The organism is Streptomyces yunnanensis (genome assembly GCF_029011865.1).
GTDB lineage: Bacteria > Actinomycetota > Actinomycetes > Streptomycetales > Streptomycetaceae > Streptomyces > Streptomyces yunnanensis.
This window is the reverse complement of record NZ_CP095749.1, coordinates 6,679,945-7,141,317: the sequence shown is the minus strand read 5'-3', so window position 1 is coordinate 7,141,317 and position 461,373 is coordinate 6,679,945. Positions and strand designations below refer to the sequence as shown.

The 461,373-nt window shown below is 72.9% G+C and carries 396 protein-coding genes, 1 tRNA gene, 6 pseudogenes and 3 riboswitches (2 of these 406 cut by a window edge); of the genes and pseudogenes, 167 read left to right on the top strand and 236 right to left on the bottom strand.

The genetic code is table 11. The annotated features are described in order from the left end of the window. The 5 genes from MOV08_RS31145 to MOV08_RS31125 all read left to right on the top strand — a co-directional run. Positions 1-6, top strand: the 3' portion of a protein-coding gene (locus MOV08_RS31145; protein ID WP_275309701.1) for a TldD/PmbA family protein. The gene continues 1,572 nt to the left of window position 1, outside the view; only the last 6 of its 1,578 coding nucleotides appear in the window; its start codon lies beyond the left edge, outside the window; it ends in the stop codon at positions 4-6. Then, on the top strand, positions 3-1,430 hold the full coding sequence (locus MOV08_RS31140; protein WP_275309700.1) for a metallopeptidase TldD-related protein: 1,428 nt from the start codon (positions 3-5) through the stop codon (positions 1,428-1,430). Before MOV08_RS31145 ends, MOV08_RS31140 begins: the two co-directional genes overlap by 4 nt. 181 nt (positions 1,431-1,611) lie before the next feature. Next, a complete protein-coding gene (gene tyrS / locus MOV08_RS31135) occupies positions 1,612-3,015 on the top strand; it encodes a tyrosine--tRNA ligase (protein ID WP_275309699.1) in 1,404 nt (467 codons plus the stop codon). A gap of 195 nt (positions 3,016-3,210) precedes the next feature. Further along, positions 3,211-3,573 (top strand): DUF3099 domain-containing protein, encoded by a 363-nt coding sequence (locus MOV08_RS31130; RefSeq protein ID WP_039637624.1) that lies wholly within the window; start codon positions 3,211-3,213, stop codon positions 3,571-3,573. A gap of 250 nt (positions 3,574-3,823) precedes the next feature. Continuing rightward, entirely contained in the window at positions 3,824-4,063 is a 240-nt protein-coding gene (locus tag MOV08_RS31125) for a hypothetical protein (RefSeq protein WP_039637623.1), read from the top strand. Here the strand turns inward: MOV08_RS31125 and moaA are convergent. The 3 genes from moaA to MOV08_RS31110 form a co-directional block, all read right to left on the bottom strand. Next, the gene (gene moaA, locus MOV08_RS31120; RefSeq protein ID WP_039637622.1) at positions 4,046-5,035 is read right to left on the bottom strand and encodes a GTP 3',8-cyclase MoaA; all 990 of its coding nucleotides are present in this window, start codon (positions 5,033-5,035) and stop codon (positions 4,046-4,048) included. The genes MOV08_RS31125 and moaA overlap by 18 nt on opposite strands. A 179-nt stretch (positions 5,036-5,214) precedes the next feature. After that, the gene (locus MOV08_RS31115) at positions 5,215-6,837 is read right to left on the bottom strand and encodes a solute symporter family protein (protein ID WP_039637621.1); all 1,623 of its coding nucleotides are present in this window, start codon (positions 6,835-6,837) and stop codon (positions 5,215-5,217) included. Further along, on the bottom strand, positions 6,834-7,274 hold the full coding sequence (locus tag MOV08_RS31110) for a DUF485 domain-containing protein (RefSeq protein ID WP_039637620.1): 441 nt from the start codon (positions 7,272-7,274) through the stop codon (positions 6,834-6,836). Before MOV08_RS31110 ends, MOV08_RS31115 begins: the two co-directional genes overlap by 4 nt. Positions 7,275-7,460: 186 nt before the next feature. Here MOV08_RS31110 and MOV08_RS31105 point away from each other — a divergent pair, with 186 nt between their 5' ends. Both MOV08_RS31105 and MOV08_RS31100 read left to right on the top strand, forming a co-directional pair. Continuing rightward, positions 7,461-7,670 carry a hypothetical protein gene (locus MOV08_RS31105; RefSeq protein ID WP_275309698.1) on the top strand — a complete coding sequence of 70 codons (210 nt, stop codon included), beginning with the start codon at positions 7,461-7,463 and terminating at the stop codon, positions 7,668-7,670. A gap of 197 nt (positions 7,671-7,867) precedes the next feature. After that, on the top strand, positions 7,868-9,367 hold the full coding sequence (locus MOV08_RS31100; protein WP_275309697.1) for a S8 family serine peptidase: 1,500 nt from the start codon (positions 7,868-7,870) through the stop codon (positions 9,365-9,367). A 70-nt stretch (positions 9,368-9,437) separates the two neighbouring features. Here the strand turns inward: MOV08_RS31100 and MOV08_RS31095 are convergent, their stop codons facing one another. The 9 genes from MOV08_RS31095 to MOV08_RS31055 form a co-directional block, all read right to left on the bottom strand. After that, positions 9,438-11,036, bottom strand: a complete 1,599-nt coding sequence (locus MOV08_RS31095) for a TIGR03086 family metal-binding protein (protein ID WP_275309696.1) — start codon at positions 11,034-11,036, stop codon at positions 9,438-9,440. A gap of 33 nt (positions 11,037-11,069) precedes the next feature. Continuing rightward, complete coding sequence (locus tag MOV08_RS31090) at positions 11,070-11,807, bottom strand: lysoplasmalogenase (RefSeq protein ID WP_275309695.1); 738 nt, start codon at positions 11,805-11,807, stop codon at positions 11,070-11,072. Beyond that, a complete protein-coding gene (locus MOV08_RS31085) occupies positions 11,804-12,754 on the bottom strand; it encodes a sterol desaturase family protein (protein ID WP_275309694.1) in 951 nt (316 codons plus the stop codon). Before MOV08_RS31085 ends, MOV08_RS31090 begins: the two co-directional genes overlap by 4 nt. A 124-nt stretch (positions 12,755-12,878) precedes the next feature. Continuing rightward, positions 12,879-13,766, bottom strand: coding sequence for a hypothetical protein (locus tag MOV08_RS31080; RefSeq protein ID WP_275309693.1), 888 nt, complete (start codon positions 13,764-13,766; stop codon positions 12,879-12,881). Next, on the bottom strand, positions 13,763-14,200 hold the full coding sequence (locus MOV08_RS31075) for a hypothetical protein (RefSeq protein ID WP_275309692.1): 438 nt from the start codon (positions 14,198-14,200) through the stop codon (positions 13,763-13,765). Before MOV08_RS31075 ends, MOV08_RS31080 begins: the two co-directional genes overlap by 4 nt. A gap of 128 nt (positions 14,201-14,328) precedes the next feature. Further along, the gene (locus tag MOV08_RS31070; protein ID WP_275309691.1) at positions 14,329-15,591 is read right to left on the bottom strand and encodes an amidohydrolase family protein; all 1,263 of its coding nucleotides are present in this window, start codon (positions 15,589-15,591) and stop codon (positions 14,329-14,331) included. Next, positions 15,584-16,936 carry an amidohydrolase family protein gene (locus MOV08_RS31065; protein ID WP_275309690.1) on the bottom strand — a complete coding sequence of 451 codons (1,353 nt, stop codon included), beginning with the start codon at positions 16,934-16,936 and terminating at the stop codon, positions 15,584-15,586. The genes MOV08_RS31070 and MOV08_RS31065 overlap by 8 nt, the downstream gene beginning before the upstream one ends. 9 nt (positions 16,937-16,945) lie before the next feature. Next, positions 16,946-17,836, bottom strand: coding sequence for an SDR family NAD(P)-dependent oxidoreductase (locus MOV08_RS31060; protein WP_275309689.1), 891 nt, complete (start codon positions 17,834-17,836; stop codon positions 16,946-16,948). Next, complete coding sequence (locus tag MOV08_RS31055) at positions 17,836-18,633, bottom strand: acetoacetate decarboxylase family protein (protein ID WP_275309688.1); 798 nt, start codon at positions 18,631-18,633, stop codon at positions 17,836-17,838. Before MOV08_RS31055 ends, MOV08_RS31060 begins: the two co-directional genes overlap by 1 nt. 126 nt (positions 18,634-18,759) lie before the next feature. Between MOV08_RS31055 and MOV08_RS31050 the strand changes: the two genes are divergently transcribed. From MOV08_RS31050 to MOV08_RS31025, 6 genes are all read left to right on the top strand, one after another. Then, positions 18,760-19,392: a TetR/AcrR family transcriptional regulator gene (locus MOV08_RS31050; RefSeq protein ID WP_275309687.1), complete on the top strand. Its 633-nt coding sequence runs from the start codon at positions 18,760-18,762 to the stop codon at positions 19,390-19,392. A gap of 155 nt (positions 19,393-19,547) precedes the next feature. Next, complete coding sequence (locus MOV08_RS31045) at positions 19,548-20,591, top strand: DEDDh family exonuclease (RefSeq protein WP_275309686.1); 1,044 nt, start codon at positions 19,548-19,550, stop codon at positions 20,589-20,591. 63 nt (positions 20,592-20,654) lie between these two features. After that, the gene (locus tag MOV08_RS31040) at positions 20,655-20,888 is read left to right on the top strand and encodes a hypothetical protein (RefSeq protein ID WP_039637610.1); all 234 of its coding nucleotides are present in this window, start codon (positions 20,655-20,657) and stop codon (positions 20,886-20,888) included. 118 nt (positions 20,889-21,006) lie between these two features. Further along, a complete protein-coding gene (locus tag MOV08_RS31035; RefSeq protein ID WP_275309685.1) occupies positions 21,007-21,885 on the top strand; it encodes an SURF1 family cytochrome oxidase biogenesis protein in 879 nt (292 codons plus the stop codon). Positions 21,886-21,914: 29 nt separating this feature from the next. Beyond that, a complete protein-coding gene (locus MOV08_RS31030; protein WP_275309684.1) occupies positions 21,915-23,699 on the top strand; it encodes a glycoside hydrolase family 15 protein in 1,785 nt (594 codons plus the stop codon). A gap of 4 nt (positions 23,700-23,703) precedes the next feature. Further along, on the top strand, positions 23,704-24,459 hold the full coding sequence (locus tag MOV08_RS31025; protein ID WP_275309683.1) for an SDR family oxidoreductase: 756 nt from the start codon (positions 23,704-23,706) through the stop codon (positions 24,457-24,459). A gap of 278 nt (positions 24,460-24,737) precedes the next feature. Here the strand turns inward: MOV08_RS31025 and amaP are convergent, their stop codons facing one another. The 8 genes from amaP to abc-f form a co-directional block, all read right to left on the bottom strand. Then, on the bottom strand, positions 24,738-25,343 hold the full coding sequence (amaP, locus tag MOV08_RS31020) for an alkaline shock response membrane anchor protein AmaP (protein ID WP_039637606.1): 606 nt from the start codon (positions 25,341-25,343) through the stop codon (positions 24,738-24,740). 7 nt (positions 25,344-25,350) lie between these two features. Continuing rightward, a complete protein-coding gene (locus MOV08_RS31015; protein ID WP_275309682.1) occupies positions 25,351-26,016 on the bottom strand; it encodes a DUF6286 domain-containing protein in 666 nt (221 codons plus the stop codon). Next, a complete protein-coding gene (locus MOV08_RS31010) occupies positions 26,013-26,399 on the bottom strand; it encodes a hypothetical protein (protein WP_275309681.1) in 387 nt (128 codons plus the stop codon). The genes MOV08_RS31015 and MOV08_RS31010 overlap by 4 nt, the downstream gene beginning before the upstream one ends. A gap of 6 nt (positions 26,400-26,405) precedes the next feature. Next, complete coding sequence (locus tag MOV08_RS31005) at positions 26,406-26,603, bottom strand: hypothetical protein (RefSeq protein ID WP_067353047.1); 198 nt, start codon at positions 26,601-26,603, stop codon at positions 26,406-26,408. A 36-nt stretch (positions 26,604-26,639) separates the two neighbouring features. Further along, positions 26,640-27,101, bottom strand: a complete 462-nt coding sequence (locus MOV08_RS31000; RefSeq protein WP_039637602.1) for an Asp23/Gls24 family envelope stress response protein — start codon at positions 27,099-27,101, stop codon at positions 26,640-26,642. A gap of 290 nt (positions 27,102-27,391) precedes the next feature. Then, positions 27,392-28,171, bottom strand: coding sequence for an enoyl-CoA hydratase/isomerase family protein (locus MOV08_RS30995; protein ID WP_275309680.1), 780 nt, complete (start codon positions 28,169-28,171; stop codon positions 27,392-27,394). Positions 28,172-28,284: 113 nt separating this feature from the next. After that, the gene (locus tag MOV08_RS30990) at positions 28,285-28,506 is read right to left on the bottom strand and encodes a helix-turn-helix domain-containing protein (RefSeq protein ID WP_016573902.1); all 222 of its coding nucleotides are present in this window, start codon (positions 28,504-28,506) and stop codon (positions 28,285-28,287) included. Positions 28,507-28,856: 350 nt separating this feature from the next. Then, a complete protein-coding gene (gene abc-f / locus MOV08_RS30985) occupies positions 28,857-30,455 on the bottom strand; it encodes a ribosomal protection-like ABC-F family protein (RefSeq protein WP_039637600.1) in 1,599 nt (532 codons plus the stop codon). 220 nt (positions 30,456-30,675) lie between these two features. Between abc-f and MOV08_RS30980 the strand changes: the two genes are divergently transcribed. Next, complete coding sequence (locus MOV08_RS30980; protein ID WP_039637599.1) at positions 30,676-31,077, top strand: VOC family protein; 402 nt, start codon at positions 30,676-30,678, stop codon at positions 31,075-31,077. 34 nt (positions 31,078-31,111) lie between these two features. Here the strand turns inward: MOV08_RS30980 and MOV08_RS30975 are convergent, their stop codons facing one another. The 3 genes from MOV08_RS30975 to MOV08_RS30965 all read right to left on the bottom strand — a co-directional run bounded on the left by MOV08_RS30975 (position 31,112) and on the right by MOV08_RS30965 (position 34,629). After that, positions 31,112-32,563, bottom strand: coding sequence for a hypothetical protein (locus tag MOV08_RS30975; RefSeq protein ID WP_078875944.1), 1,452 nt, complete (start codon positions 32,561-32,563; stop codon positions 31,112-31,114). Positions 32,564-32,698: 135 nt separating this feature from the next. Continuing rightward, the gene (locus MOV08_RS30970; RefSeq protein ID WP_275309679.1) at positions 32,699-33,826 is read right to left on the bottom strand and encodes an alpha/beta hydrolase; all 1,128 of its coding nucleotides are present in this window, start codon (positions 33,824-33,826) and stop codon (positions 32,699-32,701) included. A gap of 134 nt (positions 33,827-33,960) precedes the next feature. Next, the gene (locus tag MOV08_RS30965; protein WP_039637596.1) at positions 33,961-34,629 is read right to left on the bottom strand and encodes a class II aldolase/adducin family protein; all 669 of its coding nucleotides are present in this window, start codon (positions 34,627-34,629) and stop codon (positions 33,961-33,963) included. A gap of 230 nt (positions 34,630-34,859) precedes the next feature. Here MOV08_RS30965 and MOV08_RS30960 point away from each other — a divergent pair, with 230 nt between their 5' ends. The 3 genes from MOV08_RS30960 (at position 34,860) to MOV08_RS30950 (ending at position 37,308) form a co-directional block, all read left to right on the top strand. Further along, positions 34,860-35,597, top strand: coding sequence for a GH25 family lysozyme (locus tag MOV08_RS30960; RefSeq protein ID WP_275309678.1), 738 nt, complete (start codon positions 34,860-34,862; stop codon positions 35,595-35,597). Positions 35,598-35,736: 139 nt separating this feature from the next. Continuing rightward, positions 35,737-37,038, top strand: a complete 1,302-nt coding sequence (locus MOV08_RS30955; protein WP_275309677.1) for an inorganic phosphate transporter — start codon at positions 35,737-35,739, stop codon at positions 37,036-37,038. A 30-nt stretch (positions 37,039-37,068) separates the two neighbouring features. Then, positions 37,069-37,308, top strand: a complete 240-nt coding sequence (locus tag MOV08_RS30950; RefSeq protein ID WP_039637594.1) for a hypothetical protein — start codon at positions 37,069-37,071, stop codon at positions 37,306-37,308. Between the two features lie 87 nt (positions 37,309-37,395). Here the strand turns inward: MOV08_RS30950 and MOV08_RS30945 are convergent, their stop codons facing one another. The 3 genes from MOV08_RS30945 to MOV08_RS30935 are packed head-to-tail and all read right to left on the bottom strand — an operon-like array spanning position 37,396 to position 41,899. Next, complete coding sequence (locus MOV08_RS30945) at positions 37,396-38,781, bottom strand: extracellular solute-binding protein (protein ID WP_275309676.1); 1,386 nt, start codon at positions 38,779-38,781, stop codon at positions 37,396-37,398. Further along, the gene (locus tag MOV08_RS30940) at positions 38,778-41,441 is read right to left on the bottom strand and encodes a caspase, EACC1-associated type (RefSeq protein WP_275309675.1); all 2,664 of its coding nucleotides are present in this window, start codon (positions 41,439-41,441) and stop codon (positions 38,778-38,780) included. The genes MOV08_RS30945 and MOV08_RS30940 overlap by 4 nt, the downstream gene beginning before the upstream one ends. Positions 41,442-41,446: 5 nt before the next feature. Then, positions 41,447-41,899 carry a hypothetical protein gene (locus MOV08_RS30935; protein ID WP_275309674.1) on the bottom strand — a complete coding sequence of 151 codons (453 nt, stop codon included), beginning with the start codon at positions 41,897-41,899 and terminating at the stop codon, positions 41,447-41,449. Positions 41,900-42,107: 208 nt separating this feature from the next. Next, positions 42,108-42,238: riboswitch (cobalamin riboswitch) on the top strand. Positions 42,239-42,368: 130 nt separating this feature from the next. On the opposite strand from MOV08_RS30935, the gene MOV08_RS30930 reads away from it, so the two are divergent. From MOV08_RS30930 to cobC, 8 genes are all read left to right on the top strand, one after another. Continuing rightward, positions 42,369-43,346 carry a cobalamin biosynthesis protein gene (locus MOV08_RS30930; protein ID WP_039637591.1) on the top strand — a complete coding sequence of 326 codons (978 nt, stop codon included), beginning with the start codon at positions 42,369-42,371 and terminating at the stop codon, positions 43,344-43,346. Next, positions 43,343-44,908, top strand: a complete 1,566-nt coding sequence (locus MOV08_RS30925; protein ID WP_275309673.1) for a cobyric acid synthase — start codon at positions 43,343-43,345, stop codon at positions 44,906-44,908. Before MOV08_RS30930 ends, MOV08_RS30925 begins: the two co-directional genes overlap by 4 nt. 55 nt (positions 44,909-44,963) lie before the next feature. Further along, positions 44,964-47,120, top strand: a complete 2,157-nt coding sequence (locus MOV08_RS30920; RefSeq protein WP_275309672.1) for a putative cobaltochelatase — start codon at positions 44,964-44,966, stop codon at positions 47,118-47,120. Then, complete coding sequence (gene cobO / locus MOV08_RS30915; RefSeq protein WP_039637589.1) at positions 47,120-47,719, top strand: cob(I)yrinic acid a,c-diamide adenosyltransferase; 600 nt, start codon at positions 47,120-47,122, stop codon at positions 47,717-47,719. Before MOV08_RS30920 ends, cobO begins: the two co-directional genes overlap by 1 nt. A 7-nt stretch (positions 47,720-47,726) precedes the next feature. Then, positions 47,727-49,121, top strand: a complete 1,395-nt coding sequence (locus tag MOV08_RS30910) for a cobyrinic acid a,c-diamide synthase CobB (RefSeq protein ID WP_275309671.1) — start codon at positions 47,727-47,729, stop codon at positions 49,119-49,121. Between the two features lie 88 nt (positions 49,122-49,209). Continuing rightward, complete coding sequence (locus MOV08_RS44215; RefSeq protein ID WP_420834227.1) at positions 49,210-49,857, top strand: cobalamin biosynthesis protein; 648 nt, start codon at positions 49,210-49,212, stop codon at positions 49,855-49,857. Next, entirely contained in the window at positions 49,854-50,747 is an 894-nt protein-coding gene (locus tag MOV08_RS30900) for a sirohydrochlorin chelatase (RefSeq protein WP_275309670.1), read from the top strand. Before MOV08_RS44215 ends, MOV08_RS30900 begins: the two co-directional genes overlap by 4 nt. Then, positions 50,744-51,841, top strand: a complete 1,098-nt coding sequence (gene cobC / locus MOV08_RS30895; RefSeq protein ID WP_275309669.1) for an Rv2231c family histidinol phosphate aminotransferase CobC — start codon at positions 50,744-50,746, stop codon at positions 51,839-51,841. The genes MOV08_RS30900 and cobC overlap by 4 nt, the downstream gene beginning before the upstream one ends. 122 nt (positions 51,842-51,963) lie before the next feature. On the opposite strand, the gene MOV08_RS30890 is transcribed toward cobC, so the two are convergent. Next, positions 51,964-52,950, bottom strand: coding sequence for an SCO1860 family LAETG-anchored protein (locus tag MOV08_RS30890; RefSeq protein WP_052286963.1), 987 nt, complete (start codon positions 52,948-52,950; stop codon positions 51,964-51,966). Positions 52,951-53,213: 263 nt separating this feature from the next. Beyond that, positions 53,214-54,305, bottom strand: a complete 1,092-nt coding sequence (locus MOV08_RS30885) for an amidohydrolase family protein (protein WP_275311938.1) — start codon at positions 54,303-54,305, stop codon at positions 53,214-53,216. 508 nt (positions 54,306-54,813) lie between these two features. Here MOV08_RS30885 and ectA point away from each other — a divergent pair. From ectA to MOV08_RS30870, 3 genes are all read left to right on the top strand, one after another. Then, positions 54,814-55,380 (top strand): diaminobutyrate acetyltransferase, encoded by a 567-nt coding sequence (gene ectA / locus MOV08_RS30880; RefSeq protein WP_203232598.1) that lies wholly within the window; start codon positions 54,814-54,816, stop codon positions 55,378-55,380. A 67-nt stretch (positions 55,381-55,447) separates the two neighbouring features. Further along, complete coding sequence (gene ectB / locus MOV08_RS30875) at positions 55,448-56,716, top strand: diaminobutyrate--2-oxoglutarate transaminase (protein ID WP_275309668.1); 1,269 nt, start codon at positions 55,448-55,450, stop codon at positions 56,714-56,716. A 55-nt stretch (positions 56,717-56,771) separates the two neighbouring features. After that, positions 56,772-57,206 (top strand): ectoine synthase, encoded by a 435-nt coding sequence (locus MOV08_RS30870; RefSeq protein ID WP_275309667.1) that lies wholly within the window; start codon positions 56,772-56,774, stop codon positions 57,204-57,206. Between the two features lie 74 nt (positions 57,207-57,280). On the opposite strand, the gene MOV08_RS30865 is transcribed toward MOV08_RS30870, so the two are convergent. After that, entirely contained in the window at positions 57,281-58,507 is a 1,227-nt protein-coding gene (locus MOV08_RS30865) for an IS110 family RNA-guided transposase (RefSeq protein WP_420834308.1), read from the bottom strand. Positions 58,508-58,983: 476 nt separating this feature from the next. Here MOV08_RS30865 and thpD point away from each other — a divergent pair, with 476 nt between their 5' ends. Further along, entirely contained in the window at positions 58,984-59,886 is a 903-nt protein-coding gene (gene thpD, locus MOV08_RS30860; RefSeq protein WP_275309665.1) for an ectoine hydroxylase, read from the top strand. A gap of 142 nt (positions 59,887-60,028) precedes the next feature. Here the strand turns inward: thpD and MOV08_RS30855 are convergent, their stop codons facing one another. From MOV08_RS30855 to MOV08_RS30845, 3 genes are all read right to left on the bottom strand, one after another. Then, positions 60,029-61,102, bottom strand: coding sequence for an alkene reductase (locus MOV08_RS30855; RefSeq protein WP_275309664.1), 1,074 nt, complete (start codon positions 61,100-61,102; stop codon positions 60,029-60,031). A 134-nt stretch (positions 61,103-61,236) separates the two neighbouring features. Further along, positions 61,237-62,310 carry an aminotransferase class V-fold PLP-dependent enzyme gene (locus MOV08_RS30850; RefSeq protein WP_275309663.1) on the bottom strand — a complete coding sequence of 358 codons (1,074 nt, stop codon included), beginning with the start codon at positions 62,308-62,310 and terminating at the stop codon, positions 61,237-61,239. A 79-nt stretch (positions 62,311-62,389) separates the two neighbouring features. Beyond that, complete coding sequence (locus MOV08_RS30845) at positions 62,390-63,091, bottom strand: DsbA family oxidoreductase (protein ID WP_275309662.1); 702 nt, start codon at positions 63,089-63,091, stop codon at positions 62,390-62,392. A gap of 175 nt (positions 63,092-63,266) precedes the next feature. Between MOV08_RS30845 and MOV08_RS30840 the strand changes: the two genes are divergently transcribed. Next, positions 63,267-63,956 (top strand): class I SAM-dependent methyltransferase, encoded by a 690-nt coding sequence (locus tag MOV08_RS30840; protein WP_275309661.1) that lies wholly within the window; start codon positions 63,267-63,269, stop codon positions 63,954-63,956. Here the strand turns inward: MOV08_RS30840 and MOV08_RS30835 are convergent. Both MOV08_RS30835 and MOV08_RS30830 read right to left on the bottom strand, forming a co-directional pair. Then, entirely contained in the window at positions 63,904-64,470 is a 567-nt protein-coding gene (locus MOV08_RS30835) for a GNAT family N-acetyltransferase (protein WP_275309660.1), read from the bottom strand. The two genes, MOV08_RS30840 and MOV08_RS30835, sit on opposite strands and share 53 nt — an antisense overlap. Further along, the gene (locus MOV08_RS30830; RefSeq protein ID WP_275309659.1) at positions 64,467-66,050 is read right to left on the bottom strand and encodes an aldehyde dehydrogenase (NADP(+)); all 1,584 of its coding nucleotides are present in this window, start codon (positions 66,048-66,050) and stop codon (positions 64,467-64,469) included. Before MOV08_RS30830 ends, MOV08_RS30835 begins: the two co-directional genes overlap by 4 nt. Positions 66,051-66,219: 169 nt before the next feature. Between MOV08_RS30830 and MOV08_RS30825 the strand changes: the two genes are divergently transcribed. The 3 genes and pseudogenes from MOV08_RS30825 to MOV08_RS30815 all read left to right on the top strand — a co-directional run. After that, on the top strand, positions 66,220-66,990 hold the full coding sequence (locus tag MOV08_RS30825) for an IclR family transcriptional regulator (RefSeq protein WP_039637576.1): 771 nt from the start codon (positions 66,220-66,222) through the stop codon (positions 66,988-66,990). A gap of 187 nt (positions 66,991-67,177) precedes the next feature. After that, positions 67,178-67,834 (top strand): hypothetical protein, encoded by a 657-nt coding sequence (locus MOV08_RS30820; RefSeq protein WP_275309658.1) that lies wholly within the window; start codon positions 67,178-67,180, stop codon positions 67,832-67,834. A gap of 65 nt (positions 67,835-67,899) precedes the next feature. Beyond that, positions 67,900-68,445, top strand: a pseudogene (locus tag MOV08_RS30815) (class F sortase); the annotation flags it as partial. Between the two features lie 65 nt (positions 68,446-68,510). Here MOV08_RS30815 and MOV08_RS30810 read toward each other — a convergent pair. Together MOV08_RS30810 and MOV08_RS30805 are read right to left on the bottom strand one after the other, a co-directional pair. Beyond that, entirely contained in the window at positions 68,511-69,773 is a 1,263-nt protein-coding gene (locus tag MOV08_RS30810) for a hypothetical protein (RefSeq protein ID WP_275309657.1), read from the bottom strand. Next, a complete protein-coding gene (locus MOV08_RS30805) occupies positions 69,773-70,753 on the bottom strand; it encodes a 5-dehydro-4-deoxyglucarate dehydratase (RefSeq protein WP_275309656.1) in 981 nt (326 codons plus the stop codon). The genes MOV08_RS30810 and MOV08_RS30805 overlap by 1 nt, the downstream gene beginning before the upstream one ends. Before the next feature lie 304 nt (positions 70,754-71,057). Between MOV08_RS30805 and MOV08_RS30800 the strand changes: the two genes are divergently transcribed. The 4 genes from MOV08_RS30800 (at position 71,058) to MOV08_RS30785 (ending at position 74,725) form a co-directional block, all read left to right on the top strand. Then, positions 71,058-71,867, top strand: a complete 810-nt coding sequence (locus MOV08_RS30800; protein ID WP_275309655.1) for an NAD-dependent epimerase/dehydratase family protein — start codon at positions 71,058-71,060, stop codon at positions 71,865-71,867. Positions 71,868-72,000: 133 nt separating this feature from the next. Beyond that, complete coding sequence (locus tag MOV08_RS30795; RefSeq protein ID WP_067352953.1) at positions 72,001-72,273, top strand: GlsB/YeaQ/YmgE family stress response membrane protein; 273 nt, start codon at positions 72,001-72,003, stop codon at positions 72,271-72,273. Between the two features lie 90 nt (positions 72,274-72,363). Beyond that, a complete protein-coding gene (locus tag MOV08_RS30790; protein ID WP_275309654.1) occupies positions 72,364-73,596 on the top strand; it encodes a TerD family protein in 1,233 nt (410 codons plus the stop codon). Positions 73,597-73,828: 232 nt separating this feature from the next. Then, the gene (locus tag MOV08_RS30785; protein WP_275309653.1) at positions 73,829-74,725 is read left to right on the top strand and encodes a class I SAM-dependent methyltransferase; all 897 of its coding nucleotides are present in this window, start codon (positions 73,829-73,831) and stop codon (positions 74,723-74,725) included. A gap of 61 nt (positions 74,726-74,786) precedes the next feature. Here MOV08_RS30785 and MOV08_RS30780 read toward each other — a convergent pair whose 3' ends face one another. Beyond that, positions 74,787-76,283 carry a hypothetical protein gene (locus tag MOV08_RS30780; protein WP_275309652.1) on the bottom strand — a complete coding sequence of 499 codons (1,497 nt, stop codon included), beginning with the start codon at positions 76,281-76,283 and terminating at the stop codon, positions 74,787-74,789. Between the two features lie 218 nt (positions 76,284-76,501). Between MOV08_RS30780 and MOV08_RS30775 the strand changes: the two genes are divergently transcribed. Beyond that, complete coding sequence (locus tag MOV08_RS30775; protein WP_275309651.1) at positions 76,502-78,340, top strand: endonuclease/exonuclease/phosphatase family protein; 1,839 nt, start codon at positions 76,502-76,504, stop codon at positions 78,338-78,340. A 139-nt stretch (positions 78,341-78,479) separates the two neighbouring features. Continuing rightward, positions 78,480-78,620, top strand: coding sequence for a hypothetical protein (locus tag MOV08_RS30770; protein ID WP_203232597.1), 141 nt, complete (start codon positions 78,480-78,482; stop codon positions 78,618-78,620). An 86-nt stretch (positions 78,621-78,706) separates the two neighbouring features. On the opposite strand, the gene MOV08_RS30765 is transcribed toward MOV08_RS30770, so the two are convergent. The 12 genes from MOV08_RS30765 to MOV08_RS30710 form a co-directional block, all read right to left on the bottom strand. After that, positions 78,707-79,525 carry an EI24 domain-containing protein gene (locus MOV08_RS30765; RefSeq protein ID WP_275309650.1) on the bottom strand — a complete coding sequence of 273 codons (819 nt, stop codon included), beginning with the start codon at positions 79,523-79,525 and terminating at the stop codon, positions 78,707-78,709. 108 nt (positions 79,526-79,633) lie between these two features. Beyond that, positions 79,634-80,623, bottom strand: coding sequence for a 2,3,4,5-tetrahydropyridine-2,6-dicarboxylate N-succinyltransferase (dapD, locus tag MOV08_RS30760; protein ID WP_275309649.1), 990 nt, complete (start codon positions 80,621-80,623; stop codon positions 79,634-79,636). Positions 80,624-80,766: 143 nt separating this feature from the next. Continuing rightward, positions 80,767-81,315, bottom strand: coding sequence for a TetR/AcrR family transcriptional regulator (locus MOV08_RS30755; RefSeq protein WP_275309648.1), 549 nt, complete (start codon positions 81,313-81,315; stop codon positions 80,767-80,769). Continuing rightward, entirely contained in the window at positions 81,315-81,635 is a 321-nt protein-coding gene (locus MOV08_RS30750) for a DMT family transporter (RefSeq protein WP_039637564.1), read from the bottom strand. Before MOV08_RS30750 ends, MOV08_RS30755 begins: the two co-directional genes overlap by 1 nt. A 139-nt stretch (positions 81,636-81,774) precedes the next feature. After that, the gene (locus tag MOV08_RS30745; protein ID WP_033270552.1) at positions 81,775-82,110 is read right to left on the bottom strand and encodes a metal-sulfur cluster assembly factor; all 336 of its coding nucleotides are present in this window, start codon (positions 82,108-82,110) and stop codon (positions 81,775-81,777) included. Beyond that, positions 82,107-82,565: a Fe-S cluster assembly sulfur transfer protein SufU gene (gene sufU / locus MOV08_RS30740; RefSeq protein ID WP_018536854.1), complete on the bottom strand. Its 459-nt coding sequence runs from the start codon at positions 82,563-82,565 to the stop codon at positions 82,107-82,109. Before sufU ends, MOV08_RS30745 begins: the two co-directional genes overlap by 4 nt. A gap of 47 nt (positions 82,566-82,612) precedes the next feature. Further along, complete coding sequence (locus MOV08_RS30735) at positions 82,613-83,869, bottom strand: cysteine desulfurase (protein ID WP_039637563.1); 1,257 nt, start codon at positions 83,867-83,869, stop codon at positions 82,613-82,615. Then, a complete protein-coding gene (gene sufC / locus MOV08_RS30730; RefSeq protein WP_275309647.1) occupies positions 83,866-84,630 on the bottom strand; it encodes a Fe-S cluster assembly ATPase SufC in 765 nt (254 codons plus the stop codon). The genes MOV08_RS30735 and sufC overlap by 4 nt, the downstream gene beginning before the upstream one ends. Positions 84,631-84,637: 7 nt before the next feature. Next, positions 84,638-84,955 carry a non-heme iron oxygenase ferredoxin subunit gene (locus MOV08_RS30725; RefSeq protein WP_073444996.1) on the bottom strand — a complete coding sequence of 106 codons (318 nt, stop codon included), beginning with the start codon at positions 84,953-84,955 and terminating at the stop codon, positions 84,638-84,640. Further along, on the bottom strand, positions 84,952-86,139 hold the full coding sequence (gene sufD / locus MOV08_RS30720; protein WP_275309646.1) for a Fe-S cluster assembly protein SufD: 1,188 nt from the start codon (positions 86,137-86,139) through the stop codon (positions 84,952-84,954). Before sufD ends, MOV08_RS30725 begins: the two co-directional genes overlap by 4 nt. A 60-nt stretch (positions 86,140-86,199) precedes the next feature. Further along, entirely contained in the window at positions 86,200-87,621 is a 1,422-nt protein-coding gene (gene sufB, locus MOV08_RS30715) for a Fe-S cluster assembly protein SufB (protein WP_039637559.1), read from the bottom strand. Then, complete coding sequence (locus MOV08_RS30710; protein ID WP_039637558.1) at positions 87,618-88,436, bottom strand: helix-turn-helix transcriptional regulator; 819 nt, start codon at positions 88,434-88,436, stop codon at positions 87,618-87,620. Before MOV08_RS30710 ends, sufB begins: the two co-directional genes overlap by 4 nt. A 223-nt stretch (positions 88,437-88,659) precedes the next feature. On the opposite strand from MOV08_RS30710, the gene MOV08_RS30705 reads away from it, so the two are divergent. From MOV08_RS30705 to MOV08_RS30695, 3 genes are all read left to right on the top strand, one after another. After that, a complete protein-coding gene (locus MOV08_RS30705; protein ID WP_275309645.1) occupies positions 88,660-89,622 on the top strand; it encodes an ABC transporter ATP-binding protein in 963 nt (320 codons plus the stop codon). Further along, positions 89,619-90,407: an ABC transporter permease gene (locus tag MOV08_RS30700; RefSeq protein ID WP_039637556.1), complete on the top strand. Its 789-nt coding sequence runs from the start codon at positions 89,619-89,621 to the stop codon at positions 90,405-90,407. Before MOV08_RS30705 ends, MOV08_RS30700 begins: the two co-directional genes overlap by 4 nt. Positions 90,408-90,491: 84 nt before the next feature. After that, on the top strand, positions 90,492-91,484 hold the full coding sequence (locus MOV08_RS30695) for a COX15/CtaA family protein (RefSeq protein ID WP_275309644.1): 993 nt from the start codon (positions 90,492-90,494) through the stop codon (positions 91,482-91,484). Between the two features lie 8 nt (positions 91,485-91,492). Here MOV08_RS30695 and MOV08_RS30690 read toward each other — a convergent pair whose 3' ends face one another. The 3 genes from MOV08_RS30690 to MOV08_RS30680 all read right to left on the bottom strand — a co-directional run bounded on the left by MOV08_RS30690 (position 91,493) and on the right by MOV08_RS30680 (position 94,094). After that, positions 91,493-92,542 carry an amidohydrolase gene (locus MOV08_RS30690; RefSeq protein WP_275309643.1) on the bottom strand — a complete coding sequence of 350 codons (1,050 nt, stop codon included), beginning with the start codon at positions 92,540-92,542 and terminating at the stop codon, positions 91,493-91,495. A 130-nt stretch (positions 92,543-92,672) separates the two neighbouring features. Continuing rightward, on the bottom strand, positions 92,673-93,059 hold the full coding sequence (locus MOV08_RS30685; protein WP_039637553.1) for a type 1 periplasmic-binding domain-containing protein: 387 nt from the start codon (positions 93,057-93,059) through the stop codon (positions 92,673-92,675). A gap of 84 nt (positions 93,060-93,143) precedes the next feature. Next, complete coding sequence (locus MOV08_RS30680; RefSeq protein ID WP_039641890.1) at positions 93,144-94,094, bottom strand: heme o synthase; 951 nt, start codon at positions 94,092-94,094, stop codon at positions 93,144-93,146. A 524-nt stretch (positions 94,095-94,618) separates the two neighbouring features. Between MOV08_RS30680 and tkt the strand changes: the two genes are divergently transcribed. Genes tkt through pgl form a run of 5 tightly spaced genes read left to right on the top strand, consistent with a single transcriptional unit; the run spans position 94,619 to position 101,232 of the window. Continuing rightward, positions 94,619-96,706, top strand: coding sequence for a transketolase (gene tkt, locus MOV08_RS30675; RefSeq protein ID WP_275309642.1), 2,088 nt, complete (start codon positions 94,619-94,621; stop codon positions 96,704-96,706). A gap of 35 nt (positions 96,707-96,741) precedes the next feature. Continuing rightward, positions 96,742-97,860, top strand: a complete 1,119-nt coding sequence (gene tal, locus MOV08_RS30670) for a transaldolase (RefSeq protein WP_275309641.1) — start codon at positions 96,742-96,744, stop codon at positions 97,858-97,860. 5 nt (positions 97,861-97,865) lie between these two features. Next, on the top strand, positions 97,866-99,398 hold the full coding sequence (gene zwf, locus MOV08_RS30665; RefSeq protein WP_275309640.1) for a glucose-6-phosphate dehydrogenase: 1,533 nt from the start codon (positions 97,866-97,868) through the stop codon (positions 99,396-99,398). Continuing rightward, complete coding sequence (gene opcA, locus MOV08_RS30660; RefSeq protein ID WP_275309639.1) at positions 99,395-100,429, top strand: glucose-6-phosphate dehydrogenase assembly protein OpcA; 1,035 nt, start codon at positions 99,395-99,397, stop codon at positions 100,427-100,429. Before zwf ends, opcA begins: the two co-directional genes overlap by 4 nt. Further along, complete coding sequence (gene pgl / locus MOV08_RS30655) at positions 100,426-101,232, top strand: 6-phosphogluconolactonase (RefSeq protein ID WP_039637548.1); 807 nt, start codon at positions 100,426-100,428, stop codon at positions 101,230-101,232. The genes opcA and pgl overlap by 4 nt, the downstream gene beginning before the upstream one ends. 89 nt (positions 101,233-101,321) lie before the next feature. Here pgl and pgi read toward each other — a convergent pair whose 3' ends face one another. From pgi to MOV08_RS30590, 13 genes are all read right to left on the bottom strand, one after another. Next, entirely contained in the window at positions 101,322-102,974 is a 1,653-nt protein-coding gene (gene pgi / locus MOV08_RS30650; protein WP_275309638.1) for a glucose-6-phosphate isomerase, read from the bottom strand. A gap of 94 nt (positions 102,975-103,068) precedes the next feature. Continuing rightward, positions 103,069-104,346 (bottom strand): MFS transporter, encoded by a 1,278-nt coding sequence (locus MOV08_RS30645; protein ID WP_275309637.1) that lies wholly within the window; start codon positions 104,344-104,346, stop codon positions 103,069-103,071. 224 nt (positions 104,347-104,570) lie between these two features. Continuing rightward, the gene (locus MOV08_RS30640; protein WP_016578660.1) at positions 104,571-104,906 is read right to left on the bottom strand and encodes an RNA polymerase-binding protein RbpA; all 336 of its coding nucleotides are present in this window, start codon (positions 104,904-104,906) and stop codon (positions 104,571-104,573) included. 152 nt (positions 104,907-105,058) lie between these two features. Next, entirely contained in the window at positions 105,059-105,295 is a 237-nt protein-coding gene (gene secG / locus MOV08_RS30635; RefSeq protein ID WP_039637546.1) for a preprotein translocase subunit SecG, read from the bottom strand. Between the two features lie 141 nt (positions 105,296-105,436). Next, entirely contained in the window at positions 105,437-106,213 is a 777-nt protein-coding gene (gene tpiA, locus MOV08_RS30630) for a triose-phosphate isomerase (RefSeq protein WP_039637545.1), read from the bottom strand. A gap of 6 nt (positions 106,214-106,219) precedes the next feature. Then, a complete protein-coding gene (locus tag MOV08_RS30625) occupies positions 106,220-107,431 on the bottom strand; it encodes a phosphoglycerate kinase (RefSeq protein WP_039637544.1) in 1,212 nt (403 codons plus the stop codon). Positions 107,432-107,558: 127 nt separating this feature from the next. Beyond that, positions 107,559-108,563, bottom strand: coding sequence for a type I glyceraldehyde-3-phosphate dehydrogenase (gene gap / locus MOV08_RS30620; RefSeq protein WP_039637543.1), 1,005 nt, complete (start codon positions 108,561-108,563; stop codon positions 107,559-107,561). Between the two features lie 253 nt (positions 108,564-108,816). Further along, entirely contained in the window at positions 108,817-109,806 is a 990-nt protein-coding gene (gene whiA, locus MOV08_RS30615; protein ID WP_039637542.1) for a DNA-binding protein WhiA, read from the bottom strand. Further along, complete coding sequence (locus MOV08_RS30610; RefSeq protein ID WP_039637541.1) at positions 109,797-110,855, bottom strand: gluconeogenesis factor YvcK family protein; 1,059 nt, start codon at positions 110,853-110,855, stop codon at positions 109,797-109,799. The genes whiA and MOV08_RS30610 overlap by 10 nt, the downstream gene beginning before the upstream one ends. Beyond that, a complete protein-coding gene (rapZ, locus tag MOV08_RS30605) occupies positions 110,852-111,805 on the bottom strand; it encodes an RNase adapter RapZ (RefSeq protein WP_286160284.1) in 954 nt (317 codons plus the stop codon). Before rapZ ends, MOV08_RS30610 begins: the two co-directional genes overlap by 4 nt. Further along, positions 111,802-113,922, bottom strand: a complete 2,121-nt coding sequence (gene uvrC, locus MOV08_RS30600; RefSeq protein ID WP_275309636.1) for an excinuclease ABC subunit UvrC — start codon at positions 113,920-113,922, stop codon at positions 111,802-111,804. Before uvrC ends, rapZ begins: the two co-directional genes overlap by 4 nt. A gap of 108 nt (positions 113,923-114,030) precedes the next feature. Further along, positions 114,031-114,921 (bottom strand): hypothetical protein, encoded by an 891-nt coding sequence (locus MOV08_RS30595; protein ID WP_039637538.1) that lies wholly within the window; start codon positions 114,919-114,921, stop codon positions 114,031-114,033. Between the two features lie 3 nt (positions 114,922-114,924). Beyond that, positions 114,925-115,515, bottom strand: coding sequence for a papain-like cysteine protease family protein (locus tag MOV08_RS30590; protein WP_039637537.1), 591 nt, complete (start codon positions 115,513-115,515; stop codon positions 114,925-114,927). Positions 115,516-115,752: 237 nt separating this feature from the next. On the opposite strand from MOV08_RS30590, the gene MOV08_RS30585 reads away from it, so the two are divergent. Continuing rightward, positions 115,753-116,712: a hypothetical protein gene (locus MOV08_RS30585; protein WP_039637536.1), complete on the top strand. Its 960-nt coding sequence runs from the start codon at positions 115,753-115,755 to the stop codon at positions 116,710-116,712. 13 nt (positions 116,713-116,725) lie between these two features. Here the strand turns inward: MOV08_RS30585 and MOV08_RS30580 are convergent, their stop codons facing one another. From MOV08_RS30580 to MOV08_RS30570, 3 genes are read right to left on the bottom strand one after another with little or no spacing between them, the layout of a single operon-like run. Continuing rightward, positions 116,726-117,139: a Rieske (2Fe-2S) protein gene (locus MOV08_RS30580; protein WP_275309635.1), complete on the bottom strand. Its 414-nt coding sequence runs from the start codon at positions 117,137-117,139 to the stop codon at positions 116,726-116,728. A 14-nt stretch (positions 117,140-117,153) separates the two neighbouring features. Next, on the bottom strand, positions 117,154-118,563 hold the full coding sequence (locus MOV08_RS30575) for a sugar porter family MFS transporter (RefSeq protein WP_275309634.1): 1,410 nt from the start codon (positions 118,561-118,563) through the stop codon (positions 117,154-117,156). A gap of 32 nt (positions 118,564-118,595) precedes the next feature. Beyond that, positions 118,596-119,603: a zinc-dependent alcohol dehydrogenase family protein gene (locus tag MOV08_RS30570; protein ID WP_039637534.1), complete on the bottom strand. Its 1,008-nt coding sequence runs from the start codon at positions 119,601-119,603 to the stop codon at positions 118,596-118,598. A 198-nt stretch (positions 119,604-119,801) separates the two neighbouring features. Here MOV08_RS30570 and MOV08_RS30565 point away from each other — a divergent pair, with 198 nt between their 5' ends. Then, positions 119,802-120,806: a LacI family DNA-binding transcriptional regulator gene (locus tag MOV08_RS30565; protein ID WP_275309633.1), complete on the top strand. Its 1,005-nt coding sequence runs from the start codon at positions 119,802-119,804 to the stop codon at positions 120,804-120,806. 115 nt (positions 120,807-120,921) lie between these two features. Beyond that, on the top strand, positions 120,922-121,947 hold the full coding sequence (locus tag MOV08_RS30560; RefSeq protein ID WP_275309632.1) for a carbohydrate kinase family protein: 1,026 nt from the start codon (positions 120,922-120,924) through the stop codon (positions 121,945-121,947). A gap of 87 nt (positions 121,948-122,034) precedes the next feature. On the opposite strand, the gene uvrA is transcribed toward MOV08_RS30560, so the two are convergent. Beyond that, positions 122,035-125,136: an excinuclease ABC subunit UvrA gene (gene uvrA / locus MOV08_RS30555; protein ID WP_275309631.1), complete on the bottom strand. Its 3,102-nt coding sequence runs from the start codon at positions 125,134-125,136 to the stop codon at positions 122,035-122,037. A 283-nt stretch (positions 125,137-125,419) separates the two neighbouring features. Continuing rightward, positions 125,420-126,157 carry a TetR/AcrR family transcriptional regulator gene (locus MOV08_RS30550; RefSeq protein WP_420834226.1) on the bottom strand — a complete coding sequence of 246 codons (738 nt, stop codon included), beginning with the start codon at positions 126,155-126,157 and terminating at the stop codon, positions 125,420-125,422. A gap of 63 nt (positions 126,158-126,220) precedes the next feature. On the opposite strand from MOV08_RS30550, the gene MOV08_RS30545 reads away from it, so the two are divergent. The 3 genes from MOV08_RS30545 to MOV08_RS30535 all read left to right on the top strand — a co-directional run bounded on the left by MOV08_RS30545 (position 126,221) and on the right by MOV08_RS30535 (position 129,361). After that, positions 126,221-127,780 (top strand): FAD-dependent monooxygenase, encoded by a 1,560-nt coding sequence (locus MOV08_RS30545; protein ID WP_275309630.1) that lies wholly within the window; start codon positions 126,221-126,223, stop codon positions 127,778-127,780. A gap of 176 nt (positions 127,781-127,956) precedes the next feature. Then, positions 127,957-128,694 carry a maleylpyruvate isomerase family mycothiol-dependent enzyme gene (locus tag MOV08_RS30540; RefSeq protein ID WP_275309629.1) on the top strand — a complete coding sequence of 246 codons (738 nt, stop codon included), beginning with the start codon at positions 127,957-127,959 and terminating at the stop codon, positions 128,692-128,694. 10 nt (positions 128,695-128,704) lie between these two features. Next, positions 128,705-129,361 (top strand): MBL fold metallo-hydrolase, encoded by a 657-nt coding sequence (locus MOV08_RS30535; protein ID WP_039637529.1) that lies wholly within the window; start codon positions 128,705-128,707, stop codon positions 129,359-129,361. Positions 129,362-129,420: 59 nt separating this feature from the next. On the opposite strand, the gene MOV08_RS30530 is transcribed toward MOV08_RS30535, so the two are convergent. The 3 genes from MOV08_RS30530 to uvrB all read right to left on the bottom strand — a co-directional run bounded on the left by MOV08_RS30530 (position 129,421) and on the right by uvrB (position 134,993). After that, positions 129,421-130,434, bottom strand: a complete 1,014-nt coding sequence (locus tag MOV08_RS30530; protein ID WP_275309628.1) for a TerC family protein — start codon at positions 130,432-130,434, stop codon at positions 129,421-129,423. 159 nt (positions 130,435-130,593) lie between these two features. Then, the gene (locus MOV08_RS30525) at positions 130,594-132,615 is read right to left on the bottom strand and encodes a TerD family protein (RefSeq protein ID WP_275309627.1); all 2,022 of its coding nucleotides are present in this window, start codon (positions 132,613-132,615) and stop codon (positions 130,594-130,596) included. A 215-nt stretch (positions 132,616-132,830) separates the two neighbouring features. Next, positions 132,831-134,993 (bottom strand): excinuclease ABC subunit UvrB, encoded by a 2,163-nt coding sequence (gene uvrB, locus MOV08_RS30520; RefSeq protein WP_275309626.1) that lies wholly within the window; start codon positions 134,991-134,993, stop codon positions 132,831-132,833. Positions 134,994-135,481: 488 nt separating this feature from the next. On the opposite strand from uvrB, the gene MOV08_RS30515 reads away from it, so the two are divergent. The 3 genes from MOV08_RS30515 (at position 135,482) to MOV08_RS30505 (ending at position 137,693) form a co-directional block, all read left to right on the top strand. Beyond that, a complete protein-coding gene (locus MOV08_RS30515) occupies positions 135,482-136,363 on the top strand; it encodes a glycerophosphodiester phosphodiesterase (protein WP_039637525.1) in 882 nt (293 codons plus the stop codon). Between the two features lie 88 nt (positions 136,364-136,451). Then, positions 136,452-137,051, top strand: a complete 600-nt coding sequence (locus MOV08_RS30510; RefSeq protein ID WP_039637524.1) for a methylated-DNA--[protein]-cysteine S-methyltransferase — start codon at positions 136,452-136,454, stop codon at positions 137,049-137,051. A 99-nt stretch (positions 137,052-137,150) separates the two neighbouring features. After that, complete coding sequence (locus MOV08_RS30505) at positions 137,151-137,693, top strand: DUF1697 domain-containing protein (RefSeq protein WP_275309625.1); 543 nt, start codon at positions 137,151-137,153, stop codon at positions 137,691-137,693. A gap of 34 nt (positions 137,694-137,727) precedes the next feature. Here MOV08_RS30505 and MOV08_RS30500 read toward each other — a convergent pair whose 3' ends face one another. The 5 genes from MOV08_RS30500 to MOV08_RS30480 form a co-directional block, all read right to left on the bottom strand. Further along, a complete protein-coding gene (locus MOV08_RS30500) occupies positions 137,728-138,189 on the bottom strand; it encodes a type II toxin-antitoxin system PemK/MazF family toxin (protein ID WP_189858078.1) in 462 nt (153 codons plus the stop codon). A 278-nt stretch (positions 138,190-138,467) separates the two neighbouring features. Beyond that, positions 138,468-139,109 (bottom strand): nucleoside/nucleotide kinase family protein, encoded by a 642-nt coding sequence (locus MOV08_RS30495; protein ID WP_275309624.1) that lies wholly within the window; start codon positions 139,107-139,109, stop codon positions 138,468-138,470. A 42-nt stretch (positions 139,110-139,151) separates the two neighbouring features. After that, complete coding sequence (locus tag MOV08_RS30490) at positions 139,152-139,598, bottom strand: hypothetical protein (RefSeq protein WP_275309623.1); 447 nt, start codon at positions 139,596-139,598, stop codon at positions 139,152-139,154. 105 nt (positions 139,599-139,703) lie between these two features. After that, positions 139,704-140,582, bottom strand: coding sequence for an IclR family transcriptional regulator domain-containing protein (locus MOV08_RS30485; RefSeq protein ID WP_039637519.1), 879 nt, complete (start codon positions 140,580-140,582; stop codon positions 139,704-139,706). 87 nt (positions 140,583-140,669) lie between these two features. Then, the gene (locus MOV08_RS30480) at positions 140,670-141,614 is read right to left on the bottom strand and encodes a quinone oxidoreductase family protein (RefSeq protein ID WP_275309622.1); all 945 of its coding nucleotides are present in this window, start codon (positions 141,612-141,614) and stop codon (positions 140,670-140,672) included. 723 nt (positions 141,615-142,337) lie between these two features. Here MOV08_RS30480 and MOV08_RS30475 point away from each other — a divergent pair. Together MOV08_RS30475 and MOV08_RS30470 are read left to right on the top strand one after the other, a co-directional pair. Next, positions 142,338-143,975, top strand: coding sequence for an NAD(P)/FAD-dependent oxidoreductase (locus MOV08_RS30475; protein WP_275309621.1), 1,638 nt, complete (start codon positions 142,338-142,340; stop codon positions 143,973-143,975). Between the two features lie 303 nt (positions 143,976-144,278). After that, the gene (locus MOV08_RS30470; protein ID WP_338057223.1) at positions 144,279-146,030 is read left to right on the top strand and encodes a CDP-glycerol glycerophosphotransferase family protein; all 1,752 of its coding nucleotides are present in this window, start codon (positions 144,279-144,281) and stop codon (positions 146,028-146,030) included. A gap of 57 nt (positions 146,031-146,087) precedes the next feature. Here the strand turns inward: MOV08_RS30470 and MOV08_RS30465 are convergent, their stop codons facing one another. Continuing rightward, on the bottom strand, positions 146,088-148,223 hold the full coding sequence (locus tag MOV08_RS30465; protein ID WP_275309620.1) for an NB-ARC domain-containing protein: 2,136 nt from the start codon (positions 148,221-148,223) through the stop codon (positions 146,088-146,090). 255 nt (positions 148,224-148,478) lie between these two features. On the opposite strand from MOV08_RS30465, the gene MOV08_RS30460 reads away from it, so the two are divergent. Continuing rightward, on the top strand, positions 148,479-149,555 hold the full coding sequence (locus MOV08_RS30460) for an RNA ligase (ATP) (RefSeq protein WP_275309619.1): 1,077 nt from the start codon (positions 148,479-148,481) through the stop codon (positions 149,553-149,555). A gap of 45 nt (positions 149,556-149,600) precedes the next feature. On the opposite strand, the gene MOV08_RS30455 is transcribed toward MOV08_RS30460, so the two are convergent. The 3 genes from MOV08_RS30455 to MOV08_RS30445 are packed head-to-tail and all read right to left on the bottom strand — an operon-like array spanning position 149,601 to position 156,027. Continuing rightward, entirely contained in the window at positions 149,601-151,562 is a 1,962-nt protein-coding gene (locus MOV08_RS30455) for a helicase-associated domain-containing protein (protein WP_275309618.1), read from the bottom strand. Continuing rightward, positions 151,559-153,112, bottom strand: a complete 1,554-nt coding sequence (locus tag MOV08_RS30450; protein ID WP_275309617.1) for an SWIM zinc finger family protein — start codon at positions 153,110-153,112, stop codon at positions 151,559-151,561. The genes MOV08_RS30455 and MOV08_RS30450 overlap by 4 nt, the downstream gene beginning before the upstream one ends. Beyond that, complete coding sequence (locus MOV08_RS30445) at positions 153,109-156,027, bottom strand: DEAD/DEAH box helicase (RefSeq protein WP_275309616.1); 2,919 nt, start codon at positions 156,025-156,027, stop codon at positions 153,109-153,111. The genes MOV08_RS30450 and MOV08_RS30445 overlap by 4 nt, the downstream gene beginning before the upstream one ends. 742 nt (positions 156,028-156,769) lie before the next feature. On the opposite strand from MOV08_RS30445, the gene MOV08_RS30440 reads away from it, so the two are divergent. Together MOV08_RS30440 and MOV08_RS30435 are read left to right on the top strand one after the other, a co-directional pair. Next, complete coding sequence (locus tag MOV08_RS30440; protein ID WP_275309615.1) at positions 156,770-158,326, top strand: UvrD-helicase domain-containing protein; 1,557 nt, start codon at positions 156,770-156,772, stop codon at positions 158,324-158,326. Positions 158,327-158,372: 46 nt separating this feature from the next. Further along, positions 158,373-158,678 (top strand): DUF6343 family protein, encoded by a 306-nt coding sequence (locus MOV08_RS30435; protein ID WP_052286958.1) that lies wholly within the window; start codon positions 158,373-158,375, stop codon positions 158,676-158,678. Between the two features lie 44 nt (positions 158,679-158,722). On the opposite strand, the gene MOV08_RS30430 is transcribed toward MOV08_RS30435, so the two are convergent. From MOV08_RS30430 to MOV08_RS30415, 4 genes are all read right to left on the bottom strand, one after another. Then, entirely contained in the window at positions 158,723-159,133 is a 411-nt protein-coding gene (locus MOV08_RS30430; RefSeq protein ID WP_275309614.1) for a tetratricopeptide repeat protein, read from the bottom strand. A 209-nt stretch (positions 159,134-159,342) separates the two neighbouring features. After that, positions 159,343-159,774 (bottom strand): cupin domain-containing protein, encoded by a 432-nt coding sequence (locus MOV08_RS30425; protein ID WP_275309613.1) that lies wholly within the window; start codon positions 159,772-159,774, stop codon positions 159,343-159,345. Positions 159,775-159,797: 23 nt separating this feature from the next. Beyond that, complete coding sequence (gene coaE, locus MOV08_RS30420; protein ID WP_275309612.1) at positions 159,798-160,388, bottom strand: dephospho-CoA kinase; 591 nt, start codon at positions 160,386-160,388, stop codon at positions 159,798-159,800. Between the two features lie 202 nt (positions 160,389-160,590). Beyond that, positions 160,591-161,544, bottom strand: coding sequence for a PAC2 family protein (locus MOV08_RS30415; protein ID WP_039637508.1), 954 nt, complete (start codon positions 161,542-161,544; stop codon positions 160,591-160,593). Positions 161,545-161,963: 419 nt separating this feature from the next. Between MOV08_RS30415 and MOV08_RS30410 the strand changes: the two are divergent. Next, positions 161,964-162,682, top strand: a pseudogene (locus tag MOV08_RS30410) (right-handed parallel beta-helix repeat-containing protein); the annotation flags it as partial. Positions 162,683-162,883: 201 nt separating this feature from the next. Here the strand turns inward: MOV08_RS30410 and rpsA are convergent. After that, the gene (gene rpsA / locus MOV08_RS30405; protein ID WP_016575406.1) at positions 162,884-164,395 is read right to left on the bottom strand and encodes a 30S ribosomal protein S1; all 1,512 of its coding nucleotides are present in this window, start codon (positions 164,393-164,395) and stop codon (positions 162,884-162,886) included. 372 nt (positions 164,396-164,767) lie between these two features. Here rpsA and MOV08_RS30400 point away from each other — a divergent pair, with 372 nt between their 5' ends. Together MOV08_RS30400 and hrpB are read left to right on the top strand one after the other, a co-directional pair. After that, positions 164,768-165,601 (top strand): class I SAM-dependent methyltransferase, encoded by an 834-nt coding sequence (locus tag MOV08_RS30400; RefSeq protein WP_039637506.1) that lies wholly within the window; start codon positions 164,768-164,770, stop codon positions 165,599-165,601. A 52-nt stretch (positions 165,602-165,653) separates the two neighbouring features. Next, positions 165,654-168,290, top strand: coding sequence for an ATP-dependent helicase HrpB (hrpB, locus tag MOV08_RS30395; protein WP_275309611.1), 2,637 nt, complete (start codon positions 165,654-165,656; stop codon positions 168,288-168,290). Positions 168,291-168,443: 153 nt separating this feature from the next. Here hrpB and pgfA read toward each other — a convergent pair whose 3' ends face one another. The 3 genes from pgfA to MOV08_RS30380 all read right to left on the bottom strand — a co-directional run bounded on the left by pgfA (position 168,444) and on the right by MOV08_RS30380 (position 171,704). Further along, positions 168,444-169,442: a cell envelope lipid trafficking protein PgfA gene (gene pgfA, locus MOV08_RS30390; protein ID WP_275311934.1), complete on the bottom strand. Its 999-nt coding sequence runs from the start codon at positions 169,440-169,442 to the stop codon at positions 168,444-168,446. A gap of 72 nt (positions 169,443-169,514) precedes the next feature. Beyond that, on the bottom strand, positions 169,515-169,649 hold the full coding sequence (locus MOV08_RS30385; RefSeq protein WP_107080348.1) for an SPW_0924 family protein: 135 nt from the start codon (positions 169,647-169,649) through the stop codon (positions 169,515-169,517). A 168-nt stretch (positions 169,650-169,817) separates the two neighbouring features. Further along, complete coding sequence (locus MOV08_RS30380; RefSeq protein ID WP_275309610.1) at positions 169,818-171,704, bottom strand: lytic transglycosylase domain-containing protein; 1,887 nt, start codon at positions 171,702-171,704, stop codon at positions 169,818-169,820. Positions 171,705-171,888: 184 nt separating this feature from the next. Between MOV08_RS30380 and MOV08_RS30375 the strand changes: the two genes are divergently transcribed. After that, positions 171,889-172,779: a DUF4184 family protein gene (locus tag MOV08_RS30375; RefSeq protein WP_275309609.1), complete on the top strand. Its 891-nt coding sequence runs from the start codon at positions 171,889-171,891 to the stop codon at positions 172,777-172,779. Between the two features lie 60 nt (positions 172,780-172,839). Here MOV08_RS30375 and polA read toward each other — a convergent pair whose 3' ends face one another. Beyond that, entirely contained in the window at positions 172,840-175,554 is a 2,715-nt protein-coding gene (gene polA / locus MOV08_RS30370; RefSeq protein WP_275309608.1) for a DNA polymerase I, read from the bottom strand. A 247-nt stretch (positions 175,555-175,801) separates the two neighbouring features. On the opposite strand from polA, the gene MOV08_RS30365 reads away from it, so the two are divergent. The 7 genes from MOV08_RS30365 (at position 175,802) to MOV08_RS30335 (ending at position 184,836) form a co-directional block, all read left to right on the top strand. After that, positions 175,802-178,087: an FdhF/YdeP family oxidoreductase gene (locus MOV08_RS30365; protein ID WP_275309607.1), complete on the top strand. Its 2,286-nt coding sequence runs from the start codon at positions 175,802-175,804 to the stop codon at positions 178,085-178,087. A gap of 150 nt (positions 178,088-178,237) precedes the next feature. Then, on the top strand, positions 178,238-178,711 hold the full coding sequence (locus tag MOV08_RS30360) for a PaaI family thioesterase (protein WP_039637501.1): 474 nt from the start codon (positions 178,238-178,240) through the stop codon (positions 178,709-178,711). A 475-nt stretch (positions 178,712-179,186) separates the two neighbouring features. Further along, the gene (locus MOV08_RS30355) at positions 179,187-180,407 is read left to right on the top strand and encodes a branched-chain amino acid ABC transporter substrate-binding protein (RefSeq protein ID WP_275311932.1); all 1,221 of its coding nucleotides are present in this window, start codon (positions 179,187-179,189) and stop codon (positions 180,405-180,407) included. 109 nt (positions 180,408-180,516) lie between these two features. Then, positions 180,517-181,446: a branched-chain amino acid ABC transporter permease gene (locus tag MOV08_RS30350; protein ID WP_039637499.1), complete on the top strand. Its 930-nt coding sequence runs from the start codon at positions 180,517-180,519 to the stop codon at positions 181,444-181,446. A gap of 5 nt (positions 181,447-181,451) precedes the next feature. Next, entirely contained in the window at positions 181,452-183,269 is a 1,818-nt protein-coding gene (locus MOV08_RS30345; RefSeq protein ID WP_275309606.1) for a branched-chain amino acid ABC transporter permease, read from the top strand. A 5-nt stretch (positions 183,270-183,274) separates the two neighbouring features. After that, positions 183,275-184,120: an ABC transporter ATP-binding protein gene (locus MOV08_RS30340; RefSeq protein WP_275309605.1), complete on the top strand. Its 846-nt coding sequence runs from the start codon at positions 183,275-183,277 to the stop codon at positions 184,118-184,120. Then, positions 184,117-184,836: an ABC transporter ATP-binding protein gene (locus MOV08_RS30335; RefSeq protein WP_275309604.1), complete on the top strand. Its 720-nt coding sequence runs from the start codon at positions 184,117-184,119 to the stop codon at positions 184,834-184,836. Before MOV08_RS30340 ends, MOV08_RS30335 begins: the two co-directional genes overlap by 4 nt. A gap of 120 nt (positions 184,837-184,956) precedes the next feature. On the opposite strand, the gene MOV08_RS30330 is transcribed toward MOV08_RS30335, so the two are convergent. Beyond that, positions 184,957-185,646, bottom strand: a complete 690-nt coding sequence (locus tag MOV08_RS30330; RefSeq protein WP_039637497.1) for an ANTAR domain-containing response regulator — start codon at positions 185,644-185,646, stop codon at positions 184,957-184,959. Positions 185,647-185,736: 90 nt separating this feature from the next. Here MOV08_RS30330 and MOV08_RS30325 point away from each other — a divergent pair. Next, a tRNA-Leu gene (locus tag MOV08_RS30325) sits at positions 185,737-185,821 on the top strand. A gap of 85 nt (positions 185,822-185,906) precedes the next feature. Beyond that, positions 185,907-186,695 (top strand): helix-turn-helix domain-containing protein, encoded by a 789-nt coding sequence (locus MOV08_RS30320; protein ID WP_275309603.1) that lies wholly within the window; start codon positions 185,907-185,909, stop codon positions 186,693-186,695. Between the two features lie 72 nt (positions 186,696-186,767). Here the strand turns inward: MOV08_RS30320 and pyk are convergent, their stop codons facing one another. Together pyk and MOV08_RS30310 are read right to left on the bottom strand one after the other, a co-directional pair. Continuing rightward, a complete protein-coding gene (gene pyk, locus MOV08_RS30315; protein ID WP_275309602.1) occupies positions 186,768-188,210 on the bottom strand; it encodes a pyruvate kinase in 1,443 nt (480 codons plus the stop codon). 145 nt (positions 188,211-188,355) lie between these two features. Beyond that, positions 188,356-189,054 (bottom strand): SIMPL domain-containing protein, encoded by a 699-nt coding sequence (locus MOV08_RS30310; RefSeq protein ID WP_275309601.1) that lies wholly within the window; start codon positions 189,052-189,054, stop codon positions 188,356-188,358. Between the two features lie 223 nt (positions 189,055-189,277). On the opposite strand from MOV08_RS30310, the gene MOV08_RS30305 reads away from it, so the two are divergent. Further along, the gene (locus MOV08_RS30305) at positions 189,278-191,089 is read left to right on the top strand and encodes a bifunctional metallophosphatase/5'-nucleotidase (protein WP_275309600.1); all 1,812 of its coding nucleotides are present in this window, start codon (positions 189,278-189,280) and stop codon (positions 191,087-191,089) included. A gap of 117 nt (positions 191,090-191,206) precedes the next feature. On the opposite strand, the gene MOV08_RS30300 is transcribed toward MOV08_RS30305, so the two are convergent. The 4 genes from MOV08_RS30300 to MOV08_RS30285 form a co-directional block, all read right to left on the bottom strand. Next, positions 191,207-192,643, bottom strand: coding sequence for a lysine N(6)-hydroxylase/L-ornithine N(5)-oxygenase family protein (locus MOV08_RS30300; RefSeq protein ID WP_275309599.1), 1,437 nt, complete (start codon positions 192,641-192,643; stop codon positions 191,207-191,209). Further along, a complete protein-coding gene (locus MOV08_RS30295; protein WP_275309598.1) occupies positions 192,640-194,052 on the bottom strand; it encodes a pyridoxal phosphate-dependent decarboxylase family protein in 1,413 nt (470 codons plus the stop codon). Before MOV08_RS30295 ends, MOV08_RS30300 begins: the two co-directional genes overlap by 4 nt. A gap of 250 nt (positions 194,053-194,302) precedes the next feature. After that, positions 194,303-196,879, bottom strand: coding sequence for an aminopeptidase N (pepN, locus tag MOV08_RS30290; RefSeq protein ID WP_275309597.1), 2,577 nt, complete (start codon positions 196,877-196,879; stop codon positions 194,303-194,305). Between the two features lie 112 nt (positions 196,880-196,991). Further along, complete coding sequence (locus tag MOV08_RS30285) at positions 196,992-197,867, bottom strand: helix-turn-helix domain-containing protein (RefSeq protein ID WP_039637486.1); 876 nt, start codon at positions 197,865-197,867, stop codon at positions 196,992-196,994. A 202-nt stretch (positions 197,868-198,069) separates the two neighbouring features. Here MOV08_RS30285 and MOV08_RS30280 point away from each other — a divergent pair, with 202 nt between their 5' ends. Beyond that, the gene (locus MOV08_RS30280) at positions 198,070-199,869 is read left to right on the top strand and encodes a beta-galactosidase (RefSeq protein WP_275309596.1); all 1,800 of its coding nucleotides are present in this window, start codon (positions 198,070-198,072) and stop codon (positions 199,867-199,869) included. Between the two features lie 54 nt (positions 199,870-199,923). Here MOV08_RS30280 and MOV08_RS30275 read toward each other — a convergent pair whose 3' ends face one another. From MOV08_RS30275 to MOV08_RS30260, 4 genes are all read right to left on the bottom strand, one after another. After that, positions 199,924-203,013 carry an endo-alpha-N-acetylgalactosaminidase family protein gene (locus MOV08_RS30275; protein ID WP_275309595.1) on the bottom strand — a complete coding sequence of 1,030 codons (3,090 nt, stop codon included), beginning with the start codon at positions 203,011-203,013 and terminating at the stop codon, positions 199,924-199,926. 120 nt (positions 203,014-203,133) lie between these two features. Further along, positions 203,134-204,282, bottom strand: a complete 1,149-nt coding sequence (locus tag MOV08_RS30270) for a sensor histidine kinase (RefSeq protein WP_275309594.1) — start codon at positions 204,280-204,282, stop codon at positions 203,134-203,136. 5 nt (positions 204,283-204,287) lie between these two features. Next, a complete protein-coding gene (locus tag MOV08_RS30265; protein ID WP_039637482.1) occupies positions 204,288-204,959 on the bottom strand; it encodes a response regulator in 672 nt (223 codons plus the stop codon). A 110-nt stretch (positions 204,960-205,069) separates the two neighbouring features. Next, positions 205,070-205,879 carry a S1 family peptidase gene (locus MOV08_RS30260; protein WP_039637480.1) on the bottom strand — a complete coding sequence of 270 codons (810 nt, stop codon included), beginning with the start codon at positions 205,877-205,879 and terminating at the stop codon, positions 205,070-205,072. A gap of 269 nt (positions 205,880-206,148) precedes the next feature. Between MOV08_RS30260 and MOV08_RS30255 the strand changes: the two genes are divergently transcribed. Continuing rightward, positions 206,149-207,063: a hypothetical protein gene (locus MOV08_RS30255; RefSeq protein ID WP_275309593.1), complete on the top strand. Its 915-nt coding sequence runs from the start codon at positions 206,149-206,151 to the stop codon at positions 207,061-207,063. 46 nt (positions 207,064-207,109) lie between these two features. Here the strand turns inward: MOV08_RS30255 and MOV08_RS30250 are convergent, their stop codons facing one another. Continuing rightward, positions 207,110-207,805, bottom strand: a complete 696-nt coding sequence (locus MOV08_RS30250) for an alpha/beta fold hydrolase (RefSeq protein WP_275309592.1) — start codon at positions 207,803-207,805, stop codon at positions 207,110-207,112. Between the two features lie 283 nt (positions 207,806-208,088). Between MOV08_RS30250 and MOV08_RS30245 the strand changes: the two genes are divergently transcribed. From MOV08_RS30245 to MOV08_RS30235, 3 genes are all read left to right on the top strand, one after another. Beyond that, positions 208,089-209,132 (top strand): LacI family DNA-binding transcriptional regulator, encoded by a 1,044-nt coding sequence (locus tag MOV08_RS30245; RefSeq protein ID WP_275309591.1) that lies wholly within the window; start codon positions 208,089-208,091, stop codon positions 209,130-209,132. Between the two features lie 246 nt (positions 209,133-209,378). Next, the gene (locus MOV08_RS30240; protein ID WP_039637473.1) at positions 209,379-209,876 is read left to right on the top strand and encodes a hypothetical protein; all 498 of its coding nucleotides are present in this window, start codon (positions 209,379-209,381) and stop codon (positions 209,874-209,876) included. Between the two features lie 65 nt (positions 209,877-209,941). Next, on the top strand, positions 209,942-210,418 hold the full coding sequence (locus MOV08_RS30235; protein WP_275309590.1) for a PPOX class F420-dependent oxidoreductase: 477 nt from the start codon (positions 209,942-209,944) through the stop codon (positions 210,416-210,418). Positions 210,419-210,445: 27 nt separating this feature from the next. Here the strand turns inward: MOV08_RS30235 and MOV08_RS30230 are convergent, their stop codons facing one another. Further along, the gene (locus tag MOV08_RS30230) at positions 210,446-211,168 is read right to left on the bottom strand and encodes an SDR family NAD(P)-dependent oxidoreductase (RefSeq protein ID WP_275309589.1); all 723 of its coding nucleotides are present in this window, start codon (positions 211,166-211,168) and stop codon (positions 210,446-210,448) included. Positions 211,169-211,269: 101 nt separating this feature from the next. Between MOV08_RS30230 and MOV08_RS30225 the strand changes: the two genes are divergently transcribed. Then, entirely contained in the window at positions 211,270-211,851 is a 582-nt protein-coding gene (locus tag MOV08_RS30225; protein WP_275309588.1) for a MarR family winged helix-turn-helix transcriptional regulator, read from the top strand. Here MOV08_RS30225 and MOV08_RS30220 read toward each other — a convergent pair. Beyond that, positions 211,829-212,620, bottom strand: coding sequence for an ArsR/SmtB family transcription factor (locus MOV08_RS30220; protein WP_275309587.1), 792 nt, complete (start codon positions 212,618-212,620; stop codon positions 211,829-211,831). The two genes, MOV08_RS30225 and MOV08_RS30220, sit on opposite strands and share 23 nt — an antisense overlap. Positions 212,621-212,687: 67 nt before the next feature. On the opposite strand from MOV08_RS30220, the gene MOV08_RS30215 reads away from it, so the two are divergent. Then, positions 212,688-213,254: a hypothetical protein gene (locus tag MOV08_RS30215; RefSeq protein WP_039637462.1), complete on the top strand. Its 567-nt coding sequence runs from the start codon at positions 212,688-212,690 to the stop codon at positions 213,252-213,254. Between the two features lie 157 nt (positions 213,255-213,411). On the opposite strand, the gene MOV08_RS30210 is transcribed toward MOV08_RS30215, so the two are convergent. The 3 genes from MOV08_RS30210 to MOV08_RS30200 all read right to left on the bottom strand — a co-directional run bounded on the left by MOV08_RS30210 (position 213,412) and on the right by MOV08_RS30200 (position 220,538). Further along, the gene (locus MOV08_RS30210) at positions 213,412-214,872 is read right to left on the bottom strand and encodes a glutamate synthase subunit beta (RefSeq protein WP_275309586.1); all 1,461 of its coding nucleotides are present in this window, start codon (positions 214,870-214,872) and stop codon (positions 213,412-213,414) included. Then, positions 214,865-219,493 carry a glutamate synthase large subunit gene (gene gltB, locus MOV08_RS30205; protein ID WP_275309585.1) on the bottom strand — a complete coding sequence of 1,543 codons (4,629 nt, stop codon included), beginning with the start codon at positions 219,491-219,493 and terminating at the stop codon, positions 214,865-214,867. Before gltB ends, MOV08_RS30210 begins: the two co-directional genes overlap by 8 nt. 313 nt (positions 219,494-219,806) lie before the next feature. Further along, on the bottom strand, positions 219,807-220,538 hold the full coding sequence (locus MOV08_RS30200; protein ID WP_039641862.1) for a VIT1/CCC1 transporter family protein: 732 nt from the start codon (positions 220,536-220,538) through the stop codon (positions 219,807-219,809). A gap of 394 nt (positions 220,539-220,932) precedes the next feature. Here MOV08_RS30200 and MOV08_RS30195 point away from each other — a divergent pair, with 394 nt between their 5' ends. Then, positions 220,933-222,222 carry an ADP-ribosylglycohydrolase family protein gene (locus tag MOV08_RS30195; RefSeq protein WP_275309584.1) on the top strand — a complete coding sequence of 430 codons (1,290 nt, stop codon included), beginning with the start codon at positions 220,933-220,935 and terminating at the stop codon, positions 222,220-222,222. A gap of 106 nt (positions 222,223-222,328) precedes the next feature. On the opposite strand, the gene lgt is transcribed toward MOV08_RS30195, so the two are convergent. The 11 genes from lgt to hisI form a co-directional block, all read right to left on the bottom strand. Further along, positions 222,329-223,321: a prolipoprotein diacylglyceryl transferase gene (gene lgt / locus MOV08_RS30190; RefSeq protein ID WP_275309583.1), complete on the bottom strand. Its 993-nt coding sequence runs from the start codon at positions 223,319-223,321 to the stop codon at positions 222,329-222,331. Between the two features lie 107 nt (positions 223,322-223,428). Next, positions 223,429-224,241, bottom strand: a complete 813-nt coding sequence (locus MOV08_RS30185; protein WP_039641860.1) for a DsbA family protein — start codon at positions 224,239-224,241, stop codon at positions 223,429-223,431. A 79-nt stretch (positions 224,242-224,320) separates the two neighbouring features. After that, complete coding sequence (gene trpA, locus MOV08_RS30180; protein WP_275309582.1) at positions 224,321-225,151, bottom strand: tryptophan synthase subunit alpha; 831 nt, start codon at positions 225,149-225,151, stop codon at positions 224,321-224,323. Further along, positions 225,151-226,413, bottom strand: coding sequence for a tryptophan synthase subunit beta (trpB, locus tag MOV08_RS30175; protein ID WP_039637453.1), 1,263 nt, complete (start codon positions 226,411-226,413; stop codon positions 225,151-225,153). The genes trpA and trpB overlap by 1 nt, the downstream gene beginning before the upstream one ends. A gap of 105 nt (positions 226,414-226,518) precedes the next feature. Then, on the bottom strand, positions 226,519-226,725 hold the full coding sequence (gene trpM, locus MOV08_RS30170) for a tryptophan biosynthesis modulator TrpM (protein WP_073445085.1): 207 nt from the start codon (positions 226,723-226,725) through the stop codon (positions 226,519-226,521). Between the two features lie 31 nt (positions 226,726-226,756). Beyond that, positions 226,757-227,566: an indole-3-glycerol phosphate synthase TrpC gene (gene trpC / locus MOV08_RS30165; RefSeq protein ID WP_039637451.1), complete on the bottom strand. Its 810-nt coding sequence runs from the start codon at positions 227,564-227,566 to the stop codon at positions 226,757-226,759. Positions 227,567-227,763: 197 nt separating this feature from the next. Continuing rightward, positions 227,764-228,204 carry a DUF2752 domain-containing protein gene (locus tag MOV08_RS30160; protein ID WP_275309581.1) on the bottom strand — a complete coding sequence of 147 codons (441 nt, stop codon included), beginning with the start codon at positions 228,202-228,204 and terminating at the stop codon, positions 227,764-227,766. 161 nt (positions 228,205-228,365) lie between these two features. After that, entirely contained in the window at positions 228,366-228,608 is a 243-nt protein-coding gene (locus tag MOV08_RS30155) for an HGxxPAAW family protein (RefSeq protein ID WP_039637450.1), read from the bottom strand. A gap of 85 nt (positions 228,609-228,693) precedes the next feature. After that, positions 228,694-229,341, bottom strand: coding sequence for a TIGR02234 family membrane protein (locus tag MOV08_RS30150; protein WP_275309580.1), 648 nt, complete (start codon positions 229,339-229,341; stop codon positions 228,694-228,696). 55 nt (positions 229,342-229,396) lie between these two features. Next, positions 229,397-230,932 carry an anthranilate synthase component I gene (locus MOV08_RS30145; protein WP_275309579.1) on the bottom strand — a complete coding sequence of 512 codons (1,536 nt, stop codon included), beginning with the start codon at positions 230,930-230,932 and terminating at the stop codon, positions 229,397-229,399. Between the two features lie 59 nt (positions 230,933-230,991). After that, the gene (gene hisI / locus MOV08_RS30140) at positions 230,992-231,387 is read right to left on the bottom strand and encodes a phosphoribosyl-AMP cyclohydrolase (RefSeq protein ID WP_275309578.1); all 396 of its coding nucleotides are present in this window, start codon (positions 231,385-231,387) and stop codon (positions 230,992-230,994) included. A 32-nt stretch (positions 231,388-231,419) separates the two neighbouring features. Here hisI and MOV08_RS30135 point away from each other — a divergent pair, with 32 nt between their 5' ends. Both MOV08_RS30135 and MOV08_RS30130 read left to right on the top strand, forming a co-directional pair. Beyond that, complete coding sequence (locus MOV08_RS30135) at positions 231,420-231,638, top strand: hypothetical protein (protein WP_039637441.1); 219 nt, start codon at positions 231,420-231,422, stop codon at positions 231,636-231,638. A 90-nt stretch (positions 231,639-231,728) separates the two neighbouring features. Further along, on the top strand, positions 231,729-232,361 hold the full coding sequence (locus tag MOV08_RS30130; RefSeq protein WP_039637439.1) for a TIGR03085 family metal-binding protein: 633 nt from the start codon (positions 231,729-231,731) through the stop codon (positions 232,359-232,361). A gap of 66 nt (positions 232,362-232,427) precedes the next feature. Here the strand turns inward: MOV08_RS30130 and MOV08_RS30125 are convergent, their stop codons facing one another. Further along, positions 232,428-233,327 (bottom strand): LysR family transcriptional regulator, encoded by a 900-nt coding sequence (locus MOV08_RS30125; RefSeq protein WP_275309577.1) that lies wholly within the window; start codon positions 233,325-233,327, stop codon positions 232,428-232,430. 95 nt (positions 233,328-233,422) lie between these two features. Between MOV08_RS30125 and MOV08_RS30120 the strand changes: the two genes are divergently transcribed. Genes MOV08_RS30120 through MOV08_RS30110 form a run of 3 tightly spaced genes read left to right on the top strand, consistent with a single transcriptional unit; the run spans position 233,423 to position 236,853 of the window. Next, entirely contained in the window at positions 233,423-234,163 is a 741-nt protein-coding gene (locus tag MOV08_RS30120; RefSeq protein ID WP_073445092.1) for a succinate dehydrogenase, read from the top strand. Positions 234,164-234,166: 3 nt separating this feature from the next. Beyond that, on the top strand, positions 234,167-236,113 hold the full coding sequence (locus MOV08_RS30115) for a fumarate reductase/succinate dehydrogenase flavoprotein subunit (RefSeq protein WP_275309576.1): 1,947 nt from the start codon (positions 234,167-234,169) through the stop codon (positions 236,111-236,113). Next, positions 236,110-236,853 carry a succinate dehydrogenase/fumarate reductase iron-sulfur subunit gene (locus MOV08_RS30110; RefSeq protein WP_039637432.1) on the top strand — a complete coding sequence of 248 codons (744 nt, stop codon included), beginning with the start codon at positions 236,110-236,112 and terminating at the stop codon, positions 236,851-236,853. The genes MOV08_RS30115 and MOV08_RS30110 overlap by 4 nt, the downstream gene beginning before the upstream one ends. A 100-nt stretch (positions 236,854-236,953) precedes the next feature. Here the strand turns inward: MOV08_RS30110 and hisF are convergent, their stop codons facing one another. From hisF to hisD, 8 genes are read right to left on the bottom strand one after another with little or no spacing between them, the layout of a single operon-like run. Next, on the bottom strand, positions 236,954-237,709 hold the full coding sequence (gene hisF, locus MOV08_RS30105; RefSeq protein ID WP_039637431.1) for an imidazole glycerol phosphate synthase subunit HisF: 756 nt from the start codon (positions 237,707-237,709) through the stop codon (positions 236,954-236,956). A gap of 5 nt (positions 237,710-237,714) precedes the next feature. Further along, complete coding sequence (locus tag MOV08_RS30100; RefSeq protein WP_039637429.1) at positions 237,715-238,125, bottom strand: Rid family hydrolase; 411 nt, start codon at positions 238,123-238,125, stop codon at positions 237,715-237,717. 42 nt (positions 238,126-238,167) lie between these two features. Further along, a complete protein-coding gene (gene priA / locus MOV08_RS30095) occupies positions 238,168-238,896 on the bottom strand; it encodes a bifunctional 1-(5-phosphoribosyl)-5-((5-phosphoribosylamino)methylideneamino)imidazole-4-carboxamide isomerase/phosphoribosylanthranilate isomerase PriA (protein ID WP_275309575.1) in 729 nt (242 codons plus the stop codon). Beyond that, positions 238,893-239,579 carry an imidazole glycerol phosphate synthase subunit HisH gene (gene hisH, locus MOV08_RS30090; RefSeq protein ID WP_275309574.1) on the bottom strand — a complete coding sequence of 229 codons (687 nt, stop codon included), beginning with the start codon at positions 239,577-239,579 and terminating at the stop codon, positions 238,893-238,895. Before hisH ends, priA begins: the two co-directional genes overlap by 4 nt. Beyond that, positions 239,570-239,734 carry a hypothetical protein gene (locus tag MOV08_RS30085; protein WP_039637423.1) on the bottom strand — a complete coding sequence of 55 codons (165 nt, stop codon included), beginning with the start codon at positions 239,732-239,734 and terminating at the stop codon, positions 239,570-239,572. Before MOV08_RS30085 ends, hisH begins: the two co-directional genes overlap by 10 nt. Next, positions 239,734-240,339: an imidazoleglycerol-phosphate dehydratase HisB gene (gene hisB / locus MOV08_RS30080; protein ID WP_039637421.1), complete on the bottom strand. Its 606-nt coding sequence runs from the start codon at positions 240,337-240,339 to the stop codon at positions 239,734-239,736. Before hisB ends, MOV08_RS30085 begins: the two co-directional genes overlap by 1 nt. After that, a complete protein-coding gene (locus MOV08_RS30075) occupies positions 240,336-241,460 on the bottom strand; it encodes a histidinol-phosphate transaminase (protein WP_107080478.1) in 1,125 nt (374 codons plus the stop codon). The genes hisB and MOV08_RS30075 overlap by 4 nt, the downstream gene beginning before the upstream one ends. A gap of 35 nt (positions 241,461-241,495) precedes the next feature. Continuing rightward, positions 241,496-242,821, bottom strand: a complete 1,326-nt coding sequence (gene hisD / locus MOV08_RS30070; RefSeq protein WP_039637417.1) for a histidinol dehydrogenase — start codon at positions 242,819-242,821, stop codon at positions 241,496-241,498. A 393-nt stretch (positions 242,822-243,214) separates the two neighbouring features. On the opposite strand from hisD, the gene MOV08_RS30065 reads away from it, so the two are divergent. The 4 genes from MOV08_RS30065 (at position 243,215) to MOV08_RS44410 (ending at position 246,483) form a co-directional block, all read left to right on the top strand. Beyond that, positions 243,215-244,816 carry an oxidoreductase gene (locus tag MOV08_RS30065; RefSeq protein WP_275309573.1) on the top strand — a complete coding sequence of 534 codons (1,602 nt, stop codon included), beginning with the start codon at positions 243,215-243,217 and terminating at the stop codon, positions 244,814-244,816. 104 nt (positions 244,817-244,920) lie between these two features. Then, the gene (locus MOV08_RS30060) at positions 244,921-245,658 is read left to right on the top strand and encodes an LON peptidase substrate-binding domain-containing protein (RefSeq protein ID WP_073445100.1); all 738 of its coding nucleotides are present in this window, start codon (positions 244,921-244,923) and stop codon (positions 245,656-245,658) included. A 66-nt stretch (positions 245,659-245,724) separates the two neighbouring features. Beyond that, positions 245,725-246,240, top strand: coding sequence for a Cys-tRNA(Pro) deacylase (gene ybaK / locus MOV08_RS30055; RefSeq protein WP_275309572.1), 516 nt, complete (start codon positions 245,725-245,727; stop codon positions 246,238-246,240). 168 nt (positions 246,241-246,408) lie between these two features. Next, positions 246,409-246,483 carry a hypothetical protein gene (locus tag MOV08_RS44410; protein ID WP_466868946.1) on the top strand — a complete coding sequence of 25 codons (75 nt, stop codon included), beginning with the start codon at positions 246,409-246,411 and terminating at the stop codon, positions 246,481-246,483. Between the two features lie 19 nt (positions 246,484-246,502). On the opposite strand, the gene MOV08_RS30050 is transcribed toward MOV08_RS44410, so the two are convergent. From MOV08_RS30050 to MOV08_RS30035, 4 genes are all read right to left on the bottom strand, one after another. Next, the gene (locus MOV08_RS30050; RefSeq protein ID WP_275309571.1) at positions 246,503-247,183 is read right to left on the bottom strand and encodes an ABC transporter permease; all 681 of its coding nucleotides are present in this window, start codon (positions 247,181-247,183) and stop codon (positions 246,503-246,505) included. Positions 247,184-247,260: 77 nt separating this feature from the next. After that, positions 247,261-248,079: an ABC transporter permease gene (locus MOV08_RS30045; protein ID WP_420834307.1), complete on the bottom strand. Its 819-nt coding sequence runs from the start codon at positions 248,077-248,079 to the stop codon at positions 247,261-247,263. Positions 248,080-248,191: 112 nt separating this feature from the next. Then, entirely contained in the window at positions 248,192-249,181 is a 990-nt protein-coding gene (locus tag MOV08_RS30040) for an ABC transporter ATP-binding protein (RefSeq protein WP_039637406.1), read from the bottom strand. 115 nt (positions 249,182-249,296) lie between these two features. Further along, positions 249,297-250,577 carry an NYN domain-containing protein gene (locus MOV08_RS30035; RefSeq protein ID WP_275309569.1) on the bottom strand — a complete coding sequence of 427 codons (1,281 nt, stop codon included), beginning with the start codon at positions 250,575-250,577 and terminating at the stop codon, positions 249,297-249,299. Positions 250,578-250,846: 269 nt separating this feature from the next. Here MOV08_RS30035 and MOV08_RS30030 point away from each other — a divergent pair, with 269 nt between their 5' ends. After that, positions 250,847-251,011, top strand: a complete 165-nt coding sequence (locus MOV08_RS30030; protein ID WP_180990146.1) for a hypothetical protein — start codon at positions 250,847-250,849, stop codon at positions 251,009-251,011. 139 nt (positions 251,012-251,150) lie between these two features. Here the strand turns inward: MOV08_RS30030 and dnaE are convergent, their stop codons facing one another. Then, positions 251,151-254,705 (bottom strand): DNA polymerase III subunit alpha, encoded by a 3,555-nt coding sequence (dnaE, locus tag MOV08_RS30025; RefSeq protein ID WP_275309568.1) that lies wholly within the window; start codon positions 254,703-254,705, stop codon positions 251,151-251,153. 287 nt (positions 254,706-254,992) lie between these two features. Here dnaE and MOV08_RS30020 point away from each other — a divergent pair, with 287 nt between their 5' ends. The 4 genes from MOV08_RS30020 (at position 254,993) to MOV08_RS30005 (ending at position 259,410) form a co-directional block, all read left to right on the top strand. Continuing rightward, positions 254,993-256,312 (top strand): DUF2252 domain-containing protein, encoded by a 1,320-nt coding sequence (locus MOV08_RS30020; protein ID WP_275309567.1) that lies wholly within the window; start codon positions 254,993-254,995, stop codon positions 256,310-256,312. A gap of 59 nt (positions 256,313-256,371) precedes the next feature. Beyond that, positions 256,372-257,028: a hypothetical protein gene (locus MOV08_RS30015; RefSeq protein WP_275309566.1), complete on the top strand. Its 657-nt coding sequence runs from the start codon at positions 256,372-256,374 to the stop codon at positions 257,026-257,028. Between the two features lie 283 nt (positions 257,029-257,311). Next, positions 257,312-258,160, top strand: coding sequence for a thioredoxin domain-containing protein (locus MOV08_RS30010; protein ID WP_039637399.1), 849 nt, complete (start codon positions 257,312-257,314; stop codon positions 258,158-258,160). 317 nt (positions 258,161-258,477) lie between these two features. Then, positions 258,478-259,410, top strand: a complete 933-nt coding sequence (locus MOV08_RS30005; protein WP_275309565.1) for a thioredoxin domain-containing protein — start codon at positions 258,478-258,480, stop codon at positions 259,408-259,410. A gap of 104 nt (positions 259,411-259,514) precedes the next feature. On the opposite strand, the gene MOV08_RS30000 is transcribed toward MOV08_RS30005, so the two are convergent. Continuing rightward, positions 259,515-260,138 (bottom strand): dienelactone hydrolase family protein, encoded by a 624-nt coding sequence (locus MOV08_RS30000; RefSeq protein WP_203232595.1) that lies wholly within the window; start codon positions 260,136-260,138, stop codon positions 259,515-259,517. A 95-nt stretch (positions 260,139-260,233) separates the two neighbouring features. On the opposite strand from MOV08_RS30000, the gene MOV08_RS29995 reads away from it, so the two are divergent. After that, on the top strand, positions 260,234-261,337 hold the full coding sequence (locus MOV08_RS29995) for a mechanosensitive ion channel family protein (RefSeq protein ID WP_078876276.1): 1,104 nt from the start codon (positions 260,234-260,236) through the stop codon (positions 261,335-261,337). Between the two features lie 34 nt (positions 261,338-261,371). Here MOV08_RS29995 and MOV08_RS29990 read toward each other — a convergent pair whose 3' ends face one another. From MOV08_RS29990 to MOV08_RS29975, 4 genes are all read right to left on the bottom strand, one after another. Further along, entirely contained in the window at positions 261,372-262,964 is a 1,593-nt protein-coding gene (locus MOV08_RS29990; RefSeq protein ID WP_039637393.1) for a Na+/H+ antiporter, read from the bottom strand. Positions 262,965-263,091: 127 nt separating this feature from the next. Then, a complete protein-coding gene (locus MOV08_RS29985; RefSeq protein ID WP_039637391.1) occupies positions 263,092-264,033 on the bottom strand; it encodes an RluA family pseudouridine synthase in 942 nt (313 codons plus the stop codon). Between the two features lie 97 nt (positions 264,034-264,130). Then, complete coding sequence (lspA, locus tag MOV08_RS29980) at positions 264,131-264,733, bottom strand: signal peptidase II (RefSeq protein WP_039637389.1); 603 nt, start codon at positions 264,731-264,733, stop codon at positions 264,131-264,133. Positions 264,734-264,860: 127 nt separating this feature from the next. Next, a complete protein-coding gene (locus MOV08_RS29975) occupies positions 264,861-265,694 on the bottom strand; it encodes a TraR/DksA family transcriptional regulator (RefSeq protein ID WP_078875936.1) in 834 nt (277 codons plus the stop codon). A gap of 652 nt (positions 265,695-266,346) precedes the next feature. Here MOV08_RS29975 and ileS point away from each other — a divergent pair. After that, positions 266,347-269,508, top strand: a complete 3,162-nt coding sequence (gene ileS / locus MOV08_RS29970; protein WP_275309564.1) for an isoleucine--tRNA ligase — start codon at positions 266,347-266,349, stop codon at positions 269,506-269,508. 236 nt (positions 269,509-269,744) lie between these two features. Here the strand turns inward: ileS and MOV08_RS29965 are convergent, their stop codons facing one another. From MOV08_RS29965 to rsmH, 16 genes are all read right to left on the bottom strand, one after another. Further along, positions 269,745-270,866, bottom strand: a complete 1,122-nt coding sequence (locus MOV08_RS29965) for a DivIVA domain-containing protein (RefSeq protein ID WP_039637385.1) — start codon at positions 270,864-270,866, stop codon at positions 269,745-269,747. Between the two features lie 49 nt (positions 270,867-270,915). Then, positions 270,916-271,209 (bottom strand): YggT family protein, encoded by a 294-nt coding sequence (locus MOV08_RS29960; RefSeq protein WP_039637383.1) that lies wholly within the window; start codon positions 271,207-271,209, stop codon positions 270,916-270,918. 66 nt (positions 271,210-271,275) lie between these two features. Next, positions 271,276-271,896 (bottom strand): cell division protein SepF, encoded by a 621-nt coding sequence (locus MOV08_RS29955; RefSeq protein WP_018536706.1) that lies wholly within the window; start codon positions 271,894-271,896, stop codon positions 271,276-271,278. A 123-nt stretch (positions 271,897-272,019) separates the two neighbouring features. Further along, complete coding sequence (locus tag MOV08_RS29950; RefSeq protein WP_275309563.1) at positions 272,020-272,787, bottom strand: YggS family pyridoxal phosphate-dependent enzyme; 768 nt, start codon at positions 272,785-272,787, stop codon at positions 272,020-272,022. Further along, positions 272,751-273,503, bottom strand: a complete 753-nt coding sequence (pgeF, locus tag MOV08_RS29945; RefSeq protein ID WP_275309562.1) for a peptidoglycan editing factor PgeF — start codon at positions 273,501-273,503, stop codon at positions 272,751-272,753. Before pgeF ends, MOV08_RS29950 begins: the two co-directional genes overlap by 37 nt. 14 nt (positions 273,504-273,517) lie before the next feature. Further along, a complete protein-coding gene (gene ftsZ / locus MOV08_RS29940; protein WP_039637378.1) occupies positions 273,518-274,759 on the bottom strand; it encodes a cell division protein FtsZ in 1,242 nt (413 codons plus the stop codon). A gap of 281 nt (positions 274,760-275,040) precedes the next feature. Continuing rightward, complete coding sequence (locus tag MOV08_RS29935; protein WP_275309561.1) at positions 275,041-275,856, bottom strand: cell division protein FtsQ/DivIB; 816 nt, start codon at positions 275,854-275,856, stop codon at positions 275,041-275,043. A 22-nt stretch (positions 275,857-275,878) separates the two neighbouring features. Beyond that, entirely contained in the window at positions 275,879-276,970 is a 1,092-nt protein-coding gene (murG, locus tag MOV08_RS29930; protein WP_235093086.1) for an undecaprenyldiphospho-muramoylpentapeptide beta-N-acetylglucosaminyltransferase, read from the bottom strand. A gap of 6 nt (positions 276,971-276,976) precedes the next feature. Continuing rightward, complete coding sequence (ftsW, locus tag MOV08_RS29925; RefSeq protein ID WP_039637372.1) at positions 276,977-278,329, bottom strand: putative lipid II flippase FtsW; 1,353 nt, start codon at positions 278,327-278,329, stop codon at positions 276,977-276,979. A gap of 58 nt (positions 278,330-278,387) precedes the next feature. Next, on the bottom strand, positions 278,388-279,899 hold the full coding sequence (gene murD, locus MOV08_RS29920; RefSeq protein ID WP_275309560.1) for a UDP-N-acetylmuramoyl-L-alanine--D-glutamate ligase: 1,512 nt from the start codon (positions 279,897-279,899) through the stop codon (positions 278,388-278,390). Then, the gene (mraY, locus tag MOV08_RS29915) at positions 279,896-280,960 is read right to left on the bottom strand and encodes a phospho-N-acetylmuramoyl-pentapeptide-transferase (protein ID WP_039641846.1); all 1,065 of its coding nucleotides are present in this window, start codon (positions 280,958-280,960) and stop codon (positions 279,896-279,898) included. The genes murD and mraY overlap by 4 nt, the downstream gene beginning before the upstream one ends. A gap of 5 nt (positions 280,961-280,965) precedes the next feature. After that, a complete protein-coding gene (locus MOV08_RS29910; protein WP_275309559.1) occupies positions 280,966-282,456 on the bottom strand; it encodes a UDP-N-acetylmuramoyl-tripeptide--D-alanyl-D-alanine ligase in 1,491 nt (496 codons plus the stop codon). A gap of 62 nt (positions 282,457-282,518) precedes the next feature. Further along, positions 282,519-284,285, bottom strand: a complete 1,767-nt coding sequence (locus tag MOV08_RS29905; RefSeq protein WP_039637367.1) for a UDP-N-acetylmuramoyl-L-alanyl-D-glutamate--2,6-diaminopimelate ligase — start codon at positions 284,283-284,285, stop codon at positions 282,519-282,521. 18 nt (positions 284,286-284,303) lie between these two features. Continuing rightward, positions 284,304-286,259 carry a peptidoglycan D,D-transpeptidase FtsI family protein gene (locus MOV08_RS29900; protein WP_275309558.1) on the bottom strand — a complete coding sequence of 652 codons (1,956 nt, stop codon included), beginning with the start codon at positions 286,257-286,259 and terminating at the stop codon, positions 284,304-284,306. Positions 286,260-286,373: 114 nt separating this feature from the next. After that, positions 286,374-287,042, bottom strand: a complete 669-nt coding sequence (gene ftsL, locus MOV08_RS29895) for a cell division protein FtsL (RefSeq protein ID WP_039637363.1) — start codon at positions 287,040-287,042, stop codon at positions 286,374-286,376. Next, on the bottom strand, positions 287,039-287,998 hold the full coding sequence (rsmH, locus tag MOV08_RS29890; RefSeq protein ID WP_275309557.1) for a 16S rRNA (cytosine(1402)-N(4))-methyltransferase RsmH: 960 nt from the start codon (positions 287,996-287,998) through the stop codon (positions 287,039-287,041). Before rsmH ends, ftsL begins: the two co-directional genes overlap by 4 nt. A gap of 411 nt (positions 287,999-288,409) precedes the next feature. Between rsmH and MOV08_RS29885 the strand changes: the two genes are divergently transcribed. The 4 genes from MOV08_RS29885 (at position 288,410) to MOV08_RS29870 (ending at position 294,053) form a co-directional block, all read left to right on the top strand. Continuing rightward, entirely contained in the window at positions 288,410-288,970 is a 561-nt protein-coding gene (locus MOV08_RS29885) for a beta-class carbonic anhydrase (protein ID WP_039637359.1), read from the top strand. A 252-nt stretch (positions 288,971-289,222) separates the two neighbouring features. Then, on the top strand, positions 289,223-290,248 hold the full coding sequence (locus MOV08_RS29880) for an AAA family ATPase (RefSeq protein WP_275309556.1): 1,026 nt from the start codon (positions 289,223-289,225) through the stop codon (positions 290,246-290,248). After that, positions 290,248-291,636: a DUF58 domain-containing protein gene (locus tag MOV08_RS29875; protein WP_275309555.1), complete on the top strand. Its 1,389-nt coding sequence runs from the start codon at positions 290,248-290,250 to the stop codon at positions 291,634-291,636. The genes MOV08_RS29880 and MOV08_RS29875 overlap by 1 nt, the downstream gene beginning before the upstream one ends. Then, a complete protein-coding gene (locus MOV08_RS29870) occupies positions 291,633-294,053 on the top strand; it encodes a transglutaminase TgpA family protein (protein ID WP_275309554.1) in 2,421 nt (806 codons plus the stop codon). The genes MOV08_RS29875 and MOV08_RS29870 overlap by 4 nt, the downstream gene beginning before the upstream one ends. Before the next feature lie 317 nt (positions 294,054-294,370). Here MOV08_RS29870 and MOV08_RS29865 read toward each other — a convergent pair whose 3' ends face one another. The 3 genes from MOV08_RS29865 to MOV08_RS29855 form a co-directional block, all read right to left on the bottom strand. Next, a complete protein-coding gene (locus MOV08_RS29865; protein WP_039637353.1) occupies positions 294,371-294,772 on the bottom strand; it encodes a DUF3040 domain-containing protein in 402 nt (133 codons plus the stop codon). 432 nt (positions 294,773-295,204) lie between these two features. After that, entirely contained in the window at positions 295,205-295,960 is a 756-nt protein-coding gene (locus MOV08_RS29860) for a methyltransferase (RefSeq protein ID WP_039637351.1), read from the bottom strand. A gap of 105 nt (positions 295,961-296,065) precedes the next feature. Then, complete coding sequence (locus MOV08_RS29855; RefSeq protein ID WP_039637349.1) at positions 296,066-296,581, bottom strand: SAV_6107 family HEPN domain-containing protein; 516 nt, start codon at positions 296,579-296,581, stop codon at positions 296,066-296,068. Positions 296,582-296,812: 231 nt separating this feature from the next. Here MOV08_RS29855 and MOV08_RS29850 point away from each other — a divergent pair. The 5 genes and pseudogenes from MOV08_RS29850 to MOV08_RS29830 all read left to right on the top strand — a co-directional run. Further along, positions 296,813-297,067 (top strand): annotated as a pseudogene (locus MOV08_RS29850) (ATP-binding cassette domain-containing protein); the annotation flags it as partial. 97 nt (positions 297,068-297,164) lie between these two features. After that, entirely contained in the window at positions 297,165-299,372 is a 2,208-nt protein-coding gene (locus MOV08_RS29845; RefSeq protein WP_275309552.1) for a YhgE/Pip domain-containing protein, read from the top strand. A 35-nt stretch (positions 299,373-299,407) separates the two neighbouring features. Next, positions 299,408-300,022 (top strand): TetR/AcrR family transcriptional regulator, encoded by a 615-nt coding sequence (locus tag MOV08_RS29840; protein ID WP_039637345.1) that lies wholly within the window; start codon positions 299,408-299,410, stop codon positions 300,020-300,022. A gap of 348 nt (positions 300,023-300,370) precedes the next feature. After that, on the top strand, positions 300,371-300,991 hold the full coding sequence (locus tag MOV08_RS29835) for a DUF4126 domain-containing protein (RefSeq protein WP_039637343.1): 621 nt from the start codon (positions 300,371-300,373) through the stop codon (positions 300,989-300,991). 66 nt (positions 300,992-301,057) lie between these two features. Then, complete coding sequence (locus MOV08_RS29830; RefSeq protein WP_275309551.1) at positions 301,058-302,584, top strand: phytoene desaturase family protein; 1,527 nt, start codon at positions 301,058-301,060, stop codon at positions 302,582-302,584. 70 nt (positions 302,585-302,654) lie between these two features. Here MOV08_RS29830 and MOV08_RS29825 read toward each other — a convergent pair whose 3' ends face one another. The 5 genes from MOV08_RS29825 to MOV08_RS29805 form a co-directional block, all read right to left on the bottom strand. Further along, positions 302,655-303,776 (bottom strand): hypothetical protein, encoded by a 1,122-nt coding sequence (locus MOV08_RS29825; RefSeq protein ID WP_275309550.1) that lies wholly within the window; start codon positions 303,774-303,776, stop codon positions 302,655-302,657. 36 nt (positions 303,777-303,812) lie between these two features. Continuing rightward, positions 303,813-304,730, bottom strand: a complete 918-nt coding sequence (gene metF, locus MOV08_RS29820; RefSeq protein WP_052286947.1) for a methylenetetrahydrofolate reductase [NAD(P)H] — start codon at positions 304,728-304,730, stop codon at positions 303,813-303,815. Between the two features lie 133 nt (positions 304,731-304,863). Further along, on the bottom strand, positions 304,864-305,514 hold the full coding sequence (gene thiE / locus MOV08_RS29815; RefSeq protein ID WP_275309549.1) for a thiamine phosphate synthase: 651 nt from the start codon (positions 305,512-305,514) through the stop codon (positions 304,864-304,866). A gap of 111 nt (positions 305,515-305,625) precedes the next feature. After that, the gene (locus MOV08_RS29810; protein WP_073445136.1) at positions 305,626-305,991 is read right to left on the bottom strand and encodes an Rv2175c family DNA-binding protein; all 366 of its coding nucleotides are present in this window, start codon (positions 305,989-305,991) and stop codon (positions 305,626-305,628) included. Between the two features lie 100 nt (positions 305,992-306,091). Next, positions 306,092-307,384 carry an NAD(P)/FAD-dependent oxidoreductase gene (locus MOV08_RS29805; protein ID WP_039637331.1) on the bottom strand — a complete coding sequence of 431 codons (1,293 nt, stop codon included), beginning with the start codon at positions 307,382-307,384 and terminating at the stop codon, positions 306,092-306,094. A gap of 176 nt (positions 307,385-307,560) precedes the next feature. Beyond that, a riboswitch (TPP riboswitch) is annotated at positions 307,561-307,672 on the top strand. Between MOV08_RS29805 and thiO the strand changes: the two genes are divergently transcribed. From thiO to MOV08_RS29790, 3 genes are all read left to right on the top strand, one after another. Next, a complete protein-coding gene (gene thiO / locus MOV08_RS29800) occupies positions 307,670-308,887 on the top strand; it encodes a glycine oxidase ThiO (protein WP_275309548.1) in 1,218 nt (405 codons plus the stop codon). (Overlaps the previous riboswitch by 3 nt.) Then, a complete protein-coding gene (gene thiS, locus MOV08_RS29795; protein ID WP_189858281.1) occupies positions 308,884-309,135 on the top strand; it encodes a sulfur carrier protein ThiS in 252 nt (83 codons plus the stop codon). The genes thiO and thiS overlap by 4 nt, the downstream gene beginning before the upstream one ends. 9 nt (positions 309,136-309,144) lie before the next feature. Beyond that, entirely contained in the window at positions 309,145-309,993 is an 849-nt protein-coding gene (locus MOV08_RS29790) for a thiazole synthase (RefSeq protein WP_073445139.1), read from the top strand. 12 nt (positions 309,994-310,005) lie between these two features. Here the strand turns inward: MOV08_RS29790 and MOV08_RS29785 are convergent, their stop codons facing one another. Further along, positions 310,006-310,434 (bottom strand): MerR family transcriptional regulator, encoded by a 429-nt coding sequence (locus tag MOV08_RS29785; RefSeq protein ID WP_174717905.1) that lies wholly within the window; start codon positions 310,432-310,434, stop codon positions 310,006-310,008. 187 nt (positions 310,435-310,621) lie between these two features. Between MOV08_RS29785 and pknB the strand changes: the two genes are divergently transcribed. Then, the gene (gene pknB / locus MOV08_RS29780; protein ID WP_275309547.1) at positions 310,622-312,598 is read left to right on the top strand and encodes a Stk1 family PASTA domain-containing Ser/Thr kinase; all 1,977 of its coding nucleotides are present in this window, start codon (positions 310,622-310,624) and stop codon (positions 312,596-312,598) included. Positions 312,599-312,656: 58 nt separating this feature from the next. After that, complete coding sequence (locus MOV08_RS29775) at positions 312,657-313,556, top strand: deoxyribonuclease IV (RefSeq protein ID WP_052286945.1); 900 nt, start codon at positions 312,657-312,659, stop codon at positions 313,554-313,556. Positions 313,557-313,586: 30 nt separating this feature from the next. Here MOV08_RS29775 and MOV08_RS29770 read toward each other — a convergent pair whose 3' ends face one another. Next, entirely contained in the window at positions 313,587-314,207 is a 621-nt protein-coding gene (locus tag MOV08_RS29770) for a sulfite oxidase-like oxidoreductase (protein WP_067352541.1), read from the bottom strand. A gap of 155 nt (positions 314,208-314,362) precedes the next feature. Between MOV08_RS29770 and bfr the strand changes: the two genes are divergently transcribed. After that, positions 314,363-314,839, top strand: coding sequence for a bacterioferritin (gene bfr, locus MOV08_RS29765; protein ID WP_275309546.1), 477 nt, complete (start codon positions 314,363-314,365; stop codon positions 314,837-314,839). Positions 314,840-314,879: 40 nt separating this feature from the next. Here the strand turns inward: bfr and MOV08_RS29760 are convergent, their stop codons facing one another. Then, positions 314,880-315,197 (bottom strand): (2Fe-2S)-binding protein, encoded by a 318-nt coding sequence (locus tag MOV08_RS29760; RefSeq protein ID WP_039637321.1) that lies wholly within the window; start codon positions 315,195-315,197, stop codon positions 314,880-314,882. A 155-nt stretch (positions 315,198-315,352) separates the two neighbouring features. Continuing rightward, entirely contained in the window at positions 315,353-316,702 is a 1,350-nt protein-coding gene (locus MOV08_RS29755; protein WP_039637319.1) for a class II 3-deoxy-7-phosphoheptulonate synthase, read from the bottom strand. A gap of 258 nt (positions 316,703-316,960) precedes the next feature. Here MOV08_RS29755 and MOV08_RS29750 point away from each other — a divergent pair, with 258 nt between their 5' ends. Continuing rightward, positions 316,961-319,036 (top strand): anthranilate synthase family protein, encoded by a 2,076-nt coding sequence (locus tag MOV08_RS29750; RefSeq protein WP_275309545.1) that lies wholly within the window; start codon positions 316,961-316,963, stop codon positions 319,034-319,036. Here MOV08_RS29750 and MOV08_RS29745 read toward each other — a convergent pair. The 5 genes from MOV08_RS29745 to MOV08_RS29725 form a co-directional block, all read right to left on the bottom strand. Then, positions 319,002-320,018, bottom strand: coding sequence for a 2-hydroxyacid dehydrogenase (locus MOV08_RS29745; RefSeq protein WP_039637315.1), 1,017 nt, complete (start codon positions 320,016-320,018; stop codon positions 319,002-319,004). The genes MOV08_RS29750 and MOV08_RS29745 overlap by 35 nt on opposite strands. A gap of 160 nt (positions 320,019-320,178) precedes the next feature. After that, the gene (locus MOV08_RS29740; RefSeq protein ID WP_275309544.1) at positions 320,179-321,207 is read right to left on the bottom strand and encodes a 6-phosphofructokinase; all 1,029 of its coding nucleotides are present in this window, start codon (positions 321,205-321,207) and stop codon (positions 320,179-320,181) included. Positions 321,208-321,398: 191 nt separating this feature from the next. Next, positions 321,399-322,043: a response regulator gene (locus MOV08_RS29735; protein ID WP_272596527.1), complete on the bottom strand. Its 645-nt coding sequence runs from the start codon at positions 322,041-322,043 to the stop codon at positions 321,399-321,401. 23 nt (positions 322,044-322,066) lie between these two features. Next, positions 322,067-323,278, bottom strand: coding sequence for a MacS family sensor histidine kinase (macS, locus tag MOV08_RS29730; RefSeq protein WP_039641832.1), 1,212 nt, complete (start codon positions 323,276-323,278; stop codon positions 322,067-322,069). Between the two features lie 145 nt (positions 323,279-323,423). Then, the gene (locus MOV08_RS29725) at positions 323,424-324,125 is read right to left on the bottom strand and encodes a lysophospholipid acyltransferase family protein (RefSeq protein WP_039637309.1); all 702 of its coding nucleotides are present in this window, start codon (positions 324,123-324,125) and stop codon (positions 323,424-323,426) included. Positions 324,126-324,492: 367 nt separating this feature from the next. On the opposite strand from MOV08_RS29725, the gene MOV08_RS29720 reads away from it, so the two are divergent. Both MOV08_RS29720 and MOV08_RS29715 read left to right on the top strand, forming a co-directional pair. Then, positions 324,493-325,290, top strand: coding sequence for an alpha/beta hydrolase (locus MOV08_RS29720; protein WP_039637308.1), 798 nt, complete (start codon positions 324,493-324,495; stop codon positions 325,288-325,290). Then, a complete protein-coding gene (locus MOV08_RS29715; protein WP_275309543.1) occupies positions 325,277-325,825 on the top strand; it encodes a hypothetical protein in 549 nt (182 codons plus the stop codon). Before MOV08_RS29720 ends, MOV08_RS29715 begins: the two co-directional genes overlap by 14 nt. Positions 325,826-325,900: 75 nt before the next feature. On the opposite strand, the gene MOV08_RS29710 is transcribed toward MOV08_RS29715, so the two are convergent. The 6 genes from MOV08_RS29710 to MOV08_RS29685 all read right to left on the bottom strand — a co-directional run bounded on the left by MOV08_RS29710 (position 325,901) and on the right by MOV08_RS29685 (position 331,139). Continuing rightward, positions 325,901-326,725: an endonuclease/exonuclease/phosphatase family protein gene (locus MOV08_RS29710; protein ID WP_239010166.1), complete on the bottom strand. Its 825-nt coding sequence runs from the start codon at positions 326,723-326,725 to the stop codon at positions 325,901-325,903. A 5-nt stretch (positions 326,726-326,730) separates the two neighbouring features. Beyond that, complete coding sequence (locus MOV08_RS29705) at positions 326,731-327,672, bottom strand: ROK family glucokinase (protein WP_275309542.1); 942 nt, start codon at positions 327,670-327,672, stop codon at positions 326,731-326,733. Positions 327,673-327,794: 122 nt separating this feature from the next. Then, on the bottom strand, positions 327,795-328,268 hold the full coding sequence (locus MOV08_RS29700; RefSeq protein WP_039637302.1) for a DUF5304 domain-containing protein: 474 nt from the start codon (positions 328,266-328,268) through the stop codon (positions 327,795-327,797). A 140-nt stretch (positions 328,269-328,408) separates the two neighbouring features. Then, positions 328,409-329,614, bottom strand: a complete 1,206-nt coding sequence (locus MOV08_RS29695; protein ID WP_039637300.1) for an ArsA family ATPase — start codon at positions 329,612-329,614, stop codon at positions 328,409-328,411. Positions 329,615-329,616: 2 nt separating this feature from the next. Continuing rightward, a complete protein-coding gene (locus MOV08_RS29690) occupies positions 329,617-330,105 on the bottom strand; it encodes an SRPBCC family protein (RefSeq protein ID WP_275309541.1) in 489 nt (162 codons plus the stop codon). A gap of 257 nt (positions 330,106-330,362) precedes the next feature. Further along, positions 330,363-331,139, bottom strand: coding sequence for a metallophosphoesterase family protein (locus MOV08_RS29685; RefSeq protein WP_039637297.1), 777 nt, complete (start codon positions 331,137-331,139; stop codon positions 330,363-330,365). A 273-nt stretch (positions 331,140-331,412) separates the two neighbouring features. Here MOV08_RS29685 and MOV08_RS29680 point away from each other — a divergent pair, with 273 nt between their 5' ends. Then, positions 331,413-333,209, top strand: coding sequence for an AMP-dependent synthetase/ligase (locus MOV08_RS29680; protein WP_275309540.1), 1,797 nt, complete (start codon positions 331,413-331,415; stop codon positions 333,207-333,209). A 102-nt stretch (positions 333,210-333,311) separates the two neighbouring features. Here MOV08_RS29680 and MOV08_RS29675 read toward each other — a convergent pair whose 3' ends face one another. Beyond that, entirely contained in the window at positions 333,312-334,454 is a 1,143-nt protein-coding gene (locus tag MOV08_RS29675; protein ID WP_275309539.1) for a glycosyltransferase family 4 protein, read from the bottom strand. Between the two features lie 204 nt (positions 334,455-334,658). On the opposite strand from MOV08_RS29675, the gene MOV08_RS29670 reads away from it, so the two are divergent. Further along, on the top strand, positions 334,659-335,963 hold the full coding sequence (locus MOV08_RS29670) for a glycosyltransferase 87 family protein (RefSeq protein WP_275309538.1): 1,305 nt from the start codon (positions 334,659-334,661) through the stop codon (positions 335,961-335,963). Here MOV08_RS29670 and MOV08_RS29665 read toward each other — a convergent pair. The 5 genes from MOV08_RS29665 to MOV08_RS29645 all read right to left on the bottom strand — a co-directional run bounded on the left by MOV08_RS29665 (position 335,920) and on the right by MOV08_RS29645 (position 341,620). After that, positions 335,920-337,314, bottom strand: a complete 1,395-nt coding sequence (locus MOV08_RS29665) for a hypothetical protein (RefSeq protein ID WP_275309537.1) — start codon at positions 337,312-337,314, stop codon at positions 335,920-335,922. The genes MOV08_RS29670 and MOV08_RS29665 overlap by 44 nt on opposite strands. Before the next feature lie 52 nt (positions 337,315-337,366). Then, the gene (locus tag MOV08_RS29660) at positions 337,367-338,422 is read right to left on the bottom strand and encodes a C40 family peptidase (protein WP_039637286.1); all 1,056 of its coding nucleotides are present in this window, start codon (positions 338,420-338,422) and stop codon (positions 337,367-337,369) included. 235 nt (positions 338,423-338,657) lie between these two features. Next, positions 338,658-339,683: a C40 family peptidase gene (locus tag MOV08_RS29655; RefSeq protein WP_039637284.1), complete on the bottom strand. Its 1,026-nt coding sequence runs from the start codon at positions 339,681-339,683 to the stop codon at positions 338,658-338,660. A gap of 305 nt (positions 339,684-339,988) precedes the next feature. After that, positions 339,989-341,305: an NYN domain-containing protein gene (locus tag MOV08_RS29650; protein ID WP_052286944.1), complete on the bottom strand. Its 1,317-nt coding sequence runs from the start codon at positions 341,303-341,305 to the stop codon at positions 339,989-339,991. A gap of 75 nt (positions 341,306-341,380) precedes the next feature. Then, positions 341,381-341,620: a hypothetical protein gene (locus tag MOV08_RS29645; protein ID WP_039637280.1), complete on the bottom strand. Its 240-nt coding sequence runs from the start codon at positions 341,618-341,620 to the stop codon at positions 341,381-341,383. Positions 341,621-341,813: 193 nt separating this feature from the next. Between MOV08_RS29645 and MOV08_RS29640 the strand changes: the two genes are divergently transcribed. Then, positions 341,814-342,545, top strand: a complete 732-nt coding sequence (locus MOV08_RS29640; RefSeq protein WP_239010165.1) for a rhomboid family intramembrane serine protease — start codon at positions 341,814-341,816, stop codon at positions 342,543-342,545. Further along, positions 342,542-342,823 carry an Lrp/AsnC family transcriptional regulator gene (locus MOV08_RS29635; RefSeq protein ID WP_039637278.1) on the top strand — a complete coding sequence of 94 codons (282 nt, stop codon included), beginning with the start codon at positions 342,542-342,544 and terminating at the stop codon, positions 342,821-342,823. The genes MOV08_RS29640 and MOV08_RS29635 overlap by 4 nt, the downstream gene beginning before the upstream one ends. Positions 342,824-343,256: 433 nt before the next feature. On the opposite strand, the gene MOV08_RS29630 is transcribed toward MOV08_RS29635, so the two are convergent. The 6 genes from MOV08_RS29630 to ctaE form a co-directional block, all read right to left on the bottom strand. Next, complete coding sequence (locus MOV08_RS29630; protein ID WP_275309536.1) at positions 343,257-344,711, bottom strand: aminotransferase class V-fold PLP-dependent enzyme; 1,455 nt, start codon at positions 344,709-344,711, stop codon at positions 343,257-343,259. A gap of 199 nt (positions 344,712-344,910) precedes the next feature. Then, positions 344,911-345,028, bottom strand: a riboswitch (SAM riboswitch). A gap of 84 nt (positions 345,029-345,112) precedes the next feature. Continuing rightward, complete coding sequence (gene trpD, locus MOV08_RS29625; protein ID WP_275309535.1) at positions 345,113-346,177, bottom strand: anthranilate phosphoribosyltransferase; 1,065 nt, start codon at positions 346,175-346,177, stop codon at positions 345,113-345,115. A 141-nt stretch (positions 346,178-346,318) separates the two neighbouring features. Then, positions 346,319-347,956 (bottom strand): cytochrome bc1 complex cytochrome b subunit, encoded by a 1,638-nt coding sequence (gene qcrB / locus MOV08_RS29620; protein WP_039637272.1) that lies wholly within the window; start codon positions 347,954-347,956, stop codon positions 346,319-346,321. Then, entirely contained in the window at positions 347,953-348,996 is a 1,044-nt protein-coding gene (gene qcrA, locus MOV08_RS29615) for a cytochrome bc1 complex Rieske iron-sulfur subunit (RefSeq protein ID WP_039637270.1), read from the bottom strand. The genes qcrB and qcrA overlap by 4 nt, the downstream gene beginning before the upstream one ends. Then, positions 348,993-349,802 carry a cytochrome bc1 complex diheme cytochrome c subunit gene (qcrC, locus tag MOV08_RS29610; protein ID WP_067352484.1) on the bottom strand — a complete coding sequence of 270 codons (810 nt, stop codon included), beginning with the start codon at positions 349,800-349,802 and terminating at the stop codon, positions 348,993-348,995. The genes qcrA and qcrC overlap by 4 nt, the downstream gene beginning before the upstream one ends. A 77-nt stretch (positions 349,803-349,879) precedes the next feature. Beyond that, complete coding sequence (gene ctaE / locus MOV08_RS29605; RefSeq protein WP_039637266.1) at positions 349,880-350,500, bottom strand: aa3-type cytochrome oxidase subunit III; 621 nt, start codon at positions 350,498-350,500, stop codon at positions 349,880-349,882. A gap of 283 nt (positions 350,501-350,783) precedes the next feature. On the opposite strand from ctaE, the gene MOV08_RS29600 reads away from it, so the two are divergent. Then, positions 350,784-351,206: a hypothetical protein gene (locus tag MOV08_RS29600; protein WP_039637264.1), complete on the top strand. Its 423-nt coding sequence runs from the start codon at positions 350,784-350,786 to the stop codon at positions 351,204-351,206. A gap of 31 nt (positions 351,207-351,237) precedes the next feature. Here the strand turns inward: MOV08_RS29600 and MOV08_RS29595 are convergent, their stop codons facing one another. From MOV08_RS29595 to ctaC, 4 genes are all read right to left on the bottom strand, one after another. Next, a complete protein-coding gene (locus MOV08_RS29595; RefSeq protein ID WP_239010164.1) occupies positions 351,238-352,515 on the bottom strand; it encodes a L,D-transpeptidase in 1,278 nt (425 codons plus the stop codon). A 130-nt stretch (positions 352,516-352,645) separates the two neighbouring features. Next, positions 352,646-353,044, bottom strand: a complete 399-nt coding sequence (locus MOV08_RS29590; protein ID WP_018536636.1) for a cytochrome c oxidase subunit 4 — start codon at positions 353,042-353,044, stop codon at positions 352,646-352,648. Next, the gene (gene ctaD, locus MOV08_RS29585; protein WP_039637260.1) at positions 353,041-354,771 is read right to left on the bottom strand and encodes an aa3-type cytochrome oxidase subunit I; all 1,731 of its coding nucleotides are present in this window, start codon (positions 354,769-354,771) and stop codon (positions 353,041-353,043) included. The genes MOV08_RS29590 and ctaD overlap by 4 nt, the downstream gene beginning before the upstream one ends. Then, on the bottom strand, positions 354,768-355,730 hold the full coding sequence (ctaC, locus tag MOV08_RS29580) for an aa3-type cytochrome oxidase subunit II (RefSeq protein WP_073447803.1): 963 nt from the start codon (positions 355,728-355,730) through the stop codon (positions 354,768-354,770). The genes ctaD and ctaC overlap by 4 nt, the downstream gene beginning before the upstream one ends. Before the next feature lie 294 nt (positions 355,731-356,024). Between ctaC and MOV08_RS29575 the strand changes: the two genes are divergently transcribed. After that, positions 356,025-357,446, top strand: a complete 1,422-nt coding sequence (locus MOV08_RS29575) for a cysteine desulfurase/sulfurtransferase TusA family protein (protein ID WP_275309534.1) — start codon at positions 356,025-356,027, stop codon at positions 357,444-357,446. 18 nt (positions 357,447-357,464) lie between these two features. On the opposite strand, the gene MOV08_RS29570 is transcribed toward MOV08_RS29575, so the two are convergent. Beyond that, positions 357,465-358,439: a carbohydrate kinase family protein gene (locus tag MOV08_RS29570; RefSeq protein ID WP_039637254.1), complete on the bottom strand. Its 975-nt coding sequence runs from the start codon at positions 358,437-358,439 to the stop codon at positions 357,465-357,467. A 314-nt stretch (positions 358,440-358,753) separates the two neighbouring features. On the opposite strand from MOV08_RS29570, the gene MOV08_RS29565 reads away from it, so the two are divergent. Continuing rightward, positions 358,754-360,256 carry a hypothetical protein gene (locus MOV08_RS29565; protein WP_275309533.1) on the top strand — a complete coding sequence of 501 codons (1,503 nt, stop codon included), beginning with the start codon at positions 358,754-358,756 and terminating at the stop codon, positions 360,254-360,256. Between the two features lie 94 nt (positions 360,257-360,350). Here MOV08_RS29565 and erpA read toward each other — a convergent pair whose 3' ends face one another. Then, a complete protein-coding gene (gene erpA, locus MOV08_RS29560; protein ID WP_039637250.1) occupies positions 360,351-360,704 on the bottom strand; it encodes an iron-sulfur cluster insertion protein ErpA in 354 nt (117 codons plus the stop codon). 337 nt (positions 360,705-361,041) lie between these two features. Here erpA and nadA point away from each other — a divergent pair, with 337 nt between their 5' ends. Both nadA and MOV08_RS29550 read left to right on the top strand, forming a co-directional pair. Next, a complete protein-coding gene (gene nadA, locus MOV08_RS29555) occupies positions 361,042-362,232 on the top strand; it encodes a quinolinate synthase NadA (RefSeq protein WP_275309532.1) in 1,191 nt (396 codons plus the stop codon). Between the two features lie 229 nt (positions 362,233-362,461). Next, positions 362,462-363,379: an MBL fold metallo-hydrolase gene (locus MOV08_RS29550; protein ID WP_275309531.1), complete on the top strand. Its 918-nt coding sequence runs from the start codon at positions 362,462-362,464 to the stop codon at positions 363,377-363,379. A 38-nt stretch (positions 363,380-363,417) separates the two neighbouring features. Here MOV08_RS29550 and MOV08_RS29545 read toward each other — a convergent pair whose 3' ends face one another. The 6 genes from MOV08_RS29545 to MOV08_RS29520 all read right to left on the bottom strand — a co-directional run bounded on the left by MOV08_RS29545 (position 363,418) and on the right by MOV08_RS29520 (position 371,545). After that, on the bottom strand, positions 363,418-364,614 hold the full coding sequence (locus MOV08_RS29545) for a carboxylate-amine ligase (protein WP_239010163.1): 1,197 nt from the start codon (positions 364,612-364,614) through the stop codon (positions 363,418-363,420). 265 nt (positions 364,615-364,879) lie between these two features. Next, entirely contained in the window at positions 364,880-368,053 is a 3,174-nt protein-coding gene (locus MOV08_RS29540) for an efflux RND transporter permease subunit (RefSeq protein ID WP_275309530.1), read from the bottom strand. A gap of 235 nt (positions 368,054-368,288) precedes the next feature. Beyond that, positions 368,289-368,975: a response regulator gene (locus MOV08_RS29535; protein ID WP_039637244.1), complete on the bottom strand. Its 687-nt coding sequence runs from the start codon at positions 368,973-368,975 to the stop codon at positions 368,289-368,291. 19 nt (positions 368,976-368,994) lie between these two features. After that, the gene (locus MOV08_RS29530) at positions 368,995-370,302 is read right to left on the bottom strand and encodes a sensor histidine kinase (RefSeq protein WP_275309529.1); all 1,308 of its coding nucleotides are present in this window, start codon (positions 370,300-370,302) and stop codon (positions 368,995-368,997) included. Between the two features lie 82 nt (positions 370,303-370,384). After that, entirely contained in the window at positions 370,385-370,663 is a 279-nt protein-coding gene (pspAA, locus tag MOV08_RS29525) for a PspA-associated protein PspAA (RefSeq protein WP_275309528.1), read from the bottom strand. A gap of 81 nt (positions 370,664-370,744) precedes the next feature. Next, positions 370,745-371,545: a PspA/IM30 family protein gene (locus tag MOV08_RS29520; RefSeq protein ID WP_078875933.1), complete on the bottom strand. Its 801-nt coding sequence runs from the start codon at positions 371,543-371,545 to the stop codon at positions 370,745-370,747. A 295-nt stretch (positions 371,546-371,840) separates the two neighbouring features. Here MOV08_RS29520 and MOV08_RS29515 point away from each other — a divergent pair, with 295 nt between their 5' ends. After that, the gene (locus MOV08_RS29515) at positions 371,841-372,437 is read left to right on the top strand and encodes a DUF3043 domain-containing protein (protein WP_067352448.1); all 597 of its coding nucleotides are present in this window, start codon (positions 371,841-371,843) and stop codon (positions 372,435-372,437) included. Positions 372,438-372,489: 52 nt separating this feature from the next. Here MOV08_RS29515 and MOV08_RS29510 read toward each other — a convergent pair whose 3' ends face one another. After that, positions 372,490-372,702, bottom strand: coding sequence for a hypothetical protein (locus tag MOV08_RS29510; protein WP_039637234.1), 213 nt, complete (start codon positions 372,700-372,702; stop codon positions 372,490-372,492). 261 nt (positions 372,703-372,963) lie between these two features. Between MOV08_RS29510 and MOV08_RS29505 the strand changes: the two genes are divergently transcribed. The 12 genes from MOV08_RS29505 (at position 372,964) to MOV08_RS29450 (ending at position 389,902) form a co-directional block, all read left to right on the top strand. After that, positions 372,964-374,205: a bifunctional adenosylcobinamide kinase/adenosylcobinamide-phosphate guanylyltransferase gene (locus MOV08_RS29505; RefSeq protein ID WP_275309527.1), complete on the top strand. Its 1,242-nt coding sequence runs from the start codon at positions 372,964-372,966 to the stop codon at positions 374,203-374,205. A gap of 62 nt (positions 374,206-374,267) precedes the next feature. Next, entirely contained in the window at positions 374,268-374,918 is a 651-nt protein-coding gene (locus tag MOV08_RS29500; RefSeq protein ID WP_275309526.1) for a class I SAM-dependent methyltransferase, read from the top strand. 104 nt (positions 374,919-375,022) lie between these two features. Further along, positions 375,023-376,069 carry a nicotinate-nucleotide--dimethylbenzimidazole phosphoribosyltransferase gene (cobT, locus tag MOV08_RS29495; protein ID WP_275309525.1) on the top strand — a complete coding sequence of 349 codons (1,047 nt, stop codon included), beginning with the start codon at positions 375,023-375,025 and terminating at the stop codon, positions 376,067-376,069. Positions 376,070-376,175: 106 nt separating this feature from the next. After that, a complete protein-coding gene (locus MOV08_RS29490) occupies positions 376,176-377,936 on the top strand; it encodes a phosphatidylglycerol lysyltransferase domain-containing protein (protein ID WP_275309524.1) in 1,761 nt (586 codons plus the stop codon). Next, positions 377,933-378,670: a hypothetical protein gene (locus MOV08_RS29485; RefSeq protein ID WP_275309523.1), complete on the top strand. Its 738-nt coding sequence runs from the start codon at positions 377,933-377,935 to the stop codon at positions 378,668-378,670. Before MOV08_RS29490 ends, MOV08_RS29485 begins: the two co-directional genes overlap by 4 nt. 50 nt (positions 378,671-378,720) lie before the next feature. Beyond that, entirely contained in the window at positions 378,721-379,530 is an 810-nt protein-coding gene (locus tag MOV08_RS29480) for an adenosylcobinamide-GDP ribazoletransferase (protein ID WP_275309522.1), read from the top strand. A gap of 190 nt (positions 379,531-379,720) precedes the next feature. Further along, positions 379,721-381,265, top strand: coding sequence for a leucyl aminopeptidase (locus MOV08_RS29475; RefSeq protein WP_039637224.1), 1,545 nt, complete (start codon positions 379,721-379,723; stop codon positions 381,263-381,265). A gap of 356 nt (positions 381,266-381,621) precedes the next feature. Then, positions 381,622-383,010, top strand: a complete 1,389-nt coding sequence (gene lpdA / locus MOV08_RS29470) for a dihydrolipoyl dehydrogenase (RefSeq protein ID WP_039637222.1) — start codon at positions 381,622-381,624, stop codon at positions 383,008-383,010. A 54-nt stretch (positions 383,011-383,064) separates the two neighbouring features. Next, positions 383,065-384,822 carry a 2-oxoglutarate dehydrogenase, E2 component, dihydrolipoamide succinyltransferase gene (sucB, locus tag MOV08_RS29465; RefSeq protein WP_275309521.1) on the top strand — a complete coding sequence of 586 codons (1,758 nt, stop codon included), beginning with the start codon at positions 383,065-383,067 and terminating at the stop codon, positions 384,820-384,822. A 193-nt stretch (positions 384,823-385,015) separates the two neighbouring features. After that, positions 385,016-385,639: a GntR family transcriptional regulator gene (locus MOV08_RS29460; RefSeq protein ID WP_039637219.1), complete on the top strand. Its 624-nt coding sequence runs from the start codon at positions 385,016-385,018 to the stop codon at positions 385,637-385,639. A gap of 340 nt (positions 385,640-385,979) precedes the next feature. Next, entirely contained in the window at positions 385,980-388,655 is a 2,676-nt protein-coding gene (gene aceE, locus MOV08_RS29455) for a pyruvate dehydrogenase (acetyl-transferring), homodimeric type (protein WP_275309520.1), read from the top strand. Between the two features lie 134 nt (positions 388,656-388,789). Next, a complete protein-coding gene (locus MOV08_RS29450) occupies positions 388,790-389,902 on the top strand; it encodes a helix-turn-helix transcriptional regulator (RefSeq protein ID WP_275309519.1) in 1,113 nt (370 codons plus the stop codon). On the opposite strand, the gene MOV08_RS29445 is transcribed toward MOV08_RS29450, so the two are convergent. Next, positions 389,863-390,825, bottom strand: coding sequence for an SDR family oxidoreductase (locus MOV08_RS29445; RefSeq protein WP_275311931.1), 963 nt, complete (start codon positions 390,823-390,825; stop codon positions 389,863-389,865). The genes MOV08_RS29450 and MOV08_RS29445 overlap by 40 nt on opposite strands. Positions 390,826-391,025: 200 nt before the next feature. Then, entirely contained in the window at positions 391,026-392,921 is a 1,896-nt protein-coding gene (locus tag MOV08_RS29440; protein WP_275309518.1) for a hypothetical protein, read from the bottom strand. A 320-nt stretch (positions 392,922-393,241) separates the two neighbouring features. On the opposite strand from MOV08_RS29440, the gene MOV08_RS29435 reads away from it, so the two are divergent. The 3 genes from MOV08_RS29435 (at position 393,242) to MOV08_RS29425 (ending at position 396,167) form a co-directional block, all read left to right on the top strand. Then, positions 393,242-393,760: a DUF4240 domain-containing protein gene (locus MOV08_RS29435; protein ID WP_039637208.1), complete on the top strand. Its 519-nt coding sequence runs from the start codon at positions 393,242-393,244 to the stop codon at positions 393,758-393,760. Positions 393,761-393,846: 86 nt separating this feature from the next. Further along, positions 393,847-394,737: a TIGR01777 family oxidoreductase gene (locus MOV08_RS29430; protein WP_275309517.1), complete on the top strand. Its 891-nt coding sequence runs from the start codon at positions 393,847-393,849 to the stop codon at positions 394,735-394,737. 173 nt (positions 394,738-394,910) lie between these two features. Continuing rightward, positions 394,911-396,167, top strand: coding sequence for an FAD-dependent oxidoreductase (locus MOV08_RS29425; RefSeq protein WP_039637204.1), 1,257 nt, complete (start codon positions 394,911-394,913; stop codon positions 396,165-396,167). A gap of 28 nt (positions 396,168-396,195) precedes the next feature. On the opposite strand, the gene MOV08_RS29420 is transcribed toward MOV08_RS29425, so the two are convergent. Continuing rightward, the gene (locus tag MOV08_RS29420) at positions 396,196-397,653 is read right to left on the bottom strand and encodes an NsdA family TPR-like regulatory protein (RefSeq protein WP_039637202.1); all 1,458 of its coding nucleotides are present in this window, start codon (positions 397,651-397,653) and stop codon (positions 396,196-396,198) included. A gap of 313 nt (positions 397,654-397,966) precedes the next feature. On the opposite strand from MOV08_RS29420, the gene lipB reads away from it, so the two are divergent. The 4 genes from lipB to MOV08_RS29400 all read left to right on the top strand — a co-directional run bounded on the left by lipB (position 397,967) and on the right by MOV08_RS29400 (position 401,044). Next, complete coding sequence (gene lipB / locus MOV08_RS29415) at positions 397,967-398,800, top strand: lipoyl(octanoyl) transferase LipB (RefSeq protein ID WP_052286941.1); 834 nt, start codon at positions 397,967-397,969, stop codon at positions 398,798-398,800. 140 nt (positions 398,801-398,940) lie between these two features. After that, positions 398,941-399,891, top strand: a complete 951-nt coding sequence (lipA, locus tag MOV08_RS29410) for a lipoyl synthase (protein ID WP_039637197.1) — start codon at positions 398,941-398,943, stop codon at positions 399,889-399,891. Between the two features lie 222 nt (positions 399,892-400,113). Continuing rightward, positions 400,114-400,329, top strand: a complete 216-nt coding sequence (locus MOV08_RS29405) for an SCO2195 family GlnR-regulated protein (RefSeq protein ID WP_039637195.1) — start codon at positions 400,114-400,116, stop codon at positions 400,327-400,329. A 10-nt stretch (positions 400,330-400,339) separates the two neighbouring features. Further along, complete coding sequence (locus MOV08_RS29400) at positions 400,340-401,044, top strand: DUF4191 domain-containing protein (RefSeq protein WP_039637193.1); 705 nt, start codon at positions 400,340-400,342, stop codon at positions 401,042-401,044. A 560-nt stretch (positions 401,045-401,604) separates the two neighbouring features. Here the strand turns inward: MOV08_RS29400 and MOV08_RS29395 are convergent. From MOV08_RS29395 to MOV08_RS29380, 4 genes are all read right to left on the bottom strand, one after another. Next, positions 401,605-402,309, bottom strand: coding sequence for a hypothetical protein (locus tag MOV08_RS29395; protein WP_159030906.1), 705 nt, complete (start codon positions 402,307-402,309; stop codon positions 401,605-401,607). A 99-nt stretch (positions 402,310-402,408) separates the two neighbouring features. Continuing rightward, positions 402,409-403,848 (bottom strand): IS701 family transposase, encoded by a 1,440-nt coding sequence (locus MOV08_RS29390; protein ID WP_275309516.1) that lies wholly within the window; start codon positions 403,846-403,848, stop codon positions 402,409-402,411. A gap of 61 nt (positions 403,849-403,909) precedes the next feature. Beyond that, on the bottom strand, positions 403,910-404,602 hold the full coding sequence (locus tag MOV08_RS29385) for a hypothetical protein (RefSeq protein WP_039637189.1): 693 nt from the start codon (positions 404,600-404,602) through the stop codon (positions 403,910-403,912). Between the two features lie 389 nt (positions 404,603-404,991). Beyond that, positions 404,992-405,459, bottom strand: coding sequence for an RDD family protein (locus MOV08_RS29380; protein WP_203232591.1), 468 nt, complete (start codon positions 405,457-405,459; stop codon positions 404,992-404,994). Between the two features lie 491 nt (positions 405,460-405,950). On the opposite strand from MOV08_RS29380, the gene glnA (MOV08_RS29375) reads away from it, so the two are divergent. Further along, positions 405,951-407,360, top strand: a complete 1,410-nt coding sequence (gene glnA / locus MOV08_RS29375; RefSeq protein WP_275309515.1) for a type I glutamate--ammonia ligase — start codon at positions 405,951-405,953, stop codon at positions 407,358-407,360. A 221-nt stretch (positions 407,361-407,581) separates the two neighbouring features. On the opposite strand, the gene MOV08_RS29370 is transcribed toward glnA (MOV08_RS29375), so the two are convergent. Genes MOV08_RS29370 through MOV08_RS29360 form a run of 3 tightly spaced genes read right to left on the bottom strand, consistent with a single transcriptional unit; the run spans position 407,582 to position 410,252 of the window. After that, positions 407,582-408,016 (bottom strand): NUDIX hydrolase, encoded by a 435-nt coding sequence (locus MOV08_RS29370; RefSeq protein WP_275309514.1) that lies wholly within the window; start codon positions 408,014-408,016, stop codon positions 407,582-407,584. After that, on the bottom strand, positions 408,013-409,266 hold the full coding sequence (locus MOV08_RS29365; RefSeq protein ID WP_275309513.1) for a DegT/DnrJ/EryC1/StrS family aminotransferase: 1,254 nt from the start codon (positions 409,264-409,266) through the stop codon (positions 408,013-408,015). Before MOV08_RS29365 ends, MOV08_RS29370 begins: the two co-directional genes overlap by 4 nt. After that, positions 409,263-410,252 carry a Gfo/Idh/MocA family protein gene (locus tag MOV08_RS29360; RefSeq protein WP_275309512.1) on the bottom strand — a complete coding sequence of 330 codons (990 nt, stop codon included), beginning with the start codon at positions 410,250-410,252 and terminating at the stop codon, positions 409,263-409,265. Before MOV08_RS29360 ends, MOV08_RS29365 begins: the two co-directional genes overlap by 4 nt. A gap of 937 nt (positions 410,253-411,189) precedes the next feature. Between MOV08_RS29360 and MOV08_RS29355 the strand changes: the two genes are divergently transcribed. Next, positions 411,190-411,525 (top strand): NsdA family TPR-like regulatory protein, encoded by a 336-nt coding sequence (locus MOV08_RS29355; protein ID WP_275309511.1) that lies wholly within the window; start codon positions 411,190-411,192, stop codon positions 411,523-411,525. 443 nt (positions 411,526-411,968) lie between these two features. Here the strand turns inward: MOV08_RS29355 and MOV08_RS29350 are convergent, their stop codons facing one another. The 3 genes from MOV08_RS29350 to MOV08_RS29340 form a co-directional block, all read right to left on the bottom strand. Then, a complete protein-coding gene (locus MOV08_RS29350) occupies positions 411,969-414,587 on the bottom strand; it encodes an MFS transporter (RefSeq protein ID WP_275309510.1) in 2,619 nt (872 codons plus the stop codon). A gap of 222 nt (positions 414,588-414,809) precedes the next feature. Beyond that, on the bottom strand, positions 414,810-415,082 hold the full coding sequence (locus MOV08_RS29345; protein WP_039637183.1) for a hypothetical protein: 273 nt from the start codon (positions 415,080-415,082) through the stop codon (positions 414,810-414,812). Positions 415,083-415,233: 151 nt separating this feature from the next. Continuing rightward, entirely contained in the window at positions 415,234-416,817 is a 1,584-nt protein-coding gene (locus MOV08_RS29340; RefSeq protein WP_275309509.1) for an AMP-binding protein, read from the bottom strand. 415 nt (positions 416,818-417,232) lie between these two features. On the opposite strand from MOV08_RS29340, the gene glnII reads away from it, so the two are divergent. The 3 genes from glnII (at position 417,233) to MOV08_RS29325 (ending at position 420,130) form a co-directional block, all read left to right on the top strand. Beyond that, the gene (gene glnII, locus MOV08_RS29335; protein WP_039637179.1) at positions 417,233-418,255 is read left to right on the top strand and encodes a glutamine synthetase; all 1,023 of its coding nucleotides are present in this window, start codon (positions 417,233-417,235) and stop codon (positions 418,253-418,255) included. Positions 418,256-418,495: 240 nt separating this feature from the next. Next, positions 418,496-419,239: a rhomboid-like protein gene (locus MOV08_RS29330; RefSeq protein ID WP_275309508.1), complete on the top strand. Its 744-nt coding sequence runs from the start codon at positions 418,496-418,498 to the stop codon at positions 419,237-419,239. Positions 419,240-419,485: 246 nt separating this feature from the next. Next, positions 419,486-420,130 (top strand): winged helix-turn-helix domain-containing protein, encoded by a 645-nt coding sequence (locus MOV08_RS29325; RefSeq protein WP_275309507.1) that lies wholly within the window; start codon positions 419,486-419,488, stop codon positions 420,128-420,130. Here MOV08_RS29325 and MOV08_RS29320 read toward each other — a convergent pair. Next, positions 420,106-421,011: a lysophospholipid acyltransferase family protein gene (locus MOV08_RS29320; RefSeq protein WP_275309506.1), complete on the bottom strand. Its 906-nt coding sequence runs from the start codon at positions 421,009-421,011 to the stop codon at positions 420,106-420,108. The genes MOV08_RS29325 and MOV08_RS29320 overlap by 25 nt on opposite strands. After that, complete coding sequence (locus MOV08_RS29315) at positions 421,008-421,775, bottom strand: GNAT family N-acetyltransferase (RefSeq protein WP_275309505.1); 768 nt, start codon at positions 421,773-421,775, stop codon at positions 421,008-421,010. Before MOV08_RS29315 ends, MOV08_RS29320 begins: the two co-directional genes overlap by 4 nt. A gap of 444 nt (positions 421,776-422,219) precedes the next feature. Between MOV08_RS29315 and MOV08_RS29310 the strand changes: the two genes are divergently transcribed. The 6 genes from MOV08_RS29310 (at position 422,220) to MOV08_RS29285 (ending at position 428,264) form a co-directional block, all read left to right on the top strand. After that, positions 422,220-422,465 carry a DUF397 domain-containing protein gene (locus MOV08_RS29310; RefSeq protein WP_039637173.1) on the top strand — a complete coding sequence of 82 codons (246 nt, stop codon included), beginning with the start codon at positions 422,220-422,222 and terminating at the stop codon, positions 422,463-422,465. A gap of 103 nt (positions 422,466-422,568) precedes the next feature. Next, on the top strand, positions 422,569-424,566 hold the full coding sequence (locus MOV08_RS29305; protein ID WP_275309504.1) for an RNA polymerase sigma factor: 1,998 nt from the start codon (positions 422,569-422,571) through the stop codon (positions 424,564-424,566). 136 nt (positions 424,567-424,702) lie between these two features. Continuing rightward, positions 424,703-425,656, top strand: a complete 954-nt coding sequence (locus MOV08_RS29300) for a metal-dependent hydrolase (protein ID WP_275309503.1) — start codon at positions 424,703-424,705, stop codon at positions 425,654-425,656. A 1-nt stretch (position 425,657) separates the two neighbouring features. After that, on the top strand, positions 425,658-426,902 hold the full coding sequence (locus MOV08_RS29295; protein WP_275309502.1) for a PDR/VanB family oxidoreductase: 1,245 nt from the start codon (positions 425,658-425,660) through the stop codon (positions 426,900-426,902). A 98-nt stretch (positions 426,903-427,000) separates the two neighbouring features. Then, a complete protein-coding gene (locus tag MOV08_RS29290) occupies positions 427,001-427,702 on the top strand; it encodes a TetR/AcrR family transcriptional regulator (RefSeq protein ID WP_275309501.1) in 702 nt (233 codons plus the stop codon). Positions 427,703-427,751: 49 nt separating this feature from the next. Next, a complete protein-coding gene (locus MOV08_RS29285; protein WP_275309500.1) occupies positions 427,752-428,264 on the top strand; it encodes a GNAT family N-acetyltransferase in 513 nt (170 codons plus the stop codon). Positions 428,265-428,454: 190 nt separating this feature from the next. Here the strand turns inward: MOV08_RS29285 and MOV08_RS29280 are convergent. Both MOV08_RS29280 and MOV08_RS29275 read right to left on the bottom strand, forming a co-directional pair. Continuing rightward, positions 428,455-428,931: pseudogene (locus MOV08_RS29280) on the bottom strand (pullulanase-type alpha-1,6-glucosidase); the annotation flags it as partial. 64 nt (positions 428,932-428,995) lie between these two features. Then, positions 428,996-430,219 carry an RNA-guided endonuclease InsQ/TnpB family protein gene (locus MOV08_RS29275; RefSeq protein WP_275309499.1) on the bottom strand — a complete coding sequence of 408 codons (1,224 nt, stop codon included), beginning with the start codon at positions 430,217-430,219 and terminating at the stop codon, positions 428,996-428,998. A gap of 25 nt (positions 430,220-430,244) precedes the next feature. Between MOV08_RS29275 and tnpA the strand changes: the two are divergent. Both tnpA and MOV08_RS29265 read left to right on the top strand, forming a co-directional pair. Next, positions 430,245-430,669: pseudogene (gene tnpA / locus MOV08_RS29270) on the top strand (IS200/IS605 family transposase). Between the two features lie 214 nt (positions 430,670-430,883). Then, the gene (locus MOV08_RS29265) at positions 430,884-431,756 is read left to right on the top strand and encodes an SAM-dependent methyltransferase (protein ID WP_275309497.1); all 873 of its coding nucleotides are present in this window, start codon (positions 430,884-430,886) and stop codon (positions 431,754-431,756) included. A 12-nt stretch (positions 431,757-431,768) separates the two neighbouring features. On the opposite strand, the gene MOV08_RS29260 is transcribed toward MOV08_RS29265, so the two are convergent. Further along, positions 431,769-432,221, bottom strand: coding sequence for an ATP-binding protein (locus tag MOV08_RS29260; RefSeq protein WP_275309496.1), 453 nt, complete (start codon positions 432,219-432,221; stop codon positions 431,769-431,771). 156 nt (positions 432,222-432,377) lie between these two features. Between MOV08_RS29260 and MOV08_RS29255 the strand changes: the two genes are divergently transcribed. After that, positions 432,378-433,223, top strand: coding sequence for a helix-turn-helix domain-containing protein (locus MOV08_RS29255; protein WP_275309495.1), 846 nt, complete (start codon positions 432,378-432,380; stop codon positions 433,221-433,223). Continuing rightward, positions 433,220-433,471, top strand: coding sequence for a DUF397 domain-containing protein (locus tag MOV08_RS29250; RefSeq protein WP_275309494.1), 252 nt, complete (start codon positions 433,220-433,222; stop codon positions 433,469-433,471). The genes MOV08_RS29255 and MOV08_RS29250 overlap by 4 nt, the downstream gene beginning before the upstream one ends. On the opposite strand, the pseudogene MOV08_RS29245 reads toward MOV08_RS29250, so the two are convergent. The 5 genes and pseudogenes from MOV08_RS29245 to MOV08_RS29225 form a co-directional block, all read right to left on the bottom strand. Continuing rightward, positions 433,443-434,485 (bottom strand): annotated as a pseudogene (locus MOV08_RS29245) (LacI family DNA-binding transcriptional regulator). The gene MOV08_RS29250 and the pseudogene MOV08_RS29245 overlap by 29 nt on opposite strands. Further along, entirely contained in the window at positions 434,482-436,146 is a 1,665-nt protein-coding gene (locus MOV08_RS29240; protein ID WP_275309493.1) for a glycoside hydrolase family 13 protein, read from the bottom strand. The pseudogene MOV08_RS29245 and the gene MOV08_RS29240 overlap by 4 nt, the downstream one beginning before the upstream one ends. A gap of 1 nt (position 436,147) precedes the next feature. Further along, a complete protein-coding gene (locus tag MOV08_RS29235) occupies positions 436,148-436,984 on the bottom strand; it encodes a sugar ABC transporter permease (RefSeq protein ID WP_073447852.1) in 837 nt (278 codons plus the stop codon). Between the two features lie 2 nt (positions 436,985-436,986). Further along, positions 436,987-437,922, bottom strand: a complete 936-nt coding sequence (locus MOV08_RS29230) for a carbohydrate ABC transporter permease (RefSeq protein WP_420834225.1) — start codon at positions 437,920-437,922, stop codon at positions 436,987-436,989. Further along, positions 437,919-439,193 (bottom strand): extracellular solute-binding protein, encoded by a 1,275-nt coding sequence (locus tag MOV08_RS29225; RefSeq protein WP_275309492.1) that lies wholly within the window; start codon positions 439,191-439,193, stop codon positions 437,919-437,921. Before MOV08_RS29225 ends, MOV08_RS29230 begins: the two co-directional genes overlap by 4 nt. A 222-nt stretch (positions 439,194-439,415) precedes the next feature. On the opposite strand from MOV08_RS29225, the gene MOV08_RS29220 reads away from it, so the two are divergent. The 3 genes from MOV08_RS29220 (at position 439,416) to MOV08_RS29210 (ending at position 443,116) form a co-directional block, all read left to right on the top strand. Then, on the top strand, positions 439,416-441,065 hold the full coding sequence (locus tag MOV08_RS29220; protein ID WP_275309491.1) for a glycoside hydrolase family 13 protein: 1,650 nt from the start codon (positions 439,416-439,418) through the stop codon (positions 441,063-441,065). 24 nt (positions 441,066-441,089) lie between these two features. Then, positions 441,090-442,163, top strand: coding sequence for a LacI family DNA-binding transcriptional regulator (locus MOV08_RS29215; protein WP_275309490.1), 1,074 nt, complete (start codon positions 441,090-441,092; stop codon positions 442,161-442,163). Positions 442,164-442,258: 95 nt separating this feature from the next. Next, positions 442,259-443,116, top strand: a complete 858-nt coding sequence (locus MOV08_RS29210; protein WP_275309489.1) for a phosphatase PAP2 family protein — start codon at positions 442,259-442,261, stop codon at positions 443,114-443,116. 97 nt (positions 443,117-443,213) lie between these two features. Here the strand turns inward: MOV08_RS29210 and MOV08_RS29205 are convergent, their stop codons facing one another. The 4 genes from MOV08_RS29205 to MOV08_RS29190 form a co-directional block, all read right to left on the bottom strand. After that, positions 443,214-446,237, bottom strand: coding sequence for a bifunctional [glutamine synthetase] adenylyltransferase/[glutamine synthetase]-adenylyl-L-tyrosine phosphorylase (locus MOV08_RS29205; RefSeq protein ID WP_275309488.1), 3,024 nt, complete (start codon positions 446,235-446,237; stop codon positions 443,214-443,216). Between the two features lie 52 nt (positions 446,238-446,289). Beyond that, positions 446,290-447,651 carry a type I glutamate--ammonia ligase gene (glnA, locus tag MOV08_RS29200; protein ID WP_039637122.1) on the bottom strand — a complete coding sequence of 454 codons (1,362 nt, stop codon included), beginning with the start codon at positions 447,649-447,651 and terminating at the stop codon, positions 446,290-446,292. Positions 447,652-447,962: 311 nt separating this feature from the next. Then, the gene (locus MOV08_RS29195) at positions 447,963-448,814 is read right to left on the bottom strand and encodes an alpha/beta fold hydrolase (protein WP_275309487.1); all 852 of its coding nucleotides are present in this window, start codon (positions 448,812-448,814) and stop codon (positions 447,963-447,965) included. After that, complete coding sequence (locus MOV08_RS29190; protein WP_275309486.1) at positions 448,811-449,554, bottom strand: DUF998 domain-containing protein; 744 nt, start codon at positions 449,552-449,554, stop codon at positions 448,811-448,813. The genes MOV08_RS29195 and MOV08_RS29190 overlap by 4 nt, the downstream gene beginning before the upstream one ends. 385 nt (positions 449,555-449,939) lie before the next feature. Here MOV08_RS29190 and MOV08_RS29185 point away from each other — a divergent pair, with 385 nt between their 5' ends. Then, positions 449,940-452,090, top strand: a complete 2,151-nt coding sequence (locus MOV08_RS29185) for a multicopper oxidase domain-containing protein (RefSeq protein ID WP_275309485.1) — start codon at positions 449,940-449,942, stop codon at positions 452,088-452,090. A gap of 176 nt (positions 452,091-452,266) precedes the next feature. After that, positions 452,267-454,021 (top strand): NAD+ synthase, encoded by a 1,755-nt coding sequence (locus tag MOV08_RS29180; RefSeq protein ID WP_275309484.1) that lies wholly within the window; start codon positions 452,267-452,269, stop codon positions 454,019-454,021. Positions 454,022-454,059: 38 nt separating this feature from the next. Here the strand turns inward: MOV08_RS29180 and MOV08_RS29175 are convergent, their stop codons facing one another. From MOV08_RS29175 to MOV08_RS29165, 3 genes are all read right to left on the bottom strand, one after another. After that, entirely contained in the window at positions 454,060-455,295 is a 1,236-nt protein-coding gene (locus MOV08_RS29175) for an MFS transporter (RefSeq protein WP_039637112.1), read from the bottom strand. A gap of 237 nt (positions 455,296-455,532) precedes the next feature. Then, positions 455,533-455,691, bottom strand: a complete 159-nt coding sequence (locus MOV08_RS29170) for a hypothetical protein (RefSeq protein ID WP_203232589.1) — start codon at positions 455,689-455,691, stop codon at positions 455,533-455,535. 11 nt (positions 455,692-455,702) lie between these two features. Beyond that, positions 455,703-456,137 (bottom strand): hypothetical protein, encoded by a 435-nt coding sequence (locus tag MOV08_RS29165; RefSeq protein WP_275309483.1) that lies wholly within the window; start codon positions 456,135-456,137, stop codon positions 455,703-455,705. A 189-nt stretch (positions 456,138-456,326) separates the two neighbouring features. Here MOV08_RS29165 and MOV08_RS29160 point away from each other — a divergent pair, with 189 nt between their 5' ends. Beyond that, positions 456,327-457,667, top strand: a complete 1,341-nt coding sequence (locus MOV08_RS29160; protein ID WP_039637110.1) for an NsdA family TPR-like regulatory protein — start codon at positions 456,327-456,329, stop codon at positions 457,665-457,667. A gap of 92 nt (positions 457,668-457,759) precedes the next feature. Here the strand turns inward: MOV08_RS29160 and MOV08_RS29155 are convergent, their stop codons facing one another. The 4 genes from MOV08_RS29155 to MOV08_RS29140 form a co-directional block, all read right to left on the bottom strand. After that, positions 457,760-458,968: an RNA-guided endonuclease InsQ/TnpB family protein gene (locus tag MOV08_RS29155; protein ID WP_275309482.1), complete on the bottom strand. Its 1,209-nt coding sequence runs from the start codon at positions 458,966-458,968 to the stop codon at positions 457,760-457,762. Positions 458,969-459,215: 247 nt separating this feature from the next. Further along, positions 459,216-460,136 carry an endonuclease/exonuclease/phosphatase family protein gene (locus tag MOV08_RS29150; protein WP_420834306.1) on the bottom strand — a complete coding sequence of 307 codons (921 nt, stop codon included), beginning with the start codon at positions 460,134-460,136 and terminating at the stop codon, positions 459,216-459,218. A gap of 339 nt (positions 460,137-460,475) precedes the next feature. Next, positions 460,476-461,219, bottom strand: a complete 744-nt coding sequence (locus tag MOV08_RS29145; protein WP_275309481.1) for a TetR/AcrR family transcriptional regulator — start codon at positions 461,217-461,219, stop codon at positions 460,476-460,478. Further along, positions 461,216-461,373, bottom strand: partial view of an MFS transporter gene (locus tag MOV08_RS29140; protein WP_275309480.1) — the 3' portion only. Its footprint extends 1,474 nt past the window's final position; 158 of the gene's 1,632 nt are visible here — the last part of the coding sequence; the start codon falls outside the window, past its right edge; it ends in the stop codon at positions 461,216-461,218. Before MOV08_RS29140 ends, MOV08_RS29145 begins: the two co-directional genes overlap by 4 nt.

The window sequence follows — 461,373 nt, the reverse complement described above, 5'->3', positions numbered from 1 at the left end:
CGATGAGTCCGCGCGGTTCGCGCAGCAACCGGCCGTACGAGATCGTCGAGCGGGCGCTGGAGCTGTCCCGCGCCGACGGCTGTGCGGTCATCGCCGAGGAGCGCTCCAGCGCCAATCTGCGCTGGGCGGGCAACGCCCTCACCACCAACGGCACCACCCGCGGCCGGACGGTCACGGTGGTGGCGACCGTGGACGGCGCCCAGGGCACCGCGTCGGGGGTGGTCTCGCGGTCGGCGGTGACCGCGCAGGACCTGGAGCCGCTGGTGCGGGCCGCGGAGGCGGCCGCCCGGGACGCCGGTCCGGCCGAGGACGCCCGGCCGCTGGTCACCGGCGGCCGGCCGGCGGCCGACTTCACCGACGCCCCGGCCGAGACCTCCTCGGAGGTCTTCGCCGCGTTCGCCCCGGCCCTCGGGGAGTCCTTCCGGCAGGCCGCCGGCGGCGGCCGTGAGCTGTACGGCTTCGCCCAGCACACGGTCGTCTCGTCGTACCTGGGCACCTCCACCGGGCTGCGGCTGCGGCACGACCAGCCGTCCGGGACGTTGGAGCTGAACGCCAAGTCACCGGACCGCACCCGGTCGGCCTGGGCCGGCCGGGCCACCCGGGACTTCGCCGACACCGACCCGCGGGAGCTGGACGCCGAGCTGGCCCGGCGGCTGGGCTGGGCCGCACGTCGGATCGAGCTGCCCGCCGGCCGCTACGACACGCTGCTGCCGCCCAGCACCGTCGCCGACCTGCTGATCTACCAGCAGTGGTCGGCCACCGCCCGGGACGCCGCCGAGGGCCGCACGGTCTTCTCCAAGGCCGGTGGCGAGGAGGGCGCCGGCCGGACCCGGATCGGCGATCGGCTCTCCGGGCTGCCGCTGACGCTGCGCAGCGATCCGGCGGCCCCCGGCCTGGAGTGCGCGCCGTTCGTCCTGGCGCACTCCTCCGGCGCGGACGCCTCGGTCTTCGACAACGGGCTGCCGCTGACCGCCACCGAATGGGTGCGCGAGGGGGTCCTGGACCGGCTGGTGGCCACCCGGCACGGTGCCGCGCTGACGGGGCTGCCGGTGGCCCCGGCCATCGACAACCTCCTGTTGGAGGGCGGCGGTTCGGGGACCCTCGACGAGATGGTGGCCGCGGCGGGCCACGACGGCCCGACGCTGCTGCTGACGTGCATGTGGTACATCCGCGAGGTCGATCCGGCGACGCTGCTGCTGACCGGGCTCACCCGGGACGGCGTCTACCTGGTCGAGAACGGCGAGGTCGTCGGTGAGGTCAACAACTTCCGGTTCAACGAGTCGCCGGTGGACCTGCTGGGCCGGGCGGTGGCGGCGGGCCGCACCGAGCGGACGCTGTCGCGGGAGTGGGGCGACTACTTCCCGCGGACCGCGATGCCGCCGCTGCGGGTGCCGGACTTCAACATGAGTTCGGTCAGCCGGGGCGTGTGAGGGTCCGCCGCCGCCCGGCCCCCGGGCGGCGGCGCGGCCGGGCCGGGGTCGGGGCGGTGCGCGGCGCCGCCCGCCCCGACCTGCGTCCGGGCGGGCGGATATCGCGGTGAGCGGCGCATCCCGGCCTAATAGACTGTCGCCCTGTCCTCCCCTCGGGGAACCACGATCGATCAGGGACGCCATGACACGCCTCGGCGAATCCGTCGCCCGCGCCAGCACGCTGCTCTCCGCCGACCTCTCCTCGGACGCCACCGTCCGGGAGCTGCTCCAGGAGACCGGTGAGCGGCGCTATCTCGACCTGACGGACCTGTCGTCCAAGGAGCAGGCCGAACTGATCGCGTCCCGGACGGTCGAGGTGCTGCCGGGCGTGGAGAAGCTGGCCGAGCGGATCGAGGAGCGCCGGGCGGCCGGCAAGGGTCTGCACGTCAAGCTGGGCATCGACCCGACGGCGACCGATGTGCACCTGGGGCACGCGGTGCCGCTGATCATCCTGAGCCGGTTCCAGCGCCTCGGCCACGACGTCACCCTCATCATCGGCGACTTCACCGCCAAGATCGGCGACCCGTCGGGCCGTACGGCCGAGCGCCCGCCGCTGACCGACGACGACATCGCGCACAACCTCGCCACCTACCGCGAGCAGGTGCGCCCGTTCTTCGACTTCGAGAAGGTCAGCTTCCGGCAGAACAGCGAGTGGCTGGCGCCGTACACCTTCCCGGAGCTGCTGGGGCTGCTCGCCCAGGTGCCGGCCTCGCAGCTGCTGCAGCGCGAGGACTTCCGCAACCGGCTGGCGGCCGGCTCGGGCCTGACCATGACCGAGCTGCTGTACCCGATCGCGCAGGGCCTGGACTCGGTGGCGCTGGAGTGCGACGTGGAGCTGGGCGGCTCCGACCAGCTGCTCAACCTCCAGATGGGCCGCAAGCTGATGGAGCTGCGCGGGCAGCGGCCGCAGCTGGTGGTGACCATGCCGCTGATCGAGGGCACGGACGGCACCGGCGCCAAGATGTCGAAGTCCAAGGGCAATTACGTCGGGCTGAGCTCGCCCGCCGACGATGTCTTCGGCAAGATCATGTCGGTGCCGGACCGGCTGATGGAGCCGTACCTCAAGGCATGGACGGAGTGGACGGACGAGGAGATCGCCCTGGCCCTGGGTCGGGTCGGTGACCGCTCGCTGCACCCGATGGACCTCAAGAAGGTCCTCGCGGGCGAGGTCGTGGCGGCGCTCTACGGGCTGGACGCGGCGATGGCGGCCCGGGCCGGTTTCGTGGCGCAGTTCTCCAAGAAGTCGTTCGGGGACGTGGAGTCCCTGCCGGTGGTGGACGCCGGCGAGCACGGCGCCCTGACGGTCGCGGCGGTGCTGACGACGGTGCTGGAGTTCACCCCGAGCGCCTCGGCGGCGCGGCGGTTGGCGAAGCAGAACGCGCTGCGGCTGGTGGTCGAGGGCGGGTCCGGTCAGTCGACGGTGGTGCTGGCCGAGGCCGACGCGGTGCGGCCGCTCTCCGAGGTCCTCGCGGAGAAGCTGTCCGACGCCGAGGGCGTGGCCTACCTGAAGGCCGGGCGCAAGCTCGCCCAGGTCGAGGGCCGCTAGGGCCTGGGAGCAGACGGGCGCGCGTCGGCCTTTCCGCAGGGGCGGGGAGGTCGACGCGCGCCTACGTCGTTCGGGGTACCGCCGCGTACGCCGACGGCACGACCCGGTCTCGTCGCGTGGAAAAGGGCGGCGTACCGTGGGATCTGACCGGAATGCGGGGAGAATCCGGCGGGACCGAGCAGGTGGTGGAACGTGATGCGGAAGCAGAGCGGCGGCGTCGAAACCTTCCGGATCACCGGGGCCCGTCAGGGGCTGACCGAGGACGTGCGGGGTCGCCAGCGGCGCTATGTGATCTCGATGGCGGTGCGGACCGTGGCCGTGGTGCTCACCGCCGTGCTCTGGAACGTCGAGCGGCCGATTGCCATTGCAACGCTCGTGATCGGCCTGGGGCTCCCGTACATCGCGGTGGTGATCGCCAACGCCGGTCGGGAGAACGTCCCTTCGCTGCCGTCGACGCTGGTCACGCCCACGCGTCCGGCGCTGACCGAGGGCCCCGCGGAATCCGTTGCGGAACGGCCCGCGGAGGGGCGTTCGCAGTCGCGGGACGAACGGGGCTGAGTGCCGCCGGGCGCGGCGGGCACAGCAAAGCTCAAGAAAAGCTCAGATCAATCATGCGGTTCGGCTGCGCCGCGCGCCATTCCCCATGACATACTGCGTACGCGCTCCGCATCCCCCGTCGGAGCGACGGACCGACGCCGGGCGGCTCCCCCCGTGGCTGCCCGGCGTCGTCATGTCCGCAGCGGGAGTTGGCGATGTCGCACGGAAGAGGGCGACGGGGCGCTCACGGGCCGGGACGTAGGGTTGAGGAGTGAACTCCCCGAACGATCCCGAGACTCTGACCGTCTGCTCCGCCAAGGGCTGCCACGCCGCCGCGGTGTGGGTGGTGGCCTGGAACAACCCCAAGTTGCACACTCCGGACCGGCGCAAGACCTGGCTGGCGTGCGACGAGCACCGGGAGCATCTGTCGCAGTTCCTCGCCGTGCGCGGGTTCCTCAAGGACGTGGTGACGTTGGAGGAGTGGGAGCGGCGGTCAGCCGCCGATGGCTGACATCGGGCGCTCCGGCTGGAGGAAGGCGGGGTCGTCGAGACCGGATCCCGCCTTTTTGCCCCACATGGCCAGCTTCCAGATGCGGGCTATCTCGGCGTCGGGGGCGCCGGAGCGCAGCGCGGCGCGCAGGTCCGTCTCCTCGGTGGCGAAGAGGCAGGTGCGGATCTGACCGTCGGCGGTGAGCCGGGTGCGGTCGCAGGCGCGGCAGAAGGGGCGGGTCACCGACCCGATCACGCCGACGCGGTGCGGACCGCCGTCGACGACCCAGCGCTCGGCGGGGGCGGAGCCGCGCTCGTCCTGGCCCTCGGGGGTGAGGGTGAAGCGGGTGCGCAGCGAGTCCAGGATGTCGCCGGCGGTGATCATTCCGTCGCGCTGCCAGCCGTGTTGCGCGTCGAGCGGCATCTGCTCGATGAACCGCAGCTCGTAGTCGTGGGCGACGGCCCAGGCCAGGAGGTCGGGGGCCTCGTCGTCGTTGAGGCCGGGCATCAGGACGGTGTTGACCTTGACCGGGGTGAGGCCGGCGGCGCGGGCGGCTTCGAGGCCGCGGAGGACGTCGGCGTGCCGCTTGCGGCGGGTCAGGGCGGTGAAGACGTCGGGCCGGAGGGTGTCGAGGGAGACGTTGACGCGGTCCAGGCCGGCGGCGCGCAGGGCGGCGGCGGTGCGCTCCAGGCCGATGCCGTTGGTGGTCAGCGACATCTGGGGGCGGGGGTCGAGGGCGGCGACCCGCTCGACGATGCCGACCAGGCCGGGGCGGAGCAGCGGCTCGCCGCCGGTGAAGCGGACCTCCTCGACGCCGAGGTCGCGGACGGCGACGGTGATCAGGCGGACTATCTCGTCGTCGGTCAGCAGGTCGGGCTTGGCGAGCCATTGCAGGCCCTCTTCGGGCATGCAGTAGGTGCACCGCAGATTGCACCGATCGGTCAGCGAGACCCGCAGGTCGGTGGCGACGCGGCCGTAGGTGTCGATGAGCACTGGGCCCCCTCCCCGAGAGTGTGGATCGGTCTGTCGATCAGTACGCCTTCGAGACTACGCGATGGGTCCGGCCGTGAGGAGGCGTGAGAAGCACGAGGTGGGCGGGGTGACCTCGTAGATCTCTACGAGGTCACCCCGCCCGTCGGCTGTAGGGACGGCTCAGTGCCCGTGGGGAGGGGTCAGTGGGCGCCGGTGCCGGTCAGGGAGCGGACTTCGAGTTCGGCGTACTTGGCGGCGTCCGGTTGTTCCTTGGAGAGCAGGGAGCCGAGCCAGCCGAGGAGGAAGCCCAGGGGGATGGAGATCAGGCCCGGGTTCTCCAGGGGGAACACCGCGAAGTGGGCGCCGGGGAACATCGAGGTCTCCTTGCCGGAGACGACGGGCGAGAAGAGGACGAGGAGGACGGAGGCGAACAGGCCGCCGTAGATGGACCAGAGGGCGCCCTGGGTGGTGAAGCGCTTCCAGAAGAGGCTGTAGAGGAGGGTCGGGAGGTTGGCGGAGGCGGCGACCGCGAAGGCGAGCGCCACCAGGCCGGCGACGTTCAGGCTGCGGGCGAAGACGCCGAGGACGATGGCGACCGCGCCGATGCCGACGGTCGCCCAGCGGGCCGCGCCGACCTCTTCCTTCTCGGTGGCCTGCCCCTTGCGGAGGACGTTGACGTAGATGTCGTGGGCGAAGGAGGAGGACGAGGCGAGGGTGAGGCCGGCGACCACGGCGAGGATGGTGGCGAAGGCGACGGCGGAGATGACGGCGAGCAGGACGGCGCCGCCGGTGGAGCCCGCGCCGCCGCCGATCTCCTGGGCCAGCAGCGGGGCCGCGGTGTTGCCGGCCTTGTTGTCGTGGGTGATGACGCCGGGCTTGAGGAGGGCCGCGGCGCCGAAGCCGAGGGCCAGGGTCATCAGGTAGAAGACGCCGATGATGCCGATCGCCCAGTTCACCGACTTCCGGGCGGCCTTGGCGGTGGGGACCGTGTAGAAGCGGATGAGGATGTGCGGCAGGCCCGCGGTGCCCAGGACGAGGGCGAGGCCCAGCGAGATGAAGTCGATCTTCGAGGTGGCGGTGGCGCCGTACTTGAGGCCGGGCTCCAGGAAGGCGGAGCCCTTGCCGCTGTTCTCGGCCGCGGCGCCGAGCAGCGCGGAGGGGTTGAAGTGGAACTTCCATGCCACCAGGAAGGTGATCAGCAAGGTGCCGGCGATCAGCAGGACGGCCTTGATCATCTGGACCCAGGTGGTGCCCTTCATGCCGCCGATGGTGACGTAGAGAATCATCACGATGCCGACGAGGACGACGACGAGGATCTTGCCGGTCTCGCTGGTGATGCCCAGGAGCAGGGTCACCAGGGCGCCGGCGCCGGCCATCTGCGCGAGCAGGTAGAAGATCGAGACGACGATGGTGGAGGTGCCGGCGGCGGTCCGGACGGGGCGTTGGCGCATCCGGTAGGCGAGCACGTCGCCCATGGTGAAGCGGCCGGAGTTGCGCAGCGGTTCGGCGACGAGGAGGAGCGCGACGAGCCAGGCGACGAGGAAGCCGATGGAGTAGAGGAAGCCGTCGTAGCCGAAGAGGGCGATGGCACCGGCGATGCCGAGGAAGGACGCGGCGGACATGTAGTCGCCGGAGATGGCCAGGCCGTTCTGGAATCCGCTGAACTGCCGTCCGCCGGCGTAGAAGTCGTCCGTGCCCTTGGTCTGCCGGCCGGCCCAGACGGTGAGGCCGAGGGTGGCGGCGACGAAGACGGCGAAGAGGGTGACGATCAGGGTGCGGTGCTCGCCGGCGGCACCCGCGGCGAGGTGCGGGGTGAGGTTCATGCGCCGGCCTCCTGTACGCCGGTCTGCTCGGGGCCGTCCCCCGGGGCGTCGGCCTGTGCCGCGCCGGCCTGCCGGGCGGCGGTCTGCGGGGCGGGGGTCGTTCCCTCCAGGCGGGCCTTGATGGCCTCGGCGCGGGGGTCGAGCCGGGCGGCGGCGTGCCGGGAGTACCACCAGGCGATCAGGAACGTGGTGACGAACTGGGCGATGCCGAGCAGGAGGGCGACGTTGAGGTGGCCCGCGACCCTGGTGGCCATGAAGTCGCCGGCGTAGCTCGACAGCAGCACATAGCCGAGGTACCAGAGGACGAAGGCGAGGGTGAGCGGGAAGGCGAACGAGCGGTGGGCGCGCCGGAGTTCGGCGAACTCCGGACTCGACTGCACCTGTGGGTAGTCGGGCGGGTCGTGCTGCCCCGGGTCGGCGTTGGGTGCGGTGATCACGGAGTCTCCTGACGCTCGATGAGCTGGTACGGGGCCGACGGTAAGGCCCGGATAAGTGACATGGATCACGCATCGTAGGGCGGCCGGGCGCGATGCGACAGACGATGGATGGTTGAATTCCCGAAGAAATCGGGGGAATGGGTGCACCGGCCGCCACCGCTCGGGCGACGCTTCGTTGAGCCGGTCATGACTCCGCCGCCCTCACCGGACCCGGCTCCGCACGCCCCCCGCCGGCGCCCGTACGGCAGCGTCCGACTGTCCGCGCCGGTCGCCGTCGCCCCGACGCGACCGCACCCCGGGGCGGGCGCCCGGCGCTGGTACGGCCCGCGGGTCCCGCTGCCGCCGCTGAGCATGGGCACCCTGCGGCGGCGCGACGGGGCGGGCCGCCGGGACTGAGGCCGGGTACCGCGCCCTGGCCGCGCGCCGACCGGCCGTCCGGCCGTCGCCTGACTGCCCGTCAATTTCCTGCTCCTGAGCGGTTTTCTCCGCGTTCCATTGTTGTGCGCCGGTGATCGCCGATAGCTTCACCTGTCGTGTAGCCGCCCGTGCGCGTCCCGCGCCCGGGCGGTCCGACGGATGAGGTGGAGTACCCCATGGCACGTCCCCTTGCACATCCCCGGAACAGACGCCTGCGGGCCCTGGCCGTACCGCTCGGGCTGGCGCTGACCGCAACGACCGGGTTCCTCGGCACCCTGCCGGACGCGGCCGGCGCCGCACCCCAGGACAGTGGCCCGCTGCTGTCGTACGTCGTGAACACCGCCCCCGGCCACGCCACGGTCGACAAGGTCGAGCAGGCGATAGTCCGGGCCGGCGGCAAGGTGATCACCGCCCACGAGCGGATAGGCGTGATCGTCGCCCACTCGGCCAACCCGCGGTTCGCCGCCACCCTCCGGACGGTGGCGGGCGTGCAGTCGGCGGGCGCGACCCGCACCGCGCCGCTCAAGCAGTCCGGCACGACCGACTTCGGCAAGCCGCAGCGGCTGACCGCGGCCCAACTCGCCGCGGCCGAGCGGACCGCCAAGGCCAAGGGCGAGGAGCCGCTGGAGCCGCTCCAGTGGGACATCCGCGCCATCAAGGCCGACCGGGCGGCCAAGGTGAACCCCGGCAGCCCCAAGGTGACCGTGGCGGTCATCGACACCGGCGTGGACGACACCCACCCGGACCTCAAACCGAACTTCTCGGCCCGGCAGTCCGCCAACTGCGTGGGCGGGGTGCCCGACACCTCCCCCGGGGCCTGGCGGCCCTACGACCCGGTCGGCGACGCCCACGGCACGCATGTGGCGGGCACCATCGCCGCGGCCCGCAACGGCATCGGGGTGACCGGCGTCGCGCCGGGCGTGAAGGTCTCCGCCATCAAGGTGAGCGAGCCCAAGACCAGCTTCTTCTATGCGGAGAGCGTGGTCTGCGCCTTCGTCTTCGCCGCCGACCACGGCGTCCAGGTCACCAACAACAGCTATTACGTCGACCCGTGGATGTTCAACTGCAAGGACGACGCCGACCAGGCGGCCATCATTGACGCGGTCGGCCGGGCGGCGAAGTACGCGCAGGACAAGGGCGTGGTGAACGTCGCCGCGGCGGGCAACGCCAACTCCGACCTCGGGGCCGACAAGCTCACCGACGCCAGCAGTCCCAACGACTCCACCCCGGTCAGCCGCGCCCTCAGCCCCAAGACCTGCTGGGACGTGCCGACCCAGCTGCCGGGGACGGTGACGGTCGCGGCGACCGGTTCGCACGGCCTGAAGTCCGGCTACTCCAACTACGGCCTCGGCCAGATCGACGTCGCGGCGCCGGGCGGCGACGCCAAGCAGGTGCCCGAACTGCCCGCCAAGAACGGCAACGTCCTCTCCACCATCCCCGGTGGTGACTGGGCCTTCTACGCCGGTACGTCCATGGCCTCGCCGCATGTCGCGGGCGTGGCGGCGCTCCTGAAGAGCACCCACCCGAAGGCGAGCCCGCAGGAGATCCAGTGGCTGCTCAAGGAGCAGGCCGACAACCCCGGCTGCCCGGCGGGTGACGCCACCTGCACCGGCACCCCGCAGGTCAACAGCCACTTCGGCTACGGGATCGTCAACGCGCTGAAGGCCGTGAAGTAGCCGCCGGCCCGGACCGCCGGTGCGGCGGCCCGGGCGGCACCGCGGGCCGGGCGGTCGACCGCCCGGCCCGTCACACCTCGCGGCCCAGAAAGGCGGCGAGCCGGTCCGCCGCGGCGGCGCCGGGCGGCGCGGGCCGCTCCGGGGCGAACGAGCCGCCCTCGGTGCGGGGCGCGGCCCCGTAGATCCGGCGCGCCGCCTCCAGGGTCTCCTCGGCGACCTCCGGTGCCAGTGCGGTCGGCGCACCGAGCGCCCGCGCCAAGTCCCCGCCGTGCGCGAGGAGTTCGACCACCACCTGCTGGACGAGGAGCGCGCCGGGCGCCTCGTAGGGGCCGAAGGTGCGCTCCGTCATCCCGCTGCTCCGGAAGGCGGCGAGCGCGGCCCGGGCGGACTCCTCGAAGGCGGCACGCGGGTCGTCGCCGAGGTGGTCGGCGGTGTGGTCGGTGCGCGGCGCCCCCTCGGCGATGGAGGTGACCATCAGGCTCTCCCACACCATGTGGTCGAGCAGTTCCCGGACGGTCCAGTCGGCGCACGGCGTGGGCCGCGCGAGGTCCGCCGGCCGCACCTGCGCGACCAGCGCGCCGACGGCGTGGACGACCCGCTGGTAGGCGTAGAGCACCCGCTCCGGGTCGGGGGCGCCGAACGCGGCGCGGTCCACCAGGACGGGGGTGCGGTGGGCGCGCAGCGCGGCGGCGGTCCAGGCGCCGGCGGTCTCCCAACGGGGCGGCGCGGGGCGGCCGGTGGCGGTGCACAGCAGTCGCCAGTAGCGCGCGACGAGGGGTTCGGCGACGGTCTCCAGCTGCTCCAGCAGACGGGTCCGGGTGACCGGGCCGTCCTCGGCGGGCGGGGCGTCCTCCGCGGGCGGGGCTTTCTGGGTGGGGAGCCAGGCGGCGACCAGCTCCGCGACGATCGGCTCGGCGGCCGGCGAGTCCGGCGCGATGCCGTCGGCGACGGCGGCCTCGGCGCGGGCGTGCATCAGGGCGGCGACCCGCTCGGCGGCCTCGATGTCGGCCGCCGTCTCGCCGGTGGGAGAGGAGTGGAGCGCTGGGGCAACGGTGCCGGGGGCCGTTCGGGCGCTGTAGACGGCCAGGCGGCGCAGGGCGGCGCGGAACTCCGGGTCGCGGACCAGCAACGCCAGTTCGTTCCAGGCGTGGAGCTGATCGGGGGTGGGGTCGTCGGGAAGGTCGGGGGTGGCGGCCAGCAGGCCGCTGCGGTAGGCGGGGGCGGGTACGCCGTCCAGCGCGTCGTCGATGACGTCGGCGACGATGCGGCGGCGTTCCTCGGCGGTCAGGCGGGCGAGTCGGGTCATCTGCGGCAGTTCCTCTGCTGCGGTGCCCCCCGCGGCCACCGCCCGGAGGACGGCGCGCTGCGCGCGCAGCGCGGCGATCTGCGCGTCCAGGGCGTCCGCGGAACGCGCCGCCGTGTCGGCGAGGGTGCGTTCGCGGTGCAGGACGGCGCGGATCGCCGCCGTCCCGACGCCCAGGTCGCGCAGGCTGCGCACGATCTCCAGGCGGGCCGGGGCGTCCGGTCCGTAGAGGCGGTAGCCCGCGGGGGTGCGGGCGGTGGGCGGCAGCAGGTCCTGGTCCGACCAGTTCCGTATGGTCTTGACGCAGACTCCGGTCAGACGCGACAGCGCGCCGATCGAGAGCAGTTCCGTGCCGTCCTCGTACATGCCCCCACCTTCGGGTCTCCCACGGGGGGAGACTCAAGGGGCACGGTACGCCGCCGTCGGGCGGGGCTCCGCCGACGCCGGTGCGTCCGGACCGGCCGCGGCCGCCAACACCCCGACGGCGAGGGCGTATTGGGCCGCCGTGTAGGTGAGCATGATCCAGAACTGTGGGGCGGGCAGCTGGGGCCACCGGGCGATGCCGCCGGCGATCAGGGAGTCGGAGAGCAGGAAGAGCAGCCCGCCGACGGCGACCAGGGGGCCGACCCGGAGCGCGCCGAACGCCATCGCGGTGAGCAGCAGGCTGTAGCCGGCCACGGGGATCCGCAGGGCGGCCGGCAGGTCGGGCCACAGCAGCAGCACGGTGGTGACCAGGGCCGCCGCGTACAGCGCGGCGGCCAGCGCGGTGCGCGACCGTCCGGGGCCGCCGTGCCGGGCGAAGAGCAGCAGGTAGCAGAGGTGTCCGGCGGCGAACGACCCCATGCCGACGCGGAACGCCCCCTCGCCGCCGATCTGGAGGAAGGTGTCGCCGCCGCAGCCGAACAGCAGCGCCCCGGCCAGCAGCGGCGGCCCGCCGCGGAGCAGGACGTGCCCGGCCAGCAGCGGCATCAGGGCCGGCTTGGTGACGTGGACGGCGGTGTCCGCCAGGGTCGCGGGGCCGCCGCCGGGCGCGGCGGCGGCGTGCGCCACGAGGGCGGCGAGGTGGCCGACGGCCAGGACGGCGAAGGCGACGAGCAGGGCCCGTGCGGCGCGCGGGCGGGGCGCGAGCGGGCTCACGCCGCGGTCTCCCCCACGGCCGGCCCGGCGGCGGTCCGGTCCGCGGCCGGGCGGCTGCCGGTGGGCGCGCCGGCCCGCTCCGCCGCAGCGGCGGCCGCGGCCTCGGCGGCCCGGAGCCGGGCCGGCTGCCAGCCGGGCCCGCGGAACACCCGCCCGGCGCGCTCGCCCCAGCTCTCCGCGGCCCGGATGTCGCGGGCGATGGCGGCGTACTCGTGGGTGGCGACCCGCAGCGGGTTGTGGGTCTTGATGTTCTTGGTGAGGCCGTAGACGGGCCGGTCGGTCTCGGGGACGAACGAGCCGAACATCCGGTCCCAGACGATCAGGATGCCGCCGAAGTTGCGGTCCAGGTAGCCGCCTTGGGAGGCATGGTGGACGCGGTGGTGCGAGGGCGTGTTGAACACGAACTCGACGGGGCGGGGCAGTGTGCCGATCCGCTCGGTGTGCACCCAGAACTGGTAGACGAGGTTGGCGCCGGAGGTGAAGGCGATCGCCGCCGGGTGCACGCCCAGCGCGACCATCGGCACGTAGAACGGCCAGACCGTCCAGGTCGTCCAGGGCTGCCGCAGCGCGGTGGTGAAGTTGAACTTCTCGCTGGAGTGGTGGACCACGTGGCAGGCCCACAGGACGCGGACGACGTGGTGGCCGCGGTGCGACCAGTAGTAGAAGAAGTCCTGGGCGAGCAGCATCAGGAGCACCGTCCACCACAGGACGGGGATGCGCAGCGGGGTCAGCTCGTAGACCGCGGCGTAGATCGCCACGATCGGTATCTTCCACAGCGCGTCGAAGACCAGGCTGCCCAGCCCCATGGTGATGCTGGTCGTCGCGTCCTTGGTCTCGTAGCCCTGCGCGTCCTCGTCGGGGTGCAGGCGGTAGCTCACCATCTCGACGACGGTGAGCAGGACGAAGGCGGGTACGGACCACAACACGACATCGGGCAGGTGCGGCATGCCCCGCACCATAAGTGCGCCGACGGGCGTACCGCTAGAGGTTGTTACTCAGAAGTATGTAAGACGCGGTGTCAGCATTCGGGCAGATGCCTACCGGCGGTAGCCCCGTGGGGTCGTGCGGCCTTCAGGACTGCGGCCCTTTCACGGCGCCGTCGGCCTGGATCTGGGCGGTGGGTGAGAGCTGGCGGTCTCCGCGCGTCCGGAGGGTGGCATCGGCTTCGGGCTCGGCGACCGCCCACGCGGCCGCCTGGACCGCGTAGCCCTCCACGGCGTCGGCCGAACACGACAGGGGGCTGTACCAGATCGTGTCCGGGTTGATCACGATGCGTTGCCGCAGCGCACTTCCCGTCTCGCATTCCCTGAGCGTCCCCTTCCGGAGCCAGGCGACGTCCACGGACACCACGGCCTGTACCGAGCGCGTATTGCGGACCCTGACCCCGAACTGTGCGGTGCCCCTGTGGTTCACGGCCTGCACACACGGGCTGATGTCCAGACCGCTGGATCCCGAGCCACGCCAGTCCCCGCAGTAGACATCCGTGTGCGGATACGTGCTGATGGGTGACGCCTGAAGTTGCGGGGAGCCGGACGTCGACGGCGGGGCGGGCCGTTTCCGCTCCGCGGAGGCGGACTGCCCGGACGGCTCGGCCGTCGAGGGCCGTTCCGTCGGCGTCGCCGTGCCGGACGGGCCCGCCGGCCGGCTCGACTGCGGCGTGGCCGAGCCGCCCCGCGCCGTTGCCATGGGGTCCGACCGCGCGGTGTCCGCCACGCCGGCCGGCCCGCCGAACCACTTCTGGCCCCCCAGGGCGAACGCCACCGCGGCCAGCAGCACCCCGCCCGCGACCAGCGGCACCGGCCGGAACAGTCGGGGGCGGGGCGGTCGCGGCGGCTCCGCGGGGAGGGTGACGAAGGTGTACTGCCGGTTGTCGGAGCGGTCGTTGACGTCCCCGCTGCCGGTGATGTTCTGCCGGCCGTCGCCCTGGGCCCGGTTGTGCTGGGCCCCCGGGGTCGTCATCCGGCATTCCCGGGGCCGGTGTGGACGTTGATGGTGCCGCTCTGGAGGATGTTCTGGGTGCCGCCCGCCTCGGCGGTGTTGTGCTGTACGAAGGTCTGCCGGGCCGCCGGGCCGCCGTCGGCGGGTACCAGGGCCACCAGTTCACGCAGCCGTTCCGCGGCGTCCGGCCGTTCGGCCAGCAGCGCGTGCAGTTCGCCCGCCCACTGCTCGGCCTGCCACCGGCGGACGAGCGCGCGTTCCGCGTCGTCGGCGCGGGCGAGGGCGGCCGCCGCGTTCTCCAGCCGGCGGTCCGCCTCCTGCGTACGGCCCTGGTCCCCGCGCCCGAGCAGTTCGGCGAAGCCCGTCCGCACCGAGTGCCACGCGTCCGTCGCCATCGCTCCGATCAGCGCCGTGCCGCCGGCCGCGGCAAGCTGGCCAAGGACTTCTGGGATCACCGAACGCCCCCTGGATTCAGTCGAGTTGGGTCATCTTCCCGGCAACAGGCGTTGCGGGAAGAGAAAATTACCCCCCTTCGACTTGTCGCGCCACATCACTGTGGGTGATCGCGGGCAGCGGCGGCCCGTCACCACACCCGCGCCGCGCCGCCCCGCGCGAACGCCGGGCTCGTCGCGTCCGGCGGGACCGTTTCCAGCGGTTCGGCGATCTCGGTGACCGTGGGGCCCACACGGGCCGCGACGGTGTCGAGGGCGGTGAGGTCGAAGCCGTAGACGCGGGCGGCGTTGCCGCCGGTCATGGCGGCGATCTCGGCCGGCGGGAGGCCGGCATAGGCGGCGCGCAGGGCGTGCCGGGAGTACGGGTGGGTGCCCTCGTCGTGGGGGTAGTCGCTGCCCCACATGATCTTGTCGAGGCCGATCCGGTCGCGCAGCGGGACCTCGTGCGGGCGCATGAAGCTGGCGCCGACGTAGCAGTTGGCGTGCCAGATCTCGGTGGGGGTGCGGTCCAGGGAGGCGGCCAGCCCGGCGCCGAAGCGGGATTCCGCTGTGGTGGCGCGGGAGGCGGAGGCGACCAGGCGGCCGTGGTAGTAGTCCAGCATGTCGAGGACGCCGGGGATCCAGCCGGAGCCCTGCTCGGTCAGCACCAGGGTCAGCCCCGGGTGGCGGGTGAAGACGCCGCCGAAGACGAGGTGCCACAGCGCCCGGTGGGAGAACCAGGTGGTCTCCACCATGAACACCGCGCGGGCGGCCGGTTCGTCGCCGAGCGGCGGGGAGGCCGAACCGCCGTGGTGGTTGACGGGCACGCCGAGTTCGGCGCAGACCGCCCACAGCGGGTCGTAGTACGGCGAGTGGAGTTCGGGCAGCCCGGAGCCGGGCGGGGTGCCGGGGAGCATGATGCCGCCGGTGAGGCCGGCCTCCTTGGTGCGGCGGACCTCGCGGACCGCCTCGTCGACGTCGTTGAGGAGGATCTGGGCGACGCCCGCGCGGCGGCCGGGGGCCTGGGCGCAGAAGTCCGCCAGCCACCGGTTGTGGGCGCGCAGGCCGGCCCAGCGCAGCGCGAAGTCGGCGGGGGTGGGCGGCGGCGCCATCAGGGACGCGCTGGGGAAGAACGGCGGGATGGTGTTGGGGAAGACGACCTCGGCGACGATGCCGTCGGCCTCCTGCTCGGCCAGTCGCCGGTCGGAGTTCCAGTTGCGGTCGGCGGTGTCGGCGAGCAGGTCCTCGTGCGGGTTGACGTAGCCGGCGGCCCAGGCGTCGAACGCCTCGTGGTGGCCGGAGGGGAGGTAGGAGCGGTAGTCGAGGAGGTCGGCACCGGCGTGGCAGTCGGCGGAGACGACGGTGTAGCGGGGCGCGTCGGTGGGCGCGCCGGGCACGGCGGTGTGCTCAGGCATGGGTCACCCCCACGTACGGGAAGTCCTGTCCGGTGAGCCAGTGGCGGCCGGTCTCGCGGGCGCGCCGCCAGGACGCCGCGACCGGTTCCTGGTCGGCAGGCTGGCCCAGTTCCGCCGGGGTGGGGCCGATGCGGCGGGCGTGCGGGGCGAGTCTGGCCGGGTCGAAGCCGAAGACCTCGGCGGCGGACGTGCCGAGGATGCGGCGGGTCTCGTCGATCGGGATGTCGTGGAAGGTGTTCGCCAGCCACTCCCGGGTGCGCGGCCAGGTGCCCTCCGGGTGCGGGAAGTCGCTGCCCCAGAGGATGTTGCCGACGCCGATCTCGTAGCGCTGGGCCAGTTCGCGGCGCTTGGTGTTGGTGGCGCAGACGAAGACGTTGCGGTCGAGGTACTCGTGCGGCGGGCGCTTCAGTCCGGCGAACGGGGAGAGCTTCTTGCCGCCGTGCGCGCCCAGGTAGAGCCGGTCCATGAACCACAGCAGGTTCGGCAGCCACCAGCAGCCGGACTCGGCGATGCCGAAGCGCAGTCCGGGGTGGCGTTCGAAGACCCCGGACCAGAGCAGGAACCACAGCGGACGGGCCGGCCACCAGGTCACCTCGCTGACGAAGATGCCGAGGTGGTCGCCGTACTCCTCGCGCGGGGCGGCGCCGGAGTGGGTGACCACCGGCATCCCGGCCTCGGCCGCGGCGGCCCACACCGGGTCGTAGCGCCGGTCGTGGTAGGGGGCGCCGGCGCCCCACATGGCGGGGACCATCAGGGCGCCCAGCCCGTCGTCGCGGGCCCGGCGCAGCTCGGCGACGACGGTGTCGACCTCGCCGGTGAGGGGCAACAGCGCGACGCCGCAGTGCCGTTCGGGGTCGGTGGCGCAGAACTCCGCGAGCCAGCGGTTGTGGGCCCGGGCGCCGGCCATGCCCAGTTCCGGGTCCTGGTCGCCGGACAGGCCGAGGCCGACGCCGAAGGGCGCGGCGGTCGAGCTGTCCACGGCGTCCGCGTCGGGGAAGACGACCTCGGCGGCCACCCCGTCGCCGTCGAGCTCCTTGGCCCGCTGCGCCGGGTCCCAGCCGCCGCGCAGCCCTTCCTCGTGGTCCTCGAACCACCGGGTGGCGAAGGTCTCGTTGCGGACGCCGAGCCGGGTCATGGCCGCGCGCCGGGCGTCCCGGCCGGCCAGGAAGTCGTCGAAGGCCCGGTGGAAGCGACGCTCCAGATAGGGGCGGTACTCCTCGGTGGGCAGTCCGGCGTGGCAGTCCGAGGAGATGATCAGGTAGGGGTCCTGGGACCCGGGGTCCGCAGGGCTGCCGCCCGGTGGGGCGGGGCGCGGTGCGGCGGGGTCCTGGTACGGGTCGCTCATGGCGGTCCCTCACTCGTCGTCGAGGATGAAGTGCTCCAGGTACGTGGGGGCGGTGCGGTCCAGCTGGGACCGCGCCCGCGCCCGGATCTGTGCGTCGGTGTGCGCGCTGGGCGGCAGCAGCCAGAAGCGGCCGGCCCGGATGCCGGCCACGACCTGCTCGGCGACGTCCTCGACGGGCGTGAACGCCACCTCCTGCCCGGCCTCCTTCATGGCCGCCTCCCACGCCACGAGGGTGCGGTAGGGCGCCCTGCGCGGGCGGGACTTGGCGTGCCGCGCGGGCCGGTTGCGGTGCGACTCCCACAGGCCGGTGCGCAGCATGTGCGGCCCGGGGAAGAGCACCGACGCCCCGACGGGGGCGCCCTCGGCCGCCAGGTGCGCGTACAGGGACTCGGTCAGGGTCACCACGGCGGCCTTGGTGACGGCGTAGACGGAGGCGGTGGGCAGCGGCGCGATCCCGCCGTCCGTGGAGGAGGTGTTGACGACGTGCCCGGGCTCCCCGGAGGCCAGCATCCGCGGCAGGAAGCACTGGACGCCGTGGAAGACGCCCCAGACGTTGACCTCGAACGCCCACCGCCAGTCGCTGGGGTCGTGCTCCCACATCCGCCCCTCGGCGCCGGAGCCCACCCCGGCGTTGTTGCAGAGCACGTGGACGGCGCCGAAGGTCTCGTACGCGGCGCCGGCCAGCGCCTCGACCTCCTCGCGGACGCCGACGTCCACGGTGCGCGCCATCAACTCCACGCCGTCCGCTGCGAGTTCGTCGGCGGCGGCGCGCAGCGGCCCCTCCTCGACGTCGGCGAGGACGACCTTCAGGCCCTCGGCGGCGAAGCGGCGGGCCATCGCCCGGCCGATGCCTCCCGCCGCGCCGGTGACCACCGCGACCTGCCCGGCCCGCAGCTCCATCAGACGCTCCCTTCCGGCGGGGCGTCCAGGACCTGCCGCGGGTCGTCGTAGCGCTGGTGGACGTAGGGCAGCAGGGCCTCGGCGGGGACCCGCCGGACGACCTTGCCGCTCTGGTCGGAGGTCTTCTCTCCCAGGGTGATCCCGACCAGGGCCTGCACCGGGAGGTCGGCGACGGGGTCGTACATCGACTCGCGCAGCACCACGTCGCCGGTGATCCGCTCCAGCGTGCGGACCTTCTCGGTGCGCCGGCAGTGCACCAGGACCGGGTCGCCGTCGAAGCCCGAACCGTCCACGGCGGGCAGGAACTTGAAGTAGAAGTCGGTCCGGGTCTCCGGTGCCGGCGGCGGCAGCTGGCCGCCGACCGCGCCGCGCACCTCCACGAAGGCGATGCCGTGCCGGGCGAGGGCGGCGCGGACGGTCAGGCCGTCGCGCTCCACGGTGACCTCGCCGAGCTTCTTGGGCTCGCCGAAGACCTCCCGGCCGCCGGTCAGCGCCCGCTCGTGGGTCATCGGCATGACCAGCGGATACCAGCCCTCGGTGCCGTCGTGGGCGGCCGCGACCGCGACCGAGCCGGCGCCCAGCGGATAGCCGGGGAGGTTGACGGTGCTGATGGTGGCCCGGACCAGCGGGCGTCCGGTGGGGGTGAGCGGAGGCGGGAGGACGGCCGCGACCGCGTCCGGGTCGGTCTCCCACAGGGCCACCACACCGGTGGACCAGATGTCGGGGAGCCGGGCGCCGGCGGCGCGGGTCGCGGCGATCTCCGCCTCGGTGCGGGCTCCGTAGCGAATGCGCGCCATGGCGTACCACCCTTCGTCGTCCGTGACGCGCGGGGGTTGTGCGAGGCGTCTGTAACACAGTTACACCGCCTCCGATGAAGGGTAAAGAGCCGTGCAGCGAACGGAGTTGGGCGATAGTGGGGTGCTATGACACGCAGTGCGCTGACCGGTGAAGAGGTCCTGGCGACGGCCGCCCGGCTGGTCCGGGCGCACGGCCCGGAGACCCTGACCATGCGCCGGCTCGCCACCGAACTCGGCACCGCCGTCACCTCCATCTACTGGCACGTCGGCAACCGCGAGTCCCTGCTGGACGCGCTGGTGGCCCGCACCCTCCAGGAGATGGGCGAGATCCGGCCGAGCGGCGGCACGCCCCGGGCGCGCGTCGTCTCGGTGGCCCGCGCGCTGCGCACGGCGCTCGGCGAGCGCCCGCACCTGATCGCGATGGTGCACGAACGCGGGCTGACCGAGCGGATGTTCCTCCCCGCGCAGCAGGCGCTGGTCCACGAGGTGCACGCGGCCGGGCTGCGCGGGGAGCGCGCCGCCGAGGCGGTGCGCGCCGTGCAGTTCCTGGTCGTCGGCTCGGTCCTGGTGGACCGCAACCGCGCCCGGTCGCCGGCCCAGCACCCCAGCGAGCGCGAGCTGTGGGACTCCCCCGCCGCCGGGCGGGACCCGGCACTGGCCCGCGCCCTGGCCGCACCGGCCGACGCCGAACGGCTCTTCCTGGTCTCCCTGGAGGCGCTGGTCTCGTCACTGCTGGGGCCGGACCGAAGGCCGGCGTGAGGGGCCTCGGCACGGACTCCGGGCGGCTCCCTCCGGCCGAGCCACGGCCGTACCGCGGCCGTACTGCGGCCGCAGTACGGACACGGTGGCGCGCGACGGCCCGGCCGGATGTGCCCCGGCGATGCGGTGGCTGTCGGTGCCGGCCCGTATCCTCAATGACCATGCTCGAAGACCGCAGCGCAGCCGCCCCCTCGATCGCGCCGAAGATCGGCCGGCAGCCGGGCCCGCAGACGCCGCCGGCCGACTGGCCGACCGGGTATCCCCAGGGATACGCGGTGGTCGACGTCGAGACCACCGGCCTGGCCCGCGACGACCGGATCATCTCCGCCGCCGTGTACCAACTCGACGCCCAGGGCGAGTTCCAGGACTCCTGGTACACCCTCGTCAACCCCCAGCGCGATCCCGGACCGGTCTGGATCCACGGTCTGACGAGCGAGGTGCTGGCGGACGCGCCGCTCTTCCCCGAGATCGTGCCGGAGCTGTCGGCGCGGCTGGCGGACCGGGTGCTGGTCGCGCACAACGCCATGTTCGACTGGTCGATGCTGGCCCGGGAGTACGCCCGCGCCGCCGCGGTCGCCCCGGTGCGCCAGCGGCTGTGCACCATCGCGCTGTCCAAGGAGCTGGGCCTGCCGCTGCCCAACCACAAGCTGGAGTCCCTGGCAGCGCACTTCGGCGTCATACAGGAGCGCGCCCACCACGCGCTGGACGACGCCCGGGTGCTGTCCGAGGCGTTCCGCCCCAGCCTGCGCCGGGCCGCGCAGACGAACGCCCGGCTGCCGCTGCTGACCTGCCAGCCGCTGACGGAGTGGTCGGACGCCCCCGCGCCCCGCTCGCACCCCACCGGCTCGTCCTACCGCCCGAGCACCTGGCGGCCGGCCCGCAAGCGCCCGGCCTGCCCGTACCCCAACCCGGGGCGCTACGAGCCCGGCGGCCGGCTCGTCCAGGGCATGCGGGTCGCCTTCTCGGGCGACACCTCCGTGGACCGCGAGCTGCTGGAGGATCGGGCGATCGAGGCCGGGCTGCACGTGGCGACGAGCGTGTCCCGGCTGACGAGCCTGCTGGTGACCAACGACCCGGAGGCCCGGACGTCCAAGACGATCAAGGCCACCACGTTCGGCACGGCCGTCGTCGACGAGGCGGCGTTCATGCAGCTGCTCCAGGACGTCCGGCCGGCAGCGTCGGCACCGTCGTCCGGGTGAAGCCCGACCAACACACCCGGCGCCACCTCGCCCCGGGTGGGCCCCGCCCGCAGTCTGTGGCGCATGGCACGTTGTGAGGTCTGCGGAAACGACTACGGGATGACGTTCGAGGTGCACGCGCAGGGCGCGGTGCACGTCTTCGACTGCTTCGCCTGCGCGATCCACCGCATGGCGCCGATCTGCGAGCACTGCCGGGTGCAGATCATCGGGCAGGGCGTGGAGGCCGAGGGCCAGTGGTACTGCGGGGCGCACTGCGCCCGCTCGGCGGGGCGGGTGGGCATCGTCGACCGGGTCTGACGCCGGTCCGGATCGCGGCGGCGCTGCGGTGTCCGGGTCCCCCGGCGGGGCCGGTGCCGGTCGCCGCCGGGGGGACCCGCGGGCGGGGCGCCCGGGGGCGCCAGGTACCGTCGCTGCCGTGTACCGCTTCCTGTTGACCCGGCAGTGGGTGATCCTCACCCTCGTGGGCCTCGTCCTGATCCCCGTCATGATCAAGCTGGGGTTCTGGCAGTACCACCGCCATCAGCACAAGGTCGCGCAGAACGCGCAGATCGAGCACAACGTGCACGCCACCCCGGTCCCGGTGACCGAGCTGGCGGCCGTCGGCCGGACGCTGCCGCACGGCGACATGTGGCGCCAGGTCACCGCCACCGGAAGCTACGACACCGCGCACGAGGTCGTGGTCCGCCAGCGCACCGCCGCCGACGAGCAGTCCATCGGCTACTACGTCCTGACGCCGCTGGTGCTGGGCAACGGCGACGCCGTGCTGGTCAACCGCGGCTGGATCGAGGCCGGCAACGACCTCACCAAGTTCCCGCGGGTGCCGGCCGCCCCCAAGGGCACCGTCACGGTCACCGGCCGGATGATGGCCGACGAGACCACCGCGGCCAGCGGCATCAAGGACACCAGGGGCCTGCCGCCCCGCCAGGTCATGCTGATCAACAGCACGGAGCAGGCGAAGCGGGTGGGCCGGCCGATGCTCGGCGGCTACATCGAGCAGACCGCGCCCAAGAGCGACACCCCCGAGCAGGTGCCCGAGCCGGACTACAGCTCCATCGGCCCGCACATGGCGTACGCGATCCAGTGGTGGCTGTTCGCCGCGGCGGTGCCGGTCGGCTGGGTCGTCCTGGTCCGCCGGGAGCGCCGCGACCGGCTGGCCGCCGCGGCCAAGGAGGCGGAGGGCGCCGGAGCGGCCGAGCCCGCGGACGCCGCGCCCGCCGACGCCGAGGCCGCCGAGGCCAAGGCCGAAGCCACCGACGCGGAGCCCGTAGCCCGGACGGCCGTCGCCCCCGACTAACGCACCCGCCGCGCGGGAAGGGCCGCGGAGTGCACTCACGCATCGAGGACTACGCACTCATCGGCGATCTGCAGACCGCCGCGCTCGTCGGCCGGGACGGCTCCATCGACTGGCTGTGCCTGCCGCGCTTCGACTCCCCCGCCTGCTTCGCCGCCCTCGTCGGCGACAAGCACAACGGCCACTGGACGCTCGCGCCCCGGTCCGGCGAGGCCCGCGCCGAGCGCAGCTACCGCGGGGACTCGTTGATCCTCGACACCGTGTGGGAGACCCCCGAGGGCAGCGTCCGGGTCACCGACTTCATGCCGCAGCGCGACCGCATGCCCGACGTCGTACGCGTCGTGGAGGGGCTGCGCGGCCGGGTGGAGATGCGCGGGGTGCTGCGGCTGCGGTTCGACTACGGGCTGGTGGTGCCGTGGGTGCGCGCCACCGAGGGCTCCCGGGTGGCGATCGCCGGCCCGGACTCGGTGTGGCTGCGCACCCCGTCCCAGGGCACCACCTACGGCAAGGACTTCAGCACCCGCTCGGACTTCACGCTCGCCGCCGGCGAGCGCACCGCGTTCGTGCTGACCTGGCACCCCTCGCACGAGCCCCGGCCCGTCCAGATCGACCCGTTCCAGGCGCTGGCGGACACCACCGAGGACTGGCACGCCTGGTCCGCGCGGTGCCGCTACGACGGCCCGTACCGCGCCGCGGTGATCCGCTCCCTGATCACCCTCAAGGCCCTCACCTACGCGCCCACCGGCGGGATCGTGGCGGCCCCCACCACCTCGCTGCCCGAGGAGCCCGGCGGGGTGCGCAACTGGGACTACCGCTACTGCTGGCTGCGCGACGCCAGCCTGACGCTGAACTCGCTGCTCGCCGCCGGGTACCACGACGAGGCCGGGGCCTGGCGGGACTGGCTGCTGCGCGCGGTGGCCGGCGCCCCCGAGGACCTCCAGATCATGTACGGGCTGGCCGGGGAGCGGCGGCTGCCGGAGTTCGAGGTGCCCTGGCTGTCCGGGTACGAGGGCTCGTTGCCGGTGCGGATCGGCAACGCCGCCGTCGACCAGCGGCAGCTCGACGTCTACGGCGAGGTGATCGACTCGTTCCACCTCGCGCACACCGCGGGGGTGCCCACCGAGCCGCACACCTGGAGCATCCAACGGACGCTGATGGACTACCTGGAGTCCACCTGGCGCGACCCCGACGACGGCATCTGGGAGATCCGCGGCCCCCAGCGGCACTTCGTGCACTCCAAGGTGATGGCCTGGGTCGCGGCCGACCGCGCGGTACGGGCGGTGGAGCAGTTCCCGCGGCTCGGCGGGAACACCGACCGCTGGCGGGCGATGCGCGAGGAGGTGCACCGGGAGGTCTGCGCCCGCGGCTACGACGCCGAGCGGGGCACCTTCACCCAGTCCTACGGCTCGCCCGAACTGGACGCCGCGACGCTGCTCATCCCGCGGGTCGGCTTCCTTCCGGGCGACGACCCGCGGGTGGTCTCCACCGTCGAAACGGTCCGCCGCGAGCTGTCGCACGACAGCCTGGTACGCCGTTACAGCACCGAGGGGCAGTCGGTGGACGGGCTGCCGGGCGGCGAGGGCACGTTCCTGGTCTGCTCGTTCTGGCTGGCGGACGCGCTGCTGCTGACCGGGTGCCGGCGGGAGGCCCGGGAGCTGTTCGAGCGGCTGCTGGCGCTGCGGAACGACGTGGGGCTGCTGGCGGAGGAGTACGACCCGGTCGCCGGGCGCCAGTTGGGCAACTTCCCGCAGGCGTTCAGCCACATCGGACTGGTGGGGACCGCCTTCGCGTTGCGCGGCGGGCCGGGGGCAGACTAGGGCCATGGATCTTGGACTCACCGACCGGACGTATCTCGTCACCGGCGCCACCCGGGGCCTGGGCTTCGCCACCGCCCGCGAACTGGTCGCCGACGGCGCCAATGTGGTGCTCACCGGGCGCTCCGAGGAGGCCGCGGCAAAGGCCGCCGCCTCCCTGGGCGAGCGGGCCCTGGGGCTCGCCGCCGACAACTCCGACCCGCAGGCCCCGGCCCGCCTGGTGGCGGCCGCCCGGGAGCGCTTCGGCCGCTTCGACGGCGTCCTGATCAGCGTGGGCGGCCCGCCGCCCGGCACCGCCGCCGACAACACCGACGAGCAGTGGCAGACCGCCTTCGAGACGGTCTTCCTCGGCGCGGTGCGGTTCGCCCGGACCGCCGCCGCCGAGCTGGGCGAGGGCGGCGTCATCGGCTTCGTCCTCTCCGGCTCCGTCTACGAGCCGATCGGCGGGCTCACCATCTCCAACGGCCTCCGCCCGGGCCTCGCCGGCTTCGCCAAGTCCCTGGCCGACGAGGTGGGGCCGCGCGGCATCCGCGTCGTCGGCGTCCTCCCCGGCCGGATCGCCACCGACCGGATGACCCAGCTCGACGCGCTCTCCGGCGACCCCGAGGGCTCCCGCGCCCGCAACTCCACCACCATCCCGCTCCGCCGCTACGGCGACCCCGCGGAATTCGGCCGCACCGCCGCCTTCCTGCTGTCCCCCGCCGCGTCCTACGTGACCGGCGTGATGGTCCCGGTGGACGGCGGCGCCCGACGCGGCTTCTGAGAGCCGGGCGGACCGGGCGGCTTCCGGGGCCGTAGGTCGGATCCGCAAAGTCCCGCCTGCCGGGCGGTGTTCGGCCCGCCCTACGGACGAACGAGGGGACTTTGCGGACCCGACCTAGGGCGCTTCTGACGGATCTCCGTGGAAGAAGGAGCGGCGCCTGGTGCGTGCGATCGCAAGGCGCCGGGATGTCTTCATAGCGGAGCTATGGGGACATCCCGGCAACGCAGCGAGCGGGCGTGCCAGGCGCCGCGACGCCGCGGAGATCCGTCAGAAGCGCCCTAGCTGACCCGCTCCGCCCGATGGCGCACCGCGCGCAGACGGACCTCCGTCGGCAGCGCGTCCAGGCCGGTCGCGGTGCGGGCGTGCGCCACCGCCCCGTCGGCCAACCGCAGCACCACGGTCCCGGGGTCGGCGTGCGGGGCGAGCACCAGCAGGGCGCGCACCTGCGGTGCCGTCGGGCGGCCGGTCAGCACGACGGCCGCCCGGTCCACGCCGTCCACCGCCACCGCCTCGGCCGCCAGGACCGCCTCCAGCGCCGGCCCGCGCACCGTCGCGCCCTCCCCGTCGCCGCTGTCGACCAGCACCGTGCCGAGCCGGCGCAGCCGGAGCTGCGCCAGCAGCCACCACAGCAGCAACAGCACCAGCACGGCCAGTCCGGCGACGACCGTCGGCCACCACCAGCCCCGGTCCGTGAACCGGGTGCGGTCCGCCGCGGGGAGCAGCACGCCGTCCGGGCGCGTCCAGGGCCAGCCGGACGGCAGGTCGAGGTGCCGGCGGGCGGGCAGGTCGAGGCCGCCCATCAGGACCGACCCGCCGGTGCCGAGCAGGAGAAGGCCGACCAGCCCGAGCAGCACCCGGTTGACGGTCGCGCGGGCGGTGCGCACGGCGCGCTCACCTCCTCTTCGGGCGCCGGACGTCGACGGTCAGCCGCAGCCGACGCACCAGCCCCAGCTCCCGCAGGCCGTCGCCCAGCACCGTGCCGAGGTCGCCGCGGACCACGTCGAGCGCGCGGAAGTGCGCCACGGCCCGCGCCCGGGCCCGCCGCCGGCCGACGGTCATCCGTACGGACTGCACACCGGAGACCTCCATGGCCCGGTCGCGCAGCACCAGCACGGCGGCCGACCGGTCGAGCCCGGCCCGGACGCCGGGGGCGGTGCGCCGCATCGGCAGCACCGCGCGCAGCCCCGGGGTGACGGCGAGCACCAGCAGCCAGATCCCCAGGGCCGTCGCGGTCGCCGCGGCGCCCAGCACCCAGGGGTCGTCGAGGTGCCGGACGGCCAGTTCGTGGGCCAGCCACCGGCGCCAGGCCATCGCGGTGCGGCCGGCCCGCACCGCGGCCACGTCGTAGAGCAGCAGGCCCGCGGCGCCCAGCAGGACCAGCGCGACCAGTCCGGCGGGCACCCGGCGGGCCGACCAGAAACGCCCGGCGGGTGCACCGGAGTCCGGGCCGGGTTCCGCGGCGTCCGGCTGCTGCGACGGCAACCCGCCGGCGGCGCCGGGCCGCTCGCCCGTCCCCGCGCCGGCCCCGGCCTCCTCCGCGCTCCCCGGCCCGCTCATCGCACCCGCTCCCGGTCCGTCAGCAGCGGTGAGTTCAGCCGCTCGACCTGAACCGCCACCTCGGCGACCGTCATGCCCGCCAACGCCCTTACGCGTTCGGTCACATGACGGCGCACCAGGCCGCACCGGGCGCCGATGGGGGCGGGGTAGGACAGCTCCACGGCGATCCGCAGCCGGGCCTCGCCGAACGGCGGGTGGACGTCGCGGTGGGCCACCGTCACCGTCGCGTGGGCGTCGCCGGGGGCGCCGGGGGCCGCCTCGCGCAGCGCCTCGCGGGCCGCCCGCGCGGCGATCTTGGCGACCACCCGGTCGGCGACCCTGGTGGCGCCGCGCTCACCGGCCGGTACGTCGGCCCCGGCGGAGGGCGGGGACACCGTCGCCATCCGGGGTCACCGCCGCCGGTCGTCGCGGTCGCCGGTGCGGGTGCGGAAGAAGTCCCCGACCTCCAGGTCCCCCTCCAGAAACCTGCCGGCCACGAACCCGACGGCGCCCAGCGCCGCCACCAGGATGAAGGCCCCGAACCCGCCGAAGTACCCGGCGAAGCCCAGCGCCATCCCGGCCACGAGGCCGATCACGGCCATGCTCATCGTGCGCTCCTTCGCTACCGCTCCGGTCGGGCCCGGTCACTGGAGCCGCGGCCCCGCCTCCCCGGTCCCGTCGTCCCCGTCGTCCTCGTCGGGCAGCTTCACGTCGCTCACCGCGATGTTGACCTCGACGACCTCCAGGCCCGTCATCCGCTCCACGGCGGAGATCACGTTCTCCCGGACGGCCCGGGCCACCTCCGCGATGGCCACCCCGTAATCGACCACGATCTCCAGGTCCAGCGCGGTCTGCACCTCGCCGACCTCGGCCTTCACCCCGCGGGCCGAGCGCCCGCCGCCGGGCACCCGGTCGCGCACCGCGCCGAGCGTGCGGGCGAACCCGCTGCCCAGCGCGTGGACGCCGAGCACATCGCGGGCGGCGAGTCCGGCGATCTTCTCCACGACGCCGTCGGCGATGGTGGTGCGGCCGCGCGTGCCGGGGTCACCACCGCCCCGCTTCACCGGCGGCTTCGTGGCGTCCGCGCCCTGCTGGCTCTCGGTCATCGCCGTGCGTCCCTTCTGCGCCGCATCCCGGACGTGCCACCTGACGGGTCACGGCCGCGCCTCGCTATGCGCACCTCGCGCCACGCCCGCGGGGCGCTGCGACCACCAGGAGATATGCACCTTTCACCCTGTTCGTTCCCTGCCCACAGTAGGGGCGGACGACGGGGTGCGCTCCGGGGACGCGGCAGCGGAGTGCCGTGTCCTGCCGCCGGCGCCGGAGTCGGCGGCGGTGCTGGTCACCGCGGTGGCGAGCGACTGACGGCCGGTGACCGCGGGGCGGGTGCGGGTGATCAGTCCCCGACGCCGGCCAGATCCCGCAGCCGCCGCGCCTGGGCGGCACGCTCGGCACGGCGCTGCTCCTCGTAGGTGCGGTCCATGGCACCGGCCAGCAGGGCCTTGGTCTCGATGACGGCGTCCCGGGGCGCGGCGGTGAGCGCGGCGGCCAGGTCGGCCACCGCGGCGTCGAGTTCGGCGCCGGGCACGACGAGGTTGGCCAGGCCGATCCGCTCGGCCTCCGCGGCATGCACGAAGCGCCCGGTGGCGCAGATCTCCAGCGCCCGGGCGTAGCCGACCAAGCCGACCAGGGGATGCGTGCCGGTCAGGTCCGGGACCAGGCCCAGGCTGGTCTCGCGCATCGCGAACTGGGCGTCCTCGGCGGCGACCCGCAGGTCGCAGGCGAGGGCGAGCTGGAAGCCCGCACCGATGGCATGGCCCTGGACGGCGGCGATGGACACCAGGTCGTTCCGCCGCCACCAGGTGAACGCTTCCTGGTACTCGGCGATCGTGGCGTCCAGCGCCTCGTCCGTACCGCGTGCCAGATCGAGGAACGACGGCTCGCCGTCGAACCCTTCGGGCGTGAACGCCTGCCGGTCCAGCCCCGCGGAGAACGACTTGCCCTCACCGCGGAGCACCACGATCCGTACGTTTCCCGGCAGCAGCGAACCCGCCTCGGCCAGCGCCCGCCACAGGGCAGGGCTCTGCGCATTGCGCTTGGCCGCGTTGGCGAGGGTCACCGTGGCGATCGCGTCGTCCACGGTGAGCCGCACACCGTGCTTGTCGAGCAGAGTCATGAGGGCGCCTCCGAGTCAGCCACCGCACCTGCGTGCGTAAGTGACTGAACGGTAACCTCCCGGCCGACTCCTCGGACGGCCGGGGGGCACCACTGCACCCGGAGTCGCGGCCGTCAGACTGAGGCGGCCTTCTTGCCCCTCGTGGCTCCGCCGCGGCCGCGCAGGACCACGCCGGATTCGCTGAGCATCCGGTGCACGAATCCGTAGGAGCGGCCGGTTTCCTCGGCCAGCGCCCGGATGCTCGCTCCGGAGTCGTACTTCTTCTTCAGGTCTGCCGCGAGCTTCTCGCGCGCGGCGCCGGTCACCCGGCTGCCCTTCTTCAGAGTCTCGGCCACCCGTGCCTCCTCGTGGGAAGTGCGCTCTGGACTCTCATGATCACCCCTCCTCGGCTTCCTGGCCACCCATTCCGCGAGGTCCGTAGGACATCCTTTGCCGTCCCCCGGGCGCCCGGCACGGTCGGAATTCGTTCTTCCGCGCGCCCCGCCGCGCCCACGCGCGCCCCGATACGCGAGAAATGCCAGGTCAGGTGGCATGCCGCAGAAAAGGCGACGGCCGGGCCCACAGGGCCCGGCCGCAAGCCGCAGGCTCGCCGGTGTACGAGCCGTTCTCACTCAGATGATGGATCACCCATGGGCCGAATGATCCAGCGAGCGTGATCCATCCGGCGGCACCGGTACGGCGGTGATCAGGCCAGTGCGACCAGGTCCGCGTAGTCCTGGCCCCACAGGTCCTCCACGCCGTCCGGCAGCAGGATGATCCGCTCCGGCGACAGCGCGTCCACCGCGCCCTCGTCGTGCGTCACCAGGACCACCGCGCCCGTGAAGGTGCGCAGCGCACCGAGGATCTCCTCGCGGCTGGCCGGGTCGAGGTTGTTGGTGGGCTCGTCGAGCAGCAGGACGTTGGCGGAGGAGACGACCAGCGTCGCCAGCGCCAGGCGGGTCTTCTCGCCGCCGGAGAGCACGCCGGCGGGCTTGTCGACGTCGTCGCCGGAGAACAGGAAGGAACCCAGCACCTTGCGGACCTCGACGAGGTCCATGTCGGGCGCGGCGGAGCGCATGTTCTCCAGGACCGTGCGGTCCGGGTCCAGGGTCTCGTGCTCCTGGGCGTAGTAGCCGAGCTTGAGGCCGTGGCCGGGGCGGACCTCGCCGGTGTCGGGCGTCTCCACGCCCGCCAGCATCCGCAGCAGGGTGGTCTTGCCGGCGCCGTTGAGGCCCAGGATGACGACCCGGGAGCCCTTGTCGATGGCCAGGTCGACGTCGGTGAAGATCTCCAGGGAACCGTACGACTTGGACAGGCCCTCGGCGGTCAGCGGGGTCTTGCCGCACGGCGCCGGGTCCGGGAAGCGCAGCTTGGCGACCTTGTCGGAGGCGCGCACCGCCTCCAGGCCGGCGAGCAGCTTGTCGGCGCGCTTGGCCATGTTCTGCGCGGCGACGGTCTTGGTGGCCTTGGCCCGCATCTTGTCGGCCTGGGAGTTGAGCGCCGCGGCCTTCTTCTCGGCGTTGGCGCGCTCGCGCTTGCGGCGCTTCTCGTCGGCCTCGCGCTGCTGCTGGTAGAGCTTCCAGCCCATGTTGTAGACGTCGATCTGCGAGCGGTTGGCGTCGAGGTAGAACACCTTGTTCACGACGGTCTCGACCAGGTCGACGTCGTGCGAGATGACGATGAAGCCGCCGCGGTAGGTCTTGAGGTAGTCGCGCAGCCACGCGATGGAGTCGGCGTCGAGGTGGTTGGTCGGCTCGTCGAGCAGCAGGATGTCGGAGTCCGAGAAGAGGATCCGGGCCAGCTCGACGCGGCGCCGCTGTCCGCCGGAGAGGGTGTGCAGGGGCTGGCCGAGGATGCGGTCGGGCAGGCCCAGGCTGGCGGCGATGGTGGCGGCCTCGGCCTCGGCGGCGTACCCGCCCTTGGTGAGGAACTCGGTCTCCAGCCGCTCGTACTTCTTCATGGCCTTCTCGCGGGTGGCGCCCTTGCCGTTCGCCATCCGGTCCTCGTTCTCCCGCATCTTGCGCAGGACGGCGTCCAGGCCGCGGGCGGAGAGGATGCGGTCGCGGGCCAGGACGTCCAGGTCGCCGGTGCGCGGGTCCTGCGGGAGGTAGCCGACCTCGCCGGAGCGGGTGACCGTGCCGCTGGCCGGCATGCCCTGGCCGGCCAGCACCTTGGTGAGGGTGGTCTTGCCGGCGCCGTTGCGGCCGACCAGGCCGATGCGGTCGCCGCGGGCGATGCGGAAGGAGGCGGACTCGATGAGGATGCGGGCGCCGGCGCGCAGCTCAAGGCCGGAAGCGGTGATCACGGAAAAACTCCAGGGCAGGAAGACGGCGGGTTGGACGGACGGTCCGAGAGCGGTCTACGCCGTCTAATGAACCCAAAGGAGAACTGCCATGCAGGCAGTCTAACGGGCCGGTGCAAGTCGTTTTCCGGCGTTGTCGGTCCCCGCTGCGAGACTGTGAGCCAGGACACAGGAGTCCGGGCGGTGGGGTGCCGTCCGGCGCGCGAGAGGCACGGTGATCAGCATGGCAGGCACGCCGACGATGTTCCCCACTCTGCTCTACCGGGACGTCCCGGGCGCCCTCGGACAGTTGACGGAGGCGTTCGGATTCGCCGTCGCCGTGCGGTACGACGGCGCGGACGGACAGGTGCTGCACGCCGAACTCGCCTACGGCGACGGGGTGGTGATGGTCGGTTCGAAGGGCCGCGGCAGCCCGTTCGACGAGGCGATGAAGGGCGCCGGACCGAGCGGCGTCTACGTCGTCGTCGAGGATCCCGACGCGCACTGCGAGCGGGCCCGGCGGGCCGGGGTGGAGATCCTGGTGCCGCCCACGGACCAGGACTACGGCGCGCGGGACTACCTCGCCCGGGACGCCGAGGGCAATGTCTGGAGCTTCGGCACCTACCGGCCGGGCGGGGCGGGGTGAGAGCCCGCCCCGCCCGGCCGGAGTGCCCGGGCCGTCACGCGCCGCCGGTGTGGACCTGGAAGGCCGCCCGGCGGACGGCCTTGGCGAGCGCCGGGTCGGGGTGGGCGGCGGCCAGCGCCACCAGCACCTGGACGGTGCGCGGGTGGCCGACGGCGCGGACCTCCTCCAGCAGTCGCGGCACCGAGCCCTGGACGGCCGAGTCCAGGTGCCGGACGAGCAGTTGGGTCTCGCCGTGGTCGGCCACGGCCGCCGCGGTGTCCACCCACAGCCAGGTCGACTCCTCGCGGGTGAGGACGTCGGGCGCGGTCTCCGGGTCGCCGCCCTCGTGCTCGAAGAGCCACAGCAGGGCGTAGGGGCGCAGGCCCGGCTCCTCCGCGGCGGTGCGCACGGCCGGTTCCGCGGGGGCGCCGACCGCGCGCAGCGCCTCGAAGGCCAGCCCGCGCAGCAGCGCGTCCTCGCCGCGGGCGACGGCGAGCAGTTCCTCGACGGCGGCGCCGACGGAGCGGGCGGCGAGCCAGGCACGGTATTCGGCGCGGGCCGGGCCCGGGGTCAGCCGGGCGCAGCCGCGCAGCATCGCCTCCGCGGACTGCTCGATGTTGCCGGCCGGGCTCTGCGCGGCGACGCAGATCTGCTCCAGCTTGACCCACACCGACCAGTTGCCGAGCGGCGTCAGCTGCGCCTCCTGGCCGTGCCGGCCGGCTTCTTCGGCGCCCTGGTGGGCCGCCCCGCCGGCGCCCGCCGGCGGCATCAGCGCGCCGACCGCGCGCAGGGCGTCCAGCGCCCAGCGCAGCAGGTCGGCGAGCGGCGCCCCCGCGGCGTCGCTCGCCGTTCCCGCGGCGTCGGCGCCGTCCGGGGCCGGGTCCGCGCCGTAGGGGACCTCGCAGCGTTCGGTGCGCAGTTCGGCGACGCGCTGGTCGAGCATGTCGAGCAGCACCGGCAGGCGTACCGGCCCGGCGGACAGGTGCAGCAGGGACAGCAGCTGCGGGACGGCCTCGACGACCTCGGCGACGGCGGCCGGGCCGGCCGCCGCCGGGGCCGGCAGGGCCAGCGACCAGGCGTCGAAGAGCGCGACCCAGCCGCGCAGCGCGGCGGTGTCGTCGCGGTCCCAGGCGCGCAGCCGCCAGCCGGGGCGGGCGAGGCCGTCGTGGAGTTCGACGAGTCCGGCGAGCCGGGCCCGGTCCCAGTCGGTTCGGACCTGGTGGGGCGTCAGGCCCAGGGCCTCGGCGGCGCCGTCCGCGGCGGCCTGCGGGAGCGATCCGTCGGGGCCGGCGCGGAGGCTGCCCGCGCGGTCGGCCCAGCGCGCGAGCCGGGCCGCGCCGGCCAGTGCGGCACGGGCCTGGCGGGCCAGTTCCGCGGGCGACGGGGTGCCCTCGGGTGGCCGGGGCGCCGGGCGGGTGGCCCGGGTGCTCACCGCCCGGCGGGCGGCCGCAATCGGTTGGCGGGGGACGAGTCGGAGCCGGGAGTCGCGCGGTGTACGGGACGTCACAAGAGCAGTCTTGCCGCTGACGGCCCGAAAACCCAATCGGAACCCGGCTTGCGGCTCTTCCGGTGCGCGTCACCCCGCCGCCCCATCCCCGACAGGGGGAGTTGTCCGCCCGTCCACCTCCGCCGGGCGGCGCCGTCACATGAGGGGCGTGAGGAAGCGGCGCAGGGTCTCCTCGTAGCGGTCCGGGGCGGCGTTCCACATCGCGGCGTGCGGGGCGTGCGGGACGGGCTGAAGGGTGATCAGCTCCGGGCGGCGGGCCGCGAAGCGCCGGGAGGCGTCCCAGGGGGCGAGGAGGTCCTCGGGGCCGTGGAAGAGGAGGACGGGCACGTCGAGCTCTTCGGGGTCGACGGCGTCGGCCGGGCGGTCGACGGGCAGTCCGGTGTGGCCCTCGGCGGCGCGGACGGCCAGCGGGAGCAGGGCCCGCGGGATGCGCCGGGCGGCGGCCAGCGCGCGGACGGTGGCGTCCCGGTCCAGGACCGGGGAGTCCAGGACGAGGCCGGAGACGCGGTGGCCCAGGGCGGAGTTGACGGCGGCGCGCAGCGCCATGGTGGCGCCGGCGGACCAGCCGTACAGGACGACCCTGCGGGCGCCGTAGCGGACGGCGTAGCGGATCGCGGCGTCCAGGTCGCGCCACTCGGTTTCGCCGAGGTGGTGGATGCCGTCGGCGGTGCGCGGGGCGCCGGGGTCGTTGCGGTAGGAGAGGACGAGGACGGGGAAGCGGTGGTGGTGCAGGAACGGCAGCACCACCATGGGGTGTTCGCGGGTGGTGCCGATGCCGTGGACGGCGATGACCCAGGTGTCGCGGGCGCCCGGCACGAACCATGCGGGCAGCGCGCCCAGTTCGCCGGGGATGTCGACGTCGGCACAGGTGATGCCGAGGGTGTCGTGGGGGTTGCCGATGTGCACCTGCGGGGTCAGCCGCATCCGGGCGCCGGGCCGCAGAGTGCCGTGGGTGACCCGCTCCAGGCGGCGTACGACGGCGTCGGCGGGGTGCGGGCCGCCGTGGACGACGGGGCCGACCACCGCATGGCAGCCGGCGCCGGAGAGGCCGTAGGTGCCGGGCCTGAGGGACACCAGGCTGCGGGTGAGGGCGATGCGGTCGCCGGCGGCGGAGTGGACGGTGAGCCGGGAGTCGCCCGGGAAGGGGTGGCCGGGCGACGGTTTCAGGGCAACGTCGCCGGCGTACCGCCCGGCCGCCACGGCGGCCGCCCCGGCACCGATCACTGTGGTGGCGGTCACCGCCGCCACGGTTCCCCGTCGCACCCCTCCAGTGTGCGCAGCGCCGCCGGTCCCGGCCACCGGGCGCCCGGGGCCGGGCGCCGGACCAGCGGTGTCGTGCCGGTCACGGGGCCGGGCGGGGGCTGCCCCGGGTCCTGTGCGACGCGCTCGGCGGAGCGTTACGCGGGGGCGTGACCGTGCTGGCCGTAGCCGCGCAGCCGCTCCCCCGCGGCGTCCAGTTGGGCGGGCGACAGCAGGCTGGGGGTGTGGCCGGGCACGGAGACGGCGGTGAGCCAGACCCGGCACATCCACTCCAGTTGGGCGGTGCGGTCCAGTGCCTGGGCGAGGTGGTCGCCGTAGGCGATGGTGCCGTGGTTCTGCAGGAGTGCGGCGGTGCGGTCGCGGAGCGCGTCGAGCATGTGGGCGGCGAGTTCGTCGCTGCCGTAGAGCGCGTAGGGGGCGACGCGCACGGGTCCGCCGAGCGCGGCGGCCATGTAGTGGATGGGCGGGAGTTCGGGGACGAGGGTGGAGACGGCGGTGGCGTGCGGGGCGTGGGTGTGCACGATCGCGGTCGCCGGGGTGTGCCGGTAGACGGCCAGGTGGAGCGGAAGTTCGCTGGTCGGGCGCAGCCGGCCGATGATCGGGCGGCCTTCGAGGTCCACCCCGGTGATGTCGGAGGGGCCGAGCCGGTCGTAGGGGACACCGCTGGGGGTGACCAGGATCAGGTCCCTGACGCGGACCGAGACGTTGCCCGAGGTGCCGACGACGAGCCCGTCCGCGGCGGTCCGGCGAGCGGTGGCGACGAGCTCACTCCAGGCGTCGGCGAGGTGGTCGGGGTGGTCCTTCATGGGTCCTCCGGTGCGACGCTGCGGGACGTGCGGAAACGCACGAGGGTGATCCACTACACCGTACGGGCGGGCCGGGGCACTGTACGCCATGGCACCATCCACCTGGTATCCGCCATATGGGGATACCTCTTCCTCTCAGCCGAATTGGCCGGAGATCGACCACCTTGCGTCGATCATCCATTAACGTCGAGCGCACTGCACCCCTCACATGTCCTCACCCAGGGGGATCCGTGACTTGTGACCGCACCACCCCCCGGGCCAGGTGGGCGACCGCGATAGCGGTGGCCTCGCTGGCCGGCACCGCACTCGCCGAACATCCCGCCCGGGCCGCCGCGGACGGCCGGCCGCTGGGCCACGACGTCTCCTCGCACCAGAAGCACGTCGACTGGCGGGCGGCCCGGGCGAAGGGCGCGCGGTTCGTGTACGCCAAGGCCACCGAGTCGGACGGCTACCGCAATCCGTACTTCTCGGCGCAGTACGACGGCTCCCGGGCGGCCGGGTTGCTGCGCGGCGCCTACCACTTCGCGGTGCCCAGCGCGTCGTCGGGCACCGCGCAGGCCCGGTACTTCCTCCGGCACGGCGGCCACTGGAAGGCCGACGGCTGGACCCTGCCGCCCGCCCTCGACATCGAGCACAACCCGCACGACGCCCGGCAGCCGTGCTTCGGGCTGGGCCGGGCGGCGATGGTCCGTTGGATACGGGCGTTCAGCGACGAGGTGCGGCGCACCACGGGCCGGCGGCCGGTGATCTACACCACAACCCGGTGGTGGAATCGCTGCACGGGCGGCAACCGGGCCTTCGGCGCGACCCATCCGCTCTGGCTGGCGGACTACTCGGACGCGGTGCGGCCGCCCGCCGGCTGGTCGTACCCGACCCTCCGGCAGTACGCCTCCCACGGGCCGCTGCCGGGCGATCAGGACCGCTGGAACGGGACCCTGGCCCAGCTCAAGAAGTTTGCCGACGGGTGAGACGGAAGTGGCAGCTGAGGCGCCTCCGCGTGAACACTGCGGGGGTGTCACCGCGGCGCCCGGCCCAGTTCACTTTCCGTTCACCCGTCGTCCGTACGGTCCCGACGACACTGACCTTCCAAACGGATTGCCTGGGTGAATGGAACACATCACGCTTCTCATCGGGATCGTGATCGTCACGGCCTTGGTGTTCGACTTTACGAACGGCTTCCACGACACGGCCAACGCTATGGCCACCACCATCTCCACCGGGGCCCTGCGACCCAAGACCGCGGTGGCGATGTCGGCGGGACTCAATCTCGTCGGGGCGTTCCTCTCCGTCGAGGTGGCCAAGACCATCTCCGGCGGCATCATCGACGAGAGCTCCGGCATCAGACCTGAAGTGATCTTCGCCGGTCTGGTCGGCGCCATCATCTGGAACCTCCTGACCTGGCTCGCCGGTCTCCCCTCCAGTTCGTCCCACGCCCTCTTCGGCGGTCTGATCGGCGCGACGCTGGTCTCCGTCGGCACCCACGGGGTGCACGGCCAGGCCGTGGTGATGAAGGTCCTGATCCCGGCGGTGGCCGCTCCGTTCGTCGCGGGGCTCGCCTCGATGGCGGCGACCCGGCTCACCTACCGGCTGACCCGCACCCGCGCCGAGGCCGACACCGCCAAGGGCTACCGCGCCGGGCAGATCGCCTCGGCGGCCCTAGTCTCGCTGGCCCACGGCACCAACGACGCGCAGAAGACGATGGGTGTGATCACCCTCGCGCTGATCACCGGCGGGGTCGTCGCCCCGCACTCCGACCCGCCGATGTGGGTCATCGCCTCCGCGGGCCTGGCCATCGCGCTCGGCACCTACCTGGGCGGCTGGCGGATCATCCGCACCATGGGCAAGGGCATCACCGACATCCAGCCGCCGCAGGGCTTCGCCGCCCAGACCGGCGCCGCGGCCACCATCCTGGCCTCCTCCCACCTCGGCTTCGCGCTCTCCACCACCCAGGTCTGCTCCGGCGCCGTGATGGGCTCCGGGCTGGGCCGCAAGGGCGGCGTGGTGCGCTGGTCCACGGCCGGGCGGATGGTCGTGGCCTGGGGGCTGACCCTGCCGGCCGCCGGCCTGGTCTCCGCGGGTGCCGCCTTCCTCGCCGACCAGGGCACCTGGGGCGTGACGGCGGTCGCCGTGCTGGCCCTGGCGATCGGCGGCGGCATCTGGGCGGCCTCCCGGCGCAAGCCGGTGGACCACACCAACGTCAACGACGGTCCGGCGGCGGAGCCGGCCGGTGTCGTCACCACGGCGCTGCAGACCGTCGCCCCGCCCCCGGCGGGCCCGGTCGTCACGGCGGCCACCGCTCCGGCGGCCACCGAGGCAGTCGTCACTCCCACCCACCCGGACCCTGTCGTCACTCCCACCCACCCGGACCCGGCGCAATCCCCCGCCCGGCCCGCGGCGGCCACCTCCTGACGCCGACCCCCCTGACCTAAGGACTACGCAATGCACATCGACTGGGCAGCTCTCGGCCAGGTCTTCGGCGTCAGCCTCGTGGTGACGGTGGGGCTCGTGGGCCTGTTCACCGTCGGGATCGTGGGGGTCTCCCGCAAGCCCGCAACGGAGGGCGCGCCGGCGGCCACGCCCACCGCACCGGCCGCCGGGGCGCGCGCCGGGGCACTGGCGGCCTTCGCGCTCTGCGCGGCCGCCGTGGCGTACGGGATCTACCTGATCGTCGCCGCCTGAGACCGACGCCGGCGGATCCGGTAACGGACGGGGCGTCCGAGAAGGCACGGCAGCAGCCGCGGCCCTCGGGCGCCCCGTTCGCATGCGTCACTCCCGGCCGCTGAGCGCCTGGTCGGCCTCCTTGGCGAGCTCGTCGGCGATGGCGGTGCCGCCCTGGCTGTCGAGGTACTCCGAGACCCGGATCTGCACGACCTTGCTGAAGGTCTGGTAGTGGGCGCTGCGCGGTCGCGGCTCGGCGGCGAGCAGGGCCCCTTTGAGCACCTGCGTGTAGGGCGGCGGCCCGTCGGGCGGGGCGGACGGCGCGCCGCCCGCGCCGTGCTCGCCGCGCTGGGCGTCGCCCGGCGGCAGCGGGCAGTGCGGCGCCCCGCCGGCCGTACGGTAGGCCGAGCTGCGGGTCGCCGCGAAGCCCCGTTCCAGCAGGCAGCGTTCGCTCTCCGGGTCGGTCAGCGCCTCGATCAGGGCCCGGGCGCCGGACGGGTGGGTGCTGTCGGCGGCGATCGCGAGGTTCTGCCCGCCCAGCACCGACATCCGCCTGCCGTCGGGCCGGGCGGGCAGCTGGGCGACGTCGAACTGGACGAGCGGGGTCAGCTTCTCGGCGATCGAGGCGTACTCCACCGGCCAGTTGCGCATGAACAGCGCGCGGCCGTCGGCGAACCAGCGGCGGCTCTCGGTCTCGTCCATCGCGGTGGTCTCGTGCGGCATGATCGTGTCGAGCCGGCCCTTGAGCTCGGCGACGCCCATCTGGAGCGCGCCGATCTGCTCGCCCTTGCTGAAGCTGGTGGCGTCCGGGTTGCCGCCGTTGGCCCAGGCGGCCTCCAGGGTGTTCACGGTCAGCCCCTCGTAGGGGCGCAACTGGGCGACCATGCCGTAGAGGGTGGGTGGCGGTTCCTTGCCGGCGGCCTTGGCGGCCCGCGCGGCCTCGCGGTTGTAGGCGTTGGTCACCTCGACGGCGACGTTCTTCAACTCGCCCCAGTTGGAGGGGGGTTCGGCGGAGTGGTGGTACTTCTTCAGGATGTCCTTGCGGTAGTAGAGGAGCCCGGCGTCGGTGTTGAAGGGGACCGCCCAGATCTTTCCGTCGTCGCCGGTGGCGGTCTTGACCACGCTGGGCAGGAAGTCGCCGTCCAGGCCGCCGTCCCAGGGGCGGATGACGTGCGCGGCGGCGAACTCCGCGGTCCAGGCCACGTCGATGTTGAGCACGTCGTAGCCGCTGTTGCCGGACTGTCCGGCGGCCAGCAGCTGGCTGCGCTGGGCGTCGGCGGTGTCGGGGAGTTTGACGATCCGCACGGTGCGGCCGGTGCGGCGCTCCCAGGCGTGGATGAGGTCCTGGCGGACGCCGGAGCTGCTGAGGTCGCTGCCGGTGGCCAGGACGATCGGGCCCTGTTCGGGGGCGGGTCGTCCGGACGTGCAGCCGCCGACCGCGGCGGTCAGGAGCAGCGCGAGGGCGGCGGCCGGCAGCGCGGCCCGGGCCCTCACCGCCGCACCGTCCCCGCGGTGCCGACCGAGGCCACCAGCCCGGCCAGCAGGTCGGGCGCGGCCGGGCCGCCGGGCACGCACTGCCCGGAGGAGGCGCGGGCCAGCCCCTGGAAGACGAAGGTGTCGCAGCCCACCCGGCCCATCACCACGGTCAGCACCGGCACCTCGGGGGCCTCCTTCAGCAGGGTGGTGAGCTTCTGTTCCACGCCCGCGGCCCGCCGGGGGCCGCCGTCGTCCTCGTCGATGAGCAGCACGATGGCGCTGTTGCCCTCGCCCGGTTTCTTCATCTCGGTCACCGCGGTGGTCAGCACCTCCTCCATCGCGGCGCCGTGGTCGACCAGTTCGCCCTTGGCGATCCGGTCCAGGGCGGCCCGGCCGGGCGCGGGGTCGGTGCTGCCGAGCGGGACGGCCCGGCGGACCGCCGCCGGGGCGCCGGGGTGCGCGGGGTCGGGGAAGGTCCACAGGCCGTAGGTGTGGTGGGCGCCGACCATCTCCAGGGCGCGGGCGGCGGCGCCGACCACGATCGGGAGTTTGCCGCCGTCGGCCATCGAGGTGGAGGTGTCCATCAGGATCAGCAGCCGGCTGGCGCGTTGTGCCCGGTTGTAGTCGGTCAGCACCTGGGCGACCTGGTCGGGGCCGGCGGTGAAGCGGGTGACGGGGGCGGTGGGGTCGGTGTCGGCACGGGGGTTGAGGAGCGGGGACGCGGGGTCGGGGCGGGGCGCCGAGCCGTCCTTCTCGGGGAGGCCGCGGTAGCCCTGCGCGGTGAGCGACCGCTGGCCGCCGGCCGGGTCGCGCAGCCAGTCGGCGAACCGGGCGACGGCGGCCCGGCGGGGTGCGGCGTCGGCGGTGCCGGCCCAGTCCACGCGGATCAGCGGGTGGTCCAGCGCCGGGACGTTCTTGGGGTAGTAGGCGTAGTAGCGGTCGCCGAGGGGCGGCGGGGCGTCGAGGGCGGGGCAGCCGCCGAGGGCGTGGCCGAGGTTGAAGTCGGCGAGGGACTTCTCGGAGACCAGGGGGGCGGAGTGCGGGCTCCGGCCGTTGCCGGGCCGGTCCGGGGCCTGGTCCGGGCCGCCGTCCTGGCGCAGCGAGCACAGGAGTTCGGGGCTGCCGGCGTACTGGCTGCCGGGGGCGACCAGGCGGCGTTCGGCGTTCTGGGCGCGGGTGGGGTCGGGGGCGCCGGACGGCCCGATGGGGGCGCCGTCGCCGGCGAGGTAGAGGCCGAGGGTGTGCAGCAGCCCGGTGCCGGAGAGGACCGGGCTGGGGCGCAGCAGCCGCAGGTTCTGGTGGTCGCTGTCGGTGCTGGTCAGCAGGTCCTTCCAGGGTGCGTCGACCCGTTCGACGCCGTCGAGTTGGGTGCCGGCGGGGATGCCGACGACCAGGGGGCTGTAGGCGACCGGGCCGGTGTCGTGCAGGGCGGCCGGGGAGCCGGTGGACGGCATGCCGCGGCGGGCCTCCTCGTAGTCGGCGGTGGATTCGGGGATCCACAGGTCCGGCTGCGGGCCGGGCCGGTAGAGGGGGTCGGGGGCGGTGGACCTGGCGGGGGCCCCGGGGGCGCCCCCGTGCGCCTCGCCCTGCCAGCGGTCGGCGGCGGCGAAGCCCTGGTCGACCTGGTCCTTGGCGGCGGAGTAGACGGTGATCTGGGCCCGCCGGCAGCCGTCGGGGAGGTCCCCCTCGCCGTCCAGCGGGCGGGTGTTGAGCGGGGACATCTCGTAGTCGAACGCGGCCCGGCGCAGGGCGGGCTCGGCCTCGGGCGCGGTGAGCAGCCGCAGCTCCAGGGCGGGCGGGCAGGGTGCGGGCGGGGTCAGCACGCGGGCCGCGACCAGGCCCGCGGCGACCAGCGCGCACACCGCGGCGAGGGCGACGAGGAGCTTGGCGCGGCGCCGCAGGTGTTGGTTGGACCAGCGGCGCAGCCGGACCTTCAGCGGGGTGGCCGGCCGGTTCTCGGGGGTGGCGAAGGAGAGGACGACGTCGTCGAGGGTGTTCTGTTTGGCGGCGCGCGGCTCCCACGCCTCGCCCATCGGGGTCCGTTCGTCGGCGAGTTCGTCGCGCAGGGCGCCGGCGAGGTCGTCGAAGGTGACGAACGGCCGGTCGGCGCGGCCCTGTTCGAGGATCCGCACCACGGCGCGGGTGAAGGCGGTGCCGCCGGCCCCTTCCTCGCCGCTGAAGATCCGGCGGTTGGGCTGGGCGGCCATCAGCAGCGAGACGGGCTTGCGCAGGGCGTGGAAGGCGCTGTCGGCGTTGCCGGAGTAGCAGCACTCCAGGACGATCACGACGCGGTCGGCGCGGGCGTTGTCGAGGCAGGAGAGCACGGTGTCCTGCCAGGAGACGGTGGTGTGGCTCTGGCGGGTGTCCGAGGCGCCCACCATCAGCTGGAGGTCGGCGCCGTCGTTGCCGACCCAGCCGTGGCCGGAGAAGTACACCAGCAGCAGGCCGCGCGCCTCGTCGGCGGCGGTGCGCAGGGCGGTGCTGAGGTCCTCGGGCCGGTGCGGCCGGCAGACCACCACCTCGTCGGCGGTGAACAGGTCGGTGCCGGGGCGGGTCAGGGCGTGGCGGAGCGCCTCGGCGTTGTCCTCGACGGCGGGCAGGCGGGTCAGCGTCTCGTAGTCGTGGACGCAGATCAGCAGGGCGCGGTTGACCTTGCCCCGGGCGTCGTACTCGGACATCCGGGTCAGTCCTCGCCGGTGCTGCCGTCCTCGTCCGCACGGCTTCCGGTGCGGGGGCGCGCGGACCCCGGGCCGGCCGGCTGCTGCGGGCCCTCGCCGAGGTCGTGCACCTGCGGGCCGGCGCCGACCGCGACCGAGGGCTCCTCGCCCTCCTCGCGGGCCTCCCGGCGGCGGCGCAGCCACTCGCGTAAGGCGATGCCCAGTCCCTTGGTGATCTCGGCGGCGACCGCCCCGACGACGACCAGGATCAGGTCGTCGACGCCGACCGCCATCGCGCCGTCGGCGGCGTCGCGGCCGGGGCCCTCCTCGGGGCGGGGCCGGCGCTGCCAGTCGTGCTGGTGCCGCGTCAGCCAGGGCTCGCGCTCCAGCCATGCGGTGAGGTCGTCGATGTCCTGGCTCGGATTGTTGGTACCCGTGACCCTGATGCGGATCTCGTGGCGGTCGGCGCTCTCCGGCATCCCCCGGTCCCCCTCCCGGCGGGCCCCTTCGCCCACCGTGCACCAGATAGTGGCGCGGGAGGCGTGCCAGGGGCAACCGTCCGTGAGCCGGCGGCCACCCTGTGGCTTTGGCCACAGGTCCGGCGGTGGGGCTGCTGCGCAGGTCAAGGGTGAGTTGACGGGCCTTCGCGGGGCGTGGTGGACTGCCGGGGCCAATCGGCGACAGCAGAGGAAGTCCGGTGCGAATCCGGCGCGGTCCCGCCACTGTCACCGGGGAGCGCTCCTCCGACGAGGGCCACGGCCCGTACTCCGTACGGGCGGGAAGGCCGGGGGCGGCGCCGATCCGGGAGCCAGGAGACTCTGGTCGCCGTCACGTCGAGCCAGGGCGCGGACCCTGAGTGAGGACATACCGCCATGCCCGGCTGCCCGTCGAGAGCTCCCCTGCCCGCTGCCGCCGGGTCCCTCCGAGGGCGGACGGCGGCCTGATCCGATGCGCGGCGAACACGCGGGATATGCGTGCGGCGCGGTCCTCGGCTACCTCGGCGACCTGATCGCGGCGGATCCGCGGCGCGGCCATCCGGTGGCCGCGTTCGGCCGGGCCGCGGGCGCCGTCGAACGCCGGCTGTGGCGCGACCACCGCGGCCACGGGACGGCGCACACCCTGGTCTGCGCGGGCGGCGCGGCCGTCGGCGCCGCACTGCTGGAGCGCGCCCTGCGGGACCGTCCGGGCGCCCGGACCGCGCTGACCGCGGCGGCCGTGTGGGCCGTGCTGGGCGGCACCTCGCTCGGCCGGGAGGCGCGGGCCGTGGGCGGTGCGCTGGCCGTCGGTGACCTGGACGTGGCGCGGGAACGGCTGCCGCATCTGTGCGGGCGCGATCCGCAGTCCCTGGACGGGCCGCAGATGGCCCGTGCGGTGGTGGAGTCGGTCGCCGAGAACACCTCGGACGCGGTGGTGGGCGCCCTGGTGTGGGGCGCCCTCGGCGGCGTGCCCGGCCTGGTGGCGTTCCGGGCGGTGAACACCCTGGACGCGATGGTGGGTCACAAGTCGCCGCGCTACCGGCGGTTCGGCTGGGCGGCGGCCCGTCTCGACGATGTCGCCGGCTGGCCCGGCGCCCGGCTGACCGCGGCGCTGGCGGTCCTGGCGGGCCCGGACCGGCGCGGTGCGCTGCGGGCCTGGCGGGCGGACGGCGGGGCCCATCCGAGCCCCAACGCGGGCCCGGTGGAGGCGTCGTTCGCGGGGGCGCTGGGCGTCCGCCTGGGCGGCACCCTGGCGTACGGCGGGCGGGTGGAGCACCGGCCGGTGCTCAACGGCGGCGCACGGCCGCCCCAGGTGCCCGACATCGAGCGGGCGGTGCGCCTGTCCCGGCGGGTGGGCCTGCTGGCGCTGGGCGTCACGGTGGCGGGCCGGCTGGCGGCGGGCACGGTACGGCGCAGGAGCCTGCGCGGGAACGGGAGGAGAACCCGGTGAACGGGCGGAGGAGGGCGGCCGGCGGGGCCGTGGGCGGCGGGCTGCTGGTGGCCGGGACGACGTCCGACGCCGGCAAGAGCGTGGTGACCGCCGGCATCTGCCGTTGGCTGGTCCGGCAGGGCGTCTCGGTGGCGCCCTTCAAGGCGCAGAACATGTCGCTGAACTCGTTCGTGACCCGGGAGGGCGCGGAGATCGGCCGGGCGCAGGCGATGCAGGCGGCCGCGGCCCGGGTCGAGCCGACCGCGCTGATGAACCCGGTGCTGCTCAAGCCGGGCAGCGACCGCAGCAGCCAGGTGGTGCTGCTGGGGAAGCCGGTGGGCGAGCTGAGCGCGCGCGGCTACCACTCCGGCCGGCAGGAGCAGTTGCTGGGCACGGTGACGGACTGTCTGGCGGAGCTGCGGCGCACCCACGACGCGGTGATCTGCGAGGGCGCCGGCAGCCCCGCCGAGATCAACCTGCGGCGGACCGACATCGTCAACATGGGCATCGCCCGGGCGGCACGGATCCCGGTGGTGGTGGTCGGCGACATCGACCGGGGCGGGGTCTTCGCGTCGTTCTTCGGCACCACCGCGCTGCTGTCGGAGGAGGACCAGGCGCTGGTCGCCGGCTATCTCGTCAACAAGTTCCGCGGCGATGTGACGCTGCTGGAGCCGGGGCTGGAGATGCTGCGCGGGCTCACCGGGCGGGCCACGTACGGCGTCCTGCCGTACGCGCACGGGCTCGGCATCGACGAGGAGGACGGACTGAGGGTGTCGCTGCGCGGCGCGGTCCGCGAGTCGGTGGTGGCGCCGCCGGCCGGCGAGGACATCCTCCGGGTCGCGGTGTGCGCGGTGCCGCTGATGTCCAACTTCACCGACGTGGACGCGCTGGCGGCCGAACCGGGCGTGGTGGTGCGGTTCGTGGACCGGCCCGAGGAGTTGGCCGACGCGGACCTGGTGGTGCTGCCGGGGACCCGCGGCACGGTCCGCGCGCTGGCCTGGTTGCGGGAGCGCGGGCTGGCGGACGCGGTGGTCCGGCGGGCCGCGGAGGGCCGCCCGGTGCTGGGCGTCTGCGGCGGTTTCCAGATGCTCGGCGAGCGCATCGAGGACGAGGTCGAGTCGCGGGCGGGCACGGTGGACGGGCTGGGGCTGCTGCCGGTCCGGGTGCGGTTCGCCCGCGAGAAGTGCCTCGCGAGGCCGGTGGGCCAGGCACTTGGCGAGCGGGTGGAGGGATACGAGATCCACCACGGCGTCGCCGAAGTGGCCGGGGGCGACGAGGCGTTCATCTCTGATGACCAAGGAAACAGCTTGGACGGGTGCCGGGTGGGGTCCGTGTGGGGCACGCACTGGCACGGCTCCCTGGAGAGCGACGGGTTCCGGCGGGCGTTCCTGCGGGAGGTGGCCCGGGCGGCCGGCCGCCGGTTCGTGCCGGCCCCGGACACCCGCTTCGGCGCGCTGCGCGAGGAGCAGCTGGACCGGCTGGGCGATCTGATCGAGGAGCACGCGGACACCAAGGCGCTGCTGCGGCTGATCGAGGAGGGGGTGCCGGAGGGGCTGCCGTTCGTTCCTCCGGGGGCGCCGTGAGCACGATCCAGGGGACACGACAGGAGCCGGCCGGCGACGTGGAGGACGACAAGGCATGACAACGACGCAGAACCCGACCCGGCAGTACCCGTTCACGGCGGTCGTCGGCATGGACGACATGCGCCTGGGACTCCTGCTGAACGCGATCTCGCCGGCGATCGGCGGGGTGCTCGTCCGGGGTGAGAAGGGCACCGCGAAGTCGACGATGGTGCGCGGGCTGGCGGAGCTGATGCCGGCCGTGGACGTGGTCGCCGGCTGCCGCTTCGCGTGTGCGCCGAGCGCGCCGGACCCCGCCTGCCCGGACGGTCCGCACGCCGCGGCCGACGCCGAGCAGCGGCCGACGCGGATGGTCGAGCTGCCGGTGGGCGCGTCCGAGGACCGACTGGTCGGCGCGCTGGACATCGAACGGGCCCTGTCCGAGGGCGTGAAGGCGTTCGAGCCGGGCCTGCTGGCCGATGCGCACCGCGGTGTCCTCTACGTGGACGAGGTCAACCTCCTCCACGACCACCTGGTGGACCTCCTGCTGGACGCCGCCGCCATGGGCGCCTCCTACGTGGAGCGGGAGGGCGTCTCCGTGCGGCATGCCGCCCGGTTCCTGCTCGTGGGGACGATGAACCCCGAGGAGGGCGAGCTGCGGCCGCAGTTGCTGGACCGGTTCGGGCTGACCGTGGAGGTCGCGGCGTCCCGGGACCCGGAGCAACGGGTGGCGGTGGTCCGCCGCCGGCTGGCCTACGACGACGACCCGGCGGGCTTCGCGGCGCGCTGGGCGGACGAGGAGCGTCAGCTGCGGGAACGGATCGCGCGGGCCCGTGAGTTGCTGCCGTCGGTGTCGCTCGGCGACACGGCGCTGCGGCAGATCGCGGCGACCTGCGCGGCGTTCGAGGTGGACGGGATGCGGGCGGACATCGTGATGGCCCGCACGGCGACCGCGCTGGCGGCCTGGGACGGGCGGACCGAGGTGCTCCCGGAGGACGTCCGTCAGGCGGCGCTGCTGGCGCTGCCGCACCGGCGGAGGCGGGCCCCGTTCGACGCGCCGGGGCTCGACGAGGACAAGCTCGATCAGGTGCTGGAGGAGTCCGGCGGGCAGGACCCGGACGGCGACGACGATCCGGAGCCGGAGGGCCCGGACGGCGGCCCGGGCGGCGGGCCCGACGGCGGTCCCGGCGGGCTGCCGCCGCAGGACGGCGGGCCCCGGGAGCAGCCGGCGGACGCGCCGGCCCCCGAGCTGCCGCGGCAGCCCGAACCGGAGCGTCCGGCGCGTGCGGAGGGCCCGGAGCGGGAGCCGGCGGGCGAGCCGGCGGCCTCCGGGCCGGGCCGGGAGCAGGCCGCGGTGGGCGCCACCGAGCCGTTCCGGACCCGGCGGCTGGACGTGCCGGGGCTGGGCGAGGGCGCGGACGGCCGACGGTCCCGGGCGCGCACCGCGCACGGCCGGACGACCGGGGCGCGCCGGCCCCAAGGGGCCCTGGGCAAGCTGCACCTGGCGGCGACCGTGCAGGCCGCGGCGCCGCACCAGTGGGCCCGCGGGCGGCGCGGCCCGGGGCTGGTGGTGCGCCGGGACGACCTGCGGGAGGCGGTGCGCGAGGGGCGCGAGGGCAACCTCGTGCTGTTCGTGGTGGACGCGTCCGGGTCGATGGCGGCGCGGAAGCGGATGGGCGCCGTCAAGGGGGCGGTGCTGTCGCTGCTGCTCGACGCGTACCAGCGGCGGGACAAGATCGGGATGATCACCTTCCGGGGTTCCGGTGCCGAGTTGGCGCTGCCGCCGACGTCGTCGGTCGAGGCGGGCGCGGCGCGGCTGGCGCAGCTGCCGACCGGCGGCCGGACGCCGCTGTCGGAGGGGCTGCTGCGGGCCCATGAGGTGCTGCGGGTGGAGCGGATGCGGGATCCGTCGCGCCGGCCGCTGCTGGTGGTGGTCACCGACGGCCGGGCGACCGGCGGCCCGGACCCGCTGGGGCGGGCGCACCGGGCGGCGGGGCTGCTGGCCGGCGGGGGCGTCGCGTCGGTGGTGGTGGACTGCGAGGCGGGGCCGGTGCGGCTGGGGCTGGCCGGGGAGCTGGCCCGGGAGCTCGGCGGCACCGCCGTCACCCTCGACGAGCTGCGCGCGGACAGCGTCTCCGCGCTCGTAAGGACCGTGCAGGGCAGGCCCGTCCGCGGCGGCAGCAGTGCCGGCCGGGGCCGGGATCACGATCACGTCAACAGGGAGAAGGCCGCGTAATGCCGCAGGGACAGCCGTCCGTCGTACCGGACGACGGGCTCACCACCCGCCAGCGCCGCAACCGCCCGCTGGTCCTGGTCCACACGGGCAAGGGCAAGGGCAAGTCCACCGCCGCCTTCGGGCTGGCGCTGCGGGCCTGGAACCAGGGCTGGCCGGTCGGGGTGTTCCAGTTCGTGAAGTCGGCGAAGTGGAAGGTCGGCGAGGAGCGGGCGCTGAAGGTGCTGGGCGCCACCGGGGAGGGCGGCACCGTCGACTGGCACAAGATGGGCGAGGGCTGGTCCTGGGTGCAGCGCGACTCCCAGTTCAGCAACGAGGAGGCGGCCCGGGAGGGTTGGGAGCAGGTCAAGCGGGACCTGGCGGCCGAGACCTACCGGCTGCTGGTGCTGGACGAGTTCGCCTACCCGATGAAGTGGGGCTGGGTGGACGTCGACGAGGTGGTGGCGGTGCTGCGCGAGCGGCCCGGTGCGCAGCACGTCGTCATCACCGGGCGGGACGCGCCCGAGGCGCTGCTGGACCTCGCGGACCTGGTGACGGACATGACGAAGGTCAAGCACCCGATGGACGCGGGCCAGAAGGGCCAGCGGGGCATCGAATGGTGAGCTCGTCATGAGCGGCGGCGCCGTGCCCCGGCTGGTGATCGCCGCGCCGTCCTCGGGCGCCGGGAAGACGACCGTGGCCACCGGCCTGATGGCGGCGTTCGCCGAGGCGGGCCTTGCGGTGTCGCCGCACAAGGTGGGGCCGGACTACATCGATCCGGGGTACCACTCGCTGGCCACCGGCCGGCCCGGCCGCAACCTGGACGCCTATCTGTGCGGCCCGCAACAGATCGCGCCGCTGTTCCTGCACGGGGCGGCGGGCGCGGACCTGGCGCTGGTCGAGGGCGTGATGGGGCTGTTCGACGGGGCGTCGGGGAGGGGCGAGCTGTCCTCGACCGCGCAGGTGGCGAAGGTGCTGCGGGCGCCGGTGGTGCTCGTGGTGGACGCCTCCTCGCAGTCCCGGTCGGTGGCGGCGCTGGTGCACGGCTTCGCGTCGTGGGACCCGGAGGTGCGGCTGGCCGGGGTGATCCTCAACAAGGTCGGTTCGGACCGGCACGAGGAGCTGCTGCGGGACGCCATGGGCTCCTCCGGGGTGCCGGTGCTCGGGGCGCTGCGCCGTACCGAGCAGGCCCGTACGCCGTCCCGGCACCTGGGTCTGGTGCCGGTCGCCGAGCGGCGCGCCGAGGCCCTGGACTCGGTGCGGGCGCTGGCCGCGCGGGTGCGCGAGGGCTGCGATCTGGAGGCGCTGCTGGCGCTGGCGCGCTCGGTGCCGGAGCTGCCGGACCGGCCGTGGGACCCGGCCCGGGCGGTGCCGGCGCCCGCCGTGGACACCGGCCGGCCGGTGGTCGCGGTGGCCGGCGGCCCCGCGTTCACGTTCTCGTACGCCGAGCACGCCGAACTGCTGACCGCGGCGGGCGCCGAGGTGGTGCCGTTCGACCCGCTGCGGGACGAGCAACTGCCGTCCGGCACCCGGGGGTTGGTGATCGGCGGCGGCTTCCCGGAGATGTACGCGCCGGAGCTGTCGGCGAACGCGCCGCTGCGGGCGGCGGTGGCCGCGCTGGCGGCGTCCGGGGCGCCGGTCGCCGCGGAGTGCGCCGGGTTGCTCTATCTCTCCCGCTCGCTCGACGGGAAGCCGATGTGCGGGGTGCTGCCCGCCGACGGCCGGATGACCGAGCGGCTGACCCTCGGCTACCGGGAGGCGGTGGCGCTGACCGACAACGCGCTGGCGGCGGCCGGGACCCGGGTGCGGGGCCACGAGTTCCACCGGACGGTGCTGGAGCCGGGCGCGGGGGCGTCCCCGGCGTGGGGCGTGACGCACCCCCGGCGCGGCGTGGAGGGCTTCGTCTCCGGCGGGGTGCACGCCTCGTATCTGCATGTGCACTGGGCGGCGGAACCGGCCCTGGCCGGGCGGCTGGTGACGTCCGCGGCCCGGGTCGCGGCGCCGGCCGCGGACGGCGCCCGGTGAGCGCCGAGGTCGCCGAGGTCGCCGGGGCGACCGGCGCCCTGGTCGGGCGGCGCGCCCCGGTGACGCTCGGGCGGGGAGCCGTCGCGGCATGAGCGGCGCGGCCGCGGTCCCGCGGCGGCCGGGCGGCGTGCTGGTCGCGGGGGTGGGGGCCCGGCGCGGGGTGCCGGCGGCGGAGGTGCTGGAGCTGATCGGGGCGGCGCTGGCGGCGGTGGGCCGGGCGCCGGCCGCGCTGGCCGGGCTGGCCACCGTCGACGCCAGGGCGGCCGAGCCGGGGCTGGTGGCCGCGGCGCGGGAACTCGGGGTTCCGCTGTGGTCGTTCCCGGCGGTGGAGTTGGCGGCGGTGCCGGTCCCGGCGCCGTCCGCCGCGGTCCGGGCCGTGGCCGGTACGCCGAGCGTCGCCGAGGCGGCCGCGCTGCTGGCCGCGGGGCCCGGGGCCCGGCTGGTCGTCGGCAAGCGGGTGTCGGCGCCGGCGGGCCGGCCGGCCGCGGCGACCTGCGCCCTGGCGGCCCCCGCCGCCCCGAACACCCGGGACATTCCCGCCATTACCTCCGGTACGGCGGGCGCGGCCGACATACCCACGGCGGGTCCCGCTATCGTCGTCGTCCCCTCCCCCGACGCACCGGCTCCACCGGAGCGGCTGACGCCGCGCTCCCCGTCCGGCGAGGCCCGGTGGGCGGCGGAGGGCGGCGGCCACCGCCCCGACAGCGAAGCCCCTGGCACCAAGGAGACGTTGTGACCACCCGTCCCGCACTGCTCATCGCCGGTCACGGCACCCGTCACGAAGGGGCGGCCGGCGCCCTGCGCACGCTGGTGCGCACGCTCGCCGAGCGGCACCCCGAAGTGCCGGTCGCCGGCGGCTTCTTCGGCGCCACGGCGTCGCCGCTGCCGCTGTCCGGCGCGGTCGACGAGTTGGCCGCGCGGGGCGCGACCCGGCTGATCGTGGTGCCGCTGCTGATGGCGCCCACCGGGCCGATACGGGATTCGCTGCCGGAGGCGGTGGCGCGGGCGGTCGCGGCGCACCCCGGTCTCGGCTCGGTGTGCCTGCCCGAGCTGGGGCCGCACCCCCGGCTGCTGGAGGTGCTGGAGCGGCGGCTGGACGAGGCGCTGGGCGGCGGCGCGCGGCGGCCCGCGGACCGGGCCCGCACCACGGTGCTGCTGGTGGGCCGGGGCGCGGCCGATCCCTACGCCAATGCCGAAGTGGTCCGGGCCGCCCGACTGTTGTGGGAGGGCCGCGGCTTCGCGGGCGTGGAGACCGCGTTCGTCACCCTGGCGGCGCCGGACGTGCCGGCCGGGCTGGACCGGTGCCGGGTGCTGGCCGCGGCGGCGCCGGGCGCCTCGGGTCCGGGGCGGATCGTGGTCCTGCCGTTCTTCTTCTTCGCCGGTGACCTGCTGGAGCGGCTGCGGATGCAGACCGAGGGCTGGGCGGCGGCGCATCCGTGGGCCGAGGTGCTGGCCGCGGAGCCGATCGGCGCGGCGCCGGAACTGGCCGCGGTGATCATGGAGCGCTACCGGGCGACGGTGGCGGACGAGGCGGCGGGGCACGGCCGGGCGGCGGCGGGGGACGCCCGGCCGACGACCGGCCCGCTGCCGGGCGCCGCGCTGAGCGCCACGGGGGGCCAGGCGTGACCGGACCGGCCCTGTCGACAGCGCACAGCGGGCCCGACTCCGGGGAGGTGGATCTGCGGCACCACGGCGACGCCGAGGTGCGCGGCACGGATCCGGCGGATCTGACGGACCTGGCGGTCAATGTCCGCGCGGGCACGCCCCCGGCCTGGCTGAAGGATCGGATCGCCGCGTCGCTGGACGGGCTGGCCGCGTACCCGGACGGCCGGGCGGCCCGCCGGGCGGTCGCCGCGCGGCACGGGCTGCCGGTGCGGCGGGTGCTGCTGACGGCCGGCGCCGCCGAGGCGTTCGTGCTGGTGGCGCGGGCGCTGCGGGCCCGCCGGCCGGTGGTGGTGCATCCGCAGTTCACCGAGCCGGAGGCGGCGCTGCGGGACGCCGGGTACGAGGTCGGGCGGGTGCTGCTGGCGGAGCGGGACGGCTTCCGGCTGGATCCGGCGGCGGTGCCGGACGACGCGGACCTGGTCGTCGTCGGCAATCCGACCAATCCCACCTCGGTGCTGCATCCGGCGGGCGCGGTGGCCGCCCTGGCGCGGCCCGGCCGCACCCTGGTGGTGGACGAGGCGTTCATGGACGCGGTGCCCGGGGAGCGGGAGTCCCTGGCGGGACGGGTGGGCCAGCTGCCGGGGCTGGTGGTGCTGCGCAGTCTCACCAAGACCTGGGGGCTGGCCGGTCTGCGGGTCGGCTATGTGCTGGCCGACGAGGGGACCGTGGCGGCGCTGGAGCGGGCCCAGCCGCTGTGGCCGGTCTCCAGTCCGGCGCTGGCCGCCGCCGAGGCGTGTTGTGCGCCGGCGGCGCTGGCCGAGGCGGCCGCGGCGGCCGAGGAGATCGCCGCGGACCGGGCCCATCTGCTGGCCCGGCTGGCCGGGTTCCCCGCGGTGGCGGTGGCCGGTCCGGCGGCGGGGCCGTTCGTGCTGGTGCGGCTGCCCGGGGCAACGGCGGTCCGGGCCGGGCTGCGGGCCCGCGGGTTCGCGGTGCGCCGCGGCGACACCTTCCCCGGACTGGGCCCGGACTGGCTCCGGTTGGCCGTCCGGGACCGGGCGACCACCGACCGCTTCGTGGCCGCTCTGGCTGACGTGCTCGGCGACCCGGCCCGGTAGAGCGGGCGGGGTGCGCCGCGCGGGCCCACGCGGCGCACCCGTCCCCACCAGCGCCCGGCGCCCCCCACGGCACCGATGCGCTGGGGATGCCTCCCCCCGCCGTGCGGCGAGGGGAGGGTCCGTCAGCCGCGCCCGTCCGGCGCGGCGCTCCGGCGGCGGGTGTAGACCATCGCCCCGGCGCCGCCGGCGACCAGCAGGACCGCGCCGCCGACGAGGTACGGGGTGGCGGCGCTGCCGCCGGTCTCGGCGAGGTTCTCGGTGGCCGGGCGGGCGCCGCCCCCGGGGTGCGCCTGGGTGCCGGTGCCCGGCTCGTGGGGCTGACCGGGGTGCGCCGGGGTGCCGGGCTTGTCCGGGGTGCCGTGCGGGGTGGTGCAGGTGGCCTGGGCCAGCGTGACCTGGCCGTGGACCTCCGCGACGTTGAGCTTCAACGGGTTGACGGAGACCCGGAGTTGGAGCGCGGTGGCGGCGGCGCTCGCCGAGGTGGTGCTCTTCTGCGACAGGTCGAGCCGGACGTCGCCGACACCGGGCACATCGACCTCGGCGGTCCCGCCGGCACGGAGCGCGACCCGCTTGCCCAGCACCACGACGTCACCCAGCACCTGGGACTCGGCCCGCGGATGTTGTCCGGCGGTGCAGACGGCGCGGGCGGTGACCTGCTGGACCTCGGCCAGCGGCAGCGCCGGCAGGCCGGGGAGCTGGACCTTGGCGCGGACGAGATTGGCGTGGCCCTCGGTGGTCCGCCCGTCGGCGGTGGCCCGGGCGGTGGCGACGTCGGCCCGCAGCAGGCTGACCGGCCGGCCGCCGTCGATGCCGTCCAGCCGGACGGTGAGCGCGGTCTTGTCGGCCGAGGCCGGGGCGTGGACCTCGTCGAGGACGGCCCGGACGGGGACGTTCAGGCTCTTGTCGAGCAGGTTGACGTCCAGGGCGGTGCGCAGCACCACCGCCCCCGAGGTGCCGTGGCCACGGGCGTCGTCGCCGGTGGCGTACGCGGCGGGCGCGGCGGCGAGGGCGACGGCGGGACCGGCCGTGAGGACGGCGGCGGCCAGTGCGGCGCCGAGCCGCCCAGTGGTGCCGGTGGAGCCGGCGAATCTGGTGGAACGGGTGGACACGTGTGTGGAACCCCCACATGAGAGATGGCGCCGCCGACCGCGCCAATGGGGGACATCACGCGGGCCGACGGCATCGACTCGCACATCGTGTACGCACGGAGGGTGAATGGTTGGCCACGCGAGGTTAGTTCACCCCAAAGGGTGGTTTTCGCGCTTTCATTCGATTTCCCCCGACCCCTCTGCCCCGGCGGACCTCCTCCGCCACAGCCGTACCGGGCCGCGGGGGCCCGGCACGGCCCGCCGGGCGGGGCGTCGAAGGTCGCTCAGCCCACGACCCGGCCGCGCAGCACCACCAGGCGCGGCGCCGCCAGCACCCGGACGTCGGCCCGCGGGTCGGCCTCGTAGACGACCAGGTCCGCGGAGGCGCCCTCGGTGAGCCCGGGGCGGCCGAGCCAGTCCCGGGCGCCCCAGGTGGTCGCCGAGAGGGCGGCCTCGACGGGCAGCCCCGCCTTCATCAGCTCGGCGACCTCGTCGGCGACCAGGCCGTGCGGCAGCGAGCCGCCGGCGTCGGTGCCGGCGAAGATCGGGACGCCGGCGTCGTAGGCGGCCCGCACGGTGTCGTAGCGCCGGGCGTGCAGCCGGCGCATGTGGTCCGCCCAGCGCGGGAACTTCGTCTCGCCGCCGGCCGCGAGCTGCGGGAAGGTCGCGATGTTGACCAGTGTGGGGACGATCGCGACCTGGCGCTCGGCGAAGAGCGGGATGGTGTCCTCGGTCAGGCCGGTGGCGTGCTCGATGCAGTCGATGCCGGCCTCGACCAGCGGGGCGAGGGACTCCTCGGCGAAGCAGTGGGCGGTGACCCGGGCGCCGAGCCGGTGCGCCTCGGCGATGGCGGCGGCCACCTCGCCGGGCGGCCAGCAGGCGGCCAGGTCGCCGGTGGAGCGGTCGATCCAGTCGCCGACGAGCTTGACCCAGCCGTCGCCGCGCCGGGCCTCCTGGGCGACGTAGGCGACCAGGTCGGCCGGCTCGATCTCGTGGGCGTAGTTGCGGATGTAGCGCCGGGTGCGGGCGATGTGCCGGCCGGCGCGGATGATCCGCGGCAGGTCGGGGCGGTCGTCGATCCAGCGGGTGTCCGAGGGCGAGCCGGCGTCCCGGACCAGGAGGGTGCCGGCGTCCCGGTCGGTGAGCGCCTGCTTCTCGCTGGTGGCGTCGTCCACCGGTCCGTGCGCGTCCAGTCCGACGTGGCAGTGGGCGTCGACCAGGCCCGGCAGCACCCAGCCGGTCACGGTCCTGGCATCGCGTGCCAGGGCCGGCCGCTCGAAGGTGACCCGGCCGTCGATGACCCACAGCTCGTCGCGGACGTCGTCCGGCCCGACGAGGACCCTCCCCTTGAGGTGCAGCACCGCACCTTCGCTCATGGACGTCATGCACGCACTGTATGCGGGGGCCCGAGCCGGCGGCCACGGTGTGCGAAGGGCCCGCGCCGGCCATACTCCGGGCGGTTTTCGCAAAAACCCGCAGCGCGCCCGGGACGCATCGAAGCGCGGGGCTTCCCGCGTCTCGTCGGAAGCGTTTGGCGGAACTTCTCGCACGCCTTTTGAGGAAGCGCCCAGGATGCCTTCTACCGGCGAATTCCCTATTCCTCAGGAGAGCAGCTCCCCGTATTCTTATGCCCGCTTTCCTCAAGCTCAAACGCCAAGATTTCGCTAGTACCGAGTCTCATAATTCAGGCACTTCGCGGGAGCGTTACGAAGCTGTGACTGACTACACAGCGTGTCCGTTTCGCCCCGAACTATCGGACCAAACCGTGACACTTTGCAACCGGTTCGCGCGCTCGTGCACCCCCGCGTGATAACACAGATCAGGTTCTCACGTAACCCCTGCCCGCGATGCAATTTGCTTTTCGCCTCGGTAAATTTAATTTCCATGACCGCCGCACAAGCAGACCATGCCGGTGCCCGAAGCGAAATCAGAGCAATACCGGAGGGCTTCAAGCTCGACACCCCCCGGGTGGAGGACGGGGCCGCGATCTGGCGCATCGCCCGCGACTCGAAGACGCTGGACCTGAACTCCTCCTACAGCTACCTCCTGTGGTGCCGCGACTTCGCCGCCACCTCCGCCGTCGCCCGCGACGCGACGGGCGAGCCGGCCGCGTTCATCACCGGCTATCTGCGCCCGGACCGCCCGGACACCCTCGTCGTCTGGCAGGTCGCCGTCGACGCGGCGCACCGCGGGCGGGGCCTGGCCGCCGCCCTGCTGGACGGGCTGACCACCCGTGCCGTCGACGAACTGGGGGTCCGCCGCGTGGAGACCACGATCTCGCCCGGCAACACCGCCTCCAACCGGCTGTTCGCCTCCTTCGCCGAGCGGCACTCGGTGCCGATCGAGCGCGAGATGCTCTTCGACGCGGCGCTCTTCCCCGAGCAGGGCCACGAGGCGGAGGTCCTGCACCTCATAGGCCCGTTCGAGGCGCCGCCCGGCAGCAGACGCTGACCCTGGCCGCGCGCACGGCGCCACCCCCGGACCTCTCCCTCCCGCACTCATCTCCCAGGAGCATGCTGTGACCCTCACCCAGCCTGATCTGAGCGTCTTCGAAACCGTCGAGTCGGAGGTGCGCAGCTACTGCCGTGGCTGGCCCACCATCTTCGACCGCGCCCAGGGCAGCCGCCTGACCGACGAGGACGGCCACACCTACCTGGACTTCTTCGCCGGTGCCGGTTCGCTCAACTACGGGCACAACAACGCGGTCCTCAAACGCGCCCTGCTCGACTACATCGAGCGGGACGGCATCACCCACGGCCTGGACATGTCCACCACGGCCAAGCGGGCCTTCCTGGAGTCGTTCCAGAACATCATCCTGCGGCCGCGCGACCTGCCCTACAAGGTCATGTTCCCGGGCCCGACGGGCGCCAACTCCGTCGAGGCCGCGCTCAAGCTGGCCCGGAAGGTCAAGGGCCGCGAGTCGATCGTGTCCTTCACCAACGCCTTCCACGGCATGTCGCTGGGCGCCCTCGCGGTCACCGGCAACTCCATGAAGCGGGCCGGCGCCGGCATCCCGCTGGTGCACGGCACCCCGATGCCGTTCGACAACTACCTCGACGGCCAGACGCCGGACTTCCTGTGGTTCGAGCGGCTGCTGGAGGACCAGGGCTCGGGCCTGAACAAGCCCGCGGCCGTGATCGTGGAGACCGTGCAGGGCGAGGGCGGGATCAACGTCGCCCGCACCGAGTGGCTGCGCGCCCTGGCCGCCCTGTGCCAGCGCCAGGACATGCTGCTGATCGTCGACGACATCCAGATGGGCTGCGGCCGTACGGGTGCCTTCTTCTCCTTCGAGGAGGCGGGCATCGTGCCGGACATCGTCACCGTCTCCAAGTCCATCAGCGGCTACGGACTGCCGATGGCGCTCACCCTGTTCAGGCCGGAGCTGGACATCTGGGAGCCCGGCGAGCACAACGGCACCTTCCGCGGCAACAACCCGGCGTTCGTCACCGCGGCCGCCGCCCTGGACACGTACTGGGCCGACGGCCAGATGGAGAAGCAGACGCTGGCCCGCGGTGAGATCGTCGAGGCGCACCTGAAGGCCATCGCCGAGGAGCACCCGGGCGCCTTCGCCGAGTACCGCGGCCGCGGTCTGGTGTGGGGCCTGGAGTGCACCGACAAGAGCCTCGCCAACAAGATCGCGGGGCGCGCCTTCGAGCTGGGTCTGCTGATCGAGACCTCCGGCCCGCAGAGCGAGGTCGTCAAACTGCTGCCCGCGCTGACGACCACCCCCGAGGAACTGGACGAGGGCCTGCGGATCCTCGCCCGCGCGGTCCGCGACTGCGCCTGACCGCAGCCCTGCGCCCACATCCCCCGCCGAACCACAGAAAGGCATCCGACGCACCATGATCGTCCGCTCGTTCCAGGAGATCGAAGGCACCGACCGCCACGTCAAGGCCAAGTCCGGCACGTGGGAGAGCAAGCGCATCGTGCTCGCCAAGGAGCGGGTCGGCTTCTCGCTCCATGAGACGGTCCTCTACGCCGGCACCGAGACGTCCATGTGGTACGCCAACCACATCGAGGCCGTGGTCTGCGTCGAGGGCGTCGCCGAGCTGACCAACGACGAGACCGGCGAGAAGCACCTCATCACGCCCGGCGTGATGTACCTGCTCGACGGGCACGAGAAGCACACCATGCGGATCAAGGAGGACTTCCGCTGCCTGTGCGTCTTCAACCCGCCGGTCACCGGTCGCGAGGACCACGACGAGAACGGCGTCTACCCTCCCCCAGAGCCGAATGCCTGGGGGGACCCCCAGCTCACCGAGCCCGAGGCGGGCTGAGCGGCACCGCACCGCCGCGGGCCGCCGCGCTGCCATGAGATTCCGTACGAGAGACATCGCACGGGGCCAAGTAGTCAAGCCGCTTCCGCGAGGAGGGAGGGAAACGCGACGTGTTCGTCGAACTGTTCGCCTGTACGGATGCAGTGGTAGAGCTGGCCGATCATGCGGTTGAACAAGTGCCGTTGGGCCTGCGCGTGCCAGTCTCCCTTCTCGCGGCGGCGCCCGTAGTGGGCCTTGGCTCCGGGCGAGGCTGTGATCGCGGAGAACGCCCACAGGTAGCCGGCGTGGTTGAGGCGGTCGTTCTTGACCATGCGGCGGCCCACGTGGTGCTTCTTGCCCGAGGCCCGGGTGATGGGTGCCGAGCCTGCGTATGCCTTCAGGCCGCGGGCGTCTGCGAAGCGGTCGCGGTCGTCCCCGATCTCGGCCAGGATCCGGGCGCCGAGCTGGATGCCGAGCCCGGGGAAGCTCAGGATCACCTCGGCGTCCGGGTGCTCAGGGAACGCCTCCTGCACCGCCTTGGCCAGGTCGTCGGCGGCGGTGCAGGCGGCTTCCAGCTGGCCCAGCAGGGCAAGCATCTGCTTGCCCAGAGCGTCTTCGACCGGTGGGGGCTGGTGGGCGTAGTCGCCGCGGAGGACGTCGCGCAGGCGCTGGGCCTCGGCCTCGATGCCGCGTTGGCGGCCGGCGCGCTTGAGCGCCGAGCGGAGCTGGGCGGCCGAGAGCCGGGCCGCCCGGCTGGGGGTCGGAGCGAGCCGCAGCAGTTCACGGGCCTCGGGCCGGCACAGGCCGTTCTGCCATCCGGCGAAGGCGTCCAAGGAGGCGGGGTAGAACTCCCGCAGCAGCGACCGGAGTTGGTTGGCGATCTGCTGGCGATTCCACGTCGCGTCCTGCTGAGCGCGGGCCAGGACGGCAATCGCGCGGGCCAGGTCGCTGTCCTGGGGCAGCGGCCGGTGCATGGGCATGTCGGTGCGCAGGATGTTCGCCAGGACCAGGGCGTCGCCCGGGTCGGACTTCTTACGGCTCACGCCGTGACGGTCGCGATAGCGGGCGGCGGCCATCGGGTTGATCGCGAACACCTGCCGCTGGCCCTGCCGCAGGACGGCGACGAGCAGGCCGCGGGAGGTCTCGATCGCCACCGGGATCGGGTCGTGCTCGGTGTCGCCGTACTCGGCGAGCAGGTCGAGCAGGATCCGGTAGCCGGCCGCGTCGTCGCTGATGCGACGCTTGGCCAGCAGGTGCCCGGTGTCGTCGACCAAGGCGACGTCGTGGTGTTTTTCGGCCCAGTCGATGCCACAGAAGATCAAGGTGTTCCTCCCCTTGGTGCAGGTGTCTGCGCTGGTCACGAGCGCATGCGGGCCACGCGGCTCCCTAATTCCAGACCTCGATCGGGTCGACATCGCACTAGCCGTTCGTGGCACCAGCGCACCGCACGGGCCTCGGTCTTGCCCAGGGCTCAGCGGCCCGGGACTGGCGAGAGGTCACCGTGCAGCGGGCTCGCACCACGGAGTTCAACGAACCGCCGCCACGACCGGTGGTGGTCGCCGGACAGGCGCCGAGTGTTGCCGCTCTCTCGTGAGGCATCCAACTGCCAGGAGAGGAAAAGGCATCCACCAGGCACCATCCGACGACCACGACCGGTGCAGGAACGCGCGCCGCTCTCTCTAAAGGCGTCAATCGCCCGGAATGCGGTAGACGTCGCGTTCCACCTTCGAACAGTCCGGCAGACGCATCCCGTCCCGCCGGAACCACTCCAAGAGAATTAGGAGAGGAAGGCACCACCATGACCACCGCACCCGAGCGCACCGCCGACCTGTACCCGACCCGTGGGACCTCCGAGGTCATCACCCCGCGGAAGGACCCGGTGGTGTGGTCGCGGCCCGGAGTCGAGGGGCCCTTCGCCGCTGCCGAGCTGAGCGACTTCGACCGTGACGGCTTCTTCGCGCTGCCGGAGCTGCTCACCGCGGACGAGGTCGCGGTGTACCGCGCCGAGCTGGACCGGCTGGTGGGCGACCCGGCGATGCGCGCCGACCCGCGCTCGATCGTCGAGCCGACGTCGCAGGCCGTCCGCTCGGTCTTCGAAGTCCACCGGATCAGCGAGGTGTTCGCGGAACTGGTCGCCGACCCCCGGGTGGTCGGCCGGGCCCGGCAGATCCTCGGCTCGGACGTCTACGTCCACCAGTCGCGGATCAACGTCAAGCCCGGGTTCGGTGCCTCCGGCTTCTACTGGCACTCGGACTTCGAGACCTGGCACGCCGAGGACGGGCTGCCGCACATGCGCACGGTGTCGGTCTCGATCGCGCTGACCGAGAACTACGACACCAACGGCGGCCTGATGATCATGCCCGGGTCGCACCGGTACTTCGTCGGGTGCGAGGGCGCCACCCCGAAGGACAACTACAAGAAGTCGCTCCAGATGCAGGACGCGGGGACGCCGTCGGACGAGGCGCTGACGACGATGGCGGACCGGCACGGCATCCGCCTGTTCACCGGCCGGGCCGGCTCGGCGACCTGGTTCGACTGCAACGCCATGCACGGCTCCGGCGACAACATCACGCCGTACCCGCGCAGCAACGTCTTCATCGTCTTCAACAGCGTGGAGAACCCCGCGGTGGAGCCGTTCGCGGCGCCGGTCCGGCGCCCGGAGTACATCGGGGCGCGCGCCCCGTTCGTCCCGGTCAAATAGGGGACGGCCGGTGCTCCGGCACCGGGCGGGGAAGCGGGGAGGCCCCGCGCGCGGCCGCCGCACGGCACCACTGGGGTGCGGTGTGGCGGCCGCCGCTTCGCGGGGCCTCGACCACGTCGCGACGGCCGTGACCGACGCTCCGTCAGTTCTCGTCGTCCAGCGCGGGGTAGTCCAGGTAGCCGCGGTCGTCGCCGCCGTAGAAGCCGGCTCGGTCCGGGGTGTTGAACGGGCCGCCGGCGGCCAGCCGGCGGGGCAGGTCGGGGTTGGCGATGAACAGCGCGCCGTACGCGAGCAGATCGGCCTCGCCGCGCTCGACGAGCGGGAGCTCCTCGGGGCCGGTGGGCCGGCCTTCGGTGGCCGGGTTGAGCAGGAACGGGCCGTCGAACCGCTTCCGCAGCCGGGCCAGCAGCCCCAGGTCGGTCACGTCGCAGGTGTGCAGATAGGCCAGACCCAGCGGGGCGACGGCCTCGATCAGCGCGGTGTAGGTGGCCTCGGGCGCGGGCTCGTCGATGTCGTTGAACGGGTTGCCGGGCGAGAGCCGCAGACCGGTGCGGTGCGCGCCGACCGCGCCGGCGACCGCCTTGACCACCTCGATGGCGAACCGGGCGCGGGCCTCGTCGGAGCCGCCCCACGCGTCGGTGCGCCGGTTGGCGTTGGGAGCCAGGAACTGGTGGACCAGGTAGCCGTTGGCGCCGTGGATCTCCACGCCGTCGAAGCCGGCCTCGATGGCGTTGCGGGCCGCGGCGGCGAAACCGTCGACGGTCGCGCGGATCTCCTCGTCGGTCAGCTCCCGCGGGGTGACGAAGTCCGTCGGGCCGTTCTGGGTGAAGCCCTGGCCCGCCGCCTTCACCGCGGACGGGCCGACCGGCTCCAGCCCGTCGGGCAGCAGCACCGGGTGGCCGATCCGGCCGCCGTGCCACAGCTGGGCGAAGATCCGGCCGCCGGCGGCGTGGACGGAGTCGGTGACCCGGCGCCAGCCGGCGACCTGGTCCGCGGTGTGCAGCCCCGGGGTGAGCGGGTAGCCGCGGCCGACCACCTCGGTCTGGGTGGCCTCGGTGATGATCAGGCCGGCCGAGGCCCGCTGGGTGTAGTACTCGACCATGGACGGGGTGGGGACACCCTCGGCGGTGGCGCGGTTGCGGGTCATCGGCGCCATGACGATGCGGTTGGCGAGCGGTATACCGGCGAGTTCTATGGGGTCGAACGCAGTGGTCACTGACGGCCTTTCAGCGGTTTGTCATGGTTCGTCAACTCGGCTGTCGAGCTGACCCATTGGCCATTACCTCAAGCGGTCGACCCCCGCCCCGTATTCCCCTGGGGCCGTATTCCCCCGGGGCCCCGAACCGCCCGTCAAGGAACCAGCAGGGACAGCGCCCGGCTCACGTCCTCGGTCGAGTTGTAGAGGTGGAACGCCGCCCGGAGCAGCCCGCCGCGGACCGAGACCCGCACCCCGGCCCGGGCCAGCCGCGGTTCGGCGTCCGCCAGCCCCGGGGTGGAGACGATCGCGGACCCGGGCGCGGCCCGCGGGGTGAAGCCGGCGGCCTCCAGCCCGGCCCGGTACTGCTGCGCCAGCGCGACGTTGTGGGCGTGGACGGTGTCCACGCCGAGCTCCGCGAGCAGCCCGAGGGAGTGCTCGGCGGCCACGTAGGAGTAGTGGGCGTGCGGCTCGTCGTAGCGGCGGGCGGTCGCCGCCGGCCGGTCGACCGGACCGTAGTTGGACTCCCCCGGGTCCTCCCCGGCGACCCACCCCGCGTGCGCCGGCACCGGCCACCCCGGGCCGCCCGGCTCCCCCCGCTCCCCGCCGAAGACCATGAACGTCGTCCCGCGCGGGCACAGCAGCCACTTGAACGCCCCGCACGCCACGTAGTCGAAGTCCGCGAGCCGCAGCGGCAGCCAGCCCGCCGCCTGTGTGATGTCGACATACGTCAGCGCCCCGTGCGCCCGGGCGGCGTCCCGGACGGCGGCCAGGTCGGCGATCCGGCCGTCCAGCGCGTGCACCGCGCTCACCGCGACCAGTGCCGTCCCGGGCCGCACCGCGTCGGCGAGCGCCTCCCACGGCACCGCCCGCACCGTGCACCCGGCGCGCGCCGCCAGCGGGTTCACCAGGGAGCTGAAGTCCCCCTCGGCGACCAGCACTTCGCTGCCGGCCGGCAGCGAGCCCGCGACGAACGCCGACTGCACCGCGACCGAACTGCCCAGCGCCACCCGCTCCTCGGGCACCCCCATCAGCCGGGCGAAGGCGCCGCGCACCCGGGCGCCCGTCCCGAGGTAGTCGCGCCCCATCGTCCCGTGTGACGCCGACTCCGCCACGGCGGCGGCCAGCGCGGCGGCGCTCCGCGCGGGCAGCAGCCCGCAGGACGCCGAGTTCAGATAGACCGTCTCGGGCGCGAACTCGTCGCCGCCCAGTGCCATGTGTCGCTGCATGGCCCCACTCTGCTCGGTGACCGCCCCGGCGTCCACGGGAATGCCCGGGCCACGACGCCGGGGCGGACCGGCCGGTGGGTCAGACCGCGCAGCTCCCGTCGCCGCAGCTGTCAGCGTCGTCGTCGGCGGCGGCCGGCACCTGGACGGCGGAGTCGGCGTGCGCCCGCTCCAGGGCCTGGCGGAAGACGTCGGCGGGCTGGGCGCCGGAGACGCCGTAGCGGCGGTCGATGACGAAGAAGGGGACGCCGGTGGCGCCCAGCTCGGCGGCGGCGCGCTCGTCGGCACGGACCTCGTCGGCGTAGGCGTCCGGGTCGGCGAGGACCCGCGCGGCCTCGGTCTCGGGCACGCCGGCCCCGACCGCGATCCCGGTCAGCACCGCGGGGTCCGCGAGCTGCCGGGCCTCGGCGAAGTTGGCGTGGTAGAGGGCGGTGAGCAGCGCGCCCTGGACGCCGTGCGCCTTGGCCAGGTGGAGCAGCCGGTGCAGGTCGAAGGTGTTGCCGTGGATGCGGTCGGAGCGGTAGCCCAGCCCCTCGCCGGCCGCCGCCTCGGCCACCCGGGCCTCCATCGCCTCGGCCTGTTCCCGGCTCACGCCGTACTTCGTCGCGAGCATGTCCAGGACCGGGACGTCGGTGGCCGGCGGGGCGGCCGGGTCCAGTTCGAAGGAACGGTGGACGACCTCGACGTCCGCCCGCTGGGCGAAGGCCGCCAGACCGGCCTCGAACCGGGCCTTGCCGATGTAGCACCAGGGGCAGGCGATGTCCGACCAGATTTCGACGCGCATGGGGATGACTCTCGATGACTTTCCTCGGGGGGACCGGCCCGCGGCCGATCAGGGGTACGAAGGGGTGCAACGGTGCCGGCGGGGGGCTTATTCCGGAAAGCCCCCGGGCGTCCCGAACGGGTCGGCCGCCGCGCGATGCGCCGGATGCGCGTCGGCCGGGCGGTACCGTCCCGCTATGGGCACGCCACCACCGCACGCGACCGACGGGTTCTGGGAGTCGACCGGGGCCACCAAGACGTTCACGCATCCGCTCGACGCCGAGCTGCTGGCGGAGTTCGTACCGCGGACCGCACGGGTGCTGGACTACGGCTGCGGGTACGGGCGGCTCACCGCCGAACTGGTCGGGTCGGGGTACCGGTCGGTGCGCGGGGTGGACCGGTCCGCGGCGCTGATCGCGCGGGGGCGGCGGGAGCATCCGGGGCTGGCCCTGATGCGCTGGGCCGGGTTCCCGCTGCCGTTCACGGACCGCAGCTTCGACGCGGCGCTGCTGTTCGCGGTGCTGACCTGTGTGCCGGACGACGCCGGCCAGCGGGCGATCGTCGGGGAGTTGGGGCGGCTGGTGCGGCCCGGTGGGGTGCTCTACGTGAGCGATGTGCCGCTGCAGGACGACGCGTTCCACCGCGGGCAGTACGAGCGGTTCGCGGCGCGGTACGGGACGTACGGGGTGTTCGAGACGGAGGACGGCGGGGTGTTCCGGCACCATCCGCCGGAGTGGCTGCGGGGGCTGCTGCGGGAGGCGGGTTTCGCGGTGCTGCGGGAGCGCCGCACGGTGGTGCCGACGCTGGACGGCCGTACCGCCGAGCGGCTGCAGATCATGGCCCGGCGGGAGCCGGCCGGTGCTCCGGCGGAGTCAGGCACAGGGTGAGTGCCAGGTGGGTGGCGTCGGGGGCGGGGCGGCGGTCCGGGTCGGGGCGCCAGCCGAGCCGGGTGTAGAAGCTGCGGGCGCGGTGGTTGTGCCAGAGGACGTCGAGGACGGCCCGGGAGTGGCCGGCGGCGCGCCAGGCGTGCAGACAGGCGGCGTGCAGGGCACGGCCCACGCCGGTGCCCCAGTGGGCCGGATCGACGTGCAGCTGGTGCAGCGCGACGGTGGTCGCGGGGTCGGTGCGAGGGGAGTGTTCCCGATGGGGGCGGTAGGAGGCGGCGCCGAGGACGGTGTCGCGGTGGACGGCGCAGAGGGTGGGGGCCTCGTCGCGGTGCAGCACCCGGGCCCAGGCGTCCCGCCAGCGGGCGTGCTCGGCGGGCGCGTCGAACGGCGCGTCCGGCACCCGGCCGCGGAGGTAGGCGGCGCGGGCGGCGGTGTGCAGTGCGGCGATCTGCTCCAGGTCGGCGGGGGTGGCGGGGCGGACCTGCGGGGCGGGGTGCGGTGCGGCGGGGTTCACGGGCCGGTCCCCTCCCCTGCCGGCGGGCCACCGGCACGGTGCCCGCGCGGCTCCTCGGCCCGGCCGTCGACCCGGCGCGGCAGCTCCAGCGGGTTGGCGTCGCGCAGCTCGGGCGGGAGGAGGGCCGGCGGGGTGTCCTGGTAGGCGACCGGGCGCAGCCAGCGTTCGACGGCGGTGGCGCCGACGGAGGTGGCGGTGGAGGTGGTGGCCGGGTAGGGGCCGCCGTGGTGCTGGGCGGGGGCGACCGCGACGCCGGTGGGCCAGCCGTTGACCACGACCCGGCCGGCGAGCGGGGTGACCGCGGCGAGCAGCCGGGCGCCGCGGCCGGCGGGGTCGGTGCCGGCGCTCTCGGCGGCGGAGAGCTGGAGGGTGGCGGAGAGGGTGCCGGGGACGCGGGCGAGGAGCGCGGCGGCCTCGTCCTCGTCGGCGCAGCGGGCGAGGACGGTGACCGGGCCGAAGCACTCCTCCAGCAGGAGGTCGTGCGGGCCGGGGGCGGCGAGGCGGGCCGCGTCGACGGTGAGCACGGCGGCGCCGACGGTGTGCCCGCCATCCTCCGCCGAGGGCAGCAACGGGGCCTGGACGCCCGGGAGTTGGGCCCGTTCGCGGATGCCGGCCAGGAACGCGTCGCGCATCCGGTGGTCGAGCATGACGCCCGGCCCGGTGGCGGCGGCGGTGAGCGCGGCCAGCAGCCGGTCGCCGTGCGGGCCGTCGGGCACCAGGACGAGCCCCGGCTTGACGCAGAACTGCCCGGTGCCCAGCGTCATGGAGCCGGCCAGCCCGGTACCGATCTCGTCGGCGCGTTCAGCGGCCGCGGCCTCGGTGACCACCACGGGGTTGAGACTGCCCAGTTCGCCGTGGAAGGGGATCGGGTGGGGGCGGGCCGCGGCGGCGTCGTAGAGGGCGCGTCCGCCGCGGATCGAGCCGGTGAAGCCGGCCGCCGTGACCAGCGGGTGGCGGACCAGGTCGAGCCCGGCCCGGAAGCCGTGCACCAGGACCACGGTGTCCGCGGGCAGTCCGGTCTCGGTGGCGGCGCGGCGCAGCAGGGCGGCGCACCGCTCGGAGGTGGCCGGGTGGTCGGGGTGGGCCTTGACGACGACCGGGCAGCCGGCCGCGAGGGCGCTGGCGGTGTCGCCGCCGGGCACGGAGAAGGCGAGCGGGAAGTTGCTGGCGGCGTAGACGGCGACCACGCCCAGCGGGATCTTGTAGCGGCGCAGGTCGGGGCGGGGCGGGGCGAGGCCGGGGTCGGCGTGGTCGATCCGGACGTCGAGGAAGGCGCCCTCGTCGACCAGGTCCGCGAAGGACCGCAACTGGTAGGCGGTGCGGGCGAGTTCACCGGTCAGGCGGGGGATGCCGAGGGCGGTCTCGGCGTCGGCGTCCGCGACGACCGGGCCGGCGTCGGCTTCCAGGAGGTCGGCGGCGCGGCGCAGTAGGGCGGCCCGCCGGCCGCGGTCGGCGAGCGGGCCCCGGGCGGTGTGCGCGGCGCGGACCGCGGCGTCCACCGCGTCGGCTGTGGCCTCCACCGCAACCCGCTCCCGACGCTTCCCGGTTCGGGGGTCCACGCTCCAGACTGGTGCTGCCACCGGCGCTGCCTCTGCTGCTGTCACCGCGCGTCCCTCCCGGGCGAAGTCAGTGCTGCGCGAACCCTTGCTGCGCACGGGACAGCGCTGACGGCGTTCTATATGCTGAACGATGTCCCAGATGGTGAATATCTGGGACTCTATGACTGTCCGAACAGAGGGGTCAAGGGCGATGTCGGCTGCCGAGACCGGTGGAGCGCAGGTCAAGTCCGCTGTGCGGACGGTGGAGTTGCTCGAGTACTTCGCGGGCCGCCCCGGCATGCACAGCCTCGCCTCCGTCCAGGAAGCCGTCGGATATCCCAAGTCCAGCCTCTACATGCTGCTGCGCACCCTGGTCGACCTCGGCTGGGTGGAGACCGACGCCACCGGCACCCGCTACGGCATCGGCGTGCGCGCCCTGCTGGTCGGCACCTCGTACATCGACGGCGACGAGGTGGTGGCCGCCGCGCGGCCGACCCTGGACCGGCTCTCCGACGACACCACCGAGACCATCCACCTCGCCCGGCTCGACGGCGTCAACGTCGTCTACCTCGCCACCCGCCAGTCGCAGCACTACCTGCGCCCGTTCACCCGGGTCGGCCGCCGGCTGCCCGCGCACTCCACGTCGCTGGGCAAGGCACTGCTCGCCACCTGCACCGACGACCAGGTGCGGGCGATGCTGCCGGCCACCCTGCCCGCGCTGACCGAGCACACGATCACCGACCGCGAGCAGCTGATCGAGGAGCTGCACGCGGTGCGCGAGCAGGGGTTCGCGGTCGACCGCGAGGAGAACACCGTCGGCCTGCGCTGCTTCGGCGTGGCGATCCCCTACCGCACCCCGGCCCGGGACGCGATCAGCTGCTCGGTGCCGGTGGCCCGGCTGACCCCCGCCCACGAGCAGACGATCAAGGACGCGCTGTTCGACGCCCGGGACCGGCTGACGCTGGCCACCCGGCGCCTCTGAGACCCGGCGGCCGGGGCGGTCGCGGCCACCGGACGGCGCAACCGGCCGGTCCCGCTCACCCGTTCACCGTAGGCCAGCAGGACCGGCCGGCCGTCGCGGGCTTATCTCGTGGGTGGAGGCGCGGAACTCCGCCGATTCCCCCAGTGGCACACCTGTGTCACGTCCGCGCTTCGCGGAGGTTGTTCCCATGGGTTCCACCCGACTGCTCACCGGTGCCGTGTTGTCCGCCGCCACGCTGGGTCTGGCCGCCACCGCGGCGTACGCCGGCGACTTCGGCACCATCGAGGTCTCTCCGGGGACGGCCGCGGCCGGCTCCACGGTCTCCCTGTCCACCACGGGGTGCGGGGCCAGCCGCTCGGCGAGCGTGGACGCCACCGCCCTGGGCGGGGGCACGGTCGCCTTCGCCCCGGGCACCGCCAAGGGCTCCCTGGTGGGGAAGGTGATGGTCAAACCCGGTACCAAGCCCGGCAACTACGGGATCGGCGGCAAGTGCGCCGACGGCAAGGAGCTGACCGGCACGGTCCGGGTCGGCGAGCAGGGCGCGTCCGCCGGCCCGAGCATGAGCCCCGGTATGAGCGCGAGTCCGAGCATGAGCATGAGCCCCGGCATGGGGCACGGCAGCGCGGCCCCGAGCATGCCGGCCAAGGAGCACCCCAGCATGCCCGCGAAGGGCGGCGCCGGCCCCACCACGCCGCCCAAGGGCAAGATGAAGACCGGCGAGGGCTCCACGAGCGAGGACGGCATCAACACCACCGAGATCGCGGCCGGCGCCGGTGTGGTGGTGGCAGCGGCGGCCTGCGCGGTCTGGCTGGTGCGCCGCCGCCGGCCCGGCGGCCGGTACTGATCCGGGCCCCGCTCCACGCGCGGCGGGCCGGCCGGCGCCGGGTCTGGGCTCGGCCGGCCGGTGCGGTGGCGGCCGCCGTCACCGCCGCCGCGTGCGGCACCGGCGTCTGGCTGATCGTCAACGGCAGCCGGGACACCGCGCCGCCCCAACCGTCCGTCGCGCAGGGGTTCACCGCCCGACCGCCGGGCGGCGAGGCGGCCACCGAGCGGGCCGCGTCACCGCTGCCGGCCGCCGAGCCGCTCCGGGTGGCGGTGCCGTCCCTGGGCATCGACGCGCCGCTGACCCGGCTGGGGCTGGCCGCGGACGGCAGCCTCGCCCCGCCGCCGGAGAGCGACCGGAACCTGGCGGGCTGGTACGCGGACGGCACCCCGCCCGGCGCCACCGGCACCGCCCTGGTCGCCGGCCACGTGGACACCCGCGCGGGCCCCGCGGTCTTCTACCGCCTGGGCGCCCTGAAGAAGGGGCACACCGTGCGGATCCTGCGCGCCGACGGGCGGGTCGCGGTGTTCACCGTCGATGCGGTGGAGGTCTACGACGGCCGGCACTTCCCCGACGAGAAGGTCTACGGCGAGGCCCACCGCCCCGAGCTCCGCCTGATCACCTGCGGCGGCGGCTTCAGCCGGACCCGGCAGGAGTACCTGGGCAACGTCGTGGTCTTCGCGCACCTGACGGACAGTCAGGCACGGGGCGCGGGCTCCGCGCCGCTGCCCTGGGCCCGTCCGCCGGCCGACCGGTTCAGCGCCCGCAGCGCGCCCCGTACCGCCACCAGGTCCGCCGGTCCCGCCAACCCCGCGTGGTAGAGCCGCAGTTCGTCCGCGCCGAGCGAGGCGGCGTGCGCGGCGTCGGCGGCGAGGCGGTCGGGGCGGCCGCCCAGCCCGGCGACCACGGTGAGATTGGCGGCCACGGTCGCGCCCGCGGGGCGCTCCGCGAACGGGCGCAGCGCCTCGGCCCGCGCCTCGGCGTCCCCGGTGCAGGGCACCACCACCCCGTCCGCGCAGGCCAGGGCCGCCGCCGGGGCCACGCCCGGGTTGGCCCCGCAGCGGTGCGGGGCGGGATCGGCGTGCAGCAGCACCCGGAAGCCGTCCACCGACGCCCGGGCCGCGGCGGCCCGCACGGCGCCCACCACCGCGCGCCGCAGCTCGTCCGCCGCCCGGTCCCGCCAGGCGCGCACCGCGCCCGCCGGCCCCGGGCCCAGCAGTTCCTCGACGGCGGCCCACTCCCCCGCCCGGCCGCCGGCGTCCGGGAGCGCCGCCCCGGCCCACACCGGCTCCAGCGCCCGCCGCACCCGTGCCCGCAACTCGCTTTCGTCCAAGCCCAGTTCGGCGTAGCCGGCGAGGCACACCGGGCAGCAGCACAGCGACATCAGGTACTCCGCGACGCCGCCCAGGCCGACCCCGCCGATCTTGTCGTGGCCGTGCAGGTGCGCCAGCCCGTACCAGCCGCAGGACTCCAGCTCCACGCCCCGGGCGCCGGGCCGGACGGCGGCCTCGGCGGCCAGCCGGACGAGGTGGTCGCGCACCTCGGGGCGGGCGATGCAGGGCGCCCACGGATAGCGGTCGCCGTAGACGTTGCGGACGACCAAGGCGGGATGGTCCGCGCCCAGGCGGGAGTTGTGGGCCAGCACGACCCAGCTGTGCACCTCCAGGCCGGCCGCGGTCAGCGCCCGCGCCGCGGTGCCGAAGGGGTCCGGGTCCGCGATCCAGTCCTGGGGGTACGGGCGCAGCCGGCGGCCCGCCCAGCGGTCCGGGTCGGGCGGGTAGAGGACCGCGGAGTGCCGGGCGGTGACGATGCGGTGGTGGGGGTGGCGCGGGGTGAGGGCGCGGGTGGAGTGGTAGGCGGCGGCCAGTGTGACCTGCGCGAGGCCCAGTTCGGCGAGGCGGGCGGGGGCGTCCGGGTCGCCGACCACGTCCCAGGGGTAGAGGAAGGCGGCGGTGCGCATCAGGCGCCGCTCCCGGGGGCGGCCGCGGCCAGCGCCAGGCCGTGGTCGAGCAGGTGCGACAGGCGCTCGACGTGCGCCGGCGCGGGGTCGCTGAGCGGTGGCCGCGCCCCGCCGACGGCCGGCCCGCCGCGCAGCCCCACGCCGGCCTTGACCAGCGCGACGGCGTAGCCGCTGCCCTCGTTGCGGAGCTCCACCAGCGGCCGGTAGAAGCCGTCCAGCAGCCGGGTGGCGGTGGCGTCGTCGCCGTCGGCCATCGCCCGGTGGAAGGCGAGCGCGATCTCGGGGGCGAAGGCGAACACGGCCGAGGAGTAGAGGTGGACGCCCAGCCCCCGGTAGGCGGCGCCGGTGAGTTCGGCGGTGGGCAGGCCGTTGAAGTAGAGGAACGGCCGGCCGGGGGCGTCGGTGCGGACCGTGCTGATGATGCGCTGGAGCAGTTCCAGGTCGCCCAGGCCGTCCTTGAGGCCGATGACGCCGGGGGTGCGGGCCAGGGCGGCGACGGTGTCCGGCGTGAAGACGGCGTTGTCGCGCTGGTAGACGATGACCGGGAGCGGGGTGGCGGCGGCGAGTTCGGTGTAGTGGCGGAGCAGGCCGGGCTGGTCGGCCCGGACGAGGTACGGCGGCATGGCCAGCAGCCCGTCGGCGCCGGCGGTGTGCGCGAGGCCGGCGAAGTGGGCGGCGAGCGCGGTGCCGTAGCCGGTGCCGGCGAGGACCGGGACCCGTCCTGCGGCCTCCGCGACGGCCGCGGCGACGCAGGCGGCGTACTCCCCGGGGGTCAGGGCGTGGAACTCGCCGGTGCCGCAACAGGCGAAGACGGCGCCCGCGCCGGCGTCGATGCCGCCGCGCAGATGCGCCCGGAAGGCGTCCAGGTCCAGTGCGCCGTCCGGCGCGTACGCGGTCACGGGGAAGAACAGCGGTCCGTCGAGGCGGTCGGCGAGCTGGTGGTGCCGCCCGGCGGTGGCCGACGGAGGATGTGCGGTCACGGGCTCTCCCTGACGTGCGCGGACGCGTTCTCGCAGACGTTTCCGGTCGATGATGCTTCCGATTGATTACGTTCCTGATCGGTGTCTACATTTCTGAACATCGTGGGTCGACGTAACGGTATTCCGGCCGCCCGGGCGGGTCAAGGGTCCCAATCCCGTGCCGCACAAGCCGATTTGACCGCCCGATCAAGTGTCTTGACCGGCCCGGAGGTGCTCCCTAGCGTGTCCCTCCATCCACCTCGTCCATCCATATGAACCTGGTCCGTGCATACGGCCGCACCGACCAGTCGGAGGAGTTCCGCCCATGACCGCACCCCGCACCGTCCTGCTCACCGGCGCCGCCGGCGGCGTCGGCACCCTGATGCGCGCGCTGCTGCCGCCGTACGGCTACCGGCTGCGGCTGTTCGACCAGCGGCCGATCGAGGGCGAACCGGACGCCGTCACCGCGGAGTTGGCCGACACCGAGGCGCTGCGCGCGGCGGTCCACGGGGTCGACGCGATCGTCCACCTCGCCGGCATCTCCCTGGAGTCGTCGTTCGAGAAGATCCTGCGGGCCAACATCGAGGGCACCTACCGGCTCTACGAGGCGGCCCGCGAGGCGGGCGTGCGCCGGGTGGTCTTCGCCTCCTCCAACCACGCCGTCGGCTTCACCCCGCGCCCGCCGGACGGTTCCGCGGCCATCCCGGTCGACACCCCGCACCGCCCGGACACCTTCTACGGCCTCTCCAAGGGCTTCGGCGAGGACCTCGCCGCCCTCTACTGGGACCGGCACGGCATCGAGACCGTCTCCCTGCGCATCGGCTCGTGCTTCCCGGAGCCGACCACCGTGCGGATGCTCTCCCTCTGGCTGAGCCCGGCGGACTGCGCCCGACTGCTGCACGCCGCGCTCACCGCCGAACACGTCGGCCACACCATCGCCTACGCCTCCTCCGCCAACACCCGGCTGTGGTGGGACCTGACGACCGCCCGCGCACTGGGCTACGACCCGCAGGACGACTCCGAGCCGTACGCCGCGCAACTCCTCGCCGCACAAGGGGAGCTCGACCCGGACGACCCCGAACACGCCCACCTCGGCGGATCTTTCTGCACAAACCCTCCCATGTGGCAGCACTGACCGCGATTCCGGATGATCCACCACCCTACGGAACCTCGTCCCCGCCCCCCGGCGTCCTTGAGGGCACGACGCCTGCCGGCACCCCGCGTTCCGGCAGGCGCAAGCACACCACGCGAGAACGAGGTAACACACCATGGGCATCGTCAGCTGGCTCGTCCTGGGCCTGATCGCGGGCGTGATCGCCAAGGTCCTGCTGCCGGGGCGGGACCCGGGCGGCCTCGTCGGCACCACCCTGATCGGCATCGCCGGCTCCTTCATCGGCGGCTGGCTCTCCACCCGCATCCTGCACCGCCCGATACCCAAGGACTTCTACGACCCGGCCATGTGGATCGCCGCGGTGGCCGGCGCCCTGGTCCTGCTGATCGCCTACCGGCTGCTCTTCGGCAACTCCCGGGCCCGACGCTGACCGGCGGGGACGGCCGCCCCGGACGGTTCCGGGACGGCCCCCGCAGGGAACCGCGTACGCCCGCTGACCGTTAGGGCTGGCATGACCGCAATGACTCCTGGCTCGAACCTCCCGCTCACCGCCGCGCGGGTGGCGGTGACCGTCACCGCCCCCGTGCGGCTGGACGTGTCGGGCCTGCTGCTGACGGCCGGCGGCAAGGTGCGCTCCGACGACGACTTCGTGTTCTACAACCAGCCCGCGGGGCCCGGGGTGAGCCATCGCTCGGCGCCGGACGGCGACACCATCACGGTGGACACCGCCGCGGTGCCCGCGGACATCGACAAGGTCGTGGTCACCGCGAGCCTGGACGCGCCCGGCGCGACCTTCGCCGGCACCGAGCCGACCGGCACGGTCCGCGACGCCGACGGCGGCGGCGTGCTGGCCGCCTTCACCCCGCCGCAGCTGGGCACGGAGACCGCGCTGGTCGTGGTGGAGATCTACCGCCGCGGCGGCGGCTGGAAGGTCCGCGCGGTCGGCCAGGGGTATGCGGACGGCCTCGCCGGCATCGCCACCGACTTCGGCGTGAGCGTGGAGGAGCCGGCCGCCCCGCCCGCGGCCCAGGCGCCGCCGGCCCCCCAGACCCCGCCGGCGCCCCCGGCGCCCGTCCCGCCGGAGCAGTGGGCACCGCCCGTCGGCGCCCCCGCCCCGGTCGCCCCGCCGCCGCAGGCCCCCGGCGAGCCCGCCGCGCCGGTCCCGCCGGCCGCCGGCAAGGTCAACCTCGACAAGGGCCGGGTCAGCCTCCGGAAGAACCAGACCGTCTCCCTGGTCAAGGGCGGCCGCCCGCTGCTCAGCTCGGTCCGGATGGGCCTGGGCTGGGAGCCCGCCCGCCGCGGCCGGAGCATCGACCTGGACGCCTCGGTGATCGCCTACGGCCCGGACCGCGGCAAGATCGACGCCTGCTACTTCGGCAAGCTCAGGATCCTCGACGCGGCGATCCAGCACTCCGGCGACAACCTCACCGGCGACGGCGCCGGCGACGACGAGGTGATCACCGTCCACCTCGGCGGGATCCCCCCGGAGGTCACCGGCCTGGTCTTCGTCGTCAACTCCTTCTCCGGCCAGAAGTTCTCCGAGGTCACCAAGGCGTACTGCCGGCTGACCGACGCGCAGACCGGCGAGGAGCTGGTCCGCTTCGACCTGACCGGCGCCGAGCCGCACACCGGCGTGATGATGGCCAAGCTGATCCGGCAGTACTCCGGCGAGTGGGAGATGACCGCGCTGGGCGACTTCGTCGACGCCCGTACGGTGCGCGGCATGGTCAAGCCCGCGGCCGCCGCGCTGTAGCCCGCGCCCGTGGTGGGTGCGGGGCCGCCCCGTCCCGCACCCGCCCCACCGGCCGGCCCCGGTCGGTCGGCACCGCCGCCGGCGGGTGTGCCGCCCTGGTGCGGGAGCGGTCGAGGACCGAGAATTGTGTCGTCGACACCGTCGCGCCCGCCTTCCCCCCACCCTCCGCACACACCCGGGATCCCGTCCCCCTCGGCCCCCCTCCCCCACGGCTTACGACGAGGAGCGTCCGATGACCCAGCAGCCGCCCCCGGCCGGCGGACCCGACCGGCCCGGGCACCCGGACCACCCGGACGGCGCAGCCCGCCCGGACCTCCCCGAGCGGGTCGCCGCCACCTACGGCGAGGAGGACCTCAGCACCGTCCCCGCGTTCGCCGGCGGCTTCATCAACTTCGGCTACTGGGCCTGGCTGCCCGAGCTCGCGGACCGCCCGCTGACCGAGGAGGACCGGGTCCGCAGCGAGCAGGACCTCTACCGGCTGGTGCTGGACACCTTCGACCGGCCGCGCGGCCGCACCGCCCTGGAGGTCGGCTGCGGACGCGGGCTGGGCTGTGCGCTGGCCCTGCGGGAGTTCGACTTCGGGTCGCTGATCGGCCTGGACGCCCACCCGGACCAGATCGCCCGCGCCCTGGAGGCCAACGCCGAACTGCTCCGCGAGGACGCCGGCCCCCGCCGGCTGGAGTTCGTGCTCGGCCCGGCCCAGCGGATGCCGCTGCCGGACGCCTGCGCCGACTTCGTCTACTCCGTCGAGGCCGCCCAGCACTTCCGCGACCTGGCCGGCTTCGCACGGGAGGCGGTGCGGGTGCTCCGCCCGGCCGGCCAGTTCGCGCTGACCACGTTCTTCGCCCGGGTCCCGGAGGCGGTCCGGGTGCTGCCCGAGCTGCTGCCCCCGTACGCCGACGGGCTGGACGTCCCGCACCTGGTGGACGACGTGGCCGCCACGTTCGACGCGGCCGGGCTGCGGGACGTCGCGGTGACCCCGATCGGCGACGGCGTCTGGGAGCCCTACGACCGCTACATGGAGCAGCGGCCGGAGCTGCGCGACAAGTGGCCCCGGCAGTACCTGACGGCGTATCAGACGGGGCTGCTGGACTACTACTTGATCACTGCGGCGGCGCCGGGCGACTGAGCTCCGGCGCAACCACCGGCCGCACCGGAGCGACTGACGCCGCGCCCCGGCCGGCCCCGCGTCAGTCGGCCTGCCGCGACCGCGCCTTGAAGGCGGCCTTGCGTGCCTCCTTGGCGGCCTTCTTGTCCGGGTGGAGCTGCCCCATGACCTCCAGCACCTCCGCGGTGGCCGGGTGGTCCACCCGCCAGACCTCGTCGAAGAACCCGCTGTGCTGCTCGGTCAGGCCCTGCACCAGCTCGCGGAGTTCGGCCGTCGCCGCGTCGTCGGTGTCGCCCAGCTGGGCCGCGATGGTGTCCACCGTCAGCCAGAAGACCATGTCCTGGGACGGCTCGGGGATGTCGGGCAGCCCGCGCTCGGCGAGCCAGACCCGGGCCAGTCCGCCCAGGTACCGGTCGTCGAGCACCTCGCGCAGCGCCGGCTCGGCCTCGGGGGCGACCAGCGAGAGGGTCTGCTGGGCGGCGAGCCGGCGCAGCGGGCCGTACTCGTCGTCGCCGCGGGCCGCCGCGAGCAGGTCCCGGGCGGCGTCCAGCGGGGTGCGGGCGGCCAGCCACTGCTCGGACTCCGCCTGGGCCAGTACCTCGGGGTAGTCGGGCAGCGCGGCCAGCAGGGCGTCTGCGTTCTTGTCGGCGAGGTCGCCGACGGCGGGGGCGTCCACGCCGGCGTCCAGCATCCGGGCGCGGACCGCCCAGACGCCGAGCGGGGTGAGCCGGACCATGCCGTACCGGGCGACGTCCTCGTCCGCCAGCGGCTCGGCGGCCCGGACCGTGTCGCCGTCCTCGTCCAGTTCCTCGATGAGCGCCTCGTCGACCGGCCGGTAGGCGACCAGTCCGATCGGCTCCAGCACCCGGAACTGGTCGTCGAGCCGCATCATCGCCGCGGAGACCTCTTCGAGGATCTCGTCGGTGGGCTCGTCCATGTCGTCCGGGACGATCATGGAGGCGGCCAGCGCGGGCAGCGGGACGTCCTGGCCCGGGACCTCGTTCAGGGCGCTGAGGAGGTAGAGGTTGCCGAGGATGCCGTCCAGCAGTTCGGCCTCCTCCTCCGGGTTCCAGTCCAGGGCGTCCAGGTCCAGTTCGCCGCCGTCGGCGAGCTGTTCGGCGATGTCGGAGAGGTCCGGGGCGACCGCGTCGGCGAGCACCGTCTCCATGCCGCCGAGCCAGATGTCCAGGACGTCCTGGGGGCTGCCGGAGGTGAGCAGGGCCAGCTCCTCGCCGGGGGTGGCGGTGCCGACCGCGGCGTCGTCGGGGAGGTCCACCGCGGCGGCGTCGTCGAGCTCGTCGTCCTCGGTGATCTCGACCAGTCCGGTGTCGACCGCCAGCTGCCACGCCTCGGCGGTGTAGGCCGGGCCCTCCTCGTCGCCGGCCAGGCCCAGGTGCTCGGTGGCGGCGACCAGCGACTTGTCGACCAGCTCGCCGCCGACGCCGACCGGGACGCCGGTCCCGGCCCAGCGCGCGAGCCTGGCGGCCCGGGCCAGCAGCGGGGCGCTCAGCGCGTCGCGGGCCAGCTCCGCTTCGGGGTGCAGCCGCACCGGCGGCATGGTGGGGCGGTCTGCGGGCATCGGGCTCAGCTCCTCGGACGGACGTCGGCTTGTGCGCCGCCCAAGCGTAGACGGAATTCTCCCCATCTCGGGCGGTTCACCCTCCCGTACGCTCCCGTCCACCGGGAGAACCTTGACAACTCCCTTGCGCACACAAGAGATTGACGCGCGTAGCGCGAGCGCCGGTCCCGCTCCGCCGCTTCTTCCACCCCCCTACCCCCCTTTCTCCGGAGGCTTGGATGCCATCCCGTCGTACGCTCCGCAGGCCGGTCGCCCTCAGTGCGGTGGCCGCCTGTGCCGCCCTCGCCGGCGGACTGCTCAGCGTGCAGTCCGCTTCGGCGGCCGGCACCCGGATCCACGACATACAAGGCAGGACCCGGATATCCCCGCTGGTCGGGAAGCAGGTCGGCGACGTGCCCGGCATCGTGACCGCGGTCCGGGCGTTCGGCTCGTCCCGCGGCTTCTGGGTACAGGACCCGCACCCGGACAACGATCCGGCGACCAGCGAGGCGGTCTTCGTCTTCACCGGCAAGGAGACGCCCGCGGTCGCGGTCGGCGACGCGCTCACCTTCGGCGGCACGGTCAGCGAGTACTACCCGGGCGGCAAGGACGCCGGTGGCCAGTCCGTCACCGAGATCACCGACGCCACCTGGACGGTCGGCGCCGGCAAGCAGCCGCTGCCGACCCCGGTCAAGCTCGACGCGTCCACGATTCCCGCGGCCTACGCGCCCCGAGCGGGCGGCAGGAGCATCGAATCGCTCACCCTGCGGCCCACCAAGTACGCCCTGGACCGCCTGGAGTCGCTGGAGGGCATGCGGGTCGCGCTCTCCGACGCCCGGGTCGTCGGCCCCACCAACACCCACCACGAGCTGTGGGCGACCGCCACCCCCGACCACCACCGCACCGCCCGCGGCGGCACCCTCTACGGCTCCTACGCCGACCCCAACGGCGGCCGGATCAAGGTCCAGTCGCTGATCCCCTTCTCCCAACGGCCGTTCCCGGTGGCCGACGTCGGCGACCGGCTGACCGGCACCACCGCCGGCCCGCTGGACTACGACAACTTCGGCGGCTACACCGTCCAGGCCACCGAACTGGGCACGCTCGCCGCCCACACCCCGGCGCCGGAGGTCACCCGCAAGCAGACGGCCGACGAGCTGGCGGTGGCCACGTACAACGTCGAGAACCTCGCGCCGGACAACCCGCAGTCCAAGTTCGACCGGCTGGCGAAGGGGCTGGTGCACAACCTCGCAGCGCCGGACGTCGTCGCCCTGGAGGAGGTCCAGGACGACAGCGGCGCCAAGGACGACGGGACGGTCACCGCGGGCGTCACCCTCAAGAAGCTCACCGACGCCGTCAAGGCGGCCGGCGGCCCGGCGTACGAGTGGCGGTCCATCGACCCGCAGAACGACCAGGACGGCGGCCAGCCGGGCGGCAACATCCGGGTGGCGTTCCTCTTCAACCCGCAGCGGGTGGCGTTCACGGACGTCAAGGGCGGCGACGCGACCACGCCGGTCAAGGTCGTCGACGACCACGGCCGGGCCGGGCTGTCGGCGTCGCCGGGCCGGATCGCGCCGGCCGACGCGGCGTGGAAGTCCAGCCGCAAGCCGCTGGTCGGCGAGTTCGCGCTGCGCGGCAAGCCCGACCGCCGGGTCTTCGTGATCGCCAACCACTTCAACTCCAAGGGCGGCGACCAGGGCCTGGACAGCCGCTTCCAACCGCCGGCCCGGACCTCGGAGACCCAGCGCACCGCCCAGGCGAAGCTGGTCAACGGCTTCGTCAAGGGGCTTCTGGCCAAGGACCCGAAGGCCGACGTGGTGGTGGCCGGTGACCTCAACGACTACCAGTTCTCACCGGCGTTGAAGACCCTCACCGGCGGCGGCGTGCTCACCGACCAGGTCACCAGGCTGCCGGTCGCCGAGCGCTACAGCTACGTCTACCAGGGCAACTCGCAGGTGCTGGACCACCTGCTCACCAGCCAGGCGCTGACCCGGACCGACTACGACATCGTGCACATCAACGCCGAGTACGCGGACCAGACCAGCGACCACGACCCGCAGGTGCTGCGGATCAAGCCCTGACGCCCGACACCCCTGCCCCTCGCCTCACCCGGGGTGACCGTCCCGTCACTCCACCGGCCCACCTCCGGGGGCCGATCGCTCCCGGGGGTGCGGTACTGGGCTGGTAAGCACCATTTTCGGCGAGACAAAGGGAGTCATGATGCCGAAGTCGCAGAACCGTAAGTCGGGCAAGCAGGACCGGGCCGCCGAGCGGCGCTCCGACCAGCACCGGCCGCGGTCGGAGGAGTCCGCAGCAGAGCGCACCCAGGACCTGAAGCCGCGGTCGCGCAAGGCTGACTGACACGGGTAGGGCAGTACGCCCGAGCGGCCGCCGCACTCACCGGTGCGGCGGCCGCTTCCGTCGTTCCGGGCGCCCGTGGGGCGCGGTCACCGGGCTGCGGGCACCGCCCGTCCCTCGGGCTCGTCCCCGTCCGCGACCGCCGGCCCGGCGTCCGGCCCCGCGCCCGGCCCGGCGGGCACCAGGTCCCGCACCAGCAGGGTGGCCCCGGCCACCGCGCCCGGCATCAGCAGCACCGCCACGAACGGGATCAGGAACAGCAGCACCAGCGGCGTCCCGAAGCCGACCGCCAGGCCCGGCCGGCCGCGCAGCAGCCGCAGCCGCTCGCGCACCGGCACCTCCCGGCGCTGCATCGCCACCGTGGTCAGCTCCACGGCGAGGAAGAAGCCGGAGACGCAGAAGCCGACGGCCGGAACGACGGTCTGCCCGACGACCGGCAGGAAGCCCAGGAGGAAGAACAGCACCCCGAACCCGGCGGCCCGCAGCAGCACCGGGATCATCTCCCGCACCGCGATGCCGATCTCCCGCCACAGCGGGCGGTCCGGGCCGGGCGGGCAGTGGCCCTCGCTGCGCTCGACCTGCTCCGACAGCGACTCGTAGAAGGGGTCGCCGATCAGCAGGGTGACGACGGTGAACGTCAGCACCGACAGCATCAGCCCGCCGGCCAGCAGCAGCGCCACGAACAGCCCCCGCAGCAGCCCCTGCCACGGGGAGCCCCAGCCGTCGGCGAACGGGGTCGCCCAGGCGGCGAGGTCGCCGGACCACAGGGCCAGCCCGATGAGCGCCCCCGCGTACAGCACCAGTGCGACCAGTGCGGGAATCAGCCCGAACCCCCACCACCGGCCGTGCTGCGCCGTCCAGCGCATGCCCCGCCCCAGATACCGCATCCCTGCTACCAGATCACGCATGGCCCCACCCTATGGTCGTGTCCGCAACGTCCCGCTGCCGTCCGGCGCCCGGCATGCGCGCGCCCCGGGCCGGTGGGCCCGGGGCGGCAACTGCGCAGGCGTGCCCGGTCAGTTGTGGCTGTGCAGGATCTCGTTCAGACCGCCCCAGACCGCCTTGTTCGGGCGGGCCTCGACGGTGCCGGTGGTGGAGTTCCGGCGGAAGAGGATGTTGTCGGCACCGGACAGCTCCAGCGCCTTGACGATCTGGCCGTCGGGCAGCGTGACCCGGGTGCCCGCGGTCACGTACAGGCCGGCCTCGACCACGCACTCGTCGCCCAGCGCGATGCCGATGCCGGACTCGGCGCCGAGCAGGCAGCGCTCGCCGATCGAGATGATCTGCTTGCCGCCGCCGGAGAGGGTGCCCATCGTGGAGGCGCCGCCGCCGATGTCGGTGCCGTCGCCGATCACCACGCCGGCGCTGATCCGGCCCTCGATCATGGAGGTGCCCAGCGTGCCGGCGTTGAAGTTGACGAAGCCCTCGTGCATGACGGTGGTGCCGGCCGCGAGGTGGGCGCCCAGCCGCACCCGGTCGGCGTCGGCGATCCGGACGCCGGCGGGCGCCACGTAGTCGGTCATCCGCGGGAACTTGTCGACGCTGGTGACCTGGAGGTGCAGACCCTCGGCGCGGGCGTTCAGCCGGGCCGTCTCCAGCTGGTCGACGGGCACCGGGCCGAGCGAGGTCCAGGCGACGTTGGCCAGCAGGCCGAAGACGCCCTCCAGGCTCTGGCCGTGCGGCTTGACCAGGCGGTGGCTGAGCAGGTGCAGGCGCAGGTAGGCGTCGTGCGCGTCCAGCGGCTTGTCGTCCAGGGAGGCGATGACCGTGCGGACGGCGACGACCTCCACGCCGCGGACCGGGTCGGGGCCGATCGCCTTGCGGACGGCGTCGCCCAGCAGCTCGGCGGCGCGGTCGTCCGCCAGCTGCTCGGTGCCGGCCGGGCCGGGCGCGTCGACCAGCTGGGGCGCGGGGAACCAGGTGTCGAGAACGGTGCCGTCGGAGGCGACGGTGGCGAGCCCGGCGGCGACGGCGCCGGTCGTACGAAGAGTTGCAGCATCGGTCATGCTGGAAACCTAACCGGAGCCGGCCCGCGGAGGCGAACCGGTCTCAGCGGTCGGTCCCGGCCCGTACGGTCGCACGATCCCGGGGGCCCGCCGGCACCGCCCCTCTCGTACGGTCGCACCAGTCACCCGGCCGTCGCCGCCGGTCAGCGGGAGGCGCCCAGCACCCCCGCCAACCCCTCGCGCACCACGCCCGGTTGGAAGGGTCGGTCGGTGAGCAGGTGCTGGAGCAGCAGCCCGTCGGTGAAGGCCACCACCGCCCGGGCGGTGGCCCGGTCGCCGATCCGCCGGGCCAGCAGCGTCTCCATCTCGTCCAGGCACTCGGCGGCGATCGGCCGCACCGCCTCGTGCCGCAGCGCGGCCAGATACAGGTCGTACTCCAGCTCCACCCGCGAACGGTCCCCGGCGAGGGTCTCGCCGACCAGTCGGGCCACCTCGTCGGCGAGCGGCACCGCGAGGTCGATGCCGTCCACCCAGCGTGCGAAGTCCGCCAGCCACCGGCCGTTGGACTGTCGCAGCGCGGCGACCAGCAGGTCGTCGAGGGTCGCGAAGTGGTACGTCGTGGAGCCCAGCGGGACGTCCGCGGCGGCGGCCACCGCGCGGTGGCTGAGCCCGGCGATGCCCCGCTCCCGGACCACCGCGAGCGCCGCGTCGATGATCCGCTGCCGCCGGTCCGGGTCGTAGCGCCGGGCCATCAGTGCGCACCGTCGAGGTTGAGCACCACCACGCCGGCGATCACCAGCAGCACCCCGAGGACCTTGAGCGCGCTGGTGCTCTCGCCCAGGAAGACCATGCCGATCGCGGCGATCACCGCGGTGCCGGCCCCGGACCAGATCGCGTACGCGGTCCCGACGCTCATCGACTTCAGCGTCTGGGCCAGCAGCGCGAAGGCCACGACATAGCCGACCGCGGTGCCGAGCGAGGGCCACAGCCTGCTGAAGCCGTGGCTGTACTTCATCGAGGTGGTCGCGAGGATCTCGGAGAGGATCGCGCCGGCGAGCGTCACATAGGCCATGCGTACGAGCGTACACAGCGTTGCGTACGGCCGTACACAACGAGCGCCGGCCCGCCCGGAACGACGGAACGGCCGTGCCCGCCGGAGAACCGGTGGACACGGCCGTCGAAGACCGTGCGGCAGCGCCGCGGAGCGAAGCTCAGACGTTGAACCCCAGCGCACGCAGCTGTTCGCGACCGTCGTCGGTGATCTTGTCCGGGCCCCACGGCGGCATCCAGACCCAGTTGATCTTCAGCTCGTTGACGATGCCGTCCGTGGCCGACTTCGCCTGGTCCTCGATGACGTCGGTCAGCGGGCAGGCCGCCGAGGTCAGCGTCATGTCGATGGTCGCGATGTTGGCGTCGTCGATGTGGATGCCGTAGATCAGCCCGAGGTTGACGACGTCGATGCCCAGCTCCGGGTCGACGACGTCGTACAGCGCCTCGCGGACCTCTTCCTCCGAGGCCGGCTTGGTGGTGGTCGGGGTGTCGGTCATGCGGTCTTCGCCTCCTGGGAAAGGGCCTTGGCCGTGGCGTCCTTCCAGGCCATCCAGCTGAGCAGGGCGCACTTCACGCGCGCCGGGTACTTGGAGACGCCGGCGAACGCCACCGCGTCCTCCAGCACCTCCTCCATCGCGTCGTCCGGTTCCACCTGGCCCTTGGACTGCATCAGTTCCAGGAAGGTCTCCTGGATCCGCTGCGCCTCGCCGAGCTCCTTGCCGACCAGGAGGTCGTTGAGCACCGACGCGCTGGCCTGGCTGATGGAGCAGCCCTGGCCCTCGTAGGACACATCCTCGATCGTCGTGCCGTCGTACTTCACGCGCAGGGTGATCTCGTCGCCGCACGTGGGGTTGACGTGGTGCACCTCGGCGTCGCCGTCCCGAAGACCGCGCCCATGGGGGTGCTTGTAGTGGTCCAGGATGACGTCCTGGTACATGGAATCCAGCTTCACGACTCAGTCAGTCCTCGTCCTCATCCGCTGTGCTCGTGCGGTGTCCGTCAACCGAAGAAGTTGCGGACGTGCTCCAGGCCGTCGACCAGGGCGTCGACCTCCGCCGGGGTGGAGTACAGATAGAACGACGCCCGCGTGGTCGCGGGAATTCCGTAGCGCAGGCAGACCGGGCGCGCGCAGTGGTGTCCCACCCGGACCGCGATGCCCTGCTCGTCCAGCACCTGGCCCACGTCGTGCGGGTGGATGTCACCCAGCGTGAAGGAGATCGTCGCCCCGCGGTCCTCGGCCGTGCTCGGGCCGATGATCTTCAGGTCGGGGACCTCCAGCAGCCGCTTGACGGCGTACTCGGTGATCGCGTGCTCATGCGCGGCGATCTTGTCCATGCCGATCGCGGTCAGGTAGTCCACCGCGGCGCCGAGGCCGACGGCCTGGGCGATCGGGGGCGTACCCGCCTCGAACTTGTGCGGCGCCGGGGCGTAGGTGGAGGAGTGCATCGAGACGGTCTCGATCATCTCGCCGCCGCCGAGGAACGGCGGGAGGTCCTCCAGCAGCTCCTGGCGGCCCCACAGCACGCCGATTCCGGTCGGGCCGCACATCTTGTGGCCGGTGAAGGCCACGAAGTCCGCCTGCAGCGCCTGCACGTCCAGCGGCATGTGCGGCGCGGCCTGCGAGGCGTCTATGCAGACCAGCGCGCCGACTTCCTGGGCGCGACGGATGATCGTCTCGACCGGGTTGTACGTGCCCAGGAGGTTGGACACCAGGGTGAAGGAGACCACCTTGGTGCGCTCGGTGATGACCTCGTCGATGTTGGAGAGGTCCAGCCGGCCGTCGTCGGTCAGCCCGAACCACTTCAGCTTCGCGCCGGTGCGCTGCGAGAGCAGCTGCCACGGCACGATGTTGGAGTGGTGCTCCATCTCCGTGATGACGATCTCGGTCTCGCGGTCCACCCGGTAGGGCTCGTCGGCCCAACCCAGCATGTTGGCCACGAGGTTGAGCGACTCCGAGGCGTTCTTGGTGAAGATCACCTCGTCGCGGCTGGGCGCGTTGATGAAGGCGGCGACCTTGTCGCGGGCGCCTTCGTACAGCGCCGTGGCCTCCTCGGCGAGCACATGCACGCCGCGGTGGACGTTGGCGTTGTGGCGTTCGTAGTAGGCGCTCAGGGCGTCCAGCACCTGGCGCGGCTTCTGCGAGGTCGCCGCGTTGTCCAGGTACACGATCTTCTTCCCGTCGTGGACCTGACGGTCCAGAAGGGGGAAGTCCTTGCGGATCGCCTCTGTGTCGAGGAGGCCCGGCAGCTGTGTCACGCGGTCGTACCACCCTTCACGTATGCCTCGTAGCCCTCGGCCTCCAGCTTGTCCGCCAGCTCCGGGCCGCCGGACTCGGCGATCCGGCCGTTGGCGAAGACGTGGACGTGGTCGGGCTTGATGTAGCGCAGGATGCGCGTGTAGTGGGTGATCAGCAGAGTGCCGACCTGACCCGTCTCGCGGACGCGGTTGACGCCCTCGGAGACGATCCGCAGCGCGTCGACGTCCAGACCGGAGTCGGTCTCGTCGAGGATCGCGATCTTCGGCTGGAGCAGCTCCAGCTGGAGGATCTCGTGGCGCTTCTTCTCACCGCCGGAGAAGCCCTCGTTGACGTTGCGCTCGGCGAAGGCGGGGTCCATGTGCAGGCGCTCCATGGCTTCCTTGACCTCCTTGACCCACAGCCGCAGCTTGGGGGCCTCGCCGCGGATGGCGGTGGCGGAGGTGCGCAGGAAGTTGGAGACCGAGACGCCGGGGACCTCGACCGGGTACTGCATGGCGAGGAAGACGCCGGCCCGGGCGCGCTCGTCGACGGACATCGCAAGGACGTCCTCGCCGTCGAGGGTGACGATGCCGCCGGTGATCGTGTACTTCGGGTGTCCCGCGAGGGAGTAGGCGAGGGTCGACTTGCCGGAGCCGTTGGGGCCCATGATGGCGTGCGTCTCGCCCTGCTTCACGGTCAGGTCGACGCCCTTCAGGATCTCCCGCTGGCCGTTCTCGGCCTCGACGGAGACGTGCAGGTCGTGGATCTCAAGCGTTGCCATGGGTGACTCAGGACTCCTGGGTGATGGAGACGAGCACGTCGTCCCCTTCGATCTTTACGGGGTAAACGGGGACGGGGCGCGTCGCGGGGAGGCCGGACGGCTTGCCGGTGCGCAGGTCGAAGCTGGAGCCGTGCAGCCAGCACTCGATCGCGCAGTCCTCGACCTCGCCCTCGGAGAGGGAGACGTTGGCGTGCGAGCAGATGTCGTTGATCGCGAACACCTCGCCCTCGGTACGGACCAGCGAGATCGGCGTGCCGGCGATCTCCACCCTCTTGGGGGTGTCCTCCTCCAGCTCGCTCAGCGCGGCCGCGCGTACGTAGCTCATGCCGCGGATGCTTCCAGCTCGGCTTCGATCTTGTTCATCAGACGCTCCTCGACGTCCGGGAGACCGATCTGCTGGACCAGCTCGGCGAAGAAGCCGCGGACGACCAGACGGCGCGCCTCGTCGGCGGGGATGCCGCGGGCCATCAGGTAGAACAGCTGCTCGTCGTCGAACCGGCCGGTCGCCGAGGCGTGGCCGGCGCCGACGATCTCGCCGGTCTCGATCTCCAGGTTGGGCACCGAGTCGACCCGCGCGCCGTCGGTCAGGACGAGGTTGCGGTTGAGCTCGTAGGTGTCCGTGCCGGTGGCCGCCGCCTGGATCAGGACGTCGCCGATCCAGACCGCGTGCGCGTCCTGGCCCTGCAGCGCGCCCTTGTACGTCACGTGCGAGCGGCAGTTCGGGGTGTCGTGGTCCACGAACAGGCGGTGCTCCTGGTGCTGGCCCTGCTCGGTGAAGTACAGGCCGTAGAGCTCGGCCTCGGCGCCGGGGCCCGCGTAGTCGATCCGCGGGTGCAGGCGGACGAGGTCGCCGCCGAAGGTGACGACCACGGACTTGAAGGTGGCGTCCCGGCCGACCAGGGCGTTGTGCTGGCCGCAGTGGACGGCGGTGTCGTCCCAGTCCTGGACCGAGACCACGGTCAGCTTGGCGCCGTCGCCGAGGACGTAGTCGACGTTGGCGGCGAGCACGCCGTCACCGGTGTGGTCGATGACCACGACGGCCTCGGCGAACGCGCCCAGCTCGACGACCTGGTGGCCGAAGGCGGTGCCGCCCTCGCCGTGCACCCGGATCCGGATCGGCTCGGTGAGCTGCGTCTCCTTGGGGACGGTGACCACCGACGCCTTCTCGAACGCGCTGTACGCCTGGGCGGCGACCCGGTCCACCGGCTTGCCGGCCTTGCCGACCCGCGGGTCGGCGCGGTCGACGAGCTCGTGGGTGACGCCCTCGGGCGCGGTGATGTCGACCTTCAGGTCGGGGCCGCCGGCGGTGGCGGTGCCGTCGTGCAGCCCGCGCAGCCGCGCCAGCGGCGTGAACCGCCACTCCTCCTCGCGGCCGTGCGGAACGGGGAAGTCCGCCACGTCGTAGGACGGCGGGGCGCTCATCCGGGTGGCGACGGTGGACTCCGCGGCCACCGCGATGGAGCCGGAGGTCGTGGAACCCGCCGGGATGGTCGTCTGAGCCTCAGCCATGGCTGTCGTCTAGCTCGCTTTCTGCGTTCTGTCGGGAGTCGTTCGCTGCGTGGGCCGGGGTCAGCCGACCGCGCCTTCCATCTGCAGCTCGATCAGCCGGTTGAGCTCCAGCGCGTACTCCATCGGCAGCTCACGGGCGATCGGCTCGACGAAGCCGCGGACGATCATCGCCATGGCCTCCTGCTCGCTCAGGCCGCGGCTCATCAGGTAGAAGAGCTGGTCCTCGCTCACCTTGGAGACGGTCGCCTCGTGGCCCATCGACACGTCGTCCTCGCGGACGTCGACGTAGGGGTAGGTGTCGGAGCGGGAGATGGTGTCGACCAGCAGCGCGTCGCACAGCACGTTGGACTTGGAGCCCGCGGCGCCCTCGCCGATCTCGACCAGGCCGCGGTAGGAGGTCCGGCCGCCGCCCCGCGCCACCGACTTGGAGACGATGTTGGAGGAGGTGTTCGGCGCCATGTGGACCATCTTGGAGCCGGCGTCCTGGTGCTGGCCCTCGCCCGCGAAGGCGATCGAGAGCGTCTCGCCCTTGGCGTGCTCACCCATGAGGTAGACCGCGGGGTACTTCATGGTGACCTTGGAGCCGAGGTTGCCGTCCACCCACTCCATCGTCGCGCCCTCGTAGGCGACGGCGCGCTTGGTCACCAGGTTGTAGACGTTGTTCGACCAGTTCTGGATCGTCGTGTAGCGGCAGCGGCCGCCCTTCTTCACGATGATCTCGACGACCGCGGAGTGCAGCGAGTCGGACTTGTAGATCGGCGCGGTGCAGCCCTCGACGTAGTGGACGTAGGCGTCCTCGTCGACGATGATCAGCGTCCGCTCGAACTGGCCCATGTTCTCGGTGTTGATCCGGAAGTAGGCCTGGAGCGGGATGTCGACCTGCACGCCCTTGGGGACGTAGATGAACGAGCCGCCGGACCACACCGCGGTGTTCAGCGACGCGAACTTGTTGTCACCGACCGGGATGACCGTGCCGAAGTACTCCTGGAACAGCTCCGGGTGCTCCTTGAGCGCCGTGTCGGTGTCCAGGAAGATGACGCCCTGCTTCTCCAGGTCCTCGCGGATCTGGTGGTAGACCACCTCGGACTCGTACTGCGCGGCGACACCGGCGACCAGGCGCTGCTTCTCCGCCTCCGGGATGCCCAGCTTGTCGTAGGTGTTCTTGATGTCCTCGGGCAGCTCCTCCCAGGAGGCGGCCTGCTGCTCGGTGGAGCGGACGAAGTACTTGATGTTGTCGAAGTCGATGCCCGACAGGTCCGAGCCCCAGGTCGGCATGGGCTTCTTGTCGAACAGCTTCAGGCCCTTGAGACGCAGCTTGAGCATCCATTCCGGCTCGCTCTTCTTCGCCGAGATGTCGCGGACGACCGCCTCGGAGAGGCCGCGCTTGGCGGCGGCACCGGCGACGTCGGAGTCGGCCCAGCCGTATTCGTAGTTGCCCAGACCCTCGAGCTCAGGGTGAGCAGTCTCCGTGGGGAGCGTCATGCGGGGTTCCTCCCGGCCGTGCTAGCGGATGCTGTGGTGGTCTGTGTGGGGCGCTCACCGGTGCGGTGAGCTGCTTTGCCGGCACCGGCCTTCGGGATGAAGGTCGTGCACACCCCGTCGCCGTGGGCGATGGTGGCAAGGCGCTGTACATGGGTCCCGAGCAATCGGGAGAAGACCTCGGTCTCCGCCTCGCACAGCTGCGGGTACTGCTCGGCGACGTGGACGACCGGGCAGTGGTGCTGGCAGAGCTGCTCACCGAGCTGGGGATTGGGCGCACTGCGCGCCGTAGCAGCGTACCCGTCCGCGGTCAACGCCTTCGCAAGGGCCTGGGTGCGGGCCTCGGGCTCGGCGCCCTCGACCGCCTCGCGGTACCCCTCGGCCTGCGCGGCGAGCCGGGCGCGGGCGAACGCGGCGACCGCCGCCTCGCCCTCGGCGCCGCCGCCCGCGCTCTGCGCGATCCAGCGCAGCGCGTCGGCGGCGAGCCCGTCGTACGCCTGGTAGAAGGTGCCCCGTCCGCAGTCGGTGAGGGCGAACGCCTTGGCCGGACGGCCGCGGCCGCGGCCGCCGTAGACCCGCTTCTCGCGGGGCTCCACGACGCCCTCGGCGACCAGCGCGTCCAGGTGCCGGCGGACGGCGGCCTGGGTCAGCTCCAGGCGGAGCGCCAGCTCGGCCGCGGTGGACGGGCCGTGGTCGAGGATGGAGCGGGCGACGCGGTTGCGGGTGCCGTGCTGGTCGTCGTGCGCAGGGGCGGTCGGAACCGGGCCGGCGGTCTGCCGGGCCGCGGGCCTCTTCCGATCCTCGCTCACGTTTTTCACAACACCATTGTTGCGTAATTCGCCAAATCGATTCAACCCCGTACGGGATCACGGACCGGTGGCCTCCGTCACTAAGGGTTACCTAATTTCGGGGCTCCCGGTCACGCTCCGGAACCGCCGCCGGCCACCCAGGAGGCCCGCCGGCGGACCCGCACGGAACGGCTCCCGGACAGCTTCCGGCCCCCGCTCCCGGCGCCCCCGCCCGCTCCGTAGACTGCCCGGCATGCCCAGCACCTCCCCAGGGGACGCCCCCCGCTCGCCCGGCCGCGAGCCTGCCGTCGAGGTCGTCGGCCTGGTCAAGCGGTACGGGTCCAAGACCGCCGTGGACGGGCTCGACCTCACCGTCGCACGCGGCACCGTGACCGCCGTCCTCGGCCCCAACGGCGCCGGGAAGACCACCACCGTCGAGACCTGCGAAGGCTATCGGCGCCCGGACGCCGGTCGGGTCCGCGTCCTGGGACTGGACCCGGTCGCCGACGCCGCGGCGCTGCGCCCCCGGATCGGCGTGATGCTCCAGTCGGGCGGGGTCTACGCCGGAGCCCGGGCCGAGGAGATGCTGCGGCACACCGCCACCCTCCACGCCCACCCCCTCGACGTGGTCGCGCTGATGGAACGGCTGGGCCTGGGCAGCTGCGGACGGACGCCCTACCGGCGGCTGTCCGGCGGCCAGCAGCAGCGGCTCGCCCTGGCGATGGCCGTGGTCGGCCGCCCCGAGCTGGTGTTCCTGGACGAGCCGACCGCCGGCCTCGACCCGCAGGCCCGCCGCGCCACCTGGGACCTCGTCCGGGAGCTGCGCGCCGACGGCGTCAGCGTGGTGCTGACCACCCACTTCATGGACGAGGCCGAGCAGCTCGCCGACGACGTCGCGATCATCGACGGCGGCAAGGTCGTCACCCAGGGCAGCCCGGAGGAGCTGTGCAAGGGCGGCGCCGAGAACAGCCTGCGCTTCACCGGCCGGCCCGGTCTGGACGTCGCCTCGCTCCTCAAGGCACTGCCGGCCGACAGCGCCGCCGCCGAGCTGACCGCCGGCATCTACCGCGTCCAGGGCCGGATCGACCCGCAGCTGCTGGCCACCGTGACCTCCTGGTGCGCGCAGAACGGCGTGCTGCCCGACGCGATAGCCGTCGAGCGCCACACCCTGGAGGACGTCTTTCTCGAGCTCACCGGTAAGGAGCTGCGCGCATGACCACCGCGAGCGGTACGTTCGCCCCCCGGCCCGGCGCGGCCCCGCTGCCCAGGATGATCCGCGCGCAGGCCGCCCTGGAGACCAGGATGCTGCTGCGCAACGGCGAGCAGCTGCTGCTGACCGTCATCATCCCGACGCTGCTGCTGGTGCTGTTCTCCGCCGTCCGCATCATCGACACCGGCGCCGGCAGGTCGGTGGACTTCCTCACGCCGGGCGTGCTGGGGCTGGCCGTGATGTCCACGGCGTTCACCGGCCAGGCCATCGCCACCGGATTCGAGCGGCGCTACGGCGTCCTCAAGCGGCTGGCCGCCTCGCCGCTGCCGCGCTGGGGGCTGATGACCGCGAAGACCTGCGCGGTGCTGGTCACCGAGGTCCTCCAGGTCGTCCTGCTGACCGTGGTCGCCCTGGCGCTGGGCTGGTCCCCGCAGGGCGCCGCGTCCCTCTCCGGCGTGGCCTCCGTGGTCCTGCTGCTCCTGTTGGGCACCGCCGCGTTCTCCGGCCTGGGCCTGCTGATGGCCGGCACCCTCAAGGCCGAGGCCACCCTGGCCGCCGCCAACCTGGTCTTCCTGCTGCTGCTCGTCGGCGGCGGGGTGATCGTCCCGCTGGCGAAGTTCCCGGCCGCGGCCCAGCAGGTGCTCCAGTTCCTGCCGATCTCCGCGCTCTCGGACGGCCTGCGGGAGGTGCTCCAGCACGGGGCCGGGGTGCCCTGGGCGGACCTCGGGATCCTGGCGGCCTGGGCCGTCCTGGGGCTGGGCGCGGCGGCGAAGTTCTTCCGCTGGGAGTGACCCCGCCGCCCGCCGGACCGGCCCGAACGCCGCAGACCCGACCCTCGTGAAAACGCGCACAAGCCGCCGCCTACGATGACTCCCGTGCCGAACACGCTGAATCCCTTTGAGCTGATCGCCCGCCGCTGGCAGCCCTCCGCGCGCTTCGTCGAGCGGGCGGCGCTCGCCACCGTCGTGATGGCCGTGGTCATCGTCGTGACCGGTGGTGCGGTCCGGCTGACCGAGTCCGGGCTGGGCTGCTCGACGTGGCCCCAGTGCACGCCGGACAGCCTCACCCCGACCGCCGAGATGGGCATCCACGGCCTCATCGAGTTCGGCAACCGCCTGCTGACCTACGTCCTGTGCGCCTTCATCGGGCTGTTCATCGTGGCGGCACGGGCCCGCGCACCGCGCCGCCACTCGCTCACCCGGCTCGGCTGGGCGCAGTTCTGGATCGTGATGGGCAACGCGGTCTGGGGCGGCATCGTCGTGCTCACCGGCCTGAACCCGTACCTCGTCGCCGCGCACTTCCTGCTCACCAGCGCCCTGTTGACGGTCTGCGTGCTGTCCTGGCAGCGCGCCAAGGAGGGCGACGGGGAGCCGCGCGACCTGGTCTCCCCCGCGGTCCGGCAGCTCTCCTGGGTGCTGGTGGTCGCGGTGGCCGCGCTGACGGTGATCGGCACCGTCGTCACCGGCACCGGTCCGCACGCGGGCGACGCCCACAAGGTCCACCGGATCCCGCTGGACTGGCAGGAGGTGACCCAGCTCCACGTCGACTTCGTGTACATCGTCGTCGGGCTGACCGTCGCCCTCTTCTTCACCCTGCGCGCGGTCAAGGCGCCGCCGGCCCCGCGCCGCGCCGCCCTGGCCCTGTTCGCCGCCCTCGCCTTCCAGGGCGTCGTCGGCTACGTCCAGTACTTCCTGAGCCTGCCGACGCTGGTCGTCGGACTGCACATGTTCGGCTCGACGCTGGTCTGGATCGCGGTGTTGCGGGTCTTCCTCACCCTGCGCGACCGCGGCCCGGTGCCCGCCGCGCCGGACGCACCCGTCGACGACGAGGCCGCAGAGGCCCGACCGGCCGCCACGACCGCCGCTTAGGGCACGACCTAGGTCGCAGAGGACAGTCCGTAGACCCGGCGGGCGGTGCCGGAGCCGACCATCTCGGCGATCCGCCGCCCGTCCGCCGGGGCGCACAGCCCCTCGGCGGTCCACTCCCCCACGACGCGATCCACGGCCCGCCGGAAGAGGCGGGCCGCGGTGACGTAGAGCTCGGGCAGCCCGCGCGCCCCCGAGGAGAACAGCAGCTTGCCGAACGGCGCCTGGCCCAGCGTCTCCTCGGGACACGGGCCGACGTCCGTGTAGACGTGGGCGTGCACGGCGGCCAGTTGCGCGGCCCGCCGGTGGTGCGGGGCCTGGGGCAGCAGAACGAGATCGGAGCCGGAGCCGAGCCCGGCGGTGGCCCGCAGGAAGTCCGCCAACGGCTGCGGATCTGCGCAGTGCAGCTGCACCGGGAGCCCGGTCGCCACCGCGCTCCACAACAGGTGCCGGAGAAGCGCGGGCTCCGCCAGCGGCTCCCCCGGGCGACGATCGCGCAGCCAGCGGTCCGCGGCGCGCCGCACCGCGCCCCCATCGGGCGCCCGCCCCTCGCAGTACGTGCCCCCGCAGGCGAAGGCGGTCGCGTGCTGGGCGGCGGAGTAGAGGGCCTCGGCGGTGTAGCCGAGGAAGGCGTCGACGCTGCCGGAGGTGTCGGCGACCTGTTCGGCGAGCGGTTCGAGCCGGACGACCTCGTGGGCGCGGGCATCGGCGGCGTCGGCGAGTTCGGCGGCGGACGTCAGACCGCCGGGGGCACCGGATTCCACCAGGAACGTCTCGATGCCGGCGCCGCGGAGCAACATCCGGCCCGCGCGGAAGGCGCCCACCTCGCGCCGCCGGGCCAGATAGCGCACCGGCGCGCAGTGCGGCTCCAGGCCGAGCAGGGGCGGGCACCAGCGGCGTATCGCGAGACCGGTGCGGGTGTCGAAGTGGCTGGTGCCCGCGGGGGCCGGGCCCCGGGCCCCGGCCGCGGCGCCCAGTTGGGCCTCGAAGGAACCGAGGCCCAGTTCACCGTGGACGGCGCCGTGACTGTGCTGGTCGATGAGCGGGGGGAGTGTGTCCATCCGCCCCTCCTCGCCGTCGGCCCGCCGGGCGTGGCCGGTCCACCGCGCCTGGTGAGCTTAACGGGCGAGCGGGTGGTGAGGTAGCGGGCGATGCGCCCCGGCGCACGGCACCGGGGCGGGCGCGTGGGGCTCAGGCGTTGGCCGGGCCGCCCAGCTGGAGGCCGGCCATCCGCGACCACTCGTAGCGGCCGGTGCGGACCTTGGCGGCCAACTCGCCGTCGAAGTCGTCCTGGAGGGCGATGCCGGCCTGCTCGGCGGCCTTCTTGGCGGCGAGGTAGCTGTCCGCGACCAGATTGCCCCACTCGCCGTTGGCGCCGACCAGGGCGATCCGGGTGCGGCCGCGGCCGATGTGGGCGAGCTGGCCCTCGGCGCTGCCGCCGTGGCTGCTCGCGAAGGAACGCATCTGCCGGGCGAGCCGGGCCGCCTGCTTGTCGGCCCGCTTCTCCGCCGGCGTCGCGGCGGCCGCGCCGCCCGCCGCCTGCTCGTCAGCCTGCTGGGTGTCTGCCATGGTCAGCATGTTACCCACCGGTACCGCCTTTGTGGGGGTGATCCGCCACACCTCCCGCCGACACCGAAGGGGGACGGGAGGCGACGGCAGCTCCTAGCGGAGGAAGGGGTCCACCGCGACGGCGACGAACAGCAGCGACACATAGGTGATGGACCAGTGGAACAGCCGCATCTCCTTGAGCTTGGCCCCGGTGAGGCCGGCCTTGGCGCGGACCTGGAGGGCGTGCGCCTCCCACAGCCAGAACGCGCCGCAGGCGACCGCGACCCCGGTGTAGAACCAGCCGGTGTAGCCCAGCGGCTGGAGCAGCAGCGAGACCCCGACCATCACCCAGCTGTAGAGGACGATCTGTCGGGCGACGACCTTGTTGCCCGCCACCGCCGGCAGCATCGGCACGCCGACCCGCTTGTAGTCCTCCGTGACCTTCATCGACAGCGGCCAGTAATGCGGCGGCGTCCAGAAGAAGATGACGAGGAAGAGGATGAAGGAGGCCCAGGAGACGGTGTTGGTCACCGAGGACCAGCCGATGAAGACGGGCATGCAGCCCGCGATGCCGCCCCAGACGATGTTCTGCGTCGTCCGCCGCTTGAGGATCATCGTGTAGACGACGACGTAGAAGAGCAGCGCCCCGAGGGAGAGCATCGCCGACAGCGGGTTGACGAGGTACCAGAACCACGCCGTGGAACCGACCGCGAGGACGGTGGCGAAGACCAGGCACTCGCGCGGCGAGACCATGCCGGTCACCAGCGGGCGCTGGGAGGTGCGGTCCATCATCGCGTCGATGTCGCGGTCGAGGTACATGTTGTACGCCGCGGCACCGCCGGCGGACAGGTAGCCGCCGATGCAGGTGGCCAGCACCAGCCACAGGTCCGGCACTCCGCCGGCCGCCAGGAACATCACCGGCACCGTCGTCATCAACAACAGTTCGATGACCCGCGGCTTGGTCAGCGCGATGAACGCCTTGACGCGGGCCCCGAACGGCCGGTTACCGGGACTCCCGGGGACCTGAGAGAGCCCCCCCGCAGGACGGGTTTCGACGGCCGTCACGCACACCCCTGGAAGTAACGTCTGCGGCCTGAGCCGCGGAGATAAGGCCAGCAAGCTCCGCCGGCGGTGAACACCCGGTAAAGGCTTGCGCTTACCACGCCACTTTAGACGTTGGCCATACGGCGACTCTCGCGGGGGTGGGGTCGTGTTGGGCGCCCGGCCGCGGGCCGGCGGCGGCGACATTCCAGGCGGGCCCGGCGGCGGATTGTCCGGAGCTTTCCCGGCCCGTTCACCCGGCGTTCGGGAGGCGGAGGCGCCCGGGGCCCGGCAGTCTGGTGCGTAGGGCGCGAACCGACGCCAGGAATGCCCCGAGCGCCGCTTTAGTTGCCCTAAGCGATAGATGATCCCGCGACGGCGACACCGCCCACCGAGTGAGCGCCAGGACCGCCGACTGAGCACCGACTGAGCGCCGAAATCGCCGACTGAGCGTCGAAAAGGCGGGCGCATTCGCGGGGGTAGGCTCGACACCGCCTGGGCGGACATGCCGTCCGCGTTCGACATGTGGAGAGGAGCCCTGACTCAGGGTGAGCACCAAGCCGACCACCACAGATTTCGAGTGGACCGAACTGGACCAGCGGGCTGTGGATACCGTCCGAGTCCTGGCCATGGATTCCGTGCAGAAGGTCGGTAACGGCCATCCGGGTACGGCCATGAGCCTGGCGCCCGCCGCCTACGTTCTGTTCCAGAAGCTGATGCGGCACGACCCCGCCGATGCGGACTGGACCGGCCGGGACCGGTTCGTCCTCTCCGCGGGCCACTCCAGCCTGACCCTCTACATCCAGCTCTACCTCGCCGGTTTCGGCCTGGAGCTGGACGACTTGAAGAGCTTCCGCACCTGGGGCTCGAAGACCCCCGGTCACCCGGAGTACGGCCACACCACCGGCGTGGAGACCACCACCGGCCCGCTGGGCCAGGGTGTCGCCAACGCCGTGGGCATGGCGATGGCGGCCCGCTACGAGCGCGGCCTGTTCGACCCCGAGGCCGCGGCGGGCACCTCCCCGTTCGACCACATGGTGTACGTCATCGCCGGTGACGGCTGCCTCCAGGAGGGCATCGCCGCCGAGGCGTCCTCCATGGCCGGCCACCAGAAGCTCGGCAACCTCGTGATGCTGTGGGACGACAACCACATCTCCATCGAGGGCGACACCGAGACCGCCGTCTCCGAGGACACCTGCGCGCGCTACGAGGCGTACGGCTGGCACGTCCAGCGCGTCGCGCAGCTGCCCAACGGCGACCTGGACCCGGCCGGTCTGGCCGCGGCCCTGGAGGCCGCCAAGGCCGAGACCGAGCGCCCGTCGTTCATCGCGGCCCGCTCGATCATCGCCTGGCCGGCCCCGAACGCCCAGAACACCGAGGCCGCGCACGGCTCGGCGCTGGGCGAGGAGGAGATCGCCGCCACCAAGCGCGTCATGGGCTTCGACCCGGAGCAGACGTTCGAGGTGGCCGACGAGGTGCTGGCGCACACCCGTGGCGCCCTGGACCGCGGCCGCGAGGCCCGCGCCGAGTGGGAGAAGTCGTTCGCCGCCTGGCGCACCGCCAACCCCGAGCGCGCCGCCGAGTTCGACCGGATCGCCGCGGGCGAGCTGCCCGCGGGCTGGGCGGACCACGTCCCGTCGTTCGAGACCGGCAAGTCCGTCGCCACCCGTGCCGCGTCCGGCAAGGTGCTGCAGGCACTGGGCGCGGTCATCCCCGAGCTGTGGGGCGGCTCCGCCGACCTCGCCGGGTCGAACAACACGACGATCGACAAGACCTCGTCGTTCCTGCCGAAGGGCAACCCGCTGCCGGGCGCCGACCCGTACGGCCGCACCCTCCACTTCGGCATCCGCGAGCACTCCATGGCCGCGGAGATGAACGGCATCGCGCTGCACGGCAACACCCGCATCTACGGCGGCACCTTCCTGGTGTTCTCCGACTACATGCGCAACGCCGTCCGGCTGTCCGCGCTGATGCACCTGCCGGTGACGTACGTGTGGACGCACGACTCCATCGGCCTGGGCGAGGACGGTCCGACCCACCAGCCGGTCGAGCACCTGGCCACGCTGCGCGCCATCCCGGGCCTGAACATCGTGCGCCCGGCCGACGCCAACGAGACCGCCCTCGCCTGGCGCGAGATCATGCGCCGCTGGACGAAGGAGTTCGGCGTGGGCGCCCCGCACGGTCTGGCGCTGACCCGTCAGGGCGTGCCGACGTACGAGGCCGACGAGAACACCGCCAAGGGTGGTTACGTCCGCTTCGAGGCCGAGGGCGGCGAGCCGCAGGTCGTGCTGATCGCCACCGGTTCCGAGCTGCAGCTGGCCGTCGAGGCCCGCGAGCGGCTCCAGGCCGAGGGCGTGCCGACCCGCGTGGTGTCGATGCCGTCGGTGGAGTGGTTCGAGGAGCAGGACCAGGCGTACAAGGACAGCGTGCTGCCGCCGTCCGTGAAGGCCCGGGTCGCCGTGGAGGCGGGCATCGGGCTGACCTGGCACCGCTACGTCGGCGACGCCGGCCGGATCGTCTCGCTGGAACACTTCGGCGCCTCGGCCGACGGCAAGCTGCTGTACCGCGAGTTCGGCTTCACCCCCGAAGCGGTGGCCGCCGCCGCCCGCGAATCGCTGGCCGACGCCGCGCGCTGACGCCCGTATACGACAAGTAGGAGATGCTTAAACCCATGACAGACGCACTCAAGCGCCTCTCCGACGAAGGCGTGGCGATCTGGCTGGACGACCTGTCGCGCAAGCGCATCACGTCCGGCAACCTGGCCGAGCTGATCGACCAGCAGCACGTCGTCGGCGTCACCACCAACCCCTCGATCTTCCAGAAGGCGATCTCCTCGGGCGACGGCTACAGCCAGCAGCTGGCCGACCTGGCGGCCCGCAAGGTCACCGTGGACGAGGCGATCCGCATGATCACCACGGCCGATGTCCGGGACGCCGCCGACGTGCTGCGCCCGGTCTTCGACGCCACCGGTGGCCAGGACGGCCGGGTCTCCATCGAGGTCGACCCGCGGCTGGCGCACCACACCGTGGCGACCATCGCCGAGGCCAAGCAGCTCGCGTGGCTGGTGGACCGCCCGAACACGCTGATCAAGATCCCGGCCACCAAGGCGGGTCTGCCGGCGATCACCGAGGTGATCGGCCTGGGCATCAGCGTCAACGTCACGCTGATCTTCTCGCTGGAGCGCTACCGCGAGGTGATGGACGCCTACCTCGCCGGTCTGGAGAAGGCCAAGGCCGCGGGCCTGGACCTGTCCAAGATCCGTTCGGTGGCGTCGTTCTTCGTGTCCCGCGTGGACTCCGAGATCGACAAGCGCCTGGAGAAGATCGGCACCGACGAGGCCAAGGCCCTCAAGGGCAAGGCCGCCCTCGCCAACGCCCGCCTGGCCTACCAGGCGTTCGAGGAGGTCTTCTCCTCCGCGCGCTGGGCCGCCCTCGACAAGGCGGGCGCCCACAAGCAGCGTCCGCTGTGGGCCTCGACCGGCGTGAAGGACCCCGCGTACAAGGACACCCTGTACGTGGACGAACTGGTCGCCCCGGGCACGGTCAACACCATGCCGGAGGCCACCCTGGAGGCCACCGCCGCCCGCGGTCAGATCACGGGCGACACGGTGCGCGGCACCTACGCCGCCGCCCAGGCCGACCTCGACGCGCTCGGCGCGCTCGGGATCTCGTACGACGACGTCGTGCAGCTCCTGGAGGACGAGGGCGTGGAGAAGTTCGAGGCGTCCTGGAACGACCTGCTCAAGTCGACCGAGGCGGAGCTGGCGCGCCTCGCTCCCTCGGAGGGCTGATCCCCTTGACCGCTGTTCATGGAGCGAACCCGCTCCGTGACGCCGCGGACCGACGGCTCCCGCGCATCGCGGGGCCGTCGGGCCTGGTCATCTTCGGCGTCACGGGTGATTTGTCACGCAAAAAGCTGATGCCCGCGGTCTACGACCTCGCGAACCGGGGTCTGCTGCCGCCGGGCTTCTCGCTGATCGGCTTCGCCCGTCGCGAGTGGGAGGACGAGGACTTCGCGCAGGTGGTGTACGAGGCTGTCAAGCAGCACTCGCGCACCCCGTTCCGCGAGGAGGTCTGGCAGCAGCTGGTCCAGGGCTGCCGCTTCGTCCAGGGCAACTTCGACGACGACGAGGCGTTCGAGACCCTCAAGGACACCATCAACGAGCTCGACAAGGCCCAGGGCACCGGCGGCAACTACGCCTTCTACCTCTCGGTGCCGCCGAAGTTCTTCCCCAAGGTCGTCCAGCAGCTCAAGAAGCACGGGCTGGCCGAGCAGAAGGAAGGCTCCTGGCGCCGCGCGGTCATCGAGAAGCCGTTCGGCCACGACCTGAAGAGCGCCCAGGAGCTCAACCAGATCGTCCACGAGGTCTTCCCGCCCAACGAGGTCTTCCGGATCGACCACTACCTGGGCAAGGAGACGGTCCAGAACATCCTGGCGCTGCGGTTCGCCAACACCATGTTCGAGCCGCTGTGGAACCGCTCCTACGTCGACCACGTGCAGATCACGATGGCCGAGGACATCGGCATCGGCGGCCGGGCCGGCTACTACGACGGCATCGGCGCGGCCCGCGACGTCATCCAGAACCACCTCCTCCAGCTGCTCGCGCTGACCGCCATGGAGGAGCCCGCCTCCTTCGAGGCGGACGCGCTGGTGGCGGAGAAGACCAAGGTGCTGGGCGCGGTCCGGCTGCCCAAGGACCTGGGCAAGGAGACCGTCCGGGCGCAGTACGCCGAGGGCTGGCAGGGTGGCGAGAAGGTCGTCGGCTACCTCCAGGAAGACGGCATCGACGCCAAGTCGAAGACCGACACCTACGCCGCGATCAAGCTGGGGATCGACAACCGCCGCTGGGCGGGCGTCCCGTTCTACCTGCGGACCGGCAAGCGCCTGGGCCGTCGGGTGACCGAGATCGCGGTGGTCTTCCAGCGCGCTCCGCACTCCCCCTTCGACCACACCGCCACCGAGGAGCTGGGGCAGAACGCCCTGGTCATCCGCGTCCAGCCGGACGAGGGCGTGACCGTGCGGTTCGGTTCCAAGGTCCCCGGCACCTCCATGGAGGTGCGCGACGTGTCGATGGACTTCGCGTACGGCGAGTCCTTCACGGAGTCCAGCCCCGAGGCGTACGAGCGGCTGATCCTCGATGTGCTGCTCGGCGACGCCAACCTCTTCCCGCGGCTGGAGGAGGTCGAGCTGTCCTGGAAGATCCTCGACCCGATCGAGGAGTTCTGGGACAGGCACGGCAAGCCCGCGCAGTACCCGGCGGGCACCTGGGGCCCCATCGAGGCGGACGAAATGCTCGCACGAGACGGACGGAGCTGGCGTCGGCCATGAAGATCGATCTGACGGAAACCACGGCCAGCGCGATCAACAAGGCACTGGTCCAGGGCCGCCGCGCCATCGGCACCCCGGCCATCGGCATGGTGCTCACCCTCGTCATCGTCACCGACGAGGAGAACGCCTACGACGCCCTCAGGGCGGCCAACGACGCGTCCCGCGAGCACCCCTCGCGCACCCTCGTCGTCATCAAGCGGGTCAGCCGGACGCCGCGCAACCGCGCCAAGGCCCGGCTCGACGCCGAGGTGCGGGTGGGCACGGACGCCGGCACCGGCGAGACGGTGCTGCTGCGGCTGTACGGCGAGGCGATCGACCACGCCCAGTCCGTGGTGCTGCCGCTGCTGCTGCCGGACGCCCCGGTCGTGGTCTGGTGGGCGGTCAACGCCCCGCTGAACCCGGCCAAGGACCCGCTCGGCGCGCTGGCCCAGCGCCGCGTCACCGACGCCTACGCCGCCGAGCAGCCCATCGCGGAGCTGACCGGCCGCGCCGACACCTACACCCCCGGCGACACCGACCTGTCCTGGACCCGGATCACCCCCTGGCGCTCGATGCTGGCGGCGGCGCTCGACCAGTCGCCGTGCAAGGTGACCTCGGCCGTGGTCGAGGGCGAGGAGTTCAACCCCAGCTGCGAGCTGCTCGGCATGTGGCTCGCCGGCCGGTTGGACGTGCCGGTGACCCGCACCGTCTCGCCCGGCCCCGGGCTCACCGAGGTGCGCCTGGAGACCACCGCCGGAACGATCGTCCTGGGCCGCCCGGACGCCTCGTTGGCCACGCTCGCCATGCCCGGCCAACCGGACCGGGCGGTGGCGCTCAAGCGCCGGGAGACCTCCGAGCTGCTCGCCGAGGAGCTGCGCCGGCTCGACCCGGACGACATCTACGCCGCCGCGCTGAAGTACGGCGTGGACCGGCTCCAGCTGCCGGGCGCCGGGACGCCCGCCGCCGACGGGCAGCCCGCGGCGGAGGCCGGGGACGCGCCCGCCAAGCCGGTGGCGAAGAAGGCCCCGGCCAAGAAGGCAGCCGCCAAGTGAGCACACCCCAGGTCGTCGTCCACCGCGACAAGGAGCTGATGGCGAAGGCCGCCGCGGCCCGGCTGATCACCAAGATCGTCGATGCCCAGTCGGCCCGCGGCTCCGCCTCCGTCGTGCTGACCGGCGGGCGCAACGGCAACGGGCTGCTCGCGGCCCTGGCCGAGGCGCCCGCCCGGGACGCGATCGACTGGTCCCGGCTGGACCTGTGGTGGGGCGACGAAAGGTTCCTGCCCGACGGCGACCCGGAGCGCAACTACACCCAGGCCCGCGAGGTGCTGCTGGACAGCGTCCCGCTGGACCCGGACCGGGTGCACCCGATGGCGCCCTCGGACGGCCCGTTCGGCCATGACGCGGACGCCGCCGCCGAGGCGTACGCGGCCGAACTCACCGCCGTCGCGGGCCCGGAACACTATCAATCAGCGGCCACCGCCGCGGGCGGCGCGGTGCCGTCCTTCGACGTCCTGCTGCTGGGCGTCGGCCCGGACACCCATGTCGCCTCGCTCTTCCCCGAGCTCCCCGCCGTCTACGAGCAGGAGCGGACGGTGGTCGGGGTGCACGGTGCCCCCAAGCCGCCGCCCACCCGGATCTCGCTGACCCTGCCCGCGATCCGCGCGGCACGGGAGGTCTGGCTGCTCGCGGCCGGCGAGGACAAGGCCAACGCCGCGGCCATCGCGCTCTCCGGCGCCGGCGAGGTGCAGGCCCCGGCGGCCGGCGCCCGCGGTCGCAGCCGGACGCTGTGGCTGCTGGACGAGGCCGCCGCAACCCAGTTGCCGCGCGACCTCTACCCCCCGGCGTCCTCCTGAGCCGGACGGCGCGCCGGACCCACCGGCGCGCCGCGCACACGCCGACGGCCCCACCCCTGCGCGGGGGGTGGGGCCGTCGGCGTCCTGTCTCAACGTCCGTGCAGCTCGCGGTACTTGGCGACCAGCCCGGCCGTGGAGGCGTCCAGGCCCGGCACGTCCGCGCCCTGGGTCAGCGCCGGCTCGACGCGCTTGGCGAGCACCTTGCCCAGCTCGACGCCCCACTGGTCGAAGGAGTTGATGTTCCACACCGCGCCCTGGACGAACACCTTGTGCTCGTAGAGCGCGATCAACTGGCCCAGCACGGACGGGCTGAGCTCCGACGCCAGGATCGTGGTGGTGGGGTGGTTGCCCTGGAAGGTGCGGTGCGGCACCAGTTCCTCGGCCACGCCCTCGGCGCGCACCTCGTCCGCCGTCTTGCCGAACGCCAGCGCCTGGCCCTGCGCGAAGAGATTGGCCATCAGCAGGTCGTGCTGGGCGACCAGATGCGGCTGGAGGTCCTCGACCGGCCGGGCGAAGCCCAGCAGATCGGCCGGGATCATCTTGGTGCCCTGGTGGAGCAACTGGTAGTAGGCGTGCTGGCCGTTGGTGCCGGGGGTGCCCCAGACGACCGGGCCGGTCTGCCAGCCGACCGGGCGGCCCGCGCGGTCCACGGACTTGCCGTTGGACTCCATGTCCAGCTGCTGGAGGTAGGCGGTGAACTTGGAGAGGTAGTGGCTGTAGGGCAGCACGGCGTGCGACTGGGCGTCCCAGAAGTTGCCGTACCAGATGCCCAGCAGGCCCAGCAGCAGCGGGGCGTTCTCCTCCGGCGGGGCGGTCCGGAAGTGCTCGTCGACCAGGTGGAAGCCGGCCAGCATCTCGCGGAACCGCTCCGGACCGATCGCGATCATCAGCGACAGACCGATGGCGGAGTCGTAGGAGTAGCGGCCGCCGACCCAGTCCCAGAACTCGAACATGTTGTCCGTGTCGATGCCGAACTCGGAGACCTTCTCGGAGTTGGTCGACAGCGCCACGAAGTGCTTGGTGACGGCCTCCTGGCCGGCCCCGAGGCCGCTCAGCAGCCAGTCGCGGGCGGAGGTGGCGTTGGTGATCGTCTCGATGGTGGTGAAGGTCTTCGAGGCGACGATGAACAGCGTCTCGGCCGGGTCCAGATCGCGGACCGCCTCGTGCAGGTCGGCGCCGTCCACGTTGGAGACGAAGCGGAACTGCATGTCCCGGTGGGTGTAGGCGCGCAGCGCCTCGTACGCCATCGCCGGGCCCAGGTCCGAGCCGCCGATACCGATGTTGACGACCGTCTTGATCCGCCGGCCGGTGTGGCCCTTCCAGGCGCCCGAGCGGACCCGGTCGGCGAAGGTGCCCATCCTCGTCAGGACGTGCTGCACGGCGGGGACGACGTTCTCCCCGTCGGTGGCGATGACCGCCGAGCCCGGTGCGCGCAGCGCGGTGTGCAGCACCGAGCGGTGCTCGGTGATGTTGATCTTCTCGCCGCGGAACATCGCGTCCCGCAGCCCGGCCACGTCGGTCGCGGCGGCGAGTTCGCGGAGCAGCCGCAGGGTCTCGTCGGTGACCAGGTGCTTGGAGTAGTCCAGGTGCAGATCGCCGACCTGGAGGGTGAAGCGCCCGGCGCGGCCGGGGTCCTTGGCGAACAGCTCGCGCAGATGCACCTCCCCCATCTGCTCGCGGTGCTTGCTCAACGCGGTCCACTCAGGCATCTGGTCGAGCCTGCTGCGGCCTTCTGCGTTCATTCGGACATCAGCCTTCTTCATCTCGTTAGCGGCCCCGCCACCCTCCAACCTAATTGATCAGAGCGCGATGGGGGCACCGCCCGCTCGGGCGAAGTCAAGAGTGGGGGAGAGGTATCTTTCCGCTGTGGGACGGGGTGCCCTCGCCGCCCCGAACAACCGGTATCAGCACCACCGCACCCGCCCCCAGCAGCACGGCCGCCACCAGCGCCGGGGAGTTGGGCCCCCAGGCCACCGCCGCGGCACCGCCCAGCAGCGCGCCCGCCGGTGTGCCCGCGATCGAGACCGTGCGGAAGGCGGAACTGATCCGGCCCAGCATCGCCTCGGGGGCGCGCTGCTGCACCAGCGTGGTCTCCAGGACGTTCCACACCGTGCCGGCGCAGCCGAACAGGGCCAGCGCCAGGGCCGCGGGCCACAGTGCCCGCACCGTGCCGAACACCACCAGCACCGCGGTCTGTACCAAGCCGACGACCAGCAGGGTGCGGAACCGGCCGCCGACCGCGGCGACAACGTGGCCGACCAGCAGCCCGCCGAGGACCGTGCCGGCGCCGTACCCCGTCGTCACCGCGACATAGCCGAAGTCCCCGGCACCCAGCCAGTCCTTGACGACCACGACCAGCTCCGCGATCAGCGCGCCCATGCCGACGTTGGCCAGCGCCACCGACAGGCAGAGCCCCCGCAGCGCCCGGTCGCCCCACAACGCCCGTATGCCCTCGGCGATTTCCCTCCGCAGGGTGCGCCCGGAGGCGGCCGGCGGCCGGGGCGGTGAGCCGGTGCGCAGCGAGGCCACCAGGGCCGCGGCGATCAGGTACGTCGCCGCGTCGACCGCGAAGGGCAGCGCCGCGCCCACCCCGATGAGCAGCGGCGCCACCGGTCCCCCGACGAACCGGCCGGCGACCTCCTGGCCGGTCATCAGACGGGCGTTGGCGGAGGTCAGCGACTCCCTGGGCACCACCGCGGGCAGCAGGGCCGTGGCGGCGTTGTCGAAGAGCGTCTGGAGGGTGGTGAGCGCGAAGGCCAGCGCCAGCAGCAGCCCGATGCGGGCCGCACCGGCCGCCAAGGCCAGCGCGAAGCCGCCCATCAGCAGCCCGCGCAGGACATCGACCGCCCACATCGCGCGCCGCTGGTCCACCCGGTCGGCGATCGCACCGCCGAGCAGCCCGAAGAGCAGCCACGGCGCGAAGCCGAAGGCGGCGACCAGCGCGATCAGCAGCGGATCGGACGTCAACGCGTGGGCGAGCAGCGGCAGGGCGGTACCCCGCAGCGCATCGCCGAAGCGGGACACGGCCGCGGCGCTCCGCAGCCGCCCGAACCCGCCGCGCCGGACGCACGCACCAACACCCGCCGCGCCGCCCGCTTCCGCCGCCCGCGCCATGGCCCGCCCCCCCGTACCACACTTCCCCGGGACCCCCGAGCGGGATCCGCCGCTCCTCCCGACCGTAGGGGCGGCCACTGACAACGGGCCTGGGGCAACGTCCCTATCCCACTCCTCAGATACGAGCGGCCCCGGGCACGCGAACGGCCCGGCGGAGGGGGCGCGATGTCCCCTCCGGCCGGGCCGGTCGTCGTGAGCGGTGTGCGCGGTGCGCCGCGGTTCCGTCAGATCTCGCCGCGGAGCTTGGCGAGCGCCTCGGCCAGGATCGCCTCGCCGTCGGCGTCGCTGCGGCGCTCCCGGACGTAGGCGAGGTGCGTCTTGTACGGCTCGGTGCGCGGCGGGTCCGGCGGGCTGTCCCGGTCCTTGCCGGCCGGAAAACCACAGCGGGGGCAGTCCCAGGTGTCCGGCACCTGGGCATCGCCGGCGAAGCTGGGCTGCGTCTCGTGCCCGTTGGAGCACCAGAAGGAGATGCGGATGCGCGGCGCGGACTCGCCGCGCTCGGCCTCCCCCATCGGCCCCGCCCCGACCCGACTTCCTCGGATCGCGTTGCCACTTGCCACGGTCGTAACTCCCTGCGTAATGGTGCCGCGTGCCTCTCACAGCGACTGCGCTGCGGGCGCCCCAGTCTACGTAAGGCCCAACGCGCGTCCAGTGACACGAGTTACCGTCCCGGGACGCTGCCTTCATGATAGGCCGCGCCCCCGACGCCGTGTCAGCTGCCGAGCTTGACCAGGATGCCGAGCACCACGATGCAGGCGAACCACAGCAGACCGATCACGATGGTGATGCGGTCGAGGTTGCGCTCGGCGACGGAGGAGCCGCCGACCGAGGACTGCATGCCGCCGCCGAACATGTCGGACAGACCGCCGCCCTTCCCCTTGTGCATGAGCACCAGCATCATCAGCAGCACGCTGAAGACGATGAGGGCGATCGAGAAACCGATGACCACGGCTGGACCAACTCTCTGAGGACTTTCGGACGGAACGGGCCGACCGGCCGACGGGGCCGGACGGTGCGGGGCCGGGCGGTGCGCACGACACCGGGCCCGGCCCCGACAGGGTACGACGGGCCGGGCCCGTCGTCATAGCTGCTACTGATCGCGGAAGCGGACGATCTTCACGAATTCGTCCGCGTCCAGGGCCGCGCCGCCGACCAGGGCGCCGTCGACGTCCGGCTGCGCCATGATCGCCGCGACGTTGCCGGACTTCACCGAGCCGCCGTACTGGATGCGGACCTTGTCGGCCAGCTCCTGGCTGTAGAGCTCGGCGAGGCGGCCGCGGATGGCACCGCAGACCTCCTGCGCGTCCTCGGGCGTGGCGACCTCGCCGGTGCCGATGGCCCACACCGGCTCGTAGGCGATCACGATCGTCTCGGCCTGCTCGGCCGGGACGTCCTTCAGGCCGCCGTCGACCTGGGCGAGGGTGTGCGCGACCTGGTTGCCGGCCTTGCGGACGTCCAGGCCCTCGCCGACGCACAGGATCGGGGTCAGGCCGTGCTGGAACGCGGCCTTGACCTTGGCGTTGCAGATCTCCTCGTCCTCGCCGTGGTACTGGCGGCGCTCGCTGTGGCCGACGGCCACGTAGGCGCACTTGAGCTTGGCCAGCATCGCGCCGGAGATCTCGCCGGTGTAGGCGCCGGAGTCGTGCGCCGACAGGTCCTGGGCGCCGTACTTGATCTTGAGCTTGTCGCCGTCGACGAGGGTCTGCACCGAGCGCAGGTCGGTGAAGGGCGGCAGGACCGCGACCTCCACCTGGTCGAAGTCCTTGTCGTTGAGGGCGAAGGCGAGCTTCTGGACGTGTGCGATGGCCTCAAGGTGGTTGAGGTTCATCTTCCAGTTGCCCGCCATCAGCGGGGTGCGGTCACTCACGGTTGTTCAGTCCTCCAGAGCGGCGAGGCCGGGGAGCGTCTTGCCCTCGAGGTACTCGAGGCTGGCGCCGCCGCCGGTCGAAATGTGGCCGAAAGCATTCTCGTCGAAGCCGAGCAGGCGCACCGCGGCGGCCGAGTCACCACCGCCGACGACGGTGAAGGCGTCCGAGTCCAGCAGCCCCTGGGCGACGGCCTTGGTGCCGTTCGCGTAGTCGGGGTGCTCGAAGACGCCCATCGGGCCGTTCCAGAACACGGTGCCCGCGTCGGCGAGCTTCGCGGCGTAGAGCTCGCGGGTCTTCGGGCCGATGTCCAGGCCCTCCTTGTCGGCCGGGATGGCGTCCGCGGCGACGAGCTCGGGGTTGGCCGGGGCCTTGGTCTTCAGGTCCGGGAAGTCGGCCGACACCAGGACGTCGACGGGGAGCACGAACTCCACGCCGCGCTTCTCGGCCTCCGCCAGGTATTCCAGGCAGACCGGGATCTGGTCCTTCTGCAGCAGCGAGATGCCGACCTCGTGGCCCTTGGCCGCCAGGAAGGTGTACGCCATGCCGCCGCCGATCAGGATGCGGTCGGCCTTCTTGAGCAGGTTGTCGATGACGCCGAGCTTGTCGGAGACCTTGGCGCCGCCGAGCACCACCACGTAGGGGCGCCGGACTTCGTCGGTGAGCTTCTTCAACACGCCGACCTCGGTGGCGATCAGGTCGCCGGCGGCGTGCGGCAGCCGCTTGGGCAGGTCGAAGACCGAGGCGTGCTTGCGGTGCACGGCACCGAAGCCGTCGCCGACGTAGAGGTCGGCGAGCTCGGCGAGCTGGTCGGCGAAGGCGCCGCGCTCGGCGTCGTCCTTGCTGGTCTCGCCCGGGTTGAAGCGGAGGTTCTCCAGGACGGCCACCTCGCCGTCGGCCAGACCCGCGACCACGGACGCGGCGGACTCACCGACCGTGTCGGTGGCGAACGCCACGCCCTTGCCCAGGATTTCGCCGAGCCGCTCGGCCGCGGGGGCCAGCGAGAAGGCGGGGTCCGGGGCGCCCTTGGGACGGCCCAGGTGGGAGGCGACGATCACCTTGGCGCCCAGTGCGCTGAGCTTGGCGATCGTCGGGGCGACGGCGCGGATCCGGCCGTCGTCGGTGATGGTGGTGCCCTCCAGGGGAACGTTGAGGTCGGCGCGGACGAAAACCCGCTTACCCGCAACGCCTTCCGTGGCGAGATCGTCGATCGTCTTCATGTGAAGTGACTCCGTTGTAGTCCGTCAAGGGACTCTATCCGTCATGGGACGGGGCCCGTACGACGCGTTCCCGCGCCCTACGAGCCCCGTCTTCACGTTCCGGTGCCGTGCCCGTTGTCGGGCAGGCTCAGAGCTGGCCGCCGACGAACACGGTGAGGTCCACCAGGCGGTTGGAGTAGCCCCACTCGTTGTCGTACCAGCCGACGACCTTGACCTGCTTGCCCTGGACCATCGTGAGCTGCGAGTCGAAGGTGCAGGAGGCCGGCCAGTTCACGATGTCCGAGGAGACGATCGGGTCCTCGGTGTACTCCAGGACGCCCTTGAGCTGACCCTCGGCGGCCTTCTGGAAGGCGGCGTTGATCTCTTCCTTGGTGGTCTCGCGGTCGAGCTCCAGGACGAGGTCGGTGACCGAGCCGGTGGGAACCGGGACGCGCATGGCGATGCCGTCCAGCTTGCCCTTGAGCTGCGGGAGGACCAGGGCGGTGGCCTTGGCGGCGCCCGTCGAGGTCGGGATGATGTTCTCCGCGGCGGCCCGGGCGCGGCGCAGGTCCTTGTGCGGGAAGTCCAGGATGCGCTGGTCGTTGGTGTACGCGTGGACCGTGGTCATCATGCCCTTGACGATGCCGAAGTGCTCGTCGAGGACCTTCGCCATCGGCGCCACACAGTTGGTGGTGCAGGAGGCGTTGGAGATGACGTGGTGGTTGGCCGCGTCGTACTTGTCCTGGTTGACGCCCATCACGATGGTGATGTCCTCGCCCTTGGCGGGCGCGGAGATGATGACCTTCTTGGCGCCGGCGGCGAGGTGCTTGGCGGCGTCCTCGCGCTTGGTGAAGATGCCGGTCGACTCGATCACGATGTCGGCGCCCAGCTCCCCCCAGGGGAGGTTGGCCGGGTCGCGCTCGGCCATCGTCTTGAAGGTCTGGTTGCCGACCGTGATGGAGTCGTCGGTGTGGCTGACGTCCTGCTTGAGGCGACCCAGGATGGTGTCGTACTTCAGCAGGTGGACCAGGGTGGCGTTGTCGGTCAGGTCGTTGACACCGACGATCTCGATGTCCGCACCCTGCTCCAGGAGCGCGCGGAAGTAGTTGCGACCAATGCGGCCGAATCCGTTGATGCCTACGCGGATCGTCACGAACCGATCTCCTCGTTGGTACGCCGGTTTTGGATACCGGCGAGCTGTATGGGCTGTCCCCGACCGCCTACGACCCTACCCCCTGGAAGAGACGTACGTGACATTGACATCGGCGCCCAAAGATGCTCAAGTGAGCGGCTTCGAGCCCCTCTGACGCCCACCCCTGCGCGTCGCCGCACGGCGCCCGCATGCACGCGCCCCCGACACCCTGTGTGGGTGCCGGGGGCGCGTGCGTGCGGAGGGCCGCCGTGGTTCAGCCGACCATGCCGTCCGCGAGTTCCTCGGTGAGGTTGGACTCGGTGCCGGGGATGCCCAGGTCCTGGGCCCGCTTGTCGGCCATCGCCAGCAGACGGCGGATCCGGCCCGCGACCGCGTCCTTGGTCAGCGGCGGGTCGGCGAGCGCGCCGAGCTCCTCCAGGGACGCCTGCTTGTGCTCCATGCGCAGCCGACCGGCGGCGGCGAGGTGCTCGGGGACCTCCTCGCCGAGGATCTCCAGGGCGCGCTGGACCCGGGCGCCGGCGGCGACCGCGGCCCGCGCCGAGCGGCGGAGGTTGGCGTCGTCGAAGTTGGCGAGGCGGTTGGCGGTGGCCCGGACCTCGCGGCGCATCCGCCGCTCCTCCCAGGCGAGCACCGACTCGTGGGCGCCGAGCCGCGTCAGCAGCGCACCGATCGCGTCACCGTCACGGACGACCACGCGATCGACGCTGCGCACCTCGCGGGCCTTGGCGCCGATGCCGAGCCGGCGGGCCGCGCCGACCAGGGCGAGGGCGGCCTCGGGGCCGGGGCAGGTGACCTCCAGGGAGGACGAGCGGCCGGGCTCGGTCAGCGAGCCGTGGGCCAGGAAGGCGCCGCGCCAGGCGGCCTCGGCGTCACAGGTCGCGCCGGAGACCACCTGCGGTGGCAGGCCGCGGATCGGGCGCCCGCGGCCATCCACCAGGCCGGTCTGCCGGGCCAGCTGGTCGCCGCCGGCCACCACCCGGACGACGTAGCGGCTGCCGCGCCGCAGTCCGCCGGGGGCCATCACCACCAGGTCGGAGGAGTGCCCGAAGATCTCCAGGATGTCCTTGCGGAGCCGGCGGGCGGCGATGCCCGTGTCGAGCTCCGCCTCGATCACAATGCGGCCGCTGACCAGGTGCAGACCACCCGCGAACCGCAGGATCGACGAGACCTCCGACTTCCGGCAGCAGGTCCGGGTGACGGGGAGCCGGGAGATCTCATCCTTCACCGCAGCCGTCATCGCCATGGGCCGATCCTTCCATGCATCCGAAAAATACGGTCGTACGCGGCTGCCAGCAGTTCCGGATCGTGCCGGTCGGGGGCTCCCCCGGCGGACCGGGCGTCGTCTCCGCGTGCGGCGATCGCGGCCAGCTCGACCTCGCTGCCCACCAGTTGCTTGGCGGCAACCGTCAGACTGTCGATGTCGGGCACCGCGGCCTCGTCGGCCAGCACCACGTCGAAGGCGAGTTTAGGGGCGTGTCGGGCCAAAACCTCCAAATGACGCTGCGGGGAGAACCCCTCGGTTTCGCCCGGCTGGGGCGCGAGGTTGAGCGAGAGCACCTTCCGGGCCTGGGTCTGCTCCAGGGCCTCGCGCAACTCGGGCACGAGCAGGTGCGGGATGACGGAGGAGAACCACGAACCGGGACCCAACACCACCCAGTCGGCGTCGCGGACCGCGGCGACCGCCTCCGGGACGGCCGGCGGATCCTCGGGGACGACGTGGACGGACTGCACCTCGCCGGGGGTGAGGGCGACCGTGGCCTGGCCACGGACCGTGCTGATCTCGTCCGGGTGATCCTTGTCCAGCCCCTTGACCTGGGCCTGGAGTTCCAGCGGCACCGCCGACATGGGCAGCACCCGGCCGTGCGCGCCGAGCAGCTTGCCGACCAGGTCGAGGGCCTGGACGTGGTCGCCGAGCTGCTCCCACAGCGCGACGATCAGCAGATTGCCCACCGCGTGGTCGTGCAGCTCGCCCTCGCTCTGGAAACGGTGCTGGATCACCCGGGCCCAGGTCTGGCCCCAGTCGTCGTCGCCGCACAGCGCGGCCAGGGCCTTGCGCAGGTCGCCGGGGGGCAGCACGCCCAGCTCGTCGCGGAGCCGGCCGCTGGAGCCGCCGTCGTCGGCGACGGTGACCACGGCGGTCAGGTCACGGGTGATCCGGCGCAGCGCGGCGAGCGAGGCGGACAGGCCCATGCCGCCGCCGAGCGCCACCACCTTGGGGGTGGCGCCCTTCGTCGCGCGGCCACTGGGGACGAAGCGGCGGACCCGGCGCAGCCGCGGTGTACGGGAGGTCACTCGCGCCCCATGTCCCGGTGCACGACGACCGTTTCGACGCCCTCGGAGACCAGTCGGCGGGCCAGCTTCTCGGACATCGCGACGCTACGGTGCTTGCCGCCGGTGCAGCCGACCGCGATCGTCACATAGCGCTTGCCCTCGCGGCGGTAGCCGGCCGCGACCAGCCGCAGCAGCTCGGTGTAGCCGTCCAGGAACTCCTTGGAACCGGGCTGGTTGAAGACGTAGTTGGAGACCTCGTCGTTCAGGCCCGTGAAGGGGCGCAGCTCGGGGACCCAGTGCGGGTTGGGGATGAAGCGGCAGTCGATGACCATGTCGGCGTCGACCGGCAGGCCGTACTTGAAGCCGAAGGACATGACCGTGGCGCGCAGCTCGGGGACCTCCTCCCCGGCGAACTGGGCGTCGAGCTTGGCGCGGAGTTCGTGGACGTTGAGGCTGGAGGTGTCGATGACCAGGTCGGCGTCGCCGCGCAGCTCGCGCAGCAGGTCGCGCTCGGCGGCGATGCCGTCGACGATCCGGCCGTCGCCCTGGAGGGGGTGCGGGCGGCGGACCGACTCGAAGCGGCGCACCAGGGCCTCGTCGGAGGACTCCAGGAAGACGATGCGGCGCTTGACGTTCTGCGCGTCGAGGGTGGCCAGCGACTCCTTGAGGTTGGCGAAGAAGCGGCGGCCGCGGACGTCGACGACCACGGCGATCTTGGCGACGTTGCCCTGCGAGCGGGCGCCCAGCTCGACCATCGGCGGGATCAGCTCGGGCGGGATGTTGTCGACGACGAACCAGCCGAGGTCCTCCAGGCACTTCGCGGCCGTGCTGCGGCCGGCGCCGGACATGCCGGAGATGATCACCAGCTCGGGGATCGCGGCGCTCTCGCCCTGGTCGGCTTCGCGCATCGTGCCCGTACTCACCTGTGCACCGTCTCTCTCGGGTTCCTGCGTGTCGTGCGGTGTGCTCATCGGTCCTGCCCCCGTTCTGCTGACAACGCGGCCGGTGGGGCCCCGTCATCCTCAATGATCTCTCCTGTGGCGGTGTTCACCGCAGGGGCGGACGGAGCCGCGGTGGCCAGTGCCGCGGCGACCGTCTCGGCGGTCTTCCGGCCGACGCCCGGGACCTGGCAGATCTCCTCCACCGTGGCGGCCCGCAGCTTCTTCAGCGAGCCGAAGTGCTTCAGGAGCGCCTGGCGGCGGGTCTCGCCGAGCCCGGGGACGGCGTCGAGCGGGGAGGACTTCAGCCGCTTGCCGCGCTTGCTGCGCTGGTAGGTGATCGCGAAGCGGTGCGCCTCGTCGCGGACTCGCTGGAGGAGGTAGAGCCCCTCGCTGCTGCGCGGCAGCACCACCGGGTCGTCCTCGCCGGGCAGCCAGACCTCCTCCAGGCGCTTGGCCAGGCCGCAGACCGCGACGTCGTCGATGCCCAGTTCGTCCATGGCCCGGCGGGCCGCCGCCACCTGCGGGGCGCCGCCGTCGACGACCACCAGCTGGGGCGGGTAGGCGAAGCGCTTGGGGCGGCCGTCCTCGTCGGTGAGGCGGTCGGTGGGGTCGGTGGGGTCCGTGGCGTCGATGTCGGAGTCCACCGCGGGGTCCGCGACGGCGGTCGGCCCGGTCGCGTCCGCCACCCCGGCGGCCCCCGCTCCGTCGACGCCCTCGGTGGGCTCCTCGGTCCACTCCCCCGACTTCTGCTTCTCGTGGAGGTAGCGCCTGAAGCGGCGGCCGATGACCTCGTGCATGGCGCGGACATCGTCCTGCCCGGCGAATCCCTTGATCTGGAAACGGCGGTATTCGCTCTTCCGGGCGAGGCCGTCCTCGAACACCACCATCGAGGCGACGACGTCCTCCCCCTGGAGGTGCGAGATGTCGAAGCACTCGATGCGCAGCGGGACGGTGTCCAGGTCGAGGGCCTGGGCGATCTCCTCCAGGGCGCGGGAGCGGGTGGTCAGGTCCGAGGCGCGCCTGGTCTTGTGCAGCGCGAGCGCCTGCTGGGCGTTGCGCTCGACCGTGGCCATCAGGTCCTTCTTGTCGCCGCGCTGGGGGATGCGCAGCGAGACCTGGGAGCCGCGGCGCTGGGTGAGCCACTGGGCGACCGGCTCCACCGGCTCGGGCAGCGCCGGGACCAGCACCTCCTTGGGGACCGCGTCGCCCTGCTCCTCGCCGTAGAGCTGCTGGAGGGCGTGCTCGACCAGATCGCCGGTGGTGACCGCCTCGACCTTGTCGGTGACCCAGCCGCGCTGGCCGCGCACCCGGCCGCCGCGGACGTGGAAGATCTGGACGGCGGCTTCGAGTTCGTCCTCGGCGAGGGCGATCAGGTCGGCGTCGGTGGCGTCGGCGAGGACCACCGCGCTCTTCTCCATGGCGCGCCTGAGCGCGCCTATGTCGTCCCGCAGACGGGCGGCGCGCTCGTACTCCATCTCCTCGGCGGCCTCCTGCATCCCGCGCTCCAGGCGGCGGAGGTGGGCGCCGGTGCGGCCGGCCATGAAGTCGCAGAACTCCTCGGCGAGTTCGCGGTGCTCCTCGGGGGAGACCCGGCCGACGCAGGGGGCGGAGCACTTGCCGATGTAGCCGAGCAGGCAGGGGCGGCCGATCTGGGCGGAGCGCTTGAAGACGCCGGCGGAGCAGGTCCGCACGGGGAAGACCCGCAGCAGCAGGTCGACGGTCTCGCGGATGGCCCAGGCGTGGGCGTAGGGGCCGAAGTAGCGCACGCCCTTCTTCTTGGCGCCGCGCATCACCTGGACGCGGGGGAACTCCTCGCCCAGGGTCACCGCGAGGTACGGATAGCTCTTGTCGTCGCGGTACTTGACGTTGAACCGCGGGTCGAACTCCTTGATCCAGCTGTATTCGAGCTGGAGCGCCTCGACCTCGGTGGAGACCACGGTCCACTCCACCGAGGCGGCGGTGGTCACCATCGTGCGGGTGCGCGGGTGGAGACCGGCCAGGTCCTGGAAGTAGTTGGCCAGGCGCTGGCGCAGGCTCTTGGCCTTGCCTACGTAGATGACCCGGCCGTGCTCGTCGCGGAATTTATAGACCCCCGGCGAGTCGGGGATCTGTCCCGGCTTGGGTCGGTAGCTACTGGGGTCTGCCATGCCCTCCACCCTACTGACCGCCACCGACAATCAGGGCCGAGGCGGCGGAGCCCGCCCCTCCGAAACCCGGTGAAGGGGCGGAAGGACGGGCTCCGGTGGGGCGTCCGGTCAGCGGGTGCGGCGCCGGCGCAGCGCCGCCCTGGTCGACAGGCCCAGGGCGAGCACGGCGGCGGCCCCCGCGACGGTCGAGGCGGCGGCCACCGGGAAGGTGTCGTCGGCCGTGGTGTCCGCGGTGTCCACCGGACCGGCCGCGTCCGCGGCGAGCGGGTGCGGGGCACGGCCGGTGTCGGGGCCGGCCGGTGCGGCGCCGGGCCCAAAGCCGCCGGCCTCGCCGCGCTTGTCGTACGCGGAGCCCGGGAGCTTGTCGCCGTAGTCGCGGGCGACCCGCTTCTGGTAGGCGGCGACGGTGGTGCCGTGCGCGCCCACGGCCTTGCGGGCCGCGTCGTCCAGCGGCTCCACGCGGTCGCCGCGCTGGACGTACCAGGCGTCGATCTGCGGCTCGTGGAAAACCGTTCCGCCGCCCTGACCGGCGCCGGCCGCGGCGTAGCGGGTCTCGTCGTCGCCGGTGGCGATGTTGACGACCTTCCAGGACGCGCCGCGGTGCGCGGTCCACACCGACGCCGTGCGGCCGTCGCCGGCGACGGCCTTGGTGGCCATGAACTCCAGCCGGGCGACGGGCGCGTCGGCCTTGCCGCGGACGAAGTCGGGCGAGAGGACGTAGACCGGGACGGTGGCGCCCTCGACGTGCGGGGCGGTCCGGGCCGGGGCGGCGAGTCCGGCGCCGCCCTTGCCGCCCTTGGCCGGGGCGGCGGCGAAGAAGCGGGCCAGGGTGTCCAGGGTCGCCGGGTCGGCGGCCGCGTCGTGGGCGGCGGACACGCTGGTGCGGGCCGGGGCGGGCGGGGCCGGCACGGCGGCCAGGGCGGCGTGCGGGGCGAGGGCCAGGAAGGCGGCGGCGAGGGTGCCCGTGGCGGCGGCGCGGACGACGATGCGCTTCGTCATGCCTCAGGCTCCTATCTGGTAGAGGGAGTGGGTCCAGGAGAAGGAGCTTCCGTTCACGTAGTTGTCGAAGTCGCCCCAGTTGTAACGGTTGTTGGTGGCCCAGGGGTCGCCCCAGTACACCCAGTTGCGGGACGTGTCGAAACCGTAGATGACGTGCATGTGGCCGCCACCGGACGACCACTGGATGCGGGTCTCGATGGGCCGATTGGCGTTGATCTCGTTCTGGACGGTGCTGTAGCGGAGCCAACCGGTCACATATGAGCCAGGATTGATGCCCATCCAGTCAAGTGCGTTCTGCACATTGCCCAGCGTGGCCTGGTTGTTGGGGCAGGTGGAGCCCTGTTGGCGGTTGAACGCGGCGTTGCAGAACTGGTTCTGGCTGTAGTTCCGGCCGTACCAGGTCGCGATGGTGTTGCCCGAGCCGGCCCAGCACCAGTTGGTCTTCTCCTGGGCCTGCATCGTGATGTTCAGGCGGTTGGCCGACTGCGGGGCGGCGTTGGCGGCGCCGGGCAGCCCGGCCAGCGCCACGACGGTCAGCGCCGCGGCCGACAGCCATCTGCGGCGCCCGCGCGGGGCGAACAGAGAGTGGAGCATGGCGTTCCTCCCGTGAGGGGTGAGGGGGAGAGGAGCGCATCCGGATGCTGTTGAGGAGCATCAGGTGTTGTCGCAGGCAGGTCAACACGCTTCAATGCGAGGTGACATGGGGGTGTGGACGAGCGGGCCCGGATGTGAACGGCCGGTGCCCGGCGTCCTGCAGTGAACGAGCAGGGAGAGCGCGCGCCGTGCGTTCCGGTTGTGAACATTCACCGCGCGCGCCGGAGGATTGAGGCAATGGCACAGAACACTCCCGATACCGCGCAGAACCCTCATGTTTCGGCCGAGCTGGCCCAACTGCTGCGGACCGGCCCCTTCCATCTCGCCCTGCGCAGCGCGCTCACCGCCCGCGGGCTGGCCCTCACCCGCGTCCAGCACAAGCTCGCCCAGCGCGGCATCACCATCGGCGTCACCAGCCTGAGCTACTGGCAACAGGGCGCCCGGCGCCCCCAGCGCCCCGAGTCGCTGCGCGCGGTCCGCGCCCTGGAGGACGTCCTCGGCCTGCCCGACCGGTCGCTGCACCGACTCCTGGTGCCCGAGGGCGGCGCCCGCCCGGAGACCGAGCGGCCACCGGGCCGCTCGTACCGCTCCCTGGTGGCCCCGGCCGACTGCCTGCAACAGCTGTTCGCCGAGCTGGAGACCCCCGCGGACGGCGGGGTGCACACCGTCGGCCACCACGAGCGGGTACGGATCGGGGCCCGGCGCGAGCTGAGCGAACGCGAGTCGCTGCAGGTGGTGCGCGCCCACCGGGACGGGGTGGACCGCTATGTCGCCATCCACCGGGGCGACCCGGGCTGCGACCCGTCCCGGGTGCGGGTGCGGGCCACCGAGAACTGCCGGCTGGGGCGGGTGCGCGGGGACGCGGCGAACGGCGTGATCGTCGCCGAGCTGCTCTTCGACACCCGGCTGCGGGCCGGCGACACCCACGTCTTCGGCTACGCCTTCGAGGACGGCAGCGGCGGCCCCAGCGCCGAGTACGTGCGCGGCTTCAGCTTCGCCGGCGGCCAGTACGTCCTCCAGGTGCGGTTCGACGACGCGGCGCTGCCGGTGCGCTGCTACCGCTTCACCCAGGCGTCGGCCGGCGCCCCGCGCGCCGGCCGGCAGGAGCTGACGCTGAGCGGCCGGCACCACGCGGTGCACGTGGTCGAGCAGGGGGTGCGGCCCGGAATCCTGGGGATCGCCTGGGACTGGGGGTGAACGGGGCGGCGGCTCAGCCCGCGACCAGCTTGCCGCCCTCGACCTTGACCGGGACCTCCTCCAGGGGGCTGGACGCCGGGCCCTGGGCGACCTTGCCGGTGGCCACCTCGAAGTGGCTGCCGTGCAGGGGGCAGACGGCCTGCCCCTTCTCGATCTTGTTCAGCGTCCCGCCCATGTGCGTGCACACGGCGCTGAAGCACTTGAACTCGCCCTTGGCGGGCTGCGAGACCAGCAGCCGCTGCGCGGCGTAGAGCTTGGCGCCGCCGACCGGCACCTCCGCGGCCGGGCCCAGCTCGACCGGCGCGTCCGAGGACGGCCGGGCGCCCGACCCCTGCTCCCCCGCGGCGCAGGCGGCGGCTCCGAAGCACGCGATGCCGGCGAGCGCGGCCCCGCGCAGCACGGTCCGGCGGTCCGGGGACGCACTCATGGGGAACCTCCTGGTCAGTGGGCGACGTCGGCCCCCGACGATACCGGGGCGGTCCGCTCGGCCGGACGGCGGTCCTGCCCGCCCCGGAGCAGCTCCGCCCCGATCTCCTCCAGGCTGCGGCCCTTGGTCTCCGGCAGCAGCCGCTGGACGAAGAGATACGCCAGCAGCGTCGTCCCGGCGAAGAAGAGGAAGTTGACCCCGGCGCCCCAGGCGTGCAGCAGTGAGGGGAAGACCAGCGCCACGATCATGTTGAACAGCCAGTTGGACAGCACGCACAGGCTGACCGCGGCGGCCCGGATCCGCATCGGGAACAGCTCCGGCAGCATCACCCACTGCACCGGTCCCCAGGAGACCGCGAACGAGGCGATGTAGAGGGCGATGCCCAGCAGCGTCAGGGTGGAGAGCAGCGCGCCGTAGCCGAGCCCGGAGAGGTTGGTGGCGGCCAGCACCACCATGGCCGCGCACATGCCCAGCGCCCCGATCCGCAGCAGCGGCTTGCGCCCCCTGCGGTCGATCAGCCGCATCGCCGGCAGCGTCATCAGCATGTTGAGCAGGCCGATGCCGACGTTGGCGAGGATGGCGCCGCCGGACCCGAACCCGATGTCGGTGAGCAGGGTCGGTGCGTAGTAGATGATCGTGTTGATGCCGACGAAGTTCTGGAAGAACACCAGCAGCATCCCGACCGTGAACACCCGCCGCAGCTGCGGCGACAGCAGCCGCCGCAGGCTCAGCGGCTCGCCGGCCTCCCGTTCGGCGCGCTCGGTCCGCTCGATCTCGGCCAGCTCCTCGCCCGCCGCCGCGGCGTCCCCGCGCAGCCGCGTCAGCACCTCGCGGGCCTGTCCGCCCCGGCCCCTGCCCACCAGCCAGCGCGGACTCTCCGGCTGGGTGAGGATGCCCAGCGCCAGCACCGCGGCCGGGACCACGCCCAGGCCGATCATCCAGCGCCAGGCCCCGGAGTCGGCGAGCAGGTAGTCGGTGACGTAGGCGACGAAGATGCCGACCGTCACCAGCAGCTGCATCAGCGAGGTGAGCCCGCCGCGCAGGTGCTTGGGCGCGAGCTCGGTGAGGTAGAGCGGGACGACGACGGAGGCGATGCCCACGCCGACCCCGATCACGAAGCGGAACGCGATCAGCGCGGCGGCCCCGGTGGCGCAGGCCGCGCCGAGGGTGCCGAGGATGAAGACCCCGGAGGCGACCAGGATCAGCCGGCGGCGCCCCCAGGAGTCGGACAGCCGCCCCGCGAGGCCGGCGCCGAGCATCGCCCCTACGAGGAGACCGGAGACGACCAGGCCCTCCAGGAGCGGGGTGAGCGCGATATCGCGCTTGAGGAAGAGCATGGCGCCGGAGATGACGCCGGTGTCGTAGCCCCAGAGGATGCCCCCGAGGGCACCGAAGACCCAGATCAGCGCGTTCTTGAGGGACACGGGCAGAGCCTTGACGGATGCGGGCACGGCGCTCAGCCCTTCTGCGGGGCGATGTGGATCTTGCGGCCGGTGCCGGCCCGGAAGCGGGCCACCGCCTCCTCGAAGTCGTCCAGCCCGTAGACGTCGGAGACCAGCGGGTCCAGATCGAGGCCGGCGGCCAGCAGGTCGACGGCCGGCTGGAAGCTGTTGTGCACCGCCATCGAGCCGATGATGTCGATCTCCTGGCTGTAGACGCGGTACGGCGAGAAGGACGCGCCGCGGGCCGGGTCGGCGACGCCGAACTGGAGGAAGGTGCCACCGCGGCGCACCCGGCCCAGGCCGTCCTCGATGGCCGCGATCACCCCGGTCGCGTCGATCACCACCTCGAAACCGGGGGCCCGGTCGAGGGCGTCGGCGCCGGTCACCGCCGCGTCCACGCCGAAGGACCGGGCGAACGCCAGCCGTTCCTCGTTGAGGTCCACGACGGAGACCGAGGCGGCGCCCGCGGTCCGCACCAACGCGGCCATCATCAGGCCCATGGTGCCCGCCCCGTAGATCAGGTAGTGCTCGCCGGGGCGGCGCGGCAGCCGGTTCAGGCCGTGCACGGCGCAGGACAGCGGCTCGACGAGTCCGGCGGCGGCCTCCGAGAGGTGGGCCGGCAGGACGTGGCAGCAACGGGCCGGAACGGCGACCAGTTCGGCGAAGCCGCCGGCCCGGGTGACGCCGATCGCGGTGTAGTCCTCGCAGAGGTTGCCGCGGCCGATCCGGCAGTAGTGGCAGGCGCCGCACGGCATGTTGGGGTCGACCGCGACCCGCTCGCCGACCGCCCGGTCCCGCACCGCCGAGCCCACCGCGACGATCTCGCCGGCCAGCTCGTGGCCGGGGACCAGCGGGTAGCCGACCACCGGCAGCTCGCCGCCGAGGACGTGCATGTCGGTGCCGCACAGGCCGCAGGAGGTGACGCGGACGACCACCTCGTCGGGCTCCGGGCGGGGATCGGGCAGTTCGGTGACAGCGGCGGTGCCCCGGGGGCCCGGTGCGGTGACCACGAGAGCGCGCATCGGCGCCTCCTCACGACGTCGTGCGGATTGCGATGGCGGGGACACTACAGAAGATCCGCCATCGCGTAAACGCTTACGCAAGCGTTTACGTTTGGCCTTCGGCAGACGTACTGTGATGGACTGCGGCGAACGGGCACGGAGGCCGACCGCCGGGAGCCGGCGCACCGAGCACCGGGGCGGCGGGGAGGAAAGAGCCGGATGACGACGATGGTGGATGTGGCACGGCGCGCGGGCGTCTCGGTCGCCACGGTCTCGCACGTGGTGAACGACACCCGGCCGGTGCGTCCGGACACCCGGGCCGCGGTGCTGGCCGCCATCGAGGAGCTCGGCTACACCCACAACACCCTCGCCCGTTCACTGGTCACCTCCCGCACCCGCTCCATCGGCCTGGCGGTCTCGGCGATCAGCAACCCGTACTTCACCGAGATCCTCCAGGGCGTGGAGGCCGGCGCGCTGGAGGCCGGATACAGCCTGCTGATCGCCGATCCGCACGACGATCCGCGGCACGAGCGCAAGGTCGTCCAGCTGCTGCACGAGCGGCGGGTGGACGGCATGATCGTCGCGCCGTCCGCGGCGCCGGCCGAGATGGTCGACTATGTGACGAAGCGTCAGGTGCCTACGGTCTTCCTCGACCGGCTGGTCGGCGACGGCTTCGACCAGGTCTGCGCGGAGAGCGCCGGTCCGGTCCGCCGACTCGTCGAGCACCTGGCCGACGCGGGCCACACCCGGATCGGCCTGGTGGCGGGGCTGCCCGGGCTCAGCACCACCACCGAGCGGGTCCAGGGCTACCGCGAGGGGCTGCGCGCCCGCGGACTGCCGTTCGCGCCCGAGCTGTTGGCCGGCGGCAACTCCGAGGCGGAGGGCGCGCAGGACGCCACCCGGCACCTGCTCGCCGCGCCGGAGCCGCCCACCGCGATCATCACCGCCAACAACGCGATGACCATCGGCGCCCTCCAGGCGCTGCGCGGCCTGGGCCTGGAGGTGCCCCGGGACATCGCCCTGGCCTGCTTCGACGACTTCTCCTGGGCGGACCTCTTCACCCCGCGGCTGACCGCGATCGCCCAGCCCAGCAAGGAACTCGGGACGGCGGCGGTCCGGCTGCTGCTGGAGCGGCTGGACGACCCGCACCGGCCGCCGCGCACCGTCCGACTGCCCTGCACCTTCGTGCACCGCACCTCGTGCGGCTGCCCCGAGACCGCTTAGCGGCCGTCCGGTGGGCCGGGCACACCGCCCCGCCGGACGGCCCCAGGGCCCGGACGGGCCCCCGCCCGCCACGCCCCGGCCGGCCCCGGCCGCCGCAGGAAAGGACCCGCACCCCGTGATCGTCGTCGCCGGCGAGGCCCTGATCGACCTCGTCCCCAGTCAACAGCCCTCCCCGGACGGGACGTTGCCGGCGCTGCTGCCGCGGCGCGGCGGCGGGCCGTACAACACCGCGCTGGCGCTGGGGCGGCTGGGCTCGCCCGCCGCGTTCTGCTCCCGGGTCTCCACCGACACCTTCGGGGCGTCGCTGCTGCGCGGTCTGCGCGACGGCGGGGTGGACACCTCGTTGGTGCAACGCGGCCCGGAGCCGACCACCCTGGCGGTCGCGGACATCAGCCCGGACGGTTCGGCCGGCTACGGCTTCTACGTGGAGGGCACCGCCGACCGGCTCTTCACCCTGCCGCCGGCGCTGCCCGGGGCGGTGCGGGCCCTCTCCCTGGGCACCTGTTCGCTGGTACTGGAGCCGGGCGCCGGGGCGTACGAGGCGCTGCTGCGCCGGGAGGCCCGGCGCGGGGTGTTCACCGCGCTCGACCCCAACATCCGCCCGGGCCTGATCCCCGATCCGGACGCCTATCGGGCGCGCTTCCGCTCCTGGCTGTCGGACGTGGCGCTGCTGAAGCTGTCCGACGAGGACGCGCTGTGGCTGGCCGGGGCCGGTCCGGGGGCAGGTGCGGACGCGGGCGCGCCGGGGGCGCCCGGGGCCGATCGGGCGGCGGTCCGCGCGGCGGCCCGGGAGTGGCTGGCCGTCGGGCCCGCGGCGATCGTGCTCACCCACGGCGGCGACGGGTTGACGGTGCTGACCCGGGCCGGCGGCGAGGTGGCGGTACCCGGCGAGCGGATCACCGTCGTCGACACCATCGGCGCGGGCGACACCGTCAACGCGGCGCTGCTGCACCGGCTGGACGTCCATGGCGCGCTGTCGTACGCGGCGGTCGAGGCGCTCGGCGACGGCGACTGGGAGGACATCCTGCGCTTCGCCGCCCGGGCGGCCGCCGTCACCTGCTCCCGGGCGGGCGCCGAGCCGCCGTTCGCCGCGGAGCTGACGGAGCTGACGGAGCGAGGGGCCGACGGGCCCGTCGCCTGACGGGCCGCGGGCAGCACGGCGGGGGCGGAGCCCCGGGAAGAGGCTCCGCCCCCGCTGTGCCGCGTGCGGCGGTGTTGCGGTGCGGCGTCAGGAGGCCCGGCGGGCCCGCGTCGCCGTCTTCTTGGCCGCGGTCTTCTTCGCCGGGGCCTTCTCGGCCGCGGTCGAGGCGGCGTCCTTCTTGGCCGCGGTCTTCTTCGCCGTCGCCTTCTTGGCCGTCGCCTTCTTGGCCGCGGTCGAGGCGGTCACCGTCGTCTTCCCGGCGGAAGCGGCGGCCACGGCCTTCTTCGCCGCGGTCTTCCGGGCGGCCGGCTTCCGGGGCCCGCCGTCGACCAGCGCCGCGTCGCTGACCCGGTCGCCGAGGATGTCCCGCAGGAACTTGCCGGTGTGGCTGGCCGGGATCGACGCGACCTGCTCCGGGGTGCCCTCGGCGACGACCATGCCGCCGCCGCTGCCGCCCTCGGGGCCCATGTCGATGACCCAGTCCGCGGTCTTGATCACATCGAGGTTGTGCTCGATGACGATCACCGTGTTGCCCTTGTCGACCAGGCCGGAGAGCACCTTGATGAGCTTGCTGATGTCCTCGAAGTGCAGACCCGTGGTGGGCTCGTCGAGGACGTAGACGGTGCTGCCGGTGGAGCGCTTCTGGAGTTCGCTGGCCAGCTTGACGCGCTGCGCCTCACCGCCGGAGAGGGTCGGCGCGGACTGGCCGAGCCGGACGTAGCCGAGACCGACCTCGTTGAGCGTCCTGAGGTGGCGGGCGATGGTCGGCACCGCCTCGAAGAAGCTCAACGCCTCCTCGATCGGCATGTCCAGCACCTCGGCGATGGACTTGCCCTTGTAGTGCACCTCCAGCGTCTCGCGGTTGTAGCGCGCGCCGTGGCAGACCTCGCACGGGACGTACACGTCCGGGAGGAAGTTCATCTCGATCTTGATGGTGCCGTCGCCGGAGCAGTTCTCGCAGCGGCCGCCCTTGACGTTGAAGGAGAAGCGGCCCGGCAGATAGCCGCGGACCTTGGCCTCCATCGTCTCCGCGAAGAGCTTGCGGACGTGGTCGAAGACGCCGGTGTAGGTGGCCGGGTTGGAGCGCGGGGTCCGGCCGATCGGCGACTGGTCGACGTGCACCACCTTGTCGACGAGGTCGTCGCCGGCGACCCGGGTGTGCCGGCCGGGGACCGACTTGGCGCCGTTCAGCTCGCGCGCGAGGTGGGTGTAGAGGATGTCGTTGACCAGCGTCGACTTGCCGGAGCCGGAGACGCCGGTGACGGCGGAGAGCACCCCGAGCGGGAAGGAGACGTCGATGTCGCGGAGGTTGTTCTCCTTCGCGCCGTGGACGGTCAGCCGGCGGGACGGGTCGGTGGGACGGCGGACGTCCGGGGTCGCGATGGCCTTCTTCCCGGAGAGGTACTGGCCGGTGATCGAGTCCTTGTTGGCCAGCAGCTGCTTCATGGGGCCGCTGTGGACGACCTTGCCGCCGTGCTCACCGGCGCCCGGGCCGATGTCGACCACCCAGTCCGCGACCTTGATGGTGTCCTCGTCGTGCTCCACCACGATCAGGGTGTTGCCCATGTCGCGCAGCCGCACCAGGGTCTCGATCAGCCGGTGGTTGTCGCGCTGGTGCAGGCCGATCGACGGCTCGTCCAGGACGTAGAGCACGCCCACCAGGCCGGAGCCGATCTGGGTGGCGAGGCGGATGCGCTGGGCCTCGCCGCCGGAGAGGGTGCCGGCCGCGCGGTTCAGCGAGAGGTAGTCCAGGCCGACGTCGACCAGGAACTTCAGCCGCTCGTTGACCTCCTTGAGGACCCGCTCGGCGATGGTCTTCTCGCGGGAGTTGAGCGTCATCGAGCGCAGGAAGTCGGCGCAGTCGCTGATCGACATGGCCGCGACCTCGGCGATCGACTTCTCCTGGACCGTCACGGCGAGCACGATCGGCTTGAGCCGGGTGCCCTCGCAGGTCGGGCAGGGCACCTCGCGCATATAGCCCTCGAAGCGCTCCCGGCTGCTGTCGCTCTCCGCCTCGCTGTGCCGCCGCTTGACGAACGGCACCGCGCCCTCGAAGGCGGTGGTGTAGGCCCGTTGGCGGCCGTAGCGGTTGCGGTAGCGGACCTCGATCTGGGTCTTGTGGCCGTGGAGCAGGGCCTTCTTGGCGCGCTGCGGCAGGCCGGCCCAGGGGATGTCCGTGCGGAAGCCCAGGGCGTCGGCGAGCGCGCCGACCAGGCGGCCGAAGTAGTCCTTGGTGTGGCCGCCGGACCAGGGGTGGATGGCGCCCTCGTCGAGGGACCGCTCCTCGTCCGGGATGATCAGCTCGGGGTCGACCTCCATGCGGGTGCCGATGCCGGTGCAGTCCGGGCAGGCGCCGAAGGGCGAGTTGAAGGAGAAGGAGCGGGGCTCCAGCTCCTCGAAGGAGAGGTCGTCGTAGGCGCAGTAGAGGTGCTCGGAGTACATCCGCTCGCGCTGCGGGTCGTCGGCGTCGAGGTCGACGAAGTCGAGGATGACCATGCCGCCGGAGAGCCCGAGGGCGGTCTCGACGGAGTCGGTCAGCCGGCGTTTGGCGCTCTCCTTGACCGTGAGGCGGTCGATGACCACCTCGATGGTGTGCTTCTCCTGCTTCTTCAGCTTCGGCGGATCGGTGAGCTGGACGGTCTCCCCGTCGACCCGGGCGCGGCTGTAGCCCTTGGTCTGGAGGTCGGAGAAGAGGTCGACGAACTCGCCCTTGCGCTCGCGCACCAGCGGCGAGAGCACCTGGAAGCGGCTGCCCTCGGGGAGCTCCAGGACCTTGTCGACGATGGCCTGGGGCGACTGCCGGGCGATCGGCCGCGCGCACTGCGGGCAGTGCGGCTTGCCGATCCGGGCGAAGAGCAGCCGGAGGTAGTCGTAGACCTCGGTGATCGTGCCGACCGTCGAGCGCGGGTTGCGCGAGGTCGACTTCTGGTCGATCGAGACCGCGGGGGACAGCCCCTCGATGAAGTCCACATCGGGCTTGTCCATCTGCCCGAGGAACTGCCGGGCGTACGAGGAGAGCGACTCGACATAGCGCCGCTGCCCCTCGGCGAAGATCGTGTCGAAGGCGAGCGAGGACTTGCCCGACCCGGAGAGCCCCGTGAAGACGATGAGGGAGTCGCGGGGGAGGTCGAGCGAGACGTTGCGGAGGTTGTGCTCGCGAGCGCCACGGACGATGAGACGGTCGGCCACGCCGGTCGGCACCTTTCTTGGAGAGGGGCGGAAGCCACGGGCTGCGTCCACCGCGCGGTGAGCGAGCAGAGGCGGCGGAGCGGAGCGGGCCCCGGACCAAGGGTATGGGGGCCGCCGCGGCACTGTCTTTGGGATGCCACACACGAGCCTATAGCACGCGCATTCGATTTACGGGCCTCGCAAGCCCTCTTCACCCAAACGTGTGGCGGCCCCGCAACCTTCCCACCGCGATGACCAGCCGTTACGCCGTTCAGCGGCCGGCACCCCCGGGGTGCGCCCGCGATCAACCCCGCCCGAGCCCCCCGTCGGGCAGCGCCCGCTCCAGCACGTCGAACGTGTGCCGGATCACTGCTTCGTGGTCAACGGCCACCTCGTCCGCGGGGTCACCCTCCAGTTGCCGGACGACGGCCTCCGCGAAGAACGTCCGCCAGCCCGCGATGATCAGCGCCGCGGCCAACCGGGCGTCCCGACCGGGTCGCGCGAGGTCGCCGCCGGCCGCCTCGGCGAGTGCCCCGGCCAGCGCGGCCTCGACCTCCTGCACCGCCTCCCGCGCCCGCGCCCGCAGCGATGGCGCCTCCAGCACGGTCCGGTAGAAGTGCTCGAACCCCTCCCCCGGGCCGCCCAGCGGGTGCCGCTGCGCCAGCAGCTCCAGCGCCAGCCGGCGCAGCGCGGCCAGCGGCGTCTCGTCCGCGCCGCGCCCCCGCACCGCGCCGACGACCAGCTCGACGGCCTCGGGGACCCGGTCGAGGAAGAGGTCCTCCTTGCGCGGGAAGTAGTTGAAGACCGTCATCGTGGACACCCCGGCGGCATGGGCGATCTCGGCGACGGCGACGTTGTCGAAGCCGCGCTCGATGAAGAGCAGCGTGGCCTCGCCGGAGATCCGCTGTCGGGTGAGCAGCTTCTTGCGCTCGCGCAGGCCCAGCTGCCCGTCGTCGTCCGCACTCCCGGCCGCCGGCCGCACCACCGGCCGCGCCGCGGGCCGCCCCGGCTCCCGCTCCCCCGTCGACTTCTTCTCCGCCACCGTCTCTCCTTCCGAAAGGAAAATTGTAGCGAGAATAAATTTTTAGTCACTACACTCTTGCTCATGAAGCGCGACGCAGACGTAGTAGTGGCAGGGGGCGGCCCGGTGGGGCTGATGCTCGCCTGCGAATTGGCACTGGCGGACGTCTCGGTCGTCGTCCTGGAGCGACTGACCGAGGTGGACACCACGATCAAGGCGGGGGCGATCAACACCCCCAGCGCGGAAGCCTTCTACCGGCGCGGGCTGCTGCCGCCCCTGGTGGAGGTGCAGAAGGCCACCATGGCGCGGTTCGGCTCGTTCGTCCGGCAGCGGCAGGCGGCCGGCGCCGCCGCACCGGGGCCGGCACCGAAGTTCGCCGGGCACTTCGCGGGCATCATGCTCCGCGGGGACCTCCTCGACGAGTCGGACGCGGACTTCGGCACCAGCGGCCCGGCCGGCGAGGTCGGCCTGATACCCCAGGAGGCCCTGGAGCGGATCCTCGGCGAACGCGCCGCCGAACTGGGCGTCACCGTGCGCCGCGGAGTGACCCTCACCGGCCTCGACACCGACGACACCGACGGCGGCGCCGTCCACGTCCACACCTCGGAGGGGTCGCTGCGCGCCGGCTGGCTGGTGGGCTGCGACGGCGGTCGCAGCACGGTGCGCCGGCTCGCCGACTTCCCCTTCCCCGGGACCGACCCCTCGATCACCGGCCACCAGGCCATCGTGGAGCTGACCGGCGCCGACGCCCTGGGGGCCGGCTGGAACTGGACCGACACCGGGACGTATGTGCACGGGCCGATGCCCGGCCGGATCCTGACCGTGGAGTTCGACGGCCCGCCCAAGGACCGCGAAGCCCCGATCACCGCCGAGGAGTTGCAGACCTCGCTGCGCCGGGTCTCGGGCGTCCCGGACGTGACGGTCACCAAGGTGATCTCGGCGACCCGGTTCACCGACAACGCCCGACAGGCGTCCACCTACCGCCGCGGCCGGGTGCTGCTGGCCGGTGACGCGGCCCATGTGCACTCGCCGTTCGGCGGCCAGGGCCTCAACCTCGGCATCGGCGACGCGATGAACCTCGGCTGGAAGCTGGCCGCCACGGTGCACGGCCGGGCTCCTGAGGGGCTGCTCGACACCTACACCGCCGAGCGGCACCCCATCGGCGCGTGGGTGCTGGACTGGACCCGGGCCCAAGTGGCGCTGATGCGGCCGGAGTCGCACGCCGGGGCGCTGCGCCAGGTGATCGCCGAGCTGTCCGGGACGCCCGACGCCACCACCTTCTTCGTCAAGAAGATCTCCGGCGTCTGGCAGCGCTACGACCTGCCCGGTACGCACCCGCTGACCGGCCGCAGCGCCCCCGACCTGGAGCTGTCCGACGGCCGCCGGCTCGCCGACCATCTGCACGGCGGCCAGGGCCTGTTGCTCGACCTCGCCGATGACCCGGCGCTGCGCGAACGCGCGGCCGGCCACCGCGACCGGGTGCGGATCGTGACCGCGGGCTGCCCGGACCGGCCCGACCTGGCCGGCCTCCTGGTGCGCCCGGACGGCTGCACCGCGTGGGCGGCCGACGCGCCCGGCGGCCACGAGGAGTTGGACGCGGCGCTGGGCCGGTGGTTCGGGGCGCCCGCCCCGGTGCCGGCATAGGTCGGGTCCGCTGTGCGGGCACGCCCCGGCCGGCGTACAGGCGTGGGAAGGGCGGTATCCCGTCCGCCCCTTCCACGCCCGCGCGCACCACTCGTGCCACCGGTCACCACCTCATTGCCACCCGGAAGGTTTGCGTCTGTCTCCCGGACCCGCCCGAGCGGCGCTAGCGTCGAACCATGACCATCCCTGATTTCGCGCGCGACGTGGCCGCCGTCCACGACTCCACCGACCGTCTGCTGGTCTCCCTGGGCAAGCTCGACGACGCCGCGGTCGGCGAGCCGTCGCTGCTCCCCGGGTGGACCCGGGGCCACGTCCTGGCCCATCTGGCCCGCAACGCCGACGCCCTGGTCAACCTCCTGAACTGGGCGCGGACCGGCGTCCCCACACCGATGTACGCCAGCGCCGCGGCGCGCGACGAGGACATCGAGCGGGGCGCCGACCGTCCGCTGAAGGCCCACCTGGAGGACCTCGGGGAGAGCGCGGCCCGCTTCGAGGCCGCGGCGCGGGCCCTGCCGGAGAACCGCCGGGCGTACGAGGTCGAGATGCGCAACGGCGTCGTCGAGCGGGCCGATCGGCTGGCGCTGCGCCGGCTGGCCGAGGTGGAACTGCACCACGTCGACCTGGGCGTCGGCTACACCGTCGAGCAGCTGCCGGACGACTTCGTGGACAGCGAGTTGGAGTTCCTCACCGGGATCAAGTTCGCCCGCCACCCGGGGCTGACGGCACTGGAGCTGCATGCCGACGACGGCCGCCGGTGGCGCACCGGAGGCCGCGGTTCCGCCGACGGGGCGTCAGCCGGTCCTGTGGTGGTGAGCGGCTCGGCGCGGGACCTGGTCGGCTGGCTGACCGGGCGCGCCGACGGCGGCCTGCTGGACACCCACGGCGCGCCGCTGCCGGTCATCCCCCCGCTCTAGAGTTGGTGCCATGACCTACAGCGGAGCAGTGAAGGTCGGCGGACCGGCCGACGTGCACGAGCTGACCGACCTGATGATCTCGAAGGTCGCGGTCGGTCCCACGAACAACAACGCGTACGTACTGCGGTGCCGGGCCACCGACGAGCAGCTGCTGATCGACGCGGCCGCCGAGCCGCACACGCTGCTCACCCTGATCGGTGACAGCGGTCTGGCGTCCGTGGTCACCACGCACCAGCACGGCGACCACTGGGGCGCGTTGCGCGAGGTCGTCGACGCCACCGGCGCGCGGACGTACGCCGGGCGGTTCGACGCCGAGGGCATCCCCGTCCCCACGGACGTGCTGGTCGAGGACGGCGACACGTTGACCGTCGGCCGTGTCCGGCTGACCGCACGTCATCTGGTCGGGCACACTCCGGGCAGCATCGCGCTGGTCTACGACGACCCGCACGGCCATCCGCACGTCTTCACCGGGGACTGTCTCTTCCCCGGCGGGGTCGGCAACACCTGGGGCGATGCCGAGCGGTTCGGCACGCTGCTCGACGGCGTGCAGCGCAAGCTCTTCGACGCGTTGCCGGACGAGACCTGGATCTATCCGGGCCACGGCTCCGACACCACGCTCGGCGCCGAGCGGCCGCACCTCGCCGAGTGGCGGGAGCGCGGCTGGTAGCGGCCGAACGCCCGGTTCCGGGCCCGGCGGGCGGATCGTCGCCCGCCGGGCCCGTGCCGTTACCGGCGGGCGTCCGACCGGTCCGCGTCCGCCGACACCGCGGGCTCCCCGGTCTCCGGCCCGGCCGCCGCCGCGCGCCGCGAGGCCCGCAGGCTGGTCACCGTCGTGATGGCCAGCACCGCGCAGATCATGCCCAGCGAGACCGGAATGCTGATCTCCGGGACGGCCACCCCCGACTCGTGCAGGGCGTGCAGCACCAGCTTGACGCCGATGAACCCGAGGATCACCGACAGGCCGTAGGAGAGGTGCACCAGCTTCTTCAGCAGCCCGCCGATCAGGAAGTACAACTGCCGCAGGCCCATCAGGGCGAAGGCGTTGGCGGTGAAGACGATGTACGGGTCCTGGGTCAGGCCGAAGATCGCCGGGATGGAGTCCAGGGCGAAGAGGACGTCGGTGGTGCCGATCGCCAGCATGACGATCAGCATCGGCGTCATCAGCCGCCGGCCGTTCTCCACGATGAACAGCTTGGTGCCGTGGTACCGGTCGGTGGACGGGAAGCGGCGCTCGACCGCCTTCAGGAAGCGGTTCTCCTCGAACTCCTCGTCCTCCTGGCCGGCCCGCGCCTCCTGGATCAGCTTCCAGGCGGTCCAGATGAGGAACGCGCCGAAGAGGTAGAACACCCAGGAGAAGTTGGCGATGATCGCCGCGCCGGCGCCGATGAACCCGGCGCGCAGCACCAGCGCGATCAGCACCCCGACCATCAGCACCCGCTGCTGGTAGACGGCCGGCACCGCGAACTTGCTCATGATCAGGACGAAGACGAAGAGGTTGTCGACGCTCAGCGACTTCTCGGTGATGAAGCCCGCGAAGAACTCGCCGGCCGGCGCACTCCCGCCGAACACCAGCAGGCCGAGCCCGAACAGCACGGCGAGTCCCATCCAGACACCGGTCCAGATACCGGCTTCCTTGAGGGACACCTCATGGGGTTTGCGTCCGCCGATGAAGAAGTCGACGGCGATCAGGGCGCACAGACCGAGGATGGTCAGCACCCACAGGTTCAGGGAAACGTCCACTGCTCCTCCGGCAGGGTCATACGGCACACACAGCGTCGTCGCTGCCGGGGGACTCCGACGCCCCTCCGTACAAGAAATGGTAAAGGAGGTTCATGAAATGGCAAAGGAAAGGATAAAGCCGCTGGTGAGGGGCTTGACCTTGAACTGATGACGGCGGTGTCAGCCGGTCTGCGGGTCCGCGGCGCGGCGGGCCTCGGCGACGCGGTCCAGCACCCGGCGGATCACCTCGCTGCGCCGGGGCGCGAGCGGCGGCTCGTACGTCCAGGCGTGGCCGACCCACGGATCGGCGAGATGGGTGTCCGGGACCGGTGTGAGCCGCAGCAGGGCGCGCCAGAGCGGATCCAGGACCGGGCCGTACTCCCGTGCCCGGCTCCGGTCGGCGACCATCATCAGGTGGACCCCGACCGCGGGGCCCTCGTCGGCCAGATAGCGCAGCTGGTTCAGCGCGCGGTCGTCGAAGCCGTGCGGGAAGTCATGGACGATCAGCAGCTGCTCGGCCGGGTCCAGCTCCGGCGGCAGGGCCTCCGTCGCGCGGTGGCGCACCGCCATCTGGAGGAGGTCGACCCGCCGGGTCAGCGCCGCCAGCACCGCGGCCACGCCCCGGGCACCGGCGGCCGGAGGCTCGGGCAGCGCGCCGCTCTCCCGCAGCGGGGCCAGCGCCGGCCCGGCCGAGCCGGCGGGGTCGAGGACCTGGACGGCATACCCGCCCGGCGGGTGGGCGGCCAGCAGCCGGGCTGCGACCGCGACGGCGGTCTCCAGGGCGAGCCGCCCCAGCGCGGCCTCGTCGGGCGCCGCGTCGGTCAGCGCGCTGCCCAGCTCCCGGCGGCCGAACTCCCGCTCGGGGTCCCGCCCGGCACGGGGATACGGCCCGGGACCGCTGTCGATCCACAGTCCGCGCTCCAGGGGGAGCCGGACGAGCAGCGGAATGCGCAGCTCCGGGGCCTCGGGGAGGTGCAGATCGCCCAGTCGGACCGCCATCGGGGGCTGCCGCGGCACCTCGTAGGCGTGCCACACCGGGTTGTCCCAACGGGCGAGCGCGGGCGGCAGTGCGGGCTCCACCACCTCCGACTCGGCGGCGAGCTGGGCCAGGTCGCGGTCGAGGACGGCGCGGGCCCGGCCGACCAGGTCGGCGTGCCGGTCCCGGGCGGTGACGCGGGCGGCCTCGGTGGCGCCGCCCAGGCGGGCGCGGGGGTCGGCGAGCGCCTCGTCGAGCTCCCGCTCCAGACGGGAGGCGGCGAAGCCGGCGGCGCTGCGGTACGCCGCGACCGACCGGGCCAGGTCCTCGAACATGCCCCGGACCTGGTTGTAGAGCCGCTCCTCCATGCTCCAGCCGTTGGCGTCACCGGCGACCGGGGCGGCCGGGCCGTCCGGGCCGCCGGCTGCCGCGGGCGGGGCCGGAGCGGGCGGGGCCACGGGGGCGACCGTGGAAGCGGCGGGGCGTCGGGGGTGGCGGTAGTCGAGGCGGGCACCGGCCGGCGGGGCACCCAGGCCGACCGCCGGGGCGTCGGGGGCACCGGCGAGGGACTCGGTCTCCGGCGCGAAGGCGGTGGGCCCGAGGGTCGGGCGCTCGGGGCGGACCGCCGGCACCGGGTCGGGCGCGGCCGGCGGGTCGGGGGCCGCCACCGGGGCGCGTCCTGTGCCGGTCGCCTCCTCGATCCGCGCGGCCAGCTCCGCGGCCCCCGGCAGTCCCTGGTCGCGCAGCAGCTCCGCCAGCCCGCCGGCGTACCCCTGGCCCACGGCACGGATCCGCCAGGCGCCCTGTCGTCGGTACAGCTCCACGGCGACCAGCGCGGATTCGGGGCCCAGGCCGGTGACGGTGTACCCGGCGAGGGGGATGCCGTCGGGGGTCGTCACGGCGACCGACGGCGCGGCGGCGGCGCCGAAGCCGCGCGGTGCGCCGGGCCCGCCCGGCAGCGCCAGCAGCACGCTCACCCGGTGCACCGCGCCGGGCAGCACACCGAGATCGACGGCGATGCGCTGGACGGCGGCCGGCGCCGAGGGCACCTCGACGCCCGCGCGGCGGGGCGCGCCCGGATGGGCCACTGCCTCGGCGCCCGACAACCGGCCCTGTTCGTCGCCGAGCGTGACCCCGGCCAGGACGGGCCCGTCGGCCGCGATCCGGATCTCCACACGGGTGCGGTCCAGCGGGTGGTTCTGCCCCCGGACCAGCTCCGCCGTCATCGTTCTCCCCTTGCATGTCGTACGGGTCGTACGGGTCGCTTCTCGCCGTCCGCGTCCCGCCGGTCCGACGGCCCTGTCCCCGACCCTATGCAGGGGGCCGGGCCCGAGCGCGCCGGGCCCGGCCATCGTGGCGGATCTGCACCACATCCGGGCAGGTCCGCGGCCCGCCCGGTGCCCCGGGGCGGGCCGCGGTCGCCTCGCCGGTGCTCCCGCCGCTACTTCAGTCCGGCCTCCCTCATCTGCCGCAGCTCCTTCTTCAGCTCGCTGACCTCGTCCCGGAGCCGGGCCGCGACCTCGAACTGCAGCTCCGCGGCGGCGGCCCGCATCCGCTCGGTCAGCTCCTCGATCGTGTCGGCGAGTTCGGCGGCGGGCCGGTCCGTCAGGACCTCGCCGCCCTTGCCGGCCTTGCCCTTGGCGGCCTTGCCCTTGGCGGCCTTGCCCGCCTTCCCGGCCTTCCCGCCGAGCGCCGGGACCGGCGCCTTGCCCTTGCCGTCCTTGTCGCCGGGCTTGCGGTAGCCGCTGCCCAGCAGCTCCTGGGTGTCGATCTCCTCGCGGGCGAGGGTGGCGACGATGTCGCCGATCTTCTTCCGGAGCGGCTGCGGGTCGATGCCGTTCTCCTTGTTGTACGCCAGCTGCTTCTCCCGGCGGCGGTTGGTCTCGTCGATGGCCTTCTCCATCGCCGGGGTGATCTTGTCGGCGTACATATGGACCTGGCCGGAGACGTTACGGGCCGCCCGGCCGATGGTCTGGATCAGCGAGGTGCCGGAGCGCAGGAAGCCCTCCTTGTCGGCGTCCAGGATCGCCACCAGGGAGACCTCCGGCAGGTCCAGGCCCTCCCGGAGGAGGTTGATGCCGACCAGCACGTCGAACTCGCCGGACCGCAGCTCGCGCAGCAGCTCCACCCGCCGCAGGGTGTCCACGTCGCTGTGCAGGTAGCGGACCTGGATGCCGAGCTCCAGGAAGTAGTCGGTGAGGTCCTCCGCCATCTTCTTGGTGAGGGTGGTGACCAGGACGCGCTCGTCCTTCTCGGTGCGCTTGCGGATCTCGTGCACCAGGTCGTCGATCTGCCCGTCGGTGGGCTTGACCACCACCTCCGGGTCGACCAGGCCGGTCGGCCGGATGATCTGCTCCACGAAGCCGTCGCTGCGGGACAGCTCGTACGGGCCGGGCGTCGCGGAGAGGTAGACCGTCTGACCGACCCGGCCCAGGAACTCCTCCCACTTCAGCGGCCGGTTGTCCAGCGCGGACGGGAGCCGGAAGCCGTGGTCGACGAGGGTCCGCTTGCGGGAGGCGTCGCCCTCGTACATGGCGCCGATCTGCGGGACGGTGACGTGCGACTCGTCGATGACCAGGAGGAAGTCCTCCGGGAAGTAGTCCAGGAGGGTGTTGGGCGCCGAGCCCGGCTCGCGGTCGTCCAGGTGCATCGAGTAGTTCTCGATGCCCGAGCAGGAGCCGATCTGCCGCATCATCTCGATGTCGTACGTGGTGCGCATGCGCAGCCGCTGGGCCTCCAGCAGCTTGCCCTGCTTCTCCAGGGTGGCGAGCCGGTCGGCCAGCTCGGCCTCGATCCCGGCGACGGCCTTCTCCATGCGCTCGGGGCCGGCGATGTAGTGGCTGGCGGGGAAGACGTACAACTGCTGGTCCTCGCTGATCACCTCGCCGGTGAGCGGGTGCAGGGTGGACAGCGCCTCGATCTCGTCGCCGAACATCTCGATCCGGACGGCCAGCTCCTCGTAGACCGGGAAGATCTCGATGGTGTCGCCGCGGACCCGGAAGGTGCCCCGGGTGAACGCCAGGTCGTTGCGGGTGTACTGAATGTCGACGAAGCGGCGCAGCAGCTGGTCGCGGTCGATCTCGTCGCCGACCCTGAGGGGGACCATCCGGTCGACGTACTCCTGGGGTGTGCCCAGACCGTAGATGCAGGACACCGAGGCGACGACGACCACGTCCCGCCGGGTGAGGAGCGAGTTCGTCGCGGAATGGCGCAGCCGTTCGACTTCCTCGTTGATGGAGGAGTCCTTCTCGATGTACGTATCGGACTGCGGGACGTACGCCTCGGGCTGGTAGTAGTCGTAGTAGGAGACGAAATACTCGACGGCGTTGTTCGGCAGCAGTTCGCGGAACTCGTTGGCGAGCTGCGCCGCGAGGGTCTTGTTGGGCGCCATCACCAGCGTCGGGCGCTGCAGCTTCTCGATCATCCACGCGGTGGTCGCCGACTTGCCGGTACCGGTCGCGCCCAGCAGGACGACGTCCTTCTCACCACCGCGGATGCGCCGGTCCAGCTCGGCGATGGCCGCCGGCTGGTCGCCGCTGGGCTGGTAGGAGCTGACGACCTCGAAGGGCGCCACGGTGCGTTCGATCTTTGAAACGGGCCGCATGGGATCCACCGTACGACCCGCCACTGACAATCGGTGCCGCATCGGATCTGACCTGCGGTTTCCCGAGGGCCTGCGGAGCGACGGGGCGAGCGGACCGGCCCGCGGCCGGACGGTGGGGGGCGCCGCCCGACACGATCATGACAGCCGGGGAGGCGGCCGAGGACCGGTGTCGCCGCGGCCGGCCACGGGGTATGCCCTGGACTCGGCCGGCAAAAACGGTCATATGCGCGACGGGTGACTCACCGTCGGCCGAGATGCGCGGATGCCGCGGCTCCGGCAAGTTGGACGACGTCGGGACGTATGTCTGCTGCACGGCCATTTCGGGCACCCTGCAACTGCGACGCTCCGCACGGAATACCAGCCATTCGTTCAGCGTCCGTCCACCGCACGTCCCCCTCCCCCTCCGGCCCGGCTGCGAGCCTCCGACCGTCCGCCCCGTTCACCTCACTTCACGTCAGCTCACTTCCACGACGTCACGAGGAGTCCGTATGCGTATTCGCCCCGTCGTCGCCGTCGCCGGCGCGCTCATGGGTCTGTCCGCGTTCGCCCTGCCTGCCACGGGCGCCCAGGCCGCGGCCCATGGGCACCCCCCTGTGGTGGTCGGCCATCGTGGTGCCGCGGCGTACGCGCCCGAGAACACGCTCGCCTCGGTCGACACGGCCAGCCGGCTCGGCATCGCCTGGGTCGAGAACGACGTCCAGCGCACCAAGGACGGCGAGCTGGTCGTCCTGCACGACACCTCGCTGGCGAGGACGACCAACGTCAAGAAGGTCTTCCCGGACCGCTCCTCGTGGAACGTCGGCGACTTCACGCTCCGTGAGATCGAGAAGCTGGACGCGGGCAGCTGGTTCGGCGCGAAGTTCAAGGGCGAGCGGGTGCCGACCCTGGAGGAGTACCTGGAAGAGGTCGAGGACAACGGCCAGAGTCTGCTGATGGAGCTGAAGAACCCCGAGCTCTACCCGGGGATCGAGCGGCAGGCGCTGCGGGAGCTGCGCCACGACGGCTGGCTCGACCAGGAGCACCTCAAGCGCCGCCTGATCGTCCAGAGCTTCAACGCCGACGCGATCAAGAAGGTCCACCGCCTGAACCCGGCGATCAAGACGGGCTTCCTGGGCAGCCCCTCGGTGGCCGACCTGCCCAAGTACGCCGCCTACTGCGACCAGATCAATCCGCCCCACACCGCCGTCACCCGTAAGTACGTCAAGGCGGTGCACGCGCTCCAGGGCCCGCACCACCGGCGGCTGGAGCTCTACACCTGGACCGTCGACGACGCCAAGGCCGCGGTCAGCACCGCCGACCTCGGCGTCGAGGGGCTCATCAGCAACAAGCCCGACGTGGTGCGCAAGGCGCTCGGCGGCACCGACTCCTGACCGTCCCGGCGCGGCGGGGTGCGGGTCCGGCGGTGGCCGTCGGACCGTTCCCCGCCGCGTTGTCAGTGGCCGGTCCTAGTCTGGGCACGTGACGAACACAGAGCACGGTCCAGCGCCGGCCGCGGCGCCGGACGCCGCCCCGGAGGCGGCCGTCCCGGCCCGCCGCGACTGGGCCTGGACGCACCTTCGGACCCCGATCGGCCCGCTGCTGCTCGCGGCGACCCGGGAGGGCCTGGTCCAGGTGGTCTTCCATGCCGACGAGCGGAAGGCCCGGCGGGCACTGGCCCGCCTGGAGTACGCCTTCGGCGGGCCGCCGCTCCCGGAGATACCGCATCTGGCGACGGCCGCCGCCGAGCTCGCCCGCTACTTCTCCGGCGAGCTGCGCACCTTCACGGTCCCGCTGGACTGGTCGCTGTCCGGGGGCTTCAACGCCCGGGTGCTGCACGCGCTGGCCGACGGCGTGGCGTACGGCAGCGTGGTCGGCTATCAGGACCTCGCCGACCGGGTCGGGGAGCCGGGCGCGGCCCGGGCGGTGGGCGCGGCGATGGGCTCCAACCCGCTCCCCGTGGTCGTTCCCTGCCACCGGGTCGTCGCCAGCGACGGCGGGATCGGCGGCTTCGGCGGCGGCCTGGAGACCAAGCGGCTGCTGCTGGCCCTGGAGGGCGTGCTGCCCGCTCCGTTGTTCTGAGCGCCGACCCGGCCGCCGTCCGCCCGGATCCGTCCCGTATCCCGTCCGTGCCACCGGAATCCGTCCCGCCGGCCGGCACCGTTCCACGAAGGGCCGCGCATGTCCCGTCAGATCGCCCTGCTCCGCGGTATCAACGTCGGAGGCCACAACTCCTTCCCCAAGGCCCGCCAGCTGGAGCTGGCCCGTTCCCTGGGGCTGGCGGACGTCACCGTCCTGCTGCAGACGGGCAACATCGTCTTCGCCGATCCGGGGACGCCGCCGGAGGAGACCGCCCGGCGGTTCGAGGAGCGGATCGCGGCCGAGCTGGGCCTGACGGTGCCGGTGCTCGTGCGGACCCGCGACGAGCTGGCCGCCACGGTCGCCGGGAATCCGTTCCCGTCGGCCGTGCCGGAGCGCAAGACCCTGCACGTGACGTTCCTGTCGGCGGCGCCGACCGACACCGACCGGCTGGACGCGCTCGACCGGGCCGCCTACGCGCCGGATCAGTTCCGGTTGATCGGCCGCGAGCTGTTCCTGTGGTGCCCGGGCGGCAGCGGGCGCTCCAGGCTCGCCGAGGCGGTCGGCCGCGCCCGGCTCGGGGTGACGGCCACCGCGCGCAACTGGAACACCGTCACCAAGCTGCTGGCGCTGGCCGACGCCTGACCGCCCGGCCGACGCGCCCCGACCCGCGCGGGCCTCAGCGCCAGCCGTGGAGTTCCCGCAGCCGGTTGGCGACGAGGTTGAAGCGGCCCCGGTCGAGCGCGCACGCCTCCCGCCGCATGCCGTCCGGGTGGACCCGCAGCACCCGGTCCACGGCGACCCAGGAGTCGCGCCCCGCGCGGTCCCAGGGGCCGGCGCCGATCGCCACCCAGTCCCGGTCCTCGTTGTGCCGCTTGCTCGACAGCTGCACGGCCAGCAGCGTGCCCGCCGCCTCCCGGGCCACGACCAGGACCGGTCGGTCCTTGCCGCGCCCGTCGTTCTCCTCGAACGGGACCCAGGTCCAGACGATCTCGCCGGGGTCCGGGTCGCCGTCCGGGTCGGGTGCGTAGGCCATCGCCACGGCGCCGACGGCGCGCGGCGGGACCTCGACGGTGGCGGTGGGCCCCTGGCTGCCGGGCAACGGCGCGTGCTCGTCTGCTGCGTTGAACGAAGTGGTCATCCCCCGCACGCTACCGGCCGTGCCGAACGCGCTGATCGGCGGGCCGCGTTCGGCCGTCCGCGGTCGACTGTCAGTGGTCGGCCGTACGGTTTTTTCAGCGGGGCGGTCGCCGGGATCGCCCGGGAGGGGGCGCGATGTACGGGACCAGGACGCATCCGGAGTTGCCTCAAGAGGGCTGCGGGGCGCAGGAGTCGAGCGGGGACCGTCCGCGCGGCACCGCGGTCGCGGCCCGTCCCGGGAGGTTCGCGCACCGGCCGTTCGCCCGGCGGCCCGACCGGTCAGCCGGGCGCTCCACTCCAGGCCGGCCGGCGGGGGTCGTCAGCCCGGACGACGACGTCCGCGGACTCCTCGGGGTGGACCTCGGCCTCGTAGCGGGCGAACGCCGGCAGTGTCCAGCGCTGGTCCTCCGGGGTGCGGCGGGCGAGCGCCGCCGGCGACAGCTTCAGGTGCGCCGAGAGGTCGAAGGGGAACCACTGCCCGAGCAGCAGCGGGCCGTGCAGCAACACCAAGCCGCCGGGCGGCAGTTCCACGTAGGCGCTGCGCGTCGCCCGGTCCGTCTCCGGGTCCCACAGGTCGGGGAGCACCCGCCCGGTGCCGCCCGGCTCCAGCGGCTGGAAGATCTCGCGCCACAGGGCCCGCCGGTCGAACCACTCGTCGTAGTAGGCGTCCGGGTCCTCACGGCCGTACTCCAAGCGCAGCGAGGCGGGTCGCAGGAAGCCGTGGGCGTCGGCCTTGTGCACCGCCCGCCCCCGGAGCCGCAGCGCCTCGGCGAGCCGCCCGGCGAGGTCGCCGGGGGCGGCTGCGGGAGCCCCGTCGACCGCCACCCGCAGCCAGGGGCTCCCGTCGTGCGCCGTCAGCGCGTCGATGCGCGCGGCGAGCGCGTCGGTGAGCCGTTCCCAGGTGATCGCTTCGAGCCGCACCCGGCCATTCTGCCCCGCCGGCGGACGGCGGGCCCCCCGGGGTCAGCGGGATTGCGGTCCGCCGGGCGGGGTGCCGCGGTGGTCGAAGACGACACCGGCCTGCACCACGGGGCCGGTCATCACACCGCCGCTGATCGTGTTGTGCACGTCCCGCACGACGCTCTGGGTGCCCTGGGGCGCCACCTCGTCGAGCAGTCGGCGCAGTTCGGCCGCCGCGGCCGGGTCCTCCGCGAGCAGCCGCCGCAGCCGGGCCTTCCAGACCACGGCCACCCCCTGGGGCACTTCCTCGTCGCCGTCCTCCCGGGCGCTGATGACGTCGGTGCGCGCCTGGTCCAGCTCGCGTTCGACCTCCGCCTCCTCCTCCGCGCCGCGGCGGCGGGCGAGCACGGCGGCCATCCGCCGGCGGACCGTGGCCCAGCCCTCGGTCGCCATCTGCTGCACCAGCATCGTCGCCCCGGCCGTGGCGAGCGCCACCAATTCCGCTTCCATCGGACCCCCTTGGATGTCGTGCGCGCCGTGTGCCGCGCGTGGTGCCACGGTAGAGAGGCGGACGGCCTCATGAACAGCCGCCCGGCCGTGCGCCGCGATCCGGGTTCAGCTGTGCGCCGGCCCGGCCGCTCCGTGGCGGCTGAGCACGGCCGCCGCCTCCTTCGTCGCCTCGATGACGCTGTCGGGGGCTTCCGGCATCACGGTCTTCTGCTTGAGCAGCAGCACCGCGCCCATGATGGCCCCGTCCCACATGATCGGTGCCGCGCAGGAGTTCCAGCCGGCCATGCACTCCTCGTAGCCGAGCGCGTGGCCGAGGTCGCGGACCTCCGCCAGGGAGGCGAGCAGCGCGTCGTTGTCCCGGTAGACGCCCGGGCCGGCCTGTTCGGGGACGGGCTCGGCCAGCACCCGCTGCTGGAGGACCTCGGGGAGGTAGGCGAGGATGGTGCGCCCGGAGGCACCGGTGCGCAGGGAGCGGGTCACGGACAGCACGTCGCGCGGTGTCATGCCCAGTTCGGCGAGGTCGGAGTCGCCGACGGCCATGTCGACGCACTGCCGCTGCGCGCCGGAGAACGGCGCCACCATGTAGAGGAAGACCAGCCCGTTGTCGCTTGCCTCGCGCAGTTCGGCGAGGACCGTCTGCGCGCCGTCGAGCCGGTGGTCGAGCGCGGTGAAGGCGAGCTGGGCGGCGGAGGTCCGCAGCCGGTAGAGGCCGCGGTCCACCCGCTCGAAGACCCGCTGGTAGATGCCGGACTGCAGGATGCGGTAGACGACGGAGTCGTCCAGGCCGGTGAACTCCGCGATCTCACCGGGCCCGTGGGCGGATCCGCCCAGCTCGGCGAAGGCGGTCTGGACGAGGAAGACCCGTTCGGCATGGCCGGATCCCGACGTCCGGGAGCCGGCGGCGGCCGCGCTCTTGGCTGCCTGGCCGGTGCGCTGCGCGGCCTCCGGAGCCGTGGACTGCGACGCTGCGGTGCGATGGCCCATCGTGTGCTCTCTCCCTTGGCAGTGATCAGCGCCCGAAGGCGCACGGCGTGTGCGGTGCTCGGTGCCCCGCCCCTGAGGGCACCGGCGTCAGCGGGTGACGTCGAGGGCGAGTTTCCCGGTCGGTGTGCGGGCGGCGAGGTCGTGGTGCGCTTGGACCGCGTCCCCGAGCGCGTAGGTGGTGCCGGTCAGTGTCGTGAGGGAGCCGTCGGCGACGGCGTCGAACAGCGCCCGCATGGAGGTCGGCAGCGCCGTCCGGTCGGCGTAGAGCTGGGGCAGCCAGAAGCCCGAGACGGTGAGGGAGCGCTCCATCAGTTCCCGGGTGGAGACGTTCGCCAGCTCGCCGCCGGCGAAGCCGTAGACGGCGAGCCGGCCGCGCGGTGCGACGGCGGCCAGGGTCCGGGCGAAGGTGGCGCCGCCGGTCATCTCCAGCGCCGTCTCGACCGGGCCGCCGGCCGCGTCCAGGATGCGCTCGGTGAGGTCCTCGGCGGTGGAGTCGACGACCGCGTGGGCGCCCAGGTCCAGGGCGAGTTGGCGCTTGGCCGCGGTGCCGGCGAGGCCGATGACCTTCGCGCCGGCGCGCGCCGCGAGCTGGACGGCCAGCGTGCCGACCCCGCCGGCCGCGGCCGGGACGACGACGCTCTCGCCCTCGACGAGGCGCAGCGCGGTGAAGAGCAGGTGCCAGGCGCTGTTGCCCTGGAGGGCCAGCGCGACCGCCTGCTCGTCGCTGACGGCGTCGGGGATGTCCCAGGTGACGCGGCGGTGCAGCAGGGCCCGTTCCGCGTATCCGCCGCCGCGGGTGAGCCCGACCACCCGCCGGCCGCCGTCGACGGTTCCGACGACCTCGTTGCCGGGTATGTAGGGAAGTTCGACCGGGGCGAGGTAGGTGTCCCCGCGGACGTGCACATCGGCGTAGTTGACACCGGCCAGGGTGACGTCGACGAGCGCGTGCCCGGCGCGGGGCGTCGGCTCCGGGGCGTCCTCCAGGCGGAGCACGTCCGGGCCGCCGAATTCTCGCATCACGATCGCGCGCACGACTCTCCCTCAGATTCTCCGGTGCGGTGCCCGCACAGGGTAGGCACGGCGGCGGCCGGCCCGCCGCATCCCGATCATTTCGCGCCAACCCTTCGGACTTTTCAGGACCGATGGACTTCCGGCCGCCCCCGATTCCCGGAGGTTTTCTCGCTCTGCGAGAAAACAGGGGAGCATTTTCAGCCCATTGCACCGTTTTGGTGTAGATCTACCCGGCGGTATACGGCGGGTGGCTCCCACACATCTCTCACTCGATTCCGGCTACCAGAAGTGATCGCCGCCGCCTACGATCCGGACGTGTGTCCGCCGTTGACGAGATCCGACGGCCGCGTTCCCCAGGGCGGAGCATGGCGCGCGAGGCAGCGGTGCCGGCCCGTCCCACCTGGTGCCCCGGGTGGGGAGTGGCGGAGGACGAGGCTCGGGCCTCGCCGGGGCGGGCACGGCCTGAGGGGGAATCATGATGGGGAAATCGGGGGGCGGCAGGCCGGCGTTCGCACCGGCCTGCCGGGACCCACAACGGGCTCTGCCTCTTCCGCCGGCACCTCTGCGCATGCTGCGGACCGCGTCTGCTTCCCTGCCGTCGCTGACCACACGGGTCACCGACGCCGCCGACGCCGTCATCGCCGCCGCGCGCCGCCACGCCCGGCCGTACGCCGCGCCGCCCTTTCTGGACGCGGCCCGGCCCCGCCAGGGGCTCGCGCGCCACCGCCGAGAAAGGGACCGCCCATGAACGCGTCGAGCAGTACGACCAGCGCCGGGCTCCAATTCACGCACCCGTACCTCGCCGTGGTGCTCGGCGGCGGATTCACCGGCATGCTCGCCGCCGCCGCGCTGTCCGAGTACGCCGATGTGGTCGTGGTCGAGCGGGAGCGGCTGCCGCGGACTCCCGTGCTGCCCACGGATCTTCCGCAGCCGCGGCACACCCACTTACTGGCGACGGACGGCGCCCGCGTCGTGGAGAGCCTGCTGCCCGGCACGATCGACGGTTGGCTGACCGCGGGCGCCCGTCTGCTCCCGATGCCGTCGGAGCCCACCGCTCCGCTGCTGCCCGGCCGGCCCGTCCGACGGGCCCGTACCCGGCAGGTGTTCGCCTGCTCCCGTGATCTGCTCGACCGGGTCCTGCGCGAGCAGGTGCCCGCCCTCCCCGGGGTGCGGGTCCTCGACGGCACGGACGCCGAGCGGCTGACCGGCACCGCCGAACACGTCACCGGCGTGTGGGTCCGGGACACCACCAGTGGCGAAACGTACCGCCTGGACGCCGATCTCGTGGTCGACGCCACCGGCCGCTCCTCCACCACCCCGGACCGGCTGTCGGCGCTGGGGCTGCCCACCGTCCCCGAGGACGTCCGGGACCCCGGCATCGTCTGCGCCACCCGCGTCTTCCGCGTCCCGGCCGGATACGAGAACTGCTCGGTGCTCACCGCCCGTTCGGGCCACCGTCGGGCCGACGGCGCGGCCGGCAGCGCCCCCGCACCCGCATCCCTGCTCCCGGCCGCCCGGACGGCGACGCTGGTCCCCATCGAGGACGGACGCTGGCTGGTCACCCTCACCGGCACCGGCACCGGCGACGAGCGCCCCTCCGAACGCGCCGACCGCTTCGTGCCGTTCGCCCGCGGGGTCCACACGGCCATCGCCGACCTCGTCACCGACGCCGAGCCACTGAGCGAGGTGCGGCTGACCCGCGACACCTCCAGCCGCCGCCACCGCTACGAGCAACTGGCGTACTGGCCCAGCGGGTTCCTCGCCCTCGGCGGCGCCGTGGCCTCGGTCAACCCGGACTACGGCCAGGGGCTGTCGCTCGCCGCCCATGGCGCCGCAGCGCTGCGCGCGGCGCTGCGGCGGTACGGCCTGGACGACCCCGCGCTGGCCCGCAGGGTGCAGCGCACCGTCGGCCGGCTCGTCGAGGCGCCGTGGGTGCTGGCCACCGGCGCCGAGCCGGTGCCGTCCCCCCGCCCCGGCGCGCCCCGGACGCCGCTGGCCACCCGCGTCGTACGCGGCGCCATGAGCGGACTGCGCACCCCGGCCGCCGGCCTGCCACCGGTCTGCCGCGCCTACGTCGACGTGGTCACCCCCACCGTCCCGGTCGCGCGTCTGCCGCGCCCGTTCACCCCGCAAGCGGCGTCCGCGGTGCGGTCGCCGGACCTCGACACCCCGGACAGCACGGACGCGCCGTCCGACCTGCCGTCCCTGTTCACCGCCCCCGCCGCGGCGCTCACCGTGCCACCGTCCCCGGCCGCGCCGGCCGGCCCCGGCCCCGACGCCGAGCGGGCTCCCCGCCGGCTGCCCCGGCCCCTCGGCTTCGGCCCGGCGTCGCTGCGGCTGCGTCGGCTCAACGGCGGCAGGCGGAAGCCCGACGGCGCCTGAGGCCCGGCCCTGACCCCGGCGCGGCGCCGGGGCTGAACTACCGTGGGCCCCGGACACGTCCGCTCACCGGTGGCCCGGCCGTCGGAGAGCGTCACCATCAAGGGGTTGCGGAATACGGTGATACGCGCTAATCGCAGTCTGGCCGCGAACCGCGAACCGCGAACCGCGAACCGCGAACCGCGAACCGCGAACCGCGAACCGCGAACCGCGAACCGCGAACCGGGGCCGGGGCCGGGGCCGGGCGGAAGCGGCGGCGCCGGTGGAGGGGCGTCCGGGGCTGCGGCTGACACCACCCACGGGCTGTTGCCGCCGCTGCGGGTGCCGGTGGGCGACGATCCCGAACGGTGGCGGACCTTCCCCGGCGAGCGGCTGGTCGTCGCCGTCGCCCGCACCGTCACCTCCACCGTCCGGGTCCTCGACGTCCTCCGCCCGGTGCTGCGCGACGACCCGCGGGTCCATCTGGTCTTCGCCTTCGATCCCACCTCCGCCTTCAACGACGGCGTCCACGCCCTGCTCCGCTCGGTCGGTGCCCGGGTGCTGCCGTGGCACCAGCTCCCCCGGACCGATCCCCACCTGATCATCACGGCGACCGAGAACGCCGACCTCACCACCGCGCCCCACACCTGCCCGGTACTGGTGCTGCCACACGGCGTCGGCTTCCACAAGGTCGTCCCCGACTCCCGCAGCGACCGGGACCGGCTGGCCGGCGTCGTCCCGGACGAGCTGCTGCGCAGTGGCCGCGCCCGGCTCGCGATCTCCCACCCGGACCAGGCGGCCCAGCTCGCCGCCGTCCACCCCGCGACTGCCGGTCGCACCCTGCTCGTCGGCGACCCCTGCTATGACGCGCTGCTCGACGGACGGGCCCTGCGCGGACAGTACCGCCGGGCGCTCGGCGTCGCGGACGGGCGCCGCCTGATCATGCTCAGCTCGACCTGGCGCGATCACTCGGTCCTGGGCCGGGACGCCGCCCTCCCGGCCCGTCTGCTCGCCGAACTCCCGTTGGACGACTACGCCGTGGCGCTGGTCACCCACCCCAACATCACCTCCGCCCACGGCCGTCAGGCCCTCCGGTCGCACCTCGACTCCGCGCACGACGCCGGACTGCTGACCATTCCACCGACCGCCGGCTGGCAGGCCACCCTGCTCGCCGCCGACCTGCTGATCGGCGACCACGGGTCGGTGACCTTCTACGGAGCGGCGCTCGGCACCCCCCTGCTGCTCGGCGCGTTCGGCGACGACGAGGCCGTTGCCGGAACCCCCATGGCGGAGCTGGGCCGGATCGCCCCGCGCCTGCGTCCCGACGCACCGCTGCGACCGCAGATCGAGCGGGCACTCGGCAGGGGCCGGGCGGCCGGCGACGACACCGCAGAGCGGCTGCGCAAGGTCGGCGAGAGCGCCTTCGCCGCCCCGGGTCGGGCCCTGGCACTCCTGCGGTCGGCCGTCTACGACCTGCTGGACCTCTCCGAACCGACCGGCCCGCCACCGCGCCGCGCACCAGAGCCACCGGTCCCGCAGGACCGCCCGGAACCGACCACCGCCTGCCACGTCCACACCTCCCTCACCGGGGACCCCGACGGGCCGGACGGCCCGCGGATATCCGTCGAACGCACCCCGGCCGCGGTGGCCGCCCACTCCTGCGGGGCGCGCGGCGATGCCCCCGAGGGTCCGTTCCGCCATCTGTCCTGTGCGGACGACGAGCGCGACCGGCAGTGGCCGGAGAGCGCATCCGTCCTGGTCCGCCGGGATCCGGCCGACACCGTCGTGGCCGCCGACCGGTGGATCGACGACACGCTCGCCCGCTACCCCGGCTGTCTGCTCGCCGCCGTCACCGTCGCCGGTCGCGGCTGTCGGGCCGGTCTGCGCGACGGCCGGACGGTGGAGGTGTCCGCCACCGGCCGGTTGGACGACGCCACCGTCCTGGCCTCCGCCGTCTACGCCTGCCTGCGCGCCGGACGGCCGCCGGAGGGCTTCGCCACCCTCGCGCTCGGCGACCGCACGGAGGACGCGGTGCTCCGCCTCACCCGACGGGCGAGCCGGCCGCGCCCCGGCGGCTGACGGATCCGCGTGCGGACGGGCGCTCCCCCGGTGCTCCGGCCCGCCGCGCCGTCCGCGTCATTCCTCCGTGCCGTCGGCGGTGGCGTCCGTCAGTCTGCGGCGCAGTTCCGCGGCGCGCGGGCCGCCGCCCGCCTCGTATATCTCCAGGGCCCGGGTCAGATGGCGCCGCCAACGCTCGTGATCACCGCGTTCCTCGGCCAGCTCCGCCAGCGTCTCGCACACCTGCGCCTCGTAGTGGACAGCGCCGCGCTCGCGCAGCATGGCGACGGCCTCCTCCAAGGCCGCCACGGCCTCCGCGATCTGACCCAGGTCGCGGCGTACGCCCCCGATGGCGGCCAGCGCGCGGGCGCCCATCCGCCGGTCGTCGAGGGCCATGAACCCGTCGTAGGCGTCCTGCAGGGTGGCTCGGGCCTCCTCGGTGCGGCCGACCGCGTGTTGGGCGCAGCCCATGAAGAAGCGGCCGATGGCGATGCCGCGCTCGTCGCCCGCGGCGCGGTAGTAGACCATCGCCTCCTCGTAGGTGGTCACGGCGCGGGCCGGGTCGCAGCGGTCCCAGTAGCGGCCGTGGAACTCCCGGACGGAGGCGCGCAGCAGGGTGTGGCCGGACGCGTCGGCCCGGGCGACGGCGGTCTCCAATTCCCGGCGGGCCCGGCGCAGTTCGTCGCGGTCCATCAGGGGGCGGGACAGCAGTGCGCGCAGGCGGGCCTCGGCTGCGGGGTTGCCGTCCTCGGCGGCGTGCCGGGCACCCAAGTCGCCGCTTCTGACCCAGTCGTTGAGGTATCTGCGGTTGAGGAAGAGCGCGGTCAGCGCCTCGGCGAGCTCCCACACCCGGCGGTGCCATCCGTGGTCGGCGGCGGCCTGCTGGGCGGACAGCAGCTCGCCGCGCCAGGCGTCCAGCCAGTCGAGCGCCTCGTCCCGGTGGGCGAAGGCGGTGGCTCGGTCGGCCTCGCCCAGCCGATCGGTGTAGGCGCCGATGCGCATCCGGCGGCCCATGACGGCGAGATCGGCCTGGGCGGCCCGGGTGAGCAGATGGTCGACGACGCGGGCCACGGCGGCGGTGCGCTCGGCCTCGTCGTCGTCCTGGGCGGCCCGTTCGCGGGCGTGCAGGCGCACCAGGTCGTGGAACTCGTAGCGCCCGTCGGCGGTCATCGTGATCAGGCTCGCGGTCTCCAGGACGTCGAGCTGCTCGGCGGTGTGGGCGACGGTCGTGCCGGCTGCCGCGGCGGCCGATCCGGCGTCCCAGTGGCGTCCGGGATGCAGGCCCAGCAGGCGGTAGAGCCGCGCGGCGGGTGCGGGCAGTGCCGCATAGGCCACTCCGAAGACGGTGGACACGGTGCGCTCCCCTCCCCGGCGCAGGGCGTCCAACCGGCGCCGGTCGTCGGCCAATTCCTCGGCCAGCGCGGCCACCGGCAAACGTGGATGCATCACCAATCGCGCGGCGGCGACCTGCAGGGCCACCGGCAGTCCGCCGCAGCTCGCGACGATCCGCCGGGCCGCGGCCTCGCCGCCCGCCGCGATGCGCTCCTCCCCGCACAGCCGGCGGAGGAGTTGCAGCCCGTGCTCCGGCGACAGCGGTTCCAACGGCATCAGGCGGGCGCCGTCGCCGAGCAGTTCCCCGAGCATCGACTGGCTGGTCGCGAGGACCACGCTGCCGGGGGCGCCCGGGAGCAGCGCCCGCACCTGCGCCGGCTCGGTGACGTCGTCGAGGACCATCAGCACCCGCTTGTCCGCCGTCAGGGTGCGCAGCAAGCCGGTCAACTCGCCCAGGCCGGCGGGCAGATAGCGGTCCTCGACGCCGAGTGCCCGCAGGCATCGGCTCACCCCGGCCGAGACGTCGCCGCCGGCCTGGGCCCGCAGCTCGGCGAAGTCCACGTAGAACTCGCCGCCGGGGAACCGGCCGCGCTCCTCGTGCGCCCATCTCCGTACGGTCGCGCTCTTGCCCACCCCGGGCAGGCCGCTGAGCACCGCCAGACCCCCGCCGGCGCCCACCCAGCCGTCGATCTCCGCCAGCACCGGCTCGCGGTCGACGAACTGCGGCGACCCGACCGGCACCTGCCGCGGCACCGGTTGCTCCGGCCGTGACATCTCGATCCGCACGCCGCCCTCGATCACCCCGGCCTGGATCACCGGGCCGTGCGCGGTGCCACTGAAGTCGTTCCGGACGCGCTCGGCGTCCGCGCCGTCGTTCCCCACGCCGGTCCCCCTCACCTCGGTCGACTCCGTACGGGAAAACGCTACTTGACGCCACTGACAACGCGGCGCGGCGGTGGTCGCGCGGACGCCGCCTTCGTCTCCCTCCCCCAGTTCCCCATCGCAACCGGTCGACAGCGGGAAAAATCGGTCGCCGGTCGACGGCGGCTCGATCACAGTGGATCCGGGACTCCGGCCTGGCGACGCCCGGCACGGAGCGCCTCGCCACGGAAACAGCAACGGGGAACGGGGGACGGCATGTCGACGCTGCGCGTCACGGTCGAGGAACTGACGGTCCATGAGCATCCCAACGCCGACGCGCTGGAGCTCGCGCAGGTGGGCCTGTACAGGGCGGTCGTCGCCAAGGGGGCCTACCGGACGGGCGACTTCGCGGTCTACATACCGGAGCAGGCGGTGCTCCCCGAGGGGCTGCTGGCCGAGTTGGGCCTGACGGGCAGGCTGGCCGGCGCCGCCGCCAACCGGGTCAAGGCGATCCGTCTGCGCGGCGAGCTGTCGCAGGGCATCGTGTGCCGCCCGCGGGCGCTGACCGGCGTCGATCTGGCCCGGGCGCACCGCGACGGCACGGACCTCGCGGCGGAGCTCGGGATCGTGAAGTGGGTCCCGCCGGTGCCGATTTCGATGAGCGGGGACGTCGAGCCGGCGCCGGATCTGCTGCCGTGGATCGACATCGAGAACCTGAAGCGGTATCCGACGGCGTTCCCCGAGGGCGAGCCGGTGGCGATCACCGAGAAGGTGCACGGCACCGCCTGCAGCCTGACCTACCACGCCGGCGACGACCGGATACAGGTGACGTCCAAGGGGCTGGGCGCGCAGCGGCTGGCGCTGGCCGAGGCCCCCGGGAACCTGTACTGGCGGGCGGTGCACGGGCACGGCCTCCCGAAGGTCGCCGCGGAACTGGCCGGGGAGCTGGGGGCGTCGCGGGTCGGCATCTTCGGCGAGGTGTACGGCGACGGCGTCCAGGACCTCGGCTACGGCACGGACGGCCGGCGGGGAGTTCCGGGGTACGCGGTCTTCGACATCGCGGTGGCCGACGGCGACGGGGTGCGGTGGCTGGATCCGCAGGAGTTGACGAGGGTCCTGGACGGGCGGCTTCCGGTGGTGCCGACGCTGTTCAGCGGCCCGTACGAGGCGCAGCGGGTGCGGGAGTTGGCCGAGGGCCGCGAGACGGTGTCCGGGCGGGCGGTGCACCTCCGGGAGGGGGTGGTGGTCCGTCCGCTGTCCGGCCGCCACAGCACGGAACTGGGCGGGCGGGCCATCGCCAAGATGGTCGGCGACGCCTATCTGACCCGCAAGGGCGGCACGGAGTACGAGTAGCCGGGCGACGCGCCGCCCGCACCGCCCGCGACGGCGCGGGACGGATCAGCTGCCTCCACTTGTGGCGCTCTCCTGGGACGCCGCCCGCTGCCCCAGGAGGCGCCGGGCGAGCGCGAGCGCGGCGTGCGGATCGCGGGCGGGGCCGGGCGCCGCGGTGCGGTGGACGGGGAGCCGTTCGACGGTGGCGGCGCCGGTGCCGGCCTCCAGCGCGGGGGCGTAGCCCGCGGCGCGCAGGGCGTCCAGGGTGGCGGCCGGCGGGCGGGCGCTGACCAGGACGGTCGGGGCGAGGGCACGCAGCTCCAACGCGCGCAGGGCGTGGTGGGCGGCGAGTTCGGCGATCAGGGACGCATCGTCGGAGCGGATGCAGCAGGCGGCGGGCACCACCCGCATCCGGCCGTGGGTGCGGGCGGTGTCCTGGACGAGGTAGCCCAGGGGCTGCGGCAGGGTGCCGGTGGCCGAGGCGGCGGTGAGGGCGTCGCGGAGGGTGTCGGCGGTGTGGCCGGAGTCCAGCGCGCGGCGGACCGAGCCGGGGGTGAAGCGCCAGGTCACGGCGTGGCCCTCGGACTCGCGGTCGGCGGCGGAGGTGAGCAGGTCGGCGAGCGCGGGGGCGGGCCGGCCGGGCACGACGGCGGTCAGGTCGGCCTGGAGGTGGGCCCGTTCGACGGGCGGCGGGAGCAGGTCGCGCAGCGGCTCGTCGAGGTCCGTCGGGTCGGCGAGCAGGGCCCGGCCGAGCGGGGTGAGGGTGCCGTGGGCGGTGAGCCCGAGGGAGGCCGCCTCGTGGAGGGTGTGGAGGGCGCGCTCCTCGGCCGTCGGCTGCTCGGTGACGGCGAGCGGACGGTGCCAGTCCGCCGTCCGGAGCAGGTGCCGCAGGGACACGAGGGCGGCCTCGTCCTCCGGCGAGTCGGGCAACGGCAGGGGCGGGCACGTCGGGCCGCCGGCGCCCGTGGGGACCTCGGCCAGGGCGGCGAGGAGGGCGTGCCGGAGCGCGGGGGCGTGCCGGTCGTGGCCACGGATCAGGGCGGTCGGGGTCTCGCCGAACGGGGTGTGGGTGGGGACGTCCCAGAGGGCGAGCCAGGCGGCCAGGACGGGCGCGAGGCGGGCGCCGGGCGGACGGCCGAGCCAGTCGTCGTAGGCGTGGGTGGGCAGCGCGGTGATCCCCGACGGGCTGCGGGTCAGCGCGATCAGGCCCGCGGCCAGGGCGAGATCGAGCAGGAGTCGGGTGTGCGGTTCGGTGGCGCCGGCCGCCTTGGCCAGGCGCTTGACCTCGCGGACGGTCAGCCCGCCTGATTTGCGGAGCGTGGCGGGCTCGGTGGCCAGGGAGGCGAGCAGCCGCTCCACGGTGGTGGCCAGGTGTGCCGCGGACGCCTGGGATTCGTCGTGCGCCGAGGTGCGCGGGGCGGGCACGGTCGGGGCGCCGGGACGCCGGTCGTGCGGCGACGCGCCCTCGGGGAGGGGCGCCGGGGCGTGCGGCGTGAACGGGCCGAGGTCGTGGGCGGCGAGGAGTTGCGGGACGCGCGGCGGCACGACGACGGCGCCGTCCTCGGTGGCGGCGGCGAGGCCGTCCGCGCAGAGGGCGTCCAGGGCGGCTTCGGCGACGCTCCGCCCGGCTCCGGGGGCGGTGGCGCCGAGCGCCGCGTAGATGTCCTCGGGGCGGACCGGTTCACTGGCCAGCTGCGGGAAGGACAGTCGGTGGGCCATCAGGGACTGGTAGTCGGCGCCCGGGGCGGGGGCGGCGGGCGCGGCGGCGTCCCGGGCGGCCCGCTGCTGGCTGATGCGGGCCGCGGTGGCGAGCACCTGCAGCCGGGGGTGATCCAGGTGCAGCACCACGTGGTGGAGGGTTTCGTAGGACCACAACGCGCCTGCCAGGCCGCGGAGTTCGGTGGGCGCGGGCCGGCGGGCGAGCGGCTCGGCGTGCCGGGTGAGGAGTGCGGCGAGCTGTTCGGGGGTGCGCTGCGCGAGGGAGCGGGTGAGTGCGTCGAGACCTTCCACGACCTTGAGGTTAGTCATCGTGCCAGCAGAGTGGTCAGGGCGCCCACGGGGTCCGGTGCCGCGGGGCCGGTGGGCCACCAGTCCTCGGCCCCGGGCTCGGACTCGTAGGGATACCAGCGGTGGTCGCGGCCGAAGCGCAGCTGGAGGCCGCGAACGGCGTCGGTGAGGTGGTTGTGGTGCGGGCGCAGCGCCGGCAGTCCGGCGGCCAGGAGGGCGCTGCGGGCCCGGTCGAAGTCGCCGGCCGGGGGATTCCAGGTGCGCTCCAGGAGGGCGAGTCCTTCGGGGCCGCCCTGTCGCCAGGCGGCGACGGAACGCGCGATGTCCGCGGGGGTGCGGCCGGTCGCCGCCGCGACCTCGCGGTACAGGGCGCGCGTGGTGGCGGTCAGACCGGCCGTGGGGTGGGCCGTCGCGGCCAGCCGGACGGCGTCCTCCCAGACGGGCAGCGTCGCGAACGGACCGGGGCCGGCCGGATCGCCGCCCCCGGTGGGCCCGGCTGCGGCCAGGAAGGCATGGGCGCGTGCCACGGCGTCGGCGGCGAGGAGTTCGAGGGTGGCGGCGTCGAACGGGAGATCGCCGGTGTCCGGGAGGGCCGGTGGTCGACCGGGCTCGGCCGGCAACGCAGCGGGCGGCGGAAGCGACGGCCGGGGCCGATCGGCGAGCGCCTCCCGGGCGAGGACACCGCGGGAGGCGGCCGCCGGTGACGCGGTCCGTCCACCGCTCTCGACGGCCGTTCCGGGCCGCACCGCACCGGGCGATGCGGTGCGGCCCGCCGCTCCGGATCCGGACGCACCGGCAACGCCGGGCCCGGGCACGGGCGCACGCCCGGTCGCCGAGGGGCCCCCTGGCTCCGCACCGGACGCGGACTCCGAGGATGCCCCTCCGCTCCCGGGTGCCATGGCGGCCAGGGCCGCGGCCCGCCCCCGGTCCTCCCGTGCCCCGTGACCGGCGTTGCGGCGCGCGAGCTCGTCGAGGAGCTCCCGCTCGCCCCGGCCACGGATCAGCAGCAGGACGAAGGGGTCGGCGTCCAGCAACCGGGCCACCTGGAAGCAGAGCGCTGCGGCGTGCTTGCAGGGCCGGCCGCTGTCCGGGCACGAGCAGCGGGGCGTCAACTCCCCCGCCCCAGGGAGGAGCGACACCTCCCCCTCGGCCAGCGCACGCGGCAACTCCTTTGCCAGCAGCGCGGTGAGCCGGTCGGGACGGGCTGCGACGCCGTCCAGGAGGGCATCCCACTCCTGCTCGGTCAGCGTCCTGACGCGGACCTCGGCGCTGTACGGGCGGGGGCGGCTGCCCCGTACGGTGGCGATCACCCGGCCCGGGGTGATGTTGATCGTGTCGACGTGCCCGTCGCGGGCGTAGGCCCGGCCCCGGCCCAGGCGGGCGGCATCGAGCGCACTGCTCTCCAGCGCCGTCAGCCAGGCCCGGCCCCACCAGGATTCCGTCTGCGACCCGTCGGGGCCGTCGGGGCCCGGCAGCGGCGGGAAGGTGCGCGAACGGTCGGCGCGGACCAGCCGGTCCGCCGCCGCGGCACGCCCCGGGGCCACGGCCCGGCGCAGGTGTCCGGGACTCATCCGGCCCTCCTCAGGGAGACGAGATCGGCGAGTTCGGCGTCGGTCAGCTCGGTGAGTGCGCCCTCGCCACCGGAGAGCACCGCGTCGGCGAGCGCCTTCTTCGCGGTGAGGAGCTGGGCGATGTTGTCCTCCACGGTGCCCTCGGTGATCAGCCGGTGGACCTGGACGGGTTGGGTCTGGCCGATGCGGTAGGCACGGTCGGTGGCCTGCTCCTCCACCGCGGGGTTCCACCAGCGGTCGTAGTGGATGACGTGTCCGGCGCGGGTGAGGTTCAGCCCCGTGCCGGCCGCCTTCAGGGACAGCAGGAAGACCGGGGTCCGGCCCGACTGGAAGCGCTCGACCATCCTCTCCCGTTCGGCCACCGGCGTTCCCCCGTGCAGGAGTTGGTGGGGGATGCCCCGGACCGCGAGATGGCGTTCGAGCAGCCGAGCCATCCCGACGTACTGCGTGAAGACCAGGGTGGCGCCGCCCTCCGCGAGGATGGTGGCCAGGAGTTCGTCGAGCAGTTCGAGCTTCCCGGAACGCGCGGCGAGTCCCGGAGCGGTCTCCTTGAGGTACTGCGCGGGGTGATTGCAGATCTGCTTGAGGGCGGTGAGCAGCTTCATCACCAGGCCGCGCCGCGCCATGCCCTCGGCGCTCTCGATCCGGGCCAGGGTCTCGCGCACCACGGCCTGATACAGGGCGGCCTGTTCGCGCCCCAGCGGGACCGGATGGTCCGTCTCGGTCTTGGGCGGGAGCTCGGGCACGATCCCGGGGTCGGACTTCTTGCGGCGCAGGATGAACGGCCGCACCAATCGGGCCAGTCGCTCCGCCGCGTGCGGGTCCTCGCCGCCCTCGACCTCCCGGGCGTGCAGCGCACGGAACGTCTTGAGCGGGCCGAGCAGCCCGGGGGTCGTCCAGTCCAGCAGCGCCCACAGCTCGGAGAGGTTGTTCTCGACGGGCGTGCCGGTGAGCGCGATCCGCGCCGGGGCCTTGATGCCGCGCAGCGCCCTGGCGGTCGAGGAACGCGGGTTCTTCACGTGCTGCGCCTCGTCGGCGACGACCCATGCCCAGCTACGGCCGCCCAGTTCGGTGGCGCTGCTGCGCATCGTGCCGTAGGTCGTGAGCACGAAGCCGCCGTCCACGCCGTCGAGGCTGCGGCCGGCGCCGTGGAAGCGGCGCACGGGCGTGCCGGGGGCGAAGCGCTCGATCTCGCGCTGCCAGTTGCCGAGCAGGGAGGCGGGGCAGACGACGAGGACGGGCGCGGAGGGCCGCCGGTGGAGGTGGAGTGCGATGACGGTGATGGTCTTGCCCAGGCCCATGTCGTCGGCCAGGCAACCGCCCAGCCCGATCGAGACCATGGTGTCGAGCCAGGCCATGCCGCGCAGTTGGTAGTCGCGCAGGGTCGCGCGGAGTCCGGGCGGCTGGGGCAGCGGACGCTCCTGGGTGGTGAGCCGGGAGCGCAGGGCGGCGAGCGCGCCCAGGGGCACCACCTCGACCGTCTCGCCGTCCACCTCCGCGGTGCCGTCGAGCGTCGCGACGAGCGCTCCGGCCGGGTCCAGATAGCCCAGTTCGCGTTTGCGTGCCTTGCGGACCAGCCCGGGGTCGACCAGGACCCACTGGTCGCGCAGCCGCACCATCGGGCGGTGCGCCTCGGCGAGGGCGTCCATCTCGGCCTCGCTGAGCGGCACGCCGTCCATGGCCAACTGCCATCGGAACTGAGCTAGTTGGCCGGCGTCGAAGAAGCCGAAACCGTCCGCCGCCGACCCCGGCGCGGGTCGCAGCACCGCTGTCGCCGTCAGGCCGCGGGTCAGCTCCCTGGGCCAGTGGACGGCCACCCCGGCGGCACCGAGGCGCCCCGCCGCCTCGGCCAGCAGGTCGTACAACTCGTCCTCGCTGAGCGGGAGCACGTCGGGGACGGGGCGCTCCAGAAGGCGGCCGAGCGGGGGCCAGACGCGGGTGGCGCGGCGTAGCGCGAGGAGCGTGTCGGCGCAGGACCGCGGGCCGAAGGGGTCGGGTGCCTCGCCTTCCCACAGCTGGCGGGCGTCGGCCACCAGGGTCGGGTCGGTGCGGCTGTGGACCTGGAGGACGGCCGCCGCGGCGCGGCGCTCCTCGGCGGCTCCGGACGTCGCCGCTCCCCCGGCCCCGCCCGGCACGCCCTCCTCCGCGGGCGTGTCCTCCGCCCTGCCGTCGAAGAGCTGGTGCGGGGCAAGGTCGAGGCGGAGCGAGAGCCCCACCCCGGCGTCGGTACCGGCCGCGACCTCGGCCGCCCACTCCCGGGCGGCGGGGAGGTACTGCGGCGCCGTCGCGGCGAACGGGGCAGCGGCCACCAGTGCCGCGGCCGGAGTGCGCGGCAGGGTGTCCACGACGGCATCGACGAACTGTCGCACCAGGGCGGCCGGATCGGGGAGTTGCAGTGGCCGGCTGTCGGGCAGCGGTGCGGCGTACGCCTCTCCCGGCATGGCGGCGGCGATGGCCCGCAGGTGCGCGACGTCGTCCGGGTCGAGCGGGCCGGCTCGCCAGGCGTCGGCGTCCTCTCCGGTCAGCCCCGGCAGCAGGCGGCCGCGGGCGGCGAGGTGCAGGGCGTGCAGGGTGGCCGCGCCCCAGCAGACCGCGGCGGGGTGGGCGTCGGGGGCGTGCCGGGCCCGGACCAGCACCGGAACGGCTTCGGGCAGGGGAAGCACCAGGGCCGGCACCGTACGGCTCCGTGCCCCGTTGCCGTGCCGCCGGGCGACGGTCAGCTGCGCGACCTCGCCCTGCGGCCCCGCCTCCTGGCCCTCGTCCCCCTCGGTCGTGCCGGCCACGGTGTCGGGCAGCGGCCCGCCGTCCGGCCGCCAGAAGGCGACCGCCCCGGCGCGCGGCGTCCGGGCGGGCAGGAAGATCGCGGCACACCCCGCCACGTCCGGTGCCGCCCCGTCTGCCGCACGCGCCGCCATGGGCGCTCCCTCGGCAGGGGTGATCGACGGCCGAGGCGCCCCTCTCGACGCCTCCTGCCACCTCGCCATGCCGTCCCCTGCCGTCGGATCCTTCGGCGCCGGTAACGGCGCCCACCGGGCCCCTCGTGCCCGCCTGCCTTCTGCTACGTCCCCGACCTGCGAGTCTACGGTCGTCGCCATGTCGTCCTCCCCCGTCGTTCTCCGGCGGCCGCGGCGATCACCGACGGCCGCGGCGCGTTCCTCGAAGGGCCGCCCCGCGCCTCCCTTGCTGGCTTCGCTTCCGCCCTCCCCTCCCCTCGTCTCTCTTGGTGCTCTTGCGGTTCCCTCGCGGTCTTCCCCGGCGCTTCCGCCGTCGCGGCTCTGCGTGATGTCGAGGAAAGCAGACGCCACTGACAATCCGCCGCGCCCAGCCTCCCGCGCAGCCCGCACGCAGCGCCGCGGCACACCCGTCACCCTCCGGCCACACCCGTCCGACCAGCACAAAGACGCGTCGATGGCACCCATCGGACGACACGCGGAAGCTCCACGACGAAGTTATCCACAGGCCGAAGGCGCCCCGCCCACCCCCGCGCCAAGTCGATTACATTCAGTGACGAAATTGCTCGCGGGGTGGCCACCCGCGACATCCGCCGGCTCACCGCCGCGCACGGCAAAGCACTGCTGCCCGCGGCTGCCCACCGCACACCACCACGGCCCACCACAACCACCGCAGCCCGTCGACCGAACCCGATGAGGAGTCCCCATGCACACCCCCACCCCCGAGCAGACCGCCGCGGCCGAAGCCTTTCCGACCGGCGCCCATCTCGTGATCCAGGCCGGCGCCGGCACCGGGAAGACGACGACCCTCGCGATGCTGGCGCACACCGCGCGCCGACAGCGCCGCACCGGCCGCTACCTCGCCTTCAACCGCGCCGTCGCCCGCCACGCCGCCCGTGCCTTCCCCACCGAGGTGACCTGCGGAACCGCCCACGCCCTCGCGTACACCGCGGTGGGCAGGCACTACCAGGCGCGCCTGAACGCCCCACGCCTGGCGGGCTGGCGCACCGGCGCCGCCCTCGGCATCGAGGAGGGCATGTGCTTACGCATCGGCCCGCGCAAGGTCAACAACAAAGCCCTCTCCTACACCGTCCTGCGCACCGTCACCCGCTTCTGCCAGTCCGCCGACAAGGAGATCGCCCACCATCACGTCCCCCCGCTGCGCGGAGCCGAGTCCGAGCCGCTGCACACCCAGCTCGCCGGCCTCGTCCTGCCCTACGCCCGCAGGGCCTGGGCCGATCTGCACCGTCCCGACCACGGCGTGGTCCGCTTCGAGCACGACCACTACCTCAAGATGTGGGCGCTGAGCGCCCCCGTCATCCCGGCCGACTTCCTCCTCCTGGACGAGGCACAGGACACCAACCCGGTCGTCGAACAGGTCCTCACCGCGCAGCGCGCCCACGCCCAGCTGGTCCTGGTCGGGGACTCCGCGCAGGCCATCTACGGCTGGCGCGGCGCCCGCGACGTGATGACCGGCTTCGACGGCACCCACCTGAGCCTCTCGCGATCCTTCCGCTTCGGCCCCACCCTGGCGTCCGAGGCCAACCGCTGGCTGGCGATCATCGACGCGCCCATCCGCCTCACCGGGTCGCCCCGCCAGGAGACCGAGTTGTGCCGGCTCGCCGCGCCCGACGCGATCCTGTGCCGGACGAATGTGGGCGCCATGGTCGAGGTGATACGGCAGTTGGACGCCCATCGGCGGGTCGCGCTCGCGGGCGGTGGTGAGCCCCTGAGCGCCTTGGCCCGTGCCGCACACGATCTCGCATCGGGCCGGCGCACCGCTCACCCCGAGCTGATGCTCTTCGAGAGCTGGTGCGAGCTGCGCGAGTACGCGGAGTTCGACCCGGCGGGACGCGACCTGCTGCCCCTGGTGGAGCTCATCGACGAACACGGCGCGGACACCGTGCTGGGTGCCCTGGACCGGCTCTCGCCCGAGGCGTCCGCCGAGGTGACGGTGTCCACGGCCCACCGCGCCAAGGGCCGCGAGTGGTCGAGCGTACGCATCGCCGACGACTTCACCTGCCCCGACGATGTCGACGAGCGCGACGAGGACGGCGCGCCGCTGCCCGGCCCGATCGACCTCGACGAGGCACGCCTGGCCTATGTCGCGGTGACCCGCGCCCGCTCGCGGCTCGACATCGGCGGGCTGTCCTGGATCAACACCCACCCGGCGGGCGATCCCCGCCCCGAAGGCGGCGCCCCGCCGGGGAAGGAAGGACGACGCCCGAGAGCGGCGGTCGGCAAGGGAGGACGCGACACATGACACGCGTATCGATCCGGAGGATGCTGGAGGGAGGAGATGGGGAGCGATGCGCTCGGGTGATGAGCCTCTTCACGCACGCAGCCCACTGAGAATTCGGTGCGGGCTGGCGCTGTGGGGACTTTTGTGGGCCGTCGCCGGCACCGTGGCCTTCGTGATGGCCGGCCGGCCGCAGTGGGCGGCCGCCTGCGCGGCACTCGCGGCGGTCGCCGCCGCGGACCTGGTCATGGTGATCCGACACATCCGCCAGGGGCCTCACTACCAGCCCGGCAGGAACATTCCGCCCTACGAGCCCGACCGGGGACGCAACGAGATACGTCGCGCCGCCGGCCGACGGCGCGACTCCAGGCCGTAGTCGCGACCGTCACCGGCGGTGGGTGGTGCGCTCATGGGCGGTGCTCACGGAGTTCCGTCGTCCGGGCCGCCCGCTCGGTCACCGTTGCCCCGGCCCGGCGCGAAGCGGGCCGCTTCGAGGAATTCCGGGCGCGGTTCGAGGGCCGCTGCCAGGCGGAAGTGACGCAGGGCCTCGTCGGGCCGGCTGCCGCGTTCCAGGGTGCGGGCGAGGGCGAAGTGCGCGAAGGCGTTGTCCGGCTCGCGTTCCAGCACGATCTGGAACTCCAGCTCCGCGGCACGGAGTTGGGCGGCGAGAAAGAAGGCGCGGGCGCGCAGCAGTCGGGCTGCGGTGTTCTCGGGGTGTGCGGTGATGACGGAATCGAGCAGCCGGATCGCGCCTCGTGGATCACGGGCGGCCAGCAGCTGCTCGGCGGCACGGTAGTCGATGACGTGCGTCGCGGGACTGCGCTCGGGCACGGACCGTCTCCTCTCCGGGTGTCGTCGGGCATGCCAGGGATGACCATGCTCCGTACCGCGATCTGTGCGGTGCAACAACCACGTCGTTAACACTCGGGGTTTGTTGCCGCATTCCCGGTCCGACGGTCTCGTCCCGTCGGGTACCCGGCCACCGGTGGCGCGTCCCGCACCGACGTCAGCCCCTCACGCTGACGCCGATGCACCCGCCGCTAGAGGCTGATGTGGTAGGTCTTGCGCAGCGTCTCGTGCACCGTCCACCGGGTGCGGTCGCCCTCGCGCAGGACGCAGGCGTCGCCCGGCCCCACCTCGAGTACCTGACCGCCCTCGACCTCGATGGTGGCGCGTCCGCTGACGACCACGAACAGCTCGTTGGCCTCGGTGTCCGTCACCACGCCCGGCGTGATCTGCCAGATGCCCCGGATCTGGCTGCCGTCCGGCGACTCCCACAGCACCTTGCCGGTCACCACCGGGTCGCCGGAGACGACCTGTTCGGGGTCGAGGGGCTCGGGCTCCAGGTCGGCGTCGGCGAGGCCGGGGACGTTCACCACGAAGGAGGCGGGAGCGGCATCGGCACCGCCGGCGGCAGGGCCGGACGCCGCTGCGGCGGGGGTCTCGGAATCGAGATCGGTAGCTGCTGTCATGGCGGTGAGGCTACCGCCCGGTCTCAGGCGCCCCGCAGGCGCTCCCACACCTCGCGGACCTGGGGCTCCAACGCCTCCAGCGGGCCGTCGTTGTCAATCACCAGGTCGGCGATGGCCAGGCGTTCCTCGCGGGTGGCCTGCGCCGCCATCCGCCGCCTCACCTCGTCCTCCGCCATACCGCGCAGCCGCACCAACCGGTCCAGCTGGGTCTGCGGTGTCGCGTCGACGACCACCACCAGGTCGTAGAGCGGCGCCAGACCGTTCTCGGTCAGGAGCGGCACGTCGTGGACGACCACGGCGTCCGGCCCGGCCGACGCCTCGAGTTCGGCCGACCGCGTGCCCACGAGCGGGTGCACGATCGCGTTGAGCGCCTTCAACTTCTCCTGGTCGGAGAAGACCAACGCGCCCAGCTTCGGCCGGTCCAGGGTGCCGTCAGCCGCGAGGACCTCCGCCCCGAACTCCTCGACCACGGCCGCGAGTCCAGGGGTCCCGGGCTCGACGACCTCGCGTGCGATCTTGTCCGCATCCACGATCACCGCGCCGTACGACGCCAGCAGCCGCGACACTTCACTCTTGCCGGCACCGATCCCGCCGGTCAGCCCCACCTTCACCATGGCCCCACGCTATACGCCTGCACCCGCGGCAGAACTCCCGGGCGGCACTCCACACCCGACCGACGCCGCACCACCCCCACCATCCGTACCGGCAAAGGCAAGACACGGCACAGCAGGGCAGGGCAGAGCAAGGCAGGGAAGAAGCCCGACAGAGAAGCCCGACAGCGGAAGTCGCCCGGCCCGGCCCTGCCCCGCACCCGCCTCAGATCGCGCCCCCGCCGCCTTCGGCCTCGCGCTCCGCCAGGAATCGTTCGAATTCCCGGCCGATCTCGTCGGCCGACGGGAGTTCCACCGGCTCGGCGACGAGATTGCCCCGGGTCTCCGCCCCGGCCACCGCGTCGTACTGGTGCTCAAGGCCGCTGACCAGGGCGACCAGTTCCTCGTCGCCCTCGGAGATCTGTCGCTCGATCTCCTCCTGCGTCCGCAGCGCCTCCGTGCGCAGCGCGTGCGCGGCGTTCGGCAGCACCAGTCCGGTGGCGGCGGTCACCGCCTCCAGTGCGGTCAGCGCGGCGTCCGGGTACGCGGACCGGGCGATGTAGTGCGGCACGTGCGCCGCCACGCCCAGGACGTCGTGCCCCGCCTCGGCCAGCCGGAACTCGACCAGGGACTCCGCGCTGCCGGGCACCTGGGCCTCGTCGAAGAAGCTGCTGTGCCCCGGCATCAGGTCCGTGCGGTTGCCGTGCGGGGTGAGCCCCACCGGCCGGGTGTGCGGCACACCCATCGGGATGCCGTGGAAGTTGACCGACAGCCGGACGCCGAGCCGCTCCACTATCAGGCGCACCGCCGCGGCGAACCGCTCCCACTCCACGTCCGGTTCGGGCCCGGACAGCAGCAGGAAGGGCGCCCCGGTGGCGTCCTGGACCAGGTGCAGTTCGATGCGCGGGGCCTCGTACGAGGTCCAGCGGTGCCGTTCGAAGGTGAGCAGCGGCCGGCGCGCACGGTAGTCGACCAGCCGGTCGTGGTCGAAGCGCGCCACGACCCGGTGCGGCAGGCCGTCCAACAGCCTCTCCACGATCTGGTCGCCGGTCTCGCCGGCATCGATGTAGCCGTCGAAGTGGTACAGCAGCACCAGACCGGCGGAGTCCCTGGCCGTGATCGCCTCGACCGCCGCGAGCCCGCTCGGCTCCCATTCGTACAAACCCTGGGGATCCAACACAGTGACCGCTCCTCCTCGTGTCCAAGGGCAAGAACGTCCCGGAGGGGCCCCGGCATTCCCGAGCCGGCATTCCCGCCCCCTTTCTCCGGAACTCCCTCCCGTCCGCCCCTCCCGTCCGCCCCTCCGAGATCACCCGGGCCCCCTCCCGCTCCGGCAGTCCCCCACCACCGCCAGCGCCCCGTCGTTCACGTCGATGAACCCCCGCGCCTCCCCACCCAGTTGCCACGCCACGCCTTCACTCCCGCCCCACCTCAGGCGCCCCTCCACGCCATCCCGCTCCACCCCGAACCCTTGACGCCCCTTGGTCCGTGCCTCTAGCTTCGCCACCGCTCCCGCGATGCGCATTCCCGCCCAACGTTCATATATGGACGGGCAGTTGAATACACACCGGGCCCCTCGCCGCCGCCACGCTCCTGCTCATGGCCGACTCCCTGGGCACCGCCCAGGGGACGCCCGCCCCGGCCGGCACCACTGCCTCCGCCTCCGTCTCCGCGACGCCCTCCCCCGCCCGCACCGTCGAGGTTTCGACCGCCGCACAGCTCAAGAGCGCGCTGGCCGCCGCCGCACCCGGCGACACCATCCGGCTCGCCGACGGCACCCACCACGGCAACTTCTCGGCCATCACGGCCGGCAGCGTCGCGGCCCGCATCACCCTGACCGGTTCGGTCAGGCCGTGCTCACCGACAGCGGCGGCTACGGCCTCCATCTGGACGGGGCGCCCTACTGGACCGTCCAGGACATCACCGTCGCCGGCGGCCAGAAGGGCATCGTGATGGACTCCGTGAACGGCGTGGTGATCGGCACGGTCACCGTCCACGGCCTGGCCATGGAGCGCGTGCACTTCCGCACGTCCGGCAAGGACGGGATCATCCGGAACTCCACCGTCCGTGACACCGGCAAGGACGGCCGGGGGATGGGCGAGGGCGTCTATGCGGGCAGCGCGGGCGGCACGGACGACAGGAGCGACAACGTCCAGGGCACGGTCTTCCGCGGCAACCGCTCCGATCTGGGCGGAGCCACCGGCGTGGGCCGCTACGGCTTCAGCGTCACCCACTACGACGCGGGCGACTGCCCGGTCGCCATCGCGGGTGACAACACGGTCAGCGGCGGCCGGGGCGTCGCCGACCCGGGAATCCCCGTCGGCTGGCGCGCCGCGCCCGCCCAGCGACGCGCCCGCCCAGCGACGCGCCCACCCCGCGGCCGATCCGACGCATTCCGATCCGCTCCGGCCCACCGGCACCGGCACCGGCCCACGCCATGACGAAGGCCCGCCCCCCGAAGGGAGCGGGCCTCACGTCTTCAGCTACCTCAACCGGCTAGCGCTGACGGGTGGAACCGTTCAGCTCTGGCCGCCGGCCAGCTTCTCGCGGAGCGCGGCAAGGGCCTCGTCCGACGCCAGGGCGCCGGAGTTGTCCGCCGACTCCGAGGAGTACGAGCCACCGGAGACGTTGCCGCCGCCGCCCTGGCCGCCGGCCGCCGGAGCGGCAGCACCCTCGGCCGCAGCCTGCTCGTCGGCCTCGCGGGACTTGATGACCTGGGCCTGGTGCTGCTCGAAGCGCTGCTGCGCCTCGGCGTACTGGTTCTCCCAGGCCTCGCGCTGCGTCTCGTAGCCCTCGAGCCAGTCGTTGGTCTCGGGGTCGAAGCCCTCGGGGTAGATGTAGTTGCCCTGGTCGTCGTAGGACGCGGCCATGCCGTACAGGGTCGGGTCGAACTCGACCGCCGACGGGTCGGCACCGAAGGACTCGTTGGCCTGCTTCAGCGAGAGGCTGATGCGACGACGCTCGAGGTCGATGTCGATGACCTTGACGAAGATCTCGTCGTTGACCTGGACGACCTGCTCCGGGATCTCCACGTGGCGCTCGGCCAGCTCGGAGATGTGGACCAGACCCTCGATGCCCTCGTCCACGCGGACGAACGCACCGAACGGCACCAGCTTCGTGACCTTGCCGGGCACGACCTGGCCGATCTGGTGGGTGCGGGCGAACTGCTGCCACGGGTCTTCCTGGGTCGCCTTGAGCGACAGGGAGACGCGCTCGCGGTCCATGTCGACGTCCAGGACCTCGACCGTGACCTCCTGGCCGACCTCGACAACCTCGGACGGGTGGTCGATGTGCTTCCAGGACAGCTCGGAGACGTGGACGAGACCGTCGACGCCACCCAGGTCCACGAAGGCACCGAAGTTGACGATGGAGGAGACGACGCCGGAGCGCACCTGACCCTTCTGGAGGGTGGTGAGGAAGGTCTGACGGACCTCGCTCTGGGTCTGCTCCAGCCAGGCGCGGCGGGACAGGACCACGTTGTTGCGGTTCTTGTCCAGCTCGATGATCTTGGCCTCGAGCTCCTTGCCCACGTAGGGCTGAAGGTCGCGGACACGGCGCATCTCGACCAGGGAGGCCGGGAGGAAGCCGCGGAGGCCGATGTCGAGGATGAGACCACCCTTGACGACCTCGATGACGGTACCGGTGACGATCCCGTCCTCTTCCTTGATCTTCTCGATGGTGCCCCAGGCACGCTCGTACTGGGCGCGCTTCTTCGAGAGGATCAGGCGGCCTTCCTTGTCCTCCTTCTGAAGGACAAGGGCCTCGATCTCGTCACCGACGGCGACGACCTCGTTGGGGTCGACGTCGTGCTTGATCGAGAGCTCACGGCTCGGGATGACGCCTTCGGTCTTGTAACCGATGTCGAGCAGGACCTCGTCCCGGTCGACCTTCACGATGACGCCGTCGACGATGTCGCCGTCGTTGAAGTACTTGATCGTCTCGTCGATCGCGGCGAGGAAAGCTTCCTCGTTACCGATGTCGTTGACCGCAACCTGCGGGGTGGTGGCGGTGGTCTCGGTGCTGCTCGTCATGTGGGAAAGGGCTCCGGTACGGACATTGAAGTCGTAGGTACTGCTACGCCGAGAGCCCGTATCGCCTCTGCATCAGACCGGACAGCGTCTAAGGCGCATCCTCCGGAAGCCCCGCAAAACCGGAGCATCCCGAAACGCCTCAAAACCGAGGGGACATTCATACAGATGCGAGCGCGGCCTGCTCCGTCCGAGGCGCGCAGGCCCGCAGCGCAACTTGTAGCATACGGGGGCAGCCGGACAGGGTCAATGCGCGAAAGGCGCACACCGGGGACAGAACGCTCCATAACCGGCGCACGCGATGTTCCGCGAGGTCGTACGGCCTCACAGTCCCCCGCTGCGACAAGCACAGCGAAGACTACGACGACGGGCGCGATGAGCCAATACGCAATGGACAACGAGCCGGAGGCGACTCGCCGTGACGCCTCGGACGCCGAGAGCAGCCGGGCCAGTCGCGGCTGGTGGGACCGCAATGCGGACGAGTACCAGAGGGAGCACGGCGCGTTCCTCGGGGACGACCGGTTCGTCTGGGGCCCGGAGGGGCTCGACGAGGCGGACGCCGCGCTCCTGGGGCCGGCCGCCGAACTGAAGGGACGGCGCGTCCTGGAAATCGGCGCCGGCGCGGCGCAGTGCTCCCGCTGGCTGGCGGCCCAGGGGGCGTTCCCGGTGGCCCTGGACCTCTCCCACCGACAGCTCCAGCACGCGCTGCGGATCGCCGGCGGGACGGCCGACGGCCCCGTCGACCTGGTGGAGGCGGACGCGGGCGCGCTGCCGTTCCGCGACGACTCCTTCGACCTGGCGTGTTCCGCCTACGGGGCGCTGCCGTTCGTCGCCGAGCCGGTGCAGGTGCTGCGCGAGGTGCGGCGGGTGCTACGGCCGGGCGGGCGGTTCGTCTTCTCGGTGACCCATCCGATCCGCTGGGCGTTCCCCGACGAGCCGGGGCCGGAGGGGCTGTCGGTGGCGGCGTCGTACTTCGACCGCACGCCGTACGTCGAGCAGGACGAGAGCGGGCGGGCGGTGTACGTGGAGCACCACCGGACGCTGGGCGACCGGGTGCGGGACGTGGTGGCGGCCGGCTTCCGGCTGGTGGACCTCGTCGAACCGGAGTGGCCGGAGTGGAACACCCAGGAGTGGGGCGGCTGGTCGCCGCTGCGGGGGCATCTGATCCCGGGGACGGCGATCTTCGTGTGTGCGGCGGACGGGGCGTGATGCTCCCGGGGCGGGCGGCCGGGGCGTAGCGGCCGGGCGGCAGACTGGAGCGGTGAGCCTCAGCCCTTCCCCGGCCGCCGGGACGCCCGGCGCCGCCCTCGCCCAGCTGCCCGTCCGCAGTGCGCTGCCCGCGCTGCGCGACGCTCTCGACACGACCGGTGCCGCGGTGCTGTGCGCGCCGCCGGGCACCGGCAAGACGACCCTGGTGCCGCTGGAGCTCGCCGGGCTGACCGGCGAGGGGCCGCGGCGGCGGGTGGTCGTCGCCGAGCCGCGCCGGATCGCGGCGCGCGCGGCGGCCCGGCGGATGGCGTGGCTGCTGGGCGAGCGGGTGGGCGACCGCGTCGGCTTCACCGTGCGCGGGGAGCGGCGGGCCGGGCCGCGTACGGCGGTGGAGGTGGTGACCACCGGGGTGCTGTTGCAGCGGCTGCAGCGCGATCCGGAGCTGGCCGGGGTGGACGTCGTGGTGCTGGACGAGTGCCACGAGCGGCATCTGGACGCCGACACCTGCGCGGCCTTCCTGTTGGACGTACGGGCGGCGCTGCGGCCGGAGCTGCGGCTGCTGGCGGCCTCCGCGACGACCGACGCGGAGGGGTGGGCTCGGCTTCTGGGCGGCGGGGAGCCGGCTCCGGTGGTGGCCGCGACGGGGGTCTCGCACCCGGTGGAGGTGGTGTGGGCGCCGCCGGAGCGGCCGGTCGCGCCGCCGCACGGGATGCGGGTGGATCCGGCGCTGCTGGCGCACGTCGCCGCCGTGGTGCGGCGGGCGCTGCGGGAACAGGCCGGTGACGTGCTGTGCTTCCTGCCCGGGGTCGGCGAGATCGCACGGGTGGCGGGGCAGTTGGCGGGGGTGGACGCCGAGGTGCTGCAGGTGCACGGGCGGGCGCCGGCCGAGGTGCAGGACGCGGTGTTGGCGGGCGGTGGGGGTACCTCCCGTTCGAGCGATGCCGAGAAGGGAGGAGGGGCCCGCCGGGTCGTCCTGGCGACCTCCGTGGCGGAGTCCAGCCTGACCGTGCCCGGGGTGCGGGTCGTGGTGGACAGCGGGCTGGCGCGGGTGCCGCGGATGGACCACGCGCGTGGGCTCAGCGCGCTGACGACCGTCCGTGCCTCTCGGGCGGCGGCGCGGCAGCGGGCCGGGCGGGCCGGCCGGCAGGAGCCCGGGGTGGTCTACCGCTGCTGGGCCGAGGGGGAGGACGGACGGCTGCCGCGCTTCCCGGATCCGGAGATCAAGGTCGCCGATCTGACCGCGTTCGCCCTTCAGACGGCCTGTTGGGGCGATCCGACGGCGAGCGGGCTGGCGCTGCTGGACGCACCGCCGGCCGGGGCGCTGGCCGCGGCCCGGGAGGTGCTGACGGCGATCGGCGCGGTGGACGCGGCGGGCCGGGCGACCGAGCGGGGCGTGCGGATGGCGCGGCTGGGACTGCACCCCCGACTGGCCCGCGCACTGCTGGACGGCGCGACCGAGGTCGGTGTGCGGCGCGCGGCGGAGGTGGTGGCGCTGCTGAGCGAGGAGCCGCCGCGGTCCTACGGGGACGATCTGGCGGCCGCGTGGCGCACCGCGCGCCGGGGCGGCGACGCCTACGCCGCGCGGTGGCGGCAGGAGACGCGGCGGCTGGCGGCGGCCGCCGGGGAGCCGGAGCGGGGCCCCGGGGAGCGGCGGGGGCCGGCGGCCGGGGGCGCCGCGTCCGAGGACGCGGTCGCCGGACTGCTCGCGGCGCTGGCCTTCCCGGAGCGGGTGGCCCGGGCGCGCGGGGCCGGCAGCTACCTGATGGCGTCCGGGACCGGGGCCGATCTGGCCGGGGCGGGGGCCGGGGGCCGGGCCGGGGACGGATCGCGGCTGCGGGACGCGGCCTGGCTGGCGGTCGCGGTGGCGGACCGGCCGGTCGCCGCGGCGTCCGCGCGGGTCCGGCTGGCGGCCGTGATCGACGAGGAGACCGCCCGCGCCGCGGCCGGGGCACTGTATTCCGCCGGGGAGGAGGTGCACTGGGCGGACGGCGAGGTGGTGGCCCGGCAGGTGACCCGGCTCGGCGCGATCGAGCTGTCGGCCCGTGCGCTGAGCGCACCGGATCCCGGGCTGCTGCGGGACGCGGTCGTCGAGGGCCTGCGGCGGGAGGGGCTCGGGCTGCTGCGGTGGACGGCCGGGGCGACCGCGGTGCGGCAGCGCATGGCGTTCCTGCACCGGGAGTTGGGCGCGCCGTGGCCGGAGGTGTCGGACGCGGCGCTGCTGGAGCGCGTCGAGGACTGGCTGGGGACCGAGCTGGGGCGGGCCCGGCGGCGGGCCGATCTGGCGCGGGTGGACGCGGGACAGGCGCTGACCCGGCTGCTGCCGTGGGCGACCGGTGAGGCGGTGCGCTTCGAGGAGCTGGCGCCGGAGCGGATCGAGGTGCCGAGTGGTTCCCGGGTGCGGGTGGACTACGGCGGCGAGCAGCCCGTACTGGCGGTCAAACTGCAGGAGTTGTTCGGGCTGCGGGAGTCGCCGCGGGTGGCGGGCGGGCGGGTGCCGGTGCTGGTGCACCTGCTCTCGCCGGCGGGGCGGCCGGCGGCGGTCACGGCGGACCTGGCCTCCTTCTGGCGGGACGGCTACCGGGCCGTCCGGGCGGAGCTGCGCGGTCGCTACCCCAAGCACCCCTGGCCGGAGGACCCTTCGACGGCCGAACCGACCCGGCACACCTCGGCGCGGCTGCGGCGGGGGTGAGAGCCCGCCGGGCGGGGCGGTCCCGCCGCGCGCCGGACGGGCCCGGGCGCCCGCTCCTACCCCGACGTCTGGGGCGTGCGGGTACGCCAACTCCCCTCGGCAGGACGGCGTTCGGAGCTTCTGCGGGCGGTTCGTCGGTGTCATGTCTCCACGCTACGGCCCGCCACTGACAACGCCCTCGACCGCAGGTTGCGCCGGGTCCTGTGGGCCGGGGCGCCGGCCGCGGGCCTCGAGGTGCAGGCTGGCGGCGAGGAGGAGGGCGCCGAGGGCCAGGAAGCCCCAGGGGAGGTAGCTGGTGAGGAGCAGGACGAGGGTGCGCTGGGACTTCACCAGGGCCAGGGTGGAGTCGACGTAGTCGGCGCGCATCTTCACATGGCCGGCGAATGCGGTGACCTTGCCGCCGCCGGGGAGCAGTTGGCCGCCGCGCAGCTCTTCCTTGTGGATCTCCTCGCCGTTGACGGGGGCGCCGGTGACCGGGTCGACCCAGAACATCCGCGTGGTGGAGTACCAGCGGGTGGTGCCCATCTTCTGGACGGCCTCCGGGGTGATGCCCTTGACCGGCATCTTCTTGGGCAGCGGGACCTTGGTCCAGGGGATGGTCTGCTCGAAGTAGTAGACCTCCAGGCCGTGGAAGGTCCGGGTCCCCTTGTAGTGGATGGGGGCCGAGGTGCGGGTCTGGGCGTCGAAGTAGGCGTAGTCGCGTTTCTCGGTGAGGAACGGCCACTTGTACTCGATGCCGGAGCGGCGCACGGGGTCGCCGTCGACCATCTCGCCGGCGGCGTGGACGGGTTCCTGGGAGTGCGCGTCGAAGACGTAGCGCTCGGGGATCTCGGAGACCATCTTGCCGTCGGGGCCAGCCACGAAGGAGAGGGCGTCCCAGACCACGACGTCGCGGCCGGTGGCCTGCTCGACCCGGTGGGCCTCGGCGACGTTGCCCTTGAGGGTCTGGACGATGGTGACCTCGGGGACCTGTCGGGCCTTCATGGTGCCGTAGTCGAGGAGGGTGGCGGGCCTGGCCTCCAGGACCATGGCCTGGTACTGGCTGGGTGGGATCTTCGCGAGGCGGGGGAAGGCGTACCAGCGCATCAGCGGGGACAGCGCGGTGAAGAAGGCGGCGAGGCCGAGCAGGACGAGGCTCGCGGTGCGGCGCATCCCTCTTCGCGGCTTCGACGCGTGCGCCCCGGTGCCGGGCGGGGTTCGGCGCATGGCGGTGGCGTCCCTCCCTCAGGGGTGTGCGGGGACGGTGGTCAACAGCGGCTCGGGGGACGTCCGGCCCTCGGGGGCGCCGATCGCGGTGACGGTGAAGATGAGGGCGAGCGCCGCGGCCAGGCCGATCGCGGCTGCTGTCAGGGCGCGCATGGCCGTCCTCCCGGAGAACTGAACTGATGCAGCGTCAGGGCGGGGGCACGGTAGCAACGGGCGGCCGAGATGAGAACACGTTTCACCGCCACCGCCGCCCCGCCCGGGTGTACGGGCGGGACGGCGGTGGCGGTACGGCCACGAGGGCCGGGGGCGTGGACCGGGCGGTCAGGAGGCGGCGGGCGGTGCCGTCACCGTGAGGGCGACCGTCAGCACGGTGCCGTCGGCGGTGGTCAGCCGGAGCCGGAAGGTGCCCGGGTGGGAGTCGGTGTAGAGCTTCGGGAGGGTGAGCTGGCCGTTGGCGTCGGTGGTGAGTCCGGTGAGCGTGCGGACCGGCTTGTCCTTGTCGGCGCCGGTGGCCTTGGGGTCCTTGAAGTAGGGGCCCCGGTCGTTCTCGACGGGCTTCTTCGGGTCGTCGGTGACCAGGGTGGCGGTGATCGGGACGCCGGCCGCTGCCTTGCCCTGGTAGGTCGCCTTGATCTGGACGGCGTCGTCGGCGTACGCACCGCCGGCCGCCGTGGTCAGCGCCTTGTCGGAGGTCCGGGCGAGGGCGTCGGCCTTCGGCGCGGGCTTGGCCGTGACCGTGCCGGCGAAGTCGACCGGGCGCACGTCGCGGACGGCGGCGGTGGCACGGACGGTGAACGGGCCGGCGGTGTCGCCGGCGTGCAGCGTCGGGGCGGTGGCCAGGCCGTCCTTGCCGGTGGTGACGGTGACCGTGGTGGCGCCGCCGGGGATGGGGGCACCCCCTGCTCGAACGAAGGTGAGACCGTGGGGGACGGTTCCGGTGCTGCCGGTGAGGGTGAAGCGGACGGTGGCGCCGGCCACCGGCTTGCCGTCGGCGTCCTTGGCGCGGACCCGCGGCGCGGTGGCGAAGTCGGTGCCCACGGTGGCCGTCAGGCGCGTGCCGTCCTTGTCGGCGACGGCCTCCAGGGCGGTGAGCGGGGCCGGCTTCGTGGGCGGCTTCGGCTTCGGCTTCGGGTCCGGGGTGGGCTTGGGGTCCGGCGTGGGCTTCGGCTTCGGGGACGGCGCGGGGGCCGTCGTGCCGCCGTCATGGCCAGGACCGGTGGAGCCGGGGGTTCCGGACGAACCGCCCGGTGTCGCCGGCTCGTCGGGCGTGTGCTGTCCGCCCTTGCCGCCGGGGGTCGGGGGTGTGCCCTTCGCCTCGCCGCGGCGCTGGTCGCCGGGGCCGCCGACGGTGTCGGAGGTGCCGCCGCGGTGGACGGGGAGCGGCCCCTTGCCGTCCGGTACCTCGAACGTGCCGTTCCGGTAGAACGTGTACCAGGACAGCACCAGGTTCAGGTACGCGGTGGAGTCGTTGTAGCCGAGCACGGCCCGGTCGAGGTCGGCCCGGTCGGACAGGTCGCGGCCGTCGGCGCAGAGGTAGCGGCCGGCGGCGAGGGTCGCGTCGAAGACGTTGTTGGGGTCCTTGATGCCGTCGCCGTTGCCGTCGGCGCCCCAGCCCGTGCCGTGGGGCCCGCCCTGGGACCAGGTGGAGGGGATGAACTGCATCGGGCCGACGGCGCGGTCGTGGGTGGTGTCGCCGTCGTAGCGACCGCCGTCGGTGTCGGGTATCAGGGCGAAGCCACGGCCGTTGAGCTGGGGGCCGAGGATCGGCCGGAGGGTGGTGCCCTGCGCGTCGACCGCGCCGCCGCGGGCGTGACCGGACTCCACCTCGCCGATCGCGGCGAGCAGTTGCCAGGGCAGCCGGCAGCTCGGGTCGGAGGCCCGGAGGTCCGCCTCGGCCTTCTTGTAGGCGGCCAGGACGGTGGCCGGGATGCCCGCCTGGGACGGGGCGTGCGTCCCGCTGCCGGTGTCGCCGGAGTGGCCGGAACCTTTCGGCGGGGCGGGGGTCTTGAGGGGCGGTCGGTCGGTGAAGTACGAAGAGCCGCCGTCGATGGGGGTGTCGGCGGGCGGTGCGGGGCTGCGGTCGGCGCGGGCCGCCGGATGGTCGGCGGCACCGGGCGCCTGAGAGGCGGTCAGCGCGGCCAGCGCCGCTGCCGCCACGGCCGTCGAGGCCGCTCCTCTTTGGAGCCGCCGCCGGAATGTGGCTGCCATACCTGGTGTCCCCTCCGTGTCGACCTACCGCGTGCACACCTGATCGCCGGTGCCTGGCCACTTGTGCGTGACGCCGTATCGCGCTCCCCAGCGCCTCAACTCCGGCGACACTACGACAACTCGGGCCGCGCAGCCACCACTCCCATCAGCCACATAATGATCCTAATCGATCAAGGAGGGGCAGATGCCGTTCACGCTGAGTCATGCCGCCGCCGTCCTGCCACTGATCCGTCGAACCGGTGCGGGCCGCGGCTCCTTGGTCGCCTCGGCGTTGGTCGCGGGGTCGTTCGCACCGGATGTGACGTACTACGCGGGCACGGTGGTTCCCGGCGGCATGGCATTCGGTGCGTTCACGCACTCCCTGCCCGGCGTGCTGACGGTGGACGTGCTGCTGACCGCGGGGCTGGTGGGCGGTTGGCTGCTGGTGCGCGAGCCGCTCCTGGCACTGCTGCCACGGGCCGGGCGGGAGCGGCTCGGGGCGTTCCTCCGGGGCCGACCCCGGACGCCGGCCCCGGTCCGCGAACGGGCGGCTTCGGCAGGCTGGTTCGTCGCCTCGGCGGTGCTCGGTTCGGTGTCCCATGTGGTCTGGGACGCCTTCACCCATCCCGGACGCTGGGGCACCCGCTTGCTGCCCGCGCTCAACACCGTGGTGGGCGACCGGCCGCTGGCCATGTACCTGCAGTACGCGACCTCGGCGCTGGCCCTGGTGGGCATCGGATGGTTCCTGTGGTCGGCGCTGCGGGTCGGGTCCGCGGCCGGGGCCGACGGCGCCGGCGCCGCTGCGCCCGAACTGCCCGTGCGGCTGCGGCTGTTGCTCACCGCCCCGGTGGTCCTGGCGGTGCTGCTCGGCGCCGCGTACCGCACGCTGCGGGCGTACGCCGTCCACGGGGCGGCGGTGGGGTGGTTCGACTACCTGCCGGACGCGCTCTTCGGGGCGGGCGCCGGTCTCGTGCCGGGGCTGCTCGTCAGCGCCGGGGCGATACGGCTGCTGGGGCGGCGGGCACGGCGGGGCGGGGCCGCGGCGGACGGCGGCGCGCCGGGCCGGCCGGCGGGCGCGGGGGCCGAGGCGGCCTGACGGGAGCAGACCCGCCGGGGTGCGTACGGCACGGACTCCGTACGCACCCCGGGGCGGCGGTCAGTGCGCCGCCGACTCCCAGTCCGCGCCGGCGCCGACCGAGACGTCGAGCGGGGCGCGGAGTTCGACGGCCGCGGCCATCTCCTTCCGGACCAGCTCCTCGACCTGGGCGCGCTCGCCGGGGGCGACCTCGACCACGATTTCGTCGTGGACCTGGAGCAGCATCCGGGAGGACAGCTCCGCCGCGCGCAGCGCCGCGTCGACCCGCAGCATCGCGATCTTGACGATGTCGGCGGCGGTGCCCTGGATGGGGGCGTTCAACGCCATCCGCTCGGCCATCTCGCGGCGCTGGCGGTTGTCGCTGTTGAGGTCGGGCAGATAGCGGCGACGGCCGAGGATCGTCTCGGTGTAGCCGGTGGCGCGGGCCTCCTCGACGACGCGCTGGAGGTAGTCGCGCACCCCGCCGAACCGCTCGAAGAAGTTGTCCATCAGCTTGCGGGCCTCGTCGGGCTGGATGCCCAGCTGCTGGGAGAGACCGAACGCGGACAGCCCGTAGGCCAGGCCGTACGACATCGCCTTGATCTTGCGGCGCATCTCCGGGTCGACCTCGGTCTTGGCGACCGAGAAGACCTGGGAGGCGACGGTGGTGTGCAGGTCCTCGCCGGAGGTGAACGCCTCGATCAGGCCCTCGTCCTCGGAGAGGTGCGCCATCACCCGCAGCTCGATCTGGCTGTAGTCGGCGGTCAGCAGCGACTCGAAGCCGTCGCCGACGACGAAGCCGCGGCGGATCGCCCGGCCCTCGTCCGTCCGCACGGGGATGTTCTGCAGATTGGGGTCGGTGGAGGACAGCCGGCCGGTGGCCGCGACGGTCTGGTTGAAGGTGGTGTGGATCCGGCCGTCGGCGGCGATGGTCTTGATCAGGCCCTCGACCGTGGTGCGCAGCTTGGCCTGCTCCCGGTGGCGGAGCATGATCACCGGGAGTTCGTTGTCGGTCTGGGAGGCCAGCCAGGCCAGGGCGTCGGCGTCGGTGGTGTAGCCGGTCTTGGTCTTCTTGGTCTTGGGCAGGCCCAGCTCGCCGAAGAGGACCTCCTGGAGCTGCTTGGGCGAGCCGAGGTTGAACTCGTGGCCGGCCGCGGCGTGCGCCTCCTTGACGGCCTGCTGCACGGCGCCGGCGAACTGCTGCTCCATGCGCTCCAGCCAGCCGCGGTCGGCGGCGATGCCGGCCCGCTCCATCCGGGCCAGCAGCTCACTGGTGGGCAGCTCCACGTCGCGCAGCAGATCGGCCGCGCCGACCTCGGCCAGCTTCGCGCCGAACGCCGTCCCGAGGTCGAGGACCGTGCGGGCCTGCCCCATCAGGGCCTCCGCCTCGGCCTCCTCGTCCGCGCCGAACGCCAGCTGGCCGTCCCCGGCCGCGGCCGGGGCGAGATCGCGGCCCAGGTACTCGACGGAGAGGGCGTCCAGGGCGAAGGAGCGGCGGCCGGGCTTGACCAGATAGGCGGCGAGGGCGGTGTCCATGCCGACGCCGTCGATGCGCCAGCCGTGCTCGCCGAAGACCCGCATCAGGCCCTTGGCGTTGTGCATCACCTTGGGCCGGGCCGGGTCGGCGATCCAGGCGGCGAAGGCCCGCTCGTCGGCTTCGTCCAGCTGCGACGGGTCGAACCAGGCGGCCGGGCCGTGCCCGGTGGCCAGCGCCACCTCGGCAACGCTGCCGCTGCCCAGTGTCCACACGTCGACGGTGGCCACGCCCAGCGGCCCGGTGCCGTGCTCGGCCAGCCACGGGGCCAGCTCACCGGTGCCCAGGACCGCGCCGTCCACCTCGACGCCGGCGGCCGGCTCGGCGCTCTCCGCGCTCTCGGCGGCGCCGGGGTCCACGGCCAGGAGGCGGTCCCGCAGGCCCTGGTTGCGGATCTCCAGGGCGTTCAGGAAGACCTTAAGGGCCTCGCGGTCGTAGGGCTGGCGGGTGAGCTCGGCGGGGCCGCAGGACAGCTCGACGTCGCGGACCATCTCCGTCAGGCGGCGGTTGAGCTTCACCGACTCCAGGTGGTCGCGGAGATTCTGCCCCGCCTTGCCCTTGACCTCGTCGGCCCGCGCCACCAGCTCGGCGAACGAACCGAACTGGTTGATCCACTTGGTGGCGGTCTTCTCGCCGACACCGGGGATGCCGGGGAGGTTGTCCGACGGGTCACCGCGCAGCGCGGCGAAGTCCGGGTACTGGGTGGGGGTCAGGCCGTACTTCTCGGCGACCTTCTCCGGGGTGAAGCGCGTCAGCTCGGAGACGCCCTTGGTGGGGTAGAGGACCGTGACGTCCTCGGAGACCAGCTGGAAGGAGTCGCGGTCGCCGGTGACGATCGCCACCTCGAAGCCCTCGGCGGTGGCCTGGGTGGCCAGGGTGGCGATGACGTCGTCGGCCTCGAAGCCGTCCACCGCGAAGCGCTTGACGTGCATCGCGTCCAGCAGCTCGCCGATCAGCTCGACCTGGCCCTTGAACTCGTCGGGCGTCTTGGAGCGGTTCGCCTTGTACTCGGGGAACTCCTCGGAGCGCCACGTCTTGCGGGAGACGTCGAACGCCACCGCGAAGTGGGTGGGCGCCTCGTCACGCAGGGTGTTCGCGAGCATCGACGCGAAGCCGTAGATCGCGTTGGTCGGTTGCCCGGTCGCGGTGGTGAAATTCTCCACGGGCAGGGCGAAGAACGCCCGGTATGCCATGGAATGCCCGTCCATCAGGAGCAGGCGACGACGGCCGCCCGCCGCCTCGGTGCCGGTCGCTTCGCTCATCTTCACTGCCTTTCCTGCCACGCCCCCGATCCTGCCACGCCCCACTGACAATCCCCGCCGCGCCGGGCGACACCGGACCGCCCGACCCACCGCGCCACACCCGCCGCGCCGCACCCGCCGCCGCGCACTCCCCTTACTGGCCCGCCCCGGTCCGTGACAGGATCTGAGACGCACCAATCAGATGCGCACGGCAACGATCCGCCCCACCCCCGGCGGCCCGCCCGGCACACGACCCCAGGGAGAGCGCATGGCAGGCAAGCCGCCCGCGTCGGACCCCGTCCAGGACGCGCCCGAGGTCGGCGCGCCCCAGCACTCCGCGGTCGGCATCCCGGCCATCACCCACGCGCTGAAGATCTCCCAGCAGCAGATGGGCGTCCGCCGCACCGCCCTCACCCTGCTGCGGGTCAACCAGAAGAACGGCTTCGACTGCCCCGGCTGCGCCTGGCCCGAGGACGACAAGCGGCACGCCGCCGAGTTCTGCGAGAACGGCGCCAAGGCCGTCGCCGAGGAAGCCACCCTGCGACGGGTCACCCCGGACTTCTTCGCCGCCCACTCCGTCGCCGACCTCGCCTCCCGCAGCGGCTACTGGCTCGGCCAACAGGGCCGCCTCACCCACCCCATGTACCTCCCCGAGGGCGCCGACCACTACGAACCCGTCACCTGGGACCGCGCCTTCGACCTCATCGCCGAGGACCTCACCGCCCTCGCCTCCCCCGACGAGGCCGTCTTCTACACCTCCGGCCGGACGAGCAACGAGGCCGCCTTCCTCTACCAGCTCTTCGCCCGCGAGTTCGGCACCAACAACCTCCCGGACTGCTCCAACATGTGCCACGAGTCCTCGGGCTCGGCGCTCACCGCCACCCTGGGCGTCGGCAAGGGCAGCGTCCTGTTGGAGGACCTCTACAAGGCCGACCTGATCATCGTCGCCGGCCAGAACCCGGGCACCAACCACCCGCGGATGCTCAGCGCCCTGGAGAAGGCCAAGGCCGGCGGCGCCAAGATCATCTCGATCAACCCGCTGCCCGAGGCCGGCCTGGAACGCTTCAAGAACCCCCAGACCCCGCGCGGCCTGGCCGGCGGCGGCACCGCCCTGACCGACCTCTTCCTCCAGGTGCGCATCGGCGGCGACCAGGCCCTCTTCCGCGCCCTCAACCGTCGCATCCTGCAGACCGAAGGCGCCCTCGACGAGGACTTCATCCGCGACCACACCCACGGCTTCGAGGAGTTCGCGGACCTGGTCCGCGCGGGCGACGACGCCGACGACACGCTGCGCGCCACCGGACTCACCCACGACGAGATCGAACGCGCCGCCGCCATGGTCCTCGCCTCCCGCCGCACCATCGTGTGCTGGGCGATGGGCCTGACCCAGCACAAGCACTCCGTCCCCACCATCCAGGAAGTCGTCAACTTCCTGCTGCTGCGCGGCAACATCGGCCGCCCCGGAGCCGGCGTCTGCCCCGTACGCGGCCACAGCAACGTCCAGGGCGACCGCACCATGGGCATCTTCGAACGGCCCGCACCGGCCTTCCTGGACGCCTTGGAGAAGGAGTTCGGCTTCACGCCGCCTCGCGAGCACGGCTACGACGTCGTCCGCGCCATCCGCGCCCTGCGCGACGGACAGGCCAAGGTCTTCTTCGCCATGGGCGGCAACTTCGTCTCCGCCACCCCCGACACCGACGTCACCGAAGCCGCCGTCCGACGCGCCCGCCTCACCGTGCACGTCTCCACCAAGCTCAACCGCTCCCACGCCGTCACCGGCGCCCGCGCCCTGATCCTGCCGACCCTGGGCCGCACCGAACGCGACCGCCAGGCGAGCGGCGACCAGTTCGTGACCGTCGAGGACTCCATGGGCATGGTGCACGCCTCCCGCGGCCGCCTGGAGCCCGCCGGCCCCCAACTGCTCTCCGAGCCCGCCATCGTCGCCCGCCTCGCCCACCGCGTCCTCGGCGACCGCAGCAACACCCCCTGGCAGGCGTTCGAGAAGGACTACGCCACCATCCGCGACCGGATCGCCCGCGTCGTCCCCGGCTTCGAGGACTTCAACGCCAAGGTCGCCCGCCCCGGAGGCTTCACCCTGCCGCACGCCCCCCGGGACAGCCGCAGCTTCCCCACCGCCACCGGGAAGGCCAACTTCACCGCCGCCCCCGTGGAACACCCCACCGCCCCCGAAGGGCGCCTGCTCCTCCAGACACTGCGCTCCCACGACCAGTACAACACCACCATCTACGGCCTCGACGACCGCTACCGCGGCATCAAGAACGGCCGCCGCGTCGTCCTCGTCCACCCCGACGACGCCCACCACCTGGGCTTCGCCGACGGCTCCTACGCCGACCTGGTCAGCGAATGGACCGACGGCAGCGAGCGGCGCGCCCCCGGCTTCCGGGTGGTGCACTACCCCACCGCCCGGGGCTGCGCCGCCGCCTACTACCCCGAGACCAACGTCCTGGTCCCGCTGGACCACACCGCCGACACCAGCAACACCCCCGCCTCGAAGTCCCTGGTCATCCGGCTGGAGGCCGCACGCGAAGGCTGACCGCCGGCCGCCCGGCGCGCGGCCGGCACCGGCGCTCGGGCACCCCGCGACGGGCGCCCGGGACGCGGCCTGATAGGAACAGGCACAGATCCACGACGATCAAGGGCACAGACACGGCCACGTTCAAGGGCGAGCGAAACGGAGCAGTCCATGGGTGAGCAGAGCACGACCACGTTCCCGCAGGAGATCCTCGATCAGTGGGCCGGCATCGGGGTCGACCTGCCCGCCCTGTTCTCCGCCGGGCACCTCGGCGAACGCATGAGCGTCCAGGTCACCGAGGCCGCCCCGGAGCGCGTCGTCGGCACCATGCCCGTCGAGGGCAACACCCAGCCCTACGGGCTGCTGCACGGCGGCGCCTCCGCCGTCCTGGCCGAGACCCTCGGCTCCGTCGGGGCCATGCTCCACGGCGGCCCCACCAAGGCGGCCGTCGGCGTCGACCTCAACTGCACCCACCACCGCGGCATCCGCTCCGGACTGGTCACCGGCGTCGCCACTCCCGTACACCGCGGCCGGTCCACCACCACCTACGAGATCGTCATCACCGACGAGCAGGACAAGCGGGTCTGCACCGCCCGTCTGACCTGTCTGCTGCGCGACGCCGACCCCGCCATGTACCGCGCCTGACGTCGCATATCAGCCACCCGGCCGGCGCCCCGCCGCCCGCCGCCACGGCCCCGCACCCGGACCCCCGGGAGCGGGGCCGTCCGCATTCCCGTAACGCTGCGTCACAGTCGCGCCCCGCGCCCGCCGCGCCGGACGCCCGCCACCTCCGCCAATCCGACGCCGGCCCCGCGCCGCGCCGACACACCGTCAAACCACCGCCAGAAGTGCGAGTTCGCCCTCCGCTCAGCGCCCGATCGCCCTGTAAGGACCATAACGGCAAAACGCTCATCGAAGGTCATAACAAGAGCGTCACAAGCTCGACGGCGTCAGTTCCGACCCGGCGGTCGGCACTCTAGAGTTCACCGCCAGTCACCGCACCGCCGGGCGCGCTGCGAGCACGGAACCTGTACCGCACCGTACGGCCCGGCGCGCGAACCGGCCAGGCGTGCAGCCGCGGCCGCGGCCAAGGAAAGGACTGATCGTGCGTCACCGTTCCTTGCTCCTCCTCACCACCGCACTCACCACCGGCGCCCTCACCCTCACCGCCTGCGGATCCCGCGGCGACAACAAGAACGCCGACGGCCACCACACCACCGTCGTCATCGGCGTCGACGCCCCGACCACCGGCGAACTCTCCGCCCTCGGCCTCGGCATCCGCAACTCCGCCCAACTCGCCGTCGACACCGCCAACAAAAACGGCGAAATCAAAGGCGTCACCTTCAAACTCGAACCCCTCGACGACAAGGCACTGCCCAACGTCGGCCAACAGAACGCCACCAAACTCGCCGGCGACAAAGACGTCCTCGGCATCGTCGGCCCGCTCAACTCCGGCGTCGCCCAATCCATGCAACAAGTCTCCCAACAAAACGGCCTCACCCTCATATCCCCCGCCAACACCACCCCCGACCTCACCCAGGGCAAGAACTGGAAAGAGAACAAACGCGCCAGGCAATTCCCCACGTACTTCCGCACCGCCACCACCGACGAAGTACAAGGCGCCTTCGACGGCCAATACGCCTGGGAGAAAATGAAGGCCAAGAGGGCCTACGTCATCGACGACCAGAAGACCTACGGCACCGGCCTCGCCTCCTCCTTCAAGGACCAGTTCACCAAACTCGGCGGCACCATCGTCGGCACCGAACACATCAGCCCCGACGACCGCGACTTCAAAGCCGTGGTCTCCAAGGTCCGCTCAGCCACCCCCGACATGGTCTTCTACGGCGGCGAATACCCCGCCTCCGGCCCACTCAGCCAACAACTCAAGGACGGCGGCGTCACCGCCCCCCTCATGGGCGGCGACGGCATGTACAGCGCCGACTACATCAAACTCAACAAAAAAGCCCAGGGCGACTACGCCTCCTCGGTCGGCAAACCCGTCGAACAGCTCGCCTCCGCCAAGAAGTTCATCGCCGACTACAAAGCCGCCGGCTTCAAAGAACCCTACGAGGCATACGGCGGCTCCACCTACGACGCCACCTGGGCCCTCATCCAAGCCGTCAAGAAAGTCGTCGCCGACAACAACGGCAAACTCCCCGACGACGCCCGCAAGAAAATCCCCACCGCCCTGAACACCGTCACCTTCGACGGCGTCACCGGCCACGTCGCCTTCGACAAATACGGCGACACCACCAACACCATGATCACCGCCTACCAGGTCGACAAGGGCGCCTGGGTCTCCCGCTTCAGCGCCGAATTCAAGAAATTCGACAAGAGCTGACCGCCCACCCCGGCGCCCCGGGCCGCGCCCCACCCCGGCGCGGCCCCCCGCACCACGGCACCACGGCACCACGGAAACGCCCACCTTCCCATCCCACGGAGGCCCCGCGGTGACCGAACTGCCGCAACAGCTGGCCAACGGACTCATCCTCGGCGCGATGTACGGCCTCATCGCGATCGGCTACACGATGGTCTACGGCATCGTCCAGCTCATCAACTTCGCCCACGGCGAGATCTTCATGGTCGGCGGATTCGGCGCCCTCACCGTCTACCTCGCCCTCCCCACCAACACCCCCCTCGCCCTCGCCCTCCCCACCATGCTCCTCGGCGGCATCGCGACATCCGTCCTCATCGCCATCGCCGCCGAACGCTTCGCCTACCGCCCGCTCCGCGGCGCCCCCCGCCTCGCCCCCCTCATCACCGCCATCGGCCTGTCCATCGCCCTCCAACAAGCCATCTGGAAGTGGTACCCCGACGGCAAACAGGCCCGCGTCTTCCCCCAGTTCAAAGGCCACGCCCTCGACATCCTCGGCGCCACCGTCCAACGCGGCGACCTCTTCGTCCTCATCGCCGCCCCCCTGTGCATGACCGCCCTCGGCCTCTACGTCACCCGCACCCGCAGCGGCCGCGCCATGCAAGCCACCGCGCAGGACCCCGACACCGCCCGCCTCATGGGCATCAACACCGACCGCATCATCGTCCTCGCCTTCGCCATCGGCGCCGCCTTCGCCGGCGTCGCCGCCGTCGCCTACGGCCTGCGCACCGGCGAAGTCCAATTCCGCATGGGCTTCATCATGGGCCTCAAAGCCTTCACCGCCGCCGTCCTCGGCGGCATCGGCAACATCTACGGCGCCATGCTCGGCGGCATCGTCCTCGGCATCGCCGAAGCCCTCGCCACCGCCTACATCGAACACATCCCCGGCATGCAGCAATTCGGCGGCGGCGCCTGGAAAGACGTCTGGGCCTTCGTCCTCCTCATCCTCGTACTCCTCCTGCGGCCCCAGGGGCTCCTGGGCGAACGCGTCGCGGATCGGGCGTGATACCGATGACCACAACCACCGCCCAGCCCAAGGGCCTCCTCCCCCTCCCCGCCCGCACCGCCCACCTCACCACCGCCACCGGCGCCCTCGCCACCGCCGCCACCACCGGCCTCGCCTGGACCTGGACCAGCGACTTCCCCGGCGACCTCACCTACTACGGCGCCCCCGCCGGCCTCCAACTCGTCACCCTCACCGGCGCCCTCCTCACCCTGCTCCTCGCCGCCTCCGCACACGGCCTCCCCGGACTGCGCTGGCTCACCCCCGCCGGCCGCACCGCCCCCACCCTCCTCGCCGCCCTCGGCACCTTCGCCACCACCGCCTTCACCCTCACCGCCATCGCCATCCAACTCGGCGGCCTGGTGAACCTCGAACCCGGCGGCTACCTCGCCGGCGCCACCGCCCTCCTCACCCTCATCGGCGCCCTCGGCCTACCCCCCGACCACCCCACCGACCCCACCCCCACCACCCCACGACAACGCCTCACCGCAGCCCTCATCGCCGGCCCCCCACGCCCCGCCACCCGCCAACTCCCCACCTGGGCCGAGCACCTGACCATCACCGCCGCCTTCGCCGCCGCACTCCTCGCCTTCACCTACGGCATCGACACCGACGACGGCGCCCCCTTCATCGGCTACCTCCTCCTCGTCGCCCTCGCCGTCCCCGCCCTCCACCGCGCCGGACTCCTCGCCCGCCTCACCGCCCTCACCCACCGACACCGCGGCACCGCCCTGGCCGCCGCCTTCCTCGCCGCCACGGCCTTCCCCTTCACCCAGGACACCGACCAATACACCCTCATCGGCGCCAACATCCTGATCTTCGCCACCGTCGCCCTGGGCCTCAACGTCGTCGTCGGCCTCGCCGGACTCCTCGACCTCGGCTACGTCGCCTTCCTCGGCGTCGGCGCCTACGCCGCAGCCCTCGTCTCCGGCTCCCCCGAATCCGCCCTCGGCCTCCACTTCCCCTTCTGGGCAGCCCTGCTCACCGGCGCCGCCGCCTCCCTCGCCTTCGGCGTCCTCATCGGCGCCCCCACCCTCCGCCTCCGCGGCGACTACCTCGCCATCGTCACCCTCGGCTTCGGCGAGATCTTCCGCATCGCCATGCTCAACCTCAACGGCACCACCGGCCCCGACATCACCAACGGCGCCATGGGCATCCCCAACATCCCCAACCTGGAAATCCTCGGCTTCAACTTCGGCGAACCCCACCACATCCTCGGCATCCCCATCGCCCCCTACGGCAACTACTACCTGCTGATGATCCTCGTCACCGCCCTCGTCGTCCTCGTCTTCCGCCGCGCCGCCGCCTCCCGCATCGGCCGCGCCTGGATCGCCATTCGCGAGGACGAAACCGCAGCCGTCGCCATGGGCATCAACAGCTTCCGCCTCCGCCTCCTCGCCTTCGCCCTCGGCGCCGCCCTCGCCGGACTCGCCGGAACCGTCCATGCACACGTAGTAACGACCGCCACCCCCGAACAATTCCAGTTCGCCGGCCCCCAACCCCCCAACTCCGCCTTCCTCCTCGCCGCCGTCATCCTCGGCGGCATGGGCACCCTCAGCGGACCCCTCGTCGGCGCCGCCCTCCTCTTCCTCATCCCCGCCAAACTCGACTTCCTCCAGGACTACCAACTCCTCCTCTTCGGCATCGCCCTCGTCCTCCTCATGCGCCTCCGCCCTGAAGGACTCATCCCCGACCGCCGCAAACGACTCGAATTCCACGACACCGACCGCCCCGACACCCCCGACCCCGGAAACCCCCCGACGGGACTCAACGGGAACCCCACCGACCCCACCGGCCCCCTCGGCACCGCCCAGGCAAAGGGGTGACCCCCATGACCACGCCCACACCCACCACCAACCCCACCCCGCCACCCGCCACCCACCCCCTCCTCCAAGCCACCGACGTCACCATGCGCTTCGGCGGCCTCACCGCAGTGCAAGGCGTCGACCTCACCGTCCACACCGGCGAAATCGTTGGCCTCATCGGCCCCAACGGCGCCGGCAAAACCACCTTCTTCAACTGCCTCACCGGCCTCTACACCCCCACCGAAGGCACCGTCGCCTACCGCGGCACCCGCCTCTCCCGCAAACCCCACCTCGTCACCCAGGCAGGCATCGCCCGCACCTTCCAGAACATCCGCCTCTTCGCCAACATGACCGTCCTGGAAAACGTCCTCGTAGGACGCCACACCCGCACCAAAGAAGGACTCTGGTCCGCCCTCCTCCGCACCCCCGCCTTCACCCGCGCCGAACACCACAGCACCCAACGCGCCCTCGAACTCCTCGACTTCACCGGCCTCGCCCTCAAACGCGACCACCTCGCCCGCAACCTCCCCTACGGCGAACAACGCAAGCTCGAAATCGCCCGCGCCCTCGCCAGCGAACCCGGACTCCTCCTCCTCGACGAACCCACCGCCGGCATGAACCCCCAAGAAACCCGCGCCACCCAGGACCTCGTCCACGCCATCCGCGACCACGGCACCGCCGTCCTCGTCATCGAGCACGACATGCGCTTCATCTTCAGCCTCTGCGACCGCGTCGCCGTCCTCGTCCAAGGCCGCAAACTCACCGAAGGCACCCCCCGCACCGTCCAGGCCGACGACCGCGTCATCGCCGCCTACCTCGGCACCACCGACGACAACACCACCCCGGGCGACCCCACCGGAGACACCCCATGACCACCCCCCTCCTCGAAGTCGAGGACCTCCACGTCGCCTACGGCAAGATCGAAGCCGTCAAAGGCATCTCCTTCACCGTCCACGCCGGCCAGGTCGTCACCCTCATCGGCACCAACGGCGCCGGAAAAACCACCACCCTGCGCACCCTCTCCGGCCTCCTCACCCCCCGCACCGGAAAAATCACCTTCGACGGACACCCCCTCGACGACGTCCCCGCCCACAAGATCGTCGAACGCGGCCTCGCCCACTCCCCCGAAGGCCGCCGCCTCTTCCCCCGCCTCACCATCGCCGAGAACCTCCAACTCGGCGCCTTCCTCCGCAAGGACACCCACGGCATCGCCGCCGACATCCAACGCGTCTACGACCTCTTCCCCGTCCTCGGCGAACGCCACCGCCAACCCTCCGGCACCCTCTCCGGCGGCGAACAACAAATGCTCGCCATGGGCCGCGCCCTGATGTCCCGCCCCAAACTCCTCATGCTCGACGAACCCTCCATGGGCCTCTCACCGATCATGATGCGGAAGATCATGGACACCATCCGCGCCCTTCGCGACCAGGGCACCACCATCCTCCTCGTCGAACAGAACGCCCACGCCGCGCTCTCCCTCGCCGACGAGGGCCACGTCATGGAGACCGGCCGCATCGCCCTCTCCGGCACCGGCGCCCACCTCCTCCACGACGCATCCGTCCGCAAGACCTACCTCGGCGAGGACTGACCCCACCCCCGCACGACGCCCACCCACCCCCACCCACAAGGACATCGACGAACCCACAAAAAAACGCCGACGGCGCCCACAGGCACCGCCGGCGATCAACCCCGGAACGGGACGTTGGACCTACTGGCCCTTCCCCTGCTCCTTCGCCTGCTCCTTCTGCTGGTCCTTCTGCTGCTGACGCTCCGCCGCGTCCTGGATGACCGCCTCGGCCACCTGGTGCATCGACAGCCGCCGGTCCATCGACGTCTTCTGGATCCACCGGAACGCGGCCGGCTCCGTCAACCCGTACTGGGTCTGCAGAACGCTCTTCGCCCGGTCCACCAGCTTCCGCGTCTCCAGCCGCTGGGTGAGGTCGACGACCTCCTTCTCCAACGCCCTCAGCTCGGTGAAGCGCGACACCGCCATCTCGATCGCGGGCACGACGTCGCTCTTGCTGAACGGCTTCACCAGGTATGCCATGGCGCCCGCGTCCCGGGCCCGCTCCACCAGCTCGCGCTGCGAGAAAGCGGTCAGCATCAGGACCGGCGCGATGCTCTCCTCGGCGATCTTCTCGGCCGCCGAGATGCCGTCCAGAATCGGCATCTTCACGTCCAGGATCACCAGATCGGGACGGTGCTCGCGGGCCAGCTCCACGGCTTTCTGGCCGTCCCCGGCCTCACCGACGACGGTGTAGCCCTCCTCCTCCAGCATCTCCTTGAGGTCGAGGCGGATGAGTGCCTCGTCCTCGGCGATCACGACGCGCGTGGTCAGCGGCGGGACATGCGACTGATCGCCATCGGCGACAGGCTGCTGGGGCTCGGCGGCGCTCAAGGGGACTCCTCGTTCCAGGCAGGTGGTGCCATTGCAGCCTACCTAGGGGCGGTCATCGTTACTTACACGGTATGGTGTCGTACGCAGCTGGCCCGGTTGGTGGAACTGGTGAGACACGCGGCGCTCAAACCGCCGTGCCCTTTGGGGCATGTGGGTTCGAATCCCACACCGGGCACTCCCTGATCAAACGGAGTTTCACCTTCGCGTGAAATTCGACAGGAATCCTCCCTTCCACGCGCTCCGTCACGCACAGTGACGGTATGCGATTTCACGACACAGACGTACGACAACAGGCGGTTGTCCGGCTCCGCGCGGGGGCGAAAAACGCAGACGTCGCCCGCGCCCTGGGCGTCCCTCTCGGAACCATCAGCTACTGGCGACATATGGATCGCGCCAAACGCGGAGAGTGTCCGGGTCGCCACGACCCCCAATGCCCGCGATGCGACGGCTGCGAGCTCGACGAAGCGGCCTACTCCTACCTCCTGGCGCTCTACCTCGGCGACGGCCACGTCATCCAGTACTCGGGGCACCGCGTGCCGAGCCTCATGATCACGTGCGACGACAACTGGCCCGGGCTCATGGACGACTGCGAGACCGCGATGCAGACGGTCTTCCCCGACAACTCGGTCTGCCGGGCGCGCAAGAAGGGCTGCCACAACGTGAAGGTCTACTCCAAGCACTTATGGTGCATGTTCCCTCAGCACGGCCCCGGCAAGAAGCACGAGCGGCCGATCACCCTCGAAGAGTGGCAGCAGGGAATCGTGGGCGCCCATCCCTGGGAGTTCATCCGGGGGCTCGTGCACTCCGACGGATGTCGGATCACCAACTGGACGACGCGGACGGTCGGCGGCGAGCGCAAGCGCTACGAGTACCCGCGGTACTTCTTCACGAACAAGTCCGCGGACATCCGCCGGCTCTACTCGGAAACGCTGGACAGAGTCGGCGTCGAGTGGAAAACCACCCGGCGCGGCAGTGAGACCTACAACATCTCCGTCGCCAAGCGCGCCTCCGTGGCGCTCATGGATCAACACATCGGGCCGAAGTACTGACAGGGACGGCAGTCAGGTACCTCGGCCCAGCTCTTCGTGGTGCGGTGTGTCGCCGTGTGTGGTGGCGCGGGGTTACCGCGGGGGGTGGATGTCGTCCTCGCCGATGTGGTGGACGCGGACGAGGTTGGTGGAGCCGGGGACCCCGGGCGGGGAGCCGGCGGTGATGATGACGACGTCGCCCTTCTTGCAGCGGCCGATCTTCAGGAGTTGCTCGTCTACCTGGGCGACCATCTCGTCGGTGGAGTCGACGGTGGGGCCGAGGAAGGTCTCCACGCCCCAGGTGAGGTTGAGTTGGGAGCGGGTGGCGGGGTCGGGGGTGAAGGCGAGGAGGGGGATGGGCGAGCGGTAGCGGGAGAGGCGGCGGACGGTGTCGCCGGACTGGGTGAAGGCGACGAGGAACTTGGCGCCGAGGAAGTCGCCCATTTCGGCGGCGGCTCGGGCGACGGCGCCGCCCTGGGTACGGGGCTTGCTGCGTTCGGTCAGCGGCGGGAGTCCCTTGGCGAGGATGTCCTCCTCGGCGGCCTCGACGATGCGGCTCATGGTGCGGACCGTCTCGGTGGGGAACTTGCCGACGCTGGTCTCGCCGGAGAGCATCACGGCGTCGGTGCCGTCGATGACCGCGTTGGCCACGTCGCTCGCCTCGGCCCTGGTGGGGCGGGAGTTGTCGATCATCGAGTCGAGCATCTGGGTGGCGACGATGACCGGTTTGGCGTTGCGCTTGGCGAGTTTGATGGCGCGCTTCTGGACGATCGGCACGGTTTCCAGGGGCATTTCGACGCCGAGGTCGCCGCGGGCGACCATGATGCCGTCGAAGGCGGCGACGATGTCGTCGATGTTCTCGACGGCCTGGGGCTTTTCGACCTTGGCGATGACGGGGAGGTGGCGGTCCTCCTCGCGCATGATGCGGTGGACGTCCTCGATGTCGCGACCGCTGCGGACGAAGGAGAGGGCGATCACGTCGGCGCCGTAGTGCAGGGCCCAGCGGAGGTCGTCCTGGTCCTTGGCGGAGAGGGCGGGGACGGAGACGGCGACGCCGGGGAGGTTGAGTCCCTTGTGGTCGGAGACCATGCCGCCTTCGATGACCTTGGTGTGGACGCGGGGTCCCTCGACGGCGGTGACTTCGAGGGTGACCTTGCCGTCGTCGACGAGGATGCGTTCGCCGGGGGTGACGTCGCCGGCGAGGCCGGGGTAGGTGGTGCCGCAGGTCTGTCGGTCGCCTTCGATGCCGTCTTCGACGGTGATGGTGAAGGTGTCGTCGCGTTCAAGGAGTACGGGGCCTTCGCGGAATCGGCCCAGGCGGATCTTCGGGCCTTGAAGGTCGGCGAGGATTCCGACACTGCGGCGGGATTCTTCGGATGCTTTGCGGACCCGGTCGAAGCGCGCTTCGTGGTCGGCGTAGGTGCCGTGGCTGAGGTTGAAGCGGGCGATGTCCATTCCGGCGTCGACGAGGGCTTTGATCTGCTCGTACGAGTCGGTGGCGGGTCCCAGTGTGCAGACGATCTTTGCTCGGCGCATGGTTCGACCCTATGACTTACCCGGCGGTAGGGAGCTGTGGAGACATGACTGCTCAACGACCGCTTGGTGAAAGGCTGTTGACAAGTTTTGGAATGGGCGCGAAGCCGCTCCGATGAGCGGAAATTCGGCTTCGCGGGGTGTCGTCTCACAGTGCGGGACGGGTCATGGTGAAGCGTGCGTTGACGCTGGCGTGGACGGTCTGGCGGCGGGGTTCGAGGTCGAGGGCGGGGGCGGATTCGAGGGTGCCGCCGCGGGCGCCGGCGGGGGCCGCGTAGCCGTAGCCCTGTTGGTGGGGCTGGCTCTCGGCGCCGACGTCGGCGATTTCGAGGACGGCGTCGAGGTGGGCGCCGAGGGCCTCGGCGTACTCGCGGGCGCGTTGGACGGCTTCGTGGACGGCTTGGGTGCGGGCGCTGCGGTGGGCGGGCGAGTCGGGGCGGAGGGCCCACCAGGGGCCGTCGACGCGGGTGAGTTCGAGGTCGGCCAGGCGGGTGGTGAGTTCGCCGAGGGCGGTGAAGTCGTTGAGGGTGGCGGTGAGGGTGACGCGTCCGTGGTAGGCGCGGATGCGTTCGTGGCGGCCTTTGTCGGTGAGTTCGGGGGTGAGGGTGAAGCTGCCGGTTTCGAGTTGTTCGACGGCGTCGGCGTAGCTCTTGATGAGGGTGAGGGCGTGTTCGTTGCGGCGGGTGAGGTCGGTGAGGGCGGCGGTGCGGTCGGTGCCACGGGCGCTGACGGTGACGGTGATGCGGGCGATTTCGGGATCGACTTCGAGGCGGGCTTCGCCGCGGACGGCGAGGCGGGGGGCGTCGGGGGTGCCGTAGGGGAGGGCGGGGGCGGTGGGGTCGGTCATGGGTGGCGGGTGTCCTTTCGGTGCCGGGGCCGGGGTGGTGGGGCCGGGGTTGCAGGGTTGCACAGGGGGCGGGGTGGGGGTGGTCATCGGATCGCCATCCGCGGGGGGTGTTGCGCGGGGGTCGGCTGGGCCAGAATCTACGCGCGTTGCCCGGGCCGGGTGTCCGGGGCGGTCGTGCGCGGTGTGCGCATGGACATCTGCCGTGTTCTTTCTGGGAGTTGGTATGACGTTCGACCGGAGGAAGTTCCTGGGTGGTTCCGTGGTGACGGGGGCGGCGGTGGTGCTCGCGGGGGCGGGTGCGCCGGCGGCGTCCGCGTCGGCGGTGCCGGTCCGGAAGGAGGGCGGTGCGGGCCGGGGGCGGTACGCGTTCACGGTGATGGGGACGACGGATCTGCACGGGAACGTCTTCAACTGGGATTACGCCACGAACGCCGAGTTCGACGACAAGGACCACAACGATGTGGGGCTGGCGAAGATTTCCACGCTGGTGAATGACGTCCGCCGGGCGAAGGGGCGGGAGAACACCCTGCTGATCGACGCGGGTGACACCATTCAGGGGACGCAGCTGGCGTATTACTACGCGAAGGTGGATCCGATCACCGGTCCGCATGGTCCGGTGCATCCGATGGCCCGGGCGATGAACGCGATGGGCTATGACGCGGCGGCGCTGGGGAATCACGAGTTCAATTACGGGATTCCGGTGCTGCGGAAGTTCGAGGAGAGCTGCCGTTTTCCGCTGCTGGGGGCGAATGCGGTGGATGCCAGGACGCTGCGGCCGGCGTTCCGGCCGTATGTGATCAAGCGTTTGCGGACGCCGCGGGGGCGGGATGTGCGGGTGGCGGTGCTGGGCCTGACGAATCCGGGGATCGCGATCTGGGACAAGGCGAACGTGCAGGGGAAGCTGGCGTTTCCGGGGCTTGAGGAGCAGGCCGCGAAGTGGGTGCCGAAGTTGCGGTCGATGGGTGCCGATGTGGTGATCGTGGCGGCGCATTCGGGAGCCAGCGGCTCGTCGTCGTACGGGGATCAGTTGCCGTATGTGGAGAACGCGGCGGCGTTGGTGGCGGAGCAGGTGCCGGGGATCGATGCGATTTTGGTGGGGCATGCGCATGTGGAGATCCCGGAGCGGCGGGTGGTGAACAAGGCGACCGGCCGGGAGGTGGTGTTGTCGGAGCCGTTGAAGTGGGGGCAGCGGTTGACGTGCTTCGACGTGGAGGTGGAGTGGCGTCGGGGCCGTTGGGCGGTGGCGTCGGTGGCGTCGAAGGTGCTGAATTCCAACGCGGTGGCGGAGGATCCGCGGATCACGGGGATGTTGCGGGCGGAGCACGCCAAGGTCGTGGCGTATGTGAACCGGGTGATCGGGAAGTCGAAGGCGGAGATGTCGGCGGCCGAGGCGCCGGTGAAGGACACGCCGATTCTGGATTTCATCGCGTTCGTGCAGGCGGATGCGGTGCGTAAGGCGCTTTCCGGGTCGGCGAACGCGTCGTTGCCGGTGTTGTCGCAGGCGTCGTGTTTTTCTCGGTCGGCGACGGTCCCGGTGGGGGATGTGTCGATCCGGTCGATGGCGGCGTTGTATCCGTTCGACAACACCTTGGAGGCACGGGTGTTGACGGGGAAGCAGTTGCGGGAGTACCTGGAGTTCTCGGCGCGGTATTACGTGCAGACGGCGCCGGGGGGTCCGGTGGATCCGTCGCGGATCACCAATGCGGACGGTACGCCGGATTACAACTACGACGCGGTGAGCGGGGTTTCGTACGAGATCGATATTGCGCAGCCGGTGGGTCGCCGGATCGGGAAGTTGACGTTCGGGGGGAAGCCGGTGGCGGATGCCGCGCGGTTCGTGCTGGCGGTGAACAACTACCGGGCGAGTGGGGGTGGTGGTTTTCCGCATGTGGCGTCGGCCGAGCAGGTGTGGTCGACGTCGGAGGAGATCCGGAACCTGATCATCGCGTGGGTGGAGGCGAGTGGGGTGATCGATCCGGCGGCGTTCGCTTCGGTGGAGTGGAAGCTGACGCGGGAGGGGGTGCCGGTGTTCTAGGGCCTGTCCGGCCCTGAGGCAGGGGACGGCCCTTGGGGCTGTGTCGTTGTGGTGCGGCGGCCCGCCCCTCTCCCCCGGTCCGGGTTGGTTCGGTCGGGGTGGGAGGGGCGGTGGCGTTCAGTGGCGCGGGACGAGCGTGGAGCCCTGGCGGGGGACGGTGCCGGTGCGGCGGGTCGGGGGGTGGGCGAGGCCGAAGGTGGTGAAGGCGGTGCGGGGTGGGAGGGGGTAGGTGGGCTTGGCGGTCAGGGAGTTGAGGATGGTGGCGCTGCGCCAGGCGGCGAGGCCGAGGTCGGGGGTGCCGACGCCGTGGGTGTGGCGTTCGGCGTTTTGGACGTAGAGGGAGCCGGTGATGGCGGGGTCGAGGACGAGGCGGTGGTGTTCGTCGACGCGGGGGCGTTCGGAGGCGTCGCGGCGGAGGTAGGGGTCGAGGGCGGCGAGGAGGGTGTCGAGGCGGCGTTCGCGGTAGCCGGTGGCGAGGACGACGGCGTCGGTGGTGAGGCGGGAGCGGCTGCCTTGTTGGGCGTGTTCGAGGTGGAGTTCGACTTTGGTGGTGCCGACGCGGCCGGCGGTGCGGACCTGGACGCCGGGGGTGAGGACGGCGTTGGGCCAGCCGCCGTCGAGGGTGCGGCGGTAGAGCTCGTCGTGGATGGCGGCGAGGGTGTCGTGGTCGATGCCCTTGTAGAGCTGCCATTGGGCGGGGAGGAGCTCGTCGCGGGCGCGTTCGGGGAGGGCGTGGAAGTAGCGGGTGTAGTCGGGGGTGAAGTGTTCCAGGCCGAGTTTGCTGTATTCCATGGGCGCGAAGGCGGGGGTGCGGGCGAGCCAGTGGAGGTTTTCGCGGCCGGTGGGGCGGGCGCGGAGTTGGTCGAGGAAGATTTCCGCGCCTGACTGGCCGGCGCCGATGACGGTGAGGTGGTCGGCGGCGAGGAGGCGTTCGCGGTGGTCGAGGTAGTCGGCGGAGTGGATGACGGGGACGGTGGGGGCCTCGGCGAGGGGGCGGAGGGGGACGGGGATGTGGGGTGCGGTGCCGATGCCGAGGACGAGGTTGCGGGCGTAGGTGCGGCCGAGGGCTTCGGCTTCGCCGTCGGCGTCGAGTTGGGTGAAGTCGATTTCGAAGAGGTTGCGTTCGTGGTTCCAGCGGACGGCGTCGATGTGGTGGCCGAAGTGGAGGGAGGGGAGGTTTTCGCTGACCCAGCGGCAGTAGGCGTCGTATTCGGCGCGGTGGATGTGGAAGCGCTCGGCGAAGTAGAAGGGGAAGAGGCGTTCGCGGGTTTTGAGGTAGTTGAGGAAGGTCCAGGGGCTGGTGGGGTCGGCGAGGGTGACGAGGTCGGCGAGGAAGGGGACTTGGAGGGTGGCGCCGTCGATGAGGAGGCCGGGGTGCCAGTGGAAGGCGGGGTGCTGGTCGTAGAAGGCGGTGCGGAGCTGGGTGAGGGGGTGGGCGAGGGCGGCGAGGGAGAGGTTGAAGGGGCCGATGCCGATGCCGGCGAGGTCGAGGGGTTGGTCGGGGCCGGGGGTGTCGGTGGCGGTGCCGGGCTCGGTGTGCGGAGGGGTGTTCATCGGGGGGTGTGGCCTTCCACGAGTTTGAGGAGGGTGGTGAGGTCTCCGGGTTGGGTGTGGGGGTTGAGGAGGGTGGCTTTGAGCCAGAGGCCGGTGGGGGTGGTGGCACGGCCGAGGACGGCGTGGCCTTCGGTGAGCAGGGTGCGGCGGATGGTGGCGAGGGTGGCGTCGTCGGCGCCGTGGGGGCGGAAGAGGACGGTGGTGAGGGTGGGGCGGGAGTGGAGTTCGTAGCCGGGGTGGGCGTCGATGAGGTCGGCGAGGGTCCGGGCGGCGGTGAGGGTGCGGTCGACGAGGTCGCCCAGGCCCTGGCGGCCGAGGGCCTTGAGGGTGACGGCGATCTTGAGGATGTCGGGGCGGCGGGTGGTGCGCAGGGAGCGGCCCAGGAGGTCGGGGAGGCCGGCTTCGGTGTCGTCGTCGGCGTTGAGGTAGTCGGCCTGGTGGGCGAGGGGGGTGAGGGTGGTCGGGGTGGGTACGGCGAGGAGGCCGGCGGCGACGGGTTGCCAGCCGAGTTTGTGCAGGTCGACGGTGACGGTGTGGGCGCGGTCGAGGCCGGTCAGGGCGGTGCGGTGGGTGTCGCTGAAGAGGAGCGGGCCGCCGTAGGAGGCGTCGACGTGGAAGCGGGCGCCGTGTTTGTCGGCGAGGTCGGCGAGGGCCGGGAGGGGGTCGAGGGCGCCGGCGTCGGTGGTGCCCGCGGTGGCGGTGAGGAGTACGTGACCGGTGCGGCCGGCGAGTTCGGCGAGGCAGGTGTGGACGGTGGCGGGGTCGAGGGTGCCGTCGGGGGTGGGGAGGGTGAGGGGCTCGGGGAGGCCGAGGAGCCAGGCGGCGCGGTGGATGCTGTGGTGGGCGTTGGCGCCGCAGACGATTCGTAGGGGGCCGGTGGTGTGCGGGGGGCGGGGGGCTTCGCGGGCGAGCAGGACGGCGAGCTGGTTGGACTCGGTGCCGCCGGTGGTGACCAGGGCGTCGGGCTGGTCGGCCGCGGGGTAGACGAGGCCGGCGAGGGCGCGGGCGGTGAGGACTTCGAGTTCGGAGGCGGCCGGGGCCTGGTCCCAGGAGTCCATGGAGGGGTTGAGGGCGCCGGCGGCGAGGTCGGCGGCGGTGGCCAGGGCCAGTGGGGGGCAGTGCAGGTGGGCGGCGCAGTGCGGGTCGGCGGGGTCGGCTGCGCCGGCGGCGAGGGTGTGGACGAGGGTGCGCAGTGCGGTGTGCGGGCCGGCGCCCTGTTCGGGGAGGAGGGGGAGGCAGGCGTCGCGGACGGCCCGGGCGACGGCGTCCGGGCCGCCGGGCGGGAGGGGGCCGGAGCGGTCCTGGGCGCCGGTGGTGAGGGCGTCGAGGACGGTGTCGAGGAAGGGGCGGAGTGCGCGGGGGCCGTCGGCGCCGCCTGCAAGGGCGGTGCCGGCAGGGGCGACTGACATCAAGGGGCTCTTCTTCAAAGGGAGTTGGGTGCATGGGCACCGGGTCTTAGGCCGCCCTAAGTTACTGTCCCGGTACGGCGGGTATCCACCCGTTGCGCCGGTATCACCCGTTCGTGGGATGGGTGTCCCGCAGATGTTCGGTTGCCTGCGGTCTTGCGCACCGTCGAGGAACGGGTGCCGGGCAGGTGACGCGGAGAGGGCGCGGGTGCCGTCGGCGGCCCCTGTGGGCCGACGACACCCGCGCTCCGCGCTAGCTCGCGTTGCCCGCCAGTACCTTCAACGCCCTTCGCAGGTCGTCCAGTTGGTCGTCGAGGGTGCGTCGCAGGGCCGGTGTCGGGTCGCCCTCGGCCAGGCAGCGCTCGCCGTGGCGGAGGGTGGCGTCCTCGACGAGGACGGCGGGGAAGGCGTACCGTCCGGCGGCCTTGGCGAGGGCGGGTCCGCGGCGGGCGGCGAGGGCGGGGACCTCGGCGAAGTAGCGGGCGACGTAGGGGCGGAGCAGGTCCTGCTGCTCGGGGGCCCAGAAGCCGGCGGCGGTGGCGGTGAAGAGGTAGTTGGAGAGTGCGGACTCCTCGTCGGTGGTGAACAGGGCTTCCCAGGCGGCCTGTTTGGCGTCCGGGTCGGGGAGTGCGGCGCGGCAGCGGGCGGCGCCCTCCTGGCCGGTGGCGCTCTGGTCGCGGGCGAGTTCGGCGGCGATGGCGGCGTCGAGTTCGTCGATGGGTGCGGCGCCGAGGGTGGCGAGCCGGCCGAGGATGCGCCAGCGCAGTTCGTGGTCGAGGTCGGGGCCGCCGGGGACGCTGCCGTCGTGGAGCCATTCCTGGAGGCTCTCGGGGCCGGTGGCGCTGTCGATGAAGGCGCGGACGGCGGTCAGCCGCAGTCCGGCTTCGGGGCCGTGGCCGGGGCCTTCGGTGCGGCGCAGGAGGTCGCGGCTGAGGGCGGTGAGGGTGGTCAGGGCGGTGTGTCGGGCGGTGCGGGGGTCGCCTGGTGCGTGCGGGGTCGAGGGGGTCGGGGAGGGGAGGTAGCGGTCGGCGATCTGGGTGCGGGCGAAGGAGAGGACGCCCTGGACGATGGCGAGGTCGGTCTCGTGCGGGAGGTGGGTGCGGGCGGCGTCCAGGTAGGCGGTGGGCGGCAGTTCGCCGTCGCGGACCAGGTCGCGGGCGGCGTTCCAGACGACGGCGCGGGTCAGCGGGTCGGGCAGTCCGGACAGGGCGCGGGCGGCGGTTTCCCAGGAGGCGGCGTCGAAGCGGACCTTGGCGTAGGTGAGGTCGCCGTCGTTGAGGACGACGAGGGCGGGGGCGGCCTGGGGAAAGGTGTGGCGGGTGGGGTGGCCGTCGGCCGGGATGTCCACGTCGAAGCGGTCGCGCAGGGCCAGCCGGTCGGGGTGGCCGGGGTCCGGGTCGTAGGCGCCGACGGCGATGCGGTGCGGGCGGTTGCCGGTGTGTGCGATGTCCAGGTGCCAGGTGCCGGGTTCCTCGGCGACGGCCGGGGTGAGGGTGTCGACGCCGGTGGTGCGCAGCCAGCGTTCGGCCCAGGCGTGGACGTCGCGGTCGGTGGAGCGGGCCAGGGAGTCGATGAAGTCGGCGAGGGTGGCGTTGCCGAAGCGGTGTCGGGCGAAGTGGTCGTTGATGCCGGCGAGGAAGTCCTTCTCCCCCATCCAGGCGACGAGTTGGCGCAGTGCCGAGGCGCCCTTGGCGTAGGAGATGCCGTCGAAGTTGAGGAGGGCGGAGGCGGTGTCGGGGACGTCCTGGGGGGCCGGGGCGACGGGGTGGGTGGAGGGGCGCTGGTCGGCGTCGTAGCCCCAGCCCTTGCGGGCGATGGCGAAGTCGGTCCAGGTGTCGGTGAAGCGGGTGGCTTCGGAGAGCACCTGGTAGCCCATGTACTCGGCGAAGGACTCGTTCAGCCAGATGTCGTCCCACCACTGGAGGGTGACGAGGTCGCCGAACCACATGTGGGCCATCTCGTGGGCGATGACCATGCCGCGGGTCTGGCGCTCGGTGTCGGTGACGGCGGAGCGGAAGACGAATTCGTCGCGGAAGGTGACCAGGCCGGGGTTCTCCATGGCGCCGGCGTTGAACTCGGGGACGAATGCCTGGTCGTAGGAGTCGAAGGGGTAGGGCTCCTGGAAGATCTGGTGGTAGCGGTCGTAGCAGCGGCGGGTGAGGTCGAGGATCTCCTCGGCGTCGGCGTCGAGGTGGGGGGCGAGGCTGGCCCGGCAGTGGATGCCGAAGGGGAGGCCGGCGTGTTCGGTGCGGACGGAGTGCCAGGGGCCGCCGGCGACGGCGACGAGGTAGGTGCTGATGCGCGGGGTGGTGGCGGTCCGCCAGGTGCCGTCGGGGAGTTGTTCGGTGCGGCCGTTGGCGAGCACGGTCCAGGTGGGCGGGGCGGTGACGGTCAGCGCGAAGGTGGCCTTGAGGTCGGGCTGGTCGAAGGCGCCGAAGACGCGTTGGACGTCGTCCATGAAGAGCTGGGTGTAGACGTAGCTCTCGCCGTCGGCGGGGTCGGTGAAGCGGTGCATGCCCTCGCCGGTGCGGGAGTAGCGCATGGTGGCGTCGAGGCGCAGTTCGTGGGGGCCGGGGGTCAGGCCGGTCAGCGGCAGGCGGTTGTCGTCGAGGGCGGTGGGGTCCAGGGGGTGGCCGTCGAGGGTGGCGGTGTGGAGTGCGGCGGGTCTGATCTCGACGAAGGTGTCGCCGGCCGTGCGGGCGGTGAAGTGGACGGTGGTGCGGGAGGCGAACTCCTCGTCGCCGTGGGTGAGGTCGAGGGCGATCTCGTAGTGGTCGACGTGGAGGAGTTGGGCGCGGGCTTCGGCTTCGGGGCGCTGGAGTACGGGCATGCCGTGCAGCTTCCCACGTCGGGGTTGGGGTGGTGCGGGGTATTTCGGCGGGCGGGGTCGGGTGCGCTCGGCGGCGCCGGGCGGGGTGTGCCGGGGGTGGCGGTCGGCGGCGTCATTCCACCGTCGGGGGGTGGGCGGGGTCGGGTATCTGGGTCGACCAGCCGCCGGGGACGCGGCGGTTCTGGCGCTCGCGGAAGCGGGCCGGGGCGAGGCCGACGCGGCGGGTGAACAGGCGGCTGAAGTAGGCGGGGTCGTCGTAGCCGACGCGGCGGGCGACGGCGGCGACGGGGAGTTCGGTGGCGACGAGGAGTTCCTTGGCGCGGCCCAGGCGGATGCCGAGGAGGTAGTCCTTGGGGCTGCAGCCGGCTCCGCGGCGCACCGCGGTGCGCAGTGCGGCGGGGGTCATGCCGTGGCGGGCGGCGTGTTCGGCGACCGAGAGCGAGAGGAAGGCGTCGCGGGCGAGGGCGGCCAGGACGGGTTCGCCGTCGGCGTCGGTGTCGGCGCGGGCGCGGCGCAGGGCGACGAGGAGTTCGTGGACGGCGGCGGCGGTCTCGACGTCCAGGAGGGGGTTGCCGCGGCGGGCGGCTCGGGCGATGCGGCCGATCGCGGTGCGGGCGGGGCCGGTGTCGGTGAGCGGGACGAGGGGTTGGTGCGGGTCGATGTAGCCGAGTTCGGTGTAGGTGGCGGCGGCGGGGCCGGTGAAGTCGACGAAGCTTTCGTCCCAGCCGGTGTCGGGGTCGGCGCCGTAGTGGTGGGGGACGTCGGGGAGGAGCCAGAGGAGGGCGGGGGCGGTGACGGTGCGGCGGTGGCCGTCGGGGGTGGTGAGCCAGCCGCGGCCGGCGCTGATGACGACGGCGACGTGGTGGTCGAGGGTGCGGGGTCCGACGGGGGGCAGGGTGCCGTGTTGCAGGCCGACGCCCAGGCAGACCAGGCCGAGCCGGTGGTGGAGCGGGCTGGGGGTGAAGTAGCGCATCCAGGTGTGGTACATGCCGGCGGGCCTCCCGTCGCCGTGCGCCGCCGCACCGTCCGTACGGCGGCGGTCCGCCACTGTGTCCGGACGGCCGACCGGCCTGCCGCGGTGTCGATCCGTCCAACGGGCATCGATCTTTGTCCATAGACCGGCGGGCCGCCAGGGATGAGGGTGTGGGCGATCGGGGGCCGGCGGGGCGTGACGATCGAGGAGGCGTGCGGTGCGGTTTGCCGTGGGGGAGCGGGACTTCGAGGTGGACGGGCGGCCGGTGCGGCTGCTGTCGGGGGCGTTGCACTACTTCCGGGTGCACGAGGCGCAGTGGGGGCACCGGCTGGCGATGTTGCGGGCGATGGGGCTGAACTGTGTGGAGACGTACGTGCCGTGGAACTGGCACGAGCCGCGGCCGGGCGAGATGCGGGACGTCGGGGCGCTGGGGCGGTTCCTGGACGCGGCGGGGGCGGCGGGGTTGTGGGCGATCGTGCGGCCGGGTCCGTACATCTGCGCGGAGTGGGAGAACGGGGGGTTGCCGGCGTGGTTGACGGGGGCGTTGGGGCGGCGGGTGCGGACCCGGGACGCGGCGTTCCTGCGGGCGGTGGACGGCTGGTGGGAGGTGCTGTTGCCGCAGGTGGTGGCGCGGCAGTGCGACCGGGGTGGGCCGGTGGTGCTGGTCCAGGTGGAGAACGAGTACGGGTCGTACGGGTCGGATGCCGCGTATCTGGCGCATCTGGCGGGGCGGCTCGGCGAGTTGGGGGTGACGGTGCCGCTGTGTACGTCGGACGGGGCGGAGGACCACATGCTGACCGGCGGGAGCGTGCCGGGGGTGTTGGCGACGGTCAATTTCGGGTCGGGGGCGCGGGCGGCGTTCGCGGCGTTGCGCCGGCATCGGACGCGGGGGCCGTTGATGTGCATGGAGTTCTGGTGCGGGTGGTTCGCGCACTGGGGGCGGGCGGGGGTGCCGCGGGCGGCGCGGGACGCGGCTGCGGCGCTGCGGGAGGTGTTGGAGTGCGGGGCGTCGGTGAATGTGTACATGGCGCACGGCGGGACGAGCTTCGGTGGTTGGGCGGGGGCGAACCGGGCGGGTGCGTTGCAGGACGGGGCGTTGTTGCCGACGGTGACGTCGTACGACTACGGGGCGCCGGTGGACGAGCGGGGGCGTCCGACGGAGAAGTTCTGGCGGATGCGGGAGGTGCTGGCCCCGTTCGCGGAGGGGCCGCTGCCGGCGGTGCCGGAGCCGGAGCCGGTGGTGGCGGGGCCGCTGGAGGTGACGCTGTCGGGGTGGCTGTCGGCGGATGCGGTGGTGGCGGCGTTGGGGGATCCGGAGGTGTGCGCGGGGGTGCCGCCGACGTTCGAGGAGTTGGGGGTCGATCGGGGGGTGGTGCGGTATCGGGTGGCGGTGCCGGGGCCGCGGCGGCCGTATCCGCTGCGGGTGGTGGGGTTGCGGGACCGGGCGGTGACGGTGGTGGACGGGGTGCGGGGGCCGGTGCTGGTGGAGGACTGCTCGCCCGATGGCGCCGACGACGGCGGCACGGTGCTGGCGGCGGTGCCGGGGCCTGCGGAGGTGGAGCTGTGGGTGGAGTCGCTGGGGCGGGTCAATTACGGGCCGCGGCTGGGTGAGGCGAAGGGCGTCACGGGCGGGGTGCTGCACGAGCGGCAGTATCTGCACGGGGTGCGGGCGCAGGGGTTGCGGCTGGCGGTGCTGGAGGGGGCGGCGGGGGCCGTGGCGGTGGCCGGCCTGGGGTTCGGTGCGCCGGCGGCGGGGGCGCGCGGGTTGCACCGGGGCACGGTGAGGGTGCCGGCGGGCGGGGTGGGGGATGCGGTGCTGGAGTTGGAGGGGTGGACGCGGGGGTTCGTGTGGGTGGGGGGCTTTCCAGTGGGGCGGTACTGGTCGGCGGGGCCGCAGCGGGGGTTGTTCGTGCCGGGCCCGGTGTTGCGGGAGGGGGTGAACGAGGTGTTGGTGCTGGAGTTGGAGGGGCCGGAGGGCGCCGACGGGGCCGCGCGGGCGCCGCGGCTGGTGCCGTGAGGCGGGCCGGGCGCCGGGGGCGCGTGCGCCTCCCGGTGCCCGGCCCGCCTCGGTTCACGCCTCGGTGACGTGGAAGGCGTCGAGGACGAACTCGGCGGTGCCGTCGCTGCCGGTCTTGCGCAGGCCGACCCAGGCGTCGCCGCTCTCGGGCGCGGTGAACTCGTAGTCGAGGGTGGTGGGTCGGGTGGCGACGGGCAGGGGCTGCCGGCGCAGTTCGCGGGCGGTGGGCTCGTCGACGGCGGTGATCCAGGCGTACTGGCCGGCCTTCTCGTTCTCGTAGCGGAAGGTGACGCGGTAGCGGCGGCCGGGGGTGAAGCGGACGGTGTGCGGGACGGTGCGGTAGACCAGGCCGGTGTTCTCACCGCGGGACTTCAGGGACTGGCCGCCGTCGATGACGTCGTCGATCGCCTTCCCGTTCCAGCCGCGTTGGGTGTAGGGGGCGTGGCGCTGGGCGAGGTGGGTGCGGGGGTCGGTGGAGCCGCCGGCGTCGCCCTTGACGAACGGGCCCCAGCCCTGGGGGACGTGTGCGAAGTCTTCGTGGACGAGGGTGGCGGGGGTGCCGGGCGTGGCGGGCGGGGCGGTGGGGCGGGGTGCGGCGACGACGCGGACGTTGTCGAAGCGGATCCGGGCCCGGCCGGGGGCGGCGGTGAGGCCGAGGGTGGCGGGGCCGCCGCCGTCGGGCACGGTGAAGCGGGTGGTCATGCGCTGGAAGCGGGTGCCGGTCTTGCGGTCGGCGGCGACGTGGTTGGTGGCGGTGGAGGTGTCGGTCCAGTTGGTGGCGGTGACGCCGTCGGCGGTGCGGACCGTCAGGCCGGCGCGGCGCCGCTCCCCCGCTGTGGCGCCGACCTCGACCTGGACGGAGGCGGCGTAGTCGCCGGGGGCGAGGCGGGCCAGGCGTTGGGCGACGGTGGCGGCGGCGCCGGGGCCGATGACGAGTTCGTAGTCGCCGCGGTCGTTGATCTCGACGGTGGCGGGGCCGGTGGTCTGCCAGGCGGCGAGGTCGCCGGCGTGGAAGCCGGGGTCGGTCAGGGGGGTGCCCTCGCCCCAGTGGGGGTCGGGTGGGGTGGGGGCCTCGGTGCGGTAGACGACGTAGGCGGTGCCGGGGCGGGCGGTGAGGGTGATCTGCCCGTCGGTGACGGGGATCCGGGTCCGGTCGGTGCGGCCCTGGTCGGTGAGCCGGTAGACGTGCACCGCGGGGGCGCCCGACCAGCCGCGGGGGAGCCGCCAACTGCTGCGTCCGCCGCGGGGGTTGTAGTGGTAGAGCTTGGTGGGGTCGGTGGCGCTGCGGGGTTCCCAGGGCAGCAGGTAGCTGCCGCCGTCGTAGACGAGGCGGCCGTCGGTGGTGATGCGGCGGGTGCCGTCGGTGTCGGTGACGGCGGTGCGGGTGGGGCCTTCGAAGGTGATCTCGTGGTCGGTCCAGGTGCGGATGGGGTACGCCTGGAGGTATTTGGCGGGCAGGGCGTCGTTCCAGACGATGGTGTGGAAGGCGTGCCAGTCGTTCTTGCCGGTCCAGCCCTCGAAGTTGCCCATGCGGGGGGCGCCGAGGAGGGTGGGCCACTTGTCGGCGAAGACGTCCTTCTGGTGGTTGCGGAGGAAGCGGACGAGGCGGGAGTTGATGCCGCGGGAGGTGTCGGGGCCGTAGTCGGTCTCGTTGGCCCAGTGCGACCACAGGGCGGAGCGTTCCAGGCCGTGGCCCCATTCGGTGGCGATCTGCCAGCCCTGGTCGCGCAGGTGGCGTTGGAGGCGGTCGGAGTTCCAGCCGGATTCGCGGAAGACGTCGAGGTAGACGGTGTTCAGGGCGGGGTCGGTCTCCTTGCGGAGCTGGGCGAAGCGGGCGGCGATGGTGCCTGCGGTCAGGTCGCGGCGGGCGTTGATCCGGTAGGACTGGTCGAGCCAGTCCCACTGCTTGTCGTTCTTGTCGACGAGCGTCTCGGAGAAGGCGTGCGCGACGGGGTAGGACTCGGTGGCGTTGACGTGGACGGCGAAGTCGCTGTGCCACTTCTTCCCGGCGCGGAGCAGGGTGTTGAGGTCGGCCAGGCCGCCGGCGCGCGCGTTGTAGTTGCCGCCGTAGTCGGGGTGGGCGGAGTCGTGGCCTTCGGACTGGTAGCCCTTGAGGAGGGTGAACTGGCGCAGGCCGTCGGTGGCCAGGGCGATCCGTTTGACGTTGTCGAGGGTGGCGAGGAACGGGTTGGTGGCCTGGCTGGCGAAGTTGAAGGGGATGTGCGGGACGACCCGCAGGTGCTGGGTGTCGGCGCCGAGCGGGACGACCATGATGTCGCGCAGGGCGATCGCGGCGTCCTGCCAGTCGGTGCGGCCGTCGCCGTTGCGGTCGCGGGTGAGGATGACGGTGGCGTACGGGAGGGGTTCGGTGGCGTCGGTGGGTTGGCCGGCGGCGCGGTGGGTCCATGGGCCGGGGGCGAGTTGGGCCTTGAGGTAGCCGTCGCCGCGCAGGGTCTGCCGCCAGAGTCGGCCGTTCTCCCAGCTGGTGGCGGCGGTGGGGGTGTCGTGGACGGTGTTGGTCTCGATGCCGGCGGCGAGCTGGTCGGTGGCGACGACGGCGTAGGCGCAGCCGGTGGGGGCGGGCTCGGCGGGGGTGTCGGGGGTGACGCGGACGAGGGTGTCGCCGCTGGTGGCCTTGTCGAGTTGGAGGCGGGCGGCGAGGAGGTGGGCGCCGGGCTGGTCGCTGCGGACGCTGAGCAGGGCGAGGCCGGGTATCTGGAGGGTGCCGACGCGCAGCGCGGGGGTGTCGTCGATGGCGGTCAGGCGCCAGGTGACCTGCCAGCCGTCGACGGTGATCTCGGCGGTGAGGGTGGTGCCGCCGTCGAGGGCGAGGGTGTAGGTGGCGCGGTCGGCGCGGGCCCGGTGGGTGACGCGGGGGGTGTGCGCGGTGCCGTCGATGAGGATCTGGGTGACGGGGGTCTCCTGGCCGTGCAGGACGGCGCCGGTGGCGCGGTCGGTGTAGGAGACGATGCGGGGGAAGGCGGGGTCGACGCGGACGTCCAGCGCGGCGGAGTGCAGGACCGTCTCGCCGGTGCGCGGGGCGGCGGTCGCGGTGCGGCTGCCGAGGGGGAGGGTGGTGGCGACGCCGGCGAGTGCGGTGGCGGCGACGAGTTGTCTGCGGCTGGGCCCTGGCTGTGCGGTCACGCGCGTCCTCCTCGGTGGCGGTGCGGCCTGTCGGCGGACAGCGTGCGGGGCGGGCGGGGCGCAGGCCCATGGACTAAGGCGCGGGAGGTGTTGGACAGATGTGCGGCGGCGGTCGCGCGGTCAGGTGTCGTCCGGGCCGGTCGTGGGGAGGACGGCGACGACCTCCCAGCCGCCTTCCGGTGCGGGGCCGGCGGTGAGGGTGCCGCCGAGGGCCTCGGCGCGTTCGGTGAGGCCGGCCAGGCCGAAGCCTCCGCCGCGGGCCTGCTCGGACAGGCGCGCGGCGGCGCCGCCGTCGTTGGCGATGCGCAGTTCGGTGCCGCGGGGGACGGTGTGCACGGTGATCCGGACGGCGGTGGCGTCGGCGGCGTGCTTGCGGACGTTGGTGAGGGCCTCGCGGACGATGCGGTGGACGGCGGCGGCCACCTCGGGGGGCAGGGTGCGGTCCAGGCCGGGTTCGAGGTCCAGGACGACCGGCGGTCCAGTGCGGGCGAACGCGTCGGCGAGGGTGCGGACCTCGGCGAGTCCGGCGACCGGTGCGGTGCGGGCCTCGCCCTCGCGCAGCACCCGCACCAGGCGGCGCATGGCGCCGAGCGCCTCGCCGCCGGAGGTTTCGATCCGGGCGAAGGCGGCGCCGGCCCGCGGCCCGTCGAGGGCGGTGAAGCGGGCCGCGCGGGCCTGCACGACGATGCCGGTGACGTGGTGGGCGACGACGTCGTGCAGTTCCCTGGCCAGTTCCAGGCGTTCGGCGTCCCGTACGGCGGCCAGGTCGCGCAGCCGGCCGGCGTCCTGCCAGCGCAGGATCAGCGAGTAGGCGGTGACGACGACGGTGAGGACGCCGTAGAGGACGGTGAAGACGCCCATCCGGATGTCGCGCATGGGAGCCAGGACGCAGGCCAGGCCGAGCAGGGGGCCGAGGACGGCGGCGGTGCGGCCGGGGGCCCCGCGGACCACGGCGGTGAGCAGGACGAGCAGGGCGATGCCCTCGCCCAGGCCCCAGACCCGCAGGGCGTGCTGGCCGGCGATCAGGACGGCGGAGGCGGCCAGGGACACCGCGACCGCGATCCGGGCCCGGGTGCTGAGCGGGATCCGGCGGTAGGGGACGGCGCACAGGCAGACCACGACGGCGGCCGCGACGACGACGGCGTGCGGGCGGGTGGGCTGTTGGGTGAGGACCACCGCCTCCACGCCGACGAGGAAGAGCAGGACCCCGGCGAGGGCGGTCTTGGCGGCGGCGGCCTTGTGGGGGTGGGTGCGGGCCCACCCGGACATCGGGCTCATCCGCCGGTGGCCAGCCCGGTTTCCCAGGCCCAGGCGGCGATCTCGACGCGGTTGCGGGCGGCCAGCTTGGCCTGCACGTTGGCGAGATGGGTCTTGACGGTGGAGAGCGAGACGAAGAGTTCGTCGGCGATCTCGGCGTTGGTGCGGCCGGTGGCCAGGGCGCGGACGACCTGTTCCTCGCGGTCGGTGAGCGGCTCGGAGGGGGCTTTGGCGGAGCGGCCGGCGGTGGGGGCCATGGTGCGCAGCAGCCGCAGGGTGATGGCGGGCGAGACCAGGGCGTCGCCGGCGGCCGCGGCGCGGACGCCCTCGACGAGCAGGGCGGGGCTGGCGTCCTTGAGGAGGAAGCCGCAGGCGCCGCCGTGCAGCGCGGCGTGCACGTACTCGTCGAGGTCGAAGGTGGTGACGATGACGATCCTGGGGCGGTCGTGGTGCTCGGGGTGGGTGGCGGCGCGCTCGGCGAGCCGGCGGGTGACCTCCAGGCCGTCCGGTTCGGGCATCCGGATGTCGAGCAGGAGCACGTCGGGCTGGAGCCGTTCGACGGCTTCCAGGGCGGCGGCGCCGTCGGTGACGTCGTCGAGGACCTCGATGTCGGGCTGGCTCTCCAGGATCATCCGGAAGCCCGTCCGGACCATCTCCTGGTCGTCGGCGATGACCACGCTGATCGGCATGGCTCCATCGGACCCGGGTCGACCGGGGCCCGCAAGCCGCGGCGGCGGATGGCGGAGGGGCCGGGGCCCGGTGGTGTGCCCGGGCCCCGGCCGTCGGTGGTGCGGGCGGGTCAGCTGCCGAGCCCGGCAGCGGCCTTCTTGATGTCGGCCGCGAAGGCGCTCACCTCGGTGTAGACGCCGGGCTTGCCGGGGCGGGCGCAGCCCTCGCCCCAGGAGACGATGCCGACCTGGAGCCACTGGCCGGCGTCGTCCTTGCGGAACATCGGGCCGCCGGAGTCGCCCTGGCAGGTGTCGACGCCGCCGGTGTCGAGCTTGCCGGCGCATATCTCGTCGCCGGGCGTGAGGGAGTCGCCGTATGCCTGCTGGCAGGTGGCGTCGTCGACGAACGGGACGGTGGCCTTGAGCAGGTAGCGCTGCTGGTCGCCGCCTTCCTTGTCGGCGCCCCAGCCGGCGATGGTGAAGTCGCCCTTGTTGTAGGTGTCGTTCTCGGCGATCTTCAGGGTGGGCTGGTCGATGGGCTTGGCGAGCTTGATGAGGGCCCAGTCCTTGCCCTTGCCGTTGTAGCCGGGGGCCTGGAGGACCTGGGTGGAGTTGACCTTGACGGCGGCCGAGTCCTCCAGGTCGACGACGCCGCCGGTGGCGGTGATGGAGGTGTCGTTGCCGCTGCCGTCGACGCAGTGCGCCGCGGTGAGCACGATGTCCTTGGTGTAGAGGGCGCCGCCGCAGCCCATCGACAGCCGGACCATGAAGGGGAATTCACCCTGGTCGGCGCGGGTGCCGCCGACGACGTGGGTGTGCACGGAGCCGCCGGGGGTGGGCGCGGGGGCGGCCTGCGCCGCGGCCGGCTGGAGGCTGACGGCGGCCAGGGCGATCGCGCCGGCGGCGGTGGTTCTCTTGAGGTGCTTCCGGGTGCTGCGCAACGGACTGTTCCTTTCGTGGGGGGTCGCGTAGCGCAATGACAGAGTCATGCCAACCCCAGCGCCGGGCATGGCCGTCGCAAAATGCGCACGGACGACGGCAGCACACCGCAAAGCCTTCGGGTATCCAGGCAATGAACCCGTAAAGCGCCCTGTGATTATGTGGAGTGGGGGATCAGAGTGACAAGGGTCAACATCCGGCCAACTCCCCTACCCCATACGCCCCGTACGCCCCGTACCGTCGGCCCGGGCGCCGGCCGTACAGTGTCCGGATGACCACCGGCGGCAGCGGGATCGCACACGGCTTCCCCCATCTCGACACGGTCCGCGCGGCCCTCACGGCGCTCTTCCGGCGCCTGTCCCACGACACCGTGAGCACCTTCCCCACCAGCGTCCTCCCGGTGGACGTCGCCTTCGACGACACCGAGGACGTGCACCTGGGCGCGCAGCGGATCGCCCGCGCCATGGTCCACCAGCTGCACCTGCCGGACGCCCGGATCGTGATCACCTTCCGCGAGATGGAGCACGCCGCGACCGTCGAACTGACCGCGGGGCCGGAGTACTTCGTCGAACTCAACGACCGCTTCCGGCGGCACCGCAAGGACATCGGCGCCGCCCTCGCCCACGAGGTGACCCACGTCTGGCTGCACCGGCTGGACCTGTCCTTCCCCGGCACCCGTGACAACGAGATCCTCACCGACACCGCCGCCGCCTACCTCGGCGCCGGCTGGCTACTGCTGGACGCCTACCGCGAGCACGGCCCGTTCTCACAGAAGTTGGGCTATCTGACGCCCGAGGAGTTCGGCTACGTGCTGGCCAAGCGCGCCGACTTCTTCGACGAGGACCCCGCACCGTGGTTCACCAGCCCGCAGGCGTACGACGCCTACACCGCCGGGCGGGCGCGGGCCCGGCAGGACGCCCGGCGGCCACCGCTCGCCGGCGCCGGCTGGGCCGCCCGGCTCCGCTACGCCAAGGACCGCCGCGCGGCCCAGGACCCGCGCCGCGCCGCCGGGCCCGCCGCCGGCCCCGGCGACGGCTACGCCTTCGAGCCCGCCGCCGGCACCGGTGCGCCGCTGCGGGTGTCCTTCCCCTGCCCGACCTGCTGGCAGCGGATCCGCGTCCCGGTCCGCGGCCACCTCCAGGCCCGCTGCGGCCTGTGCAAGACCCTGCTGGACTGCGATACCTGACGATGCGTCATGTCAGCACCCCGGGCCCGCCGGACGACCCACGGGGTCAGATCCAGCCCTCCAGCCCGGCCAGGAACCCCGGCAGGTCGTCCCGGTGGATGGTGTGCCCGGCACCGTCCACCGTGCGCACCTCGAAACCGCGGCCGGCGAGCTCCTTGCCCGTCTCCTCGGTGAAGAGGAACCCCTTCCCCGCGATCTGCACCAGCGACGGCACCACCGGCCGCTCCGGCGTCCGGTCCCGCAGATGGCCGCCGGACAGCGCCAGCGCCGTCCCGGTGTCCCAGTCCGCGAGGGTGGCCAGCTCGATGTCGACGTCGACGTCGTCCCAGCGCGGGTTGAAGTACCGCACCACGGTGGGATCGGCCTTCTTGAACGTCACGAACACCGCCGGGTCCACGGTCTGCCGCACGCCCGTCAGCGACCACGCCGGATCGCTGTAGATCACCCGCCGCGGCCGCAGCCGCTCGACCGCCAGGGACAGCGCCAGACCGCCCAACGAGTGCCCCAGGGCGACCTCGACGCCGACCGGCAGGGTGTCCACGAGGTCGTCGGCGAAGAGCTCGGGGCCGTAGTCGCCGCGCGGGCTGCGGCCGTGGCCGCGCAGATCGACGGCGATGACGCGGTAGCCCCGCTCGGCGAGGGCCGGGCCGACCCGGTGCCAGGTGCGGTGGTCGGACATGATCCCGTGGATCAGCACCGCGATCCGCTCACCGGCGCCCCACTCGTGGGTGTGCAGCTGCATCCGTGCCCCTCTTCCGCCGTTCCGCTCGTCTCCACCCGCGCCGGCGCGCCGCACGTCGGGCTCCAGCGGCTCTCCGGCACGGCCGCACGACCGAAGTTACACGTGTAAGTCGTCGGGAGCGCAGCCCGGCGGCGCGCAGCGCCGTCATCTGGGGGTGGAGGTCGGGCGACGAGAGAGCAGCCCGGCGCGCAGCGCCGTCATCTGGGGGTGGAGGTCGGGCGACGGGAGGGCAGCCCGGCGCGCGGTGCCGGCCGGCATCCGCTGTGCGAGGATGCCCCCCGGCATGACCGACCCAGCCGGCCCCGAGGCCACCCCAACACCCCCGACCAGTGCGGCCGTTGCCCGCCGCGCCGGGGTGTCGCGCGCGACCGTCTCGTACGTGCTCAACGGCCAGGCCGCCGGGCGCGTCGGGGCCCGTACCCAGGCCCGGGTGCGGGCCGCCGCCGAGGAGCTGGGGTACGTGCCGCACGCGGCGGCGCGCAGCCTGCGGGCCGGCCGGGGCCGGATCGTGCTGCTGGCCGCACCGGCCGACGCGGTGCCCGCGTTCGGCCCGCTGTTCGCCGACTTCCTCGCCGGGTTCCAGGCCGCGCTGCACCACCTGGGCTACACCGGTGTGCTGCACGGCGCGCCCGCCGCCTCCCCGCTGGCCGCCGCCCGCGACTGGGCCGAGCTGCGGCCCGCCGCCGTACTGGCGCTGCACGGACCGCCGTTGGACGCCGCCGCCGTCGAGCTGCTGAAGCGGTCCGGGACCGCGGCGGTGCTCACCACCGGCCCGCAGGCGCCGCCCGGCGCCCACGCCCTGCTGCTGGACCAGCGCGAGGCCGGCCTGCGGGCCGGTGCGCACCTCCTGGCCGCCGGCCGCCGCCGCATCGGGGTGGTGCTCCCGGCCGATCCCCGCCTGACCGCCTTCGCCGAGCCGCGGCTCGCCGGCGTACGGGACGCGGCCGCCGCGCACCCCGGCGCCGAGGTCCGCCCCCTGGTCCTGGCGCGCACCGAGGAGTCCGCAGCCCGGCTCGCCGCACGGTGGCCGGCGCTCGACCTGGACGCGGTGTTCGCCTACAACGACGAGTACGCGATGCTGCTGCTGCGCGCCCTCCAGGACGCCGGGCACGCCGTCGGCGCCTCCCGGGGGCGGATCGCGGTGGTCGGTGCGGACGACCTGCTGCTGGCCCGGCTGCTGCGCCCCCGGCTGACCACCGTCCGGGCCGAGACCGCCGCCCCGGACCGGATCGCCCACCTGGTCGACGCCCTCATCCGGGACCCGTCCGCCCCGCCGGCCGCCCACCGCCTGGGAACCTTCCACCTCGTGCCCCGCGACTCCGCATGACGCACCGTCACATGACATGAGTCGCACGGTGGTTGGGCCGTCGGTCCGACGACCGCGTGGTGCTCGCCCCGCCGGCCTCACCGCCAGTCCGGTCGAGGGCGTCCATGATCACAACGCTGATCGCCGGAGGTCCGCGGCCCGGAGCTTTGCGCCGTGGCCGGATCGAGCGCGCGGTGTGACGGGGGGGGCAGGAACCCATCGTGCCCCTGACACGTCCCATCCGCGACCGACCCGAGGAGGCACGTCATGCCGCACACCGTCCACCGCACCCGCCCGCGCACCCGTGCGACCGCCCTGGCCGTCTCCCTCGCCGCGGCCGGCGCCGTCGCGCTCTCCGGCTGCGGCCGGGCCACCCAGGCGGTGCACTCCTCTCCGCCGCAGCACACCCCGGACGCCTTCGACCAACGGGCCGCGCAGATCGTCCGGGACTGGCCGAAGGTCTCCCCCGTCCCCGGCCGCCAGGAGGCGTTGCTGCCGCTGGCCGGCGCCGAGCGCCCCAAGAGCCCAGACGCCAGGGAGTTCACGGTGACCGTCGGCCACAGCGCCTGCGACGCGGGCTACGGCGCCCGGGTGCGGGAGTCCAAGGAGCTGGTCGTGGTCTCGGGGTGGGGCAGGAAGAAGAACCCCAAGGGGATGTGCACCGAGCAGTTGGCCACGGACCGGGCGAAGATCCGGCTGGACGGCCCGTTGGCGGGCCGCACGGTGGTGGACGCGGCCACCGGCAAGCGCCTGCTGACGGGCTGACCACGACGACCGGACACCACTTCCCGCTCCGGGCCGATCGCAGGGACACACCTTAGGCTCGCGTCATGAGCCCTTCCATCGCCACCACCACCCGTGTCGACCTGTCCGAGCTACTGGAGTTCGTCCGCCCGCGGCACCGCGCGATCCTGCTCACCCGCCGTTCCGACGGCACCCCGCAGGGTTCGCCGCTGACCTGCGGGGTGGACGACTCCGGTCGGCTGGTGATGTCGACGTACCCAGAGCGGGCGAAGGTCCGCAACGTCCGCCGGATCCCGTCGGTCAGCGTGCTCGTGCTGTCCGACGAATGGACCGGGCCGTGGGTGCAGGTCGACGGCGAGGCCGAGGTGATCGACACCCCGGACTCCATCGAGCCGCTGGTCGAGTACTACCGGAACATCGCCGGTGAGCACCCGGACTGGGACGAGTACCGTGCCGCGATGCGCAAGCAGGGCAAGTCCCTGATCCGGGTGACGCCGCGGCGCTGGGGCCCGATCGCGACCGGCGGCTTCCCGGCCCGTCTGGTGGCCGGCGACGGCGCCTGACGGGCCGGTCGTCGCGCCGGCCCGGCGTCAACGGGTGGGGCAGGCGCCTCCGTTGACGTTCAGCACCTGACCGGTGACGTGCCGGGCCGCCGGCGACGCCAGGAAGGCGACCGCGCCGGTGATGTCGTCCAGGGCGCCGGGCCGGCCGGTGGCGGTGGCCGCGATCAGGTGCTCCCGGCGCGCGTCGGCGAGCTGGTCGCGGAAGAACTCGGTGCCCGCGATGTAGCCGGGCGAGACCACGTTGGCGGTGATCCCGCGCGGGCCGAGGGTCCGGGCCAGGTCGATGTTCCAGGAGGCGAGTCCGGCCTTGGCCGCGCCGTAGGAGCCGGAGCCCTGGTCGGCGGCGATGGACCCGATGTGGATCACCGCGCCGCCGGCCGCCAGCCGGTCGTCGACGGCCCGGGTGGTCAGCGCGGCGCTGAGCAGGTTGGCGTCGAGGTTGGCCCGGAAGTCCCGGGCGTAGGAGGCCAGGTCGGTGGCGCCGTCGGCGTCGAAGTCGGTCTGGCCGCCGGCGTTGTTGACCAGGACGTCGAGGCACTCGGGCAGTTCGGCGGCGAGCCGGTGGAGCGCCGCGGGGTCGGTGTGGTCGCAGACCGCGGCGGTCACCCCGGTGAGGGCGTCCGCGGTCTCCTTGAGCGGGCCGGGCCGCCGGCCGGTGATGACGACGCGGTCGCCGTGGGCCGCGAAGTGCTCGGCGAGGGCGCGTCCGATGCCGGTGCCGCCGCCGGTGATCAGGATGGTGCGTGCCATATGCTGTGCTCCGTCCGTAATTTTTAGGTCTAAATACATAGCTCGCAACCCTGCGTTCAGAGCTAAATTTAGACCTGAACATAACACTCCCAGGAGGTCCGGTGGCAAGCGAACCCCAGGCGCAGGACGGCGACGACCGCCCGGCACCCCCCGACTCCGCCTATCCCGTGGAGGAGATCACCGCCGCCTGGCAGCGCGAGCGCCCCGGCACGCCGGTCTCCTCCATCGGGATCGTCACGCCCATCTGGCGGCTGGCGAAGCTGCTTGGCGACGACCGGCGCCGGGTGCTCAACCGCGCCGGGGTGGACATCGCCACCCTCGACCTGCTCAGCGTGCTGCGCCGCAGCGGCCCCCCGTACACCCTGAGCACCCGGGAGTTGAGCCGGCGCTCCATGGTCACCGCCGGGGCGATCTCCCAGCGGGTGGCCCGCGCCGAACGCGAGGGCCTGGTCACCCGCCGGCCCGGGGAGGGCCGCCCGCGCAGCGTGCTGGTCGAACTGACCCCGACCGGCCACGACGTCGTCGAGTCCACCGTCGACCAAGTACTCGGCCGCGAAGCCGAGTTGCTCCAGGCGCTCTCCCCCGAACAGCAGGAGCAGTTGACCGAGCTGCTGCGGATCCTCCTCCTGGACGTCCAGCACCGCCTGGGCGACGACCGGATCACCCAGGTCGGCGAGGACTGACCTCCATGCGGTCGCGCGGCGGCGGGGTCGCCGGCGTGGGCGTGAGCACCTCGTCGGGCAGCCCCAGCCGCTCCCGGAAGGCGGCTCTGCCGACCTCGGTGACCGCGAGGATGCGGCTGGCCGGGGCCTTGATGATCCAGCGGTGCTCCAGCGCGTGCCGGTAGAGGGCGGCGCCGACCGCGCCGGACAGGTGCTGGCGGCGCGAGGTCCAGTCCAGGCAGGTGCGCACGTGCGCCCGGTGGGCCGGCGACTGGCCGGGGTGCGGGATGCCCAGGTCGGCCAGCCACGCGGCGCCGGCGGTGGTCAGCTCCAGCCCGTACTCCCGTACCAGCAGGCCGCGTTCGAGCATCGTCTCGGCCAGGGCCACCCCGAGCGCCCCGGCGATGTGGTCGTAGCAGGTGCGGGCGTGGTGCAGGGCCCGGCGGTGGTTGGCCTCGGCCAACGAGCGGATCCGCACCTGGCGGTAGGGGGCGAGCCCGGCGAGGTTCTCCAGGGTCTCCGCGGTGTCCGGCCCGGCCAGTCTGACGTAGCGCCGGCGCCCCTGTCGCTCCTCGGCCAACAGGCCGCCGGCGACCAGGAGGTTGAGGTGCTCGGTCGCGGTGGACGGCGCCACCCCGGCGTACTCGGCCAGCTCGCCGGCGGTCCAGGTGCCGCCGTCGAGCAGGGCGATGCAGATGGCGGCGCGGGTACGGTCCGCGAGCAGCGCCGCGAGGGCGGCCAGATCGGGAGTTTCCGCAGTGCTTTCGTGATCGGCGTCCCATCGAATCATGTGCAGAGCGTAATCACATATAACACTTCGGTGAGCGCCGAATCGTCCGGCTTCTATCCTCAGGAGTATGAAATCCGCGCTGGAGAAAAGCAGTTCGGTCGTGCCGGCGCTGCTGTCCACGGAGAACGACGACGGGACGTTCGTGCTGGTCGCGCTGCAGATCCGGTGGGACCTCGGGCCGGTGGTGAGCGTCTGGCTGCCCGCCCGGGGGCGCACCGCGCAGAACCTCGCAGTACGCCCCGACGTTGTCTTCAACCTGCCGCCCGAAGGGGCCGCCGCGCAGGAGGGGGCGGAGGGCGGCGCCGAGCCGGAGGCGCCCTGGACGGAGCCGTCCGAGCTGGTCCGGCCGCCCCGACTGGCGCACTGCCCGGTGCAGTTGGAGGCCCGCCGGGTCGGCGAGCGGACGATGACCGACGGCGCCTGGACCCAGATCGAGGCACAGGTGCTGCGGGTCCATGCGGACCCGCGCTGGGTGCTGCCGCTGGGCGACGGCAGCATCGACGTATCGGCCTGGCGGGCGCCGGTGCACGACTTCCGGCCGCCGGTCACTCCCCCGCCGGAGCCCGTCCCGGTGCCCGCCCGGGAGATGGCCCGGCAGTTGGGGCGGCGCTTCCCCACCCAGCGGGACCACTAGGGCGTGTCCGCCACGTCCCGCCGGCGCCGGAAAAGACAGCGCGGCGCCTGCCCTCCGGTCGGGGTGGAGGGGACAGGCGCCGCCGTACGGGGGCCGGGCTCTCACCCGGTCCCCGTGCCTCCGTACGACGCTGTACGGGACATCCGGTGACGGACGCTCACACCGCCAGGGCGCGGTCCGTCGGCTTGATCGGAGCCGGCAGGGCGCTGGCTCCGGTGAGGAAGCGGTCCACACCGCGGGCGGCGGAGCGGCCCTCGGCGATGGCCCACACGATCAGCGACTGGCCGCGACCGGCGTCACCGGCGACGAAGACACCGGGGACGTTGGTGGCGAAGTCCGCGTCGCGGGCGACGTTGCCGCGCGCGTCCAGCTCCAGTCCGAACTGCTCGACCAGGCCGTTCTGCTGGTCGGTGCCGGTGAAGCCCATCGCGAGGGTGACCAGCTGGGCCGGGATCCTCCGCTCGGTGCCGGGCTTCTGCTCCAGCTTGCCGTCCTTGAACTCCACCTCGGTCAGGTGCAGCCACTGGACGTTGCCGTCCTCGTCGCCCTCGAAGTGGGTGGTGGACACCGAGTAGACCCGCTCGCCACCCTCCTCGTGCGCGGAGGTGACCTTGTAGAGCATGGGGAAGGTCGGCCAGGGCTGGCCCGCGTTCCGCTCCTCGCCGGGCCTGGGCATGATCTCCAGCTGGGTCACCGACGCCGCGCCCTGGCGGTGCGCGGTGCCGACGCAGTCCGCGCCGGTGTCGCCGCCGCCGATGACGACCACGTGCTTGCCCTCGGCGCTGATCGGCGCGACCGTCAGGTCGCCCTCCTGCACCTTGTTGGCCAGCGGCAGGTACTCCATGGCGAAGTGGATGCCGTTCAGCTCACGGCCGGGCACCGGGAGGTCGCGGGAGGTGGTGGCGCCGGCCGCGACGACCACCGCGTCGTAGCGCTTGCGGAGCTTGGCCGCGTCGATGTCCCGGCCGATCTCCACCTCCGTGCGGAACTTGGTGCCCTCCGCGCGCATCTGCTCGATGCGGCGGTTGATGTGCCGCTTCTCCATCTTGAACTCGGGGATGCCGTAGCGCAGCAGACCGCCGATGCGGTCCGCGCGCTCGTACACGGCGACGGTGTGGCCGGCGCGGGTCAGCTGCTGGGCGGCGGCCAGGCCGGCCGGGCCGGAGCCGATGACCGCGACGGTCTTGCCGGAGAGCCGCTCCGGCGGCTGCGGGGTGACGTCACCGGCGTCCCACGCCTTGTCGATGATGGAGACCTCGACGTTCTTGATGGTGACCGGCTGCTGGTTGATGCCCAGCACGCAGGCCGCCTCGCAGGGCGCGGGGCACAGCCGACCGGTGAACTCCGGGAAGTTGTTGGTCGCGTGCAGCCGCTCGCTGGCCGCGGTCCAGTCCCCGCGGTAGGCGTAGTCGTTCCACTCCGGGATGAGGTTCCCGAGCGGACAGCCGTTGTGGCAGAACGGGATGCCGCAGTCCATGCAGCGCGACGCCTGCTTGGTGATGATCGGCAGCAGGGAGCCGGGCTGGTAGACCTCGCTCCAGTCCTTGACGCGCTCCTGGACGGGGCGGGTCCTGGCGATCTCGCGCTCGTGGTTCAGGAAGCCCTTGGGGTCAGCCATTGGTCGCCGCCTCCATCATCTTCTCGTGGGTCTCGGACTCGGAGAGCCCGGCTCGCTCGGCGGCGTCCTTGGCGGCGAGCACTGCCTGGTAGGTGGCCGGGACGACCTTGCGGAAGCGGGCGGCCGCCGCGTCCCAGTCGGCGAGGAGCTTCTCGGCGACGGTGGAGCCGGTCTCCTCCTGGTGGCGGCGCACGACATCGTGCAGCCACTGCCTGTCGGCGGCGTCGAGCGGGCGGACCGCGTCGGCCAGCTCCTTGTTGACGTTGTCCGGGTCGAGGTCGACGACGTAGGCGGTACCGCCGGACATGCCCGCCGCGAAGTTGCGGCCGGTCTCGCCCAGGACGACGGCGTGGCCGCCGGTCATGTACTCGCACCCGTGGTCGCCGACGCCCTCGGAGACCACCGTGGCACCGGAGTTGCGGACGCAGAACCGCTCGCCGACCCGGCCGCGCAGGTACAGCTCGCCGCCGGTGGCACCGTAGGCGAGGGTGTTGCCGGCGATGGTGGAGTACTCGGCGAGGTGGTCGGCCCCGCGGTCCGGGCGGACCACGATCCGGCCGCCGGACAGGCCCTTGCCGACGTAGTCGTTGGCGTCGCCCTCCAGACGGAGGGTGATGCCGCGGGGCAGGAACGCGCCGAACGACTGGCCGGCCGAGCCGGTGAAGGTGAGGTCGATGGTGTCGTCGGGCAGGCCCGCGCCACCGAACTTCTTGGTGACCTCGTGGCCGAGCATGGTGCCGGCGGTGCGGTTGATGTTGCGGATCGCGACCTGGGCGCGGACCGGCTGGGCGGCCTCGGCGGTGTCCGCGGACAGCGCGTCCGCGGCGAGCTTGATCAGCTCGTTGTCCAGCGCCTTCTCCAGGCCGTGGTCCTGGGTGGTGATCTGGTGGCGGACCGCGCCCTCGGCCAGGTCGGGGACGTGCAGCAGCGGGGCGAGGTCCAGGCCCTGGGCCTTCCAGTGGTCCACCGCCCGGGCGACGTCGAGGACCTCGGCGTGGCCGACGGCCTCGTCCAGGCTGCGGAAGCCCAGCTCGGCGAGGAGCTCGCGGACCTCCTCGGCGATGAACTCGAAGAAGTTGACGACGAACTCGGCCTTGCCGTTGAACCGCTCGCGCAACACCGGGTTCTGGGTGGCGATGCCGACCGGGCAGGTGTCCAGGTGGCAGACGCGCATCATGACGCAGCCGGAGACGACGAGCGGCGCGGTGGCGAAGCCGAACTCCTCGGCGCCCAGCAGCGCGGCGATGACGACGTCGCGGCCGGTCTTCAGCTGGCCGTCGGTCTGCACCACGATGCGGTCGCGCAGGCCGTTGAGCAGCAGGGTCTGCTGGGTCTCGGCCAGGCCGAGCTCCCAGGGGCCGCCGGCGTGCTTCAGCGAGGTCAGCGGGGAGGCGCCGGTGCCGCCGTCGTGGCCGGAGATGAGGACCACGTCGGCGTGCGCCTTGGAGACGCCCGCCGCGACCGTGCCGACGCCGACCTCGGAGACCAGCTTCACGTGGATGCGGGCGGCCGGGTTGGCGTTCTTCAGGTCGTGGATGAGCTGGGCGAGGTCCTCGATGGAGTAGATGTCGTGGTGCGGCGGCGGCGAGATCAGGCCGACGCCCGGGGTGGAGTGCCGGGTCTTGGCGACCCACGGGTAGACCTTGTGGCCGGGCAGCTGGCCGCCCTCGCCGGGCTTGGCGCCCTGGGCCATCTTGATCTGGATGTCGTCGGCGTTGACCAGGTACTCGGAGGTCACGCCGAAGCGGCCGGAGGCGACCTGCTTGATGCTGGAGCGGCGCGCCGGGTCGTACAGGCGCTCCGGGTCCTCGCCGCCCTCACCGGTGTTGGACTTGGCGCCGAGCTGGTTCATGGCGATCGCGAGGGTCTCGTGCGCCTCGCGGGAGATCGAGCCGTAGGACATCGCGCCGGTGGAGAACCGCTTGACGATCTCGGAGGCCGGCTCGACCTCGTCCAGGGGGATCGACGGGCGGTCCGCGGCGAAGGAGAACAGACCGCGCAGCGTCATCAGCCGCTCCGCCTGCTCATTCACCCGTTCGGTGTACTGCTTGAAGATGTCGTAACGGCGCGCCCGGGTGGAGTGCTGGAGCCGGAAGACGGTCTCCGGGTCGAAGAGGTGCGGCTCGCCCTCGCGGCGCCACTGGTACTCGCCGCCGATCTCCAGCGCGCGGTGGGTGGCGGCGATGCCGGACGCCGGGTACGCCTTGGCGTGCCGGGCCGCGACCTCCTTGGCGACGACGTCCAGGCCGGCGCCGCCGATCTTGGTGGCGGTGCCGTGGAAGTACTGCGCGACGAACGCGTCGTCCAGGCCGACGGCCTCGAAGACCTGCGCGCCGCGGTAGGAGGCGACGGTGGAGATGCCCATCTTGGACATCACCTTCAGGACGCCCTTGCCGAGCGCCTTGATCAGGTTCTTGATGGCGGTGTCGGCCTCCACGCCGGGCAGGAAGGTGCCGGCGCGGACGAGGTCCTCGACGGACTCCATCGCCAGGTACGGGTTGACCGCGGCGGCGCCGTAGCCGATCAGCAGCGCGACGTGGTGCACCTCGCGGACGTCGCCGGCCTCGACCAGCAGCCCGACCTGGGTGCGGGTCTGGGTGGCGATGAGGTGGTGGTGGACCGCGGCGGTCAGCAGCAGCGACGGGATCGGCGCGTGCTCGGCGTCCGAGTGCCGGTCGGAGAGCACGATCAGCCGGGCGCCGTCGGCGATGGCGGCGTCGGCCTCGGCGCAGATCTCCTCGATCCGGGCGGCCAGCGACTCGCCGCCGCCGGAGACCCGGTAGAGGCCGGCGAGGGTCACGGCCTTCATGCCGGGCATGTCGCCGTCGGCGTTGATGTGGACGAGCTTGGCCAGCTCGTCGTTGTCGATGACCGGGAACGGCAGGGTCACGCTGCGGCAGGAGGCCGCGGTGGGCTCCAGCAGGTTTCCCTGCGGGCCGAGGGAGGAGACCAGGGAGGTGACCAGCTCTTCCCGGATGGCGTCCAGCGGCGGGTTGGTGACCTGCGCGAAGAGCTGGGTGAAGTAGTCGAAGAGCAGCCGGGGGCGCTCGGAGAGCGCGGCGATCGGCGAGTCGGTGCCCATCGAGCCGATCGGCTCGGCGCCGGCCTTGGCCATCGGGGCGAGGATGACCCGGAGCTCTTCCTCGGTGTAGCCGAAGGTCTGCTGGCGGCGGGTGACCGAGGCGTGGGTGTGCACGATGTGCTCGCGCTCGGGCAGGTCGGCCAGGTCGATCAGGCCGGCGTCCAGCCACTCCTGGTAGGGGTGCTCGGCGGCCAGCTGGGCCTTGATCTCGTCGTCCTCGATGATGCGGTGCTCGGCGGTGTCGACGAGGAACATCTTGCCGGGCTGGAGGCGGCCCTTGCGGACGACCCTGGCCGGGTCGATGTCCAGGACGCCGACCTCGGAGGAGAGCACGACCAGGCCGTCGTCGGTGACCCAGTAGCGACCCGGGCGCAGACCGTTGCGGTCCAGGACCGCGCCGACCTGGGTGCCGTCGGTGAAGGTGACACAGGCCGGGCCGTCCCAGGGCTCCATCATCGTGGAGTGGTACTGGTAGAAGGCCCGCCGGGCCGGGTCCATGGCGGTGGCGTTCTCCCACGCCTCGGGGACCATCATCAGCACCGCGTGCGGCAGCGAGCGCCCACCGAGGTGGAGCAGTTCCAGGACCTCGTCGAAGGAGGCGGAGTCGGAGGCGTCCGGGGTGCAGACCGGGAAGAGCCGGTCGAGGTTCTCCGGGGCCCCGTCGCCGAACAGCGCGCTGGCCAGCTGGGACTCGCGGGCGCGCATCCAGTTGCGGTTGCCCTTGACCGTGTTGATCTCGCCGTTGTGGGCGACGAAGCGGTACGGGTGGGCCAGCGGCCAGCTCGGGAAGGTGTTGGTGGAGAACCGCGAGTGGACCAGCGCGACGGCGGTGGCGAACCGGCGGTCGGACAGGTCCGGGAAGAAGGGCTCCAGCTGGCCGGTGGTCAGCATGCCCTTGTAGACGATCGTGCGGGCGGACAGCGAGGGGAAGTACACCCCGGCCTCCCGCTCGGCGCGCTTGCGCAGCGCGAACGCCTTGCGGTCCAGCGCCAGCCCGGTGTCCCCGCCGTCGGCGACGCCGCGCCGGTCCGCGACGAACAGCTGGGAGAACGCCGGCATGGTGGCGCGGGCGCCGTTGCCCAGCAGCTGCGGGGCGACCGGGACGACCCGCCAGCCGAGGACCGTGAGGCCCTCCTCACCGGCAAGCGTCTCGATCCGTGAGACGGCGTCGGCCGCCTCGTGGGCATCGGAGGGCAGGAAGGCGATGCCGGCGGCGTAGGAGCCGGCCGCGGGGAGCTCGAAGGTGACCTCTTCGCGAAGGAACGCGTCCGGGATCTGGAGCAGGATGCCCGCGCCGTCGCCCGAGTCGGGCTCGGAGCCGGTGGCGCCGCGGTGCTCCAGGTTGGTCAGCACCGTCAGCGCCTGTTCGACCAGGGCGTGGCTGGCCTCACCGGTGAGGGTGGCCACAAAGCCGACGCCGCAGGCGTCGTGCTCGTTGCGCGGGTCGTACATCCCCTGCTGGGCGGGGCGCCCGTCCATGGGCGACCAAGCGGCGGCGGCGCTGCTGGTGGTCGCGGAGTGCGTGGACGCGAAGCGCATCGGCTCTCCCAACGTCGTCGTGGCATAGGCGTTGCCGAGGGACGACGTTGGCCCTCCGCGAAATTTCGTGCAGGTTACAGGATGGCTCGCTTCTCGAAAAGCGGAAGATGCCTTCCAACATTCGGACACCGCACCGGCGATGGGCCGGGATATCTGGGTATGCGGACGGCCGCTTCTTCTCGGACTGGGAGCCGCCCTCTGCGGCGGCGTTCGGCGGGCGACATTGCCCGCGACGCCAGGGCCTTATGCCCGGTCGTCAACAAACCGAAACCGCTCGGTAATGCGGCCATGATGCGGTCACCCGAATGGGACGTCAACCCATCACCGTTCCGAACAGCGCGCCGAGGCCGTACGTCACGCCCGCCGCGGCGCCGCCCAGAGCCAGTTGACGCAGCCCGCTGAACCACCACGAACGGGCCGTCACGCGCGCCACCACGGCGCCGCAGCCGAAGAGCCCGAGCAGCGCCAGCAGCACCGCAGGCCAGAGGGTACTGGCCCCCAACAGGTAAGGAAGGACAGGCAGAAGCGCGCCCAGAGCAAAGGAACCAAAGGAGGAGATGGCGGCAACGGTCGGAGAAGGAAGGTCCGACGGGTCGATTCCCAATTCCTCGCGCGCATGGATCTCCAGCGCCTGCTCGGGGTCGCGGGAGAGCTGTTCGGCCACCTTCCGGGCGAGCTCCGGCTCCACCCCGCGGGACTCGTAGAGGGCCGCCAGCTCCTCCTGCTCGTCCTTCGGGTGCTTGCGCAGTTCGGCCCGCTCGATGTCCAGCTCCGCGACCACCAGCTCACGCTGCGAAGCCACCGAGGTGTACTCCCCCGCGGCCATCGAGAAGGCGCCGGCCGCCAGCCCCGCCAGGCCGGTAATGACGATCGTCTGCTGCGACACCGCGCCGCCGGCCACTCCCGTCATCAGGGCGAGGTTGGACACCAGGCCGTCCATCGCGCCGAAGACCGCGGGGCGCAGCCAGCCACCGTTGACATCACGGTGGGTGTGGTTGTCGCGGTGCGCCACGTGGGTCGGCGCGGCCGTGTCCATGATCTCCATGACCGACATATCGAGACCTGCTCCCTGCTCTGCGAGGTGTGGGCCGATGGCGGCTCTTCCCCCTCCAACGCCTCGAAGTTATGCGCGAATTGCCCTCCTCCGCTAGCAAGGAAGGCCGAACTTACCCAGCTGACCTGCGGTTTTGTCGGAGCGAGGAGCTTGTGATCTGGCTCACGAGGGCTTCCGGCGGCCATCGGGCGCCGTCCGGCACGGTCGACCGGGTGACCCTGCCGCCCCGGACAGGAGAGCCGGACCGCCGCGGGGGACGGATACCGGGATGCCGGGCCGCGCGACGGCCGCAGCCGGCCCCTCCGGCCGGACCGCCCACACGCCCTCCCGCCCCCCGATCCCCGCAGCCCCCTCGCCCCCCTCGATCCCGTGAAAGGACTCCCCGATGACGGACGCCACCACCACCGCCACCGCGACGCAACCGGACCCGGAACCACCGGACCCGGCCCGGCTCCCGGCGCCGTACGACGACGCCCCGGCGGCCGGGCCGGCCGCCCCGCCGCCCGAGGTCCCCCAGTTGGAGGACCGGGCGGCCGGCGCGCTCGTCGGGGCCGCGGTCGGCGACGCCCTCGGCGGGCCGGTCGAGGGCCTGACGCCGGAACAGATCGTGGCCCGGCACGGCGGCCGGATCGAGGGCATCGTCGGGCCGTTCCACACGGACTGGCGCACCGCCCGGCCGCTCGCGCCGTACCACAAGGGCGACGGCCACATCACCGACGACACCCTGATGACCCATGCGCTGGTCCGCGTCTACGAGACGGTCCGCGACCACCTCGACGCCTACGACGTCGCCGACCACCTCGTCCCCGACCTGATCGGCACGCCCCGCTGGATCCCCGAACTGGAGGCCGAGGCGCTGCCGTTGCAGCGGATCTTCCTCGCCGAGAAGTGGATCGTGGCGCGGCTGCACTACGGGCACGCCGATCCGCGCGAGGCCGGCGTCGGAAACATCGTCAACTCCGGTGCGGCGATGTACATGACGCCGGTCGGCGTGGTCAACGCCGGCAATCCGGACCGGGCTTACGCCGAGGCACTGGACATCTCCGCCGCCCACCAGTCCTCCTACGGCCGGGAGGCGGCGGGGGTGTTCGCCGCCGCGGTGGCCGCCGCGTTCCTGCCGGACGCCACCGCGGCCTCGGTCGTCGGGCACGCGCTGCGGCTGGCGAAGGACGGCACCCGGGCGGCGATCGAGGCGGTCTGCGACGTCGCCGCGCCGCATACCGACTACGAGTCCGCGCTGGTCCCGCTGCGGGCCGCGGTCGCCCCGTTCGACACCGTCGGCCCCGACTACCGCGAACCGTCGCTGGGCGCCCGCCGGCCCTCCCGGCTGCACGCCGTCGAGGAGCTCCCCATCGCCCTGGGCATGCTGCTGGTCGCCGACGGCGACTACCGGGCCACCGCGCTCGGCGCGGTCAACTACGGGCGCGACTGCGCCGCCATCGCCACCATGGCCGGTGCGCTCGCCGGCGCCCTCCGCGGCGCGGCGGCGGTGCCCGCCGAGTGGAGCACCGAGGTCGCCCGGGCCAGCCGGCTCGACCTGCACGCCCCGGCCACCGCGCTGGCCGCCGTCACCCGCGAGGTGTTCGCCCGCGACCGGGCCCGGCAGCTACGCCACGAGCAGGCGTTCGGCGCCATCGCGGCGCGGACGGCGCCGAACGAGGCCAGCGGGCGCTGACGGCGCGCCGGCCGGCGTCCGCCGGCGGATACGGCGGAGCGCCGGGCGATCCCGCGGTGAACGGGTCCGCCCGGCGCTCCGGTCGGCTGGATGGCCTTCGCCGGCGTCAGGACTTCGCGCCGCCGGCGCTCCCGGCGGCCTTATCGATCTTCTCGGCCTTGTCTGACTTCTCCGACTTCTCGGCCTTGTCAGCCCCGCCAGCCTTGTCAGCCTTGTCCAGCTTGACGCCCTTGTCGGCTCCGGTGCCCTCGGCGCCGTTCTGGGCGCCCTCGCCGAGCTGCCACTCCGGCTCGACGATCTCCTCGCGGCCCGGGGCCTTCTTCGCCGAGACGATCATGTAGACGACCGCCAGGACGAAGACGATCAGCGCGGTCCAGACGTTCAGCCGCATGCCCAGGATGTGGTGCGCCTCGTCGACCCGCATGTACTCGATCCAGGCGCGGCCCGTGCAGTAGGCGGCGACGTAGAGCGCGAAGACCCGGCCGTGGCCGAGGCGGAAGCGCTTGTCCGCCCAGATCACCAGCGCCGCGACGCCCAGGCACCACAGGGACTCGTAGAGGAACGTCGGGTGGTAGGTGCCGCCGATGCGGCCGATGGCCGGGTCCGGGTCGATCTTCAGCGCCCACGGGAGGTCGGTGGGCTTGCCGTACAGCTCCTGGTTGAACCAGTTGCCCCAGCGGCCGATCGCCTGCCCGATGGCCAGGCCCGGCGCCAGCGCGTCGGCGTAGGCCGGCATCGGGATGCCCCGACGGCGGCAGCCGATCCAGGCACCGAGCGCGCCCAGCGCGACCGCGCCCCAGATGCCGAGGCCGCCCTGCCACACCTTGAAGGCGTCGAGCGGATGGCCGTTCTTGCCGAAGTACGGCTCGTACGTCGTGATGACGTGGTAGAGGCGCCCGCCGACCAGGCCGAAGGGCACCGCCCAGACGGCGATGTCGGCGACGGTGCCGGTGCGGCCACCGCGCTGCACCCAGCGCCGATTGCCGAGCCAGACGCCGACGAACACGCCGATGATGATGCAGAACGCGTAGCCGCGCAGCGGGATCGGGCCGAGGTGGACGACACCGACCGACGGGCTGGGAATGAATGCGAGGTCCATGGCAGGACCGACGCTACCGCGCCGGGCCGGGTTGACGACAACCCGGCCCGGCAACGGCTGCGTAACGACCCCGTCCGGACGGCGGCCCGTACCGGCCGCCCGGCGGGTCAGCCCTTCCCGGGCTGCTTGCCCTTGTTGGCTTCCAGGACCATCTTCTTGAGCTCGGCCGGGGTGACCCGGCCGCCCTGGACCTGGGCGAGGTCCTTGCCGTTGAGCAGGACGGTCGGGGTGCCGCGGAACCCGGCGCTGGTGAACGCCTCGTTGGACTTGCGGACGAAGGCGTCGTACCGGCCGCCGTTGACGCACTTGGTGAAGGCGGGCGACGCCAGGCCGCCGACCTTCCCGGCCAGCTGGATCAGGTACTTCTTGTCGCTGAAGCGGTCCTGCTGCTCGGGCGGCTGGTGGGAGTAGAGGACGTCGTGGTAGTCGCGGAACTTCCCGGCGTCCTGGGCGCACAGGGCGGCGTTGCCGGCGTTCAGCGAGCCGGAGCCGCCGGCGTTGCCGTCGATGAGGGTGGCGAGGTGGTACTCCACCTTGAGCTGGCCGGAGTCCTGGAGCTGGTGGATCACCGGGCGGAAGCCGGTCTCGAACTGCTGGCAGGCCGGGCAGCGGAAGTCCTCCCAGACCACGAGGGTGGAGTGCGCGCCGGGCGCGCCCACCGGGACGGCGGGCTTGTCGCCGTCGCTGGCCTTCTTGGGGAGGGCGAACGCGGTCTCGGCGGTGCTGCCGGACCCGCCGCCGGAGGACACCCACACGGCGACCCCGCCGGCCACCGCGAGCGCCGCCACCACCGCGCCGCCGACGACGGCCTGGCGGACCCGCCGGGCGCGCGACTTCTCCTTGATGCGCTGGGCCTGCAGCCGCTCGCGGGCGCTGCTCGTTCCGTCACGGTTCTGGCCGTCTTGGTTCTTCTGGTTCACGCCCGTGGACAACGAAGCGGAGGGGGGCAGTCGCACCCCTCCGCTCCGAGGTTCGCTCGATCGGACGATCCCGTCGGGGTCAGTCCCGGGTCGCGCCGCGCCGGCGCACGCCGTCGCCGAGTTGGCCGGCGAGGGCCCGCACCGCGGCGAGTCCGGCGTCAACGTCGCCGTCGGCCGCCAGCAGGCACTTGACGAACGCCGAGCCGACGATCACACCGTCGGCGAAGGCGGCCACCTCACGGGCCTGCTCGGCGTTGGAGACGCCGAGTCCGACGCAGACCGGCAGGTCGGTGGTGGCGCGGGTGCGGGCCACCAGGTCCGCCGCCTCGCGGCCGACGGACGCGCGGGTGCCGGTGACGCCCATCAGGGAGGCGGCGTAGACGAAGCCGCTGCCGGCCGCGGTGATCTTGGCGAGCCGCTCGTCCCGGCTGCTCGGCGCGACCACGAAGACGGTGGCCAGGCCGTGCTGCTCGGCGGCCTTCCGCCAGACCTCGGACTCCTCGACCGGGAGGTCCGGCAGGATGCAGCCGGCGCCGCCCGCCTCGGCGAGGTCGGCGGCGAACCGCTCGACGCCGTAGCGGTCGACGGGGTTCCAGTACGTCATGCAGAGCACCGGCGCCCCGGTGGCGGCGTGCACCTCGCGGACCGTGCGGAGCACGTCGGTGATCCGGATGCCGGCGCGCAGCGCGATGTCGTCGGCGGTCTGGATCACCGGGCCGTCCAGGACCGGGTCGCTGTGCGGCAGCCCGACCTCGACGATGTCGCAGCCGCCGTCCAGCATCTCGGTCATGGCCCGGATGCCGCCGTCGATGGTGGGGAAGCCGGCCGGGAGGTAGCCGACCAGCGCGGCCCGGTCCTCGGCGCGGGCCTGCGCCAGGACGGACGTCAGGAGTTCGATGTTGCCCGCCATCACTTGTCCCCCTCGCCGGTCTGGTCGTCGTTGCCGTAGAGCCCGAAGTAGCGGGCTGCGGTGTCCATGTCCTTGTCGCCGCGCCCGGAGAGGTTGACCAGCAGCAGGCCGTCGGGGCCCAGCTCCCGGCCGACCTCCAGGGCGCCGGCCAGCGCGTGGGCGCTCTCGATGGCCGGGATGATGCCCTCGGTGCGGGACAGCAGCCGCAGGGCCTGCATCGCCGCGTCGTCGGTCACCGCGCGGTACTCGGCGCGGCCGACGTCCTTGAGGTAGGCGTGCTCGGGGCCGATGCCGGGGTAGTCCAGGCCGGCCGAGATCGAGTACGGCTCGGTGATCTGGCCGTCCTCGTCCTGGAGGACGTAGGAGCGGGAGCCGTGCAGGATGCCGGGGGTGCCCTCGGTGAGGGTGGCGGCGTGCTCGCCGGTCTCGATGCCGTGGCCGCCGGGCTCGCAGCCGATCAGGCGGACGCCGGCGTCGGGCAGGAAGGCGTGGAACAGGCCGATGGCGTTGGAGCCGCCGCCGACGCAGGCCAGGGCGGCGTCCGGCAGCCGGCCGGTGCGCTCCAGGATCTGCCGGCGGGCCTCGACGCCGATGACCCGGTGGAAGTCGCGGACCAGGGCTGGGAAGGGGTGCGGGCCGGCGACCGTGCCGAAGAGGTAGTGGGTGCGGTCGACGTTGGCGACCCAGTCGCGGAACGCCTCGTTGATGGCGTCCTTGAGGGTGCGGCTGCCGGACTTCACGGCGATGACCTCGGCGCCGAGCATCCGCATCCGGGCCACGTTCAGGGCCTGCCGCTGGGTGTCGACCTCGCCCATGTAGATGGTGCATTCGAGGCCGAAGAGGGCGCAGGCGGTGGCGGTGGCGACGCCGTGCTGGCCGGCGCCGGTCTCGGCGATGACCCGGGTCTTGCCCATCCGCTTGGTGAGCAGCGCCTGACCCAGCACGTTGTTGATCTTGTGCGAGCCGGTGTGGTTGAGGTCCTCGCGCTTGAGGAACACCCGGGCCCCGCCGGCGTGTTCGGCGAACCGCGGCACCTCGGTGAGCGCACTGGGCCGGCCGGTGTAGTTGACCATCAGGTCGTCGAGCTCGGCGGCGAACGCGGGGTCCGCCTTGGCCTTCTCGTACTCGGCGGCGACCTCGTCCACCGCGGCGACCAGCGCCTCGGGGATGAACTTGCCGCCGAAGGCGCCGAAGTAGCCCTCGGCGCTGGGCACTTGACCTTCCGGATCAGGAAGGAAGAAACGGGAACTTTCGGAGGACATCTGGGCACTCCTCAACCAGGGCGTACCGCCCCGGAGGTCCGGTTTATCGGGATGAGGTGACGACTGCTGAGCGCAGTGACGCGCCGCCGCTACGGGGACGGCGCCTCAGCGCACGGTCCCCGGACGCCATCGCATCCCGTTGATCTGGCCCGGTTCGGAGCCGATGTGGTACCGGACCCGGCGTCCCCGGATCCGCCGGCCGGGTGCCCGGCAGCCGCGGTGCCACGAGGGCAGCGCGATCGGCGACCCCCCGCTCGAACGACGTCGCGAGCGGACGAGCTTGGCCACGGGGCGGCGGGGGGCGGCGGTCATCTCGGTCTGCCCTGTCCTGGGGTGGCCGGGGTCAGTCCCGGCCGTGCCGGATCGCCGGGTGGGAGCCGGCCGCGACCAGGTCGGCGACCGCGGTCCTGGGGTCCTTGCCGGTGACCAGCGACTCGCCCACCAGGACGGCGTCGGCGCCCTCGTTGGCGTAGGCGATCAGGTCGTGCGGGCCGCGCACACCGGACTCGGCGACCTTGACGATGTGGTCGGGGATCTCGGGGGCGACCCGGGCGAAGGTGCCCCGGTCGACCTCCAGGGTCTTGAGGTTGCGGGCGTTGACCCCGATGATCCGGGCGCCGGCGTCCACCGCGCGCTGCACCTCGTCCTCGTCGTGCACCTCGACCAGCGGCGTCAGCCCGATCGACTCGGCCCGCTCGATCAGCGAGACCAGCGCCTCCTGCTCCAGCGCCGCGACGATCAGCAGCGCGAGGTCGGCGCCGTAGGCCCGGGCCTCCCAGAGCTGGTAGGCGGTGACGATGAAGTCCTTGCGCAGGACCGGGATGTCCACCTTGGCGCGGACGGCTTCCAGGTCGGCCAGCGAGCCGCCGAACCGGCGCTGCTCGGTGAGGACGGAGATCACCGCGGCGCCGCCCGCCTCGTAGTCGGCGGCCAGGCCCGCGGGGTCGGCGATCGCGGCCAGCGCGCCCTTGGACGGGCTGGAGCGCTTCACCTCGCAGATCACCCGGACGCCCTCGCCCTTCAGCGCGGCGACGCCGTCCTTGGCCGGTCGCGCCTTGCGGGCCCGTTCCTTGAGCTCGTCGAGGCCGACGCGCGCCTGCCGCTCTGCGAGGTCGGCGCGGACTCCGTCGATGATCTCATCGAGCACGCTCACGCGAGCGGCCTCCTGTCTGGACGGTGGAGGTGGACAGCGGCCTGTGGGACTCAACCACTGCCCCGGCCGGTTCTCCGATGGTATCCGCCGCCGGGGTCAGGTCCCGCATCCGGTTGACCGCGGTCCCAGAACCTGGACATCTCCGGGATTCCCGGTGGTTCGCCCCCGGGGGCGGGCCGGGCCGCACGGCGCGCGCCTCACGGGCGCAGTCCGGCGCCGAAGGGGAGGTTGCGGACGACCGTGAAGGCCAGCAGCAGGGCGCCCAGCGCCCACCAGTGGGCCGGCCGGGGCCGCGGACCCGCGGTGGGCCGCCCGCGCGCCGCGCGGGCCAGCCAGACCAGCCAGAAGAGCGCGAACGCAGCGTAGCCGGCCACCGCGGGGGCGTTGGCGGCGAGCGCCGCGAGCAGGTCGCCGTGCGCGACGGCGTGCGCGCTGCGCAGCCCGCCGCAGGCCGGACAGAGCAGGCCGGTGAGGTGCCGCAGCGGGCAGACCGGGTAGTGGCCCGGTTCGCCTGGGTCGATCACGCCGACCCAGGTGAAGGCGGCGGCCACCGCCGCCAGGGTGCCGACCGGTGCCGCGAGCCGGCGCACCGGGCCGCGGGAGACGTCCGGTCGCAGCGGGACCACGGGATCGCTCACGGTGCCGATGGTGCTACCGGACGCGGGAAGGCGCAGCTTCTCGGCCGCCGTACGGGGCACGGGCCGTACGGGGGCACGGGCCGTACGGGGGCACGGGCCGTACGGGGGCACGGGCCGTACGCGGCGGGAAGCGGCGCCTTCGGGTTCCCGGCGAGCGGGGCTCAGCCCTCCTGCGGCTGGGCCTTGGCCGGGGCGATCTTGGCGGAGCGCTTGGGCTCCTGGCCCATACCGGCGGCGCGCATCAGGCCACCCACGACGGCACCGGCGGCGATCAGCACCATGCCCGCCCAGAAGCCGGCCACGTTGGCCATCACGATGAAGGCACCGGCCACACAGAAGCCGATGAACGCGATGATGACGCCGGTCCAGGCGGCGGGGGTGTGTCCGTGGCCACTGCTCGACATGGAGTGCTCCTCGTTGCTCTGTCGCGCCGGGGTCCGGGCGCGCGAATGTCGTCGTCCATTGTCACCGATGCCGGACGGAACCCTTTTACCGGGTGGGGTCCTCGCCGCGGTCCAGGGACTTCCAGATCTCCTCGGGGCGCTCCAGGTCCGGCGCCGCCGGGGCGCGCCGCGGGCCGCGGGCGCCGCCGGGGGTGCGCTCGTACCGGCCCGACATCGCGGGCCAGGAGCGGCCGAAGACCAGGGCCAGCGCCCCGGCCAGGAGTAGCAGCAGGCCGCCGGCGGCGGCCACCCAGGGCCAGACGGTGTGGGTGACGTGATGCACGTCGGCGCCGGCCAGGCCGACCGCGTCGGCGGCCTTCTCGCGCAGCGCCGAGGTGTCGGCGTTGCCGAGCGCGGCGGCGACGGTGACGCCCAGGCCGCTGAGGGCCAGCAGGGCGGCGACCACGATCCGGCCGACCCGGCGGACCGCGAAGACCGCGACCAGGGCGGCCAGGCCGACCACCGCCAGCGCGCCGGGCACCCCGGTCACGTCGGCGCCGGTCACGGTGCGCGGCAGTTCGCCCTGGGCCAGCACCGCGGTGCCCCGGGCCCAGATGCGGCCGGAGGCCAGCAGTGCCAGGCCGGCGCCGGCGGCGCCGAGCAGCAGCGCCAGGGCGAGGGAGCGCTTGGCGCTGCGCGCGGGCCGGGCCGGGGTCGGCTCGGTGTCGGTACGGGGCTGGGGTACGGCACTCACGCGTACCACTATCGCCTACCGGCCGGGGCGGGCCGGCGCGCGGGGGTGCGCGGGATCATTTCCCCAGGTGGTTGGCGGTGTGGACGGCGCGGAGGACGGCCGCGGCCTTGTTGCGGCACTCGGTGTCCTCGGCGACCGGGTCGGAGTCGGCGACGATGCCGGCGCCGGCCTGGACGTAGGCGGTGCCGTCGCGCAGCAGGGCGGTGCGGATGGCGATGGCGGTGTCGGAGTCGCCGGCGAAGTCCAGATAGCCCACGCAGCCGCCGTACAGGCCGCGCCGGGTCGGCTCCAGCTCCTCGATGATCTGCAGGGCGCGCGGCTTGGGGGCGCCGGAGAGGGTGCCGGCGGGGAAGCAGGCGGTGAGCACGTCGAAGGCGGTACGGCCCTCGGCGACCGTGCCGGTGACCGTCGAGACGATGTGCATGACGTGGCTGTAGCGCTCGACGGACATGAAGTCGACGACCTCGACGCTGCCCGGTTCGCAGACCCGGCCCAGGTCGTTGCGGCCCAGGTCCACCAGCATCAGGTGCTCGGCGCGCTCCTTGGGGTCGGCCATCAGCTCGTCGGCGAGCGCCTGGTCCTCCTGGACGGATGCGCCGCGCGGGCGGGTGCCGGCGATCGGGTGCACCATCGCCCGGCCGTTCTCGACCTTGACCAGCGCCTCGGGGCTGGAGCCGACCACGTCGAAGGGGCGGCCGTCCGCGCCCTCGAAGCGGAAGAGGTACATATAGGGGCTGGGGTTGGTGGCCCGCAGCACGCGGTAGACGTCCAACGCGCTTGCCGTGCAGGGGGTTTCGAACCGCTGGGAGGGCACCACCTGGAACGCCTCGCCGGCCCGGATGCGCTCCTTGACGTCCTCGACGGCGGCCATGAAGGAGTCGGCGCCCCACTTGCCGGTGTACGGGGGCACGGCGGACGGCGGGAGGGCTGCGGCGCTGGCGGGCGCGGGGCGGGCGAGGTCGTCGGCCATCGCGTCCAGTCGGGCCACCGCGTCCGCGTACGCCTCGTCGACGCCGGTCGCCAGGTCGTTGTGGTTGATCGCGTTGGCGATCAGCAGGACCGTGCCGCTCCAGTGGTCCAGCACGGCGAGGTCGGAGGTGAGCAGCATGGTGAGCTCGGGCAGGCCGAGGTCGTCGGTGGTGTGCTCGCCGACCTTCTCCAGGCGGCGCACGACGTCGTAGCCGAGGTAGCCGACCATGCCGCCGGTGAACGGGGGCAGCCCCTCGCCCTCGATGAGGTCATGGGGAGTGTGCAGGGTCTCGACGGTGGCGCGCAGCGCGGCGAGCGGGTCGCCGTCGGTGGGGACGCCGACCGGCGGGGTGCCGAGCCAGTGGGCCTGCCCGTCGCGGGCGGTGAGCGTCGCGGCACTGCGCACGCCGATGAACGAGTACCGCGACCACGTACGGCCGTTCTCGGCGGATTCGAGCAGGAAGGTGCCGGGGCGCTCGGCGGTGAGCTTGCGGTAGAGGCCGACCGGGGTGTCGCCGTCCGCCAGGAGGCGCCGGGTGACGGGGATGACCCGCCGGTCCTTGGCGAGCGTGCGGAAGGCGTCGAGGTCCGGTGCGGCGGTGCCGGTGGTTCCCGTGGTCATGGCAGCGGAGCTTACTGGGATGGGTGGGCGGGGGATTACTGGGACGGGTGGGTGGGGGACTACTGGGACGGGTGCGTCGCGCCGGCCAGCACGTCCTCGTCGAAGCAGGTGCGGGCCCCGGTGTGGCAGGCGGCGCCGACCTGGTCGACCTTGACCAGGACGGTGTCGGCGTCGCAGTCCAGGGCGACGGACTTGACGTACTGGGCGTGCCCGGAGGTGTCGCCCTTGACCCAGTACTCCTGGCGGCTGCGGGACCAGTAGGTGCAGCGGCCGGTGGTCAGGGTGCGGTGCAGCGCCTCGTCGTCCATCCAGCCGAGCATCAGCACCTCGCCGGTGTCGTACTGCTGGGCGATGGCCGGGAACAGGCCGTCGGCGCCGCGCTTGAGGCGGGCGGCGACGGCGGGGTCCAGGCCGGGGGTGGTGGGATCGGGGGTGGTGGCGCGGCTGCTGGTCATGGGTCCATTGTGCCGTGCGGCATCCTGCTGGAATGGAACAGCAGCCGCCCCCGGACGCAGGCACGGCTTCGCGCGTTCCCGGCTCCGGGGAGACCTCCGGCACCGGGCCGGGCGGTGCCGCGCGCCCCGCCGCGCCACGGCCGCCGGACCCGGACCGGGTGGCGAAGGTGGCGCTGCGGGTGATGGTGGCGGTGTTCGCGGCGGCGCTGGTGGCCGCGGTGGTGGTGGGGTTGCTGGTGCTGCGGGGGTGACGGTGTCCGCACGGCGCGGTGGGGCCCCGCCCGGTGGTGACGGGGGTGTGCGCCGTGGCAGGCCGGGCGGGGCAGTCGTAGGCTGGCCGTATGTCGACCCATGCGAAGCGTGAACGGCTCCTTCTGGCCGACTTGTTGGAGAGCGCGGGCCCCGAGGCGCCGACGCTGTGCGAGGGCTGGACGACGCGGGATCTGGCCGCGCACGTGGTGGTGCGCGAGCGGCGCGCCGACGCGTCCGCGGGGATCGTGGTCAAGCCGCTGGCGGCGCGGCTCGCGCGGGTGCAGGCCGAGTTCGCGGCGAAGCCGTACGAGGAGCTGCTCCAGCTCATCAGGACCGGTCCGCCGAAGATGTCCCCGTTCGCACTCAAGCAGGTCGACGAGGCGTCCAACACCGTGGAGTTCTACGTCCACGCCGAGGACGTGCGGCGGGCCCAGCCGGACTGGTCGCCGCGCGAGCTGGACCCGGTCTTCGCGGACGCGCTGTGGGTGCGGCTGGAGCGGGCGGCCCGGGTGCTGGGCCGGAAGGCGCCGGTGGGGGTGGTGCTGCGGCGGCCGGACGGGCAGACCGCGGTGGCGCACCGGGGCACCCCGGTGGTGACGGTCACCGGTGAGCCGGGCGAGCTGACGCTGTTCGCCTTCGGCCGGCTGGACGCGGCGAAGGTGGAGCTGGACGGGGACGAGGACGCGGTGGCGAAGCTGCGGGCGGCGCAGCTGGGGGTCTGATCTCGGGGTGCGCCGGCCCCTGACCTGGGGGTGTGCCCTGAGGCGCCCGCCGCGCGAGCGCGCCCCTCAGGGCGTGCCGTCCGTCAGGTGCGCGCGCAGGATGCGGTCCAGTTCGCGGGCGGCGCGCGGCGGTGAGACGTCGCCGCGGTGCGCGACCGAGACCACCCGGTGCATGCCGGGGGTGGCGAACGGGGTGACGCGCAGCCCGGAGCGCTCGGCGACCATGCTGGGCACGACGGCGATGCCGAGCCCGGCCCGGACGAAGCCGAGGACGGCGTCCATCTCGCCGCCCTCGACGGTGAAGGTCGGCTCGAAGCCGGCCGCGCGGCACGCGGCGGTGGTGAATTCCCGCAGGTCGTAGCCGCGGCGGAACATCGCCAGCGGACGGCCGCGGAGGTCCTCGACGCGGATCCGGGTGCGTCGGCCGGCCACCGGTGCCGGGCGGCCCGGCGCGGAGACCACCACCAGTTCCTCGCGCAGCAGCTCCGCGGTGGCCAGCGCCGGTGCCTGGCCGGGCAGCGGGGTGATGATCAGCGCCAGGTCCAGCTCGCCGTCGGCCAGGGCCCGGACGAGGTCCTGGGAGCCGTCCTCGCTGACGATCAGGTCGACGCCCGGGTAGGTGGCGTGGAAGGCGCTCAGCACGTCCGGGACGAGGCTGGCGCAGAGGCTGGGCGGGGCGCCGAGGCGGAGCCGGCCGCGCCGCAGCTGGGCGACCTCCTGGACCTCGCGGCGGGCGGTCTCGGTGTCGGCGAGGATCCGGCGGGCCAGCGGCAGCAGGGTCTCGCCGGCGTCGGTGAGGGTGATGTGGCCGCGGGCGCGGTGGAACAGCTCGGCGCCCAACTCCCGTTCCAGGGCGCGGATCTGCTGGGAGAGCGAGGGCTGGGCGACGTGTTCGCGTTCGGCGGCGCGGGTGAAGTGGCGGGTGTCGGCCACGGCCGTGAAGTAGCGGAGCTGCTGCAACTGCATAAGAGGAATATAAAGCAGCGATAGGGACAGCCTATGGAGATGAGCTGGACCATGTCTTGGACCGATCGGGTCGTTCGGCCCTAGCGTCCGGAGTCATGGCACTGGCAACGCGGACGGACCGACGGCCGTCGTCGCATCAGCGCAGGGGCGGTGGTCGGCCTCCGGGCGGGCGCACCCTGTGGGACAGCTCCGTCGGCAAGAAGACGGTCATGGCCGTCAGCGGCGTGATCATGCTGCTGTACCTGGTCGCCCATGTGATCGGCAACCTCAAGATCTTCTTCGGTCCCGGGGAGTTCAACCACTACGCGCACTGGCTGCGCACCGTCGGCGAACCCTTCATGCACTACGAGTGGACGCTGTGGCTGGTCCGCGTCGTGCTGGTCGTCGCCGTGGTCGCGCACGCCGTCTCCGCGTACCAGCTCAGCCGCCGCGACATCAGGGCGCGCCCCACCGGGTACGTCCACAAGAAGCCCCGGGCGAGCTACGCCACCCGCACCATGCGCTGGGGCGGGATCATCCTCGGCCTGTTCATCGTCTGGCACATCCTCGACCTGACCACCGGCACCGTGCACCCGGGCGGCTTCCAGCCGGGCCACCCGTACCAGAACGTCGTGGACACCTTCTCCACCTGGTACGGCAACGTCATCTACCTCGTCGCGATGCTCGCCCTGGGCCTGCACGTCCGGCACGGCTTCTGGAGCGCCGCGCAGACCCTCGGCGCCGGCAGCCGGAGCCGCGACCGCCTCCTGAAGACCGTGGCGAACCTGCTCGCGCTGGTGCTGACCGCGGGCTTCATCGCCGTCCCCGTCGGCGTCATGACCGGATTGGTGAGCTGACCCATGACCTACTCCGACTTCGCGACCGGGGAGCCGGTCGCCGACACCACCGCCCCGGCCGGCCCGATAGCCGAGCGCTGGGACACCCGGCGCTTCGAGGCCAAGCTGGTCAACCCGGCCAACCGCCGCAAGCACACCGTCATCGTCGTCGGGACCGGACTGGCCGGCGGCTCGGCCGGCGCCACCCTGGCCGAACAGGGCTACCACGTCGTCCAGTTCTGCTACCAGGACTCGCCGCGCCGGGCCCACTCCATCGCCGCGCAGGGCGGCATCAACGCGGCGAAGAACTACCGCAACGACGGCGACTCCGTCCACCGTCTCTTCTACGACACCGTCAAGGGCGGCGACTTCCGCGCCCGCGAGTCCAACGTGCACCGGCTCGCCCAGGTCTCCGTCGAGATCATCGACCAGTGCGTCGCCCAGGGCGTCCCCTTCGCCCGCGAGTACGGCGGCCTCCTCGACACCCGCTCCTTCGGCGGCGTCCAGGTCTCCCGCACCTTCTACGCCCGCGGCCAGACGGGACAGCAGCTGCTGCTCGGCGCCTACCAGGCGCTGTCGCGGCAGATCGCCGCCGGGAACGTCGAGATGCACCCGCGCACCGAGATGCTGGACCTGATCGTCGTGGACGGGCGGGCGCGCGGCATCGTGGCGCGGGACCTGATCACCGGGAAGATCTCCAGCTACTTCGCCGACGCGGTGGTGCTGGCCTCCGGCGGCTACGGCAACGTCTTCTACCTGTCGACGAACGCCATGAACTCCAACGCCACGGCGGTCTGGCGGGCGCACCGGCGCGGCGCGTACTTCGCCAACCCCTGCTTCACGCAGATCCACCCGACCTGCATCCCGCGCACCGGTGACCACCAGTCCAAGCTGACGCTGATGAGCGAGTCGCTGCGCAACGACGGCCGGATCTGGGTCCCGAAGGCGAAGGGCGACAGCCGCCCGGCGAACGAGATCCCCGAGGACGAGCGCGACTACTACCTGGAGCGGATCTACCCGTCGTTCGGCAACCTCGTGCCCCGCGACATCGCCTCCCGCGCCGCGAAGAACGTCTGCGACGAGGGCCGCGGCGTCGGCCCCGGCGGACAGGGCGTCTACCTCGACTTCGCCGACGCGATCGCGCGCATGGGCCGCAAGGCCGTCGAGGCCAAGTACGGCAACCTCTTCGACATGTACCAGCGGATCACCGACGAGGATCCGTACCGGGTGCCGATGCGCATCTACCCGGCCGTGCACTACACGATGGGCGGGCTGTGGGTCGACTACGACCTCCAGACCACCGTCCCGGGCCTGTTCGCGATCGGCGAGGCCAACTTCTCCGACCACGGCGCCAACCGGCTGGGCGCCAGCGCCCTGATGCAGGGCCTGGCCGACGGCTACTTCGTCCTGCCGTCCACCATCAACGACTACCTGGCGCGCAACCCGCACCAGGAGGCCGTCACCGCCGACCACCCGGTGGTGACGGAGGCGCTGACCGAGACCGAGGACCGGCTGAACCTGCTGCTCGCCGTCGACGGCGACCGCACCCCGGACTCCTTCCACCGCGAGATCGGCGAACTCATGTGGGAGTACTGCGGGATGGCCCGCACCGACGAGGGCCTGCGCAAGGCGCTGGACCGGATCCCGCAGATCCGCGAGGAGTTCTGGCGGCGCATCAAGGTGCCCGGCACCGGCGTGGAGTTCAACCAGTCGCTGGAGAAGGCCAACCGCATCGTCGACTACCTGGAGCTCGCCGAGCTGATGTGCCTCGACGCACTGCACCGCCGCGAGTCCTGCGGCGGCCACTTCCGGGAGGAGTCGCAGACCCCCGACGGCGAGGCGGCCCGCCGGGACGAGGAGTTCTCCTACGCCGCCGCCTGGGAGTTCACCGGCACCGGCGCGGCCCCCACCCTGCACAGGGAAGACCTGGTCTTCGAGTACGTCCACCCCACCCAGCGGAGCTACGCATGAAGCTCACCCTGCGCGTCTGGCGGCAGCAGAACGCCGACGCCGACGGCGCCATGTCCACGTACGAGGTGGACGGCGTCTCCCCCGACATGTCCTTCCTGGAGATGCTCGACACCCTCAACGAGGAGCTCATCCTCACCGGTGAGGACCCGGTCGCCTTCGACCACGACTGCCGGGAGGGCATCTGCGGGGCCTGCTCGCTCGTCATCAACGGCGACGCGCACGGCCCGGAGCGGACCACCACCTGCCAGCTCCACATGCGGTCCTTCGAGGACGGCGACACCATCGACGTCGAGCCGTGGCGGGCCGCGGCCTTCCCGGTCGTGAAGGACCTGGTCGTCGACCGCTCGGCGTTCGACCGGATCATCCAGGCCGGCGGCTACGTCACCGCGCCGACCGGGGCCGCCCCCGAGGCGCACGCCACGCCGGTGCCCAAGCCGGACGCCGACTTCGCCTTCGAGCACGCCGAGTGCATCGGCTGCGGCGCCTGCGTCGCGGCCTGCCCCAACGGCGCGGCGATGCTCTTCACGTCCGCGAAGGTCAACCACCTCAACGTGCTGCCGCAGGGCGCGCCGGAGCGCGCGTCCCGGGTGCTGGACATGGTGGCCCAGATGGACGAGGAGGGCTTCGGCGGCTGCACCCTGGCCGGCGAGTGCGCCACCGCCTGCCCCAAGGGCATCCCGCTGTTCAGCATCACGAAGATGAACCGGGAGTTCCTCCGGGCGGCGCGCAAGGGCCGCTGAGCGCACCGCCCGCCCACCGACCGCCGAGCACGCGACGGCCCCCTCCGCAGGACGCGGCGGGGGCCTCGTGCGGGCCGTGGGCGGGCACCGGGGGCGCCGGTCACCGCACCGGGTGGCCGGCCTCCCGCAGTGCGTCCTTGACCTGGCCGATGCGCAGGTCGCCGAAGTGGAAGACGGAGGCGGCCAGCACGGCGTCGGCGCCGGCCGCCACGGCGGGCGCGAAGTCGGCGAGCTTGCCGGCGCCGCCGGAGGCGATCACCGGCACGCTCACGTGCCTGCGGACCGCCTCGATCATCTCCACGTCGTAGCCGTCCTTGGTGCCGTCGGCGTCCATGGAGTTCAGCAGGATCTCCCCGGCGCCCAGCTCCGCGGCGCGGTGCGCCCACTCGACGGCGTCGATCCCGGCCGAGCGGCGCCCGCCGTGCGTGGTGACCTCGAACGTCCCGGCGGCGGTACGGCGGGCATCCACGGACAGCACCAGCACCTGGCTGCCGAAGCGCTCGGCGATCTCCTTGATCAGCTCCGGGCGGGCGATCGCCGCGGTGTTGACCCCGACCTTGTCGGCGCCGGCCCGCAGCAGCTTGTCGACGTCCTCCGCGGTGCGCACCCCACCGCCGACGGTCAGCGGGATGAAGACCTGCTCGGCGGTGCGGCGGACCACGTCGTAGGTCGTCTCGCGGTTGCCGGAGGAGGCGGTGATGTCGAGGAAGGTCAGCTCGTCGGCACCCTCCTCGCCGTAGACCTTCGCCATCTCGACCGGGTCCCCGGCGTCGCGCAGGTTCTGGAAGTTGACGCCCTTGACGACGCGGCCGTTGTCGACGTCCAGGCAGGGAATGACGCGGACCGCCAGGGTCATGTCGTTCAGCCCTCTCGCTCGGTTTCCGGGGACAGGGCCCGGAACGCTTCTAGTTCTACTTCCACCAGGACGCGGGAGTCGACGAAGCCGGAGACCACGACCACGGTCGTGGCGGGCGGCGCGGCTTCGAACAGCTCGCGGTGGGCGCGGGCGGCGGCGTCCGCGTCGCGCAGGTGGGTCAGGTACATCCGGGTGCGCAGCACCTCGGCGACGCCCACCCCGAAGGGTTTGAGCGCCGCCAACGCGTTCCCGAAGGCGACCTTGGTCTGGACGTAGGGGTCGCCCTCGCCCTGGAGGACGCCGCCGACCAGCGGCATGGTGCCGGAGACCAGGACCCGGTCGCCGGCCGCCACCGCACGCGCGAAGCCAATGGTCTCTTCCCAGGGACTGTCGGTCCGTACGCGCTCGATGCTCATCACGCCGCCTCCCATGTGGCCGGTTGCGGCACCCGCGGTCTACTACACGGCCGCCAGTGCCTCTTCGAGGGTGAACGCCTTCGCGTAGAGCGCCTTGCCGACGATGGAGCCCTCGACACCCTCCGGCACCAGCGCGGCGATCGCCCGCAGGTCGTCGAGGGAGGAGACGCCGCCGGAGGCGACGACCGGGCGGTCGGTGGCCGCGCAGACGTTCTTCAGCAGCTCCAGGTTGGGGCCCTGGAGCGTGCCGTCCTTGTTGATGTCGGTGACGACGTAGCGGGCGCAGCCCTCGGAGTCCAGGCGGGCCAGCGTCTCGTAGAGGTCGCCGCCGTCGCGGGTCCAGCCGCGGCCGCGCAGGGTCGTGCCGCGGACGTCCAGGCCCACCGCGATCTTGTCGCCGTGCTCGGCGATGATCTTGGCGACCCACTCGGGGTCCTCCAGCGCCGCGGTGCCGATGTTGACCCGGGTGCAGCCCGTGGCCAGCGCGGCGGCCAGCGAGTCGTCGTCGCGGATCCCGCCGGACAGCTCGACCTTGATGTCCATGGAGCGGGCGACCTGGGCGATCTGCGCCCGGTTGTCGCCGGTGCCGAAGGCGGCGTCCAGGTCGACCAGGTGCAGCCACTCGGCGCCGGCCGCCTGCCAGGCCAGCGCGGCCTGCAGCGGGTCGCCGTAGGAGGTCTCCGAGCCGGACTCGCCGTGCACCAGGCGGACGGCCTGGCCGTCGCGGACGTCGACGGCGGGCAGCAGTTCAAGCTTGTTCGCAGCGTTCACAGCGTTTCGATCCAGTTGGTGAGGAGTTGGGCACCGGCGTCGCCGGACTTCTCGGGGTGGAACTGGGTGGCCCACAGCGGACCGTTCTCGACCGCGGCCACGAACGGCTCGCCGTGCGTGGACCAGGTGACCTTGGGGGCGGCGAGGGCGGCGTTGCCGATCTCCAGCTCCCAGTCGTGGACCGCGTAGGAGTGCACGAAGTAGTAGCGCGCGTCGGCGGGCATCCCCGCGAACAGCCGCGAGCCCTCGGCGGGGCGGACGGTGTTCCAGCCCATGTGCGGGACGACCTCGGCCTTGAGCGGGCCGACCGTGCCGGGCCACTCGTCGAGGCCGTCGGTCTCCACGCCGTGCTCGATGCCGCGCCCGAAGAGGATCTGCATACCGACGCAGATGCCCATCACCGGACGGCCACCGGACAGTCGGCGGCCGACGACCCAGTCGCCACGGGCCTCCTTCAGCCCGCGCATGCACGCGGCGAACGCGCCGACGCCGGGCACCAGCAGCCCGTCGGCGTTCATCGCGGTGTCGTAGTCGCGGGTGATCTCCACGTCCGCGCCGACGTGTGCCAGGGCGCGCTCAGCGGACCGGACGTTGCCGAAGCCGTAGTCGAAGACGACGACCTTCTTGGCGGCCTTGCCCGCGGACCTCCGCCCGGGGGACTGCTGCGCGGCGCTCAATTCCATACCTCCAGTCGCAGCACACCGGCCGCCAGGCACATCGCCGACGCGATGGCCATCAGGATGATCACGCTCCTGGGGATCTTCTGCTTCCAGAAGGAGTACACCCCGCCGAGGAGGAAGAGACCCACGAGAATGAAGACGGTGGACAGGCCGTTCATCAGAGGGCGCCCTTCGTGGAGGGCAGAATGCCGGCCGCGCGCGCGTCGCGTTCGCTGGCGTAGCGCAGGGCCCGGGCGAGCGCCTTGAACTGGCACTCCACGATGTGGTGGGCGTTGCGGCCGTACGGGACGTGGACGTGCAGCGCGATCTGGGCCTGGGCGACGAACGACTCGAGTATGTGCCGGGTCATCGTGGTGTCGTAGGTGCCGATCATCGGCGCCATGTTCTCCGGCTCGGTGTGCACCAGGTAGGGGCGACCGGAGAGGTCGACGGTGACCTGGGCCAGCGACTCGTCCAGCGGGACGGTGCAGTTGCCGAAGCGGTAGATGCCGACCTTGTCGCCGAGCGCCTGCTTGAAGGCGGCGCCCAGCGCGAGGGCGGTGTCCTCGATGGTGTGGTGGGTGTCGATGTGCAGATCGCCGTCGGTCTTGACCTTGAGGTCGAAGAGGCCGTGCCGGCCGAGCTGGTCGAGCATGTGGTCGTAGAAGCCGACGCCGGTCGAGACGTCGACCTGGCCGGTGCCGTCGAGGTCGATCTCGACCAGCACCGTCGTCTCCTTGGTGGTGCGCTCCACGCGCCCCACGCGGGCGGTATCCCCGCTCATCGCTTGTTCTCCTTCAGGCTGCGTTCTTTGAGCACCGCGCGCACCGCGTCCAGGAACGCGTCGTTCTCGGCCGGGGTGCCGGCGGTGACCCGCAGCCAGCCCGGTACGCCGTTGTCGCGGACCAGCACGCCGTGGTCGAGGATCGCCTGCCAGACGGCGTGCGCGTCGTCGAAGAGGCCGAACTGGACGAAGTTGGCGTCCGACGCGACGACCTGGCAGCCGAGCGCGCGCAGTTCGGCGACCAGGCGGTCCCGCTCGCCCTTGAGCTGCGCGACGTACCCCAGGAGCGTATCGGTGTGCTCCAGGGCGGCGAGCGCGGTGGCCTGGGTGACGGACGAGAGGTGGTACGGCAGCCGGACCAGCTGGACGGCGTCGACCACGGCCGGGTCGGCGGCGAGGTAGCCCAGCCGGAGCCCGGCGGCGCCGAACGCCTTGGACATCGTCCGGGAGAGCACCAGGTTCGGCCGGCCCTCGATCAGCCGCAGCAGCGACGGGTGGTGGCTGAACTCGACGTACGCCTCGTCGACCACCACCAGCGCCCCCGCGGTGTCCGCCCGGGCGGCCTGTGCCGCCTCGTACAGCGCGAGGACGGTGTCGGCCTCGACGGCGGTGCCGGTGGGGTTGTTCGGCGAGCAGACGAAGACCACGTCGGGGCGGTGCTCGGCGATGGCCGCCCGGGCCGCCTCGACATCGACGGTGAAGTCGTCGTTGCGCGGGCCGGAGATCCAGCCGGTGCCGGTGCCGCGCGAGATCAGCGCGTGCATGGAGTACGACGGCTCGAAGCCGAGCGCGGTGCGGCCGGGGCCGCCGAAGGTCTGCAGCAGCTGCTGGATGACCTCGTTGGAGCCGTTGGCGGCCCACACCTGCTCGGTGGTGACCTCGTGGCCGGCGGTGCGGGTGAGGTAGGCGGCCAGCGCGGTGCGCAGCTCGATCGCGTCCCGGTCGGGGTAGCGGTTGAGGTGGCGGGCGGCCTCGGTCACCCGCTCGGCGATCCGCCGCACCAGCGGCTCGGGGAGCGGGTAGGGGTTCTCGTTGGTGTTGAGGCGCACCGGGACGTCCAGCTGCGGCGCGCCGTAGGGGGACTTGCCGCGCAGCTCGTCCCGGATGGGGAGCTCGTCCATACGGGACACCGGGGAGTTCTTGGTCACGTGCCTGCTCACTTGCTCTGGGGGACCGTCCAGTCGAACCTCGCCTTGATCGCCGCGCCGTGGGCCGGGAGGTCCTCGGCCTCGGCGAGGGTCACCACATGGTGGGCGACCTCGGCCAGCGCCTCCCGCGAGTAGTCCACGACGTGGATGCCGCGCAGGAACGACTGGACGGACAGGCCCGAGGAGTGGCAGGCGCAACCGCCGGTGGGCAGGACGTGGTTGGAGCCGGCGCAGTAGTCGCCGAGGGAGACCGGGGCGTGCGGGCCGACGAAGATCGCGCCGGCGTTGCGGACCCGGGCGGCGACCGCGGCGGCGTCGGCGGTCTGGATCTCCAGGTGCTCGGCGCCGTAGGCGTCCACCACCTTCAGGCCCTCGTCGAGGCCGTCCACCAGGACGATCGCGGACTGCCGGCCGGACAGCGCCGGCACGATGCGGTCCTCGACGTGCTTGGTGGCCTCGATCTGCGGGGCCAGCTCCTTCTCGGTGCGGTCGGCCAGCTCCTCGGAGTCGGTGACCAGGACCGCGGCGGCCATCGGGTCGTGCTCGGCCTGGCTGATCAGGTCGGCGGCGACGTGGACCGGGTCGGCGGTGCGGTCGGCGAGGACCGCGATCTCGGTGGGCCCGGCCTCGGAGTCGATGCCGATCCGGCCCTTGAGGAGGCGCTTGGCGGCGGCGACGTAGATGTTGCCGGGGCCGGTGACGAGGGCGACCGGGGCGCACTCGTCGGTGCCGTACGCGAACATCGCGACGGCCTGGGCGCCGCCCGCGGCGTAGACCTCGTCGACGCCGAGCAGGGCGCAGGCGGCCAGGATCGTGGGGTGCGGCAGCCCTGCGAAGTCGGCCTGCGGCGGGGAGGCGACGGCCAGCGAGCCGACGCCGGCCTCCTGGGCGGGGACGACGTTCATGACGACGGAGGAGGGGTAGACCGACCGGCCGCCGGGGACGTAGAGGCCGACCCGCTCGACCGGGACCCAGCGCTCGGTGACCGTGCCGCCGGGCACCACCTTGGTGGTGACGTCGGTGCGCCGCTGCTCGCGGTGGACGATCCGGGCGCGCCGGATGGACTCCTCCAGGGCGGCGCGGACCTTCGGGTCCAGCGTGTCGAGGGCCTCGGTGAGGGCCTCGGCCGGGACCCGGACCCGCTCGATCTCGACACCGTCGAACCGCCGCGCGTAGTCGATCAGCGCCGCGGTGCCGCGATGGCGTACGTCCTCGCAGATCGGCCGCACCTGCTCCAGGGCGGCTTCCACGTCGAACTCGGCACGGGGCAGCAGGTCGCGCAGGGCGGCACCCTCGGGGAGGGCGGCGCCACGCAGATCGATTCGGGAGATCACTCCCCCAGTGTCTCAGACCCGCCGATGCCCCCGAGCGCCCGTATCACTCAGTGATACGCAGTGACACGCGGGCCCGACCGCCTCGGGACCGGTCCGCGAAGTTGACCGGAGTTGGCCCTGACCACGCGTGTTCAACCGGTCACCGGGCGGGCAAGGGGTCGGTGCGGGCGTACCGGGAGGCTCCCGGGGCGGGCACCGGAGCGCCCGCCGGGACACGCCCGAACAGGTATCGCGACCGGATGCCGGCCGTCCGGGGCGCGGGCCCCGGCCGCCGGACGCCCCGGAGCGGGCGACCGCCGCACCGCAGCACCGCACGGCGACCACCGGACGACCAGCGATCGACCACCACAGGCGGCCTGCCGGCAGGCACCGCGAGAGCGAGGGGGAGCCACAGTGACCGGAGCCAGGGACGGCGACGCGCCCGCCGACCTGCGACTGACGTCCGCGGAGTGGAGCATGTGGCAGGCGTTCCGCAACGGCAGTACCTGCGACCTCAGCAGCGGCGAGCCGTCCCGGGACGACCCGCACGGGCAGCACCTGTGGGGCCCGGAGCGTCGGGTCCGGGCCAGGGTGGTGGCGCTGCTGCTGCTCGACGGGCCACCGGCGCAACCGGGCCGGGTGTCCGGGCTGAAGCTCACCGGTGCGTACATCACGGACACTCTCGACCTCGCGGGCGGCACGATCAAGCCATTCGTGGAGCTGCGGGACTGCCGCTTCGAGGCCGAGGTGCTGCTGCCGGAGAGCCGCTTCACCACCCTGCGGATGGTGAACTGTGCGATACCCCGGCTGGAGGCGGCCCGGCTGCACACTGAGGGCGATCTGCACCTGCCGCGCTGTGTGGTGCACTCCGGGATCCGGCTGACCGACGCGCACATCGGCACCGATCTGATGCTCAATCAGGTGGTGGTGCACAAGGACCGGCAGGGCCGCTCGATCATGGCGGACGGGATGACCGTCGCCCAGGACCTCCAGGCGGAGATGCTGGAGTCCTACGGCGAGCTGTCGCTGCGCGGCGCCACCGTCGGGGTGTCGCTGAGCCTGCGCGGCAGCCATCTGAGCAATCCGTTCGGCCGCCGGGCGCTGAACGCCCCCCAGCTGACCGTCGAGCGGACCCTCTACCTCACCGCCGCGGGCCTGGCCAACTCCCCGTTCTCCAGCGGCGCCACGCCCCCGTACGGGATCACCCACACCCCCGCCCGCGGCACCCGGATGCAGCGCTTCGAGTGCGAGGGCGGGGTGCGGCTGGACGACGGACGGTTCGGGGACGCGGTGGACCTGGAGCACGCCCGGTTCATCATGGAGTCCGACCAGGAGCTGTCGCTGCGCCGCATCCAGACGCCGGAGCTGCGGTTCCTCGGCGAGCGCCCGCAGCGCGGCCGGGTGATCCTCTCCGGCGCCCGGGTCGTCAACCTCGTCGACAAATCGGCGAGCTGGCCCGGGCTGGGCGGGCTGATGATGGCCGGCTTCTCCTACGAGACGCTGATCCCGCGCGGCCACTTCCCGCTGGCGCTGCGGCTCCAGTGGGTGGCCGCGGCGACCCCGGAGTACGCACCCGAACCGTACGAGATGCTGGCCGCCTCGCTGCGCGCGATGGGCGAGGACGCGGACGCCCGGGAGGTGCTGCTGGCCAAGCAGCGGCGGCGGCGCGAGACGCTGCCGCTGGCGGCGAAGACGTGGGGCTTCCTCCAGGACTGGACGGTGGCCTACGGCTACCGCCCGGGGCGGGCCACGGTGTGGATGGCGATCCTGTGGGCGATCGGCACCGCGTACTTCGCCTCGAACCCGCCGCCGCCCCTCAAGCACGACGAGGCGCCGCCGTGGAACCCCTACCTGTACTCCCTGGACCTGCTGCTGCCGGTCATAGACCTCTATCAGGGCGGCGCGTGGAAACCGGGCGGCGCCGCCCAGTGGGTGGCGGCGGTGATGATCATGGCCGGGTGGGTGTTGGCGACGACGGTCGCGACCGGCGCGTCCCGGTTGCTGCGGCGGCAGTAGAGCCGGTTTTGCGGGGGCGGGCGCGCCCGGCGGGACCCGGCGGACGAGCCCGAGCCGGGTGCGGGTGATGGCGCGCCCAGGCACAGGCTCTAGGCTTACGGGCTGTGTCCTCCCTGCGTCTGCCGCTGTTCCCGCTCAACTCGGTGCTGTTCCCGGGTCTGGTGCTGCCGCTGAACATCTTCGAGGCGCGCTACCGGGCGATGATGCGCGATCTGCTGGAGCGGCCCGAGGACGACCGCCGGTTCGCGGTGGTCGCCATCCGGGACGGCCGCGAGGTGGCGTTCACCGCGCCGGGGCTGCCGGACGCCACCGCGCCGACCGCCACCGGCCCGGCGGCGGGCTTCGGCGACGATCCGGTCCGGGCCTTCCACGCCGTCGGCTGCGTCGCGGACGCGGCCACCATCCAGGAGAAGTCGGGCGGCGGCTACGAGGTCCTGGCCACCGGCACCACCCGCTTCCAGCTGCTGTCGGTGGACGCCTCCGGGCCCTATCTGACCGGTGAGCTGGAGCCGCTGGAGGAGGACCACGGGGAGGGCGCGGGCGCGCTGGCCTCCGGCGTGGTGCGGGCCTTCCGCACCTATCAGAAGCGGCTGGCCTGGGCGAACGAGCGGACCCTCGCCAGCGGCCAGGACCTGCCCGCCGACCCGGCGGTGCTGTCGTACCTGGTCGCCGCCGCGGCGGTGCTGGGCGTGCCGGCCAAGCAGGAGCTGCTGGCGGCGCCGGACACCGCGGACCGGCTGCGGCAGGAGCTGAAACTGCTTCGCCAGGAGGCGACGGTGATCGGTAAGCTCCCGTCGCTGCCGGCCGTGGAGCTGACCCGGCAGCCGACCAGTCCCAACTGACACACCGGCTCGCGGGTCTCCGGCCCCGGGGCCGCCGGCTCCGCGGGCGAACGAGGCGAGGGCACCGTGGCGAAGAAGGCGAAGCAGGGGAAGAAGGCCGGCCCGCAGTCCGGCGGCACGCCGGCGACGGTGGCGCTGACCGCGGCCGGCGTCCCCTTCACGGTGCACGCCTACGAGCACGACCCGGCGGCGGCCTCGTACGGCGAGGAGGCCGCGGAGGCGCTCGGGGTCTCCCCCGACCAGGTGTTCAAGACGCTGCTGGCGGACGTCGACGGCACCCTCACGGTGGCCGTGGTGCCGGTCTCCGGCTCGCTGGACCTGAAGGCGCTGGCCGCCGCGGTGGGCGGCAAGCGGGCCACGATGGCCGATCCGGCGGCGGCCGAGCGCAGCACCGGCTATGTGCGGGGCGGGATCTCGCCGCTGGGACAGCGCAAGCGGCTGCGGACGGTGCTGGACGCCTCGGCGCAGGGCCGGCCGACGGTGTGCGTCTCGGCGGGCCGGCGCGGGCTGGAGGTCGAGCTCGCCCCCGACGACCTGGTCGCGCTGACGGGCGCCCGACTGGCACCGATCGCGCGGGGCTAGGGCCTGTCGTCAAACTCCCGTCGTTCGTCGCGAGGCAGGCGGGAGTTTGACGACAGGCCCTGAGCGCCCCGCCGGCGCCGCCGCGCGCCCCCGGTTGCCGCCGGCCGCACCGCACCGGGGCTTCCTGCCGCACCCCGCCCTCGGCTACGACCGGGGAGGAGGTACGCCATGTCGAAGCGGACCCGTAAGCGGAAGTGGCGCGTCCGGAAGGGGCGGGCCAACCACGGTCGCCGGCCGTCCTGAGGGGCGGCCGGCGGAACGGTCAGTCGGCCGTCGGCGGCTGCTGGTGGTGCCCGGACCAGTCCGGCACCATCAGCCCGTCCGGTTCCGGGTCGCGCGGCCCGAACAGCCCGCTCAGCGCGATCTGGGTGAGCATGCCGGCGATCGGCCAGGCCAGCAGGGCGCCCTTGGCCTGGAGCCGCAGCGGGCCGTCGAAGACGACCCCGGCGCCGACCTGCTTGGCGTGCGCGACCACGTCCGGGGTGGGGCCCAGCCACATGCCGGTGAGCCAGCCCAGCACGGCGGCCAGCAGCCCGCCCACGGCCAGCGACACCACCAGCGGAATGCCGCCGCGGCGCCGGAAGAGGAAGACCACGGCCGCGCTGAGCACGCCGAAGCCGAACGCGAGCAGGACGAAGGTGCCGTCGGCGCCGATCGCCTCCTCGCCCTCGGTGTTCTTGAGGTAGACGTTGCGGGTGTCCGCGATCAGCGGGACGCGCGGCGCCAGCCAGGCCCACAGCACGCCCAGCAGCACCCCGCTCACCGCGACCGCGAGCGCGATCAGCACGCCCTCCCGCAGCTCGCGGGCGAGTTCGGGGCCGGCTGCGGGGTCGGCGGCGGCAGCGGGCCCCTGGGCGGGGGCGTCCTGCTGCCGGTGCGGCTCGTCGGGCGGTTGGTTCTTGTGGGGCGGCTGGTTCTCGTGGGGCGTCTGCGCTGCGGTCACCCCGTCATCGTGCCAGGCCGACGCCGTGGTTCCGGCAGCAGGACACCCAAGGCCCCCATGAGGGTCGGCGGCCGCGCTCACCGGACCGCCGCCCGGCGGTACGCCCACGTCGCCAGGGCCAGCGAGAGCACCCCGACGGCCGCGCAGATGCCCAGGTCGCCGGCGACCGCCAACCAGTCGGGATGCGGGGCGAAGGTCCGTGCCAGCGCCTCCACCCCGTAGGTGGAGGGCAGCAGATCGCGGGCCCAGCCGATCGGCTCGGGCATCCGCCCGGCCGGCAGCACTCCCAGCAGCAGCGCCGCCGACATGCCCAACTGCCCGCCGAGGGTGGCGAGTTCCTGGCGCGGGGCGAGCAGCCCGAGGGCCGCGCCCAGCCCGGACAGCGCCGCACCGGCGAGCGGGACCACGGCGACCAGCACCCACAGGTGGGCCATCGGCAGCTGGAAGAGCAGGCAGCCGACGACCGCGGTGACCACCGTCCCCGGCACCGTGAAGGACGCGTACGCGGCGGCCGCGCCGAGCACCACGGCGGCCGGCGGCACCGGCAGCGTCGCGTAGTGGTCGAGGCCGCCGCCGGCCCGCAGCTGACCGAAGTACTGGGCCAGCAGGTTCAGCGCGACGAAGGCGACGACCAGCACCGCGGAGCCGGCGACCACCGACCAGGCCGGGTCGCCGCCGCTGACCACCCCGCGCAGCAGGACCATGATCCCGACGGACTGGAAGGTGGCCACGAACAGCAGCGGTATCCGGGCGACCCGGGCCCGGGAGAGCTGGGCGCGGTAGACGGCGCCCAGCGCGGGCAGCAGCCGGGCCCGGGGCGCGAGCGGGGCGACCTCGCCGACCCCGCCGCCATCCGGTTCGGCTCCGATCCCGGTCGCCGCCCGCGCGGACACCACACTCACGCCGTCACCCAGCTTTCCCCGACCCACCGTCGGTCCGTCGTACGGGCGAGCGGGCGCCCGCTGTGGCCAGTCCTCGTCCGGCCTCCAGCCGGGGGTACCGCCGCGCTCACGCTTTTACCAGCCCCTCCGCGCGCCCGCCCAGGGAGACATAGACGTCCTCCAGGCTCGGCGTGGCCAGGGTGAAGTCGTCCAGGGCCGCGAAGGCGGGCCCGGCGGTGACCGCGGTGACCGCGGTGCGGGCCCGGTCGGCGGGCAGCCGCAGGGTCCAGCGGCGGCCGGCGGTGCGGGCCTCGGCGGCGAGGGCGGCGACCTCGGGGACGTCGAGCGGGGGCCGGTCCCGCCAGACCAGCTCCAGCCGGACCTCCTCCCCCACCAGTTCCTTCAGCCGGCCCGGCGTGTCGCAGGCGATCACCCGGCCCTGGTCGATCACCGCGACCCGGTCGAGCACGCTCTCGGCCTCCAGGACGTTGTGGGTGACCAGGACGACGGCTGAGCCCCGCTCGGCGCGGCGGCGGTCCACCGCGGCCCACACGGCGCGCCGGGCGACCGGGTCCATGCCGGTGGTCGGCTCGTCGAGCACCAGCAGCGGGCGCTCGCCGATCAGCGCGGTGGCGAAACAGGCCAGCCGCCGCTGGCCGCCGGAGAGCTTCTTCAGCGCCCGGCCGGCGATCGGGCCCAGGCCCAGCTCGTCGAGGACCGCGTCGCGTTCGGCGCGGGCGGCGCCGGCGTCCAGGCCGCGCAGCCGGCCGGTGGTCTCCACGGCGAGGGAGACGGTCAGCTCGTCCAGCGCGGTCGACTCCTGGCCCAGGTAGCCCAGCAGCCGGGCGGCCCGTTCCGGGTGCCGCACCAGGTCGTGGCCGAGGACGACGATGCTGCCGGAGTCCGGCCTGAGCAGTCCGGTCAGCTGGCGGACCAGGGTGGACTTGCCGGCGCCGTTGGGGCCGAGCAGCCCGAAGATCTCGCCGCGCCGGACGTCCAGGCTGATGCCGTCGCTGGCGCGCACCGCGGGCGCCCGGTCCGCCCCGCGCCGCCCGCGCAGCGCGGGATAGGTCTTGACCAAGTCCCGCACGACGCACACCGGCGCGCCGTGCTCCACCTGTTTTGCGCCCGTCTTCACGAGTGACGAGAGTACGCGGCCCCGGGCGGCCGCCGGTCCCTGGGGCTCCGCGGGACGGGCGCGTACGGCCGGCGCGCCGCGTGCGGGCGGGCGGTCAGTCGCCGATCGGGGTGTGTTCGGCGGCGGTGCGGAGGTCGACCTCGCGCCAGAAGCCGGCCCGGATGGCGTAGCGGTCGTGCTCGTCGATCTGGTCGTCCTTGTGGGCGAGCAGGCCGAAGCGGGCGGCGTAGCGGAGCAGTTCCCCGTCGATGCGGTGCGGGATGCGGGGGTACTCCGTCGAGAGCTGCTGGAGGTGGACGGAGTCGGAGAGCCGCTCGGTCCAGCGGCGGGCGAAGACCTGGCCGACCTCGAAGGGGTCGCCGCCGACCGCGGTGATGTCCTCCTCGCGGTCGGCCCAGCGCTGCTCGGCGCTGGTGAGCTGGGCGAGGGTGGGCAGCGAGGCGGTCTCGGCCGGTTCGCCGAGCGGGCCGCCGCGCTCGATCCAGCCCTTGTCGGAGGACCAGCGGAGGGTGGCGGCGGGCTGGGTGCCGTTCGGGGCGGAGTTCGGGGCGGAGCCCTGGACGACGTGCGCGGGGCGGCCGAGGCCGGCGAGGTCCTTGGGGGTGGGGACGCCGCGGGAGCCGCCGGAGCCGGTCTCGCCGGAGGACGCCTCGCGGTCGCCGTCGGGCACCGGGCGGGTGGCGCCGTTGCCGCCGCCCGCGGGGTCCGGTCCGGAGCCGGACGCGGCGGCCGCCGCCGCGGCGACCGCGGTCTCCGGGAGCGGGGCGGAGAGGATCGCGGCGATCTCGGGGCGCGGGGCGGGCGGCGGGGCGCAGGGTCCGCCCAGTTCCTTGGCGCGGACCGCGCCGGTGATCCAGGCGCGGTCCAGCACCCGCCGCTCGTCGGCCTCGGCGACCAGGTCCTCGGACTGGTTGTAGTCGCCGTCGGCGGCCTGGACGGCCCAGAGGTGGACGGCGACGCCGTGCTCCTTGGCGGACATCAGGCCGGGCAGCAGATCGCCGTCGCCGGTGACCAGGACGATGTCGGAGCAGGCGCGGTTGCGGGCGAGTTCGGTCAGCTCGGCGTGCATGGCGGCGTCCACGCCCTTCTGCGCCCAGCGTCCGTCGCTGCGGGTCAGGGCACCCAGCCGGACGGTGACCCGGGGCATCACCCGCAGTCGGCGGTGTTCGGGCTGCGGGACGCGGTCGGGGGCGCCGTCGAACCAGTAGATCCGCAGCAGCGGCCGTTCGGTGTCGGCCTCGGCGCGCTGGCGCAGGCCCTGGATGAGGGCGGCGTGGTCGACGGTGATCCGGGAACGGGCGGGTTCTCCGGCGAGCAGGCTGGCGGCGGCACCGAGCAGATACCCGGCGTCGACCAGGACGACGCAGCGGTCCACGTTCCACCCTCTTCCCTGAGGTGCTGAAGTCCGGACGCCCCCCGGCTCCGCCCGTGGCACGAGTGCTCTTCGGCTTCCTTCGAGTCTGCCCGACCGAACGGGGGTTATCTGCACGAACTCGATCTTCGGCGTGGCGGATTCACGTTCGGCCAGTCGCACGTCGCGTAACTGCCGCCATCACTCAGGGTAATTGCCCGAAATGCAGTGATGTGTCTGCCGTGTAAGTCTGATTCCGGCCGATCCCAAGATCCCCCTCAGGAGGCACGATCATGGCCAAGAACAAGAAGGAACGGAAGCAGCCCAAGGAGAGTCAGAGCGAACGCGGCCAGCAGCAGTCCGAGAAGGCGACGCTCGACGCGATCTCGCACTCGCAGGCCCAGGGCAGCCCGGCGGACGTCGCGCGCAAGCACCAGCGCCGCTTCGGCCACAACTGACACATCCCGGTGAGGCCACCCGGCAGCACCCCAACTGCCCCGCACCACCGATGACTTGCCGAGGGGCGCGCCCGAACCGTGCGGGCGCGCCCCTCGTCGTACCGGGGGCCGGGGCGGCGGCGACGCCCCGGCCGGATGCTCAGCCGGCCAGGCAGGACGGGCCGAGCAGCACCTTCAGATCTCCGAACAACGACGGGTCGGCGGTGACCCGGTGGCGGTCCAGGCGGAGCACCGTGGTCTTCCGTACGCCCTGGAGCCGGATGCGGACCTCGGTCGAACCGCGGTGGCTGCTGAGCACCTCACCGAGCTTCTCGACCATCGGCGGGGTGACCTTCACCGCCGGGATGGTGATCGTCACCGGGGCGTTGGCGCCGGCCTCCGAGAGGTCGGGGACCATCATCTCCATGGCGACCAGCCGCGGCACGTCCTCCCGCTTGTCGAGCCGGCCCTTGACGAACACCACGGCGTCCTCGACGAGTTGGGTGGACACCAGCTGGTAGGTCGCCGGGAAGAACATGCAGTCGAGGGAGCCGGCGAGGTCCTCGACGGTGGCGATGGCCCAGGCGTTGCCCTGCTTGGTCATCTTGCGCTGCAGGCCCGAGATGATGCCGCCGATGGTGACGATCGAGCCGTCCGAGTAGTCGCCGCCGGTCAGCTGGGCGATGGCGGCGTCCGCCTTGTCGCTCAGCACGTGCTCCAGCCCGAAGAGCGGGTGGTCGGAGACGTAGAGGCCGAGCATCTCGCGCTCCTGGGCGAGCAGATAGGTCTTGTCCCACTCGTCCTCGGAGAATTCCACGTCCAGCCCGAAGCCCGGCCCGTCGTCGGTGGAGTCGTCGCCCATCCCGCCGAAGAGGTCGAACTGCCCCTCCGCCTCCTTGCGCTTGACCTGGACGACGTTGTCGATCATCGGCTCGTAGTGCGCCGTGAGGCCCTTGCGGGTGTGGCCCATCTCGTCGAAGGCGCCGGCCTTGATCAGCGATTCGGTGGTGCGCTTGTTGCAGACCACCGCGTCGACCTTGTCGAGGTAGTCGGGGAAGGAGGAGTACTTCCCCTTGGCCTTGCGGCAGCGGATGATCGATTCGACGACGTTCTGGCCGACGTTCCGGACGGCGGTGAGGCCGAAGAGGATGACGTCGTCGCCCTGGGCGGCGAAGTTGGCCTCGGACTCGTTGACGTTCGGCGGGAGCACCTTGATGCCCATCCGCCGGCACTCGTTCAGATAGACGGCGGACTTGTCCTTGTCGTCGCGCACGGAGGTCAGCAGCGCGGACATGTACTCGGCCGGGTAGTTGGCCTTGAGGTAGGCGGTCCAGTAGGTGACCAGGCCGTACGCGGAGGAGTGCGCCTTGTTGAAGGCGTAGCCGGCGAACGGGACCAGGACGTCCCACAGGGCCTGGATCGCGGCGTCGCTGTAGCCGTTCTTGCGGGCGCCCGCCTGGAAGATGGTGAAGTTCTTCGCCAGTTCCTCGGGCTTCTTCTTGCCCATCACGCGGCGCAGGATGTCGGCCTCGCCGAGGGAGTAGCCGGCGACGATCTGCGCGGCCTTCTGCACCTGCTCCTGGTACACGATGAGGCCGTAGGTCAGACCCAGCGTCTCCTTCAGAGGCTCTTCGAGCTCCGGGTGGATCGGCGTGATCTCCTGCCGGCCGTTCTTGCGCTCGGCGTAGTTGATGTGCGAGTTCATGCCCATCGGGCCCGGCCGGTACAGGGCCGAGACGGCGGAGATGTCCTCGAAGTTGTCGGGCTGCATCTGGCGCAGCAGCGAGCGCATCGGGCCGCCGTCGAACTGGAACACACCGAGCGTGTCACCGCGGCAGAGCAGTTCGTACGTCTTCGGGTCGTCGAGCGGGACCTCGAGGAGCTTCAGATTGATGCCCTTGTTGGCCTCCACCATCTTCACGGCGTCGTCCATGATGGTGAGGTTCCGCAGGCCCAGGAAGTCCATCTTGATCAGGCCGAGCGACTCGCACTGCGGGTAGTCCCACTGTGTGATGGTGACGCCGTCGGTGTGCCGCACCCAGATCGGGGCGTGATCGATGATCGGCTCGCTGGACATGATGACGCCAGCGGCGTGCACGCCCATCTGCCGGACCAGGCCCTCGACGCCCTTGGCGGTGTCGATGACCTTCTTGACGTCCGGCTCGTTCTCGTACATCCCCCGGATCTCGCCGGCTTCGTTGTAGCGCGGGTGCGAGGGGTTGGTGATGCCGTCGAGGTCGATGCCCTTGCCGAGGACGTCGGCGGGCATCGCCTTGGTGAGGCGGTCGCCCATGGCGTACGGGTAGCCGAGGACGCGGGCGGAGTCCTTGATGGCGTTCTTGGCCTTGATCTTGCCGTAGGTGCCGATCATGGCGACCTTGTCGGCGCCGTACTTCTCGGTGACGTACCTGATGACTTCGACGCGCCTACGCTCGTCGAAGTCGATGTCGACGTCGGGCATGGAGACGCGCTCGGGGTTGAGGAACCGCTCGAAGATCAGGCCGTGCTCGATCGGGTCGAGGTCGGTGATGCCCATGGCGTAGGCGACGATCGAACCGGCCGCGGAGCCACGGCCGGGGCCGACCGCGATGCCGTTGTTCTTCGCCCACATGATGAAGTCGGCGACCACCAGGAAGTAGCCCGGGAACCCCATCTGGATGATGACGTCCATCTCGTACTCGGCCTGCTTCTGCCGGTCCTCGGGGACGCCTCCGGGGAAGCGGCGCAGCATGCCGCGGCGCACTTCCTCCTTGAACCACGTGGTGTTGGTGTAGCCCTCTTCCGGGATGTCGAACCTCGGCATGAGGTCGCGCTTCTCGAACATGCCGGTGGTGTCGACCTGCTCGGCGACCAGGAGGGTGTTGCGGCAGCCCTCCTGCCAGGCGTCCGAGGAGTCGATGGCGTACATCTCCTCGGTGGACTTGAGGTAGTAGCCGGTGCCGTCGAAGCGGAAGCGGTCCGGGTCGGAGAGGTTCTTGCCGGTCTGGATGCACAGCAGCGCGTCGTGCGCGGTCGACTCGTGGGCGTAGGTGTAGTGCGAGTCGTTGGTGACCAGCGGGGGGATGCCGAGCTTCTTGCCGATCTCCAGCAGGCCGTCACGGACCCGGCGCTCGATCTCGATGCCGTGGTCCATCAGCTCCAGGAAGTACCGGTCCTTGCCGAAGATCTCCTGGTACTCGGCGGCCGACTTCAGGGCCTCGTCGAACTGGCCGAGGCGCAGCCGGGTCTGCAGCTCGCCGGAGGGGCACCCGGTGGAGGCGATCAGGCCCTCGCTCCACTGGGAGATCGTCTCCTTGTCCATGCGCGGCCACTTCTGCAGCCAGCCCTCGGCGTACGCGTCCGAGGAGAGCTTGAAGAGGTTGTGCAGCCCCGTGCTGTTCGCCGCCCAGATCGTCTTGTGGGTGTAACCACCGGAACCGGAGACGTCGTCGCGCTTCTGGTGCGGCTGACCCCACTGGATCTTGCGCTTGTTGCGCCGCGACTCCGGCGCGACGTACGCCTCGATGCCGATGATCGGGGTGACCCCGGCCTTCTGCGCGGAGTGGAAGAAGTCGTACGCGCCATGGAGGTTGCCGTGGTCGGACATGGCGATGTGCGTCATCCCCATGTCCTTGCACGCCTTGAACATGTCGGAGAGCCGCGCGGCACCGTCCAGCAGCGAGTACTGGGTGTGGACGTGCAGGTGCGTGAAGGGGGGCCTGGACGAGGGGGCCACGGCGCTGAACCTCCGGGAACGGCAGTTGTCGGGACTGGTCGGGCGGGATGGACGGGACGGGTCCGCCGGGAGCGGCGGAAGCCGTCCGCAGGGATGGGCGGAAGACATCGCGAGGGATGGGTGGGACGGTGTTGAAGTCTACGACCCGGCACTGACAGCGGGGGCCCGCAGCGGTGCGCACGGCGCCCCCGACGGGACGACCGGCGGCCGGGCACTCACGGGCCGCCCCGTGCGTTGTCCCGCTGATCTCCGATTCGCTTTCCCGGCACTGCAGGAGGCAGCCAGCGATGCCGATCCCACACGCCCCGACGCGGGACACCGCGCGGCCCGGCCAGGACACCGCCCGGCGCGACGGGGAGATCCTCGCCGCCCTCGACACCGCCCCCGAAGGCGCCCTGCGCCGGATGGCCGGCTCCCCCGCCGCGTTCTTCCGGGGCGCGGCGGCCCTGTTCCACCACGACCTGGCGGAGTCCGGCGCGGGCGCGCAGGGCACGCCGTATCTGGACGAACGGACCGCCCGGGTGTGGATCCACGGCGATCTGCACGCCGGGAGCTTCGGCGGGTATCTGGACGCCACGGGCCGTCTGGTGTTCGGCGTCACCGGATCGGGTGAGTCCTACGTCGGCCCGTTCACCTGGGACCTGAAGCGGTGCGCGGCCTCGGTGGCGCTGCTCGGTCACGCCCGGGGGCTGAGCGACGCCCGGATCACCGAGCTGGTGCGGGCCTTCGCCGCGGCCTATCGGGAGCACGTCCACGCGCTGGCCTCCGACGCGGACACCGCGCCGCCGTGCACCCTGGACACCGCCGACGGCCCGCTGCTCGCGGTGCTGCGCGCGGCCCGCGGCCGGACCCGGGCCGGGCTGCTGGCGTCGCGGACCGAGCGGTGCGACGGCGAGCGGCGCCTCGCGGTCGGGCCCGACGGCGTCGAGCTGGACGCGGCGGCCCGCTACACGATCCTGGCGGCGTTCGACGGCTATCTGGAGACGCTGCCGGAGAGCTCCCTGACCCGCCCGGAGGCGTACCGGATCAAGGACGTGGTGGGCCGGCGCGGCACCGGCACGGCCGACGCGGAGGCGTACGACCTGCTGCTGGAGGGCGGCAGCGACGTCCTGGAGAGCGATGTGGTGCTCACCATGCGGCGGGCGCGGACCCCGTCCCTCGCCCGGTACCGCCCCCTCCCCGACGTCGCCGAGCACGTCCGGCACGACGGACAGCTGGCGGTGCTGGCGCGGTGCGCCCTCCAGACGCACGCCGATCCCTGGCTGGGCTGGACCGCGCTGGACGGCGCGGGCCTGGTGGTCGGCGAGGTCTCGCCGTACACCACCGGGCTGGACTGGTCCGGCCTGGAGGACCCCGAGGAGTTCGCCGCGGCCGTCGTCGGGCTGGGCCGGGTCACCGCAGCGGCGCACGCCGCGGGGGACGGCAAGGCCCGGCATCCGCTGGTGCCGTTCCGGCCCGAGCGGGCCATCGACGCGGCCCTGGCGGCCGACGAGGACGGCTTCGGCCCGCTGCTGGCGGACTTCGCGCACTCCTGTGCGGCCCGCGCCCGCGCCGACCACGCGCTCTTCGTCGAGCTGCTCCGGGACGGTCGGTTCCCGGTCTCCTAGCCCATCCGGCCCGCCCCCTTAATGACCCTTTAGCCCGTCCCATGGCACACTCGCTGACGATGGACATCTCTGCGGCACACCTGCGGGCACTGCGCGCGGCGCTCTTCACGGCGCTGTGCGTGACGCTGTCCTCGGCGTCCCACGTGCTGCTCTCCCGTATGCCGCTGCCGCCGGTCACCGTCGCCGTGACCGGCGTCGCGGTGTTCGCGCTCGCCTACGCGCTGGCCGGCCGCGAGCGCGGCTACTGGCGGATCGCCGGGCTGCTGCTCCCCCTGGAGCTCGCCGCCGACGCGGTCTTCAGCCTCGGCCAGCACACCTGCTACGGCCCGGACGGGACCCCGGCCGCCCCGGTCCACGCGCTGAGCACGATGCTGCTCTGCGGCGGCGGACCGGTCGGCGGCCCGCTGGCCCAGCTCTCCCGCGAGGGCGGCGCCCCGGCCCAGGTCTGGCTGCTGCTGCTCGCCGCGCACCTGGCCGTCGGGCTGCTGGCGGCCGGCTGGCTGCGCCGCGGCGAGGCCGCGCTGGTGCGGCTGCTGGGCGCGGTGGCCGGCTTCGCCTCCCGTCCGCTGCTGATCGCGGCCGCGGTCCTGGGCCGGGTCCTGACGCCGCGCCGCCCGGTGCCCGCCCCCGTGCGGAGCGGTCCGGTCGCCCGGTCCGTTCCCCTGCTCGTGCACTCCGTGGTGCGCCGCGGGCCGCCCTGCGCGCTCGCCGCCTAGGGCTTGTCGTCAAACTCCCGCCGTTCGCCCGGAGGGCGGGCCTCGCGGCGTCTGGTGCGTGCGATCTCAAGGCGGAGGGTCATCCCGGTACCGGGCGTACCGGGATGAGCCCGACAACGCAGAGAGCGTGCGTGCCAGGCGTCGCGAGGCAGGCGGGAGTTTGACGACAGGCCCTAGGGCCTCCCGGGCCCGGCGGCCGGCGCACGCCCCCAGGGCGCAGACGCCTCCCGGTAGCACGCACCCCCGTCCCCACGGACCACGGAACCCACGGAGCAGAACAGTCATGAGCAACCGCAACAGTCAGGCCAACAAGCAGGCAGCCCGCGAGCGGCTGCGCGCCGAGCGCGAGCGGCAGGCCAAGAAGGAGCGCACCCGCCGGCAGCTGATCGTCGGCGGCTCGGTCGTCGCGGTGCTGGCGGTGGCCGGCGGCATCGGTCTGGCGGTCGCCAACTCCGGCGGTGGTGACAGCGGCGGCGGCTCGGGCGCCGACGTCTGGGCGAAGGCCGCCAAGGCCAAGCCGGTCCCGCCGGCGAACACCAGCGGCCCCAACGGCACCACCGTGGTCGTCGGCAAGTCCGACGCCAAGAACAGCCTGGAGCTCTTCGAGGACCCGCGGTGCCCCGGCTGCGCCGCCTTCGAGGAGACCGTCGGCTCCCAGATCGAGAAGGACGTCAGCGACGGCAAGTACAAGGCGACGTACCACCTGGGCACCTTCCTGGACGGCAACCTCCAGGGCACCGGTTCCAAGAACGCGCTGAGCGCGCTGGGCGCCGCGCTGAACGTCTCCCCGGACGCCTTCCTGAAGTACAAGTACGCGCTGTACTCCAAGGAGTTCCACCCGGAGGAGATGGGCCCGGACAAGTTCGCCGATGACAGCTACCTGATCAAGGTGGCCGACACCGTCCCCGCGCTGAAGGGCAACGCCGCCTTCCAGAAGGCCGTCAAGGGCGGCACGTACGACGCCTGGGCGATGGCGATGTCCAAGGAGTTCGACTCGCACAAGGACGTCCGCAGCACCCCGACGGTGCGGATGAACGGCACGGTCCTGGGCACCCAGTCCGCCCAGGGGCCGGTGGCGCCGTCCACGGTCGCGGACTTCAACGCGCAGGTGGAGAAGAACCTCAAGAAGTGACCCCCGGGTCCTGACGCCGGGTCACACCCCCGGCACCGGCATCGGCCGGCGTGCACCGCGCACGCCGGCCGATGCCAAATCTTGACCCGGTTTCCCGTCGTGCTCATGGCAGACTCCCGGCCATGCAGGGGAGGGGAGTCCACCCGGCGGTCCGGCCGGGGGGCCGACCGGGGGTGAGGGGGGTACCTCCGCTCGTCGGGCACCTGGCCGGCGGGCTGTTCGCGCACGGGGTACGCCGCCGCGGCCCGCCGTCCCGGCCGCCGTCTGACACCCGCATCGCCCCAGCCAGCGTCGCACCGAAGGATCGGACACCCCCCATGAGCAACCGCAACACCCAGGAGAACAAGCAGGCCGCCCGCGAGCGGATCCGCGCCCAGCGCGAGAAGGAGAAGAAGAAGGAGCGGCTGCGCCGCCAACTCATCGTGGCGGTCTCGGCCGTCGGCGTCCTTGCGGTCGCCGGCGGCATCGGCTTCGCCGTGATGAAGGCGAACCAGCCGACCGGCTGGGAGGCCGCCAAGGAGGCCAAGTTGGTCACCCCGGCGCACACCCAGGGCGACAAGGGCACCGAGATCCTGATCGGCGACAAGAACGCCAAGCAGACGCTGGAGGTGTTCGAGGACGTCCGCTGCCCGGCGTGCGCGGCCTTCGAGCAGAGCACCGGCGAGGAGTTGCTCAAGGACCTCCACGACGGCCGCTTCAAGGTCCGCTACACGATGTACTCGTTCATCGACGACATGCAGGGCGGCGAGGGCTCCAAGAACGCGCTGAGCGCGCTGGGCGCGGCGCTGAACGTCAGCCCGGAGGCGTTCTTGAGGTACAAGTCGGCGCTGTACTCCACCAAGTACCACCCCGACGAGCGCGAGGACCTCTACGCCAAGGACTCCGAGCTGCTCAAAGTGGCCGGCGACGTACCGGAGTTGAAGGGCAACAAGGCGTTCGAGAAGCAGGTCGAGGACGGCACCTACGACCGCTGGGCGATGGAGATGACCGCGCTGTTCGGGCGCAAGGGCGTACGCGGCACCCCCACCTTCATGCACGGCGACAAGAAGCTGACGATGGCGGAGATCCCGCAGCAGAAGATGACGCAGGAGCAGTACAACCAGCTCGCGCGGGCCAACTTCCGCAAGATGATCGACGCGGAGTTCGGCCCGGCGAAGGGCGGCGCCGCGGGCAAGGGCCAGGACGCCGGCAAGGACGGCGGCGGCCAGGGCATCGCCAAGGGCGAGAAGGACCCGACCGGCGGCAACTGACCGCGGCGGCAGGCCGATCGGGGCCCCTCGCGCCTAGATGACCTGGCGGCAGGGCCGGCGTTCCGGGCATACCGGAAGCCGGCCGCCCGGGGCCCGGCCGTCGTTCAGCCCCGCTCGGGCAGGTCGGCCAGGAACCCCAGCGCGACCTTCCAGGCGCTCTCCGCCGCCTCCTCGTCGTAGTCCGGCAGTTCGGGGTCGGTGAAGAGGTGGCCGGCGCCGGCGTAGCGGAACACCTCGACGTCGGCACCGGCCCGGCGCATCCGCAGGTACCAGGCGTTGAGCCAGTCGTGCGGCTCGTACGGGTCGGGGTCGGCGACGTGCAGCTGCACCGGCAGTTCGTCGGCGGCGGCGCCGTCGGCGATGTCGGAGGTGCCGTGCAGCAGGAGCAGCCCGCGGGCCTTCTCGTCGCCGAGGGCGAGGTTCTGCGCGACCGCGCCGCCGAAGGAGAACCCGGCGTAGACCAGCCCGCGGTCGGAGTACGGGGCGACGGCCGCGACGGCGCGCCGGAGCAGCTCCTCCTTGCCGAACTCGTCCTTGATCACGATGCCGTCGGCGACCGAGTCGGCGGTCCGCCCGCCGAACAGGTCCGGGACGATCACCTCATGGCCCGCGGCCCGCAACCGGTCCGCGCCGGCGTGCACCGCGGGGCGCAGCCCGCACACCGAATGAAACAGCACGATGGTGGAGGAACCGCTGGTCGCGGGCTCGACGGAGGCGGGCACAGACATCACTTCCCTGGGGTTGGATCGCTCTCCCCCCATCGTGCCAGCTACCGTCGTCGGGTCCGGCAGGAGCACACCGCACCGAGGAGGAGACCGTGTCCCTGGAGGCCGTGCTGCGCCCGATCACCGTCGTCGGCGGCTCGCTCGTGGTCGCGCTCGTCGTGGTCCGGCTGATCGACCGGACCCTGCTGCGGATCGACACCCGGCACCCGGAGACCCCGCTGTGGGGACTGCTGCGTCGCTGCCGGATACCGCTCCGACTGATGCTCGCCGCCGCCCTGTTGCTCGGCTCCTTCGGCCAGACCGGGATCCCGGTCGTGGTGCACCACGCGGTGGGCATCGGCCAGGCCCTGACGCTGGTGCTGATAGCGGCCACCGCCTGGCTGCTGGTGCGGGCCGCGGCGGCCATCGTGGAGTCGTCGTACGCCCGCTACGCGGCGGGTGCCCGGGACGCGGCACGGGTGCGGCGGGTGCGGACCCAGGTGACGCTGATCCAGCGGGTGGTCACCGCGGTGGTGATCGTCGTCGCGGCGGCCTCCATGCTGCTGACGTTCCCGCAGATGCGGGCGGTGGGCACGTCCATGCTGGCCTCGGCCGGCCTGCTGGGCATCGTCGCCGGTATCGCCGCCCAGTCCACCCTGGGCAACCTCTTCGCCGGGCTGCAGATCGCGTTCGGCGACATGGTGCGCATCGGGGACACCGTGGTCGTGGACGGCCAGTGGGGCACGGTCGAGGAGATCACCCTGACGTTCCTGAGCGTGCGGACCTGGGACGAGCGGCGGATCACCATGCCGGTGTCGTACTTCACCAGCAAGCCGTTTGAGAACTGGTCGCGCGGCGGCGCGCAGATGACCGGCGCGGTCTTCTTCCACCTCGACCACTCCGCCCCGGTGGAGAAGATGCGGCAGCGTCTGCACGAGCTGCTCCAGGAGTGCCCGGAGTGGGACGGCCGGTCCTGGAGCCTGGTGGTCACCGACACCACCCCGTCCACCATCGTGGTGCGCGCCCTGGTCACCGCCCGGGACGCGGACGCCGTGTGGACGGTGCGCTGCCAGATCCGCGAGCGGATGATCGAGTGGCTGCGGACCGAGCACGCCTACGCGCTGCCGCGGATCGCCACCGCGCCCGCGCCGTCCGCCGAGGAGAACCGGCGCGCGATGCCGCCCGGTCCGGCGGCCGGCCCGGACGGCGCCGGGGCCCACTGACCGGCCGCCCGTCCGGTGCACCACCCCGCCGCGCCTACGGGGTCGCCCGCAGGCTCCGCACGTCCAGGTGGCGCAGCACCCGGTCGACGATCTCCGGGTCGGTGCCCGGCTCGCTGCGGGCCGCCAGCACCTCGTGCCGGGCGGCCGAGAGCATCTCGTTCTGGATCCGCTGGACCTTCTTCAGCCGGGAGATGCGCTTCTCGAACAGCTCCCGCCGCTCCTCGTCGACGATGTCCGGCGCGATCCGGGCCCCGATGTCGTAGGCCCGGCGGGCCAGTTGGTCGGCGACCTCGTCGGAGACCTCCTCGACCTCCAGGATCTCCTTCAGCCGGTGCTTGGACGCCTTGATGACCCGCAGCGCCAGCTCCCGCTCCAGCTCGTCCGCGGCGTCGGTGTCGGCCCGCACTCGCAGCTTGCGCACCAGCCAGGGCAGCGTCAGCCCCTGGATGATCAGCGTGGACAGGACCACCGCGAAGGCGATGAACAGGATCTCGTCGCGGGCCGGGAAGGGCCCGCCGTCGATCCCGTAGGGGATGGCCAGGGCCAGCGCCACCGAAGCCACCCCGCGCATCCCGGACCACCACATGATGACCGTCTCGCGCCAGCTCATCGGGATGTCCTCGTCGTAGTCCCGGCGCTTGTGCATCCGCTTGGCGAGCCAGGCGGCGGGCAGCAGCCACACCAGCCGCACCGCGACGACCACCCCGACCACCGCGGCGCCGGCGCCCAGCAGCGAGCCCCAACGGCCGGCGGCGGCACCGAGGATGTTGTGCAGCTCCAGGCCGATCAGCCCGAACGCGACGCCGGTGACGAGGGTGTCGACCACCTCCCAGAAGGTGTAGCCGGCCAGCCGGCCCAGCACGTCGTCCGCGTCGACCGCGTACTCGGCCAGGAACAGCGCGCAGGTCAGCACCGCGAGCACGCCCGACCCCTTGAACTCCTCGGCCAGGACGTACGCCACGAACGGCACCAGCAGCGTCAGCCCGATCTGCAGCGTCGGGTCGCCGAGCCGCCCCATCAGCTGGTTCGTGACCCAGCCGAGCACCAGGCCGACCGCTATGGCGACGACGGCGGAGAGCACCAGCGAGCCCACCGCGCCGGGCACCGAGAAGCTCCCGCTGATCACCGCGGCCAGTGCGACGTGGTACAGCACGATCGCGGTGACGTCGTTGAACAGCCCCTCGCCCTCCAGGATGGAGACCATGCGGCGGGGCAGTCCGAGCTTGCCGGCCACCGCGGTGGCGGCGACCGGGTCCGGCGGGGCGACCAGCGCGCCCAGCACCACCGCGGCGGCCACCGGCATCCCCGGCACCACCGCCTGGGCGACCGCCGCGACCGCCGCCGTGGTGGCGAACACCAGCAGCACGGCGAGCAGGAAGATCGGCCGCAGGTTGGCGGTGAACTGCCGCCAGGAGGTGCGCTGGACGGCCGCGTAGAGCAGCGGCGGCAGCACGATCGGCAGGATGTACTCGGGCGGCACCTCGACGTTGGGCACGAACGGCAGCAGCGCCAGCACCGCGCCGGCGAGCGTCATCAGCACCGGCGAGGGCAGACCCAGCCGGTCGCCGACCGGAACCATCACCACCGCTCCGAACAGCAGGACGAACAGCAGGGCCAACTGATCCACGGTGGCTACGCTCCGGGGCGGTCGATTTCGATCACATTCCGCCCCAAGCCTGCCATGAAGTGATCAGATGCCCGCTTTTGCCGGCCGAGATGTCCGGAGTTACCCCGACTCGGGCGCGGTACCGACGTCAGTAGCTCTCTTCCCGGACGGTGTCCAGCGCACGCTGGAGGTCCGCCGGGTACGCGCTCTCGAACTCGACCCAGCGCCCGTCCGAGGGGTGCTCGAAGCCCAGCCGCACCGCGTGCAGCCACTGCCGGGCCACGCCCAGCCGCTTGGCGAGGGTGGGGTCCGCGCCGTAGGTCATGTCGCCCACGCAGGGGTGCCGGTGCGCGGACATGTGCACCCGGATCTGGTGCGTCCGGCCGGTCTCCAGCTTGATGTCCAGCAGGCTGGCCGCCCGGAACGCCTCGATCAGGTCGTAGTGGGTGACCGAGGGCTTGCCGTCGGCGATGACCGCCCACTTGTAGTCGTGGTGGGGGTGCCGCCCGATGGGGGCGTCGATGGTGCCGCTCATCGGGTCCGGGTGGCCCTGCACCAGCGCGTGGTAGCGCTTGTCCGGCACCCGCTCCTTGAACTGCCGCTTCAGCGAGGTGTACGCGCGCTCCGACTTGGCGACCACCATCAGCCCGGAGGTCCCGACGTCGAGGCGGTGCACGATGCCCTGCCGCTCGGCCGCCCCCGAAGTGGAGATCCGGTAGCCGGCCGCGGCCAGACCGCCGATGACGGTGGTGCCGCTCCAGCCGGGGCTGGGGTGCGCGGCGACCCCCACCGGCTTGACGATCACCACGATGTCGTCGTCGTCGTGCACGATCTCCATGCCCTCGACGGGCTCGGCCACGATCTCGACCGGCGCGGCGGCGGCCGGCATCTCGACCTCCAGCCAGGCGCCCCCGCGCACCCGCTCGGACTTCATCACCTCGGCGCCGTCGACCCGGACCTTGCCGGCCGACGCGAGCTCGGCCGCCTTCGTCCGGGAGAAGCCGAACATGCGGGCCAGCGCGGCGTCCACGCGCTCGCCCTCCAGGCCGTCCGGTACGGGCAGGGTGCGGATCTCGGGGAAGCTGCTCACCCCACGAGTATGGCAGTCCCGCGGTACTGCCCTGCCCGGCGAGGTCTCCGGGGCCGGGACACCGGCGCGGAAGCGGGCTGTGCAGCCGGGCGCGGAGTCAGTCCTTGTGGACCGTCCCGTCGGGGTCCAGGCCCCGGAAGGACAGCAGCACGATCAGCACGCCGCCGCAGACGATCGCGGAGTCGGCGAGGTTGAAGACCGCGAAGTGCGCGGGGGCGATGAAGTCCACCACCGCACCCCGGAAGACGCCCGGCGAGCGGAAGACCCGGTCGGTGAGGTTGCCGAACGCACCGCCCAGCAGCAGTCCCAGCGCGATCGCCCAGGGAAGGCTGTAGAGCTTGCGGGCGATCCGGGCGATCACCACGATCACCACCGCGGCGATCACCGTCAGCAGGACCGTCAGCGCCTCGCCGAAGCCGAAGGCCGCCCCGCGGTTGCGGATCACGCTGAACTGCAGCAGCGTCCCGATGACCTCGACCGGCGCGTGGTGCTCCAGCTTGGCGACCACCGCGAGCTTGCTGCCCAGGTCGAGCAGGTAGACGATCGCGGCCACCAGCAGCAGCGCGGCGATCCGCCGCTTGCCCCGCCCGGTGGGCCGCTCGCCCTCCGCCGGCCGTCCCCCTTCGGATCCCGTCGTGGGATCCGCCCCGGAACCCGGCTCGGATTCCGGCGTACCGGTGATGCGTTCCGCCTCTGCCACGTGTGCGTCCCTCAGCCCGTCGAGTCCTTCACCAGGCCCAGCCCGGCTGCCCACGAGAGTACGGCACACGCCTGCGCCGGCGGGCCGGACAGGTGCCGGCCCGCTACGCGCCACGGGCGCACACCGATCAGCGCCTTTCCTGCTTCTGCTTGCACTCCACGCAGAGCGTCGCGCGCGGGAACGCCTGCATCCGCGCCTTGCCGATCGGCTGCCCGCAGTTCTCGCACAGGCCGTACGTGCCGGCGTCCAGCCGGCCGAGCGCCCGCTCGGTCTGGTGCAGCATCTCGCGGGCGTTGGAGGCCAGCGCCAGCTCGTGCTCGCGGGTGATGTTCTTGGTGCCGGTGTCGGCCTCGTCGTCGCCCGCGCCGTCACCCGAGTCCCGCATCAGCCCGGCGATCGCGTCCTCCGCGGCGACGATCTCGGCCCGCAGCCGGCCCACCTCTTCCATCAGGGCGGACCGTGCCTCGGCCACCTCCGCCGGCGTCCAGGGATCCTCGCCGGGCCGCACCGCGAGTTCACCGGGTGTCGCGGCCGCACGGGCCGGGGGCACCGCGGAGTCCGCGCCGTGCGCGACCGACGCGTCCTGCGCCGTCTTCTTCGCCACCACCGTGTTGGCTCCCGTCTTCTCCGCCGCCGGCGCCTGCCCGGTCGCCCTCGCGGCCGCCACCTTCTTGGCGGTCGCCTTCTTCGCCGTGGTCTTCTTCGCCGTGGTCTTCTTGGCCGCCGCCTTCTTCGCCGCGGTCTTCTTGACGGCGGTCTTCTTGGCTGCGGTCTTGGCGGGCGCCGCCTTCTTGGCCGGTGCCTTCTTCACGGCCGCCTTCTCCGGGGCGGCCTTCTCGTGCTGCTCCGGCGCCGCCGGGTCCCCGATCGCCTCCTGGCGGACGGACCGCTGCACGACGCCCTCGTCAGCAGGCCCGCCGGACGTCGTGATCTTCTCCGCGGCGGTCTTTTTCGCCACCATGGCCGCGATCCCTTCACATATGTGATCTAGTTCGCGAATCGTGACGGGAACGATAAATCGCCTCACGGCACGCGGCAACGAGACGCACCGCCCGACCACCCCCGCCGCCGGGCCCGTACGTCCGGTCTGCCTCGGTTGTGCCCCGCTCCCCGCGCCGTAATCCGCCCGGAACGACCCGGTCCGGAGATGCTCGCCATTCGGGTCACCCGCCGGGCGGCGGCCCCCGCCCGGTCCCCCTCCCGGGGGTCGGCGGCCGGGAAATCCGGTCGGCCGCCCTCGGCGCGGCCCCGTACACTGTGGGGGCACCCCCTGCTCTGGGGGCACCTCCCGGCCGACGGCCGGGGGAGAAGCCGAGAGCTCGGGGCGCAGCGAAAGGCGTCGATGGGACGAGTAGCGTCATACGCAGCCTGCAGCGACCCGGGGACGGTGCGAGCCCGGGGGCGTGCATGACGTGAAGATCAGCCCGGAGCCGCCGGAAGAAAGCTCTGGACAGTGGGCAGGACCCACGGGCCGCCAGGGCGACTAGAACCGGCAGCGCGACCCCAATGAGGGGGCGGTGCGGCGCGCACCGCCAAGGAGGGTGGTACCGCGGGAGCACGTGCTCTCGTCCCTCCGGTCGGAGAACGCACCCAGGTGTCCGCCGGAGGAACCGATGAGTCCCACACCCCAGTACCGCCAGGTACCAGCCCAGGTAGACCTGCCCGCCCTGGAACACGCGGTGCTCGACTTCTGGCAGGAGCGGAAGGTCTTCGCCCGCACCCTGCAGCAGTCCGAGGGCCGCCCCGAGTGGGTCTTCTACGAGGGCCCCCCGACGGCCAACGGCATGCCCGGCGCGCACCACATCGAGGCCCGGGTCTTCAAGGACGTCTTCCCCCGGTTCCGCACGATGCAGGGCTACCACGTCGACCGCAAGGCCGGCTGGGACTGCCACGGCCTCCCGGTCGAGCTGGCCGTGGAGAAGGAGCTGGGCTTCAGCGGCAAGAAGGACATCGAGGCGTACGGCATCGCCGAGTTCAACGCCAAGTGCCGCGAGTCGGTGACCCGGCACACCGACGCCTTCGCCGAGCTCACGACCCGCATGGGCTACTGGACCGACCTGGACGACCCGTACCGCACGATGGACCCCGACTACATCGAGTCGGTGTGGTGGTCGCTGAAGGAGATCTTCACCAAGGGCCTGCTGGTCCAGGACCACCGCGTCGCCCCCTGGTGCCCGCGCTGCGGCACCGGCCTGTCGGACCACGAGCTCGCGCAGGGCTACGAGACGGTCGTGGACCCCTCGGTCTTCGTCCGCCTCCCGCTGACCTCCGGCCCGCTGGCCGGCCGCGCCGCCCTGCTGATCTGGACGACCACCCCCTGGACCCTGGTCTCCAACACCGCGGTCGCCGCCCACCCCGACGTCACCTACGTCGTCGCCACCGACGGCACCGAGCAGCTGGTCGTCGCCGAGCCGCTGCTGGAGAAGGCGCTGGGCGAGGGCTGGACGGCCACCGGCGAGTCCTTCACCGGCCGCGAGATGGAGCGCTGGTCCTACGAGCGCCCCTTCCGGCTGCTCGACCTCGACGGCGCCAACTTCGTCGTCAACGCCGAGTACGTCACCACCGACGACGGCACCGGCCTCGTCCACCAGGCCCCCGCCTTCGGCGAGGACGACCTGCGGACCTGCCGAGCGTACGGCCTCCCGGTGGTCAACCCGGTCCGCCCGGACGGCACCTTCGAGGAGCAGCTGCCGCTCGTCGGCGGCCAGTTCTTCAAGAAGGCCGACGAGGCGCTGGTCGCCGACCTGGACGCACGCGGCCTGCTCTTCCGCCACGTCGCGTACGAGCACAGCTACCCGCACTGCTGGCGCTGCCACACCGCGCTGCTCTACTACGCCCAGCCGTCCTGGTACATCCGCACCACCGCGGTCAAGGACGCCCTGCTGCGGGAGAACGAGAACACCAACTGGTTCCCGGACTCGGTCAAGCACGGCCGGTTCGGCGACTGGCTGAACAACAACATCGACTGGGCGCTGTCCCGCAACCGCTACTGGGGCACCCCGCTGCCCATCTGGCGCTGCGAGGAGGGCCACCTCACCTGCGTCGGCTCGCTCACCGAGCTGTCCGAGCTGACCGGCGCCGACCAGTCCGGCCTGGACCCGCACCGCCCGTTCATCGACGCGATCACCTTCGGCTGCACCCACGAGGGCTGCACGCTGACCGCGGTCCGCGTCCCGGAGGTCATCGACGCCTGGTACGACTCCGGCTCGATGCCGTTCGCGCAGTGGGGCTACCCGTACCGCAACAAGGAGCTCTTCGAGAAGCGGTACCCGGCGCAGTTCATCTCCGAGGCCATCGACCAGACCCGCGGCTGGTTCTACACGCTGATGGCCGTCGGCACGCTCGTCTTCGACAAGTCGTCCTACGAGAACGTGGTCTGCCTGGGCCACATCCTCGCCGAGGACGGCCGGAAGATGTCCAAGCACCTGGGCAACATCCTCCAGCCGATCCCGCTCATGGACCAGCACGGCGCCGACGCGGTCCGCTGGTTCATGGCGGCCGGCGGCTCCCCGTGGTCGGCCCGCCGGGTCGGTCACAACACCATCCAGGAAGTCGTCCGCAAGACCCTGCTGACGTACTGGAACACCGTCGCCTTCCAGGCGCTCTACGCCCGCACCTCCAACTGGGCGCCGTCCGCGGCCGATCCGGCCCCGGCCGACCGCCCGCTGCTGGACCGCTGGCTGCTCGGCGAGTTGCACACCCTCGTCGACGAGGTGACCGGTGCGCTGGAGAGCTACGACACCCAGCGCGCCGGCAAGCTGCTGTCCGCGTTCGTCGACGACCTCTCCAACTGGTACGTCCGCCGCTCGCGCCGCCGCTTCTGGCAGGGTGACGCCGCCGCGCTGCGCACCCTCCACGACGTCATCGAGACGGTCACCCGGCTGATGGCCCCGCTCGTCCCGTTCATCACCGAGCGGGTCTGGCAGGACCTGGTCGTCCCGGTCACCCCGGACGCCCCGGATTCGGTCCACCTCGCCACCTGGCCGGTGGCCGACCGCGCGCTGATCGACCCGGCGCTCTCCGCGCAGATGCAACTGGTGCGCCGGCTGGTCGAGCTGGGCCGCGCCACCCGCGCCGAGTCCGGGGTGAAGACCCGCCAGCCGCTGTCCCGCGCGCTGGTCGGCGCGCACGGCTTCGCGGACCTCTCCGAGGACCTGCGCGCCCAGATCGCCGAGGAGCTCAACGTCAGCTCGCTGGCCTCGCTCGCTGATTCCTCCGCTGGTGCAGCGGGTGGCGGCTCCCTGGTCGACACCACCGCCAAGGCCAACTTCCGGGCCCTGGGCAAGCGGTTCGGCAAGGGCGTCCAGGCGGTGGCCAAGGCCGTCGCCGCCGCGGACGCCGCCGCTCTCTCGCTCGCGCTGCGCGAGGGCACGGCGAGCGTCGAGGTGGACGGCGAGACCGTCGGCCTGAGCCCCGAAGAGGTCATCATCACCGAAACCCCGCGCGAGGGCTGGTCGGTGGCCTCGGACGCGGGCGCGACGGTCGCCCTCGACCTGGAGATCACCCCGGAGCTGCGCCGCGCCGGCCTGGCCCGCGACGCGATCCGGCTGATCCAGGAGGCCCGCAAGAACAGCGGCCTGGACGTCGCCGACCGGATCGCGCTGCGCTGGGCCGCCGCCGACGACGAGCTGCGGACGGCGCTGACCGACCACGCCGCGCTGATCGCCGACGAGGTGCTGGCCAGCGACTTCGCCGCCGGTGAACCGGACGGTTCCTACGGCCCGGCCTTCACGGACGAGGCACTGTCCCTGACCTTCCACCTCCGCAAGGCATAACGGAGCACGGAAGCACGACGGAGCACGACCAGGCCCCGGCGCACTCCGCGCCGGGGCCTGCGCTCTTGTCCGCCCCCCGCGTACCACCACCGCGCCCCTCACAGGGAACGACGGGACGGGGGACGCGACGACAGACGGGGTCAAAGCGGTACGAACAGGGCCGGGCCCCGAGGGAGTTCCCTCGGGGCCCGGCCCTGATTGCCGACTCTGCGCGCCGTACCGGCGTCAGCCGTCCGTCAGTTGTCGTCCTCGTCGATGAGGAAGCCGCGCATCGGCGACGGCGTCTGCTGCATCGGCGACGGACCCTGCGGCCGCACCGGCGCCATCGGCTGGGTCATCGCCGGCGACATCTGCTGCTGACCGCCGTAGGACGGACCACCGCTGGACGGGCTGCTCATGGAGTGGTTGCCGCCCATGGACGGGCCGCCACCCATGGTGTGGTTGCCGCCCATGGTGCCCGCACCGGCCGACGCCATCGACGGCGACGGCGGCAGCGAGGGGGCGGACGGGGTCCGCGGCGGGGCCAGCGACTCGTCGGACTGGTTCTCCAGCTGACGCAGCTGGCTCTCCAGGTACGACTTCAGACGCGTGCGGTACTCGCGCTCGAAGCCGCGCAGGTCCTCGACCTTGCGCTCCAGCGTCGCGCGGGCCGACTCCAGCGAGCCCATCGCCACGCGGTGCTTCTCCTGCGCGTCCCGCTCCAGCGCGTCGGCCTTGGCGCGGGCGTCCCGCTCCAGGCCCTCGGCACGGCTGCGCGCCTCGCCGACGATCTTGTTGGCCTCGGAACGGGCCTCCGCGATCGCCTGGTCCGCGGTCTGCTGTGCCAGCGACAGCACGCGCGCCGCACTGTCACCGCCGGGGCCGCCCTGCTGCGGCGGAGCCTGCTGCGGCAGTTGCTGCGCGGGGCCGCCGAGCGGACCGCCCAAGGGACCGCCCTGGCCCATCGGGCCGCCCTGGCCCATGGGACCGGGACCGTGCGGACCCTGCGGACCGTGGCCACTGGGACCGGGGGGCAGCTGCGGTGCACCACCGGGCAGTTGGGGCGGGCCACCCATCCCCTGCTGCTGCGGCGGAACCGGCTGCGGACCGGATATGGCGGCGGGCACCGGGGCCCCCGGCCGCTGCGGCTGGTCCTGCTGCTGGTCGGGACCCTTGCGCAGCCCCTGCTGCTGGTTCTGCGCGGCGGCCCGAGTGGCGGCGGCCAGCTTGGCGCGCAGGTCCTCGTTCTCCCGCAGCAGGCGGGTCAGTTCGGCCTCGACCTCGTCGAGGAAGGCATCGACCTCGTCCTCGTCATAGCCTTCTCGGAGGCGGACGGTCGTGAACTGCTTGTTCCGCACGTCCTCGGGGGTCAACGGCATCTCTACTTCACCTCAACGTAGTCGTCGGCAATCGGCAAGACCGTATCGTTCACACCAACAACACCGACCTCACGACGGTGATCAGGATGTAGACGATGATCATCAATACGAAGAAGGACAGGTCGAGCGCCACGCCCCCGAGACGCAGCGGCGGGATGACCCGCCGCAGAAGCTTGAGTGGCGGATCGGTGACAGTGTAGGTGGCCTCAAGAATCACCACCATTGCCTTGCCGGGTTGCCATGAGCGGGCGAACTGGAAGACATAGTCCATCACCAGGCGGAAGATCAGCAGGATGAGGAAGCAGTACAGCGCGATGTAGATCACTTGACCAGCGACACTCATCTCGCGCTTCCCTCTCCCCTTGTTCCTGTGCAGACCTTACGGCCCTGGTGTGCCCGGTGTTGCGTCTCAGCTCTGGTTGAAGAACCCGCCCTCTGCGATACGGGCCTTGTCCTCCGCCGTGACATCGACGTTAGCAGGCGACAACAGGAACACCTTCTGCGTCACCCGCTCAATGCTCCCGTGCAGTCCGAAGACCAGACCGGCCGCAAAGTCGACAAGTCGCTTCGCGTCCGTGTCGTCCATCTCCGTGAGATTCATGATCACCGGAGTGCCCTCACGGAAGTGTTCCCCGATGGTACGGGCTTCGTTGTAGGTCCGGGGGTGCAGTGTGGTGATGCGGTAAGGCTCCCGCTCGGACACAACTTTGGGCATGATCACCGGTGCGTTCTTCTCTAGGTTGGGACGTTCGGGTGTGATGGATGCCACGGGGGCGATACGCGCGGGTCGTCCGCTTTCCGCGGCGAGCGGGGCGGGTTCACGCGGCGCGGGAGGCGTCACGGCTCGGACCGGTTCTTCCCGTTCCGGGCGTGTTTCGGCCGGCACTTGGTGCTGCTGTCGCCGCCCTCGATCCGGCTCCGGGTCAAGCTCGGGCTCGAACTCGTCGTCGGGGTCGAACCCCCGGCCGTCGTACCCATCGTCCTCCACGAGGCCGAGGTAGACCGCCATCTTGCGCATCGCGCCGGCCATTCTCTGCGTCCTCCGCTCTGTGGTGGATCGGCTCCGTCACCGGGGGCCCTGGATCCACTCGGCCTGCCCGCTTCCTGCGGGAATGACCATATTTTGTGCTGTGGTCCGACTTGCTTGGCGACGTTACCCGAGCCGTGGTCGGACTCCGAGTACCGCGGTGCCGATGCGCACATGTGTCGCCCCGGCCGCCACCGCGTCCTCGAGGTCCGCACTCATACCTGCCGACACCATGGTGGCAGCAGGATGGGTCGCGCGCAGGTCGGATGAGATTTCCACGAGCCGCTCGAAAGCGGCGCGTTGACGTCCGGCATACGGCCCGGCCAGCGGCGCGACCGTCATCACGCCGTCCAGACGCAGCCCTTGAGAACCGGCGATCACCTCGGCGAGTTCCGCGACGCCCTCCGGCGCCACCCCGCCACGATCTCCTACCATCCGCCCGTTTTGCCCTGACTCGACGTCAAACGCCACCTGGATCAGGCAGCCCAGCTCCCGCCCGACACGGACCGCCTCCTTGGAGAGCGCGGTGACGAGCCGGGGCCGGTCGACGGACTGGACGACCCCGGCGTAACCGGCCACCGACCGCACCTTGTTGGTCTGCAATTGACCGACGAAGTGCCAAGTCAGCGGCAAATCGGCACATTCGGCCGCTTTGGGGGCCGCTTCCTGATCGCGGTTCTCCGCGACCTGGCGCACCCCCAACTCCGCGAGCAGTCGGACGTCGCTCGCGGGGTAGGTCTTGGTGACGACGATCAGCGTGACCTCGTCGCGTGACCGGCCGGCCTTGGCACAGGCGGTGGAGATACGATCCTCCACCCGCGCCATGTTGTCGGCCAGCTGCGTTCTGCGGTCCTCGGTCACGGCGCAGCCTCTCCGGGGGCGTCCCCGAGCCATACGTAACTCGCGAGCCGCCCGGTCGTGCGGTCGCGTCGGTACGAGTAGTGGTCCGCCGATTCGAGGGTGCAGATGTGGGATTCCCCACGCAACTGCACGCCGGCCGCGGCGAGTTGGGCTCGCACCCCCGCGGCCACGTCCACCGACGGGGTGCCCCAGGAGGTGGTCGCCCACGCCTGCGGCACCGCCGCGGCCACCTCGGCGCGCATCGCCTCGGGCACCTCGTAGCAGCGCCCGCAGACCGCGGGCCCGGTGTACCCGACGATCCGGGACGGCTCGGCGCCCCGCTCGACCATGGCCGCGACGACCGCCGGCACGACCCCGGCGACCAGGCCCGGCCGGCCGGCGTGCGCGGCGCCCGCGATCCCGGCGGCCGGGTCGGCGAGCAGGACCGGGGTGCAGTCGGCGGTCAGCACGGCCAGCGCCAGACCCCGGCGGGTCGTCACCACCGCGTCCACGCACGGGGGCTCGCCCTCCCCCCAGGGTCCGTCGACCACGGCGACATCCCGGCCGTGGACCTGGTTCATCCAGACCACCGCGGCCGGGTCCAGGCCCAGTTCCCGGGCCACCAGGTCGCGGTTGGCGCGGACGGCCGCGGGGTCGTCGCCCACCGCGCCGCCCAGGTTGAGCTGCTCATACGGAGCGGCGCTCACCCCGCCCCACCTGTCGGTGAAGGCGAAGTGCGCGCCGCTCACGTGGTGCTGTTGCCCTATCACGTCGGTGCTTTACGTCACTTCAGGAAGTCGGGGACGTCCAGCTCCTCGGCCGCGGAGTCCGAGTACGGACGGGCCGGGGGAACCGAGGGGCCGCCGGTCGGCGAGGTGGACACCTCGCCCAGCGACGGGGAGTCGGACGACGCCGGGGCCTCGTCCCGGATCTGCGGGACCGCGCCGAGACCGCCGAACGACGGTGCGGTGCGCGGCGGCTCGACCGGGGGCACGGTCGGACGGGCCGGCGCCGGGGCGGGCTCCTCGCGCTTCGGGGACGGCATCCCGGCCTGCTGGGAGTCGCGGCGGGCCGGCGGCTGACCGCCGTCGAAGCCCGCGGCGATGACGGTCACCCGGACCTCGTCGCCCAGCGCGTCGTCGATGACCGCACCGAAGATGATGTTGGCCTCGGGGTGCGCGGCCTCGCTGACCAGCTGCGCGGCCTCGTTGATCTCGAAGAGACCGAGGTCGGAGCCGCCGGAGATGGAGAGCAGCACACCGCGGGCGCCGTCGATCGACGCCTCCAGCAGCGGCGAGGAGATCGCCATCTCGGCCGCGGCCACCGCACGGTCGTCGCCGCGCGCCGAGCCGATGCCCATCAGCGCCGAGCCGGCCTCCGACATCACGGACTTGACGTCGGCGAAGTCGAGGTTGATCAGACCCGGGGTGGTGATCAGGTCGGTGATGCCCTGGACACCCGACAGCAGCACCTGGTCCGCGGACTTGAACGCGTCGAGCACGCTCACCTGGCGGTCCGAGATGGACAGCAGACGGTCGTTGGGGATCACGATGAGGGTGTCGACCTCTTCGCGAAGGCTCGCGATGCCGTCCTCGGCCTGGTTGGCGCGGCGGCGGCCCTCGAAGGTGAACGGCCGGGTGACCACACCGATCGTCAGGGCGCCCAGCGAGCGGGCGATGTTGGCGACGACCGGGGCACCGCCGGTGCCGGTGCCGCCGCCCTCGCCCGCGGTCACGAAGACCATGTCGGCCCCCTTGAGGACCTCCTCGATCTCCTCGCGGTGGTCCTCGGCCGCCTTGCGGCCCACGTCCGGGTTGGCGCCGGCGCCGAGTCCGCGCGTCATCTCGCGGCCGACGTCGAGCTTGACGTCGGCGTCGCTCATCAGCAACGCCTGCGCATCGGTGTTGATCGCGATGAACTCGACGCCCTTGAGCCCGACCTCGATCATCCGGTTGATGGCGTTCACGCCACCGCCGCCGATGCCGACGACCTTGATGACTGCGAGGTAGTTCTGCGGTGCTGCCACGTCGAAGGCCTCTCGCCTCGATTTACGTGTCGTCGCCGCACATTGCGTGTGGACGCCGACTGATGCCGAAGGGATGGTCCGCTCTGCCGACCCGAACCCTAACCCTGAAGTTTAGGGTTACTGTGCCTGTGTTCCTGGTTCCACGGTCCCTTTGGAACGAGACACTAAGTCGACAAGGCGCGCGCGTTCAACGAACACGCCGAACCTCCCGTTTTTCTTTTCACCCTATGTGATCACCCATAGTCGTAGCCATCCAGGGTGCTGGCCTGCGTCGCGGTACGTCAACTCCCGGACACCGCGGGGGCGCTGGGGACCGAGATGTCGAAGTGGCGCGCGTCACGCGCGGCCTTCATCAGGCCGGCCAGCACCTTCGCCTTTTCGGTGCCCTGCTCGCGGCTGCCCCACATCACCGTGCGGTCACCTGCGAGTTCGAGGGTGATGGAGTCGTAGGAACGCATCCGGACGGTGCGCACATCCTTGCGGACGGCGGCCGGGAGGTCCCGGGCGACGGTGACCGCGGCGCGCAGCAAACGGCCGGTTCCGAAGCGGTGCAGACTCGGGGAATCGGAAACGGTCATTTCCAGAAGCGGGACGCCCTTGGGGGCGCGACTCACCGTGGCGAATCGGACGCCCTCGCCGTCCACTTCCACAAACTTTCCGTTCGTTTTCAGCAGCAGTTCCGGCGTCCTTTCGGTCACTTCCAGACCGAGGGTGTGCGGCCAGGACCGGGTGACGTCAACGCTCTTGAGGCGCGGGAGCCGGGCGAGCAGCCGGCGCCGCACCGCTTCGGTGTCCACGGAGGCGAGCGGTGCGTTCATGGGGGCGGACGCGGCGGCGACCACCTCCTCCGGCGTGAGCACATCGGTGCCCGTGGCGTGCACCCCCTCCAGCCGGAGCCAGTCCGAGCCGTAGAGCACCCACGCGCCGAACCCGCCCAGCAGCACTGCCGCAACCGCGATGATGATCACACTGCGTCGGCGCGGACGGCGCACCCGCAGGCGCGGCAGCCGGAAGCGCCGGCCGCCGGACGGCGGCGAAGGGCGCGGGCCGGACGGCGACTTCTTCGCTCCGCGCCTGGCGGTGGTCGGTCCGGCCACGCTCTCCGCCTTCTCTCGTCCGCTACTTGCGGTGCTGCTCGATCGCCTCGTAGACCATGCCGACCAGCAACTCGTCGGCGTCCCGGCGGCCGAACTCGGAGGCCGAGCGGGACATCTCGTACAACCGGTGCGGATCGCCCAGCACCGGGAGCACGTTGTTCTGCACCCAGTCCGGGGTCAGCTGGGCGTCGTCGACCAGCAGGCCGCCGCCGGCGTTGACCAACGGCTGGGCGTTGAGCCGCTGCTCGCCGTTGCCGATGGGCAGCGGGACGAAGGCGGCCGGGAGCCCGACGGCGGACAACTCGGCGACGGTCATCGCGCCCGCGCGGCAGAGCATCATGTCGGCCGCGGCGTACGCGAGATCCATCCGGTCCAGGTACGGTACCGGGACGTAGGGGGGCATTCCCGGCATGTTGTCGACGTGCGGCAGTTCGTTCTTGGGCCCGACCGCGTGCAGCACCTGGATGCCGGAGCGCTGGAGCGCCGGCACGGCTGCCTGGACGACCTCGTTCAGCCGGCGGGCGCCCTGGGAACCGCCGGACACCAGCAGGGTCGGCAGGTTGGGGTCGAGTCCGAACGCGGCGCGCGCCTCGGGGCGGACCGCGGCACGGTCCAGGGTGGCGATGGACCGGCGCAGCGGAATGCCGACATAGCGGGCGCCACGCAGCTTGCTGTCCGGGGTGCTGACGGCGACGTACGTGGCGTACCGCGAGCCGATCTTGTTGGCCAGGCCGGGCCGGGCGTTGGCCTCGTGGACGACGATCGGCACCCCGAGCCGCTTGGCGGCCAGGTAGCCGGGCAGTGCCACATAGCCACCAAAGCCGACGACGCAGTCCGCCTTGGTGCGCTCCAGGATCTGCTCGGCGGCCTTGATCGTGCCGCGCAGCCGCCCGGGGACGGTGATCAGTTCGGGGGTGGGCTTACGGGGCAGCGGTACCGCCGGGATCAGGCCGAGCTCGTAACCGCGCTCGGGGACCAGGCGGGTCTCCAGCCCCTTCTCCGTGCCGAGTGCCGTGATCCCCACGGTCGGGTCCTGCCTCCGCAGGGCGTCCGCGAGGGCGAGCGCGGGCTCGATGTGGCCGGCGGTCCCCCCACCGGCGAGTACGACATGCACCGAAATTCACCGCTCTCCGGACGGACGCCTCTTAACGCGCCGTCTCATCGTCTTCCATCTCACCCCAGCCGGCTTCCTGCCGGAAACCGGCTTCCGCGCCAACCGAGCCGTCAACGCCGCCCGTGCGGCGGGCTCGTCACGCGCGAAGGCGATCAGCAGCCCGACGGCGAACATCGTCGGCAGCAGCGCGGAGCCCCCGTAGGAGAACAGCGGGAGCGGGACACCGGCGATCGGCAGGAGACCGAGCACCGCACCGATGTTGATCACGGCCTGGGCCATGATCCAGGTGGTCACACCGCCCGCTGCGTACCGTACGAAGGGGTCCTCCGTGCGTCCGGCCACGCGGATACCCGCATAGCCTAGAGCCGCGAAGAGGGCGAGCACCGACAGCGTCCCCGCCAGTCCCAGTTCCTCCCCGGTGATGGCGAAGATGAAGTCGGTGTGCGGTTCGGGGAGTTCTCCCCATTTTTCCATACTCGCCCCGAGGCCGGAACCGAAGAGTCCGCCGGAGGCCAGCGCATAGATGCCGTGCACGGCCTGCCAGCACTGGTCGCCGGGGCCCGGATCGGTCGCCCCGATGCAGGCGAGGCGGGACATCCGGTGGGCGCTGGTCTTGATCAGCAGCGCGCTGAGCACGGTCGCGGCGCCCAGTACCCCGGCGAACAGCCGGGTCGGGGCGCCGGCCAGCCACAGCAGGCCGAAGAGGATCGCGGTGAGGATGATCGTGGTGCCCATGTCGCCGCCGAGCATGATCAGCCCGAGCAGGAGAAATGTCACCGGCGTCAGCGGAACCAGCAGATGCTTCCACTGCGTCAGTAGCTTCTTGTCCTCTTTGCGGGCGAGCAGGTCGGCGGCCCACAGGACGAGCGCGAGCTTGCCGAACTCGCTCGGTTGCACCTGGAAGGGGCCGCCGAGGCTGATCCAGTTCTGGTTGCCGTTGACCGAGACCCCGATGCCCGGGATCTGCACCAGGCCGAGCAGGAACACCGAGCCGGCGAGCAGCGGGTAGGCCAGCGCCCGGTGCCGCCGCACCGGCATACGGGACGCGAGCAGCAGCAGCCCGCCGCCGATGGCGGCCGCCAGCAGTTGTTTGCGGAAGAAGTACGACGGCGCCAGGCCGGACTGCAGGGCCTTGATCTGGGAGGCCGAGTAGACCATCACCAGGCCGAGGACGGTGATCAGCAGCGGGGCGCCGAGGATGAGGTAGTAGGCCGTCAACGGGCGGTCCCAGGCCCGCTTGGCCCGGGTGAGGAACCCTTGCGGGCCGGCCGGACGCCGGCCCGCCCGCGGCGGGCGCACCTTCGCGGGGGTCCGGCGCGCCGGGCGCGGTGACGCCGGCTTCGCCGATCGGGCGGTCATCCTCGTCCCTCCACAGGTGCGCTCGCCGCCGGCGACGACGGCAGCGGGGAGAACCGGGCTAGTGACCCGCGGCGGCCAGTTCGCCCACCGCGTCGGCGAACGCCTCGCCCCGCTTGTTGTAATTGACGAACATGTCCATCGAGGCACAGGCCGGGGCCAGCAGCACGGTGTCGCCGGGCTCGGCCAGGCGGGCCGCCTCCCTGACCGCCTCGGACATCGCCCCAGTGTCGGTCCGGTCGAGGTCGACAACCGGGACATCGGGGGCGTGTCGCGTCAGCGCTTCGCGGATCAGCGCCCGGTCGGCGCCGATCAGGACCACCCCGCGCAGCCGCCCGGCGGCCGTGCGCACCAACTCATCGAAGGTGGCGCCCTTCGCCAGGCCGCCGGCGATCCACACGATGTGCTCGTACGCCGCCAACGACGCCTCGGCGGCGTGGGTGTTGGTGGCCTTGGAGTCGTCGATGTAGGAGACCCCGGCGACGTCCGCGATGTGCTGGATGCGGTGCGCGTCCGGGTGGAAGGACCGCAGTCCCTCGCGCACCGCGGCGGCCGGGACGCCGAAGGCGCGGGCCAGCGCCGCGGCGGCCAGCGCGTTGGCGATGTTGTGCGGAGCCGGCTTCCCGGAGGCGGGGGCGATGTCCGCGACCTCGGCGAGCTCCTGGGCCTGCCGCTGCCGGTTCTCCACGAAGGCGCGGTCGACGAGGATGTCGTCGACGATGCCCAGTTGGGACGGGCCGGGGGTGCCGAGAGTGAAGCCGATGGCCCGGCAGCCCTCCTCGACGTCGGCCTCGCGGACCAGGTCCTCGGTGGCGGGGTCGGCGACGTTGTAGACGCAGGCGACGGTGTTGCCCTCGTAGATCCGGCCCTTGTCGGCGGCGTACGCGGCCATGGAGCCGTGCCAGTCCAGGTGGTCCGGGGCGAGGTTGAGGACGGCCGCGGAGTGCGCCCGCACCGACGGGGCCCAGTGCAGCTGGTAGCTGGAGAGCTCGACGGCGAGGACGTCGTAGGACGTGCCCTCCGTCCGGCCCTCGCCCAGCACGACGTCCACCAGCGGGACGCCGATGTTGCCGACCGCGGCGGTGCGCAGACCGGCCGCGCCCAGGATCGAGGCCAGCATCCGCACGGTGGTGGTCTTGCCGTTGGTGCCGGTGACCGCCAGCCAGGGCGCGGCGTCCGAGCCGCGCAGCCGCCAGGCCAGCTCGACGTCGCCCCAGACCGGGACGCCGGCCTGCTCGGCGGCCAGGAAGAGCGGGCTGGAGGGCTTCCACCCGGGGGAGGTCACGACCACCTCGGTGCCCTCGGGGAGGGTCTCCCCGTCACCGAGCCGGACGGTGACGCCCGCCCGTCGCCCACCACCACCCTCCCTGGAGGCGCTTCGCGCCGCTGCCCATTGCTCCAGTTCGGCCGCCTGGGCCCGTTCGCGGGCGCCGTCGGTGCCGTTGACGACGGTGACGCGGGCGCCGAGGCCGGCCAGGGCGCGGGCGGCGGGGACGCCGCTCACGCCGAGGCCGGCCACGGTGATGTGCCGACCGGCGAAGTCGTGGAGGTCCTGCGGGTCGTACCCGGTCACTTCGCCGCCTGCCAGCCGCCGTAGAAGATGCCCAGACCGACGATCACGCACATGCCCTGGATGATCCAGAAGCGGACCACCACAAGGACTTCGGACCACCCCTTGAGTTCGAAGTGGTGTTGGAGTGGCGCCATCCGGAAGACCCGCTTGCCGGTCATCCGGAACGAGCCGACCTGGATGACCACGGACATGGTGATCAGGACGAACAGGCCGCCGAGGACGGCCAGCAGCATCTCCGTGCGGGAGCAGATCGCGAGGCCGGCGAGCGCGCCGCCCAGCGCCAGCGAGCCGGTGTCGCCCATGAAGATCTTGGCGGGCGAGGTGTTCCACCACAGGAAGCCGAAGCAGGCGCCCATCAGGGCGGAGGCGACCACCGCGAGATCGAGTGGATCGCGGACCTCGTAGCAGCCGGGTCCGGCGGTGATCTGGTTGGCGCAGGACTCCTGGTACTGCCAGATGCCGATGAAGGTGTAGGCGCCGAAGACCATCACCGAGGCACCGGTGGCCAGGCCGTCGAGGCCGTCGGTGAGGTTCACGCCGTTGGACATCGCCAGGATCATGAACAGCGCCCAGAGCACGAAGAGCACCGGGCCGATCTGCCAGCCGAAGTCCTGGGTGAAGGAGAGCCGGTCGGAGGCCGGGGTCGCGCCCCGCAGGTCGGCGAACTGGAGCGAGAGCACCGCGAAGGCGATGCCGACGATCAGCTGGCCGGCCATCTTCGCCTTGGCCCGCAGGCCCAGCGACCGCTGCTTGACGATCTTGATGTAGTCGTCGAGGAAGCCGACCAGGCCCATGCCCGCGAAGAGGAAGAGCACCAGGACACCCGAGAAGGTCGGGTGGCTGGAGGTGATCACCTTCGTCAGGGCGTAGGCGATGATCGTGGCCAGGATGAAGGAGATGCCGCCCATGGTGGGCGTGCCCTTCTTGCTGCCGTGGGTGCGGGGGCCGTCATCGCGGATGAACTGCCCGTAGCCCTTCTTGGCCAGGAGTTTGATCAGCAGCGGGGTACCGATCAGGGTCAGGAAGAGCCCGATCATCCCGGAGAAGAGGATCTGCTTCATGGAGTTCATCGGGACGCGGCTCCGCCCGTCGCAGCGGAACCGTCCTCGCCGTCCAGCAATGCCGCGGCCACCCGCTCCAGGCCCACCGACCTGGACGCCTTCACCAGCACGACGTCTCCCGGTCGCAGCTCCCTGCGCAACAGGTCGATCGCCGCCCGCGCGTCGGACACGTGCACCGACTCCTCACCCCACGAACCCTCGTTCTTGGCGCCCATGTCGAGCCAGGCCGCTTCCCTGCCGCCGACCGCCACGAGCTTGCTGACGTTGAGCCGGACGACCAGCCGCCCGACCGCGTCGTGTTCGGCGAGTGACTCCTCGCCCAGCTCGGCCATCTCACCGAGCACCGCCCACGTCCGGCCCCCCCGCGCCCTGCCGGCGGCGCCCATGGCGACCAGCGCACGCAGCGCCGCTCGCATGGACTCGGGGTTCGCGTTGTAGGCGTCGTTGACGACCGTCACGCCGTCCGCGCGCTCGGTGACCTCCATCCGCCAGCGGGAGAGCGTGCCGGCTTCGGAGAGCGCGGCGGCGATCTCGTCCACGGGCATGCCCAACTCATGGGCGACGGCGGCCGCGGCGAGCGCGTTCGACACGTGGTGCTCACCGTACAGCCGCATGGTCACATCGCTGCACCCGGAGGGTGTGTGAAGCGTGAAGGAGGGCTGTCCGAGGCCGTTGAGCCGGACATTCTCGGCACGGATCGCGGCGTCCGCGGACTCGCCGAAGAAGACCGTACGGGCCTTCGTGCGGGACGCCATGGCCCGGACGTACGGATCATCCGCGTTGAGCACCGCCACGCCGCCCGCCCGTCGCCCGCCACCGCCCTCCGCCGGAAGCCCTTCGGGCCCTTCCTCGTCGGCCACGGGCAGCGACTCGACCAGCTCGCCCTTGGCCTGGGCGATCTGCTCGCGCCCGCCGAACTCGCCGAGGTGCGCGGTGCCGACGTTGAGGACCACCCCGATCCGGGGCGGGGTCAGCCCGGCGAGGTAGCGGATGTGGCCGATGCCGCGGGCGCCCATCTCCAGTACGAGGTGCCGGGTGGTGTCCTCGGCGCGCAGCGCGGTGAGCGGCAGCCCGATCTCGTTGTTGAGGTTGCCTTCCGGCCACACCGTCGGACCGTGCCGCTGGAGGAGCTGGGCGATCAGGTCCTTGGTGCTGGTCTTGCCGGCCGAGCCGGTCAGACCGATGACGGTGGCGCCCGACTTGTTCACGACGGCCCGGGCGAGTGCGCCGAGAGCTGCGACGACGTCGTCGACGACGATCGCCGGGACACCGACCGGGCGGGCCGCGAGGACGGCCACCGCACCGGCTTCCACGGCGCCGACGGCGAAGTCGTGGCCGTCGACGCGCTCACCGGCGAACGCGACGAACAGGCCACCCGGGCGGACCGCCCGGGAGTCCGAGACGACCGGCCCGGTGACCTCGCGGTCCGGGTCCGGTATGTCGTGCTGCTGCCCGCCGACGATGCTCGCGATCTCGGCGAGGGACAGGGAGATCACAGGTCACCCCCGGGGCCGTGCAGGAGGTGCCAACAAGAGGATTGTGCGCGCATGGCGGTGTGTCATCCCTGGTGGTTCGGCTGCTGTGACTGCTGCGACTTCTGCGCTGCCATCGCGGATTCGATCGCGGCGCGCAGCACCTGGCGGTCGTCGAAGGGGCGTACCACTCCGGCGATGTCCTGTCCCTGTTCGTGGCCCTTGCCCGCGACGATCACGGTGTCCCCGGGTTCGGCGCGGGCGACGGCGGCGGCGACGGCGGCGGCCCGGTCCTCTTCGACCAGGACGGTGCCGCGCTCGTGGACGGGCACCTCGGCGGCGCCCGCGAGCATGGTGGCGAGGATCGCGAGCGGGTCCTCGGAGCGGGGGTTGTCGGAGGTCAGCACGGCGGTGTCGGCGAGCCGGGCGACCGCGGCGCCCATCGGCATCCGCTTGTGCGGGTCGCGGTCGCCGCCGCAGCCGAGTACGGCGTGCACCTTGCCGGTGGTGACCTTGCGCAGGGCCCGCAGAACCGATTCGACGGCGTCCGTCTTGTGCGCGTAGTCGACGACCGCCAGGTAGGGCTGGCCGACGTCCACCCGCTCCAGGCGGCCGGGGACGCCCGGGATCGCGGCGACGCCGTCGGCCGCGGTCTGCGGGTCGATGCCGGCGACGGCCAGCGCGGTGATCGCGGCCAGCGCGTTGGAGACGTTGAACGGGCCGGCGATCGGGCTGGCGGCGCGCAGCGTCACACCGCCGGGGCCGTGCACGGTGAAGGTCGAGCCGAGCGCGCCGATCTCGACGTCGGCGGCGCGCCAGTCGGCGTCCGGGTGACCCTCGGCGGAGAAGGTGGTGACCGGGACCTCGGACTCGCCGGCGGCCAGCCGGCGGCCGTACTCGTCGTCGAGGTTGACCACGCCGGCCTTGCTGCGCGCCCTGGTGAACAGCTGGGCCTTGGCCTGGAAGTAGTCCTCCATGCCGGAGTGGAACTCCATGTGCTCCGGGCTGAGGTTGTTGAAGACCGCGACGTCGAAGACGCAGCCGTCGACCCGGCCGAGCACCAGCGCGTGGCTGGAGACCTCCATGGCGACCGAGCGGACGCCGCGCTCGCGCATCACCGCGAACAGCGCCTGGAGGTCGGTGGCCTCGGGGGTGGTCCGCTCGGACTTCAGGCGCTCGTCGCCGATCCGGGACTCGACGGTGCCGATCAGGCCGGTCAGACCGCCCGCCCGTCGCCCGTCACCGCCGTCGGCCTCCTTGGCGGCCGCGGCCCGCAGCCCGCCCTCGATGAGGTACGCGGTGGTGGTCTTGCCGGAGGTGCCGGTGATACCGATCTGGAGGAGGTCCTCGCCCGGCGCCCCGTAGATCGAGACGGCCAGGGCGCCCATCCGCCCGCGCGGGTCGTCGACGGCCAGGACCGGCAGACCGGTCGCGGCGGCCCGCTCGGCGCCCGACGGGTCGGTCAGGATCGCGGCGGCGCCGAGGTCGGCGGCCTGGGCGACGAAGTCGGCGCCGTGCAGACGGGCGCCGGGCAGCGCGGCGTAGACGTCGCCGGGGCGGACCGCACGGGAGTCGTGGGTGATGCCGGTGACCATGACATGCGCGGCGTCGGGGACCGGGATCGCCAGCTGCTGGGCGAGGTCCGCCAGAGGGGTGGGACGGACCTTCTCAGGGCGCGGCGCACCCGGATATCTGCCGGGGCCGCCCTTCTCCGCGTGCTGGGGTTTCGGGGACTGATCAGCTTGTGACACGGCGGTGAGCGTACCGGGCAGAACGGGCCCGGGGCGAAGTGAGGGCTCCGCCGGGGTTCTGTCGCCGGGCAGCTGCGGGCCGTCGGGAGTGATCGTCGTCACGGCGGTGTTGCCTCGTTTTCATTCGCCTGGCTTGAACGTGACCGGCAGCCGCGGCGGCTGTGCGCCGGTCGGGGGGACCTGGAGCGTCTTGAGCGCGAACGCCATGACTTTCTGGAAGATCGGGCCGCAGACCTGGCCTCCGAAGTAGCTGCCGTGAGTGGGGTTCTGCACGGCGCAGTAGACGGTGATGCGGGGCTTGTCGGCGGGCGCGAAGCCGGCGAAGGAGGCGGTGTAGCCGTGGTAGCGGCCGGTCTTCGGGTCCACCCGGTTGGAGGTGCCGGTCTTGCCGCCGACCCGGTAGCCGTCGATCTTCGCCTTCGCCCCGGTGCCCTCGTCGTCGTCCACCACCGACTCCAGCATGGCGGAGAGGGTGGTGGCGGTCTTCGTGCTCACCACCCGGCTCTGGGCGGGCGCGGGAGCCGGGACGTACCGGCCGTCCGGCCCGGTGGCGCCGCGGACGAGGGTGGGGGCGATCCGTTCGCCGCCGTTGGCGATGGTGGAGTAGACGGAGGCGGCCTGGACGGCGTTGAGGGACAGGCCCTGGCCGAACGGGATGGTGTACTGCTGGGAGGTGTTCCACTTCTCCGGCTTGGCCAGGATGCCGTCGGTCTCGCCCGGGAAGTTGAGCCCGGTCGGCTGGCCGATGCCGAATTTCCGCAGGTAGGAGTAGAGGACCCGGTTGGCCTGCGGCTGGGTGGTGCCCAGTTGGCCGGTGGCCAGGATGGTGCCGATGTTGCTGGACTTGGCGAGCACGCCGTTGAGCGTCAGGTGCCAGGTGTCGTGGTCGACGTCGTCGGAGAAGAGCCGGTCGCCGCGGTGCAGCCGGTTGGGCACGGTGACCCGGGTGTACGGGCTCGCGGCGCCCTCCTCCAGGACGGCCGCCATCGACATCAGCTTGCTGGTGGAGCCCGGCTCGTAGGCGTCGGTGAGGGCGGGGTTGCCGAGCGTGTCGGGGCCGGCCTTGGACAGGTCGTTGGGGTCGAAGCCGGGGGCGTTGGCCAGCGCCAGGATCTGGCCGGTGCGGGTGTCCTGGACGACGACGTAGCCGCGGTCGGCGCGGGACTTCTCCACCTGGTCGCTGATGGCCTGCTGGGCCGCCCACTGGATGTCGCGGTCGATGGTCAGCTGGACGTCGGTGCCGGGGACGGCGGGGTGCTCCTGGGTGTCGGCGGTGGGCACCCGGCGGCCGCCGGACTGGGCGTAGACCAGCTTGCCGTCCGTGCCGGCCAGTTCCTTGTTGAGCTGGGCCTCCAGGCCGCCGGCGCCCTTGCCCGTGCCGTTGACGAAGCCGAGGAGGCCGGCGGCGAGGTCGCCGCCCGGGTAGACGCGCTTGCTGTGCTTGTCGGCGAAGATGCCGACCAGGACGTTGGGGCGGGGGGCGCTCTTGGGGGCGGCGGCCTTGGCGTCCAGCGTCTTGCGGAGGTCCTTGATCTTCTTCCACACCTGGGGGGTGCGCTGCCGGGCGAGCAGGACGTAGCGGGACGCGGGCTGGTCGAGCTTGGCGGCGAGGGTCTCCCGGGACTCGTCGAGAATCGGCGCGAGCAGCGCGGCGGCCTGCTGCGGGGCGTCCTTGATCTTGAGCTTGTCGGGCGCCAGGAGGCTGGGGTCGGCGGTGATGTCGTAGGCGTCCACGGTGGTGGCGAGGTCCACCCCGTTGCGGTCGGTGATCGCGCCGCGCTCGGCGGCCAGTTTGACCGGGACGTAGCGGTTCTCGTTGGCCTTGGCGGAGTAGGCCGCGGCGTCCACCGCCTGCACCTGCACGAGCCGCACGACGAACGCCAGCATCACCAGCGTCAGCGCCAGGGCGACCAGCCGCAGCCGGGGGCGCGGGCTGACCGGCCGCAGCGTGCCGCCGGCCGGCCGGGGGCGGCCCTGGACGGCGGGCCGGCGGGCGGCCGGCGACCGGGACGCACCGGAGCGGCCGGCGGGCCGGGCGGGGCGCGGTACGCGACGGGGGTCCCTGGGCTCGGTCATACCGCGGTCTCCGGGGCGGGCACGGGGGTGGCGGGCAGCCGCGCGGCGCCGTGCGCCCGGAGGGCCGGGACGGCGGGACCGCAGCAGCGGAGGGCGGGGGCGGGCATCACGCGGTCACCTGCCGGAGGCCGACGGGGAGGGCCCGGCCGCGAGGGCGGACGGGCGGCCGGCGGGGGACGGCTGGGCGGCGGCGTCGGGCAGGAGGACGGAGGCCGGGGCCACCGGGGTCGCCAGCGGGCCCGGCGACGGCGGGACGCCCGGGGTGCTGGGGGCGAGCGGGCCGATCGCGGGCCGCGCGGCCGGCGACGTCGGCGGGAGCACGGACGCCGGCGGGGTCTCCGGGGCCGACGGCCGCAGCATCATCGGGCCGAGCGATCCCGGTTCGGCGGACGCGGACAGCGAGGTGCTGGAGGACGAGACCGGGCCCGGCGCGCCGCGGACCGTGCCGTCCGGCATCAGGAACGCCGGGTTGCCGCCCGGGACCATGCCCAGTTTGCGGGCCCGCCGCGCCAGCCCGTCCGGGGCGGAGTAGGCGTCCACCTCCTGCTGGAGCGCCTGCTGCTCGTCCGTCAGCTCGCCGGTCTTCCGCTCCAGCCGGCTCAGCTCGAACGACCCTTGGTTGAGCGCCGAGTTGAGCAGCAGCAGGGTGATCAGCCCGGAGCCCAGGAGCACCACGACGAGCAGGACGAAGGGGGTGCGCGCGGCGGTGCCGCCGCGGGGGGCGGAGGGCAGCAGCGCGGCCAGGCGCTGCCTGCCGCGCGGACGACCCCCCTGCCCTGTCACGCGATGTCCTCGCGGATGCGCTCGGCGCCGCGCAGCCGGGCGGGGGCCGCGCGCCGGTTCTGGGCGACCTCCTCCTCGGTGGGCAGTTCGGCCCCGCGGGTCAGCAGCTTGAGCCGGGGCTGGTAGCGCTCGGGCACGACCGGGAGGCCGGGCGGCGCGGTGCTGCTGGCGCCGGCCGCGAAGACGTGCTTGACCAGCCGGTCCTCCAGCGAGTGGTAGGCGAGCACGGCGATCCGGCCGCCGACCGCGAGGGCCTTCACGGCGGCCGGGATGGCGCGTTCGACGCAGGCCAGCTCGCCGTTGACCTCGATGCGCAGGGCCTGGAAGGTGCGCTTGGCCGGATTGCCGCCGGTGCGCTTGGCGGCCTGCGGCAGCGCGTCACGGATCAGCTCGACCAGCCGGGCGCTGTTGCTGAACGGCTCCTTCTCCCGCTCCCGGACCACCGCCGCGACGATCCGCTTGGCCTGCTTCTCCTCCCCGTAGGCGCGCAGGATCCGGACCAGTTCCCCGGGCGGGTAGGTGTTGAGGACCTCGGCGGCGCTGATGCCGGTCGTCTGGTCCATCCGCATGTCGAGCGGGGCGTCCTGGGCGTAGGCGAAGCCGCGGTCGGCCTCGTCGAGCTGCATGGAGGAGACCCCGAGGTCGAACAGGACGGCCTGGACCTTGGGCAGACCGAGCCGGTCGAGGACCTCGGGGAGCTCGTCGTAGACCGCGTGCACCAGGGTGGCGCGGTCCCCGTAGGGGGCCAGCCGCTCCCCCGCGAGCCGGAGCGCGGCCGGGTCGCGGTCCAGGGCGACGAGCTGGGCCTCGGGGAACGTGGCGAGCAGCGCCTCGCTGTGCCCACCGAGGCCGAGGGTGCAGTCGACGACGACCGCGCCGGGCTCGGCGAGCGCGGGGGCGAGCATGTCCAGGCACCGCTGGAGCATGACGGGTACGTGGCGAGTGTTGCTGCTCATGCGCCTTCCGATGGTGGGCGGCAGGTGGGTCCCCGGCCGTTGGCTGGGGGATGCCGCACGTACCGCTTGGTCCCCGCCCGCTCTGAAGGGGAAGTGGCCCTCCGGCGACGGGGAAGTGACGTCGGATGACCGGTGGAGCGGGAGGAGGCCGAACCGTACGTACGGTCACGCACGCGAGGGATCCGGGATCCAAGGAGAGCGTCACGCCTCCCACTTCGCGCCACTTTAGTCCACCTGCCGTCCCGGTCAATCAACTGGTTCCGCGCGTCCCCCGCAGGGTGCGCCCGAAGGTTTCGTGCGGCTTTATCCGGGGACGTGCAACCCTGTGGATTACCTCACAAGGTGTGATGTTGCCCCCTACGCCTGTTGTGCGGAGGGGCTGAACAGGCCATGAACGATTACCGTGAATCCATGCCCATACCTGCGTCGCAGCCGCTGCCCCCCTCCTCCGACAGCACGCCCGCCGCGCCTGACGGCACGGTCACCGACCGCCTCGTCGAGGCGAACCGGCACTATGCCGCCGCCTTCACCGACCCGGGCATGGACGCCCGACCGGTCCTCAAGGTCGCCGTCGTGGCCTGCATGGACGCCCGGCTCGACCTGCACGCGGCGCTGGGCCTGGAGCTCGGCGACTGCCACACCATCCGCAACGCCGGCGGCGTGGTGACCGACGACATCATCCGCTCCCTGACGATCAGCCAGCGCGCGCTGGGCACCCGGTCCGTCGTCCTCATCCACCACACCGGCTGCGGCCTGCTCAGCCTGACCGAGGACTTCCGGCACGAGCTGGCGGCCGAGGTCGGCCAGCGGCCCACCTGGGCGGTCGAGGCGTTCAAGGACCTCGACCAGGACGTCCGGCAGTCCATGCAGCGGGTGCGCACCTCACCCTTCCTGCTGCACACCGACGACGTTCGCGGCTTTGTGTTCGACGTGACGACGGGGCTGCTGCGGGAGATCGACCCGCAGGGCTGACCTGCGACGGGACCTGCCGCGATCGGCGGCGGGCCCCGTCCGCCACCCCTCCCCCACGCCCGGTTCGCCGGGCTTGTCCGGTTGGCCGGGACGGAACGGTGTGAGTTATCCACAGGCCATGACGCGAGGCCGCGCGGGCGGCAAGAATGCGTAGGTGACATCGCCCCGGCCGAGGCCGGGCGGGATGCGCGCGGGGAGGGCCGGTCCATCCAGGGGGCGGCGGCCACCCGGTGACGGGCCGAGGAGGGCCGAGTGACGACGTATGACGAACGAGCGAGCCTTGCCGATCTGACCACCACCGCCGGGCGGGTGCACCGGTCGGTGGAGGGCGTGATCGAGGGCAAGCCGGAGGTCGTACGGCTCGCGCTGACCGTTCTGTTGGCCGAGGGGCACCTGCTCATCGAGGACGTGCCCGGCGTCGGCAAGACGATGCTCGCCAAGGCGCTGGCCCGGTCCATCGACTGCTCGGTGCGGCGCATCCAGTTCACCCCCGACCTGCTGCCGTCGGACATCACCGGCGTGAGCGTCTACGACCAGCAGCAGCAGGACTTCGAGTTCAAGCCCGGCGCGATCTTCGCCCAGATCGTGATCGGCGACGAGATCAACCGCGCCTCCCCCAAGACCCAGTCGGCGCTCCTGGAGTCCATGGAGGAGCGCCAGGTCACCATGGACGGGCAGACCTACGAGCTGCCCAGCCCCTTCATGGTCGTCGCGACGCAGAACCCGGTCGAGATGGAGGGCACCTACCCGCTCCCGGAGGCCCAGCGGGACCGCTTCATGGCCCGGGTCTCGATCGGCTATCCCAGCCCGGCCGCCGAGCTGCGGATGCTCGACGTGCACGGCGGTGCCTCCCCCCTGGATGTGCTGCGCCCGGTGGCGCACGCCCACGAGATCGTCAAACTGACCGAGGCGGTGCGCGCGGTGCACGTCGCCGAGGCGGTGCGCCGGTACACCGTCGATCTGGTGGCGGCCACCCGCAGCCATCCCGATCTGCGGCTCGGCGCCTCGCCGCGGGCGACGCTGCACCTGCTGCGCGCCGCCAAGGCCGCGGCGGCCATGGCCGGGCGGGAGTTCGCGCTGCCGGACGACGTCCAGTCGCTGGCGGTGGCGGTGCTCGCGCACCGTCTGCTGCCCACCGCCCAGGCCCAGTTGAACCGCCGCACGGCCGAGCAGGTGGTGCTGGAGATCGTGCAGCGCACCCCGGTCCCCGACCCGTCCGCCCCGCAGTGGCGGCAGGCTGCCCGCGGCCAGCAGCCGCCCGGCGCACGGGGGTTGTGATGTCCAGCGGGGGGAGCACCGGGACGCCCGAGCCGGGCGGGCTGCGCGGCGCCTTCCGGGGGCTGACGACCCGCGGCCGGTCGTTCCTGGCGGCCGGGGTGGCCGCCGCGGCCTGCGCGTATCTCCTGGGGCAGGCGGATCTGCTGCGGGTCGGGCTGCTGCTGGCGGCGCTGCCGCTGGTGTGCGTCCTGGTGCTGCACCGCACCCGCTACCGCGTCGCGGGCAGCCGCACCCTCACGCCGGCGCGGGTCTCGGCGGCGGCCGAGGCCCGGGTCCGACTCCGGGTGGAGAACGTCGCACGGCTGTCGACCGGCGTGCTGATGCTCCAGGACCGGGTCCCCTACGTCCTCGGGCCCCGGCCGCGCTTCGTCCTGGACCGCGTCGAGCCCGGCGGGCACCGCGAGGTGTCCTACCGCGTCCGCTCCGACCTGCGCGGCCGCTATGCGCTGGGGCCGCTGCAGCTGCGCCTGACCGACCCATTCGGCATGTGCGAGCTGACCCGCTCCTTCAGCTCGTTCGACACCCTCACGGTGGTGCCGCGCGTCGAGCCGCTGTCGCCGGTCCGGCTGGCCGGCGAGACCGCCGGGTACGGCGACGGACGGCACCGCTCGCTCGCCCTGGCCGGTGAGGACGACATCATCCCGCGCGGCTACCGCCACGGCGACGATCTGCGCCGGGTCCACTGGCGGTCCACCGCGCGCCACGGCGAGTTGATGGTCCGTCGCGAGGAGCAGCCGCAGAAGGCGCGCTGCACCGTCCTGCTCGACACCCGCACGGTCGCCCACGAGGGTTCCGGGCCCGATTCGGCCTTCGAATGGGCGGTGGCCGGCGCCGCCTCGGTGGCCCTGCACCTGCTGGAGCGGGGCTTCTCGGTGCGGTTGCTGACGGACACCGGCCACACGGTGCCCGGTCCGGAGGGCGGCGGCTTCGCGGGCGGCGAGTCCGCGGACGCCGCGGGCCTGCTGCTGGACACCCTCGCCGTCGTGGAGCACTCCGCGGAGGAGGGCCTCTCCGCGGCGTACGACGCGCTGCGCGGCGGCGCGGAAGGGCTGCTGATCGCCTTCTTCGGCGAACTGGACGAGGAGCAGGCCGCGCTGGCCGGCCGGATCCGCCGGCGCAGCGCCACCGCGGTCGCCTTCGTCCTGGACGGCGACGCCTGGTCCCGGGGGCCGGGCGGGATCCGTCCCTCCCACGGGGCACCGGTCGCCGAGCGGGTGCGGCTGCTGCGCGAGGCGGGCTGGACGGCGCTGCCGGTGGCGCCCGGTGACGCACTGGCGGATCTGTGGCGGGCGGCGGACCGGGCGGGGGCGGAACCGGGCCCGACGGCCGGCGCGGCGCCGGGGCGGGGCGGCCCCGGCGCCCCCGGACGAAGCGAGGCGGGCGCATGAACGGGCGGGGACGGCTGACGCTGGGCGCGATGGTGGCCACGCTGTGTGCCGGGGGCGCGATGCTGCCGCTGGTGGACCCGGTCACCTGGCTGTTCCAGGCGGCGCTGGCGCTGGCGCTGGTGACGGGGGTGGGGGCGCTGGCCCGACGACTTCCGCTGGCCCGGCCGCTGATCGTCGTCGCCCAGGCGCTGGCGGCCGTCCTGCTACTGACCGCGGTGTTCGCCCACGGCCAGGCGATAGCCGGGCTGCTGCCGGGGCCGGACGCCGTCGCCGCCCTCGCCGACCTGGTGCACAACGGCGTCCGGGACGTCGGCCGATACGCCATCCCGGCCCCGGTCACGCCCGGCATCCGGCTGCTGCTGATCTCCGGGGTGCTGCTGATCGGCCTCGTCGTGGACGCGCTGGCGGTCACCTACCGCAGCGCCGCGCCCGCCGGACTGCCGCTGCTCGCGCTGTATTCCGTGGCGGCGGGACTGTCCCCGGACGGCGCGGGCTGGTGGTGGTTCGTCGTGGCCGCCGCCGGCTATCTGCTGCTCCTGCTCGCCGAGGGCCGTGACCGGCTCTCCCAGTGGGGCCGGGTGTTCGGCAGTCCGGCCGCGGGCCGGCCCGACGGTGCCGGCGGCGCCCCGGTGCCGATCCGCCGCGGCCGCCGGATCGGCGCGCTGGCGCTGGGCATCGCGCTGCTGGTGCCCGCCGTACTGCCGTCGCTGGGCGGCGGGTTGCTCGGTCCGACCGCCGACAGCGCCGGGCCCGGCGGCGGGGGCGGCACCATCTCCGCGGTGAACCCCCTGGTCTCGCTCCAGGACAGCCTGAACCAACCGGAGGACCGCGAGGTCCTCAACTACCGCACCACCGCGGCCGACACCCGCGAGATGTATCTGCGGATCGTCGCCCTGGACCAGTTCGACGGCACGGCCTGGAAGCCGTCCGAGCGCACGGTCACCGACGTCCCCGCCGAGTTGCCCCGACCGCCCGGCCTCAGCTCCGACGTGCCCGTCACCCGGATCAACACCTCCCTGTCCACCGCCCGCTGGTACGCCCAGAACTGGCTGCCGCTCCCCTATCCGGCGGCCAGGGTGGACATCCCCGGCCGCTGGCGGTTCGAGCCCGAGGGCCGCACCCTGGTCGGCGACCGCGGGCAGAACACCCACGGCCTGCAGTACCAGGTCGAGAGCCTCCAGGTGCGGCCCACCGCGCACCAGCTGGCCACCGCCCCGGCCCCGCCCGCCGCGCTGCAGCGCGAGTACACCAAGGTCCCGGCCTCCCTCCCCGCGATCGTCCGCAGCACCGCCCGCAAGGTCACCCACGGTGCCCGCACGGCGTACGACAAGGCGGTCAAGCTCCAGGACTGGTTCGCCGTCGACGGCGGCTTCACCTACAACACCGAGGTCCGGGCGGGCAGCGGAACCGAGGCGATAGCCCGCTTCCTGGAGGAGAAGGAGGGCTTCTGCGTCCACTTCTCGTTCTCCATGGCGGCGATGGCCCGCACCCTCGGCATTCCGGCCCGGGTCGCGGTCGGCTTCACCCCCGGCACCGCGCAGCCCGACGGCACGACGTCGGTCGGCCTGAAGGACGCGCACGCCTGGCCCGAGCTGTACTTCCAGGGCGTCGGCTGGACCCGCTTCGAGCCGACCCCGAGCCGCGGCAGCGTCCCGGACTACGCCTATCCGGACCCCTCGCAGGCGACCGGTCCCGGCGCACCGGACCGCGCGACGGCGCCGTCCGCGGTGCCCTCGACCGGACCGTCCGCTGCCCCCTCCTGCGGCGCCGGCGACCGGCGGACGGGCGCCGGTCCGGACTGCGCGGTCGCGCCCGCGGACCCGACCTCCGGCCCGTCGGACGGCGGCCCCGCGCCCTGGGCGCTCGCCGCCGGGGTCCTCGCCGCGCTGCTGGTCCTGGCGCTGCCCGCGGTGCCACTGCTGTGGCGGAGCCGGGTCCGCGCCCGCCGGCTGGCCGGCGGCCCGGACGGCGACGCCGCGGCCCGCGCCCTCGCCGCCTGGCAGGAGCTCCTGGACACCGGCTGGGACTTCGGGATCTTCCCGGACGAGTCGCTGACGCCGCGCACGGCGGCGGCCCGGATCATTCGCGTCGGGGAACTGCAACCGGACGCCGCGGCCGCCGCCCGGCGGGTGGCCACGGCGGTCGAGGGGGTGCTGTACGCCCCACGGCCGGTCCCGGTGTCCGGGCTCGCCGCGGACGTCCGGCAGGTGCATGCCGGCCTGCGGGCCGGGGCGCCCCGCGCGCTGCGGCTACGGGCCCGGTGCGCGCCGCGCTCGGCGGCGCGGCTCCGCCGGTCCTGGGCTGCCCGGTGGGCGGCGCTGCGGCTGGGCTGCCGGAACAGCCGCCCGGCGGCCGCGACCCGACGCGCGGTGGCCGCGCTGCGGGCGGCGGGACGACGGCGCGGCGAGCGGGCGTAGTCCGGCACCCGCCGGGCGCGGCCCGCCCGTGCCCGGCGGTGGCACTCCTGTGTGAGAAGCCTTCCGCGCAGCACCGCACACGCGGAATCCCGCGCGGAATACGGCGCCCCCGGAAAACGGAAAAGGTGTGGCCCCCGATCGCTCGGGGGCCACACCACGGAAGTCGAAACGAATGCGCGGACCGGCTTCATAAACACGAACGGACCGGGGGGCCAAAAGCCCGGAGAGACGTCGGAAAACTGGCCGGATCCGAGAAATCGGCCGGGCCCGCGCCCGAGCGTTCGCCGTGCGGAGGAACCGGGCGTCGAGCCGGCCGGTCAGTGACCCTGCTGCTCGTCGCGCCGGCGCTGCCAGCGGTCCTCGATGCGGTTCATCATCGAACGGCGCGGCCTGGCCTGGCGGCGCGGCTGCGCCCCACCGGTGCCGGCGGCGCGCTCACCGGGCTTGGGGGCCTTGCGCCAGCCGGTGACGGCCAGCACCGCGCAGCCGAGCATGACGAGGAAGCCGATGACGCTGACCCACCAGATCTGCTGCGCAACCATGCCGGCCATGAGCAGGCCGATACCCACCAGGAAGCCCGCGACCGCTTGGTAGACCCGTCGCCGGGTGTACGTACGCAGCCCGCTTCCCTCAAGCGCTGTCGCGAACTTGGGATCTTCGGCGTACAGCGCTCGCTCCATTTGCTCGAGCATGCGCTGCTCGTGCTCCGAGAGCGGCACGGAGTCCTCCTACTCGTCGGTCGCGGGGGGCGACCGGGTGCGACCCTTTCAGGATAGGCAGGGAATCGCCCCCGTGAAACCCGCCCCTCTACGCCAATTCACCGTCCGCACCGCTGCGGCGGCTGGTGGTGATGCTGGCTGCATTCCCCACCCGCCAGTCCGTCATGCCGGAACGTCGTACCCCGATCATACGGGGCGAAGCGGCTGTTCGGGTGGCCTGTGCCCGACCACACGCGATGCCCGCGGGCGCCACCGGGTCCCGCGGACGGCGCTCGCGCGTGCCGCGGACGCTGCTCCTCGGTGCCGCACCGCCCGCCGTCCGCGACCCGACGGTGCGGGCGCCTCGGCGGGGAGCGGCGCGTGCCGTACGTACGGTGCGGAGCCGTGTGCGAACGGAACGACCGCGGAGCGGCCCTGCGGCCTCGTGAGCCGTCAGTCGCGCTCGGCGAGGACGTGCAGCTGGGTGGCGACCGAGTGGAACGCGGGCTGCTCCGCCGCGGCGACCTCCAGCTTCAGCAGCGCGTCCAGGGCGCCGGGCTCGGTGTCGACCAGGACGCCGGGCACCAGGTCGGCGAAGATCCGCACGCCGTGCACCGCGCCGACCTGGAGGCCGGTGCCGGTGACCAGCTCGGTGAGCTGCTCGGCGGTGAACCGGCGGGGCACCGGGTCGCCCTCGCCCCAGCGGCCGGCGGGGTCGGTGAGGGCCCGGCGGGCCTCGGTGAAGTGGCCCGCCAGGGCGCGGGCGAGGACCGCCCCGCCCAGGCCGGCGGCGAGCAGGCTGAGGGTGCCGGCGGGGCGGAGCGCGCCGACGGCGTTGCGCAGACCCTCGGCGGGGTCGTCGACGTACTCCAGCACGCCGTGGCAGAGCACCGCGTCGTAGCCACCGCGCTCGACGACCTGGAACAGCCCGTGGGCGTCGCCCTGGACCCCGCGGATCCGGTCGGCGACCCCGGCCTCGGCGGCCCGGCGCTCCAGCGCGAAGAGGGCGTTGGGGCTGGGGTCGACGACGGTGACGCGGTGACCGAGGCGGGCCACCGGGACGGCGAAGTTACCGCTGCCGCCGCCGGTGTCGAGGACGTCCAGGGCGTCGCGCCCGGCGGCCTTGACCCGGCGCTCCAGGGCGTCCTTGAGGACGTCCCAGACCACGGCGGTACGAAGGGAGGCGCGCGGGCGCAGCGGGTCAGACACGGTGGGTGGCTCCTCGGCGGGGCATGGACATCCAGTCGTTCACCACCCTATTCCGTATCGTGCCTGGTGCGGCGTCCGGCCCGCGCGCCGGGCGGGCGCGGGCGGTCAGCCGGCCCTGCCCCAACTGCCGCTGGGGTCCCCGGCCCGCTGCGGGGGCAGCACCGGCTGGAGTCGGAGCATCCGCTCGACCAGGCGGAGGAACATCCCGGCGTCCCGCAGCAGGTCGTCGGCGTCGCGCCGGGTGGCCGCGCCCGCTATGCCGGCCTCGGCCCGGGCCCGGCGGGCGGCGCCGGCCGCGAACAGGGCGCTCCACTCGGCGAGTTCGGGGGCGACCTCGGGCAGCACCTCCCAGGCGCTCCGGATGGTCTTCCGGCGGCGCGCGGTGGGCTCCGGTCGGCCGCGCACGGCGAGGACGGCGGCGGCGCCGCGCAGCGCGGCCAGGTGGGCGGTGGCGAAGCGTTCGTTGGCGGATTCCAGGGTCTCGGCCTCGTCGAGGCCGTGCCGGGCTTTGGTGAGCAGGTCGAGGGCGGCGGGCGGTGCGGACGCCCGGCGCAGGACGGGGTGGACATCGCTCGGGGGACCGTACGCAGCGGAGCTGCCCGCGGTGGGACGAGCTGCCATGACGAACCTCCTGTCGTCGCCCGCGGGTTGAGGACCGGCGGGCCGATGCGGACCGTATGCACCCATCGTGCGGCACACCACTGACAATCGGCCGTGACCTGCGGTTTTGCCGGAAAAACGGACATCGCGACCGGGATCCGGAACGGGTTTTCGCGGATTTCCGGAGAACCCCTTGCGGACAGCGGGAGGGCTCCCTACTTTGAACTGACCAGTCAGTGCAAGGAGGGGATCGTGGACGGCACCCCGCACGGCGCGGCGGTCACGGCCGCCGGATTCGGGGTCGAGGGCCCCCGCGGATGGGCGTTCCGGGACATCGACGTCACCGCGGAACCCGGCGCGCTGACCGCCGTCCAGGGCCCTTCGGGGTCCGGCCTGACCTGCCTGCTGCTGGCGCTCACCGGCCGGACGAAGCCCGCGGCCGGCACCGCCGAGGTCGGCGGACTGCCGCTGCCCCCGACGGACTGCGCGGCGTCAGCCGCTCCGGCGGACACCGCGGGCGTGGTGCCGGTGCGCACCGGACGCCCGGAACCGGACGCCATCGACGCCCCCGGGGACGGCGGGCACGACGAGGAGGGGGCGGCCGATGCGCTCGCCGAAGCTGGCCGCGCTTGAGCTGAAGCGGTTCGGCAGGGGGAAACTGCCGCGCGCCGCGCTGGCCGCGCTCCTGTTGCTGCCGCTCCTGTACGGCGCGCTCTACCTGTGGTCCTTCTGGGACCCCTACGGCCGGCTGGACAAGATCCCGGTCGCGCTGGTCGACGAGGACGCGGGCGCCGACGTCGGCGGGCGGCACCTCTCCGCGGGCGACAACATCGTCGCCGGGCTGCGCGACAGCCACACCTTCGACTGGCACCAGGTGGACGCCGCCGCGGCCGGCCGGGGCGTCGAGGACGGCACGTACTACCTCTCGCTGTCCATTCCGCGGGACTTCAGCCGCCGGATCGCCTCCAGCTCCGGGGGCCACCCCGAGACCGGTGCCCTGAAGGTGCGGACCAACGACGCCAACAACTACATCGTCGGGCAGATCTCCCGGACGGTCTTCTCCGAGGTGCGCGCGGCGGCCTCGGCCAAGGCGTCACGGACCTTCCTCGACAAGATCTTCGTCTCCTTCTCGGCCCTGCACGGGAAGACGGAGGAGGCCGCCGACGGCGCGGACCGCCTCAAGGACGGCATCGGGCAGGCCAAGGACGGCACCGGCAAACTGGCCGACGGCCTGGGCACCGCCAAGAACGGGAGCGCCCGGCTGGTCGGCGGCCTGGGCGACCTCGACGCCGGCGCCGGCCGGCTCAGCCGGGGCAGCACCGACCTCGCCCGGGGCGCCGGCACCGCCGCCGACGGATCGCGTCAACTGGCCGACGGGGCCGGGCAGGTGGCCGACGGGACCCAGCAGCTCGCCGACACCGTCAACGGGGTCGTCGACCAGGTGGGACCGTTCGTCCGGGCGCACGGCAAGGAGATCGGGGAGGCCGCGCAGCTGGTCGCGGACGGCGCCCAGGCGGTGCGCGACCACCTGGACAAGCTGCCCGCCGCGGCCTCCACGGGAGCCGAGCTCTCCCAGGGGATCGCCGACCACCTCGGCTCGTACTACCGGCTGCGCTGCGGCACCGGCGTCACCCTGGTGACCGACTGCGCCGAACTGAAGCGGATCACGGAGCAGGCGAACACCGCGGCGGACACCGCCGAAGAGGTCAGCGGCTACGTCCACGACCAGAAGAACCTCGACCAGCTCGGCCGGGACCTGGGCACCCTGCACTCCCTGGCCTCCGAACTGGCCGCGCACGGGCCGACCCTCGGCGCCGACATGGACGCCGCGGTCCGGAAGATCAACGACCTCAACGACGGCGCCCACAAGGTCTCCGCGGGCGCCCGCAAACTGGCCGCGGGCAACGCCCAGTTGGCGAGCGGCGCGGACCGGCTCAACGACGGGGCGCGGCAGCTGCACGACGGCACCGGCCGGGCCGCCTCCGGGATGACCGACCTGGACGCCGGCGTCGGCCGCCTCAAGGACGGCGCGCGGACGCTGGACGGCGGGATGTTCAAGCTGTCCGACGGTTCGGCGCAGCTGGCCGGCGGGCTGCACGACGGGGCGGGGCGGATCCCCGACTACGGCAGGAAGGACCGCGACGCGCGCACCCTGGTGATGTCCGACCCGGTGCAGCTGGCGTCCGGTTCCGCCCACAAGGCGCCCAACTACGGCACCGGGTTCGCCCCGTACTTCATCCCGCTGTCCCTGTGGGTCGGCGCGATGGTGGCGTACATGTTGATCCCGCCGCTCAACCGGAGGGCGCTGGCGATGGGTGCGGCCTCCTGGCGGGTGGCGCTGTCCGGATGGCTGCCGGTCTTCGGCATCGGGGGGCTGCAGACCGCGGCGCTGATGAGCGTGCTGCACTTCGCGCTCGGCCTCCAGATGGTCCGGGCCGCCGGCACGATCGGCTTCCTGGTGCTGGTCACGGCCTGTTTCACGGCGATCGTGCAGTGGTTGAACGCGAAGTTCGGGCCGGCCGGCCGGATCCTCGTCCTGGCGCTGCTGATGCTCCAGCTGACGTCGGCCGGCGGCACCTACCCGGTGCAGACCAGCCCCGGCTTCTTCGGCGCCATCCACCCCTTCCTGCCGATGAGTTACATCGTCGAGGGGCTGCGCCGGCTCATCACGGGCGGCGACCTGGCGCCCGTATGGCAGGGCAGCGCGGTACTGCTGGCCTTCACCCTCGGGGCGCTCGCGCTGACCTCCCTGGCGGCGCGCGGCCGTCAGGTGGTGCGGATGAAGGACCTCCACCCGGAGCTGAGCCTGTGAGCGCGCGCCCGGCGAAGACCGGCACAATCGCCCCTATGGACAGCTCCAACACACGCCGCGACGCCACCCGGCGCAAGCTCTTCGAGGCCGCGGTCACGCTCATCGCCGAACAGGGCTTCTCCTCCACCACGGTGGACGAGATCGCCGAACGGGCGGGGGTCGCGAAGGGCACGGTGTACTACAACTTCGCGAGCAAGAACGTCCTCTTCGAGGAGCTGCTGCGGCACGGCATCGAGTTGTTGGCGTCCTCCCTCCAGACGGCCGCCGACGAGGTCACCGACCGGGGCGGCACCCGGGTCGACGCCCTGGACGCGATGATCCGGGCGGGCCTGGACTTCATCGCCCGCTACCCGGCGCTCACCCAGCTCTACGTCGCCGAGCTGTGGCGCACCAACCGGGCCTGGCAGTCCACGCTCATGGTGGTGCGGGAGCGGGCCATCACGGTGGTGGAGAACGTGCTGCGGGAGGCGGTGGCCGGCGGCGAGCTGAGCGAAGAGATCGACATCCCGCTGACCGCCTCGGCGCTGTTCGGGATGGTCCTGGTGGCCGCCCTGGACTGGCAGTCGTACCAGCCGGACCGGTCGATCGACGACGTGCACGCGGCACTGTCGCGGCTCCTCCAGGGGCGGGTCACCGGGCGCCCCGCCTGAGCGGGCGCCCGGTCCCCCGCGCACATGAGCGCTGCCCTGGCACAGATCGTTCCCCCGACCGATCCGACCAGGGCAGCGCCGCCCCCGTCCTTCCCCCGTACTCCCCCGTGGAGTCCCCCGTCTTCCCCCGTGGGTTCCTCCGTCACGTCCGGGAGCCACACCGCTCCGCCGCCCCGTGTCGGCGGTGCGGCGCCGCTTCCCGTCCGTGGCCCCCACTCTTCCGTCCAGGCCGGTGCCGGCCCATCCGCGTACCTACTCATCTCGGTGTCTGAGTACGGATACTCAAAGCTGAGCACCGCGCCTCATGAGCCGGGCGGCGGGCCCCGCCGACCGCTTACGATCTGGCGCGTGTCCGTACTTCCCTTGGTCTTCACCAGCGGCTGGGCGAGCGGGATCAACGCCTACGCCGTCGTCCTGCTGCTCGGCCTGCTCGGCGCGACCGGCGTCTCCGACGAGGTCCCCGCCGCCCTGGAGCGGCCCGATGTCCTGATCGTCGCGGCGGTGCTCTTCGTCGCCGAGGCGGTCGCCGACAAGGTCCCCTACGTGGACTCCGTCTGGGACGCCGTGCACACCGTGATCCGGCCCGTCGCCGGCGGTGTGGTGGCGGCCCTGCTGGCCGGGCACGACGGGTCGCTGCCCCAACTGGCCGCCGGTGCGGTGGGCGGCTCCACGGCGCTGGTGAGCCATCTGGTCAAGGCGGGCACCCGGATCGCGGTCAACACCTCGCCGGAGCCGGCGAGCAACATCGTGCTGAGCCTGGCCGAGGACCTGGGCGTCGCGGGGATCATCGCGTTCGCGCTGTTCCACCCGTGGATCGCGGCGGGCATCGCGGCGGTGCTGCTGGTCGCGGGCATCACGGTGGTGATCTTCCTGTGGTCGCGGATCCGCCGGTACCTGCGGCGCCGGCGGGAGCGGCGCGCGGCGAAGCGGCCGGCCCCTGCGGACGGCGCCGCACCGCCGGTCGGCTGAGCCCGCCGCCGGCCGGGACACCGGCCGTCGACGCCGCTGTCAGTGCCGCCGGATACAGTCGCAGGCATGGCAGGGATTGCGGTGATCGGCGCCGGGATGGGCGCCATGGCGGCCGCCGCCCGGCTGGCCGTCGCGGGCCACCGGGTGGCGGTGTTCGAGCGCGGTGCGACGTACGGCGGCGCGGTGGGCCGCTTCGAGCGGGACGGCTTCGCCTTCGACACGGGGCCCGGCCTGCTGCATCTGCCGGCGGTGCACCGCGATCTGTTCCTCAAGACCGGCCGCGAGCCGCTGGAGAGCTGCGTCGAGCTGACCCAGGTCGACCCCGCGAGCCGGCACGTCTTCGCCGACGGCACCGCCGCGACGCTGCCGAACGCCTCGCGGGCCGGTGTCCTGGCCGCGCTGGACGAGGCCCTGGGCGCCGGCAGCGGCGAGCGCTGGAGCGATCTGATGGTCCGCGCCCGCGAGGCGTGGGACGCCACCCGCCGGCCGCTCCTGGAGGAGCCGCTGTGGGCCAACTGGCACGTGCTGGGGCGCGACCCGTATCCGGCGGTGCGCCGGCGCGGCCTGTTCGGGCTGGGCGGGGGCAAGGGCCCGACCACCGCCACCCTCGCCGAGGTCGCCCGGCGGGAGCTGGCCGATCCCCGGCTGATCGCCCTCCTGGAGAGCCACGCCCTGGCGTACGGCTTCGACCCGCGCACCGCCCCGGCGAGCGCCACCGTGCTGCCGTACATGGAGCAGACCTTCGGCAGCTGGTACGTCGCCGGCGGGATGCGGGCACTGGCCGACGCGCTGTACGCGCGCTGCCGGGCCCGCAAGGTCGAGTTCGCCTTCGACGCCGAGGTGACCCGGATCGTGGAGAAGGACGGCCGGGCCGCGGGCGTGGAGCTGGCCGACGGCCGGGGCGCCGAGGCGGAGTTCGTGGTCGCGGGCGTCGACCCGGTCCGGCTGGCGGACCTGTGCGCGGGCCGCGCGCCCTGGGGCGACGGCGACGTCCGCCCCGCTCCGGAGCCGGGCGACCGGGGCGTCGGCGCGCGGCTGACGGTCTGTCTGGCGCTGCGCGGCGCCCGCCCGGCGGACGCGGTGCACCGCACGGTGGTCCATGCCGCGGACCGCGCCGCGGAGCTGGCCGGCGTCTTCGGCGACGGGCCCGCCCCGCGGGACCCCTGCGCCCGGCCGACGGTGACGGTGCTGCGCCCCGACGACCCGGCGACGCGCCCCGACGACGCCCACGAGGCGGTGACGCTCACCGCCACCGTCGCCCCGCACGGCCCGGTCGACTGGCGGGATCCCGCGGTCCTGGAGCGGGCGGCGGACGAGCTGGTGGCGAGTGCCGAGGCGGCCGTACCGGGCCTGCGGGAGCGGGTGCTGTGGCGGGAGGTCCGCTCGCCGGCCGACGGTGGGCCGGTGCCCGGCCCGGCGCTGGCGGGCCGGGCAGGGCGCTTCCTGCGGCCCGGCAACCGCACCCGGATACCGGGGCTCTACGCCGTCGGCGGCTGGTCCCACCCCGGTGGCGGGCTGGCGCACGCCGGGATGTCCGGGGCGATCGTCGCGGGCCTGATCGTCAACGGCGACGACTGGCACGGCTCGGAGTGAGCCCGCGCCCGGCCCCGGGATGCCGGGGCCGGCGACGGGGCCGGGCCGCCACGCGACGGCCGCCCGCCGCTCAGTAGTGGTAGCGCTGCTCGTCGTACCCCGGCTGCGGGGGCGGGTAGGACGGGTGCTCCGCCGCGTGCCCGGTGTCCCGCTGCTGCGGCACCCAGGCACCGTCCAACGGGTTCTGCGGGGTCTCCGGAGTCTGCGGGTGGTAGTACTCCTGGCCGTACTGCTGCGCCGGCTGGCCGCCGAGGCCGTCGTACTGCCCCGCCTGGTACGGCGTCCCGCCGAACGCGTCGGGCTCCTCGTAGGGGTCGTAGTGCGCGGCGTACTGCTGGGTGCCGATGTACGGGTCCGAGTAGGGCGCCTGCCCGCCGTGGTAGGAGCCGTCGTCGTAGGCCGGGTAGGGGTCGGTGTACTCGCCCTGGCCGGGGGGCGCGCCGTAACCGCCGCCGTAGCCATGGGCGTTGGCGTCGCCCTCCGCAGTGACGTTTCCGAAGACGTCGTACGAGGCGGCGGCCAACGGGTCGGGGCGGGAGTCGCGGCTGTAGACGCCGTAGGCCCCGGTCTCGTCCGGCAGCGGCTGGGGGGCGTAGACGGTGGGGGCGTCCGCGAAGGCGGAGGCGGAGGCGAAGTCCGGTGCGGCGACGGGCGGTTCGCCGGGGCCGACCGGGTCCGGCAGCGGCTGATACGGGTCCGGGGCCCCGACGCCGTCGTAGGCACCGTCGTGGGCCCCGACGTAGGCGCCGTCGTGGGCGCCGTCGTGGGCGCCGTCGTGGGCGCCGTCGTGGGCGCCGTCGTGGGCGCCGGCCGTGGGCTGCGTGCCGCTTCCCGCGACGGCCTCGGGCGTCTCCTCCGTCAGCCCGGAGACCTGGAGGTTCGGCCCGGCCGCGGGACCGCGGGAGGAGCGCGCGCGGCGCCGGCGGTTCGGCTTGGGCCGCCCCCCGATCGTCCAGCCGTCCATGTAGCCGCGGCGGACGGAGAGCGTCACATAGGTCTGCCCCACCGCGAAGGCGATGCCCCCCAGCGCGATCACTATGACCGAGGGGAGGAGCACGCCGGTGACCACGCCGAGGAAGCCGCACAGCGCCAGCAACCGCCAGCGCAGCGGCGCCTTGTTCTGGAACAGCACCTCGCCGAGCAGCCACAGGGCGACCAGGCCGAACGCGATGTAGAGGATCGTCCAGCCCATATGCGCCCCTCTTCCGCCGGATCCCGGCCGCCGTGGTCAGGGCCGCTGGTGCAGCCCCAGGTTCTCGTAGATTTCCAGGGTCGCCGTGGAGTGGTTCAGGGTGATGAAGTGCAACCCGGGCACGTCCTCGGCCATCAAGCGCGCACACAGGTCCGTCGCGTACTCGATGCCAATGGAGCGTACCGCCGCCGGGTCGTCCTTGACCGCGAGGATGCGCTCGGCGAGCTCGGGCGGGAACGCGGCGTTGCTGAGCTGCGCAAACCGCTCGATCTGACGCACGTTGGTCACCGGCATGATCTCCGGAATGATCGGCGTCGAGCAACCCGCGGCGCGGACCCGGTCGCGCAGCCGGAAGTAGTCCTCCGGATAGAAGAACATCTGCGTGATCGCGAAGTCGGCGCCGGCGCGGCACTTGTCGACGAAGTGCCGGATGTCGGCGTCCCACTCCGTCGAGCGCGGGTGCATCTCGGGGAAGGCCGCCACGCCGACGCAGAAGTCGCCGGACTCCTTGATCAGCCGGACCAGGTCGGCGGCGTAGCTGATGCCCTCGGGGTGCTTGACCCACTCGCCCATGGGGTCGCCCGGCGGATCGCCGCGCAGCGCGAGCATGTTGCGGATCCCGGCGTCGGCGTACTGGCCGATGATGTTGCGCAGCTCGGCGGTGGAGTGGTTGACCGCGGTCAGGTGGGCGACGGGGGTGAGGGTGGTGTCGGTGGCGATGCGCTCGGTGGCACGGACCGTGCCGTCGCGGGAGGTGCCGCCGGCGCCGTAGGTCACCGACACGAAGGTCGGGGCGACGGCCTCGATGCGGCGGATGGCGTTCCACAGCGTCCGCTCGCCCTTCTCCGTCTTGGGCGCGGCGAACTCGAATGAATAGGATCGCTTGCCGGAAGCAAGCAGGTCGCGCACGGTACGTGCGCGATCAGTCCTGGTGGAAGCTGTACCTAGGGCCATACCCGCAGGTTAACCACAGCCCGGACGGACACCAACCGGCATCGGCGTAATGGCTGGTTGACGCGGTTCCTGTCCACTACGTGGACATCTCCCGTCCATTCCGGGGTCTCCCGGTGGGCGCCGGACGCCCTGGTCAGACGGGCCAGGACCGGATCCGCTTGGCCAGTTCCGTGGCCGCCGCGCCCGGGTCCTCGGCCTGGGTGATCGCGCGGACCACCACCACCCGGCGGGCGCCGGCCGCCAGCACCTCGTCGAGGTTGCCGGCGTCGATGCCGCCGATGGCGAACCAGGGGCGCTCGGGGTTCCGCGCGGCGGCGTACCGGACCAGGTCCAGCCCCGGGGCGTGCCGGCCGGGCTTGGTCGGCGTGGGCCAGCAGGGGCCGGTGCAGAAGTAGTCCACCCCGGGCTCGGTGAGCGCGGCGGCCACCTCGGCCTCGGCGTGGGTGGAGCGGCCGATCAGCGGCTCCGGACCGAGCAGGGCGCGGGCGGCCGGGACCGGCAGGTCCCCCTGGCCGAGGTGGAGCACCTCGGCGCCCGCGGCATGGGCGACGTCCGCGCGGTCGTTGACCGCGAGCAGCTTGCCGTGCCGCCGGCAGGCATCGGCGAAGACCTCCAGGTGGCGCAGCTCCTGGCCGGCCTCCATGCCCTTGTCGCGGAGCTGGACGATGTCCACGCCCGAGGCCAGCACCGCGTCCAGGAACTGCGGGAGATCGCCCTGGCGGATGCGCGCGTCGGTGCACAGGTAGAGCCGGGCGTCGGACAGGGCCTGTCGAGCGGTGGTCATCGGGCGGCTTCCCCCCTCGTCGGCGTCGTACGGACCGGCCGGAGCCGGTCCGTACGACGCGTGGATGCGGTTACGGATGCGTGGTGCGGTTACTGGGCGGACGCGGCTCCGTCAGACGGCCAGGGCCTGGGCCCGGCGCTTGACCTCCGTGCCGCGATTCTCGCGCAGCGCCTGCGCCGGGGTGCCGGGCAGGGTGTCATCGGCGGTGAAGAGCCACTCCAGCATCTCCTCGTCGGCGAAGCCGTCGTCGCGCAGGAGCGTCAGCGTGCCGGCGAGGCCCTTGACGACCTTGCCGTCCTGGATGAATTCGGCGGGCACCTGGAGCACGCGGTTCTCGCCGCGACGCACCGCGATCAGCTGGCCCTCCTTCACCAGCTGCCGCACGCGCGTCACCTCGACGCCGAGTTCCTCGGCGATGTCGGGGAGGGTCAGCCAGGCGGGGACGAGCCCATCGATGTTTACGTCAATCTCGGTCACAGGACAAGCCTGCCACCTCCCACTGACAGCCGGTAGCCGGGCATCGCCGTCAGGGGCCGCGTGCACACCGCCGGGTGAGCCGTACGGCCGCGGACCGCCCCTACCGCACCGCCGACTTGAGCGGAACGGCCGCGTCCGCCGCCCGCTCCCGGTCGAGCAGCGCGCCCTTCTCGATCAGCCGCCGCCCCTGGGCCAGGTCCCGCGGCCGCCCCACGGCCAGCAGCGCGACCAGCCGGCCCGCCGGTCGCCCGGCGCCGCCCTCGGCCGCCCCCGCCCGGTCCTGGCCCTCGCTCCGCAGCCAGATCACCGACCAGGCGGCGCCGGCCGGGTCGCCGCGCCAGACGAGTTCGTCGGCGTCCACGTGGTGGCCGGCGTACTGCACGAACCGCCCGAACTGCTCGGACCAGAAGTACGGCACCGGGTCGTAGACCACGCCCGCCGCCTCGCCGCCGGCGATGTTCTCGGCCACCGTGCGGGGCCCCTGGAGGGCGTTGTCCCAGTGGTGGACCAGCAGCCGGGTGCCGTAACGGGCCGACGGGAAGGAGGCGCAGTCGCCGACCGCGTAGACGTCGGGGACGGAGGTGCGCAGCCGCTCGTCGGCCAGGACCGAGCCGTCCTCGGGCGAGAGGGCGATGCCGGAGCCGGCCAGCCAGCCGGTGGCGGGCCGGGCGCCGACCCCGACGACCACGGCGTCGGCGGGCAGGGTGGTGCCGTCGGCCAGCGCCACCGCGCCGGGCGCGAGGGAGGCGACCCGGGCGCCGGTGCGCAGGTCCGCGCCGGCGTCCGTGTACCAGTCGGTCATGTACGCGGCGACCTCGGCGGGCAGCGCGCCGGCCAGCGGATGGTCGGCGGCTTCGACGACGGTGACCTCGCAGCCCGCCTCACGGGCCGCGGTGGCGAACTCCGCGCCGATCCAACCGGCGCCCACCACCACGATCCGGTGCTGGGCGGCGAGCACCGGGCGCAGCCGCTCGGCGTCGTCCAGGGTGCGCAGGAGGTGCACGTCGGGGAGCTCGTCGCCGCCCGGCAGCCGGATCGGTTCGGCACCGGTGGCGATGACCGCGTAGTCGTAGCGGATCGGGCCCTCGGCGGTCTCCACGACGCGCTCGGCCGGGCGCAGCGCGGTGACCGGGCAGCCGAGGCGCAGGTCGATGCCGAGGCCGGCGAAGTCGATGTCGAACGCCGAGCCCTCGGCCTTGCCGAGCAGCACCGCCTTGGACAGCGGGGGGCGGTCGTAGGGCTGGTGGGGCTCGTCGCCGAGGAGCGTGATCGCGCCGCGCCAGCCTTGCTCGCGCAGGGCCACGGCGGTCTGCACACCCGCCATCCCCGCGCCGGCGATCACCACGCGCGGCGTGCGGTCAGGGGCCTGGGGAGACTTGCTCTGCTCGCTCACCCACTCACTCTAGGACGGCGGACGACGCGGCCCGCAGCACCGCGCAAGGAGATCTCTGGCACAGCGTCATGAGCCGTGGCGCCAGGGCACCGTCCGGAACCGCCGGCAGGTGTACGGGGCCGCGCTGCCAGGGCGCTCCCTTACGGCGCGTCGCGGCCCGTATTAGGGTGGCGGCTGCACGCACTCGCGGGAGCCCGGACGACCGGGCTGAGAGGGAGGCTGGCCGGCCTCCGACCGTACGAACCTGATCCGGGTCATGCCGGCGAAGGGAGGGGCTGGACGCCCATGCATCCATTGCATCCATCCGCCACACCACCGCACCCCGACGTGCTGGTCGTCGGGGGCGGCATCATCGGGCTGGTCACCGCCTGGCGGGCGGCCGGCCGCGGGCTGCGGGTCGCGGTGGCGGACCCCGCGCCCGGCGGCGGCGCGGCGTACGTCGCAGCCGGCATGCTGGCCGCGGTCACCGAGCTGCACTACGGCGAGGAGACGCTGCTGGGGCTCAATCTGGCCTCGGCGCGCCGCTATCCGCGCTTCGCACAGGAGCTGGAGGAGGCGAGCGGGCAGCGGATCGGCTACCGGCGGTGCGGCACGCTGGCCGTCGCGCTGGACGCCGACGACCGCGCCCATCTGCGGGAACTGCACGCCCTCCAGGTCCGGTCCGGGCTGGACTCCCAGTGGCTGACCGGACGCGAGTGCCGCCGGCTGGAGCCGATGCTCGCCCCCGGGGTGCGCGGCGGCCTCCGGGTGGACGGTGACCACCAGGTCGATCCGCGTCGGTTGGCGGGCGCCCTGCTGGCCGCCTGCGAGCGGGCCGGGGTGGTCTTCCACCGCAGCTGGGCGGAGCGCCTGACGACCGCCGGCGGGCGCGCCTCGGGCGCCGAACTCGCCGACGGGACACGGCTGGCGGCCGGTCAGGTCGTGCTGGCCGGGGGCAGCCGCAGCGGCCGGCTGGCCGGGGTGCCGGAGGCCGTGCTGCCACCGGTGCGCCCCGTCAAGGGGCAGGTGCTGCGGCTGCGGCTGCCGGACCCGCCGCCGGGCGGCCGGCCGTTCCTCTCCCGCACCGTACGGGCCGTGGTCCGCGGCAACCCCCTCTACCTGGTGCCCCGGGAGAGCGGTGAACTGGTCCTCGGCGCCACCAGCGAGGAGCTGGGCTGGGACACCACGGTCACCGCGGGCGGCGTCTACGAGCTGCTGCGGGACGCCCACGAGCTGATCCCGGGCCTCACCGAGCTGCCGTTGACCGAGAGCCGCGCCGGGCTGCGCCCCGGCTCCCCGGACAACGCGCCGCTGCTCGGGCCGACCGAGCTGCCCGGCCTCCACCTGGCCACCGGCCACTTCCGCAACGGCGTCCTGCTGACGCCGGTCACCGGCGACGTGATGGCCGAGGTGCTGGCCACCGGGACCGTCCCGGAAGAGGCCCGCCCCTTCTCCCCCACGCGTTTCTCCCCCACCGCCCGGGGGGCCGAGCGCACCCGCGCCCCAGAGGAGCAGCCCGTATGAACGCCCCCGGTACCCCCGACGGCCCCGATGCCCCCGAGGGCCGCACGCTGTCCGTCTCCGTCAACGGGGAGGCCCGCCGGATCCCCGGCGGACTGACCCTCGACCGGCTGGTCGCCACGCTGTCCCAGGCCCCGGCCGGGGTGGCCGCCGCGGTCAACGAGACCGTGGTGCCGCGCAGCCAGTGGCCCACCACCGCGCTCGGCGACGGCGACCGCGTCGAGGTGCTGACCGCCGTCCAGGGAGGCTGATCCGCCGACATGACCGACATCGCAGTCGAACGGGGCGCCACCCCCGCGGCGCCCGGCCCGGACCCCGCCGCCGACCCGCTCACCATCGCCGGGACCTCCTTCCGGTCCCGGCTCATCATGGGCACCGGCGGCGCGCCCAGCCTCGACGTCCTGGAGCGCGCGCTGCTGGCCTCCGGCACGGAGCTGACGACGGTCGCCATGCGGCGGCTGGACCCGACCGTGCAGGGCTCGGTGCTGTCCGTCCTGGAGCGGAACGGCATCCGGGTGCTGCCGAACACCGCGGGCTGCTTCACCGCGGGCGAGGCGGTGCTCACCGCCCGGCTCGCCCGGGAGGCGCTCGGCACGGACTGGGTCAAGCTGGAGGTCGTCGCCGACGAGCGGACCCTGCTGCCCGACCCGGTGGAGCTGCTGGACGCCGCCGAGATCCTGGTGGACGACGGTTTCACGGTGCTCCCGTACACCAACGACGACCCCGTGCTGGCCCGGAAGCTGGAGGACGTGGGCTGCGCGGCGATCATGCCGCTCGGCTCGCCGATCGGCTCCGGCCTCGGGATCCGCAATCCGCACAACTTCCAGCTGATCACCGAGCGCGCGGGCGTGCCGGTCGTCCTCGACGCGGGCGCCGGCACCGCCTCGGACGCCGCGCTCGCGATGGAGCTGGGCTGCGCGGCGGTGATGCTGGCGTCGGCGGTGACCCGCGCGCAGGAGCCGGAGCTGATGGCCGCGGCGATGCGGCACGCGGTGGCGGCGGGCCGGCTGGCCCACCGTGCGGGCCGGATCCCGCGCCGCCACTTCGCGCTGGCGTCCTCGCCCACCGAGGGCGTCCCGGAGCTGGACCCGGAGCGGCCGGCGTTCTAGGGCCGACAGGCCCTAAGCCGCGGGGCGGCCGGCGGGCCCGGGGCGGTCCGCCGCCGCCCCGACCAGGTCGGCGAACTCCGGCGGGGCGGCGGTGATCACCTCGTCCAGCAGGCTCCGGGAGGCCAGCAGGGCCTCGATGGAGTCGGTGAGCCGTGCGCGCTCCCGGTGGAGCTCGCCGACCAGCTGCGGACAGGTCGGCACCAGGCGGCCGTCGTCGTCGCGCAGACAGGGCAGCACCTGCGCGATGGTCGCGGTGTTCAGCCCGGAGGTCAGCAGCGTGCGGATGCGGCGGACCTGGGCGATGTCGGCCTCCTCGTAGACGCGGTAGCCGGCCGCGGTCCGCTCGGGGCTGAGCAGCCCCTGCTCCTCGTAGTAGCGCAGCAGCCGCTCGGTGGTACCGGTCCGCCGGGCCAGCTCACCGATCATCAGCAGCGTCGTCATGAGGTCCCCCTTCTGGTGCGGTGTGCCGCGTGACGCACCCTTGGGGAGCGACCACGGCCGGGACCGGATTATTCCGTGCCCGGGGCGCGGGGCCGCCGGCCGCCCCGTGTCACGGTTCCGCTGCGGTAGCCCAGGAGAGTGGCCGGGGCGCCCGGCGTGTCGGCGCGGGCTCGTAGACTCGTCTGCCGTGGATACGACGCTGCAGGACCCGCTCGTGGGCCAGCTGCTCGACGGTCGCTATCGCGTCGAGGGGCGCATCGCCGCCGGGGGCATGGCCACCGTCTACCAGGCCATGGACACCCGGCTGGACCGTGTGCTGGCGCTGAAGGTGATGCACCCCGGCCTGGCCGTGGACGGGGCGTTCGTCGACCGCTTCATCCGGGAGGCCAAGTCCGTCGCCCGGCTCTCGCACCCCAACGTGGTCGGTGTCTTCGACCAGGGCACCGACGGCACCTACGTCTATCTGGCCATGGAGTACGTCGCCGGCTGCACGCTGCGCGACGTGCTGCGCGAGCGGGGCGCCCTGCAGCCGCGGGCCGCCCTGGACATCCTGGAGCCGATCCTGGCCGCGCTGGGGGCCGCGCACCGCGCCGGCCTGGTGCACCGCGACATGAAGCCGGAGAACGTCCTGATCGGCGACGACGGCCGGGTCAAGGTCGCCGACTTCGGCCTGGTGCGCGCCGTGGACACGCACACCACCGCCTCCACCGGCTCGATCCTGGGCACGGTCTCCTACCTCGCCCCCGAGCAGATGGAGCACGGCACCGCGGACGCCCGGGTCGACGTCTACGCCTGCGGTGTGGTGCTCTACGAGATGCTCACCGGCGGCAAGCCGCACACCGGCGGCTCCGCGGCGCAGATCCTCTACAGCCATCTGCACGACGACATCACCCCGCCCTCCGAGCTGGTGCCGGGCCTGGCGCCGGAGCTGGACGAGCTGGTCGCGGCGGCCACCGCCCGCTCCCCGCAGCAGCGCCCACAGGACGCGGTGGCGCTGCTCGCCCGGGCGCGCGCGGTCCGCGCGCGGCTGACCGACGCACAGCTGGACGTCGTCCCGCCGCAGGCCAGGGAGGCGTCCGCGGACGACGAGCGGACGGACGTGATCCCGCGCCCGACCGGCACCCAGCTCGCGCTGCCCGTCGAGGGCGAGGCGGAGCTGAACCGCACCAGCCGGCTGGAGATGCCGCCGGCGGGCGCCGCACCCGAGGACGGCCGGACCACCCGGCTGCGGCCGGCACCGCCGGCGCACAGCGCGCCCCCGGCCGGGGGGCGGCTCCGGCAGCCGCGGATCCTCACCCTCGTGGCGGCCGTGCTGCTGGTCCTGGGCATCGGCACCGGCGTCTGGTACATCAACGTCGGCCAGTTCACCCACGTCCCGGCGGTGCTGGACATGACGCAGGCCAAGGCCCAGAAGGCGCTGCACGACGAGGGGCTGCGGGTGAAGGTCGAGCGCGGCTTCAGCCCCAACGTCCAGCGCGACCACGTGATGGCGACGAAGCCGGAGACGGGCCAGCGGATCCGCGGCAACGGCACGGTCACCCTGGTCGTCTCCCGTGGCCCGGAGAAGGTCACCATCCCCGACCTGGCCGGCACCCCGCTCGCGGACGCCCGGCGCAAGCTGCGCGACCTGGGCCTGGTGCCGGGCACCGAGACCCGGGCGTTCAGCGACGAGGTCGCCAAGGGTTCGGTGATCCGTACGGACCCGGCACCGGGCAGCACCCGGCGGCCGGACACCGCGGTGGCGCTCACCGTCAGCCGGGGCGCGCCGGTGGACGTGCCGAACGTGGTCGGCAAGGGACGCCAGGACGCCGCGGCGGCGCTTCAGCAGGCCGGCTTCCGGGTGCAGTTCGCCGATCAGCCGGTCTTCGCGCCGCAGGACAAGGACACCGTGGCCCGGCAGTCGCCCGGCGCCGGCGGCACCCTGGGCAAGGGCGAGACGGTCACCCTGACGCTCTCCAAGGGCCCGGAGATGGTCGCCGTGCCGGACGTCGGCGGGATGAACACCGCGGACGCCACCAAGGCGCTGACCGACGCCGGCTTCAAGGTCTCGGTGGACCGGCCGTTCCTGTTCCCGCAGGACAGCGTCGCGTCCCAGTCGGTCGCGGCCGGCGACCAGGCGCCCAAGGGCAGCACGATCACGATCCGGCTCAAGGGCGCGCTGTAGGAACCGGGTGGCCCGGGTGCCCCGCGGACGGCCGCGGGGCACCTGGCACCCTGGGAGGGTGAGTACTCCCCTGTCCCCCGAGGGCGCCGCCCTGCGCGCCCGCGCACGCAATCCGGTCGGCGGCCATGTGCCGGTGGCCGGCGGCCTGGCCAAGGTGGGCCTGTCGTACGCCCGGCAGCTCGGCTGCGAGGTCGTCCAGGTCTTCGTCGCCAATCCGCGCGGCTGGGCGACGCCGCCCGGCAACCCCGAGCAGGACGCGGCGTTCCGCGAGCGCTGCGCCCAGGACGACATCCCGGCCTATGTGCACGCGCCGTACCTGATCAACTTCGGGTCGCACACCCCGGCGACGGTCGAGAAGTCCGTGGCGTCGCTGCGCCACTCGCTGCGCCGCGGCCGGGAGATCGGCGCGCTCGGGGTGGTCGTGCACACCGGCTCGGCGACCGGCGGACGCCCGCGGGAGACGGCACTGGCGCAGGTCAGGGAGCAGGTCCGGCCGCTGCTGGACGAGCTGACACGGGACGACGACCCCTGGCTGCTGCTGGAGCCCACGGCCGGCCAGGGCTCCTCGCTGTGCGCGCTGGCGGAGGACCTGGGCCCGTACTTCGACGCGTTGGACCGGCATCCGCGGCTCGGGGTCTGCCTGGACACCTGTCACGCGTTCGCGGCCGGGCACGACATGGCGGCGCCGGGCGGGACGAAGGCGCTGCTGGACGAGTTGGTGGAGGTCACCGGCGAGGGCCGGCTGAAGCTGATCCACGCCAATGACTCCAAGGACGTGGTCGGCGCGCACAAGGACCGGCACGCGAACATCGGCGCCGGCCACATCGGCGCGGAGCCGTTCGCCGCGCTGTTCGCGCATCCCGCGACAGACGGCGTGCCGTTGGTGATCGAGACCCCGGGCGGCGAGGAGGGCCACGCCGCGGACGTGGCGCGGCTGAAGGAACTGCGGCTGCCCTGAACCCGGCACGGGGCCGGGCGGGCCGGGCCCTCAGAGCTCCGGGCCCTCGCCCGGCTCCTCCTGGTAGGAGTAGCGCTGCTCGCGCCAGGGGTCGCCGAGGTTGTGGTAGCCGCGCTCCTCCCAGAAGCCGCGGCGGTCGGCCGTCATGTACTCGATGCCGCGGACCCACTTGGGGCCCTTCCAGGCGTAGAGGTGCGGCACGATCAGCCGGACCGGGAAGCCGTGTTCGGCGGTGAGCAGTTCGCCGGAGCGGTGGGTGGCGAACAGGCAGTCCTGCGCGCCGAAGTCGGTGAGCCGGAGGTTGGAGCTGAAGCCGTACTCGGCCCACACCATCACATGGGTGGCCTCGGGCGCGGGGGGCGCCAGTTCCAGGATCGTGCGGGTCAGCACCCCGCCCCATTCGGCGCCCAGCATGCTGAACTTGGTGACGCAGTGCATGTCGGCGACGACGGTGGTGTACGGAAGGGCCGTGAACTCCTCGTGGGTCCAGCAGTGCTTGGCACCGTCGGCGGTGGCGCCGAAGACCCGGAACTCCCAGCGCTCGGGCCGGAACTTCGGGACCGGTCCGTAGTGCGTCACCGGCCAGCCCCTCTGGAGCCGCTGTCCCGGAGGCAGCACAGGCTCCTCGTCGCGACTTTCCGGCTGGCCCATGCCCCCATGGTGTCAGACCGTACGGGGTGCCGATGACCAGGGCGGGATGGAATCGGGCAACTCGTACTAAGTGTGAACTTACTGGACGGCTCGCTCGGGGCGGTGCGAGGATGCGCGGCACCTGCCCAGAACTCGCGTGAAAGGGGCCCGCAGCCATGCAGGGCGACCCCGAGGTCATCGAATTCCTCAACGAGCAGCTGACCGCGGAGCTGACCGCGATCAACCAGTACTTCCTGCACGCGAAGATGCAGGAGAACTTCGGCTGGTACAAGCTCGCCAAGTACACCCGCTCCGAGTCCTTCGACGAGATGAAACACGCGGAGACGCTGACCGACCGCATCCTCTTCCTCGATGCGCTGCCGAACTACCAGCGGCTGTTCCACGTCCGGGTCGGCCAGACCGTCACCGAGATGTTCCAGGCCGACCGGCAGGTCGAGGTGGAGGCGATCGACCGGCTCAAGCGCGGCACCGAGATCATGCGCGCCAAGGGGGACGTCACCTCGGCCAACATCTTCGAGGACATCCTGGCGGACGAGGAGCACCACATCGACTACCTCGACACCCAGCTGGAGCTGGTCGAGAAGCTCGGGGAGGCGCTCTACCTCGCCCAGGTGATCGAGCAGCCCAGCTGACGGCCCGGCGCGATGCACATCGACGGGGCGCCCCAGGGGGCTACGCGGCCGCCCGGAGGCCCGCGGGCGCCGGTGCGGCCACCTCCGCGGCCAGCGGCCCGGAAGGCGCGGCCGGCACCTCGGGCGCCGGACTCCACGGCTCGGACTCCGACCGCAGCGCGTCGGGGGCGCCGCTGTCGATCAGCTCGCGACGGGGGCACGCACCGCGGCCCAGCAGCGCCTGGATGCGCCGGACGCAGCTGCCGCAGTCGGTACCGGCCTTGCACGCGGAGGCGACCTGACGGGGCGTACAGGCGCCCCGGTCCGCGTGCTCGCGGACCTGCTGCTCGGTGATGCCGAAGCAGGAGCAGACGTACACGCGGGTTCACCTCCGTAAGGGCGCCTCGGACGATCCCGGTGATCGACAGTGAGGTAACCCTTACCTTACCCGTGACGGCGGGCGCGCAACAATGCGCGGCAACGCAGTGGGGCGCGGATCACAGGATCCGCGCCCCACACGTTGTTCGGCAACCGTCACTGGTCGCGGTACATCTCCGCCACCAGGAAGGCCAGGTCCAGCGACTGGCTGCGGTTGAGCCGCGGGTCGCAGGCCGTCTCGTAGCGCTGGTGCAGGTCGTCGACGAAGATCTCGTCGCCGCCGCCCACGCACTCGGTGACGTCGTCACCGGTCAGCTCGACGTGGATGCCGCCCGGGTGCGTGCCGAGGGCCTTGTGGACCTCGAAGAAGCCCTTGACCTCGTCCAGCACGTCGTCGAAGCGACGGGTCTTGTGACCCGAGGCCGCCTCGAAGGTGTTGCCGTGCATCGGGTCGCAGATCCACACGACCTGCGCGCCGGAGGCGGTGACCTTCTCCACCAGGTCGGGCAGCTTCTCGCGGATCTTGTCCGCGCCCATCCTGGTGATGAAGGTCAGGCGGCCCGGCTCGCGGTCCGGGTCGAGCCGGTCGATCAGGGTGAGCGCGTCCTCCACGGTGGACGTGGGGCCGAGCTTGACGCCGATCGGGTTGCGGACCCGGGAGGCGAACTCGATGTGCGCGCCGTCCAGTTGACGGGTGCGCTCGCCGATCCAGACCATGTGGCCCGAGACGTCGTAGAGGTTCCCGGTGCGGGAGTCCACACGGGTCAGCGCCGACTCGTAGTCCAGGATCAGCGCCTCGTGCGAGGAGTAGAACTCCACGGTCCGGAACTCCTCCGGGTCCACCCCGCAGGCGTTCATGAAGTTCAGCGCCCGGTCGATCTCGCGCGCCAGCGCCTCGTACCGCTGGCCGGAGGGCGAGGACTTCACGAAGTCCTGGTTCCAGGCGTGCACCTGGCGCAGGTCGGCGTAGCCACCGGTGGTGAAGGCGCGGACGAGGTTCAGCGTCGCCGCGGAGGCGTGGTACATCCGCTTGAGCCGCTGCGGGTCCGGGATGCGGGCCGCCTCGGTGAACTCGAAGCCGTTGACGGAGTCGCCGCGGTAGGTCGGCAGGGTCACCCCGTCACGGGTCTCGGTCGGCTTGGAGCGCGGCTTGCTGTACTGGCCGGCGATCCGACCGACCTTGACCACCGGGACGGACCCGGCGTAGGTCAGCACGGCGCCCATCTGGAGGAGCGTCTTGAGCTTGTTGCGGATGTGCTCGGCGGAGACGGCGTCGAACGCCTCCGCGCAGTCGCCGCCCTGAAGCAGGAACGCCTCACCTCGGGCGACCGCGCCCAGGCGCTCGCGCAGCTGGTCGCACTCGCCCGCGAAGACGAGCGGCGGATAGGACTCAAGCTCCGCGATCACATCGCGCAGAGCCTCTTGGTCCGGCCAGTCAGGCTGCTGCGCCGCGGGCAGGTCTCGCCAGGTGTTGCCACCGGCGTGGGATTCAGCGTTCACGGTCACACCCCCACATTACGGGGTCCGGGAGCCGTGTCCGTCCGCCATCCGGACTGTGAGACGCCGCGTGGTCGACGATCCGGTAGGGTGCCGGCCATGCAGACGCGACCGACCGTGAACATGGACTGGTGGTGGACCGCCCAGCCGGCGGCCCACTGATTCGCGTACGCATCCCACAGACCGCGAAGGCCGCCCGAGGGGCGGCCTTCGGTGTTCCCACGGCCGTTCCCTCCGCACCGGAAGCTCTCCCGGAAGGAACCGCCCATGCACCTCGCGCCCCAGACCCCACCCGACGCCGCCGCGCTGGTCCAGCGGCTGCTCGACCCCGCCTGCCCGCCGTTCGCCCTGCTCCGCCGCCGCGCCCCCGGCCGGGACGGGGGCACCGTCGAGGTGCTGATCGGCGAGGTGACCGAGGTCGAGCGGCTGGCCGACATCCCGCTCGGCGAGGGCGTGCCGGACGCGCCGGTCACCGACGCGCTGGCCCTGGTCCCGTTCCGGCAGATCCGCGAGCGCGGCTTCCGGGCGCACGACGACGGCACCCCGCTGGCCGTGCTGCGCCCGGCCGAGTGCCACAAGCTGCCACTGGACGCGCTGCTGACGGCGCTCCCGGCGCACGACGTCCGGGTGGACGGCGGGGCCTTCGACGTCACCGACGCGGCCTACGCGGAGATCGTCGACCGGGTGGTGCGGGAGGAGATCGGCACCGGCGAGGGCGCCAACTTCGTCATCCGCCGGACCTTCGAAGGCACGATCACCGACTTCTCGGCGGCCGACGCGCTGGCGCTGTTCCGACGGCTGCTGGCCGGCGAGCGCGGGGCGTACTGGACCTTCGTGGTGCACCGGCCCGGCGTGCGCACGCTGGTCGGCGCCAGCCCGGAGGTGCACGTCCGGATGACAGGTGAGAGCCGCGAGCGCGAAGCGCTCTCGGTTGTGGGTGGTGGAGGGCGACGGGTGGGCGGCACCGTCGTGATGAACCCGATCAGCGGGACCTACCGCTACCCGACCGAGGGCCCCACCGCGGAGAGCCTGCTGGCGTTCCTCGGCGACCGCAAGGAGGTCGAGGAGCTGTCGATGGTGGTCGACGAGGAACTGAAGATGATGTGCACCGTCGGCGACCAGGGCGGGGTGGTCGTCGGGCCGCGGCTCAAGGAGATGGCGCACCTCGCGCACACCGAGTACGAGCTGCGCGGCCGCTCCACCCTGGACGTGCGGGAGGTCCTCAAGAAGACGATGTTCGCGGCGACGGTCACCGGGTCGCCGGTGCAGAACGCCTGCCGGGTGATCGAGCGGCACGAGCCGGTCGGCCCGGACGGCCGTGGGCGGGGCTACTACGCCGGCGCGCTGGCGCTGATCGGCCGGGACGCGACCGGGGCGCAGACGCTGGACTCCCCGATCCTGATCCGCACCGCGGACATCGACGGCGGGGACGCGCGGGGGCGGCTGCGGGTGCCGGTCGGCGCCACCCTGGTCCGCGCCTCCGACCCGGCCGGCGAGGTCGCCGAGACACACGCCAAGGCGGCCGGCGTGCTCACCGCGCTGGGGGTCCGGCCGGCGCCCGTACGGGCCGCGGCCGGGCCGGCGCCGCGGCTGGCCGACGACCCGCGGGTGCGGGCCGCGCTGGACGCCCGCCGGGCCGACCTGGCGCCGTTCTGGCTGCGGATGCAGACCACCGCCGGGGACGGCGCGCCGTCGACCGGGCTGCGCGGCCACGCCCTGGTGGTCGACGCCGAGGACACCTTCACCGCGATGCTGGCGCACCTGCTGCGCACCTCGGGGCTGACGGTGACGGTCCGCCGCTACGACGAGCCGGGGCTGCGCGCGGCGGCCCTGGCGCACCAGGGTCCGGTGGTGCTGGGCCCGGGGCCGGGCAACCCGTCCGACATCGCCGACCCCAAGATGCGGTTCCTGCGGTCCCTGACCTCCGACCTGGTGGCGGGTCACCGCCACGGGCCCACCCGTCGCCCGACCACCGCCCCTCATCGAGACCCTTCGGGTCACGGTCTTCTCGGGGTCTGCCTCGGCCACGAACTGCTCGCCGCGGAGCTGGGGTTGGAGATCGTCCGCAAGGAGGTCCCGTTCCAGGGCGCGCAGGAGCGGATCGACTTCTTCGGCCGGCCCGAGACGGTGGGCTTCTACAACACCTTCACGGCCCGCTGCGACGACCGGACGGCGGCCGAACTGGCCATGCACCGCATCGAGTTGAGCCGGGACGAGGCCAGCGGCGAGGTGCACGCGCTGCGCGGCCCGGGCTTCGCGGGGGTGCAGTTCCACCCCGAGTCGGTGCTGACCCTGGACGGCGCGGCGGTCACCGCACAGCTGCTGGCAGCTGTCCTCGTGTGACCAGCAGGTGTGCGCTGGTGCGGCCGGCCAGGTGGTCCTCCACGTTGGCCACGGTGGTCCGGATGATCTGGCCGACCGCTTCCTCGGTGAAGTACGCCTGGTGCGAGGTGACCAGCACGTTCGCGAAGGTCATCAGCCGGGCCAGGGTGTCGTCGCCGACCACGTCCAGGGACTTGTCGTAGAAGAACAACCCGGCCTCCTCCTCGTAGACGTCCAGGCCGACGCCGGTGAGCCGGCGGGCCTTGAGCGTCTCGACCAGGGCCGCGGTGTCGATCAGCCCGCCGCGGCTGGAGTTGACCAGGATCGCGTCGTCCTTCATGGCGGCCAGCGCGGCGGCGTCGACCAGGTGTCGGGTGTCCTCGGTCAGCGGGACGTGCAGGCTGATCAGGTCCGCCTCGGCGAACAGCCGCTCCCGGGGGACGTAGCGCATGCCCAGCGCCGCGCACTCCGGGTTCTCGACGAGGTCCCACCCCAGCAGCTGCATCCCGAAGCCGTGGGCGATCCGGGCGAAGGCGGTGCCGATCTTGCCGGTGCCGAGCACCCCGGCCGTCCGGCCGTGCAGATCGCGGCCCATCAGGCCGTCCAGCCGGAAGTCGAAGTTGCGGGTGCGGTTGGCGGCGGGCACCAGCCGCCGGTTCACCGCCAGCGCCAGCAGCCACGCGAACTCCGCGACCGCGTACGGGGAGTACGCGGAGACCCGGCCGATGGTCAGGGCCAGATCGGCCGCGGCCTCCAGGTCGATGTTGTTGAAGCCGGTGGAGCGCTGGGCGACCATCTTGGTGCCGCCGGCCGCGAGGGTCTGCAGCACCTCGGCGCTCAGGTCGTCGTTGACGCTGGTGGAGACGACCTCGTAGCCGTGCGCGATGGGGGCGGTGTCGCGGTCGAGGAAGACGTCCAGGCAACGCACCTGGTGGCGGCCCGCGAACGCCTGCTCCAGGAGCGGCCGCTCGTCCGCCTGCACGCCGAATGCGACGATCTCCACGTTCTCCTCCGGTTCTCCCCCGCCGGCGGCGGCGCCACGCGGAGGCAATGGGCCGGATATGTCGCGTCATGGCGAATATACGGCCCATCGCCCGGCGGTGCCGCCCGGGGCGCGGACGGCGGCGCTCGGCCGGCGGACGGCGGCCGGAGAACGGCGGAGGTCAGCCGAAGAAGACGCCGACCTCGGCGTAGAGCGCCGGATCGACGGTCTTCAGCTTGGCGGTCGCCTCCGACAGCGGTACCCGCACGATGTCGGTGCCGCGCAGCGCGACCATCGTGCCGTAGTCGGCCTCCCGCACCGCGTCGATGGCGTGCAGCCCGAAGCGGGTGGCCAGCCAGCGGTCGAAGGCGCTCGGGGTGCCGCCGCGCTGGGTGTGGCCGAGGACGGTGGTCCGGGCCTCCTTGCCGGTGCGCCCCTCGATCTCCTTGGCCAGCCACTCGCCGACGCCGGACAGCCGGACGTGCCCGAAGGAGTCGGTGCTGCCGTCCTTGAGCACCATCTCGCCGTCCTTGGGCATGGCGCCCTCGGCGACCACCACGATCGGCGCGTAGCTGGCCTTGAAGCGGGACTCGATCCAGCGGCAGACCTCGTCGACGTCGAAGCGCTGCTCCGGGATGAGGATGACGTTGGCGCCGCCGGCCAGGCCGGAGTGCAGCGCGATCCAGCCGGCGTGCCGGCCCATCACCTCGACGACCAGCACCCGCATGTGGGATTCGGCGGTGGTGTGCAGCCGGTCGATGGCCTCGGTGGCGACCCCGACCGCGGTGTCGAAGCCGAAGGTGTAGTCCGTGGCCGACAGGTCGTTGTCGATGGTCTTGGGCACGCCGACGCAGGGGACGCCGTGCTCCGTGAAGAGCCGGGAGGCGACGCCGAGGGTGTCCTCGCCGCCGATCGCGATCAGCGCCTCGACCTCGTGCTTGGCGAGCGTCTCCTTGATCCGGCGGACCCCGTCCTCCTCCTTGAAGGGGTTGGTCCGCGACGAGCCGAGGATGGTGCCGCCGCGGGGCAGGATGCCGCGCACCGCCGGGATGTCCAGCCGCATGCTGCGGCCCTCCAACGGTCCGCGCCAGCCGTCCCGGAACCCGACGAAGTCGTATCCGTACTCCTGGGTGCCCTTGCGGACGATGCCCCTGATCACCGCGTTCAGACCCGGGCAGTCGCCGCCGCCGGTCAGTACTCCGACCCGCATCGCTTCACCTTCATCCCGTCCGTGGCCGCCGTACGGCCGTCCGTGAGCGTAACGCCGGTCACGCTAATGGTGACCTGGGTCACTCCGGGATGGTGTGTGCGTCGATCCCCGCCAATTGCACGGGAGTTGACACAAGGTGTTCACCCTTACGAGCGCCGGCGCGCGGCCCGTGCAGGGGGACGGCGGGCGCCTCAGACGCCGTCGAGGCCGCGCTCTATCGCGTACCGCACCAGCTCGACGCGGTTGTGCAACTGGAGCTTGCCGAGGGTGTTCTGGACGTGGTTCTGCACCGTGCGGTGCGAGATGACCAGCCGCTCGGCGATCTGCTTGTACGAGAGCCCCTTGGCGACCAGGCGCAGCACCTCGGTCTCCCGCTCCGTCAGCCGGGGGGCGTCCGGTTCGTCGGCGGCCGCGGGGGACGGCTCCGTCGCCAGCCGGCGGTACTCGCCGAGGACCAGGCCGGCCAGGCCCGGGGTGAACACCGGGTCGCCGACGGCGGTGCGGCGGACCGCGTCCAACAGTTCCTCGGTGCTGGCCGACTTCAGCAGATAGCCGGTGGCGCCGGACTTCACCGCCTCCAGGACGTCGGCGTGCTCGCCGCTGGCGGAGAGCACCAGCACCCGCAGCGACGGATTGCCGCCGACCAGTTCCTTGCACACCCGGACACCGGGCAGCCCCGGCAGGTTGAGGTCCAGGACCAGCACGTCGGGCGCCGTCGCCTGGGCCCGGCGCACCGCCTGGAGGCCGTCCCCGGCCGTCGCCACCACGTCGAACCCGGCCTCCGCCAGGTCGCGGGCGACCGCGTCCCGCCACATCGGGTGGTCGTCGACCACCATGACCCGCAGGCCCGTCTCGTCACTCACGCGCGCGCTCTCCCCCGTCGTCCGCCCTCGGGCGCGATGCCCTTGGGAACCTTCAACTCCACTTCCGTGCCCTGGCCGGGGACCGAGAGCCACTCGGCGCTGCCGCCCAGCTCCCGCAGCCGGCCGCGGATCGACAGCGCCACCCCGAGGCGGCCCTCGCGCTCGGCCGCGGCGAGCCGGCCCTCGGGAATGCCGGGCCCCTCGTCGCGCACCGTGACGAGCACCGCGTCCGGTTCGTCCTCCACCAGGATCCACGCGCGGGCGTCGGCCCCCACGTGCACCCGTACATTGTCCAGCGCGGCACTGACAGCGGCGGCCAGCTCCACCGCGGCGGCGGCCGGCAGCTCGACCGGGGAGCCCGGGCCGGAGAGCGTCACCCCGGCCCCGGCGTCCGGGGCGAGCAGCACCATCAGGTCGCAGGGGCCGGCCGGCAGCGGGCCGGGGTCCGCTGGGCGGGCCGCGGCCGCGGCGTCCTGGGGGACGTCCAGCACCGTCCGCTGCCGGGGCACCAGCCCGCCGGCGACCAGGGTGCGCAGCGCCACCTCCTGCTCGCCCGCCATCCGGCCCAACTCGGCCGCCTCGCCGCCGAGCGCGGCGCCGCGCCGCTGCACCATGGCGAGCACCTGGAGCACGCCGTCGTGGATGTCGCGGGCCAGCCGCTCCCGCTCGCGGGTGGCGGCCTCGATCTGGAGGGCGTGGGCCAGGGTGCGCTCACTGGCCCGGGCCACCTCGACGACATAGCCGATGGCGACGCTGGCCACCCACACCAGCACCACGTTGTGGACGGTGTCCCGGGCCAGCTCCTGGCGCTCGACGAGGTTGACCGCCGCCACGATGCTGGAGGCCACCGCGGCCCACCGCCAGCCGCCCTTGATGGCGAAGCCCAGGACGGCCCCCGCCGTCCAGATGGACGGCAGCGTCGGGGCGCCGCCCATGATGCGCGCGTGGGTGTCGATCACGTACGTCAGCAGGATGCCGCCGACCGCGAAGCCGAGGTCGGCGAGCAGGAACTGCCGGGTGCAGCGCTCCGGGGACGTCGTACGGCGCCAGGTCAGCGCCGTCCAGAGGGTGAGCGCGGCCATGTAGGCGGCGGCGCCCAGCGGGTGCGCGTAGCGCGGATAGGCGACCGCGGACAGGCCCAGCACATAGACCAGGGTCAGGATGCGGTAGCCGGTGAGCGCCCGCCACAGCGGCAGCTCGACGGACATCCGCAGCGCCTTCCGGCCCCCGCCGGGTGCCGCGCCCCGGCCGCCCTTCACCTCGCCGCCCTTGGCCCGGACGTCCTCTATGTCGGCATCCTTCATGCGGGCTACCCCCACCCCTCACCGGGGCCGCACCGCCCCGGCCTTCGCCTTAAGCCTTCTTCTGCGCCTCCGCGGCCTTGGCCGCCTCGGCGATCTGCCGCTTGGCAGCGGTCGCGTAGATGTCGACGTACTCCTGGCCCGAGAGCTTCATGATCTCGTACATCACCTCGTCGGTGATCGAGCGCAGGATGTAGCGGTCGCCCTCCATGCCCTGGTAGCGGCTGAAGTCCAGCGGCTTGCCGATCCGGATGCCGGGCCGGACCATCTTCGGCAGGACCTTGCCGGGCGGCTGCACCTTCTCGGTGTCGATCATCGCCACCGGGATGACCGGCGCCCCGGTGGCCAGCGCCACCCGCGCCAGGCCGCCCGGCTTGCCGCGGTAGAGCCGCCCGTCCGGGGAGCGGGTGCCCTCCGGGTAGATGCCGAACAGCTCGCCGCGCTCCAGCACCTCGATCCCGCTCTTGATCGCCGCCTCGCCCGCGCCGCGCGCGCCCGAGCGGTCCACCGGGAGCTGCCCGACGCCCTTGAAGAACGCGGCGGTCAACTTCCCCTTGACCCCCGGGGAGGTGAAGTACTCGGCCTTGGCGATGAAGGTGACCTTGCGGTCCAGCACCGCGGGCAGGAAGAACGAGTCCGAGAAGGACAGGTGGTTGCTCGCGAGGATCGCCGGACCCTCGGCGGGAACGTTCTCGATGCCTTCCACCCAGGGACGGAACGCGAGCCTGAGCGGACCGCCGATGGAAAACTTCATTGCGCCGTAGATCAACCGACTGCCTCCTGTGTCTGACGCAATGACCTTAACCCCCGCGCGGCACGCCCGGGGGCCGCGGCGGTCCGTGAGAGCGCGCGCGGGCCCGCCGCGGGCCGCGCACGGGACCCGTCCACGAGACCGCGCGCGGGTCTCGTCCGCGGGCGTCCGCGCCCCCGCGCGGGTCCCCCGACCTGCCCCCGGTGCAGGCCCAGTCCCCCAAGCTCTCAACTCGTGCGAGCAGGGGAGGCCCCCATCACTGGAGCGGCGCTCGCCACGCCCCCTGGTAGGGCCACGGCCCTACCCCGCCGCGGTCACTCCGCGTACCCTTAAGTAACCCGCGAGTCCCCTCACCGATCGGAGTTCCCCGGTGCCGCTCCTCCCCGGAGCCGAGCCGTTCCGCCGCGACGGCGGAGAGGTCGGCGTCCTCGTCTGCCACGGCTTCACCGGCTCCCCGCAGTCCATCCGCCCCTGGGCCGAGTACCTCGCCGACCGGGGGCTGAGCGTCAGCGCGCCGCTGCTGCCCGGCCACGGCACACGGTGGGAGGACATGCAGCTCACCACCTGGCAGGACTGGTACGCCGAGGTCGACCGGGAGCTGCGCGCGCTGACCGAGCGCTGCACCAAGGTCTTCGTCTGCGGACTGTCCATGGGCGGCGCGCTGGCGCTGCGACTGGCCGCCCGGCACGGCGACGCGATCAGCGGCGTGGCCGTGGTCAACCCGGGCAACAGGGTCCACGACGCGGCGGCGCCGCTGCTGCCCGTCCTGCGCCACGTCGTCCGCACGACCAAGGGGATCGCGAGCGACATCGCCAAGCCCGGTGCGGTGGAGGTCGGTTACGACCGGGTGCCGCTGCACGCCGCGCACTCGCTGCGGCGGTTCTTCGCGCTGGTCGACTCCGAACTCCCGCGCGTCACCCAGCCGTTGCTGGTGCTGACCAGCCGCCAGGACCACGTCGTCCCGCCCGTCGACTCCGAGCGCATCCTCAGCCGGGTCTCCTCCGGCGACGTCCGGCACGAGGTGTTGGAGCACAGCTACCACGTCGCCACGCTCGACCACGACGCGGAGCGGATCTTCCAGGACACCTACTCCTTCATCACCCGACTCGCCCCCGAGGCCCGGCCGGACGAGGTCCAGGAGGGCACGGCGGCCAGTGGCGGAGCGTAGCCCCCGCGACCCCCGGGACCCACTCGACGAGGAGGCCGCGTGGGCCGAGATCGTCGCGGGTTACGGCGAGCGGCCGGAGTTCCCGGGCACCGGGGAGCGGCCGGAGCGCACCGCGCCGGCGGACGAGGACGCCCCGGACTCCCCCGCCCCGCGCCCCGCCGACGGCACGCCCGGCGGGGACTCCCCGTCGCGTCCCGGCAGCTTCGTGGTCTACGCCCCCGGCGTGGGCCCGCGCGACTGGACCCCCGAGAAGCCCTCCGACGACGACTTCGACGAGACCGACGAGGGCCACTTCACCCCGCCCGAGCCGCCGCCGCTGCCGCAGGCCGACACCACCACCAAGTTCGCCTGGATCGCGGTCCTCGGCGGCCCGCTGCTGCTGCTCGGCATGGTCGTCTTCCAACAGCCGCTCACCTGGTGGGCCGCGGTGCTGGGCATCGGCGGCTTCCTGGGCGGCCTGGCCACCCTCTTCGCCCGGATGGCCAACGACCGGGACGACGACGATGACATGCCGGGCGGCGGGGCAGTGGTCTAAAGCCTGTCCGACGGGTCAGGGCCGGGTCCGGCGGGAAGTCCGCCGGCCGGTCCTGGAGCCGGGGACCGGCCGGGGTCAGCCGCCGGCCGGCACCCGTAGCGCGGCCAGCACCGGCAGGTGGTCCGAGGCGGCCAGCAGGTCGGCCGTGCGCAGGCCCGGCAGACCGCGCGGCACGCCGCACCCCAGTACCTCGACGCCGTCGGTGGTGAACACCGCGTCGATCCGCTGCCGCGGCCGGTGCGGCGTGGAGGTGTGCTCCCCGCCCCACGGCTCGGCCGCCCAACCGTCCCTGAGCAGCCCCGCGATCCGCCGGAAGCTCCGCCCGTCCGGCCGGTCGTTGAGGTCGCCGCCGACCACCGTGTGCGGGACGCCCAGCCCGGCGACCCGCTCCAGCAGCAGCCCGGCCTGGCCGTACCGCTCCCGCGCATCGAGACTGAGGTGGCAGCTGACGGCCCCGAGCCGGGCCCCGGCGAAGCGGAGCACGGCGGTGGCCAGGCCGCGCTGGTGCAGGCCGGGGGTGCGGGGCAGCAGGACGTCCTCGGTGCGCTCCACGTGGGCGCGGAGGTGGGCGAGGATCATCGGCCCCGCGGTGCCGGCGCCGCCGGTGACGTACACCAGGCCGCTGGCCCGGGCGAGGCGCTCGGCGGCCTTGCGCCAGCGGAAGAAGCGCGGCGCCTCCTGGACCAGCACGAGATCGGGGGCGCAGGCCCGGATGACCCGGGCCAGCGCCGCCTGATCGTCGCGCATCGAGCGGATGTTGTAGCTGAGCACCCGGACGACCGCGGAACCGTCCGCCTCGGTGGCGGAGGCCGGGAGTCCGGCGACGGGGGCCGTCGCGCCGGTGCCGGGGGCGGGGTCCGTCCCGCCGGACGCGGTCCGTCCGGGGTGCTCGGCCGCCATCCGCGTCAGCCCTGGCGCGCCAGGTCGGCGGCGCCGACCAGTCCGGCCTTGCCGCCGAGTTGGGCGGCGAGCACCTGGGCGTGCGGCCGGTACTGGTTGCCGACCAGCCAGCGGCGGAAGGACTTGCGGATCGGTTCGAGGACCAGCTCGCCCTCGTCCGAGACCCCGCCGCCGACGATGAAGGCGGACGGGTCGAAGAGCGAGGCCAGGTCGGCGAGGCCGGCGCCGGCCCAACGGGCCAGTTCGCGGAACGAGTCGATGGCGACCGGGTCGCCCTGGCGGGCGGCGGCGCTGATGTGCTTGCCCTCGATGCCCTCGGGGGTGCCGTCGCCGAGCGCGAGCAGCGCCGTGGCGGCCTCCGGCGTGGCGAAGGCGCGCTGCCGGGCGTAGCGCAGCAGGGCCCGGCCGGAGGCGTACTGCTCCCAGCAGCCCTGGCTGCCGCAGCCGCACAGCAGGCCGTCGGGGACGACCCGGATGTGGCCGAACTCGGCGGCGACGCCGAACCGGCCGCGGCGCAGCTTGTTGCCGATGATGATGCCGCCGCCCAGGCCGGTGCCGAGGGTGATGCAGATGACGTCGCTGTGGCCCTGGCCGGCGCCGAAGCGGTACTCGCCCCAGGCCGCGGCGTTGGCGTCGTTCTCGACGACGACGGGGAGGCCGACGCGCTGCTCGACCTTGTCCTTGAGCGGCTCGTGGCGCCAGTCGATGTTCGGGGCGAACAGGACGGTGGCCCGCTTCTCGTCGACGTAGCCGGCGGCGCCGATGCCGACGGCCTCGACGTGGTGGCCGGCACCGACCGTGCGGATGGCGTCCGCGATGGCCTCGGTCAGCGCGTCGGTGGCCTGCGGGGTCGGAACCTTGCACGTCTCAAGGAGAGAACCCTCTTCGTCGACCACGCCGGCCGCGATCTTCGTGCCGCCGATGTCGACGCCGATGGTGAGTCCCATGTGTCCCTCAGTTTTCGCTCGAACCCCGCCGTGAACCACCGTACCGGAGGCAGGGGGAGCTTCCCCGCCGGTCAGGGCCGCTGAGGCGGGGGATCTCCCACCCGTCGGGGCGGTGGGCGGCGTCAGTCGAGGTCGATGCGCTCGGTGCCGGCGGGGCCGTCGTCGCGCGGATCGGCGGCCTGGCCCTCGGGGCGGTCGTCGGCGCTCTCGCCGCGGGTCCAGCGGCCTTCGCTGCCGGTCACCGCCGAGCGGTAGGCGGCGAGGAGTTCGGAGCCGGCCGCGGCGAGGTGGTCGAAGACGTCGGGGTTGCGCTCGATGACCGGCTCGACGGCGGCCTTGGCCTGCCGCAGCAGCCCGCCCACCGCGCTGCTGGCGGCCATTCCGCCGAGCGCGCCGGGCAGCTGGATGGCGGCGAGCTTGTCGGTCACCGCCTCGGCGAGCCGGCGGAACTCCTCGGCGGCGCTGCCCGGCTGGGGGCCGTACTCGTCCCGGCGGCGGGCCTGTTCCGCGGCGAGGTCCTCGGCGCAGGCCGTCTCCCAGGCGTCGGCTTCCGGCTCGGCGCGGTGGTCGGCGGGGCGCTCGGTGGCATCACTCATGACGGACTCCGTGGACTCCTGCAGGCGGTACGGACGGGACGGTGCCGTGGGGCACTGTCGTAAGGCACGTAGGGCGCCGTCGTGCGCGCGGCAGCACGGCGAGGGCGTGTTACGACGTTACCCGAACGGGGGTGCCGGATTCAGTCGCTCGGCGCGGTCCGCGGCCACAGTCCCGGGTCCGGGGTGAAGCGGATCTCCAGGGCGCCGTCGCGCAGCGCCGCGCCGGAGACGGTGCAGCGGCGCAGCGCCGAGGGCAGCGTCCGGATCCGGCGGAAGCGGCCGACGGTCACCACGATCTCGTCGCCGCGGCGCACCAGGCCGAGGCCGTCCCGCTCGGCGCCCGGCAGCGGCACCCGCCAGACGAGGATGCCCTCGGTCGCCAGCCGGTCCTCGACGGTCCAGGGGTCGGCGGCCGGCGGCGGAGGGTGCACGGCGCCGGTCGGCCCGTCGATCAACTCGTCGAGCTCCGCCACGCCCTGGGGGTCGCGGCCCAGGTGGGGCACCTCGTGGACGGGGACGTCGGGGAACTCCTCGCGCAGCGCCTTCAGGGCGGTCTGCTGGCTGCCGGAGAGGCCGGCGAGGAAGGGGTCGGCGGAGCCGGTGGGCAGCAGCCGGTTGACCAGGACGCCGTCGGTGCGGCGGCCGTGCAGCGCGAGGCCGGCACGGAGGGTGCGCAGGGTGGCGTTGGCGACCGGGCCGGCGTCGGTGACCAGCCGCACGGAGGTGCCGGGGGCGTCCACCACCCGCTGGACGGCGGCGAGTTCGCTCTCCCAGCGCTCGGCGGCCTCGTACAGCTTCTGGGCCGGCATGGGGACGCCGGCGAGCTGGGCGAGGACCGGGCGCAGCGCGCGGGCCGCCTGGCGTTCGGGCGGCAGCAGACGGCGGAGGTAGCGGCGGACCTGCGCGGGCAGCGCCAGCAGCCGGATCGTTTCGGCCGCCGGCGGCATGTCGACGACCAGCAGGTCCCAGGCGTCCGAGGCGTGCTCGGCGCGCAGTGCGTGCAGCAGCGCGAAGGGCTCGGAGCCGGGGAGCTCGGTGAGTTCGTCCTCGTCGAGCGGGGCCGCACCGAGCAGGTCGAGGGCGGCGCCGGCGCGCTCCTGGAAGGCGAGGAACTCCTGGCGGAACCGGTCGGCGGGGTCGATCCGGCGGGCGTACAGGCCGGGGGCCGAGGCTATCGGCGCGGGTTCGGCGACGCCGGGGCGGGTGCCGAGGACCGCCTCCGGGGCGCTGCTCTGGGTGGTGAGCAGAAGGGTCCGCGCGCCCTGTCGGGCACCGGCCACGGCGGTCGCGGCGGCGAGCGTGGTGCGGCCCGCGCCGCCGGGGCCGGTGACGAGGACGGTCCGCACGCTCAGTGCTTCTCGGCCTCGTCGGCGGCGGTCGCGGCATCGGACGCCGCGGAGCCGCTCTCGACCCGCTTCTTCAGTCCGGCCAGCGCCCGGTCGATGATGACCTTCTCGGCCTTGCGCTTGATCATCCCGAGCATCGGGATCTTGACGTCGACGGTGAGCTGGTAGGTGACCTCGGTGCGGGTGCCGCCCTCCAGGGCGGTGAGCCGGTAGGAGCCGTCGAGGACCCGCAGCATCTGCGACTTGACGAGCGACCAGCTGACCTCGTTCTCGCCGGTCCAGGCGTAGGCGAGGGTGTGGTCGTCCTTGATGGCGCCGGCGTCCAGTACCAGGCGCACCTTCTCCGCGCGGCCCCGGTCGTCGGTGGCCAGGATCTCGGCCTCCTTGACCTCCCCGGTCCACTCCGGGTAGCGGTCGAAGTCGGCGATCACTCCCATCACCTCGGCCGGTGCCGCCTCGATCGTGATGTTCGAGCTGGTGTGTTCGGCCATCGCCCTGACTCCTCCATGCCGATTGGTGCCGGTCCGTCGACTTTTCCCCGAGCTCCCGGCTCCGCCCCCGAGCTCCCGGCCGCTCCCCCCGGCTTCGACTGCGCGCGGGCAGGGGGCCGGTGAGCCGAGGGACCCCCAGTGAGCCGGGGAGACCCCGTTACGCGGTGTCTCTGCTGCTGAAGGCTACCGCGCGGCGGAACCCGGACCGACACCAGCGGGCCGGTCGCCGCGGGCCGGCCGCGCCGCCGCCGTCGGCCTCACCACTCCAGCACGTAGGGCCGGCCGGTCGCGTTGAAGTGCCCGACATTGACGCATTCCGTACCGCCGATCCGGACCCGGTGGACGAGCGGCTGGTGGACGTGACCGAACAGGGCGTAGCGCGGCCGGGTGGTGCGGATGGCGTGCAACAGGGCCGCGCTGCCGCGTTCGAAGCGGCGGGCGACGGTGTCGTAGCAGAGCTCGGGGACGTCCGGCGGGATGTGGCTGCACAGCACGTCCACGTCGCCGATCGCCTCGACCTTGGCGACGTACTCCTCGTCGCTGATCTCGTACGGCGTCCTCATCGGCGAGGTCAGGCCGCCGCCGACGAAGCCGAAGACCCGGCCGCCGATCTCCACCCGCTCCCCGTCGAGGACGGTGGTGCCGGGCCCTGCGTACTCGGACCACAGACGCGGTATGTCGACGTTGCCGTAGGTGGCGTAGGTGGGGGTGGGGAACGCGGCGAAGAGGTCGGCGTACTGGCGGCGGACCGCGGCCTCGATGACCGCCTCCCGGCCGGCGCCGCTGCGGTCCAGCTCGGCCCAGAGCCGGCGGCCGAGCTCCCGGGCCTCGTCGAAGCGGCGGGCGGTGCGCAGTTCGACCAGGGCGTCGGCGTTGGCGACGCCGAAGAGGTCGGGGAAGATCCCGCGCGAGTGGTCCGCGTAATCGAGGAAGAGGACCAGGTCGCCGAGGCAGACCAGGGCGTCGGCCCCGTCCCCGGCCGCCGCCAGGTCCCGGCTGTTCCCATGGATGTCACTGACCACATGCACGCGCATGGCGTCACCCTAGATCGCGCCGGGCGGCGGAGGGGAGGCGGAGGGCGGCCCCCTGGTTACTTTCGGGTCACCTCAGGGCTGGACTAGTCTGCGCGTGCAGCCCCCATGACGTGTCCCCAGCATGTGACGCATCGAACATCTGGCCGTAACCCCCTATCCCAAAAGCAATACCGATGGGTAACGTCCGGGCCGTCCAATCCCCCCGCATGATCATGGACCGCAGCCGGTGCGCACACAGCGTCGTGGTGCCGGCGCTTTCGAGGAGCAGCAGTCTTGCGCGAGTTCAGCCTTCCGGCCCTGTACGAGGTCCCCGCGGACGGCAATCTGACGGACCTGATCCGCCGCAACGCCACACAGTACCCGGATGTCGCGGTCCTGGGACGCAAGGTGGACGGCACCTGGCAGGACGTCACCGCCGCCACCTTCCTCGCCGAGGTCCGGGCCGCCGCCAAGGGGCTGATGGCCGCCGGGGTCCGGCCGGGCGACCGGGTCGGGCTGATGTCGCGCACCCGTTACGAGTGGACGCTGCTGGACTTCGCGATCTGGAGCGCCGGCGCCATCACCGTCCCCGTCTACGAGACCAGCTCCGCCGAGCAGATCCAGTGGATCCTCGGCGACTCCGGCGCGGTGGCCATCGTGGTGGAGACCCCCGACCACGAGGCGACGGTCGAGGCGGTCCGCGACCGACTGCCGGACCTGGCGCACATCTGGCAGATCGAGCGGGACGCCGTCGCCCGGCTGCGGGCGGCCGGTGAGGGCATCACCGACGAGGAGGTCGACGAGCGCAGCGGGCTGGCCGACGCGGACTCCCCCGCCACCATCGTCTACACCTCCGGCACCACCGGCCGTCCCAAGGGGTGCGTGCTCAGCCACCGCAGCTTCTTCGCCGAGTGCGGCAACGTCGTCGAGCGGCTGCGCCCGCTGTTCCGCACCGGCGACTCCTCGGTCCTGCTCTTCCTGCCCGTCGCGCACGTCTTCGGCCGGCTGGTGGAGGTCGCCTCGGTCATGGCGCCCATCAAGCTGGGCCACGCGCCGGACATCAAGAACCTCACCGACGACCTGGCCTCCTTCCGGCCGACGATGATCCTGGGCGTCCCCCGGGTCTTCGAGAAGGTCTACAACTCCGCGCGGGCCAAGGCGCAGGCCGACGGCAAGGGCAAGATCTTCGACAAGGCGGCGGAGACCGCGATCGCCTACAGCCGGGCGCTGGACACCCCCGGCGGCCCGTCCTTCGGGCTGAAGCTCAAGTACAAGGTCTTCGACCGCCTGGTCTACGGCAAGCTGCGGGCGGTGCTCGGCGGCCGGGCCGGCCACGCCATCTCCGGCGGCGCCCCGCTCGGCGAGCGGCTGGGCCACTTCTACCGCGGCATCGGCTTCACCGTTCTGGAGGGCTACGGCCTGACGGAGTCCTGCGCGGCCACCGCGTTCAACCCCTGGGACCGGCAGAAGATCGGCACGGTCGGGCAGCCGCTGCCCGGCTCGGTGGTCCGGATCGCCGACGACGGCGAGGTGCTGCTGCACGGCGAGCACCTCTTCAGCGAGTACTGGAACAACCCGACGGCCACCGCCGAGGCGCTGTCCGACGGCTGGTTCCACACCGGCGACCTCGGCACCCTCGACGAGGACGGCTACCTCGCCATCACCGGCCGCAAGAAGGAGATACTCGTCACCGCCGGCGGCAAGAACGTCGCGCCGGCCGTCATCGAGGACCGGATCCGCGCCCACGCGCTGATCGCCGAGTGCATGGTGGTCGGCGACGGCCGCCCGTTCATCGGCGCGCTGATCACCCTCGACGAGGAGTTCCTGCCCCGCTGGGCCGAGGAGCACGGCCACCCGGCCGACGTGACGCCCGCCCGGCTCGCCGAGGACCCCGAGCTGCTGGCCGCCGTGCAGCGCGCGGTCGACGACGGCAACGCGGCGGTCTCCAAGGCCGAGTCGGTCCGCAAGTTCCGCATCCTGCCGACCCAGTTCACCGAGGAGTCGGGGCACGTGACGCCGTCGCTGAAGCTGAAGCGGAACGTCGTCGCGAAGGACTTCGCGGAGGAGATCGAGGCGCTCTACCGCGGGTAGCCCGCGGGTACCTCCCGCACGGGGTTGCCCGGCCCCGCACCGTCGAATCCGCCGTCGTGGTCACGCACCACGGCGGCGGACGCGCGTGTGCGGGCCCTAGACCTAGAGCAGCTCCCGGAGCCGCTCGGCCAGCAGGTCCCAGCGCCACTTCTCCTCCACCCAGACGCGGCCCCGGGCACCCATGGTGCGGCGCAGCCCGGGGTCCCGGAGGAGGGTGACGAGGCGCTCGGCGACGGCCTCCGGGGAGCCGCCGGGGACCACCCAGCCGGTCTCGCCGTCCAGCACCGCGTCGGGCGCCCCGCCGGAGTCGCCCGCGACGACCGGGAGCCCGGTGGCGGACGCCTCCAGGTAGACGATGCCCAGGCCCTCGACGTCCAGCCCGCCGCGGCGGGTGCGGCAGGGCATCGCGAAGACGTCGCCCGCGCCGTAGTGGGCGGGCAGCTCCGCCCACGGGACGGCCCCGGTGAAGCGGACCGCGTCGGCCACGCCCTTCTCCAGGGCCAGCGCGTGCAGCTGCTCCTCGTAAGGGCCGCCGCCGACGATCAGCAGCACCGCGTCCGGCACCGCGGCGCGGATCGCGGGCATCGCCTCGATCAGGGTGTCCTGCCCCTTGCGCGGGACGAGCCGGGAGACGCAGACCACCACCGGCCGGTCGGCGAGCCCGAGCCGGGCCCGGACCTCGGCGCCGCCCGAGTCCGGGTGGAAGGTCTTCTCGTCGACGCCGGGCGGCAGCTGGACCATGCGGGCGGCGGCGGCCGGGGTGAGCGCGGCGGCGATCCGCGAGCGGGTGTACTCGCCGAGGTGGGTGAGGGTGTCGGTGCCCTCGCCGATCCGGCGCAACAGCTGCCGGGCGGCGGGCAGCTGGGCCCAGCCGGCCTCGTGGCCGTGGGTGGTCGCCACGATCCGGCGGGCGCCGGCCGCGCGGAGCGCCGGCGCCATCAGCCCCAGCGGCGCGGCGGCCCCGAACCACACCGAGGAGCAGCCGTGTTCGCGCAGCAGGGAGACCGCCCGCCGGGTCACCCGGGGCGTGGGCAGCAGCATCGTCGTGGCGTCCCGGACCACCCGGAAGGGCTGCTCGGCGTCGAAGGCCGCGGTGGCGGCCCGGCCCTCCTCGCTCCGCTTCCAGGTGGAGGCGTAGACGACGACCCGGTCGGGATCCAGCCGCAGCGCCATGCTGTGCAGGAATGCCTGGATTCCGCCGGGCCTGGGCGGGAAGTCGTTGGTGACGATGAGGGTCTTGTGCACGGTGGTCTCTCGGCGGTCGGCGGTCTCTCGGCGAGGGGCGTCTTGGGGCGGCGGGGCGCGCGGCGCCCCGGACGGTCCGGGGCCGACAGTACCGGGTGGGCGGCCGGACCCGGGTGGCGCGCCCCGCCACGCCCGCGCCCGGCCTGCCCGACCGTGCCCCGCCCGGCCCGGCATCATGCAGACAGGACGACCGACGGGGGAACGATGACCGGCACCGGCACCGGCAGCGGGACGGCGGCGGCCTGGACGGCCTGGGCGGCGACCCGGGCACTGCTCCTGCTGTGCGTCTTCCGGGTGCTGGTGCTGCCCGGGCCGGACGTCACCACCGACGTCTCGGAGATCTACCACGGCTGGTCCGAGGTCCTGCGGTCCGGCACCTTCCCGCTGGACGACGTCACCTGGCAGTACCCGCCGGCCGCCGCACTGCCGGTGCTCGCCCCCGGCCTGCTGCCCTTCCTGCCGTACACCACCGCGTTCACCGTGCTGGTGCTGGCCGTGGACGCGGCGGCGCTGGCGCTCTTCCTGCGCGTCGGACGCGCACCGGGGCACCGCCGGACCGGCGCCTGGGCGTGGATCGCCGGCGTCGCCCTGCTCGGCCCGACCGCCTACGCCCGCTACGACCTGATGGTCGCGGCGGTGGCCGCGGCGGCGCTGCTCGCGGCGGCCCGCCGGCCGCGCGCCGCGGGCGCGCTGATCGCCCTCGGCGCCCTGCTCAAGGTCTGGCCGGTGCTGCTGCTGACCGGGGCGCCGCTGCGCGGTCGCCGGGCCCGCGCCCTGTGGGGGAGCGCGGCGGGCTGGGCCGCCGGGCTGATGCTGGCCGCGGTCGTCGCGGCGCCGGGCGCGCTCTCCTTCCTCACCTTCCAGCGCGACCGCGGCACCGAGGTCGAGTCGCTGGGCGCGCTGGTCCTGCACCTCGCCCGGCACGCCGGCTGGCCCGGCGAGGTGCAACTCCACTACGGCTCGCTGGAGTTCCTCGGCCCCGGCGTCCCGCTGGTCAGCGCCCTCTCGCTGGCGCTCACCGGGGCCGCACTGGCCTGGCTGGTCCACTGGCGGCTGCGCGCCGGGCCGTTCGGGGAGCGCGCGGAGTACGGGGAGCGCGCGGAGCCCGCCCCCGCGACGCTGTGCGACGCCGCCTTCACCGCCGTCCTGCTCTTCACCACCACGAGCCGGGTGATCAGCCCGCAGTACCTGCTGTGGCTGGTCGGACTGGCCGCGGTCTGTCTGACCGTACGGGCGAGCCGGCAGGGCCCGCCGGCGGTGCTGGTGCTGCTGGCCGCCGGGGTGACCCAGCTGGAGTTCCCGGTCTCCTTCGCGGACGTGGTGGCGAGCGACGCCCGGGGCATCGCGCTGCTGGTGCTGCGCAACGGTCTGCTGGTGGCGGCGTGCCTGGCCGCGTGCCGCCGGCTGCGCGCCCACACCGGCCCCGGGCGGGCCGCGGTGCCAGGTCCCGTCGCCCGCCCCTCGCTCAGCTCAGCTCGCGGCGCACATACGCGCGCCACATCGCGGTGAACTCCGCCATCCCGACGCCGAGTTGCTCGCGCATCGCCTGCTCGACCAGGCCGCTGCGGCCAGTGCCACGGGCGCCGACGCCGCCCACCGCGGGGGTGGCCGAGGCGGCCGGTTTCGTCGGGGCGGCGGTCCGGGCCTCCAAAGGGGGCTTCGCCGGGCGGGCCGCCGCGGTGCGGAGCCCGCGCCGCCCGGTGTCCCGGTAGAAGGCGATCAGCCGGTCCTCGCCCCACTTCTCGGCGATCAGCCGGCAGGCCAACCAGCCGCCCTCGTACGCCTTGGCCAGCCGCTCCGCGCCGGCCCGGAAGCCGAAGTCCGCGTCGGCGGGCAGGCTCGCCGGCAGCCGCCCGGCCACGACCGCGCGGGAGAGCTCCGGCGCGGTGATGGTCGGCCTGCGGTGCACCTTCCGGTAGGCGACCCAGTCCGCGAACCCCTCGGAGAGCCACAGCGGGGTGGCGGGCGTGGTGAGCGCGCGGGTCGCGACATGGGTGGTCTCGTGGGTGAGGACGACCGTGCGGCCCAGCTCGTTGAGTTCCTCGTACGCGTCCGGGTTGACGATCACCCGGTCCGCGGGGGCCACCGACGACGCGCCCGCCTCCCCGGTGGTGACCGCCGCGATCCCGGCGTACCCGGACGGATCGTCACCGCCCATCAGCTGCGCCATCTTCTGGACCGAGTCCGGCGCCTCCACCACCACCTTCCGCGCCCACTCCCCCTTCCAGGCCGCGGAGACCGCGGGCACCGCCGCGTCCACCCGGTTCGCCAGGTCGCGCAGCCGCGCCGGGTCCGCGGCCCCGCCCAGGACCAGGCTGTACCGGCCGCGGACCACGCGGACCGGGCCCTGGTCCCACAGCTGCCGGGTGCCGCCCTTGCCGTCGGACGCGCCGTCGGAGTCGGAGCTGACCAACCACCGGCCGTCGCGCTCGGTGAGGGTGAGGTACTGGACGCTGGTGACCGGCGCGGTGTCGAAGCCCTTGAGGCGGTAGCGCAGCCGCACCTGCGCGGCCAGCCGCCGGCCGCCGCCCATCGGGAGCGGAAAGGCGCCGGTGGACATCAGGTCGTAGCGCCAGTCGGCGAGCGGGACGGCGGCGAGGTGGTCGAAGACCGCGCGCTGGCTGCCGCGGAAGGCGGTGGCCCGGGGATCGACGGAGGCCAGGAAGGCGGTGGCGTCGTGCCGACGGACGGCGTCGGCCCGCGCGTCGAGCATCCGCTGGGCACCGGGGTACTGGGCGGTGGGCGCCTCCGCGGGGGCGCAGCCGGTGAGCTGGGCGAGCAGCGCCAGCAGCGGCGCCGCGCAGCCGACCGCCCGTGCGGCCCGCCACGGCCGCCTGCGTCGCGCCCTCAGCTCCGCCATGCGGCCGATCGTAAGGGCGGCCCCGTCGGGGCAAAACCGGGAGGGGCCCTGCTCAGGGCCGGGTGACCGCCTCGATCGGCATCATGTCGACCGGGTCGTAGCGCACCCGGGCGCCCGGGTAGGGCGCGTGCACGACCTGTCCGTTGCCGACGTACATCCCGACGTGGCTGGCGTCCGAGCGGTAGATGACGAGGTCGCCGGGGCGGGCCTGGGACAGCGGCACCTGGGCCCCGGCGCCGCGCTGGGCCTGCGAGGTGCGCGGCAGCGAGATGCCGGCCTGGCCGTAGGCCCATTGGGTGAGGCCGGAGCAGTCGAACGACGAGGGGCCGGTGCTGCCCCAGGCGTAGGGGGCGCCCACCGCGGCGCGCACCGCGGCGACCGCCGCCTCGGCCCGGCCCGAGCCCGGCACGATCCCGGTGAGGTCCGGGATGTACTCGTCCCGGCCGTCGCTGCGGGAGGCCCGGTCGTACGCCGCCCGGGCCTGCGCGGGCAGGGCGTTGAGCAGCCGCCGCGCGGTGGCCAGCTTCCGCTGGACGTTCTTCTTGTGGCGGGCCACCTCGGTGCGGCTGGCCTCCAGCTCGGCCAGCTTCCGGGCCGCCTCGTGGCGCTGCTGCTCCAGTTCGCGGGTGGCGGCCTGGAGCCGGTGCAGTTCGTGGGCCTGGGTGCCGCTCAGCCGGTCCAGGGCGGCGGCCTTCTCCAGGTAGCTCTCGGGCCGCTCGGAGAGCATCAGTCGGACGGTGGGGTCGATCCCGCCGGACCGGTACTGGGCGGCGGCCAGCGCGCCGAGCCGGGCCCGCATTCCGTTGACCCGCGCCTGGGTGCGGGCGGTGCGGTCCTGGAGGGCCGAGACCTCGTCGCGCAGCTCCTTGGTGCGGGCGCTGGCGCCGTTGTACTGCTCGGTGGCCCGCTCGGCCTCCTCGTAGAGCTTGCCGACCTGGGCCGCGGCACCCTCCCGGCCGGTGGAGCCGCCACCGGCGCCGGAGGAGGGGTCGGCGCTGGCCGGTGCGGCCGACAGCGCGGCCGCCGCGGTCGCCAGGGCGGCGGACAGGACGGTGACCGAGGCGAGGGTGGTCGGGCCGCGCTGCGAGGAACGGCGATGGGACACCACGAGGGCCGCAACTCCTTCCGTGTGCAGCCCCTGCCGCCCGGGCGGGACGGTCGGTGATCCGGCAGCTGCGAGGGCAGACAGTAACCGCGCCGCGGCATGCCGGCCAAAGCCCGCTTTCCGTACGCAAAAAGCCGCTCCGCCGGTGACTTCGCAGGTCACCGGCGGAGCGGCAGGTCAGCGACCAAGGCCGCAATTCGCCCGATCGGGCGGCAAGTTGTGCGGGATGTGAGGCTTTTCAGACCCGCACGCCGAACTGGAACGGCATGTTGTTGATCGACTCGTAGCGCACCGCGGCGCCCGGCTTCGGGGCGTGCAGCACGGTGCCGTTGCCGGCGTAGAGGCCGATGTGGTGCAGGTCGCCGTAGAACAGCACCAGGTCGCCGGGCTTGAGGGCACTCTCCGAGCCGATGCGGGTGCCGGCGTTGGCCTGCTCCTGCGAGGTGCGCGGCAGCGACTGGCCGGCCTGCGCGTACGCCCAGGAGGTCAGCCCCGAGCAGTCGAAGGAGGACGGGCCGGTCGCGCCCCAGACGTAGGGCGAGCCTATCTTCGACTGGGCGGCGGCCAGGGCGGCCGCACCGCGCTGCGAGGCGGGCACGTCGTCGCCGAGGTTGACCCGGTCGTTGCTGCGGTTGGCGCGGTCGTCCGCGGCCTGCATGGCCGCCCGCTCCTTGGCGGTCAGCGTGTTGAGCAGCTCCTGCGCCTTGGCGAGCTTGCCCTTGATCTCGTCCTTCTTGTCGCCGAGCGACTTGCGGGCCTCGGAGAGGTCCTGGATCTTGCTCGCGGCCTCGGCGCGCTCCTGCGCGAGCTGGCGCTGCTTGTCCGCGATGGTCCTGAGCTGCTCGGCCTGCTTGCCGCTCAACTGGTCGAGGGTGGCGGCCTTTTCGAGGTAGGTGTCCGGGTCGCCGGAGAGGAACAGCTGGACCGAGGGGTCGATGCTGCCGCTGCGGTACTGGCCGGAGGCGATGGCGCCCAGCCCCTTGCGGAGCTGGTTCAGGTCGCCCTGGCCACGGGCGACCTTGTCCTGGAGGTCGTCGACCTCTTTCTGGAGCTTGTCCTGCTGCTCCTTGACGCCGTTGTACTTCTCGGTGGCCTGCTCCGCATCGCTGTAGAGCTTGTCGACCTCGGACTTGACGTCCTTCTTCGACTGGCTCGGGTCGGCGTGCGCCGCCTGCGACGAGAGGGCGACGGCAGCGGCGGCGGTCGCGGTGAGCACGGTCACACGAGTACGGCTCGGCTGCTTGGGTCGACGGTGGGACGCCACGGGGGCGAGCTCCTTCTTCCTCCAGCCGCCTACCGGGAGTGGGGGGAGCGAGTGCCCCGGCTCCGCGCGAACGCCGCGGACTCGGCGGTACCTTCACTGACCATCCCGGTTGGATGATCACCTGTATGAAGGTTCGAGGCCGACCTTAGTAACCGAGTTGTGATCGCTTCAAATCCTCCCGGGGAAAAACTGCACCGGGAACCCCATCTTTTACCAACATCACACTGCCCGTGAGCGCCAATTGACGCTGCGGTACCACGGGCGAGCGCCATTCCCCGGCACCATTCCGGGCAACATGGGATATGTCAGGTTCGCGCAAGTCGCTTGAGCAGCAAGGCCGATGCCACCGGCCGGGCGCCCGCCTTGGCGACCCCGTCGGCCACCTCCCGGTCCGAGGAGACCACCACCACCGGCCGGCCGGACGGCTCGGCCCGGACCAGCTGGCGGATCAACTCGTCGGCCGTCACGCCCGGTTTGCTGAACAGCACCCGCACCCCGCGCGGCGGCGCCAACAGCACCGGCGCGGCCAGCTCCGCCCCGTCGAAGACACAGGTCATCTCCGCGCCGGTCTGGGCCGCCAGCACCGCCAGCCCGCCCAGCAGCCGCAGCCGCTGCTTCTCCAGCGGCATGGTCGGATAGCCGGTCTTGGTGACGTTGTAGCCGTCCACCACCATGTGCGCCTGCGGCAGCGCCAGGAGCTGGTCCAGCAGCGCCGGGTCGGTCTCCGACAGCGCCCGGGTCGCGATGTCCTTGGGCGTCATCCGGCCCGGCGCGACCGCGTCGACGGTGTCCGCCGGACGGCCCGCGGCGGGCGGCAGCGCCAGTTCGCGACGCAGCCCCTGGGCCGCGTCCAGCACGGTGTCGAGCAGCAGCCGCAGCCGCATGTCCTCGACGCTGCGCCCCTCGCGGACGGACCGCCGGCCGGCCTCCAGCGCCGCCTCGACCTCCGCGACCCGGGCCTTGAGCCGGCGCAGTTCGCTGTCGGCCCCGGCCTTCTCCGCCGCCGCCCGCTCCCGGGCCTCGGCCAGCACCGCCTCGACCTTGCGGACCGCCGCCTCGCCGCGCTTGACGTCGCTGAGCGCACTGCGCAGCCGGCGCTGCAGCGACTCGTTCTCCTTGCGGGCCGCCTCCAGGTCGGCGCGGACCCGGTCCGCCTCCGCGCGGGCCTCCCCGCGCGCCTGTGCCAGCTCCTCGCGCAGCCGGGCCAGCTCCCGCTCGGCCTCCTCGCCGGCCCGTTCGGCGCGCGCCCGCTGCGCCTCCTCGCCGGCCGCCGCGACCAGCTTGATCCAGCCCTCGGGACGCAGCACGTACGCCGCGGCCGCGACGTCCAGCGGATCGGCGGCAGCGGGCGGGGTCCCCTGCTCCAGGGCCTCGGCGAGCTCCGGCTGGGCCTCCCGCAGCTTGCCCGCGATCCGCTGCCGGAAGACCGGGTCGCCCTCCAGCGCCGCGGCCATCGCGTTACCGGCGAACTTGGCCCGACGAGTCGGGGTGAAACGGGCGTACTGCCGCAAGGGGGGCGGCAGTTCGGCGACCGTCAGCGCCCCGAACCACTCCGCGGTGAGCGCCACGACGCGGTGCCGAACGCCCTCGGGCAGTGGCTGATCGAGCACCTCGTCGACCACTCCTCCGGGCGCGTCCGCACGCTCGGCCCCCGGATCCCCTTCTGGACGTTCCACCACGGCTGCATCGCTCCGATCTCAGGCGCTCGCGCCCGGGCGGTCCACCAGCTCGATCTGGTCGACCGCGTTGCACCAGCGGCAGCGCACGGACTCGATCGTCTCGCTGACGACCTCGCGCTCCTCCACCGACGGCTCCCCTGCCAGGTCGAGGTGGACGTACTCCACGACCTTGGACCGACGGGTCACGTCGAACCGGGTGAGGTTTCCGCACAACGTGCAACGCCACCGGGTTTCCGCCGTCGGCAAGGGAACAGCCATCGTGTCGTCCTCTTTCGTGCTCGTCGTGCTCGTGCTGCGGTGCGTTCACGCGGTGCGCCGTCGGACTGCGGAAATACGCAACGTACTGCCTGTAACCCTACGGCCTGACAGCGGGCCGGCGCGGGCCCGCCCGGAAGCCGGGACGCGGCGAGGCGCTCTGTCCCGTGTGCCCGCATTGCGCCATGATCACTTCATGACGGCGCCGGTCCACCCCGCCCGCTCGCTGCGCGCGGTGTTCTCACGGATGACGAACGTGCTGATCGGACTGTGCTGCGCACTCTTCGTGCTCGGCCCGGACTCCGGCCTGAACCGGACATACGGCACCGGTGACGCGCTGTTCCACGCCCAGAGCAGGTACTACGAGCACTGGGGCGTGATTCCGCTCGATCTGTGGAGCGGCGCACCGCGGGCCCTGCTCACCCCGCTCACCGCACTCTTCGTCCACGCGAGCTGGCTGCACCTGCTCGGCAACATGCTGTTTCTGTACGTTTTCGGCGGGATGACCGAGGCCCGGATGGGCCGGCTCCCGTTCACCGCCTTCTACCTGGCCGTCGGCTACCTGGCGCTGCTGGGCTACGCCGCCGCACACGCCTCCTCCGACCAGACGCTGGTCGGCGCCTCCGGCTCCATCTCCGGCGTCCTGGGCGCCTTCCTCTTCCTCTTCCCCCGGGCCCGGGTCACCAGCCTGTTCCCGTTCCTGTTCTTCCTGCCGCTGCGGTTCCCGGCCTGGCTGGTGCTGCTGTTCTGGTTCTGCCTCCAGTGGCAGGCCGCCCGCCACGACCCGGCCGGCCCCGGCGTCGCCTACCTCGCCCACGTCGTCGGCTTCGCCCTCGGCTTCCTCTACGCCTGGGCCCGCTACGGGCGGGATACTGTGGGGGCCACCAGGGACAACGGACCGTCGGCCGAGGGAGAGAGCCAGCCGTGATCACGTCGATCGTGCTCATCAAGACCAGCGTGGATCAGATCCCGGAGATCGCCGAACGGATCGCCGCGCTGAGCGGCGTCAGCGAGGTCTACTCCGTCACCGGCGCGTACGACCTCATCGCGATGGTGCGGGTCGCCAACCACGACGATCTGGCCGACGTCATCCCCGGCCGCATCAGCAAGGTGCCGGGCGTCGCCTCGACGGAGACGCACATTGCGTTCCGCACGTATTCGCAGCACGACCTGGAGGCTGCCTTCTCCATCGGCCTCGACGCGTAGCGCTGCGCTTGGCTGGCTTCCCACGTTTTTGTCTTTCCCGCCGTGGGGGTTCGCGTTTTTGCGCCTGCGGCGCCGGGGCCGCCTGACGGCGGGTTGTTGCGGTGTCCGCTGCGCGGAGTTGTTGTCCGCTGCGCGGGGCTGTTGGGTGCGGTGACGGGCCTGCGGGGGTGGTGTGCAGGACTGCTGCGCTTTACGTCCTGCACACCACCCCGCAGACCCGTCACCTCCCGTGAGTGGGTGGGAAAGACAGGTGCGTGGGTGCTGATGCCGGTGGTCCGCTGACGGTCACCACTCGACAACGCACCCGCAGGGGACCACTCACGGGAACGCCCACCCACCGTCTTCATGACCACCCACGGGAGGTGACGGGTCTGCGGGGCCGAACAGCCCCGCGCAGCGGATCGGCCCCGCGCAGCGGACCGGCGCCCCGCCGTCAGGCGGGCCCGCCGACGGCCGGCACGCAACGGCCTTCCTCGACGCGGTAGTTCCAGCGGGCGCCGTCCGTGACGAGTTCCCTGACCGCGCGGAGGAAGCGGTCGATGTGCTCGTCGGGGGTGCCGGCGCCGAAGGAGACGCGGATCGCGTTCAGGGACCGTTCGCCGGGCGCGGCCTCGGCGGCGTCGGCGGCGTCGGGGGCGCCGCACTCCCCCGGTTCCTGGGGCTCGCTGCCCAGCAGGGTCCGTACCAGCGGGTGGGCGCAGAAGAGGCCGTCGCGGACGCCGATGCCGTACTCCGCGGAGAGGGCGGCGGCGAAGTGCGAGCTGTTCCAGCCCTCGACGACGAAGGAGATGACGCCGACGCGCGGGGCGTCGTCGCCGAAGAGGGAGAGGATCCGGACCTCCGGGACGTCGGCCAGGCCCGTCTGGACCCGGGCGATCAGCTCCTGTTCGCGGGCGACCAGGCCGTCGAAGCCGGCCTCGGTGAGCGCCCGGCAGGCGGAGGCGATGGCGTAGGCGCCGATCACGTTGGGCGAACCGGCCTCGTGCCGGGCGGCGGTGGTGTGCCAGTCGACGTCCACTCCGCCGTCGGCCCGCCGGGCGACCTTCCGGCTGGCGCCGCCGCCGGCCAGGTACGGCTCGGCCTCCTGGAGCCAGTCGGCGCGGCCGGCCAACACCCCGGAGCCGAACGGCGCGTAGAGCTTGTGGCCGGAGAACGCGACCCAGTCGACGTCCAGCTCCGCGATGTCCACGGGGTGGTGCGGGGCGAGTTGGGCCGCGTCCAGCACGATCCGGGCGCCGTGGGCGTGTGCGGCGGCGGCCAGTTCCCGCACCGGCCACAGTTCGCCGGTGACGTTCGAGGCTCCGGTGACGCAGACCAGCGCCGGGCCGTAGGGCTCGCGGGCGGCCAGCGCCTTCTCCAGGGTGTCCACCGCCTGCCGCGGGGTGCGCGGGGCGTTGAGGTAGGTCACCGCCAGGTCGGCGCGGCGTTCCCAGGGCAGCAGCGAGGCGTGGTGCTCGGTCTCGAAGACGAACACCCGGGTGCCCTGCGGCAGGGTGGCGGCCAGCAGGTTCAGCGAGTCGGTGGTGGACCGGGTGAAGACGACCTGGTCGCCCTCCCGTCGCCCACCACCGCCCTTGTCGGACCGGGCTTCGCCCGGGCCCCCTTCGATGCGGCAGCCCAGGAAGTCGGCGACGGTCCTGCGGGCGTTCTCGAAGAGGTCGGTGGAGAGCTGGGAGAGGTAGCCGGCGCCGCGGTGGACGCTGCCGTAGTACGGGGCGTAGCCGGCGACGTCGTCCCAGACCCGCTGGAGCGCCGGCGCGCTGGCGGCGTAGTCCAGTGCGGCGTAGACGGCTTCGCCGCCGGTCACCAGCGGGACGAGGACATCCCGGCCCAGAACCGGCAGCGGGTCACAAACGGAGCGGTCGGCGGCAGCGGTGACGACAGACATGGCGAACTCCCGTGAGAGGTAAGCGAGTTCGCTGCGGCGCGGGGGCGTCGTACGGCACGCGGAGGGTGCGGAGGATCCGCCCGGCACGGCGTCGCAGCGTGAAAGGAAAAGGAGAAAGGCGCGGTAACGGGGCCGGCGGCCCTAACGCATTCGCTTCATCACGGAAGGACTCCCTCGGGGACCAGGATCCCTGGCGAGGGATCCGCGCTTGCCGCAGACCTCGTTGCCTGCGACCTGGTCATCACCCGGGGCACCCCGCCACGGAAGGAGGGTTGCCGGACAGCGGGCCGGGGCCTACATCGCTGTCACTCGTGACCTGGGCTGAATCATGCCACACGATCATCGGGGCGCAAGCCCCGGTCCGTATTGCGGACCGGGACCCGCGTCACATCCGAGGGGTGTCAGGCGTTGCTGGCCGCCACCCAGCGGTCCAGCGTCCGCCGGGCCGCGCCGGAGTCGATCGACTCGGCGGCCTTGCGCAGGCCGTCCCGGATCCGCTCGGTGAGCGGGGCGTCGGACGGCTCCAGCGCGGCCAGCGCGGCCGCCGCGTTCAGCAGCACCGCCTCCCGCACCGGCCCGGTCTCGCCGTCCAGCAGCCGCCGGGCCACCTCCGCGTTGTACGACGCGTCCCCGCCGCGCAGCGCCTCCACCGTCACCAGGTCGATGCCGACGTCCCGCGGGTCGAAGGACTCCTCGTGGACCGCGCCGTCCCGTACGACCCACACCCGGGAGGTGGCGGTGGTGGTCAGCTCGTCCAGTCCGTCGTCGCCGCGGAAGACCAGCGCCGAGGAGCCGCGCTCGGCCAGCACCCCGGCGAGGATCGGCGCGATCCGGGCGTCCGCGACGCCGGTCGCCTGGGCCCCGACCCGGGCCGGGTTGGTCAGCGGCCCCAGCACGTTGAAGGTCGTCCGGATGCCCAGCTGGCCGCGGGCGGCCGCCACGTGTCGCAGCGCGGGGTGGAACTTGGCCGCGAAGCAGAAGGTGATCCCGGCCTCCTCCGCGACCTCCACCACCCGCCGCGGCGACAGGTCCAGATTGATGCCCAGCTTCTCCAGGACGTCCGTGGCCCCGCTGGCCGAGGACGCGGCGCGGCTGCCGTGCTTGACGACCTTGGCGCCGGTGCCGGCGACCACGATGGCCGACATGGTGGAGATGTTGACCGTGTTCGCGCCGTCCCCGCCGGTGCCGACGATGTCGACGCTGGGGCCGGGCACCTCGATCAGGCTGGCGTGCGCGTACATCGCCCGGACCAGGCCGGAGATCTCGGCGACCGTCTCGCCCTTGGCGCGCAGCGCCACCGCGAAGCCGGCGATCTGCGCGTCGGTGGCCTCGCCACGCATGATCCGGTCCATGACCCAGGCGGTGTCGTCGGCGGTGAGGTCACGGGCGTCGAGGAGGGCGTTCAGCAGGGCCGGCCAGGAGCGGTCCGCCACGCTGCCGCCGCCTGCCGGGGTCACAACGTTCATGGTCCACGCTCCTGGATCGTCTCCTGCTTGTGCCGTTCACCCTATCGACCCCCGGGCACGCCGGAGGGCCCCGTCCTCTTCGTGGACGGGGCCCTCTGGGTGGCGTACTACGAGCGGAGCGCGTGACCGCGCCCGCGGGGATCAGTGGTGGCCGTGGCCGCTGGTGATCTCCTTGTACTCCTCGACGGTCGGCTTGGGAATGACGTTGTCCTCGCCGTAGTAGCCCTTGGAGAGCTTGGCGCGCAGCTTCTGCGAGCGCGTGAACTTGCGCCGGACACCGTTCTCGTCGACCTCGGGACCGAGTTCGAGCGGCTCGGGCTGCTCGTGCTGGGTGAGGACGTGCAGCTGCTCCTGGTCGAGCGGCTCGTGGACCTCGATGAACTCACCGTGCGGCAGGCGCTTGATGATGCCGGACTCGCGCCCGTGCAGCACCTTGTCCTTGTCGCGACGCTGGAGACCCAGGCAGATCCGCTTGGTGGCGATGAAGGCCAGCACCGGCCCGACGAAGAACGCGATCCGGACGAACCAGGTGATCGAGTTGATCGACAGGTGGAAGTGGGTGGCCCACAGGTCGTTGCCGCCACCGATCAGCATCACGAAGTACGCGACGAGCCAGGCCACACCGAAGCCGGTGCGGGTGGGCACGTTGCGCGGGCGGTCCAGGATGTGGTGCTCGCGCTTGTCGCCGCGGACCCAGGACTCGATGAACGGGTAGACCGCGATGGCGACCAGGACCAGCGGGAAGACCAGGATCGGGATCAGCACACCGAAGTTGATGGTGTGGCCCCAGAAGTTCCACTCCCAGCCCGGCATGACACGCACCAGGCCCTCGGCGAAGCCCATGTACCAGTCCGGCTGCGCACCGGTGGACACCTGGTCCGGCCGGTACGGGCCGATGGCCCACACGGGGTTGATGCTGGCGACCGCGGCGATCACCGAGATCACACCGAAGACCAGGAAGAAGAAGCCTCCGGCCTTGGCCATGTAGACCGGCAGCAGCGGCATGCCGACCACGTTGTTGTTGGTCTTGCCGGCACCCGGGAACTGCGTGTGCTTGTGGTAGAAGACCAGGATCAGGTGCGCCACCAGCAGGCCGAGCATGATGCCCGGCAGCAGCAGCACGTGGACCGTGAAGAACCGCGGGATGATGTCGTGCCCGGGGAACTCGCCGCCGAAGATGAACATCTGCAGGTACGAGCCGACCAGCGGCATCGCCAGGATGACGCCCTCGATGAAGCGGACACCGGTGCCGGACAGCAGGTCGTCGGGGAGCGAGTAACCGGTGAAGCCGGTGAACATGCCCAGGACGAACAGCAGGAATCCGAACAGCCAGTTGACCTCACGCGGCTTGCGGAACGCACCGGTGAAGAACACCCGCATCATGTGGACCATCATCGCGGCCAGGAAGACCAGCGCCGCCCAGTGGTGGATCTGCCGGATCAGCAGACCACCGCGCACGTCGAAGCTGATGTTCAGCGTCGACTCGAACGCCTGGGTCATCTTGATCCCGTGCATCGGCACGTAGGACCCGTGGTAGGTGACCTCGGCCATGCTCGGGTGGAAGAACAGCGTCAGGTAGACACCGGTCAGGATGATGATGATGAAGCTGTAGAGCGCGACCTCGCCCAGCATGAAGGACCAGTGGTCCGGGAAGATCTTGCGCATGTTGGCCTTGGCCAGGCTGTAGATGCCCAGCCGGCCGTCGGCCCAGTCGGCGATCCGCTCACCCCGTGGCGCCTGGCCACGGCGCTCAGTGGTCGCGGTTGTCTCGTTACTCATCCGCGCTCCCAGAAGCTCGGGCCGACGGGCTCCGCGAAGTCGCTTACGGCTTCGAGGAAGCCGTCCTTCACCGTGATGTGCAGCTGCGGCAGGGCGTGACCGGCCGGACCGAAGATGACCCGACCGCCGTCGGAAAGGTCGAAGGTCGACTGGTGGCACGGGCAGAGCACGTGGTGCGTCTGCTGCTCGTACAGGCTGATCGGGCAACCCACGTGGGTGCAGATCTTCGAGTACGCCACGATGCCCTCGTGCGACCAGGCGAGTTCCTGCTTGTCCTTGATGTTCTGCGGCTGGATCCGCACGAGCATCAGGGCGTCCTTCGCGATCTTGTTGGCGAAGTCCTCGTCGCTCTCCTCCAGGCCCTCGGGCTTGGCGAAGGTGAGGGAGCCGACCGCGATGTCCTCGGGACGCAGCGGGAGGTTCGTCGACTGGTTGACCAGGCGGATGCCCTTCTTCCAGCCGGTGGTCCGCAGCTTCTTCTCGGGCAGCGGGCCGAGGTCGCGCAGCAGCACGACGCCGGAGAGCGGCACCAGGGCCAGCGCACCGAACATCGTGTTGCGGATCAGCTTCCGCCGGCCGAACTGCGACTCCTTGGCGCCCTGGGCGAAGTCCGCCAGGACCTTGGCCTTGACGTCGGGCGTGGCCTCGATCGGGTGCCGCTCGTCGGCGACCTCCTCGTCCGACATCAGCGTGCGGGCCCAGTGGACCGCGCCCGCGCCGATGCAGAAGAGCGCCACGCCCAGCGTCAGACCGAGCGCGAAGTTCAGCCCGCTGACGTGACCGAGCGGGAAGATGTAGACGATCTTGTCGATCGGGATGGCCACGTACGACGCGATGAACGCGACGGTGGCGAGCATGGACACCAGGAAGAGCATGGCGACGGTGCGCTCGGAGCGCTTGGCGGCCCGCTCGTCGATGTCCTGAACGCGGTGCTCGTGGGCCGGCAGCCCGGGGTCGGCGAAGGGGTTGTCCGCCTTCCCCACCGCGCCCTCGTGAGCCACGTCCCGCTCACTGGGAAGGTTTTCTTCTGTCTCACTCATGACTTCTTGGCCTTCGTAGTCCGGGCTGCGACCCAGATGGCGACCGCGACACACGCACCCAGGCCGAAGATGTAGCCGAAGAGACCTTCGGTCACCGGGCCCAGACCACCGAGTTCCATACCGCCGGGGCTCGCGGTCTTGTCGCCGTTGACGGCGCCGAGGTACGCGACGATGTCCTTCTTGTTCTGCGGGCTCAGCGAGCCGTCACCGAAGGAGGGCATGTTCTGCGGGCCGGTCTGCATGGCCTCGTAGATGTGCTTGGGGTCCACGCCCTCGAGCGTCGGTGCGAACTTGCCGTTGGTGAGGGCGCCGCCCTTACCGGTGAAGTTGTGGCACTGGGCGCAGTTGGTGCGGAACAGCTCGCCACCCTTGGCGACGTCGGCACCCTCGGCGCTGTACTGCGACTTGTCGGGCACGGACGGGCCCGGGCCCAGCGACGCGACGTAGGCCGCGAGCTGGTCGATCTGGGCGTTGCTGTAGATGTTCCGCTTCCGCGGCACCTGGGCGCCGGGCTGCTGGGCCGGCATACGGCCGGTGCCCACCTGGAAGTCGACGGCGGCGGCGCCCACGCCGACCAGGCTCGGGCCGTCGGAGGTGCCCTGACCGCCGGTGCCGTGGCAGCTTGCGCAGCCTACGGCGAAGAGCTTCTTGCCCTCCTTGATGGCAAGAGACTGGGCGGTGTCATCGGCTTGAGCCTTGTCCGCCGGCGCGAACGCGGCGTACAGCCCCCCAGTGACCGCCAGCGCGAAGAGTAGGACGACGAGCGCCGCCAGCGGATGGCGCCGTCGTGCGGAGAGCTTTTTCACGGATTACCCCGGTGTCAGGATCTTCTGCGTCGATGCTTTGGATGTGTCTGTCCGATATGCGAGTCCGGTCGGACCTCTTACCGGATCAGGTAGATCGTGGCGAAGAGGCCGATCCAGACGACATCGACGAAGTGCCAGTAGTAGGACACGACGATGGCCGCGGTGGCCTGCGTGTGGGTGAACCTCTTGGCCGCGTACGTCCTGCCCAGGACCAACAGGAAGGCGATCAGACCGCCCGTCACGTGCAGTCCGTGGAAACCGGTGGTCAGGTAGAACACCGAGCCGTACGGGCCGGACGAGAGCGAGAGGCCCTCGTGCTTGACCAGCTCCGTGTACTCGAAGACCTGACCGCCGATGAAGATGGCACCCATGAAGAAGGTGACCGCGAACCACGCGCGCAGCTTCTTGACGTCGCCGCGCTCGGCTGCGAAAACGCCGAGCTGACACGTCAGGGAGCTGAGCACCAGGATCGTGGTGTTGGTCGCGGAGAACGGAAGATTCAGCGCATCGGCGGATTCCTTCCAATACGCCTCGCCCGTCACCGACCGGAGGGTGAAGTACATCGCGAAGAGGGCCGCGAAGAACATCAGCTCGGAACTCAGCCAGATGATGGTTCCGACGCTGGTGAGGTTCGGTCGATTGACCGACGGGTGCGCGTGCCCGGTTTCTACTGTCGTTGCTGTCGCCACGACCGACATTATGTCGGTCGCTTATCCCGCCCTCACTCCGGGGGGTGCCGTTCGGTGTGTCAAGGCCATATGGCCTGCTCGTTCGAGCGGTCGCGGCGGTCGCCCGAAGGGGGGAAGCGCGCGCCGGGGAACACCCCACGGCCCCTGGGAAAGCCGGTCCTGACGGGCCGTCGACCGCATCCGGGGGCCGTACGGCCTCTCCTGCCGAGGGCCCGTCCGGGAGTAGCATCGCGCAACGGTTTGATCGGGAACCGTGCCGCTATGAAGGTGCCGCGACACAGGTGGAGGAACGATGCAGGCGACTGCCACGGTGCTGGTCTACAGCGACAACGCCAACACCCGCGAGCAGGTCCGGCTGGCGGCGGGGCGGCGTCCGGCCCCCGACGCCCCGCGGATCGAGATCCTGGAGTGCGCCACCGCCCCGGCCGTCCTGGAGGCCCTGGGCCAGGGCGGTATCGACGTCTGCGTGCTGGACGGCGAGACCGCGCCGGCGGGCGGCATGGGTGTCTGCCGACAGATCAAGGACGAGGTCTTCCAGTGCCCGCCGGTGCTGCTGCTGATCGGGCGTCCGCAGGACGCCTGGCTGGCCACCTGGAGCCGCGCGGACGCCGCGGTGACCCATCCCCTCGACCCGGTGGCGTTCGCCGACGCACTGGCCGGGCTGCTGCGCCGACGGCGGCTCGCCCAGGTCACCCAGGACACCGTGCCGGCCTGAGCGAGGCCCTCAAGGGGGCGCTGAGCGCCCCTCAGACCTGCGGGCGCAGCCGGGCGTCGGCGGCGGGATTCTGCCCCCGCTCGGCCGCGCCTGTGGTCGTGGGGGCCGTGTTCTTGAGCGCGCTGCCGGCGCGCCATTCCTTCCAGGGCATGTTCCAGTCGCCGAAGCCGTTGTCGAACGGCGTCATGGTGGCGCCGCCGCTGTTGACGACCTTGACGATGTCGCCGACCCGCACGGTGTTGAAGAACCACTGGGCGTTGCCGGTGGACATGCCGGTGCAGCCGTGGCTGACGTTGGCGGCCCCCTGGGAGCCGACCGACCAGGGCGCGGCGTGCACGTACTCGCCGCTCCAGGTGACCCGGGTGGCCCAGTGGACCGGCAGGTCGTAGGCGTCGGAACTGCCGGAGGCGATGCCCACGGTGGAGCTGCGCATCCGGACGAAGCTCTCCTTGCCGAGCACGACCTTGACGCCGTTGCGGGTGGAGAAGCCGGGCTTTCCGGTGGTGACCGGGATGGTGTTGATGGCCTTGCCGTTGCGGAGCACGGTCATCTGGTGCGCGGCGGCGTCGGTGACGGCCTCCAGCCGGTCGCCGGTGGTGAGCCGGATCGGCTTGGCCGGGCCGCCGTAGAGCCCGCCGGCGATCTTCAGGCCGTCGAGGTTGCTGTGGACGGCGACGGTGGCGTGGGCGGGCCAGTACTCCTTGGGGCGGAAGTGCAGTTTCTTGCCGTCGACCCAGTGCCAGGAACCCTCCACGCGGGGCGAGGAGTCGACCTTCAGGGCGCTCTCGACGATGGCCCGGGCCTTGGGGTCGGTGACGGGCTTGCTGAGTTCGGCGGTGATCGGCTGGCCGACGCCGTACTGGCCGCTCTCCGGGCCGAACTTGACGGTCAGCCGGTCGTCCGCGTCCTTGGTGTTGACCACCAGGGTCTTGCGGCCCGGCGTGCCGTCCTCCTCCTCGGTGCTGACCTGCACCGTGTAGCGCGTGCCGGCGGCCAGCGGCGCGGTGGTGCGCCAGCGCCGGCCGTCGGCGCTGAGTTCGCCGTGGACGTAGCGGCCGGTCGCGTCGGTGGCGGTCACATCCGTGATCCGGGAATCGTCGCCGTTGAGGGAGACCTCAAGCGGCTTGTCGGGGTCCGCCTTGTGTCGGCCGTCCGCCGGGATGTTCGTCGATATCTGGTCGGACGCGTCGTAGGGATTGGCCGAGAGCGGTTCCGACGACGAGCCCCCGCACGCGGCGGTGCTCACCGCGAGGGGCACGAGCAGGAGGCCGCAGCTCAGCACCGTCCGGGTTCGAGGTCTGTGGCTCATGCCCCAAACGTACGAAGTATCCCGTTCGGCGGCGCGTTGGATGACTGCAAACGGGTCAGGCCCGGACACCTGTTGGGGTGTCCGGGCCCGTCCGTACGGCGTGTCCGCCGCGTTGCTCGCGTGAAGCGTGCTACTGGGTGCGGTTCTCGCCGTGGTAGTACTCGAAGACCCAGCCGAAGAGACCCACGAGGATCACCGGCAGGGAGAAGTACAGCAGCCAGAAACCGAAGACGACACCCAGGAAGGCGAGTGCGCCACCGATCGCCAGGGAGAGCGGCTGCCAGCTGTGCGGGCTGAAGAAGCCCAGCTCACCGGCGTCGTCCGCGACCTCGGCGTCCTCGTTGTCCTGCGCGCCCGCGTCGACCCGCCGGGCCGTGAAGGCCAGGTAGTAGCCGACCATGATGCACAGGCCGAAGGCCAGGAAGAGCGCCGTGGTACCGGCCGGCTCCTTCGACCACACGCCGTAGACGACCGCCATGGCGAGGATGAAGACGCTCAGCCAGATGAACATCTTGCCCTGGATCTTCACTTGCCCGCCTCCTTGCCGCCGGCCAGCGCCTTGTCACCCTCGTGACCGTTGTGCAGCGCGTCCAGCGCCGCGATCTCGGGGTGGTGCAGATCGAACGCCGGGGATTCGGAGCGAATGCGCGGCAGGGTGAGGAAGTTGTGCCGCGGCGGCGGGCAGGACGTCGCCCACTCCAGCGAACGGCCGTAGCCCCACGGGTCGTCCACGCCGACCTTCTTGCCGTACTTGGCGGTCTTCCAGACGTTGTAGAGGAACGGCAGGATCGACATGCCCAGCAGGAACGAGCTGATCGTGGAGATGGTGTTCAGCGTGGTGAAGCCGTCGGCGGCGAGGTAGTCCGCGTAGCGGCGGGGCATGCCCTCGGCGCCCAGCCAGTGCTGGACCAGGAACGTGCCGTGGAAGCCCACGAACAGCGTCCAGAAGGTGATCTTGCCGAGCCGCTCGTCGAGCATCTTGCCGGTGAACTTCGGCCACCAGAAGTGGAATCCGGCGAACATCGCGAAGACGACCGTGCCGAAGACCACGTAGTGGAAGTGGGCCACCACGAAGTACGAGTCGGAGATGTGGAAGTCCATCGGCGGCGACGCCAGGATGACGCCGGTCAGACCACCGAAGGTGAAGGTGATCAGGAAGCCGATCGCCCAGAGCATCGGCGTCTCGAAGGACAGCGAGCCCTTCCACATCGTGCCGATCCAGTTGAAGAACTTCACACCGGTCGGAACGGCGATCAGGAACGTCATGAAGGAGAAGAACGGCAACAGCACGCCGCCCGTCACATACATGTGGTGCGCCCACACCGTCACCGAAAGACCGGCAATGGAAACCGTCGCGGCGATCAGACCGATGTAACCGAACATCGGCTTCCGCGAGAAGACCGGAATGACCTCGGAAATGATGCCGAAGAACGGCAGGGCGATGATGTACACCTCTGGATGGCCGAAGAACCAGAAGAGGTGTTGCCAGAGCAATGCGCCGCCATTGGCGGCGTCGAAGACATGGGCACCGAATTTACGGTCCGCCTCCAGGGCGAACAGCGCGGCGGCCAGCACCGGGAAGGCGAGCAGGACCAGCACACCGGTCAGCAGCACGTTCCAGGTGAAGATCGGCATCCGGAACATCGTCATGCCCGGGGCGCGCATGCAGATGATGGTGGTGATGAAGTTGACCGAACCGAGGATCGTGCCGAAGCCGGAGAAGGCCAGACCCATGATCCACATGTCCGCGCCGACGCCCGGCGAACGCACCGCGTCCGAGAGCGGCGAGTAGGCGAACCAACCGAAGTCCGCCGCGCCCTGCGGGGTGAGGAAGCCGGCGACCGCGATCAGCGAGCCGAAGAGGTAGAGCCAGTAGGCGAACATGTTCAGCCGCGGGAACGCCACGTCGGGCGCGCCGATCTGCAGCGGCATGATCCAGTTCGCGAAACCGGCGAACAACGGCGTCGCGAACATCAGCAGCATGATCGTGCCGTGCATCGTGAACGCCTGGTTGAACTGCTCGTTCGACATGATCTGCGTACCCGGACGGGCCAGCTCGGCGCGCATGAGGAGCGCCATCAGGCCGCCGATGCAGAAGAACGCGAACGACGTGACCAGGTACATCGTGCCGATGGTCTTGTGGTCGGTGGTCGTGAGCCACTTGACGGCAGCGATACCGGGTTGCTTCTTGCGTACGGGTGGTGCTGCCGGAGCCGATTCGGCGGCGGCACCCTGAGGTTCGTTGAGGATGCTCACTGGTTCTTGGTCTCCGCATTCCTGGCGTGGTCAGTCTGCTTGATACCCGCCGGCAGGTATCCGGTCTGACCCTTCGCCGCCAGGTCCTTCAGGTGCTGCCGGTACTTGGCAGGCGAGACGACCTTGACGTTGAAGAGCATCCGGGAGTGGTCGACGCCGCAGAGCTCGGCGCACTTGCCCATGAAGGTGCCCTCCTTGTTGGGGGTCACCTCGAAGACGTTGGTGTGGCCCGGGATGACGTCCTGCTTCATCAGGAACGGCACCACCCAGAAGGAGTGGATGACATCCCGCGAGGTCAGCACGAACTGGACCGTCTCGCCCTTCGGCAGCCAGAGCGTCGGGCCCGGGTTGCCGGTCTGCGGGTTGCGCGTGGCCGGCGTGCCGTAGTCGTAGACGCCGTCCGCACCCTGGGGCGCGGACTTCTTCCACTTGTCCGGGATCGCGGCGAGCTCCGGAGAATTGATGTTCGTGGTCGCGGGGTTGCCGTCCACGTTCTCCAGGTAGTTGAACGCCCAGCTCCACTGGAAGCCCACGACGTTGATGACGTGGTCCGGCTTCTTGGACGTCTTGAGGAGCGCGCTCTCATCACGTGCGGTGAAGTAGAAGAGCACCGCGATGATGATGAACGGGACAATGGTGTACAACGCCTCGATCGGCATGTTGTACCGCGTCTGAGCGGGGACCTCCACCTTGGTCCTGCTACGACGGTGGAAGATCACGCTCCAGATGATCAGGCCCCAGACCAGCACGCCCGTTGCGAGGGCGGCGGCCCAGGAGCCCTGCCAAAGAGAGAGGATCCGCGGCGCCTCGTCGGTGACGGGCGTTGGCATGCCGAGGCGGGGGAAGTCCTTTGATGTGCAACCAGTCGCGGTCGCCAGGACCAGGCCCGCAGCAAGCACCTGCGGCAGCTTCCGCCGCATCGGGCGCCGCGACGAGCGGTCGGAGCCGTTGGGACTCACGTAGCGCCTTCCCGAGAGTCTCGCCCGAGCGGTCGGCTGCGGCCTTACTCGCTGGTCGGTCGCCGCCCTGCTTCGGGCAGGGGTTTGGATGTTTATGCGGACCAAACCCTACTGGACGCTATTTGGGGTCGCGCGGGGAGGGTGCCCAACGCGCCGCGTCGCACCCCTAAGGGGTGGCCGAGCCCTTCCGGGACGGGCCTGGCGGGCCCCGATCGCCCGTCTCCGCCGGGCATCTGACGGCCCGCCCGGCGACCCGTCCGGCGGCCCGGCGGCCGGTGCTCTACCGTCTCGTACGTGCCCTACTTCGACGCCGCCTCCGCCGCTCCGCTGCATCCCGTCGCCCGGGAGGCCCTGCTCGCCGCGTTGGACGAGGGGTGGGCCGACCCGGCGCGTCTGTACCGCGAGGGGCGGCGGGCCCGGTTGCTGCTGGACGCGGCGCGGGAGGCCGCCGCCGATGCGGTGGGGTGCCGTCCGGACGAGCTGACGTTCACCCCTTCGGGGACGCATGCGGTGCATTCGGGCATGTTCGGCGTCCTGGCCGCCCGCCGGCGGGTCGGTCGGCGGCTGGTGCACTCCGCCGTCGAGCACTCCTCGGTGCTGCACGCCGCCGAGGTGCACGCCGCGGCCGGCGGCACGGTGACGGAGGTTCCGGTGGACCGGACGGGCCGGGTGGCGCAGGCCGCGGTGGCCGACGCGCTCGGCGGTGGCACCGCGCTGGTCTGCCTGCAGTCCGCCAACCACGAGGTGGGCACCGAGCAGCCGGTGCAGGAGGTGGCCGCCCACTGTCGGGAGGCCGGGGTGCCGCTGCTGGTGGACGCGGCGCAGTCGGTGCCGTGGGGGCCGGTGCCCGGTGCCTGGTCCGTGCTGACGGCGAGCGCGCACAAGTGGGGCGGGCCGCCCGGGGTGGGGCTGCTGGTGGTCCGCAAGGGGACCCGGTTCGCGCCCCAGGGGCCGCTGGACGAACGGGAGTCGGGCCGCAGCCCGGGGTTCGGCAACCTTCCGGCGGTGGTGGCCGCGGCGGCGGCGCTGCGCGCCCTGCGGGCCGCCGCGCAGAGCGGGCCCGACGAGGCGGCGCGGCTGCGGGGGTTGGTGGAGCGGATCCGTGCCGGGGTGCCGGAGCTGGTGCCGGACGTGGAGGTGGTCGGCGATCCGGTGCGGCGGCTGCCGCACCTCGTCACCTTCTCCTGTCTCTATGTCGACGGGGAGGCGTTGCTGCACGAGCTGGATCGGGCCGGCTTCTCCGTCTCCTCCGGTTCGTCGTGTACGTCCAGCACGCTGACGCCGAGCCATGTGCTGCGCGCGATGGGCGTGCTGTCGGAGGGGAACGTCCGGGTCTCGCTGCCGTACGGCACGGAGGCGGCGGACGTGGAGCGGTTCCTGACGGTGCTGCCGGAGGCGGTGCGGTCGGTGCGGGAGCGGTTCGGGGTGCCGGCACAGGAGCCGGCGCGCGGGGCGGCCGGCACCGGGGAGCCGACCGCAGAGCCGGCCGCGTCCGGGCTGGTGGTGGACACGCTCGGCCGGCGCTGCCCCGTTCCGGTCATCGAGTTGGCGAAGGTGATCGGCGAGGTGCCCCTCGGCGCCACGGTGACGGTGCTCTCCGACGACGCGGCGGCGCGGCAGGACATCCCCGCCTGGTGCGCGATGCGGGAGCAGGAGTACGTGGGCGAGGAGCCCGCGGAGCGCGGCGCCGCGTACGTGGTGCGGCGCCGCGTCTGAGGCAGGGCCCGGCGGGGTTCAGAGCAGGTGCTGCTGGACCTCGGCGGCGGCCTCGTGGCCGTACGCCTTGGTGAAGCGGTCCATGAAGTGGCTGCGGTGCAGCTCGTACTCCTGGGTGCCGACGGTCTCGATGACCAGGGTGGCCAGCATGCAGCCGACCTGGGCGGCGCGCTCCAGGCCGACGCCCCAGGCCAGGCCGGACAGGAAGCCGGCCCGGAAGGCGTCGCCGACGCCGGTCGGGTCGGCCTTGACCTTCTCCTCGGGGACGCCGACCTCGATGTCCGGCTGGCCCACCCGCTCGATGCGGACGCCGTTGGAGCCGAGGGTGGTGACGCGGGTGCCGACCTTGGCGAGGATCTCCTCGGCGGTCCAGCCGGTCTTGGTCTCGATCAGCCCCGCCTCGTACTCGTTGTTGAAGAGGTAGGTGGCGCCCTCCATGAGGGTGCGGATGTTCTCGCCGTCCATCCGGGCGATCTGCTGCGAGAAGTCGGCGGCGAACGGGATCCCGCGGGTGCGGCACTCCTCGGTGTGCCGGATCATCGCCTCCGGGTCGTCCGCGCCGATCAGCACGAGGTCCAGGCCGCCGACCCGGTCGGCCACGGCCTGGAGCTCGATCAGCCGGGCCTCGCTCATGGCGCCGGTGTAGAAGGAGCCGATCTGGTTGTGGTCGGCGTCGGTGGTGCAGACGAAGCGGGCGGTGTGCAGGACCTCGGAGATGCGCACCGAGCGGGTGTCCACACCGTGCCGGTCGAGCCAGGCGCGGTACTCCTCGAAGTCGTTGCCGGCGGCGCCGACCAGGACCGGCCGGATGCCGAGCTGGCCCATGCCGAAGCAGATGTTGGGGGCGACCCCGCCGCGGCGGACGTCGAGCTGGTCGACCAGGAAGGAGAGGGAGACGGTATGCAGCTGATCGGCGACCAACTGGTCGGCGAAGCGGCCGGGGAAGGTCATCAGGTGATCGGTGGCGATGGAGCCGGAGACTGCGATACGCACGGCGGGTCTGCTCCTGCGGAGGGCGTGGGGTAGGCGGACGGAGGGCAACGCTACCGGGCGGGGGTCCCGGCATCTGCTCATTCCTGGACACTCGACACAGCGCGAAAACACCTCATAATAGGGCGTTTCGCTCGCCGGGCGGGTGTCGATCTCCCGCCGGGCACCCCGGGCTGTGAGGGCGATCACAGCCGGCGCGGGGCGGCGGGCAAGGGGGCCGGCCTGCGGGGAACCGCCCGCGCCCCCGCTCCGTCCCATCGACGTCCACCCTGCCGGGTGGCACGTCAGACGACCGGCGGAGCTGAAGGAGCGAAGCGGTGAGCACCGAGGACACCCCTCAGAACCAGGACACCCCCCAGTCCCCCCGCCCCACCCGGCGCGGGCGGCGCACCCCCCTGGTGATCGCGTCGGTGGCCGGCGCGGTGCTGGTGGCCGGGGGCGGGGCGGCGTACTGGGCCTCGTCCGCGTCCGGCGGCACCGGGCAGGCGGGCCCGACCAAGGGCGACCCCCCGCCGTTGGCACTGGACTCCGCGTCGATCGCGGTCGGCGAGCCGAGTCCGCACCAGGACCGGTACCACGTGGTGGGCACGCTGCCCGAGGGCCCGCGGTCGGCGCCCGTGTACCGGCCCGCGGGCGAAGTCGACCGGTCCGCCGTGGAACGGCTGGCGAAGGCGCTGGACGTGTCCGGAACCGTGCGGTCGGACGGCGCATGGTGGACGGTGGGCACGCCGGGGCCGGACGGCCGGGGCACCACGCTGCGGGTCGCCAGGACCGGCGCGGGGAACTGGGTCTTCAGCCGGTACGGCGGCGGGGACGGCACCAAGTGCCCGCTGATCGACGACCGGCCCGGCTGCCCCTCCTACCGCGGCGGCGCGGACGGCGGGGACGGCGGGAGCGGGAACGCCGGCAGCGGCCCGGCGTCCGAGGCGAAGGCCCGGCAGGCGGTCCGGCCGGTGCTGGCGGCGCTCGGCCAGCCGGACGCCCGGCTCGACGCGCACCAGACGTACGCCGCGGTGCGGGTGGTGACCGCCGATCCGGTGATCGGTGGGCTGCCGACGTACGGCTGGCAGAGCCGGCTCCAGGTCGGTTCGGACGGTCAACTGATAGGCGGCAGCGGCGAGTTGGCCAATCCGGTCAAGGGCGCGAGCTACCCCGTCCGGGACGCCCGCACGACCCTGAACGCGCTGGGCGGCGACGGTCGGACGATGCGACCGCTGGCCCACTGCCCGTCCGCGCCCACGTTCCAGCAGAAGGGCGACAAGGCACCCGGGGGCGGCGGGATCGCCCCGTGCGAGCCGGCGCCGACCGGCAGCCGGCCGGTGTCCGAGGTGACCGGCGCGGTCTTCGGACTCGCCACGCGGTACTCGCACGGCGGGCAGGTGCTGGTGCCGTCCTGGCTCTACACGGTGCGCGTACCGGGCGCCGCGGGCACGGCGGGCAGCACCTCGACGATCGCCGGGACCGCGGTGGACCCGAAGTTCCTGCGCGGCAGCCGGCCGCCCGCGCCGAAGCCGTCCACGCCCGGGACGACGGCGATGACGCTGTCCGGCTACGAGGTGGCCGACGGCGGCCGGAAGCTGACCGTCCACTTCTGGGGCGGGGTGTGCAGCACCTACGAGGTCGGCGCGCAGGAGTCGGACGACACGGTCCGGGTCTCGGTCACCGCCAAGGACGAGCACCCCGGACAGATCTGCGTGAAGATCGCCAAGGACTTCAGCAAGACGGTGACGCTGGAGAAGCCGCTGGACGGCCGGAAGGTCGTGGACGGCTCGTCCGGCAGGACCGTGGCGCCGCGCCAGGACGCCGCGCAAGGACAGTGAAGCCAGGACAGTCAGGACGGTGAAGACGCCGAAGGCGGCGCTCCCGGCCGGGAGCGCCGCCTTCGCCCGTCGTGACCCGTGGGTCTGGACCGGGTCAGCTGAAGGAGTCGCCGCAGGCGCAGGAGCCCGTGGCGTTCGGGTTGTCGATCGTGAAGCCCTGCTTCTCGATCGTGTCGACGAAGTCGATCGAGGCGCCGCCCAGGTAGGGAGCGCTCATCCGGTCGGTGACGACCTTGACGCCGTCGAACTCCTTGACGACATCGCCGTCGAGCGCGCGCTCGTCGAAGAAGAGCTGGTAACGCAGACCGGAGCAGCCGCCGGGCTGGACCGCCACCCGCAGCGCGAGGTCTTCCCGGCCTTCCTGCTCCAGCAGGCTCTTGACCTTCGACGCGGCCGCGTCGGACAGGATGATGCCGTCGCTGACGGTGGTCTCGTCCTGAACGCTCATCTACATCTCTCCCGGGTTGTACGGACCGCTTGCCATCGGTTGCGAACAGCTGTAACCGGCGGCGCCCCGGATTAATTCCGGCTGCCCGTGAGCTGTCCTTCTCTTTCTTCATGCTCGCACACCGGCCGCGGAACGCCGCCGGCCGTCGGCGCACACGGGCGCCCACGGGGCCGCGGGGCTGATGCGTCACATCGACACTATGGCCATCGTCAAAGTGACGTGAACCAGCTATGATAGATAGCGTCAAATAGACGAAAAGGCGGTGCCGCAGCGCATCCCGCCGTCCCCGCAGAGATCGTCCGCAAGGACATTCCGCAGAGAAGAGAGGGTGCGTGTCGTGACCACCGCCCAGCCCCTGGACGTCCAGCCGACCCCGCTGGCGCTGCTCCTCCTCGGCCGCGAGGCCGACCCGAAGAGCGAGCGCGGCGTGGAGTGCCCCGGTGACCTGCCGGCGCCCTCCGACCCGGACCTGGTCGAGCGCGCCCGCGCCGCCAAGGCCAAGCTGGGCGAGAAGGTCTTCGTCCTCGGGCACCACTACCAGCGCGACGAGGTCATCGAGTTCGCGGACGTCACCGGTGACTCCTTCAAGCTCGCGCGGGACGCCGCGGCCCGGCCGGACGCCGAGTACATCGTCTTCTGCGGTGTGCACTTCATGGCCGAGTCGGCCGACATCCTCACCGGCGACGACCAGCAGGTGATCCTCCCCGACCTGGCCGCAGGCTGCTCGATGGCCGACATGGCCACCGCCGAGCAGGTCGCCGAGTGCTGGGACGTGCTCACCGAGGCGGGCGTCGCCGATCAGGTGGTGCCGGTCTCGTACATGAACTCCTCGGCGGACATCAAGGCGTTCACCGGGCGGCACGGCGGCACGATCTGCACCTCCTCCAACGCCCAGCGGGCGCTGGAGTGGGCCTTCGAGCAGGTGGACCCCGCGACCGGCAAGGTGCTGTTCCTCCCCGACCAGCACCTGGGCCGGAACACCGCCGTGCGGGACCTGGGCATGTCCCTGGACGACTGCGTGGTCTACAACCCGCACAAGCCGAACGGCGGACTGACCGCCGAGGAGCTGCGGGCGGCGAAGATGATCCTGTGGCGCGGCCACTGCTCGGTGCACGGCCGCTTCAGCCTGGACTCGGTGAACGACGTGCGCGAGCGCATCCCGGGCGTGAACGTCCTGGTCCACCCCGAGTGCAAGCACGAGGTCGTGGCCGCGGCGGACCACGTCGGCTCGACCGAGTACATCATCAAGGCCCTGGAGGCCGCGCCGGCCGGCTCGAAGTGGGCCATCGGCACCGAGCTGAACCTCGTCCGCCGCCTGGCCAACCGCTTCGCGGCCGAGGACAAGGAGATCGTCTTCCTCGACAAGACGGTCTGCTTCTGCTCGACGATGAACCGCATCGACCTGCCGCACCTGGTGTGGGCGCTGGAGTCGCTGGCGGACGGCAAGGTCGTCAACCGCATCCAGGTCGACGAGGAGACCGAGCACTTCGCCAAGCTGGCGCTGGAGCGGATGCTGGCGCTGCCGTAGCGCGTCCGGGCGGGGCGGGCCCCTCCACGGGGCCGGCCCTGCCGGATGGCCGAGATTGTCATGGCTATGACATTCCGCTGCCGCCCGAACGGTCCGCCGTGAGAGACGCTGTGACCAGCAGGGACAAGACCCGGTACCCCTTCCGCTTTCCGGGCGCCCCGGGGGAACCTCGTGAGCGGGGGAACCAACAGGCCCGACAGGGCACAGGGGTCAAGGAGGCGGACGGACCGTGCACACCACAGAGGACGACCGATCGGCACTCTCGGGAGACGGCGGCGCGGGCGACTGGTACGTGGACGACCGCTGCACCAACTGCGATGTGGCGCGGCAGCTCGCACCGGAGCTGATCGGGGAGGTCGGCGGCCGGTCCGAGGTCGTCCGGCAGCCGCGCGGGGCGGCGGAGGAGCGGCGGATGCACGCGGTGGCGTTCGCCTGTCCGACGCGTTCGGTGCGGTGGACCGGGGGCCGGGTGGCGGCGGAGCTGGACCCGTTCCCGTTGCGGCTCGACGAGGCGGTGGACCTGTGCGGGCACAACTCGCCGCACACCGCGGGGGCCAACGCGTATCTGCTGCGGCGGCCGGGCGGGACGCAGATGATGATCGACACCCCGCGGTTCAGCGAGGGGCTGGCCGCGCGTTACGAGGCGGCCGGGGCGGTCACCGACGTGCTGCTCACGCACCGGGACCACGCCGCGCACGGCCGCCGCTACGCCGACCGGTTCGGGGCCCGGCTGTGGATCCACGAAGGGGACCTGGAGGCGGCGCCGGACGCCGACGAGGTGCTGCGGGGCACCGACCCCATGGAGATCGCCGAGGGCGTGGTGGTCCATCCGCTGCCCGGCCACACCCGGGGCAGCGTGCTCTACGTCGCGGACGAGCGGTACTGCTTCAGCGGCGACAGCTTCTACTGGTCGCGGACCACCGGCGACATCGAGGTGGCGGAGAGCGTCACGTGGTACTCCATCACCGAGCTGGCCGCCTCGCTGGACCGGGCGGTGGCGGGGCTGCGCTTCGCGTGGCTGCTGCCCGGGCACGGCGACCGTCGGCGGCTGCCGGAGGAGGAAATGGCGCGGCGGATGCGGGAGTTGGCCGACCGCACCCGGTCGCTGCGCCCGCAGCCGGTGGACTTCACCGCGCTGCGGTGGTGAGCGGGCGGGCCGTCACCACCGCGCCGGCACCGGGCCGTTCAGGGGCGGTCGGGCGCGGCGTCCGCCGCCAGGTCCAGGCTCAGCCGGTCGACGACGTCCCGTAGGTCGCCGCGCCGGCGGTAGGCGGCGCGCTGCCGCTCGGCGCCGCCGCCGCTGCGGTGCAGGCGCTGCCACATCTGCCGGACGAAGGGCAGCTCGCCGGCCTCCTCCAGGGCCGGCGCGGCCCGGCCGATGAGGTCGACGGCCAGTTCCGCGGCGGGCCGCAGGCGGCCGGTGGCGAGGTCCAGGCCGGAGCCGGAGACGCCGTCGCGGGCGGCGCGCCAGTGCGCGGCCCGCAGCAGCGCGTCGTGGATGTCGGGGGCCGGTCTGCCCCGGCGGACGTCGACCAGCAGGACGCTGGCCAGGGCGCGGGTCAGACCGGCCAGGAGCACGACGGTGTCCAGGTCCGCGTTGACGTCGGGGACGCGGACCTCCACCGTGGGCCAGCGTTCGGAGGGGCGGGCGTGCCAGTAGACCAGTTTCCGGTCGAGCAGCATGCCGGAGGCGACGAGCGTGTCCACCAGGGTGTCGTACGCCGCGGCGTCCTGGAACAGCGGTGTCGGGCCGGAGTGCGGCCATCGACCGAAATGGAGCGTGCGCCAGCCGGCGAATCCGCTCTCCCGGCCGTCCTGGAACGGCGAGTTGGCGGCGAGCGCCTGCAGTGTCGGCAGCCAGGGCCGTAAGTGGTTGCAGAGCTGTACGGCCTCCTCGCGGTCGGCCACTGCTACATGGACATGACAGGCGCACACGCCGGTGTTCCGGTCGCCGACGACAAGGGGGGCGTAGTAGTCCGCCATGTGCCGGTAGCGCGCGTTGTCGGCGATCTCCGGCGGGTCGGGGAACGGGATCACCGGCGTGCCGGACGCCACCACCAGGCAGTCGGCCTCGGCGGCGGCGGCCACCAGGACCGCGCGCAGCGCGCGGAGCTGCTGCCGGAGGTCGTCGAGGGTGCTGACGGGCGGGGTGCGGGTCTCCACCGTGGTGGTGAAGAGCTCGGCGCCGATGTACTCGCCGAAGGACTTGCGGGCGCGCGCGATGACGTCGGGCGCCCGCGCGACCGTGGCGCGCGTGGCGCGGTCGGCGAGGAAGAACTCCTCCTCGACACCGAGCGTCGGCAGGGGTCCGGAGGGAGGACGCCCGCGCCCTCCGTCGGGACGGGGCGTCGGGACTCTCTTGCCTTCCGGCTCTAACAGCACGATGCGACAACCTTCCGGCCTGGGCGGTCAACTCGCCGATACTGCGCGCCTGATGATAAGCGGGCCCACCGGTCGCACGGTGGTGCGCGACGGCGCCTCGGGGGCCGCAGCAGCGCCTTCCGGCCACCCCACCCGCCCCGGGTGCCACCGGCGGCTCCGGCGCCACCGGAGCGCGCGGGCGCCGGGTGTCCACAACGCGCGGATCCCCCGCGACCGCCGGGTGCGATCGCGGGGGATCCGTGGGTCCTACGGGACGGGCGGGGCGTCAGACCCCGGCCGGCTCCGGGGTGCGGTCGGCGTCCGCGGGAGCCGCGGTGCCGCCGCCCTTCCCGGCCCGCTTCGCCGCCTTCTTCTCCGCCCGGCGCTCCTTGCGGAGCTCGATGATCGCGTAGAGCGTCGGGACGAGGAGGAGGGTGAGCAGGGTGGAGGTGATCAGACCGCCGATCACGACCACGGCCAGCGGCTGGGAGATGAAGCCGCCGTCGCCGGTGATCGACAGCGCCATCGGCAGCAGCGCCATGATCGTGGCCAGGGCCGTCATCAGGATCGGGCGCAGACGGTGCCGGCCGCCCTCGACGACCGCCTCGACGACGCCGTAGCCCTGTGCCCGGTACTGGTTGATCAGGTCGATCAGGACGATGGCGTTGGTGACCACGATGCCGATCAGCATCAGCATGCCGATCATGGCGGGGACGCCCATCGGGGTGCCGGTGGCGACCAGCAGGCCGATCGCACCGGTCGCCGCGAACGGGATCGAGATCAGCAGGATCAGCGGCTGGACGATGGACCGGAAGGTGCCCACCAGCAGCAGGAAGACGATCGCGATGGCGGCCAGCATGGCCAGGCCGAGCTTGCCGAACGCGTCCGTCTGGTCCTGGGAGACGCCGCCGACGGTGGCGGTGGCGCCGGACGGCAGCTTCAGCGACTTGATCGCGCTCTGGAGCTTGGCGGAGACCGCACCGGTGTTGTCGCCGGTCGGCTTGGCCGTGATGGTCGCCGAGCGGGCGCCGTCGATCCGGGTCATCTGGACCGGGCCGGCCACGGTCTTGACGGTCGCCAGGTCGCCGAGCCGGGCCATCCCGGACGGGGTCGGCAGCGGCAGGTCCTTCAACTGGGCCTCGGTGGTGGCCGGGTGGGCCGACTTGATCACCACGTCGCGCTCGGTGTCGTCCAGCACGGCCTTGCCGCTGGGCGTGCCGTTGACCGCCTGGGCGACGGCCGCGCCGAGCGTGGCCTGGGTGTAACCGGCCGCGGCGGCCTTGTCGTTGGGCGTCACGGAGATCCGCGGCACGCTCTGCGCCAGGTCGCTCTGGACGTCGGTGACGTGGTCCAGGCCCGCGACGGCCGTGCGGACCTGCTCGCTGGCGCGCTTGAGGACGTCGGCGTCGCCGGCCTTGACGACCACGCTGAGGTTCTGGTTGCCGAAGCCGCCGCCGCCCGCGGAGACGGACGCCTCGCCGGCGGACGGGCCGAGCTTGGCCAGTTCGTCGCGGAGGTTCTCGGTGACCTTGTCGGAGTTCGCGGAGCTCTTGAGCTTGACCTGGTAGCTGGCCTGGTTGGCGCCGGAACCGCCGCCGAAGGCCGCCATCATCCCGGAGGAGCCGACGGTGACCTGGTAGTCCTCGACGTCCTTGTCGGCCGCCAGCACCTTCTCGACCCGCTTGGCCTGCGCGTCGGCGGCGGCCAGGCTGGTGCCCGGCTTCAGCTCCTGCTTGATGCTCAGGGTGTCCTGCTTGCCCTGGTCGAAGAAGGTGGTCTTCAGCAGCGGGGCCATCCCGAAGGTGGCGATGAGGATCACCACGGCGATCAGCAGGCTGATCGCGCGGCGGCGGGTGGCGAAGCGCAGCACCGGGACGTAGAGCCGCTGCAGCGCGCTGCGGGTCTCCTTCTCCTCGGCCGCGCGGCGCAGCTCCTCGGGGTCGGTGCCCTCCGGGATCTTCGGGGCGCGCAGGAACCAGTACGACAGCACCGGCACCACGGTCAGCGAGACCAGCAGCGAGGACAGCAGGGCGACCGTGACGGTGATCGAGAAGGAGCCGAAGAGGGCGCCGACCATGCCGCCGACCACACCGATCGGGAGGAAGACCGCGACCGTGGTCAGGGTCGAGGAGGTGATCGCGCCGGAGACCTCCTTGACGGCCTTGAGGATGGCCTCGCGGCGCTCCTCGCCGTAGCCCAGGTGCCGCTTGATGTTCTCCAGGACGACGATCGAGTCGTCCACGACCCGGCCGATCGCGATGGTCAGGCCGCCCAGGGTGAGCATGTTCAGGGAGAGGTCACCGGTCCACAGCACGATCAGGGTGATGACCACGGACAGCGGGATGGAGACCGCGGTGACCAGGGTCGAGCGCAGGCTCAGCAGGAAGACCAGGATCACGATCACGGCCATGGCCAGGCCGAGCAGTCCCTCGGTGGTCAGCGACTCGATGGACTTGGAGACCTGCGGGCCCTGGTCGGAGGCGACGGTGACGCTCGCGCCGGCGCCCAGGTCCTTGCGGATGGTGTCCAGCTTGCCCTTGACCGCGTCGGAGATGGCGACCGCGCTGCCGTCCTGGTTCATCGTCACGGTGACCGAGAGGCTGGGCTTGCCGTCGGTGCGGGTGATCGAGGTCGGGGTGGCCGAGGTCTCCTGGACGGTGGCGACGTCACCGAGCCGGACCGGCTTGCCGCCCTGGCCGCCGCCCATCGGGCCGGCCGCCGGGGTGACCATCAGGTCCTTGATCTGCGCCACCGAGGTGAAGCCGGCGCCGACCTGCACGGTCTTGCTGCGGCCGTCCTCGGAGAAGGCGCCGGCCGGCACCGACGTGCCGCCGGCCTGGAGCGCCTGGCCGAGCGCGGCGGAGTTCAGCCCCGCGGCGGCCAGCTTCGCCTCGTCCGGGGTGACCGCGACGATCCGGTCCTGCACGCCGCCGACGTTGACCTGGCCGACGCCGTCGATGTTCTTCAGGTCCGGGACGACGGTGCGGTTGAGCTGGTCGGCGAGGGTCTGCTGGTCCTTCGTCGTGGAGGAGACCGCGAGGACGACCGTGGGCAGGTCGTCCGTGCCGCCGGAGACCACCTGCGGGTCCACGTCCTTGGGCAGCTTGGCCCGGGCCCGGTTGACGGCCTGCTGGACGTCGGCGACCAGGGTCTTGGAGTCGTTGCCGAAGTCGAACTGCGCCATGATGACGCCGGAGCCCTCGCTCGACGTCGAGGTGACGCTCTTGATGCCGTTGACCGCCTGGATTCCGTTCTCCAGCGGCTCGACCACCTGCTTCTCGACGACATCGGGCGAGGCGCCCTGGTACGGGGCGATCACGGAGACCATCGGCAGGTCGATGGACGGCAGGAGCTGCTGCTTGAGCTGCGGGATCGCGATGGCGCCGAAGGCGATCGCGACGATCGACATCAGCGCTATCAGGCCCCGTTGTACGAGGCTGATGCGGGACAGCCAGGACATGGGTGGCGGTCTCTCTTCTGTTCAGAAAAGCGGGTATCGAGGACGGGGGAACGCCGGCGGAAGCCGGGTGTCCGGCCCGGTGTGAGGGCCGACACCGGCCCACATACACCCTCCGTCACGGCCGGCCCGGTTTTCCTCGCTCGCAAGTCGGTTTTCGGCCGCCGTCCGTACCGCGTCCGTAGTACGGACGGCTCCACCCGCCCTGCACCCCTGGGCGTACGGGCGCCTGCTCCGTTCAGTGCGCCCGCGGGCGCACCAGTCCCGACTCGTAGGCGATGACCACCAGTTGGGCCCGGTCGCGGGCGCCGAGCTTGGCCATCGCGCGGTTGACGTGCGTCTTGACGGTGAGCGGGCTGACGTCCAGCTGCTCGGCGATCTCGTCGTTGGACAGTCCGCCGGCCACCAGCACCAGCACCTCGCGCTCCCGGCCGGTGAGGGTGGCCAGCCGCTCGGCGTCCGCGCCGCCGGGCCGGTCGCCCGCCGCGCCCTCGCCCTGCGCGAGGAACTTGGCGATCAGGCCCTTGGTGGCGGCGGGCGAGAGCAGCGCCTCGCCGCCGGCCGCGATCCGGATCGCGTGCAGCAGCTCGTCCGGCTCGGCGCCCTTGCCCAGGAAGCCGCTGGCGCCGGCCCGCAGCGACTGCACGACGTAGTCGTCGACCTCGAAGGTGGTCAGGATGACCACCCTGACGCCGGTCAGCTCCGGGTCCTGGCTGATCAGGCGGGTGGCGGCCAGGCCGTCGGTGCCGGGCATCCGGATGTCCATCAGGACGACGTCGGGGCGCTCCTCGCGGGCCAGGGCGTACGCCTGCGCCCCGTCGGACGCCTCGCCCACCACCCGCATGTCCGGCTCCGAGTCGACCAGGATGCGGAACGCGCTGCGCAGCAGCGTCTGGTCGTCGGCCAGCAGCACCTTGATGGTCATGTCCCCGTCGCCCTCGCGCTCATGTCGTCTCACCGGTACGCGCGCCGCCCAGCGGCAGGATGACCCGCACCTGGAAGCCGCCGGCCGCCCGGGGGCCGGTGACGACCGTGCCGCGCAGCGCCTGGACCCGTTCGCGCATCCCGATCAGACCATGGCCGCCGACGGACCCCGCCACGGCCCCCTCCCCCGGCCCGTCCGCGGCCACCGCGGCGTCCGCTCCGGCGCCGCGGCCGTCGTCCTGGACGGTCACGGTCAGCGCACCGTCGGTCCGGACGATCCGCACGGTGGCGCGGGCACCGTCGCCGGCGTGCTTGCGGACGTTGGTCAGCGCCTCCTGGACCACCCGGTAGGCGGTCAGGTCCACCGAGGCGGGCAGGGCGGGCTGCGGCGCGGGCGGCAGGTCCAGGGCGACCGGCAGGCCGGCCCGGACGAACCCGTCGATCAGCTGGTCCAGGACGCCGAGGCCGGGCGCGGGCTCGGTGGGCGCCGTCGGGTCGTCGGACTGACGCAGCAGCCCGACCGTGGCGCGCAGCTCCTCCAGCGCCGACCGGGACGCCTCCCGGACGTGCGCCAGCGCCTGTTTGGCCTGGTCGGGCCGGTTGTCCATGACGTGCGAGGCGACCCCGGCCTGGACGTTGACCAGGGCGATGTGGTGCGCGACCACGTCGTGCAGCTCGCGGGCGATGCGCAGCCGCTCCTCGGCGACCCGGCGGCGGGCCTCCTCCTCGCGGGTGCGCTCGGCACGCTCGGCGCGCTCGCGGATGGCGTCCACGTAGGCCCGGCGGCTGCGGACCGCGTCGCCGGCCGCCGCGGCCATCCCGGTCCAGGCGAAGATCGCGAGGTTCTCCTGGGCGTACCAGGAGCGGTCCCCGAAGAACATCGCGGCGGCGGTCAGCACCAGGCAGGTGAGCACGCCGATGCGCCAGGTGGTGGGCCGATCGGTGCGGGAGGCCACGGTGAACAGGGCGATCACCGCCGCGACGGCGACCGGGGCGCGCGGGGCGTTGGACTGGGCGACCAGCTCGACGACGGTCAGCGCGCCGGTGGCGGCCAGCACCGTGCGGGGCAGCCGCCGGCGCAGCACCAGCGTGCCGCAGGCGAGGACGGCCAGCACCACGGTGACGGGCGAGAGCTCGCGGACGCCGAAGCGGGGCAGGTGCGCGCCGTGCGGGCCGTGCGGCCCGGCCACCGCGCCGCACAGGATCGCCACGAACACCACCGCCGCCACCGCCGTGTCGAACGTGAGCTGATGCGTCCGGTGCCACCGGCGGAGCCGGGCGACGCGGGTCGCGTCCTGGGCGGTGGCGGGCGACGGAGGGGCTGTCACAGCAGGCAACGGTAGCGCCCCGGTCCCACCGGGGGGCCGGGGCGCTGTCCGTAGTGCGCTGGGTGTGCGGTGTATCTGCTGGTCAGCCCGGGATCAGGCCGTCGTCGCTGAGCATCTCCCGAACCTCCTCCAGGCTCGCGTCCGGCGCGGGCAGGATCAGCTCGGAGGGCTCCAGGGCGTCGTCCGGCAACGGGGTGCCCAGACGACGGACGGAGTCCAGCAGGGCCCCCAGGGTGCGCCGGAATCCGGCCTCGTCACCGCTCTCCATCTCGGCGAGCAGTTCGTCGTCCAGCTTGTTGAGCTCGATGAAGTGGGCGTCATCCAGCTTCACCTGCCCCTCCCCCATGATCCGTACGATCACGACGGTCTCCCTTGTTGCGGTCGGGCGGGGTCACGGTGGCGACGGCGGACCGCTCCGCACGGGGCGGGCCGCCGCCGTCGGTCACTGCTTGTCGAGACGCGGGTGCTGCTGCTGCGGGGCCTGCTGGGCGGCGCCGCCCGGGCCGCCCTCGATGGCCTGCTGCTGGGCGGACGGTCCGCCCGCCAGCTCGGCCTTCATCCGCTGCAGCTCCAGCTCGACGTCGCTGCCGCCGGAGAGCCGGTCCAGCTCGGCGGTGATGTCGTCCTTGGCCATGCCGGTCGGGTCGTCCAGCGCGCCGGAGGCCATCAGCTCGTCGATGGCACCGGCCCGGGCCTGGAGCTGCGCGGTACGGTCCTCGGCCCGCTGGATCGCCAGACCGACGTCGCCCATCTCCTCGGAGATGCCGGAGAACGCCTCGCCGATCCGGGTCTGCGCCTGGGCGGCCGTGTACGTGGCCTTGATCGTCTCCTTCTTGGTGCGGAAGGCGTCGACCTTGGCCTGGAGCCGCTGCGCGGCGAGCGTGAGCTTCTCCTCCTCGCCCTGCAGCGTCTGGTGCTGCGTCTCCAGGTCGGTGACCTGCTGCTGCAGCGCGCTGCGCCGGGTCAGCGCCTCGCGGGCCAGGTCCTCGCGGCCGAGCGCCAGCGCCTTGCGGCCCTGGTCCTCCAGCTTCGCGGACTGGCCCTGGAGCTGGTTGAGCTGCAGCTCCAGGCGCTTGCGGGAGGTCGCCACGTCGGCGACGCCGCGGCGTACCTTCTGCAGCAGTTCGAGCTGCTTCTGGTACGAGTAGTCGAGGGTCTCGCGCGGGTCTTCGGCCCGGTCAAGGGCCTTGTTGGCCTTCGCGCGGAAGATCATCCCCATCCGCTTCATGACACCATCGCTCATGGGCCTCGCGCGCCCCCTTCTGACCGACTTGCATCGGGCTTAGGCTCCAGCACATCTACAGACCCCACAGTACGGGCCCTGGTTCCATTACCGCACTGTTCGGGCCCGGATGCGCTCCTCCTCCAGGACGATCAGGCCGTCCGGCTTCTCCAGCCCAGGGAGTAGGGCGACCCCCGGACGCCGCCGCACCGCCCGGTCTGTCCGCTTCTGCCCCCACGCACAGGCCGGTGCCGTTGCCGGATCGTTCCCCGTCGACCCATCGCTCATTCGCGGCGAGGACGTACTCTTGGGTGTTGTGTTCCGAAGCCGTTCGAAGGATGAGCAGGCCGCGACCGCCAAGGTGACCGCGTCCCAGCCCCAGCAGCCCCGCGACCCGCAGGCCCCCAAGGGCCGTCCGACGCCCAAGCGCAGCGACGCCCAGTCGCAGCGCCGCACGCGCGCTCAGACGCCGACCAACCGCAAGGACGCCGTGAAGGCGCAGCGGGAGGCCCGGCGTGCCGACATGGCCCGCCAGCGCGAGGCGCTGGCCAACGGCGACGAGCGCTATCTGCCGGTCCGCGACAAGGGCCCGGTGCGTCGTTTCGCCCGGGACTACGTCGACGCCCGGTGGTGCGTGGCGGAGTTCTTCCTGCCGGTCGCCGTGGTGATCCTGGTGCTGACCATGATCCGGGTGCCGCAGATCCAGAGCATCGCGCTGCTGCTGTGGCTGGTGATCATCGTCCTGATCGTGCTCGACTCGATCATGATCTGGTTCCGGCTGGGCAAGCTGCTCCAGCAGCGCTTCCCCAAGGAGAACCTCAAGGGCGCCCGCGCCTACGCCGTGATGCGCACGCTCCAGATGCGCCGGCTGCGGCTGCCCAAGCCGCAGGTCAAGCGCGGCCAGCGACCCTGAGCCCGGGCGGCTCGGGACGGTGGGGGCCGGCGGCGCCGGCCCCCACCGCGCCTCACTCCTCGTCGGCGTGCAGGCTCATCGGCCCGGGGTAGATCTCCGTGCTGTCCTCGAACAGCCTGACCTGGTCGATGCCGCCGTCGCGGAGGTCGCGCCACTGCTCCCCGATCCAGGACTCGGCGTCCCCCTGGGTCGTGAACTCCTCCGGTTCCACGGTGGGCACCGCCTCCGAACCGTCCGCCTTCTCGAACCGCCACGTCCACGCCATGTGCGCCTCCTGGAGTCCCACCGGGTCCGCCGGGTCCGCCGATCCCACCGCACACGCCGGGCACCGCGCGCCACACCGTGCCTGCGGATCGTGCTTCCCCGCTTGATCGGAAAGCCTATCGGCCGTGTCGAGGGGCGTTGCGGCGCTCTCGCCGGCCCGACGGCGACGCCGGACGGCGTCCGGTGCGCCGCGCAAGCCCAACGGCGGCGTCGGTGGGCGCCCCGCGCGCTCGTGCGCGCCGGACGCGAGAGACTTACCCGGGTGGACCTCACTCTCCTCGGCACCGGGGCCCCTCAGGGGCTGCCGCGCCCCGACTGCCCGTGTGCCGCCTGCGCGACCGCCGTCGGCGACGAGGCACGGGCGGCGACCGCCCTGCTCATCGACGGCGCGCTGCTGCTCGACCTGACCCCGGGCCCGGCGTTCGCCGCCGCCCGTGCGGGCCGCTCGCTCACCGGGGTGCGCCAGGTGCTGCTCTCCCACCCGCACGACGGGCCGGCGCTGGAGGTGCCGGCGGGGCTGCCGCAGCCGGGCCGGGTCGCCGACGGCCGGGAGCTGGCGCTGCTGGGCGGGCACCGGGTGCGGGCCGTCGCGGTGGACGTCCCCGGCACCGGCTACGAGGTCACCGGCGGCGACGGCGAGCGGCTGCTGTACCTGCCGCCGGGCGCGGCGCCGGCCGGGTGGGGCGAGGCCGGCCCCGGCAACGGCGGGCCCGCGGCGGTGGGCGGCCCGGGACCGTACGACCTGGTGCTGCTGGACGTGCTGGCGCGACCGGAGGCGCTGGCCCGGCTGCGGGCGAGCGGGGCGGTGGACGCGGCGACCGACGTGGTCGCGGTGCACCTGGACCACGCCGTGCCGCCCGGGCCCGAACTCCACCGCAGGCTGGCGGCGCTGGGCGCCCGCACGGTGCCGGACGGCACCTCCCTCGTGGTCGGCGAGTACCACGCGGTGCCCGACCTGCCGCGCCGGACGCTGGTGCTGGGCGGGGCGCGCAGCGGGAAGTCGGTGGAGGCCGAGCGCCGGCTGCTGGCCTTCCCCGAGGTGGTGTACGTGGCCACCAGCGGCAGCCGGGACGGGGACGAGGACTGGGCGCGGCGGGTGGCGCTGCACCGGGAGCGGCGCCCGGCCGGCTGGCGGACCGTCGAGACCTGTGACCTGCTGCCGCTGCTGGCGGAGCCGGCGACCGCGCCGCCGCTGCTCGTCGACTGCCTGGCGCTGTGGCTGACGGACGCCATGGACGAGGTCGGGGCGTGGGACGACGCGGCCTGGGAGGCGGGCGGGCGGCGGGCGCTGCGGGAGCGCTGCGAGGCGCTGGTGGCGGCCGTGCGGGAGACCCGCCGGCGGGTGGTGGCGGTGAGCAACGAGGTCGGTTCGGGGGTGGTCCCGGCGACCCCGGCGGGCCGCCGTTTCCGGGACGAACTCGGGCGGCTGAACGCCGCGTTCGGCGCGGAGTGCGAGCAGCTGCTGCTGGTGGTCGCGGGCCAGGCGCTTGCGCTGCGCGGCTGACAGCGGCCCGGTCCGGCCCGTGTCCGCTTGCCCGGGGGGCCGGCGGCGGGTGCGCTGGGACGGTGACCGAACTTTCCCGACATCACGGGTACCGCGCCCACCGCCGGCGTTCCCCCCTCCGGCCTGCCGCCCCCGGGCGCCCCGGTCCGGTCGGGCCGGGCCGGACCGGCGAGCTGAGCGACGCCGCCGAGGCGGCGGTCCGCGGCTATCTGGAGCGCCGCCCGGACGCCACCGTGGTCGTCCTCGGCGAGGGCCTGGGGACCGGCTTCCGGCGGCTGGACAACGGGCGGTTGACCTGGCTGTCGGTGCTGCCGCCCGAGGACGCGGCGGCCCGCAGGTTGCTGCTGCCCGACGGCCCCCGGCGGCGCACCGTCGGCTGCGCGGGATCGGGCGCCGACTGGCCGGACGTGGTGGGCGCGCCGGAGGGCGGGGTGGTGGTGGCGGTGCCCCGGACGCCCGCGGGGCTGCCGGCCGGTGCGGTGCGGGACCTGCTCGCCGTGTGCGCGGCGCGCTTCCCCGGCGGGGCGCTGGTCCTAGACGCGCTGCCCCGGTGGACGGCGGCGGTGGCCCGGTCGGCCCGCCACCACCCGGCCGTCGCCGCGGTGCGCGTCCTCCCCCTGGCGGCGGGCCGCAGGTCGCCCGGCCGGTGGCGGCGGTGGCTGCCGGGGACGGTGGTGTGCGAGGTGCGGTTCACCGCCGGTGGCGCCACCTGACGCGCCGCCACCGTCCCCGGCCCGCACCGGTGCTGGCGGGGCGGGCCGCCGCGGACGCCCCACGGACGCCCCGTCGGCCCGCCGTTGCCGGTAATCTGCGCCCAATGAGCGCCCTGAACCTCGATGACTTCGCCCAACTGATCGAGCGCCCCGACGCCGATGTGCGCCGCGCCGCCGAGGAACGGCGGGCCCGGACGGCCCTGCCGCCCGGCGCCCTGGGGCGGCTGGACGAGCTGGGCGAGTGGCTGGCCGCCGTCCAGCAGCAGGTGCCGGTGCGGCCCGTCGAGCGGCCCCGGGCGCTGCTGTTCGCCGGCGACCACGGCGTCGCGCAGCGGGGCGTATCGGCCCGGCCGGCCGGCGGCACCAAGGACCTGGTGCGGGCCGTCCTGGACGGGTCGAGCCCGGCGGCGGTGCTGGCACGCACCGCCGGCGTGCCGGTGCGGGTGGTGGACATGGCGGTGGACTGCGATCCGGCGGAGCTGCCGGAGGAGGTCACCCGGCACCGGGTGCGCCGCGGCTCGGGGCGGATCGACGTCGAGGACGCGCTGACCGCCGAGGAGGCCGAGGCGGCGTTCCGGGCCGGGATGGCGATCGCGGACGAGGAGGCGGACGCCGGCACCGACCTGGTCGTGCTGGGCGATCTGAGCGTGGGCGGCACCACCGCCGCCGGCACCCTGATCGCCGCGCTGTGCGGGACGGACGCCTCGGTCGTCACCGGGCGCGGCGGTCGGCCCATCGACGACCTGGCCTGGATGCGCAAGTGCGCGGCGATCCGGGACGCGCTGCGCCGGGCCCGGCCGGTGCTGGGCGACCAGCTGCAGCTGCTGGCGACCGTCGGCGGCGCCGACCTGACCGCGGCCACCGGCTTCCTGCTGCAGAGCGCGGTCCGCCGCACCCCGGTGATCCTGGACGGCGTGGTCTCCGCGGCCTGCGCGCTGGTGGCGCAGCGGGTGGCGTTCCGGGCGCCGGACTGGTGGGTGGCCGGGCAGGCCAGCGGCGAGCCGGCACAGGCCAAGGCGCTGGACCGGATCGCACTCAACCCTCTGCTCGATCACGGCGTCACAGCGGGCGAGGGGACCGGGGCGCTGCTGGCCCTGCCGTTGGTACGGGCGGCGGCCGCACTGGCCGCGGAGCTCCCGGTAGGCGACTGACACCCACCGGGCGCACCCGCGCGGCGCCCGCCCGCGACCGCACCGCGCCGGTCGGCGACGGCCCCCGTAAGATCGCGTATTGCACGATTTATCGGGAGACATCGCTTTGAGTCCGGAGGAAGACCACCCCCGCGGCCGGTGGGCGCGGCGCGGTGCCGCGTTCGGCATCTGGTACCTGCGCTTCGTCACCTTCGTCAACGTCCTCGGGGCGGTCTGGGTGTCGTTCGGCAACGACATCCGGCGCCACAACGCCGCGGACTTCTTCACCCCGTACCTGCTCACCGCGGGCTTCGCGTCGGGCGCCTTCTCGCTGTTCCTGGCGGTGACGCTGCGCCGGCGGAAGCGGGCGGCGTGGATCCTGAACGTGGTGCTGTCCGGCCTCTTCCTGCTGCTGGTGACCGTGGTGATGGTGCTCTTCCCGGAATTCCGGACGCACCCGCAGAACTGGGTGTCGCTGGCGCTGACGCTGCTGTTCACGGCGTCCCTGCTGGTCGGCCGGCGGGAGTTCTACGCCAAGGGCGACCGGGCCAACCCGAAGCTGGCGGCGCTGACCGCGGCCGGCGGGCTGTTGGTCACCTCGCTGCTGGCGGCGCTGCTGGTGACGGTCACCAACCAGGCCCCCGGTGCGGGCGCCGGCGCCTCGACGTTCGCCGAGCGCTGGCGGTACGGCCTGCTGCGGCTGGTGTCGCTGGCCGCCGACGACCGCGGCTTCCCCGGGATCTCCACGCCGAACTGGGTCAACGGCACCATCAACGTGCTCAGCGCGGCGCTGCTGGTGGCCGTGTTGTGGGCGGCGTTCCGGTCCGTGCGCACCATCGACCCGATCACCGCGGACGACGAGGAGAAGCTGCGCGGGCTGCTCGCGCGGCACGGCGACCGGGACTCGCTGGGGTACTTCGCGCTGCGCCGCGACAAGAGCGCGGTCTTCTCCCCCAGCGGGAAGGCCGCGGTGACGTACCGGGTGGTCGGCGGGGTGTCGCTGGCCTCCGCCGACCCGCTGGGCGACCCGGAGGCGTGGCCGGGGGCGATCGAGCGCTGGCTGGCCGAGGCCCGGGAGCACGGCTGGGCGCCGGCGGTGATGGGCGCGAGCGAGGAGGGCGGAACCGTCTACGCCCGGCACGGGCTGGACGCGCTGGAGCTGGGCGACGAGGCGATCGTGGAGACCGCGGAGTTCACCCTGGGCGGCCGGGCCATGCGCACCGTGCGGCAGGCGTACCACCGGATCCAGCGGGCCGGCCACACGGTCCGCATCCGGCGGCACGAGGACATCCCCGCCGAGGAGATGGCGCGGTTGGTGCGCCTGGCCGACGACTGGCGCGACGGGGACACCGAGCGGGGCTTCTCGATGGCGCTGGGCCGGCTCGGCGATCCGGCGGACGGGCGCTGCGTGATGCTCGAATGCACCGACGCCGAGGGCCGGTTGCGGGCGCTGCTGAGCTTCGCGCCGTGGGGGCGGAAGGGACTGTCGCTGGATCTGATGCGGCGGGACCGGGAGTCCGACAACGGGCTCATGGAGTTCATGGTGCTGGAGCTGATCCAGCGGGCGAACGAGGTGGAGATCACTCAGATCTCGCTCAACTTTGCGATGTTCCGTTCCGTCTTCGAACGGGGGTCGCGGCTCGGCGCGGGCCCGGTGCTGCGTTTGTGGCGCTCCTTGCTCGGCTTCTTCTCCCGGTGGTGGCAAATCGAATCGCTCTATCGCGCCAACGCGAAATACCGGCCCGTCTGGGAGCCCCGGTACATGCTCTTCGAGAAGAGCACCGACGTGCTGCGGATCGGTATCGCCGCGGCCCGCGCCGAGGGCTTCCTCGAAGCGCCCGGTCTGCCGAAGTGGCTGAACCGCAAGCATTTGGAGCACGGGAGATGAGCGAGCCCGGCGCGGGCCGGCGGGAGCTGTCCGTCCTGCGGCGCGCCGCGCGGGCCGAGTGGGGCCCGCTCCTGAGGACGGTGTGGCCGACGCTGGTGGCCCGCCGGCTGCGGGCGATCCCGCTGACCCTGACCGCGGTCGGCATGACGCTGGCCTTCCACTTCGTCCAGAACCAGTCCTGGGGCTACCGCGCCGTCCAGAACATCGGCTCGGTGCAGGCGTACGAGCACCTGTGGGTGGCGCTGCTGCGGACCCCGCTGTCGCTGTTCGTCCCGGCGCTGGACCTGCCGGTGTGGGGCGCGCTGGCGCAGATCCTGGTGGTCTTCGGGATCGCCGAGATCTGCCTCGGCCGCTGGCAGACGCTGACGGTCGCCTACGCGGCCACGCTCGCCGGCACGATGTACGCCCGGATCGGCCTGTGGCTCGGCCCGGACAGCCCGATCGGGCTGCCGGACTCCGACAAGTTCGTGGTCGACACCGGCCCGTCGGCGGCGGTGGTCGGCCTGGCGGTCGTCGTCTGCTGGCGCTACCGGGCCCGCTTCACCTGCGTCGTGGTGGTCGTCTCGATGTTCGTCGAGGTGGCGTTCATCAAGACCAACCTGGCGGGCAAGGAGCATGTCGCGGCGGTGCTGGTGGTACTGGCGCTGTGCGTGGCGTGGGACCGGTGGCGGCCGGTGAAGCCCTCCGACGTCCACTACGCCCAGTACACCCGCGGCCGGGACCGCCCCTGGTGAGCGGCGGAGGGCCCGTCCGCCGCGCCGCCGGCCCCGGGTACCCTGCCGCGGTGAACGACACCGCCCCCGTGCCGCCCTCGCCCGCCTCCCTCGTCGACGGGCTCCGCTTCGCGTTCGGCACGCTGACCGTGCTGCCGGTCCGGCTGACCCGCTGGGACCGGGCCGCGGCCCGCGGCGGAATGCTGTGCGCGCCGGTGGCCGGACTGGTGGTCGGCCTGTGCGCGGCGGCGCTGGGCGGGGTGCTGCTGGTGCTCGGCGGCGGGCCGCTGCTGGCCGCGATCGGCAGCGCCGTGGTGCCGGCGGTGCTCACCCGCGGCCTGCACCTGGACGGGCTCGCGGACACCGCCGACGGCCTGGGCAGCGGCAAGCCCGCCGAGGAGGCGCTGCGCATCATGAAGCGGTCCGACATCGGGCCGTTCGGCGTGATCACCCTGCTGTTCGCGCTGCTCGCCCAAGTGGCCGCGCTCTTCGGGCTGTACGCGGCGGGCTGGGCGAGCGGCGCGGCCGGGGCGGTGGTGGCGGCGGTCACCGCCCGCGGCGCGCTGACCCTGGCCTCCCGGGCGGGGGTGCCGGCGGCCCGCCCGGAGGGGCTGGGGGCCGCGGTCGCCGGGGCGGTTCCGGTGCCGGCCGCGGTGGGCTGCGCGGCGCTGGTGGCGGCCGGCTGCGCGGCGTTCGGCGCGGCGGCCGGCGGCCCGTACGGCGCGCTGCACGCGGCGGTGGCGGCGCTGCTCGGGCTGGCGGGCGGGGAAGTGCTGCTGCGGCACTGCCGGCGGCGGTTCGGCGGGGTGACCGGCGATGTCTTCGGCGCCCTCGCGGAGTCCGCCGGGCTCACCGCGCTGGTGCTGCTCGCACTCGGCTGAAAGCCCGCGCACCACCGTCAATCCCCTCGCGTTCACGGCGAGTTGGCGCATCCGTCGGGCGGCGGGCGACGTCCCGTCAGGTCCCGGTGCCGTAACCGGCCGGGCCAGGCGGCGCCACCGAGCGTAGGCTCGGCCGCAGCAGCGCTGACGCGCGAAACGGATTCCCCGGACGAACAGGACCTTCATCACCGTGACTGCACTGAGCCTCAGTACTTCTTCCGCCGCAACGGTGCGTGCGGATGCCGTCGTCGTCGGCGTGGCCAAGGGCGCCAAGGGCGTCGTGGTCGCCCCCGGCGCCGAGGCCGTGGACGACGCGTTCGGCGGCAAGCTCGCCGCCGTGCTGGAGACCCTCGGCGCGAGTGGTGTCGAGGGCGAGGTGACCAAGCTGCCCGCCGCCGACGGCATCAAGGCGCCGGTCGTGCTGGCGGTCGGCCTGGGCGACGCCCCGGCCAAGGGCGACTCCTACGACCACGAGGCGCTGCGCCGTGCGGCGGGCAGCGCCGCCCGGACGCTGGCCGGCGCCAAGAAGGCGGCCTTCGCGCTGCCGGTCGAGCACGCCGGGGCGGCCGCCGCGGTCGGCGAGGGCGCGCTGCTGGGCGCGTACAGCTTCACCGCGTTCCGCGGCAACGGCGGGAACGGCAAGGGCGCCAAGGGCCGCAAGGGCGACGCCAAGTCGGCGCCGCTGGGCGAGGCCACCGTCCTCGGCGGCAAGCCGCGGGACAAGGAGTTCAAGGCCGCCGCGGAGCGCGCCCAGGTGCTGGCCGCGGAGATCAACCGCGCCCGCGACCTGATCAACACGCCCTCCAACGCCCTGGACCCCAAGCAGTTCGCCGCCGAAGCGCAGGCCGCGGCCAAGGAGTTCGGCCTCACCTTCGAGGTGCTGGACGAGAAGGCGCTCAAGAAGGGCGGCTACGGCGGTCTGCTGGGCGTCGGCCAGGGCTCGGAGGCGCCGCCGCGGCTGGTGCGGATCGCGCACACGCACGCGGACGCGGAGCGCACGCTGGCGCTGGTCGGCAAGGGCATCACCTACGACTCGGGCGGCATCTCGCTCAAGCCGGCCGGCCACAACGAGACCATGAAGTGCGACATGAGCGGTGCCGCCGCGGTGTTCGCCGCGGTCGTGGCCGCCGCCCGGCTGGACCTCCCGGTGAACATCACCGGCTGGCTGGCGCTCGCCGAGAACATGCCGTCCGGCTCCGCCACCCGCCCCGGCGACGTGCTGACCATGTACAGCGGCAAGACCGTCGAGGTGCTCAACACCGACGCCGAGGGCCGCCTGGTGCTGGCCGACGCGCTGACCCGGGCCTCGGAGGAGGCGCCGGACGCGATCGTCGACGTGGCGACGCTCACCGGGGCGATGGTGCTGGCGCTGGGCCACCGCCACTTCGGGATCATGGCCAACGACGACGCCTTCCGCACCTCGATCCACGAGATCGCCGAGGAGGTCGGCGAGGACTCCTGGCCGATGCCGATGCCCGGCCACCTCCGCAAGGGCATGGACTCCCCGGTCGCCGACCTCGCCAACATGGGCGAGCGGATGGGCGGCGGCCTGGTCGCCGGCCTCTTCCTGAAGGAGTTCGTCGGCGAGGGCATCGCCTGGGCGCACCTGGACATCGCCGGCCCGGCCTTCCACGAGGGCGCGCCCTGGGGCTACACCCCCAAGGGCGGCACCGGCTCCTCGGTCCGCACCCTGCTGCGGCTGGCCGAGCGCACCGCCGAGGGCGACCTGGGCTGATCCGCCCGCCGGTCCGCCACGCCCGCACGGCCCCGGGGTACGCCCGGGGCCGTCGGTGCGCCGACCACGGCATGTTCGCCCTCGACGAAATCCTCCCACCCGTCGCCCACCGCCACCCTTCCCAGGTGGCGCTTTGCGCCGCTGCGCCTTCCGTACGCACGAGTAACCCCGGTGAAGCGGCGGATCGGCCGTCCCGAGCCCGGCCCCGCGTCCCGCCTTCGTGGAACAAGTGCGAAGATGGGTTCTCGGCAGGACAGGGCCCCCCTTACCCAGGGCCGAGTTAAAGCGGCCGAACAACAGCCGCGGTCCGGTCATCGACGACCGGCTCCGGCGCACCCATGCATGGAGGACGTGACGTGGCGAACGACGCCAGCACCGTTTTCGACCTAGTGATCCTCGGAGGCGGTAGCGGTGGTTACGCCGCTGCCCTGCGCGGGGCGCAGCTGGGCCTGGACGTCGCCCTGATCGAGAAGAACAAGCTCGGCGGCACCTGCCTGCACAACGGCTGCATCCCCACCAAGGCTCTGCTGCACGCCGGCGAGATCGCGGACCAGGCCCGTGAGGCCGAGCAGTTCGGTGTCAAGGCCACCTTCGAGGGCATCGACATCAACGCCGTCCACAAGTACAAGGACGACGTGATCTCGGGCCTCTACAAGGGCCTGCAGGGTCTGGTCGCCTCCCGCAAGGTGACCTACATCGAGGGCGAGGGCCGGCTGTCCTCCCCGACCTCCGTCGACGTGGGTGGCCGGCGCGTCCAGGGCCGCCACGTCCTGCTGGCGACCGGCTCCGTGCCGAAGTCCCTGCCGGGCCTGGAGATCGACGGCAACCGCATCATCTCCTCGGACCACGCGCTCACGCTCGACCGCGTCCCGAAGTCGGCGATCATCCTGGGCGGCGGCGTGATCGGCGTCGAGTTCGCCTCGGCGTGGAAGTCCTTCGGCACCGACGTCACCGTCATCGAGGGCCTCAAGCACCTCGTCCCGGTCGAGGACGAGAACAGCTCCAAGCTGCTGGAGCGGGCCTTCCGCAAGCGGGGCATCAAGTTCAACCTCGGCACCTTCTTCGACAAGGCCGAGTACACCGCCGACGGCGTCAAGGTCACCCTCGCCGACGGCAAGACCTTCGAGGCCGAGGTGCTGCTGGTCGCCATCGGCCGCGGCCCGGTCTCCGCCGGTCTGGGCTACGAGGAGCAGGGCGTCGCGATGGACCGCGGCTACGTCCTGGTCGACGAGTACATGCAGACCAACGTCCCGACCGTCTCGGCCGTCGGCGACCTCGTCCCGACCCTCCAGCTCGCGCACGTCGGCTTCGCCGAGGGCATGCTGGTGGCGGAGCGACTGGCCGGCCAGAAGGTCGTCCCGATCGACTACGACGGCGTCCCGCGCGTCACGTACTGCCACCCCGAGGTCGCGTCGGTGGGCATCACCGAGGCCAAGGCCAAGGAGCTGTACGGCGCGGACAAGGTCGTGGCCCTGAAGTACAACCTTGCGGGCAACGGCAAGAGCAAGATCCTCAAGACCGCGGGCGAGATCAAGCTCGTCCAGGTCAAGGACGGTGCCGTGGTCGGCGTCCACATGGTCGGTGACCGTATGGGCGAGCAGGTCGGCGAGGCCCAGCTGGTCTACAACTGGGAAGCCCTGCCGGCCGAGGTTGCGCAGCTCATCCACGCGCACCCGACGCAGAACGAGGCGCTCGGCGAGGCCCACCTGGCCCTCGCCGGCAAGCCCCTCCACTCCCACGACTGACCCCCAGTCCCGGGCGCGACCACATCCGTACTTGCGATAGGAGCAACTGAAACCATGGCGGTTTCCGTAACCCTGCCGGCGCTCGGCGAGAGCGTCACCGAGGGCACCGTCACCCGCTGGCTGAAGGCCGAGGGCGAGCGTATCGAGGCCGACGAGCCGCTGCTGGAGGTCTCGACCGACAAGGTCGACACCGAGATCCCGGCCCCGGCCTCCGGCATTCTGGCCTCCATCAAGGTGGCCGAGGACGAGACCGTGGAGGTCGGCGCCGAGCTGGCCATCATCGACGACGGCACCGGTGCTCCGGCGGCCGCGCCGGCGCCGGCCGCCGCCGAGGCCCCGGCCCCGGCCGCGCAGCCCGAGCCGGCTCCGGCCCCCGTGGCCGAGGCCCCCGCCGCCGCCCCCGCGGGTGGCGCCGAGGGCACTGATGTCCTCCTCCCGGCGCTCGGCGAGAGCGTCACCGAGGGCACCGTCACCCGTTGGCTGAAGGAGGTCGGCGAGGAGGTCTCCGAGGACGAGCCCCTGCTGGAGGTGTCCACCGACAAGGTCGACACCGAGATCCCCGCCCCGACCTCCGGCACCCTGCTGGAGATCCTGGTGGCCGAGGACGAGACCGCCGAGGTCGGCGCCAAGCTCGCGGTGATCGGCGCCAAGGGCGCGGCTCCGGCCGCCGCCCCCGCCCCGGCCGCCCCGGCCCCGGCAGCCGCTCCGGCTCCGGCGCCCGCTCCGGCCCCGGCTCCGGCGCCCACCCCGGCTCCGGCTCCGGCCGCCGCTGCCCCGGCCCCGGCTCCGGCCCCCGCGCCGGCTCCGGCCCCGGTCGCCCCCGTCACCCCCGCCCCGGCGGCCGGTGAGGCGGACGGCGCCTACGTCACCCCGCTGGTCCGCAAGCTCGCTGCGGAGAACGGCGTCAACCTCGCCACGGTCAAGGGCTCCGGTGTCGGTGGCCGGATCCGCAAGCAGGACGTCATCGCCGCCGCCGAGGCCCTCAAGGCCGCCGTGCCGGCCCCGGCCGCGCCGGCCCCCGGTGCAAGCACCGGCTCCACCGGAGCTGGCGCGCGCTTTGCTGCGGCCCCGGCGCTGGAGGTCTCGCCGCTGCGCGGTCAGACCGTCAAGATGCCGCGGATGCGCAAGGTCATCGGCGACAACATGATGAAGGCCCTGCACGGCCAGGCGCAGCTGACCTCCGTGGTCGAGGTGGACATCACCGCGATCATGCGGATGCGCAACAAGGCCAAGGACGCCTTCGCGCAGCGTGAGGGCGTCAAGCTCTCCCCGATGCCGTTCTTCGTCAAGGCCGCTGTCCAGGCGCTGAAGGCCCACCCGGTCGTCAACGCCCGGATCAACGAGGACGAGGGCACCATCACCTACTTCGACACCGAGAACGTCGGTATCGCGGTGGACGCGGAGAAGGGCCTGATGACCCCGGTCATCAAGGGTGCGGGCGACCTCAACATCGCCGGCATCGCCCGGAAGACCGCGGAGCTGGCGGGCAAGGTCCGCGCCAACAAGATCACCCCGGACGAGCTGTCCGGCGCGACCTTCACCATCAGCAACACCGGTTCGCGCGGCGCCCTGTTCGACACCGTGATCGTGCCCCCGAACCAGGTCGGCATCCTCGGCATCGGTGCCACCGTCAAGCGTCCGGTGGTCATCAACCACCCGGACCTCGGCGAGACCATCGCCGTCCGTGACATGACCTACCTGGCCCTGTCCTACGACCACCGTCTGGTGGACGGCGCCGACGCGGCCCGTTACCTGACCACGGTCAAGCAGATCCTGGAGGCCGCGGAGTTCGAGACCGAGATCGGTCTCTGAGCAGGTGCTCACCCGCTCCGTGTGATCGAGGATCACATCTGCTCCCGACTCCCTTCGGAGAAGCGGGAGTTGTGCACCGGGGCCGGCCCCGGCTCGTTCCGACGAGCCGGGGCCGGCCCTTTTGTGCGTCGGCGTCCCCGATAATGACCCCGGCACCACCCTCGCGGCCCCATCCGCTCTGAAGGAGCACGTCATGACCCCGCCCGTCGTCCATTCGCTGCGCGAGCAGATCCGCGAGCACATCCTTGAGGGGATCGTCAGCGGGCGCTGGCAGCCGGGCGAGCGGATCGTGGAGCGGCGGATCGCGGTGGAGCTGGAGGTCAGCCAGACGCCGGTCCGGGAGGCACTGCGGGAGCTGGAGTCGCTGCAGCTGATCGAGTCGGCGCCGAACAAGGGCGTCCGGGTGCGGAACCTCACCGCGGACGACCTCAAGGAGAGCTACCCGGTGCGGGCCGGGCTGGAGCAGGTCGCCGCCGAGCTGGCGGCCGGGCGGCTGGCGGAGGACACCGCGGCGCTGGAGCGCGAGGTGGCGGCCCTGCGGGAGGCCGACGCGGCGGGCGACGGCGAGGCGCAGGTGCGGCACACGGTGGCCTTCCACCGGGAGATCGTGCGGGCGGCCGGGAACGCCGTGCTGCTGCACACCTGGGAGGGGCTGGGCGTCGAGGTCTGGACGACGCTGTCGATCCGCTGGTTCAGCCCGGAGCCGCGCTCGCACGCGCAGGACCACCAGGAGCTGGTGGACGCGTTCCGGCGGCGCGACCCGCGGATCGGCGCGCTGCTCAAGGCGCACGTGCTGAGCTGCGCGCCACGGGTCTGAGGCACCGGGGGACGAATCCGGCGAAGCGGCCCTGCGGAGTGTTCCGCGGGGCCGCTTCGCCGTGTGGCGGCGACCCTCGCGGAACCGGCCGTTCCCAGGCATGCGGAATCTTTGATTCCGAGGTGTGTTGGGCGCGCTCCGGGGCGTAACGGAGGGAGACTCCGGAGCTGGCACGGGGTGCCCCGTATTGCGGCACCCCGTGCCGACCTGCGGTTATTCCTCCGATCCACGTTGATCGATCATCGATCAGAGCGTTATCGTCGAGGACTGGGGCGCGACACCCCTGCCTGCCGAATGCCTGCCGAACTCGCATTCCCACCCGTCCGGAAAGGGGCCACCCATGCCCGATCCCGTGCGCCTGCCGTACAGCCAGCTCGACCAGCTCCCGGACCGCGATCCCGAGGAGACGGCCGAATGGCGCGAGTCGCTGGACGCCGTCACCAAGGCAGCGGGCCCGCATCGCGCCGCGTACCTGATGCGCCGCGCCCTGGAGCACACCGCGCACACCGAAGGCACCGACCTGCCCTCGCTGGTGGAGACGGACTACGTCAACACCATCCCGACCTCCGCCGAGCCCGCGTTCCCGGGTGACGAGGCGATGGAGGCCCGGATCACCGCCTGGAACCGCTGGAACGCCGCCGCCATGGTGACCCGCGGCTCCAAGCTCGGCCTGGGCGGCCACATCGCCACCTTCGCCTCGGCCGCCTGGCTCTACGAGACCGGCTTCCAGCACTTCTTCCGCGGCAAGGAGGGCGACGGCAGCGGCGACCAGCTCTACATCCAGGGCCACGCCTCCCCCGGCGTCTACGCCCGCGCCTTCCTCGAAGGCCGGCTCACCGAGGAGCAGCTCGACCACTTCCGCCAGGAGGCCGGCGGCGAGGGCCTGCCCTCCTACCCGCACCCGCGGCGGCTGCCCTGGCTGTGGGAGTTCCCCACCGTCTCCATGGGCCTCGGCCCGCTCTCGGCGATCTACCAGGCGCGCTTCAACCGCTACCTGGAGCACCGCGGCATCAAGGACACCGGCAACTCGCACGTCTGGGCCTTCCTGGGCGACGGCGAGATGGACGAGCCGGAGTCGACCGCCGCACTGGCGCTGGCCGGCCGCGAGGGCCTGGACAACCTGACCTTCGTCATCAACTGCAACCTGCAGCGCCTGGACGGCCCGGTCCGCCCCAACTTCAAGATCGTGCAGGAGCTGGAGGCCCAGTTCCGTGCCGCCGGCTGGAACGTCGTCAAGGCCCTGTGGGGCCAGGCGTGGGACGAGATCTTCGCGCTCGACACCGACGGCGCGCTGATCCAGCGCCTCCGTGAGACCCCGGACGCGCAGTTCCAGACGTACGCCACCCGCGACGCCGCCTACCTGCGCGAGCACTTCTTCGGCGCGAGCGACACCCTCAAGGCGATCGGCGCGCGGCTCTCCGACGCCAAGCTGCTGGAGCTGTTCCAGACGTCCCGCGCCGGCCACGAGCCGCGCAAGGTGTACGCCGCGTACCGGGCCGCCGTCGAGCACAAGGGCGCGCCGACGGTCATCCTGGCGCAGACCGTCAAGGGCTACACCCTGGGCACGGGCTTCGAGTCCCGCAACGCCAACCACCAGATGAAGAAGCTGACGATGGCGGAGTTCCGCACCATGCGGGACCTGCTCGAACTCCCCATCCCGGACAGCGCCCTGGAGGGCGACCTGGTGCCGTACTGGCGCCCGGCCGAGGACTCCCCGGAGATGCAGTACCTGCGCACCCGGCGCGCCGCCCTGGACGGCCCGGCCCCGGCCCGCAAGGTCGTGGCCAAGCCGCTGCCGATGCCCGCGGACAAGGCGTTCGACGCGCTGAAGAAGGGCTCGGGCAGCCAGGAGATCGCCACCACCATGGCGTTCGTCCGGCTGGTCAAGGACCTGATGCGGGACAAGGAGACCGGCAAGCGCTGGGTCCCGATCGTCCCGGACGAGGCCCGCACCTTCGGCATGGAGTCGCTCTTCCCGACCGCCGGCCTCTACTCCCCCAAGGGCGCGACCTACGACCCGGTCGACCGGGACCAGCTGCTCTGGTACAAGGAGGCCAGGAACGGCCAGATCCTCAACGAGGGGATCACCGAGGCCGGTTCGCTGGCCGACTTCACCGCCGCCGCGACGTCGTACGCGACGCACGGCGAGCCGATGATCCCCTTCTACATCTTCTACTCGATGTTCGGCTGGCAGCGCACCGCCGACCAGTTCTGGGCGCTCGCCGACCAGCTGGGCCGCGGCTTCGTGATCGGCGCCACCGCCGGCCGCACGACGATGACCGGTGAGGGCCTCCAGCACGCCGACGGCCACTCGCACCTGATCGCCTCGACCAACCCGGCGGCGCTCTCGTACGACCCGGCGTTCGCCTACGAGGTCGCGGTGATCGTCAAGGAGGGTCTGCGCCGGATGTACGGCCCGGACGCGGAGGACGTCTTCTACTACCTGACGGTCTACAACGAGACCAAGGTGCAGCCGGCGATGCCGGAGGGCGTCGAGGAGGGCATCCTCAAGGGCCTCTACCGCTTCAAGGAGGCCACGTCCATCGAGGGCGCCGAGGTCCCGCGGCTCCAACTGCTGGCCTCCGGCACCGCGATCCACTGGGCCCTGGAGGCACAGGCGCTGCTGGCCGCCGACTGGGGCGTGGCGGCGGACGTGTGGTCCGCCCCGTCCTGGACGGAGCTCCGCCGCGACGCCCTGGAGTGCGACGCGGCCCGCCTGGAGGGCGAGGACCGGATCCCCTACGTCACCCGTGCACTGGCCGGCGCCCCCGGTCCGGTCGTCGCGGTGAGCGACTGGATGCGGGCGGTCCCGGACCAGATCGCCCCGTGGGTCGAGCAGGACTGGACGTCCATAGGGACGGACGGCTTCGGCCTGTCCGACACCCGCGAGGCGGCCCGCCGGTACTTCGGCGTCGACCCGCAGTCGGTGGTCGTCCAGGCGCTGGCGGCCCTCGCCCGGCGCGGCGACGTCAAGCCGGAGTCGGTCAAGGAGGCCCGGGAGCGCTACGGGCTGTGAGCCCCGTCCTCTGAAGGCCGCCCGCCCACACACTCCCGTGCGAAGACCACCCACCGCGCCCGGGGTCTTCGCACGGGACCCTTTCCGTTCCGCGTGTGCGGGGCGTTGTCAGTGCTGCCCCGCATGATGGATCCATGCGTGCCGCACGGCTGATCAGAATGGTGTTGCTGCTCCAGTCCCGGCCGTCGATGACGGCCGGGGAGCTGGCGCGGGAGCTGGAGGTCTCGGAGCGCACGGTCGCCCGGGACGTGCTGTCGCTCTCGGAGGCCGGGGTGCCCGTCTACGCGGACCGCGGCCGGTCCGGGGGCTACCGCCTGATAGGCGGCTACCGCACCCGGCTGACCGGGCTCGGCCGCAGCGAGGCGGAGGCGCTCTTCCTGTCCGGAGTGCCCTCCGCGCTGCGGGAGATGGGTCTGGCCGACGTCGGGTCCGCGGCCCGGCTGAAGGTCTCCGCCGCGCTGCTGCCGGAGCTTCGGGACGCCGCGTCGGGCGCCGCCCAGCGGTTCCACCTGGACGCGCCGCGCTGGTACCACGACCCCCAGACGCCCGAGCTGCTGCCGGTGATCGCCGACGCGGTGTGGGACGACCGGCGGCTGACGGCCCGTTATCTCCGGGCCGGCCGCGAGGTGGCCCGGGAGCTGGAGCCGTACGGCCTCGTGCTCAAGGCGGGCGTCTGGTATCTCGCGGCCCGGGCCGTGGCGGGGCCGCCCGAAGCGGTCCCCGCCACGCCCGCCGGCGCCGGCTTCCGGGTCTACCGCGTCGACCGGTTCACCGCGGCCGAGCCGGCCGAGCCGGCCGTGCCGGCCGTGCCGGTGGACGGTCCGCCGGACGGCCGGACGGCCGGGGACCCGGCGCGCACCGGGCGCTTCGTCCGCGACCCGGGGTTCGACCTGCCCGCGTTCTGGGCCGAGCGGGCCGAGCAGTTCCGGCACTCGCTGCTGCGCGAGGAGGCGGTGGTCCGACTCTCCCCGCACGGCGTCCGGCAGTTGCCCCACGTCACCGAGCCGGTCGCGGCCAAGGAGGCCGTCGAGCGGGCGACGGCCGAGGGCGAGCCCGATGAGCGGGGATGGCTGACGGTCACCCTCGCCGTGGAGTCCCAGGAGGTCGCCTACGCCCAACTGCTGGCGCTCGGCCCGGAGGTCGAGGCGCTGGCGCCCGCCGCGCTGCGGGAGCGGTTCGCGGCGGCCGCCCGCCGCGCCGCCGCGCTCTATTCCCCGGTGCCGGAGGAGGACGCCGGGACGCGGTAGTCCTCGGGACCGGCGTCCTTGCCGCCCCGCACCACCTCCGCGAAGTAGCGGAAGCAGTCCGGCTGCGAGCCGTCGGTGTCGGTGAAGCCGTACTCCCGCGCCAGTTGGCCGCTGGAGAGCGACCGGCCGGTGAAGCGCGCCTTCTCCGGGTCGGCGGCCAGCGCCCGCACCGCGCGGCCGATGAGGGCCGGGGATTCCGCGATGGCGAAGTGCGGCTCCTTGGCGATCGCGTCCCGCCAGGTCTCCTCGGTGACGCCGAAGTGGTCCAGCATCTCCTCGGACCGCAGGAAGCCCGGGGTGAGCGAGACGGCCGTACCGCCGTACTCCGCCAGCTCGCCGGCGAGCCCGAAGGCGATCCGGTGCGGGACGCTCTTGGTGATGTCGAAGCAGAGGCTGTCGCGGTAGACGCGGTTGAACTCCTCGGTGCCGTCGGTGACCTCGACGACCAGTCCGCCCGGCCGCCGGATCAGCAGCGGCAGCGCGAAGTGGTGGGTGATGATGTGGGTGTCGATGCCGAGCCGGAACATCCGCAGCCCGCCCGCCAGGTCCAGGTCCCACACCTTGGTGTCGAACTGGATCAGCCGGTCGCCGCCCCAGACGCTGTTGACCAGGACGTCCAGCCGCCCCTGCTCCCGGTCGATGCGCTCGACGAGCGCCCGGACCCGCGCCGGCTCCAGGTGGTCGGTCGGCACGGCGATCCCCGTGCCGCCGTTGCCCTCGGCTCCGGCCGCGGTCACCAGCTCCGCGGTCTCCTCGATGGTCTCCGAGAACCGGCCGACCTCGCTGACCGCGTCCCGGGTCGTGCGGCCGGTGACGTACACCACCGCGCCGGCCCGGCCCAGTTCCACGGCCATCGCCCGGCCGGCGCCCCGGGTCGCCCCGGCGACCAGCGCCACCCGCCCGGACAGATCGCCCGTGGGCATCCCCCGGTGCGCGGCACCGTTCCCCGAGCTCTCTGCCGCGGCCACCGACCGCCCCTCCGATGCCCGGCTCTCCGCCCTCTCATGCGCCGTCACGTCGTGCTCCTCGCCTCGTCCTGTGTGGTCGTACACGGCGACCCTGACAGGGAAAGCCGACATCTCCTGTCGGGTTTTCCGGGCCTCTCCGGGTCCTCCCGCCCGACCTACGGCAGCATCGCCGGCAGGCTCCGGCCGTCCCGCAGGTGCCCGGCGACCTGCGCCGTGGTGTTCCGGGCCGCCGGGACCGCCAGCACCGGCGCCTGGGCCGCGGCCCGGACCGCGCCGGACACGTCGACCTTGGCCAGCTCGCCGCTGCCCGCCGCGAGCAGGTACCACTTCCCGGACTTCGCCTGCCAGTGGACGTCGGCGAGCACATGCCGGCCGAACGGGCTGCACGCCGCGGTGCCGACGGCCCGGCCGGCGATCCGCCCCGGGTCGGCCGGTCCGGCGGCCGGCGGCTGGAACTGCACCATGGCCCGGCCCGAACCGCGCCAGGTGTCGGCACGGTTGCAGACCCAGGTCGCGGTGCCGCCGCCCTCCGGGAGCTCCTGCCGGGCGTAGGCCCAGTTGGTGACGGACCGTACCCCGGTGCCGCGCAGCGACCGCAGGGTGCAGGCGGTGTGCGCCCAACTGTGCAGCGCGGGCGCGCCGGTCGCCTCGCCGGGGCCGCCGCCGGCCGCGGCGGGCGGCACGGACGTCAGGTGCACCGGCGCCAGGTCGCCGAGGTCGGTCATCAGGAAGGAGCGGCGGTCGTCGATCCGCGGCGAGGAGCGGAATTCGGCCGCCGGCCAGTGCCCGCAGGGGGCGCCGTCCACGGGCGGGGTCGGGATGCGGTCGGTGACGCCGTCCGGGGCCAGGTGCAGTCCGTGCGACGGGGCGTCCGGCGCGAGCAGGTCCCGGACGGCGACCTCGGCGACCCAGGGCGCGATCAGATACCGCTGCCAGCCGTTGCCGCGGCCGATCACCAGCCCGCCGGCGGAGGCGAGGTCCGCGTTGTCGACCCGGGCGAAGTGCAGGGTGGGCGTGGCGTCCTGGGGCTCGGCGTAGCGCACCAGCCGCTCGCCGTCGTGGAACACCACCACCATGACGTTGTCGATCAGTCCGGCGTACAGCAGCCGGGGCGGGGCGGCGGGCGGCCGGGTGGAGGTGTCCGCCGCCGCGACGATCCGGGTGCCGGCGGGCGGCGCGGCCCACACCCCCAGCGCCCGCGCCAGCAGCTGCCGGTCGCCGGCCTGCCGGCCGCGCGCCGGCCAGGCGGTGAAGTCCACCCGGGCGGTCCGGGCCCACTGCTCGTTGGGCGTGCGCAGCAGCCGGCCGGGGTCGAGGGCCTGCTGGGCGGCGGTGGGGGTGGACCCGCCCGCGGGCCGGCCGCCGGGCAGCGCCATCGCGAGCGCCCCGACCACCAGCACCGCCGCGAGCACGCCGGTCGCCCGCACCCGCTGCCGGCGGCGCAGCAGATCCGTCGGCCGGGCCTGCACCGTGCAGGGGTCGAACTCGCCCGAGTTCAACAGCGCGCCGGCGCCGGCCCCGGTCCGCCGGTCCAGCTGCCCGGCCGCCCGCAGCACCATGTCGGGGTCCGGGACCCCGGCCCGCGCCAGGACCGCGCGCGCCGCGTCCGCCTCCAGTCCCTCCAGGTGCCACAGCCCCAGGGCGGCGCGGACCGCGGCCGGGACCGCCGACAGGGCCTGGTCCAGGGCGAGTTCATCGGCGCCGCCGGCACGCGGGAAGAGCCGCAGGCCCCACACGAACGGCACGGTCGGCAGCAGGACGGCCGGTCGCTGCCGATCCTCGTAGGCCAGCGCCAGCTCCAGGGTCCGTTGGCGGACCAGGTCGTAGCCGGAGCCGGCGTCCGAGCCGCGCTGGGCGGGCAGCGCACCGACCGGCCGGCGCGGCACGCGCCACGGCAGGGCCCGCTGCACCAGTCCGTGCGCGGTGAGGACCTTGCGGTGGCGGCCCATCGACGGGGGCAGGACGAGATAGGCCAGGCGGACCAGCCGTGGATAGTGCTCGACGAGGGCCGCCTCGGCACGTTCGACCTCGGCCCGGGTTCTTTCGTCCATGGGCATGGCGGGATGCGCCCTTCACGAAGTGGGGGGATACGGGGTGGGAGAAGCGCTGGGTGGGGCACTGGTGGGGCGGGAGGGACACTGCGCGGGGCAGTGCACAGGGCACTGCGCGGGGTGGGAGGGGCACTGCGTGGGCGGTGGGGGGAGGGGGGCTGCGCTGCCGTCGTTGCATGCCGCACAACGACGGAACCGCGACGCGGTCACCCGCCGGACCACCCTCCTGACGTCGCGGATCCCCGGCCCGGACGCCGCGCCGCCGCATCCGGTGCACTCCGCGTGCGGGCCGCGGCGGCAGGACGGATGCTGGAGCGGTGATGGACGAGACGGAGTTCTGGGAGCTGGTGGACGGCTCCCGCGCGGCCGCCGGCGGCGACCCCGAGGAGCAGGCCGACGCCCTGGTCGAGCGGCTGCTCGGGCTCGACCCGGACCGCGTCATCGACTTCGCCCGCCACTTCGAGGCCCGCTACAACCGGGCCTACACCTGGGACCTGTGGGCCGCCGCGGCACTGATGCTGGACGGCGCCAGCGACGACGCCTTCGACTACTTCCGCTGCTGGCTGATCGGCCAGGGCCGGCACGTCTTCGAGGGCGCGCTGCACGATCCGGACCAGTTGGCCGGCCTCGTCGGCGACTTCGACGAGGAGACCGACGGCGACGCCGAGGAGCTGGGCTACGCCGCCGACGAGGCGTACGAGCAGCTGACCGGCACCGTCATGCCCGACCTGGAACTGCCCCCGGCCCCGCCGGAGCCGCTCGGCACCTACCTCGACCTCGACGACGACGCGACCCTCGCCGAGCGCTTCCCCCTGCTGTGGGACCGCTTCCGCAGCTGACGTCCCCGCGCCGCCGCGGCGGACTCCCGCCCGGCTCGCCCCGACCCCTCCCCGGTGGCGCCCCCGATTGCGGGCAGGATGGCCCCATGCGGATCGCGATCACCGGCTCGACCGGACTCATCGGCACGGCGCTCGTCCGGAACCTGCGCGCGGACGGCCACGACGTCGTCCGGCTCGTCCGCCGCCGGCCGACGGCGGCGGACGAGGTGTCCTGGGACCCCAAGGGACGGCTGGACCCGGCCGCGCTGGCCGGCTGCGAGGCGGTCGTGCACCTCGCCGGGGCGGGCGTCGCCGACCACCGCTGGACCGCCGCCTACAAGCAGGAGCTCCACGACAGCCGGGTGCTGGGCACCCGGACCCTGGCCACCGCGCTGGCCGCGATGGACGTCCCGCCGCGGGTCCTCGTCTCCGGCAGCGCGATCGGCTACTACGGCGACACCGGCGACCGGCGCACCGACGAGAGCGGGCCGGCCGGTTCGGGCTTCCTGCCGGAGCTCTGCGTGGCGTGGGAGGACGCCGCGACGCCCGCCCAGGAGGCCGGCATCCGGACCGTCCTCGCCCGGACCGGTCTGGTCGTGGCACGCTCCGGCGGTGCCTGGGGGCGGCTCTTCCCGCTGTTCCGGCTGGGGTTGGGCGGTCGGCTCGGCGACGGCAGCCAGTACTGGAGCTTCATCTCCCTGCGGGACCACATCGCGGCGCTCCGCCATCTGCTGGCCACCGAGGAGCTGTCCGGGCCGGTCAACCTCACCGCGCCGGAGCCGGTCACCAACCGCGAGGCGACGGCGGTGATGGGCCGTGTGCTGCGCCGCCCCACGCTGTGCACGGTGCCGGCGCCGGTGCTGCGGATCGCCCTCGGGGAGTTCGCGGCGGACGTGCTGGGCAGTCAGCGGATCGTGCCGCGGCAACTGCTGGACTCCGGTTTCGCCTTCGCGGACCCGCGGATCGCGGACGCGGTGCGCGCCGCCCTGGCGTCGTAGGGCGCGGCGGGTCGAAACGTGGCGCGGGGGCCGCTCCGACGCGCCCCCGGGGCGCCCCTGTCGGCCGGGCCGCGGCGCCCTACGGTCCTCGGACACACCACTGGGCATCCCGGACCGCCGCACCGGGCATGAGAACCGTGCGCTGCCGCTGGGACCGACCTCGGGAGGGGCATGTGCTGCGCACCGCATCGGTCGTCGACGTCGTCATCGTGGGGGCCGGGCCGGCCGGTCTCGCCGCCGCTCGCCATCTGACCGCGGCGGGGCTCGCGGTCACCGTCCTGGAAGCCGCGCCGCGGGTCGGCGGCCGGTCCGTCACCGACGAGGTGGACGGCTTCCGCCTGGACCGCTGCGGCCGGCCGCTGGCGGTCTCCCCCGCCGCGCTGCGCCGGACACCGGGCCTGGGCGAGTTGACGCTCCGTCCGTTCGCGGCCGGACTGAGCCTCCACAACGGCCAGCGGACGCAGCGCATCAGTCCGCTGCGGTGCACGAGGGGCGCACTGTCCGCGGCGCGCGCCCTCACGCGCGCCGACCGCCGTACGGAGCGGATCGCCGACCTTCCGGTCAGCGAGGCCCTGGCCGGCCGCCCGGCGTTCCCACCGCGCACCCACGACACCTTCCTGCGGCCGCTGTTGGGCGCGCTGCTCTGCGACCCCCGGCTGGGCGGCTCCAGCCGGGGCGCCGCGCAGGTGCTGCGGACCTTCGCGGAGGGGCGGCTGACGCTGCCGACGGGCGGCGCCTTCGCCGTCCCGGAGCTGCTGGCGGCCGGCCTGCCGCCGGGCACGGTCCGGACGTCCGTGGAGGTCACGGCCGTCGACGCCAACGGCGTCGGCACCCGCGAACACGGCCGGACGGCGTGCCGGGCGGTGGTGGTGGCGACCGGTGCGCGGGACGCCGCCGCGCTGCTGCCGGGGCTGCGACTGCCCGCCTTCCACCCGGTCACGGTGCTGCACCACACCGCGGACGCCCCGACCGGCACCCGCGGCGGCCCCCACCGGGACACCACCCTGATCCTGCCGACCGACGGCCCGATCGGCTTCACCTACCTCGCCGGCGCGATCGACCCGTCCCGCACCCCGCCCGGCCGGTCGCTGGTCACCACCGTCGTGCTCGGCCCCGCCGCGGCACTGCCGTTGGACGTCCTCGACAAGACCGTCCGACCGCAGCTCGACCGGATCCACGGGGTGCGGGCCGAGGAATGGCGGCTGCTGACCGGCCATCACGACCCCTACGCGGTGCCCGCGATGGCCGCCCCGCACGACCCGCAGCGCACCGTACGGATGCTGGCCGGGCTCTATGTGTGCGGCGACCACCGCGACACCGGCACGCTCCAGGGCGCACTGCGCTCCGGCCACCGCGCCGCCCGCGCACTGCTCCAGGACTTCGGCCTGCCGGCCCGCCCGGAACCGGACGCCGTACGGGCCGCGGCGTAGGTCGGCCCCGCCGTGCGACGCCCGTCCGTCATCCCAGCGCGGCCACCCGCTCGCGGTAGCCGCGCACCGCCGCCGCGTCCCGGTACGGCTCCAGCCGCCGCTCGAAGTCCCGGACGTACTCGTGGGCCCGTACGGAGCGCATCTCGGATGCCTGGAGGGCCGCCTCGGCGGCGAGCGTGCACGCCTGCTCCAGCTCGCCCAGGCCGAGCCGGGCGGTCGCCAGCACCACCCGGCAGAACAGCCGGCTGCGGGCGAACCCGGCGGCGCGCAGCTGGAGGGAGCGCTCGGCGTGCTGGGAGGCCGCGCGGTACTGCTGGAGATCGCGGTGGCAGTGCGCGAGTTCGTCGGCGAGCTGTGCCTCGTCGAAGAAGCGCGCCCAGTACGGGGTGTCGTCCCCGGGGCGAGCGCTCTCCAGTGCCCGTTCGGCGCGGGCCAGCGCGGCGGTGCAGGCCCGGACCTCGCTCAGGACGCCGTGGCCGCGCGCCTCCGCGGCGTGCAGCAGCGCCTGCACGGTGGGCGGCGCACTGCTGCCGACGCCCTGCTGGGCGACCCGGGCCAGTTGGACGGCCTCCCGGCCGTGCCCCAGATAGACCGCCTGCCGACTCATCGTCACCAGGACGTAGGAGCCGTACGCGCGGTCGCCGGCGGCCTGGGACAGCCGCAGCGCCTGGACGAAGTACCGCTGCGCCAGCCCGTGCGCGGCGATGTCGTACGAGGTCCAGCCGGCCAGCCGGGTCAGGTCCGCGGCGGCCGCGAACAGCCGCCGGCCGACCGTCTCCCCGTAGGTGCCGCGGAGCATCGGCTCGGCCTCGTGCTCCAGGTAGCGCACCAGGGCCTGGCGGGCGTGGCCGCCGCCGTAGGCGTGGTCCAGGGCCCGGAACAGCTCGCCGACCGAACGCAGCGCCGCGATGTCGCCGGAGGTGACCCGACCGCCCTGGGTACGGTCCACCCGCTCGGTCTGGCGCTGCCGGGGCACCGACGGCCGGCCGCCCTGCACGGGCACCCGCTCCCCGGCCTCGCCGCCCGGCTCGCCGTGCGCGACGCGCTCGTCGGGGCGGCCGATCAGCCAGTCCCGGCTGGGCACCACCAGCCCGGCCGGGGTGAACGCGATCTTGCGGAGCTCGGCATGGCTGCCGGAGTCCTTGCGCCACAGGCCGCTGACGATGTCCACCGCCTCGGCGGGGGTCGAGGCGAATTCCAGCCCGGCGTACACCGGCGCGCAGGCGTCCAGGCCCAGGTCCTGGGCGGAGAGCCGGCGCCCCAGCCGGCGGGTGAAGACCTCCGCGATCAGCGCGGGGGTGGTGCCTCTGGGCTGTTGCCCGCGCAGCCAGCGGGTCACCGAGGTCTTGTCGTAGCGCAGGTCGAGGCCGTGCTCGATGCCGAGTTGATCAACCCGTCTGGCCAGCCCTGCGTTGGAGAAGCCCGCCTCGGCGATGAGTGCGGCGAGCTGTCGGTTGGGCGTGTGGTGCGGGGGTCGTTCCGTCATCAGCTTTACCGGTCTCCTGCCTTCCGGGCCGGGCCGCCGGGCTCGACTGACCCAGTCCGGCGTGCTCTTCGCCCTTGTGGAACGGCGTGAATGTAACGGCCTTCGGCGCCTTTCTCGCGGCCTGCGCCTCGCGTTCATCCGATCGTGTGAGCACGTCACGGGCACGTCGGGGGCCGCGCGGCGCGTCGACCCCGTGTGGGGGGCGCGCAGGGCGGCCGTACAGTGGCATGGGCGCGACGTGGCATCGGAAGTGCCTCGCGAGGGGCATGAGACGTCGCATGGAACTGCGACATGGGTTCGAAGAGGAGCTGCCGTGACTGCGATCTCTCGGGGGGAGACCCCCGCACCCGAGGGGCTGCGCTTTGTGCATCTGGGCTTCGGGACGGACGCCGTCGAGTACGAGTCGGCGTGGGCGGAGCAGCGTCGGGTCCACAGCGCCCGGTTCGCCGACGAGATCCCCGACACCTGCCTCCTCCTGGAGCACCAGGCCGTCTACACGGCGGGCCGCCGGACCTCCGACGACGAGCGGCCGCTGGACGGCACCCCGGTCGTCGACGTGGACCGCGGCGGGAAGATCACCTGGCACGGCCCCGGCCAGCTGGTGGGCTACCCGATCCAGAAGCTGCCGCGCCCGGTCGACGTGGTCGCACACGTCCGCCGCCTGGAGGACGCGCTGATCGGGGTCTGCGCCGAGTTCGGCGTCGAGGGCACCCGGGTCGAGGGCCGCAGCGGGGTGTGGGTCCTGGGGGACCCGCGGAGCGCGACCGAGGGCGCAGACCAGCGGCCCGCGCTGGGCGGCCTCCAGCTCGACTTCGACCCGCGGGCCGCGGACGAGCTGTTCGACCCGCGGCTGAGCGGCCCCGAGTACGCGCCGTCCAACGCCGGCCAGCGCGGTGAGGACCGCAAGCTCGCCGCGATCGGCATCCGCGTCGCCAAGGGCGTCACCATGCACGGCTTCGCACTCAACGTGAATCCGGACACCACCTCGTTCGACAAGATCGTGCCCTGCGGCATCCGGGACGCCGGGGTCGCCTCGCTCTCCGGCGAGCTGGGCCGCGAGGTCACCATCGCCGAGGTCCTGCCGGTCGTCGAGAAGCACCTGCGGGACGTGCTGGAGAGCGCCGTCCTGCTCCCCCGCGCGGTCTGAGGGCCGCCCGCGGCTGAGGCCGCGGGAATGCCGCCCTCCCGTCCGAGGTTGGCCCTGCACCACCCGCACGTGGAAATGCGTGCGAATTGACGGGCGTACCCTGGTGTACGCCGAAGAATCGAAGTTGTTAGGGAGCCGACGTGTCCGCAGTCGCACCCGACGGACGCAAGATGCTGCGCCTGGAGGTCCGCAACAGCCAGACCCCCATCGAGCGCAAGCCCGAGTGGATCAAGACCCGGGCGAAAATGGGTCCCGAGTACAACCACCTCCAGGGCCTGGTCAAGAGCGAGGGTCTGCACACGGTCTGCCAGGAGGCGGGGTGTCCCAACATCTTTGAATGCTGGGAGGACCGCGAGGCGACCTTCCTCATCGGTGGTGACCAGTGCACCCGCCGCTGCGACTTCTGCCAGATCGACACCGGCAAGCCGCAGGAGCTGGACCGCGACGAGCCGCGCCGGGTCGCCGAGTCCGTGCAGACCATGGGCCTGAAGTACGCCACGATCACCGGCGTCGCCCGCGACGACCTGGAGGACGGCGGCGCCTGGCTCTACGCCGAGACCGTCCGCCAGATCCACGCCTCGATGCCCGACACCGGTGTGGAACTGCTGATCCCCGACTTCAACGCGGTCCCCGAGCAGCTCGCCGAGGTCTTCTCCTCGCGCCCCGAGGTGCTGGCCCACAACGTCGAGACGGTCCCGCGGATCTTCAAGCGGATCCGCCCCGGCTTCCGCTACGAGCGGTCGCTGGAGGTCATCTCCAAGTCCCGCGAGGCCGGCCTGGTCACCAAGTCCAACCTCATCCTGGGCATGGGCGAGACCCGCGAGGAGATCAGCCAGGCGCTCCAGGACCTGCACGACGCGGGCTGCGAGCTGATCACGATCACCCAGTACCTGCGCCCCTCGGTCCGCCACCACCCCATCGAGCGCTGGGTCAAGCCCGCCGAGTTCGTGGAGCTCAAGGAGGAGGCCGAGGAGATCGGCTACGCCGGCGTCATGTCCGGCCCGCTGGTCCGCTCCTCCTACCGTGCCGGCCGCCTGTACCAGCAGGCGATCGAGCGGCGCGAGGTCGAGGCGTCCAGTCAGGCGGTTTGACGGCCCCGGCGCGCCGTTTTGTGAATCGTGGCACATGCTGAGAGACGCGGCCCCGCACTCCCCCTGACAGGGGGGCGTGGGGGCCGCGTCAACGTTTCATAGGTGTTTGACCGGCAGGTCATCCGTTGGTAACACCCTTCAGTGACGATGGATGTACGCACCGCTCAACACCTCCCCACGCATCCCCCTGATCGTTCCGTTCGTACGAGGGAGACCATCACCATGGAGGCCGCGCCGCTCCGCGCCACCCCCCGCCCCATCCCCTCCGTCACCGGTGCACTGCGTGCCATCGAGGCCGTGCTGCTGCGCAGCGGCCAGCGCACCGCCCGCCGCAATGCCTGGACGTCGGTCCTGGAGGACCGCCGCCGCGCCAGGGACCGGTACGACGCCGAGTACGTCCTGGAGGCCGCGGCCACCCGACGCCCGCACGCCACGTAAACTTCGCTGTATGGCGAGGAAGGCAAACGCAACCGGCGCTGGCGGCGCTGAGAACCCCGGGCGGCTCAAGCAGATCGCCCTGACCTACAAGATGACCCGTCGGGTCGATTCCAAGGTCGGTCTTGTCGTCGCTGGCACAGGAATCGTCGTCTTCGGCGTGCTCCTCGCCATCGGCTTCCTGATCGGCCACCCCGTCTACGCGGGCATCCTGGGCTTCGTCCTGGCATTCCTGGCGATGGCGATCATCTTCGGCCGGCGCGCCGAGCGGGCGGCCTTCGGGCAGATGGAGGGCCAGCCCGGTGCGGCGGCCGCCGTCCTGGAGAACGTCGGCCGCGGCTGGACGGTGACCCCCGCGGTCGCCATGAACCGCAGCCAGGACGTGGTGCACCGCGCCGTCGGCAAGGCCGGCATCGTCCTGGTCGGCGAGGGCAACCCGAACCGGCTGCGCGGCCTGCTGGCCGCCGAGAAGAAGCGCATGGCGCGCACCGTCGCCGACGCCCCGGTGCACGACGTCGTCGTCGGTGACGGCGAGGGCCAGGTCCCGCTCAAGAAGCTGCGGACCCACCTGCTGAAGCTCCCGCGCGTCCTCCCCGGCGCCCAGGTGACGGCCGTCAACGACCGCCTGCGCGCGCTCGGCGACCTGATGAGCAACATGCCGGTCCCGAAGGGCCCGATTCCCGGGCGTGGCATGCGAGGACGCTCGCCGCGAGGATGACTCCCGGCTTCCCCTCTCCCGTCATGAACAAGGGCGGGAGAGGGTAACGGGGCGCGGCAGGAAAGCCCTCCGCGCCCTTGAGCGCCTCCCCCATGACGCGCTCCCACCGGCCAGAGGCCCCCAGCGCCTCCAGTGCCCGAAGAGGCTCGTGGAACCGTACTCGTCATTCAGCCCGGGCCGGGCGACCCCGGCCGGTCCGGGCTTTCTCCAGAAACGTCTCAAGGATCGTCCAGGGCGCGAGTACGCCCCTCCGACGAGGAACCCGTCCCCCGTGGGGAAGGCCCTCCGAGGCCATCACGAGTTCCCCGCTGTGATCACAGATCACAGAGCACCGGCACCAGGCGGTCGTCCCCTCGGAACCAGTGCCCGATCGGGCATTCCAGTCCCTTCAGGCACGGCGGGGGCCCGGCAAGTTTCAACTCGGCGCCACATAACGCCACGGACAGGCGAGACGCCTATCCGTGGCCACATTCAGCGCGTGAGAGATGCGATGTACAGCCGAACCTGCGGGCCCGGAGTTTTGATCCACCGACGCTGGTAGCGCGACTTCACTCGGAACGCTAGGAATGGATGAAGTGGGTGAGGTCATCCCCCTGCCCGATGCTACGCGCCCAAGCCACCCCCTCAGGCCAGCTCCAGATTCCCTTTTTCTCGCTGAAATGCACTTTCATGTCCTCTTCGTCGCGATCAGCGGCAGCCGCGTCGATCACCACACCGCTCGACAGCGCATTCTCAACGACAACACCTTTCTTGATTTCAGCCTCTTCTCCGCTTGATTGGGCGATGAAAAGAATCACCTTCTCAACGGGCTTGAAAGTAGTCATCGCACCCGCCGCCAGGGGGTTCTCACAGTAGGGAGACGCCTCCATGGGGGCGCCGGCCACCGAGACCTCCCCGGCCAGACCCGTCCGGAGACTCTTCCCTGATTTATTGATTACAGCCATGTGCGTGGGGTCCTCGTACTTCAGCTCTTCCCCGGTCCCCTTTACCGAATCAACCAAAAACTGCTGCCCGCATCGGAGTTCGCGTGGACTGTACGAAGTCAGTGGTTCCTTATCGCGGCGAGGCTTGGCGACGTATACCCAGCACCGGGTATCCCACTTGATTGACGTTTTGGTTGCGTATTCACCGGTACCAAACCAGACGAGTGGCTTACTCTGCGGGTGATTGTCGCCTGCCGCCTTAAACCCGTAGAGCTTGGGCCATTTACCTCCGGAGCCAGCAGTACTGGCGTCAACAAACAAGGTCAGTTCATGCTCGGCCATGGCCACATCCCTCTCACGGTTTCCCGGCTCCGGCGCCACTGCCACGTCGAGATGGGGTAGCGTGGCGCCGGAGAGACGCAACTAGCGGTAGTTTGTTAATCAGGGTGGTAGAGGTTGATGGGTCTGCCTGTGGTGACCGCATCGATCAGTGCCTGTAGTTGGTTGGGGGGTGGTTCGTTGGACCATGCCTGCCACCAGCGCCGTAAGGTGATCGACGGAGTCAGCCAGCTGCGGACTGTGCGAATCGCCTTGGGCCAGCAGGGTGGTTGAGGCTGGTGGGAAGGGGGTGGCCCCCCTCTCTGTCCGCTCGTTGCGGCGGTCTGTTGCGTCGGTTGGAGACTCCGGTGGGGGTTCGGGTGGGTCTGGTTGGTCGAACCAGGCGTCCCAGCAGAAGGAGAACGCGCAGTTGACCAGGGTCTGGTGGCGGCGGATCGCGGTATCGGAGCGTACTTGGAAGTCGGCCCAGCCGAGTTCGTCCTTGACTTGTTTGTAGCTTTGCTCGATCCAGTTGCGGACGGCGTAGATGCGGACGACTTCGGCGAGGTCGGCCGGCGGGTAGGGGCTGTCAGCCGCCCGCGGGCCCTGTGGCCGGGGCAGGTCGGTGGCCAGGTACCAGGTGCCCTTGTCCGGCAGTGTGGCTGGGTCGGTGGTGGCCACTACCAGCCGTGTTGTTCCCTCCGGGCCCCACCATCCCAACGTGGCGTCGGCGGCCCACCAGGTAACGGTGTGTCCGTCGCGGAAAGTGCGGGTGACCGGGCTCCAGTCGCGGGGGTCGTCCGGACCGTTCCACGCCAGGCTCCGGGCAGCGTCGAGGGGGGTGTATGCCTGGTCGCCGTAGGCCCACACCCCGCGACGGCGTTTGAGGGCCATGACGAACGGCACCCCTGCTTGGCTCAGTTCGCCGCGGAAGGCGTCCACGTCGCCGTAGGCGCAGTCCGCGACCGCTGCGCGGAACGCGATGCCCGCGGCTTGCGCCTGGCCTGCCAGGGCAGCGGCGATCCGCCATTTTGTGCGGAAGGCGGGGTCGTTCTTGCCCTTGGGGAAGTGGTGGGCCGGGGTGTAGGGCACCGCGTGCAGTGGGTAGTACAGGCGCTCGTCGGCCCACAGGGTGGTCACGGTGACCACACCGTTGTCGGTCTTGCCGTACCGGCCCAGCCACTGGTGGCCCACGTGTGCGGTCGCTGTCCCGTCCTTGCGGTCGCCGGAGTCGTCGATGACCAGCACACCCTGTTCGTGCGGCGCGGTCGCGGGGTCATCCAGAAGAAGTTCCAGGCGCCGGTCGTTGACCCGTTCGCAGTCCCATGTCGACTCCGACAGGAAGAACTGCAGACGCTGCACGGCACGGTGCTGGGCCCCGACGACCGGCTCGGCGCCCGCTAAAGACGTCAGTGTCTTGTTCCGATCCCGCGGTGCGAGCAGGCCCGTCAAGTACTGCCGGAATCCTCTGCGTTGAGCCAGCGTGCCGAACAAGTCGTCGAAGCGAGCGGCATAGCCTTCCAGCGGACCCGGCGCTGGCGGGCACGGAACACGAGCGGTCATGACACCACACCCCCTACAAGGAGCAATAGCGCAGACACACTCCGCCGTCAACAAACTACCGCTAGGCGTGCATCAGCATTTTTTGCTGTTTTGCGGAAACCAAGTGTTTGGTGATCGGATCGTCTTGCATGATCTTCTCCGCCCACTTTGCGTCTTTCGCCCAGCCCCACGATTTCTGCGTACTGAACGTGACGCTCCTCTTTGTGGCGCCGGTCAGGTCGATCAACGCACCGGCCGAGAAGGCTCGCGTGATGACAGCACCTTCGTCGATTTCGGCCGTTGCAAAAATGAGCAACACCTTCTCGACCGGCGAGAAGGCGTTCGTTCCATCCGCGATCATCGTCGATGTGCAAAGGGGTCGGAAATCCTCGCTGATCGACGGCTTCTGCGCGATTCCCACTCTGAACTTCGTCTCGGGGACCCTGTTTGTCACGGTGATGGGTTTCGTGGGGTCCGGCTTCCCATCTACCTTGCCCAGACACTTTTTATTTTCGACGACGAAGGTCTCCCCCAACTGAATATCCTCGGGGTGGTACGTGCTGATCGGGCCCGTTTGGGCGTAGGGAGACGCGTACGCCTGGTACTCCGTATGCCAAGTGATATCGGTGTCCGTGGTGTAGGAGTTGTCCGCGAACCACACGACAGGCTCCGCATCGCCTGACGTCCTCACTGCCTTGAACCCGTAAAGGGTGTACTTGTCCATCTCCTTGATGGAATCCTTGTCGATCGTGACACGCACGGTGTATTCAGGCATGGTGAGTCCCTTCGGTCAGGCCGCGCGTCGGCCGTTCGCCGCAACTAAATCCCGTTGGAAGGCGAGGCGCACCTTGACTCCTGCCAAACGGGTGCGTCGCGCCGAACCGCCGGATCAGCCGGCAAACCGCTTCGGAAAGCAAGGCGACGCCACCCCGCGGGCAGGGCCCTATGCCCAAGGGCGGCGGCAAGATGCGCTGACCGCCGACGGCCTGTACGGCACGGCACAGACGACGACGCCCCGGGCCTTGGCCTCGGGGCGTCGTCGTCTGCGTCTGCGCCTGTGTCTCTTCGCCGCTATCACGGCGAGCGGCTCCGCGCGACGCGAGCGGCTCCGCGCGACCGCGACGGAGGTCAGATCCGCAGCACGGATCAGATCCACGCCACGGATCAGATCCGCACCTCGACCGCGCGGGCGAGCCGGTCGTGCAGCCCCCGGCCGTCGCGGTCCCAGACCACCGCCGGGATGACCAGCACCAGCAGCACCGTCCGCAGCACCACCCGCGGCAGGGTGATCCGGCCGCCGCCCTCGGCGACCACCCGCAGACCGAGCAGCCGCTTGCCGGGAGTGCAGCCGACCGTGCCGACGGTCAGCACGCTCATCACCGCGAAGACCAGCAGTGCCCAGTTGCTCGCCGACTGCGCCTTGCCGCCGCTGAGCAGCCCGTAGGCGATGAGCAGGCACAGCGCCCAGTCGATGAAGAGCGCGCCGAAGCGGCGGCCGACCCGCGCGATCGAGCCCGGGCCCTCCTCGGGCAGCCCGAGCCGCTGCCCGCGGTAGCCGAATTCGACGCCCATGTCCTCGGCTGCCGCACGGGGCCCGGAGATCCACGATCCGATTGCTTGCCTGTTGTCCACCCGTCCACGGTACTGCGACCGCATACGTTCCCCCGGCAGCGGGTTCCCGCACCGTCCCCCAGGGGCCGCCCCTCCCTCCCCTCTCCTGGAGAGAGTGCTGCGCAGCGCCCTTCCACCAGGCCCCGTCCACTCCACTCCCGCTACTGGGGCCCGTCCACGCCATCCCGGCGTAGCCTCGTCGCCGCACTGTCCCGCACCGTCCCGCACCGCCCCCCAGCCTCGTCGCCGCACTGTCCCGCACCGTCCCGCACCGCCCCCCAGCCTCGTCGCCGCACCGTCCCCAACCCTCGTCCGGCCGCTCCCCGGCCCCGGCCCGTGGGCGCACACTGGGGGTGAGGCCGACAGCGCGCCGGTTAACCTCGGCGAAACAAATGGGTCATGCTTGGGAAATCCCGCCTGCCTATGGTCGGGCAAGCGCGCCACCGCACATGGACGCGCTCCGAGTCGCAACCCCGCGTCCGCCGAGCGGTGACCGGGCTAGGAGGAGTTGGATGTTCCAGAACGCCGACGACGCGAAGAAGTTCATCGCGGATGAGGACGTGAAGTTCGTCGACGTCCGTTTCTGCGATCTGCCGGGCGTGATGCAGCACTTCACGATCCCCGCTGCGGCGTTCGACCCGGACGAGGAGCTGGCGTTCGACGGTTCGTCGATCCGCGGCTTCCAGGCGATCCACGAGTCGGACATGGCGCTGCGCCCGGACCTGTCGACGGCCCGCCTGGACCCGTTCCGCCAGGAGAAGCACCTCAACATCAACTTCTTCATCCACGACCCGATCACGGGCGAGCAGTACAGCCGCGACCCGCGCAACATCGCCAAGAAGGCCGAGGCGTACCTCGCCTCCACCGGCGTCGCGGACACCGCGTACTTCGGCCCCGAGGCGGAGTTCTACGTCTTCGACTCGGTCCGCTTCGAGACCTCCGCGAACCAGGGCTTCTACCACATCGACTCCGAGGCCGGCGCCTGGAACACCGGTGCCCGCGAGGACAACCGTGGCTACAAGGTCCGTTACAAGGGCGGCTACTTCCCGGCCCCGCCGGTCGACCACTTCGCCGACCTGCGCGCCGAGATCTCCCTGGAGCTGGAGAAGTCCGGCCTCCAGGTCGAGCGCCAGCACCACGAGGTCGGCACCGCCGGCCAGGCGGAGATCAACTACAAGTTCAACACCCTCCTCGCCGCCGCCGACGACCTGATGCTCTTCAAGTACATCGTGAAGAACGTCGCCTGGCGCAACGGCAAGACCGCCACCTTTATGCCCAAGCCGATCTTCGGTGACAACGGCTCCGGCATGCACGTCCACCAGTCGCTGTGGCAGGGCGGCCAGCCGCTCTTCTACGACGAGCAGGGCTACGCGGGCCTCTCGGACACCGCCCGCTACTACATCGGCGGCATCCTCAAGCACGCCCCGTCGCTGCTGGCGTTCACCAACCCCACCGTGAACTCCTACCACCGCCTGGTCCCGGGCTTCGAGGCCCCGGTCAACCTGGTCTACTCGCAGCGCAACCGCTCCGCCGCCATGCGCATCCCGATCACGGGCTCCAACCCGAAGGCCAAGCGCGTCGAGTTCCGCGCCCCGGACCCGTCGTCCAACCCCTACCTCGCCTTCTCGGCCCTCCTCCTGGCCGGCCTCGACGGCGTCAAGAACAAGATCGAGCCCGCCGAGCCGATCGACAAGGACCTCTACGAGCTCGCGCCGGAGGAGCACGCCGGCGTCCCGCAGGTCCCGACCTCCCTCCCTGCGGTCCTCAACGCCCTCGAAGACGACAACGAGTACCTGCAGCAGGGCGGCGTCTTCACCTCCGACCTGATCGAGACCTGGATCGACTACAAGCGCACCAACGAGATCGCCCCGATCCAGCTCCGCCCGCACCCGCACGAGTTCGAGCTGTACTTCGACATCTAAGAGTCGGCGCCCGGTGACCTGGGCGTAATTCTGGAAAACCAGCTGTGACCTGCGGAAACTCTTCTCGTGAGTTCTCGTAGGTCACAGCTTTTTTCCGCCCCCTTGTGCACCGCGTGTGCACCGTCTGGCCAGTTCTCTGACTTGATGTCAGAGACGATACGAGGGCCGCTACCCCATATCCGGGGTAGCGGCCCTCGTTGGCTTGGCCGGCCTCCTGTGGCTTACGCGCAGGCCAGAACCTCCCGTACGCCGTCCGTGACGCCCGGCAGGTCGCCGGAGGCGGCCCACTGGTACAGGTCGTGTTCGGTCAGGACGACCGGCTCGGTCTCGGAGACGGTGACAGCGAAGTTGAACTGGCGGGTGGTGGTGCCGCGGCTGTTCTCGTAGTCGAAGTGCCCGAGGTAGCGGTCCACGGAGTCGACGGTCAGGCCGGTCTCCTCCAGCGTCTCGCGGCGGGCCGCGTCCAGGATGCTCTCTCCGGCGTCCACATGACCGGAGGGGATCTCCCACAGGCCGCCCATGAAGTCGTCCGGCTTGCGGCGGACCAGGAGGATGCGGTCGGCGTCGGTGACGACGGCCGCGGCCACGAAGGTGGTGATGCCTTCGGCTTCGGCCTCCTCTGCCAAGGTTCGGGCGAGGTCGGAGGTCACGGTCACAGGAGCTCCTTGTGGTGTTCGCTGGCCTTCCTGGCAGCGCTGACGTACTGCTCGGCCAGCTTCAGATCCTGTTCACGGTGCCAGACGGGCAGCTTGATCGTGTGCGTGTGCGCCTTCTCAGCGACGGGGAAGTCACCCTCCCGGTATCGGCTGCGGATGTTCGGGTAGCCGGGGAAGAGGTGGGAGGGGTGCTGGTACAGCGGGAGCTGGTTCAGGGGGCGGGTGGAGCCGGGCCGGTCGAACTCGGTCGCGCCTTCCGCGACGAGGGCCGCGTAGAAGCGGTCGAGAGGCAGGCCGCCGAGCTGGTCGGGCCGGTAGGTAGCCGTCAACGCGTACCAGGATGGTTTCACTCCCTCGGGCATCGGGCTCACCTCCAGCCCGGGTACCTGCCCGAGCTCTCGAATCAGATAGGCGGCGATCTCCTCGCGGCCGGCGAGGTAGGCGTTCAGGCGGGAGAGCTGGTCGTGGGCGAGGGCGGCGGCCAGGGGGTGGATGCGGAACTTGAGTCCGGCCCCGGTGACCGCGTACCGCGCGAGCGGATGGCCTTCCGGGATCTCGTTCCTGGCCCGCTTGTTGGAGTGCGCGAACGTGAGAACGCGGTAGTAGGTGTCATCGTCGTCGGTGAGGACGAAGCCGCCCTCACCCCCGGACAGCGGCTTGGGGCCGTTGAGGGAGAAGGCACCGGCCAGGCCGAACGTGCCGACCTTCTGGCCGCCGTGACTGGCCCCGTGAGCGTGTGAGCCGTCCTCCAGCAGGGCCAGGTCACGGTCTCTGGCCAGCGTGGTGAGGTCGGTCATCTCGGCGGGCTTGCCCCACAGGTGCGTGACCATGATCGCGTGGGTGCGAGGGGTGATCAGCTCGGCCACCCGGCTGGGGTCGACGTTGCCGTCCGGGCGCGTCTCGCAGAGGACCGGGACCGCGCCGAGCTGGAACAGGGGTGACGCGGTGGCGTGGAAGGTCCAGGCGGGGACGATCACCTCGTTGCCGGGCCGGATGCGGGCGGCCCAGTAGCCGGCGTGCAGGGCGGCGGTGCCGGAGCTGGTGGTGATCGCGTGCCGCACGTCGAAGTAGTCTTGGAGGGCGTCTTCCAGGTCCGCGACGATCCCGGACCGGCCGGGGAGGGAGACGGCCGAATCCAACTGGGAGACAACCTTCATACGGGTGACGTCGTCGATCGGGGGCCAGGTGAAGTGGGGGCCTGCGTCCGTAACAGCCGGGGTGCCGCCGAGGAGGGCGAGCGGGCTTGTCACAGCGTCTCCTTCGGGTCGATGTAGCGGCCCGCAGTCTTGGACCGATAGCAGGACGCGATGAACGCGGCGTGGGAGAGGTGCTGGTCGGGACCGGAGACGTTGGGCCGTTCTCCGTCCAGGACCCGGCAGAAGTAGTCGATCTGTGCGGTGGCGACGCTGGGGGCGTGCGGTCGGGTCAGCTCCTCCACCACCGTTCCGTCCAGAGCGAGCCGCTGCACCGCTCCCTTCGTCAGCACCACCGAGCCAGCCGTACCCACGACCCGCATGAACTCCGTCTTCGGCGCCATCCACCGCGACAGGACCAGCGATCCGTACAAGCCGGAGTCGTAGCCGAGCTGGACGACGGCGGTGTCCTCCGCGTCGTAGCCGCCTTCGGGCAGGGCCGTGGTGGAGAACTCCGCGATGACCCTGTTGGGCAGGCCGAAGTACCACAGGAGCAGGTCGATCAGGTGGTAGCCCATGTCGAGGATGCAGCCGCCACCGGCCTGCTTGAGGTCCCCGCGCCAGCCGGCGCCGGGGTTGGGCGTGTGGAACGAGTAGTGTCCGCCAACGAGAAACGGGGTGCCGATCTGGTCCAGCATCCCGGCCACGCTGCTGTAGATCGGGTTGAACCGGCGTTGGAGCGTCACCATCAGTTCCACGCGGCCCTTGTGGCAGATCCCGGCCAGCTCGCGGGCCTCCTCGACAGAGGTGGCGAACGGCTTCTCCTTGAGGACGTGGACGCCCCGGGCGGCGCACTCCTCGGTCACCGCGCGCCCGGCGTGGTGCGGGACGGCGACGATCACGAAGTCCGGGGCGGTCTCGTCCAGTAGGTCACCGGCCCGGGTGAACCCGGGCACTCCGAGGGTGTCCGCTCGCTGGTGCAAGACATCCGGGTTGTTGTCGCACACCGCGACGAGTTCGGCCCGGCTGGAGCCGAGCAAGCCGGGCAGGTGATCCTCGGCGGCCTGGTGGCCAAGGCCGATGATCGCAGCACGTCGTTTCATGCGCGTTCTCCTTCCACTTCACAGAGGAACGTGTCGGGTGATGACGAGTACAGCGCCAACTCCAGCTCAGGCCCTAGGTGTTGGCTGTAGTCCCGGCGTTGTCCCGCCTGTACGCGCGGTAGCCTGGCCGTCGCCGTCGATGATGGGATTGCTCCCGTGGACGACCCGATCAGGCATCCCCTCGCCTACGCCCGCCTCTTACGCGGCTGGTCCCAGAGCGACCTCGTCGCGCGCCTGCACCGCGCTGCGGCGATGCGGCCCGAGGGTCTCCGCTCCGGCACCGACAAGGCGGCCGTCAGCAAGTGGGAGAACAGCCGCAAAACGCCGAACATCGAATCTCAGCTCCTGATCACGGACGCCTTCGACGTGCCGGTCTCCGACCTGGAGCGGTACCCCTGGCCCCACTGGCTCCCGGGCCGGGACGAACCGGCCCCGCTCGGGGCGGCGTACACCGTCCAAGCACTTCGAGAGGCACAGAGAGCCGCGATGAACCGCGAACGTCGAACCTTCCTGACCTACAGCGCACTCGCCCTGGCCGGGCTGGCCTCCCAGTGGGCCGAGCTGGAACCCGACCGACTGGCAACCGCGCTCGGCGGGCGCCGCGTTGATGACGAACTGGTGGACTGGCTGGAGGACACCAGCACCAAACTGACCGCCCTGCCGACCGAGCAGCGCCAGCACACCATCAAGCTGATGGACGCCCACCTCACGACTGTGACCGACCTTCTCGAAGGCGCCCGGTACAGCGAGGCCACCGGCCGGCGCCTACACCGCCTGGCGGCCTCCCTCTCCAGCACCTGTGGCTGGTACCGCTTCGACCAGGGTCAGCACTATGCGGCCGGCAAGCTTGGCTCAAGGGTTCCACGGCGGACCCGGGATGGCCGAGCCAGATCGACTGACCGACGCGGCCGACCCCGCGCCCGGCTGGTGCCGATGGATGAGCACTGCGGATCTGGCCGTGGACTCCGGCCAGTGTCTCCTCGACCTCGGCCGTACCGAAGAGGCCCGCGCCCGCATCGACGAGGGCCTGACCCTGCTTCCACGGGCTCGGGACAAGACGCGCGGGGTCTTCCGCACTTACGAGGCCCAAAGCCTGCTCCAGGCTCGCGAGGTCGAACAAGCCCTCGCCGTCAGCAACGAGTCGCTCGACCTCGCCACCCGTATCGGCGCCGACCGCTGCGTCACCCTGGTCCGCGAACTCGCCCCCGCTTTCAAGCCCTACCAGCAGGTCGACGGCGTACCCGAGTTCCTCGAACGACTCCGGGCCGCCTGAGCGACCATCCTGGATGGCGGTGGAGGGGCTGGAGCAACTGGGCTGACGGCTGGGGTTGTTGTGGTTGCGTCGCGGGCTCGGGGGCGTGTCGGCGGGCGCCGTGGGGTGCGGGTGCTGTGGTGACGCGTTTCGGTGTCGGGCCGGTGGAGTTCGTCTTGGACGGCGCGCAGTTTCTCGCGCCGATCGCGGGCGGCCTTGGGGGTGCGGCCCATGCGTCGGGCTTCGGCGTCGGGCGGCGAAGGGCCGGCGCTCGCGGAGCTGTTCGAGGGTGAGGCCGGCGAGATCGAGGTACCGGTCGCCCCTGCAGCTTCCAGCGGCTCATGGCTCCAGGGTGCCGCAAGCGACGATCCGGTGGCTCGTGTTTTCCGCCCGGATTGCACATGATCGGCCGGCGGCGTCCTTTCCTTTACGGGCAGGCGCCGCCGGCGGCCGTTCTCGTGGGGTCAGGGGGTGGCCCGCTGGTCGTAGGCGGGGAGGGGCGGTGCGGGGAATCCGGGGAACGCGGGGGCGGCGGACCTGATCAGGAGGGCGGCGGCCAGGCCGGCGAGCAGGGTGATGCCGATCGACCACCACAGGGTGGTGGCGTAGCCGCCCAGCGTTGCATCGGTGAGGTACTCCGCCAGCTGCGGCGGAACCCCTCGCGGGTTGAGGAGCCGGCCGCTCCGGGCCGCTTCGGCGAAGTTCGGCCCGAGGCCGGGCACCCGTTCCATGCGGGCGGCGATGGCCGAGGACAGCACGCTGCCGAACAGCGCCGCGCCGAGCACCCCGCCCACCTGGTTGGCCGCGCCGGCCACTGCCGCGCCCCCGCCCGCGTCCGGCGCGGCGAGGCCGGCCGTGGCGAGGGAGAGGAGCGGCGTCAGGGCCGTGCCGAGGCCCAGGCCGGCGAGGACCATGCCGGGCAGGACCAGGGCGGCGTACTGGCTGTCGGGCGTGAGGAAGGTCAGCAGCGCCAGGCCGAGCGCGGTGAGCAGCAGGCCCGGCACGATCAGGGTGCGCGGCGCGATGCGGTGCAGCAGGCGGGCGGAGACCTGGGTGGCGCCGATGACGACCGCGACGGCCGTGGGCAGGATCGCCAGGGCGGTGCCCATCGGGGAGTAGCCGCGGACGTTCTCCAGGTACGCCGTCAGGGTCGGGAGGAGGGTGAGCGTGCCGGCGCCGGTCAGGAACAAGGTGACAAAGGAGCCGACGCGGTCGCCGTCCCTGAGGGCGTACGGCGGCAGGAGCGGGGTGCCCGCCCTGGTCTGCCACCAGAAGAAGACGCTCAGCAGGGCGACGCCGAGCGCGAACAGCGCCAGCACCAGCAGGTCGGCCCAGCCGCGCGAGCCGGTCTGCTGGAAGCCGTAGACGAGGGCGGCGATCCCGCCGGAGCCGAGCAGCAGGCCCGGCGCGTCGAAGCGGGGGCCGGTGCGGAGGGGGCGGTCGTGGACCACGGTGGCCACACCGAGCACGGCGATCAGGGCGAGCGGGACGTCGATGAACAGGCACCAGCGCCAGCTCAGGAATTCCACCAGCCAGCCGCCGACGAGCAGGCTCGCCGTCGAGCCGCCGACGGCGATCGCGGCGTAGATCCCGAAGGCCCTGCCGCGGGCCTTCGGCTCGGGGAAGTTGGCGGCCACCAGGGCCAGTGCGGCCGGCGACAGCAGCGCGGCGAAGACGCCCTGCAGGGCGCGGGCCGAGAGCAGCATGCCGGAGGTGAAGGCCAGGCCGCCGACGACGCCGGCCACCGCGAAGCCGGCCAGGCCGATGATCAGCATCCGTTTGCGGCCCACCAGGTCGGCGAGGTGCCCGCCGAGCAGCAGCAGCCCGCCGAAGGCGAGGCCATAGCCGGCGAACAGCCCGTCCAGGTCGTCGGCGCGGAGGTGCAGATCGGCCATGATCGTCGGCGCCGCCATCCGCAGGGACGTCGCGTCGAGCAGCACGAAGAGCTGTACGAGGCCGACCACCACCAGACCCCACCAGCGCATGCGGTGCGGTGGCGGCGGGTCCTGGGCGGGGGGCGGGGAGGGCGGCACGGGCCACGCCTGGGGGGCCATGCCCGGGGGTGGTCCGAAACCCTGCGGGGGGACGGCGTGCGCCGGGGCCGTGGGTGCGTACACGGGCGGTGGGGGCACCGGTGCGGCGGCGGGGGCGGCGGCCGACTCGGGGGCGAAGTCCAGCAACTGCGCTGCATGCCGGCCGAGTTGGGCCAATACCGTGCCCGGCAGCCATTCCCCGTCCGGGCCCGCGCCCTGGTCGGTGTCCGCGTCCGCCGCCGTGCGGGCCGCGACCTGCTGGAGGGTGGGCCGCGCGGCCGGGTCCTTGTCGAGGCACGTGCGGACGAGATCGAGCAGCGACTCGGGGACGCCGGTCAGGTCCGGCTCCTCCTCGGCGATCCGGAAGAGGTGGGCGTTCAGCCCGGTCTCCGTGGCGCCGAAGAGCAGGCGGCCGGTGGCGGCGTAGACGAGGGCGGCGCCCAGGCAGAACACATCGCTGGCGGGGGTGAGTTCGAGGCCGCGCACCTGCTCGGGCGACATGAAGCCGGGGGAACCGATCAGCATGCCGGTGCGGGTGTGCAGGCTGTCCCCGGCGAGGCTGTCCATGGCCCGCGCGATACCGAAGTCGATCACGCGCGGCCCGTCCACCGTCACCAGGACGTTGGACGGTTTGAGGTCCCGGTGGATCAGGCCCGCCCCGTGCACCGCCTCCAGGGCGAGGGCGAGGCGGTTGGCCAGCACCCGCACGGAGTGCTCGGGCAGCGGTCCGAAGTCGCGCGCCACCACGGTGGTCAGGTCGGGTCCGGGGATGTACTGGGTCGCCACCCAGGGGACCGCGGCCTCGGTGTCGGCGTCGAGCACGGCCGCCGTCCAGGAGCCGCCCACCTTCCGGGCGGCCGCCACCTCGCGGGCGAAGCGGCGGCGGAACTCCGGGTGTTGTGCGTGCTCGGCCTGGACGACCTTCACCGCGACGGTCCGCCCGACCTCGGAACGGCCCAGATAGACCAGGCCCATGCCGCCGGCGCCCAGACGGGCGATCAGTCGGTACGGACCTATGTGCGTCGGGTCTGAGGAAATCAGCTGATCCACGGGGGAAAGGTAGTCCACGGCACGGGCCACGGCACCGGATTCCGCGCTTCCTCCGCATCCTTCCTACCGCGGAGTCTCGAACTCCGCATCGCTGCACGGGTGGAGACCGCCCCGCTGCCCCCTCGCCGCCGCCCGGGGGCGGCCGCGGGGCCGGGACCGACGTGCGCCGGCCCGGGGCGCGTGGCGTTCCGGGCCGGCCGTCGGGCAACCGGGTGGGCGGGGTCAGCAGTTGTCGTAGATCAGGGCGCGGACCAGGCGGCAGGTGGTGTCGGAGGGGCGGTGGACGCCGATGGCGAGGGCGGTGGTGCGGATCTTGGTGTTGGTGGCGTGCTCGGGGCGGTAGACGCCGGTGTCGAGCAGGGCTATGGCCAGGCGCATGGCCTTCAGGCGGCGGTTGTGGGATTCGTACCGCTCGCGGGGCCATCCGGCGGGGAGCGGTTTCTTGGGCAGCGGGTGGGCCGGGAGGGGTTTCGTCATGAGCGTGGCAGCAGCCATCCGGCGGACCTCCTGGAGCTTTGGTGAACCCTCACTTACTGGTTCCCATTTTACTGCCGGGCACTGACAAAAGCCCCTGGCCAGGGGGGATTTGCCGGTGTGCGGGCGGGGGGTTCGGGGCGCGGCCGGAGGGGGTGGTCCGACGCCCGGTTCAGGGGGTGGGAACGGGGCGGGCGCGAAGGAGCTTCTTGTCGGGCTTGCCGACGGGGGTGAGCGGGATGGTGTCGAGGAGGTGGACCGCGGCGGGGGCGTAGAGGGCGCCCTTGTGGGCGGTGATGAAGGTGCGCAGGGCGGTGAGGGAGACCTCGTCGGCGGCGTGGCCGGGGGCGGGGACGACGGCGAGGTGCACCTCCTCGGTTTCGTCGGGGGTGCGGACGCCGTAGGCGGCGGCGTGGGCGACGGCGGGGTGGGTGTGGAGGAGGTCTTCGAGCTCGGAGGGGTGGACGTGGCCGCCGACGACGATGATCACGTCCTTGAGGCGGTCGACGAGGTAGAGGCGGCCGTCGGTGTCCAGGTAGCCGACGTCACCGGTGTGCACCCAGCCGTCGCGGAGGACCTGGGCGGTGAGGTCGGGGCGCTTCCAGTAGCCGCGCATCGCGCCGGCGGAGTGGACGTGGACCTCGCCCGGCTCCCCCGGCGGCAGGTCGCGGCCCTCGGCGTCGCGGATGGCGAGGGTCACACCGGGCATCGGGCGGCCGACGGTCATCGGGGCGTCGATGCGGATGTCGGCGTGGTCGGCGGGGCCCGCCTCGGTGATCGCCATCGCCTCGGACTGGCCGTAGCACCCGTAGAGGACCGGCCCGAAGACCTCGGCCGCCCGGCGCATCCGGGGCGCGGAGGCGGTGCACCCCCCGTAGACGATGCGGGTGAGGGAACCGAGGTCGGTGGCGGGGAGGGTGGGGTCGTCCAGCAGGCGGTAGAGGAGCGGCGGCAGCAGCCAGAGCTGGGTGATGCGTTCGCGGGCGATGGTGGCCAGGACGGCGGTGGGGTCGAAGTCCCGGTGGAGGACGACGCTGCCGCCGGCCACGAGGGTGACGTCGGCCATGATGCCCGCCATGTGGGCCAGCGAGGTGCAGGCCAGGAGACGGGGCGGCTCGCCGCCGGCGCCGCCGGTGAGCTGGGCGAGCATCCCGGCGAACGGGCCGTGCGTCATCCGCACCCCCTTGGGGATGCCGGTCGTTCCGCCGGTGTGCCGGATGCACCAGTCGTCCTCGGGGCGGACCGCGCCGGGGACGGTCGGGGTGGCGGGGAGGGCGGCACCGGCGGCGAGCAGGTCGGGGCCGAGCGGGGCCGCGTCCCCGGGAGGCGGGCCGAAGGCCATGGCCTCGGGTCGGGAGCCGGTGCAGCCGTCCAGGAGGGCGCGCGCGGTGTCGTGCAGGTCGCGGTCGACCAGGAGGAGGACGGTCTCCGCGCTCTCGACCATCCGGGACAGGGTTTCGGCGGCCATCCCCTCGTAGAGCAGGACCACCCGCGCGCCGAGGAGGTTGGCGGCGTAACGGGCGGCGAGCGCCTCGGGGCGGTTGCGGCTGAGGACGGAGACGGTTCGGCCGCGATCGACGCCGTGGGTGCGTAGGACGGCGGCCATGCGGTGGACGGTGGCGTGCAGGGTGCCGGCCGTGACGTCCTGGCCGTCGGCCGTGGTGACGACGGGACGGTCGGGGTCGCGGGCGAGGACGGTGAGGAGGGTGTCGACGTAACTGGTGAAGGGCGGGGCGTCGGTGGGCGCGGCGGTCATGGTGGGCTCCTTCGGGAAGGCGGCACGCGGGGTGGCGGTCGGTTGTGACGTTAGGCGGGGTCGGTCATGCCTTCCACGACCAAATGCGCCATGTGGATATGCACTTGGGGTTATGAGGGGTGGCGGAAAACCGATACGGCCGCGGGGGGGGTGGCGCGGCCACCACGGGCGACGACGCCGCCGAACTGTCCGGCCGGATACGGCACTTGAGGTTCTGGGGTGGCTGCGGGAGCATGACCGAGCACCGCGGGCATGGAATGCCAGGCGTTTTGTGGCGAATAGCCGCAGAATCAGAGGATGTCCGACTGGGTAACCTGCGGTTCACATGCGGGCAACGGACGGGAAACGGCCTGTTGCGAGAGTGCTCCGGTACGCCCCGCACGCGTACCCGCACCGACCCGCATAAGAGGACCCCGTGACCATCAAGGCCGAGTACATCTGGATCGACGGCACCCAGCCGACCGCCAAGCTCCGCTCCAAGACCAAGATCCTGACGGACAGCGGTTCGCTGCCGCGGTGGGGCTTCGACGGGTCCAGCACCAACCAGGCCGAAGGCCACTCCTCCGACCTCGTGCTCGACCCGGTCTTCAGCTGCCCGGACCCGATCCGCGGCGGCGACCACCTGCTGGTGCTGTGCGAGGTGCTCAACACCGACCTGACCCCGCACTCCTCCAACACCCGGGCCCTGCTGCGCCCGGTGGCCGAGCAGTTCGCCGGCCAGGAGCCGATCTTCGGCATCGAGCAGGAGTACACCTTCCTCAAGGGCGACCGCCCGCTGGGCTTCCCCGAGGGCGGCGGCTACCCGGCTCCGCAGGGCGACTACTACTGCGGTGTGGGCGCCGACGCGATCTTCGGCCGGGAGATCGTCGAGCAGCACCTCGACCGCTGCCTGGCGGCCGGCCTCGGGCTGTCCGGCATCAACGCCGAGGTGATGCCGGGCCAGTGGGAGTTCCAGGTGGGCGCGCTGGCCCCGCTGGAGGTCTCCGACCACCTGTGGGTGGCACGCTGGCTGCTGCACCGCACGGCCGAGGAGTACGGCGTCACCGCCTCCCTGGACGCCAAGCCGGCCAAGGGCGACTGGAACGGCGCGGGCGCGCACACCAACTTCTCCACCCGCGCGATGCGCGAGGGCTACGACCCGATCATCACCGCCTGCGAGGCGCTGGGCGAGGGCGACAAGCCGCTGGAGCACGTCCGCCAGTACGGCACCGGCATCGAGGAGCGGCTGACCGGCGCCCACGAGACCGCGCCCTGGGACGCGTACTCCTACGGCGCCTCGGACCGCGGTGCCTCGGTGCGCATCCCGTGGCAGGTCGAGGTCGAGAAGAAGGGCTACATCGAGGACCGGCGGCCGAACGCCAACGTGGACCCCTACGTGGTGACCCGGCTGATCGTGGACACCTGCTGCACGGAGTTGGAGCGGCGCGCCCAGGCGTGACCGACCGCCCGCCGGAGCGGGGGGTGGAGCGGGGCCGGACCGGCGGGTCCGGCCCCTTCCGTATGTCCGGGCGGCACCCCGGCGGGCGGGCGCGGGCCGGGCGCCCGGGACCGGTCGTCGGTGACGGATGGCACGCTGGACCCGTGCGTGCGCTCCCCGACGGGGCGGGGGGGGCGGCAGGACCGGGAGCGGAGGGGGCGCGGGGTGCGGAGCGGAACGTGGAGCGGGGGACTGCCGTGGATGGCGCCGTTGTACGTGGGGGCGCTGCAGTGCGGGGCGTATGCCACCGCCCGGCTGCCGGTGCCACGGCGTGCGGAGCTGCTGCGGGCGCACTCCACCAACGTCGCCAATCTGCGCGCCGGCCGGTGGGGCACGCTGGCCACCAGCGCGGCCTTCGTGGAGGAGCCGCTGCCGGCGGCGTACGGGGTGGCGCTGCTGGCGGCGCTCGGGACGGCCGAGGCGCGGTGGGGCGCCGGGCGCGCGGCGGCGGTGTTCGCGGCCGGGCACGTCGGCGCGAGCCTGCTGGTCTACGCCGGCCTGCGCGGGCGCCGGTGGGCACGGCGGGCAGCCGCGCGGCCGGCGCCGGAGGCGGCCGGCGGGGCCGGCACCGCGCACGCCGTGGACGTCGGGGCGAGCTACGGCTTCTACGCCACCCTCGGCGCGCTGGCCGCCTCGGTGCCGCACCGTGGGGCGCGGGCGGCGGCGACCGGCGGGCTGCTGGCGCTGGGCGCGGTGCCGGTGGTCCGCCGCGGCCGGACGTTCACCGACGTCGGGCATCTGACGGCGCTGGCGCTCGGGGTGGCCATGGGAGCCGCGGGGATCCCCGTGCGGGGGCGAATTCCGGCCACCGGGCGGGACGTCACCGGACCGGTCCCGTCCGCAACTCCGGTGCGCGGGAGGGCAGTCGGGGCACGCCCGGCACCTGCGCGGCGGCCGGCGGGGCGGGGTTCCGGCGGGATCGCGTCACCACGGGCCGGGGTGTGAAAGACAGATCAGTGACCGTCTGGTTCAATAGCCCCATGGCCAGCCTTACAGACATCGCGACGGGTCGCAGCGACCTTGAGCCGTTCTGGCCGTCCCGGCAGGCGCACGCCTTCGACCGTCTGTGTTGCCGCGCGCACTGAGCGCGGGCCCGCACCTCCCTCTCCGACACCGCTGACCGGTGTCCCCAGCCCTGCCCGCGCGCATGACGTCCCCCGACGATCCCCTGCGCGAAAGAGCTGACGTTCGATGACCAATCTCCGTACCGTGCCTGCCGGTTCCGCCACGGCCACCGTTCCCCCGCCGCCCCACCCCCGCCATCGGCTGCGCGCCGTGGCGCCCGACGAGGCCCTGCCCTCCCCGGCCTCTGCCGGGAGATACCCCCAGCCCGGCACCGCCCCCGGCACGGTCGCCGCGCGCCACAGTGCGCAGCACGTCGCCGAGCTGCTGGCCTCGGGGGCGACCTGGCTCCCGGCGCCGCAGCACAGCCTGCCCGCCCTGCCCGGTCAGCCGCCGATGGTCGGCTATCTCGTGCTGGTCCCGGCCGAGCAGGCCCCCGTCGCGCCGCAGCCGCCCGCCGGGCCCGCCCCGGCGGCCCGGACCGGCGACGAGATCGTCCGGATCGACCCCGAGCAGCGGACCGCCCACGTCCGCGAACGGCAACTGGACCTGACCTACCTCGAATTCGAGCTGCTGGCCCATCTGGTCGCGCATCCGCACCGGGTGCACACCCGCGACCAGTTGGTGACCACGGTCTGGGGCTACGGGCACGTCGGCGACGGCCGCACCGTCGATGTACACGTCGCCCGGCTGCGCCGGAAGTTGGGCGCCGAGCACCGCGGGTCGATCGTGACCGTCCGGCGGGTCGGCTACAAGTACGTGCCGAGCGCCTGACCGGGCCGGCCGGCCGGGTGACCGGCCCGGTCTGCCGGCCGGACGCCGCCGGCACCCCCGCCCCCGGCTGTCCGGCCGCCGCCGAGCACCACCCGCTCGACGGCGCCGGCCAGCGCCCGGCGGTCCAGGCCCCGGCCCGCCGTGGGCAGCGCCGGGTGCACGGTGACCCGTACGGTCAGCCCGCGGGCGGTGATCACCCGGCGCAGCGAGGCGGCGAAGGTGTCGTCCCCGCAGAAGGCGGCCACCGTGGTGGGACACCCCTGTTGGGCGTAGTCGACGGTCACCGGGCGCACCGGGGCGCCGGCGTCCAGGGCGGCCTGGAAGGTGGCCCGGCGGAAGGCGCCCTGGTCGGCGGTGCACCAGGTGGTGGCCTGGGGGAAGACTGCCACCGAGCGGCCGGCGGCCAGCAGCGCCGACAACTCCCGCACGGTCTGCGGGAGTCGGCGGGGGCTGGTGCGGTCGATGAAGTGGGTGCCGGCGCGGCGGGCCAGGCCGCCGACCAGCGGCCAGTGGCCGACCTCGCGCTTGGCGAGCAGGGTCGCGGGTTCGACCGCGAGCAGCGCGACGATGTCGAGCCACGAGATGTGGTTGAGGGCGATCAGGGTGCCCGGGGCGCCGGCCGCACCGGGCACGGTCAGCGGGTCCGCCCCGGTCGCCGCGCCGCGGACCTCCAGTCCGACCGAGAGCGCCGCCAGCTGCGCCCGCGCGTACGCCCGGAGCCGAACGGGGTCCGCCAGCCGTGGACCGGCCGTCAGGGCGCGGCCCACCGCGCCGGCGAACGCGGTGGCGCGGCGGGCGGTGCCGGGGAGCGGGAGGGGCTCGGTGGTGTGCGCGGCGCAGCGCGGGGTGCACACCGCGCGGACGTCCCAGGGGCCGTTCACCGCTCCCCCAGGAAGAAGCGGCGGTAGCGGTCGCCGAGCTGCTCGATGTCCAGGACGGTGAAGAAGTCGGCGACCCCGAAGTCCGGGTCGTGGGCGGGGGCGCCGCAGATCCACGCGCCGATCCGGAGGTAGCCGCGCAGCAGCGGGGGCAGTTGGGCGAGGGCGGGGCGTTCGGGCAGCGGGGCGGTGGGCTCCCAGGGGCGGTGCGGGGTGACCAGGTACGCCGGCGGCGCGGCGTGCCGGGTGCGGGCCAGCGCCCAGGCGTGGGCGGCGGCGGTGCCCCCGTCGGCGAGCGGTACGGAGGCGCAGCCGGCGAGGTAGCGGTGGCCGGAGAGCAGGGTGTAGCGGGCCAGGGCGGCCCACATCTGGTTGATGACGGCACCGTTGCGGTGGTCGGGGTGGACGCAGGAGCGGCCGGCCTCGATGAGGGCGGGGCGCACCGGGTCCAGAGCGGTGAGGTCGAACTCGCCGTCGGAGTAGAGGCGTTGGCTGCGCCCCGGGGGCAGCAGCCGGTAGGTGCCGACGACGGCGCCGGTGGGGGTGTGGGTGACGACGAGGTGGTCGGCGAGGGCGTCGACCGCGTCGATGTCGTGGCCGGGGAGCGGGCTGTCGAGGGCGGCGCCCAGCTCGTCGCCGAAGACCTGGTGGCGCAGGCGCTGGGCGGCCCGGACCAGGTCGGGGGTGTCGGCGATCAGGGCGGTGTACTCGGGGGCGGGGGTGTCCGGGGCGGCCGAGCCGTGGGTCGTGGTGGGTGCCGTGCTCATCAGAGCCTCCGTAGGTGGTGCTGGGGACACCCCCGGTGGGGTGCGCGCCCCAATGACCTGGTGTTCTCCTACGCGGCAGACTGTTCCCGCGCCCGCCGGCCGCCCGCGTGAAGCGCAGGGAGCGTACGGGTAAGGGTCCGCAGAACACTGGTCGCCGCGGTGTGCGGGGCGACGCCGCGGGTGAAGGGGAAAATGCCTCGTCACGCGCCGGTTCCCGCGTCGTCGCCCTCATCGATGGCATCCCGCGAACGGGCACCACCGACGCGGCGTTTTTCGGCCAATCACCGGGAGGGGCGGGTGGGGAGCCCGCCCCGGCGGTGCCCGTCGCGCGCCGCCAACTCCCGTGCCGGGCACCGCGGCAGGCCCGGGTACCGCCGCTGGAAAGCTCCTCCGGGCGCCGCGTACGCTGACCGGCACAGCTCACGCGAGTAAGGGGAGCAGCACATGGGCACCGCAGCCGACAAGGAATGGCTCTACAGCCTCGACATCTCCGCCGCCGTCTGGCAGCGCCCGCCCGGCGACCCCGACGCGGAGGCGGTGGAGATCGCCTTCCTGGAGCGCGGCGCGGTGGCGATGCGCAACTCCACCGAACCGGACGTGGTCCTGCGCTACACCGAGGCGGAGTGGCGGGCGTTCGTCCTGGGCGCCCGGGACGGGGAGTTCGACCTGGACCGGCACCACCCGGCCTGAGGTCCGCCGGCGCCCGCCGGTCCCCCTCGCGCGGGGCGCGGTCACCCGTCCGAGGGGGGCCGGCGGTCGGTGACCATCACAGGATTCACTCGTTCCACGGAATGTGGAGCAGCAGCATGCGGTGACCCCGCGCCCGGACCGCGCCTCCGTCGGGCATGCCGACGAGGACGAGCCCATCGACGTCGAGCAGGCCGAGGCGGCCCTGGTCGAGCACTACCCCCGGCTGGCCCGGCTGGCCTATCTGGTGCTGCCGCCGGCCCCCACCCGCGGGCGGCGGGTGCTGGCCGCGCACGCCGTGGTGCAGCGGGCGCTGCCCCGGCGGCCCGGTCCGGGGCTCGCGCTGCCCGCGCAGCGCGGCGGGGACCCTGCCGTCGATCCCGGTTACGCGCTGATGCGGCTGCGGGTGCTGCGGGCTGCGCTGACCGCCGGGCGGCGGTGGTGGCGGCCGCCGGCGCCGCTCCCCCAGGTCTGGGGCCTGCGGCTGTTCCCGCGCTCCGGCGGCGCCGACGAACTCGCCCTGGACCAGGCCCTGTCGGCGCTCTCCGGCCCGGCCCGGGCGGCGTTCGTGCTGCGCGACCTGGAGCGGCTGACGGTCCAGGAGACCCGGCGGGTGCTGGAGGCGGCGGGGGTCGCCGACGCCCGGGAGGCGCTGGCCGAGGCGGACGGGGCCGTCCTGCCGGCCGGGAGCCGGGACCGGGCGCTGCTGGAGTCGGTGGAGTTCGACGCGTGCTCCTTGCAGGCCCGGCCGACGGACCTGATCCGGCGCCGCCAGAACGGCCGGGCGGCACTGGCGGCCGGGGTGGCGGTGCTGGTGTGCGGGGCGCTGCTGGGCCTGCCGGGCGAGGGCTGGGGGCCGTACGGCGCCGCGGCCCCGCCGTACGCCCGCAATGCCGCCGCCGAGGCGGCCCTGGATCCGGCCCGGCTGACGGTTTCCTCGGCGACGGCCTGGAAGTCCGCGGCCCGGCCGGACTTCTCGGCCTGGCCGGCCCGCGGCGACCGGACCGCCGACAAGGCGCTGCTCCGACGGGCGTTGGCGGTGTGGGCGCGGCCCGGCGCCCGGGTGCCGATCACCTCGACGCCCGGCACGCCCACCGGCCCCGCGGCCGGCCCGCCGCAGCTGCTCTTCGCGGGCGTGGTGGACCACGCGGTGGTGGTGCTCTTCCACGACGGGCTGCGGGTGGTGCGGTACGCCGAGGGCGTCGACGGCCGGCAGCGGGGCGACGGCGCCGGGGCGGGCCTGGACTTCGCCCGGGCGGACGGCGCGGCGGCGGACTCGTCCGGCGCCCTGGTGGTGGGCCGCACGCAGGGCAACGTCCGCTACCTGACGGCCCCTTGGGTGACGTCGGTGCACCTGGTGGACCTGCTGAAGCCGGACGCGGCGGGCCAGCCGGTCGCGGTCGGCGCCGACGGGCTGACCGCCCCGGTCCCGGCGCCGCGCGCCGACGGGACGTGCTCGGCCTGGCCCGCGCTCCGGGTCGGCGGGCAGTTGGACGGGCGGCCCGACGGGGTGCCGGGCGGGCGGAACGCCGGTGAGCTGCTGACCGACCTCGGGGAGCTGTCCCCCGCCCGGCTCACCTACGGCCCGCCGGACGCGCCGGGTGCGGTGTCCGGGCCGGAGGGCCGCGTCGCGTGGGCGCGGACCGCCTGCCAGCTGCCCGGGGTCCGTTCGCAGGGCGTGCGGACGGTGAACACCTGGCGGTTCGCGCAGCAGCCGCTCCCCGGGGGCGCGGGCGTCGCGGCCTGGCTGTGCACCCGGGCGGAGACCTGGCGCGGGGCCGGCAGCCGGGCGATGGCCCAGTTCCAGGCGCCGGCGCCGAACGGGCAGCCCTACTCGGCGGGTTCGGTGACCGCCCGCGCCGACGGCGGTACGGCCTGTGGCCCGCGGATGCCGCGGGTGCTGTCGGGCGTGCTGTGGAGGAGCACCGGCGGTCGGTGGTGGCTGTTGGCGGCGGGCAGCGAACAGATCACCTCGATCACGGCGAGCGGCGGGGTGCGGGGCCGGACGTCCGGCCGGCTGCTGGCGGTCCCCGCGTCGGCGGGTGCCCGGGCCGATCTGACGGGCGGGCTGGCGGGCGGCGGGACGGTGCGCGCGCTGCGGTGAGCGGTGGGCGGGGCCGCTCGCCCCGTGGGGTCCGGTGTGCCGGCGGGGCCGCTCGCCGGCCTCGGCGGGCGCGCTTTCCCGTCTTTTCGGCGTCCAGGGGGTATCGACATTCCTTACCCGTCAGTACATTGACGCCATGTCTAATACGGCCTCGTTGCGGCCCCGGTCGGTCGCGTCCGAGCACACCCCGCTGAAGGCCCGGAACGTGGCCTTCGACTGGGCGGACACCCCCTTGCACTGGATACCCGGCGATCCGTCCAGCACCCACACGATCAATGTGCTGCACCTGCTGCTGCCGGCCGGCGAGCGCTGGTTCGTCCACGTCTACAAGCAGGTGCTGCCGTACATCCGCGACCCCGAACTGCGCGCGGACGTCATCGGCTTCATCGGCCAGGAGGCCATGCACTCCCAGGCGCACGACGACGTCCTGCCGCACCTCAAGGAGCAGGGCCTGGACCCCACCCCGTACACCGCGCAGGTCGACTGGCTCTTCGAGAAGCTGCTCGGCGACCGGACCCTGCCGCCGGGGCGGGCCCGTGTCTGGTGGCTGAAGGAGCGGGTGGCGATGATCGCCGCGATCGAGCACTACACGGCCTTCCTGGGCGACTGGGTGCTCAACGCCCGCGCCCTGGACGACAGGGGCGCCGATCCGACCATGCTCGACCTGCTGCGCTGGCACGGCGCCGAGGAGGTCGAGCACCGGTCGGTGGCGTTCGACCTCTTCCTGCACCTGGACGGCGACTACCGGCGACGGGTGCGCACCTGGGCGACCGCCTTCACCGCGCTGGTGTTCCTGTGGCAGCGCGGCACCCGCTTCTTCATGGCGAACGACCCCACGCTGAGCAACGGCAAGGCCGCCCTGAAGGACTTCGTACGGGGCGGGCGGCAGGGCATGCTGCCGACCACCGGGGCGATAGCCCGCTCCATCCCCCAGTACCTGAGCCGCGCCTACCACCCCTCGCAGCACGGCAGCACCGAGCAGGCCCTGGCCTACCTCGACCGCTCGCCCGCCGCGACCCGCGGTGCAAGCACCGGCTCCACTGGAGCGGCTGCCGCCGCACAGTCCGATGCCGCCCCCGGAGGAGCCTGAAGTGTCCGCGCCTGTCCGTGTTTCCCCGTCCGTCGGCCGCCTCGACCCGTCCCGCAAGGGCCTGCCGCGCCTCGGTACCGTGCTGGTGGTCGCCGGCACCGCCCTGGTGGTCCGGCGGGCCCTGCGGCGGCGGATCCGACGGTCGCCGCTGTGGCCGCTGCCCGCGCTGGAGCAGCCGGTCTCCGGGAGGGGCCGGGAGGCGGCCCGGGCGACGTCCTGGAGCGCGCGCCGGGAGGCCGAGCCGTCCCCGGAGCAGGGGCGACCGTCCCCGCTGCGCCTGCGGGTGGCCGAACGGACCGAGGCCGCCGAGGGGGTGGTGACCCTCCGCCTGGAGGGCGACCGGCTCCCCGCCTGGGAACCGGGCGCGCACCTCGATCTCGTCCTGCCCTCGGGCGCCGTGCGGCAGTACTCGCTGTGCGGCGAACCGGCCGACGCCGTACGGGCGGACGGCGGGTCGTACACCGTCGCGGTCCGGCTGATCGAGGACGGCCGGGGCGGGTCGCGGGAGGTGCACGAGGCGCTCCGGGCCGGCACGACGGTGGAGGTGCACGGGCCCCGCAACCGCTTCCCCCTGGAGGACCACCACGCCTACCTCTTCATAGCGGGCGGCATCGGCATCACCCCGATCCTCCCGATGGTGCGGCAGGCCGAGGCGGAGGGGGTGCCCTGGCGGCTGCTGTACGCGGGGCGGTCGCGGGCGTCGATGCCGTTCCTGGCGGAGGTCGAGAAGCTGGCCGGGGGCGCCGCCGCGTCCGGTGGCGGACGGTCGACGGTGGTCGCGGAGGACGAGGAGGGCCGGCCCGACCTGGCCGCGGCGCTCGCCGACGCGCCCCCGCACACCGCCGTGTACTGCTGCGGCCCCGAGCCCCTGATGGACGCCGTGGCCACCCTGCTTCCCCACGGGCCGGCGGGCCTCACGCTGCACACGGAGCGCTTCGCCCCGGCGGCGTCCGAGGCGGGGGCCGGGCCCGGCGAGGACGTGGCGTTCGAGGTGGAGTTGCGGCGGACCGGCCGCAGCGTGACGGTCCCGGCCGGCACCAGTGTGCTGCGCGCGCTCCGCGAGGAGGCCCTGCCGGACCTGCCGTACTCCTGTGAGCAGGGCTTCTGCGGCACCTGCCAGCAGCGCGTGCTGGCCGGCGAGGTGGCGCACCGCGACGAACTCCTGACGGACGCGGAACGCGCGGACTCGCTGCTGATCTGCGTCTCCCGGGCGAAGCCGGGGTCGGGGCTGGTCCTGGACCTGTGAATCCGGCCGCGGGCGGGCGGACACCGGCCGCCCGCCCGCCGGAGGAGGGGGCGTTCGGGCGGTGGTGCCGGTGTGCGGCCGGTCGTTAGGGTGAGCCCATGACGACCGGGGCACGCCGCAGGATGGGGGTCGAGGAGCGACGGGAGCAGTTGATCGCCGTTGCGCTCGGCCTCTTCAGCCACCGCTCCCCCGAGGACGTCTCGATCGACGAGATCGCCGAGGCGGCCGGCATATCGCGGCCGCTGGTCTACCACTACTTCCCGGGCAAGCAGCAGCTCTACGAGGCGGCGCTGCGGCGCGCCGCGGACGAGCTCACGGCCCGGTTCGTGGAACCGCGCGAAGGCCCGCTGGGCGCCCGGCTGTTGCGCGTCATGGAGCGGTACTTCGCCTTCGTGGAGGAGCACGGGCCCGGCTTCTCGGCGCTGATGCGCGGCGGGCCGGCGATCGGCTCGACCCGGACGAGCGCGCTGATCGACGGCGTGCGGCAGGCCGCCTACACGCAGATCCTCAGCCATCTCGACGTGGACGCCCACGACCCCTCGCCACGGCTGGAGTTGGTGGTCCGCTCCTGGATCTCGCTCGCCGAGACCACGGCGCTGCTGTGGCTGGACGGCCGCCGGGTGCCGCGCGCGGAGCTGGAGCGGCAGTTGGTGCACGACTTCGCCGCGCTGGCGGCGGTCAGCGCCGCGTACGACCAGGAGATGGCGCAGGTGGTGCGCCGGATGCTGGCGGACGAGCCCGCCGACGGGATGTTCGCTGATCTGGTGGGGCGGTTGCTGGAGCTCCCGCAGCCCGTGTGACGCCGGGCCGCCGACCGGGCCGGGCCCGGGCTGCGGCACAATCCCGGGCATGGACGAGATCACGTACCGGCTGGCCGAGGCGGGGGACGACCCGGCCGTTCTGGTCGGCCTCTATGACGCGGCGGCCCGTTGGATGGTGGAGCACGGCATAGACCAGTGGAAGCCCGGCGGCAAGGACGAGGAGCACTTCCGGCGGCGGATCGCGCAGGGCGAGGTCTGGCTGGCGGAGGCCGCCGGCCGGGTCGTCGGCGGCTTCGAGCTGTGGTGGGAGGACGAGCCGGCCTGGGGGTCGCAGCCGCCGGTGGCGGGGTATGTGCACCGGCTGATGGTGGACCGCGCGTGCGCACCGGCGGGGACCGGGCGGGCGATGCTGGACCGGGCCGAGCGGCGGATCGCGGAGTCGGGGCGGACCTGGGCACGGCTGGACTGCATGACGAGCAATCCGCGGCTGCGGCCGTACTACGAGGGCGCGGGCTATGCGGTCGTGGGAGAGCAGTCGTCCAAGGACGGGGGCGGGGGGAGCCGGTACGGGGTGACGCTGCTGGAGAAGCGGGTGGGCTAGGGCCTGTCTTCAAACTCCCGCCTGCCTCGCGGCGTCTGGCACGCACGCTCTCTGCGTTGTCGGGCTCATCCCGGTACGCCCGGTACCGGGATGACCCTCCGCCTTGAGATCGCACGCACCAGACGCCGCGAGGCCCGCCCTCCGGGCGAACGACGGGGATTTGACGACGGGGATTTGACGACAGGCCCTAGCCCCAGTTGTAGCCGTCCCGGTCGGCCGTCCTCGCCACGCACTCCTGTTGGCGCTCGGAGTCTGCGGGCAGGGCGGACAGGTCGCAGTCGGGGCGTTGCTGGTCGGCGCGGCGTTCGGGGACGGAAGAGAAGTCGAAGGCCGGCAGCAGGTGGACGTGGGAGGTGCCGGCCGTGGCGAGGGCCGCCAGGTGCCGCATGCCTGCAGAGTCGGTGTCGGCGAAGGCGAGGTACTGGCCGGGGTGGTGGGAGGTGGGGTCCTCGATGGAGAAGTCTCGGATGTGCAGTTCCTGGATACGGGCCCGACGCAGCGGTACCGGCGCGGGTTTACGCAGCGTCGTCCAGCCCTTGGGGGCGAGCTTGAGGTCGGCGAGGTCGATGACGAGGTTGCGGGCGGAGTCGGCGGTCAGGACGGTAGCGTACGGGTCGGTGACCGCGTTGGTGACAGTCCGGCCGGCGCCCGGGGCCCAGACGGTGACCAGTTGACTTGCTCCTCGGGCTGAAGCCTGAGGATTCTGGCCTTCCCTCCCAAAGCCTGTGCCGCTAGGCGGCACTGGCTTTGGGAGGGAATCCGTGGCTTCCTGCTTCGTTGCGCTGTGCCAGAACGGATTCTGGTCTTATCGGCGCTCCACAGGCCGATTCCGCCAGTCCGGCGGCCTTTTTCACGTTGCGTGCGGAGTTGATGTCCCGGTCGAGGAGGGCCCCGCAGGCGGGGCAGGTCCATTCCCGGATGTGAAGGGGTTTGGGCCCCTCCACGTGGTCGCAGTGCGAGCAGGTCTGGCTGGTCGGCACGAACCGGCCGATCTTGATCAGCGTGCGTCCGTACCGGTCGGCCTTGTAGACGAGCATGGCCACGAACTGTGACCAGCCCGCATCGTGCACACTCTTGGCCAGCGGGGTGCGCGCCAGTGCGTTCACCGCCAGGTCTTCCACGCCGATGGCTTGGTTCTCGCGGATCAGCTTCGTGGAGAGCTGGTGGTGAAATTCACGGCGCGCGTCGGCGACTTGGGCATGCGCACGGGCGACCTTCAGGCGGGCCTTCTCCCGGTTCTTAGATCCCTTCTGTTTGCGGGACAGCTCCCGCTGGGCCTTCTTCAGCTTCTTCTCCGCGCGGCGCAGGAACCGCGGAGAGTCGATCTTCGTGCCGTCGTCGAGGATCGCGAAGTGCGTCAGCCCGAGGTCGATGCCGACACTCTGGTCACTGTCGGGCGTCCGGGCGGCGTCGGCAGCCGGGTCGGTGTCGATGACGAAGGATGCGAAGTACCTCCCGGCCGCGTCCTTGATCACGGTGACGGAGGTGGGGGTGGTGGGCAGGATGCGCGACCACTTCACCTTGACCGGCCCGATCTTCGGCAGACTGAGTCGTCCGCTGTCGGTGACCGACCAGCGGGCGTTGGCAGTGAACCGGATCGACTGCCGGGCATCCTTACGGGACTTGAACCTCGGCGCCCCCAGTTTGGGCCCCTTGCGCTCGCCCTTGAGGGAGGCGAAGAAGTTCTTGTAGGCCGTCTCGGCATCGCGCAGGGACTGCTGGAGCACGACCGCGGAGACCTCGCCCAGCCATGAGCGGGCCTCGGTCTGCTTGGCCTGGGTGATCAGGCGCGTGGACAACTCCCCGGCTTTCGGGAACGGACCTCCCACCGCTCTGGCGTCCTCGCGGGCGCGCACGGCGTCGTTGAACACGACGCGGGCGCACCCGAATGCCCTTGCCAACGCGCCGCGTTGGGCGTGATTCGGGTACAGGCGAAAGCTGTACCGAAGCTGCATGAGAGCCACCGTACGCACTTGGGTTGTGGGAGAGATGCAGGAGATCAGAACCGGTCGCCACTGTGCTTCGTGATGCATGCGCACGTGGTCTTCGTGACAAAGTTCCGGCACAACGTGTTCACGGACGATCACCTGGTGGGGATGGAGGAGATCACGCGGTCGGTCTGCGCGGACTTCGAGTGCGAGCCGGTGGAGTTCAACGGCAAGACCAACCATGTCCACCTGTTGGTGAACTTCCCACCCAAGGTCGCCGTCACCAAGCTCGTCAACTCTCTCAAGGGCGTCTCCTCACGCCGCCTGCGTCTGGCGTACCTCCCGGCCGGAGGGGGCCGCCTGGGCCCGGGGCTGCGGCGGGAGGGCGAGCGCGGTGGCGCCGGCCAGCAGGGCGAGGACGGCGGCGATCCGGCGGCGGGCGCGGTGCGCGGTGGAGGGCATGGCCCCTGGTTCTAGTCGCGGAGAACGCTTGCTGCAAGACCTTTCGCAAGAGATTGCAACGGTGTTACGTTCCCAGGCGAGCCGGTCCGGCCGACCGGAGGCCCACCACGCGGTGGGTCCTACGCGCCCGGCCGCCCGGACCGGCCGCCAGACGACGCCCGTTGGCGCATAGTCACCCATCGGGCAGGCAGGGCGAATTGCCCGGGCCGCGGCAGGGAATCCCCTCGTCATGATCAATGCCTCCGAGAACACCCACGGCAGCACCCCGCACCAGCACCACGACGCCGCGACCCGCGGCTATTACGACACCGGCGACGTCGACGCCTTCTACGACGCCGTGTGGGGCGGCGAGGACATCCACATCGGCATCTACGCCAAGGACGACGAGCCGATCGCGGACGCCTCGCACCGCACCGTCGAGCGCGCCGCCGACAAGGCCGCGGACCTGCTCGGCCCGCACGCCACCGTGCTCGACCTCGGCTCCGGATACGGCGGTTCGTCCCGCGCGCTGGCCGCCCGCTTCGGCTGCCACGTCGTCGCCCTCGACCTCAGCGAGGAGCACAACCGGCGCCACCGTGCGGCCAACGCCCGACGCGGGCTGGACGGCCTGATCGAGGTCACCACCGGCTCCCTCAACGACCTGCCCTACGAGGACGAGCGGTTCGACGTCGCCTGGTCCCTGGAGGTGCTGTGCCATGTGGCGGACCGGGAGGGCGCCCTGCGCGAGGCCGTACGCGTACTGAAACCGGGCGGCGCCCTGGTCTTCTCGGACATCATGGCGGCCGAGGAGGCCCCCGCCGAGGCGGTACGGCCCGCGTTCTCCCGCCTGGGCGTGGAGACCCCGGCGACACCGACCTTCTATCTGGAGCGGCTCTGCGAACTCGGCCTCGACGCCCTCGACTTCGAGGACCGCACCCCGGACATCGCCACCCACTACGCGCGCCTGGACGAGGAGGTCCACCGACGCGCGGCCGAGCTGCGGAACGTCATCAGCCCGGCCTACGTGGACGAGCTGCTGGCCAATCTCCCCCTGTGGGCGGACATCGCCGGTCGCGGCCTGCTGCGCTGGGGCGTCTTCCACGCACGCCGTCCAGCCGCCTGAGACGGCGGCGCCTCACCTCTCCGGCAGTTCGAGAGCAGCCCGGACGATCTTGCCGACTGGGGGCCGGTCGAGGACGGTCCAGCTGGTCGCGAGCGCGGCGACGACGATCAGCCCACGGCCGGTCTCGGAGTCGGGCGACGGCGGAACGAGCGCACCCGGGGCCGGTGGGCGCCGCTCCGTCCGGGTGTCGGCGACGTCGATCACCAGGGTGCCCGACCGCCCCGGGCCCGGCAGCTTCACCAGCCGCAGCTCGAAGTCCCGCCCAGGCACCCGCCCGTGGGTGGCCGCGTTCGCGGCGAGTTCGCCGACGATGGCGGCGGCGCTGTCCGAGACCTCGCCGCCGTACGGAAAGCCCCACACGTCGAGTTGCTGAACGGCGAGATAGCGCGCGAGGCGAGCACCCCGCCGGGTGGCACTGAAGCGCTGCGTGAACATGTGTGCGGGGGCTGCTACTTGGACTGACATGGGGGCAACGGTGCTGGTCAGCAGCCTCGTACGCCAGGAACTCAGGTCGTACTTCGGAACCTGTACGAGTGCAGTACGTGGACGGGTCGGGTAACGGGTCGTGACCATGGGTGACTTGCGGGGTCGTCAGCACCAATGACATCGGGAGTACCCGACATGGAAGACAGCAGCAGCACCGACGCCTACGACGGCGGCAAGCCCGAGCCCTCCGGCAGTCTGCGGACCTTCGGTGCCGTCTATCAAGGGTTCCGCGAGAACGCGGGACTCACCCAGGAGGCCCTGGCGCCGGTGCTCCGGTACTCGGCGCACTACATCGGCTCCGTCGAGCAGGGCCGACGCCTCCCCTCGAAGAAGTTCATCGACCGCTCGGAGGAGGTGCTGGGCGCGAACGGCGTGCTGCGCAAGGCGGCGAAGCGGCTGTCGAAGCAGCCGGGGCTGGCGCGGTGGTTCCGGGAGTGGGCGGAGCTGGAGAAGCAGGCGATCAATCTCTACACCTACGAATGCCGCCTGGTTCCTGGGCTTTTACAGTCGGAGCCGTACGCGCGGACGCTGTTCGAGAACCGCGTCCCGCTGCTGTCCGAGGAGGAGGTCGAGACGCAGGTGGCCGCCCGTCTGGAGCGGCAGAAACTGCTGCGGGACCGGCCGAACACGACCTTCAGCTTCGTCATCGACGAGCATGTCCTCAGGCGCCCGACCGGCGGGGCGGACACCGTCCGGGGAGCGATCGACCACGTCTTGGAGTGCATGACGCTCCGGAACGTGGAAGTGCAGGTGATGCCGCTGGAGCGGGGGGTCCACCCCGGGTTGGACGGACCGATGCGGTTGCTTGAGACGCCGGACAACCAGTGGTTCGGCTACTGCGAAGGCCAGGAAAGCAGCCAGTTCATCACCGACCCACAGACGATCAGCGTCCTCTACATGCGCTATGCGAAACTGCTTTCACAGGCTCTCACCCCCGAAGACTCCGGGAGCCTGCTGAAGCAGATCCGAGGAGCGCTATGAGCACCCCCGAACTGACCTGGTTCAAGAGCAGCTACAGCGGCAGCTCGGGCGACGACTGCGTAGAAGTCGCCCTCTCCTGGCGCAAGTCGAGCTACAGCAGCGGTAGCTCCGGCGACTGCATAGAAATCGCCGCCTGCCCCACCACCGTCCACATCCGGGACTCCAAGGACAAGGACGGGCCCCGGCTCGCGGTGCCGGCGGCCGGCTGGGCGGCGTTCGTCACGTACGCCGCCGCCCAGGGCCGGTAGAACCCCGTACGACCAGTTCCGGCTGGAAGACGAACTCCGTGCGCTGGACGGGGTTCCCCTGGATCTCCTCGATCAGCGCGCCCACCGCGGCGGTCGCCATCGCCTGCACCGGCTGCCGGATGGTGGTCAGCGGCGGGGCGGTGAAGGCGATCAGCGGGGAGTCGTCGAAGCCGACGACGGAGAGCTCGCCGGGGACGTCGATCCCCCGCTGCCGGGCCGCGCGCACCACGCCCAGCGCCATCAGGTCGCTGCCGCAGACGATGCCCGTACAGCCGTCGTCGAGCAGGGCGGCGGCCGCGGCGTGGCCGCCCTCGACGCTGAACAGGGTGTGCTGGACGAGTCGTTCGGCCTGCCCCTCCGCAGGCCGAACGACTCCGTAAGGGCCGCCGTGAAGCCCTCCGCCTTGTGGCGGGAGGGCACGTAGCGGGCCGGGCCGACGGCCAGCCCGATGCGCTCGTGGCCCAGTTCGACGAGGTGGCGCACGGCCATCCGGGCCGCGGCGTGGTCGTCGGGCGAGACACAGGGCGCGTCGACCCGGTCGTTGTAGCCGTTGATCAGGACGTAGGGCACGCCCCGGGAGGTCAGGCGGGTGTAGCGGGAGGGGTCGGCGGCGGTGTCGGCGTGCAGCCCGGACAGGAAGACGATGCCGGTGACGCCGCGCTCCTCCAACTGCTCGACGAGCTCGTCCTCGGTGGCTCCGCCCGGCATCTGGGTGCACAGGACCGGTGTGTAGCCCTGTCCCGCCAGGCACTGCTCGATGACCTGGGCGAAGGCCGGGAAGATCGGGTTGGTCAGCTCCGGGATGACCAGGCCGACCAGGCCGGCGCTGCGCCGCCGCAGCCGGACCGGGCGTTCGTAGCCGAGGACGTCGAGCGCGGCGAGCACCCGCTGACGGGTGCCCGCCGCCACGCCCGCCCGGCCGTTGAGGACACGGCTGGCGGTCGCCTCGCTGACCTCCGCCTGGGCGGCGATGTCGGAGAGGCGCGGGGTGGGCCGGGGTGCCGGACGGGTCACTCCGCCCACCAGATCGTGGTGTCCGCGGGAATCTCCCGCACCGGCGCGGCGGACGGCCCGGTCGGCGTGGGGCCGGTGAACGGAGCCCGGGAGGAGAGCAGTCGGCGGACGGGCGGCAGTGGCAGCCGCACGGCCTCCGCCGTGGTGTTCACCGTGCAGATCAGCCCGCCGGGGCGGCGGAAGGCCAGCACGCCCTCGGGGGCGGGCAGCCACTCGACCGCGTCCCCCGCGCCGAGGCCGGGGTGGGACCGGCGCACCGCCAGTGCGCTGCGGTACAGCTCCAGGGTGGAGTGCGGGTCGCCGGTCTGGGCCTGGACGGTGAGCGTCGCCCAGTCGTCGGGCTGGGGCAGCCAGGTGTCGCCGGCGCCGAAGCCGTACGGCGGTTCCGTGCCGCTCCACGGGAGCGGTACGCGGCAGCCGTCGCGGAGGCCGTCCTGGCCGCTGTCGCGGAAGAAGGACGGGTCCTGGCGGACCTCGTCGGGCAGCTCGGTGACCTCGGGCAGGCCGAGTTCCTCGCCTTGGTAGAGGTAGGCGGAGCCGGGCAGCGCCAGCATCAGCAGGGTGGCGGCGCGGGCCCGGTCCAGGCCGCCGCCGAGGCGGGTGCGGTGGCGCACGACGTCGTGGTTGGACAGGACCCAGGTGGCCGGTGCGCCGACGGCGCCCAGGGCGGAGAGGGAGGCGTCGACGGCGGCGCGCAGCGCGCCTGCGTCCCAATCGGTGTTCAGATAGTGGAAGTTGAAGCCCTGGTGGAGTTCGTCGGGGCGGACGTAGCGGGCGAGGCGTTCGAGGGTGGGCGCCCAGGCTTCGGCGACGCCGATCCGCTCCCCCGGGTACTCGTCGAGGATCGCCCGCCAGGAGCGGTAGACGGCGTGCACGCCGTCCTGGTCGAAGAAGGGCAGGATCTGACTGCCGATCAGCCGGGCCTGTTCGCCGTGGCCGATGTCGGGCAGCCCGGGGGCCTTGACCATGCCGTGGGCGACGTCCACCCGGAAGCCGTCCACGCCCAGGTCCAGCCAGAAGCGCAGGATGGAGCGGAACTCGTCCTGGACGGCCGGGTGGTCCCAGTTGAAGTCGGGCTGTTCGGGGGCGAAGAGGTGCAGGTACCACTCGCCGTCGGGGAGGCGGGTCCAGGCGGGGCCGCCGAAGACGGACTCCCAGTCGTTGGGCGGGAGTTCGCCGTTGTCCCCGCGGCCCTTGCGGAAGTGGAAGCGCTCGCGCAGGACCGAGCCGGGCCCCTCGGCGACCGCGCGGCGGAACCACGCGTGCTGGTCGGAGCAGTGGTTGGGGACGATGTCGATGATGAGGCGAAGACCCTGGTCGTGGGCCTCGCGGATCACCGCCTCGGCGTCCCCGAGGGTGCCGAAGAGGGGGTCGGTGGCGCGGTAGTCGGCGACGTCGTAGCCGGCGTCGGCCTGCGGGGAGGCGTAGAAGGGGCTCAGCCAGACGGCGTCCACGCCCAGGTCGCGCAGGTGGGCGAGGCGCCCGCGGATACCGGGCAGGTCGCCCATGCCGTCGCCGTTGCCGTCGGCGAAGCTGCGCGGATAGATCTGGTAGATCACGGCGTCCCGCCACCACTCGGTGGCCGCCGCGGTGGAGGTGTCGCCGGGTCCGGGGCGCCCGTACGGGGCGGTGTCGGAGGGGGCGTCGGGCTGTCGGGTCATGTCATCCCTTGGTGGTGCCGGCGGTCAGTCCGGCGACGAGGTGGCGCTGGGCGAAGGCGAAGACGAGCGCGGCCGGCACGGCGATGATCACGGCGGCGGCGGTCATCGAACCCCAGTCGTTGCTGTACTGGTTGACGAAGGTCTGGAGCCCGCCGGCGAGGGTGAGGTTGTCCTCGCCGGTCATGAAGGCGGAGGCGTAGGCGACCTCGGCCCAGGCCGTGACGAAGGTGTAGAAGCCGGTGACGGCCAGGCCGGGGCGGGCGAGCGGGAGGACCAGTCGCCAGAAGGTGCCGAAGGGGGTGAGGCCGTCCACCCGGCCCGCTTCGTCGATCTCCACCGGGATGGTGTCGAAGAAGCCCTTCATCATCCAGGCGCAGAACGGGACGGCGATGGTGAGGTAGGTGAGGACCAGGCCGAGCGGCTGGTTGAGCAGGCCGAGGGAGGCGAGCAGGTTGTACAGCGGCACGATCAGCACCGCGACCGGGAACATCTGGGTGATCAGCAGCAGCCACAGCAGCGGGCGCATGCCGGGGAAGCGGAAGCGGCTGACGGCGTAGCCGGTGGTGGCGGCGGTGAAGACCCCGATGACGGTGGTCAGGGCGACGACGACCACGGAGTTGCCGAACCAGGTGAGGAAGGAGGTGCCGGTCAGGACGTGGGTGTAGTTGTCGAGGGTGAAGTGGGTGACGAGGCTGGTGGTGAAGGCGTCGTTCTTGGGTTTGAAGGAGGTCACCAGCAGCCACAGCGGCGGGAAGACCGCGACGACGGCGGCGAGCACCAGGGCCAGGTGCAGTCCGACCGAGGCCGACCAGTGCCGTTCGGAGCGTGTGCGCGCCATGGTCACCACACCTCTCCCTGCTTGCGCAGCGCCCGGCGGTAGCCGACGGCGACGAGGGCGAGGACGGCGAGGATGACCATGCCCCAGGTCGCGGAGGCGGAGAAGTTGCGGGGGCTGTCCACGAAGGAGAGGCGGTAGGCGTAGGTCACCAGGATCTCGGTGGCGTCGCCGGGTCCGCCCCTGGTGAGCAGGAAGATCACCGGGAACATGTTGAACGTCCAGATGGTGGAGAGCAGGATCACGGTGCCGCTGACCGCGCGCAGACCGGGCACGGTGATGTGGCGGAAGCGCTGCCAGGCGCCGGCGCCGTCCATCTCGGCGGCCTCGTAGAGCTCGCCGGGGATGGACTGAAGCCCGCCGAGCAGCGCGACGAGCATGAACGGCACGCCCAGCCAGACGTTGACCGCGATGACCGAGAGCTTGGCCCAGGTCGGGTCGTTGAGCCAGGGCACGGCGTCGAGGCCGCCGCCGGACAGCAGCTTGTTGAGGATGCCGTTCTTCTCGTTGTAGAGCATCCGCCAGGTGAAGACGGAGACGAAGGCGGGGATGGCCCAGGGCAGGATCAGCGCCAGGCGGTAGAAGGTGCGGCCGCGCATCCGGCGGTTGAGCAGGTTGGCCAGTGCGAGGGCGGTGAGGAAGGTGAGGGAGACACAGCCGACGGTCCACACCACGGTCCAGCCGAGGCGGTCCCAGAAGACGCCGTCGGCCAGCACCGCCCGGTAGTTGTCCAGGCCGGTGAAGTGGTAGGTGGCGGGGAGGTGGTTCATGCCGATCGAGCGCTCGACATTGGCCTCGTTGGCGTCGGTCAGGGAGAGGTAGACGCCGCGGACGAGGGGTATCCCGATGATGACGCCGATGACGAGGACGACCGGGGCCACCATCGTCCAGGCGTACCAGTGGGTGCCGAACGCCCGGCGGATCCGGGCGGTGAGCGTCACGTGTAGTCCTTGAGCAGCTTCCGGTAGGCGTCCCCGACGGCCTTGGCGGCCTGCTCGGGCGTGGCGGCGCCGGTGAGCACCTTGTTCATCTGGACCTTGAGCGGTTCGAAGAGGGAGTTGCCCTGGGCGATCCAGGGGCGCTGCACGGCGCCGTCGACGGCGGGCTTGAAGAACGCGACCATCTCGTTCTGCTTGACCGCCGGGACGTCGTAGACGGACTTGCGGGTGGGCAGCAGGCTGAGCTTGTCGGTGGTCTCCTGCTGGACCTTCGCCGAGCTCATGTACTTCACGAAGGCGTAGGCGGCCTGGAGGTTCTTGCTGCCGGCGTAGACGGAGAGGTCCCAGCCGCCCTGCGGGGAGCCCTGGGCGGTGCTGCCGCCGGGGACGGGGGCGACGCCGAGGTTGCCCTTGTCCTGGAACGCCTTGCCGGCGCGGGCGCCCTCGATGTCCCAGGGGCCGTCGATCGCCATCGCGACGGTGCCGTCCTTGAGGGCCTTGAGCTGGTTCTCCTGGCCGTCGGTGGCGTCGGTGACGGCGGCCTTGGAGTCCACCAGTTGCTTGATGGTGCGCAGCGCGCGGACGCCGGCGGCGCTGTCGATGGTGACCTTCTTGTGGGCCGCGTCGACCATGTCGCCGCCCTCGCCGTAGAGGTAGGGCAGGAACCAGTAGGGGTCGTCGCCGCGCAGGTAGAGGGCGGTGGCGCCGGTCTTCTCCTTGATCTTCCGGGCGGCGGCGGCGAGTTCGGTGACGTTCTTGGGGACGGCGACGCCGGCGTCCTGAAGGAGCTGCTTGTTGTAGAAGAGCGCGAGGGTGTCGATGACCTGCGGCGCGGCATAGGTCTTGCCGCCGAACCTGGTCGAGCCGACGGCCTGCGGGAGGTAGTCGCCGGTGTTGTCCAGGGCCGGGGTGCCGTCGAGCGGGGCGAGGTAGCCGAGGTTGGCGAAGTCGGCGACCCAGGCGACCTCGGTGCGCATCACGTCGGGGGCACCGGCGCCGCCGCCCGCGGCGTTCTTGAACTTGGCGTTGGCATCGCCGAAGGGGACGTTCACATAGGAGACGTGGACTTTGGGGTGCTCCTTCTGGAAACCCTCCGCAAGCTTCCGGTACGTGGCTTTCTCGGCGTCGTTGGAGGTGTCCCAGAAGGTAACGGTTCCGGACAGTTCACCTCCGGCCGCGCCGCCGCCGTCACCCCCGCTCCCGCATCCCGTCGCCGCCAGTGCCAGGCCCGCTACCAGCGCGGTGGCGAGAGCGCCACGTATGCCACGCCGCATGTGAACTCCTTAGGGAAAGCCTCGGTTGGCGGTCTGGAACGTAACAGCGCCGAAAACAAACCGAAAGATGTTGCGAGACTTTTCTGCAAGAATTCTGGAAGGAGTTGCGGTGCGCTGGCCGGAACGGAACCCCCCGAGCCCCTGGCGCACCGTCACCCGCCGCCCCTTGGAGCGTTGACTTCGTGGAAGCACCTTCGCCTCATGACCTGACAGGGACGGCAGATGACCCAGGAGCTCACTTCCCCCAGCCCCGCCCCCCAGGCCGCCGGATCCGACCGAGGCCAGGGATGGTGGCGCGACGCCGTCATCTACCAGGTCTACGTCCGGTCCTTCGCCGACAGCGACGGAGACGGCGTCGGCGATCTGCGCGGGGCGCGCGACCGGCTCCCCTACCTCAAGGACCTGGGCGTGGACGCCGTCTGGCTCACCCCGTTCTACGCCTCGCCGCAGGCCGACGGCGGGTACGACGTCGCCGACTACCGCGCCGTCGACCCGCTCTTCGGCAGCCTCCAGGACGCCGACGACCTGATCGGCACCGCGCACGCGCTGGGCCTGCGGGTGATCGTGGACATCGTCCCCAACCACACCTCCGACCGCCACCCCTGGTTCCAGGACCCGGACCTGGCCCGACAGCGCTACGTCTTCCGGCCCGGCAAGGGTGAGCACGGCGAACTGCCGCCCAACGACTGGGAGTCGGTCTTCGGCGGCCCCGCCTGGACCCGCACCGACCGCGGCGACTGGTACCTGCACCTCTTCGCGCCCGAACAGCCCGACCTGGACTGGGAGCGGCCCGAGGTGCACGAGGAGTTCGCCGCCATCCTGCGCTTCTGGCTGGACCTGGGCGTGGACGGGTTCCGCGTGGACGTCGCCCACGGCATGGTCAAGGCAGCCGGACTGCCCGACATCGGCCACGGCGAACAGGCCCGACTGATCGGCAGCCAGATCCTGCCCTTCTTCGACCAGGACGGCGTGCACGCCATCCACCGCGCCTGGCGCCGGCTGCTGGACGCCTACGGCGAGGCCAACGACAAGGAGGTGATCGGGGTCGCCGAGGCATGGGCGCCCACCGCCGAGCGGCTGGCCCTCTACGTCCGCCCGGACGAGCTCCACCAGGCGTTCAACTTCCAGTTCCTGACCACCCCGTGGGAGGCCGAGGCGCTGCGCGGGGTCATCGACTCCTCGCTGACCGCCACCGTGGCCGTCGGCGCGCCCACCACCTGGGTGCTCTCCAACCACGACGTCGTCCGGCACACCACCCGCCTCGGCGGCGGCCTGGACCGGGCCCGCGCCGCCACCCTGCTGATGCTGGCGCTGCCCGGCTCGGCCTACCTCTACCAGGGCGAGGAACTCGGCCTGCCCGAGGTCACCGACCTGCCCGCCGAGGTGCGTCAGGACCCGGCGTTCTTCCGCGGCCGGCTCGGCGGCGACGGGCAGGCGGCCGACGGCTGTTCCGGCGCCAGCGGCCAGGACGGCTTCCGGGACGGCTGCCGGGTGCCGCTGCCCTGGTCCGGCGAGCTGCCGCCGTACGGCTTCGGGCCGGGCGGCAGTTGGCTGCCGCAGCCCGCTGACTGGGGCCGGCTGAGCGTCGCGGCACAGGCCGGCGACCCGTCCTCGACCCTGGAGCTCTACCGCGACGCGCTGGAGCTGCGCCGCCGTCTGCCGGGCCTGGGCGACGGGGAGATGACGTGGCAGCCCGCCCCCGAGGGCGTGTTGGCGTTCCGCCGGCCCGGGGTGCTGTGCACCGTCAACACCCGCGGTCAGGACACCGAGATCCCGCTGCCCGGGGAACTGCTGCTCGGCACCGCGCCGGTGGCGGTCGGCGACGGGTCGGCGGTGCTGCCCGGGGACAGCTGCAGCTGGTGGGCAATCTGACATGCGACCGGTACAGTCCACGTCATGACCGCCCGGCTGGCCGATATCGCAGCACAGGCGGGTGTCAGCGAGGCCACCGTCAGCCGGGTTCTCAACGGGAAGCCCGGCGTCTCCGCCACCACCCGCCAGTCCGTGCTTGCCGCCCTCGACGTACTGGGCTACGAGCGACCGGTCCGCCTGCGGCGGCGCAGTGCGGGGCTGGTCGGGCTGATCACCCCGGAGCTGGAGAACCCGATCTTCCCGGCCTTCGCCCAGGTGATCGGGCAGGCCCTGACCCGCCAGGGCTACACCCCGGTGCTGGCCACCCAGACCCCGGGCGGCTCCACCGAGGACGAGCTCACCGAGATGCTGGTGGACCGCGGGGTGGCCGGCATCATCTTCGTCTCCGGACTGCACGCCGACACCTCCGCCGACATGGGGCGCTACGAGCAGCTGCGCGGCCAGGGCGTGCCCTTCGTCCTCATCAACGGCTTCTCCGACAAGGTGCGGGCGCCGTTCGTCTCCCCCGACGACCGGGCCGCGGTGGAGCTGGCGGTGACCCATCTCACCGCGCTGGGGCACCGGCGGATCGGGCTGGCGGTCGGGCCGAAGCGGTTCGTGCCGGTCCAGCGCAAGATCGAGGGGTTCCTCCGCTGCGCCCAGGAGCGGCTCGGCATGGACGCGGCGGAGGCGGAGCCGTTCGTCCAGCACTCGCTCTACACCCTGGAGGGCGGCCAGGCCGCGGCCGCCGCGCTGATCGAGCGGGGCGCGACGGCGATCGTGTGCGCCAGCGACATGATGGCGCTGGGAGCGATCCGGGCCGCCCGGCAGCGCGGGCTGGACGTGCCGCGGGAGATGTCCGTGGTGGGCTTCGACGACTCGCCGCTGATCGCGTTCACCGACCCGCCGCTGACGACGATCCGGCAGCCCGTCCAGGCCATGGGGCAGGCGGCGGTCCGGGCGCTGCTGGAGGAGATCGGGGGCACCCCGGCGCCGCCCAGCGAGTTCGTCTTCCACCCCGAGCTGGTGGTGCGGGGTTCGACCGCGTCGGCGCCGAAGGCGGCGCCCGGCGCGGCGAAGGTGCCCCGGCCGCTGCGGGCCTCCCGGGTCGTCCCCTAGGGGATTGCCCGTCCTCCTGAAGGTCGATATGAGGTGTCCCTCACCCGACCGGAGGATGATCGGCCGCGAAACCCTTTCTGGCAGACTGTCTGCCTATGGGTGATGCGCATGTGAGGACATTGGACGACCTGCAGGCCGCCCCGCCAGCCAGCGGGGAGCACACGAAGCGTCCGGTCGACAGGGGGCGACTGGCCCGGCTGCGGACCCCGCGCTCACCCCGTCTCTGGTTCGAGATCCTGCTGATCGCGGTCAGCTACTGGACCTACTCCATGATCCGCAACGCGGTGCCCGAGCAGAAGGACAAGGCGCTGCGGAACGCCGACTGGATCTGGCAGGCCGAGCACGCCCTGGGCATCGCCGTCGAGCACACCGTCAACCACGCCGTGAACTCGGTGACCTGGTTGATCGTCTCGATGAACTACTACTACGCGACGCTGCACTTCATCGTGACGATCGGGGTGCTGATCTGGCTCTACCGCTGGCATCCCGGGCGGTACGCGGCGGCCCGGCTCGCGCTCTTCGCGACCACCGGCGTCGCCCTGGTCGGCTACTACTTCTACCCGCTCGCGCCGCCCCGGCTGATGCCGGACGGCGGCTTCGTCGACACCGTCATCGAGCACGGCACCTGGGGCTCCATGGCGTCCGGGAACCTCGCGTCGATGTCCAACCAGTACGCCGCGATGCCGTCGATGCACATCGGCTGGTCGCTGTGGTGCGGCATCACCATCGCGCTGCTGGCGAAGCCGGTGTGGGCCAAGGCGCTGGGGCTGCTCTACCCGGCCACGACGCTGACGGTGATCGTCTCCACCGCCAACCACTTCTGGCTGGACGCGCTGGGCGGGGTGCTGTGCCTGGCGTTCGGCTACGCGCTGGCCTGCGCGTGGTACGGGCGGCTGCCGCACCGGCTGGCGCGGTACGTGGGGGCGGCCGAGCTCGGCCCCCTCAAGGCGTGACCCTCCGCAAGGCGTGACCTCGCGCGGGGCGTGACCCCGTGTACGGTGCGGCGGCGGCCCCGGGCGGACCGTGGGCCGGCCCGGGGCGCCGGTGGGGTCAGGCCCCGTAGAACAGTTCCTCGACGACGGCCCGGGCCCGGCGGGTGATCCGCCGGTAGTCGTCGACCATCTCGCCGACGTGCCCCTCCTCGTAGCCGAGGTAGCGGCCGACCGCCGCCAGCTCCCGGCCGTCCGCCGGGAAGGTGTCGCCGGGCCGGCCGCGCACCAGCATCACCGCGTTGCGCACCCGCGCCGCCAGCACCCACGCCTCGTCCAGCGTCCGGGCCTCGTCGGTGCCGATCAGCCCGGCGGCGTGCGCGGCGGCCAGCGCGTCCCGGGTGCGGGTGGTGCGCAGTCCGGGCAGCTCCCAGCCGTGCCGCATCTGGAACAGCTGGACCGTCCACTCCACGTCGCTCAGCCCGCCGCGGCCCAGCTTGGCGTGGGTGGTCGGGTCCGCGCCGCGGGGCAGCCGCTCGGACTCCATCCGCGCCTTGAGCCGGCGGATCTCGCGGACCGCGTCCTCGCCCAGCCCCTCGGCCGGGTAGCGCAGCGGGTCGATCAGCTCGACGAACCGCTGCCCCAGCTCCGCGTCGCCGGCCACCGGCTCGGCGCGCAGCAGCGCCTGCGCCTCCCACACCAGCGACCAGCGCCGGTAGTACGCCGCGTACGAGGCGAGGGTGCGCACCAGCGGGCCCGACCGGCCCTCCGGGCGCAGGTCCGCGTCGATCGGCAGCGGCGGGTCGGAGGAGGGGAGCTGGAGCAGCCGGCGCATCTCGTTGGCGACCGCGTGGGCGGCCTTGGCGGCCTCCTGCTCGTCGGCGCCCTCGCGCGGCTCGTGGACGAACAGCACGTCGGCGTCCGAGCCGTAGCTCAGCTCGTGGCCGCCGAAGCGGCCCATGCCGATCACCGTGAACCGGGTGGGCAGGGTGTCGCCCCAGTGCTCGCGGACCGCGGCCCGCAGGGCGCCGGCCAGGGTCGCGGCGTTGACGTCGGAGACCGCCGAGCCGACCGCGTCGACGGCGTGGCCGTGGTCGGTCTCGGCGGGGCTGGACTCGGTGCCGTACGCGCCGATGATGTCCGCCGCCGCGGTCCGGAACAGCTCCCGGCGGCGCACCCCGCGGGCCACCGCCACCGCCGCCTCGGCGCCCTCCGCGCGGCCGACCGCGGCCAGCACCTCCTGCTCCAGGGCGGCCCGGCCGCGCGGCTGGAGCCCGTCGGCGGCGCCCAGCAGGGCCACCGCCTCGGGGGCGCGCAGCAGCAGGTCGGGGGCGAGCCGGCCGGCCGACAGCACCCGGGCGAGGTTCTCCGCCGCGGCGCCCTCGTCGCGCAGCAGCCGCAGGTACCAGGGGGTCTTGCCGAGCGCGTCGGAGACCTTGCGGAAGCCCAGCAGACCGGCGTCCGGGTCGGCGGAGTCCGCGAACCAGCCGAGCAGCACCGGCAGCAGCGTCCGCTGGATCGCCGCCTTGCGAGTCACCCCGGACGCCAGCGCCTCCAGGTGCCGCAGCGCGGCGACCGGGTCGGCGTAGCCGAGGGCCTCCAGGCGGTGCCCGGCGGCCTTCGCGGACAGCCGGGCCTCGCCCAGTTCGAGGTGGGCGACGGCGTCCAGCAGCGGCCGGTAGAAGAGCTTCTCGTGCAGTCGGCGCACCTCGCGGGCGTGCCACTTCCACTCCCGGCGCAGCGACTCGACCGGCTCGGTGCGCAGCCCCAACGACCGTGCCAGACGGCGGAGTTCGGACTCGTCCTCGGGCATCAGATGGGTGCGGCGCAGCCGGAACAGCTGGATCCGGTGCTCCAGGGTGCGCAGGAAGCGGTAGGCGGCGTCGAGCGCGGCGGCGTCCTGGCGGCCCACGTAGCCGCCGGCCGCGAGCGCCGCCAGGGCGTCCAGGGTGGTGGCGCTGCGCAGCGTGGCGTCGGTGCGGCCGTGCACCAACTGGAGGAGCTGGACGGCGAATTCGACGTCCCGCAGCCCGCCGGGGCCGAGCTTGAGCTCCCGGTCGACCTGGGCGGCGGGGATGTTCGCCACGACCCGGCGGCGCATCTGGCGGACGTCGGTGACGAAGTTCTCCCGCTCGGCGACGTCCCACACCATCGGCGACAGCGCATCGACGTACTCCTGGCCCAGCGCCAGGTCGCCGGCCATCGGGCGGGCCTTGAGCAGCGCCTGGAACTCCCAGGTCTTGGCCCACCGTTGGTAGTACGCGAGGTGGCTGGTCAGGGTGCGCACCAGCGGCCCGTTGCGGCCCTCGGGGCGCAGATTGGCGTCCACCGGCCAGATGGTGCCCTCGACGGTGCTGTCCGAGCACAGCCGCATCATCCGGGAGGCGAGCCGGGTCGCGGCCTGGAGCGCCTTGGCCTCCTCGGCGCCCTCCCGCGGCTCGGCGACGAAGATGACGTCCACGTCGGAGACGTAGTTCAGCTCCCGGCCGCCGCACTTGCCCATGCCGATGACCGCCAGCCGGCACTGCGCGGCGTCGCCGGGCTGTTCCTCATAGGCGATCTCCAGGGCGGCGCGGACGGTGGCGGTGGCCAGGTCGGCGAGCTCCGCCGCGGCCTCCGCGACGTCGGTGGTGCCGCACACGTCGCGGGCCGCGATGCCCAGCAGGCTGCGGCGGTAGGCGGCGCGCAGGGCGTCCGCCCGCGGCCGGTCGGCGCCCCGCTCGCCCCAGACGCCGTCGGCGAGCGCCTGCTCGAACTCCGGTGTGGTCGGGTGCAGATCGACCGACTCGTAGGTGACCAGCGACCGCCAGTCCCCCGGGTGCCGGACCAGGTGGTCGCCGAGCGCCTCGGACGCGCCGAGGACGCCCAGCAGCCGGTCGCGCAGCGGTTTGGCGGCGGCGACGGTGGCCAGCAGCTCCTGCCGCTCCGCCGGCGACAGCGCCTCCACCAGCCGCACCAGGCCGCGCAGCGCCAGGTCGGGGTCGGGGGTGGCGCCCAGCGCCTCCAGGAGCACCGAGTCGTCGCGTACGGGGGCGAGTTCGGGGGCGTCGAGCAGCGTGCCGGCCGCCGAAGGATCGGTGAAACCGTGCCTCAGCAGCCGGGTGAAGGTGCTGCTCCGCCGTCCCTGCGGAGCGGGTAGTGCCATGGGGCGGCCTCTCGGTGGCGGGTCGGCTCGGACACAGGGGCTGGTCCAGGCCCTACAGCACCGGCAGCATCTTCCGCAGCTCGAAGGCGGTGACCTCGGAGCGGTACTCCTCCCACTCCTGCTTCTTGTTGCGCAGGAAGAAGTCGAAGACGTGCTCGCCGAGGGTCTCGGCGACCAGTTCGCTGCGCTCCATCAGCTCGATGGCCTCGCCGAGGTTCTGCGGCAGCGGCTCGATGCCCATCGCCCGGCGCTCGGAGTCGGACAGCGCCCACACGTCGTCGTCGGCGCCGGCCGGGAGTTCGTAGCCCTGCTCGATGCCCTTCAGGCCGGCCGCGAGCAGGACGGCGTAGGCCAGGTAGGGGTTGGCGCCGGAGTCGACCGAGCGGACCTCGACGCGGGTGGAGCCCATCTTGCCGGGCTTGTACATCGGGACGCGGATGAGGGCGGAGCGATTGTTGTGGCCCCAGCAGATGTACGAGGGGGCCTCGCCGCCGGCGCCCGCGGTGCGGTTGGCGCCGCCCCAGATGCGCTTGTAGGAGTTGACCCACTGGTTGGTGACGGCGGAGATCTCGCCGGCGTGCTTGAGCAGGCCGGCGATGAAGGAGCGTCCCACCTTGGAGAGCTGGTACTCCGAGCCCGACTCGTGGAAGGCGTTGCGGTCGCCCTCGAAGAGGGAGAGGTGGGTGTGCATGCCCGAGCCCGGGAACTCGGAGAACGGCTTGGGCATGAAGGTGGCCTGCACGCCCTGTTCCAGCGCGACCTGCTTCATCACCAGCCGGAAGGTCATGATGTTGTCGGCGGTGGAGAGCGCGTCGGCGTAGCGCAGGTCGATCTCCTGCTGGCCGGGGGCGCCCTCGTGGTGGCTGAACTCCACCGAGATGCCCATCGACTCCAGCATGGTGATCGCCTGGCGGCGGAAGTCCATCCCGACGTTCTGCGGGGTGTGGTCGAAGTAGCCGGAGGAGTCGCCGGGGATCGGCCGGGAGCCGTCCACGGGCTTGTCCTTGAGCAGGAAGAACTCGATCTCGGGGTGGGTGTAGAAGGTGAAGCCGAGGTCGGAGGTCTTGGCCAGGATCCGCTTGAGGACGAACCGCGGGTCGGCGTACGAGGGCGAGCCGTCCGGCATCAGGATGTCGCAGAACATCCGGGCGGTGCCCGGGGCCTCGGCGCGCCACGGCAGGATCTGGAAGGTTCCCGGGTCCGGCTTGGCGATCATGTCGGACTCGTAGACCCGGGCGAAGCCCTCGATGGCCGAGCCGTCGAAGCCGATGCCCTCGTCGAACGCCTGCTCAAGCTCGGCCGGGGCCACCGCCACCGACTTCAGGAATCCCAGGACGTCGGTGAACCACAGCCGGACGAAGCGAATGTCGCGCTCTTCCAACGTCCGGAGCACAAACTCCTGCTGCTTGTCCATGGTTCACCAATCCTTGCAGGTCATTTGGCCTGTCCACGCGCGGGGATCATCGCGTTCCGGCCCACCAGTATCACGTCAGGGGGTTACCGTCACATTACGCACCCTTGGCCTGAATCAGAACCGTCGACCCGTGACCCCCTTCTCGCTTGCTTCGGGCATCCTTCCCGCCGCGAACAGGGTCAGCTCCCGGTGGCGGGGGAATCGAGCGCCTTGGCCCAGTCTTGGACGCTCCGTAAGGCCCCGTTGACCCGGTATTGAGCGGTCCGTAGGGCGGCGTTCGGCCATTTCGCACCTGCCGTCACGGACGGCCCTCAGCGCAGCTCCAGCACCGCCCGCGCGACCGCCTCCGGCGCGTCCGCCATGACGAGGTGGCCGGCCGGGGCGGCGACCGTGCAGCGCCCGCCCAGCTCGGCGGCGAGCGCCCGCTGCCGCGCCAGCCAGCGCAGCTGGCGCGGTGACTCGCTGCCGTCGTAGGCGGCCAGGACGGTCACCGGGACGGCCGGCAGCGGGCGGTGCCGGCGCAGCTCCGCCAGGTCCGCGGCCTGGTAGGGGTAGCCGGCGTTCTCCAGGGCGCAGGCCCGCAGCACCCGGCTGGTGCGGTAGCCGGCCCGCTCCCAGTCCCCGCCGCCGTGGCGGCCCACCGTCCCGGCGCGGGTGAGCAGGCGGCGCGCGGCGGGGCCGAGGAGGTGCGGCAGCCCGGCGGCGGAGAGCACACCGGCCGCCCCGCGCGCCCAGGCCGCGCGGACCGCGCGCGGCAGCCGGGGCCGAGGGTCCTCCTCGACGCTGCCGTCGACGAGGACCAGTCCGTCGCACCGGTCGGGGTGCAGCCGGGCGAACGCCTCGACGTGGAAGCCGGCCATCGAGTGGCCGACGACGGTGGCCGGCGCCCGGTGGCCGAGGGCGTCCAGGAGGCCGGCGATCCGGTCGGCCTCGTCGGCGAGGTCCGGCGGTGCCGCGGCCGGGGCGCTCAGGCCCAGGCCGGGGCGGTCGAAGCGGACGACGGTGCGGTGCGGGACGAGCAGCGCGGCGACCGCGTCCCAGTCGAACCACGCCATCCCGAGGCCGGCGCTGAGCACCACGACCGGGCCGCTGCCCTCGCTCAGCACGTGCAGCGGCAGCCCGCCGACACGCACTATCCGACCGGGGGCGTTGTGGGGGTTCATGAGGCTCCTCGGGGCAGGTCCTGGGGCACGGCGGGGGCGCCGCGGCGGGCGCCGCGGGCCAGGCAGCCGGCGAGCACGGCGAGGTAGAGGGCGACCAGCAGCACCTGGAGGCGCTGGCCGACACCGAGCGCCCAGGTGTCCCGGCCCGCGGTGAGGACGGCGACCTCCGCCAGCGTCCAGACGGTGGCGAGGAGTTCGGCCAGCACCAGGGGCGGGCCCAGGCGGGCGAGCGCGGGCCAGTGGCCGTAGCGGCGGGCCGCGACGGTCAGCAGGACCAGCGCGGCGAGCGCGCCGAGCATGGCGAGCGTGCTGCTGACGGCGTGCGCGGTGTGGGTGGCCGGGACCAGTCCGGCGGTCTCCCGGGCGGCGCAGACCGGGTCGCTGGTGGGGGCGCAGCTCAGCGGCAGCCGGGAGTCCAGCACGGTGGCGGCGCCGAAGAGGGCCAGGGCGCACAGGCCGGCCACCGTCCAGGGCCGGCGCCGGGCGGCGGCGAGCGCGGTGAGCGCGCCGGCCAGCACCAGCAGCCCGGCGACCAGGTCGGTGGCGCGGAACAGGCCGCCCAGCGGCTGATCGGCGGCGGCCAGTTCGCTCACATACGCCCGTACCGGGTCCAGGCCCGTGGTGCTCACCAGTTCCAGCACCCAGGCGGTGTAGGCGAGCGCGCCGAGCAGCAGCAGGACGGCGGCGGCCCGCCCGGCGATGCCGGTACGGGCGTCTGCGGTGGAGCTGATCGGACTCACGGACTTCCTGGTGTTCGGGTGATCCCAACGGCGCGTCCGAAATGCCGGATATGCCGGGGGTGCGGGAAGACCAAGAATAGGCAGACGGTCCACCGTACGCGGCGAGCGCGGCGCGATGGGCCACCTCCGGGGTCGGTACCCCGGGAACAAGGGTGCGTCCGTACGCCACCGGCCGTCGAGAGGTCCGCGATGGGTGAACACCGCAAGGCCGCCGCCCGGCGCGACCACCGGCTGCACGGACCGTGGCCGATACCCCCGGGCCGCGGTGCCCACGGCGCTTCGCCGCTGGCCGCAGGCTCGGTCCGCACGAGCTGACCCCGGCCTCCCCACGGCCCCGCGCCGCCCCGCTCCCCCGCCCCCGACATCGCCACGAGGTGCTGACCCCATGGATTCCTTTCATACGCACTCCCGCCGCGCCGTGCTCGGCGCCGGTATCGCGGTCGCCGGCAGCGGTCTGCTCGCCACCTCCGCCGGCGCGTCCCCCGGCCCGCACGACCGTCGGCACGACGACCCCATCGCGCCCGGCCGCTACGTCGACCCGCACGGCCCGGAGGTCGCCGACGTCGAGGACCGGCGCCACTCCTCCGGGCGGGTGCGCCGGATGCACCTCGAAGCCCGGGAGACCCGGATCGACATCGGCAGCCGGACCGTCCCCACCTGGGCGTACGGCGACCGACTGCCGGGCGACGTGCTCCGGCTCACCGCGGGCGACACCCTGTCGATGACCTTCCTCAACCGCCTGCCGCAGTCCACCACGCTGCACTGGCACGGACTGTGGGTGCGCAACGACATGGACGGCGTCCCCGACGTCACCCAGCGCGCGATCCGGCCCGGCGACTCCTTCCACTACCGCTTCCGGGTCACCCAGCCCGGCACCTACTGGATGCACCCGCACGTCGGCGTCCAACAGGACCGCGGGCTCTACGCGCCGCTGATCGTCGACGACCCGCGGGAGCCGCTGGAGTACGACCACGAGTGGATCGTCGTCCTGGACGACTGGCTGGACGGGGTGGACGGCAGCAACCCGGACGCGGTGCTGAACGAGCTGAACCACGGCCGGGGCTCCATGCACGGCGGCGACCACGACGGACACGACTCCGATCACGGCGGGCACGACTCCGACCACGGACGCGACACGGACGAGGGGCACGGACGCGACGCGGACGGGGGGCACGGGCACGACGCGCACGACGCGCCCCGGCACCCGAACGACCACGGCAAGGGGCACGACGGCCAGGGGCCCGGCCACGACGGCCACGGCGCGGGCCACGGCAGGACCAACGGCACCAGCAAGAGCACCAGCAAGAGCACCAACCACGCCACCAGCCATGCCAGCAGTCATGCCAGCAGCCACGGCGGCAGCCACGAGACCGGCAGGACCGAGCACCACGTCCACAACGGCGACATCGGCAACGACGAACGGGTTCCCCGGACCCTGCCGATCCTCAAGGACCTGGGCCTCGACGGGATCCTCCCCAAGGTGGACCCCACGGGCGCGGGCAACCTGGGCCTGCACCTCGTCGACAAGAACCTGCGCAACATCGGCCTGGGCGGCCTGCCCCTGCACGGCATGACGGCCGCCACGGCCACGGCCGCGGGCGCCGCGGGCGCCGCGGCGATGGCCCGGGCGAGCCGTAGCGCCCCCCGCGGCACCCTCCGCGCCGGCGGCCCCGGGCCCCGGCGCGGCCACAACGGGCCCTCCCGCCTGCTGCCGGCCAACGCCCGCAGCAGCGTGCTGGGCGGCATGCCGGGCAGCGTGGACTACCCCTACCACCTCATCAACGGCCGTACGAAGGCCGACCCGGAGACCTTCCGCTGCCGGCCCGGCGACCGGATCCGGATCCGCTTCATCAACGCCGGCGGCGACACCGCCTACCGGGTGGCGCTCGGCGGCCACCGGATGACGGTGACGCACACCGACGGCAACCCGGTGGAGCACTTCCGCGCCGACCAGTTGCTCATCGGCATGGCCGAGCGCTACGACGTCCTGGTCACCGCCGGGTCCGGGGTCTTCCCGCTGGTCGCCGTCGCCGACGGCAAGGGCCGGAACAAGACCGCGCTGGCCCTGCTGCGCACCGGGAGCGGCCGGGCGCCGGAACCCTCGGTCCACCCCCGGGAGTTGGAGGGGCCGCTGACGACCGCGGACCGGCTCCGGGCGGCCGAGCGCGTGCGGTCCCGGCCCCGGCGGCCGGACCGCGTCCTGTCCATGAAGCTCACCGGCACCATGGAGCGCTTCGACTGGGCGATCAACGGGCGGACGTACGACCCGTCGCAGCGCTATCCGATCCGGGAGGGCGAGCTGGTGCGGCTGGTGTTCCGCAACCGGACCAAGATGTGGCACCCGATGCACCTGCACGGGCACAGCTTCACGCTCCCCGGCGGCGGGCCGCGCAAGGACACCACGATCATGCGGCCCGGCCAGCGCCTGGCGGTCGAGTTCGAGGCCGACAACCCGGGGCTGTGGATGCTGCACTGCCACAACATCTACCACTCGGAGTCGGGGATGATGACGCTCCTCGGCTACCAACGGGGATGACCGCGCGGCCCGGTGGGCCCGGTGTACTCCACCGGGCCCACCGGGCCGTCGCCTGGCCACCACCGGGCCGCCGCACGCCGAGTGACGTCGAGTAACACCGTTACAGAACCCGCCGCGCGCGGCCTCGTAGCGCCGCACACCCCCCATTGCGTCAGAAAGACGATTAGACTGGCGGGGTGCCTCAGCTTCGTCTCGCCCTCAATCAGATCGATTCCTGCGTCGGCGACATCGCCCGGAACGCCGAGACGATCGTGCACTGGACCCGGCACGCCGCCGGCCAGGGCGCGCATCTCGTCGCGTTCCCCGAGATGGCACTGACCGGCTACCCCGTCGAGGACCTCGCGCTGCGCCCGTCGTTCGTCGAGGCCAGCCGCGCCGCGCTGCCGGCGCTGGCCGCCCGGCTGGCCGCGGAGGGACTGGGCGACGTCCCGGTCGTCGTCGGCTACCTCGACCGCTGCCCGCAGGCGCTGCCCCGCTACGGCCGGCCGGCCGGCGCCCCGCAGAACGCGGCGGCGGTGCTGCACCGCGGCGCGGTCGCCCTCACCTTCGCCAAGCACCACCTGCCCAACTACGGCGTCTTCGACGAGTTCCGCTACTTCGTCCCCGGGGACACCCTGCCGGTCGTCCGGGTCCACGGCATCGACGTGGCGCTGGCCATCTGCGAGGACCTGTGGCAGGAGGGCGGCCGGGTGCCCGCCGCGCGCAGCGCCGGCGCCGGGCTGCTGCTGTCCCTCAACGCCTCGCCGTACGAGCGGGACAAGGACGACACCCGGCTGGAGCTGGTCCGCAAGCGGGCCCAGGAGGCCGGCTGCACCACCGCCTACCTCGCGATGATCGGCGGGCAGGACGAGTTGGTCTTCGACGGCGACTCGATCGTCGTCGACCGGGACGGCGGGGTGATCGCCCGGGCCCCGCAGTTCGCCGAGGGGTGCGTGCTGGTCGACCTGGAGCTGCCCGCCGCCGCGCCGCAGCCGCCGTCCGGGGAGCTGGACGACGGGCTGCGGGTGGACCACGTCGTGCTCTGTGCCGAACCCCTGCCGCCCTACCCGCCGCAGACCCTCGGCGGACAGGCCGAACGCCTCGGCGACCTGGAGGAGATCTACACCGCGCTGGTGGTCGGGCTGCGCGCCTACGTCGCCAAGAACGGCTTCCGCAGCGTGGTGCTGGGACTGTCCGGCGGGATCGACTCCGCGCTGGTCGCCGCGCTGGCCTGCGACGCGGTCGGCGCCGCGCAGGTGCACGCGATCGCGATGCCCTCGCGCTACTCCTCGGAGCACTCGATCGGCGACGCCGCCGAACTGGCCCGCCGCACCGGACTGCACTTCCGCACGGTGCCGATCGGCCCGATGTTCGACGCGTACATGGAGGCGCTGGGGGTGACCGGGCTGGCCGAGGAGAACCTCCAGTCCCGGCTGCGCGGCACGACCCTGATGGCGCTGTCCAACCAGGAGGGGCACCTGGTGCTCGCGCCGGGCAACAAGTCCGAGCTGGCGTGCGGCTATTCGACGCTCTACGGCGACTCGGTCGGCGGCTACGGCCCGATCAAGGACGTCTACAAGACCGTCGTCTTCGAGCTGGCGCGCTGGCGCAACCGGGCCGCCGCCGAGCGCGGCCAGACCCCGCCGATCCCGGAGCACTCGATCAGCAAGCCGCCCAGCGCCGAGCTGCGGCCCGGCCAGGTCGACACCGACTCGCTGCCGGACTACGCGGTGCTGGACCGGATCCTGGAGCTGTACGTCGACCGCGACCGGGGCCGCGAGGAGATCGTGGCGCAGGGCTTCGAGGAGGCGCTGGTGACCCGGGTGCTGCGGATGGTGGACCACGCCGAGTACAAGCGCCGGCAGTACCCGCCGGGCACCAAGATCTCCGCGAAGGGCTTCGGCAAGGACCGGCGGCTGCCGATCACCAACCACTGGCGCGAGGGCGCCTGAGGCGGGCGCGGCGGACGGGCCGGCCCGCCGCAGGGGCGCTATCGGCCGACGGCGTCCGTCGCAGTCGCGGCCGCGGCCGCCGGCTCCGGCGCGGTCTCGCCGCCGCGGGCCACGATCCGTGCCGGGTCGGGTGCTCCGCGGTCCAGGAAGCCGGCCAGCAGCGCGACGACCAGGCCGGCGGCGGCGAGCACCGCGCCGGCCAGGGTGGGCGAGGTCCAGCCCCAGCCCGCCGAGAGGACCAGGCCGCCGATCCAGGCGCCGCCGGCGTTGGCGAGGTTGAACGCCGACTGGTTGGAGGCGGCGGCCAGCGTCGGCGCCTGCTGCGCCTTGTTCATCACCAGCATCTGCAGCGGGGTGGTGGTCAGGAAGCCGATGGCACCGATCAGGACGACGGTGACCAGCGCCGCCCACTTCACGGGGGCGGTGAAGTGGAAGACCACCAGGACCAGGGCGAGCGCGCCGAGGGAGCTGTAGAGGGTGGGGCGCAGGGCCCGGTCGGTGAGCGGGCCGGCGGCCAGTGCGCCGAGCGTCATGCCGATGCCGAAGAGGGCCAGGACCAGCGGGACCGAGCCGGCGGCGAAGCCGGTGACCTCGGTCATCATCGAGGCCAGGTAGCTGTAGACGGCGAAGACCCCGGCGAAGCCGAAGACGGTGGTGAGCAGGCCGAGCAGCACCTGGCGGTCGCCCAGGGCGCGCAGTTCGCCGCCCAGGCCGGTGTTCCGGTCGGCCGGCAGCGGCGGGATCAGCCGGGCCAGGGAGGCCATCGCGACCAGGCCGATGACGGCGACGACGAGGAAGGTGGCGCGCCAGCCGAGATGCTGGCCGAGCAGGGTGGCCGCGGGCACGCCGACGATGTTGGCGATGGTCAGGCCGAGGAACATGGTGGCCACCGCGCGGGCCTGACGCCCCTCGCGCACCAGCCGGGCGGCGACCACCGCGCCGACACCGAAGAACGCGCCGTGCGGGAGCCCGGCCAGCAGCCGGCCGGCGATCAGCAGGCCGAAGGTGGGGGCCAGGGCGGAGGCGAGGTTGCCGACCGTGAAGACCGCCATCAGCACGACCAGCCACCGCTTGCGGGGGACGCGGGAGCCGAGGGCGGTCAGGAGCGGGGCGCCGATGACGACGCCGAGGGCGTAGGCGGAGACGAGGTAGCCGGCGGTGGGCACGGAGGTGCCCAGATCGTTCGCGACGTCGGGCAGCAGGCCCATCATCACGAATTCGGTGGTGCCTATTCCGAATGCGGCGACTGCGAGAGCAAGCAGGGCCAGGGGCATAGTGCGGTGGTCCTCCGGCGAGGTGGGGTGCTGGTGGTGTGAGGGGCGGCCGGCCGCGTTGTCGGCACAGGGAAAGGGCCGGTGTGAGCACACCGGCCCTCGAAGCTCTCACGTTCAGCAGCGAGCTGCATCCTCGTATTCCCGGATGCGGTGCGTGGCGTGCACCACAGCGGTGGCCGGCAGAGCCATGGACGCTATGCCCGTCACCGCATGCGGGGCCGGGCAACCACTGCGGTATCAGCCATGGGCCTCGGTGTAGTGGCGGCGCAGCAGGACGTTGCAGTCACTCTCGGCGCTCCTGTCGCCCCGCCGGATCGCATCGGCACGCTGCCGGTAAAGGGTGAGGCACCGGTGGCAGTCGGCGACGGACTGGGGTACTTCCGGCCAGGTGGGCATCGAACCGTAGATCATTGGTGCTTGGCTCCGGGGTAGCGTGTGTGCTGCTGGATCGCTTCACGCAACTTGTCGGCCTCGCGGAACAGCTCCTCAAGGGAACGCCGCTGTGCTGCCCTTGCGCCGGATGCGTTGGCCGTCACCCGCGTCTCTGGTGACCATTCCACGTCGGCGTTCCGCTCCGCCTCGATCGCGTCGGGATGTGTCGTCCACTCCGCTCCCCCGCTCACCGGTGCAAGCCAGGCCATGGGTGCCGTGACCGGCACTCTCGTCACAGGGCCGAGCTCCCACTGTTCGATATCGGGGGCGAGGGCTCGAAGAACGCCGACACGGTCGTCGTGAGCGTGGTCGATGACCCGTTGGCCGAGCAAAGGGTGTTCCCAGTGCCCCAGTCCCAAAGGGCGGTTGGAGCCAGAAGCGGGCGCAGTGATTCTTGCCTTCGTCATCATGAACACCTTGAGTCGAGGGGGAACCAGCCTTTCGTCGTCCGTTGGGGAACCTGGGCGACGAAGGGCAGGTCCACTGGCCGCCGGAGAAGTCCTGACGACTGGTATTCACCCAACCCCCTCACGCGGCGCTGGGTAAGAGAGCAGAGTGAGGAGACGGTTGAACAGGTTGAACGCACTCAGGGGTGTGAGATGGCACGAAGGGAACGAACACCGAACACCGCGCTCGCGAGCCTGATGCGAGAGGGTCGGATCGAGAACGCACAGCTGGCACGTGCCGTGAACCGCCTCGGCAAAGAGAGCGGAGTGCCCCTTCACTACGACAAGTCCTCGGTGTCCCACTGGCTCAAGGGATCCATGCCGAAGTCGGAGGCGCGACCAGCCATCGTCGAGGCACTCTCCCAGCTCCTTCGCCGACCAGTGACGTCCTCCGACGCGGGTCTCGGCAACGCTGCCGAACCCAGCAGCTCTGCTGATGTGGTGTCTGGGCTGATCGACCTTGGGAAGGAGGACATGGATCCCTCGCGCCGAGCAGTGCTCAGCGCAGGTCTCTACTCGGCTCTGCTGATCGTGCCTCACTACGACGACCTGGCCGGCCGGTACCACGCGACCGCAGCCGGACGCACGGCCCGGATCGGAATGAGCGACGTGGCCACGGTCCGTGCCATGACCGAGAAGATCGCCGACATCCTTGACGATCTCGGCGGAGGCCACGCACGCCCCATGGCGGCGTCGTTCCTCGTCAATTCGGTGCAGAACTACCTGCGGGCAGACGGCACCGAAGAAACGCAGAAGGCGATGCGCTCCGCCGCTGCCGATCTCGTCTACCTCACAGGCTGGATGGCCATGTACGAGCGGCATCAACGGCTGGGGCAGCGCTATTACGTAAAGGCCCTCGAACTTGCCGGTGAAGGTGCGGACCACATCACGTACTGCCGCACTTTGCGGGGGATGGCACTTCAAGCCTCGCACCTCGGCTATGGGAACAAGGCTCTTGAGCTCGCCGATTCCGCTGCCGAGGCGGCGCCCGCCGCCGGCCCACGCCTGGTTGCCTTCCTACGAGGCCAGCAGGCTCACGGCGCGGCTATGGTCAACGACCGCAGGCAAGCATTCCGGCGATTGGAGGAAACGGAGAGGGCACTGTCGAGGGCGGACGGTCGAAACGATGCGGTGGGCGGCTACGACCGTGCGGCCTACGAATTCCACGTCGCGCATGTGTTGTGGGAACTCGGCGACCGCCCTGGATCGGTCAAGGCGCTACGCCGGTCCAACCGGTATCGGCCGGTGCAGGAACGGCAAGGCCGCGTGCACGCCAACGGGCTTCTTGCCACGCGTCTTCTGGGAATGCGGCACGTTGAGGAATCGTGCGAGGTATGGAGCCGCTTCCTGGACGACTACGCCGGGATCTCCAGCGCGCGCGGCGACGAGCACTTCGCGACGTTGCGCAACGGTCTGCGCCCGTACCAGAAACTGGCCGTCGTTCGCGAGCTCTCCGCACGCGTCCAGGACGTGGCGCGCCTGAAGGTCGCGTAGCAACACCCGGCCACTGGTGATCACGCGTACACGAGCAGAGCCAAGGGCGTGACTCCACCCGCCGCCGAAGCGGAGGGCTTCCTGCGTCGCCGCTAGGCAGCGGCGCAGAGGACCAGCCCGGCCCTGTGCCGAATGTTCACTGCGCCAACGTGGTCGGCGTGCGCGAGGAACCCGCAACTGACGCAGGCGAACTCGGCCTGGGTGGTGCGATTCTCCTTGGCGATGTGTCCGCAAGCGGGGCACGTACGCGAGGTGTTGCGGGCGTTCACCGCGATCACTCGGCGACCGGCGCTCTCAGCCTTGTTCGCCAGAATCGCGAGGAACAGTCCCCAACCCGCATCCAGGATGCTTCGGTTCAAGCCTGCCTTGGCGGCGGCCCCGTTCGGCAGGAAAACACCGGGCCGCCCAGGGTCGGGCTTGGGCGCGGGCGCCTTGCTCATGCCCGCCGTATTTAGCTTCTCGTGTCCGATCACGTCATACGCACGGACCAGCGCGAGGGCCGTCTTGTGGTGATGGTCCAGACGCTGACGCCGGACCTTGGCATGCAGCTTGGCAACCTTCCGGGCCGCCTCCCGGTGCTTCTTCGATCGCTTCCGGGCGTGCTTGGGAAAGGTATCCAGCACCCGCTGGGCATCGGCAAGCCGGTCAGCCATCGCGCCGAGGAAGCGCGGATTGACGACGTGCTCTCCCTCACTGGTGGTGAGGAAGTGCGTTACCCCCATGTCGATACCGGTGATCGCTCCTGTGGCTGGCAGGGGCTCGACGGGCACGTCGTCAAAGGCGAGAACGACGTACCAACGGCGACCTTCGCGTTTGACACTGATTGTCTTGACCCGGCCGCGTACGGCCCGGTGCTGGTGAACGCGAACATGCCCGACGCCTTGCAGGCGTACACGGGTCCGGGCGTCATGCGGGGTGGAGTCCCAACGGCAGCCGTCCCCGTCCTTGGGAAACTCCACCGTGTCGAAATGCCCCACGCCCTTGAACCTGGGGTACCCCGGGGCGTCGCCGGCCTTGGTCCTGCGGAAGAACCCAGCGAACGCTTTGTGCAGCCGGCGTAAGGTCGCCTGCTGGGACGAGAACGACCAACGCCCCTGACGTTCTGGGTCGAAGGCTCGGATCTCCTTGAGCTGAGCGGATTGCTGCCCGTAGCGGATCGAGGTCTTCGAGCTATGCCGCCAGGCGTCCCGCCGCTCCTGAAGCGCGGCATTATATATCGAGCAGTGATCCCGAAGCATTTCCCGGAGTGCCTGCTCTTGCCGGGCGGTCGGGCGAAGCAGGAATTTGTAAGTACGCCTCACGCGCAACCTCCTCCCCCTGCCCAGCAGTTGACTTGACCGTACCAAGAAATCCGTCGGACAACGCGCGTATGTCCATTAATCTTCACTCCTCTACGGGGCCGGCTCATCGCTTGTTTGTTCGTCGGCGGAACCTGGCGACCTCGTAGTGCCCCCTATATTCTGATATTCCGACGTGAAGACGGAACGTGAGAGGCCCGCGTCGGCGGGACGGCCGTCCCGCCGACGCGGGCCTCTCGCCCCACCGCGCTCAGATCTTCACGGTGGCCGCCACCGGCCGGTGGTCGCTGCCGGTGGCCGGCAGCACCCACGCCTTGACCGGGTCGATCCCCTTCACCAGGATCTGGTCGATCCGGGCCATCGGGAAGTCGGTCGGCCAGCTGAAGCCGAAGCCGTCGCCCGCCGCGCCCTGGGCGGAGCGCAGCTGCGAGGTCAGCGGGGCCAGCGAGCGGTCGTTCATGGTGCCGTTGAGGTCGCCCAGGAGCATGACCTGGCGGACCGGGTCGGCGGCGATCGCCTCGCCCAGCGCCCGGGCGCTGCCGTCCCGCTGGTTGGCGGTGAAGCCCTTGTCGACGTAGACCCGCACGGACGGCATATGGGCGACGTAGACCGCGACCTGCCGGCCGTCGGGGGCGGTGACCGTGGCGCGCAGTGCCCGGACCCAGCCGATCTTGATGTCCACCGGTCGGGCGTCGGCCAGCGGGCGCTTGCTCCACAGGCCGACGGTGCCCTGCACCGTGTGGTACGGGTACGCCTCGGCCAGGCCCTTGCGGTACACGGGCAGGGCGGTGCCGGTCAGCTCCTCCAGGGCGACCACGTCGGCGCCGGACGCCACGATGTCCCGGGCGGTGCCCGCCGGATCGGCGTTGCCCGCGTCGACGTTGTGGGTGAGCACGGTCAGATTGCCGCCGGTGCCGGACTTGTCGGTGATCTGCCCGCCGAAGAGGCTCACCCAGGCGACGGCCGGCAGCACCAGCGCCACCAGCGCGGTCGCCGAGCGGCGCAACAGGGCGCAGAGCAGCAGCAGCGGGACGCCCAGTCCCAGCCACGGCAGGAAGGTCTCCAGCAAACTCCCCAGGTTCCCCACGGTGTTGGGGATCTGGGCGTGCAGGACCATCGCCAGCCCGAGGAGGACCGCGAGCACCGCCAGGATGATGCCGCGCCGCCACATCCCTTCGCGGCGCCACCAGTTCCGCAGGCGTCCGGACCGGGAACCGGCCCGCTCGGACCCCTGACCCTGTCCCGGCTCCGTCATGTACGCCTGCGCCATACCGCTGTCCTCACTGCCTTGCCGCCCTGCTCCGGTGCGCCTCACCTGTGATCTTCGACCCTAGGCGATGGCTGTGAAACGCATTCTTAGATCGGCGTTCCGCCGGACCCGTCTTCGCGTTCCCGCAGGAGAAGACGGTGGGTTCGCCGCCCCGGGTTCCGATCGGGCCGTTCGTGACAGCGGCTGTGACACAACGGGCATGGTCCGGTCATACGGGGCCGGGCGCCGGTCGTCGGGCGCTCACTGGGCGCCCGGTGCGGTCCCCGTCGCGGGTCCGTCCGCGGGTCCGTCCGCGGGTCCGTCCGCGGGTCCGTCCGCGGGTCCGTCCGCCGGTCGCGTCGCCGGCCGGGGCCGGACGCCCTCCAGCACGGTGTCGACGATGTCCTCGGCGAGCCCCTCGGGGAGTTCCTTCCACTCGTGGAGGATGGCGCGGGCCAGCATCGGGCCGACGAAGAGGTCGGCGAGGGTCTCCAGGTCCTGGTCGGCGCGGATCTCACCGCTGGCCACCCCGCGCCGGAGCACTCCGAGCAGTGCCTCGTGCCGGGCCCGGACGACCGTCTGGTGGTACTCCGCCCACAGCTCGGGCTGGGCCTGGACGTGGCTGACGACGGTGCGCAGCACCGCCGAGCTGCGCTTGGCCAGGCCGCGGCGGCGCAGGAACTCCAGCAGCCGTACCAGGTCCTCGCGGACCGAGTCGCCGTCCAGCGGCGGAGGGGGCGTGTCCTGGGACCGCATCACGTCCAGCAGCAGCGCGCTCTTGCCGGGCCAGCGGCGGTAGAGCGTGGCCTTGCCCACCCCGGCCTCGCGGGCGATCCGCTCCATGGACAGCTCGGCTATCGGGACACCGTCCTCGATCAGGCGGAGCACCGCCTCGACGATGGCGGAATCGGCGGCGGCGCTGCGCGGGCGGCCCCGGCGCCGGGGGGCCGTCGCCCCCGCTCGCGCCCCGGCCGTCCGCCCGCGGTCTTCCGCCACCCGGCTCATCGTGTCGCGCCCGCCTTCTGTCCGTCCCGCGGCTCCGCCGCGTGCGGACCCGGGGCCATTTTGCCCGGCAGGAATGCCGCGACCACCACGGCCCCGATCACCGAGACGGCCGCCGAACCCAGCGCGGTGACGTGCATGGCGTGCAGGAAGGCGT

Bases quoted from the DNA above. Each gene is read 5' to 3' on its own strand.
- thiS (WP_189858281.1), top strand. From the start codon at position 308,884: ATGAACGCCCCCGGTACCCCCGACGGCCCCGATGCCCCCGAGGGCCGC.
- MOV08_RS29430 (WP_275309517.1), top strand. From the start codon at position 393,847: ATGCGGATCGCGATCACCGGCTCGACCGGACTCATCGGCACGGCGCTC.
- MOV08_RS31005 (WP_067353047.1), bottom strand. From the start codon at position 26,603: ATGAGCATGGCCGTGATCGGCCTCGTGGCCGGGATGGCGCTGGGCTTC.
- MOV08_RS29710 (WP_239010166.1), bottom strand. From the start codon at position 326,725: ATGGCGGCCGAGCACCCCGGACGGACCGCGTCCGGCGGGACGGACCCC.
- MOV08_RS29965 (WP_039637385.1), bottom strand. From the start codon at position 270,866: ATGCCGTTGACCCCCGAGGACGTGCGGAACAAGCAGTTCACGACCGTC.
- MOV08_RS30310 (WP_275309601.1), bottom strand. From the start codon at position 189,054: ATGACCGACCCCACCGCCCCCGCCCTCCCCTACGGCACCCCCGACGCC.
- MOV08_RS30770 (WP_203232597.1), top strand. From the start codon at position 78,480: ATGCCGAAGTCGCAGAACCGTAAGTCGGGCAAGCAGGACCGGGCCGCC.
- MOV08_RS30335 (WP_275309604.1), top strand. From the start codon at position 184,117: ATGACCACCCCCCTCCTCGAAGTCGAGGACCTCCACGTCGCCTACGGC.
- MOV08_RS29420 (WP_039637202.1), bottom strand. From the start codon at position 397,653: ATGACGGAACGACCCCCGCACCACACGCCCAACCGACAGCTCGCCGCA.
- MOV08_RS30580 (WP_275309635.1), bottom strand. From the start codon at position 117,139: ATGAGTGCGTCCCCGGACCGCCGGACCGTGCTGCGCGGGGCCGCGCTC.
- MOV08_RS30460 (WP_275309619.1), top strand. From the start codon at position 148,479: ATGTCGACGCTGCGCGTCACGGTCGAGGAACTGACGGTCCATGAGCAT.
- MOV08_RS29185 (WP_275309485.1), top strand. From the start codon at position 449,940: ATGGATTCCTTTCATACGCACTCCCGCCGCGCCGTGCTCGGCGCCGGT.
- hisF (WP_039637431.1), bottom strand. From the start codon at position 237,709: ATGACCCTGGCGGTCCGCGTCATTCCCTGCCTGGACGTCGACAACGGC.
- MOV08_RS29300 (WP_275309503.1), top strand. From the start codon at position 424,703: ATGTCTAATACGGCCTCGTTGCGGCCCCGGTCGGTCGCGTCCGAGCAC.
- MOV08_RS29600 (WP_039637264.1), top strand. From the start codon at position 350,784: ATGCAGGCGACTGCCACGGTGCTGGTCTACAGCGACAACGCCAACACC.
- MOV08_RS30570 (WP_039637534.1), bottom strand. From the start codon at position 119,603: ATGCGCGCTCTCGTGGTCACCGCACCGGGCCCCCGGGGCACCGCCGCT.
- MOV08_RS30100 (WP_039637429.1), bottom strand. From the start codon at position 238,125: ATGAGCATCGAGCGCGTACGGACCGACAGTCCCTGGGAAGAGACCATT.
- MOV08_RS30980 (WP_039637599.1), top strand. From the start codon at position 30,676: ATGGCAGGCACGCCGACGATGTTCCCCACTCTGCTCTACCGGGACGTC.
- MOV08_RS30775 (WP_275309651.1), top strand. From the start codon at position 76,502: ATGCCATCCCGTCGTACGCTCCGCAGGCCGGTCGCCCTCAGTGCGGTG.
- MOV08_RS31040 (WP_039637610.1), top strand. From the start codon at position 20,655: ATGGCACGTTGTGAGGTCTGCGGAAACGACTACGGGATGACGTTCGAG.
- MOV08_RS29785 (WP_174717905.1), bottom strand. From the start codon at position 310,434: ATGACGACGCTGCTGATGATCGGTGAGCTGGCCCGGCGGACCGGTACC.
- MOV08_RS29290 (WP_275309501.1), top strand. From the start codon at position 427,001: ATGACGACCGGGGCACGCCGCAGGATGGGGGTCGAGGAGCGACGGGAG.
- MOV08_RS30820 (WP_275309658.1), top strand. From the start codon at position 67,178: ATGGGTTCCACCCGACTGCTCACCGGTGCCGTGTTGTCCGCCGCCACG.
- MOV08_RS29875 (WP_275309555.1), top strand. From the start codon at position 290,248: ATGTCCAGCGGGGGGAGCACCGGGACGCCCGAGCCGGGCGGGCTGCGC.
- MOV08_RS30700 (WP_039637556.1), top strand. From the start codon at position 89,619: ATGACCACCGCGAGCGGTACGTTCGCCCCCCGGCCCGGCGCGGCCCCG.
- MOV08_RS29690 (WP_275309541.1), bottom strand. From the start codon at position 330,105: ATGGCCGAACACACCAGCTCGAACATCACGATCGAGGCGGCACCGGCC.
- MOV08_RS30800 (WP_275309655.1), top strand. From the start codon at position 71,058: ATGACCGCACCCCGCACCGTCCTGCTCACCGGCGCCGCCGGCGGCGTC.
- MOV08_RS30195 (WP_275309584.1), top strand. From the start codon at position 220,933: ATGACGGACGCCACCACCACCGCCACCGCGACGCAACCGGACCCGGAA.
- MOV08_RS29750 (WP_275309545.1), top strand. From the start codon at position 316,961: ATGCACCTCGCGCCCCAGACCCCACCCGACGCCGCCGCGCTGGTCCAG.
- MOV08_RS31025 (WP_275309683.1), top strand. From the start codon at position 23,704: ATGGATCTTGGACTCACCGACCGGACGTATCTCGTCACCGGCGCCACC.
- pgfA (WP_275311934.1), bottom strand. From the start codon at position 169,442: ATGCGCCGCACCGCGAGCCTCGTCCTGCTCGGCCTCGCCGCCTTCTTC.
- MOV08_RS29460 (WP_039637219.1), top strand. From the start codon at position 385,016: ATGACCCCGCCCGTCGTCCATTCGCTGCGCGAGCAGATCCGCGAGCAC.
- MOV08_RS30790 (WP_275309654.1), top strand. From the start codon at position 72,364: ATGACTCCTGGCTCGAACCTCCCGCTCACCGCCGCGCGGGTGGCGGTG.
- MOV08_RS29510 (WP_039637234.1), bottom strand. From the start codon at position 372,702: ATGGCGTGGACGTGGCGGTTCGAGAAGGCGGACGGTTCGGAGGCGGTG.
- pgi (WP_275309638.1), bottom strand. From the start codon at position 102,974: ATGAACGCAGAAGGCCGCAGCAGGCTCGACCAGATGCCTGAGTGGACC.
- MOV08_RS31095 (WP_275309696.1), bottom strand. From the start codon at position 11,036: ATGTACGAGGACGGCACGGAACTGCTCTCGATCGGCGCGCTGTCGCGT.
- MOV08_RS30910 (WP_275309671.1), top strand. From the start codon at position 47,727: ATGAGCGGCGGCGCCGTGCCCCGGCTGGTGATCGCCGCGCCGTCCTCG.
- MOV08_RS30200 (WP_039641862.1), bottom strand. From the start codon at position 220,538: ATGGAGATCATGGACACGGCCGCGCCGACCCACGTGGCGCACCGCGAC.
- MOV08_RS29260 (WP_275309496.1), bottom strand. From the start codon at position 432,221: ATGTCAGTCCAAGTAGCAGCCCCCGCACACATGTTCACGCAGCGCTTC.
- ftsW (WP_039637372.1), bottom strand. From the start codon at position 278,329: ATGACCGCCCGATCGGCGAAGCCGGCGTCACCGCGCCCGGCGCGCCGG.
- MOV08_RS30685 (WP_039637553.1), bottom strand. From the start codon at position 93,059: ATGCTGACCATGGCAGACACCCAGCAGGCTGACGAGCAGGCGGCGGGC.
- thpD (WP_275309665.1), top strand. From the start codon at position 58,984: ATGACCACCGCACCCGAGCGCACCGCCGACCTGTACCCGACCCGTGGG.
- MOV08_RS31140 (WP_275309700.1), top strand. From the start codon at position 3: ATGAGTCCGCGCGGTTCGCGCAGCAACCGGCCGTACGAGATCGTCGAG.
- MOV08_RS30645 (WP_275309637.1), bottom strand. From the start codon at position 104,346: ATGGCGCGGGCGGCGGAAGCGGGCGGCGCGGCGGGTGTTGGTGCGTGC.
- MOV08_RS30030 (WP_180990146.1), top strand. From the start codon at position 250,847: ATGGCCAAGAACAAGAAGGAACGGAAGCAGCCCAAGGAGAGTCAGAGC.
- MOV08_RS30210 (WP_275309586.1), bottom strand. From the start codon at position 214,872: ATGGCTGACCCCAAGGGCTTCCTGAACCACGAGCGCGAGATCGCCAGG.
- trpA (WP_275309582.1), bottom strand. From the start codon at position 225,151: ATGGCGGGCAACATCGAACTCCTGACGTCCGTCCTGGCGCAGGCCCGC.
- aceE (WP_275309520.1), top strand. From the start codon at position 385,980: ATGCCCGATCCCGTGCGCCTGCCGTACAGCCAGCTCGACCAGCTCCCG.
- MOV08_RS29870 (WP_275309554.1), top strand. From the start codon at position 291,633: ATGAACGGGCGGGGACGGCTGACGCTGGGCGCGATGGTGGCCACGCTG.
- MOV08_RS30965 (WP_039637596.1), bottom strand. From the start codon at position 34,629: ATGAAGGACCACCCCGACCACCTCGCCGACGCCTGGAGTGAGCTCGTC.
- MOV08_RS30825 (WP_039637576.1), top strand. From the start codon at position 66,220: ATGTCGGCTGCCGAGACCGGTGGAGCGCAGGTCAAGTCCGCTGTGCGG.
- uvrC (WP_275309636.1), bottom strand. From the start codon at position 113,922: ATGGCAGACCCCAGTAGCTACCGACCCAAGCCGGGACAGATCCCCGAC.
- pepN (WP_275309597.1), bottom strand. From the start codon at position 196,879: ATGCCCGTACTCCAGCGCCCCGAAGCCGAAGCCCGCGCCCAACTCCTC.
- MOV08_RS30515 (WP_039637525.1), top strand. From the start codon at position 135,482: ATGCGTATTCGCCCCGTCGTCGCCGTCGCCGGCGCGCTCATGGGTCTG.
- MOV08_RS30595 (WP_039637538.1), bottom strand. From the start codon at position 114,921: ATGACGAAGCGCATCGTCGTCCGCGCCGCCGCCACGGGCACCCTCGCC.
- MOV08_RS31065 (WP_275309690.1), bottom strand. From the start codon at position 16,936: ATGAGCGACCCGTACCAGGACCCCGCCGCACCGCGCCCCGCCCCACCG.
- ectA (WP_203232598.1), top strand. From the start codon at position 54,814: ATGACCGCCGCACAAGCAGACCATGCCGGTGCCCGAAGCGAAATCAGA.
- rpsA (WP_016575406.1), bottom strand. From the start codon at position 164,395: ATGACGAGCAGCACCGAGACCACCGCCACCACCCCGCAGGTTGCGGTC.
- ctaE (WP_039637266.1), bottom strand. From the start codon at position 350,500: ATGTCGGTCGTGGCGACAGCAACGACAGTAGAAACCGGGCACGCGCAC.
- MOV08_RS29640 (WP_239010165.1), top strand. From the start codon at position 341,814: ATGACGGCGCCGGTCCACCCCGCCCGCTCGCTGCGCGCGGTGTTCTCA.
- MOV08_RS29175 (WP_039637112.1), bottom strand. From the start codon at position 455,295: ATGCCCCTGGCCCTGCTTGCTCTCGCAGTCGCCGCATTCGGAATAGGC.
- MOV08_RS29950 (WP_275309563.1), bottom strand. From the start codon at position 272,787: ATGGCTCGGGGACGCCCCCGGAGAGGCTGCGCCGTGACCGAGGACCGC.
- MOV08_RS29885 (WP_039637359.1), top strand. From the start codon at position 288,410: ATGCCCATACCTGCGTCGCAGCCGCTGCCCCCCTCCTCCGACAGCACG.
- MOV08_RS29900 (WP_275309558.1), bottom strand. From the start codon at position 286,259: ATGACCGAGCCCAGGGACCCCCGTCGCGTACCGCGCCCCGCCCGGCCC.
- MOV08_RS31010 (WP_275309681.1), bottom strand. From the start codon at position 26,399: ATGGCGACGGTGTCCCCGCCCTCCGCCGGGGCCGACGTACCGGCCGGT.
- MOV08_RS30220 (WP_275309587.1), bottom strand. From the start codon at position 212,620: ATGATTCGATGGGACGCCGATCACGAAAGCACTGCGGAAACTCCCGAT.
- thiO (WP_275309548.1), top strand. From the start codon at position 307,670: ATGCATCCATTGCATCCATCCGCCACACCACCGCACCCCGACGTGCTG.
- MOV08_RS30750 (WP_039637564.1), bottom strand. From the start codon at position 81,635: ATGGCCTATGTGACGCTCGCCGGCGCGATCCTCTCCGAGATCCTCGCG.
- MOV08_RS30525 (WP_275309627.1), bottom strand. From the start codon at position 132,615: ATGACGGCGGAGCTGGTCCGGGGGCAGAACCACCCGCTGGACCGCACC.
- trpD (WP_275309535.1), bottom strand. From the start codon at position 346,177: ATGAACGTTGTGACCCCGGCAGGCGGCGGCAGCGTGGCGGACCGCTCC.
- MOV08_RS29225 (WP_275309492.1), bottom strand. From the start codon at position 439,193: ATGCGGCGTGGCATACGTGGCGCTCTCGCCACCGCGCTGGTAGCGGGC.
- MOV08_RS29830 (WP_275309551.1), top strand. From the start codon at position 301,058: ATGGCAGGGATTGCGGTGATCGGCGCCGGGATGGGCGCCATGGCGGCC.
- MOV08_RS29975 (WP_078875936.1), bottom strand. From the start codon at position 265,694: ATGGTGGCGAAAAAGACCGCCGCGGAGAAGATCACGACGTCCGGCGGG.
- MOV08_RS30725 (WP_073444996.1), bottom strand. From the start codon at position 84,955: ATGAGCTACGTACGCGCGGCCGCGCTGAGCGAGCTGGAGGAGGACACC.
- MOV08_RS29645 (WP_039637280.1), bottom strand. From the start codon at position 341,620: ATGGCTGTTCCCTTGCCGACGGCGGAAACCCGGTGGCGTTGCACGTTG.
- MOV08_RS29440 (WP_275309518.1), bottom strand. From the start codon at position 392,921: ATGGACGAAAGAACCCGGGCCGAGGTCGAACGTGCCGAGGCGGCCCTC.
- glnA (WP_275309515.1), top strand. From the start codon at position 405,951: ATGTTCCAGAACGCCGACGACGCGAAGAAGTTCATCGCGGATGAGGAC.
- MOV08_RS29520 (WP_078875933.1), bottom strand. From the start codon at position 371,545: ATGAGCGATGGTGTCATGAAGCGGATGGGGATGATCTTCCGCGCGAAG.
- MOV08_RS30345 (WP_275309606.1), top strand. From the start codon at position 181,452: ATGACCACAACCACCGCCCAGCCCAAGGGCCTCCTCCCCCTCCCCGCC.
- MOV08_RS30955 (WP_275309677.1), top strand. From the start codon at position 35,737: ATGGAACACATCACGCTTCTCATCGGGATCGTGATCGTCACGGCCTTG.
- MOV08_RS31130 (WP_039637624.1), top strand. From the start codon at position 3,211: ATGCGGAAGCAGAGCGGCGGCGTCGAAACCTTCCGGATCACCGGGGCC.
- polA (WP_275309608.1), bottom strand. From the start codon at position 175,554: ATGAGCGAAGCGACCGGCACCGAGGCGGCGGGCGGCCGTCGTCGCCTG.
- MOV08_RS31115 (WP_039637621.1), bottom strand. From the start codon at position 6,837: ATGAACCTCACCCCGCACCTCGCCGCGGGTGCCGCCGGCGAGCACCGC.
- MOV08_RS44215 (WP_420834227.1), top strand. From the start codon at position 49,210: ATGAGCGGCGCGGCCGCGGTCCCGCGGCGGCCGGGCGGCGTGCTGGTC.
- hisI (WP_275309578.1), bottom strand. From the start codon at position 231,387: ATGACCAGCAGCCGCGCCACCACCCCCGATCCCACCACCCCCGGCCTG.
- MOV08_RS30435 (WP_052286958.1), top strand. From the start codon at position 158,373: ATGCGCTCGGGTGATGAGCCTCTTCACGCACGCAGCCCACTGAGAATT.
- MOV08_RS29700 (WP_039637302.1), bottom strand. From the start codon at position 328,268: ATGAGTGATGCCACCGAGCGCCCCGCCGACCACCGCGCCGAGCCGGAA.
- MOV08_RS30445 (WP_275309616.1), bottom strand. From the start codon at position 156,027: ATGGCGGCGCGTGCGGCAGACGGGGCGGCACCGGACGTGGCGGGGTGT.
- MOV08_RS30300 (WP_275309599.1), bottom strand. From the start codon at position 192,643: ATGAACACCCCTCCGCACACCGAGCCCGGCACCGCCACCGACACCCCC.
- MOV08_RS29740 (WP_275309544.1), bottom strand. From the start codon at position 321,207: ATGCGGGTCGGAGTACTGACCGGCGGCGGCGACTGCCCGGGTCTGAAC.
- MOV08_RS30365 (WP_275309607.1), top strand. From the start codon at position 175,802: ATGGCAGGCAAGCCGCCCGCGTCGGACCCCGTCCAGGACGCGCCCGAG.
- MOV08_RS30265 (WP_039637482.1), bottom strand. From the start codon at position 204,959: ATGCCGATCAGCGTGGTCATCGCCGACGACCAGGAGATGGTCCGGACG.
- MOV08_RS29150 (WP_420834306.1), bottom strand. From the start codon at position 460,136: ATGTGGCGGCGCGGCATCATCCTGGCGGTGCTCGCGGTCCTCCTCGGG.
- MOV08_RS29630 (WP_275309536.1), bottom strand. From the start codon at position 344,711: ATGTCTGTCGTCACCGCTGCCGCCGACCGCTCCGTTTGTGACCCGCTG.
- MOV08_RS30870 (WP_275309667.1), top strand. From the start codon at position 56,772: ATGATCGTCCGCTCGTTCCAGGAGATCGAAGGCACCGACCGCCACGTC.
- MOV08_RS30490 (WP_275309623.1), bottom strand. From the start codon at position 139,598: ATGGAAGCGGAATTGGTGGCGCTCGCCACGGCCGGGGCGACGATGCTG.
- MOV08_RS30005 (WP_275309565.1), top strand. From the start codon at position 258,478: ATGAGCAACCGCAACACCCAGGAGAACAAGCAGGCCGCCCGCGAGCGG.
- MOV08_RS31070 (WP_275309691.1), bottom strand. From the start codon at position 15,591: ATGCCTGAGCACACCGCCGTGCCCGGCGCGCCCACCGACGCGCCCCGC.
- MOV08_RS29735 (WP_272596527.1), bottom strand. From the start codon at position 322,043: ATGGTGGTCGACGACCACCCGATGTGGCGGGACGCGGTCGCCCGCGAC.
- sucB (WP_275309521.1), top strand. From the start codon at position 383,065: ATGGCGGTTTCCGTAACCCTGCCGGCGCTCGGCGAGAGCGTCACCGAG.
- tyrS (WP_275309699.1), top strand. From the start codon at position 1,612: ATGACACGCCTCGGCGAATCCGTCGCCCGCGCCAGCACGCTGCTCTCC.
- MOV08_RS29265 (WP_275309497.1), top strand. From the start codon at position 430,884: ATGATCAATGCCTCCGAGAACACCCACGGCAGCACCCCGCACCAGCAC.
- MOV08_RS30755 (WP_275309648.1), bottom strand. From the start codon at position 81,315: ATGGCCCGGCGCTACGACCCGGACCGGCGGCAGCGGATCATCGACGCG.
- MOV08_RS30425 (WP_275309613.1), bottom strand. From the start codon at position 159,774: ATGACAGCAGCTACCGATCTCGATTCCGAGACCCCCGCCGCAGCGGCG.
- sufD (WP_275309646.1), bottom strand. From the start codon at position 86,139: ATGGCTGAGGCTCAGACGACCATCCCGGCGGGTTCCACGACCTCCGGC.
- MOV08_RS29215 (WP_275309490.1), top strand. From the start codon at position 441,090: ATGACCGCCCGGCTGGCCGATATCGCAGCACAGGCGGGTGTCAGCGAG.
- MOV08_RS30475 (WP_275309621.1), top strand. From the start codon at position 142,338: ATGAACGCGTCGAGCAGTACGACCAGCGCCGGGCTCCAATTCACGCAC.
- MOV08_RS30745 (WP_033270552.1), bottom strand. From the start codon at position 82,110: ATGACCGACACCCCGACCACCACCAAGCCGGCCTCGGAGGAAGAGGTC.
- MOV08_RS30115 (WP_275309576.1), top strand. From the start codon at position 234,167: ATGACCTACTCCGACTTCGCGACCGGGGAGCCGGTCGCCGACACCACC.
- MOV08_RS30590 (WP_039637537.1), bottom strand. From the start codon at position 115,515: ATGCTCCACTCTCTGTTCGCCCCGCGCGGGCGCCGCAGATGGCTGTCG.
- MOV08_RS30305 (WP_275309600.1), top strand. From the start codon at position 189,278: ATGACGTTCGACCGGAGGAAGTTCCTGGGTGGTTCCGTGGTGACGGGG.
- MOV08_RS29210 (WP_275309489.1), top strand. From the start codon at position 442,259: ATGGGTGATGCGCATGTGAGGACATTGGACGACCTGCAGGCCGCCCCG.
- MOV08_RS29205 (WP_275309488.1), bottom strand. From the start codon at position 446,237: ATGGCACTACCCGCTCCGCAGGGACGGCGGAGCAGCACCTTCACCCGG.
- MOV08_RS29955 (WP_018536706.1), bottom strand. From the start codon at position 271,896: ATGGCCGGCGCGATGCGCAAGATGGCGGTCTACCTCGGCCTCGTGGAG.
- MOV08_RS29395 (WP_159030906.1), bottom strand. From the start codon at position 402,309: ATGGCCGAGCATGAACTGACCTTGTTTGTTGACGCCAGTACTGCTGGC.
- MOV08_RS29165 (WP_275309483.1), bottom strand. From the start codon at position 456,137: ATGATGACGAAGGCAAGAATCACTGCGCCCGCTTCTGGCTCCAACCGC.
- MOV08_RS30545 (WP_275309630.1), top strand. From the start codon at position 126,221: ATGAAGCGCGACGCAGACGTAGTAGTGGCAGGGGGCGGCCCGGTGGGG.
- MOV08_RS31100 (WP_275309697.1), top strand. From the start codon at position 7,868: ATGGCACGTCCCCTTGCACATCCCCGGAACAGACGCCTGCGGGCCCTG.
- MOV08_RS31000 (WP_039637602.1), bottom strand. From the start codon at position 27,101: ATGACCGAGAGCCAGCAGGGCGCGGACGCCACGAAGCCGCCGGTGAAG.
- trpM (WP_073445085.1), bottom strand. From the start codon at position 226,725: ATGACCGCCGCCCCCCGCCGCCCCGTGGCCAAGCTCGTCCGCTCGCGA.
- uvrB (WP_275309626.1), bottom strand. From the start codon at position 134,993: ATGCGGCCCGTTTCAAAGATCGAACGCACCGTGGCGCCCTTCGAGGTC.
- qcrB (WP_039637272.1), bottom strand. From the start codon at position 347,956: ATGAGTAACGAGACAACCGCGACCACTGAGCGCCGTGGCCAGGCGCCA.
- MOV08_RS31055 (WP_275309688.1), bottom strand. From the start codon at position 18,633: ATGGCGCGCATTCGCTACGGAGCCCGCACCGAGGCGGAGATCGCCGCG.
- MOV08_RS31050 (WP_275309687.1), top strand. From the start codon at position 18,760: ATGACACGCAGTGCGCTGACCGGTGAAGAGGTCCTGGCGACGGCCGCC.
- MOV08_RS30255 (WP_275309593.1), top strand. From the start codon at position 206,149: ATGACCACCGGCGGCAGCGGGATCGCACACGGCTTCCCCCATCTCGAC.
- opcA (WP_275309639.1), top strand. From the start codon at position 99,395: ATGAAGATCGATCTGACGGAAACCACGGCCAGCGCGATCAACAAGGCA.
- MOV08_RS30340 (WP_275309605.1), top strand. From the start codon at position 183,275: ATGACCACGCCCACACCCACCACCAACCCCACCCCGCCACCCGCCACC.
- mraY (WP_039641846.1), bottom strand. From the start codon at position 280,960: ATGAAGCAGATCCTCTTCTCCGGGATGATCGGGCTCTTCCTGACCCTG.
- MOV08_RS31045 (WP_275309686.1), top strand. From the start codon at position 19,548: ATGACCATGCTCGAAGACCGCAGCGCAGCCGCCCCCTCGATCGCGCCG.
- bfr (WP_275309546.1), top strand. From the start codon at position 314,363: ATGCAGGGCGACCCCGAGGTCATCGAATTCCTCAACGAGCAGCTGACC.
- rsmH (WP_275309557.1), bottom strand. From the start codon at position 287,998: ATGAGCAGCAACACTCGCCACGTACCCGTCATGCTCCAGCGGTGCCTG.
- MOV08_RS29770 (WP_067352541.1), bottom strand. From the start codon at position 314,207: ATGGGCCAGCCGGAAAGTCGCGACGAGGAGCCTGTGCTGCCTCCGGGA.
- tal (WP_275309641.1), top strand. From the start codon at position 96,742: ATGACAGACGCACTCAAGCGCCTCTCCGACGAAGGCGTGGCGATCTGG.
- MOV08_RS29220 (WP_275309491.1), top strand. From the start codon at position 439,416: ATGACCCAGGAGCTCACTTCCCCCAGCCCCGCCCCCCAGGCCGCCGGA.
- MOV08_RS30920 (WP_275309672.1), top strand. From the start codon at position 44,964: ATGACAACGACGCAGAACCCGACCCGGCAGTACCCGTTCACGGCGGTC.
- coaE (WP_275309612.1), bottom strand. From the start codon at position 160,388: ATGGTGAAGGTGGGGCTGACCGGCGGGATCGGTGCCGGCAAGAGTGAA.
- MOV08_RS30840 (WP_275309661.1), top strand. From the start codon at position 63,267: ATGGGCACGCCACCACCGCACGCGACCGACGGGTTCTGGGAGTCGACC.
- MOV08_RS29595 (WP_239010164.1), bottom strand. From the start codon at position 352,515: ATGAGCCACAGACCTCGAACCCGGACGGTGCTGAGCTGCGGCCTCCTG.
- MOV08_RS30940 (WP_275309675.1), bottom strand. From the start codon at position 41,441: ATGTCCGAGTACGACGCCCGGGGCAAGGTCAACCGCGCCCTGCTGATC.
- MOV08_RS30795 (WP_067352953.1), top strand. From the start codon at position 72,001: ATGGGCATCGTCAGCTGGCTCGTCCTGGGCCTGATCGCGGGCGTGATC.
- qcrA (WP_039637270.1), bottom strand. From the start codon at position 348,996: ATGAGTGAGACAGAAGAAAACCTTCCCAGTGAGCGGGACGTGGCTCAC.
- erpA (WP_039637250.1), bottom strand. From the start codon at position 360,704: ATGAGCGTTCAGGACGAGACCACCGTCAGCGACGGCATCATCCTGTCC.
- MOV08_RS30540 (WP_275309629.1), top strand. From the start codon at position 127,957: ATGACCATCCCTGATTTCGCGCGCGACGTGGCCGCCGTCCACGACTCC.
- MOV08_RS30400 (WP_039637506.1), top strand. From the start codon at position 164,768: ATGAGCCAATACGCAATGGACAACGAGCCGGAGGCGACTCGCCGTGAC.
- glnA (WP_039637122.1), bottom strand. From the start codon at position 447,651: ATGGACAAGCAGCAGGAGTTTGTGCTCCGGACGTTGGAAGAGCGCGAC.
- MOV08_RS29235 (WP_073447852.1), bottom strand. From the start codon at position 436,984: ATGGCGCGCACACGCTCCGAACGGCACTGGTCGGCCTCGGTCGGACTG.
- MOV08_RS30000 (WP_203232595.1), bottom strand. From the start codon at position 260,138: ATGTCTGTGCCCGCCTCCGTCGAGCCCGCGACCAGCGGTTCCTCCACC.
- MOV08_RS29405 (WP_039637195.1), top strand. From the start codon at position 400,114: ATGGAGGCCGCGCCGCTCCGCGCCACCCCCCGCCCCATCCCCTCCGTC.
- MOV08_RS30690 (WP_275309643.1), bottom strand. From the start codon at position 92,542: ATGGACACACTCCCCCCGCTCATCGACCAGCACAGTCACGGCGCCGTC.
- MOV08_RS30215 (WP_039637462.1), top strand. From the start codon at position 212,688: ATGAAATCCGCGCTGGAGAAAAGCAGTTCGGTCGTGCCGGCGCTGCTG.
- MOV08_RS31105 (WP_275309698.1), top strand. From the start codon at position 7,461: ATGACTCCGCCGCCCTCACCGGACCCGGCTCCGCACGCCCCCCGCCGG.
- MOV08_RS29310 (WP_039637173.1), top strand. From the start codon at position 422,220: ATGGGCACCGCAGCCGACAAGGAATGGCTCTACAGCCTCGACATCTCC.
- MOV08_RS30270 (WP_275309594.1), bottom strand. From the start codon at position 204,282: ATGTCCGGGTGGGCCCGCACCCACCCCCACAAGGCCGCCGCCGCCAAG.
- MOV08_RS30935 (WP_275309674.1), bottom strand. From the start codon at position 41,899: ATGCCGGAGAGCGCCGACCGCCACGAGATCCGCATCAGGGTCACGGGT.
- MOV08_RS29315 (WP_275309505.1), bottom strand. From the start codon at position 421,775: ATGAGCACGGCACCCACCACGACCCACGGCTCGGCCGCCCCGGACACC.
- MOV08_RS30020 (WP_275309567.1), top strand. From the start codon at position 254,993: ATGCCGATCCCACACGCCCCGACGCGGGACACCGCGCGGCCCGGCCAG.
- MOV08_RS30375 (WP_275309609.1), top strand. From the start codon at position 171,889: ATGCCGTTCACGCTGAGTCATGCCGCCGCCGTCCTGCCACTGATCCGT.
- MOV08_RS29385 (WP_039637189.1), bottom strand. From the start codon at position 404,602: ATGCCTGAATACACCGTGCGTGTCACGATCGACAAGGATTCCATCAAG.
- MOV08_RS30705 (WP_275309645.1), top strand. From the start codon at position 88,660: ATGCCCAGCACCTCCCCAGGGGACGCCCCCCGCTCGCCCGGCCGCGAG.
- MOV08_RS29535 (WP_039637244.1), bottom strand. From the start codon at position 368,975: ATGACCATCAAGGTGCTGCTGGCCGACGACCAGACGCTGCTGCGCAGC.
- rapZ (WP_286160284.1), bottom strand. From the start codon at position 111,805: ATGAGCACACCGCACGACACGCAGGAACCCGAGAGAGACGGTGCACAG.
- MOV08_RS30885 (WP_275311938.1), bottom strand. From the start codon at position 54,305: ATGAGCGAAGGTGCGGTGCTGCACCTCAAGGGGAGGGTCCTCGTCGGG.
- MOV08_RS30785 (WP_275309653.1), top strand. From the start codon at position 73,829: ATGACCCAGCAGCCGCCCCCGGCCGGCGGACCCGACCGGCCCGGGCAC.
- MOV08_RS29450 (WP_275309519.1), top strand. From the start codon at position 388,790: ATGCGTGCCGCACGGCTGATCAGAATGGTGTTGCTGCTCCAGTCCCGG.
- MOV08_RS30455 (WP_275309618.1), bottom strand. From the start codon at position 151,562: ATGACTAACCTCAAGGTCGTGGAAGGTCTCGACGCACTCACCCGCTCC.
- MOV08_RS30360 (WP_039637501.1), top strand. From the start codon at position 178,238: ATGGGTGAGCAGAGCACGACCACGTTCCCGCAGGAGATCCTCGATCAG.
- MOV08_RS31015 (WP_275309682.1), bottom strand. From the start codon at position 26,016: ATGAGCGGGCCGGGGAGCGCGGAGGAGGCCGGGGCCGGCGCGGGGACG.
- macS (WP_039641832.1), bottom strand. From the start codon at position 323,278: ATGTCCGTCGAGCTGCCGCTGTGGCGGGCGCTCACCGGCTACCGCATC.
- MOV08_RS29705 (WP_275309542.1), bottom strand. From the start codon at position 327,672: ATGGGACTCACCATCGGCGTCGACATCGGCGGCACGAAGATCGCGGCC.
- MOV08_RS30085 (WP_039637423.1), bottom strand. From the start codon at position 239,734: ATGAACGGCCTGTCCACCGTCTTCATTCTCGTGGGTCTCTTCCTCCTC.
- MOV08_RS30565 (WP_275309633.1), top strand. From the start codon at position 119,802: ATGACGACGATGGTGGATGTGGCACGGCGCGCGGGCGTCTCGGTCGCC.
- MOV08_RS30295 (WP_275309598.1), bottom strand. From the start codon at position 194,052: ATGTCAGTCGCCCCTGCCGGCACCGCCCTTGCAGGCGGCGCCGACGGC.
- sufC (WP_275309647.1), bottom strand. From the start codon at position 84,630: ATGGCAACGCTTGAGATCCACGACCTGCACGTCTCCGTCGAGGCCGAG.
- lgt (WP_275309583.1), bottom strand. From the start codon at position 223,321: ATGGACCTCGCATTCATTCCCAGCCCGTCGGTCGGTGTCGTCCACCTC.
- MOV08_RS30075 (WP_107080478.1), bottom strand. From the start codon at position 241,460: ATGGACGAGCTCCCCATCCGGGACGAGCTGCGCGGCAAGTCCCCCTAC.
- MOV08_RS29435 (WP_039637208.1), top strand. From the start codon at position 393,242: ATGGACGAGACGGAGTTCTGGGAGCTGGTGGACGGCTCCCGCGCGGCC.
- MOV08_RS29790 (WP_073445139.1), top strand. From the start codon at position 309,145: ATGACCGACATCGCAGTCGAACGGGGCGCCACCCCCGCGGCGCCCGGC.
- MOV08_RS30850 (WP_275309663.1), bottom strand. From the start codon at position 62,310: ATGCAGCGACACATGGCACTGGGCGGCGACGAGTTCGCGCCCGAGACG.
- MOV08_RS29255 (WP_275309495.1), top strand. From the start codon at position 432,378: ATGGAAGACAGCAGCAGCACCGACGCCTACGACGGCGGCAAGCCCGAG.
- MOV08_RS30485 (WP_039637519.1), bottom strand. From the start codon at position 140,582: ATGGGCCATCGCACCGCAGCGTCGCAGTCCACGGCTCCGGAGGCCGCG.
- MOV08_RS30120 (WP_073445092.1), top strand. From the start codon at position 233,423: ATGGCACTGGCAACGCGGACGGACCGACGGCCGTCGTCGCATCAGCGC.
- MOV08_RS30125 (WP_275309577.1), bottom strand. From the start codon at position 233,327: ATGCAGTTGCAGCAGCTCCGCTACTTCACGGCCGTGGCCGACACCCGC.
- MOV08_RS30145 (WP_275309579.1), bottom strand. From the start codon at position 230,932: ATGACCACGGGAACCACCGGCACCGCCGCACCGGACCTCGACGCCTTC.
- MOV08_RS30230 (WP_275309589.1), bottom strand. From the start codon at position 211,168: ATGGCACGCACCATCCTGATCACCGGCGGCGGCACCGGCATCGGACGC.
- MOV08_RS29540 (WP_275309530.1), bottom strand. From the start codon at position 368,053: ATGTCCTGGCTGTCCCGCATCAGCCTCGTACAACGGGGCCTGATAGCG.
- pyk (WP_275309602.1), bottom strand. From the start codon at position 188,210: ATGCGCCGAGCAAAGATCGTCTGCACACTGGGACCCGCCACCGACTCG.
- MOV08_RS29275 (WP_275309499.1), bottom strand. From the start codon at position 430,219: ATGCAGCTTCGGTACAGCTTTCGCCTGTACCCGAATCACGCCCAACGC.
- MOV08_RS29840 (WP_039637345.1), top strand. From the start codon at position 299,408: ATGGACAGCTCCAACACACGCCGCGACGCCACCCGGCGCAAGCTCTTC.
- MOV08_RS29345 (WP_039637183.1), bottom strand. From the start codon at position 415,082: ATGGCTGCTGCCACGCTCATGACGAAACCCCTCCCGGCCCACCCGCTG.
- MOV08_RS30765 (WP_275309650.1), bottom strand. From the start codon at position 79,525: ATGCGTGATCTGGTAGCAGGGATGCGGTATCTGGGGCGGGGCATGCGC.
- MOV08_RS29240 (WP_275309493.1), bottom strand. From the start codon at position 436,146: ATGACCCGACAGCCCGACGCCCCCTCCGACACCGCCCCGTACGGGCGC.
- MOV08_RS29445 (WP_275311931.1), bottom strand. From the start codon at position 390,825: ATGCCCACGGGCGATCTGTCCGGGCGGGTGGCGCTGGTCGCCGGGGCG.
- trpB (WP_039637453.1), bottom strand. From the start codon at position 226,413: ATGTCCTCCGAAAGTTCCCGTTTCTTCCTTCCTGATCCGGAAGGTCAA.
- MOV08_RS30845 (WP_275309662.1), bottom strand. From the start codon at position 63,091: ATGCGCGTCGAAATCTGGTCGGACATCGCCTGCCCCTGGTGCTACATC.
- MOV08_RS29340 (WP_275309509.1), bottom strand. From the start codon at position 416,817: ATGACCGCCGCGCCCACCGACGCCCCGCCCTTCACCAGTTACGTCGAC.
- MOV08_RS29845 (WP_275309552.1), top strand. From the start codon at position 297,165: ATGCGCTCGCCGAAGCTGGCCGCGCTTGAGCTGAAGCGGTTCGGCAGG.
- sufB (WP_039637559.1), bottom strand. From the start codon at position 87,621: ATGACGCTCCCCACGGAGACTGCTCACCCTGAGCTCGAGGGTCTGGGC.
- ileS (WP_275309564.1), top strand. From the start codon at position 266,347: ATGAGTCCCACACCCCAGTACCGCCAGGTACCAGCCCAGGTAGACCTG.
- MOV08_RS30010 (WP_039637399.1), top strand. From the start codon at position 257,312: ATGAGCAACCGCAACAGTCAGGCCAACAAGCAGGCAGCCCGCGAGCGG.
- MOV08_RS31060 (WP_275309689.1), bottom strand. From the start codon at position 17,836: ATGGAGCTGCGGGCCGGGCAGGTCGCGGTGGTCACCGGCGCGGCGGGA.
- MOV08_RS30450 (WP_275309617.1), bottom strand. From the start codon at position 153,112: ATGAGTCCCGGACACCTGCGCCGGGCCGTGGCCCCGGGGCGTGCCGCG.
- MOV08_RS30015 (WP_275309566.1), top strand. From the start codon at position 256,372: ATGGACATCTCTGCGGCACACCTGCGGGCACTGCGCGCGGCGCTCTTC.
- MOV08_RS30385 (WP_107080348.1), bottom strand. From the start codon at position 169,649: ATGCGCGCCCTGACAGCAGCCGCGATCGGCCTGGCCGCGGCGCTCGCC.
- hisB (WP_039637421.1), bottom strand. From the start codon at position 240,339: ATGAGCGGGGATACCGCCCGCGTGGGGCGCGTGGAGCGCACCACCAAG.
- MOV08_RS30585 (WP_039637536.1), top strand. From the start codon at position 115,753: ATGGCACAGAACACTCCCGATACCGCGCAGAACCCTCATGTTTCGGCC.
- MOV08_RS29855 (WP_039637349.1), bottom strand. From the start codon at position 296,581: ATGGCAGCTCGTCCCACCGCGGGCAGCTCCGCTGCGTACGGTCCCCCG.
- MOV08_RS30235 (WP_275309590.1), top strand. From the start codon at position 209,942: ATGAGCCCTTCCATCGCCACCACCACCCGTGTCGACCTGTCCGAGCTA.
- MOV08_RS29355 (WP_275309511.1), top strand. From the start codon at position 411,190: ATGAGCACTGCGGATCTGGCCGTGGACTCCGGCCAGTGTCTCCTCGAC.
- MOV08_RS30130 (WP_039637439.1), top strand. From the start codon at position 231,729: ATGTCGACCCATGCGAAGCGTGAACGGCTCCTTCTGGCCGACTTGTTG.
- MOV08_RS29670 (WP_275309538.1), top strand. From the start codon at position 334,659: ATGACCGGCACCGGCACCGGCAGCGGGACGGCGGCGGCCTGGACGGCC.
- MOV08_RS30440 (WP_275309615.1), top strand. From the start codon at position 156,770: ATGCACACCCCCACCCCCGAGCAGACCGCCGCGGCCGAAGCCTTTCCG.
- MOV08_RS30320 (WP_275309603.1), top strand. From the start codon at position 185,907: ATGCGATTTCACGACACAGACGTACGACAACAGGCGGTTGTCCGGCTC.
- MOV08_RS29145 (WP_275309481.1), bottom strand. From the start codon at position 461,219: ATGAGCCGGGTGGCGGAAGACCGCGGGCGGACGGCCGGGGCGCGAGCG.
- MOV08_RS30245 (WP_275309591.1), top strand. From the start codon at position 208,089: ATGACCGACCCAGCCGGCCCCGAGGCCACCCCAACACCCCCGACCAGT.
- hisH (WP_275309574.1), bottom strand. From the start codon at position 239,579: ATGGAATTGAGCGCCGCGCAGCAGTCCCCCGGGCGGAGGTCCGCGGGC.
- MOV08_RS29825 (WP_275309550.1), bottom strand. From the start codon at position 303,776: ATGGGCTGGACGATCCTCTACATCGCGTTCGGCCTGGTCGCCCTGTGG.
- MOV08_RS29325 (WP_275309507.1), top strand. From the start codon at position 419,486: ATGACCAATCTCCGTACCGTGCCTGCCGGTTCCGCCACGGCCACCGTT.
- MOV08_RS29360 (WP_275309512.1), bottom strand. From the start codon at position 410,252: ATGAAACGACGTGCTGCGATCATCGGCCTTGGCCACCAGGCCGCCGAG.
- MOV08_RS29390 (WP_275309516.1), bottom strand. From the start codon at position 403,848: ATGACCGCTCGTGTTCCGTGCCCGCCAGCGCCGGGTCCGCTGGAAGGC.
- MOV08_RS29400 (WP_039637193.1), top strand. From the start codon at position 400,340: ATGGCGAGGAAGGCAAACGCAACCGGCGCTGGCGGCGCTGAGAACCCC.
- MOV08_RS30505 (WP_275309625.1), top strand. From the start codon at position 137,151: ATGTCCCGTCAGATCGCCCTGCTCCGCGGTATCAACGTCGGAGGCCAC.
- MOV08_RS29665 (WP_275309537.1), bottom strand. From the start codon at position 337,314: ATGGCGGAGCTGAGGGCGCGACGCAGGCGGCCGTGGCGGGCCGCACGG.
- MOV08_RS30950 (WP_039637594.1), top strand. From the start codon at position 37,069: ATGCACATCGACTGGGCAGCTCTCGGCCAGGTCTTCGGCGTCAGCCTC.
- MOV08_RS30135 (WP_039637441.1), top strand. From the start codon at position 231,420: ATGGAACAGCAGCCGCCCCCGGACGCAGGCACGGCTTCGCGCGTTCCC.
- MOV08_RS30500 (WP_189858078.1), bottom strand. From the start codon at position 138,189: ATGACCACTTCGTTCAACGCAGCAGACGAGCACGCGCCGTTGCCCGGC.
- MOV08_RS29685 (WP_039637297.1), bottom strand. From the start codon at position 331,139: ATGCGCGTGCATGTGGTCAGTGACATCCATGGGAACAGCCGGGACCTG.
- MOV08_RS30995 (WP_275309680.1), bottom strand. From the start codon at position 28,171: ATGACTCTGCTCGACAAGCACGGTGTGCGGCTCACCGTGGACGACGCG.
- MOV08_RS30930 (WP_039637591.1), top strand. From the start codon at position 42,369: ATGCGCGGCGAACACGCGGGATATGCGTGCGGCGCGGTCCTCGGCTAC.
- whiA (WP_039637542.1), bottom strand. From the start codon at position 109,806: ATGGCGATGACGGCTGCGGTGAAGGATGAGATCTCCCGGCTCCCCGTC.
- MOV08_RS30250 (WP_275309592.1), bottom strand. From the start codon at position 207,805: ATGCAGCTGCACACCCACGAGTGGGGCGCCGGTGAGCGGATCGCGGTG.
- MOV08_RS29285 (WP_275309500.1), top strand. From the start codon at position 427,752: ATGGACGAGATCACGTACCGGCTGGCCGAGGCGGGGGACGACCCGGCC.
- MOV08_RS30810 (WP_275309657.1), bottom strand. From the start codon at position 69,773: ATGCGCACCGCCGCCTTCCTCTACCCCTGGGACGTGGTCGGCGACCCG.
- MOV08_RS30110 (WP_039637432.1), top strand. From the start codon at position 236,110: ATGAAGCTCACCCTGCGCGTCTGGCGGCAGCAGAACGCCGACGCCGAC.
- MOV08_RS30155 (WP_039637450.1), bottom strand. From the start codon at position 228,608: ATGTCGAGCAGTGGCCACGGACACACCCCCGCCGCCTGGACCGGCGTC.
- cobO (WP_039637589.1), top strand. From the start codon at position 47,120: ATGCCGCAGGGACAGCCGTCCGTCGTACCGGACGACGGGCTCACCACC.
- MOV08_RS30285 (WP_039637486.1), bottom strand. From the start codon at position 197,867: ATGTACCACACCTGGATGCGCTACTTCACCCCCAGCCCGCTCCACCAC.
- gltB (WP_275309585.1), bottom strand. From the start codon at position 219,493: ATGCGCTTCGCGTCCACGCACTCCGCGACCACCAGCAGCGCCGCCGCC.
- MOV08_RS31080 (WP_275309693.1), bottom strand. From the start codon at position 13,766: ATGACGACCCCGGGGGCCCAGCACAACCGGGCCCAGGGCGACGGCCGG.
- MOV08_RS29960 (WP_039637383.1), bottom strand. From the start codon at position 271,209: ATGAGTGTCGCTGGTCAAGTGATCTACATCGCGCTGTACTGCTTCCTC.
- MOV08_RS30780 (WP_275309652.1), bottom strand. From the start codon at position 76,283: ATGCCCGCAGACCGCCCCACCATGCCGCCGGTGCGGCTGCACCCCGAA.
- thiE (WP_275309549.1), bottom strand. From the start codon at position 305,514: ATGACCACCGCTCGACAGGCCCTGTCCGACGCCCGGCTCTACCTGTGC.
- metF (WP_052286947.1), bottom strand. From the start codon at position 304,730: ATGGCCCTAGGTACAGCTTCCACCAGGACTGATCGCGCACGTACCGTG.
- MOV08_RS30535 (WP_039637529.1), top strand. From the start codon at position 128,705: ATGACCTACAGCGGAGCAGTGAAGGTCGGCGGACCGGCCGACGTGCAC.
- MOV08_RS29170 (WP_203232589.1), bottom strand. From the start codon at position 455,691: ATGCCCACCTGGCCGGAAGTACCCCAGTCCGTCGCCGACTGCCACCGG.
- MOV08_RS29250 (WP_275309494.1), top strand. From the start codon at position 433,220: ATGAGCACCCCCGAACTGACCTGGTTCAAGAGCAGCTACAGCGGCAGC.
- MOV08_RS29485 (WP_275309523.1), top strand. From the start codon at position 377,933: ATGAGCGAGCCCGGCGCGGGCCGGCGGGAGCTGTCCGTCCTGCGGCGC.
- MOV08_RS30240 (WP_039637473.1), top strand. From the start codon at position 209,379: ATGCCGCACACCGTCCACCGCACCCGCCCGCGCACCCGTGCGACCGCC.
- MOV08_RS29725 (WP_039637309.1), bottom strand. From the start codon at position 324,125: ATGAAGTTTTCCATCGGCGGTCCGCTCAGGCTCGCGTTCCGTCCCTGG.
- MOV08_RS29330 (WP_275309508.1), top strand. From the start codon at position 418,496: ATGGCGCCGTTGTACGTGGGGGCGCTGCAGTGCGGGGCGTATGCCACC.
- dapD (WP_275309649.1), bottom strand. From the start codon at position 80,623: ATGACCGATGCTGCAACTCTTCGTACGACCGGCGCCGTCGCCGCCGGG.
- cobT (WP_275309525.1), top strand. From the start codon at position 375,023: ATGAGCGCCCTGAACCTCGATGACTTCGCCCAACTGATCGAGCGCCCC.
- MOV08_RS31085 (WP_275309694.1), bottom strand. From the start codon at position 12,754: ATGCCGCACCTGCCCGATGTCGTGTTGTGGTCCGTACCCGCCTTCGTC.
- MOV08_RS29195 (WP_275309487.1), bottom strand. From the start codon at position 448,814: ATGAACCCCCACAACGCCCCCGGTCGGATAGTGCGTGTCGGCGGGCTG.
- MOV08_RS30380 (WP_275309610.1), bottom strand. From the start codon at position 171,704: ATGGCAGCCACATTCCGGCGGCGGCTCCAAAGAGGAGCGGCCTCGACG.
- MOV08_RS29160 (WP_039637110.1), top strand. From the start codon at position 456,327: ATGGCACGAAGGGAACGAACACCGAACACCGCGCTCGCGAGCCTGATG.
- MOV08_RS30625 (WP_039637544.1), bottom strand. From the start codon at position 107,431: ATGAAGACGATCGACGATCTCGCCACGGAAGGCGTTGCGGGTAAGCGG.